Consider the following 451,674-nt stretch of genomic DNA (forward strand, 5'->3'; position numbering starts at 1 on the left):
CCCTTGCGCCCTGATTACCACGATGTAATGATGGAGCCGTTCACGAAGACGTGACGAAGGAGCGATGGATGACACCCCCTCTCGATCTGTCCCGAAGGCAGTTCCTCGCTGCCGCGTCGCTGGCGGCGGGCACGGCCCTGCTCGCCGGCTGCGCACCAGGCACCGCTTCGGGCTCGACCACGCAGACCCTGCAGTTCTGGCATCTGCTCTCCGGCGGCGACGGCGTCACCATGTCGTCGCTGCTCGACAAGGTCAACGCCGCACAGGACGCGTACCGCATCCGCCCCACCGTGCTCGCCTGGGGCTCGCCGTACTACACCAAGCTCGCGATGGCCGGCACCGGCGGACGCGCCCCCGACGTGGCGATCATGCACGCCACCCGCGTGCCCGGCTGGGCGCCGGGCGGCCTGCTGGACAGCTGGGATCTCGACCGTCTCGCCGAGCTCGGCGTCGACGAGTCGACGTTCCCCGCACCGATCTGGCAGAAGGGCTTCGCGGGCGACAGGCTGTTCAGCGTGGCCCTCGACGCGCATCCGTTCGTGCTGATGTACAACACCGACATCTGCGACGCGGCCGGGCAGCTCGACTCCGACGGCCGGCTGCGCGAGACGTCCTCGCCCGAGGAGTTCCTCGAGCAGCTGCGCGCGGTCGCAGGCTCCGCCGAAGGGCACGCCCTCTCGTACGGCTACCTCGGTGACGGGGCACAGATGTGGCGCCTGTTCTACGGCCTGTACGCGCAGCACGATCTCGCGATCGAGCTGCCGGTCGGCGGGAAGATGGGCATCGACAAGGATGCCGCGGTCGAGGTGCTCGAGTTCATGCGCACCCTGCTCGACGGCGAGATCGCCGCCACGCAGAACGACTACGGCACGGCCGTGGCCGAGTTCGCCACCGGCAAGAGCGGCATGTTCATGACCGGCGTGTGGGAGCTGCGGACGATGCAGAACGCCGGCATCCCGTTCGACGCGACGATGATCCCGACCCTCTACGGCACCCCCGCCGTGTACGCCGACTCGCACTCGTTCGTGCTGCCGCACCAGTCGGATGCCGACCCGCAGCGCCGCGAGCTCACCTACCGGTTCGTCGCCGACATGCTCAAGGGCTCGTTCGGCTGGGCCGAGGCCGGGCACGTGCCGGCCTACCTGCCGGTGACCACCTCACCCGAGTACGACGATCTCGTGCCGCAGGCGCACTACGCCGAGGCCGCCGAGCACGTCGTGTACGACCCCGAGGCGTGGTTCACCGGCTCGGGATCGAACTTCCAGGGCGAGTTCGGTGCCGCGGTGCAGGGCGTGCTGCTCAGCGGCGACGACCCCGCCGCCGCGATCGACCGGTTCGAGCGCCGCGTGAACGCGCTGCTCGCCCAGCCCAACCCCGCCGACCCCGAAGGGACGTGGAAGCCATGACGACCACAGCCAGCACCCGGGTGATCGTCACCGGCCGCCGCGACGACACCCCGTTCCGGCACGCCGGACCCCGCCGCCGTGAGGAGCTCATCAGCTGGGCGTTCCTCGCCCCCTTCCTCATCGCCTTCGCGCTCTTCCTCGTCTGGCCGATCCTGCACGGCATCTACCTGAGCTTCACCGACCAGTCGCTCACCGGTGCCGGCGGCGGCTTCGTCGGCTTCGCGAACTACGCCGAGGCGCTCGGCGACCCGGTCATGTGGCAGTCGCTGTGGAACACCGTGTGGTTCACGGTGCTGTCCACCGTGCCGCTGGTGCTGGTCGCCCTGCTCATGGCGGCGCTCGTCGACCGCGGGCTGCCCGGTCAGTGGCTGTGGCGGTTGTCGTTCTTCATGCCGTACCTGCTCGCCTCGACGGTCATCTCGCAGATCTGGGTGTGGATCTTCAATCCGCAGATCGGCGCCGCGAACAACATCCTGAAGGCGCTGGGACTCGAGCCGATCGCCTGGCTGCAGAACCCCGACACCAACATGATGGCGATCGTGATCGCCACGGTCTGGTGGACCGTCGGGTTCAACTTCCTGCTGTACCTCGCGGCGATGCAGAACATCCCGCAGCAGCAGTACGAGGCGGCGTCGCTCGACGGCGCGGGGCCGTGGCGGCAGTTCTGGTCGATCACGCTGCCGCAGCTGGCGCCGGCGACGGTGCTGATCCTGATCCTGCAGGTGCTCGCGTCGCTGAAGCTGTTCGACCAGGCGTACCAGATGCTCGGCGGTGTCGCGAGCGACACCACCCGCTCGATCGTGCAGTACATCTACGAGGCCGGCTTCGTCAGCTACCGGTTCGGCTACTCGGCCGCGATCTCCTACGTGTTCTTCGCCCTCATCGTCATCGTCGGGGTCGTGCAGGCCGTCGCGACGCGCCGCAAGAAGGAGCTGTGATGATGTCCACCGCGACCCTCTCTCCCACCGAGACCGTCACCGTCCCCGACGGCCGGCGCACCAGGCGCGCCCACCGGCCGCACCTGCCGGGGCAACGCCCGTTCGCGCCGCTGCGCGTGACGGCGTTCATCGTTCTCATCGTCCTCGCCGTCAGCTGGCTGCTGCCGTTCCTGTGGGCGGTCGCCACGGCGTTCAAGACCGAGACGGATGCCGCCTCCGGCGACCCGTCGTGGATCGGCGCGAGTGGCATCACCTCCGAGGCGTTCACGGCGATCCTCTCGCAGGGCAACGTGTACATCTGGGCGTGGAACAGCCTGATCACCTCGGTGGCGATCACCGTGATCACCGTGGCGATCTCGGCCGGTGCGGCCTACGCGTTCTCGCGCCTGGACTTCCGCGGCCGGCGCTGGCTGTTCTTCGTGATCGTCGCCTCGATCGTCGTGCCGCCGCAGGTGCTGATCATCCCGCTGTTCTACGAGATGCTCGCGTTCAACATGATCGACACCCACTGGGGTCTGATCCTGCCGCAGGTGGTGGCGCCGGCGATGGTGTTCATCCTGAAGAAGTTCTTCGACGCCGTGCCGATCGAGCTCGAGGACGCGGCCCGGGTGGACGGCGCCAGCCGGTTCCGCATCTTCTGGTCGATCGTGCTGCCACTGTCGCGCCCGATCCTGGCATCCGTCGCGATCTTCGTGTTCATCGGCGCGTGGAACAACTTCCTGTGGCCGTTCCTCGTGATAAACGACACCACGCTGATGACCCTGCCGGTCGGTCTGCAGACCGTGATCAGCGCCTACGGCGTGCAGTACGCGCAGGTCATGGCGCAGGCGGTGCTGGCCGCGCTGCCGCTGATCATCGTGTTCGTCATCTTCCAGAAGCAGATCGTCAAGGGCGTCGCGACCAGCGGCTTCGGCGGTCAGTAGCATCCCCGGCCGGCGGCCGCGCGCCGCCGGCCGATCCCCATCCCCCTCAGAAGGAGAGCAATGTCCCAGGCCCGCATCACCATCGACCGCGACTTCACGATCGCCGACGTCCCCCGGCGCCTGTTCGGGTCGTTCGTCGAGCACATGGGGCGGTGCGTGTACACCGGCATCTTCGAGCCGGGGCACCCGCAGGCCGACGAGCGCGGCTTCCGCCAGGACGTGCTCGCCCTGGTGCGCGAGATGGGCCCGACGGTGGTGCGCTACCCGGGCGGCAACTTCGTCTCGGGTTACCGCTGGGAGGACGGCGTCGGCCCGGTCGACGATCGTCCGGTGCGCATCGACGGCGCCTGGCACACCATCGAGACGAACGCGTTCGGGCTGCACGAGTTCGTCGACTGGGCCCGCGAGGCCGAGGTCGAGGTGATGGAGGCCATCAACCTCGGCACCCGCGGGGTGGAGGAGGCACGGGCGCTGGTGGAGTACGCCAACCACCCCGGCGGCACGCACTGGTCCGACCTGCGCCGCCGCAACGGCGCCGCAGACCCCTTCGACATCAAGCTGTGGTGCCTGGGCAACGAACTCGACGGCCCCTGGCAGATCGGCCACAAGACCGCGCACGAGTACGGCCGGCTCGCGCAGGAGACCGCGAAGGCGATGAAGCTCGTCGACGATTCGATCGAGCTGGTCGCGGTGGGCTCGTCGAACCGCGGGATGCCGACCTTCGGCACCTGGGAGCACACCGTGCTCACCCACGCCTACGACGAGGTGGACTACATCTCGATGCACGCCTACTACCAGGAGCACGACGGCGACGCCGAGTCGTTCCTCGCCGAGGCGGTCGAGATGGATGCCTTCATCGACGGCGTGATCGCCACGATCGACGCCGTGAAGGCGGCGGGAAAGCACACCAAGCAGGTCGACATCTCGTTCGACGAGTGGAACGTCTGGTACCAGTCGGGTCTGGACACCGACGACCAGCCGCACCAGGTCTCGAAGACCTGGCGCGAGCACCCGCGCCTGATCGAAGACACCTATTCGGTGACGGATGCCGTCGTCGTCGGCACCTTCCTGAACAGCCTGCTGCGCCACGGCGACCGCGTGAAGATCGCCAACCAGGCGCAGCTGGTCAACGTGATCGCCCCGATCCGCTCCGAGGAGGGCGGCGCGGCCTGGCGGCAGACGAGCTTCTGGCCCTTCGAGCGCATGGCGCGCCTGGCGCGCGGGCGGATCCTGCGCACGGCGGTGTCGGCCTCGCAGATCGCCACCAAGCGCTACGGCGATGTGGATGCCGTGGACGCCGCCGCCACCTGGGATGAGGAGTCCGGCCGCGTGGTGGTGTTCGTCGCCAACCGCTCACTGACCGAGCAGAGCGACCTCACCGTCGACCTGCGCGGGTTCGGCGACCTGCGCGTCGTGAACGCCGAGACGCTCACGATCCCAGAGGGCGGCGACCGCCACACCGCGAACCTCGAGACGACCCCGGATGCCGTGCACATGGTGCCGCTGTCCGCCGCCGAGGTCGTCGACGGCGCGGTGCGCGCGACCCTGCCCGCCCTGTCGTGGTCGGTGATCGAGCTGGCCTGACGTCGCGCCGCCGCGCCCGCCCCGGCGCTCAGCTCCCGCGAGACTTCACTTCGAGCATGAGACTGCACGTCTGACGTGCAGTCTCATGCTCGTCGGCAAGTCTCGCGGGTCATTCCTCGCGCGGGCCGAGGTGGGGGTGCGGGAGGAATCGGGCCACGGCATCCGTCCCCGCCTCCAGCTCGACGACGACCAGTTCGTTCGCGCCGCCGCGCACGACGGGGGCGGGCACGTACAGGGTGCGCTGCGGCCCGCTGCGCCAGTACCTGCCCAGCAGGAAGCCGTTCACGAATGCGAAGCCCCTGCCCCACGACGCGGTGTCGAGGAAGAGGTCGGCGGGAGCCTCGGCCCGGAACGTCCCGCGCAGCACCGTCAGCCCGCCTCCGGTGTCGCCGAGCGGGGCATCGGATGCTGCCGCGGCGAGCGCGTCGAGATCGATCGGGGTGGCCGTCCAGCCCTCCAGCACGTCGCCGTCGAGGGTCACGGGGCCGATCAGCCCCTTCGCCTCGCCGAGCCGGTGATCGTAGTTGACCCGCCCCTGCTCCTCGACGAGCACGCGCAGGCGGGCGCCTTCGGGGATGCGCAGGGCGCTCTCGTGACGGGTGCGCGAGAGGGACCCGGCCGGGATGCCGTCCACCGAGATCCACGCCTGATCGCGCACCTCGCCGAACCGCAGCGTGCCCGAACGCCCGGGCAGCGCGGTCTCGTACAGGACCAGTGCGCCGAGATGCCCCAGCGCGTCGAACGACGGCGCCTCCACGTCCCGGACGGCAGGCGCGGCGGGCAGTCCGACCTCGACCGCGGCGAGGTCGATCTCGAACGACGGCGCCTCGCGGGCGGCATCCGGGATCTCCTCCGGCACCGGCGCGTACTTCGCGATCACGTCGCGGAAGGCGAAGAACTTCTCCGTCGGGTTCCCGGCCTCGTCCAGCGGCGCGTCGTAATCGTACGAGGTGACGATCGGCAGGTACCGGCCCTTGTCGTTGGCGCCGTTGGTGAGGCCGTAGTTGGTGCCGCCGTGGAACATGTAGAAGTTCACCGACGCCCCGGCCTCGAGCAGCGCGTCGAGCTCGGCCGCGGAGTCGGCCGGCGCCGTGGTGTGGTGCGCCGCGCCCCACCAGTCGAACCAGCCGTCCCAGAACTCCGCGCACATCAGCGGTCCGCTCGGCTGGTGTCGGCGCAGGACGGCCAGGCGCTCGAGTGCCCGCGAGCCGAACGATCCTGTCTTGTGCAGCTCGGGCAGGCTGCCCGCGGCCAGCATCCGGTCGGTGGGCTGGTCGATCGTGGTCAGCGGCACCTCGATCCCGGCCTGCCTGGTCACCTGCACCAGGTGCGCGAGGTAATCCTTGTCGTCGCCGTAGGCGCCGTACTCGTTCTCGATCTGCACCAGCACGACCGGCCCGCCGCGGTCGATCTGCCGCGGTGCGACGATCTCGTACACGCGCTGCAGGTAGCCGGTGACCGCGTCGAGGTACTGCGGTTCGGCCCGGCGCAGGCCGATGCCCTCGGCACCGGTGAGCCACACCGGCAGTCCGCCGTTGTGCCACTCTGCGCAGATGTACGGCCCCGGACGCACGATCGCGTGCATGCCCTCGGCGTCGATGAGGTCGAGGAAGGCGCCCAGATCGTTCCAGCCCGTTGCATCCCACTCGCCGCGGCGCGGTTCGTGGGCGTTCCAGGCGACGTAGGTCTCGATCGTGTTAAGGCCCATCAGCCGGGCCTTGCGGATGCGGTCGCGCCACTGCTCGGGATGCACGCGGAAGTAGTGGATCGCCCCGGAGAGGATGCGGTGCGGCTGCCCGTCGAGCAGGAAGTCACGGTCGCCGATCTGGAAGCGAGAGGGAGAGGTCATCCGAGGTTCTCCAGGGAGTCGGGTGCCGGCTGAGAGTCAGCGGCGGGATCGAAGCGGAGGAGCACCGCGCCGTGCGCGGCCAGGCTCAGGCGCAGCGCCCGGCTGCCCGGCGCGACGCCCCGCGCGGCATCCGACTGCACGGTCACGGGTTCCGTCTCGAGGGCGCGGGCCGTCCACAGCTCGGTCACGACGCCGGCATCCGCCGGCAGCGCGAGCGAGCGCACGTCGAACACCGTCTCGCGCGGGTCGGCCGCGAGGTTGAACACGGCCGCGTAGCGGACGCCGTCCGGCCCGCCGGCGCCCCAGATGACCGTCGCGCCCTCCCGGAAGAGCTCTCGGCCGCCCGTCGACTCGCTCAGCACCGCGAGCGCATCCGCGTTCTGCAGCAGCGCGATCGTCGCCGGGTCGCTGGAGGGCAGGTCGCCGCCGATCATCAGCGGCGAGCGCGCGATGATCCACAGCGTCAGCAGCGAGATCCGCTCGGCGGGCGTGAGCCGGTCGTCGCGGGGCTCGCCGCGTTCGGCGCGGATGCCGATCCTGCCCAGCGGCAGCATGTCGCCGTCGGGCCAGCCGTGCGCGGACGCGTGCGGCGCCCAGCGCGCGAAGCGGGCGAAGTTCGCCTCGACGTCGTCCCACCGGTCCCAGAGGTCGTCGCAGATGCGCCACATGGTGGCGTGCGCGCGCAGGTGCTCGAGGTGCGCGAGCGACAGGTCGCGGCCCGGCGACAGGCTCAGCTCGATCGACCGGCCGCTGCGCTCGATCGCGCGCGCGTAGGCCTCGATGTCGGCGGCCTGGTAGGGCCACAGCATGTCGTCGGCCTTGATGAAGTCCACGCCCCACTGCGCGTACAGCGCGACGGTGCCGTCGTAGTACGCCTGCGCGGCCGGATGCCGATGGTCGAGCCCGACCATGTCGGGATTCCACTCGCAGGCGTTGGACGGCTCGGCGACGTCGGAGGCCCGCGAGTCCGTGTCGAGGATCGGCGTATCGGCGGCGAGCGCGCGTCGCGGGATGCCGCGCATGACGTGGATGCCGAAGCGCAGGCCGAGTGCATGGATCTGCGCGGCGAGCGGGGCGAAGCCCCGCCCGCCGGCCGAGCTCGGGAATCGCTCGGGGTCGGGCACGAGGCGGCCGTGATCGTCCATGCACAACGGCGGGCTGTCGTTGTAGCCGTGGCTGCGCGCGGTCGGGTCGGACCAGTCGATGTCGATGACGACCGTGTCCCAGCCGTACTCGCGCAGGTGCTCGGACATGAACCGGGCGTTGGCGAGCACCTCGTCCTCGGTGACGGTGGTGCCGTAGCAGTCCCAGCTGTTCCAGCCCATCGGCGGGCGGGTGGAGATCGGTGTGCGCATGGATGAACGCCCCTTCATCGGGTCGAGCAGGGTCGGGTCGAGCAGGGTCGGATGCTGCCGGCGGTGTCAGCTCGCGGTGGATTCGCGGGCGACCAGGCGCACCGGCCCGACGACCGTGCGGTAGTCGTCGTCTCCGCGTCTGCCCTCGATGCGATCGATGAGCATGGTGACCGCGGCATCCGCCATCGCGGCATGGTCGGGGGCGATCGTCGTCAGCGACGGGGTGAGGAAGGCCGACAGCGGCACGTCGTCGAAGCCGACCACCTTCACGTCCTTCGGCACCCGGCGCCCGGCATCCGCCAGCGCCCGCACCGCGCCGATGGCGACGAGGTCGGTGGAGCAGAACACCCCGTCGACCTCCGGGAACCCGGCGAGCAGCTCGGTCATCGCCGCCCGTCCGCCTTCGAGGGTGAACGGCGTCGAACGCACGAGCCGGGGGTCGAGCCGGATGCCGCGGGCGGCGAGCGCGTCCTCGAAGCCGCGCACGCGCGAGGTGGACACGTCGACGACGCCGGTGTCGCTGTAGTAGCCGCCGAGCATCGCCGGTGTGCGGCATCCGCGATCGATCAGGTGATCGGCGGCGAGCGCCGCACCGTCGGCGTTGGCCATCACGACGTGGTCGAGCGGGCCGGTGAAGCCGCGCTCGCCGAGCGCGACGGTCGGGAAGTCGCCGCGCAGGAGCACCGCGTCGTCGTCGTGCAGCTCGACGGCGCTGAGGATCAGGCCGTCGTAGTTGCGCAGGCGCGACCGCGAGATGGCATCCAGCTCCCGGTCCCGGCTGGCGGCGGTCTGCTCGACGACGAGTTCGTAGCCCCGGGCTGCGGCGCGCTCGATGAGCAGGCTGGCCAGCAGCCCGAAGTACGGCCGGTCGATCTCGGGCACGGCCAGGGCGATCACGCCCGTGCGGCCCTGGCGCAGGCTCCTGGCGGAGGTGTTCACGTGGTAGCCGAGCTCGGCGATCGAGGCGAGCACCTTCTGACGGGTGCTGTCGCGCACATGCGGATGGTCGTTGACCACGTTCGAGACGGTCATGACCGACACGCCCGCGTGCCGCGCGACGTCCTGCATCGTCGTCATGTCGCCTCCCCGTCGATCATCGCAGACGCGGCCGATCTCACTCCGCGACCGCGAGGCGCACGGTGGCGACTGAGTGCGGCGGCAGGGTCGCCTTCACCGTGCGGCCGTTCACCGAGACGTCGAGGTCGGCGAGGGCGACCGTGTCCGGGGCGTCGAAGGTGTTGTGCGCCGTGGCCGATGCCCCCGTGAGCACCTGGGCGCGTCGCACCTCGGTGATCGCCGACGGCAGCTCGAAGACGACCTCGACCTCGCGGTCGAGCGCGGTGTTCGTCACGCTCACCGTGTAGGCGCCGTCCTTGAACGACGCGGTCGCGTCGGTGTCCTGGCCGAACGTTCCGGCGGGCACGTCCACGTACTCCGCATCCTGGTGGTCGGTGTAGAGATCGAACACGTGATAGGTCGGCGTGGTCAGCATCCGCCCGCCGTCGGTGAGGATCATCGCCTGCAGCACGTTGACCAGCTGGGCGATGTTGGCCATCCGCACCCGGTCGGCGTGGCGGTGGAAGATGTTCAGCGTGATCGCCGCGACCGCGGCATCCCGCAGAGTGCTCTGCTGGTAGAGGAACCCGGGGTTGGTGCCCTCTTCGACGTCGTACCAGGTGCCCCACTCGTCGACGATCAGCGAGACGCGCTTGGCGGGGTCGTACTTGTCCATGATGCGGCTGTGCCGCGTGACCAGCTCGTCCATGCGGCGGGCCTGGCGCAGGGTCTCGTGCCATTCGAAGTCCGAGAACTCCAGCGCCGCGCCCTTCCGGGCCCAGTCGGAGGTCGGCAGGGTGTAGTAGTGCAGGCTGAGGCCGTGCATGTGCTCGGCGGCGCGCGCCATGAGCACGTCGGTCCATTCGTAGTCGTCGGCGTTGGCGCCGCAGGCGATCTTCGCGATCTGGTCCTCGCCGTAGTTGCGCACGTAGGTCTGGAACTGCCGGTACTGGTTGGCGTAGTGCAGCGGGAGCATGTTGCCCCCGCATCCCCAGCTCTCGTTCCCGACCCCGAAGAACTCCAGCTTCCACGGCTGCTCGCGGCCGTACCGCTTGCGCAGCTCGGCCATCGGCGCGGTGGAGTCGAGGGTCATGTACTCGATCCAGTCCTGCATCTCGGCGACGGTGCCGCTTCCGACGTTGCCGTTGATGTACGCCTCGGCGTCGAGCTGGTGCAGCAGCTCGAAGTACTCGTGCGTGCCGAAGGCGTTCGACTCGACGACGCCGCCCCAGTGCGTGTTCACCATCGGCTGACGCTCGGGGCCGACGCCCTTGAGCCAGTGGTACTCGTCGGCGAAGCATCCGCCGGGCCAGCGCACCACCGGCACCTTGATGTGCCGCAGCGCGTCGATCACGTCGGTGCGCAGGCCGTTGCGGTGCGGGATGTCGGAGTCGGCCCCGACCCAGACGCCTTCGTAGATGCAGCGGCCGAGGTGCTCGGCGAACTGCCCGTAGATGCGGCGGTCGATGACGGATGCACCGGGGGTGCGGGAGAGAACGGTCACGGGGGTCCTGTCGACGGAGGAGCATCGGCTTCGATGAACGGTGTGTAGCGATACAATCACAGTTCCTGTAGCGTTACAACACTCTCGATCCGAAGGCGAGGACTCGCCATCACCCGAAGGTCTGCGCATGAAGTTCCTGCCCCTGGATCAGGTCCGCCTGCTCGACGGTCCGTTCGCCCGGGCCGTCGAGGTCGATCTGCGCTACGCGCTCGAGCTCGACCCCGATCGGCTGCTCGCCCCGTTCCGGCGCGAGGCGGGTCTGCCGGCGAAGGCGCCAAGCTACGGCAACTGGGAGGACTCGGGGCTCGACGGCCAGATCGCCGGGCACCAGCTCTCCGCTCTCGCGTTCCTGCACGCCTCGACCGGTGACGTCGAGGCGCGTCGCCGGCTGGACGCGATGGTCGCCGAGCTCGCCGAGTGCCAGCGCGCGAACGGCGGCGGCTACGTCGGCGGCATCCCGGGCGGTCAGGCGCTGTTCGAGTCGCTGGCGACCGGGGGCGCCGGCGCCGTCGCGGCGCTCGGCTCCAGCGAGCACTGGGTGCCCTGGTACAACCTGCACAAGACCTTCCAGGGCCTGATCGATGCGCATGTCGTCGCCGGCGACGAGCTGCCGCTGCGCATCGTCACGTCGCTGGCCGACTGGTGGCTGCCCATCGCCGACCGGATCGACGACGCGACGTTCGAGCGGATGCTGGACACCGAGTTCGGCGGCATGAACGATGCCTTCGCGCAGCTGGCCCAGCTGACCGGCCAGGACAAGTACGCCGCGCAGGCCGAACGGTTCTCGCATCGCGCGATCCTCGATCCTCTGCGGCGCGGTGAGGATGCACTGACCGGCCTGCACGCGAACACGCAGATCCCGAAGGCGGTCGGCTATGCGAGCACCGCCGTCGCCGTCGGCGACGACGCGTACCTGCGTGCGGCCGATGCGTTCTGGCGCACCGTGGTCGAGCACCGCACGGTGGCGATCGGCGGCAACAGCGTGCGCGAGCACTTCCACGACGCGCACGACTTCACGTCGATGATCGACGACCGCGAGGGTCCGGAGTTCTGCAACACCTACAACATGCTCAAGCTCACCCGGGCGCTCGCCGAGCACGAGCTGCGCCCCGAGCTGCTCGACTTCGCCGAGCGCGCGGTGTTCAACCACGTGCTCGCCTCGCAGCATCCCGAGCGCGGCGGCTTCGTGTACTTCACCTCGATGCGCCCGCGTCACTACCGGGTGTACTCGCAGCCGCAGCTCGGCTTCTGGTGCTGCGTCGGCACCGGCCTCGAGGCGCAGGCCCGCTCGGCGGCCGAGTGGGTGTTCGGCATCGAGGACGGCGCACCGGCGGTGAACCTCTACCTGCCCGCCCAGGCGCTGATCGATCTGCCGGGTGCCGCCCTGCCTGGCGTCAGCATCCGCGTCGAGGCCGACCTGCCGCGCAGCGGCGAGGTCGCCATCCGCATCGATCCCGCGGAGGCCAGGGCGTTCCCGCTGCGGTTGCGCGTGCCGGCGTGGGCCGAAGAGCTGGCCGGCGGGCTCGTGGACCTGCGCGTGAACGGCTCGCCGGCCGAGGCCGGGGCTCTGCCCGGCGCTGTGCTGGTCGAGCGCACCTGGGAGCCCGGCGACCGCGTGACGTTCCGGCTGCCGGTCGACGTGCGCGCCGAGCGGCTGCCCGACGGCTCGCCGTGGCAGGCGTTCCTCGCCGGTCCGTCGGTGCTGGCGACGCGGGACGGCGACGCGCATCTCGACGGGCTGTACGCCGATGACAGCCGGATGGGTCATGTCGCGCACGGCCCGCTGCTGCCCTTCGCCGACCTGCCGGTGCTCTCCCCCGGCGAGGTGCCCGGCGGGCTGGAGCCGTTCTCCGGCATCCACGACTCCCGCTACACCGTGTACTGGCCGGTCTCGGACGGCGACCGGGCGGCGCGCGCGGCGCAGCTGCGCGACCTCGACGACGGCCTCGCGGTCGACGCGGCGACGGTCGATGCGGTGGCGTTCGGCGAGCAGCAGCCGGAGTCCGACCACGGTTTCACCGGCACCGGCACGTCCGTGCTGACGACGGGTGACCGGCGCTGGCGGACGACGACCGAGAGCATGTCGGTGCGGATGCAGACGCCGGGCGCCCGCACCCTGCGCATCCGCTATCGGCTGACGGAGACGCCCACCGCGGTGACGGTGCGGATCGACGACGAGATCGTCGCCGAGGAGCGCTTCGGCACCGCCGACCGAGACGGCGGCCGTGACGCCGGCCGCGACGGTGAGGTGCTCGACATCGACTACGGGATCGGCGAGGTCGCCGGGCGCACGACCGCGCAGGTGCGGTTCACCGCCGCCGATGGCCTGCTCACTCCCGCGATCGGGGCGGTGCGGCTGCTGCGCTGACGCCCGGGCCCACCGGGGTACGGAGCGGCCTCAGGGCCTCTCGTCGGCCGAGTCCGGCCAGGTGGCGCTCGGCCAGCCGTCGCGCCACTCCAGCGGCAGGATGCCGAGGGTGGGGATGCCGTCGGCGGCCCCGTCGTAGTAATGGAAGGCCAGCATCCCGTCCGCGACGGACTGCCCTCCCGGGCCGATGCGCGAGGCGCCGTCGCCGGCCAGCACGATGGTGCCGCCGTCGTCGAGGAGGGCTGCGCCGTGGGCATCCAGGTACGGGCCGGTGACGTCCTCCGCCCTGCCGACGATGATCTCGTAGGTGCTGTCGACGCCGCGGCAGCAGAAGCCGCGCGAGGCGAACAGATAGAACCAGCCGTCGCGCTCGATGATGTACGGCGCCTCGATCGCGTTCTCGACGAGGCCGCGGTCGGCGAGCCGCAGGGGTTCGGCGTCGTCGGCGCGCAGTCCGCCGGGCCATTCCAGTTCGACCATCCGGATGCCCGACGAGAACGAGCCGAACGACATCCATGGCGTGCCGTCGGCATCCTCCACGATGCCGGCGTCGATGGCGTTGTAGTCGGTGCCCTCCGAGGCGATCACCGGCCCGCGGTCGACCCATTCGTAGGCGGGGTCGGCGGGGTCGAGAGTGGTGTTGGTGGCCAGGGCGATCACCGAGCGGCTGCTGCCGAAGGTCGACACCGAGTAGTAGAGGTACCAGGTGCCGTCATGCTCGTACAGCTCGGGCGCCCAGAGGTTGTCGACCCCGGGCACGGCATCCGCGAGCCAGGCGGGCTTCTCGGGCCACACCTCACCGGCGTACTCCCAGTCGGCACCGTCGTCGGAGCGCCGGATCTGGATGCCGCCGTCGGCGATCTGCCCGTTGCCGGTCGAGTACACGAAATGGCCGTCCTCGGTGACCGCGTAGGCCGGGTCGTGCACGAAGACGTCGCCCGACAGCTCGGGCGCGGCGACCGCCGCCGCGCACCCAGCCAGCGCCGTCGCCGCGGTGAGGACCGCGACGGCGGCGCCGGCCAGGCGCAGGAGCGGATGCGTCACGACAGGGCGAGCGCAGACCAGGAGACGGGCGGCAGCGTGACCGTGAGCACGCCGTCGGCGAGGGCCACACACTCGAGGTCCTTCAGCCCGACGCGGTTCTGGTCGGCGAGGGTGTTCTTGGCGTACACCTCGTCGTCCCACAGGGTGACGGCCTCGTCGATGCGCGAGACCCCGAGCTCGGAGACCGCGATGGTCACCTCGATCGATTCGGTCTGGCTGCGGTTGACCAGGAACACCGCCGAGCTCTCGCCGTCGGTGGTGACGACGGAGTCCACCAGGGGTGCCGCGCCGTAGACGGCGGTGTCGTAGGTGCCCACGTCGATGCGGGGCTTGATGATCTCGCCCTTGGCCAGGCGCGAGGTCACCGAGAACGGGAAGAACGTGGTCTGCCGCCAGGCGTCTCCGCCGGGCTCGGTCATGATCGGCGCGATCACGTTGACCAGCTGGGCGAGCGAGGCCGAGGCGACCCGGTCGTGGTTCTTCAGCAGCGTGATGAGCAGGTTGCCCAGCACCACGGCATCCGCCACCGAGTACACGTCCTCGAGCTGGCGGGGCGCGTAGCGCCACTCGTCGTTGACCTCGTCGGAGGCCTGGTGCTCGTCGAGGTACCAGATGTTCCACTCGTCGAACGAGAGCTTGATCTTCTTGTCGGACTTCAGCTTGTACCCGACGTGGTCGGCCGTGGCGGCTACCGTCTCGATGAAGTACTGCATGTTCAGCGACGAGGCCAGGTACGAGGCGAGGTCTCCGCCGCGCTCCTGGTAGTAGGCGTGGCACGAGATGAAGTCGACGTGCTGGTACGTGTGCTCGAGCACCGTGCGCTCCCAGTCGCCGAAGGTCGGCATCGACGACCCCGACGAGCCGCACACGACCAGTTCGAGGTTGCGGTCGGCGGCCTTCATGGCCTGCGCCGTGCGGGCGGCGAGCTTGCCGTAGTCGTCGGCGGTCATGTAGCCGGTCTGCCACGGGCCGTCCATCTCGTTGCCCAGGCACCACATGCGGATGTCGTGCGGCTCGACGGTGCCGTTGGCGATGCGCTGGTCGCTCAGCGCCGTGCCCGAGGGGTGGTTGGCGTACTCGAGCAGGTCGAGGGCTGCCTCGATGCCGCGGGTGCCGAGGTTGACGGCCATCATCAGCTCGGAACCGGTGAGCTTGAGCCACCGGGCGAACTCGTCGACGCCGACCTGGTTGGTCTCCAGCGAGTGCCAGGCGAGGTCACGGCGCACCGGGCGCTGCTCGCGCGGACCGACCGAGTCCTCCCAGCGGAAGCCCGAGACGAAGTTGCCGCCCGGGTAGCGGATCGTGGTCGAGCCGAGCTCGCGCACGAGGTCGACGACGTCGAGGCGGAAGCCGTCCTCATTGGCGGTGGGGTGGCCGGGCTCGTAGATGCCGTCGTAGACGCAGCGGCCGAGGTGCTCGACGAACGAGCCGAAGATGCGCCGGTCGATCGGCGCGACGACCGCCTCGCGGTCGATGGAGATGCGTGCCTTGGTCACGGTGTTCCTTTTCTGGGTGGGGTGGTCAGTGCATCGACGCGGTCGTCAGCGGGGTCGCTGAGCCCGTCGAAGGGTCGGTCAGTGGTTCGGATGCGCCGGGTCGAGGTGGGCGAGCCGCCGGTCGATGAGGCGCACGGCGATGGCGAGCGGCACGGAGGCGCCCGCCAGCGGGGCGAAGACCGGGACTGCGAGCGCGATCAGGCCGCACGCGGCGAGCGCGACGACCACGCCGGCCCCGGTCGCAGGCGATGTGAGCGTGACGGTGACCGCGTAGCGCAGCAGCGCCGCGGGCGGGTCGTCGTAGCGCTCGAGCAGGGTCACGACGACGATGCCGGTCAGCAGGGCGGCCAGCGCGATCGCCACGGTCAGCGTCGTGAGCACGGCGGCGGCCGGCCCGGTCAGACGCGGCAGCACGAGGGCGTCGGCGGCGAGCAGCGCGGCAGCGGCGAGGAACGGGATGCCGGCGAGGTTCGCGCGCAGGAACGAACGGCGGTAGGCGCGCACGAAGACGCGGGTCGCACCGCCCTCGCGCTCGAGGGTCGTCGAGTCGCGCAGCAGCACGGATGCCGCGGCGGCGCCTGCCGGCATGATGCCGAGCACCCCGAGCCCGGCCAGGGTGCCGGCCGCGAACAGCAGGTTGACGAGCACGAGCGTGCAGGCCGCGTTCAGCAGCTGCATGACCCGGCCGGTCCAGCCCAGGCCCAGCTGCGCCTCGGTGTTCATGGCGTCACCGCCTTGGATCCGCTCCACACGACGCCGTCGCGGTCGATGCCGCTGAAGGCGAGCACGGTGCGCTGCGCGACGGGGTCCCAGGCGCCGAAGACGACGGCGTCGAGAACGATGTCAGCGCTGGGGCCCTTCGAGAGCCTCAGGGACCCAGCTTGGGCCGCGTTCAGGGACCCAGCGTCGGGGCACACGACGAGTTGCACGCCCACGGCATCCCCGTCGGACTCGCCCTCGGCGATCACGGTGACGCGCTCGGCGTCGACCATCGCCGGCACCTCGGGCGCGAAGCGCACGGCATCCCACTCCCCCGCGATCGGCTCGGGCGACGCGAGTCGCTCGCGCTCGGCGCCGGCGTAGGGGTGCGGCGAGACGAGCGGCCATCCTGACGCCGTCCAGTGCACGCGGCGCACCTGCGCCTCGTGCTGGGTGGGGGCGTCGGCGAGGCGCACGTGGTGCACCATGAAGGTCGCGTCGCCGTCATGGAAGATCGAGTTGTGCCCGGGGGCGATGAGCCCCACCCCGCCGGGGAAGCGCAGCCCGCCGAGCACCTTGGTGCCGGTGCTCTCGGCATCCGCCTCGGCAGGCGAGGTCAGCTCGCGCCCCTGGTGGTCGAGGTACGGCCCGGTGATGGCATCCGAGACGCCGACGCGCACGCTGTAGGTGTCGGCGAGCGAGTCGTACGAGACGAACAGCACGTACCGCCCGTCGCGGCGCACGACGTAGGCGCCCTCGATGGCGCCGTCGACGCTGCGCGGCCGGCGCGCGATCAGCGCTCCCGGCTCGTCGCGCAGGCGCTTGCCGGTCTCGATCGAGAGCTCGACGGCGTGGATGCCGCCGAAGAACGAGCCGTAGATCATCCACGGCGCCCCGTCGGCGTCGAAGACGACGGCCGCGTCGATCGCGTTGACGGCGTCGCGGTCGTGATGGGTGGCGATCACGATGCCGCGGTCGGTCCACGGGCCCGACGGGGCGGATGCGGTGGCCAGCCCGATCGCCGAGGTGCGCGAGCCGAACGTCGACGCCGAGTAGTACATGTGCCAGCGCGGCTCGGCATCCCTTTCGTCGCCGCCGGCATCCGGCCACCGCACCACCTCGGGCGCCCAGAGTCCTGCCGCACCCGACCACTCCCCCGCCTGCTGCGGGACGCCGTCGAGGGCCGTGCCCCGGAACGTCCAGGTGACCAGGTCGGGCGAGGTGCGCACGTGCGCACCGGCCGGGATGCGATCCACGCCCGCCGCGGCGTCGGTGGAGAACATGTACCAGAGCCCGTCGTCGCCGCGGACGATCGTCGGGTCGTGCGCGTTGCGCGCACCCCAGCCGGAGGTGTCGAGGTCGAACATGATCAGGCCTTCGCCCCGGTCAGCGCCACCGACTCGATGATCTGCTTCTGGAAGATCACGAACACGGCCAGCACCGGGATGAGCGCGATGAACGACGCCGCCATGATCAGCGGGTAGTCGGTCTGGCTCGCGTAGGTGGCGTTGAAGCTGGCGATCACGAGCTGCAGCGTCTGCTTGTCGGGCGAGTTCAGGTAGATGATCGGCGCGAGGTAGTCGTTCCACACCGCCATGAACCAGAGGATGAACTGCGCGGCGATCGCCGGGCGGATGGCGGGGAAGATCAGCGTGAAGAAGATGCGCAGGTAGCCGGCGCCGTCGAGCGTCGCCGCCTCGATGATCGAGTCGGGCACCGAGTCGAGGTACTGCTTGAGGAAGAAGATCATCACGATGTTGCCGAACAGCCCGGGCAGGATCAGCGGCCACAGGGTGTCGACGAGTCCCGCGTCGCCGAACATCTTGAACTGCGGGATCATGATCGTCGGGAACGGGATCATGATCGCCGACAGCAGCACCAGGAAGATCACGTTCTTGAACGGCAGCCGCATCTTCGCGAACGCGAAGGCGGCGATCGCCGAGGTCAGCGTGCCGACGACGGTGACGCTCACCGAGACGATGACGCTGTTGAGGATGCCGGAGGCCAGCGGCCCCGCGGTCCACACCCGGGCGTAGTTCTCCCAGACCACCGGGTCGGGGATCCACTGCGGCGGCAGGGCGAACACCGCCTCGCGGGTCTTCAGCGAGGTGGAGAAGGTCCACAGCAGCGGGGCGATCATGACGATGCCGCCGAGGGACAGGATCAGGGTCAGCACGATGTTCGTCGTGCGACGGGCGCGGGATCGCGTGCCGCCGGCGCGGCGTGCGGGGCGGGTGGGGAGCCGTCGCGGCTCGCCGGGCATCTCCGGCGGGACGGTCACCAGGGTCTCGGTCGCTGTGCTCATGGCTACCTCATTCGATGGAGAACTGGGACCGGCGGTTGACGCGGAACTGGATGGCCGTCACGAGGAAGACCAGCAGCCCCAGCACGACCGACATCGCGGTGGCATAGCCCATCTGGAGGTAGTTGAACGCCTTCTGCCAGATGTACCAGACGATGGATGCCGTGGAGAACTCGGGCCCGCCGGTGGGGGTCATGATGTTGATCTCGATGAAGATCTGCGCGCCGCCGATGATGCTGGTGACCACGAGGAAGAAGGTCACGGGGCGCAGCATCGGGACGGTGATGTGCCAGAACTGCTGCACGGCGTTGGCGCCGTCGATCGCGGCGGCCTCGTACAGGTGCCGTGGCACGGACTGCAGGGCTGCCAGGTAGAGCAGCATCGAGAAGCCGATGCCCTTCCAGACGGCCATGATGATGATCGCCGGCTTCGCCGTCGAGGCGTCCTGCAGCCAGTTGGGGCCCTCGATGCCGACCATGTCGAGCACCTGGTTGATCAGGCCGAAGTCGCCGTTGTAGGCCCACTGCCAGAGGATGGCCACGGCCGCCAGCGACGAGATCACCGGCACGTAGTAGACGGTGCGGAAGAAGGTGGTGCCGCGCATCCGGCGGTTCAGCGCCAGGGCGAGCAGCAGCGAGATGATCAGGCCGATCGGGATGCCGATCATCATGAAGACGGTGTTGCCCATCGCCTTCCAGAAGTACGGGTCGGCGGCCATCTCGATGTAGTTGTCGAGCCCGTTGAACTCGGGCTCGGAGAGCCCGTTCCACTTCGTGAAGGACGAGTACAGCGCGAACAGCAGCGGGTACCCGATGAAGGTCAGGAAGCCCAGTACGGGGATGGCGATGAACGCCAGCGCCGCCAGGTGCTCACGCCGGTGCAGTCGGGAGCGCCGGTGCAGTGGGGAGCGTCGCGCAGGAATGGCCGAGGTCGCCATCCGTCACCTCCAGGTCGTCATGTCAGGAGTCGGTCGAGGGGGCGGGTGGGGGATGCCGCGGCATCCCCCACCCGGGATGTCAGCCGATGCCGGCGTCGACGTTGGCCTTGTCGAGCAGCTGCTGCATGCGCGGCGCGACCTCGTCGAGGTACTCCTTCGCGGTCTGCTTGCCGTCGAGGACGGGCTGGATGTTCTTCCAGAGCTCGTCGTACCACTCGGCGCTGTAGGTGGTGTTCGCCGGCAGCGCGCGACCGTAGTCGTTCACGACGTCGAGGAACTCCTGCTTGTTGGCCGGCGGCAGCGTGGCCGAGGCGACCCAGGTGTCGGCCATGTCCTTGAGGTTGGGCACCTGCACGCCGGCGTCGACGAGCGACTGCTGCGCGGTCTCGTCGGTGCTCAGGTAGATGGCGAGCTTCGTGGCGAGGTCGGCGTTCTTCGTGGTCTCGGCGACGGCGATGCCGAGGGTGCCGGTCCAGGTGGCGGTCTCACCGGTCTTGCCGACCGGGTACGGGATGAGATCCCACTCGAAGTCGAGCTTCTCGTAGGTGGGCACGTCCCACGGGCCGACCGGGAAGAAGCCGATCTCGCCCTTCATCCAGCGCTGGTAGGTGTCGAGGGTCTGCGCGTCGGAGGTCGACGGCGTCACGCCGTCCTTCGTGCTCATGTCGGCGAAGAACTGCAGCGCCTCGACGAACTCGGGGCTGTTGACGGTGACCTCGGTGCGATCCTCGTTGAGCCAGTCGCCGCCGTTGGACCACACGAACGACTGCAGGTTCCACACCACGTTCAGGCCGGTGCCCCACTGGTCGAGCTTGCCGTCGCCGTCGTTGTCCTTGGTGAGCTTCTTGGCGACGTCGATGAACTCGTCCCAGGTGTACGGCTCGTCGACGTCGGGCAGCGGGATGCCTGCCGCCTCGAACATCGTCTTGTTGTAGCCGAACGAGAAGGGGCCGACGTCCTTGGGCATGGCGTAGATCGCGCCCTGTCCCATGAGCTTGCCGTCGAAGCGGTAGCTGTCAACGCCGTACGCCCAGATGTTGTCGAGGTCGACGTTCTTCTCGACCTCGGCGGTGATGTCCTTGATGATGCCGGAGCGCACGTACGCCTGCACGCTGCCCGGGTCGACGTAGAACACGTCGGGGATCTGCTTGCCGGTGATCGCCGCCTTGAGCTTGGTGCTGTACTCGTCGGCCGTCGTCATGATGATCTTCACGTCGACGTCGTTCGCCTTCTCGAACTCCTCGATGGCCGCGGTGTAGGCGGCCTTCTCGGCATCGCTGCCGCGGAACATGAAGGTGAGCGTATTGCTGTCGCCGCCCGAGGCGTTCGCGCTCGCGCAGCCGGTGATGACTGAGCCGGTGAGCGCGATCACGCCCAGTGCGGCCAGGGTCCGTGACTTCATTGTGCTGGGTTTCCTCTCGGAGGTGACTTCGATGTCGTCGTCGTCCGTGACGGGGCGGTCAACGGGCGGTTCCCACAGATTTACAACGTTGTAGTAAACGTTGTAGAGATATTGTGACGTGAAACCCGCGACCTGTCAATCGCGATCTCAGACGGCGGGAGCGGACTCGCGTTCGAGGATGCGGAACTCCCCGAACAGGGTGCGCGGAGCGGCGTCCGCCTTGCCCGCGATGCGCTCCAGCAGCGTGGCGACGGCGGTCTTGGCGATCCACTCCCGGCCCGGGTCGACCGTGGTCAGCGACGGGATCGAGTAGGCGGCCTCGTCGAGGCCGTCGAAGCCGACCACCGCGACGTCCTCGGGCACCCGGCGACCCGCCTCCTGCAGCACGCGCATCGCGCCGAGCGCGAGCGTGTCGTTCAGGCCGAACACCGCGTCGAACTCCGCGCCCCGCGCGAGGAGCTCGCGCATCGAGTCCGCGCCGTTGGCGCGGTGCCAGAGCGTGGTGTAGCCGACGATGTCGTCGTCGTACGGGATGCCGGCGGCCTTGAGCGCGTCGCGGTAGCCGCGCAGACGCAGTGCGGCCGAGCCGAGCACCTCGCCCTCGTGCGCCCCGACCAGCGCGATGCGCCGACGGCCCTGCGCGATGAGGTACTCGGTGGCCGCGCGGGCGGCCTCGACATTGCGCATGGTGACGTGGTCGGCGGGCCCGTCGAAGATGCGCTCACCGAGCACCACCATCGGGTACGGCACCTCGAGGGCCGCCACGTCCTCCTGACCCATGCCGAGCGGGCTGAAGATCAGCCCGTCGGTGAGCTTCAGGCGCGGGCTGCGCAGCAGCTCGAGCTCGCGGTCGCGATCGGCGCCGGTCTGCTCGACGAGCACGACGACCCCGGCGGCCTCGGCCTCGCGGATGACCTCGGCGGCGAGCTCGGCGAAATAGGCCAGGCTCAGGTCGGGCAACGCGAGCGCGATCGCGCCGGTGCGGCCCGAGCGCAGGTTGCGTGCCGTGAGGTTCGGCGTGTAGTCGAGCTCGGCGATCGCGGCCTCGACCTTGGCGCGCGTGGCCGGACGGATGTGCGGGTAGTCGTTGATGACGTTCGACACCGTCTTGATCGAGACGCCCGCCGCAGCGGCGACGTCGTGCAGCGTGACGGCCACGTCACTCCCTCTCTTCATGCGGACACAGTCACCCTATAACGTTGCAGATGCCCCATCGGACGGAAGGCGGACGCGTCGAGCGAGACGGTGCTCGGCCCGCCGTTCGACGCGCCGCCGCCCTACATCCCGGTCGACGAGCAGTACCCGCCGCGGCCCGAGTCGGTGTACTCGCTCGTGAAGACGCTCGAGGAGCAGCTGGCGGCCGAGCTGGTGCGCTGGCATCCGGATCTGTCGATCACCGCACTGCGGTTCTCGAACATGATGCTGCCCGAGGATTACGCCGCCTTCCCGGCGTTCGACGACGACGCCCGGCTGCGCAAGTGGAACCTGTGGGGCTACATCGACGCACGAGACGGCGCGCAGGCCGTGGAGCGCGCCCTGCGGGTGGCCGCACCCGAATTCGATCGCTTCATCATCGCGGCGGCCGACACCGTGATGTCGCGCCCGAACGCCGAGCTGATCGCCGAGGCCTTCCCCGACGTGCCGCTGACGCGCGAGGTGGGCGAGCACGAGACGCTGCTGTCGATCGATCACGCCCGCGAGGTGCTCGGCTACCAGCCGCAGCACTCCTGGCGCGACCACGTCTGAGTCGGGCTTCATCCCCTGCTACGCTCCTTAACGCTGTTCAGGTGAACAGTGTTCAGGAGATACAGCTCAGGAGGATCTCATGACGTCACTCGCGCTCGGCCGTCCGCGCATCTACTTGACCGATGGGCTGCAGGGCACCCTGGTGCGCGACAGCGCGCTGGTGCTCGGCGGCGCCGCCGTGATCACGCTGTCGGCGCTGATCATCGTGCCGCTGCCGTTCACGCCGGTGCCGATCACGCTGGCGACCCTCGGAGTCATGGCCACCGGAGCCGCGCTCGGTCCGGCGCGCGGAGTTCTGAGCGCCCTCGTGTACCTGCTCGCCGGGGCGGTGGGTGCCCCGATCTTCTCGAACGGGCAGTCGGGTGTGCTGCTGCCCACGTTCGGATACATCGTCGGCTACGTGGTCGCGGCCTTCATCGCCGGGCAGCTGGCCCGCCGGCGCGCGGACCGGAAGCCGATCCCCACCTTCGGACTCGCCGTGCTCAGCACCCTGGTGCTGTACGTGTGCGGAGCGCCGTGGCTCGCCTTCTCCCTCGGAATCGATCTGCCGCAGGCGGTCATGCTGGGCGTGGTCCCGTTCCTCGTCGGCGATGCACTGAAGGCACTGGCTCTCACCCTGGTCCTGCCGTCGGCCTGGGCATGGATGACCCGGCTCGAGAAGCGCCGCACCGCGGACGAGCGCGAGTGATCGACTACCACGGGCTCGCCCGCAGCATCCTCGCCGGCGCATCGCTGCGCGAGGATGAGGCCCTCGCGATCCTCGACACCCCTGATGCGCAGCTGCTCGACCTGGTGGCCGCGGCCGGCCTGATCCGCCGCGCGCACTTCGGCAACCGGGTGAAGCTCAACTACCTCGTCAACCTGAAGTCCGGGCTCTGCCAGGAGAACTGCTCCTACTGCTCGCAGGCGCTCGGCGCGACCGCGCCGATCCTGAAGTACTCCTGGCTCAGTGCCGAGGAGGCCGTCGAGCAGGCACGCGCCGGGATCGGCGGCGGCGCCTCGCGCGTGTGCCTGGTCGCCAGCGGCCGCGGCCCGATGAACCGCGACATCGACCGCGTCACCGACATCGTCAGCACCCTCAAGGAGGAGCATCCCGGGGTCGAGGTGTGCGCCTGCCTGGGGATCCTCAGGGACGGGCAGGCCGAGCGCCTGGAGTCGGCCGGCGTCGACGCGTACAACCACAACATCAACACCGCCGAGTCGCACCACGACCGGATCGTGCAGACGCACACCTATCAGGACCGGATCCGCACGATCGGCAAGGCGAAGCAGGCCAGCCTCTCACCGTGCAGCGGGCTCATCGTCGGGATGGGTGAGAGCAGCGCGCAGATCGTCGAGGCCGTGTTCGCGCTGCGCGAGCTGGACGTCGACTCGATCCCGGTGAACTTCCTCATCCCCTTCGACGGCACCCCGATGCAGGGCCGCTGGGATCTCACACCGGCGCAGTGCCTGAGGATCGTCGCGCTGGTGCGGTTCGCCTGCCCCGCCACCGAGGTGCGGCTCGCCGGCGGCAGGGAGCTGCATCTGCGGTCTCTTCAGCCGCTGGCGCTGCACGCGGCGAACTCGATCTTCCTCGGCGACTACCTCACCTCGCAGGGCGAGGCCGCGGCCGAGGATCTCGCGATGATCCGCGACAACGGCTTCGTCCCCCAGGAACCCCAGGTTCAGGAACCCCTGGTTCAGGAACCTCTGGTCTCCCCGCCGCACGCACCGGTGGTGGTGCGCCGCCGCGGCGCGGGAACCGCGGCGGCGCCGAACGCCTGATCGGCCTGCGGCATTCGCTCGACACAGCACAGGGCGACGTTGACACCGGCGGCGAGCGCGGTCTGCTCGTTGATATCGTTCAAGAACGGTGAAGGAGGCTGAGTGACGGATCGGACCGGTGAGTCGCGAGTATGGCGTGCGCCGTCGATCATCGATGTCGCCCGCGAAGCCGGAGTCTCGGCGCAGACCGTCTCACGCGTCGCCAACGGGATGGACATCGTCCGGCCGGTCACCCGCGACAGGGTGCTCGCCGTCATGGACAGAATGGGCTACCGGCCGAACTCCGCCGGGCGAGCCCTGAAGAGCGGCAGATTCCGGACGCTGGGCGTCATCATGTCCGAACTCTCCAGCTATGGGAACACCCGGACGCTCGAGGGCTTCGCGACCGCGGCGTCGAGGTCGGGATACTCGCTGGCGCTGACACCATTGTGGACGATCGCGCAGGCGGGCCTCACGGGAGCGCTCACGCGAATGGCAGATCAACCGGTCGACGGGCTGATCGTCGTCCTCGAGGAGCACGAGCTCCTGGAATCGGATCTCGTGCGGGTGGCCAAGATCCCCACCGTCGTCGTCACCGCCGGTCGCAAGCACCCCTACCTGGCGATCGATACCGACCAGGCCCAGGGGGCGCGCCTGGCCACCGAGCACCTCCTCTCGCTCGGGCACCAGACCGTATGGCACATCCGCGGCCCCGAGAACTCTCACGGCGCTCGTGACCGCGCGCAGTCGTGGGCCGACACCCTCCGCGCGCACGGCCGGGTCGTGCCACCGATCGTGCCGGGCGACTGGAGCGCGGCATCGGGCTATGCCGCCGGCCGGCGCCTCGCCGCCGATCCGAGCGTGACGGCCGTGTTCGCGTCCAACGACGGGATGGCCCTGGGCGCCATGCGCGCATTCCATGAAGCCGGCCGTGACGTGCCGGGATCGGTGAGCGTCGTGGGCTTCGACGACATGGAGCTGTCGGCCGACTTCCAGCCGCCGTTGACCACCGTGCACCAGTACTTCGATCGCGTGGCGGTGGCTGCGGTCGGCATGCTCGTAGACCGGATCGAGCACAACCGCCACACCGTCGCCGACCCGGTGCCCACCGAGCTGATCCTGCGCGCGAGCACTGCACCGCCCCCGGTTCCGAGGGCGGCGCTGGCGGGAATCTGAGTCGTCCGGAGTTCAGCCCGTCTGGATGCCCTGGAACGCGAACCGGAACTCGAGGTCGCCGGTCGGCAGCAGGTACCGGTCGAGCGGACGCGAGCCCCAGGAGTCGTCGCCCGCCACCCCCCGGCGCGTCAGCGCCGGGCGCACGATCGTGCGGTGGATCGGCGGCAGCTCGTGCGGATGCAGTGCGCTCTCGATCTCGGCCGGCGTCCAGCTCAGCGCCGAGAACTCCATGATCGGGTCGCCCTCGAAGCGCAGGCCCGCGCCCCGGGCATCCGTGATCTCCGCCCAGCGCACGCCGGTGCGGTTGCCGGCCTCCTGCGGACGGATGTACGGGGTGAGCATGTCGGGGACGTGACGGTCGTAGACACCCAGCCGGGCGCCCTCCCGCCGGTCCACGTAGCACTCCTCGGGGCCGTCGCCGTACCAGCGCACCCGGTCGTAATCGGCGGGCATCGCCAGCATCGTGGCGAACTCGGGCATCTGCGGCAGGCCGTCGGGCACGTGCATCCGCTGGGTGACCTCCACCCGGCCCGCGCCGTCGACGAGATAGCTGAGATCGCAGTGCGTCACCGGCGTCGTCGGCAGCTCGTAGCGGTAGCCGATGCGCACCCCGCCGTCGACCTGCTCGACCGAGATGTCGGCCGGCTCGTGAAACCCGCTGGCGCGACCGTAACGGCTGGCGAGCAGCCACTGCCCCTCCTCGAACGGGCCACCCCAGCCCCGCTCGTTCGCGGTCGGCGCATGCCAGAAGTTCGGGGTGACGGCGCCCGAGAGCAGCTCGCGACCGCCCGTGCGCGTCTCACCGAAACGGTACGAGGTCAGCCCGTTGAAGATCCGCGAGAACGTCACGTGGAATCCGGGTCCGTGCACGCCGATGCTCAGCGTGCCCTCGACCAGGCGCGGAGCGGGAGCCGAGACCCGCGCTGCCGGTGCCGTCGAGCCTGCGGCCGGTGCGCCGACCGTGAGCACGTGCTCGCCGAAGGCGACCTCGTACCCGGCGGGTGCCCACGCCGTCTCGGTCCGCAGGTGCAGCGAGACGACGATGGCGTACTCGCCTGCCGCCGCGGGAACCGCGACCGGCAGCGGGTACGCCGCCGACCCGCCCGGCGCGACGTCCGTATCGACGACGCCGGCGGTCAGGATGCGGCCCACTCGGGTGATCGAGACGCGCGTCTCGTATTCGGCCGACGAGGTCGACATCAGCCGGTTCGTCAGCGTGAACGACGACTCCGACACGTCGACGACGAAGCCCTGGTACAGCCGCTTCATCTCCTGCGCCTTGGGCGAGGGGGTGTGGTCTGCGAAGAAGATGCCGTTGCCGCTGAAGTCCTGATCGTGCGGCGCCTCGCCGCTGTCGCCGCCGTAGCCGAAGTACTCGCGGCCGTAGCGGTCGCGCATGAGGATCGCCTGGTCGGCGAAATCCCAGATGAACCCGCCCTGGAACAGCTCGTCGCGGTGGGCGAGCTCGATGTACTCGCCGACCCCGCCGAAGGAGTTGCCCATCGCGTGCGCGTACTCGCACACGATGAACGGCTTGTCGCGGTTCGTGCGCAGGTGGTCCTCCACCGCCGCGGCGGGGGTGTACATCTGGCTCGCGATGTCGCTCGTCTCGGGATACCTCGGGTCCCAGTGCACGCCCTCGTAGTGCACCGGGCGATCGTCGACCGAGCGGAACCAGTCCGCCACGTCACGCAGCACGGTGCCGCCGAAGGACTCGTTGCCGCAGGACCAGATCACCACGCTGGCGTGGTTCTTGTCGCGCTCGAGCATGCTGCGGGCACGATCCAGCGCCGCCGGGCGCCACTCGTCGTGGTCGCCGGGCAGGGCGGTGGCGAGCGATTCGCCGTGCAGGCGGATGCGGCTCCACCGGGCGTGCGTCTCGAGGTTCATCTCGTCGATGACCATCAGGCCGTACTCGTCGGCGAGGGCGTAGAACGCCGAGTCGTTCGGGTAGTGGCTGGTGCGCACGGCGTTGACGTTGTGCGCCTTCAGCATCCGGATGTCGGACTCGGTGAGCTCTCGCGACGGCACCCGCCCGTTCAGTCCGAACTCGTGACGGTTGATGCCGTTGAAGACGACCCGGTCGCCGTTGAGCGACAGCACGCCGTTCTCGATGCCGAAGCGACGGATGCCGACCCGCTGCGGGATGACCTCGGTCAGCGCTCCGGCGGCGTCGCGCACCTCGATCACGAGGTCGTACAGGTGCGGATGCTCGGGGCTCCACAGCCGGGGCGCGTCCACCCGCACGACGAACGCTCCGTCGGCATCCCGAACAAGCTCGCCGACGCCCTCGATGCGGGCCGAGACGGCGCCCTCCGCCCCGTCGAGCTGCACTCGGACCCGCACCTGGGCGGACGCCAGGTCATCGGCGACGGCTGTGGTCACGCGGATGTCCTCCGCATGCACCCCCGGGCGCCGGTACAGGGTGACGTCGCGGAAGATGCCCGAGAACCGGAAGAAGTCCTGATCCTCGAGCCACGAACCGGCGCTGTAGGTGAACACCTGCGCGGCGATGCGATTCTCGCCCTCGACGAGCGCGTCGGTGAGGTCGAACTCGGCGGGTGTGAAGCTGTCGGTGCTGTAGCCGATGTAGCGGCCGTTCACCCACAGCGCGATCGCGCTCTCCGCTCCGTGGAACGTGACGCTGAGCCGCTCGCCCTCGGCGAGCGGGTGCTCGAGCGCGAAGGTGCGCACGTAGCATCCGACCGGGTTGTCGCGTTCGGGCACCTGGCCGGGCTCGATGTCCTCCTGACCGTCCCACGCGTAGCCGACGTTGACGTACTGCGGCCGATCGTAGCCCTCCAGCTGCAGGTGCGAAGGCACCCGGATGTCGTCCCACCCCGACACATCCCGCGACGGATCGGCGAAGTCGGGCAGCACCTGACCCTGGTTGCGCGCGAAGAAGAACTTCCACAGCCCGTTCAGCGACTGCTCGAACGAGCTGACCCCCGATCGCGCCTCGTCGAGGTCGGTGAACCAGCGGTGGTCCGAGTGCGCCGCGCGACGGTTCTCCGAGACGAAGGTCGGGTCGGCGATGCGGTCGATGGCAAAGGCGGGGTCGAATGTCACTTGATGGCTCCGGTGATGCCCTGTGCGAAGGCGCGCTGCAGGATGAGGAAGATGAGGATGGTCGGCAGGGAGGTCAGCAGCACGGCGAGCATGAGCACGCCGTAGTCGGTGACGTAGCCGGCCGTGAGGTTGGCGATGAGCATCGGCATCGTCTGCACCGCGTTGTCGAGCAGGATCACGCGCGGCCAGAGGAAGTTGTTCCACGAGGCCATGAAGGTGATGACGGCCGCGGCGGCGAAAGTGGACTTCATCGTCGGCATGTAGATGCGCGCGAAGATGGAGAGCTCCCTCAGTCCGTCGATCCGGGCGGCCTCGATGACCTCGTACGGGAACGAGCGCGACGCCTGCCGGAACAGCAGGATCAGCAGCGGCGTGGCGATAGAGGGGATGATCACCGCGAACAGCGAGTTGACCATGTCGAACTGCGCGAAGATGCGGAACAGCGGGATCATGATGGCCGCGAACGGGATCATCATCGCCAGCATGAGGATCGCCATCACGACATCCTTGCCGCGGGAGTGGTAGATCTCGAAGCCGTAGCCCGCGATCGCGCAGACGATCAGCGACAGCACCGTCGTGCCGATCGCGATGAGGAACGAGCTGATCATGGCGGCGCCGAGATCCTGCTGCGTGGTCAGCGTCACCAGATTGTCGATGAAGTGCTCGCCGGGCGTCAGCCGCGACCCCAGCACGTCACGAGTCGAGTTGGTCGAGGAGACCAGCATGAAGTACAGCGGGAAGACCGAGAACAGAGCGAACACGGTCAGGAACGCGTAGCCGGGCACGCGTCGCCAGGGGAATCGTCGACTAGTCACGCTTGTCACCCACCTTCATCTGGATGAGAGCCAGCACCGCGACCATGATCAGGATCACGTACGAGATCGCGGAGGCGTAGCCGACGTTGGGGTTCTTCAGGAATGCGAGTTCGTAGAGGTAGTGCGACATCGACATCGAGTTGTACGACGGCCCGCCCTTGGTGAGGGCCCAGGATTCGTCGAACAGCTGCAGGGTGCCGTTGATCGACATGATCGCGGTGAGCACGATCATCGGCCGCAGTTGCGGCACGGTCACGAACCAGAACGTCTTGAACGCTCCGGCACCGTCGATGCGCGCGGCCTCGAGGGTGGAGTGGTCGACGTTCTGCAGCGCCGCCAGGAAGAAGATCATGTTGTAACCGGTCCACCGCCACAGCAGGCCGATGATGATCACGAACCGAGCGGTCCACGGCTCGCCGAGCCAGTTGAGCGGGTCGTGCATGAGGCCAACCGCCATGAGCGCGTCGTTGACCAGCCCGTCCGTGGCGAACATGGTGCGGAACACCAGTGAGTACGAGACCAGCGAGACGGCGCAGGGCAGGAAGATCATCGTGCGCCAGAGGGCCTTGCCCCTCAGCTTCGGGTCGTTCAGCAGGTTGGCCAGCACCATCGCCAGGATCAGCATGATCGGCACCTGGATGACCAGATAGAGCACCGTGTTGAACATGGTGAGCTTGAAGATCTCGTCGTCGAGCAGCCGGGCGAAGTTCGACCACAGCGGGTCCGCCCAGTTCAGCCGCGATCCCCGGCCCGTCTGCAGGGAGAGGATGAACGCCTGGATCATGGGCACGAAGCTCAGCAACGTGATCAGCAGGGCTGCCGGGAGGAGGAACCCCCACCCGGTGAGGTTGCGTCGCCGTGCGGTGTGCAGCCACGGCCCGCGCGGGGTGAAGTCGGGCGGAGGTGTGTTCCGCCGTTGACGGCGCGGAGCATCCGCGGTCACGATCGCCTGAGTCGCCACAATGCGCACTCCTATTCCATCGAGTTCAAGAGGTGGGTGCTCGGGCGGGGCGTCGTGCCCCGCCCGCGCGGAGAGGGTCAGTTCATCGCGAACTCGACGTTGGCCTGAGCCTCGTCGAGCGCATCCTCGATGCTGGTGCCGCCGATGACCTTGGTCATCGCGGCGCTGACCGCGTCGCGACCTTCGAAGAAGTAGACGCCGGTGTTGCTGCTGGGCACCTTGGCCCCGAACTCGATGACCTTCTGGAAGATGGGCTGTCCGCCGAAGAACGCGCTCGGCTCGGCGTACACGCTGCTGTCGCCTGCGGGGATCCAGTTCGCGACCGCGCCGGCCTTCGGCAGGATCGTGTCGTAGAAGTCGGTCGACCCCGCGAAGGTCGAAGCCAGGAAGTCTGCCGCGAGCTTCGCGTCGCCGGTGGAGCTGATCGCCCACGACGAGCCTCCGTTGGCGGAATAGTTCGTGGCGTCGGGCACGCCATCGAGCTTCGGCAGGTCGGTGATGGCCCACTTGCCGGCCTGGTCCTCAGCGGTCTGGATCGACCCGGCGATCCAGATGCCGTTGATGGTGCCCGCGACCGAGCCGTTCACGAAGCTGCTGATGTACTCGTCCCAGGAGTTCACCTCGACGAACACGCCGGACTCGACCAGCTCGGTGTACACCTTGATGGCGTCGATCAGCACGTCGTTGTCAGCGATCGTCGGCTGGCCGTCCTCGTCGAACAGGCTCCCCCCGGCGGACTGCAGGATGATCGACAGCAGATCCGACGAGCCGGCGATGCCGGAGAGCAGCGGCTTGCCGGTCTTGGCCAGCACGTCCTCGCCCTTGGCGATGAAGTCGTCCCAGGTGGTGTCGGTGAAGTCGTCGACGGTGTAGCCGGCCTGCTCGAGCACGTCGGTGCGCAGGGCCGAGACCGCGGTGCCCGAGTCGAAGGGCACGCCGTAGTTGACGTCGTCGATCGTGGAGTATGCGGTGACGCTCTTGGGGAACTCCGAGAAGTCGATGTCGGAGTCGGCGTAGTCACCGAACACGTCGGGATAGTTGATGACGTTCTTCTGGAACGCGGTGTTCTGCATCAGGAAGATGTCGGGCAGCTCGTCGAACTGCTGCGACTGGGCGATGGTGGTGAGCTTGGCCTGCAGGTCGTCCCAGGGCGTCTCCACGATCTTCAGCTCGAAGTCGGGATGGTCCTTCTGGTAGACCTTCTCGGCCTCCTTCATCGCGTAGATGTTGAACGACGGATCCCAGGCCCAGACCGTCAGTGTGTTGCCGTCGCCTGAGGCCTCGGCGTCACCGCCGCTGCCGCATGCGGTCAGCGCGAACAGGGGAAGGATCGCCGCGGCGGCCATCGCCGCAGCCTTTGTCATGCGCTTCATCGAAGCATGTCCTCTCGGGGGGATTCACGTGGCCACGGAACGACTCCTCGGCCCTGCCGTGACGTTCGCGTCACTGGCAACTCCAAAATGATCACGTAAACATTTTGGTTGAAGCAAGTTCCGTTACACGATCGTGACCTGCGATCAGCGCTCTGACTTCTCTGTGAAGGGCTCGGGACGGACCACGAGCCCCCTTGGGCACTTGTGCGCTCAGCCGCGCTTGAGCAGCGCCGCGAGCGCCTGCCCGCCGCCGATGCACATGGTGACGATCGCGTACTCGCCGCCGGTGCGCTGCAGCCTGAGCGCCGCGCGCACGGTCAGGATGGCACCGGTGGCGCCGACCGGATGCCCGAGCGCGATCGCGCCGCCGTACGGGTTCACCCGAGCGGGGTCGAGTCCGGTGTCGCGGATGACGGCGAGGGCCTGCGAGGCGAAGGCCTCGTTCAGCTCCACCGTCGACACCTCGGCGGGCGTCAGCCCGGTCTGCGCGAACAGCTTCTTCAGCGCGAGGGTGGGCGCGTAGCCCATGATCTCGGGCTCGAGCGCCGCGGTGGTGACCGCCTCGATCGTGGCGAGCACCGGTGCGCCCTCGGCGCGGGCGTCGGCCTCGCGCATGAGCACGGTCGCCGCTCCGCCGTCGTTGATGCCCGAGGCGTTGCCGGCGGTGACGGTGCCGTCCTTCGCGAACGCCGACGGCAGCCCGGCGAGCGCCTCGAGGGTGGTGTCGGGGCGCGGATGCTCGTCCCTCGACACCTGCACGGGCCGGCGGCCCGAGGTGGTGACCTCGACGATCTCCTCGGCGAACGCCGCCTGTGCGGCATCCGTCGCGGCACGGCGCTGGGACTCCAGCGCGAACGCGTCCTGCTCGGCGCGGCCGATGCCGAACCGCTCGGCGACGTTCTCGGCGGTGACGCCCATGTGCTTGTTCGAGAACGGGTCGGTGAGCATCGCGATCGTGCCGTCGACGAGCGAGCGGTCGCCGAGCCGGTCGTTGAAGCGCGCGTTGAAGTCGTAGAACGGCATCCGGGTCATGTTCTCGGCGCCGCCGGCGACGACGACGTCGGTGCTGCCCCAGAGCAGCTCCTGCGCACCCGACCAGATCGCCTGCAGGCCCGAGCCGCACAGCCGGTTGACGGTGAACGCCGGGGTGTTCACGTCGAGGCCGGCGGCCAGGGCGATGCGGCGTGAGATGTAGGCGTCTCCGGCGACCTGGCCGATCGTGCCGATGACGACCTCGCCGACGCGGTCCTTGTCGATGCCCGAGCGGCGCAGCGCCTCGACGGCCGCCGCCGCACCGAGCTCATGCGCGGGGGTGTCCTTGAACGCGCCGCCGAACCGCCCGACGGGCGTGCGGGCACCGGCGACGATCGCGACCTTCTGCCGCTCGGTCATCAGCTCGCCGCCTCTTCGGGGCGCTCCTGCACCGCGATGGCCGCCGTGTCGGGCTCGTACTCGTCGATGTGCCGTTCGTCGACGCCGTTGTAAGCCGACAGCGGGCGGATCAGCGCGTTCGACGCCTGCTGCTCGAGCACGTGCGCGGTCCAGCCGGTCACCCGCGCGGCGATGAACAGCGGGGTGAAGGTGAGCGTGTCGAAGCCGATCAGGTTGTACGCCGGGCCCGACGGGTAGTCGAGGTTCGGATAGATGCCCTTGCGGGCGACGAACTCGCTCTCGAGGGTGTCGTACAGCTCGGCGACCTCGGGCCGGTCATAGTGCTCGACGAGGGTGTCGAGGGCGGCCTTCATGGTCGGCACGCGCGAGTCTCCGCGCTTGTAGACCCGGTGGCCGAAGCCCATGATCTTGCGCTTCTCGGCGAGCGCGGCATCCAGCCAGCCCTTCACCTCGGATGCCGAGCCGATCTCGTCGAAGATGTGCATGACGGCCTCGTTGGCGCCGCCGTGCAGCGGGCCCTTCAGCGCCCCGATCGCCCCGACGACCGCGGAATAGATGTCGCTGAGCGTGGAGGTGATCACCCGGGCCGTGAAGGTCGAGGCGTTGAACGAGTGCTCGGCGTAGAGGATCATCGAGCGGTTGAAGGCCTCGACGACCACGGGCTCGGGCTCTTCGCCGAAGGTCAGCCAGAGGAAGTTCGCCGCATAGTCGAGGTCGTCGCGCGACTCGATCAGCGCCTGGCCGCGGCGGCGCCGCTGGCCGTAGGCCACGATCGCCGGCAGCACCGCGAACAGCTTCAGGCTGCGCTCGAGGTTCTGCTCGGGGGTGCCGACCGCGTCGAGCACGTTGCCCGTGCCGGCGGTCGCGATCGCGCCGATCACGCTGACCGCGGTGCGCACCTCGTCCATCGGGTGCGCATCCAGCGGCAGAGCGTCGATGGCGTTCTTCACCTTCTCGGGCAGTGCGCGGTTCGCGCGCTCGGTCGCGCGGAACTGCGCCAGCTGCTCGGCGGTCGGCAGCTCGCCGTGCCAGAGCAGGTAGGCGACCGCCTCGAACGGCTGCGTGGCCGCCAGCTCCTGCACCGGATAGCCGCGGTACAGCAGGCTGTTGGTCTCGGGGTTGACCTTGCTGATCGCCGTCTCGTCGGCGACGACCCCGGCCAGGCCCTTCTTGATGTCGGTCATCGTGTGCTCCTTTGCATGCCCGTGGTGCGACCGGTCAGCGGTCGATCGTGAAGTTGAACACTCCCGAGTCGAAGTGGTTGTAGGACTCGTAGTCGATCAGGTCGTACAGGTCGGCGCGGTGCTGCATCTCGCCGAGCTTCGACGTCAGGTGCCCCTCGTCGTTCAGCGTATCCAGCGCACGGCCCGCCGCGCCCATCGCGATGCGCAGCAGCGAGACCGGCCAGATGACGATGTTCACGCCGACGTCGCGCAGCTGGTCGGCAGAGAACAGCTCGCTCTTGCCGAACTCGGTCATGTTGGCCAGGATCGGCACGTCGACGGCATCCCGGATCGCCGCGAACTCCTCGAGCGACCGCATCGCCTCGGGGAAGATCGCGTCGGCGCCGGCATCCACCAGCGCCTTGGCGCGGTCCTTCGCCGCCTCGAGCCCCTCGACGGCGGCGATGTCGGTGCGCGCCATCACGAGGAAGTTCTCGTCACGTCGCGCGTCGACCGCGGCCCGGATGCGCTTGAGCGCGGTCTGCTCGTCGACGACGGCCTTGCCGTCGAGGTGGCCGCAGCGCTTGGGGTTGATCTGGTCCTCGATGTGCGCGCCGGCGAGGCCGGCATCCTCGAGGGTCTGGATCGTGCGGGCGACGTTCATCGGCTCGCCGAAGCCGGTGTCGGCGTCGATGATCGCCGGCAGCTCGGTCATCCGGGCGATCTGCTGACCGCGGCCGGCCACCTCGGTGAGGGTGGTCAGCCCGATGTCGGGCAGGCCCAGGTCGGCCGAGAGCACGGCGCCCGAGATGTAGACGCCCTCGAAGCCCTTGCGCTCGATGAGCCGAGCGCTCAGCGGGTTGAACGCACCCGGAAAGCGCAGCAGTTCGCCCGAGCGCAGCCGCTCGCGGAACTGCCGGCGCTTCTCGTGCGCGGGGGTGGTGGAGTAGAGCATCAGAACAGCCCCTTCGGAGCATCCGCGCCGAGCACGCTCGCCTTCGCGACGATCGACAGCTCGCCGACCTCGTCGGCGGTCAGCTCGGGCAGCCGCTGCACCAGCGACAGGAAGCGCTCGATCTCGGCGGCATCCAGCACCGGGGCGGCGAGGATGCGGAACTTGCGGATGTACTGCTCGCGGCCGAACGGGCGCGCACCGAGCGGGTGCGCGTCGGCGACGGCGATCTCGTCGACCACGGTCGAGCCGTCGGCGAGCGTGATCTCCACGCGACCGCCGAACGCCTTCTCGTCGGGGTCGATGGAGTGGTAGCGGCGGGTCCACTCGGCATCCTCTGCGGTGGTCACCTTGTGCCACAGCTCGACGGTGTCGGCGCGGCCCGCGCGCTCGGGGGTGTACGAGTCGACGTGGTGCCAGGTGCCGTCCTGCAGCGCGACCGCGAAGATGTACGGGATCGAGTGGTCGAGCGTCTCGCGGGATGCCGTCGGGTCGTACTTCTGCGGGTCGTTGGCTCCCGAGCCGATCACGTAGTGCGTGTGGTGGCTGGTGTGGATGACGATGCTCTCGATGTTCGCGGGGTCGCGCAGCTCGGGGCGCTCGTTGCCGAGGCGGCGAGCGAGGTCGATGAGGGCCTGCGCCTGGTACTCGGCCGAGTGCTCCTTGGTGTACGTGTCGAGGATGGCCCGCTTGGCCTCGCCGGCGGCGGGCAGCGGCACATCGTAGGCGGCATCCGGCCCGTCGAGCATCCACGCGATCACGCCGTCTTCGCCTTCGTAGATCGGCGACGGCGAGGTCTGGCCGCGCATGGCGCGGTCGACGGCCTCGACGGCCATCTTTCCGGCGAAGGCCGGGGCGTGCGCCTTCCACGTCGAGATCTCGCCCTTGCGGCTCTGCCGGGTGGCGGTGGTGGTGTGCAGCGCCTGGCCGACGGCCTGGTAGATCGTCTCGGTGTCGAGGCCGAGCAGGGTGCCGATGCCGGCGGCGGCCGAGGGGCCGAGGTGGGCGACGTGGTCGATCTTGTGCTTGTGCAGGCAGATCGCGCGCACCAGGTCGACCTGGATCTCGTAGCCGGTCGCGATGCCGCGCACGAGCGCGCGACCGTCGGCGCCGACGTGCTGCGCGACCGCGAGGATCGGCGGGATGTTGTCGCCGGGGTGCGAGTAGTCGGCCGCGAGGAAGGTGTCGTGGTAGTCGAGCTCGCGCACCGCGACGCCGTTCGCCCACGCCGCCCACTCGGGGCTGGTGCGCTTCTCGAGTGCGGCGCCGAAGATGTTCGCGCCCTTGCCGCCGGTGGATGCCGGGTGCGTGAACGCCTGCGCACGGGCCGCGACGATGGGTGCACGGGTGAGGGACGCCGCGGCCACGGACGCGTTGTCGATGATGCGGTTGATGATCATGTCGACGACCTCGGGCTCGACCTCGACCGGGTCGGTCGCGACCTCGGCGATCTTCCAGGCCAGCTGCTGCTCGCGGGGAAGGTCCTCTTCGCTCTTGTAGACGCGGACGTGGTGGCTGACGGTCATGACTGCCCTCTGTTCGAAGTGTGGTCGGGATTCTGGATGCTGTCGAGGATGCTGGTGAGCGCGTTGCGCAGGTGCACGTGCGTGGCATGCGCGGCCAGGTCGCCGTCGCGTTCGGCGAGCGCCTCGGCGATGAGCCGGTGCTCGGCGACCGATGCCGCCAGCCGCTCGGGTTTGTCCCTGGCCATGCGCCGCACGCGCACGAGGTGCGTGCGCACCGTGCGCAGGGCGGCGGCGATGTAGTCGTTGGCGACGGCCGCGTCGACGGCCGCATCGAAGCGGGCGATGAGCGCGTAGTAGTCGTCGCGTCCCGTCGTCGCGTCAAGGGATGCCGCGGCTGCCGCGAACTCGCCGGCCAGAGCCGCGAACAACTCGGCATCGCCGCGTTCTGCGGCCAGACGGGCGGCGGACTCCTCCAGGGCACGGCGGATCTCGAAGAGGGAACGGATGTCGTCGGCGTCGATGTCGGTGACGACCGTGACCCGCGGGGACTGCTGCTCGACGAGCCCGTCGGCGCTGAGCTGCTGGAGCGCCTCGCGGAGCGGGGTGCGGCTGACGCCGAGGCGGGCGGCCTGCTCGACCTCCGCGAGAACAGTCCCGGGCGCGAGCGCGCCGGACTGGATCTCCTCCAGCAGAGTCGCATAGGCGCGATCACTGGCTCGGGTGCGCTCGACGGTGGTGCTCACATGGTTAGTGTATACATAAATGATCGCGAGCCGCACCGGTTGGGATCTGAGGCCGAATAACGTATACAGCGGGTACGTCAGGCAGCGTGAGTCTCGCTTTCGTACAGCCCGATCGAGTTGCCGTCCGGATCACTGATCACGGCCCACCAGCTGCTCTCACTGATCGGCCGCCTCTCCATCAGCAGCGTCGCGCCAGCGTCCAGGGCCTTCGCCACGGTGTCGTCGATCGAGTCGACCTCCACGTAAGAGCGCGGTTGCGTGAAGTCGTCGCTGCGCGGCGCGAGTCCGCCGCCGCTGATCTTGTTGGGCGCCTGCCACATCGGGTATCCCTCGTAGCCGGGCATCTCCGCGATCTGCCAGCCGAACAGTCCGGAGTAGAACGCCTGCGCGCGCTCCAGATCGCTCACCGGGATGTCGATGTGCGTGATGTCGCCGTGTGCCATGTCGGTTCCTCTCGTGCGAGCGGGCCGGTGCCGTGCGGACGCCGGCAGGGCAAGTCTCGCTCCGGTCGCGACGGCGATCAAGAGGGTTCGGCGAACTCCTCATCCGGCACCGCGAGTGCGGGATCTCCTGCCCCAGATGCCGCGGGTTCGCCGAGTTTCACGACGACGACTCCGGCCAGCACCAGAGCCGCGCCGACGCCCTGCAGGAGGTTGGGCAGCTGCCCGAGCAGCAGCCATCCGAACAGCAGCGCGGCAACGACTTCGGCGAGCGCGATGAACGACGCCAGCCGCGATCCGAGCAGCCGGGTCGACGCGATCCCGAGCACGTATGCGAGCGCCGTCGCGATGACCCCGATCGCCAGCACCGGCACGAACCAGGGCACGGTTCCGAACCGGTAGGCGACGTCATCCGTGTTCCACGCCATCGGCAGGATGCCGACAAGACCGGCGACCGTGAGCCCGAAGGCGCCGACCAGAAGACCGCAACCTGCGAGCGCGATCGGCGGCAGACCGGTATCGCTCCTGCCGGAGAGCAGGAAGTACGCCGCGGCGCCCACCATCGCACCGAACGCCCAGAGGATCCCACCCGCATCGACGCTGCGCCCCGACAGCACGTCGAGCATCAGCACGAGCCCGGCGAACGCGATGAGCGCGCCCAGGATGCTGCGCCTGGTCGGCTTCTCACCGCGACGGATCCACAACCACAGCACCACCGCGATCGGCGCGGTGTACTCGATGAGCAGCGCCAGTCCGACATCCATCACGGCGACGGCCTGGAAGTAGAACAGCTGCGTCGCGGTCACCGCGAGCAGTCCGTACGCGGCGATCATTCCGAGATTGCGACGCAGCAGGCTCCAGCGCCCGCGCAGCGCGACAACCGTCGGCACCAGCAGCACGAGCGCGGCCACCCAGATGCGCACCGTGACCGCCGCCCCGGGCGTCCAGCCGGCATCGATCAGTCCGCGCGCCCAGGCGCCCGACATCCCGAACGCGAGCGCAGCCGCGATCGCGAGCGGCAACCCGAGCCGCAACCCCGAGCGCGGGCCACCGTCATTTGCCACAGTGCTCATGACCGATGACACTAGCCGCAGGCGATGTAAGGTGTCAACATGATCTTCACCGATGACACGGTCGAGGCGATGCGCGCTGCCGTCCACCTCGTGAACAGCGCCGAGGATCCCGACACGCTCGCTTCGGCAGAAGACGTCGAGTCCTTCCTCGAGACGTTCCCGTATACGGGGCGGATCGACCATGACGCCGCAGAGTTGGCCGAGCTCCGAGCACTCCGTCCGCGCTTGCGCCGGATGCTGCTCGCGTCGCGGGACGAGATGGTCGACGGCATCAATCACGCACTGCGCGACGTGCGATTCGACGCGCACGTCGTCCGGCACGACGGCGCCGACTGGCACCTTCACGCCGTCGCCGACGATCGGCCGCTCCCCGAGCGCATCCTCGCCGAGACCGCTATGGCGCTTCTCGACGTCGTGCGCGCCGACGAGGGCAGCCGCCTCACGGTGTGCGCCGACGAGGAATGCGAAGGCGTCGTCCTCGACCTCTCCCGCAACCGTTCGCGCCGATACTGCTCGACCGCGTGCACGAACCGCAACGCCGTCGCCGCGTACCGCGCGCGGCGAAGCTGAGGGCTCGCTGCCTTCATCACAGCCGGTCAGTCGGCCCAGCCGTTGGCGCGAACGATTATCTGGCGCGCACACTGTGCTGCGGCCTCCCCATCGCGCCGCTGGATGAAACCCGCTAGGTCGACATGCAGTTGCACGTCCGCGCGGTCCATAGGCATGTCATGCAACTGCACCAGTGCGCGATCGCGCAGCGATTCGTTGATGACATCCGTCAGACGCGCGTACATCGTGTTTCCGGATGCCTCCAGCACGAGCCGGTGGAAGCATCCGTCCTGCTCTCCGAAGTCCGCATTCGACCCGTTAGCCCCTGTCGCCCACAGGATTCCCGCAGCGCTCACGATCCTGCCGCAGATCTCCGGCGATGCTCGCAACGCAGCCATACGTGCCGCTTCAGGCTCGACGGCCAGCCGGATCTCGCTCAACTCCCGCATCTGCCGTTGCCGGTGAGCGCTGTCCAACCTCCACCGGATCACCTGGCCGTCGAAGAGATTCCATTCGGCTTCGCCTAGGACGACCATGCCGACACGCTTGGTCGGCCGGAGCAGACCGAGCGAGGCGAGAACCCGCGCCGACTCCCTGACGACACTGCGAGATGCGCCGGTGGACGCCTCTAGCTCCTCGACCGTCAGCACCGCTCCAGGCGCAAGGCTGCCCTCGCAGATCGCACGTCCGAGTTCATCGACCACCCGGGAATATAGGCTCGGCCGCGGCGGAAGACCCGCGCGAGATGCACCCTTCCGAGCCGAATTTGCCGGGTCGTCAGTGTGTGCCGATGTCGAACCATCCACGGGTTCCCATGCACCTCCATCGCGAAGCGCTGCATGCGTTCGCTGGCTATGAGCGAGACCCTCCACGATACCGCTGCAGAACCAGCGCGCCGGTCACCGCAGCACTCCCTTCTTCACCGGCGAGATGACGAGTTCGTTGACGCATACATGCGCCGGACTGTCGATGATGAACTGCACGGCGGCCGCCACGTCGTCCGGCGACAGCATCGACGTTCGCGCCGTGGCATCGGGCACCACGGGACGCAAACGCAGAAAGTCGCTGTCGACGTCGCCGGGGCAGAGGTTCGTGGCGCGGATACCGAACTGGTTCTCCTGCGCGTTCAACGACTCCGCGAGCGAGGACAGCGCCGTCTTGGATGCGCTGTATGCGACGCCGGCATCCGGCGAGAATCTCCAGCCGGAATACGAGGAGATGAACACCACGCTTCCGCCGCCTGCCTCGCGCATACCGGGAAGCACCGCATCCACCGTCGCGGCTGCGCCGATCAGGTTCGTGCTGACGATCGATGAGAACTGTGCGACCTGCTGGTCGCGCCAGTACCTCTGAGGCGTATTCACCCCTGCAGAGGCGACCACGGTGGTGATCGGTCCGAGCGCCTGTCCGATGCGCGCCGCTGCGTCTTCCACAGCATCGACGTCCGAGACGTCGAGCGGCACGAGCATCGCCTCGGCACCCGTATCCTCGACGAGACTTCCGGTGTCGGCGAGTGCGTCCGTCCTGCGACCGGACAGCGCCACGGTGTATCCGGATTGGGCCAGGCGCACCGCGCTAGCTCGCCCCATTCCCCCGCCCGCTCCGGTGACCCACGCGATCCGCCGTTCCCCTGTCCCGTTCATCATTGTCCACTCCCGGCTGTCTGCGTATGCTTTATTCTGTCCGAACGTGTTTATAATATGCTTACACTGGACAGGAGTTCCCAATGGAGATCGAACTGACCGGACGCGTCGTCATCGTCACCGGCGCTTCGCGCGGGATCGGACGAACCATCGCCGAGACCTTCGCTGCGGAGGGCGCGGTAGTCGTCGGCCTCGACGTGCTCTCGCCGGAAAGAGACCCCGGTCTCATCGAGCACTGCCGCTGCGACATCACCGATCTCTCCGCCGTCACCGAAGTCGTCGAAGACGTCGCCCGCCGTCATGGTGGTGTCGACGTGCTCGTGAACAACGCAGGGGTAAACGCCGAAGGGTCCGTGGAGTCAGTCGACCCTGCACTGTGGGATCGCGCTTTCGACGTCAACGTGCGAGGCGTCTTCAACGCATGCCGCGCAGTGATCCCGCACATGAAGGCCCAGCGCTCGGGACGGATCATCAACGCCGCTTCGTTCGCGGCCATCGTCCCCAGCGTGGATGCTGCAGCCTACGGCGCCACAAAGGCGGCCGTCGTCCAGTTCACGAGGGTTCTCGCCAGCGAACTCGGGCCATGGAGAATCACCGCCAATGCCTACGCGCCCGGGATGATTCCGACAGACATCAACGGCTTCGCCCAGCTGGAGGGCGATGCCGCGCGCGAACGACTCGATCTGCTCAGCCTGCGCCGTTGGGGCGATGCAGCCGATGTTGCGCAGCTCCTCTGCTTCCTAGCCAGTGACCTCGCCGGCTATATCACCGGAGCGCTGATCGACATCTCGGGCGGCAAGCTCGCAACGCAGGCTCCTGCGCTCGCCTACCAGCGCTCCGGCGCCGAGGCGTCAGTGCCCTTCGAGATCTGAATCGACACCGGCGCCGGGCACGGCCAGCGCATCGAGCGCGAGCATCTGCTGCGCGGTGAGCTCGAAGTCGAAGACACCGAGGTTCTGACGCAGCCGATCGATGCCGGTCGAACGCGGGATCGGAACGAGATCGTGCTGCAGGTGCCAGCGCAACGCGATCTGGGCCGGAGTCCGACCCTGTGCAACGGCGATGGACGCCAGCACCCGGGAATCGAGCAGCCCCTTCCCCGAGCCCAGTGGGCTCCACGATTCCGTGACGATCCCGTTCGCAGCGTGGAACTGCCGCTGCTCCAGCCGCGGGATCTGTGGATTCACCTGAATCTGATTGACAGCGGGGACCACGTCGGTTTCGGCGATCAACCGGCGAAGATGCGCCGTCTTGAAGTTCGAGACTCCGATCGCACGCGTGAGACCGGAATCCAGGAGCGCCTCGAAGGTCTTCCAGGTGGAGACGTACTCGCCTCGACCGGGAAGCGGCCAGTGGATCAGAAGCAGATCCACATATTCGAGATCCAGTCGTTCGAGTGCGGCCTCCAGACCCGCGACTGCGCGTCCCTCCCCCTGGAAGTCGCCGTTGAGCTTGGTCGTGACGAAGATGTCGCCGCGGGGCAGACCCGACGCGCGGATGCCGGCACCGACACCGCGTTCGTTGCCGTACTTCGTGGCCGTGTCGAAATGCCGGTACCCGAGCTCGGAGGCCACGCTCACGATGCGCTCCGCCGTAGCATCGTCCATGGGCCAAGTGCCCAGTCCCAGCCTCGGCATCCGCACCCTGCCGTGCAGAGAGACTTGAGGAATTGTGTCATCCATCAAGACGAACCCCTTCTGAGCTGGTCGGTTCCACTCGCGCTTCGCGCAGCGCGCCGGTGATGATCTCCTCGATCGGCGCCGTCGCCTCCAGTGCGATCCCGGGCTCGTCCGGAGCCAGCGGCTGCAAGAGGCGGAGCTGGCTGTCGAGGAGGCTGACCGGCAGGTAATGATCGGCGCGTGAGGACATCCGGGCGACGAGGGTTGCCTGATCGGCGGTGAGCAGGACGAAGCGCGCGTCCGGACTCTCCTGCCGGATCACGTCCCGGTACGCGCGGGTGAGCGCCGAGCATGCGACGACCGCACCGGTCGGATGACGACGCAGCTCGGTGCCGACAGCGCGCAGCCAGGGCTGCCGATCCTCATCGGTCAGCGGCACACCGGCGGACATCTTGTCGATGTTCTCCGGTGAATGCAGGTCATCCGCATCGACGAACGGCACCTGCAGCTCGGTGGCGAGCCGGACTCCGACCGTGGTCTTTCCGGCGCCGGCAACGCCCATCACGACGATGCGCGGCCGGGCGGCCTCGGCACCGGCCTGGTCCTCTCGACTCATACGACTGCCGTCATCCCGCCGTCGACGAAGATCGTCTGCCCGTTCACGAACGCCGCGGCATCCGACGCCAGCCAGCACACCGCACCTGCGATGTCAGCCGGTTCTCCCCAGCGCCCTGCGGGCGTACGCTCGAGCACCCAGGTGTTGAACCTCTCGTCGTCGATGAGCGCCTGCGTCAGTTCGGTTCTGATGTAACCGGGCGCCACACCGTTGACCTGCAGCCCGCGACCGGCCCATTCCGCGGCCATCGCCTTCGTGAGGTTGCGCAGGCCGCCCTTGGACGCCGTGTACGGTCCGATGGTGACGCGCGCGAGCTCGCTCTGAATGGAGAGGATGTTGACGATCTTCCCGCGACCGCGCTCGACCATGCCGCGAGCGACGGCGCGTCCGACGAGGAAGGCGCTGGTGAGATTGGTGCGCAGCACCCGATCCCAGTCATCGGAGGACACCTCCAGCAGCGGCTCGCGGTGCTGGATGCCGGCGTTGTTGACGAGGATGTCGATCGACCCGAACTCCCGGTCGATCCGAGCGATCCCGTCGTCGATCGCCTGCTCGTCGGCGAGGTCGAACGCGATCCCGGCAACGCGCTGCGCGCCGTACTGCTCGCGCAGCGACTCGAGTTCGCACTCCAGACGCTCGGCGTCGCGACCATGCACTATGGGCAGGGCGCCGGCATCGGCGAACGCTCCGAGCAGCACCCGACCGATGCCGCGCGTCGACCCGGTGATGAGCACGCGTCGATCAGTGAGGTCGAACATCTTCGAGATCATGGTCTTCTCCGCACCCATCAGTAGAACTCGACGGGGTCGACGCGGTTGCGCAGCTCGCATCCGTCGAGCAGCCGGCCTGCGTTGTCGGCGAACAGCTCGGCGATACGGCGGTCCTCGGCGTCCGTCAGTGCCGCCGTATGCGGGCTGGCGATGAGATTGGGCAGTTCCCACAGCGGGCTGGACTGCGGAAGTGGCTCGACCGCGAACACATCGAGCACCGCAGTCGCCCCGGGCGAAGCCATCAAGTAGGCGTGCAGCGCCTCTTCGTCGATGACAGTTCCGCGACCGACGTTGATGAGGATGCCGCGAGGTCCGAGAGCGGCCAGCACGTCGGCGCCGATCATCCTGTCGGTGGCGTCCGTGCCCGGCAGCGTCGTGACGATCGCATCGATGTCCCGCAGCTCTTCGAGCACGCGATCCGGGGCGATGATCCGATCGAACTCCTCGAGCTCGACGTTTCGCCGGGACACGCCGACGACCGTCGCTCCCAGCGCCCGCGCCTTCGCAGCGACCCGACGGCCGATGCCCCCGACGCCGAACACGAGCACCCGCAGGTCCGAGACCTGCCGCATCGTCCAGCGACCGGGCCACTCGCGCGCGTCCTGCAGTGCGCGCAGTCGCGGCAGGTCTTTGGCCGCGGCGAACAGGCCGAGAATCGCGAACTCCGCGAGAGGTTCGCCGTGCACACCCGCCGAGGTGGTGAAGGCCACGCGCTCGAGCTCCTCCGTCGTGAGGCCGGCTGCCTTGACCTGCCCCCCGCCGCCGGCGGCCATGGTATGCACCCAGCGGAGCGCGGGGTTCGCCCGCACCGTTCGCGCAAGTTCCGCGGGGTCGAGATCCGGGATGCCGTACAGCGCATCGGCGGAGTCGATGAGCTCGCGGAAACGGTCGCGGCGTGCGGCGTCCCGCCGGAACGACGGCTCACCGCTGTAGTCGGCGGCGTGCCGCATCGGAGGGAGCAGTTCGGGTTCGACGATGAGGTCGATCCGCGGCTCCCGCACGCGGATCACATCCGCGACTCGTTCGTCGAACGGGTTCGCGACGACGACGCGCAATCTTTCAGCAGACATCCGGGACCTCAGTTCAGGGCCTTGCGGAGGCCCACAAGGCGCTCGACCAGTACCACGATGAGCACCGAGAACAGGATGAGCACGACGGACAGTGCGGCCACCACAGCATCCGCGGAGTTCTCGACGTAGCGCATCACCTGCACCGGCAGCGTCGGCTTGCCCGACTCGGCGACGAACAGCGAGATGACCAGCTCGTCGAACGAGACGATGAATGCGAGCACACCTCCCGCGATCACGCCGGGAGCGATGATCGGCAGTGTGACGCGACGGAACACCGTGACGCCGGAGGCCCCGAGCACCTTGGCGGCCTCTTCACAGGACGTGTCGGAGGTCGCAAGGCTCGTGAGCGTCGTACGCATCAGGTACGGGATCGTGATGCCGATATGGCCGAGGATGATGCTGAAGTAGGTGTTCGTCAGCCCCATGGGACCCAGCAGCAGCACCAGCCCGAGTGCGATGACGATCGAGGGGACCAGCAGCGGCGAGAGGAAGAACGCCGATACCATCGCCTTGCCGCGGAACTCGTACCGATGGATCGCCAGTGACGCCGGCACGCCGATCAGCAGCACGATCACGGTGGTGATCCCCGCGGTGATGAGGCTCGTCTGCAGACCAGACATGAACTGCGTCTTGGTCGGCAGGAGCTCGTACCACCTGAGGGTGAATCCCTCGGGCGGGAACGAGATGTACTGGTTCGAGCTGAACGAGATCACCACGACGATGATCAGCGGTGCCAGCAGGAACAGGTACATCAGCCCGACGAGAATCCGGAACAGGATCGTCCCCGCGCCTGGTGGACGCCGGAGGACGAGCTTCTGCGGGGCGGAGAGCTGCTGCGCGGTCATGATGAGAACCCCATCTTCTTGATGATGGCCGTGTAGGCGGCGATGACCGTGCCGAAGAGCACAAGCAGGATCATCGAGAGCGCCGCGGCGAACGGCCAGTTCAGCAGGCCGGTCGCCTGATCGTAGATCTCCGTCGCGAGCACCTGCACGACACCTCCGCCCAGCAGTCGCGGCGTGACGAACGTGGAGATCGACAGCACGAAGACGAGCAGGAAACCTGTCAGGACACCCGGGAGACTGAGCGGAAGCGTGACGCGCGTGAAGACCTTGGCCTTGCTCGCTCCGAGAGAGCCCGCCGCCTCTTCGAGCTGGGTGCTGATCTGACCGAAGCCGGACATCATCGTCAAGATCGCGTAGGGCATGAAGATCTCGACCAGGCCGATGATGACGCCGGTCATGTTGTTCGACAGCACCAGCGGCGTCTGGATGAAGCCGAGATCGATCAGAGTGTTGTTGATCAGTCCCTGATTGCCGAGGATGACCATCCAGCCGAAGGTGCGCACCACCGCGCTGGTGAGCAGCGGAGCGATCGCCAGGGCGACGAGGATGCCCTTCCACTTGCTCTCCGTGCGCGCCAGGAACAGCGCGATCGGGTAGGAGACGATGACGCACAGCAGCGCGGTGACCAGCCCCATCCAGAAGGTGTCGACGGTGACCTTCCAGTAGTACGGGTCGGCGAGCGCCCGGACATAGGTCTCGAGAGTGACGGTCTCGTGGACGACGCCGTTGGGCTCGCCGACGTTGAACGACATGCGCGCCATGAACAGCAGCGGGAAGACGAAGCAGACGGCCAGCCCCAGGATGCCCGGGAGCACGAGGGCCAGCGTGATGCGCCGATCGCTGCGGCGGCGGGCCTTCTCGAGCTCGCCGCTTCCCTTGAAGTCGCTCGGCGAGACGCCTCGGATCAGTGCGGTATCGGTGACGGACATGGTCAGGCCTCCACCGGCTCGGGGATGACCAGTGCGTTGTCGACGTCCCAGTGCACGCGTGCGGTGTCGCCGATGCGCGGAACCCGCGTGCCGGCGGTGTGGGACTCCGCGTGCAGCAGGCGCTCGCCGACCCGGACCGAGATCGACACCGCGTCGCCGGTGTAGCTGGTCGTCTCGACGATGCCGTCCACGCCGTCCGGCGCGGCATCGGCATCGCCGGCGACCCAGACCTTGAGGCGGTGCGGCCGCACGAGAACGGTCCGGCGCGAGTTCTCGAGCCCGGAGACGCCGACCGCACCCGCAGTGCCGATGCCGTCGACGTCGACGCGATACTGCGTCTCGCCGTTCGCCGACGTGCCGACCGGCTCTCCGACGGTCGCATCCAGCAGGTTCGCGCGACCGACGAAGTGGGCGACGAACCGTGTGTTCGGCCGCTCGTAGACCTCGTGGGGTGCACCGAACTGTTCGATCAGCCCGTCGTTCATGATGGCGATCCGATCGGCCATGTCCAGCGCCTCGTCCTGGTCGTGCGTGACGAACAGCGTCGTCGCCTTGGTGCGCTGCTGGATCGCACGGATCTCGGTGCGCATGGTCTCGCGAAGCTTCGCGTCGAGGTTCGAGAGCGGCTCATCGAGCAGCAGCAGCGTCGGCTCGACGACCAGCGCCCGCGCGAGCGCGATGCGCTGTTGCTGACCGCCGGAGAGCGCCCTGGTCTGACGCGAGGCGAGGTGCCCGAGCTGGACCATGTCGAGAGCCTGGGCGACTCGGCGCTTCTGCTCCGCCTTGCCGATCTTGCGCATCTGCAGTCCGAACGCGACGTTGTCGGCGACGTTCATGTGCGGAAACAGCGCGTACGATTGGAAGACCATGCCCATACCCCGCTTGTGCACGGGGACGCGGGTTATGTCCTTGCCGTCGATGACGATCGCCCCGGCGCTCGGGTCCATGAGGCCGGCGACCATCCGCAGAGTGGTCGTCTTGCCGCACCCGGAAGGTCCGAGAAGCGCCACGAGGTGCCCCTCCTCGACCTGCATGTTGAGGCGATCGACGGCGGGATCGATGCCCTTCGCGTACTGCTTGGTGAGGTCGATCAGATCGAGTTTCACGTTCGACATGGATGCTCCCGGATCAGGTGGGCTTCGTTGCGGGCCTGGTGCGACGGTCATCAGGCCGTCGCTGGTCATGCCATCCTGCCGAAGTTGCCGCCCGGTGTAACGGGCATAACCATAGGCAGTCGTTATGGGGTCAGAGTCATTCGCTCCAGCCGCGAGATCACGCGGTGGGATCGGGCGATATCCCCAGGATCACCTTCGCCGATCGAGTGGCATCCGACGCGTGCTCGAACGCCTCGGCGGCATCCGCGATGTCGAACTCGTGGCTGATCACGTTCTCGATCTGCTCGTCTGCTGCCAGCACGTCTATCGCCTCGTCGATCTCGCTGTCGAAGCGCTGGGTCCCTTGCAGGTGGACCTCCTTGGCGACCATGGACGCCAACGGAATCGAGAGATCTCCGGGAGGGAGGATGCCCAGCTGCAGGATCGCGCCCCCGCGGCGGACCACACGCAGTGCCGTGACCAGCGAGGGGACGGCCCCAGCCGCCTCCACGACGATGTCGAACGAATCGTCCGTCAACGCCGGGTCTACGCCGAGTTGCACGACGGCATCGGCTCCCACACCGAGCGCGGTCCGCAGCGGAGCGCGGTGCAGGTCGGCGGCCGTGATGTGGGAAGCACCGGCTGCCCGCAGCGCAGAGATGGCCAGCGCTCCGATGGGGCCTGCGCCGCTGACGAGCACTCGCGCGCCCTGCACCCGGTCGCCGAGCAGGCCGACGGCGTGAATCGCCACCGCCAGCGGCTCGGCGAGGACCGCACGGCGCAGCGGCAGTCCGGCAGGCAGCGGCCGCAGCTGCCCCTCCATGACGATGAGATGCTCTGCGAACCCGCCCTGCGTATGGGGCGACGTCGAGGCACTGCCGAGATAGGTTCCGCCCACGGCGAGATTGAGACCGGAGCCGCGCGCAGCACCGACCGCCGGCGTCGGCGTGGCCGGATGAATCGCGACGGGCATGCCGGCTGCGACGTCGACGCCTGGTCCTGCCCGGTCCACGACGCCGACCACCTCGTGGCCGAGGGTGAGGGGTTCGACCACCTCGTAGACGCCGTTGCGCCCCGAGTGGGCATAGTGCAGGTCCGAGCCGCAGATGCCCCCGTAGACGATCCGCACCCGCACCTGTCCGGCTCCCGGATCCGGAACCGGGAGCTCGTCGACCCGCAGGTCTCCTGCCGCGTGAACCACAACTGCCTTCATAGCCGATCCTCTTCTGCTCGTTCTGTGCTCGTAGCGGCCGCTCAGCGCCCGAGATACCCGCCATCGACGGGGATCACTGCCCCATGGACATACCTGGACGCCCCGGACGCGAGGAACAGCGCAGCGCCGGCGATGTCGTCGGCAGCACCCCACCTCCCGGCGGGTATCCGTTCGCGGATCTGGCGGTCACGCGTCTCGTCCGCCATCAGCGCCGTGTTCATCTCCGTGGCGATGAAGCCGGGAGCGATGGCGTTCACGCGCACGCCGCGGCCGGCCCACTCGTTCGCGAGCGACTTGGTGAACTGTCCGACGGCGCCCTTCGAGGCCGCGTACGCCGACGCCGTGAACCCCCCGAAGAACGACAGCATCGATGCGAGGTTGATGACGATGCCGTCGCCGCGTTCGAGCATCGGCCGACCGAAGCCCTGCGCGAGCCGGACGACCGCCGTGAGGTTCACATCGAGCACGCGATCCCAGTCCTCGGCGGGGAAGTCCTCGAACGGATGCCGGATGTTGAGACCCGCGTTGTTCACGAGGATGTCCACCCGGCTCTCGGCCAGCACGTCGGCGACGACGGCGTCGAGTCCCGCCGTGTCGCCGAGGTCGACCGCCCTGGACCGATAGCGCGGGTGCTGGCGGTCGTCGGGCCGGCGCTGCAGCCCGATCACCGTGGCGCCGTTGGCGAGGAACAGCTCGGCGATGGCTGCGCCGATACCGGAGCTCGCCCCCGTCACAACGGCTGTGCGGCCGCTCAGATCGGCGGAGAAGTCGTCGGTCATGTTCTTCCTTTGCTGGGGTTGCGTCCGAGCGGCGTCGCTCACGCGATGTGCGAGCCGCCGTTCACGTCGTAGGTCACACCGGTGAGGTATCCGCCATCCGGCCCGAGCAGGAAGGCGACGACGCCTGCCACATCGTCGACGGTGCCGATCCGGCCCACCGGCAGCTCCTTCAGCAGCACGGCCTTCCGGTCCTCGCCGAGCCTGCCTCCCATGATGTCGGTGTCGATCGATCCGGGAGAGACGGAGTTCGCGGTGATGCCGTGCGGGCCGAGTTCGCGTGCGAGCGTACGGGCAAGACCCAGCAGCGCGGCCTTGGATGCCGAGTATGCGGCTCGGCCGTACACGCCCCCGCCGCGCTGCGCTGATGCCGAGGACACGTTGACGATCCGGCCGACGCGGTTCGCGGCCATGATCTTCGCCGCAGCCTGTGTCAGATGGAACGCGCCGTTGAGGTTGACGTCGATGATCCGCCGCCACTCGTCCTCCGAGACCTCGAGGAACGCGGTGGGCGAGCTGATGCCGGCGTTGTTGACGATGCCCACGAGCTGCGGGAGGTCGACCGTCACGCGGTCGACGACTCCGACGCTTCCCGCACGGTCGGTGACGTCGAGACCATACCCTCGCGCCGCGATGCCGTGCACGTCGTGGATCTCGGACGCCACACGTTCGGCGGCATCGGCGTCGAGGTCGATCACGGCGACCGCCCACCCCTCGCGGGCGAGCCGATGCGCGACCGCACGACCGATCCCGCGCTCTGACGCTGCACCGGTGACGATCGCCGTGCGCTCATCGGGAAGTTCCGCGGCGCTCATGCCGCATCCCCGTCCTGCGGTGCAGTCTGCGCCAGGACCGACCGCAGGTAGTCGGCGTTCCGCGCGCCGACCGACAGTCCGTCCCCGCCGTAGTGCTCCACGACGAATGCTCCGTTGAACCCGTTGGCCGCCGCCATCTGCAACGCCTCCCGATAATCGATGATGCCGAGTTCGATGGCGGTCGGGTGGGTGAGGACCGTGCCGGAAGCCGGGTCCTCCAACCGCATGTAGTTCTTCACGTGCCAGTAGTTCGTGTGCGGCAGTGTCAGTCTCAGCAGATCTCGCCAGTCCTCGATCGGGCCCTGCCTGCGGATGAGGTTTCCGATGTCCGGGTTCAGCCCGACGGCATCGTGGTCGATCTCGCCGAGGAACGCCACGGCGTCGTCGCCTGTCCCGAGGAACGTGTCCTCGTACAGCTCCAACGAGAGTCGCACGCCGACCGAGGCTGCGTGCTCCGCCAGCTCGCGATACGCCGCGACGGCGGCGCGTCGCACATGCGGGTCGGACGGGTACGGCGTGCCGGGCACCGTCCAGAACCAGAGCGCACGCTGTTGCTCGCTGGTGAGTCGATCGTGCAGACCGAGGCACACGATGTCCACACCGAGCGCGGCTGCGGCATCGATCGTCCGGTGCGAGAAGGCGATGTTCCTCGCGGCGTTGTGCGGATGGATGACGCTCTCGCGCACCACCGAGATTCCGGGCACCGACAGCCCGAGGTCGTCGATCGTGGCACGGAAGTCGGCGAGACCGCGCTCGTCGAGGTCACCCAGGCGCAGCCACGCGCTCGGGATCTCGACCGCGCTGTATCCGCTCTGTACGACAGGCCGCAGCATCCGATGCCAGTGATCCGGGCTGAGGCGATGATTCGGGGGGCCTTCGGCATCCGCCGGACGGAACTGCAGGAGGGCGGCCGCGATCGGATGCTGGATGTGCGGCGCGGTGGTGTCAGCCAATGCGGATCCCGCCGTTGATGTTGTATGTCGCGCCGGTGATGTATCCGGCGTCCGATCCGATGAGGAACTCGATCAGTGCGGCGACCTCGTCGGTGGTGCCGATCCGGCCCACGGGGAGCTGCGCGAGGAAAGTGGGCTTGCGATCGTCGGTGATGCGGCCGCCCATGATGTCTGTGTCGATCGTCGCGGGTGCGACGACGTTGACGGTGACGCCGCGAGGAGCCATCTCGAGCGCCACGGCACGGCTGAAGGACTCGATCGCGCCCTTCGCCGCGGCGTACGCCGATTTGCTGTAGGTACCTCCGCCGTTCTGTGCAGCCGTCGACCCGATGCTCACCACCCTGCCGTACCCGCGGTCGACGAAGCCGGGCATCACCCGCTTGGTCACCAGGAAAGTGCCGGTCGCGTTGATGCGCAGAACGCGCTCCCAGAGCGTGAGGTCGGTCTCCAGGAACGGGACCGGCGAACTGATGCCGGCAGCATTGACGAGGGCCTCGACGGGCGGCAGGGCGTCCTCGATCGCCGCGACCGCACGGTCCACGTCGCCTTCGGAGCTGACGTCTGCCTGCTCCCCCACCGCCTGCACGCCGAACTCGTCACCGAGCTCGGCGGCCACGCGCCGAGCCGCCTCGCCGTCCATGTCGACGATTCCGACGCTCCAGCCGTCGCGAGCGAGTCGGCGCGCAGTTGCGCGGCCGATTCCCCGCTCGGATCCGCCGCCGGTCACGATCGCGGTCGAGTGCTCTTCACGGGACGCCATATCGAACTCCTTTGTTTTACATATTATATCTAATCCTAGTTCCAGTCTGCGGGTGACCGATCCGCCATCTGATTCCGATCTGGCTCCAGATCGGAATCAGATCGTCAGAACTGACTCAACGCCTTCGCCAGCACGCGCTCGAGATGCGCGCGCGACGCGCTGACGGCCGCCGGCGCATCACCGTCGACGATGGCCTTCCGGATCTGCTCGTGTTCGGTGGCGGCATCCGATGCATCGTCGACACCATGGAGGAACGACTGACGCGCGCGTTGAGACTGGGCATCCATGCTGCGCGCGAGGCGCGCGAGATATGGATTGCCGGCTTCGCGGAAGATCGTGTCATGAAACGCATGATCCAACCGCAGATATTCGCGGATCGCGGCGCGATCGGCATCTGAGCCGTCCCCGACGATCCGCGCCCCCGCCGCCCGCTGTCCGTCGATCAGTTCGCCCAGCTCGGCGGCGAACCGGCGATCTTCCCGCTCGGCCGCCCGTTCTGCGGCCGCGAGTTCCAAGACGAGTCGCGCATCCATGATGAGACGCATGTCCTCCGCCGACGGCAGCGGCGCCACGCTGTATCCCTTGTTGGCGACGTAGTCGACCAGACCCGTCGTCTCCAGCTGCACGAGCGCCTCGCGCACCGGCGTGGGCGAGACGTCCAGCATCTCCGAGAGCGCTTCGACTCGAAGCGGGGATCCGGGAGGCAGACGGTTCTCGATGAGCATCTCGCCGATGGTCTGATAGACCTCATCGCGCAGACCCGAACGGCGCACCGGACGCATCCGCGCGTCCCGCAGGGAAGTGGAAGCCACGGCTACAGCGTACCGGCCCGCGCCGGAACCGCGTTCACGGCGGTCTCCGGCGTCTCACCCGCCGCGACGGCGAGCACCGACCGCATCACGCTCGCGGACACCGCGGCCGTGAAGCCGTCGGTCCAGCACAGCGAATGCGGTGCCACGATCACGGAATCCATCGCCAGGAGCGGGTTCTGCCCATCGACCGGCTCCTGCTCGAACACATCCAGCCCGGCACCTGCGAGTTCACCCGCCTCGAGCCGGCGGATAAGTGCGGTCTCATCCACCACCGAACCGCGCGCGATGTTGATCAGCCGCCCGCCGTGGCCGAGCAGTCCGAGTTCGCGGTCGCCGATCAGGTGGCGGGTTTCGGGATTCGCCGACACCGTCACGATCGCATAGTCACTCGCGGCCATGACCTCGTCCAGCGGAAGCATCTCCACACCGATGTCGTCGGCCTCGGCGGATCGGTCCGATCGGTTGTACGCGACGACCCGCACCCCGAGGGCTGCGACGAGTCGCGCCACCGCCTGCCCGACCCCGCCGAAACCGACGATGCCGACCGTCGCGCCCTGCAGCCCACGGCCGCGGTGCTCGGCGCGCTCCGCCCAGCGCCCTGTTCTGACGAGTCGATCCTTGATGAGGATGTTGTGGGCGAGTCCCAGAAGCAGCGCGAGCGCGGTGTGCGCCATGGGCTCGCGCACCGCATCCGCCGTGTTCGTCAGAACGATTCCCGCCGCGGTGCACGCGGCGACATCGACGGCGTCGTAGCCGGCGCCGAATCGGGCGACGTGTCTCAGCCGCCCGCCGGACGGGATCGACGACGCGTCGAACTCCTCCGGTCCCAGCACGATCGCGGCGTCGAAGCCTTCGAGTTCCCGGGCCCGCAACGGCGACATGGGCTCGTCGAGCACGCACCATTCGAGTCCGCCCTGCGTCAGCCGGTCCAGGCCGATGTCGCCGAAGATCGTCGTGCCATCCGCCTCGGCGTAGCCGCGGGTGACGGCGACCCTGTAGGTCATGCTGCGCTCCTCCCGGTGCAGCCTCGGTGCCGCACTCGTGCAGAAACTATTTTATATCTAATCATGTGGTTCGGTTGCCCTCACCGTGCAGCAGCGCGCTGCCGCGCCCCTGCACGGTGTACTCCCGAAGCACCTCGATGACGACCTCGGCGGCACGTGAGAGCTCCTGATCCTCGGCTGTCGCAAGCGACAGCGTCACCGGGATCACCGGGTCGATCACCCGGCGGATCGTCCGGTTCGTGCCTTCGAAGAGTGCATGAGCGGTCTTCCTCGGCAGGATCGCCGCGCCGAGACCGCGCTCGACGGCATCCACCAGCGGATACGTGTGCTCGATCTCGACCGCGACGCGAAGTTCTCGACCGATATCGAACATCGCGCTCTCCATGCGCTTGCGCAGGGTGTGCTCTGGACGCGGCATGACGAACTCCAGGTCGGCGAGTGCCGAAAGCGGCACCTCGTCGTCGGTCGCACCGTCGACGGTCATGCCGTCCGGCGTCACCAGGCAGAGCTCCTCGGTCGAGACCCGCTCGAAGCGGATGCCGCGCACGATGCCGGGGTCGTAGATGAGTCCGGCATCGATCTGCCCGAGCCGGATCGCCTGGCTGTGGATCACCGAGAGCGTCTCGACGATGCGCACGAGGATGCCGGGATACCTGGAGCGGATCATCTGCACGATCGGGATCATGAGGATCGAGAACGTGCTGTACGGGGCGAGCGCGATCGACACCGTACCGGTCGGGCTGTCGACGTCACTCGCGATGTCGTGGCGCGCCGACTCCTCCAGGCGGAGGATGCCCTGTGCGTACCGGTACAGGGACCGCCCCGCTGCTGTGGTCGAGATGCCCTTCCTGCTGCGCACGAGCAGCTGCTGCCCGAACTCGGTCTCCAACGCCGCCACGTGCTGGCTCAGCGCGGGCTGAGCGATGTGCAGGATCTCGGCTGCACGCGTGATCGTGCCGCAGTCGACGATCGTCACGAAGTACTGCAGCCTTCGGGTCTCCATGTCGCGACCTTCTCTCTCCCGGCTCGATAAGGGAATCGTATGCCTGCATCGGATCTGGGTATTAGCGCATGGCGGAGTGCGATCCATACCGTGAGGTGGAGAGTACCAAGCCGGATCGATGCCGATCCACTTGACCGCATCAACGGAGAGGAGACGAAGCATGGCCATCACGGTCGATCTCGTGGCAGACATGGGTGAGAGCTTCGGCGCCTACACGATGGGCGACGACGACGCGCTCCTCGATATCGTCAGCTCCGCCAACATCGCCTGCGGATTCCACGCCGGCGACCCGCGCGTGATGGACCGGACCGTGGGCGAATGCCGCGCACGCGGAGTCGGCATCGGCGCCCACCCGAGCTTCCCCGACCTCGTCGGCTTCGGTCGCCGGACCATGGAGCTCGAACCCGATGAGGTTCGAACCGACATCCTCTATCAGCTCGGCGCGTTGTCCGCCTTCGCTCAGGCGCACGGCACCCGCGTCACGCATCTGTGCCCGCACGGCCGGCTGGGCAACCTGGTCATCACTCGTCCGGATTACGCCAGGGCGATGGCCGAGGCCGTCCACGGGTTCGATCCTCGCATCATCCTGTTCACCCAGGCCGGCGAGGTCGTACCCGTCGCCGAGGAGCTCGGGCTGCGCATCGCGATGGTCGGCGCGGTCGACCGCAGCTACGAGGATGACGGAACGCTCACCCCGCGGACGATCCCCGGCGCCGTGCTGCACGACCCCGACGAGATCGCCAGTCGGACGGTGCGCATGGTGACCGAGGGCACGATCGTCAGCCGCGGCGGCGTGGAGCTGCCGATCTCCTGCGACACCGTGCTGCTGCACGGCGACGGACCGGATGCCGTCGCGCTGGCGCGACGCATCCGCGCCGAGCTCGAGGGCGCCGGAGTCACGATCGCACCGATCCACGAGACCCTGGGAAGCTGACCGCTCGCATGTCCGAGATCCTGCTCGCCCCCTGCGGAGAAGGCGCCGTACGCGTGACGGCGGTGCACGCGGACGCCGAGGCGCGCTGGCATGCCGTGCACGCACTGGCGGACTGGCTGCAGGAGCACCCGGTCGACGGTGTCTTCGGCGGCGTACCGACCTACGACTCGCTGTTGATCGAGTTCGATCCGGTGCGGATGACCGCAGCCGCGTTGACCCCCTTGATCGAAGTCGCAGCCCTCATCGAGCAGGAAGAGGCGGTGCATGCGCCGCGACGATTCACGCTGCCGGTCGTCTATGGCGGCGACCACGGGCCCGACCTCGGCTATGTGGCAGAGTTCCTCGGGATCTCGGAGCGCGAGGTCATCGAGCTGCACACCGGCGAAGAACGCGTCGTGCGGTGTCTCGGCGGCCCCGCCGCCTCCTGCATGATCGACGGGCCCTCGTTCAGTGCACCGATCCCGCGCCTGCCGGACCCGCGCCTCGAGGTGCCTCCGAATGCGATCTCAGTGGCCGGGCGCCAGGGGGTCATCGGCCCCGTCCGCGCCCCGAGCGGATGGCGGCTGATCGGGCTGAGCCCTGTTGAGATCATGGATCTCAGCAGCGCGGATCTGATCCCCTACCGTCCCGGTGACGTGATCCGCTTCCGCGAGGTCCAGCCCGATGACTGGGACGACTACCGTGGCGTTCACCTGCACGAGTTGGCCGAAGCATGCTGATCCTCGATCCCGGACACACCTGGGTGACCGACCTCGGTCGGTTCGCGGGCCCGAGCCGTGGGCTCTCCGTCAACGGCGCCCTCGACCAGCACTCCGCACAAACGGCCAACGCCCTCGTCGGAAACGACCCCGGCCTTCCCCTTCTGGACGTGCTGCACACCGGGCTGTCATTCGTCGCCGAGCACGACCTGCTCCTGGCCGTCACCGGCGCGGACTGCGTGGTGCGGATCGACGGGCGCGAGGCGCCGATGTGGCTGCCGGTCAGCGCTCTGGCCGGGCAGACCGTCGAGATCGGCACGAGCCTTCGAGGACTGCGCAAGTACGTCGCAGTGCGCGGCGGCTTCGATGTGCCGATGCTGCTCGGCAGTTGTGCGCCCGACAGCATGATCGGGTTCGGCACACGGCTGAACGCCGGTCAGCGTCTGGACGGCCCCCTACCGACGCCCTCGCTGAGGCATCCGGTCTTCCAGCTCCCGCTCATGCGCCTGACCATCGATCGTCCGCGGTTCCCGGCATCCCCCCTCATCGATGTCACCGACGGCCCCGACTACGCCGAGTTCGGCGATTCCGCAGAACTGCTGTTCCACGGCGACTACGAGGTCAGCCCGCGCAGCAACCATGTCGGGCTGCGCCTGAGCGGCGAGCTGCCCCGTCGGCAGACGGCCAGCGAAGTGCTCTCCCGCGGCGTGCCGGTCGGCGCGATCGAGGTGCCCTCTTCCGACGGGCTGCTCGTGCTGCATCGCGGCCGCGGTGTGACCGCTGGCTACCCGGTCCTCGCGGTCGTCACGGCGGTCGGCCTCGACGCCATCGCGCAGATCCAGCCCGGCCAGCATCTGCGGTTCCGCCGGGTCAGTCTCGAAGAGGCCCGCGACCGGCACCTTCAACGTCACGCGCGCCTACAGGAGCTGCGACGCATATGCCTCGACCTCCTTCACGTCCACGGCGTGAGCGCCGCATCGGGCCCCGTCCACCGGCTGGCCGCCTGACCGGCATCCGCCCGCATCACCGAGAGAAAGCAGAAACATGGTCCACGTCCGCACATCCGTCACCCGCCCCGACCCGAAGCTCATCGACGGGCTCGCCGCATTCTCGTCCGCGACCATCCACGAGGCCCAGGGCCGCAAGGGAGCCCTTTCGCACCGGATCAAGCCGGTCGACGACGCGATGTCCTTCTGCGGCCCCGCCATCACCGTCCTCTCGCACCCCGGCGACAACATCATGGTCCAGGTCGCGATCAGCTATGCCGAGGCGGGCGACGTCATCATCGTCAACGCCGGTCAGCTCGAGCAGTCCGGCTCGTTCGGCGACGTGCTGGCCACCGCAGCGTCCTCGAAGGGCGTGGCCGCGTTCGTCACCGACTCCGGGGTCCGCGACAGTGCCGACCTGCGCGAGCTCGGCTTCCCGGTGTTCTCCGGGAGCGTGTGCATCGAGGGCACCGTGAAGGAGACCCTCGGCCTGGTCAACCACACGCTCTCGGTCGGCGGCCAGGTCGTCGAGCCGGGCGACATCCTCCGCGGTGACGCCGACGGCATCGTACTCGTCAAGCCCGATGAGGCGGAGGAGGTCATCCGTCTCTGCCAGGAGCGCGAGGACCATGAGGCGCAGCTTCGCGACCGTCACCGCGCGCAGGAGGGCTCCGTGATCGAGCTGCACGGACTGCTCGAGAAGCTCGAGGCCAAGGGCCTGACGGTGGAGGCATGAGATGACCGGCACCACGAGCACAGCAACGGCCGGAACCCGCGAACAGGCGCGACACCGCCGGGAACGCCTGGCCGCGCTGCTGGCAGGACGCGGACTCGATGCGCTGATCGTCGACTCCCCGGCCGCAGTCGCCTACCTGAGCGACGTCGACATCCGCTCCTTCGCGCGCCACGGCACGGCGATCGTTCTCCGCGAAGACGGCGGCATCGTGTTCGTCGCCTCCGATGCCGACGCGATCTCGCTCGACGCCGCCGGCTACGACGGCGAGCGGGCACTGTGGACGCAGGGCTCCGAGAAGACGGCGTTCGCCGGAACCCTGTCCAGCGCCGTACGACGCTCGACCGGTGGCGTGCGCGTCGGCGTGGAGCGGCCGGAGATCGTGCCGGCCGGGAGCTTCGGCCTGTTCGGCCTGTCGTATCCGCCCGGCACGATCGTCCCCGCCGGCGATGTCGTCGCGGACGCCATGCGGATCAAGGACGACGATGAGATCGACCGCCTGCGCGCCGCGGCCGTGCTCGCGGAGATCGCGTACACGGCGACGGTTGATCGGATGCATGCCGAGCTGCGCGCCTACGAGATCGTGCGCAATGTGGATCGTTCGGTGCGCGGCGCGGGCGGGGCCGGATGGTGGTCGCTCTCTGAGCGCGGCGACACGCAGGAGACGGTGCACTTCCCGCACGACGCGGTCGTGGGGCTGCTGGACCGGCGTCCGGAGACCGGGGTGCTGGATCGCAGCGCGACGCTGCCGTTCCAGGTGCACCCGCTGTCGCAGTGCTACACGGGGGGCGCTGGCACGACGATCGTGCTTCAGGAGCCGTCTGCGCAGGTGCGCCGCCGTGCCGAGCGTCTTTCGCGCGGCATCCAGTCGGCGCTCGACGCGATAGCGCCCGGCGTGCCCGGCGATGCCGTGCATCGCGCGTTCACCACCGCGTCCGAAGGCGAGGGCACCCTCGTCGGGTTCTCGGTCGGCACCGGACCCGGTGAGACGCTCGTCGCCGCGGATGCCGGCGAGGAGCTGCAGCAGCGCATGGCGCTGACTCTGCGAGCGTTCGCCCCGGGCGACGCCGGCGCACCGGGCGTCTTCTTCCAGAGCACCGTCCTCGTGACGGACGCGGGTGCCGAACGGCTGGACGCCGTCGTCCCGCTGCGCCTCATCGAGTTGTACTGACCGAGCTTCGAAGGAGCATCAGATGACCTCCGCAATCACCGCCGACGTCCCCACGGCAGAGCTGCCGGGCGGCGTGAGCATGCCGCTCGTCGGCTTCGGCACTCACCCGCTTCGCGGTGAGGATGCCGCCGCCGCCGTCGCCACCGCGATCGATGTGGGATTCCGCAGCGTCGACACCGCTACGCGCTATCGCAATCAGGACGCCGTGGGCGACGGCATCCGCCGCTCCGGCATCGCGCGCTCCGAGCTGTTCCTCACTTCCAAGCTGCCGCCCGACTGCGTTGGCCTGGAGCGTCAGACGCTGGAGGAGAGTCTCGCGCTGTTCGGCACGGACCACCTCGATCTCTGGCTGATCCACTGGCCCCCTGGGGGCAGCGCCGGCGTCGGAACCTGGAAGCGGATGCTGGCGCTGCGCGACGAGGGCATGGTGCGCGCGATCGGCGTGAGCAACTACTCGCTGAAGCTCCTCGACGAGCTCGAGCGCGAGACCGGCGAATACCCTGCGGTGAACCAGGTGCAGTGGAGCCCCGTCCACTACAGCGAACGGCTCGCAGCCGGGTGCGCGCACCGCGCGATCACGCTCGGGGCCCACAGCCCGTTCCGGAGTGCTCGCCTCGATGACCCTGTTCTGGTCGAGATCGCAGCCCGCCACCGCGCCTCGACGCGCCAGGTCATCGTCAAGTGGAACGTGCAGCACGGCGTGGCGATCGTGCCGAAGTCCGCACATCGAGAGCGCATGGCCGAGAACCTGGACATCGGCTTCGACCTGTCACCCGAGGAGATCACGGCGATCGACGACCTGAGCGAACTCGAATGATGGACACGGGCACCATTTCTAGATATTCTATATAATCTGAGAATCTCTCATCATCCCACAACGATGTCGGACATGACGAAGCCCGATCTCTGAGCTTCTGTTTACCGCCGTCGCCCATCCACCCCAGCGGAGAGTGAGCACGACAATGAAGAGCACCAGCATCCGATGGTCAGCGGTCGCCGCGATCGCAGCATCCGCCCTCGCCGTGAGCGCTTGCGCCGGCACGGCCCCCGAAGCATCCGATGGTGAAGGCATCAGCGGCACGATCAGCCTGATGTCCTACACCAGCATCTGGCAGGAAGCGTATCAGGAAGCCGTACTCGACCCGTTCCTCGAGGAGAACCCCGGAGTCACGGTCAACTACCTCTCCAAGCGCACCTCGGCCGAGATGCTCAGCGCCCTGCAGGCTGAGAAGGACCGGCCCGCCACCGATGTGGCCATCATGGACAGCACGGTCTCGGCCTCGGCGAACGCGCAGGGGCTGTTCCAGAAGTTCGACGAGTCGGAAGTGCCGAATCTCGCGAACGTCAAGGACGAGTTCCTGGACCCCGAAGGCTACGGCCCCTATGTCATGCTCGATGCGATCGCGCTGCTGTATGACACCGAACGCATCGACACCGCCCCGGACAGCTGGACCGAGCTGTGGAATTCGGACTACAAGGGTCAGCTCAACATCACCGCTCCCCCGGCCCTCGGCGGCGTCGCCCTGACGGCAATCACCTCCGAGATGAAGGGAGAGGACTATACCGAATCCATCGACAAGGCGGTCGCCGAGCTGCAGGAGCTCGCGCCGAGCGTGCAGACCTGGGCGCCGAACCCCGACGAGTACCAGAACATCATCAGCGGCCAGACGATCATGGGCATGGGTCCGAGTGCCCGCGCGCAGTACTACACCGACCAGGTCGACGGGAAGCTGGGCATCGTGTTCCCGGAGGAGGGGACGACCTACCAGATCAACACGATCAACCTCGTGGAGGGCGCACCGAACTCCGAGGCCGCCAAGGCGCTGATCGACTACGCGCTCACGCCCGAGGCGCAGGCAGCTTTCGCCGAGCGGTTGTTCTACGCGCCGGCCGTCGATGTCGACCTGCCGGCCGACGTCGCCGATCGGGTCGTCCCCACCGACGGCTCGCTGAAGATCATCGACCTCGACAACGACTTCCTCCAGACGGCCCGCGACGAGTGGACCGACATCTGGAAGCGGGAGATCATCGGTGGATGAGCTCCCGGGGCGCCCGTCCTCTCGCGCCGCGGCACCCTCCCCTCACACACAGCACCAGAAAGGCACAGTAATGACGAACAAGAAGAACAGGGCCGCCCGCGCGGTCGTGGCCACGAGCGCCGTCGCTGCGCTGATGACCCTGGCCGCCTGCTCCGGCGGGGGCAGCACCGGCGCGGACGGCGACGGCGGACTCTCCGGCACCGTCAATGTCATCGGCTACTCGGGAATCTGGCAGGAGCGCTACACCGAGGCCGTCATCCAGCCGTTCCAGGAGGCGAACCCCGGCGTGACGATCAACTACGTCGCGAAGCGCTCCTCCGCCGAGATGCTCAGCGCACTGCAGAGCCAGCAGTCCAACCCCGGCACCGATGTCGCACTCATGGACCAGTCCGTCGCCAAGAGCGGAAACGACCAGGGCCTGTTCGCAGAACTCACTGAGGACGAGATCCCGAACCTCGCGAACGTGAAGGACGAGTTCCTCGACCCTGACGGCTTCGGCCCGGTCGTTCACCTCGACGGCATCGGCATCCTCTATGACACGACCGTGTTCGACGAGGCGCCGACCAGCTGGGAGGAGCTGTGGAACGACGACTGGAAGGGCAAAGTCAACCTGATGGCGCCGCCCTCGCTGCTCGGCCTCGCTGTGACCGCAGTGGCGTCCACGCTCGAAGGGGAGGACTACACGCAGAGCGTCGACGAGGGCGTCGCGAAACTCAAGGAGCTGGCTCCGAACGTGCAGACCTTCGCCCCGAACCCCGATGAGTGGCAGAGCATCATCACGGGTCAGACGGTCATCGGCGTCGGCCAGAACGCCCGCGGACAGTACTACGCCGACGAGAGCGACGGAAAGCTCGGCATCGCGTTCCCCGAGGAGGGTACGATCTACCAGCTGAACACCGTCAACCTCGTCGAGAACGCTCCGAACGAGGCGGCCGCACAGGCATTCGTCGACTACACGCTGTCGGAGGAAGCCCAGCTCGCCTTCGCCGAAGCGCTCTACTACGCACCGTCGGTCGATGTCGACATCCCGGCCGAGACGGCGGAGCGCATCGTCGCCACCGACGGCTCGATCGAGATCCTGCCGCTTGAGACCGAGTTCCTCGCGTCCGTCCGTGACTCGTGGACCGAGATCTGGAAGAAGGACATCATCTCGCAGTAGTCGAGACGACAACCGCCGCGTGCGCCGGGTCGGACCGCTCCGACCCGGCGCACGCTCATGTGCAGAACCGGAGGATCACATCGTCACGCCCCCGCGCAGCGCGGCCGCCATCGGCATCGCGCTGGCCGCACTGAATCTGCGGACGGCTGTCGCCTCGCTCTCGCCCATCATCGACTTCGTCGTCCGCGACGTGCCGCTGTCGACGGCCGCCATCATCGTGCTCGGGATGCTGCCGCCGCTGTGCTTCGCGGCCGGCGCCCTGATCACCCCGGCGATCGCCAACGCCGTCGGGGTCGATCGGGCCGCGGTCGCATCCCTCGGCGCTCTCGCGCTAGGACTCGCCGTGCGCGGACTGGCCCCCGACGACTCCTGGCTGATCATCGGGAGCACCACGGCTTTCCTCTGCATCGGCGTGCTCAACGTGCTTCTGCCCCCGCTGGTGAAGAAGCACTTCTCGGATCGGATCGGACCGATCACGTCGCTGTACACGACGCTGATGGCGGTGGGAACGTTCCTCCCGCCGCTGACGGTGGTGCCTCTGGCGCACGTATGGGGATGGCGCGCGGCGCTGCTCGTCTGGTGCGCGCTCGCCGTGGCTGCCCTGGTCCCCTGGATCCTCGTCGCCCGCGGCGCGTCGGACGAGGCGGGGGCTCATCCCCGCAGTCCCGTCTTCTCCCCTGCCCTCGCGCGATCACCGATCACGTGGGGGGTGACGGCGCTGTGCGCGACCGCCGGGTTCATCGCGTACGCGATCTTCGCCTGGTATCCGCTCCTGCTCGCCGACACCACGGCACTCGATGCCGGGTCGATCGGAATGGCACTGGCAGTCTACGCGGCGATGGGCGCGCCGGCCAGCTTCGTCCTGCCGGCCATCGTCGCACGGTACCGCGCCGTCGGCAGCTGCGTTCTCGGGGGCGGCGCGATGTTCGCCATCGCGTTCTGCGGGATGCTGATCGCCCCGCAGGACGGCATCTGGATATGGGCGGTGCTGGGAGGAGCCGGGCAGCTGATGTTCCCGCTGTCGTTGGTGCTCATCAATTTGCGCACGCGCACGATGCGCGGATCGGTCGCCCTGAGCACCGTCGTCCAGAGCGCCGGCTACCTGGTCGCGGCGACCGGCCCGCTCGTCCTGGGGCTGCTGCATGCGGCGACCGGAGGGTGGAACGCCGCACTGCTCATGCTCGTCGTCGTCGCCCTGATCGGCACCGGGCTGGGGCTGCTCGCTGCCCGCAGCAGCTGGCTCGAAGACTCCGTGAAGCTCTGAGCGGCCGCACGGCGCATCGCCGACGCGCAGCCCAGGCGCCGTTCAGCGCGGCGGTCGGCGAAGCTGCTCGATGACGACCGAGTGGTCCTCGTCACCACGGCCGTCCTCGACGACTGCGGCGAACAGGTCCGCCAGGACGTCGGTGATCGGCACAGCGGCACCGAGTTCGCCGGCGAGACTTGCGACGTAACGGAGGTCCTTCAGCTGATTGACCGCGCTACCGCTGGGCGTGTACTGATGGCTCAGCAAGCGCTCGCGCTTCGCAGCGAGCAGGGCACTGGAGGCGAGTCCGCCGGCGAAGATGTTGCACAGCGCCGAGCGGTCGATGTCGGCGCGCTCTGCAAGCGCGAGCGCCTCGGCGAGTGCGCCGAGGGTCCCGGCGACGACGACCTGATTGCAGAGCTTTGCGACGCTGCCCGCGCCCGGATCGCCGAATCGCTGCACGACCGAGCCGATCGTGTTCAGGATCGGCTCGATGGCGCGCCAGTCCGGCAGTCGTGCACCCACCATGATGCTCATCGTCCCGGCCAGAGCCCCGGCCTCCCCGCCACTCATCGCGGCATCCGCGACGGCGATCGAGAATGGGGCGAGTTCGCTCTCGAGGTCGCGGATCCGCGACGGCGACGTCGTGCTCATCACGATGACGCGCTCAACGCCTTCTCGATGCCAGCGCGCCCAGACTTCCGGTCCCGTGACCGCGCGGAACTGATCCACGTCCGGCAGCACGGAAAGCACCGTTGCGGCTGCCGCGTCACCCGGCGTCGCCACTATTCGCACCCCGGAGCGCGGGATCGACTTGCCGCGGGGATCGGTGCGGTTCCACACGATCGGCTGCGATCCCGCCTCTGCCAGATTGCGGGTGATGCCGATCCCCATCGGCCCCAGGCCGAGCACAGCGACGTTCACGGGCCCCCTCCCTCCGCCGCATCCGATGCGGCTCCTTCCGCCATTGTGTCGCGCGCCGCGTGCCCGCGGGTGCGTCGGTTCAATCCGATATGGCGTCATGCAGATCGCCGATGACCCGAATTCCCCGTAGCACGCACCGTCGCCATAGCGTTGACGACGAACGCGGATATCAGCGCCGCATCGGCATCGCAGCCGACACGACCTTGCGGGAGGACAGATGACGATCAGCGAATATGGGAAGGCCCTCGTCACCGGAGCGTCGACGGGCATCGGCGCGAAGCTCGTCGAGCGTCTCACCGCAGAGGGCGTCGAAGTGCATGCGATCGCTCGCGATGCCGAAAGACTCGAGCAGCTGGCCGAGCGGACGGGGGCGATCCCGCACGCGCTCGACCTGGGCGACACCGCGCAGCTCGAGGAGCTCATCCCCTCCCTGGAGATCGACATCCTCGCCAACATCGCCGGCGTCTCCCGGATGGGCAACATCCTCGACTCCTCGCGCGACGATCTCGACGCCCTCGTCGACATCAACCTCACGGCCGTTCTCCACCTCGTGCGTCTGGCGCTGCCCGGCATGGTCGAGCGTAACAGCGGGCACATCGTCAACATCAGCTCGATCGCCGCACACTACAACTTCTTCGGCCACACCGCGTACCACGCGACCAAGGCTGCGATCCATCAGCTTTCGCGGCAGATCCGCAACGATACGCTCGGCAAGCGCATCCGGGTCACCGAGGTCTCACCCGGCCGCGTCGAGACAGAGATCTTCGGCCGCAACCTCGGTGGCACGCCAGAGGCGATCGCCGCGGCGCACAAGGAGTACTTCGAGGGTTACGAGTCGCTGACGACGCAGGACGTCACCGATGCGATCATGTTCGCTCTGAGGATGCCGCGCCACGTCAATGTGGGCCTGCTCGAGCTGATGCCGACCTTCCAGGTTCCGGGCGGACTGACCTTCGACCGCCAGTGACCCACCCATCAACCATCGCTTCCAATGTCGAAGAGGACGTCATGAACACCACGAAGATCGCCGACCGCGTCGAACGGATCCAGGAGTCAGCGAGCGGAGCGGCCGCACAGCGCGTCCGCGACCTGCGCGCCCAGGGCGTGCCCGTGCTCAGCCTCACTGTCGGTGAGCCGGACTTCGACACCCCCGAGAACATCAAGCGCGCAGCCGAACAGGCGCTGCGCGAAGGCGACACCAAGTACACGCCGGTCAACGGGACGCCGGAACTGCAGCGCGCGATCCTCGCACGGGTCGCACGGCGCACCGGTGTGGAGTACTCCGCCGACGAGCTGGCGGTCGGCGGCGGCGGCAAGCAGGTCATCTTCCTGGCGTTCATGGCCACCGTCGAGGACGGCGACGAGGTGATCATCCCCGCTCCCTACTGGGTCTCGTACCCCGACATGGTGCTGGCCAACGGCGGCGAACCGGTGATCGTCCCCACGTCCGAGCAGGACGGGTTCCTGCTCACCCCCGATGCCCTGCGGACCGCGATCACCGATCGCACCGTGTGGCTCGTGCTCAACACACCCAGCAACCCCACCGGAGCGGTGTACGGCCACGACGACCTCGCCGCCCTCGCGGATGTGCTGCGGGAACACCCCCATGTGAACGTGCTGACCGACGAGATCTACGACGAACTGCACTACGGCCAGGGGCAAGTCGCGAGCCTGATCGAGGTGGCGCCTGATCTGCGCGACCGCGTCGTCACGGTGAACGGCGTCTCGAAGACGTACGCCATGACCGGCTGGCGCATCGGCTGGGGCACCGGCCCCCGGGAGATCATCGGCGCGGCGAACAAGCTGCAGTCGCAGATCTCCTCGTGTACGGCGTCGGTGAGTCAGGCCGCCGCTGTCGAGGCGCTCACCGGCGACCAGTCCTTCGTCGCCGAATCCGTCGAGGTCTATCGGCGTCGCCGCGACCTCGCTGTCGAGGGTTTCAACAGCATCCCCGGCCTGAGCTGCACTTCCCCGGACGGAGCGTTCTACGTCTACGTGAACTGCGCCGGCGTGATGGGGCGCACCGCTCCGAACGGAACGAAGATCGACTCGGATGAGGCTCTGACGCTCCACCTGCTCGACCGCGCGAAGGTCGCGGTGGTGCACGGCGCCGCCTACGGCCTCTCGCCGTACTTCCGGATCTCGTTCGCGACGAGCGAGGAGATCATCCAGGACGCAATCGACAGCATCCGCGCCGCAATCGCAGAGCTGGTCTGAGGGGATGGCCATGACCGCACACGATGACCGACCGGTCGCCCTGGTCACCGGAGCCACTGGCGGGATCGGCGGGGAGATCGCGCGCCGGCTGGCCACCGACCACCGGGTCCTCGCCGTCGGACGCAATGCCGGAACGCTGTCACGGATCTCCCAGGTACCCGGGATCGAGGGCGTTTCGCTCGATCTGCTGGATCTGCCGTCGATGGAGGCGTATATCTCGATACTGCCCCGGCTGGACGTGATCGTGCACTCTGCCGCCGTCAGCGATCGATTCCGGGTGGAGGAGGCCGATGCCGCCGAGTGGCGCCGACAGCTGGACATCAACGTCGTGGTGCCGGCCGAGGTCACCCGGTATGCGCTGCCGCAGCTGCGGGCGGCGCAGGGCAAGGTCGTGTTCATCAATTCCGGCGCTGGACTGCGGTCCTACCCATCGCACACGCTGTACTCCGCGACGAAGTTCGCGCTGAAGGCGCTGGCCGACGGGCTTCGCGGGGAGGAACGCGAGAACGGCGTGAGCATCGCGACCGTCCACCCTGGTCCCACCGACACACCGATGCTTGCCGGGGATCTGCGCAAGGCGGATCGCGAGTACGAGTCGGAGAAGTACATCCGGCCAGAGTCGGTGGCCGCCACGGTGCGCCTCATCGTAGATGCCACGCCCGATGCGCAGGTCACCGACATCGTCATCAGACCGCGCGTGGAGTAGAGCGCGTGAGCAGGACGAATCCGCCGCCCCACGGAAGTCCCGCCGGCTACGACGCCGGATGCCGCTCGAAGGGCGGGTGTGCTCATGATGCCGCCAGCGCGCTTCTGACCTGCGTCGAGGCGGCTCAGCGGCGCCGCGGCGACTTCATGCTCGCGCGGCTTCCCGCCGACGTGCCGCTGCCCCGGCATGAAGCACCCGACGCGACGACCGGCTCCGGGCGCGATGCCTCGGAGGTCCATGGCACCTCGTGGGGATACCGCCGCGGCTGCCGCTCCCCGTACGCGTGTCCCAACTGGCGAACGGGTTCTCCGACCTGTGCCGATGCGCGTGCGCAGTACGTCCGAAGCTGGTCCCAACGGCGCCGGAACGCCCCTGATGCGCAGAGCATGCACGGCACGTCCGCCATGTACCTGCTCGGCTGCCGCGATCCGCAACTGTGCCCGGGAGATGAGCAGGGTCGGACGTGCACGCAGGCTCGTCGCGAGTACCGCCTGCAACTGCGCAGCACAAAAGGCAAGATGCCGAAGCAGGAGCACGTCGACGCGGGGTTCGCGAAGCGGCGGATCGAGGCCTGGCTCGCCGACGGCTGCTCCATACGCGAGATCGCCCGCCGCACGGGGTGCGGGCGATCGACCATCGCGGCTATCGCCCGGCCGGAGAATTCCGGCCGGACGCGCATCTCACCGCAGACACTGCGCCGGATCTGCGCCGCGGCCGCACCGGATGGTCATGAGTCGCTCTCACTCGTCTCGGAGCCGCCCCTGTACCCGCGGTGATCCGGGTTGGGCGCGAGCGTCCAGCCGTCGCCGTCCGCGACGACGAGGTTCTTCATGCCGCCGGCCTCGGCGATCACGCCGTAGTCCTGTCCGGCGTCCGCGGCGTAGCAGAACAGCGTCACGAACGGCTCGTCGCCGACGTTCACGCTGCGGTGGATCCAGTGACCAGGAACGTTGACGGCCTTGCCGGGGGTGAGCTCGATCGCGGCCGACTGGCCGTCGAGCGTCTCGAGCAGCATGACGCCGTGCCCGCTCAGGCAGTGGTACAGCTCGGCGCGGTCGCTGATCGCGTGGATGTGCCCGCGGGTCACCGCGAACTCCTCGCCGTAGCGACCGGGCAGCAGCGTGCTCGTGCCGACGATGAGGGCGCCTGGACCCTCCTGGTAGCGGTGGTCGTCGACCCAGTAGATCAGCTCGTCGCCGCCGCGCGCGGCGACGGCGGCCTGCCAGGCGGCGTCGTCGCGGTACACGCCGGCCATGTCGCCGAGGAACTTCTCGTAGCGCCGGCTGCGCCCCTCGATGCCGCCGTTCGGCGAGATCTCCAGGACGACCGGGGTGTCGACGGCTTTGGGGGTGCTCACGATTGCCTCCTCGTAACTTGTAATTACAGGTATACTCCGAAACACCTCGAAACCCGAAACCGGACAGGGATGGATCTGTGATCATCGCGCACGACCTGGGCACGACCGGCAACAAGGCGTCCCTGCATCACGACGACGGCCGCCCCGTGGCATCCGTCACCGTGCCGTATCCGGCCCGCTTCGCGGCCGGCGGCTTCGCCGAGCAGAACCCGCAGGACTGGTGGGATGCCGTCGTCACCGCCACCCGCGATCTGCTCGCGCGCACTGAGACCGCCGCCTCCGACGTGGCCGGGCTCGTCGTGAGCGGCCAGATGATGGGCGCGGTGCTGCTCGATGCCGACGGAGCGCCCACCCGTCCGGCGATCATCTGGGCCGACACCCGCGCCGCTGCGCAGGTGCGCGAGCTCGAGGCGGCGCTCGGCTCCGAGCACGCCTACCGCCTGCTCGGACACCGCCTGAACCCCACCTACTCGCTCGCGAAGATCATGTGGGTGCGCGACAACGAGCCCGACATCTGGGCGCGGGTGCGCCGCGTCTGCGTCGCGAAGGACTTCATCGTGCTGCGCCTCACCGGTCGTCTCGCGACCGACCGTTCGGATGCCTCGGGCACGAACGCCTACGATCAGCAGGCCGGCACCTGGTCGGACGAGGTGCTCGGCGCCGCGCGGCTCGACCCGGCACTGTTCCCCGAGATCCTCGACTCCACCGCGATCGCCGGCACGCTCACCGCGTCCGCCGCCGAGGCGCTCGGCCTCACCACAGACGTGCGCGTCGTGATGGGCGGCGGCGACGGCCCGATGGCCGCCGTCGGTTCGGGCATCGTCGCCCCCGAGGACGGCGCGTACGTGTGCCTCGGCACCAGCTCTTGGATCTCGTTCGCGGCGGATGCTCCGCTCCCCGACCCGCAGCTACGGACCTTCACCTTCGACAACGTCGTACCCGGATCGTTCGTGCCCACGGCGACGATGCAGGCCGGCGGAGCATCCGTGCAGTGGATCGCCGAGGCGCTCTCCCCCGACCCGTCGCGCCCCGAGACCGGGCGGCTCACGGCCGAGGCGGCGGACGGCATCGACACCGAAGACCTCTACTTCCTGCCGTACCTGCTCGGCGAGCGCTCCCCCATCTGGGACCCGGATGCTCGCGGCGCGTTCGTCGGCCTCGGCAGGCACCACACCCGCGCGCACCTCGTGCGCGCCGTGCTCGAGGGCACCGCGTTCAACCTGCTCAGCTGCATCCGGGCGTTCCGCGAGTCGGGCGCGGTGATCGACCGCATCGACGCGGTCGGCGGCGGCGCGCAGAGCGACGCCTATCTGTCGGTGCTCGCCGACGTCTGGGGCGTGCCGGTGCGCAGGCGCACGGTCGTCGAAGAGGCCAACAGTCTGGGGGCGGCCGTCACGGCCGCCGTCGGCCTCGACCTCGCCGAGTTCTCGGCTGCCCGCGCGCTCAGCGAGGTGACCGCCGAGTTCACTCCGGATGCCGCCCGCCACGCGGTCTACGCCGAGCGGCACGCCCGCTTCACCGACGCCTACGAGGCGCTCAAGCCCTGGTTCGCCGGTGCCCCGCGCGCGCAGGAGGGCACCCGCTGATGGCCGTGATCCTCGTCACCAGCCGCTCCTTCTCGGACGGCGACCTCGACCTCGTGGCGCGTGCCGCCGACGCCGGGCATGAGATCGTGCGCGGCCCCGCCCACCACGACCTCGACGAGCTGCGCCCCCTGCTGCAGCGCGCCGACGCGTGGATCGCCGGCACCGGCCCGGTCACCGACGCGCACCTCGCCGCGGCGCCGTCGCTGACGATCGTGGCCCGCTACGGCGTCGGCTACGAAGCCGTCGACCTCGAAGCAGCGGTCGCCCGCGGCATCCTCGTGACGAACACCCCCGGCGCGAACGCCGATGCCGTCGCCGACCACGCCGTGGGCCTCATGCTCGCGGCGCTGCGCACCATCCCCGACGGCGACCGCCGGGTGCGGGCGGGCGACTGGAGCGTGCGCCGCGGGCGCGAGCTCGGCGCGGCGACCGTCGGCGTCGTCGGGTTCGGCCGCATCGGGCAGGGCGTCGCGCGCCGCCTCAGCGGCTTCGGCTGCCGCATCCTCGCGTCCGACCCATTCCTCCCCGAGGAGCGGATGCGGGATGCCGGCGCCGAACCCACCGACCTCGACGAGCTGTTCCGCACCGCCGACGTGATCACGCTGCACGCCCCCGGCGGGCAGCGGCTGGTCGACGCGGCACGGGTCGCGAGCATCCGTCCCGGCACCGTGCTGGTGAACACCGCCCGCCCCGACCTCGTCGACGAGGCGGCGATCGCCGGCGCGCTGCGCGACGGCATCCTCACCGCCTTCGCCGCCGACACCCTCGACGGCGACACGGCGGCGAGCGCGAGCCCCCTGCTCGCCGACGACCTCGCCGACCGGGTGATCGTCACCCCGCATCTGGCCGCGCAGACCACGCAGGCCGTCGACAACATGGGCCGCCTGTCGCTCGACGACGTCATCGCCGTGCTGCGCGGCGAGGCGCCCACCCACCCCGTAAGGAGCAGCGCATGACCCGCCCCGATGACTACATGGGCTTCGTCGGTGTCACCACCGGCTCGTCGTCGATCATGAAGGTGTTCCCGCTGTGGGCCGACATCCTCGGCCTGCCCACGCGCACCCTCGTCGGCCACGACCTGCCGATGGATGCCGACCCGTCGGTGTACCGCGCGATGGTCGAGCAGATCCGCGATGACGAGCAGCACCGCGGCGCACTGGTCACGACCCACAAGATGAACGTGTTCGCCGCGGCATCCGACCTGTTCGACGAGCTCGACCCGTTCGCGGTGTCGTGCAGCGAGATCTCGAGCATCTCGAAACGCGGCGACCGGCTCATCGGCCGCGCGAAGGACCCGATCACGGTCGACCTGGCGCTGAACGACTTCCTGCCCGCCGGCCACTTCGCGCGCACCGGCGCTGAGGTCGTCATCCTCGGCGCCGGCGGCTCGGGCACGGCGCTCAGCTGGGCGCTCGCGGAGCGCGCCGACGCACCCGCGCGGGTGACGGTCACCGCCCGTTCGCAGGACAAGCTCGACCACCTGCGCGAGGTGCACCGCCAGCACGGCACCGCCGAGGATCTCATCCGCTACGTGGTCACCGAGACCCCCGAGGATGCCGATGCCCTGGTCGCCGCGGCCCCCGCCGGCTCGGTGATCGCCAACGCCACCGGCCTCGGCAAGGACCGCCCCGGTTCGCCGCTGACGGACGCCGTGGAGTACCCCGAGCACGCCTGGGTGTGGGAGTTCAACTACCGCGGGTCGCTGGAGTTCATGCATCAGGCGCTGGCGCAGCGCGAGGTGCGCTCGCTGCAGGTCGTCGACGGCTGGCGGTACTTCATCCACGGCTGGTCGCAGGTCGTCGCCGACGTGTTCGAACTCGACCTGACGCCCGAGATCGTCGAGCGGCTCGCGACCGCCGCGGAGTCGGTGCGCTGATGTCGTCCGCCGGGGTGGTGCGCACGGTGCTCGGCGACGTCGATCCGGCGTCGCTGGGGCGGGTGAACTACCACGAGCACCTGTTCCAGGTCTCGCCCCTCCTCCCCGGCGACGAACTCGACGACGAGGGCGCGTCTGGCGCCGAGGCCGCGCTGCTGAAGGCGAGCGGCTTCGAGGCCATGGTCGATGCGACCCCCTTCGGGCTCGGCCGGAATCCGGAGGCGCTGGCGCGGATCTCGGCATCCACCGGGCTGGCCATCGTCGCGACCACGGGCCGGCACCGCGAGGCCCACTACGCCGCCGACCACCCCACCCGGGACTGGTCGGTGGATCGGCTCGCGGAGCTGTTCACGGCCGACGTGGCGGTCGGCATGCCGGCATCCGATTCCGCGCCGAAGGGATCTCGGGCGACCGGGCCCGCCAGCGAGCCGGTGCGGGCCGGGATGCTGAAGGGCGGCGCCGACTACTGGCGGATCAGCCCGTTCGAGCGGACGACGCTCGAGGCGCTGGCCGCCGCGCACCGCGCCACCGGCGCCCCGATCATGGTGCACCTGGAGTTCTGCACGGCCGCACACGAGGTGCTCGACCTGCTGGCATCCGCGGGTGTCGCCGCCGACCGCGTCGTGCTCGCGCACGCCGACCGCGACCCGGATGCCGGACTGCACCTGTCGCTCACCGAGCGCGGCGCCTACCTGGGTTACGACGGCTTCGCCCGTCCGCGCACCCGGTCGGATGCCGAACTGCTCGCGCTGACGGCATCCGTGGTCTCCGGCGGCGGAGCCGACCGCATCGTGCTCGGCGGCGACGTCGCCCGCCGCACCCGCTACATCGCCTACGGCGGCATGCCCGGCCTCGCCTATCTCGGCGAGCGGTACGTGCCGCGGCTGCGCACCCTGGTCGGCGACGACGCCGTCGAGCGGATGCTGACCGCCAACCCCGCCCGCCTGCTGACGCTTTCCGCCTGAAGGAGCATCATGACCGAACCCACCATCCTGCACGCGACCTTCACCGCCCGTCCGGGTGAGGGCGACCGGGTCGCCGCGCTGCTGCGAGACTTCGCGGATGCCGTGCGCGCCGAACCGGGCAACGTGGTGTTCGACGCAACCCAGCTGGTGGAGGATCCCGAGCGCTTCTTCGTCTACGAGGAGTACGTCGACGAGGCGGCCTTCCAGGCGCACCTCGCCAACCCCGCCGGCGGCCCCTTCAACGCCGCCCTGCAGGAGCTCATCGTCGAGCCGCACTCGCAGCTGACGTTCCTGCGCCGGATCTGAGGCTTGCGGCGCTGCGCGCGCCCCGCGCAGCATCCGGCACCCGATCTGCTGACCTGTGCCCGATCTGCTGACCTCTCGGGCCGATTCGTCCGTAGATCGGGACGACCTCAGCAGATCGTGCGCACCTCGGCGTGGGCGGGCCCGAACGGGAAAGGGCCCCTCGCCCGAAGGCGAGGGGCCCGATCCGCGGATCAGATCAGCGGGTCACTCGTAGAGGACGTCGGCGATCTTCGGGTCGTCGATGTTGGTCGCGTCGTACCAGTACGAACCGGTGTCGTAGAACTCGTCGATCGACTCGCCGTTGGCTGCCGCCACGGCCGACTCGACGGTGCGGGCGCCGATGCCGATCGGGTCCTGGGTGATCGCGCCGGCCATGGTGCCGTCCTTGATCGCCGCGATCTGGGCTGCGCCCGAGTCGAAGCCGATGATGGTCAGCTTGCCCTTCTCGAGGCCGAGCTCCTTGACGGCGTTCACGACGCCGATGGCCGAGCCCTCGTTGGTGCCGTAGATGCCCTTGAGGTTCGGGTGCGCAGCGATCATCGTCTTGGCGATGTCGGCCGACTTCAGGTGGTCGCCGTCACCGTACTGGATGTCGACGATCTTGATGTTCGGGAAGTCTGCCTCGATCTTCTCGACGAAGCCGTCACGACGCTCGACACCGGTCGAGTTGATCTGCGAGTGGCCGACGATCGCGACCTCGCCCTCGCCGCCGATCAGCTCTGCCATGTGCTCAGCGGCCAGCGCGCCGGCGACCTTGCTGTCGGTCGCAGCCAGACTCAGGCCCACGTCGCCGTTGCATGGGGCGTCGAAGTAGACGACCGGGATGTCCTTGGCCTTGGCCTGCTCGAGCGGGGCGACGCACGCCTCGGGGTCGAGCGCGGCGTAGCCGATGGCATCCGGGTTGCTGTTGATCGCGGTGGTGAGCATGTCGAGCTGCTGCGCGATCTCGGTCTCGGCCGCGGGACCCTCGAAGGTCACGCGAACGCCGAGCTCTTCGGCCTTCTGCTCGGCGCCGGTCTTGACGGCCTGCCAGAACTGGTGCTGGAAGCCCTTCGAGACCAGGGCGATGTACATCTCGCCGTCGCCTGCCGGTGCACCGCCCTCGGGTGCCTCTTCGACAACCTCGCCGCCGGCACAGCCGGCCATGACGAGTGCGGACGCTGCGAGCAGCGCTGCGAATGCAGACGTCTTCTTGCTGAATCGCATGGAAACTCCATTGTTCTGTGGACGCCGGCCGGGGCCGGCTGTGTGGACTTCTGGTGCTGTGCCGGGGTGCGGATCGCTCCGCGGGGGTGCGGATCTCTCCGCGGGTTCGGCCAGGGGCCGATCGGGGTGGCGGCAGGCACGGGTTCGCCGCCACCTCGAATCATTAGGTGCGCTGGCGGTTGCGCAGCGAGTCGAAGAACACGGCCAGCAGCACGACGACGCCGACGACGACGTTCTGCCACTCCGACTGGATCGACATGATCCGCAGGCCGTTCACCAGCACGCTCATGATGAGCGCACCGATCACGGTGCCGATGATCGAGCCGCGTCCGCCCAGCAGCGAGGTGCCGCCGATGATGACGGCGGCGATCGCCTGCAGCTCGTAGCCCATGCCGATCTGCGGCTGAGCCGAGTCGAGGCGCGAGGCGATCACGACGCCCGCGACGCCGATGAAGGCGCCCGCGAACATGTAGACGAAGATCGTCCAGCGGCGGGTGTTGACACCCGAGAGGCGGGTGGCCTCCTCGTTCGAGCCGATCGCGAAGGTGTAGCGGCCCAGCAGGGTCTTCGACAGCACGATGGCCGAGATGATCGCCAGCACGATGGTGATCAGCACGGCGTTCGGGATGCCGGGGATCATCACGCCGAGGGCGATCTTCTTGAAGTCGGGAGCCGAGGTCGAGAAGTAGATCGGGCGCACGCCCGAGATGACCAGGGCGAGACCGCCGGCGATCATCATCATCGCGAGGGTCGCGATGAACGGGGGCAGGCGCAGGAAGGTGATGTTCACGCCGTTGATGAGGCCCATCAGCACACCGGTGCCGATGCCGCCGAGCACGCCGACCCAGATCGGCAGGCCCCAGTTGGTGATGAACACACCGGTCATCACCGCACACAGGGCCATACCGGTTCCGAGCGACAGGTCGATGCCGCCGGTGATGATGACGAACGTGGTGCCGAGGGCGAGGATCGCGATCACGGCGGTCGACAGCAGCACGGTGGTCATGTTGCTAACGGTGAAGAACGCGGGGCTGGCGATCGAGAAGAAGATCACCAGCACCACGAGGGTGCCGAATGCCAGCGACTGCTGCAGCTGGCGCTTGAGCAGGCCCTTGACGTCGCGAGCGTCGGTGTTCTCGCTGACGGCCTGCTGGACGACGGTCGTCGTCGATCCGGAGTGGGATGGGTTGCTCATCGGTCTTCCTCCCCGTGGGCTGCGAGCTGCATGATCTTCTCCTGGCTGGCTTCCTCGTTGCGGAGGGTGCCGGTGATCCGTCCGTTCGCGAACACGGCGATGCGGTTCGCGACGCGCAGGATCTCCGGCAGCTCCGACGAGATGACGATGATGGACTTGCCGGATGCCGCGAGCTGCTGCATCAGGCGGTAGATCTCCTCCTTGGCCCCGACGTCGATGCCACGGGTGGGCTCGTCGAAGATGAGGATGTCGCAGTCGCGCATCAGCCACCGGGCGATGACGACCTTCTGCTGGTTCCCCCCGGACAGCAGCTTGACGATCTGGTTGACCGAGGGGGTCTTCACGCGCAGCTGCTGCACGTAGTCCTTGGTCTGGTTCTTCGCCTTGCGGTCGCCCATCCAGCCGAGCGCGTTGGCGTAGTTGCTCAGCGACGCCAGCACGGTGTTGAACGTGACGTCCTGCTCGAGCATGAGGCCGAGCAGCTTGCGGTCCTCGGACAGGTAGCCGATGCCGCGGCGCACGGCATCCTCGGGATGCCGGATGCGGGCGCGCTGCCCGGCGACGGTGATGGTGCCGCTGTCGCGGTGGTCGGCGCCGATGATCGCGCGGGCGGTCTCGGTGCGGCCGGCGCCCATCAGCCCGGCGAAGCCGAGGATCTCACCGCGGTGCAGCTGGAACGAGACGTCCTTCAGCAGCGACCTGGTCGACAGGTCCTGCACGTCGAGCACGATCGGGTCGCCGAGGTGCTCGCGCGCCTCGGGGCGCGCACCCTCGTCGATGACCCGACCGACCATCATCTCGATGATCTTCGGGATGCTGACCTCGCTCTTCTCGAGCGAGCCGATGTACTGGCCGTCTCGCAGCACCGAGACGCGGTCGGCCAGGCGCTTGAGCTCGTCCATGCGGTGCGAGATGTAGACGATGCCGGTGCCGCCGGCCTTCAGCTGCTCGATGAGGCGGAACAGCGTCTCGACCTCGGTGTCGGTGAGGGCCGAGGTCGGCTCGTCCATGATGAGCACCTTGGCGTTGAACGACAGCGCCTTGGCGATCTCGACCATCTGCTGCTCGGCGACGGTGAGGTCGCCGACGAGCGAGCGCGGGTCGAGGTCGATGCCCAGGCGGCGCAGCAGGTCGCGGGTCTCGCGGTTCAGCTTGCGCTCGGAGAGGAAGGGACCGACCTTGGGCTCGCGGCCGACGAAGATGTTCTGCGCGACCGTGAGGTCGGGCATCATGTTCAGCTCCTGGTGGATGATCGTGATCCCGAGCTGCTGCGCCTGCAGCGGGCTGGTCAGCTCGACCTGCTCGCCTTCGAAGGTGATGGTGCCCTCGTCGCGCGTGTAGATGCCCGAGAGGATCTTCATCAGCGTCGACTTGCCGGCGCCGTTCTCCCCCACCAGCACCAGCACCTCGCCGGCGCGCACCTCGAGGTGCACGTCCTTGAGCGCCTGCACGCCGGGAAAGCCCTTGCTGATTCCCTCGACTTTGAGGATCGGATCGCTCATGCCCACCTGCTCCCTCGGAGGTCGTTGTCGATTCGCTTGGAATCCATTTCAAACATCGGGTCAATTGTGCGCTTCATCATCGCATCGCGCAAGTTGTATCTAAATGTATCTAACGATGATCGGCATCGCCAGACCTGTAATAACATCTTCATCACAACCCGGTCGGCACGCGTGCGGCGGCTGTCCATGAGGCCGTTTCAGTGCAGCCGGATCGAGTCCACCGCGATGAGCTTGTCGCGGATGAAGCGGTTGGCGTGGGCACCGAGCTCTTCGTTGTCGGTCCACAGGTTGCGCCAGATGCCCAGCATCCGGCTGAGGTCCTCGGCGACGACCGCCGACGAGAACGACTCGAACACCACCGGGCCGTCGTAGCCGATGCGCCCGAGCGCCTTGAAGAAGTTGTCGAAGTCGACCGTGCCCGTGCCGAGGTAGCCGCGGTGGCTCTCGCCGATGTGCACGTAGCGCAGCTGCGGGGCGGCATCCAGCACCGGAGCCGCCATATCCGACTCCTCGATGTTCATGTGGTACGTGTCCAGGTGGATGCCGAGGTTGGGCCGGTCGACCTCGGCGAGGTACGCGATGGCCTGCCGCGCCGTGTTGAGCACGTTGGTCTCGTAGCGGTTGACGACCTCGAGCGAGACGCTGACGCCACGGGATGCCGCATGGTCGGCGACCCGTGCGATCACCGCGCGGCTGCTCTCCAGGCCCTGCGGGGTGACCGGCATCATGTACTTGCGCATGGCGGAGTAGATGACGCCGCAGAAGTGCGTGCCGCCCATGTCGGCGAGCACGTCGACGGCGCGGATCAGCAGCGCCTCGCCTGCGGCGACGGCCTCGGGGTCCTCGCTGGTGACGTCGGTGGCATCCGACAGCCCGAGCGAGGCGCTCACGGCGAGGCCGTGCTCGGCGAGCGCCGCCTTCGCGGCATCCACATCGAAGGAGAACGGATCCATCAGCGGGAACTCGATCAGGTCGAATCCGGCCTGCGCGGTCTTCTCGACGGCCAGGCGGATGCCGTCGGCGTCGAAGGTGCCGGTCCAGACCAGGCCATGGCATCCGATGTTCATGTGATCTCCTCTTCGAGTCGGGGTTCTCGTGTGGGGTGGGTTCGTGTGGGTCGCGGACGGTGTCAGGCGGACGGATGCCCGACCACGCCCTTGCGCAGCAGAGCGTTGCCGTACTTGCGGGTCTCGCCGGTGCGCACCATCAGGTATGCGCCCTTGGCGACGTCGTAGTAGGCGAACCGCTCCACGAAGCGGGTCGTCTCGGGGTTCGTGCCCGCGGCATCCATCAGCTCGTGCTGCACGTCGAGCACCACGGCATCCGCCGACTCCATCAGGTCCATGCCCGGTGCGTCATCCAGCGGCAGCACCGAGCGGATCGCGGCGACCACCTCGGGGGTCGTGGTGCCGGGCAGGTCGATGACCCGCTCGCCCAGCGCCCAGGCCGGGAAGTGCGCGTCGGCGACGACCACCGAGTCGGAGTGTCCCATCCGGTCGAGGTGCAGCAGCAGCTCGCCCGTGAGCAGGGGGTTGATTCCCTCAAGCATCCGGTTCCTCTCGTCCTTCCGTCTATATGTCACAAAGTGCCGGTATCAGCGGCGGATTTCGAGACTTTGCGCCATATAGACGCGTTCTTTGGGGGGTCAGGGGGTGGGGATCAGGCGGGCCTCGGCCAGCTCGGCCCACAGCCCGGCGGGGATCTCGAGCGCGGCGTACTCCGCATTCTGCGTCAGCTGCGCGGGGCGGCTGCCGCCGACCACGACCGAGCGCACCAGGGCCGACTGCAGCGGGAACTGGATCGCCGCCGCCGGCAGCGGCACGTCGTGGTTGCGGCAGATCGCGGCGATCCGCACCAGGCGATCCCACAGCTCATCGGGCAGCTGACCGTACTCGTAGCGTCCGTCGCGCTTCGGCTCGCTCTGCGCGAGCAGTCCGGAATTGAAGACGGATGCCGCGACGATCCCGGTGGCGTTCTCAGCGCATGCAGGCAGCACCTCGGTGGCCGCGGGCTGCTCGAGCAGCGTGTAGCGCCCGGCGACCATGATGAGGTCGAGGTCCGCCTCGCGGACCGCCCGGGTCAGGGCATCCGACACCATCGAGCCGATGCCGATCGCCTTCACGACGCCCTCGGCGCGCACCTTCTCGAGCGCCGGGAAGGCCGAGGCGAGCGCGAGGTCGAGGTCGTGCCGCTCGGGGTCGTGCAGGTACAGCAGGTCGATGCGGTCGAGCCCGAGCCGCTCCTGCGACTCGGCGATGCTCGCACGGATGCCCTGCTCGGTGAAGTCCCACTCGCGGCGCAGGTCGTCGGGCACGTGGAAGTCGTTGTCGGTGTCCAGGCCGCTCGGCCGGCGCTCGGGGTTCGGGCGCAGCAGGCGCCCGGCCTTGGTCGACACGACGAACTCGTCGCGCGGCTTGGTCTGCAGGAAGGCACCGAGGCGCTTCTCGCTCAGCCCGAGCCCGTAGTGCGGCGCGGTGTCGTAATAGCGGATGCCGGCATCCCACGCCGCCTCGAGCACGGCCCAGGCCTCGTCATCGCTCAGCGCGCGGAAGAGGTTGCCCACGTTGGCGGCGCCGTAGCCGAGGGCCGGGATGGCCAGGCCGGCAGCGGCCGCGGCAGGCTCAGTCGATGACATGCTGGCCCGTCCAGGTGTACTTCGCGATGCTGTCGGCCTTCATCTCCATGCTCGTGCCCGGCGCGGTGGGCGCCATGTACGAACCGCCCTGGATGTCGGTCGGCACCACGAAGTGCTCGTGCAGGTGATCGACGAACTCGATCATCCGACCCTCGCGGGTGCCGGTGACGGCGACGAAGTCGAACATCGACAGGTGCTGCACCGCCTCGCACAGCCCGACGCCGCCCGCGTGCGGGCAGACCGGCACGCCGAACTTCGCGGCCAGCAGCAGGTTGGCGATGTTCTCGTTGACGCCGGCGACGCGCACCGAGTCGATCTGCATGACCTTGATGGCATCCGCCTGCAGCAGCTGCTTGAAGATCACCCGGTTCTGCGCGTGCTCGCCGGTGGCAACGCGGATCGGGGCGACGCCACGGGCGATCTCGGCGTGGCCGAGCACGTCATCCGGGCTGGTGGGCTCCTCGATCCAGGCGGGGTTGAACTCGGCAAGCGCGTTCACCCACTCGATCGCCTCCGACACCTCCCAGCGCTGGTTGGCGTCGATCGCGATCGGGAAGTCGGGGCCGCACACCTCGCGGGCCTTGCGGAAGCGGCGGATGTCGTCCTCGAGGTCGGCGCCCACCTTGAGCTTGATCTGCGTGAACCCGTCGGCCATCGCCTCGCGGGCCAGGCGCTCGAGCTTCTCGTCCGAGTAGCCCAGCCAGCCGGGGCTGGTGGTGTAGGCCGGGTAGCCGGTGGCCAGCAGCTCGGCCTCGCGCTCCTCGCGCCCGGGCACAGCCGCGCGCAGGATCTCCAGGGCCTCCTCGCGGGTGAGGGCGTTGGTCAGGTAGCGGAAGTCGACGAGGTCGACGATCTCTTCGGGGGTCATCCGGCTCAGCAGCTGCCAGAGCGGCATCCCTGCGCGCTTGGCCTTGATGTCCCACAGCGCGTTGATCGCGGCGCCGATCGCCATGTGCATGACGCCCTTCTCGGGGCCGAGCCAGCGCAGCTGCGAGTCGCCGATGACGTCGCGGAACGTGCCGCCCATGTCATCCAGCAGCGGCTCGAGCTCGCGACCGACGAGGTGGCCGGCGAGCGCGTCGATCGCGGCGACCTGCACATCGTTGCCGCGGCCGATGGTGAACACGAACGAGTGGCCGTCGATGCCGTCCTCGGCATCCGTGCGGACGATGACGTAGGCCGCCGAGTAGTCGGGGTCGGGGTTCATCGCGTCCGAGCCGTCGAGGCTCAGGGACGTGGGGAAGCGGATGTCGCTGGTCTCCAGCGCGACGATACGGCTCACGGCTCTCCTTCGGGTGCGTCAGCGAACATGACGCGGACACTTGGAGTGTAAACATCCGATGTCTATACTGTCAACGGCGGCCGCCGCGACGGCATCCGTCTCCCGCAGTGGTACAAAGCGGTAGAAGATGAGCAGAAGGAGAACCATGAAGTTCGCGCGACTCGGCGAGCCCGGAAGCGAGATCCCCGTCGTCATCGACGAGGGACGCACCTTCGATCTGCGGCCCGTGACATCCGATGTGAACGGTGATTTCCTCGCCGCTGATCCGGTGGCGCGCACGCAGGCGGCACTCGATGCGGGCGAGCTGCCCGAGGTGGCCGACGCCGACGCGCTGCGCATCGGCTCCCCCATCGCCCGGCCCAGCGCCGTCATCTGCATCGGCCAGAACTACGCGGCGCACGCCCGCGAGTCGGGCGCCGAGCCGCCCACGGTGCCGATCATGTTTCTGAAGACGCCCAACACCGTCGTCGGCCCCGATGACGCCGTGACCATCCCGCGCGGCAGCGAGAAGACCGACTGGGAGGTCGAGCTCGGCATCGTCATCGGCGCCCGCGCCGCCTACCTCGACTCGGTCGAGGAGGCCGCCGACCACATCGCCGGCTACGTCGTCGCGAACGACGTCTCCGAGCGCGCGTTCCAGATGGAGGTCTCGGGCGGGCAGTGGTCGAAGGGCAAGATCGCCTTCGGCTTCAACCCGACCGGGCCCTGGCTGGTTCCGGCCGCCGAGGTCGACGTGCAGAACCTCGGCCTGCGCAGCTGGGTCAACGGCGAGCCCCGCCAGGACTCGAACACGAACGACATGATCTTCGACGTGCGCACGATCGTGCACCACCTCTCGCAGTACGTCACGCTCGAGCCGGGCGACCTGATCCTCACCGGCACCCCGCAGGGCGTGGCCTTCGGGGGCAAGTTCCCGTACCTCAAGGCCGGAGACGTCGTCGAGATCGAGATCGACGGCCTGGGCCGTCAGCGTCAGGAGTTCATCGCATGGGAGGGCAAGAAGTGACCGAGCAGACGCAGGGCAGCCTCGAAGGCCTGGTGGCGATCGTCACCGGCGGAGCATCCGGAATCGGCGCGGCGATCGCCCGCCGCCTGCACGCCGAGGGCGCGCAGATCGCCGTCCTCGACCGCGACATCTCGGGGGCGGATGCCGAATTCGCGGCGTTCACGGCCGACGTGTCCGACCGCGCGTCGGTGGATGCCGCCGTCGCGGCGGCCGCCGAGCGGTTCGGTCGCATCGACATCGTCATCAACAACGCCGGCATCGGCGCGCAGGGCGACATCGCCGCGAACGACGACGACGAGTGGGCGCGCGTGCTCTCCATCAACGTCACCGGCATCGCCCGCGTCACCGCCGCCGCGCTGCCGTGGCTGCGCAAGTCGCCGTCGGCGGCGGTGTGCAACACGGCATCCATCGCCTCGACGACCGGCCTGCCGCAGCGCGCGCTGTACTCGGCGTCGAAGGGCGCCGTCTCGGCGCTGACCCGCGCGATGGCCGCCGATCACCTGCGCGAGGGCATCCGCGTCAACGCCGTCAACCCGGGCACCGCCGACACCCCGTGGGTGGGGCGCCTGCTCGATTCGGCCGCCGACCCCGAGGCCGAGCGCGCCGCACTGAACGCCCGTCAGCCGCACGGCCGCCTGGTCTCGCCCGACGAGGTCGCCGGTGCCGTGCTGTACCTGGTCAGCCCGCTGTCGGGTTCGACCACCGGCACCTTCATCGAGGTCGACGGAGGCATGGCGCAGCTGCGTCTCCGCTCCGAGTGACCCGGCCCTCCGTCGTTCCGGTCGCAATTTCTCCCGCCTGGGTGCCGATCTGCTCCTTCCGGTCGCAAAAACTCCCGCTCGTGCACCGCGCGAGCGGGAGTTTTTGCGACCGGAGCGGCCCGGCACGGCTTGGAAAACCGCAGCGGCCGGCTCACCGAAGATGGAATGGTGGGCGGATGCCACGCCCGCGCCCCCTGCCGCCCGAGCTCGGCCGCCGGTTCACCGTGAAGGATGCTGCTGCCGCGGGCGTCAACCGCGGACGCCTGCACCGATCGGACCTCGACCGTCCGTTTCATGGCGTGCGCACGCTGGCCCGTGAGGATCACCCCGACGCGCCGGATACCTTCGCGAAGCAGCGCATCGAGCGCAGGATGCGGGCGCTGGACTATGCCCCGCGGCTCGGACGACAGCATGTCTACAGTCACGAGACGGCCATCGCCCTGTTCGGCGGGCCACTCCCCCTGGTGCGAGAGGATGGTGGACCGGTCGACGGTGGGACTCTCCCCGTGCATGTCAGCACTCTCGGCAAAGGCCCTCTGGTACGCACCGCAGGAGTCGTCGGCCACCGAATCGCCGCCGATACGCCGTGTTTGCAAACGGGCACGGTCACGGCGGTGCACCCGAGCATCGCGTGGGCGCAGCTGGGGTCACTCGACCTGCTCGACATCGTGGCGATCGGCGATTACCTCTGCCGCGTGCGCCGGCCGGGAGTCGGACGCACGCACGTCGGCCGAATGCCGTGGACCACCATCGACGGGCTGCGGGCCGTGCTGGCGGGCGGCAGGCGCGTCGGCATCGGGCGGCTGAGAGAGGCGGCCGAGCTGATCCGCGAGGACTCCTGGTCACCACGTGAATCGATGCTGAGATGCCGGATCGTGCTGGCCGGCCTGCCCGAACCCCTGCTGAACCCCGACGTGTTCGACCAGCACGGGCGGTTCCTGGGGTGTGTCGACATGGCCTATCCGCATCTGAAAATCGCCATCGAATACCAGGGCAGGCTTCACCACGCGAGCTACGCGACGGACGTCGAGCGGATCGCGGCCCTGCGCGCCGCAGGGTGGACGGTGATCGAGGTCGCAGACGCGCTGTACAGCCGTCCGGCTGAGCTCATCGCACGGATCCGGGATGCGCTGCGCGTCTAGCATCCGCCTGGCATCCACCTGGTATCCGCCCTCGCACCCTGCCGTTCCGGTCGCAATTTCTCCCGCATCCACTCCGCCCCCTGCCGTTCCGGTCGCAAAATCTCCCGCTCGCCTGTGGCGGGAGCGGGAGATTTTGCGACCGGAACGTGGTGCGCTCGATGCCCCACCGCCGGTGGCAGCGAAGGGCTCGTCAGCGGATGCCGTAGAAGGCGAGGGGGTTCGACCAGAACAGCGCGTCGGCGTCGAGACCGCGGGATGCCGCCCAGCCGGCCACCGTGCGGAACCAGCGCTGCCTGCTGCCGACGACGTACGCACCGCGGTCGCCGCGGCCCGCGTCGATTGACGAGACCGGCCAGTCGCTGCCCCACATCAGGCGTTCCGGCCCGAACGCGTCGAGGGCGGCATCCAGGAACGGCGCGACCTGAGCATCCGTCCACACCCCGCCGGTCTCGGCGGGCAGACCCGACAGCTTGCAGTGCACCTGCGGGCCGGCGGCGAGCTCGCGCAGGTCTCCCAGCCACTCCGGGCTCGGCTCGAGCGGAGCATCCGCCGTCCCGATGAGCGGCTTGCCGAGGTGGTCGAGCACGATCGGCAGATCGGGCACGGCCGCGGCGAGTGCCGTGACGTCGGGGATCTGGTGCGCACGGACGCAGGCGTCGAACGTCCACCCGCGGGATGCCACCTGCCGGGCACCGCGCAGGAAGTCGGTTGTGCGGGCGAAGCCGTCGGGCTCTCCCTGCAGAAGGTGCCGGATGCCGACCACCCGCTCGTGCTCGGCGAGCGCCGCGAGCTGCGCATCCGTCTCGGCTCCGCGGTCGAGCCGCGCACCCGCGACGATCGCGACCACTCCGGCCTCGAGGGCGATCGAGTCGACCCAGCGCACCTCGTCGAGGTGGTGCCGCTCGACGGTCTCGGCCTGCACGAAGATCGCCGCCTCCTCGTCGACGCCGGTCAGCTGCTCGTCGGCGAGCTCGACCGCCGCGTGCACCGCGTCGAGCGGACCCTCCAGCCACGTGTAGTCGAGAACCGCAGGATCCCACAGGTGCAGATGAGAATCGAGAACGCGCATGCGTCCATCGTCACACAGGTCGCGCCAGACATCGGATCAATATGGAAGGATGTGGCCATGGCTGTCACGGATGAGGCGATCGAGAAGATCAAGGCGATGATCGTCAGCGGCGAGCTGGGGCCGGGAGACCGGCTTCCGCCCGAGAAGGAGCTCGCCGAGCGCCTGGGCCTGTCGCGCAACTCGATGCGCGAAGCCGTCAAGGCGCTCGAGGTCATCCGGGTGCTCGACGTGCGCCGCGGCGACGGCACCTACGTCACCAGCCTCGAGCCGAACCTGCTGCTCGAGGCGATCAGCTTCGTCGTCGACATGCACGACGACGACTCGCTGCTCGAGCTGTTCGCGGTGCGGCGGATGCTGGAATCGCAGGCCACCGGACTCGCCGCGGGCAACGCCACCGTCGAGCAGTCCAAGTCGCTGCTGGAAGAGATCGGGTCGATCGATCCGGGCAGCGTCAGCATCGACGATCTCGTCGAGCACGACATCCGTTTCCACCGCGCGGTCGCGAGCCTCGCGGGCAACGCCTACCTCACCAGCCTGCTCGACGGGCTGAGCAGTCAGACGCTGCGTGCGCGGGTCTGGCGCGGACTCACCGAGCAGGGCGCCGTCGAGCGCACCCTCTCAGAGCACCTCGCCATCGCCGAGGCGATCGCGCAGCACGACTCCGCCCTGGCGACGTCCCTGTCGACCGCGCACGTCGCCGGCGTCGAGCGGTGGCTGCGCCAGGCCGCCACCGCCTGACGCCGGCAGCAACCAGCCTCAGAAGTCGGCACCACGCCAAAGATCAGGCCCCGATACGCACCATCGCGGCGTCGAACTCCGCGGCCGACGAGTCGCTGACCTCGTGGAACAGCAGCGCGTCGAGTACGTCCGGCGCGGCGGTGAAGTAAGGCACCCCGGCCTCGCGCAGCCCGACGATGTCCTCCGGCGTGCGCAGGCTCGCGGCCAGCACGTTCGTGTCGCTGTCGGCGCAGACGGCCTGCATCCGGGCGATGAGCCCCGAGCCGTCGAGGCCGGCATCCCGCATCCGTCCCAGATACGGGGCGATGTACTGCACGCCGATGCTCGCGCACGCGAGCGCCTGCGCGACGGAGTAGACGGCGGTGACGAGCACGGTCGCGCCGTCACGCACCAGCAGGGATGCCGCGGCGAAACCCTGAGCGGTCGCCGGCACCTTCACCGCGACGCGGTCGCCGAGCGCGCGGATGCCCTCGGCATTGCGCAGGAACGCGGCGGCGTCGCCGCCCCAGGTCTGGAAGAACACCTCGCGCGCGCCCTGATCGACCCAGCGCTCGTAGAGCGCGGGGATCTCGGATGCCGTGCGGCCGCCGCGCTCGAGGATGGTGGGGTTCGTGGTGACCCCGTGCACGACGCCGGCTTCGAGCAGTCGCCCGACCCGCTCGACGTCAGCACTGTCCGCATAGAGCCGGGGCGCTGTCATCAGATCTCCTCTTCGCGCGCCAACCTGTCGTTACAAGTTGGGATGCGGCTAATGTAATGACAGCATCCGTCGAAGTCAAAGACGATCGGGAGAATATGACCAGCGACACCCCCAGCCGCTCCGGCGTCGTGATCGTGGGCAGCGTCACGGCGGACGTGACCACTTTCTCGCAGCGCCTGCCCGCGCGCGGAGAGACCATCCTCGGCGACCAGTTCACCCTGCTGCTGGGCGGCAAGGGCGCCAACCAGGCCGTCTCGGCAGGACTCGCCGGTGCCCGCACGAGCTTCGTCGGCTGCGTGGGCGACGACCTGTTCCACGACCTGATCGTCGACGGGCTCTCCGGCGCCGGCGTCGACCTGACCCACTTGCGCACGGTTCCCGGCCCGACGGGCATCGCGCACATCCGCGTCGACGCATCGGCGCAGAACGACATCGTCATGGTGCCGCTGGCCAACGCGCACCTGAGCACCGAGCAGATCGATGCGGCCCTCGCCGCCCTGGCCCCGACGACCTCGGTGCTGCTCACCCAGCTCGAGACCCCGGCGGCGCTCACGCTGCACATCACCACCCGGGCCCGCGAGCACGGCATGACCGTCGTGCTCGACCCCGCACCCGCCGCCCCGCTGGATGCCGACGTGTGGCGCAACATCGACATCGTCACGCCGAACGAGACCGAGGCGTCGCTGCTCAGCGGCATCGAGGTGACGGATGCGGCATCCGCCGAGCGCGCCGGACGCTGGTTCCTCGAGCAGGGCGTGGGCGCGGCCGTGATCACGATGGCCGAGAAGGGGTCGTGCGTCGTGACCGCCGAGGGGACGACGTTCATCGAGCCGATCCCCGTCCAGCCTGTGGACACCACCGCCGCCGGCGACGCCTACGCCGGGTACCTGGGCGCGGCCCTCGCCGAGGGCTGGTCGCTGGCCGACGCGACCCGGCTGGCCAGCGCGGCCGGCGCGATCGCCGTGACCCGCCAGGGCGCCTCGCCGAGCCTGCCTCGGCGCGACGAGGTCGACGCGCTGCTGGCACTGCACGCCTGATCCGGCGGCATCCGAACCTGACACCGCCTGACACCGCCTGACACCGCCTGGAATCCGAGGGAGGACCCCATGCGCAAGACATCCACCACCATCAACCCCGCGCTCTCGCGCGTGATCAGCGAGACCGGGCACACCGACCTGATCGTCGTGACCGACGCGGGCCTGCCGATCCCCCCGGATGCCGAGCGCATCGACCTCGCGTACCGTCCGGGCGCCCCCGCGTTCCTCGACGTGCTCGACACCGTGCTCGCCGAGCTGGTCGTCGAGGGGGCGACGGTCTCGGCCGAGGTCGCCGAGGTCAGCCCGCACGTGCTCGAGGCTCTGCGTGAGCGGCTGCCAGGCATCGAGATCGAGCTCGTGCCGCACGTCGAGTTCAAGAAGCGCACTCGCCAGGCGCGCGCGTTCGTGCGATCGGGTGAGTTCACCCCGTACGCGAACGTGATCCTGCACGCCGGCGTCGCATACTGATGAGCACCATGATCGGGGGCATCGACCGGCGCTCCGCGGCGCCGATGTACGACCAGCTGCGTCAGCTGATCGTCGACAGCATCGAGCAGGACGGGCTGCAGCCGGGCGATCCGCTGCCCGGCGAGCACCGGCTGTGCGAGCAGTACGGCGTCTCGCGCACGGTCGTGCGCCAGGCGCTCGCCCAGCTCGAGCACGAGGGTCTCGTCGAGCGAGTGAAGGGCAAGGGCACCTTCGTGGCGCGCCCTCGCACGAGCGAGTCGCTCGTGCACACCCTGGTCGGACTGTTCGAAGAGGTCGAGCGCCGCGGCGGCCACGTCCGCAGTGAAATCCTGCGGCACGAGACGGTGCCGGCGGATGCCGAAGTCGCCGACGCCCTCGAGCTCGCCGAAGGCGATCCGGTCGTGGTGATCACCCGGCTGCGTCACGTCGACGGGGACGCCTGGTCGCTGTCGACGACCTGGATGCCGCAGGCGGTGGGTGCCGTCACATTCGGCGCGGATCTGCGGGAGACGTCGCTGTACCGGCTGCTCGCCGAGCACGGCATCGCAGCGACGCACGGAGTGCGCTCGGCCGAGGCGACCGTGGCCACGCACGAGCAGGCGGGACTGCTCGGGGTCAGCGCGGGGTCCGCGCTTCTGCGGCTGCGGAGCGTGAGCCGCGAGGAGTCCGGGCGGCCGATCGAGTTCTTCGTCGCGTACCACCGCGGCGACCGCTCGCGGTTCGAGTTCCAGCTCGGCCCCGACAGCTCGCAGGGCTCGCTGGTCCGCATCCCCTGATCCCGCGAACCGCGGCCCGCGGACTGCGGCCACTACGCTCGATGATCATGAGCGAATGGGTCAGTTCCGCCATCCGCGTGCTCGAGGCGGATGCCAACCGCTCGGCTGACACGCACCTGCACCTCTTCCCGCTGCCGGTGGAGTGGGGCATCGATCTGTACCTCAAGGACGAGTCGGTGCATCCGACCGGCTCGCTCAAGCACCGCCTCGCGCGGTCGCTGATCCTGTACGGCCTGGTCAACGGACTCATCGACGAGGGCACCACGCTCGTCGAATCGTCCAGCGGGTCGACCGCCGTGTCGGAGGCCTACTTCGCCCGGATGCTGGGCCTGACCTTCATCACGGTCGTGCCCCGCTCGACCAGCCAGGAGAAGATCGACCTCATCGAGTTCTACGGCGGCAGCTGTCACCTGGTCGACCACGCCTCGCAGATCTCCTCCGAGGCGCGCAGGCTCGCCGCGGGGTGCGGCGGCCACTACCTCGACCAGTTCACCTTCGCCGAGCGCGCCACCGACTGGCGCGGCAACAACAACATCGCCGAGAGCGTCTTCAGCCAGCTCGCGCAGGAACGGCATCCGATCCCCCGCTGGATCGTCGTCGGCGCCGGCACCGGCGGCACCAGCGCGACCTTCGGTCGCTATGTGCGGTACCGCCGCCACGCGACGCAGGTCGCCGTCGTCGACCCCGAGGGGTCGGCGTTCCACGCCGCCTGGAAGGGCGATGCGGATGCCGTCGGCGAACCGTCTCGCATCGAGGGCATCGGCCGGCCCCGGGTGGAGCCGTCGTTCGTGCCCAGCGTGATCGACGAGATGATCCAGGTGCCGGATGCCGCATCCGTCGCGGCGATCCGGCTGCTGCGCGACCGCACCCTGCACTGGGCCGGCGGGTCGACCGGCACGAACCTGTTCGGCGCGTTCGAGCTGATCGCCCGGATGCGCGAGGCCGGCGAGACCGGCAGCGTCGTCACCCTGATCTGCGACGGCGGTGCACGGTACGCCGAGACGTACTACTCCGACGAGTGGGTGGCCGCGCAGGGGTGGGACACGACGGCGCACTGTGAGCGGATGGAGCGGTTCCTGGCCGGCGGCGCCTGGTCCTGACTCGGCCCGGATCTGCGGAGTGACCGCGACGGCACGCCGGTCAGCGGGCTACGCTGTGCGCATGACCACGCTCATCCTCACCGTCGCGGGAGCGGACCGCCCCGGACTCGTCTCGGCCGTGGCCGACATCGTCGACGCCCACGGCGGCAACTGGGAGAACAGCCGGCTCGCCGAGCTCGCGGGCACGTTCGCCGGCGTGATCCAGATCACCCTCGCCGCCGACCGCGTCGAAGAGCTGCGGCGCGCGCTGCACGAACTCGACGGACTGCTCGCGGTGACCGTGAGCGCCGGCGCCGAGCCTGGCGCGACGGCCGTGGCAGGTGGGGCGGGCGGGACCGCCGCCTCGCCGCGCCGCGTCGCGGTGACCGTGCTGGGCGACGACCGCCCCGGCATCGTCCGCGAGATCGCCGGCGTGCTGAGCGCGCATGCGCTGAGCATCGAGAGCATGACGACCGAGACCCGGGATGCCGCGATGGCCGGCGGCCGGCTCTTCGAGTCGGCTGTGACCGCGACCGTGCCGGAGTCGGCCGACCTGGCCGCCCTGCGCGAGGATATCGAGCGGCTCACGCACGACCTGCAGGTCGACATCGCCTTGGCCTGAGACGCGCTCGACCTCGCGCCGCTGCCGCAGGTGCCTGTGTGCGCGCTCTGCCGCGCGTGTGCCCGTCTGCGCTTGTGCCAAAGTGGTGGAAGCGCTCCCCAGCAGCCACGCACGATCGACGACGACGACACCGAGGAAGCCGATGGACCACGAACGCGACGCGCGCGTCATCTCCGCACTGACCGCCGAGCTCCCCGAGGGGACGGTGATCACGAACCCCGACTCGCTGCAGGCGTACCGGCGTGATCGCGCGGAGGATCCCGCAGCGGGCACGCCGCTGGCGGTCATCCGTGCCGGTTCGACCGAGGACGTGCAGGCGGCCGTGCGCATCGCCGCCCGCGAGGGCGTCGGCATCGTGCCGCGCGGGGCGGGCTCGGGGCTGTCCGGCGGGGCCACCGCCGTCGACGGCGCGATCGTCATCTCGCTGGAGCGGATGCGCGCCATCACGATCGACCCGGCGGTGCAGATGGCGACCGTGCAGCCGGGAGCGTTCAACGCCGAGGTCAAGGCGGCCGCCGCCGAGCACGGCCTCTGGTATCCGCCGGACCCGTCGTCGCAGGAGTTCTGCTCGATCGGCGGCAACATCGCCACGAACGCCGGCGGACTGTGCTGCGTCAAGTACGGAGTCACGACCGACTACGTGCTCGGGCTCACCGTGGTGCTCGCCGACGGAAAGGCCGTCACCCTCGGCGGACCGCGACTGAAGGATGTCGCCGGGCTGTCGCTGACCAAGCTGTTCGTCGGCAGCGAAGGCACTCTCGGCATCGTCACCGAGGCTGTGCTGCGGCTGGTCCCCGCCCGGCTCACCCCGACGACCCTCGTGGCCGTGTTCCCCACGGTCGACGGCGCCATCCGCGCGGTCGTCGACATCAAGGCGGCCATGCGGCCGTCGATGCTCGAGTTCATGGATCGCGTCACCATCAACGCCGTGGAGGACCTGCTGCGCATGGACCTCGATCGCACGGCGGCGGCGATGCTGATCGTGCAGTCCGACGAGCCGACCGAGGTCGCGACCGCGCAGATCGCGGCCATCGAGTCGGCCTGCGAGGCGCACGGCGCCACCGAGGTCTACGCGACCACCGACCCCGACGAGAGCGAGGCGCTCATCGAAGCACGCCGGCAGGCGATCCCCGCCGTCGAGAGGCGAGGCGCGCTGCTGCTCGAGGACGTCGGCGTGCCGCTGCCGCGCCTGGGCGATCTCATCGAGGGGATGCGCGGGATCGCCGAGCGACGAGGCGTCGAGATCGCCGTCGTCGCGCACGCCGGCGACGGCAACACGCATCCGCTGATCGTGCTCGACTCGACGGATGTCGACCAGCGCGAGCGCGCCGCCGTCGCGTTCGGCGAGGTCATGGACCTGGCGATCGGGCTGGGCGGCACGATCACGGGAGAGCACGGCGTCGGCCGCCTCAAGCAGCCGTGGCTCGCCGACTATCTCGGCGACGACGTGCTCGAACTGAACCTGCGCATCAAGAACGCCCTCGATCCCCAGGGCATCCTCAACCCCGGCGCCCTCCTCCCCACCCCCTGACCCCCCCCGCAAGTTCCCCCGCCCACTTCCGCCGAAACCCCTCACCAGCGCCGAGACCCCTCATGATTCACGCGAATCATGAGGGGTCTGGACAATCAGGAGGGGTTTCGGCGGAGGATGAGTCGGCGGAGGAGTGAGTCGGCGGAGGGAGTCAGTCGGTCAGGCCGACGGCATCCGGCTGCAGCCTGCGCAGCCAGTATTCGGTCTGCGCGACGTGACCGGCGGCGGCCGCGGACGCGGCGACCGGGTCGCGCGACTGCAGGCCGCGCAGGATCGCGCGGTGCCCGGCATCCGAGAGCGCCTTGATCTCGGCGGCGCTGTCGGTGCTGAAGATGCGGTACGCCCGCGAGCGGGCGCGGAACACGGCGAGCATGCTGGCCAGCGCCGAGTTGCCTGCAACCTCGGCGATGCGCATGTGGAAGTGATGGTCGAGCCGCGACTGCTCGTCGTCGTCGACGGTCGCCTCGAGCTCGGTGAGCAGCTCGTCGAGCTCGGAGAGCACACCCTCATCGACGCGGGCGGCCGCCAGCGACGACGCGTGCGCCTCCAGCGCGCGCCTCAGCTCGTACAGCTCGAGGATCGCGTCCAGCGGCAGCAGCCCGACCGTCAGCGACAGGCTGCCGATGAGGTCGGCGGCGTTCAGGTCGCTCACGTAACTGCCCGAGCCGTGCCGGGTCTCGAGCACGCCGAGGGCGGCGAGCATCCGGATCGCCTCGCGCAGCGAGCCGCGGGACACCCCGAGCTGCTCGCACAGCTCACCCTCACTGGGCAGCCGATCGCCCGGGCGCAGCGTGCCGTCGGCGATCAGCGACCGCATCCCGTGCAGCGCCGTGTCGAGTGCGCTCATCCCATTCCTCCTTGAACCGCCTCCGAGTCTGGCGGATGCGGCATCCGTCACAAATTCGTAGGACGACTTTCTCCATTATTGCGCTCACGGGTCGCATAATTGCCAACAGTGTGACAGAGTTGTGCAACAACTTACGCAAGACCCCTGTGAGGAAGCATGACCACGGCGACGACGCCAGCGCCGATCCGGCTGAAGTCCCACGAGCGCGCCCGCGACGCCTGGCCGCTCGACCGGAACATCGTCCATCTCAACCACGGCTCCTTCGGAGCGGTGCCCACCGCCGTCGTGGCGCACCAGGACGAGCTGCGACGCCGCGCCGATCTGACGCCGGTCGGCTGGTTCCCGCGCATCGCCGACCACCTGCGTGAGGCGCGCGAGCGCACCGCGCCGTTCGTGGGCGCCCACGCTGACGACAGCGTCTTCGTCCCCAACGCCTCGGCCGCCGCGACCGTGGTCTACAACGCCCTCCGCCTCGAAGCCGGCGACGAGATCCTCGTCACCGACCACGGCTACGGCGCGGTCACGATGGGCGCGCAGCGCCTCGCCCGGCGCTTCGGCGCCGGCGTGCGGGCGGTGGAGCTGCCGCTGCTCGCCCCCGACGACGAGGTCGTGCAGCGCTTCGCCGACGCGCTCACCCCACGCACCCGGCTGATCGTCATCGACCAGATCACCTCCCCCACCGCCCGGATGCTGCCCACCCGGCGCATCGCCGACCTCGCCGCCGAGCGCGGCGTGCGCACTCTCGTCGACGGCGCGCACGGCCCGGGCCTTGTCCGCGATGCCGCGGCGGTCGCGGGCGGCGACTGGTGGTTCGGCAACCTGCACAAGTGGCCCTGCGCGCCGCGCGGCTCGGCACTGCTGGTGACGACGGCATCCGATCGTGACGAGCTGTGGCCGCTCATCGACTCGTGGGGCGCGCCGGAGTCGTTCCCGTTCCGGTTCGACACGCAGGGCACCATCGACGCGACCACCTACCTCTCCACGCCCGCGGCCATCGACTTCATCGAGGACGAGTACGGCTGGGATGCCGCGCGCACCACGATGGCCGAGCTGGCGGATGCCGGCGCCGAGATCATCGCCGAGGCGCTGCGCCCGTTCAGCACCGAGGACCCGCTGACCCCGCTCCCCTCACCCGTGCCGTCGATGCGCCTGGTGCGCCTGCCCGACGGAATGGGCGCGACCCGCGAAGAGGCCGACGCGCTGCGCATGGACCTGTTCGACCAGACCGGCGTCGAGACCGCGTTCACGAGCTTCCGCGGCATCGGCTACTTCCGCCTGTCGGTGCACCTGTACACCGAGGCATCCGATTTCCACGCCTTCGCCGAGCGGTGCGTCCCGCAGATCCTGCAGCGCTCCGGCATCCGCATCCCGACGGCGACGACCGTCGCCTGACCGCAACACCCCACCCCTCATCACCCACCCAACCCCACACCCAGAGAGGCACATCGTGAAGCACAAGCTCCTCATGACAGCCGCGGGGATCGGCACGGTCGCCGTCCTCGCACTCACCGGATGCTCGTCCGGCGCCGGCCCGGCCGCCGACGGCAAGGTCACCCTGCAGATGGTCGAGAGCCTCACCAACCCGGCTCGCACCGACCTGATCCGCGGCCTGCTCGACGACTTCGAGAAGCAGAATCCCGACATCAAGGTCAACCTCGTCTCGCCGCCCACCGAGCAGGCCGACCAGAAGATCCAGCAGATGCTGCAGTCCGGCAAGGGCGTCGACGTGCTCGAGGTGCGCGACATCACCGTCGGGCCGTTCTCGAACAACGGCTGGCTGTACGACCTGACCGGCGACCTCGAGAAGTGGGACGGCTGGGACGCGCTGACCGAGAATGCCCAGTCGGCGTCGGTCGCCGAGGACGGCAAGACGTACTTCCTGCCCTACGGCTTCTACGGCCTGTCGCTCTTCTACCGCAAGGACCTCGTCGAGCAGGCCGGCTTCGACGGCCCGCCGCACAGCTGGAAGGATCTGCTCGAGCAGGCCTCGGCCATCCAGGACCCGTCGAAGAACATCTACGGCTACGCCTTCCGCGGCGGGCAGAACGCCAACAGCAACGTCGTCGCCGCGATCGAGGCGTACACGATCGACGACTTGAACGTCGACGACGCGTTCCTGCTCACCAACGGCGACACCATGTTCTCGGCCCCCGAGGCGCAGGATGCCGTCGACGACTACTTCGCGCTGTTCGAGCAGGCCTCGCCGCCCTCGGCCGTGTCATGGGGCTACCCCGAGATGGTCGCCGGATTCACGAACGGCTCGACCGCGTTCCTGCTGCAGGACCCCGAGGTCATCGCCACCGTGCAGGACTCGTCGCTCAAGCCCGAGCAGTGGGACACCGCGCCGCTGCTGGTCGGCCCGAGCGGCAAGGCCGCGCAGCCCCTGGCCGTGGCCGGCTGGGGTGTCGCCGAGAACAGCGAGAACACCGAGGCGGCCGTCAAGCTCGTCGAGTTCCTCGCCTCGGAGGGTCCTGCCACCGAGTTCGCGCAGGCGAACAGCCTGGTACCGATCGTCGCATCCGCCGCGGATGACGACTTCTACTCGACCGGTCCGTGGACGAGCTACGTCACCATGACCGAGAACCCCGACACCTACGTCAACGTGCGCCAGCCGCGCGGGGTGAGCTGGTGGACGGAGTGGATCCAGAAGTCCGACCAGGACGTGCAGAAGGTGCTGCTCGGTGACATGACCACCGAAGAGCTGCTGAAGTCGTGGGACGAGTTCTGGACGGAGAAGTACGCAGCGGAGAAGGGCTGACCCGTGTCGCTTCGCATCCGCGAGGGTGGCTCCGCCGGCATCGCCGGCGGGGCCGCCCCCTCGCGCCGCCGCGCCTTCCGCGCCCGGCACGGTCTCACCCTGCTGGCGTTCATGGCGCCGGCGATCGTCTTCGTCTGCTGGTTCACCTACGCGCCGATGCTGCAGGGCGCCCGCATGGCCTTCCACGACTGGAACCTGTGGGACCTGACCTCGACGCCGTTCGTCGGGCTCGACAACTTCGTCGCCGTCTTCCAGGACCCGTCGTTCCCCACCGTGGCGTGGAACTCCGTGCTGTGGGTGGTCGCCTCGCTCGTACCCCAGCTGGTGATCGGCTTTCTCATCGCCCTCGCCCTGCGCAAGCGGTTCCGCTTTCGCGGGCTCTACCAGGCGCTGGTGTTCTTCCCCTGGGCGGTCTCGGGCTTCCTGATCGGGATGCTGTTCCGCTGGATGTTCAATGCCGAGTTCGGCGTGGTCAACGACCTGCTCCTGAAGGCCGGCCTCATCGAGGCCCCGCTGCCGTGGCTGGCCGATCCGAAGCTGGCCATGTTCGCGGTGATCGCCGCGAACGTCTGGTACGGCGTGACCTTCTTCGCGATCATGATCCTCGCCGCTCTGCAGTCGGTGCCAGACGACGTGCTCGAGGCGGCCAGCATCGACGGCGCAGGCAAGGCGCGTCAGCTGTTCTCGCTCATCATCCCGTACATCTCGATGACGCTGTTCCTCACCGTGCTGCTGCGCGTGATCTGGATCTTCAACTTCCCCGACATCATCTGGGCGATGACCGGCGGCGGCCCCGCCAACCAGACCCACATCGTGACCACCTGGATGATCAACTACACCCAGCAGGGCAACTATGGCATCGCCAGCGCGATCGGCCTGATCGTCGTGGCGTTCCTGTTCGTGTTCTGCGCGTTCTACCTGATGGCGATGCGGAGGGCTCAGCGATGACCACCATGACAGGCCCCGCGGCCGCCCGCTCGTCGATCACCGAGACCCGTCGCATGACCGTGCCGAATCCAGCATCCGCTCCCCGCGGACCGCGCAAGGTGACCGTCGGCGGGGTCGTCCGCGTCGTCGGACTCGGCCTGTGGCTGATCATCACGCTGTTCCCGCTGTACTGGATCGCGCTGACCTCGTTCAAGTCGCCGGGGACGATCAACACCTATCCGATCGAGTACTGGCCCAGCGAACCGTCGCTGCAGAACTACATCAGCCTGTTCGAGAAGAGCTCGTTCGGCGTGTTCCTGGCCAACTCGGCGATCGTGGCCGTCACCGCCGGTGCGGTGGCGACGGTGATCGCGCTGCTCAGCGCGTACGTGCTGGCGCGGTTCGAGTTCCGCGGCAAGGGCGCGGTGCTCATCGCCTTTCTGCTCACGCAGATGATCCCGGCGTTCATCGCGTTGGGGCCGCTGTACTCGATGATGAGCGATCTCGGCCTGGTCGACACCAAGCCCGGCCTGATCCTGGTGTACATCGCGATCTGCATCCCGTTCTCGACGGTGATGCTGCGCGGTTTCTTCGAGAACGTCCCCGACGCGCTCGAAGAGGCGGCCATGATCGACGGATGCTCGCGCCTGGGCGCCCTGTTCCGGGTGCTGGTGCCGGTGATGACGCCGGGCATCATCGCCGCGTTCATCTTCAACTTCGTCAACTGCTGGAACGAGCTGTTCCTGTCGGTGGTGCTGATGAACACCGATGCGAACCGCACGGTGCCCTCGGCGCTGAACGGCTTCATCTCGACGTTCAACATCGACTGGGGCTCGATGAGCGCCGCGGCGGTGCTGACGATCCTGCCGACCATGGCGATGTTCGCGCTCGCCAGCCGCTGGATCGTCGCCGGCCTCACCTCCGGCGCCGTGAAGGAGTGACCCCGCCTCTTAGGCGCATCCGTCCCCCACTCCCGTCTATATGTCACAAAGTGCCGCTATTCCCTGCGAATAGCGGCACTTCGTGACATATAGACGGTCGGGGCGGGCGCCCGCGCGCGCGGGGATGGGGTCAGACGAGGCGGGCGCGCGGGGAGACCGAGTAGGTGTCCTCGGGGTCGTCGTTGACGACGCCGGCGAGAGCCGTGTCGATCGCGGCCATGGTGTCTGCGTCCAGCACGACCCCGGATGCCTTGACCGTCTCGGCGAGCTGTTCGGGGCGCGAGGCTCCGACGAGCGCCGCGGCGACGTTCTTGTTCTGCAGCACCCACGCGATCGCGAGCTGCGGCATCGACAGGCCGGCTTCCGCCGCGATGGGCTTGAGCTTCTGCACCGCCTCGAGGATGTCATCCCGCAGCAGGCTCTCGATGAAGTGCGCGCCCGAGTGCGGGTCGGTGGCGCGCGACCCGTCGGGCACCGGCTGACCGGGCAGGTACTTGCCGCTGAGCACGCCCTGCGCCATCGGCGACCAGACGATCTGCGAGATGCCCAGGCTCTCGGAGGTCGGCACGACCTTGCCCTCGATCACGCGGTGCAGCATCGAGTACTGCGGCTGGTTGGAGATCAGCTGGAACCCCAGCTGCCGCGACAGCGCGTGGCCCTCGCGCAGCTGCTCGGCGGTCCACTCCGAGACGCCGATGTACAGCGCCTTGCCCGCACGCACGATGTCGGCGAACGCCTGCATCGTCTCTTCGAGCGGGGTCTCGTGGTCGTAGCGGTGCGCCTGGTACAGGTCGACGTAGTCGGTGCCGAGTCGCTGCAGCGACCCGTCGATCGACTCCATGATGTGCTTGCGGCTGAGTCCGGTGTCGTTGGGGCCCTTCGGGCCGGTCGGGAAGTACACCTTCGTGAAGATCTCGAGACCCGCGCGGCGCTGACCGGCGAGCGCCTTGCCGAGCACGACCTCGGCGGCGGTGTTGGCGTAGGTGTCGGCTGTGTCGAACGTGGTGATGCCGGCATCCAGTGCCGCGTGCACCGTCGCGATCGCGGCGGTGTCATCCACCTGCGAAGCGTGCGTCACCCAGTTGCCGTAGGTGATCTCCGAGACCTTGAGTCCGCTGTTTCCGAGATAGCGATAGTTGACCATCCTGCAACGCTATCGCCCCGGCGGCTTATCAGACGGGTGCGGTCTCGCGCAGGTCGGCGCGGGTGAGCGGTTCGGTCGGGGCGGCGGCGCCGGCCGCCGCGGCCGAGGCGGATGCGGCAGAGGCGGATGCCGCGGCATCCGGGGCCGTGACGATAGACGCGCGGTCGCGGAACCCGTCCGCGGTGACCCGGTCGAGCTCGACCTGCTTGCGGATCGCAGCCGTGCGCTCGTAGAGCGAGGGCTCGCCCCAGCTGGTGAGCACCTTCACGATCACGGGCAGCAGCTCGATCATGAAGAACAGCGCGGCGATCAGCCAGTGCGCCCAGAAGATCGCGGGCTCCTTCTCACCGAGCCGGTTCAGGCCGGTGATCTGGCTGAGCAGCCCGACAGCGCCTGCGTTGCCCTGGGCGACCGAGTCGGCGCGGGCGTTGTACACGGCGAGCGCGTCCTGGTAGCTCTGCTGCGCGGCTGGCAGCTGGTCCTTCGCCTGCTGGCGGTTGGTCGCCTCGGAGGCCGAGGTGTTCTCGCGCGACGCGGCGTCGGCGGCGGCAAGGTCGTCGTTGGCCGTGCGCAGCTGCCCGGCCAGGGCGTCGTAGGTCTGCTGCGCCTGGGCGAGCTGCGCCTTCGCGGCATCCGAGCTGGAGCCCTCGCCGTTCACGCCGGTGCATCCGGGCACCTCGCCTGCGCCCTCACCGGTCAGCTCGCACTGATACAGCGCGCGGGCCGCGTCGATGACCTTCTGCTGCTCGGCCATCTTCGCGGTGACGTCGTCGACGGTGGCCTGCGCGGCATCCGTGGTGGCCGACCCCGACTCGGTGCCGGCGACGACACCGGTGGCGGCCTGGTTCTCGAGTGCGGCGACGCGGGCGGATGCCGCATCCAGGGCCTTCTTCTCGGGTCCGTCCTCGAGCGCGCCCTGGTCGGACTGCGCCTGGACGATGTTCGTGGATGCCACTTCGCGGGCGATGTCGTTGTGGAACACCTGCAGCACGAGCGGCTCGGCGACCAGGAAGCCGATCAGCGCGGCCATCGCCACACGGGGAAGGGCGAGCGCGAGCAGCTTGCCCACGCTGCGCGTCGACGTCATGGTCGAGGTGAGGAAGCGGTCGAGGTTGAAGATGATGGCCGCCCACACGATCGCGAGCGGCACGGCGACCCAGATCGCGACCTGCACGCCCGTGGTGAGGGCGAAGAGCATCGAGATGGCCGACACGAGCGCGGTGCCGAGCAGCACGAAGAACATCTGCACGAAGCGGGGCGTCTCGCCGGGCACCCGGTCGAGGATCGGTCCGTCGGCGCCGCCGAGGATCGCGAGCGTGCGCAGTCGCGAGCCCGGGGTGCGCTCGCGCTTCTGCCGCGGCGCCCTGGCCGCGCGCGCAGGGCGCTGCCGGGGCGGCTCCCTGTCCGCGCCGCCACCAGCGCCCCCGTCCGCGCTGCCGCCACCAGCGCCGCCGTCATCCACGGCATCCGTCTCGGACGCCTCTGCACCGGCCGGCTCGTACTGCCGCAGGAAGTCGAGGTCGTCGTCGGCGACCCCGCCGTCGGGGGCGTCGGACTCGAACGAGATCCGCCCCTGGGAATCCATCCGTCCAGGGCGATGCGCGGAATAGGAGGACATCCCCCCAGGTTAGGAAACGCCGCCTGAGCGACTCCCGGATGCCCCCGGGGAGCGAACCGTGGAGATCAGGGATGCGCGCGGCGCCCGCCGGGTGTCAGGCTGGGGCCATGAAGACGCTGCTGCTCGCCCGTCATGCCAAGTCCGACTGGGGCATCCACGGCCTCTCAGACCACGACCGGCCGCTCAACGGCCGCGGACGGCGCGACGCACCGATGATGGCACAGCGGCTCGCGAATGAAGGACTGCGGCTCGGCCGGATCGTCTCGAGCACCGCCGTGCGCGCCCGCAGCACCGCCGACGAGTACGCGGCAGCGCACGGCATCCCCGTCGTCGAGGAGGCGGCCCTGTACGCGGCATCCGCCCGGACCATCCTCGAGGTCGCCTCGGCGATCCCGGATGACATCGACGTCGCGATGCTCGTCGGGCACAACCCCGGGATGCACGATGCGGTCGCCGAGCTCACGGGCGCGTTCGTGGAGTTCCCGACCTGCGCGATCGCGGAGTGCGCGGTCGACGTCGGCTCATGGGCGGAGCTGATCGAGGGATCGGGACGGATGCTGCGACTGCGGATGCCGCGCGACGGCGAATGACGGCCGGCCGGCCGGCATTCGTCGCGGCCGGCGTCGATCGCCGCGTCGCGGCCGGCGTCGATCGCCGCGTCGCGGCCGACGTGGTCAGGCGGACAGCATCCGACGGATCGCGGTCTCGGCCGAGCCGAGGGCGACCTCTGCGGGGAAGTGCCCCGCGGCCGCGAGGGTGCCCAGCCCGTGCACCAGCCCCCACACCGGCGTCGCGTCGTCGTCGCTCAGACCGGCCGCCACGACAGCACCGGCGAGCCTCTGCTCCAGCTCGGCGATGAGCGGGGCCATCGCCTCGCTGGGTGAACCAGGCACGCAGACGGTCGGGTCGTAGATCACGTCGAAGGCGTTGCTGCGCTCGAGCGCGAAGCGGATGTAGGCCTGCCCCGCCGCCACGAGGGCCGCGGTCGGGTCGTCGGCGCGCTCGAGCGCGGTGCGCACGTCGGCGACCAGCTGCGCCATGCTGCGCTCGGCCAGCGTCTTGAGCAGCCCGCGCCTGTCGGCGAAGTGGTGGTACGGCGCGTTGTGGCTGACGTCCGCGGCGCGCGCGACCTCGCGCAGGCTGATCTCGGCAGCCGGCTTCGTGGCGAGCAGCTGCATCGCGGCAGCCTCCAGCGCCTGTGCCAGATCGCCGTGGTGGTACCCCGAACGAGAACTTGACATGCGCAACATTGTCTCCTATCTTGACACTGTCCACCACGTTGACACTGTCAAGATCGGAGAACGCCCATGCCTTCCACCCCGTCTTCCGCCCTCGTCATCGACGGCCACCCCGACTCCCGTTCCCTGACCGCCGAGCTCGCGCGCCGCTATGCCGCCGCCCACGGAGATGCGCAGGTGCTCGCCCTGCGCGATCTCGAGTTCGATCCGCACCTGCGCTACGGCTACCGCGAGCGGATGACCCTCGAGCCCGACCTCGTCGACGCCCGCGCCGCGCTGCACGCGGCCGAGAACGTCGTCGTGGCGACCCCGCTGTGGTGGGGATCGGTGCCCGCCGTGCTGAAGGGCTTCTTCGACCGCGCGCTGCTGCCCCAGCAGGAGTACCGCTACAGCGCGGCCGGGCTGCCGGTCGGCCTGATCCCGGCGACGCGGGGCCGGCTGCTGCTGCTCGCCGACACCCCGTGGTTCTTCGCCCCGATCACGGGCCTGCCCGCCCAGACCCAGGTCGCGCGGAACACGATGCGGCTGTGCGGCATCCGCTCGGTGCGCACCCACCGGATGCTGGGCGTCAAGGACGCCGCCGAGGCGCGCATCGCGCGCTGGCTCGACCGCGCCGCGCAGCTGGGGGCCGCCGACGGCCCGCGCGACCGGCGGGATGCCCAGGCCCGCAGCGGCGCCGCACTCAGCGCCGCGACGATGATCGCGTGACCGTCGCCGAGCTGCGGGATGCCGCCCCGGCGGGGCTCAGGCCATCGCCGCGGCAGCGGCCTCGTCCTCGGTGGTCGCCACGAGCTGACCGCAGGCTCCGTCGATCTCCTTGCCGCGGGTGTCGCGCAGGGTCGTCGGGATGCCGGCGTCGTTGAGACGGCGCACGAACTCGTTCTGCACGTCGATGTCGGATGAGGTCCAGATCGATCCGGGCGTCGGGTTCAGCGGGATCGGGTTCACGTGCACCCAGCCGCGACCGCGCGCATTGAGCTTCTCCGCCAGCAGATCCGCACGCCACCCGTGGTCGTTCATGTCCTTGATCAGCGCATACTCGATCGAGACACGCCGGCCGGTCTTCTCGAAGTACTCGCGGGCAGCATCCAGTGCCTCATCGACCTTCCAGCGCGAGTTCACCGGGATCAGCTCGTCGCGCAGCTGGTCATCCGGGGCGTGCAGCGAGAGCGCGAAGGTGACCGGGATGTTCTCGTCGGCGAGCTTGCGGATCGCGGGCACCAGGCCGACCGTCGACACGGTGATGCCGCGGGCGCTCATGCCGAGGCCGTCGGGCCGCGGGGCGACCATGACGCGCACGGCATCCATGACCCGCTTGTAGTTGGCCAGCGGCTCGCCCATCCCCATGAAGACGATGTTCGAGACGCGCTCCATGGAGTGGTCGTCGCGGCGCTTGCCGCCCAGCTCACCGTTCGCGATTGCACGGTTGGCGCGCACGATCTGCTCGATGATCTCGGCGGTCGACATGTTGCGGGTGAGCCCGGCCTGGCCGGTGGCGCAGAACGGGCAGTTCATGCCGCAGCCGGCCTGGCTCGACACACACAGCGTGATGCGGCCCGGGTAGCGCATGAGCACCGACTCGACGAGCGCGCCGTCGTGCAGGCGCCACAGGAACTTGATCGTATCGCCGCGGTCGGTCTCGAGCCGGCGCACCTCGGTCATCAGCGGCGGCAGCATGCCCGTGACGAGCTCGTCGCGCTGGGCGGCCGGCAGGTCGGTCATCTGCTCGGGGTCGGAGGTGTAGTGCGTGAAGTAGTGGGTGGCCAGCTGCTTGGCGCGGAAGCCGGGCAGCCCGAGCTCCTTGACCTTCTCGACGCGCTCGGCGGGGGTCAGATCGGCCAGGTGCACGGGCGGCTTGCCGCGCTTGGGGCTGGCGAACTGCAGCAGCGGCCGGCCTTCGGCATCCTTCTTCTGCGTCCACCCCTCGGTCGCAGGGCGCACCTGGGTCGTCGCACGGGGCTTGGTCGTGCGGATGCGCGGGGTCTCGGTCATACCTCCCAGGGTACGGGCTCACGGGTGGGAGGACGCTGGGGCGCTGGGGCGCTGGGGCGGGATGCCGAGGAGGATGCCGCCGTGGAACCGCGCGGCACCAGCTCGGTGGGTAGCTCGACGACCGCATCCGCGACCGCCTCACCCTCGATCGCGCGGACGAGCGTGTGCACGGCCGCCGCGCCCATCTCGCGGATCGGCTGACGGATCGTGGTCAGCGGCGGATGCAGCCAGCGGGCTCCCCGCACATCGTCGAAGCCCACCACCCGGGCATCGTGCGGGATGGTGAGCCCCGCATCCGCGATCGCCCGGTAAGCGCCGGCCGCCATCTCGTCGTTGCACGCGAACAGGCCGATCGGCCCCTCGCCGGGCAGCTCGGCGAGGGCCCGCGCGCAGCGGCTTCGGGCGTGGGCGCCGCTCCACTCGGCATCCGTGCGCACGAGCGGCGCACCGGGCGCGAGCCGGTTCAGCGCATCGAGGAACCCGTCGATCCTGGCGCGCCCGTACCGGTACGCCGGGGCGCCGCCGATGAGGATGAACCGCCGCACGCCGCGATCGACGAGGTGCTCGGCGGCGGCCACGCCGCCCGCGCGGTCGGTGGTGCGGATGCTCGGCAGCTTCACGCGTACGTCGGATGGCGGGTCCAGCAGCACGACGGGGATGGCCGCCCGCTGCATCAGCGCCAGCTGCGCCGCGGTCGGCATCAGAAGCCCGAGGATCACCCCGGCGCTGCCGCGGGCGCGGATGCGGTGCGGCCAGTCGTCGTCGGGATCGGCCCGGTCGGTGGTGAGCACGAGGTCGTAGCGCAGATCAGCCGCCGTGGTGCGCGCCCCCGCGACCACCTCGTCGGTGTACGGGTCGTGGAAGTGCCCGAAGACGAGGTCGATCACGCGCGAGGTGCCTCCGCGCGGCCGGCCCCGGGTCTCGCCGGCGAAGGTGTAGCCGAGCTCACCGGCGGCCCGCATGATCCGGGTTCGGGTGTCGGCGCTCATCTCGCCGCGTCCGCGCAGGGCGCGCGAGGCCGTGGACACGCTGACCCCCGCCTCGGCGGCGACGCGGGCGAGCGTCACTCGCGAGGTGGGAGACATGGGTTCATTTTTGCGCAATTCAGGCGACAACCGCCAGGACTCGTGGCAGTGTTGCCCGCGATCCGCACCCACCTTTCGACGGCGAAGGACCCGTTCAATGACGACCCGACTGCGAGTGGCCATCATCGGCACCGGCTTCATGGGCCGCATGCACGCCCACGCGTGGCGGACGGCGCCCCGCTTCTTCGATCTCTCCCCCGCCCCCGAAGCAGCCCTGCTCGTCGGCAGTGACGCCGCCCGCACGGATGCCGCAGCCGCCGCGTTCGGCATCCCCGAGGCGTCCGATGACTGGCGGGCCGCGATCGCGCGGGACGACATCGACATCGTCGACATCTGCACACCGGGGCACACGCACGCCGAGATCGCCCTCGCCGCGCTCAGCGCCGGCAAGCACGTGCTGTGCGAGAAACCCCTCGCCAACGACGTCGCCGACGCCGATCGGATGGCGGCGGCCGCCGAGGACGCGGCCTCGCGCGGGATCGTCAGCATGTGCGGGTTCAGCTACCGCCGCACGCCCGCCCTGTCACTGGCCAAGAGGCTCATCGACGACGGCCGTGTCGGCGAGATCCGCCACGTGCGCGCCCAGTACCTGCAGGACTGGCTGACCAACCCCGACGCCCCGTTCACCTGGCGACTCGACCGAGACCGGGCCGGCTCCGGGGCACTCGGCGACATCGGCGCACACAGCATCGACACCGCGCAGTGGCTCGCCGGCTCGGCGATCACCGGGGTCTCGGCGACCCTGCGCACCTTCGTCGCATCCCGCCCGCGCCTCGACGAACGTGTGGGACTGGGCGGTCACGGCGCTCCCGGCGCTCCGCACGAGCGGGTCACGGTCGACGACGCGGCCGCCTTCACCGCCACCTTCGAGAACGGCGCCCTCGGCGTCTTCGAGGCCACGCGCATGGCGGCCGGTCACCGCAACGCGAACCGCATCGAGATCAACGGTGACCGCGGCTCGATCGCCTTCGACTTCTCGTTCATGAACGAGCTGCAGTTCCACGACGCGCAGCTTCCCGCCGGCGAGCAGGGGTTCCGCCGCATCGACGCGACCGAGCCCGAGCATCCGTACGCCGGCGCCTGGTGGCCCGCCGGGCACGGCCTGGGCTACGAGCACCTGTTCACCCACCAGTCCGTCGACTTCGTCCGCGCGATCGCCGGCGGCACCGCCCCGCAGCCCGGCTTCGCCGACGCCGCCCGGGTGCAGCGCGTGCTGGCCGCCGTCGAGGCGAGCGCGGCCGACGAGAGCCGGTACACCGCAGTGGAAGGAGCGCGCTCATGACCGCACGCAAGGCGCTGGTCGTCCGCGGAGGCTGGGACGGGCACAGGCCGGTCGAGGCGACCGACATGTTCCTGCCGTTCCTGCGCGAGAACGGCTTCGATGTGCAGGTGGAGGACTCGAACGAGATCTACGCCGACGAATCGGTGATGGAACAGGTCGATCTGATCGTGCAGTCCGTGACGATGTCGAGCATCTCCGCCGAGGCACTGAAGGGACTTCGCCGTGCCGTCGAGCGCGGTACCGGCATGGCCGGGTGGCACGGCGGCATCGCCGACTCGTACCGCAACAGCTCCGACTACCTGCAGCTGATCGGCGGGCAGTTCGCGACGCATCCGTCGAAGCATCCGGATTCCTGCGCGGGCGACGAGTCCGACAACTTCCTCTGCTACACCGTCGACCTCACCGACCTCGGCCGCGAGCACGAGATCATGGCGGGCCTCGAGGACTTCACGCTGCGCACCGAGCAGTACTGGGTGCTCACCGACGACCTGAACGACGTGCTGGCCACCACCACCCATCCCGTGCAGCCGTACCACCCGTGGCACCGGCCGATCGTGTCGCCCACGGTGTGGACGCGGCAGTGGGGCGCGGGGCGCATATTCGTGGCGACGCCGGGGCACAGCCTCGTCGTGCTGCGCGATATCAACGTACGCACGATCATCGAGAGAGGAATGCTGTGGGCCAGCCGCACGGTATCGGAATAGTCGGACTCGGAGTCATCTCCGCGCAGTACCTGGAGACGCTCGGATCGCATCCCGGAGTGCGGATCGCCGCGACGGCGGATCTCGATCTCGCCCGCGCCGGCGCCGTCGCCGATCGGTTCGACGGATGCCGGGCGCTGACGGTCGATCAGCTCGTCGCCGACCCGGCCGTGCAGACCGTGCTGAACCTCACGATCCCCGCCGCCCACGAGGAGGTGGCGCTGGCCGCGCTGGCTCAGGGCAAGAACGTGTTCGGCGAGAAACCCCTCGCCCCCGCCGTGCCCGCGGCGCGCGGCATCCTCGAGGCCGCCGGCTCCGCGTGGGTGGGCTGCGCCCCCGACACCGTGCTCGGCACCGGCATCCAGACGGCCCGCGCCGTGGTCGACGCCGGGGGCATCGGGCGACCCGTCGCCGCGGTGGCCACGTGGGTGTCATCCGGCCACGAGTCATGGCATCCGAACCCCGACTTCTACTACCGCGAGGGCGGCGGACCGCTGCTCGACATGGGGCCCTACTACCTCACCTCGCTGTTCCACCTGCTCGGGCCGGTCGCCCGGGTCTCGGGCGCCTCGTCGCGCCTGCGGTCGGTGCGCACCATCGGATCGGGCCCCCGGGCGGGCGAGCAGATCCCAGTCGAGGTCGACACGCACGTGACCGGGGTGCTCGAGCACGTCGGCGGGGCCGTCTCGACCGTCACCTTCAGCTTCGACGCCGCAGCGACGCAGGCCGCGCCGATCGAGGTGCACGGCGAGACCGGCACGCTGTCGCTCCCGGATCCGAACCATTTCGCCGGCGAGGTGCGCCTGCGCCGGCCGGGTGAGAACCACTGGACTCCGGTCGAGACCAGCGCGGGCTACGAGAACGGCGGCCGCGGCATCGGGCTGCTCGACTTCGTCTCGGGCAGCGGCGCCCGCTCCCACGGCGCGATCGCCCTGCATGTGCTGGAGATCATGACCTCGCTGCTGGAGTCGTCGCGCACCGGACGGCGGATCGCACTGTCGACGAGCGCCGAGCGGCCCCCGCTGGTTCCGCTGACCGCCGAGCGCGCGTGGCGGGGCGCATGAGGGTGCCCCCTGCCACCCACCCGTCACCCAGGTTGTAATGACAGGTGGCGCTTGGGAGAATGGAGCCCGCCCCCTCTGGAAGGATCCTCCATGACCGATCGCCTCGCCCCCGCCCGCGCCGCCGGCGTCCTCGCCGTGCTGCGCGCCCCGTCCGCCGAGTCGGCGCTGGAGGCGGCGGATGCGATCATCCGCGGCGGCATCCCCGGCATCGAGGTCACCTACTCGACACCCGATGCCCCCGCCGTGATCAGCGAGCTCATCGCCCGGCACGGCGACGCGGCTCACATCGGTGCGGGCACGGTGACCACGGCCGAGCAGGCGCAGGCGGCGGCCGACGCGGGCGCGGCGTTCCTCGTCAGCCCCGGCACGCTGCCGGACCTCACCCGCGCCATGCTCGACACCGGCAAGGTGGTCATGACCGGCGCCCTCACCCCGACCGAGGTGATGGTCGCACTCGACCTCGGCGTCGACGTGGTGAAGATCTTCCCGGCATCCCTGGGCGGCCCGTCGTACCTGGGTGCGCTGCGTGGTCCGTTCCCGGATGCTCCCCTGATGCCCACCGGCGGCGTCAAGCCCGAGAACGTGGCCGACTGGTTCGCAGCCGGGGCGGTCGCCGTCGGCGCGGGCGGAGACCTGGCGAACTCGGCATCCATCAAGGCCGGCGACTGGGCCGACCTCGAGGCCCGGGCCGCGCGGTTCGCTGCGGCGCTGGCGGTCGTGCGCGCGTGACCGACTTCGCCCCGTGGGCGTGGGCGCTGCTCGGGGTGGCGGCCGTGATCGCGGGGCTCGGCAAGACCGCCGTGCCCGGGGCATCCACCGTGTCGGTGGTGATCCTCGCGTCGATCCTGCCTGCCCGCACCTCGACCGCGGCGATGCTGCTGCTGTTCATCGTCGGCGACGCGTTCGCACTGATCGCCTATCGCCGGCACGCGCACTGGCCGACGCTGCTGCGCCTCGCCCCCGCCGTGATCGCGGGGCTGCTGGCCGGCTTCGCGTTCCTCGCGCTCGGCGACGATGACATCGTGCGCCGCACGATCGGCGTGATCCTGCTCGTGATGATCGCGATCACCCTGTGGCGTCGGCGCCGGTCGAGCGAGCCGGCGTCGGGCCTGCTGCCCGCGGCGGGGTACGGGACGCTCGCGGGGTTCACGACGATGGTCGCGAACGCCGGCGGCCCCGTGATGTCGATGTACTTCCTCGCCACCCGCACCCCGGTGCAGGTCTTCCTAGGCACGGCGGCGTGGTTCTTCGCGATCGTGAACCTCATGAAGGTTCCGATGCTCGCCGGACTCGGCCTGATCACCCCCGAGGTGCTGCTGATGGATCTGATCCTCGCACCGCTCGTGGTGGTTGGTGCGCTGACGGGGATGCGGGTCGCAAAGCGGATGCCGCAGCAGCTGTTCGACCGACTGGTGATCGTGCTCACGATCGCCGGGGCCGTCTACCTGCTGTTCTGACTCGTGGCCCTTCGAGAGCCTCAGGGACCCGTCCCCACGCCCCACTCCACGCATCGCTTCGCGCTGCACGGAGCCTCCGGGGCGCGTGGCCCCTGCTCAGATCGGACGCTCTGTAGAACCCAGGCGATCAGTCGAGGAAGATGTCGGGGAACAGCCGGTCGTCGGGGGTGCCTGGCACGGCGGCGTACTTCGAGAAGTCGGTCACGCCGTCAGCCTCGAGCACGTCCTCGACGATCAGCGTCTGACCGGTGTACGACGCGGCCGGCTTCGTGATCACCGCGTACGCGGCATCCGCGTAGATGTCGGGGGTGCGGCTCGCGGCCATCACCTTGTCGCCGCCGAGCAGGTTCTGCACGGCCGCGGTCGCGATGGTCGTGCGCGGCCACAGCGTGTTCGCCGCGACTCCGGCATCCGCGAACTCCGCCGCCAGCCCGAGCGTGGCCATGGTCATCCCGTACTTCGCGAGCGTGTATCCGGTGTGCGCGCCGAGCCACTTCGGTGACAGGTTCAGCGGCGGCGAGAGCGACAGGATGTGCGGGTTCGCCGCCTCGCGCAGCACCGGGATCGCGGCGCGCGAGAGCATGAACGTGCCGCGCACGTTGACGTCCTGCATCAGGTCGTACTTCTTCGCGTCGAGGTCGGTCGAGCGAGACAGGTCGATGACACTCGCGTTGTTGATGACGACGTCGATGCCGCCGAACTCGCCCTGCGCCTTGAGCACGGCCTCGGTGATGTCGTCGTCGCTGCGCACATCGCCGACGATCGGCAGCGCCTGCCCGCCCGCCTCACGGATCGCCTCGGCCGCGCTGTGCACGGTGCCCTCGAGCTTGGGATGCGGGCTGTCGGTCTTGGCCAGCAGCACGATGTTCGCGCCGTCGGAGGCGGCGCGCAGCGCGATGGCGAGGCCGATGCCGCGGCTGCCGCCCGACATCAGGATGGTCTTTCCTGCGAGGGACATGGGTTCTCCTTCGAGTCGGGGTCGCTTCGGGTACTGAGGCCGGGTCACTTCGGGGCCATGCGGATGGCGCCGTCGAGGCGGATGGTCTCGCCGTTGAGGTAGCCGTTGGCGACGATGTGCTCCACGAGCGCGGCATACTCCTCCGGCCGGCCGAGCCGCGACGGGTACGGCACCTGCTCGCCGAGCGAGTCCTGCGCAGCCTGCGGCAGACCTGCGAGCATCGGGGTCTCCATGATCCCCGGCGCGATGGTGCACACCCGGATGCCGTAACGCGCGAGCTCCCGTGCGATGGGCAGGGTCATGGCGTGCACGCCGCCCTTGGATGCCGAGTAGGCGGGCTGGCCGATCTGGCCGTCGAACGCGGCCACGCTGGCGGTGCTGATGATGACGCCGCGGTCGCCGCTGCCGCCGCGCTCGTCGGCCATCGGCTCGTTCTGCGCCATGACGGCCGCAGCCTGCGAGGTGACGTTGAAGGTGCCGACGAGGTTGATGCGGATGATCCGCTCGAACGCGCCGAGGTCGGCGGGGGTGCCGTCGCGATCGAGCACCTTCGCGGGCGGGGCGATGCCGGCGCAGTTGACGACGACGCGCAGCGGCGCGATGGATTCAGCGGATGCCACGGCTGCGGCCACCTCGTCAGCACTGGTCACGTCGGCCGCGGCGAAGATACCGCCGAGTTCCGCGGCGATCTCCTCGCCGGCCGAATTCGGCAGGTCGACGATGGTGACCTGCGCGCCGGCGGCGGCGAGGCGCCGGGCGGTGGCGAGGCCGAGCCCGCTGGCGCCGCCCGTGACGAGGGCACCCTGTCCCGTGATCTGCATGTGTTCTCCTTCGAACGACGCGCTGCGACGAAAATGCGACTGAGTCTCAGCATACGTGGTTCTGAGTGCCCCACCTGGCGAGGGGGTGACGGAGGGTGGATGCTGAGGGCATGGAACTGCGTCGCAAACGAGCCTACGACAACGCCTCGGACGACGACGGGTTCCGCGTTCTCATCGACCGGCTGTGGCCGCGTGGCGTCTCGAAGGAGCGGGCGGCGATCGATCTGTGGGCCAAGGACATCGCGCCGACCGCCGAGCTGCGCCGCGAATGGCACGCCACCCCGGACGCCTTCGAGGCGCACGCGAAGAGCTACCGCGCGCAGCTCTCGGGCGAGAGCGCCGACGCGTTGCGCGACCTCGTCGACGAGCTGCGCGGCCGTCCCGTGGTCACGCTGGTCTACGCGCTGCACGACACCGAGCACAACCACGCCGTCGTACTCGAGGAGGTCCTGCGCCCGCTGGTGAGGTGAGGCGACACGAGGTGAGGTGAGCCTCGCGCGGTGACGTTACGGATATCCCGAACGGTCTCGACGGCTGCCCCCACTGATTCCACAGGCGAGGCTCCGTAGCGTCGTTTGCATGCAGAACGGTGCGGAGGGTCTGAACGCGGTCGCGCAGTGGGCGGTGGAGCTGATGGAGTGGCTCGGCGCCCCGGGAGCGGGTCTCGCGATCGCTCTGGAGAACCTGTTCCCGCCTCTGCCGAGCGAGATCGTGCTGCCCCTCGCGGGCTTCACCGCGAGCCGCGGGACGTTCGGCCTGTTCGAGGTGCTGCTGTGGACCACGCTCGGCTCGGTCATCGGCGCACTCGCCCTGTACGGGCTGGGCGCATGGCTGGGACGGGCGCGCCTGCGGCGCATCGTCGAGCGGATGCCGTTGATGAACGTCGAGGACGTCGACCGCGCCGAGGCGTGGTTCGCGCGGCACGGGTCGAAGGCGGTGTTCTTCGGCCGGATGATCCCGCTGTTCCGCAGCCTGATCTCGATCCCCGCCGGCATCGAGCGGATGCCGCTGCTGCGCTTCCTGCTGCTGACGACCGCGGGCAGCGCACTGTGGAACACCGTGTTCGTGCTGGCGGGCTTCTTCCTCGGCGAGAACTGGAGCGGGGTCGAGCAGTACGCCGACGTGCTGCAGCTGGCCGTGATCGTCACCTGCGTCGCCGCGGTGGTGCTGTTCGTCGTGCTGCGCGTGCGCCGCATCGTGCGCGAGCGGAGGGCGCCCACCAAGACGCTCTCCGCAGAGCGTCTGAGCGACGAGCGCGTGAGCGACAACGTCTGAACCCGACCGCGAGCGGCTGGCGTTCTACCGCGACCTGTGGAACGCCACCTCCGGATCGCGGGCGGCGCCGGGCCCGGATAGGCTGGGTCGCGGAGTGTCGGGAAGCCTGGTCGACGAAGTCCTGTTCGACGACCCGAAGGCACCTCATGTCCCGCTTCCCGCGCCTGTCCCGCGTCCGTGACATCTTCCCCTCGTCCTCCCGCGCGGAATCGCTGCGCATCGCCGAGATCCTCCGCAAGGAGACCGTCGGCGGCATCCTGCTCGTCGCCCTCGCCGCGGTGGCCATCATCTGGGCGAACTCGCCGTGGGCGGATTCGTACTTCGCGCTGCGCGACCTCGAGGTCGGCTATGAGCCGTGGCACCTGCGCCTGAGCCTCGGCGCCTGGGCGGCCGACGGCCTGCTCGCGATCTTCTTCTTCCTGGTCGGCCTCGAGCTCAAGCGCGAGTTCGTCGCCGGCGACCTGCGTCGCTTCAGCACGGCTGTCATCCCCATCGTGGCCGCGGTCGGTGGTGTGATCGTCCCGGCGCTCATCTACCTCGCGGTCGCCGCCGGAACGCCCGGGGCCGCGCGCGGCTGGGCGATCCCCACCGCGACCGACATCGCGTTCGCCGTCGCGGTGCTCGCCCTGATCGGCTCGCACCTGCCGAGTGCGCTGCGGATCTTCCTGCTGACCCTGGCGGTGGTCGACGACCTCATCGCGATCGCCATCATCGCGATCTTCTACACCGAGTCGATCGACGTACTCCCGCTGGTCGCATCGCTGGCGGTGATCGCCGTCTACGGGCTCATCGCCCAGCGGTTCCGCGAGTTCTTCGGGCTGCATTCCTCCGCCGCCTGGGTCATCCTGCTGCCGATCGGCGGCGTCGCCTGGGCCTTCCTGCACGCCTCCGGCATCCACGCGACGATCGCCGGCGTGCTTCTCGGGTTCACCATCCCGGTGCTGCATCGCCGAGCCGCCCGCGGCGCGGATGCCGGTCCCGGCCTCGCCGAGCTGTTCGAGCACCGGTTCCGGCCGCTCTCGGCGGGCTTCGCCGTGCCGGTCTTCGCGTTCTTCTCGGCCGGGGTGGCGGTCGGTGGCGGCGAGGGCTTCGCGTCGGCGTTCGGCGATCCGGTCGTGCTCGGCATCGTGCTCGCCCTCGTCGTCGGCAAGCCGATCGGCATCACACTCGCCACCTGGATCATCACGCGCGTGCGGCGCATCGACCTCGACCCGAGCCTGCGCTGGATCGACATCACCGGCGTCGGGCTGCTCGCCGGCATCGGGTTCACCGTCTCGCTGCTGGTCGCCGAGCTCAGTTTCGCGGCGGGCAGCGCGCAGCACGATCATGCGAAGGTCGCCGTGCTCACGGCATCCGTCCTCGCGGCCGTGGTCGCGTCGATCCTGCTCGGATCGCGCAACCGCCGGTACCGCCGGGCTGCGCGGGCGCCGCAGGCGCCGCCGGATGCGGAGGGCTGATCAGCTCGGCCCGAGGATGAAGTTCCAGGTGCCGAGGGCGACGGCCTCGGCGAGCGCGACCACCGGGATGAGCGCCGCGAGCACCAGCAGCGCGGTGTCGCCGCGGTCCCAGCGCGAGGGGCGCGCCCAGGTGCGCCTGCCCGTGCCCCCGAAGCCGCGGGCCTCCATGGCGGTCGCCAGTGACGAGGCGCGCCGGATCGCCAGCACGAACAGCGCGAACGCCATCCCGAGCCCCCGGCGGATGCGCCCCTGATCGGCGACGCCGCGGGCGCGCCGCGCCAGGGCGAGGGCGCGCCAGTCGTCGGCGAGCAGCCCGAGCAGCCGCATCCCGGTCAGTGCGCCGATCACGAACCGCGCGGGCAGGTGCGCCCGCTGGGCGAGATCGTCGGCGAGGTCGGTGGGGTCGACGGTGGCGAAGAGGGCGACGGCGGGCAGGCCGATGGCCAGCACGCGCACGGCCGTCGCGGCGGCCAGCGACAGCGAGCCGTCGCTGACGCGCATGAGCAGCCACTCGAAGTGCACGGTGCCGCTCTGCGCGCCGTACAGGGCGATCGTCACGGCGCTGAGCGGCGCCGCGATCCACAGCGGCGCGGTGCGCAGCCAGAACTCGCGCGCGGTCAGTCCGCACAGCAGCAGGATCGGGATCTCGAGCAGCAGCGCGACGGATGCCGAGAGCACGTCGATCGAGAGGATCAGCGGCAGGCTGATCAGCAGCGCCGCGGCGAGCCGGGCCAGCGGGCTGCGGGTCGCGATCGGCCCACTGCGCACGATGCGTGCGTCGGCGGCCAGGGCGGTCACGGTGCCACCTCCGGGGTGCGGGCGTGCGGGATGCCGAAGGCGAGGGTGCGCGCGTGCAGGGCGCGCAGCACCTCGGCATCGTGCGTGACGGCGACGACGGCGGTGCCGGTGTCGCGCAGGCGGGCGATGAGGGCCACGAGCTCGGCCCAGGTGCGGGCGTCCTGCCCGAAGGTGGGCTCGTCGAGCACCAGCATCCGGGGTCTGGTGGCGAGCGCCGCGGCGACCGTCAGCCGACGCTTCTCGCCGCCCGAGAGCGTGTAGGGGTTCGCCTGCGCGAGACGGTCGAGCCGCAGCCGGTGCAGCAGCTCGTCGACTCGCTCGGCGATCTCGCCCTCGCCGAGCCCCAGCGCGCGCGGCCCGATCTCGAGCTCGTCGCGCACGGTGCGGGCGAGCAGCTGGTGCTCGGGGCTCTGCAGCACGGTGCCGATGCGGGTCAGCAGTGCGCGCGACGACCAGGCGTGCGGGTCGTGCGCGGCGCTCGCGTCGCGGCGGCGCCGACGCGCGACGGCGGCGCTGGACGCGAGAGCGTCGGATGCGATGACCAGGCCGCCCTCGGCGGGGATGAGCCCCGCGAGGGTGAGGCTGAGGGTCGACTTGCCGGCGCCGTTCGGCCCGACGATGCCGAGCACCTCCCCCGCGCGCACCTGCAGGTCGAACGGTCCGGCGACGCGGGTGCCCGGGGTGCGCGAGACGATCAGGCCGTCGGTGCGGACCAGCGTCTCTCCCGGCGCCCGGGCCGGTGGCGGCGGGACGGCGGGCGGATGCTCGGGCACCCACACCCCGGATGCCGCGAGCTCGGCACCGCGCGCATGCAGCACCTGTTCGGGAGTGCCGTCGGCGAGCACGACCGTGCTGTCGCCCTCGGCGCCCAGCACGATGACGCGCTGGACGAGCGGCAGCCATACGTCGATGCGGTGCTCGATCACGACCAGGGTCGCGCCGGTGGCATCCAGTGCCCGCCCGACGGCGTCGCGCACCTCGGCGACGCCGTCGGGATCGAGGTTCGCGGTGGGCTCGTCGAGCAGAATCGCCCCTGGCCGCATGGCCAGCACGCCCGCGAGCGCGAGCCGCTGCTTCTGCCCGCCCGACAGCGCCGAGGTCGGCCGGTCGAGCGCGACGTCGAGGCCCACGGCATCCAGTGCCTGTCCTACCCGCTGCCAGATCTCCTCGCGCGGGACGCCGAGATTCTCGCAGCCGAAGGCGACGTCGTCGCCGACGCGCGCCAGCATCGTCTGGGTGTCGGGGTCCTGCAGCACCATGCCGACCCGGCCCCGCACCGACGAGGCCGGAAGGCCGTCGACGAGCAGCGCCCCGGCTTCCTCACCCTCGTCGGCGCCGCCGAGCACGCCGCCGAAACCCTGCAGCAGGGTGGACTTGCCCGAGCCGGATGCTCCCAGCAGCAGCACCCGCTCTCCGGGCTCGATGCGCAGCGAGACCTCACGCAGTGCCCAGCGCAGCCGGGTCGCGTAGCGCCAGCCCCAGCCGCGCGCCTCGAGCGCGGCCGCGACGGTGCTCACACCCGTGCGTTCGCCGTCCGACCGGCGGCGAACCGGCTCAGCGCGCCGGTGGCGGCGAGCCCCTTGACGAGCAGCCAGGCGCCGAGTCCGGCGATCACTGCGCCCGAGATGGTGGTGGAGGCGATGTACACCGAGGTGAACAGGGTGTCGGCGCCCGCGTACCAGAGGATGCGGTCGTTGATGCCGCAGGCCAGGCCCGCGGCGGCACCGGCGAGCACAGCCACCGGCAGGCGCCATACGCCGTACAGGAAGATCAGGAAGATCAGCTCGGCGCCCAGGCCCTGCACGAGGCCGGAGACGATGGTCAGCGGGCCCCAGACGTTGCCCACCAGCGCCGAGATGATCGCGGCGACCAGCTCGGTGTAGATCGCGGCCCCCGGCTTGCGGATGATCAGCCCGCCCAGCACGCCGGCGATCAGCCAGGGACCGGCCAGCAGTCCCTGCAGGCCGGGCAGCAGCGGCGAGAGCAGTGCGCTCGGCGCCTCGTAGCCGACGTTCCACAGCAGGAACAGCACGGCGCAGGCGACCGCGATGACGCTGGCGACGACGATGTCGACGACCCGCCAGCGCAGGTTGCGGCCTGCGGCCGCCGGGGTGGTGGTGGACGTGGATGCAGACGTGCTCATAGGAACTCCTCCCTGCGCCGGCATGACCCGGATCAGGTTCGACGGTCGAAGCGCGGTTCGCTTCCTCTCAGCCCGGCACGCCGGACTCCCGTGGTTATGCCCTCGATCTTAGCCGTCCGGATGGATGCCGGGGCGGCGTTGTGACGGCGCATGCACAGGGTGATTGGGTACCGTTGATCGGGTGACTGTCTCCCCCGACTCCACGCGCGACTCCACGCGCCCGCTCACGCGCCGTTCGCTGCGTGAGCGCACGCGTGCACGCAACGCGACGCCGCCTGCGGCCGAGGAGACACCGGAGAGCGGCGCGGACGCGGCAACGATTCGTGTCGCAGAGCCGGTTCCCGCCGTGACGGCATCCAGCGGGGATACTGACGCTGTGAATGTCATCGATCGGACTCCCGAGCCGGTTGAGCCGGACGAGCCGGAGCCCGAGTTCCTGCGCGAGCCCGCGACGGTGCCGGGCGGCGTGCCCGCGGTGGTGCCCGCGGTGGTGCCGGCGGCTGAGCCGGTCCCCGCGACGAACGCGATGCCCGACGCGGGGCCGGTGCGCGCGTGGGCCGATGACAAGCATCCGACGACCGCGCTGACGTGGTTGGACCCGCGGACCATCGGCTCGGATGCCGCCCCCGAGCCGCAGCCGGCACCCGACCTGTTCGCCGGTGCGCACCTGAGCCGGGGATGGCGACGACCGCGGGCACTCGTCCCGGCGGGGATCCTCACCGCCGTGGGCGTCGCGTACGTGGCATCCACGCTGCTGTGGCCGCTGAGTGAGGTCGCTCCGGTGGTCACCGCCGAGCAGATCGCGATCGAGCCGGCCCCGGCCGCTACGGCGACGTGGCCGGAGAACGGCAGCGCGGCCGTGTCCGTGCAGGGCATCGCCCCGCTGTCATCGACCCCGGAACGCGACGAGATCGCGAGCATCACGAAGGTCGCCTCGACGCTGATGGTGCTCGACGCCATGCCGCTGAAGGTGGGCGAGCAGGGGCCGAGCTTCGAGTTCACGCGGGAGGATTCGCGCGAGTACTGGCGCTACCGGTGGTCCGACCAGTCGGCGCTGGACGTGCCGGTGGGCGGCAGCCTGACGGAGTACCAGATGCTTCAGGGCGTGCTGCTCGGCTCGGCGAACAACTACATCGACCGGCTCGCGGAGGAGATCTGGGGCTCGGATCGTGCCTTCGCCGAGGCCGCCGCGACCTGGCTGAGCGACCACGGCATCGAGGGCGTCTCGCTCGTGAACCCGTCCGGTTTCGACCGCGACAACGTGGCCACTCCCGCCGGGGCCATCCGCCTCGCCGAGGTGGCGATGAAGAATCCGGTGTTCGCCGAGATCGTCGCCACCCGCTCGGCGGAGATCCCCGGCGTGGGGACGGTCACCAACACGAACAAGATGCTCGACGACGCGGGCGTGGTCGGCGTGAAGACCGGCACACTCTCGCACTGGAACCTGCTCACCGCGAAGGACGTCCCGGTCGGCGACACCACCGTGCGCGTATACGCCGCGGTGCTCGGGCAGGACAGCAACGACGACAGGCTCGCCGTGACCAGGCAGCTGCTCGCGGGCGTCGAGGCGTCGCTTGCCGAGCAGCCGGTGTCGGTGCCGAAGGGCACCGTGGTCGGCCAGGTCGCCACGGTGTGGGGAGACCGCGTCGAGGTCGTGACGGATGCCGACACCAAGGTCGTGCTGTGGAACGGCGCTTCGGCGACCGCTGTGACCGAGCTCGATCTCGGTGACCGCACCGCCGCCGGCGCCGAGGTGGGCACACTCACCGCGAAGGGCCCCGTCGACACCGCGCAGACGTCGGTCTCGCTCGCCGAGGAGATCTCCGCCCCGAGCCCCTGGTGGCGCCTGACGCACCCCCTCGAGCTCTTCGGCCTCGACAACGGCTGACCCCCGCCCTCCCGCCCCCCGCGAGAAACCACTTTCGGCGTGAGAAACGCGTCCACGCAGGGTTTCTCATGCGCGATGTGGTTTCTCACGGAGGTGGGGCCGCGGCGGGGGGCGGGGCGGGGCAGCGGGGCGGGAACGCGAGACGCCCGCCCCGGGAGGGGGCGGGCGTCTCGGGAGGGGGCGGGCGTCTCGGGTCGGCGGGTCAGGGGCGCTCGGGGTCGGATGCCGTGGACTCGGCCTCCCGCACGGCCTCGGCCAGCTGCACCACGTCCGGCGCCTCCATCACGTCCTGCAGCGCAGCGGCGTCGGATGCGGCATCCTCGGCCTCGCCGGTGACGATGACCGGGGTCGTGCCGGTGAGTGACTCCTCGGCGTCGATGTCGGTCGCGGCCTGCTCGAACTGCGACTGGTACAGCCGCCAGTAGGCGCCCTGCTTGGCGATCAGCTCGTCGTGGTCACCCTGCTCCACGATGTCGCCGTGCTCCATGACCAGGATCAGGTCGGCGTCGCGGATCGTCGAGAGCCGGTGCGCGATCACGAACGAGGTGCGCCCCTCGCGCAGCGCCGCCATGGCGTGCTGCAGCAGCAGCTCGGTGCGGGTGTCGACCGCACTCGTCGCCTCGTCGAGGATGAGGATCGACGGCTGCGACACGAACGCGCGGGCGATCGTGATCAGCTGCCGCTCACCGGCCGAGACGTTCGACGCGTCCTCGTCGAGCACCGTGTCGTACCCCTCGGGCAGCGAGTGCACGAAGCGGTCGACATAGGTCGCCTTCGCTGCGGCGATGATCTCGTCGTCGCTCGCGCTCTCCTGCCCGTAGCGGATGTTGTCGCGGATCGTGCCCGCGAACAGCCACGGGTCCTGCAGCACCATGCCGGTGCGCGAACGCAGATCCTCGCGGCTCACCTCGGCGATGTCCTGACCGTCGATCAGGATGCGGCCGGAGTTCAGCTCGTAGAACCGCATGATCAGGTTCACCAGCGTGGTCTTGCCCGCACCGGTCGGTCCCACGATCGCGACGGTCTGGCCCGGCTCCACCCGGAACGACAGATCCTTGATGAGCGGACGGTCCTCGCTGTACGAGAAGGCGACGTGCTCGAACTCGATCACTCCACCTGTGGGTCCCTGAGCCTGTCGAAGGGCGGGCGCCTCTTCGGCATCCGCGTCCTGCTCCTCGGCATCCAGGAAGTCGAACACCCGCTCGGCCGACGCGGTGCCGGACTGCACCACGGCGGCCATGCCGCCCAGCTCGCTGAGCGGCTGGCTGAACTGCTGCGAGTACTGGATGAACGCCTGCACGTCACCGAGGCGCAGGTTGCCGCCGGCGACCATGAGACCACCGAGCACGGCGATGCCGACGTAGGTGAGGTTTCCGATGAACATCATGGCGGGCATGATGATGCCCGACAGGAACTGCGCCTTGAAGCTCGCCTGGTACAGCTCCTCGTTCTCGATCTGGAACCGGTCGAGCGCGTCCTGCTCACGCCCGAAGACCTTCACGAGCGCGTGACCCGAGAACGCTTCCTCGACGCGGGCGTTCAGCCGGCCGACCTTGCGCCACTGGATGCCGAACGCCTTCTGCGAGCGCGGACCGATGACGCCGAAGATGACAGCCATGAGCGGCAGCGACACCAGCGCCACCAGGGCGAGCTGCCACGAGATCGAGAACATCATGGCGAGCACGCCCACCACCGTCAGCACCGAGGTCAGCGCGCCCGAGAGCGACTGCTGCATGGTCTGGGTGATGTTGTCGATGTCGTTGGTGACCCGCGAGATCAGCTCACCGCGCTGCACCTTGTCGAAGTACGCCAGCGGCAGCCGGTTGATCTTCGCCTCGACGTCCTCGCGCAGGCGCCACATGGTGCGCACCATGATGACGTTGATCACGTAGCCCTGGATCCAGCTGAGCACCGCCGAGACGACGTAGATCGCCAGTACGGCGATGATGATCCAGCGCAGCCTGTCGAAGTCGACCCCGGCGCCGACCTGGAAGCTCTCCATGGCTCCGACCATGTTGGCGAAGTCGTCCTGGCCTGCGGCGCGCAGCGCCTCGACGACCTCGGCCTTGCTCATCCCCTCGGGGAATCCGGGGAAGTCCCCGAAGCCGGTGCCGAGCACGTGCGAGACGAAGCCCTCGTAGACGACGTTGGTCGCCTCGCCGAGCACCTTCGGTGCGGCCACGGCCAGCACCACGCCGATCGCACCGAGGAACGACACCAGCACGAACCACACGGCCGAGGGCTTGAGCAGCCCGATCATGCGCTTGAAGCTCGGACCGAAGTGATCGGCCTTGCCGGGAGCAGGGCCGTCGAACATGCCGCCGCCCTCGAGTCGCGCCTTCTCGGCGAGCTCGTGCTCCTCCCTCTCTGCCTCGGTCATGTCCTCGACCTGGGGTCCGGCGGCCCTGGCGCGGGCTGCGGCCATGCGCTCACGGCGAGCGGCCTTGCGGTCCACGGTCTGCTGCGTCTCCCACTCGTTCGAGTTCTCCGGCGCGGTCATGCGTCCACCCCCAGCTGCGACTCGACGATCTCTCGGTAGGTGGCACTGCCGGCGAGCAGCTCGTCATGCGTGCCGACGCCGACCATGGTGCCGCCCTCGAGGACGACGATGCGGTCGGCATCCGTGATGGTCGAGACGCGCTGCGCGACGACGATCTTCGTGACGTCGGGAAGCTCGCGCCACAGCGCCTGGCGCAGCCGGGCGTCTGTGGTGAGGTCGAGCGCCGAGAACGAGTCGTCGAAGACCAGGATCCGCGGCTGGTGCACCAGAGCCCGCGCGATCGCGAGACGCTGACGCTGACCGCCCGACACGTTCGTGCCGCCCTGCGCGATCCGCGAGTTCAGCCCGTCGGGCATCTCCTCGACGAAGTCGCGGCCCTGGGCGATCTCGAGCGCCTTCCACAGCTCTTCGTCCGTCGCGTCCTCCCGGCCGTAGCGCAGGTTCGACGCCACGGTGCCGGTGAACAGGAACGGACGCTGCGGCACCAGGCCGATGCTCGCCCAGAGCGCCTCGACGTCGGCCTCGCGCACATCCGTGCCGCCGACTCTCACCGCCCCGCCCGTCACATCGAACAGGCGCGGGATCAGCGAGACCAGCGTGGTCTTGCCCGCGCCGGTCGAGCCGACGATGGCGACGGTCTCACCCTGCTCGGCACGGAAGGTGATGCCCGAGAGCACCGGCGACTCGGCGCCAGGGTAGGTGAACTCGACGTCGTCGAACGCGACGGTGCCGGGGTTCGGGAACTCGGTGACCCCGTTCTCGGGGCGGGTCATCGACGACTCGGCGTCGAGCACTTCGCCGACGCGCTCGGCCGACACTGCGGCGCGCGGGATCATCATCGCCATGAAGCTCGACATGATCACGCCCATCATGATCTGGCCGATGTACTGCATGAACGCGAACAGGGTGCCGACCTCGACCGTGCCCTGGTTCACCTCGATGCCGCCGAACCAGATGACCGCCACGACGGTGACGTTCAGGATCAGCATGAACAGCGGGAACAGCAGCACGAACAGCGAGCCGACGTTGCGGCCGACGATCATGATGTCGGTGTTCGCCCCGCGGAACCGCTCCTCCTCGATGCGCTCGCGCACGAAGGCGCGCACCACGCGCACACCGGTGAGCTGCTCGCGCATGATGCGGTTCACCGAGTCGAGCTTGCCCTGGTAGCTGCGGAACAGCGGCACCATGCGGCCGATGATGATCCCGGCGGCGATGAGCAGCGCGGGCACCGAGACGGCGATCAGCCAGCTCAGTCCGACGTTGGTCTGCACTGCCATGATGATGCCGCCGATCGCGAGCAGCGGCGCGGTGACGAACATGGTCGCGCCCATCATCGCCAGCATCTGCACCTGCTGCACGTCATTCGTGTTGCGGGTGATGAGCGAGCCGGCGCCGAACTGCGACACCTCGCGCTCGGAGAATCCGCTGACGCGGGAGAACACGTCGGCGCGGATGTCGCGCCCCACCTGCATGGCGGCGCGGGCGGCGAAGAAGGTGGCGACGATGGATGCGATGATCTGTCCCAGCGAGATCATCAGCATGAACGAGCCGTGCGACCAGATGTAGTCGATGTCGGCCTTGGCGACGCCCTGGTCGATGATGTCGGCGTTCAGGCGTGGCAGGTAGAGCGAGGCCATGGCGCTGGCGAACTGGAACACCAGCACGCCGGCCAGCAGCCATCGATATTTGGACAGATAACGGAAGAGGATCTTTCCCAGCACAGGCGGACTTCCTTGGGATGGGGGAATCGGACCGGATGCGGCCAGATGACAGACTGCCACGCTCCACCGACATTCGGATCCCCCTCAGGGATGACCTTCGCTGACAGCGAAAACCGCCCTCGGGCCTGCGCTTTCGCGCCCACGCCCCGATCAGGATCCCACCGCGCCCCGGAAGGCCCGGCGAGCAGGCTCAGATCAGCGCACCGAGTCGATTAGCGCCTGCAGACCGGCGACGTGCGCGGCCGGCTGCCGGTCGCGCGCGTACGCGAGGGCGCCGGCGCGCGGAGCATCCAGCAGCGACCGGTCCGCCTCCACGCGCAGGATGAGCTCGGCCAGGCCCGCGGCGTCCGGTGTCGGCGTGCCGATCGCGGCATCCCCGAACTCGGTCGCCAGCACCGGGTCGCTGACGATCACCGGCCGTCCGTGCGCGAACGCCTCCAGCGCCACCATCGGCTGGTTGTCGAACCCGAGCGAGGTGATCAGCGCGGCATCCGCGGCATCCATCAGCTCTCCCACCCGCTCACCGGCCACCGCGCCGTGGAAGGTGACGCCGGGCACCGGGCGGTGCGCGCCGCCCGCGACGTCGAGATGCACGCGGTCGGGGCCGATCCGGTCGACGACGATCCGCATGGCGTCGAGGGCGACCTCGAGCCGCTTCTCGGGGGCGAACCGCGCCACCCACAGCAGCTGCACCGCCCCGCCCACGGACGGGTCGGTCGCGCGCAGTGGCTGCGCCACGTTCGAGAACGCCTCGACGCGGCCGGCTCCGGCCGCGCGCAGCGCCTCGGCCTGATGCCGCGACGGCGAGAGCACGATCCCCGAGCGCTGGGCGACCCGCAGGGTCATGGTGCGCAGGGCGTTGTTGAGCGGGTGGCTGCCGGTGAAGCGGTCGCCCTCGCGGATGCCGGTCAGGGAGCGGTGCACGCCCGTGACGACGGGGGCGAACGCGGCGAGCGCGAGCGGCGCCCGCCAGAAGAAGGTGTGCACGGTGTGCAGCGTGGGCACGTTCAGGCGCCGGCCGACCTCGAGGGCGGCCGCGGCGAGCGCGAACTCGGAGTGCACGATGATCGCCCCGACCCGGTGCCGGCGGATGGTCGCGGCGACCAGCGGCTCCAGGTCGTGCGCGCGACCCAGCAGGGGCAGATCGAGCACGGGGATGGTGCCCCGCCGGGGCGGGGCGACGGTGACGATCGGATGCCGTTCGGCATCCGCATCCGTCGCACTGGTCGCCAGCACGTCGGCGTCGGGGGCGAGCACCACGACCCGCACGCCCTCGCCGGCCAGCGCCTCGGCTTGACGCAGGAATGCGGTCTGGGCGCCGCCCAGGTACCTCAGCGAGTAGTCGCACACCAAGAGCACGGCGGGCGCGGCGGCATCCTCTTCTCGCATGCCTGCGAGTCTATGCGGGCCGCCCGTGCGCACCCTGCGACCGGCGCCCGGGCGGGCGCCCGGACCGGTCCCCGATCCCGCACGTCAGAACAGCGGCACCTCGGGCACGAACGCGCGGGCCGGGGCGCCGGCGTCGCCGGGCAGCTCGGCGATCGTGGCGGGGTTCCACTTCGGCTGGCGGTCCTTGTCGATCAGCTGGGCGCGGATGCCCTCGACCATGTCGGGATGCGTGCCGAACCACATGACGCGGCGGTACTCGCCCTCCAGCGCCTCGCGCACGCTGCGCATCTCGCGCGCCTCGCGCACCGCGTCGAGGGTGACGGCCAGTCCGGTGGGGGCCAGCTCTTCGAGCACGGCCAGCGTCGCGGCGGCATCCGGAGCCTCGGATGCTCGCAGCCGATCGGCGATCTCGCCGACGGTCGACGCAGAGAAGACCTCGTCGACCCACGTACGCGCCTCGAGCAGCGGCGATGGGTCGGCGGTCTCGTCGAACAGCAGCACGAGCTCGTTCGGGGTGCCGGGGTCGGCCCGCCAGGCCAGCGCCTCGCGCAACCCGTCGAGCCGGTCGGAGGGCACGAAGTGGTCGGCGAATCCGAGGTGCACGGCATCCGCTCCGGTCATGGTCCGCCCGGTCAGGCCGAGGTACTCCCCCAGCCGCCCGGGTGCACGGCCCAGCAGCCAGGTGCCGCCGACGTCGGGCGTGAAGCCGATGCGGGTCTCGGGCATGGCGAGCTTGGAGCGCTCGGTGACGATGCGCACCGAGGCGTGCCCTGCCAGGCCGATGCCACCGCCCATCGTGATCCCGTCGGCGAAGGCCACCACGGGCTTCGGGTACTCGGCGATGAGCGCGTTCATCGCGTACTCGGCCCGGAAGAACTCGGCGATGTCGCCGGGATGCCCGGTCACGAGCTGCTCGTACAGCGCCCTGACGTCGCCGCCCGCGCACAGTCCGCGCTCCCCCTTGCCGTCGATGAGGATCGTCTGGATGTCGCTGTCGTCGACCCAGGCCTTGAGCGCAGCGGTGATCTGCGTGATCATGTCGAGATCGAGGGCGTTGATCGCCCGCGGACGGTTCAGCGTGATGCGTCCGAGCGAGTTCTCGGCGCGGACGAGGACGGTGGCAGCTTCGGCATCGGTCACGTCCGCCAGGCTACTCCGCTTCGCGTTTCGCCCCGATTCGGGCCCCGGGATGACTCTTTCCGGCAGGTGAAGCCGGGATTTCAGGCATTTTCCGGGAAGATGGGATGAATTGCCCCGAACAGGAGAGGTCGCCATGCCCGAAGGACAGGTGCTCGAGTTCAGCCGGGTGACGAAGCGTTTCGGAGCCGTCACCGCGGTTGCCGACCTCTCCGTGCGCGTCCGCCCGGGCGTCGTCACGGGATTCCTGGGCCCGAATGGCGCCGGCAAGACCACGTCCCTGCGGATGCTGCTCGGTCAGATCCGCCCCAGCTCGGGCTCCGTGACGATCGGCGGATCGACCTACGCCGAGCTGCGCAACCCGCTGCGCACCGTGGGCGCCGTGCTGGAGGAGTCGCCCTACCGTCCGCGCCGCACCGCGAACCGCCAGCTGCTGATCTCGGCGAAGGCCAACTCGATCCCGGCATCCCGCGTCGATGAGGTGCTGCACCAGGTCGGCCTGCAGGACGACGCCGACACCCGCCTGGGCAGCTATTCGCTGGGTATGCGGCAGCGGCTGGCCGTGGCGACCGCTCTGCTCGGAGACCCCGGCGTCCTCGTGCTCGACGAGCCCGCGAACGGCCTCGACCCCGAGGGCATCCGGTGGATGCGCCTGCTCATGCGCCGCCTCGCCGATGAGGGGCGCACCGTGCTGGTCTCGTCGCACGTGCTCAGCGAGATCGAGCAGGTCGCCGACGACGTCGTGGTGCTGTCGAAGGGCCGCGCGGTGTACTCCGGCGCCATGGAGGAGCTGGCCGACCCGTCCGGCGGGGCGGTCATCGTCGATGCCGAGAACCGCGCGCGCCTGATCACGGTGCTCTCGGGTGCGAAGCTCTCCTTCGACGTGCTGCGCTCGGGTGTCACGGTGCGCGACTCGGATGCCGCGACCGTCGGCGCGATCGCCGCCGAGGCGGGCGTCGCCCTCACCCTTCTGCAGCAGCGCGGCCCCAGCCTCGAGGACGTCTTCCTCGACCTCGTGTACGGCCGCCGCTCGGACAGCCCGCGCCTCGACGAGGTCGCGAACCCGGTCGCGCACGCGCCCGTGAGCAGTGAGCAGGGCACCGCGGCCGACGCCGCGCTGGTCGCCGGTGGCGTCGCCACCGCGGGTGCCGCGGCCGTCGTCGCCGACGGCGGGATGGGCGCCGCGGCCGGCGCCGGGTACGGTGCGGGTTCGACGGATGGATCGGATGCCGCGGCAGCTGGTGATTCGGATGCCGAGGCGGATGCGGGTGCCGAGGAGGATGCTGCCGGCGGCGCGGGTGCTGTCGCCGCGGCGGATGCCGGGGATGCGGATGCCGGTCAGGACGAGGATGCTGCGCGCGATGAGCGCGCTGCGCCCGACACCGGCGACACGGAGGCACCCGGCGACGCGGGCGACGCAAGCGACGAGGATGCCGTGAGCACCCCGACGGCCGACGGTGACGCCGAGGTTCCCGAGACGCAGGCCGCCGACGGTGCCAAAGAGTCAGAAGACGCCGACGGTGACGCGACGGAGCAGCCGGACGGCAGCACGGAACAGACCGCAGACGTCGCAGACGGCGCCGCCGAAGGCCAGAGCGACGAGCACCCTCAGCCTGAGCAGTCCGGCGAGGGCGAGCAGTCGACCGCGAGCGATGAGCCCGCCGACGGCGGGGATGCGTCCGAACACGCGAACACCGCGGACGAGGACGCTGCCGACGAGAACTCCTCGGAGTCGAACCGCGACGGCGAGAACCACTCCGACGAGAACCACGCGGTCGACGCGCGTCGGGACGACCAGGCCGAGGACGCCGAGTCCGCAGACGACGCCAATGACGGAGACGCAGACGGTCCCGGCGAGGACGCCGCGGAGAGCGCGGATGCCGAGCCCGACGGCGGATCCGCCACCGACGACCAGGCCGGCAGCGTGGACAAGCCTGCGGCATCCGGGACCTTCTGGACCACCCGCCGCGCCCGCTACCGTGACGACGCCGCCTCGGACAGCACGGGCGAGAACGACGACGACGACGCCGACGACGACGCCGACGACGACGCCGACCCGATCGCGGCGCTGTGGGCACCGCGCGCGGCCGGCGCAGCATCCGACGACACTGCGGCATCCGACTCCGAGCAGGGAGACGACGCAGCATCCGGCGCCGACCACGGTGACGAGGGCGAGTCGGCCCAGTCCGGCGGGATCCTGCCCCTCGCAACGGAGGCCGTCTCGCTGCCGTCGATCACGGAGCCGCCGACGTTCACCGAGCTGATCACCGGCATCCCGGCATCCGCGTCTCCCCTGCAGGGCGACGCACCGGCGACCGAGGCGATCCCGGTGTTCGCGCCGCAGCCCTCGAACGAGGGCGACGACGACTCCACGGTCGACGACGCCGAGGACGACCCGCGTCTCGCCGCGATGCGCACCTCGCTGTCGAGCGCGGCCAGCCGCTTCTTCGACGGCCCGGCGCCCGACTACCCCTACGGCTCCGCGCCCGCCGAGGACGCCCAGAACGATGACACTGCGCAGACGGACGAGGATGACTCAGAGCGTTCGGGCGACAACGGCGACAACGAGCACGCCCAGCGGGACGGCGACCAGCACCACTGACGAACGGCCGCTCTCCGGCTGATCAGGCCGGGCGGGGCCTGATGACCGGGCGCTGACGCGGCTTCTGTACCGGCACCGGCGCGGTCGAAGCGATCTCGGCGACATCGGCCGGCTTGTCGCTGACCTCCAGGCGCAGCGCCTGGGTCAGAGCGAGCCCGTGCCGGGTGGTGAGGATCAGCCGCTGGAACTGCTCATCGCCCTCGAGGTCGATCACGACGCTCGGGCGGCGCTTGCGGATGAGGACGAAGTCGGTCGTGCCCGCACCCTTCCAGGTGCCGCCCGCGAGGATGCCGGGGATGTACGTTCCCGGACCCGGAACGCCGCGCAGCCAGGTCCACGCATCGTCGGTGAGCTGCACTTTGGTGATGTGCTCGCGGGCGATCCGCAGGTTCTCGCGGTGGAAGGTCGACGCGCGCTCGATCGGCGACAGGACGATCTCGAGTCTCGTCTGATCCAGCAGGAGCGTCACCATGGGTTACAGTCTGCCAGCGCACTCCCGCAAGATCACTGCGACTTGCTCACAACGCGACAACGATCGGGTGAAGCGCACCCGATCGTTCCGTCAGGCGGTGGCGGATGCCGCGGCGGCGGCCGCCGCGGGCAGCGCGGCCTCGATCGCCGAAAGCTCGGCGTCGCCGTGCGCGGCGGTGAGGAACCACGCCTCGAACACGCTCGGAGGCAGCGCCACGCCCTGCTCGCGCATGGCGTGGAAGAACGGCGCGTACCGGAACGACTCCTGCGCCTGGGCCTGCGCGTAGTCGCGCGGATCCTCGGCCGAGAAGACCAGGCCGAACAGGTTGCCGGCGCGCGGCACGGCGTGCACGACACCGGCATCCGTCAGTGCGGCATCCAGCGCGTCCGCGAGGCGGGCGGCCGATGCGTCGACCCGGGCGTACACCTCGGGGGTCGCGAGGCGCAGCGTGGCAAGCCCTGCCGCGACCGAGAGCGGGTTCCCCGAGAGGGTGCCGGCCTGGTACACCGGGCCGACCGGGGCGAGCAGATCCATGACCTCGGCGCGACCGCCGAGTGCGGCGAGCGGCATCCCGCCACCGACGACCTTGCCGAAGGTGATGATGTCGGGCAGGTACTCCTCGCCCGCGGCCTGCTGCAGGCCCCAGTATCCGGCCGGGTGCACGCGGAAGCCGGTGAGCACCTCGTCGAGGATCATCAGGGCGCCGTGGGCGTGCGCGGTGTCGGCGATGAGCCGGTTGAAGCCGGGCTGCGGGGCGACCACGCCCATGTTCGCGGCGGCGGCCTCGACGATCACCGCGGCGATGCGGTCGCCGTGCTCGGCGAAGACCGCTGCGAGGGCGTCGGGGTCGTTGTAGTCGATGACCAGCGTCTGCGCGGCGATCGGCGCGGGCACTCCCGCCGAGCCGGGCAGGGCGAGGGTGGCCACGCCGGATCCGGCCGCGGCCAGCAGCCCGTCGGAGTGGCCGTGGTAGTGGCCGGCAAACTTCACCAGCAGGTCGCGGCCGGTGGCGCCGCGTGCGAGACGGATCGCGGTCATCGTGGCCTCGGTGCCGGTGGACACCAGCCGCACGCGGTCGACGGGGCGGACGTCGCCGTGCCGGACGCGGTCGGCGATCAGCTGTGCGAGTTCGACCTCGCCCTCTGTGGGCGCGCCGAACGACAGGCCGCGGACGGCGGCATCCTGCACCGCCTGCACCGCCTCGGGGTGCGCGTGCCCGAGCAGGGCGGGACCCCACGACGCGACCAGGTCGATGTAGTCGCGTCCGGCGGCGTCGGTCACGATGGCGCCGGATGCGGATGCCAGGAAGCGCGGCGTCCCGCCGACCGAGCCGTACGCGCGCACCGGCGAGTTCACGCCGCCGGGGATCACCGCGCGGGCGGTGTCGAACAGGTCGTCATTGCGATCGGTCATGTGTCTTCCTCTGGTGACGCATCCGTCTATATGTCACGAAGTGCTGAAATCCGGGGCGAATAGCGGCACTTTGTGACAAATAGACGGGGTGGGGAGGCGGGGTGCGGGGGGGGACGCGGGGTCAGGGGGTGCGGAGCCAGCGGGCGGCCTCGACGGCCCAGTAGGTCAGCAGGGCATCCGCACCGGCACGGCGGATCGACATCAGCGACTCGAGCACGGCGGCGCGGCGATCGATCCACCCGTTCGCTGCGGCGGCCTCGACCATCGCGTACTCGCCCGACACCTGGTACGCCCAGACCGGCACGTCCACGGCGTCGCGCACCTCGCGCAGCACATCGAGGAACGCCATCGCGGGCTTGACCATCACGATGTCGGCGCCCTCGTCGACGTCGAACAGCGCCTCGCGGACGCCCTCGCGACGGTTGCCCGGGTCCATCTGGTACGTGCGGCGGTCGCCCTGCAGCTGCGAGTCGACGGCCTCGCGGAACGGGCCGTAGAAGGCGCTGGCGTACTTGGCCGAGTAGGCGAGCAGCAGGGTGTCGGTGAAGCCCTCGGTGTCGAGCGCCTCGCGGATCGCGGCGACCTGACCGTCCATCATGCCGCTCAGCCCGAGCAGCTGCGAGCCGGCGCGCGCCTGCGCGACCGCCATGGACCGGTAGCGATCGAGGGTGGCGTCGTTGTCGACCGCGCCGGAAGGCGCGAGCACCCCGCAGTGACCGTGGTCGGTGAACTCGTCCAGGCACAGGTCTGTCTGCACGACGAGTGCGTCGCCGACCTCTGCGGCCAGCGCCGCAGTCGCGACGTTGAGGATGCCCTCGGGATCATCCGCGGCCGAGCCCTCGGCATCCCGCACCTCGGGCACTCCGAACAGCATCACGCCGCCCACGCCCGCCTCGGCGGCATCCACAGCGGCAGCGCGCAGCGAGTCGAGCGAGTGCTGCACGACCCCGGGCATCGAGCCGATCGCCGCCGGCTCGGTGAGCCCCTCGCGGACGAACATCGGCAGCACCAGCTGCCGCGCCTCGAGCGAGGTCTCGCGCAGGAGGTTGCGCACCGGCGCCGACTGGCGCAACCGGCGCAGGCGGGTGGTCGGGTAGCCGCTCACGGTGCGAACTCGTCGGCCGCGTGCGGAAGGGTGAAGTGCGACACGGTCTCGATGAGCGCGTCGACGGTCTGCCGGTCGGCGACCGCCGAGATCGGGAGCCCGACCTTGCGGGCATCCTGGGCGGTGCGGGGGCCGATGGCCGCGAGCAGCGTCGTGTCGGGGATCTCGGGGAACTGCTCGCGCACCTGCCCGGCGACGGATCCGCTGGTGATGAGGATGACGTTGATGCGGCCGTTCTCGACGTCGCGGCGGATGCGGTCGGTGACCGGCACCCCCACGGTGCGGTAGGCGACGATGCTGTCGACATCGTGGCCCGCCTCGGTCAGCGACTTCGAGAGCACCGGCTTGGCGATCTCGCTGCGCAGGCTGAGGATGCGGCGCGGCTCGGGCTCGAGGGCGATCATCTGCTCGGCCATCCCGGCCGCCGAGTTGTCGAGCTCGGGAACGAGTGCGACCTCGTAGCCGACTGCGGCCAGCGCGGCGGCGGTGGTCTCGCCGACCGCGGCGATGCGGGTCGTCCTGGGCACCTCGACGCGATGCGCGAACAGCACGTCGACGGTGGTCGCACTCGTGACCGTCAGCCAGTCGTAGTGTCCCTGCTGCAGGCGCTCGAGCGCGGCATCCAGCGCCACCTGGTCGGTGGTCGGTGCGAAGTTGATCAGCGGCGCGACCACGGGCACGGCGCCCTGCGCTCGCAGACTCGCGGCGACACCGTCGCCCCAGGGCCCGCCACGGGGCACCAGCACGCGCCAGCCGGCCAGCGGCCGTGCCGTTTTCGTTTCGGAAGCAGTCATCAGATCACTCTCGCGGGAGAAGGTCGGCCGCCCCCTGTTCGAGCAGCCGATGGGCCGCAGACATGCCGATGTCACGGATCGCATGCATCGGGTCTGCACCATCGGCAGTAATCGCTCCGTTGCCACTGCCGTTCCGACGAATATACCCCCCGTTCAGGGACTCGGTGACGTCGAGTCCGATCCGGCGGTCTCCGCCGGGCTCGTACACGACCGCGCGGATGCGGATGCTGTCGCCTGTCACGGCCGCGTGCGCGGCCATCGGCGCCTGGCATCCGGCCTCGAGCCCGGCGAGGATCGCGCGCTCGACGGTCACGGCGATACGGGTGTCCTCGTCATCCAGCTCGGCGAGCGCGGCCAGCAGCTCGGCGGGCGCATCGGTCGTCGTCTCGACGGCGAGCGAGCCCTGACCCGGGGCGGTCGGCCACTCGGCAAGGCCGAGCGGCTCGCGCAGCAGCGACGACTCCGGGCCGAGACGGGACAGGCCGGCGGCGGCCAGGATGACGGCATCCAGTTCACCCGACTCGACGCGCGCCAGGCGCGAGTCGACGTTGCCGCGGATGTCGACGACCTCGGCGTGCGGTGCGCGGCGGCGCACCTGCGCGATGCGACGAGGGGCACCCGTGCCGACCCGGCTTCCGGGGCGCAGCGCGTGCAGCGGGGTGCCTTCACGGGTGATGACGACGTCGCGCGGGTCCTCACGGACGGGCGTGGCCGCGATGACCAGCTCGGCGGGCACGGCGGTGGGCAGGTCCTTCAGCGAGTGGACGAGGATGTCGCACTCGCCGGCGATGAGCGCCTCGCGCAGCCGGTTCGCGAAGATCCCGGTGCCGCCGATCTCGGACAGCGACGCGCGGTTGGTGTCGCCCTCGGACACGATCGGCACGAGATCTACGGGGCGTCCGGCGATCTTCGACAGCGCGTCGGCGACGTGACCTGACTGCGCCTGGGCGAGCGCGCTGCGCCGGGTGCCGAGGCGGATGGGGGTGTTCACTGCAACACGTCTGCGATCTCGTCGAAGCGCAGGCGGCGCCCGGTGTAGAAGGGCACCTCCTCCTTCACGAACCGGCGGGCCTCGGTGTAGCGCAGGTCGCGCATGAGGTCGACGAGCTCGGTGGGGTCGTCCGCCTCGAGCGGCAGCAGCCACTCGTAGTCGCCGAGCGCGAACGCGGCGACGGTGTTGGCGATGACACCGGTGAAGGCTGCGCCCTTGCGTCCGTGGTCGGCGAGCATCTTGCGGCGCTCGGCCTCGTCGATCAGGTACCACTCGGGGGTGCGCACGAACGGGTACAGGCAGAGCCAGCCCTTCGGCTCGATGCCGCGCAGGAAGCCCGGAACGTGCTGGCGGTTGAACTCGGCGTCGCGGTGCACGCCCATGACGTTCCACACCGGCAGCAGCGAGCGCAGCAGGTCGGTGCGGCGCAGCCGGCGCAGAGCGCGCTGCAGCTCTTCGGCGGTGTCGCCGTGCAGCCAGACCATCAGGTCGGCCTCGGCCTTCAGCCCGCTGACGTCGTAGAAGCCGCGCACCGAGACGCCGGAGTCCTCGATGTAGCCGACGATCGTCTCGAGCTCGGTCGCGTCGGTCTCGGACACGGGTGAGTCGGGGTTTCGGCGCCAGACGGCCCACAGGGTGAACCCGGTGGGCGAAGGCTCTGACCCGGAGGGGGCGGATGCGGACTCAGTGTGCTCGCGTACTTCCGACATGCTTCCAGTCTGCCCCCTCTGCGAGGGCATGGCGAACCGAGGCCGGTTCACCCGTGCGCGTCCGCGCGAGAGGGCGCGTCAGCGTCAGCGCGAGAGGGCGCGTGCGATCACCCAGACCGCGCCGCCGACGACTGCGGCGACGCCGACCACCGCCGCGGCCGCACCCGCCGGGTTGCGGTGCGCGAAGGTGCGGGCGCGCAGGATGCCGCGCTGCGAGGCCTTCTCGATGCGCCGGGGGAAGTTGCCCTTGATCTCGATGGCGGCCAGCGCGGCCTTCAGCTCGGCGCGCGCGGACTCCACCGGATCGACGATGCCCGGGGGCACCGCCGTGCGCGGCAGAGGCCCGGCGGGCACCACCGTCGACGGCACGCGGGGGTCAGAGTTCGTCATTGCCGGCCTCCTTCACGAGACGCACGTCGGTGGCGATGGCCTGCCCGGGGTTCTCGCGCCTGACCACCTTGCGGAAGCGCATCACTCCGAGCAGGGCGAAGATGATGACGGCGACGATCAGGAAGCCGAACACGGCGAGCGCCGCGAGCCACGCCGGCCACCACGACGCGAGGCCGATGATGGCGAAGGCCAGCAGCACGGGGATCGCCCAGAACAGCAGGAACAGCACGACGACGAACCACAGGCTGCCGATGCCGGCATCCTTCGCGGTGCGCGAGATCCACGCCTTCGCCGAGTCGATCTCGGCGGTGACGAGGTTGCGCACCAGTTCGGGTAGGTCACCGAGCAGCGTCAGCAGGCTGTCATCGGCGCGGTCGCGGTATCCGCGTGCCATGTCACTCCGCCTCTGAGCTCGTCTTCTTCGCCGCGGACTTGCCGGTGGTGCTCGCCGACCCGGACGTGCTCGACGTCCCGGTCGTGCTCGACGATCCCGACGAACCGGACGAGCCCGAAGAGCCGGCCGACTTCGGCGTGCTGCGCGACGCGGTGGTGCGCTTGGCCTCGGCCGCGGCATCCTTCGCCGCGTCGGCGACGTCTTCGCCGGCGTCCTTCGCCGCGCCGACCGCGGAGTGCAGCTTCTGCTCAGGAGTGCCCGGGTTGGCGGCCGCCTTGACGACCTTCACCGCTCCCGTCCAGATCGCGCCGGGCACTGCCGCGACCTGGGCCTTCGCGAAATCCTGGACACGCGTGACCCTGTCCTGGACGGGATCGAGGTTCCACACCTTGAGCCACTGCGTCTTGATCTGCTCGTAGCGCTCGCGACCTGCGCGACTGCCGAGCACGTATCCGACGCCGAGTCCGACGACGAGTCCGATCTTCCCCTTCATGGGAGCCTCCTGACATTTGTTGCGGCATCTGCGCCGGAGGTCGAACCGCTCACCCCCGCACGATCGGTTCCAGGGTAGTCGCATATTCCCGATTCGGCATCTACCCTTGCGCAGCGCGACGAGAAGATGTAGCGAGGGGGTCTCAGTGCGGCCGCGGTCAGCCCCAGAGCAGCGAGCTGCGCAGGCGGTCGGCCTCGGCCACGGCATCCGGCACGACCTGGGCCAGCCCCGTACCCGCCAGCCACGCACCCACCACCGCGACGCCTGGGGTCGCCGTGACGGCGGCCCGTGCGGCCGCCCTGCGCTCGGTCTCGCCGATCAGCGAGGTCGGCTGGGACTGCACGAACCGTCCGCGGTGCGCGGCGACGAGCTGGCCGGGGGTCAGGTCGACCCCGAGCAGAGCGGATGCCTCGGACAGCGCGAGCCGCGCGGCGGCGTCGTCGTCCAGCGAGGCGGTCGCGGCCGGCTCGCCCTGGGTGCCGAACGAGACGCGCACGATGTGGCGCTCTCCGGCGGCCCGGCGCACCCAGCCCCACTTGGCCGTGGAGTGGGTGAGCGCCTTCGCGGTGCGGCTGCCGGGGACTGTCAGCACGCCGCTGCCGCGGGGGGCCGCGTCGAGTGCGGGGGCGTCGAGCAGCAGCGTGATGATCTCGATCTCGGGCGCCTCGCCGGGTGGGGTGAGACCGGCGACGTGCGCATCGAGCAGGGCCCGTGCGTCCGGCTCCGGCGTCGCCACGACGACCCCGGCCGCGGTGAGCCGATCGACCGTCGGCTCGACTCGTGCTGTCGACTCGGCGGATGCGGCGGGTGCCGCGGCGTCGGCATCCGGCGCCTCTGCCGTCTCAACCGGCGTCTCGACCGGTTCTACCGTCTCGAAGACGACGGCCCAGCCGTCGCCGTCGCGGTCGATCCGCGTGGCGCGGACGCCGGTGCGCACGTCGGCGCCGTACATCTCGAGTTCGGCGCGCAGCGCCTCGATGAGCCGGCTCATACCGCCGTCGATGCCGAGCACGGCGGCGCCCGGTTTGCCGCGGCGCGCGCCCTGCAGGTCGAGCACGGCGCCGCTGAGCGAGCCGGTCCGGGTGAGGGCCGCGTTCAGACCGGGGGCCGCGATGTCGACGTCGACGTCCTCGGGCAGCGCCGAGTACACGCCGGCAGTGACGGGGGCGACCAGACGGTCGCGCACCCGGGCGCCCATCCGCGTGGTGACCAGCTTGCCGAGGCTGCGCTCGTGTCCGATCGTCAGCGGCGGGCGCAGGCGGTCGAGGTAGGCGCGCCAGGCGCCGCGCCAGCCGATGATCGCGCGCACGTCATCGGCGAACGGGTTCGCGGGGATGCCGAGCAGGCCGCCGGTCGGCAGGGGTGCGTCGGGGGCGTCCGGGATGCCGCTGAGCCAGGCACCGCCGCCCTCCGGAGCGACGATCGCGTCGCCGAGCCCGAGCTCCTCGACGAGGGTGCGCACGTGGCCGCCGCGGGTGGCGAAGCTCTCGGCGCCGGCGTCGACGACGATGCCGTCGAGCTCGACCGAGCGGATGCTGCCGCCGAGCTCGGGCGCGGCCTCGAGCAGCGTGACGCGGATGCCGAGCTTCGCGAACTCGCGGGCCGCGATGAGTCCGCCGATGCCGCCGCCGATGACGATGACGTGCTTCTCGGCGGCGCGGGCGGCGAGGTCTGCGGGCTCTTCGGAGGTCATGCCTCCATCATTTCACCGCGGGGTTCAGGCTCCGCTGTGACTCAGTCGCCCACCGGCACCTCCCGGCGGTTGATCCGGCTCGGCTCGGTGGTGTTGATGACGATGGGGGTCTCACCCGAGGTGTCGATGAAGTAGACGCCGGTCTGTCCCTGCTCCGAGACGGGGAAGGCCCAGGTGCCGCCGGGGACGTCGGGCTGCGGGCCGCGCACCACGTCGAGTGGCGAGGGCATCTCGCCCTTCAGCACCTCGATCGGCGTCAGGGTGCCGGATGCCGCGAAGTCGAGCCGCGGTGTGTGCAGCACGACATCGCCGGCGGCGCCGTGCGCCCGGGCGAACACGATCACGTCGGCCTGCTGCGCCCATTCGGTCAGCTGGGCGCGGGATGCCGCGGGCACACGCTCGGGCGAACCGGCCAGCACGCGCGCGAAGGTGCGCTGTGCGGCGGAGTCGTCGTGCAGCCCGACGTGACCGAACAGTTCGAACGCGTCGCCGTCCGCCTTCAGCACGAAGATGCCCTCGTGCTTCGCGTCGCGCGACTCCTGCGCGCCGTCGACGAGGTGGTACCAGGTGCCTGCCGGCTTGACGACGGTGATCTCGGCATCCGCATCGCCCTTCAGCACCTCGGTGACATGCACGATCGCCCGCTGCGCGGGGAACGCCGGCTCCCCGGCATCCTCGACGGGCGCATCCACCGACTCGACCGTGCCGTACACGATGAGGTCGGCCGCAGGCACGAGCTCGCTGATCGGCTCGGACGGGTTCGGATCCTGTGCCGCAGCGGTCGACGAACTGGGGGTGGGCATGGGCTTCTCCTCTGTGGCTGCGGTGCACGCGGTCAGCAGCAGCGCGACGGACGCGATGACGACGAGACCCGCCTTCGACGCGGTCATCCGTTCCCCACCTCGACGACGTTGAACGACTCGGTGAACTCGTCCATGCTCATGGTGAACGCGTGCTCAACCGGCCATGCTCAGCCGGCCATGCTCGAACGGGGCGCCGATCGCACCCGCGACATCGGCGTTGCGCTCGGGAGCATCCTCGAGCTCGGCGATGATCTGCGTGATCGAATCGCGAACGTCCGTCAGCAGGTCATAGTCGATCGTGACCTTCTCGGCTCCCACTCTCACTCCCCCCCGGTGTTCACTCCCCCCGGGGCGAACTCCCTGGGCAGGTTACCGTACGCGGGACGCCTGCCCATGGGGACGAGTCCCCATGGGCTCTGACTTTGCCGTCGAGGCGGGTGCGAAGCGGGACGCTGCTCAGCGCTCGCCGTGCGCGACCTCGACGATGCGGGTGAGCTGATCGGGGTCGGTCTCGGGCGGCACACCGTGACCGAGGTTGAGGATGTGGCCCTTCGCCCCTCGTCCGCGCTCGATCGAGTCGCGCACGCGGGCCTCGAGCACCGGCCACGGCGCCAGCAGCAGAGCCGGGTCGATGTTGCCCTGCACCGCGACGTCGTCTCCGACGATGCGGATCGCCTCGTCCAGCGGCATCCGCCAGTCGACCCCGACCGCCGAGGCGACGCCGTCGAGGCGCATGTCGGCGAGGAAGGGTCCGGTGCCGACGCCGAAGTGGATGCTGGGCAGTCCGATCCCGTCGAGCGCCGCACGCGAATGCGGGGCGACGTGGGTGCGGTAGTCGTCGGGGCTGAGCGAGCCCGCCCACGAGTCGAAGAGCTGCACGACGGATGCTCCGGCGTCGCGCTGGATCTCGAGGAACCGGCGCGAGACGCGTGACAGCCAGCCGGCCAGTCGGTTCCACGACTCGGGGTCGGCGTGCATCATCGCCCGGGCACGCAGGTGCTCCTTGGACGGCCCGCCCTCGACGAGATAGGCAGCCAGGGTGAACGGGGCGCCGGCGAAGCCGATCAGCGGGGTCTGGCCGAGCTCGGCGGTCGTGATGCGCACGGCCTCGGTGATCGCCGTGCCGTCGAGGTCGGCCGGGTCGATCGCGGTGATGCGGGCGACGTCGTCGGCGGTGCGGATCGGGTTCGCGAACACGGGCCCGCGGCCCGGCTCGATCTCGACCTCCACGCCGGCCAGGCGCAGCGGAATGACGATGTCGCTGAAGAACACCGCCGCGTCGACCTTGTGCCGGCGCACCGGCTGCAGGGTGATCTCGGCTGCGAGATCGGGGGTGAGGCAGGCATCCAGCATCCGCGTGCCGACGCGCAGTTCGCGGTACTCGGGCAGCGACCGGCCCGCCTGACGCATGAACCAGACCGGGGTGCGCTCGGTCTTCTCGCCGGCCAGCGCGCGCAGCAGATCACTCATGCGGCCATCGTCGCACCATCGCCTATGCGGAGGCCGAACCGGGGCGGTGTTGAGGTAAGGCATCGCTCAGATGCCGCTCATAGCGATCAGGCGTACCCTGGACAGGTGCTGCTCTGCGTCACGGCCAGTCACAAGACGGCCTCCTTCGACTTGCTCGAGCGCCTCAGCCGCCATCCCGATACCGTCGCCCCGACCCTCGTCGAAGCCGGTGCGCAGGGAGCCGTCGTGCTCGCGACCTGCAACCGCTTCGAGGCTTACGTCGAGACCGACGATCTCGATACGGATGCCGTGCTGGACGTCGTCGCGCAGGCCACTGGCGTACCCTCCGGCGACCTCGACGGTTCGTACCGCGTCATCGACGACCGTCGCGTCGCGGAGCACCTCTTCGCCGTGGCATCCGGTCTGGAGTCCGTCGTCTCGGGTGAGGGTGAGATCGCGGGGCAGGTGCGCCGCGCGCTGACCGGCGCCCGCGAGCAGGGCACCACCTCCCCCGCGCTGGAGCGGCTCTTCCAGCGAGCCAGCCAGGCGCAGCGCAAGGTCAAGAACGTCACGGCCCTGCAGCGCGCCGGCCGCTCGCTGGTGCGCCTGTCGCTCGAGCTCGCAGACAGCCGCATCGCCGACTGGTCGGCCGAGCGCGTGCTGCTGGTCGGCACCGGCTCGTACGCCGCGGTGACCCTTGCCACGCTGCGCGAGCGTGGTGCGATCGACATCTCGGTGTACTCGCCGTCGGGCCGCGCCGAGCTGTTCGCCAAGAAGCACAGCATCCGTCCCGTCGCAGCATCCGACTATTCGGCGGCCGCCCGCCGCGCCACGCTGCTGATCACCTGCACCACTGCCACCGAGCCTGTGCTCGGGCCGGTGCAGCTGCAGCTTCCGCAGACCGCCGACGCCGCCCCGCACTCGGGTGCCCCGCAGCTGGTGATCGACCTCGGGATGCCGCGCAACGTCGACCCCGCCGTCGGCCGGCTCGACGGCGTCGCCCTGCTCGACCTCGAGACCATCCGCCTGCACGCGCCGCTCGAGGAGCTGCAGGCGACCGAGGCCGCCCGTGCTGTCGTGCGCGAGGCCGCCGAGCACTTCCACGTCGCCGGATCCCGGGAATCGGTGACCCCGGCCGTCGTCTCGCTGCGCACCCACATCTTCGAGCTGCTCGAGGCCGAGATCGATCGCGCCCGTCGCCGCGGTGACGAGGACGGCCGCGTCGAGCAGGCCATGCGCCACCTCGCCGGCGTGCTGCTGCACACCCCGACCACCCGGGCGCACGAACTGGCCGCCGACGGTCGCGGTCACGAGTTCATCGCGGCTCTAGAGACGCTGTACGGACTGGCCCCGGATGCCGAGGAGTCCGACGAGGCTGCGACCGCCTGAGCCGCGGCATCCGCCTTCTCTTCTTATGCCGGTCGGGCGTGCGCTTCGCCGGCGTGCGCTTCGCGCGGCCTACGCTTCGCGCGGCCTACGCTTCGCGCGGAGAAATGCGCCTGCCGCGGACGAATTCGCTGCATCCGTCCGCGCGAAGCGCACATTCCCGCGCGAAGTGCGCACCCCGGAGCCCGCGCAACGCCGCAACTACGGCAGCAGTGCGCAATCCGGAGCGGATGCCGCGACGCGAGCATCGAGAGTCAGCAGCGAGCACTGCGCCGCACGAGCGAGTACGACGTACATGACGTCATAGGCGCTGACATTGTGCCGCAGTGCGTACACCGCGGGCAGCATGGCCATCACCGGCACCTCCTCGACGTTGAGCTCGTCGAACTCGCGGAACGCGCGCAGCGCCTGCTCGCGAAGAGGCTGAGGACGGCAGCGACCCTTCACACCACTGCGCTCACCATGCCCTTTGAACGCGTTCGTGCCGCTGGTACTTTTTGCCCATGACCTCGTGGCGGTGGACTGGCTGGCTGACCGCGATCCTGCTCACGCTTGGCGGTCTGACCGCGTGTGCGCACGATCCCGTCGCCGCTTCCGGGTCGGCGATGACTACGGATGCAGCGGAAGTCTGCACGTCGACGACGTATTTCGAGCACGCTCCAGGCAGCGGAGCGCCGTCGCGTGTGGATGCGGTGAACGGCATGATCCAGGCGATGCGCGAGCATCCGGACGCCCCCGAACTCGAGTATGCGTCACGAACAGACGTGCTGCTGCTGCTTGAGACCAGCGTCGACAACCTGGACGCTGCTGCGAAGGCGGCGGGAGAGGCCGCTCAGGAGAACGGCTACCTGGCGGTGACGGTAGAGACCCCCGAGGGTGAGCACCTCGGCGAGGTGAACATCTCTGAGATCAACGGCAGCTTCTACATCGATTCCTTTGCGGTCGCGCATAAGGATGGCAAGACCTGCCCGAGCTGAGCGGGTGCCTGCCGGACCGGACGCATGGCCCTTCACCTCACCTCGAAGTCGTCCGATGAGAATCAGCTGGTCGAGATCGAGGCCATCGCTGCGAGCCGCGGCTGAGCGATCACGCAGCGGCAGATCAGCCTCCGTCCACCACTGGCCGCAGATCAGTAGTGGTAGCGCGCCTGCAGCACGATGAGGTCATCACGCTCGACGAGATAGACAAGGCGATGCTCCTCGGTTATGCGTCGAGACCAGGCACCCTGAGCGCCATACTTCAGCTGCTCAGGCTTGCCGATGCCTTCGAAAGGATCACGCAGGCATGCGTCGATAAGGGCGTTGATGCGTTTGAGCACTCTCCGGTCGGCCGTCTGCCAGTGCACATAGTCCTCCCAGGCGGACCTGTCCCAGACGAGACGCATCATTCGTCTCGGTCGAGTTCGTGCTCCTCGACTTCGCCGGCGCGCGCTCGCTCATAGGCGTCGAGCAGTCGGCGAGCGTTCGCGGGCGACCGGAACAGGTACGCCGTCTCCTGCCACGCCGCATACTCGTCGGCAGGCATCAGGACGGCATTGCCCTTCCGGGACACGATCTCCACGGCGTCTCGATCGGCATTGACCCGCTCGATCAACGGGAAAAGCGTCTTGCGAGCCTCACTGGCCGTAATGGACATAGCGACACCTCTCGGAACTTGTACCTGATTATGGTACCACTCAGCAAGCGCGGGGATCATGTTCGGTGCCACACTGGTCCCATGGCCCTTCACATCACCGGAGACACCGCCGCCGACGACCTGCTCACGCACAATCCGCTCGCCCTTCTGGTCGGGATGCTGCTCGACCAGCAGGTGCCGATGGAGACCGCTTTCGCGGGACCGCTGAAGATCCAGCAGCGAACGGGCGCCGCGGATGCCGCAGGCATCGCGGGCATGGATCCCGACGAGTTCCTGGAGGCGTTCAAGCAGACGCCCGCGGTGCACCGCTTCCCGGGATCGATGGCTACCCGCGTGCAGACCCTCTGCCAGACGCTCGTCGACGAGTGGGAGGGCGACGCCGCAGCGCTGTGGACGCGCCCTGCGCGGGGTTCGGACGAACGACCTGACGGCGCCGATGTGCTCAAGCGCTTGAAGAAGCTTCCTGGCTTCGGCGAGCAGAAGGCGAAGATCTTCCTCGCGCTGCTCGGCAAGCAGTACGGCTTCACGGGCGCCGGCTGGCGCGAAGCATCCGCTCCCTACGGTGATGAGGGCTCGTTCCGCAGCGTCGCCGACATCGTCTCGCCCGAGTCGCTCACGAAGGTGCGCGAACACAAGAAGGCGATGAAGGTTGCCGCGGTGCGGAGCAATGCGACGAAGGAGCGTTGATGCATGACGGGGCAAGGTTGAGCGAGCGAAGCGAGTCGAAACCCATCAAGGCTCCGAAGTGAAGCCCACCGGCACCGACGTCGCCGGGCTGATCGCCCGCTCGTCCCCCGCGATCCGCCGCAGGGATGCCGAGACGCTGACCGCGCTGATGCAGGAGGTCTCGGGACGCGAGCCGACGACCTGGGGCACGATCATCGGCTTCGGTCACTGTCACTACCGCTACCCGACCGGCACCGAGGGTGAGATGGGGCTGCTCGGTTTCGCGCCGCGCAAGGCCGCGACGACGATCTATCTCGTCGACGGGGTCGAGAAGTACGCGGATGACCTGGCGCCCCTCGGTCCTCATACAACCGGCGTCGGATGCCTGTACATCAAGGATCTCGAGCAGATCGACCTGGATGTGCTGCGCGGGATCCTCACCCGCTCCCTGGCGTGGGCCGAGGCCGGCGGCAGCGAGGGGATGCGGCTCACACTTCTGGGCTGAGGCGCCGATCTCCCGAGCTGTAGACCGCCGTCGAGCCGGGGGCTGGCCGCGCCGCGAGGACCATCGCCAGTACGCCGAGCAAGCCGACCGCGACGGCTTCGATCAGCGCGCCGATCCCGTCCAGCAGCACGAGCGTCTCCTGCCCGAGACCATAGTCGCCGGACAGGAACCCGGACCGCAGCACGCGCACCACGATGACCGCGAGCAGCGCCCACAGCGGCGCCCACCGCCACGGTCGCGGCACGACACCACCCCGGCCGATGCTCATGACTCCGATCAGCGCGAGGGCCAGCGCGATCACCTCAGACGTGATGCTCAGCATCGACGAGAGCCAGAGGAGCTCTGCCATCTCCGCAGCATCCACGTCGGTCTGGACCACCGGCAGCAACAGGCTCAGCAGGGGCGACGACAGCAGCAGCCACACCGCCAGTCCCGCGATCGCCGCTGTGCCCAGCGGACGGCGTGCGGTGACACTGCCCGCGCGTCCGATACCGATGGCGAAGATCACCGCGCCTGCGGCGAACAGCACGTCCGGCACGGAGACGACGGGCACCATCGGCAAGATGTAGCCGCGCATCGCGAGGGTCAGCAGCGCGGATGCCACCAGCAGTCCGCCGCCGATCATCCAGGTGCGACGCCGCGCACCGGTGTCCGTCCCACCCGAATCCACGTCGATCATGGGCCCACACTAGCGCCCGGGCCGGGCGCGAGGTCAGGCGCGCGAGAGGCGCTCGGCCTCTTTGGCGGCGACGATCTTGCGCAGCCCCGAGCTCGAGAAGCGGTGGTCGCGGCTGTTGAAGTACAGCTCGATGCCGGCCTCTTCGCAGTAGGTGCGGCCGGTGAAGTCGCGGTCGATGTACTCGTCGCCGACGATGCGCACGTCGAGCTTGAACGAGCGCAGGATGTCTTCGAGGTCCTGCTCGGTCGAGTACGGCACGATCTCGTCGACGTACTCGCAGCCGCGCAGCTGGATGTAGCGCTCGACGACGGTCTGCGTCGGGGCGTTCTTCTCGGGGCGGTCGAGCGTCGGATCCATCTGCAGGCCGCAGATCAGATAGTCGCACTGCCGCTTGGCCTCGGCGAGCATCATGATGTGCCCGGCGTGCAGCAGATCGAAGGTGGAGAAGGTGATCCCCACCCGCGGTCCAGGGTTGTAGTCCTGGTGCTTCTTGACGGTCTCGGTCATGTCATCCCCTCCGAAATGGCCTCAGGAGAGTCTATTCGGACACCGGCCGTTCAGACTCCCAGCCGCCCAGCGCCGCATCCAGCGCCGAGAACTCGGCGAGCGACAGCTGCGATCCGCCGTTCCAGGCGCGCTCGGCCATCGCGCGCAGCGGCGCCCGCACGCCCGCGGCCACCTCGGCCGGGGTCTGCGCGCCGGGAACATCCGACCAGATCGCGAACGAGCATCCGCGCAGCAGCGCCGGATACGGGCGCGTGATCTCCTGACGCACCCCACCGGGCAGCGCCGGGAACAGCCCGGCATGCCAGTCGGCATCCCACAGCCGCTGCGCGGTCGGATACCGGTAGCCGGCGTTCTCGCCGAGCACGTGGTACAGCATCCCGTCGTTGACGTTCACGATGCCGTGACCGGCCTCGACCGCCTCGTGCAGCGGGCGCATCTGCGCATGCCAGTTCGTCCACCAGGTCAGTTCGACCCGCGGGTCCAGGCGCACGCGTGTGCTGCGCAGCATCCCGTCGTTCCACACCCGCGTCGTGAACCCGCGATCGCGCAGGTGCGCGGCCATCTCGTCGACGAATCCTGCGACTTCATGTGTGCTGCCTTCTCTCGTGGGTGCTGGTGTTCATGCTCGGTCAGACGCGGGCCAGCGTCACTGGTCGATTCGGTTGTCGTTGGCGTAGGCGACGATCTTGTCGAGCGTCTCCTTGGCCCGGGCGTCGCCGCGGATCGCGAGCGCCATCTGCTGGTTGAGGTAGTCGGTCATCGCACCGGTCCACTGGAACGGGGTGGCCTCGGCCTCGGGGATCGCGTCGAACATGACCTTCATCGCCTGGGCCTGTGCCGGATCGAGGTCGCCCTCGACGGCGCTGACGACCTCTTCGGCGCCCTCAGCAGTGCCGGGCGCGAAGCCGACCGCGAGCTTGACGAACTCGACCTGGTTCTCCTGGTTCGTGACGAACTCGGCGAAGGCGAGCGCCGCGGCCTTGTTGTCGGAGTCGGCGGCGACGTTCACTCCCTGCACGAACAGCGGCGGGATGCCGGGGCGCGGCGTCGCGACGGTGTGCTCGAGCAGCGTCGGGGCCTTGGTGCGCAGGTCGCCCGCGAAACCGGAGCCGCCGGTGGAGTAGGCCACCTTCTCCTGCAGGTACATCTCGGCGTTGCCGCCGTAGCTGCCGGTCAGCGACTCGGGCGGCATGGCGCCGGCCTTGTAGGCGTCGGCGTACTGCTCGATGATCTTCACTGCCTCGGGGGTGTTGAACACGAAGGTGCCGTCGTCATCCATGATGTCGATGTCGGCCGAGACGAAGGTGTCGAGACCAGGCATCGACGAGACGAGCTTGACCTTGCCGTTCGAGTCGGCCGCGACCTTCTTGGCCAGCTCGAGCCACGCGTCGGTGGTGGTGGGCAGGTCGGCCTCGGTCACGCCGTACTCGCCGAGCTGCGCCATGTTCCACCACGACTCGTCGCTGCCCAGGTACCAGGGCAGACCGTAGGTGGAACTGGATGTCACCGCTCAGCTCGCCGCTCGTGTCGACCGGACCGGCGTCGCCGCCGGTGGGCGCGGTGCCACCCGTGCAGCCCGCAAGGGCGAGCGCGGTCACCGCGGCGAGTCCGGTGACGAGAGTCGTTCTGATCCTCATGGACGTTCTCCTTCGAAGTGGTCCGGGATGTTCTCCACCGGTGGGTGGCATCCACGACTAAACCGTTATAGTGTCCATAGCATTGCACATGTCAGCCGTCTCGTCCAGCGAGAATCCCCCACCCCGTCCAGAAAGGACAGCGATGTCCGCGACTCACTCCGCCGCGCCGCTGCGCTTCGGCGCCAACTACACGCCGTCGACGAATTGGATGCACTCCTGGCTGTCGCTGAACCTCGATGACGTCCGTCGCGACTTCGCCGGACTGGCCGAGCTCGGCCTCGACCACGTGCGGATCTTCCCGCTGTGGACGGTGCTGCAGCCCAACCGCTCGCTGATCCGACCCGAGGCGGTCGCCGACGTGCGGGCGGTCGTCGACGTGGGCGCCGAGTTCGGTCTCGACGTCAGCGTCGATGTCATCCAGGGGCACCTGTCGAGCTTCGATTTCGTGCCGTCATGGCTGTACACCTGGCACGACAAGAACATGTTCACGCACCCCGACGCCCTCAGCGGCCAGGTCGCCCTGGTCGAGCGGCTGGCGGCGGCACTGCGCGAGGCGCCGAACTTCCTCGGCTTCACCACGGGCAACGAGACCAACCAGTTCTCGGCGTCGGTGCACCCCTCGCCGTGGCCCGTGACCACGCCCGAGGCGGCGAACTGGATCACCACGCTGCTCGATGCGGCCGAGGCCGGCGCACCCGAGCAGGAGCATGTGCACAGCGAGTACGACGCGGCCTGGTACCTCGACGGGCACGGCTTCACCCCCGCACTGGCCGCGCGACTGGGCGCGATGACGACCGTGCACTCCTGGATCTTCAACGGCACCGCGCAGCGCTACGGCGGCCGCTCAGCGGCATCCGATCGCCATGCCGAGTACATGATCGAGGTGTCGCGCGCGTTCGCGACCGACCCGCAGCGCCGCACCTGGCTGCAGGAGGTCGGGGCGCCCTCGAACTGCCTGACCGATGACGAGATGCCCGGTTTCCTCGAGGCGACCGTGCGGCACGCGGCCCGCACCGAGAACCTGTGGGGCGTCACCTGGTGGTGCTCGCACGACGTGAGCCGGTCGCTGGTCGACTTCCCCGACCTGGAGTACACGCTCGGGCTCATCGACCAGTCCGGCGCCGCCAAGCCCATCGGGCGCCGCTTCGCCGAGATCATCCCCGAACTGCGCGCCCGCACGCCGCGCGTGCCGCGCGCGCTCGGCATCGTGATCGAGGTCGACGAGCACGACACCCCGGTCAGCCGCGGCGCTCTCGCGCCGGGCGGTCCGGTCTTCGAGGCCTGGGTCACGGCGTGCGAGAACGGGGCGGACGCCACGTTCGTCACCTCGAAGGATGCCGTCGACCCGGCCGCCCTCGCCGCGCGCGGCATCACCGAGCTGGTGCGCCCCGACCTGTCGCAGGACGTGCCGGCCTACGCCTCGAACAACACTGTCGTCGACTGAGAGCCCTGACCCTCACGCCACCGCAGGCCTGCCGGTGCTCTCCCGCACGGTGAGCACCGGCACGGGCCCCGTGCGGTCGAGCAGCGTCTCGGGCGCGTCGAGCTGCTCGAGCAGGAACTCCGCGGCGCGCTCGCCCAGGGTGAACGTATCCCTGGTCAGGCAGGTGATCGCGGGGTGCACGAGCCCGGTGACGACCGAGTCGTCGAACGATGCCAGCGACAGCTCGCCCGGCACCGCGACGCCCATCTCCTGCGTGATGCGCAGCCCCGCGATCGCCATCACGTCGTTGTCGAACACGACGGCCGAGGGGCGTTCGCGCCGGCTCAGCAGCATCCGCATCACCGCCGAGACCTGCGCGGGCGAGTAGTCGGTCTCGAGCACCTCGCCGACGACTCCGCGCTCGCTCAGGCCGCGCAGCACGCCGGCGCGCAGGCGGGCGTGCTCGTACTCGGCGGGACCGGAGAGGTAGACGATGTGGCGGTGGCCGAGCCCTGCGAGGTAGCCGAACACCGAGTCGGCCGCGGCGGCGTCGTCGATCCAGATGGTCGCGGGCGCATCCTCACGCGAGGGCTGACCGCCGATCGTGACCGACGGCAGCCCGAGCGAGCGCAGCAGCGCGGGACGCGGGTCGCCGTCTCGCGGGTCGAGCACGAACACCCCGTCGACCTGGTTCGCCCGGCGCCACCGCCGGTAGGTGTCCATCTCCTCGTCGATCGATGGCACGACCACCAGCTGCAGTCCGATGCGGTGCTGAGCGAGTGCCGACTGCGCACCGGCGATGAGGTCGGTGAAGAACGCCTCGGTGCCGAGGGTGCGTGCGGGACGGTTGACGGCGAAGCCGACGACACCGGCGCGGGCGCCGACCAGGGCGCGCGCGGTCGAGCTGGGCCGCCAGTCGTGCTGATCGGCGATCGCGAGGATGCGCTGCCGGGTCTCTTCACTGACTCCGGGGCGCCCGTTCAGCGCGAAGGACACCGCGCCGGGGGACACTCCCGCCTGTCGCGCGATGTCCGCGATGGTGACACGCTTGGACCGTGACATAGACTCACCGTACTAGATCGTTTTAGTATCGATCGACTCGATGGCCCCCTCAGCCGATCGCCCTCATTCTCGCATTGCGAAGGAGCACACCGTGCACGAAGAGACCTCCCTCACTGTCGGACGCGTGAATCGGGTGCTGACCGAACGCGTCCGCCCCGCGATCCACTCCTCGCGGGTGCCGCTCGAGATCGCCGCCCATGTGCTGCCCGGCGAACCCATCGCCCCGGCTGAGGGGCTGGCGCTGGAGTTCGAGCCGTTCACGGCGGGCAGCATGTGGGGCCCCGCCTGGAGCACCACCTGGTTCCGGGTGCGGGGCCAGGTGCCGGCCGACTGGGCAGGCAAGCGCATCGAGGCGATCATCGACCTCGGCTTCGACATCAACATGCCCGGCTTCCAGTGCGAGGCTCTCGCCTACCGCCCCGACGGCACCCCGATGAAGAGCATCAACCCGCGCAACCAGTGGGTGGCGATCGAGGCCGGGCCGGGCCGGGCCGTGGAGTTCTACCTCGAGGGCGCCGCCAACCCGGTGCTGCTCGACTACCACCCGTTCCTGCCGACGCAGGAGGGCGACATCCGCACCTCCTCGTCCGAGCCGCTGTATCGCGTACGGCACATGGATCTCGCCGTGTTCGAGGCCGAGGTCTTCGAGCTCTCGCTCGACCTCGAGGTGCTCATCGAACTGCAGGCCGAGCTGCCCGAGACCAGTCCGCGCCGCATGCGCATCCTGCAGGCGCTCGACAACGCCCTCGACGCCCTCGACCTGCAGCGCATCGTGGAGACTGCGGCCGAGGCGCGCGGGCAGCTGACCGAGGTACTCGCCGCACCGGCCGACGCGAGCGCCCACCGCATCGCCGCGATCGGCCACGCGCACATCGACTCGGCGTGGCTGTGGCCCGTGCGCGAGACGATCCGCAAGGTCGCCCGCACCACCTCGTCGATGACGACGCTCATCGACGAGCAGCCCGACTTCCTGTACGGCATGTCGAGCGCCCAGCAGTACGCCTGGATCAAGGAGCACCGGCCCGAGGTCTTCGCCCGGGTGAAGGATGCCGTCGCCGGCGGCCGCTTCCTGCCACTGGGCGGCATGTGGGTCGAGTCCGACACGGTCATGCCGACCGGCGAGTCGCTGGTGCGCCAGTTCTCGCACGGCCAGCGGTTCTTCGAGCGCGAGTTCGGCATCCGCTCGAAGGGCGTGTGGCTGCCCGACAGCTTCGGCTACTCCCCCGCACTGCCGCAGCTCATGCGCCGGGCCGGCTTCGAGTGGTTCTTCACGCAGAAGATCTCGTGGAACCAGCGCAACGTCTTCCCGCACCACAGCTTCCTGTGGGAGGGCATCGACGGCTCGCGGATGTTCACGCACTTCCCGTCGATGGACACCTACAACTCGCAGCTGTCCGGCATGGAGGTCGCCAAGGCGAGCCGCCAGTTCAAGGAGAACCGCGTCGCGACGATGTCGGTGGCGCCGGTCGGCTGGGGCGACGGCGGCGGCGGGACAACCCGCGAGATGACCGGCAAGGCGCAGCGATTGGCCGACCTCGAGGGTTCGGCACGCGTCGAGTGGAAGCATCCGGATGCCTTCTTCGCCGACGCCCGCGCCGAGCTGACCGACCCCGCCGTCTGGGTGGGCGAGCTCTACCTCGAGCTGCACCGCGGCACGCTCACCAGCCAGCACGCCACCAAGGCGCTGCACCGCTGGGCCGAGCAGGCGCTCATCGAGGCCGAACTGTGGGCGGCCACCGCTGCCGTGCAGCAGGGCGCCGAGTACGACCACGAGGAGTTCGACCGGCTGTGGCAGCTCGTGCTGCTGCACGAGTTCCACGACATCCTGCCCGGTACGTCGATCGCCTGGGTGCACCGTGAGGCCGTCGAGGTGCTCGCGGGGGTGATCACAGATGCCGAGGCGCTGTCGATCGCGGCCCGCGAGGTGCTCGCCGGCTCCGGCGACACCCTGCTGCGGTTCACGCCCACCTCGGTGGGCACGGCATCCGGCACCCGCGCTCTGGGCGCGACGGCGGTGAAGCCGTCGGACTTCGAGAGCGGCCCCGCGAGCATCTCCGAGCGGCCCGACGGTTTCGTGCTCGAGAACGAGCTCGTCGCCGTGCACGTCTCGGCCGAGGGCCTGATCACCTCGGCCGTCGACAAGGCGACCGGACGCGAGACGATCCCCGCCGGGAAGCCCGCGAACCTGTTCCAGCTGCACCAGGACTTCCCGAACATGTGGGATGCCTGGGACATCGACCGCTACTACCGCAACCGCGTCGACGACATCACCTCGGTGACGTCGATCTCGGGCACGATCATCGACGGTGCGGCGACGATCGTCGTCACCCGCGAGTTCTCGCAGTCCAGGATTGAGCAGACGATCGTGCTGCGTCCCGACTCGCGCACGGTGCTGCTGCTGAACGACATCGACTGGAACGAGACCGAGAAGCTGCTCAAGCTCGCCTTCCCGCTCGACCTGTTCGCCCGCGACACGCTCGCCGAGACGCAGTTCGGCTTCCAGCGCCGCGTCACCCACGTGAACACGAGCTGGGAGGCGGCGAAGTTCGAGACCTCGATGCACCGCTTCGTGCTCGCCCAGGAGGACGACGGCTTCGGCGCCGCGCTCGTGAACGACTCGATCTACGGGTACGACACGTCGCGCGAGGTCGACGGCGACGACGTCACGACGACGATCCGCCTGTCGCTGCTGCGCGCCCCGCGCTTCCCCGACCCCGACACCGACCACGGCCGTCACGAGATCGAGGTCGGCCTGGTGATCGGAGCGGATGCCGAGATCGCCACCGCCGAGGGCATCCGCCTCAACGCCCCGGCCACGCTGGTGCGCGGCGCGAACGAGGTCGAGCCGCTCGTCTCGATCACCGGCGACGGCGTCGTGGTGTCGTCGGTGAAGCTCGCCGACGACCGCTCGGGCGACGTGATCGTGCGCCTCTACGAGTCGCTGGGCCGTCGCACCACGGGCGCCCTGTCGGTGGGCTTCGAGCACACCGGCATCCGCGAGGTGTCGCTGATCGAGGACGAACTCGACGACGCCCGCACCGGCGGCGAGTTCTCACTCAAGCCGTTCGAGGTGCGCACGCTGCGCATCGCGCGGGGCTGACCCCTCTCCGCAGGTCGTCGGGCGCGTCACGCGCGCCCGACGACCTCCGGCACCCGCTGCGGCGTGAGGACGGAGAGCACGATCGCCGCGGCGCCCAGAAGCAGCAGCACGACGGGAATCGCCAGTTCGGCGAGCGACCGCGCGGCCAGTGCGGCATCCAGCGGAAGCGGCGTGCTGATGAACAGCAGCACACGGCCGGCGACGATCACGGCCAGCGCCGCCAGCGGCATCCAGCGCCAGGGCGACGCGACCACACCCGCGCGCAGGATCTGCACGGAGGCGATGAGCGCCAGCGCCAGTCCGATCACGTCGATCGTGATCGAGACGATCAGGTGCGTCATCGCGAACCGCTCGGCGGCGTCCGGGCCGGTGCCGACAGGGAGTGCCGTCATGAGCAGCCTCACCGCGGGCCCCGCGATGACCCACAGCCCGAGTGCGACCAGTGCGGCGGTTCCCAGCGGACGTCGTGCTGTCACGCTGCCGCCGCACCCCAGACCGACGGCGAACACGACGAAGGCCGCCGCCTGCACGGTGAGTGCGACCCATCCCGAGAGCGGCTGCGGGCCGAGCGGTATGCCGAACCACAGCACCGCTGCCACGACCAGAAGAATCCCGCCGACCAGCCAGGTCGTACGGCGAACGCGCGTCCCCTCAACGTCCACGTCGATCATGACCCCACCATAGCGGGGCGGCCGGACGCGCTCTCTTGCGATTGGCAAAGGAATGGCGCTTCTTTTGCCCTGATTCCGCGATAAGAGTTCCGAACCATGCGTGAGGGTGGGATGAGACCACTCATCCACGCGCAAAGGAGCCCTCATGGACCGCGACGACAGCAACGCCCTCTTCGACAGCGACGCGCTGCTGCACATTGGCCGCCCCTACTGGTTCGACCGGCACCCCTCGCAGGCCGAGGGCGAGGACTTCTGAGCGAGCCTGCCTCGCCCTTCTCTCATCTCCCGCCCCTCCCGCCTCTCCCGCCGAAACCCCTCCTGGTCGCCGAAACCCCTCGTGAATCACGTGAATCACGAGGGGTATCGACATTCATGAAGGGTTTCGGCGGATGGGCTCCGTGGTTGCGGAGAGTCGACACACGCTGTCAGCCGGCGGATGCCGTGCGGCGATAGGCGAGGAGTCCGACGAGGATCATCCCGCCGCCCAGCACGACGATGCCGGCGGCCTGGACCGTCGTGATGACCTGATACAGCACGGTTTCGGGCATCCTCCACGACAGCACGGCGACCACCGCGATGCCGGCCTTCACTGCTTCACCGACGATGCTGGCGATGAGGGCCGGGAGGGCGAGCCATCCCCAGGGCGCCGGAATGACCCCGGCCCTCGCTATGGCCAGGCCTGCGATGACTGAACCCACCAGCGCCCCGATCGCTATAACGGCGATCAGCCCCCACAGGATCATCAGGCACGCGAATGGATGCAGCAGTCCGCTCGCGAACGCCAGAAGCATCACCGGCACAGAGAGAACGTAGAAGACCGGGCTCAGGAGCGCGGCGGTGACACCCACGAGGATCAGAGCGACTCGTGGCCGCGTCTGCATCCCCGTCACCGAGCTGCCGTGCCCCAGCCCGATCGCCGGAACCACGGTGCCTGCGAGCACCAACAGAGCGACGACGATGACCAGTGCCTGGGCGTGGGGAACGAGCAACATGAGCGGTCCGCACAAGGCAAGCGCACCGCCGCCGACGAACAGCGTCGTCCTCCGGGCAGTGACCGTTCCAGCATCCGTCGTGTTCTGCGTTGTCAGCATCATGGCCGCGACGCTACGCCGCCGCAGCCACGCGCGTCATGAGTTATCCACAGCCCCGCCGACGTCCCCGCGCCCCGAGCCCTCTCCCCTCACGCCGCAACCCCTCCTGGTTGTCGAAACCCCTCCGGAATCACGTCATTCCGGAGGGGTCTCGGCATTCACGAGGGGTTTCGGCGGGGCGGTGTGGGGGGCGGGGCAGGCGGGTCAGGCTCCGCGCAGGCGCTCGGCGAGGTAGGTCTGCAGGCCGTCGATCGGGATGCGCTCCTGACCCATCGTGTCGCGGTCGCGTACGGTGACCGCGTTGTCGTCGAGGGAGTCGAAGTCGACGGTGACGCAGAACGGGGTGCCGACCTCGTCCTGGCGGCGGTAGCGGCGTCCGATGGCACCGGCGTCGTCGAAGTCGACGGTCCAGCTGCCGCGCAGCGTGTCGGCCACCTCGCGCGCCAGCGGCGAGAGGCGCTCGTTGCGCGACAGGGGCAGCACGGCGACCTTGACGGGAGCCAGGCGCGGGTCGAGCTTGAGCACCGTGCGGGTGTCGGTGCCGCCCTTGGCGTTGGGCACCTCTTCCTCCTCGTACGCGTCGACGAGGAAGGCCATCATCGAGCGTGTCAGACCGAAGGACGGCTCGATCACGTACGGGGTGTAGCGCTCACCCGACGCCTGGTCGAAGTACGTCAGGCTCTGGCCCGACGCCTCGGTGTGGCTGGACAGGTCGAAGTCGGTGCGGTTGGCGACGCCCATGAGCTCGCCCCACTCCTTGCCCGGGAAGCCGAAGCGGTACTCGAAGTCGATGGTGCCGGCGGAGTAGTGCGCACGCTCGTCCTCGGGAACGTCGAACTGGCGCATGTTCTCGGGGTCGATACCCAGGTCGACGAACCAATCCCAGCACGCCTGCACCCAGTGCTCGAACCACTCCTGCGCCTCGGCCGGCGGCACGAAGTACTCGATCTCCATCTGCTCGAACTCGCGGGTGCGGAAGATGAAGTTTCCGGGGGTGATCTCGTTGCGGAATGCCTTGCCGACCTGGCCGATGCCGAACGGCGGCTTCTTGCGCGAGGCGGTGAGCACGTTCGCGAAGTTCACGAAGATGCCCTGCGCGGTCTCGGGGCGCATGTAGTGCAGACCAGACTCGTCATCCACGACGCCGAGGTAGGTCTTCACCAGGCCGGAGAACGACTTCGGCTCGGTCCACTTGCCGCGGGTGCCGCAGTCGGGGCAGACGATGTCGGCCATGCCGTTCTCGGGCTTGCGACCCTTCTTCGCCTCGTACGCCTCGATGAGGTGGTCCTCGCGGTGACGCTTGTGGCACTGCAGGCACTCCACCAGCGGGTCGCTGAAGGTGGCGACGTGGCCGGATGCCTCCCAGACGCGCTTGGGCAGGATGATCGATGAGTCCAGGCCCACCATGTCGCCGCGACCGCGCACGAAGGTCTGCCACCACTGCCGCCGGATGTTCTCCTTCAGCTCGGTGCCGAGGGGGCCGTAGTCCCAGGCCGACCGGGAACCGCCGTAGATCTCACCCGCTTGGAAGACGAACCCGCGATGGCGGGCGAGGGCGATGACCTTGTCAAGACGGGACTGTTCGGCCACGGTGGCTCCAATGGTCGGATGCGGGAGAACGCCCGTGATCACGGGCATCCCAATCCTATCGCCGACCCTGCCCGCGCAATCCGTCGCTCACGCCCGCAACGGGGCGGTGAGACCTACTCGCAGGACAGCCGGTGACTCACTCGCAGAACAGGTAGCCGCGGCCGGTCTCGAAGCCGGCGACGCGCAGACCGCGGCCGAGCAGCTGCTCGATCTCGCCGCGCAGGCGCAGTCGCCACTCGTGCGCAGCATCCGGGTCGGTGACCCGCATGGCCTCGATGTCGTGCGGGATCTCGAGGGTCGCGACCACCGCATCGGATGCCGGGGGCTTGGCGATGTCGGCGAGCGTCCACTGCACGTCGAAACGGTCGCTCTCATCACCCGCGTCGCCGCCGCCGAAGATGCCGTACTGGTTCACGACGTATCCGGTCACGCGCGCGCCGAGCACGGTGAGGAAGAAGTGCGCGTTGCGGGCGACCAGCGGGTCGAAGGTCCACGTGATGTGCCCGACCTCGCGGGAGAACGCCCACTGCCGCTGGTGCTCCTTGAGCTCGCGCCCCCAGCCGCGGCCGCGGTACTCGGGGATCAGCGCGGTGATGTGCGAGTGCATGGTGCGCCTGCCGGGTGCGCCGAAGAACGCCACCGAAGCCCCGACCATGCGCTCGTCGCCGTCGTCCCCGTCGAACAGGCCGACGACGTAGTTGCCCGACTGCTGCAGCGCGCGCAGCGTGCCCGCGTCGATCACGCGTTCGGGGCCGCGGATCGAATCCAGCAGGCCCTGCGCGTCGATGATGAGTTCCACGGTGTCGAGATCACGGATGGTTCGCACAATCACAGTCTGCCCCTCGCGGCCCGAGGAACGAAACGCGAAGGGCTCCCGGCATCCTCGACGCCTGGATACGATGTGACCGATGAGCGGCATCCTGCGCGTCGACGGCCTGACGTTCGACAAGACGATCGCCCTGTACCGCGGGGATGGCAGCGGTGCGGCGCTCGTGAGCGCATCCGGCCCGTTCCCCGCGTTCGCGCGGGTCGACGTACCCGGCGCGGGTATCCCGTCCGGCTACCTGCACCTCGAGGTGCACAGCAGCGACATCGTCGTGTACGCCATCGACGGGTCCGCGGATGCCGTGCTGCGGAAGCAGCCGTATGTGGATGACCGCTTCAGATCCGTCGGGTCGTATCTGGACGCCCCCGATCTCGACACCGCGCTCGAAGAAGATGCACGCCTCGCGGCGAAGAGCCGGGCACCGGTCCGGCAGGGAGAACGGATGCCGCCGGCGGCGGTGCGGCGCCGATAGCCTGGGCGGATGGGCGGGCGAGACGACAGGGCGAGACGGCGGCTCTCTCGCACCACCCCGCCGGGCGCCATCGTCGCCGCACTCGCGTACGTCGGCCTGTGCTCGGCGTTCATGTTCACGCTGGTCGTGCCGCTGCAGGCGGAGCTGCCCGTGCTGCTCGACGCCACCCGCGAGGACACCTCATGGGTGGTCACCATCACCTTGCTGGTGGCGGCGATCGCGACCCCGATCTCGGGCCGGCTCGGCGACATGTACGGCAAGCGCCGCGTGGTCGTCGCTCTGCTGGCACTGCTCGTGATCGGTTCGGTGATCGCGGCGCTGTCGCCCTCGATCGCCGGCGTCATCATCGGTCGTGCCCTGCAGGGTGCGACGACGGGCGTGGTGCCGCTGGGCATCGCGATCCTGCGCGACGTGCTGGCACCGGCGCGGCTCGGCACGGCCGTCGCGCTCATCAGCGCGACGATGGGTGTCGGCGGCGCCGTCGGGATGCCGGTCGCAGCGCTCGTCGCCGAGTACGCCGACTGGCACTCGCTGTTCTGGCTCTCTGCCGGCCTCGGCGTGATCGGCGTGGCCGTCGTGCTGCTGATCGTGCCCGACGACGTGCTGCGCTCGCCCGGTCGCCTGGATGTCATCGGAGCCCTCGGCCTCGCGGTCGGACTCACCGGTCTGCTGTTGTACGTCTCGCGCGGGGCGGAATGGGGCTGGGCTGCCCCGGTCTCACTGGCGTGCGTGATCGGCGGCATCCTGGTGCTGCTGCTGTGGGGCTGGTACCAGCTGAGGGCCACGAACCCGCTGCTCGACCTGCGGGTCGCCGCCCGCCCCGCGGTGCTGTTCACGAACATCGCCGCGATCGGCATGGGGTTCGCGCTGTTCTCCTCGAACGTGACCTTCCCCCAGCTGCTCGAGCTTCCGGTCGAGACCGGATCGGGGCTGGGCCTGGACATGTTCTCGGCCGCTCTGGTCGTGGCGACCTCGGGCGTGATGATGATGGTGATCTCACCGCTTTCGGGCTGGCTGGAGCGCGTCGTGGGCGCACGCCTGCTCTTCACGGTGGGCACCGCGGCGATCGTGCTGGCGTACGTGTTCGTGCTGCTGTGGTCCACCGAGGTGTGGCATCTGCTGGTCTGCAACATCCTGATCGGCATCGGCATCGGGTTCACCTTCGCGGCGATGCCGATGATCATCATGCGCTCGGTGCCGGCCGACGAGACCGGTGCGTCGAACGGCCTCAACGCACTGTTCCGCTCGGTGGGCACCTCGGCCGCATCGGCGGTCATGGGCGGCGTCCTCGCGGCGATGAGCATCCAGGTCGACGGGCGCGCCATCCCGACGCGTGAGGCGTTCGAGGTGTGCTTCTGGCTGGCGATCGTCGCGGGGGTGATCGGCTTCGTGTTGACGCTGCTCATCCCGAAGCGGCCGATCGAGCAGCATCCCGCGCTGCCGGGCTGACTCACTTCTGAACGAGCAGACACTGCTCCCGCGACGCGGCCGGGCACACCGGGCGCACCGGGCGCACCGGCCACACCAGGCACACGGCGCACACGGCGCACACGGGGCACACCGGAACAGGCGTCAGTGCGTGTACTCCATGAGGTCCGTCCCGAGTACACGGAACGCGTCGTGCGCGCGCAGCCGGTGGCTGATCGACAGGTCGTCGAAGCAGACCGTCAATGCGTAGGCGACACCGGCCCTGGGGCCTGCGAGCACGCCGGCCTCGGCGCGCACGCCGCGGTCGCGACCGGTCTTGTTGATGAAGAGCAGGCCGTGCGCGTCGTGCTCGTGCGCGAACGGGTCCAAGCCGGTCGCCGAGGCGACCAGGCTCAGGTCGTGGTTCAGGCTCAGCCACTCCGACACCTGGGCGCTCACGCCCGCGTCGACGACGGTCGAGTTCACCAGTCCCGCGAACAGTCGCGCGAACTCGCGGGTCGTGCCGACGGCCACGTGCGGGGCGTCGTCGGGGCCGCGCTTGTCGCGGAAGTGATCGAGCACCGCGCTGCGCGGCATCCCGAGGCTGACCATCCTCGTGCGCACCTGCTCGTGCCCGACCGCGTCGAGGAGGGCGTTGGCCGCGTTCGGATCGCCCGCCGCGGCGGCGAGCACCGCGAGGTCGATCATCGGCAGCGCGGGCGCACGCAGGTTGCGCCACAGGCCCGATCCGGCGACGATGTCGTCGGTCGACCGGTCGATGATCCGCAGCGGGTCGAGGGTGCCGGCCTCCATCGCGGCGGCCGTCTCGACGAGCACCGGCACGAAGCCCAGCCCCGCGATCGGCAGCGGCACGTGGTCGTCGCCCTCGAGCACAGTGCGCCCGGTGTCGAGGTCGGAGACGTGCACCGACACCTGCGCCCCGGCTTCTGCGAGCTCCTGCAGCGCCCGCATCGTCGGGCTGAACGAGCGGCGGCCGACGGCCGCGCGGCGCGGGGTGCGTCGGCTGCCGCGCTGGGATCGGCGCATCGCTGTGGCGACCCCCTCGACGGGCGCGCCGTCGGAGGGGTCGGGGACCGGAGCGGAGTGCGAGCTCACGCGTGATTCCTCACAGTGATGGAAGATGAGGCGGTCTCCGGATGCGCACGCGGGGGCCCGCGCATACCGACCGTCTCGGCTATGGTAGCCCCGCCCACCCGGTCACGGACAGGCGGGGCCCGAAGCGCTCACCAGATCGTGACGCGCTGCTCCTCGGGAAGGTGCAGGGCATCGCCCTCGGTCACGTCGAACGCCTCGTAGAAGGCGTCGATGTTGCTCAGGATCTGGTTGCAGCGGAACTCGTTCGGCGAGTGCGGGTCGATCGTCAGCAGACGGATCGTCTCGGCCTCGCGGCTCTTCTGCTGCCAGACCTGCGCCCAGCTCAGCAGCAGACGCTGCACCCCCGTGTAACCGTCGATGATGGGCGCCTCGGCGCCGTCAAGCGACAGCTCGTACGCCTTCAGCGCGATACCCAGGCCACCCAGGTCGCCGATGTTCTCGCCGATCGTGAGGGCGCCGTTGACGTGGTGCTCGTCGGGGAGACCGACCGGCACCAGGGCGTCGTACTGCGCGATGAGCGCCTTGGTGCGCTCCTCGAACGCCGCGCGATCCTCGTCGGTCCACCAGTCCTGCAGTCGTCCATCGCCGTCGTAGCGGCTGCCCTGGTCGTCGAAGCCGTGCCCGATCTCGTGGCCGATGACCGCGCCGATGCCGCCGTAGTTGGCGGCCGCGTCGCGCTCGGGGTCGAAGAAGGGATGCTGCAGGATGGCCGCCGGGAACACGATCTCGTTCATGAGCGGGTTGTAGTAGGCGTTCACCGTCTGCGGCGACATGAACCACTCGTCGCGGTCGATGGGCTTGCCGACCTTCGAGATCTGGCGGTCGTGCTCGAAGACGCTCGCGCGGCGCGCGTTGCCGATGAGGTCGGATGCCGAGATCTCGACGTCGTCGTAGTCGCGCCACTTCTCGGGGTGACCGATCTTGGGGCGGAAGGTGTCGAGCTTGTCGAGCGCCTTCCGGCGGGTCTCCGGACCCATCCACTCGAGCTTCTCGATGCTCTGCCGGTACGCCTCGATCAGGTTGCCGACCAGCTCGTCCATGGCGGCCTTCGCGGCCGGCGGGAAGTGCCGCTCGACGTAGATGCGGCCGACGGCATCGCCCAGCGACCCTTCGACGAGCGAGACGCCGCGCTTCCAGCGCTCGCGGATCGACGGGGTGCCGGTGAGCTCGGTGCCGTAGAACGAGAAGTTCTCGTCGATGAGGTCGTCGGTGAGGTAGGCGGCCAGGCCGTGCACGACCTTGGCGCGCAGCCAGGCCTTCCAGTCGTCGAGCCGTTCCGCCGTGAGCAGGGCGCCGAGTCCCTCGATGAAGCTGGGCTGGTAGACGACGACCTCGTCGAAGGCCATCGCGTTCGCCGCGGCCACGGCATCCCGCCACGGGCCGAGATCCACGCCGGCGAGCTGCTGGAACTCGGCCCAGGTCTTCAGGTTGTAGGTCTTCACCGCGTCGCGCGAGGCGACGTTGTCCCAGTGGTGCGCGGCGATCTCGTGCTCGAGCGCGAAGGCGCGGTCGGCGGTGCCCGCGGCATCCGCCACCCCGGCGAGGCCGAGCAGCCGTTCGAGGTGCGCGCGGTACGCGGCGCGGGTCTCGGCGAAGCTCTCGAGGCGGTAGTAGCTCTCGTCGGGCAGCGATAGCCCTGCCTGCACGGCGAAGGGCACGTAGCGCTCGGGGTTGCCCGGGTCGGGCTCGACGTACACGCCGATGAGCGCGGCGACGCCCTCGCGGTCGAAGGCGCCGACGGTGGAGAGGAACGACGGGATGCCGTCGATCGCATCGACCCGCGCGAGCTGCTCCTTCAGCGGGGCGACGTCGAGCGCGGCGATGCGCTCGGTGTCCATGAAGCTCGTGAACAGGTCGCCGACCTTGCGGGCGAGGGTGTTCTCGTCGGCATCCTGCGACTCCTCGATGATCGCGCGGACGTCCTTCTCGGCCTGCTCGGCCAGAAGGTGGAACGAGCCCCAGCGCGCCTTGTCGGCGGGGATCTCGGCGGCCTCGAGCCACGTGCCGTTCACGTGGCGGTAGAGGTCGTCCTGCGGACGGAAGTCGGAACTGAAATCGGAGACGGCGAGGCCGGAGGGCAGAACGTCTGTCATGCGCTCCAGCCTATTCGGCACCGCCGACGGCGCGCCCGCCTGGCCTGGATGCCGCCCGAACGCAAGCCCGCTCAGCAGGTGCCGTGCGCCTCGATCCCGGCGAACCGGTCCTTGGTCCACGCGATCGCCTCCGCCATTGCGGGCGAGCGGGGTTCGACCAGCGTGAGGTGCCCGAGTCCGCCGTAGGCGCGGTAGTCGACGCTCGCACCCGCCCGGCAGAGCTTCGCGACGTAGTCCGCCTGCATGCCGTGGCTGACGATGTCATCGGCACCGCCCTGCCCGATCAGCACCGGCACATCGGATGCCGCGGCGGGAACGTTCTGTGCCAGACGCGCGCCGAGCGGCCCGGTCGAGGGGTCGCTGCCGGTGATGTCGGGGTCGTCCTTCAGCGCCACCAGTGCGAGCACCGAGACGAGGGTGGCGGGCTCGGCCAGACACCGCTCGGCCATCTCGCGCACGGTCACCTGCGCTCCCGGCCGCACGTACTCGCCGAACGACACTTCGGGGAACAGGGCGCTGTAGGCGCTGATCACGAAGGCCGCGAACACGCTGCCGCCGCGGGTCCTGTCGAGGTTCTCGACGAGCGCGGGCAGGTCACCGGCCGGGGCGAGGGCGACGGCGCCGTCCAGCGGCACGTCGGGCGCGTAGTCCGAGGCGATCGCGGCCGACCACAGGCTGGCCCCGCCGCCCTGGGAGTGCCCCCAGGCGACGGTCTGCCCTCCGAGGCGGGCTCCGTCGAGCTGACGCGCCGCGCGCACGGCATCCAGCTCGGCGCGGCCGCTGACCTCTCCCACCATGTACGGGTGCGGCCCCTCGGTGCCCAGGCCCACGTAGTCGGTGGCCACCAGCGCCCAGCCGTTCGCGATGATCTGGTCGAGCACGAACAGCGCACCGGATTCGAACGGCTCGGACGCCAGCGACGGCGCGCAGGCGCGGTCGAAGCCGGTCGTGCCGTGATGCCAGGCGATGACCGGATGCTCCGCCCCGCTCACCGGGGCCACGACGATCCCGCTCGCCACTGCCGGGCTGTCGTCGCCGTGCGTGGTCGTGTAGAGGATGCGCCAGGCGATCGCTCCTCCCGGAACGGCGCGGGTGAACGGCTCGGCACGGATCAGCCGGCCGGGCTCGTCGGGCACGGTGCGCGGCGCGGCGTAGAAGTCGTCGACCACCGGGGTCCCCTCGCGCAGGGTGACGCTGACGACCACGGCGCCGCCGGCGAGGAGCACCGCGACGACGGCGCCGATGGTGCGGAACCAGCGGCGGGCGAGCGAGTCGGCCCGCGGCCGGGGCGGATGGCCCGCCCACAGCATCCGGAGCAGCGCCGCGGCACCGGCGATCGTGAGCGCCGCGCCGAACACGACGGCGACGACGAGCAGGGTGATGTCGGGCCAGACGATCGCGAGGATGCCGAACACGACGCCGGCGATTCCGGCGAGCGTCTCGGCGACGCGCCGGTCGAGCGGACGCTCGCGACCGAGCACCACGACGCTCACGCCGATCGCGCCGCGGACGATGAGGGTGACGCCCACGACGACGGCCAGCGCGCGGACGGTCAGGCCCGGCAGCACCAGCACAGCGACGCCGGTCGCGGCGAGCGCCGCGGCCAGCAGCATCCGGATGCGATCGCCGCGGGTGACCGGGAAGAGCAGCTCGAGAAGCCCCGCGAGAACGAGTCCGGCGCCGATCAGCAGCGCCAGCACGTCGAGGGCGGTGGTGGGGCGGATGACGAGCAGGATGCCGATCACGACGGCCACGCCGGCGAGCGCGGCGACGATCGGCCGGGGCAGTCGCCGCGCGAACCGGATCACCGCCGGGGTCGCCGAATCGTCGGGTTCCGTGGACTCGGGTGTCACGTTCGCCAGCCTACCCAGCGGGTGCCGGTCGCCCCGTGCACGCCGGAGTGCCATGCACCCCTCGACGCGGGGCCGATTTGGTTCTACGATGTGCCCCAGACGCTTCTCGGATGGGGATCCGCGGGGGGATGGAAGCGCGAGGGGATGGGGTTGCTGTGCGCGGTCTGGGGCAGTATCTGGTGTTGTCCGGCGCGGCTCGCGCCGAGGATATCCAACCGGCGATCGAGGAGTTCGGAGACGGCGAGGATCTTCCGCGCCGTCTCGTGCAGGAACGCCGGGTCACCGAGATGCAGGTGGCCGAGGCGGTGTCGCTGGCCACCGGGCATCGGTTCATCGATCTGTCGGAGTTCGAGTTCGAGCCCGAGGTGATCGCCCTCGTGCCCGAGGCGCTCTGCCGCCGCTACCGGCTGATGCCGCTGCGACTGGTGCAGGACCGCCTGACGGTGGGCATGCTCGATCCCACCGACATCATCGCGCTCGACGACGTCGCCAGCGTGAGCGATCTGCGGATCCTGCCGGTCGTGGTCGCGCAGGATGCGCTGAACCGTGCGTTCGAGCGCTTCCTGCGCTCGGACGACGAGCTGACCGACCTGTCGGAGCAGATCGGCGAGGCGTCGTCGTCATCGCAGCTGACCTTCACCGAGGATCTCGACGAGCAGGATGGCGACGCCCCGATCGTGAGGTTCGTGAACCTGCTCATCACGCAGGCGATCAACGATCGGGCCAGCGACATCCACATCGAGCCCGGCGAGCACCGCCTGACCGTGCGGTTCCGCATCGACGGGGTGCTGCATGAGATGCAGCGCGCCGACCGCAGCATCCAGGACGGGGTCATCTCGCGGCTGAAGATCATGTCGTCCATCGACATCGCCGAGAAGCGCGTGCCGCAGGACGGGCGCATCTCGGTGATCCACGACGGGCGCGGCGTGGATTTGCGCGTGGCGACGCTGCCGACGGTGTGGGGCGAGAAGATCGTCATGCGCATCCTCGACAACGGCGGCCAGAGCGCGACGATGGACGACCTGCTGTTCTCCACGGCGAACGAGAAGGCGTTCCGCGAGGCGATCACCCGCCCGCACGGCATGGTGCTGGTCACCGGGCCGACCGGCTCGGGCAAGTCGACGACGCTGTACACGGCGCTGCGCGAGGTGGCCAACCCCCGGGTGAACGTGATCACGGTCGAGGACCCGGTGGAGTACCGCATCCCCGACATCAATCAGATCCAGGTCAACCCGCGGGCCGGGCTCACCTTCGCGGCCGCGCTGCGATCGATCCTGCGGGCCGACCCCGACGTGGTGCTGGTCGGCGAGATCCGCGACCGCGAGACCGCGCTGATCTCGGTCGAGGCGGCGCTGACCGGTCACCTGGTCATGTCGACGCTGCACACCAACGACGCGCCGAGCGCTCTGACGCGGCTGGTCGAGATCGGCACGGAGCCGTTCCTGGTGGCGACCGCGCTGAGCGCCGTGGTCGCCCAGCGGCTGGCCCGCCGCCTGTGCACCCGCTGCCAGGAGCCGGTCGAGACCGACGCCGAGATGCTGGTGGCGATCGGGATGCCGCAGAAGCTGGCCGAGGGCGCGCGGGTGCACCGTGCGGTGGGCTGCTCGGCCTGCTCGAACACCGGCTACCGCGGCCGGGTGGCGCTGCACGAGGTCATGAACGTGACCGAGGAGATCGAGCTCGCGCTGGTGTCACGCGCGACCGGTGGCCGGATCCGCGAGCTCGCCCTGTCGCAGGGCATGGTGCCGCTGCGCGACGACGGCTGGTCGAAGGTCGCCTACGGCATCACCACGATGGAGGAGATCCTCCGCGTCACGGTGTGAGACGCCCCCGGCGGCCGGTGTGCTCCCCGGTCGCCGGGCCGGCTGAAGGGTCTCCAGCGTCAGCAAGGTCGTCCGTCTTGAACAGGGGCCACGCTCCCCCGAGGCTCCGAGGCTCCGGACGGCGCGCAGCGACGACCGGAGTGGGGCGTGGAGATGCTTCGACAGGCTCAGCAACCCATTCCTGGCTGGGTCCCTGAGGCTCTCGAAGGGCCGCAGGCTCAGCAAGCGCGACTCACCCTGCTGGGTCCCTGAGGCTCTCGAAGGGCCCCAGGCTCAGCAACCCGCTCCCTATTAATGCGCGCTACTGCTTGGCCATGTCTCCGTAGAGCGTGAAGATCGGCATGTACAGCGAGATCACCATGCCGCCGATGATGATGCCCAGGCCGACGATGAGCACGGGCTCGATGAGCGAAGACAGCTGCTCGGTGGCCGTCTCGACCTCGTCCTCGTAGAAGTCGGCGATGCTGCCGAGCATCTCGGCGAGCGTGCCCGATTCCTCTCCGACGGCGACCATCTGCGCCACCATCGGCGGGAACACCGCAGCCTTCGACAGCGGCGCGGCGAACGAGCGCCCCGCGCGGATCGACTCCTGGATCTCGCGGACGGTCTGCTCGATCTTCCAGTTGTTCGACGCCTGGCCGACGATCGCGAGCGCCTGGATGATCGGCACGCCCGCGTCGAGCATCATCGACAGGTTCCGCGTGAAGCGGGCGACGGCCATCTTCGTGGTCAGCGGACCGAAGATCGGCAGCCGCAGCACCAGCGGGTCGACGACGCGGCGGTAGGCATCCGTGTACCTGTTGCGCGACCACCACGCCCACACGACGATCACGGCGACCGCGAGCGCCGGCAGCACCCAGATCATGTTCTCCGACAGGGTGACCAGGATCTGCGTCGGCAGCGGCAGCGCCCCGCCCAGCCCGGCGAACATGTTCTTGAACACCGGTACGACGAAGGTGATCATCGCGAGCACGCCGATGATGGCGATGATGAGCACCACGAGCGGGTAGGTGGTCGCCGCGCGGATCTTGCTGTGCAGCTCGGACTGCTTCTGATAGTTCTCGGCGATCGACTCGAGCGCCTGACCGAGGAAACCGCCAGACTCACCCACGCGCACGATCGAGATCATCAGCGGAGGGAAGAAATGCGGATGCCGTGCCAGCGACGCCGACAGCGATGAGCCGCCCTCCACGTCGGACTGCACGGCCAGCAGCACGCTCTGCAGCCGCTTGTCCTCGGCCTGCTCGGCGAGCACCGTCAGCGTGCGCAGCAGCGGCAGGCCGGCGTTGACCAGTGCTGCCATCTGGCGCGAGAACACCGCCAGGGTCTGCGCGGGCACGCCCTTGCGCAGCCGCGGCAGCGCGATCTCGCGGCGCAGCCCGGTTCTCGAGACCAGCCCCACGTGCAGCGGGGTGAGCCCCTGCGCGCGCAGCTTCGCGGCGACGGCCGAGTCGCTCGCGGCATCCATCGTCCCCTTGACGGGACGGGCGTTGCCGGGGTCGAGCGCCTGGTATTCGTACTCCTGGACGATGGCCATCATGAACCCCATTCCGTGAGCTGCGCGCCGCCGGCGAAGGTCGACCACGACTCGGCGTCGAGGTCGGAGGGCCGCACGTGCACGCCCTCGATCGACTTCGGGTCGGCGGCGAAGGTGCGGGCGACGGCGGCGGCGACCGTGCCGTCGCCGACGAGGCGGCGCAGGTCCTGGTCGAGCGTGTGCATGCCGACGGACTGGCCGGCCTGCATGGCGGTGTACAGCTGCGACACCTGGCCCTCGCGGATGAGGTTGGCCACGGCGGGCGTGTTGATCAGCACCTCGGTGGCGATCACCCGCCCCTTCGACTGCGCGCGCGGCAGCAGGGTCTGACTGATGATGCCCTGCAGTGTGTCGCCCAGCTGACTGCGGATCTGCGCCTGCTGATCGGCAGGGAAGGCGTCGACGAGACGGTTGATCGACTTCGCCGCACCCTGCGTGTGCAGTGTGGACAGCACGAGGTGGCCGGTCTCGGCCGCCGACAGGGCCGTCGAGATCGACTCGCGGTCGCGCAGCTCGCCGACCAGGATGACATCCGGGTCCTGCCGCAGCACGCGGCGCAGCGCCTCGGCGAAGGATGCCGTGTCACTGCCGATCTCGCGCTGGTGGATGAGCGCGCGCTTGGACTCGTGGTGGAACTCGATCGGGTCCTCGATGGTGACCACGTGCACGGGCCGGGTGCCGTTGATGACGTCGACCATCGCGGTCAGCGTCGTCGACTTGCCCGAGCCCGTGGGTCCCGTCAGCAGCACGAGGCCACGGGGGCGCAGGGCGAGCTCGTGCGCCACGGCCGGCGCGCCCAGCTCTTCGATCGTGAAGACCTCACCCGGGATGAACCGCAGCGCCATCGCGATCTCGCCCTGCTGGCGGAACACGTTGATGCGGAAGCGTCCCGTCCCGGGCGACGCGTGCGCGAGGTCGACCTCGTGGCGCGTCGCGAACTCGGCGCGCTGGCCGTCGCTCATCAACGCCAGTGCTGCAGCATCCGCCCATTCCCGGCCGATGCGCTCGCTGTACCCCGGGACGGGCACGAGGTCGCCGTCGAGACGCATGAGCGGCGCCGCCCCGGCGGTGACGTGCACATCGGATGCTCCCAGGCGCGCGGCCGTGTCGAGCAGGTCGGTCAGCTGGTTGAGGACCATCACAGTCTCCCGTCGGTGCGCATGAAGGTGAGGGCCTCGAGCTGGATGCCGAACCCGTCGGTGCCCTCGGTGACGGTCACCTTGTCGACGGCGAGCAGCCGTGCGTCTCCGCGCAGCCCGTCGAGGAAGGCCTGCACGGCCTCCATCGTGTAGGCCTTCGCGCTGACGGTGATCGGCACCTGCTGCCGGTCGGTCGCAGCCGCCGCGCCCGCTGCCGAGTCGGCGGCGGCCGGGTCGGCGGGGGTGGCGGCGTCGGCGGGTGCCGCCGGGGCAGCGCCGGATGCGGCATCCGCATCCGTCGCCACGGCATCCGCCTGCGCCTCCCCAGTGACCGCGGGATCCCCTCCCGCGGCGTCCGCACCCGCCGCCGGCGCGGCGGACGGGTCGTACTGCGCCATGACCAGCCCCGCGCGCTCAGGCTCGGGACGCGGCGCGAACGCGGCGAGCTCGCCGCGGGTGATGCTGTCGATGCGCACCCCGGCGGCCGAGGCGGACGCGTCGATGATCGCGAAGACCTGGTCGACGAGCGGCGCGGCCGGGATCTGCGTGCGCAGGGCCGCGAGCTCGGCCTCGATCTGCGGCATCCGCTGCTTCTGCTCCTCGAGCGCGTCGATCTGCGAGGAGTAGACGGCGTTGGTGTTGCGGGCCTGATCGGTCTGGTCGAGCGCGGTGAGCCCGCGGCCGACGAGGGGCAGCACGCCGAGCATGACGCCCAGCGCGACCACGGTGACCGTGATGAGCGCCCCGATGAGGGTGATGAGCTGCCTGGTCACTTCTCGGCCTCCTCGGATGCGGTGAAGCTGCGGGAGTACACGGTCTGATCGAACGTGATGTCGATCGTGTACACGTAGGCGTCCGAGGTGGCGTTGCTCGTAGCCGTCGCGTTCGCGTCGGCCGTGGCGATGCCCTCGACGCCGCGCAAGGCGCGCACGTACGGAGCCATCTCGCGCGGTGTCGCGCTGGAGACGGTGATCGTCCCGGTCAGCCCGACCGCGGCGGTGGCGGCTGCGGCCGCATCCGTCGCGCCGGCGCTCGCCGCCCCGGCGGCGGGCACCGCACCGGGGGTGAGGTCGAACCCGGTCAGGGTGACGTCACCGGGGAGCGCACCACGGATCCTGCTGAGGATGCCGGACCACGCGAGGTCGGATCCCATCGCCTCCGCCCGGTAGGAGACGAGGTCGCGTTCGGTCTGCAGCGCGTTGCTGACGTCGGCGAGCGCGCCGACCTCGCCGATCAGGGCGGTGGTGCGCGACTGCTCGGCGGCCAGGGTCTGCTGTGCGAATCCGCTCCAGGCGAAGCCCGCGCCGATCAGCGCGACGGTGAACGCCAGCGCGGCGACGACGACCCGCGCCCAGATGCCGGTCAGGCGCTCACGGGCGCGACGCTCCACCTCGGATCCGGGCAGCAGGTTGACGCGCGGGACGCCGACGGTGAGGGATGCTGCGCGAGACATCATCGTCCCCTTCCGAGCGCGAGGCCGAGCGTGCTGACGAGGTTGAGCCCGAACTCGCCGGCCGGCGGCGCGCCGCGCACGACCGCGACATCGGCGAGCGAGATCTGCCGGATCGGTACGACCAAGGCTTCGGCGAGGCCGGAGGCGACGCCGTCGACCGCCGAGCCGGCCCCGCACAGCAGCACCTGCTGCACGGATGCCGCGCTCGGCCGGTTCAGATAGAAGGAGAGTGTGCTGCGGATGCGGCCGATCAGGTCGGCGACGGGACGCTGGCCGACATCGCCGCGCAGCGCACCGCGCACCGTGACACCCGCGGAGATCGCCCCACTCGCCTCGCCACGCGCGTTCAGCGCGCTGGCCGCCGCGTGCGCGGGATCGAGCACGGCCACCTGCTCGGGCCGACGGACGGCGACGCCCTCTGCCGGGGCCAGCCTGGCGCGGCGCAGCACCGCAGAGGTCTCGAGGTCGACCGGTGTGATGCGGACGAACTCTGGTGCACCGTCGTTGAGGATGACGATCTGCGTGGTGTGGTCGCCGATGTGCACGACGGCGACGGTGCCCTGCGGCGCGAGCAATGCGGCCGCCCTGGCGAGGCCGAACGCCGTCAGGTCGACGTTGACGATGCGCAGCTTGGAGCGGTCGAAGGCCGAGATCATCCCCTCGACGGTCTCGGCGACGGCCGCGACCAGCAGTCCGTGCAGCTGATCACCCTCCTGCGAGGTCGGGTAGTAGTCGAGCACCGCCTGGTTCACCGGCACGGGCAGCAGGTCCTGCACCTGGAACGGCAGGGTCTGGCGCAGCAGGTCTGGCGCCATGGTGGTCGTGGTGTACTCGCGCACGAGCACCCGCCGGCTGGCCACCCCCAGAGTCGCGGATCTCGCCTTGATGCGGGCGCCGTTCCACAGCTGGCGGATCGCGATCGCGACCGCGCCCTCGTCGAGCACCTCGGAATCGCGTGCGGCATCCGGCGGCAGCGGCACCTCGCCGTAGGCGAGCACCTGCGGGGTGCGCTCGAGCGTCACCTCCACGGCCCGGACGCTCTCTTCGGTGATCTCCACACCGACATGACTCTTCGACATATCCCCTTCTCCCCTCTCCTTGCCCCTCAGCTCTTCATGTCTTTGCTCTTCGCCGGCTGCCGGTCAGGCCAGCAGCCCGAGATACCAGCGGCCCAGTGGCTCGCCGAACACGATGCCCAGCCACGCCCCGGCGAGCATCCACGGTCCGAACGGGATGGCGCTGCGGCGCTGCGCGCGCCCGGTCGCGATCAGCGCCAGTCCGAAGACGCCGGCGAGCACGAACGCGGCGAACGCGCCGACGACCAGCGACGACCAGCCGAACCATCCGAGCACCGTGCCGACGAGCCCCGCGAGCTTCACGTCGCCGCCGCCCATGCCCCGCGGGCTGATCAACCGCACCACGTAATAGAAGAGGTACAGCGCGGCTCCTCCCGCGAGCGCGGTGAGCAGCGGCATCCACGTCATCTGGGTCCCTGCGCTCACCGCCTGGGTCCCTGAGCCCACCACCTGGGCCGCTGAGCCCACCACCTGAGCCCCTGAGCCTGTCGAAGGGCCGATCGCCAGCACTTCCGTCGACGACTCGATCCCCGCCCACACCGTGGTGATGGCGAACAGCGCCGCCACCGCCGCCCACCCGGGCAGCACGATGGCGCTCGGCAGGCGCCGTGTGTCGAGGTCGATGATCGCGAGCACGATGCTCAGCGCCGCGAACACCTCGAGTGTGAGCAGCACGCCCCAGAATTCGGCGGTGCCGAACCACTGCGCACCGTCCACCGGCCGCAGATCGAAGGGGCGGGCGAGGATCACTCCGGCCGCCACGGCCGAGAACACCACCCCGGTCACGAGTTCGACCAGCGGATAGCGGATGCTGATGCCGCCGCGGCACCGTGCGCAGCGCCCGCGCAGGGCGAGCCAGCCGATCACCGGGACGTTCTGCCACCACCGGATCGGCTCGTCGCAGCGCGGGCAGCGGCTCTCGCGAGTGAGCGGGATGCCGGCGGGCACGCGGTACGCGACGACGTTGAGGAACGATCCGATGACCAGTCCGAACACTCCGGCCCAGACGGTGACGAAGATCGCGGCGGGAGGCATGTCATCCCTCCGCCTGATAGGCGCGCGTGCCGAGCGAGACGGTCGTGCGGGTCGGGTCGAAGATGCCGCCGCTGCCCTTCACACCGCAGCTGAGGTTCTTGAACGCGGGCGACCAGCCCATCGGCGCGCAGGTGAAGGTGCCGCCGTTGAGGTGCAGGCCGTCGTTGCCCATGTAGAGCTGGCCGGTCATCGTCAGGGCGATGGTGTTGTTGATGCCGCACGCCGTGTAGATCATCGTGCGCACGCCGATCGCGCTGCCCACGGCGAGCTTGTCTGCGCCCGAGGCGCAGGTGGGCACGCCGTCGGCGAGGTTGCTGTCGCCGTGCATGATGATCAGCTGTGGGTCTGCAGCACCGGCGCTGATCGTGCCGCTGAGGTCGAGGTCCATGCCGGAGCCGGCCGGGAAGTACACGACCGCGTCGCGCTGCAGCGTGAACGATCCGGGCTTGAACGTCGATGACGAGCATCCGGTCAGGTCGATCATCACCCGGTCGCCGGTGGTCTCCAGCTCGGCGCGGATGTCGGCATTGCTGCACTTGCCGGTCACCGGCACCGTGCCCCAGTCGAGCGTGCGGTCGAGCTCCAACCATGCGGTCGCCTCGTAGACGGCATCCAGCGGGGGTTCGATGACGGGCGTCGGCTGACCCGGCATCGGGACGATCGGCGTTCCGTCCGTGCGCGTCCAACCGGTCGGCAGCGGGTTCGTGATCGTTCCCGTGGCTTTGATCGTGGTGCCGACGGTTCCGCTCTTGGAGAGGATGACGTTGCGGCCGGAGTAGATCTCGCCGCCGACCTTCACTCCGTCTGCCGCGAGATCGATGTCGCCGACCTCGGTGATGATGTCACCGCCGACGATGAAGTTCTTGTTCACCACCGAGATCACGCCGTAGGCGTAGATGCTGCCTGTCACGTGGCAGTCGCCGGTCACGTCGATACCGGCATCGGTGACCCAGAGATCGCCCTTGATCTCGTTGCCCGCGCCGTTGTTGCACTCGTAGTCCTCGGTGCCGCGGATGACGAGGTCGCCGGCGTAGGTCGACTTGGTCGCCTTGAACTCGCCGTCGAAGTACGCCAGCGTGCCGGCGGGTCGGGTGTCGGGCGAGACTGTCCACGGGTAGGCGGCATCCACGGTGCTGGTCTTCGCGTCGGCGGTGCCGACCGAGTGGATGACCACCCAGTTCGAGGTCGCAGTGGGGCAGGTGCTGTACTCGGATGCCCCCGAGGCGACCGAGGACCAGTCGGCGGGAACGTCCGCCGAGGTCGCCCAGCGCACCGACGCCGCGTACTGGAGCCCTGCCACCGAGCTGCCGGGCACGGCGACGCCGCCGGCCGGGCACGAGAGCGTGCCGTCGGTGATGCGATCGTTCACGGCGGCGACCGCGGCGTCGCGGCCCGATTCGGCGGCGATGAACGCCTGCGTGACGATGCGGTTGCTCGCGTTGGCCCGGATGGTGAAGAGCACAGTGGCCGCGATGGTCGCGGCGATGATGAAGCCGACCAGCATGACGACGATGACGGCGACGAGCATGGCGCCGGTGTCATCGGTGCGGACATGTTCGGGGCGCGTGCCGCGGGTGGCGCGGGCGCGGTCGAGCATCCTGCGGATCACAGACATGGCGAGCCTCCTGCGGCGAATGCGTTGCGGACGGCGATCTCGCCCTGGAAGACGACCGGCGCCGACTCGGTCGCGATCTGGAATCCGTACGTCACGGTGGTGGCGTCGAGTGTGAAGTAAGCGGGTCCGATCGGTGACACCTTCTCGGTGATCCACGCGCCCGGCCAGGTCAGCGGCGCGGCTCCGGTGGCGAAGAAGCCGGCGTCGCCGGTGAGCGGCTCGGTTGCCGGGTCGGCGTCGGCGGGCACGAACCGGAAGGCGCGGCAGTCGACGACGCCGCCGATGCGGGTGCGCACCTGCAGCACGTCGCCGCTGACCGAGACGGCCTCGGCATTGCGCACCGCGCGCTCGATGCTCGACGCGAAGACCTGGCCCTCGTTCGTAGCGGCTGTCGTGGTGGTGACGTCCTGCTGGGTGGTCCAGGAGTTCACGAGGATCATCACGACCACCCCGCTCAGGATGCCGGTGAGCACCATCGCCACGATGAGCTCGATGAGCGAGAGTCCCGCGTCGTCGGGCTCTCGCACGGATGCTGCGCTGCTCATGGGATGTACACCTCCGCTCGCACGACCGTGAGGACCGTGGTGCCCCGCGCGGCCTCGAGCGTGATCGGCACGGCGCTGCCCGCGGTGCACGAGTAGGTCACGCCGGACGGGACGCGCACCTCGAATTCGGCGGCGGTGCCGGCGTGCAGCGTCTTGGTGGCGGCCGCACTGTCGAGTGCGGCGCAGGTCTGACCGTCGCGGGCCTGCTCGATGAGAGCGTTCAGCTCGCGGGTCGCGGTCGCCGTCGCGGATTGGCGGGACGACTGCTGGATGCCGCTCCACAGCACGGGCAGGATCGCCACGGCGACGATCCCCAGAAGGAACATCGCGATGACGACCTCGACGAGGCCGAAGCCGTCTTCGTCTCGGGTATGCGACGACATGAGTGGTCCTCGGGTAGAGACCGGTGCGGGGGCCCGTTCGGGCGGGCCCCCTCGGGTGGTGACCGGTGCCGAGATCCGTTCGGGCGGATCCCGTCAGGTCTGTGACCGGTGCGGAGGCCCGTTCGGGCGGGCCTCGTCAGGTCTGTGACCGGTGCGGAGGCCCGTTCGGGCGGGCCTCCACGTAGTCAGGTGCGGCGTGCCGGATCAGCAGCCGGGGCCGGCTGTAGCCGTCTTGGTCCCGTCGGACGCCGACACGCACACATCGCTAACGGTGGTGTTCTTGCCAGTGACGGGAGTGACCGTGATCTTGGGGGGAGTCCCCGCAGATGCGGCGGCAGCCGCGACGGTGACACCACCATCTGGGTCAGCGAGTGCGGCAGCAACAGCAGTCGCACCGTTCGCGGCGGCCGCATCGACGGCGTTCTGGGCTGCACGGTCCTGAATGTTGGTGAACATCGGCACGGCGATCGCCACCAGGATGCCCAGGATGACGACGACGATGATGAGCTCGATGAGCGAGAAGCCGGCTTCGCCGTTCTCTTCGCGCTCGGCCTTCTTGGCCTCGATGAGGCGTCGGATGGTACGCATGACGGGGTCACACTCTCCGGGATGACGAAGACGGGTTCCCTGTGTTGGGCGTCGTCTTCGACGGCCTCGAGTACTGCTTTCCCCAACCCCAGAGTTCGGAACCGCCGTCACCCCTCAGTTGTTGCGGCTCCTGGGCACTCATCCTGGACCTGTTACCCGGGTTACACAAGAGCCGATTATCACGTTTCGGTAACGGCATCGGCGCGTCGACTTGCCGATGTTGGATCGTCTTGTTATGCGAACATCAACCGTTCAAGTTGGACACGCAGAGCTTCGGGTTGAGGCCACACGCCGACCGGCCGGCACGCCACGCACACGGGTGGTGGAGCTTGATGCCGCTGCCCGACTCGTTGACCGATTTTTCCCACGCGAACAGGTTTTCATCGTGTTCACGCTAGAGTTCAACGCCCTCCGCCCGCCGAATCCTCAGCCCAGCCAGACGATGTCGATCGCTTCCGCTGAGGCGAGAACAATTCGCCGCAATCTACGAATCTCGCGAGCGGCGGCGGAAGCCGCGTAGACAACGTCGAGGCGCAGCATCCGACCGCTCCGTCTCCGCCACGGCAGCACGCGCCGCGATCCGCGCGGCCTTCCGGCGGGCGTGCCAGGCGACCACCTCGGCATCGATGTCGCGCGTCTTCGTGACCACCGGCGGACCGCCGAGCAGCTGCCGCCGCGCCTCGATCACGCGGCGGTTGAAGTTCTCCAGCACCGTGCGCACATCCTCCTCGCGTCCGAGCCGGTCGAGCTCGCCGTCGAGTTCCCGGTCCTCGACGCGCAGCATGAGGGCAGGCGGGCCGAGGCCGGAGAGGTTCTCGCGCTCGATCTTGCGGCGGATCCACCAGTCGGGGTCGTGCCCCCGACCCGAGCCCCTCGAGCGGTTTGCCCGCGCCGGGCAGATCGTCGAAGTCGCCGCGGCGGATGGCGACCTGGATCGCAGCCTCGACGTACTCCGCAGCATTCTGCGCGGTGAGCGCACTCTGCCGCTCACCGTCGCCCTCCGCTTCCGCCGGTGCGCTCTCACCGGCATCGCGGTGCGCGCGATACCGCGCCGCGTCGCTCATCGCGTCGGACATCGGATCACCCCCCGGTCGTTCCAGGCTACGCGCGGACCCGGGTCGGTGGGCGGCGGTACGGTGAGATGGTTCGGATCTAATGTGTAGTGATGTTCGAAACTTGGTCACCCTTGTGCGAACCAATTTCGAACAAATACTTGACTCAAGAGCCTGCCGCCCATAGTCTGGATACATGGCAGCTCCCCTGACGAAACTGCACGAGGCCGTGTCGGCCATCGATGCGGCGTGGTCGGATGCCGACGAGCTGCCGCGCCACGCGCTGATCTCCCTCAACGCCGCGATCGGGTCGGCGAAGCGGGTGCTCGACGCCATGCAGGCGCGCATCGCCGCCGAGATCGCGCACGAATCCCGGCCCGAACTGGGGCCGGACTCACTGGCGAAGCAGCAGGGATTCCGCAGCCCGGCGCAGCTCATCGCCGCGACCACAGGAGTCTCTGCGGGCGACGCCGCCCGGCTCGTGCAGGTCGGCGAGGCCGTCGCCCCGCGCACCGATCTGGTGGGCGACCCGATGCCTGCCAGGTATCCCGCCGTGCAGGACGCGCTCGCCGCCGGAGATCTGGCAGCTCAGTCCGCCGCGCTGATCATCGCCTTCCTCGATCGGGCGCGTGTGGGCGTCGACCGTGATCTGGTCGCCGATACCGAGCGGCGTCTCGTCGAGCGCGCTGTCGGACTGTCGCTGGATGATGTGCGGCGGCTGGTCAAGCGCGCCGAGGCGGTGCTCGAAGCCGACAGGCTCGAGCATCGCGAAGAGGAGCGCCGCGGGCAGCGAACGGTGGCGATGTTCGAGCGCGACGGAATGTTTCACCTGAATCTGGTCACCCCGGTCGAAGAGGGCGCGCCGATCCGCACGGCCGTCGACGCCTACGTCACCGCGCAGTTCCAGGCGCGTAAGGACGCCCTCGACGCGGGTGGGGTGGATGCCGATCAGCGCACCGTCGCGATGATGCGCGCCGACGCACTCTCGGTGGTCTGCGCGCATGTGCTCGGCTGCGAGAGCGAGCGGATGCCGATGGCCGGCGCCACCGTCATCGTGCGTGTGGACGCCGCCGATCTCGAGGCAGGCACCGGGGCGGGCACGATCGACGGGTTCGACCAGCCGATCAGCATCACCGCGGTGCGCCGGATGGCCGCGGGAGCGGGTGTGATCCCGTGCGTACTCGACTCGGCCGGGGACATCCTCGATTGGGGCAGGGAAAGGCGCTTCTTCTCGAAGACGCAGAAGCTCGCCCTCGCCGAACGCGACGGCGGATGCGCGATGTGCGGGCTGCCGCCGAGCATGACTAAGGCGCACCACATCCGCTGGTGGACCCGAGATCGAGGGCCGACGGATCTCGCCAACGGGGTTCTGCTCTGCGAGACCTGTCATCATCGGATCCACGACAACGGCTGGGATATCCGCATCGACGGCACGGGAACCAAGGGACGAGTCTGGTTCATCCCGCCGCCCTCCGTCGACCCCGCCCGCGCCCCGCGACTCGGCGGCCGGGCCAGGTACGACATCGCAGCCTGACCGGGAACAGCCCGGCCATGCCCACCGTCGTGCGCTGCCCGCCGTGCACTGCCTCCGCGTTCAGCCGTGCCCACCCCCTGCCCGGGCCGACCTGACCGCACCGTTCAGCCGCACCCGCGCCCTGCCCACACCATTCAGCCGTCCCCGCCCCCAGCCCGGGCCGCCCTGCCCGCACCGTTCAGCCGCACCCGCCGTCTTGCCCGCCCGCCACACCCTAGGCTCGTGAGGTGGCCTCCCCCGCATCCCCGGCGCCCTCGGCATCCGGCGCACCCCTGACGCTGAACCGCGAGATCCTGCGCCTCGCCGTGCCCGCGCTCGGCGCACTGGTCGCCGAGCCGGCATTCCTCATCCTCGACGCGGTCATGGTCGGCCACCTCGGCACCGTCCCGCTCGCGGGCCTGGGAATCGCCGGCGCCGTGCTGCAGACGATCGTCGGGCTGATGATCTTCCTCGCCTACTCCACGACACCCGCCGTCGCGCGGAGGTTCGGGGCCGGCCAGCCCGGCGACGCGGTCTCGGTCGGCATCGACGGCATGTGGCTCGCCCTCGGTCTCGGCGCCGTGCTCGCCATCCTCGGCGCGGTCGGCACCCCAGCGATGATCGCCCTGTTCGGCCCCGACGCGGCCGTCGCCACCGAAGCGCGCACCTACCTGATGATCTCGATGTGGGGCCTGCCCGCCATGCTCATCGTGTTCGCCGCCACCGGCCTGCTGCGCGGCATGCAGGACACGATGACCCCGCTGTGGATCGCCGGGCTCGGCTTCGGCGCGAACGCGCTGCTGAACTGGATCTTCATCTACGGGCTCGGCTGGGGCATCGCCGGCTCGGCCTTCGGCACCGTCACCGCACAGTGGGGCATGGTCGCCGCCTACGTCGTCGTCATCCGCCGCCTCGCCCGCCGCCACGGCGCCTCGATGCGTGCGCAGCGCGCCGGCATCCGCGGCACCGCCCGCTCGGGCGGCTGGCTGTTCCTGCGCACCGTCAGCCTGCGCGTCGCCCTGCTCGTCACCGTCGGCGTCGCAACGGGCATCGGCACCCGCGAGCTCGCCGGATGGCAGATCGCCTACACGATCTTCTCCACCGCGGCCTTCGCCCTCGACGCCCTCGCGATCGCCGCCCAGGCACTCATCGGCAAGAGTCTCGGCGCCGGTGATCTGGCGCAGGTGCACCGCGTGCTGCGGCGCACCGTCGCCTGGGGACTGTGGTTCGGCGTGCTCGTCGGCGCCGCGATCGCCGCGCTCTCGGGCGTGCTCGGCACCCTGTTCACCGGCGACGCCGCGGTGGGCGCGCTCGTGCAGCCCGCCTTCATCGTGCTCGCCCTCGCCCAGCCCGTCGCCGGCATCGTCTTCGTGCTCGACGGCGTGCTGATGGGCGCCAACGACGCCCGCTACCTCGCGATCGCGGGCCTGCTCAACCTCGTGCCGTTCCTGCCCGCGCTGTGGATCATCTCGGCGACCGGCATCGACGGCAGCCTCGGCCTGCTCTGGCTCGCCATCGCCTTCTTCGGCGTCTACCTGCTGGCACGCTTGTTCACCCTCGGCTGGCGCGTGCGCACCGACGAGTGGACCAGAGTGGATGCATGAGCTGGTTCCGGCCCGAGCCCGACACGGGTGCCAAGCGGCAGGTCCGGGCGGCCCGGCCCGGTCACGCCGCGGCCTGACCCCTCCCCGACACACCGACTGCGGACATCGATACCCCGGGGTGTGGACGACAGCACGGGGTGCCGACACGTCCCCTTTGGCTATGCTGACGGAAAGCGTGGGGAGGCGACATGGGGAACAGCCGACGACGCAGACGCGGCTCAACCGTTGCTGAGCGCATCATCGGCCTGCTCGTGGTGGGCGCGGTCACCTTCGGCGTCTGGACCTACAACGGACAGCCAGACCTCATCGCGATGTTCGCCTCGCACATCACCTCGCCGGCGAAGGCGCTTACGAAACAGACACCCAGCGTTTCGACCAGTGCGCCACCCACCGATGCGTCCCGTACCTGGACGTGCGTCTGGGACCCCACAGTCAATGACAACTGGCACGACGACGTCGAGTGCTTCGACGGCAGCATCCGCTTCCGCCCGGAGCTACTCACCGAGATCGAACGCGTGAGCGAGACGCAGATCCGCACCGCCGCCCAGGAGTACGAAGACTACCTGAATGCCGGCGGTGAGCCCGACATCCGCTGAGTCAGGCGATCTCGCCGGCCGCCACGGTCTCGGCGAGCATGTGCACGCGCGGCAGGTGATGGGCGCCGTAGAAGTCGGCGGACACCAGCCGTGCGGCATCCGTCTCGTCCTGCGTCTCGTGCGCGAGCACCGCGACGACCGCGAGCGCGTGCATCCAGCCTCCCGCGAGGGTGCCGAGCAGCATCAGGTACGGCACGCTGACCCCGTACACGTCACGGCTCGGCCCGAAACCGAGAACGGATGCCGTCGCCGCGCGCGCCGCCGCGATCGCGCGCTCGAGTCGCTCGGCGGTGCGGGCGGCCACCGCGTGATCCAGCCCGCGCAGCGCGGCGACCGTCTCGCCGATCGAAGAGAACAGCGCCTCGGCGGTCGCCCCGCCGTCCCGGAGCACCTTGCGTCCGATCAGATCGTTCGACTGGATCGCGGTGGTGCCCTCGTAGATCGGCATGATCCGAGCGTCGCGGTAGTGCTGCGCGACCCCGGTCTCTTCGATGAAGCCCATGCCGCCGTGCACCTGGATCGCGTCGCTCGTGAGCGCGACGGCATCCTCGGTGGCCCAGCCCTTCAGCACCGGCACGAAGAACTCGGCGAGCGCTCCGGTGCCGTCGCTCTCGGCGCGGTCGAAGAGGTCGCCGAGGTACACGCCCAGCGCGCGCATCGCGAAGATCCGGCTCTGCATCGACAGCAGCATCCGCCGCACGTCGGGATGCTCGGCGATCGGCGCGCCGGCGGGGCGGTCGAGCACCGCGCCCTGACGTCGGTCGCTCGCGTAGGCGCGGGCCTGCTGGTAGGCGCGGTCCGAGATGCCGGTGGCCTGGAAGCCCATGCCCGCACGCGCGGAGTTCATCATCACGAACATGCCCGCGAGCCCGCCGCCGACCTCGCCTACGAGGTAGCCCGTGGCGTCCTCGTAGGCGAGCACGCACGTGGGGCTGCCGTGGATGCCGAGCTTGTGCTCGAGAGCCACGGTGGTGACCGCGTTGCGCTCCCCGGGCACGCCGGACGCGTCGGGCAGGAACTTCGGCACGACGAACAGCGACAGCCCCCTCGCCCCCGCCGGCGCGTCGGGGGTGCGAGCCAGCACGAGGTGCACGATGTTCTCAGCGACGTCGTGGTCACCCCAGGTGATGAAGATCTTCTGCCCGCTGACGCCCCACGAGCCGTCCGCGCGCGGCGTCGCCATCGTGCGGATCGCACCGAGATCGGTGCCGGCGTCGGGCTCGGTGAGGTTCATGGTGCCGGTCCACTCGCCCGAGACCAGGCGGGTGAGGTAGGTCTCTCGGATCTCATCGGATGCCACGGCATCCAGGGCGTGGATCTGCCCGGCCGTCAGCAGCCAGCACAGCGCGAACGCGGCGTTCGATCCGTTCCAGATCTCGCCGAGACCGGCGCGGATCGAACCAGGCAGCCCGTCGCCGCCCGCGGACTCCGGCGCCTCGGCACTGACCCAGCCGGCCTCGGTGAACGCCCGGTACGCCTCGGCGAATCCCTCCGGCAGACGCACCTGCCCGTCCTCCAGACGGGCGCCGGTGCGGTCGCCGACGCCCTCGAGGGGCGCCAGGACGGATGCTGCGAACTCGCCGGCACCCGCGATGATCTCGGTGGCGTCATCGGCGCTGAGCGCACCCGCGGTGCCGCGCGCCACGAGGTCGAGCCCGAACGCCTCGCCGTAGAGGAAGGCGTAATCCGCGACAGGGGGGATGTAGTCGGATGCCATCGGGGACTCCATTCTGCGACGCCGCATTGATGAGACTGAGAATCAGTGTACGCGACACTGCGTGTCAGCAATACTCAGGTTCCCAGCGGTGCGGCGTCTTCAGCGGGCGACGAGTCGCGGAACGGTGCGGCTCCGCGCGCGCATCGCGTACGCCCAGGTCGCCAGCCCGAGCAGCGGGCCCCACAGCCAGAACGGCAGCACGAGCGCCATGACCACGGCATCCGTGGGCCACGAGGCCGACGCGACCACCAGCTCCAGCCCGCCGAAGGTGAAGAGCACGGCGACGAGCGTCGCAGGGAGCACTGCCAGCAGCGGCGGCACGCGCCGACCGCCGACGCCCGCCATCCATCGCGGGAACCGCTCGCCCCACGGCAGCACCAGGCCCAGCGTCAGGATCGCGCCGGTGAGCATCCCGAGCCCCAGCATCAGGCCCGTCAGCTGCACCATCGGCGCAGCGGCGAGAGCATCGGCCCCAGGGCTGAACAGCGGCCACGGCGTCAGCCAGCTGGCCCGGGCGATGACGTACGGGGCGGCGCACAGCGCGGCGGCGACCGTGATGGCGACACGGTGGCGCAGCACGAACCGGGCGAAGGCGCCGCGATGCACGGCATCCCGCTGCCCGCTGTCGCCCCCGCTGCCCGCAACCAGCATCCAGGCGACCAGCGCGGCGGCCGTGATCAGATGTGCGAGCGCCGTCAGCATGGTCGGGGCGATGGGTCCGAAGGAGATCAGGATGCGGCCCAGCAGCACCGCCCCGTCGTTGCGCAGCACCGCCCAGACGACGACGCCGGCGATCGCGATCGCCACGATCAGGCCGGCCCAGGGGCGGCGCAGCGCCAGCAGGACCGTCAGCACGACGATCCCGGCCAGCACCAGCATGGCGAACGTGTAGCCGGCGGCGGCGATGATCCCGCCGGGGGTCGCCAGGGCGACCAGCGCCGCGGATGCGAGCGCGATGACGCGCAGCATCCGGTGGATGCGGGGCCGCCCGCTGTCGCGACCGGACTCGCCGAACCGCAGCAGCACGATCGCGGCCAGCACCCCCAGCGCTCCGGCGAAGCCGATGACCATCTCCGCGGTGGCGACGCCGAGCGCGTCGATGCCGAGGATCCCGCCGACCCCGGTGATCAGGCCGGAGGGGAGGTCGGCGAGCGGACCGATCGCGCCGGGCAGGATCAGGCGGAGGGCGCAGATCACGGCAACGATCGCGGCGGCGGATGCAGCCGTGAACAGCAGTGCAGTGCGAAGTCGAGTGTTCATGCACCCAGACTCCGGCCGGGGCGGCCTGCGCGGCATCGCCCGCGAGGGGCATCCGCTCACCCCCACGGGTGAGATCGCCGACCCGACCGCGGCCCGCTCTCAGCCCCCCGGGCGCAGCACGCCGTTCTCGTACGCCCAGATCACCACGTGCACGCGATCGGGCAGTCCGAGCTTGGCGAGCACGGCCTTCACGTGCGTCTTCACTGTGTTCTCCGAGAGGAACAACCGCCGCGCGATCTGCTCGTTCGACGCCCCGGTCGCCAGCGCGCGGGCGATCTCCTGCTCGCGCGGACTGAGCGCGTTCAGCGCCGCCGCCGGGTCGGCGGGCGCGGCACCGCCCCGCACGAAGCCCAGCAGCGCGCGCGTGGCGCTCTCGGACATCGCCGAATTCCCCTCGGCGACCGCGACCACGGCATCCGCGAGGTCGGCGGGCGCGATGTCCTTGGTGAGAAAGCCGCTCGCACCGGCCCGGATCGCGTCGTACACGTACTCGTCGAGATCGAACGTCGTCAGCACGACGACCTTGACCCCGGGCCGCATCCGCATCACCTCGCGGGTCGCCGCGATGCCGTCGAGCCCCGGCATCCGGATGTCCATCAGCACCACATCGACGCCGTGCGCCCGCACGTACTCGACGGCCTCGGCGCCGCCGGCGACGGCGTCGACCCCGGCGATGCGCTCCTCACGGCCGAGGGTCAGCGCGATCGCATCGCGGAACAGCTCCTGATCGTCGACGATCAGCACTCGCAAGCCCATCAGCGCTCCTTCCCTGCGGGCAGCCGCACCGTCAGCGCCCAGCCACGCGGCTCGAGAGGAGCGGCCGACAGCGTGCCGCCGACCGACTCGACCCGCTCAGCCAGCCCCGTCAGGCCCGTCCCGGTGCCTAGCCCTGCCGTGGCGGCGCCGGCGCCGCCGTCGTCACTCACGGTCGCCCGCACCTCGGCATCCGACCATTCCAGCCGCACCACGATGCGCACCGGATGCCGGGTATGCCGCACCGCGTTCGCGAGGCCTTCGCGCACCGCACGGTGCAGCGCCAGCACCACCGGCGCCGCCAGGGGCCGGCGCGTGCCGTGCTCTTCGAACTCCGCCTCGCACACCGGGCTGCGCACGGCGTCCACGAGCGCAGGAAGGTCGTCGATGGTGGGGGCCGGGCTGCGCACGGCATCCGGTTCCGCACGCACCACCGCGCGCATGTCGTGCAGGGCCGCACGTCCGGTGGTGACGACGGTGCCGACGGCCCGGTCGGCGAGGTCGGGATCGTCGCGCAGCACCGCGCGCGCGGCGTCGGCCTGCGCGATCATCACGGTCATGGAGTGCGCGATCACGTCGTGCAGGTCGCGGCTGATCCGCATCCGCTCCTCGGCGACGGCCTGCCGCAGGCCGGCCTGCTCGCGCTCCTCGGCGCGGATGCGACGCGCGCGCTGCAGCATCCCCACGGCGGCGGCCGCGGTGACGGCGGCGGCGAGCCCGGCGAATGCGCCCAGGCGGAGCCCCGTGCCGGCAGGGTCGGCCGCCGTCAGCTCGGGGGCGGTGAGCGCGATCAGCGCCGCACCGAACACCCCGCTGGCCCAGCCCGCGAGGGTCCAGGTCCACGATGAGCGCGCGGCGAGCTGGCCGAGACACAGCAGATAGCCGACGCCGGACGGGTACAGCGCGGCCGAGACCGAGATGGCGACGGGCAGCAGCGCGAGGGCGGCCATGGCGCCGGTCGCCATGGCGAACCCGGCGAGCGGATGCCGTGCGGCGAGCAGCGGCGACCCGAGCACCACCGTACACAGCAGCGCGAGGACGGCGGTCTCGGCCGGGCCGATCGTCGCCCGCTGCTGGCTGAGCACCCCGATGCTCGCGGGCAGCATCACCACGGTCAGTCCGAGCGAGGCGAGCACGTCGGGGCGCGACCAGTACGCCCACCCGGGTGCGGAGCCGGCGTGCGTGTGCTGGGTCGACATCGCCCTCATGCTCTCACGCGCCCCCGACTGACGGATCACCCGGATGGGTGAGGTGCTGTGGTGCAGAGAAGTGACACGAGTCATGATGGAGGGATGCTGACCATGAACGAACCGCAGGTATGGACGCTCATCGGCGTCTTCGCCGCAGGGCTGTTCGGCATGCTCACCTTGATGTCGACCATGTTCGTGCGGATCATCCGCACGGAGATCCGGGGCGTACACCGCAGACTGGACCGCATCGACGGCGACATCAACGCGCTGATGAAGCACACCTTCGGCATCCAGCGCGACTGAGACGAGCCGTCGACGGCGATTCAGGCGTACCGGCGGCACCACTCGTACATGACGACAGCCGCGGCGGCGCTGGCGTTGATGGATCGCGTCGAGCCGTACTGCGTGATCTCGATGTGACCCGACGCCGCGGCGAGCGCCTCGGACGACAGGCCCGGCCCCTCCTGCCCGAACAGCAGCGCGCAGCGCTGCGGCAGTTCGGCGCGGTCGACGGGAACCGCCTCGCCGACGTTGTCGACCGCGATGATCGGGATGCCCTCGGCAGCCGCCCACGACGCGAAAGACTCCACGTCGGGGTGGTGCACGACGTGCTGGTAGCGGTCGGTGACCATGGCGCCGCGCTTGTTCCAGCGCCGACGCCCGATGATGTGCACGGTGTCGGCGAGGAACGCGTTGGCGCTGCGCACGATCGAGCCGATGTTCATGTCGTGCTGCCAGTTCTCGATCGCGACGTGGAACGGATGCCGCTGCAGGTCGAGGTCGGCGACGATGGCCTCCATGCGCCAGTAGCGGTAGCGATCGATCACGTTGCGGGTGTCGCCGTGGGCGAGCAGCTCGGGGTCGTAGTGATCCTCCGCGGGCCACTCCCCCTGCCACGGGCCGACCCCGTGTGTGGTGCGCTCGGGGGTCGCCTCGGGGGTCTGCTCGTCCATTCCGTTCAGCGTAGCCGCGGTTCCCGCCGGGGCCCTTCGTGAGCCTCAGGGACCCAGCCCGGCGAGGCAGCACACCCGGCTGTGCCGTTCGACCCAGCCGGTAGGCTCGATGCATGCCCACCGCCCCCGCCAGGAAGCACCGCGACGACTCCGAGGCGCGCCGCTCCGTGCGCCTCGCGACTGCCTTCGCGCTCGTCGCGGCGGCACTCGGCGTGCTGCTGGTCGCCATGCCGAAGCTGCTGCCGGCGGGCGGCCCGTGGGTGCAGCTGGGGCTGGGCGCGCTGGCGCTGTTCTTCGGCTTCCGCGCCCGTGCGCTGGGAGTGCGCGGCGTGAACGACTACGACGGCCGGCTGTCGCTGCTGGCCGTGATGGCCGGCTTCGCGACGCTGTTCTTCGCCGGCGGCGAGGCCTTCCGCCTGCTCGCCGCCCTGGGAGGCTGACGATGCCCTCCCCCGCCTTCGACGACTATCTGAAGACGGTCTACTCGCACACCGAGTGGCAGGACTCGCCGATCATGCCCTCGCAGCTCGCGGCCGCGCTGAGCATCGCGCCGTCGAGCGTCACCGAGATGGTCAAGAAGCTCGCCGCAGCGGGTCTCATCTCGCACGTGCCCTACGGCGCCGTGCGGCTGACGGATGCCGGACGCGACCGCGCCCTGCAGATGCTGCGCCGGCACCGGCTGATCGAGACGTGGCTGGTGCGCGAGTTCGGCTACGCCTGGCACGAGGTGCACGACGAGGCCGAGGTGCTCGAGCACACCATCAGCGACCGGCTGCTGGACGCCATCGACGAGCGGCTCGGACGCCCGCGGTTCGACCCGCACGGCGACGCGATCCCGGATGCGGAGGGCGGGGTGCAGCGCGAGCCGTTCGTGCTGCTCGCCGACGCCCCAGCCGGTCACACCGGCCGCGTGCTGCGTGTGAGCGACCGCGACCCCGAGCTGCTGCAGGCCCTCGAGGACGCGGGTGTGAGCGTCGGCTGCGAGATCGCGGTGACCGGCGCCGACGGCATCCTGCTCGACGGCCGGCCGGCCGATCTCCCCGACGGGGCGGCCGGGATCGTCTGGCTGAGCGCCTGAGCCGCGCTCACCCGCACCCAGCCGCGCCCGTAGGCTGTGCCGCGCACCGTAAGCTGTGCGCATCCCGACGAACCGACCGCGGAGGCCCGATGACCCAGCAGGATCTGCTCTTCCTGGTGACGGCTCTGATCATCCTCTCGGCGCTGTCGCTGCTCGTGTACCAGCTGCTCAAGCCGCGCAGGCGCGACGACGGTGGCGAGTGGTATGAGGGTCCCTGGAACGACGAGGATCGTCCGCGGGGCCCGCGCCCCTGACCACCAGCCCGATGTCCCAGCCCCGATGTCCCAGCCCCGATGTCCCAGCCCCGTCGTAGGCTGAGCCGGAACACGGACGGGGGCCACGGGTGGGAGCACTGGACGACGGCGAGCAGGTGACCGCCGCGGATGCCGCAGGCTGGCGCGCCTGGCTCGAAGAGCACTACGCGAGCGCCGCCGGCGTCTGGCTGCTGAACGTGCGCGGCGCGTCCGCCGATGGCATCGGCTACGAGGATGCCGTCCGCCACGCACTCTGCTTCGGATGGATCGACGGCCCGGTGCGCACCTTCGCCGAGGGATCGGTGGGCCAGTGGTTCTCGCCTCGACGCCGTGGCAGCGGCTGGGCGGCGACGAACAAGGCGCGCCTGGCCGAGCTCGAGGCGGCGGGGCTGCTCGCCCCGGCCGGCATTCGCGTGATCGAGGCGGCGAAGGCCGACGGCTCGTGGACCATGCTCGACGGCCCAGAGGCCGGCATCGAGCCGGCCGAGCTCACCGCCGCGCTGGATGCCGTGCCCGCCGCTCGCGCGGCGTGGGACGGGTTCCCGAAGTCGGTGCGCAAGCTCGGCCTCACGCACATCGCCACGGCCAAGCGCGCCGAGACGCGCTCGGCGCGGATCGCGAAGATCGTGGCGGATGCCTCGGTAGGCAAGCGCCCCTGACGGCATCCGCCCCTGAGCCAGGCTTACTGCGGGTCGAGGCCCAGGTCGTCGAGGTCGAACGCGGCCAGCCACTGCAGGCCCTCGGCCTCGATGGCGGCCTGCGCACCGGTCTTGCGGTCGACGATCACGGCGACGGCGACGACCTCGGCGCCCTCGCGGCGCAGCACCTCGACGGCCTTCAGCGCCGACTGCCCGGTGGTCGAGGTGTCTTCGAGCACGACGACGCGCCTGCCGGCGACGTCGGCGCCCTCGACCTGGCGGCCGCGGCCGTGGTCCTTGGGCTCCTTGCGCACGACGAACGCGTCCAGCGGCCGGTCGGTGCCTGCCGAGGCGTGCATCACTGCGTTCGCGATGGGGTCTGCCCCCAGGGTGAGCCCGCCGACCGCGGCGACGTCGTGCTCCTTGATGAGATCGCGCATGATGCGGCCGATGGCCGGGGCGGCGCGGTGGTCGAGGGTGAGCTTGCGCATGTCGACGTAGTACGTCGCCTTCTTGCCGCTCGAGAGGGTGAAGTCGCCGTGGAACACCGCCTCGGCGGTGATGAGGTCGAGCAGGGCCTGGCGGTCAGCGGCGAGATCGGTCACGGCATCCAGTGTATTCGCGCAGGGTGCTGACTCCGAGGCCGCGGCTGGCTAGCGTGGGGACAGGAGGTTCGACACATGTTCTCGCACGATCCCTACGCCGCCCTCGCAGAGCTGCGACCGGTGGCACCGCTCGAGCTGACCAGCCTCGACTTCGCCGCCGGCGGCCCGCTGCCGGGTTTCGCGTGGTCGTCGAACCGGTCCGGTGAGGACCGGCATCCGACCCTGGAGTGGTCGGATCCGCCGGCCGGTACGCTCAGCTTCGCGATCTCGTGCCTCGACCCGGATGCGCCGACCGGCTCGGGCTACTGGCACTGGGCGGCGTACAACCTGCCGGCCGATCTGCGTCGCCTCGACAGCGGCGACGGCACAGCGCAGAGCCTGCCGGACGGCAGCGTCGTGCTGCCCAACGAGGCTCGGCTGGAGCGCTACCTCGGTGCCGCCCCGCCCGCCGGCACCGGCGTGCACCGGTACTTCTTCGTCGTCGACGCGCTCGACGTCGCGACCCTCGACCTCGACGCCGGCGCGACTCCGGGCGTGCTGGGCTTCAACCGGCACTTCCACACCCTCGCCCGCGGCATCCTGATCGGCACGGGAGACCCCGCCGAGCGGTGAGCGACGTCGGCGGTCGCCCGTAGGCTGGACGCATGCGTCTGGCCACCTGGAACATCAACTCGATCCGCACGCGCGTGGGCCGTGCCGTGGACTTCGCGGTGCGCGAGGACATCGACGTGCTCGCCTTCCAGGAGATCAAGTGCAAGCCCGAGCAGTTCCCCTACGAGGCCTTCGAAGAGGCGGGGTACCAGGTCGAGGCGCATGGCCTGAACCAGTGGAACGGCGTCGCGATCGCCAGCCGCCTGCCGATGACCGACGTGCGCACCTCGTTCGCGGGGCAGCCCGGCTTCGCGAAGGGGCATGAGGGCCCGGATGCTCCGCTCGAGGCACGCGCGCTGGGCGTGATGGTCGACGGCGTGCGGGTGTGGAGCCTGTACGTGCCCAACGGCCGCGCGCTCGGCGACGAGCACTACGACTACAAGCTGCACTGGCTCGAGGCGCTGCGCACGGCCACCGCAGCCGAGCTCGCCGCCGACCCCGACCTGCCGCTCGCACTGGTCGGCGACTTCAACATCATCCCCTTCGACCACGACAACGGCGACCCCGACATCGTCGTGGGCCGCTCGACGCACGTCTCGCCGCCCGAGCGCGACGCGTTCTTCGCACTCGAATCGGCCGGGGTGCGCGACGTGGTGCGTCCGCTGATCCCCGAGGGCTTCACCTACTGGGACTACCAGCGCCTGAAGTTCCCCCGCAACGAGGGCGTGCGCATCGACTTCGTGCTGGGTTCGAAGAGCTTCGCGGATGCCGTGACCGCAGCCGCCATCCACCGCAACGAGCGCAAGGGCGAGCAGCCCAGCGATCACGTGCCGGTGGCGGTCGAGCTGGACTTCGGCGCCGAGGACGACGGCGACCTGCCGATGATCTTCGCGTGACCCTGCCGCGGGTTCAGGGGCCCAGCGGCATCCGCCTCATCGCCACAGATCTCGACGGGACGCTGCTCGACGTCTCCGGCCGGGTGTCGGCCCGCACGCGCGCCGCACTGGATGCCGCCCGCGCCGCCGGGATCGTCACCGTGCCGGTGACCGCGCGGCAGCCGATCGGCGTGCGCCCGATCGCGGAGCAGGCCGGATTCGACGAATGGGCGCTGTGCGGCAACGGTGCATACGGCGTGCACCTGACCACCGGCGAGCACCTGTTCGCCGAGGAGATCCCGGCGGATGTGCAGCAGCAGCTGGCCGAGGCGCTGCGCGCCGTGCTGCCCGATCTGGTCTTCGCGAGCGTGCGCGACGCCGGTGAGGGGTTCATCGCGCAGGAGGGCTACGCGGCGCTCGCGCAGCTGAGCGATCACAAGCGCGACCCCGCGACGATGCGCGGCGTACCGCTGGCCGATGTGCTCGCCGCCCCGAGCCTGAAGCTCGTGATCCGGCACGCATCCGTGCCGATCCCCGAGATCTTCGCGGCGCTGCAGGCGCTGGGGCTCACCGGCTTCGAGGCGACCCTGTCGGGGGCGCCGTTCGTCGAGGTGATGGCGCAGGATGTGACCAAGGCGACCGGACTGGCGCAGCTCTGCGAGCATCTGGGCATCGGCCGCGACGAGGTGCTCGCCTTCGGCGATGCCCTCAACGACCTGGAGATGCTCGAGTGGGCGGGCCACGGCGTCGCCGTCGCCAACGCGATCGACGTCGTGCGCGATGCCGCCGACGAGGTCGCCGCGTCGAACGCCGACGACGGCGTCGCGCAGGTGATCGAGCGGATGCTGGGCTAGGAGCCCATCGTGCCGGTGCGCACCTCGCCCGGCTCGGGGGCGTAGCGCAGCAGCAGCGCGCCGCCGTCGCCGGTCTCGGCGCTCAGCAGCCGCATGTTGTGCGGGGCAGCGCCGTCGGGGAACACCTTCTTGCCCTGGCCGAGCACGACCGGGTACACCCACAGCTGCAGTTCGTCGTACAGCTGTGCGGCGAGCAGGGTCTGCACGAGGTCGACGCTGCCGATCACGTGCACATCCTGGTGCTTCTCGCGCAGCGCGGCGACCTCGGCGGCGAGGTCGCCGCCGACGCGGACCGCGCCCTCCCAGTCGAGCGTGATCCCGGCATCCCGTGAGGCGACGTACTTCGGAACCCGGTTGAACAGCCGCCCGATCTCGCCCTCCGGGCCGTCGGTGTGGTGCGGCCAGTACGCGGCGAAGATGTCGTAGGTGCGCCGCCCGAGCAGCAGCGCGTCGAGGGTCTGCATCCCGGCCATGACGCTCTCGCCGACCGCGGCGCTCGGGTACCCTGCCTGCCACCCGCCGTACGGGAACCCGCCGTCGGCGTCCTCGTCGGGGCCGCCTGGTGCCTGGGCGACGCCGTCGAGCGTGGTGAACAGGTCGATGATGATGCGTCCGGTCATGATGTGCTCCCTTGCGGATGCCCTCCGTGTGTCGATGTGTCGATACTCGCAATTGACGACTCCACTTGTCCACGGCAGTCGCGCGAGATCCGCCGGACGGCGGATGTGCCGGCGCCGGCTGCCGTCCTACGGTGGAAGGATGCCGGAGCCCATCGCCTTCACGCGCACGCCGACCGCGCGCGATCTGCGCCAGGATCTGCTGCTGGCGGGGGTGATCCTCGTCGGCGGTGTCATCAGCGCGGGCCTCTCGACGATCGCCCAGGTGTACGGCGAGGAGCAGGCGCCGATGTGGGCCGCGCTGCTGGTGGTCGCAGGCGTCTGCGCCCCGCTGACCGTGCGGCGCCGCTGGCCGGCCGCCGTCGCGATCGTGATCGCACTGGTGTTCTTCGTGAGCGTCACCCTGAAGGTGCCCGAGGTGTACGTGCTGAACATCACGATGTTCATCGCGCTGTACACGGTGGGTGCGTGGATGAACGACCGCCGCGCGGCGATGCTGGTGCGGGTCGGGATCATCGTCGGCATGTTCATCTGGCTCGTGGTCGTGATGTACCGCGACGCGATCGACGGCGCCGAGGATGCGGATCTGGCAGCAGGGATGTTCTCGCCGTACGTGGCGTTCATGATGATCCAGCTGCTGCTGAACGGGCTCTACTTCGGCGGCGCCTACTACTTCGGCGAGCGCTCCTGGCTCGCCGCCGGCCAGCGTTCCGCGCTCGAGCAGCGCACCCGTGAGCTCGAGGCCGAGCGCGAGGTCACCGCCGCGCAGGCGGTCGCCCTCGACCGCGTGCGCATCGCCCGCGAGCTGCATGACGTCGTCGCGCACCACGTGTCGGTCATGGGGGTGCAGGCCGGCGCCGCACGGCTGGTCGTCGACAGCGACCCGGCCGAGGCGAAGCGGATGCTGGCGGGCATCGAGGATTCCTCCCGCGAGGCGATCGGCGACTTCCGGCAGCTGCTGGTGACGCTGCGCGACCCGGGCGACGGCGACGACGACGAGGGCTCGTCGGCGTTCGGGGTCGGCGACATCGCACGCCTGGTCGAGGCTTCGCGCGATGCCGGGCTGCCGACCGCGTTCGCCGTGATCGGCGAGGCCGTTCCGGTCTCGAGCACCACCGGGGTGAACCTGTACCGCATCGCCCAGGAGGCGCTGACCAACGCCCGCCGCCACGCGGGTGCCGGCGCCGAGGCCGACGTGCGGGTGCGCTACGACCCGGATGCCGTGGAGCTCGAGGTCGTCAACACGGGCCGCGTGATCGGCCCGCCGCGTCCCGGCCTCGGCCAGCTCGGCATGCGCGAACGCGCCCTGGCCTCCGGCGGCACGATCGACCTCGGACCACGCCCGCAGGGCGGGTTCCGCGTGCGGGCGCGCGTGCCCGTCGGACAGGGGGCCACGCGATGATCCGGGTGCTGCTCGTGGACGACCACGCGATGCTGCGCGCGGGCTTCCGCACGATCCTGGGCACGCAGCCCGACATCGAGATCGTCGGCGAGGCGGCGACCGGAGCGGATGCGGTGGCCCTGGCCGTCCGGCTGCAGCCGGACGTCATCACGATGGACGTGCAGATGCCCGACATGGACGGCATCGAGGCGACCCGGCGGATCGTCGCGGACCCGGCGGTGAAGGCATCCGTCGGCATCGTGACCACCTTCGATCGCGACGACTACCTGTTCCAGGCGCTGGATGCCGGGGCCGGCGGCTTCCTGCTCAAGAACGCCGGGCCGGAAGAGCTGATCACGGCGGTGCGGGCGCTGGCCGCCGGCGACGGCATCCTCGCCCCCGAGGTCACCCGCCGCGTGCTCGCCCGCTTCACGGCATCCGCCCCTCGCGCCGCCGGCCGGGTCCCTGAGACTCCCGGCTGCGTCCCTGAGGCTCTCGAAGGGCCCCAGCCGCCGACCACCTGGGTCCCTGAGGCTCTCGAAGGGCCCCAGCCGCCGACCACCTGGGTCCCTGAGGCTCTCGAAGGGCCCCAGCCGCCGACCACCTGGGTCCCTGAGGCTCTCGAAGGGCCCCAGCCACCGACGCGAACCGTCCCCCGCATCCTCGCCGAACCCCTCACCGAGCGCGAGGGCGAGGTGCTCGCCCTGATGGCTGATGCCCATAGCAACGCCGAGATCGCCGCGGCGCTGTTCATCGGCGAGGCCACCGTGAAGACGCACGTGTCACGGGTGCTGCAGAAGCTCGGTGCGCGCGACCGGGTGCAGGCGATCGTGCTCGCCCACCGGCACGGACTGACCTGACCCGCACGCGTCGCCACACACGCAGAGACGACGGATGCCCCGGGCCGCAGGGCGCCGGGGCATCCGATTTAGCGATCTGAGGAGATCGGGTCCTTGTCCGATCAGGCGGCGTGACGGCGAGCGGTCTCGACGCGCGTGATGAGGTTGAGGAACGACTGCAGGTAGAAGCCGAGGAACTCGCGGGTGCTCTCCACGGTGATGCTGCCGTCGGCGTCGATGAGGCCGGGGGTCAGCTGGATGAAGCCCTCGGGCTGGCCCATGGTGGTGGCGTTGAAGTGGCCGAGGATGGCGCGCAGGTGCTGCTGCGCGGCCGCGGTCGCGATGCCGCCGCCCGAGGCGCCGATGACGGCGGTGGGCTTGTGGTCGAACGAGTTCTGGCCGTAGGGGCGCGACGACCAGTCGAGGGCGTTCTTCAGCACGCCGGGGATCGAGCGGCTGTACTCGGGGGTCACGATGATCACGCCGTCGACGTCGGCGAGGGCCTGCTTGAAGTCGCGGGCGACCTGCGGGAAGTCGGCGTCGTGGTCGGGCGAGTAGAACGGCAGGTCCTTGATCGGGATCTCGACGAACTCCACGCCCTCCGGCGCGAGCTTCGCCAGCGCGGTGGCGAGGGTGCGGTTGATGGAGGTGCTGGAGATGCTGCCGACGATGTAGCCGATGGTGGTCATGTGAGTCCTTGTCGTGTGAAACGGATGACAGCGGGGTTCAACCCGCCGATCAACAACTCTATTCCCGTGCATGTAAAAATCCGGTGTGAGCTCCCGCTACGCTCGGAGGGCCCGCCTCGATGAGGAGACGATGACAGACACCGCCCGCACCTCCCTCTCCCGGCCGATCACCGCCGGGATCGTGACCGCGCTGGTCGGATTCACGAGCTCGTTCGTCGTGGTGCTCACCGGGCTGGATGCCGTCGGCGCGACACCCACGCAGGCCGCGAGCGGCCTGCTGATCCTCAGCCTCACGATGGGCGCCGCCTGCATCGTGCTCGCCTGGCGGTACCGGATGCCGATCACCTCGGCGTGGTCGACACCGGGCGCCGCGCTGCTGGCCGCAGTGAGCGCCGTCGATGGCGGGTGGCCCGCCGCGGTCGGGGCCTTCCTGGTGGTCGCGGCGCTCATCTTGCTCACCGCGCTGGCGCCTCGCCTGGGCATGCTCATCGCCGCCATCCCGCCGTCCATCGCACAGGCGATGCTGGCAGGTGTGCTGCTGCCGCTGTGCCTCGCCCCCATCACCGGCCTGGTCGAGAATCCCTGGGGCGTGGCACCCGTCGTGATCGCGTGGCTCATCGTCGTCCGGCTCGCGCCACGGTGGGCGGTGCCGGCGGCGTTCGCGGCGGCGACGATCGTGGTGATCGCCGGAATCGCGGCGGCAGGCGTCGAGGTCGATCCGGGCGTGCTGCTGCCCACCCTGCAGTTCACGGCGCCCGCCTTCACCGTCGGGTCGATCGTCGGCGTCGCCCTGCCGCTGTTCATCGTCACGATGGCGTCGCAGAACGTGCCGGGGGTGGCCGTGATGCGCAGCTTCGGCTACGAGGTGCCGTGGCGCCCGGCGATGCTCGTCACGGGCATCGGCTCGGCTATCGGTGCGCCCTTCGGCGGGCACGCCATCAACCTCGCGGCGATCAGCGCGGCCCTCGCCGCCGCACCGGATGCCGATCCCGACCCGCGCCGCCGCTGGGTGGCCGGGGTGTCAACCGGGGTCTCGTACCTCGTATTGGGCGGCATGTCGGCCGTGTTCGCGGCGCTCGTGCTGCTCGCCCCCGCCGCGGTCATCCCGGCCGTCGCCGGCCTCGCCCTGTTCGGCGCGTTCGGCTCGGCCGTGCAACAGGCCATCGACGACCCGGGCGAGCGGATGCCGGCCGTCGTCACCTTCCTCGTCGCGGCATCCGGCGTCGCTCTGCTGGGCATCAGCGCGGCGTTCTGGGCGCTGGTCGCCGGGCTGCTGGTGCGCGGCATTCTGCACCTCGGGCGGCGCTGACTCCACCGCGAGGCGGATCAGGTGGAGCAGGGCGGATCCGGCTCGATCCGCACCGATCCGCACTGATCCGTCGCCGGGGGGATGCCGGCGGGCGCCCGGCTTCGTAGCGTGGAGTCATGCGACGCGCCGAACCGCGCCGTACAGGACGGAGTGAGACCAGATGACCACGGGCAGGCTGCATCTCGACGGCATCACCAAGAGCTACGGTTCACGGGTCGTGCTCGACGGCATCCGCTTCGATGTCGAACCCGGCCGGCTGACCGGTTTCGTGGGCGGCAACGGCGCGGGCAAGACGACCACCATGCGGATCATCCTCGGCGTGCTCGCCGCCGACGCCGGCACCGTGACCCTCGCCGGCGCTCCGGTGACGACCGCCGACCGGCGGCGATTCGGGTACATGCCGGAGGAGCGCGGGCTGTACCCGAAGATGAAGGTGCTCGAGCAGGTGGTCTACCTCGCGCGGCTGCACGGGTTCGGCAAGGCGGATGCCACGGTGCGTGCCACCGCGCTGCTCGAGGAGCTCGGACTCGGCGAGCGACTGAACGACACGATCGAGTCGCTGTCGCTGGGCAATCAGCAGCGGGCGCAGATCGCCGCGGCGCTCGTGCACGACCCCGAGGTGCTCATCCTCGACGAGCCGTTCTCGGGGCTGGATCCGCTCGCCGTCGACGTCGTCGCCGAGGTGCTGCAGCGCCGCGCCGCGATGGGCGTGTCGATCCTGTTCTCGTCGCACCAGCTCGACGTGGTCGAGCGGCTGTGCGACGACCTGATCATCATCGCCGGCGGCACGATCCGCGCCGCCGGCTCCCGCGACGAGCTGCGCACCCGGCACTCCACGCTGCGGTACCAGCTCGACTCCGCCGCAGACACGGGCTGGCTGCGCGCCGAGCCGGGCGTCTCGGTGGTCGACTTCGAGGGCGGCTCGGCGCTGTTCGAGGTCGATGCCCCCGCCACCGCCCAGCGCGTGCTGCGGCAGGCCGTCGACCGCGGCGACGTCGCGGGCTTCGCACCACGGCATCCCTCCCTCGCCCAGATCTTCAAGGAGGTCATCCAGTGATCCCCCGTCCTGCTTCGGAATCGACCGCGACCGCCCAGGCGGTCTGGCTCGTCGCCGAGCGCGAGATCGGCTCGAAGCTGCGCAGCAAGGCCTTCATGATCTCCACCGGCATCCTGCTGCTGATCGCCCTCGCCGGGGTGCTCATCGGCGGTTTCGCGAGCGCATCGCCGACACCGGATGCCGTGGCCGCGACCGCGCAGACGGCATCCGCGGTCGAGGCACTGCCGAACGTCGAGGTGACCGAGGTCGCCGACCGTGATGCGGCGGAGCAGCTCGTGCTCACCGACGAGGTGATTGCGGCGGTGGTGCCCGGCGACGGCGGTGTGGTCATCCTCGCCAAGGAGAATGCGCCGACGAGCCTGGTGATGGGGCTGTCGCAGACACCGGCCGTCGAGATCCTGCGGCCGGCGGGCACCGACCCGTTCGTGCGGTACCTCGTCGCCATCGGCTTCGGGATCGTGTTCCTGATGGCCGCCTCGACCTTCGGCGGCACGATCGCGCAGAGCGTTGTGGAGGAGAAGCAGACCCGCGTGGTCGAGCTGCTCATCTCGGCGATCCCTGCCCGGGCGCTGCTGGCGGGCAAGGTGATCGGCAACACCGTGCTGGCCATGGCCCAGATCGTGCTGCTGGTGGCCATCGCCGTGATCGGGCTGATCGTGACGGGGCAGAACGCGCTGCTGGCGGGGATCGGGGCGCCGGTGCTGTGGTTCGCGGTGTTCTTCCTGCTCGGCTTCGTGCTGCTGGCCGCGCTCTATGCCGCGGCGGCCGCGATGGTGTCGCGCCAGGAGGACATCGGCTCGACCACGATGCCGCTGATGATGCTGGTGATGGCGCCGTACTTCCTGGTGATCTTCTTCAACGACAACGACCTGGTGCTCACGATCATGTCGTACGTGCCGTTCTCGGCGCCGGTGGCGATGCCGGTGCGACTGTTCGTGGGCGAGGCGCAGTGGTGGGAGCCGCTGCTGTCGCTCGTGATCCTGGTCGTGACGTGCCTCGGTGCGATCCTGGTGGGCGCGAAGATCTACGAGAACTCGCTGCTGCGCATGGGGGCGCGCGTGAAGCTCGCCGACGCGCTGCGGGGGTGAGTCGCCGGGCGGCGGGTGCAGATCCGTGCGCGCGATGAGGAATATGCGGGTGAATAGAATGGTTGGAAGCGTCAGGACGACGGGGTCCGGATCAGTCCGCCCCGACCGGAAGGCCCGCCCTCATGAGCACCACCGTCCTCGACCGCACCGCCCCCACCGAGCACCCCGTTCTCGACGTGCTCGCCGAGCGGTGGAGCCCCCGCGCGTTCGACCCGGCCACGCCGATCGATGAGGCCAAGTTCGCCTCGGCCCTCGAAGCCGCCCGGTGGGCGCCGAGTTCGGGCAACTCGCAGCCCTGGCGCTTCATCGTCGCCCGCCGCGGGAGCGCGCTGCACCACGGCATCCACTCCGCCCTGATGGGCTTCAACCAGGCGTGGGCCGGCGACGCCGCGGTGCTGCTGGTCGCCGTCGCCGAGACGGCCACCGACGAGGGCACGCCCATCCACCACGCCGCCTACGACCTCGGCCAGGCTGTCGCGCACCTTTCGGTGCAGGCCCACCACGACGGCCTCGTCGTGCACCAGATGGGTGGGTTCGTCGCCCAGCGCATCCGCGAGATCGCCGGCCTCGACGAGCGGTTCGCGCCGATGACCGTCCTTGCCATCGGCGAACTCGGCGACCCGGCTTCGCTGCCCGAGCCGCTGCAGCAGCGCGAGGTCGCGCCGCGCGTGCGCCGCCCGATCGACGCGACGGTGCTGCTCAGCGCCTGACCCCGACTGCCCGCGCTGAGCGTCCCCCCAGCTCAGCGCGGGCGCAGCTCGGCGCGCGTCAGGGCGTCCGCCGCGCGCACCAGCGCGAGGTGCGAGAACGCCTGCGGGGTGTTGCCGATCTGGCGTCGCGCGACCGGGTCGTACTCCTCCGACAGCATCCCGACGTCGTTGGTCAGCGCGCACAGCCGCGCCATCAGCGCCTCGGCCTCGTCGAGCCGCCCGGTCGCCGCATACTGCTCGACGAGCCAGAACGAGCAGGCCAGGAACGGACTCTCGTCGCCCTTGATGCCGTCGACGCCGGTCTCGGTGCGGTAGCGCAACACGAGTCCGTCGTGCAGCAGCGTCTGCTCGATCTGCTCGACGGTGGCGAGCATCCGCGGGTCGTCGGGCGTGCAGAAGCCGACCTCGGCGAGCAGCAGCAGTGAGGCGTCCACGGCGGTGGTGCCGTAGTGCTGCGTGAAGTGCCCGTTGGTCACGCCGTCGCGGTCGATCTCCTCCCGCATCCGATCCCGCAGCGCGCGCCACTCGTCGACCGGACCGTCCAGCCCGCGCTCCTCGACCGCGCGCACGCCGCGGTCGAACGCCGCCCAGATCATCGCGCGCGAGTGCGTGAACATGTGCGGATCGCCACGGATCTCCCACAGCCCGTGGTCGGGCCGGTCGATCTGCTCGGCGGCGAACCGCAGCAGCTGCCGCTCCAGCGGCCACGAGAACGCGGTCTCCTCGAGGCCGGCGTCACGGGCGGCCGAGAGGGTGACGAGCACCTCGCCCACGACATCCGCCTGGTACTGCGAGGCGGCGCCGTTGCCGACCCGCACCGGCCCCGATCCCTCGTAGCCGGGAAGCGCGGCGAGGATCCACTCCGTCAGGCTGCGCTCCCCCGCGAGCCCGTACATGATCTGCAGCTCGGCGGGATCCCCCGCCACCGCGCGCAGCAGCCATTCCCGCCAGCGCTCGGCGAGCCCGACGAAGCCGTGGTCGAGCAGCGCCTCGAGCGTGAGTGCGGCATCCCGCAGCCACACGTAGCGGTAGTCCCAGTTGCGCTCCCCGCCGATCTCCTCGGGCAGGGCCATGGTCGCCGCGGCCGCGATGCCGCCGGTCTCGTGGTTCGTGAGGGCGCGCAGGATCAGCAGCGACCGCACGACCTTCTCGTGGTGCGGACCACTGTGCTCGATGCGGTCGGCCCAGGTCTGCCACCACTGCTTGGTGCGCTCGAGCTGCTCGTCGACGTCCAGCGGATCGGGCACCGGGCGGTACGACGGGAACCACGTCAGATGCAGGTCGCGCTGCTCGCCGGCCGCCACCGTGAGGTCGCCGTGATGCCGGTGGCCGCCGGCCTTCAATGCGGCGCCGCGCAGCACCAGCGCATCCGGCCCCGCCATGGCGACCACCTCGGGCTCACTCGCCGTCCCGGTCTGCCGCACCCACGGCATCGCGCGCGAATAGTCGAATCGGATGCTGATCCGCTGCTCGAACCGCATCGTCCCCTGCACGCCGACGACGCGGCGGATCACATCCGAGCGGCGGATGTCGACACGGGGATTCGGGTCTATCGGCATGAAGTCGTGCACCTCGGCGACGGCATCCGCGCTCTCCCACCGGGTGATCAGCACGAAGGTGTCGTCGTCGTAGTGCCGCGTGGCAACGGCATCCGGATCGGCGGGGCGCACCTCCCACCGGCCGTGATCCTCGTCGCCCAGCAGCGCTGCGAACGTGCTGGGCGAGTCCAGTCGCGGCAGGCAGAGCCAGTCGATGCTGCCCACCAGTGACACGAGTGCGGCGGTGCGGCAGTTGCTGAGCAGGGCGTAGTCCTCGATGCGCGAAGCCATTCTCGGGAGTCTTCCACCCGCACCGCGCCGGCGCCAGGACCCTTGCTTTCTGCCCCAGCACGACTATTGTCTGCCCCATGCCGACAACCACCCTGTTCATCCTGGGCGCCACCGGCGACCTCACCTCGCGCCTGCTGCTGCCATCACTGGCCGCGCAGCTGCACAAGAATCCCGAGCGGCGGGTGATCCTGCGCGGGTCGGGCACCGAGGACTGGGATGCTGCGACCTGGCGCGCCACCGTCGAGCAGGCCTTCGCCGGCACTCCCGGCGCGATCGAGCAGGTCGAGCTCGCCGACTACCGGCAGGCCGATGTCACCGACCCGTCCGCGGTCTCGGCGCTGGTCGCGGGGATGACGCCGTCGACCGTGCTGTACTTCGCCCTTCCGCCCGCGGTCACACGGGCGGCGATCGACGCGATGAAGGGTCTCACCCTGCCCGAGGGCACGGTGCTGGCGATGGAGAAGCCGTTCGGCGAAGACGAGGCCAGTGCGAGGCTGCTCAACGAGAAGCTGCTGGCGCTGGTGCCCGAGCGGCGGATCTTCCGGGTCGATCATTTCCTGGGCCGCTCGACGCTGCTGAACCTGCTCGGGGTGCGGCTGGCGAACCGGATCTGGGAGCCGGTCTGGTCGGCCGAGCACGTCGAGCAGGTGCTGATCCGCTTCGACGAGAGCGTCGCCCTCGAGGGCCGCGCCCGCTACTACGACCACGCCGGTGCGATGATCGACATGATCCAGAGCCACCTGCTGCAGGTGCTCGCCCTGGTCGCGATGGATCCGCCCGCCACCCTCGACGAGCGCGATCTGCGCGATGCGAAGGCGGCGGTGCTGCGCGCCACGCGGGTGCGCGACGGCGACGCCGAGCGCTGGTCGCGCCGGGCGCGGTACACCGCCGGCAGGATCGGCGATCGCGAACTGCCCTCGTACGCCGACGAAGAGGGGGTGGATGCCGAGGCGCAGACCGAGACCCTCGCCGAGGTCGTGTTCGAGATCGGCAGCGATCGCTGGGCGGGCGTGCCGTTCGTGCTGCGCTCGGGCAAGGCCATGGAGCGCAAGTGGTCGGAGATCGTCGTGACCTTCAAGCCCGTGCGGCACGTGCCGCCAGGGCTTGCGGGCACGCCCGAGGACGGCGGCCGGCTGACGTTCTCACTCGGCCCCGACGAGATGCACCTGCGCCTGCACGTGACCGGCGGCGACGATCCGTTCACGCTGCGGCATGAGGACCTCGTCGCCGATCTCGGCGAAGGCCAGCGGCGGTCGTACGAAGAGGTGCTCGACGAGTTGCTCGACGGCGAGGTCGCCCTGTCGGTGCGCGCGGACGAGGCCGAGGAGAGCTGGCGGATCATCCAGCCGGTGCGGGATGCCTGGGCCCGTCGCGCCGTGCCCCTGGAGGAATACCCCGCCGGCTCACTCGGCCCCGAGCACTGGCACACCTCCCACCCCACCCCCTGACCCCGCGCCCCCCGGCTCCGCGCCCCCCGCTCTCTCCGTCTATTTGTCACGAAGTGCCGGAAAACTCGGGCGGTAGCGAGACTTCGTGACAAATAGACGGGGGGCGGGGCACGGGGGCGGGTCAGGGCTGGGTGGTGAGGGCCAGGCCCGTGCCGTCGGCGGCGACGTCGACGCGCACCGTGTCGCCGTCGTGCACGTTGCCCGACAGCAGCGCGGTCGCGAGCCGGTTCTGCACCTCGGCCTGGATGAGCCGGCGCAGCGGACGCGCACCGAACACCGGGTCGTAGCCGCGCTCCGCCAGCCACGACCGGGCGTCGGGCGTGACGGCCAGCGTGAGCCGGCGGTCGTGCAGGCGCCGCTGCAGGTGGTCGACCGAGAGCTCGACGATCTGCGCGAGGTCGTCCTCGCTGAGCGCGGAGAACATCACGATGTCATCCAGGCGGTTCAGGAACTCGGGCCGGAACGACTGCCGCACCAGCCCCATCACCGCGTCGCGCTTCTCGTCGGCCGACATGACCGGGTCGATGAGGATCGGCGAGCCGATGTTCGAGGTGAGGATCAGGATGACGTTCGAGAAGTCGACCGTGCGCCCCTGGCCGTCGGTGAGCCGCCCGTCGTCGAGCACCTGCAGCAGCACGTCGAACACCTCGGGGTGCGCCTTCTCGACCTCGTCGAGCAGCACGACGCTGTAGGGGCGACGACGCACGGCCTCGGTGAGCTGACCGCCCTGCTCGTAGCCGATGTAGCCGGGAGGGGCGCCGACCAGCCGCGAGACGGAGTGCTTCTCGCCGTACTCCGACATGTCGATGCGCACCATGGCGTGCTCGTCGTCGAAGAGGAACTCGGCGAGCGCTTTGGCCAGCTCGGTCTTGCCGACGCCGGTGGGGCCGAGGAACAGGAACGAACCGGTCGGGCGCCCCGGGTCGCTGATCCCGGCGCGCGAGCGCCGGACGGCATCCGACACCGCCCTGACCGCCTCCTTCTGGCCGATCAGGCGCCTCCCCAGCTCGTTCTCGAGGTGCAGCAGCTTCTCACTCTCGCCCTGCAGCAGCCGGCCCACGGGGATGCCGGTCCACGCGGCGATCACCGCCGCGATGTCTTCGTCGGTGACCTGTTCGTTGACCATCCGGCCCTCGGATGCCGTGGCGGCCTCGGCCTGCTCGGCCTCGGCGATGTCGCGCTCGAGGCGCTTGATGGTCTCGTACTCGAGCTTGGACGCCGTCGTGTAGTCGGCGTTGCGCATCGCGAGGTCGCGCTGGGTGACGGCGTCGTCGAGCTGCTTCTTCAGCTCGCCGACGCGGTTCAGGCCCTGCCGCTCGCGCGCCCAGCGCTCCTGCAGCCCGGCGAGCTCGCGCTCCATCTCGGTCAGCTGCTCGCGCAGGGTCGCCAGGCGCTCCTTGGAGGCATCGTCCTTCTCCTTCTTCAACGCCAGCTCTTCGAGCTTCATGCGGTCGACCTGGCGCTTGAGCTCGTCGATCTCGACCGGCGACGAGTCGATCTCCATCTTCAGCCGCGACATGGCCTCGTCGATCAGGTCGATGGCCTTGTCGGGCAGCTGGCGGGCCGGCAGGTACCGGTTCGACAGGGCGGCGGCGGCGACCAGCGCGCTGTCGGAGATCGTCACCCCGTGGTGCGCCTCGTAGCGGCCCTTCAGCCCGCGGAGGATGGCGATCGTGTCCTCGACCGAGGGCTCGCCGACGTACACCTGCTGGAAGCGGCGCTCGAGGGCGGCATCCTTCTCGATGAACTCCCGGTACTCGTTGAGGGTGGTGGCGCCGATCATGCGCAGCTCGCCGCGGGCGAGCATGGGCTTGAGCATGTTGGATGCCGCGACCGACCCCTCGCCGCCACCCGCGCCCATGAGCACGTGCAGCTCGTCGATGAAGGTGATGACCTTGCCGTCGGACTCGGTGATCTCCTTGAGCACGCTCTTCAGCCGCTCCTCGAACTGGCCGCGGTACATGGCGCCGGCGACGAGGGCCGAGATGTCCAGCGAGACGAGCTCTTTGTCCTTGAGGGATTCGGCGACGTCTCCCGCGACGATGCGCTGAGCGAGCCCCTCGACCACGGCGGTCTTGCCGACGCCGGGCTCACCGATCAGCACGGGGTTGTTCTTCGTGCGACGGGTGAGCACCTGGCTCACACGCCGGATCTCGCTGTCGCGGCCGATCACCGGATCGAGCTTGCCCTGCCGGGCGCGATCGGTCAGGTTGATGCCGAACTGCTCGAGGGCGCTCTGCTGCCCGTCCTGCCCATCGGTGTTCTGTGCGGGGTTGGTCATCCGGTCCTCCTGAGAGACTCCCATCAAAGTTGAGTGGTGATGACTCAACTTTATCTCACGGCCCGATCCGGAGCAACATCTTCGCCGCCTCAGTAGGATCACGGCGTGACGAACCCCGACGAGCGACTGCGCGAGCTGCAGGAGGCGGCGCGCGTGGGCGAGCGCTGGGCCGCCGCGACCGCCGAGCTGCGTGCCGCGTTCCTGCAGGAGGACGCGTGGCAGCCGCTGCAGTTGCTGGCCGAACTGCTCGCCGATCTCACCGGTGCGGCGCTGGTCGCCGTGCTGCGCCCGGCCGAGCAGGGGGCGGTGCGCCTGGCGACGGTGCGCGGCGACGACCTCGCCCGGCAGCTCGAGGGCGTGGTGCTGCCCACCTTCCACCAGGTGTCACGCCAGCTGCTGGCCACCGCGCGCGGCGGCTTCACCCAGACCACGATCCACACCTTCACCGGCGACAGCCTGACCTTCGGCACCGGGTTCACGCTGCGGGTGGCAGGCCCCGACGGATCGGACATCGGCGTGCTGCTGGCCCGCCGGCTGCGCGACCGCGACTTCACCGACGACGAGATCCTGCGCAGCGAGCGGCTGATCTCCGACGCGAACGACGCCAAGGAACTCACCCGCGCCCGCAACGACCGGCACCGCCTCGCGCTGTTCGAGGAGCGCAGCCGCATCGCACGCGACCTGCACGATCACGTCATCCAGCGCCTGTTCGCCACCGGGATGCAGCTGCAGCTGGTCGGCGCGCAGACGCAGGATGCGCAGGTGACCGAGCGGCTGAACGAGCAGATCGACGCGCTCGATGAGGCGATCGCCGAGATCCGCACCGCGATCTTCGCCCTGCACGACCCCGAGGACGACCAGACCGCCCTGCGCGATCGCATCGTCGACGTGGTCGCCGAGTACCGCACCCTGCTGCCCGCAGCCCCTCGTATGGTCTTCCGGGGGCCCGTGGACCACGAGATCGGGGCGGCGCTGGCATCCGAGATCTCGGCCGTGGTGCGCGAGTGCCTGTCGAACGTCGTGCGGCACGCCCGCGCCCGCGAGGTCGCCGTCCGCGTGAGCGTGCACGAGGGGCAGGTCATCGTGCGCGTGGTGGACGACGGCACCGGCGTCGACCCCGCGCGGCGCCGCCGCAGCGGCATGCACAACCTGCAGGTGCGGGCAGGGACCCGCGGCGGCTTCTTCACCCTGACGCCACGGCCCGGCGGGGGGACGATCGCGGAGTGGCGGGTGCCACTCGACGATCAGGGGCCGGATGCCGCAGGGCCGGATGCCGCGGGACCGGATGCCGCGGGACCGGATGCCGTGGGAAGGGAGCATCCATGATCCGCGTGCTGGTCCTGGACGACCATGAGCTGGTCCGCCGGGGCGTCGTCGGCCTGATCGATTCGGCGCCCGACATGGAGGTCGTCGGCGAGGCCGCCGATGCACGCCAGGCGCTCACCCGCACGGCGGCGCTGCTGCCCGACGTCGCCGTGCTCGACATGCGCCTGCCCGACGGCGACGGCATCGACGTGTGCCGCGACATCCGCTCCGCGCACCCGCAGGTGGCGTGCCTGATCCTCACCGCGTTCGACGACGACCGCGCGGCGGAGGCGGCCGTGCTGGCGGGCGCCTCCGGGTACGTGCTGAAGGACATCAAGGCGAACGGTCTGCTGGACGGCATCCGTGCGGTGGCCGCCGGCCGCACTCTGCACGGAGCCCGCGCCGCCGAGCGGATCCGCGAGCGCGGTCACGACCCGGTGCGCGCCAAGCTGACGCCGCGTGAGCGGCAGATCCTCGATCTGATCGCCGACGGGCTCACCAATCGCGAGATCGGCGAGCGGCTGAACCTGGTCGAGAAGACCGTCAAGAACTACGTGTCCGCGCTGCTGCGCAAGCTCGGCATGACCCGGCGCACCCAGGCCGCCGTGTACCGTGTCTCGCAGCGGCGCGACTGACCGCGAAACGACGGATGCCGCCCCGCGCACAGGGCGCGGGGCGGCATCCGGCTCGGTTCAGATCAGCCAGCGGTTCTTCTGCACGAGCGGCAGACGGGCCCACCAGGCGCCGAGGCCCCAGGTGGCTCCGGCGCCGACCGCGGCGACGGCGATCAGGGCGAGCGCGTAGACGATGTGGTAGTCGACGAGCGGGTTGGTGCTGCCGGCATTCGCGACGAACGGCCACTCGGCGAGGTACATCAGCAGCATCATCGTGGTGCCGGCGACCGCGGCGACCCGGGTGCCGATGCCGAGGATGACGGCGGTGCCGACGGCGAGCAGACCGACCATGAACAGCACGTCGGTGAGCGGGGTGGCCAGCGAGCGGAAGAACGCCTCGAACGGGCCCTTGATCATCGGGCTGTTCAGGAAGCCCTGGGCGGGCGAGCCTCCGTTGACCCAGGCGGCCTCGGCGGGTGTCGCGAATCCCAGGCCGAACGTCTTGTCGAGGAACGGCCACAGGAAGATGAACCCGACCGCGAGCCGCAGCACGGCGAGGGCGCGACGAGCGGTGAGCGACAGGCTCGCCGTGACGGCGGCCGGGGTGCTCTTCGCTGCGGAGGCGCCGGCCGTGCGGGTCGTTCCGGCGACGCGGGTCGTTCCGGTGACGAGGGGGATCGTGGCGGTCATGCTGGACAAGGGGTGCTCCTTCTTCCGTACCCGCGGTGCGGGATCCGATGAATCCAGCCTTCCGGGTGGGAAGAGGGCGCAATAGAGGCTTTGGCCTCTGATCCGGAGCTCTGATCCCTAACCCAGGCTCTGGGCGATCACATCCCAGATGTCGTCGGCGACGTCGCGCTTCGAACCCGCCGCCCTGGCGAGCACCGCTCCACCCTCGCCGATCACCTGCACGGCGTTCTCGAGAGCCTCGAAGCCGCGATCCCAGCCGACCTCGTTCACGACCAGCAGATCGACGCCCTTGCGCTCGCGCTTACGGCGCGCGCGGGCGAGCATCTCCTCGCCGTCCTGCGGGGTCTCGGCGGCGAAGGCGACGACGATCTGACCCGGATGCCGTCGTGCGGCCAGCGACGCGACGATGTCCTCGTTCTGCACGAGCTCGATGCTCTCCAGCAGCCCCGACTCCTTGCTGAGCTTGCCCTCGGCGACCTCGGCGGGCCGGTAGTCGGCGACGGCCGCGGCCATCACGATCACGGCGGCGTCCTCGGACGCCGCCCGCATCGCGTCGCCGAGTTCGGCCGCCGTCCCGGCGCGTTCGACGGTGATGAGCGGATGCCGCGCGGCTCCCGCCAGCACGGCATCCTCGATGTTCGCGGCCACGAGCACGACCTCCGCTCCCCGATCCGCTGCGGCCAGCGCCAGGGCGACGCCCTGCCGTCCGCTGGAGCGGTTGCCGAGGAAGCGCACCGGGTCGAGAGGTTCGCGGGTGCCCCCGGCCGACACCGCGACGCGCAGGCCGTCGAGGTCGCGCTCGGCGAGCAGCCCGAGGGCGGCATCCATGATCTGCTCGGGCTCGAGCATCCGTCCGGGGCCGGAGTCTCCCCCGGTCAGCTCGCCCTCCGCGGGTCCGAGGATCGCGACGCCGCGCTCGTGCAGGGTCGCGATGTTGGCCTGGGTGGCCGGATGCCGCCACATCTCGGTGTGCATCGCCGGGGCGACCGCGACCGGCGCGGTCGTGGCGAGCAGCGTGGTGCCGAGCAGGTCGTCGGCCAGGCCCGCGACCATCCTGGCAATGGTGTTGGCGGTGGCGGGGGCGACGATCACGAGCTCGGCCGCCTGGCCGAGGGCGACGTGCCGGACCCGCGCGACGTCCTCGTGCACGCTGGTGGTGACGGCGTTGCGGCTGATCGACTCCCAGGTGGGCAGGCCGACGAAGCGCAGCGCATCCTCAGTGGGGATCACCGTCACCTCGTGCCCGGCCTTGATGAGCAGGCGCACCAGGTGCACCGTCTTGTACGCGGCGATGCCGCCCGTGACTCCGACGACGATGTTCACGGTTCGATTCTGCCCCAGACCGCCCCGCGGCCGGCACACCTGCACGACCCGGGAACAGTTGCACGGTCAGAACGCCCGGTCGGTCGTGCAGGTGTTCCCGGGTCGTGCATCCGTACCTGCGTGGCCCGGAAGCGCGGATGCCGCACCGCGCCCGGCCCCGCGGAACGCACCTAGACTCGTGCTCGTGTGCACCGTGGTGATCGACGTCACAGACGACGGGGCGCGGCTGCTGGCCGTGCGCGATGAGGATCCGCAGCGCGCCTGGGATGACCTGGGCGAATGGTGGCCCGAGCGCTACCCCGGCGCGATCGGCGTGCACGACCGCCGTGCGGGCGGCGCCTGGCTGGCACTGAATCCTGAGGCCGGCCGCCTGGCCGTGCTGCTGAACCGCGCGGACGTGCTCGACCCGGCGCCCGAGGGGCTGCTCTCGCGCGGCTCCCTCGCACTCGAATCGGTCGAGGGGCGCTCACCGCAGCCCGGCCGGATGCCGATGCACGGCTTCAACCTGCTCGAGGTGACGCCGCAGGGCTCGCGCGTGCTGTCGTGGGACGGCGACGAGCTGCGCGAGACGCCGGTGCCGCACGGGGTGCACATGATCGCGCACGACGATCTCGACGACCCGCGCACCGCCCGCATCGACGCGTGGCTCCCGCAGTTCGCCGCCGCCCGCCCCGAAGACGACGGCTGGGCGGACCGCTGGGTCGAGGTGCTCGCTGAGAGCACGGCGCTCTCGCCCGAGGACGACCGGGCGATCATCCGCGACAACAACCCGCACGGCTACCCGACGATGTCGCTGCTGTTCTGCACGGCCGAGGTGTCGGCCGAGGGCACCTCGGCCCGCTCGCACGTCCTGTCAGAGCCCGGCCGCTGGGCCTGATCCCGGTCGCACGAGCCCGCTGACACCGGGTCAGACCGCGGCCATGACCTCGTCGCGGCACGAGAAGCGGGCGCGATAGGCGGTCGGCGTCGTCCCGAGCACCCGCGCGAAGCTCTGCCGCAGGACTCCAGCCGACCCGAAGCCGCACTCCTCGGCGATGCGGTCGAGGCCGTAGTCGGTGCGCTCCAGCATCCGCTGCGCCTGGATCACCCGCTGCCGGGTCAGCCACGATGCCGGTGTCGCACCGAACTCCGACTTGAAGCGCCGGGCGAAGGTGCGCGGCGACATGTGGGCGTGACCGGCGAGCAGGTCGACCGACAGCTCGTCGCGGATGTTCTGCACCGCCCAGTCGGCGACGGATGCCAGTGATCCGCTCGCCTCGATCGGAATGGGGCGATCGACGTACTGCGCCTGCCCGCCGTCGCGCTGGGGAGGGACGACCATGCGCTTGGCGATGCGGTTCGCCAACTCGGCGCCCAGCTCGATGCGCAGCAGGTGCAGGCAGGCGTCGATGCCTGCCGCGGTGCCGGCGCTGGTGATGATGCGCCCGTCCTGCACGTACAGCACGTCGGGGTCGATCTGCACCTGCGGGTACATGGCTGCCATCTCGTGCGCGTACATCCAGTGGGTCGTGGCGCGCCTGCCGTCGAGCACGCCGGCGGCCGCGAGCACGAACGAGCCGCTGCAGACGCTCATGACCCAGGCATCGCGGGCGGCGGCGTCGCGGGCGAGGTCGATCAGCCGCGGATCGACGCGGGTCCAGGTCGCGCGCGGCAGGGGGCAGAAGATGACGAGGTCGGCCTCGTACGCGAAGGAGAGGTCGTGCTCGACGTTGATCGTGAAGCCGAGCTTGGAGCGCACCGGCCCCGGGTCGGCTGAGACGATGCGGAAGTCGAAGTTCGGCACACCGTCGTCGCTGCGGTCGAGTCCGAACGCCTCGCAGGCGACACCGAACTCGAACGGGGCGAACCCGTCATCGATCACGCAGGCGACGGTCTTCATGCGGCGCTCCTCATCGACTCGGCAGAAATCGAGTTGGCAGAAATCGAGTGAATGCTGTCAACTCTGGCACTCGTGTCATTCTAACGCGGAACGTAGCGTTTCTGCCATGTCCATTCTTCTCATCCTCGCCGCCCTGGCACTGTGGGGCCTCGTCGCCGCGCTCGTGGAGCTGCGTCGCGACGGTCACCGTGCGCTGCCGACCGACTGGTCGCGCGTCGCCGAGCACGATCTCGTCGCATGCGCCACGCGGGCCACTGCCCACCGTTGAGCACCCACCCACGGACGGCGAGCCGTTAGGCTCAGCCGCATGAGCGACTCCCCGCAGCCGTCCGCATCCCAGCCCGAGCAGCCTCACCAGCCGCAGCCCGGGCAGCCCCAGCCCGAGCATCCCCAGCATCCCGAGCTGCCGCCGTACGCGCCGCAGCCACCGCAGCCCGGTTACGCTCCGTCGGGCTACGGACAGCCCGGAGATCCCCAGTACGCACAGCCCGGCTACGCTCAGCCCGCCTACTCTCAGCCCGGATACGGCGCCGCCCCGGCCGGCGGCACACTCGGCCGCACGGCGCTGATCATCGCGGCGGTCGCGCTCGCGACCGGCGTGATCTTCTCACTCCTCACCCCGGCTCTGATCTCCGGCGCCTACACGAATCCGTGGCTGTTCCAGACGATCTCCTCGGTGCGGGCGATCGTCGGGATGCTGCTCGCCGCAGCCGGCCTGATCCTCGGCATCCTGGCCGTGCGCCGTCGCTCCCAGCCGGTGCTCGGCGGCATCGCGATCGGCATCGGGGCCGCCGAGATCCTCGGCACGCTCGCCGCGTTCCTGTCGAGCTTCCTCTACGCCGTGCTGTGACCTCTGCCGTCGCGCGCCCGCGCGGCGGCACGCCGTCGCGTGACGCGACGGGGGGTCACTGCGGCAGCGGTTCGCCGCGGTAGAGCGCCTCGAAGGTGTCGAGGGTGCGGTTGATGTCGTGCACTGCCACGCCGTCGAGCGAGGCGCGCTGCATCCGCTCGTAGTCGGCGGGCGCCGCGGTCAGCACGCGGGTCAGCCGATCGGCGAGCTCGTCGACGTTCCCCGGCTCGAACAGGTAGCCGTTCTCGCCGTCGTGCACGAGGTGCGGCAGGGCGACGGCATCCGCTCCGACGACCGGCAGGGCGGAGGCCATCGCCTCCATCGTGACGATCGACTGCAGCTCGGCGATCGACGCGATCGCGAAGACCGACGACCGTGAATACAGCTCGCGCAGCTGCTCGTCGGTGACCCGGCCGTGGAAGGTCACGCGGTCGCCGATGCCCAGCTGGTGGGCCAGCGCCTCGAGGGCCTTGCGCTGGTCGCCGCCTCCGGCGATGTCGAAGTGCACGTCGAGCGCCGGGTCGATCTTCGTCACCGCGCGCAGCACCACGTCGACCTGCTTCTCGCCCGTCAGGCGCCCGACGAACAGGATGCGGTTCTTCTCCCGCGGCCCGATCACGGGGGTGTAGTTGCGGCGGTCGATGCCGCACGAGATCGGGATGACGCCCTCGATGTCGATCGTGTGCTCGAGGAAGTCGGCGGCCTTGCGCGTGGGCGTGGTGACCGCGCGGGTCATGCCGAAGGTGCGCTCGGCGTCGGCCCAGGCGAGCTTGAGCACCGGCCGGTTGATGAAGTCGGGCATGGAGGTGTGGTCGAGGATGTTCTCGGCCATCACGTGGTTCGTGGCGACGACGGGGATGCCGCGCTGGTGCGCGATGCGGGTGAGTCCGCGGCCGATGACGATGTGCGACTGGATGTGCACGATGTCGGGCTGCACGGCATCCAGCACCTTGCGTGCGTAGTGCTTCGAACGCCACGGCCAGATGAACCGCAGCCAGTCGTGCGGCAGCCACCGCACCGCCGGCAGGCGGTGCAGGGTCATCGGCTCGCCCTCGATGACCTCGGTGTGGGCGGGCGAGTGACGGTAGGCGGTGTTGGGCGCGACGACGTGCACGTCGTGTCCACGCTGCACGAGTCCGGCGGCGAGGCGCTCGGCGAAACGAGCGGCTCCGTTGATGTCCGGCGCGAAGGTGTCGCATCCGATGAGGATCTTCAGGGGACGTCCGGAAGTCACGGAAGAAGGCCGCCTATCTTGAGCTCGGGGGCGGCGGCGTCGTGGGCCGTCCTGCCTGGGCGCAGGCAACTCTACCTGAGCGTGCTGAGCCGGACGGTGAGGCTGGCCGCTCTCAGCGGCCGCCCTGTCGCAGCCCCTACCGTGGGTGTATGCGCCTGATCTCGTCCGCCGACCCGTCGCTGTGGATCCCCGTCACCGGCTCGCTCGGATGGAAGGGCCGCCGGCACCGCAAGGCGGCACTGCGGATGCTGCTCGGCCAGGCAGGCGCAGGCATCGACCGCCCGAGCCTGCCGGGCGCGCGCGTGGGCACCTGGCTGGCCAGCCAGGCCATCCCGTTCGCGATGCGCCGCGCGGACGGCCGTGTGCTGGCGTGGACGTGGAAGGCCGAGCCCGAGCTGGTCGTCGCGATGGCCACCGTGCAGGAGCTCACCCCGCAGCTGCGTATGGCGCGGGCGAACATGCCGATCGAGTACGACGACACCGAGGACTTCCGCACGGCGCTCGGATCGGGCGAGAAGCTCGTGATGCCCGACCCGCCCGGGCCTGGTGCGATGCCCTTCGTGACCTACACCTGGGACACGGGCACGCACCTCATCTCGCTGAGCGCGCTGTGCAGCGACCGCGAGCGGTTCGGCACGCTGATCCCCGCGCTGGATGACCTGGCCCGCAGCATCCGTATCGCCCAGGATCTGCTCGGCGGCGAGGCCGGCGACGTCCTGCGCCTGCCCCCCGCCTGATCCCTCGGTCTCTCCCGTCTATTTGTCACAAGATGCTGAAATCGGACGGCGATAGCGGTACTTCGTGACATATAGACGCGGGGAGGCGACGCGCTTGGGCTCAGGCGCCGGCTGAGCGGCGGGCTTGGCGGATGCGGCGGACGGCCTCGCCCGGGTTGCGGAAGACGTGCTCAGAGGTGAGGCGCACCGGGTTCCACCCGGCCTCGGCATAGGCCTGGTACTTGTCGATGTCGCGGCGCAACTGCTCCTGGGAGAGATGGCCGTCACTCTCGTACTCGAACGCGACTCGCAGCTCGGGGTATGCGAGTTCGCTGCAGCCCAGGAAACGCCCGTACTCGTCGTACACATCGTGGTCGAGCACGGGCTCGGGGAGTCCGGCATCCCGGATCAGCAGGCGGATGCGGGTCTCGGGCGGGGATGCCGCACCGGTTCGCGCCTGCTCCAGGGCGCGGCGCAGGCGCGGGGCGCCCGGGCGCCCCTTGCGTTCCGCGAACCAGCTCAGCTCCTCGCGAGTCGCGAGAGGGCGCTCGTCCAGCCGTCGGAACCCTCCGGGCATTCGCGGGATGCGGATGACCCGGTCGGCTGCGACGATCAGATCGTCTTCGGTCAGCAGCCCGCCCAGCGTCGCCCAGGTGCTCGCGGCGTCGGTCACGAGCATCCCGTCGACCTCCACGACGCGCACGTATCCAGCGGAATGCTGATGTCCCACGACACCAGGGCGCCGCGGCGCGCGCGACGGTCTCGGCACCCCGACGTGCAGGTCGGACCAGTCGCGTGGCGGCAATGGGATGCCCCAGATGAAAGCGGCGGACGGTCCGCAGAAATAGCCGTCGACCGGGATCACGGGAAGGTACTCGCGCATCCCCCTGAGATGCCACTCCCGCACCGTGTTCCAGTGTCGCTCGCGCTCGGTCAGGCCCTCGGCCGTCGCCTCCGGCACGCCGAGGGCTCGAACTCCGCGATGCGGGCTGGCGAGGTCGTCGCGGTACAGCCGGCCTCGCGGGATGCCGCGTGCGACGGCATCCGACACCGTGAACACGGCCGGTGTATCCGCCGGCAGCCTCGCGAGTCGTCGCCCCATCCCCTCAATCTGCCCGAGCGGCGCATTCCGCCGCCGGCGTTATCCACAGCCCCCGTCTATATGTCACGAAGTCCCGATATCCGGGGCGAATATCGGGACTTCGTGACAAATAGACGCGTGGGGGCGCGGGGCGGCGCGTGGGGCGGCGCGCGCCGCGGTCAGACCGTGACGTCGCCGACCAGGTTGACCTTGATGCCGAGGCCATCGAACATGGCGGCCTTGGCGATCAGCGCCTTGTCTGCCGTGTCGGCGTCGGGCGCGTAGACGACCTGGGCGTGGTTGGCCTTGTGGCGGGCCATGAACTGGTCGCGGCTCTGGCCGTGCAGCACGACGTGCGCGATCGGCCACTCGGGGTTCGTGGCATCCTTGCGGCGCTGCGTCTCGGCATCCGGCAGCTCGACGACCGAGCCGCGGAAGATGTCGGCCTGCAGGATGCCGTCGGCGATGAACACGCGGCTGATGACGACCTCGCCGGGCTTGGAGACGCCGTTGATCGTGGCGCCGCCGGCCGGGAAGAACACGTGGCCCTGACGCCATCCCTCTGCCTTGTCCCAGCCGCCCAGGTGCGACGCCGGCACCGAACCCGAGATCTCGTACACCCAGACGAACTCGCCGTCGTGCTCATCGCCCCAGCGCACGTCGTGCAGGGTGTTGTCGGGCACGAGTCCCATCGCGCGCCACACGCGGTCGGTGATCAGCGCGTCGACCGCGACACCCTCGTCGGCCTCGTTGAAGTGCGGGAAGGCACGGCCCTCGTGCAGCACCCGCGAGCCGTCGCGGCTGGTCACCGGAGGACGCTCGGTGGAGTTCAGGATGCCCTCGGCGAGGTCGGACGCCGGCACGAGATCCTTGAGTCCCTGCTGGTACTGGATGCCGACGGCGTCGAGCCCGAAGTCATCCGCAATGCGCAGGGCCGCGATGTACATCTTCAGCTGCCACTGCACCTGGTCGCGGGTCAGCTCGGTGGCCGGGTCCTCGCCGAAGCGGAAGGTCATGCCGTGCTCGATCAGCCAGTCGAAGGCCGCGTCGGCCTCGGCATCCGTCACCTCGAGCATCTCGGCGTACAGCGCCGACTGCGACAGGCGCTCCTTGTAGATGCCGGTGTGGTTGAGCAGCTCGTCGTCGAAGATCGCGTTGTACATGCCCATGCAGCCCTCGTCGAACACACCGATGATGGCCTTGTCGGCGAGCAGTTCGGCGGCGAGCGCCTGACCCAGCTGCTTCTCGGGGCTGTCGGGAAGCTCGGGCAGCGCGCGCACGTGCGAGGCGTCGTGGGTGATGCGCCCGGTCTCGGTCCATTCGCGGATGCCGTCCTTGAACCAGTCGTCGGCGAAGTCGACCGACCAGGTGGTGGCGTACTCCTTGCCCATCTTGGTCAGGCCGGCGTTCAGGCCGAGCAGGCCGACCAGGCCCGGCCAGTCGCCGGCGAAGTTGGCGACGGTGAGGATCGGTCCCTGGTGGCTGCGCAGGCCCGCGAGCACGTGGTGCGAGTACTGCCAGTTGGCGATCGCGACCACGAGCGGGGCGTCGACCGGGATGCTCTTGAAGATCTCCATGCCCATGCGCTGGCTGGAGATGAAGCCGTGCCCGGTGGCCGGGTCGACGCCGAACGGGCGGATGACGCTCCAGCCGAGACCCTCGAGCACGCCGGTCACGCCGGCCTCGAGCTCGACCTGGGTGGGCCAACCGGCGACGTTCGCGGACTCGCGCAGGTCGCCGGAGGTGATCAGGTAGGCGGTGTTCGGTGCGCTCTGCGGCCGGGTGACCGGGGCGGGGAGGGTGTAGCTCATCATTTCTCCGATGGGTGGGTGGTTCAGGGATTCTTCTGCTGTGCGGCGAGCTCGTGCACGACCTCGGCGGTGCCGGCGTACAGCCGCAGATACCGGTCGAACAGCTCGTCGTAACCGGCGCGCGCGCCGGGGTCGGGTTCGATGCGGAAGGCGACGGGGTTCCAGTCCTCGATCCGCGGCGGGTCGCCATCGGCCGAGACGGCGGATGCCGCCAGGAAGGCCGCCCCGTAGCTGGCGCCGATCGTGGTTCCTGGCACCTCCTGCACGAGGCCGGTGACGTCGGAGACGATCTGCAGCCACAGCCGGCCCTGGGTTCCGCCGCCGACAGCGACGATGCGGCGGATATCGGCGCCTGCGGCACGCATGGTCTCGACGTTGTGGCGCACGCCGAGCGCGGTGGCCTCGAGCGCAGCGCGGTAGAGGTCTCCGCGACCGTGGCGCAGGGTGAGGCCGGCGATCACGCCGCGGGCATCCGGGTCCTGGATGGGCGTGCGCTCCCCCGCGAAGTACGGCAGCATCAGCAGCCCGCGGGCCCCGGGGCCGGATGCTTCCGCTTCGGCGAGCAGCTGCGGGTAGTCGGCGTCGGTGAGGTCCTTCAGCCAGGCGGTCAGCGCGCCGGATGTCGACATCCCGCCGGCGAGGTTGCGCGTGCCGGCGAAGGCACCGGCCGTGGTCCACATCGAAGGGGTGCGCAGGGTCTGCTCGGTCGTGGCGACGAGGAACATCGTCGTGCCGTACATGAGCATGAGGTCGCCGACGCCGTGCGCGCCGACGCTGACAGCCTCGGTCCAGGCGTCGATCGTCCCGGCGATCACGGGGGTGCCCGCCGGGATGCCGGTGAGCGCGGCGGCCTCGGCGGTGACGGTGCCGGCGATGTCGCCCGCCCAGGCGAGCGGCGGCTGTTCGACGGTGCCGGCGTAGCGCGTCCACCACGGCTCGTGCCAGCGCTCGTTCTCGATGTCGTAGAGCGGTGAGACCTGGCTGGCCGACTGGTGGTCGAGCACGTAGTCGCCGGTCAGCTTGCGGGCCAGCCACGATGCCGGCATGAACAGGCGCTTCGCCCGGGCGAAGACCTCGGGCTCCTCGTCGGCGATCCAGGCGATCTTGGCGCCGCCGGCCTGCGAGGTGAGGGCCGAGCCGCCGATGCGGGTGATCTCGTCAGCGCCGAGCTCGTCGGTCATCCGCGCGATCTGATCGGTGGAGCGGGTGTCGACGCCGTACAGGATCGCGGGGCGCACCGGCTCGTCGTGTTCATCGGTGAGCAGGATGCACGGCCCCATGCCGCTCACGCCGACCGCGACGACCTCGATCGGCCCCTGGGTCCCTGAGCCTGTCGAAGGGTCGAGCAGCTCCCGCGCGATGTCGGCGAACTCGTCCCACCAGACGCGGCCATCCATCTCGACCCAGCCGGTGCGGGGCCGGTCGACGTCGTGCGCGCGCGTGGCGGTGCCGAGGATCGAGCCGTCCTCGGCGACGAGCACGCCCTTGCTGCTCGATGTGCCGATGTCCACCCCGAGGGTGCAGCGCATGGTCGTCCTCCTCGGCCGATGACTCGCGTCCCACCAGAGTACGCGAAATCGATTTCAAGCCGCAACCGACTGGCCCTCCACGTCCTGCGATTCCGTCGACTTCTCCCCAATCGTCGTCGATCGACGATCGCCCGCGGCCTGGATGGCAGATCCCGGTGACATCGTGGGTGCCACAGGAGAGAATGGAGGCATGGAGATGAACGATCCGCAGGTGTGGACGCTCATCGGCGTGTTCGCGGCCGTGATGCTGGGTGGCATGACCCTGATGACCACGCAGTTCAGCCGTGTGATCAGGGCCGAGATCGGCGGTCTGCGCGGCGAGATGCGGGGTGAGATCGGGGGCCTGCGCGGCGAGGTCAGAGCCGAGATCGGTGGCCTGCGCGGCGAGATGAATGCGCGGTTCGAAGCGCAGGACGCGCGGATCGAGGCACTGCGGACCGAGATGAACGCCCGCTTCGAGGCTCAGGATGTGAAGTTCGTCGCGCTCGACAAGGAGGTAGCGAGCCTCGCCACCCGGCTGTGGGGTTCGGACCCGCGCTGACGCGCGGTTCCCGGCGGGTCACCGTGTGGCGGCGCGCACCTCGTTGCGCAGCACGACCGTGCGTGCCGGCTGATCGTCGCCGCGGATGCGCTCCAGCAGCATCCGGGCCGCGGTGACGCCCATGTGCCGCGCCGGCAGCCGCACGATCGTGACGGCGCTGGGCGAGAGCGTCGTGAACGGCAGCCCGCCGATGACGGCTACGCCCACCTGCGGCGGGGTCAGGCCGTGCTCGGAGAGCACCTGGATCGCGCCGACGCCGATCAGGTTGTTGCCGGCGACGACGGCATCCGGTGGTTCGGGCAGCGCGAGCAGCTCCTCCATCGCCTCGCGCCCGCCCTCCACCCGGAACGACGAGAAGCGCAGCAGGTCGAGGGGCGCCTCGACGCCCGCGGCGCGGTGCGCGAGACGCCAGCCCTCGGCGCGATCCGCGGCGGTCTCGATGAGCTCGGGTCCGCCGATGTACGCCACTCGGCGGTGGTCGTTCAGCAGGTGCTCGGTCGCGATGCGACCGGCATCCCGGTTCGCCATCACCACGCCGTCGATGTCGTGACCGGTACTGCGGTCGACCGCTACGACAGGACGCCCGGTCGCGAGGATCTCGTCGAGATTCGTGTGATCGGATGCCGCGGCCAGGATCACCCCCGACATGTGCTCCGCGATCGCGATGCGCAGGTACGTCGACTCCTTCTCTATCTGCGAGTCGGAGTTGCACAGCACCACCGAGTACCCGGCCTCGCTCGCGACGTCTTCGACGCCCCGCGCCATCTCGGTGAAGTACGGGTTCTCGATGTCGGGGATGATCAAGGCGATCACCTCGGAGCTCTGCCGGCGCAGCGTGCGCGCCGCGCGATTGGGGGTGAAGTTCAGCTGCGCGGCGGCCGCGCGCACCGCCTCGACCTTCGCCGGCGACACGCTCGTGCCGTTGAACACGCGCGACACCGTCGCCGGAGAGACGCCGGCCAGTGCCGCCACGTCGTAGATCGTCGCCACTTCTCCCCCTGCGCTGTTGCGGTCACGCACAGATTACCGCTCGGAGAAATCGATTGCAGTGATCGTCAGGCGTATTCGCGCACCACTCGCGCGACGTCGGCGCGCTCGGCCTCCGTCGGCTCATCCAGTGCCATCCGGCAGTGCGCGTCGGTCACCCCGAGCACCCGGTAGCCCTCCTTCATGCGCGCCATGTCGCCGCCGATGAGCGAGACGACCTCGTCGACGGCGGACTGCGCGGCCGCGAGAGCGTCGTCATCACCCGAGCGACCGGCATCCGCGAGGGCGCGGAACGGCTTTGGCGTGACGGACGAAACCCCCGAGACGACCCCCTGGGCACCGACCTCGACGGCGGCGATCAGGTCGCGATCCGCCCCGGTGTACAGCTCGAAGTCCGCGGGCACCGCCGCGCGGTACGCCGCGAGCTCGTCCAGCGACAGCTCGCTCACCTTCGCGCCGACGATGTTCGGCAGCTCCGCCAGGCGGACGAGCAGCTCGGGCGAGACCGGGTTGCCGCTGCGCGCCGGGTACACGTACACGTACAGGCGGCCGTCGCCGACGGCATCCGACACCTGACGGAAGTAGTCGAGCACCGCGTCGTCCGAGGAGCGCAGGTAGTACGGGGTCAGCGCGGCGAACTCCGTCGCGCCGAGCTCCCGGGCGATGCGCACCAGGCGCACGGCCTCGAAGGCGCTCGGCCGGCCCACGTGCACGACGACCCGCATCCGGTCCTTCAGCTCGTCGAGCGCGGCGCCCACCAGCGCGGTGAACTCTTCGACGTCGACGGCGGGGAACTCGCCCGTCGTGCCGAGCACGAAGGCGCCCTCGTTGCCGGACTCGCCGACGTAGCGGAAGATCGCGCGCGACCCCTCCAGATCGAGCGATCCGTCGCGCCGGAAGGCGGTGGGGATCGCGGTGAGGATGTCGTAGCGGGTCACTTCTCGTTCTCCTTCTGGGTGCGGCGCGCTCGACGCGCACCCTTCTTCTCGATGCTGCGCACGGTCGACGTCAGCAGGTCGGGGTCCTGTGCCAGCTCCTCGCGGGCATGCGCGATCTGCACGATGGTCTCGGTCGGCAGCACCGAATCCTCCAGCGCCGCCCGCTTGTCACGCGGCTTGCGTGCGGCGCGCACCGCCGGCATCACGACCGACAGCACGGCGAGCAGCAGCAGCACGATGGCGATGGGGCTGACCACCTCGAAGAACGGCTTGGTCGGCAGGATCGCGAGGGTGCGGGCCAGGTTCTCCTCGGCGAGCGGGCCGAGCAGCAGGCCGAGCACCACGGGGCCGGCCGGCACCTGCATGCGCTTGAGCAGCACGCCCACCACGCCGAACACGAGCATGGTGACGACCGTCGACAGGCTGTTCGAGGTGGCGTAGGTGCCGATGACGCAGAAGATCAGGATGCCGCTCCACAGGTACGGCTGCGGCACGTCGAGCAGCTTGACCATGCCCTTCATGCGCACCAGGCTGAGCGCCAGCGAGAGCAGGGTGGCGACCAGCATGATGGCCGCGATCGAGACGACGAGATCGGGACGGTTCGAGAACAGGGTCGGACCGGGCGTGATGCCCCAGATGATCATCGAGCCGATCATCACGGCCATGACCGAGTCGCCCGGGATGCCGAGCGCCATGGTGGTCGTCAGCGATCCGCCGAGGGTCGCGCTGGAGGCGGTGTCGGCCGCCGCGACGCCCTCGACCGTGCCCTTGCCGAACTCCTCGGGGTGCCGCGACACCTTGCGGGCGCGCTCCCAGCCGATCAGGCCGGCGATGTCGCCGCCGGCGGCGGGGATGAGGCCGACTCCGAGCCCGACAGCGCCGCCGACGGCGGTGGCGCGGCCGCTCTGCCTGAGCTCGGCGCGGTTGGGCCACCAGCGGCCCAGGCTCGAGATCGGGCGGACCTTGGTCCGGCGGTGGGTGAGCAGCTGGTCGAAGAGTTCCGCGATGCCGAACAGCCCGATGATGACGGCGATGAAGTTGACGCCCTCGACCAGTTCGAGCAGACCGAAGGTGAAGCGCTGGTCGGCGGTGGCGGCGTAGGTGCCGACGGTGCCCAGCATGAGCCCGAAGAGACCGGCGAGGATGCCCTTGAGCATCGACTTCGACGAGATGCCGATCATGATCGCGATGCCGAAGACGACCAGCGCGAACAGCTCGGGAGAGCGGAAGTAGTCGCGTGCGAAGTTCGCGATCGGCACGGCGGCGACCGAGAACAGCACGAGCGAGGCGAGGATGCCGACGGCCGAGACGATCGCCGAGATCGTCAGCGCGAGCCCTGCCCTGCCCTGCTTGGCCATCGGGTAGCCGTCGAGCGTGGTCGCGATGGATGCCGGGGTGCCGGGGGTGTTGATGAGGATCGACGGCACGCGGTCACCGAAGTTGGCGGCGACGTAGATGGTCAGCAGCACCGCGAGACCCTGCACGGGCTCGAGCGTCATGGTGAAACCGGCCGCCAGGGCGACGGCCATGGTAGCGGTGATGCCAGGGAAGGCGCCGACCATGAAGCCGAGCACGAGGCCGACGCCCATGTAGAGCAGCATCGACACGTCCAGCAGGGAGTTGATTCCCTCGACGAAGGGGTTCACAGCGGGATCCTGAGGAGCATGCCGAACACGACGTAGACGAACGCGGTGACGGCGGCGGAGTAGATGATCAGGCTCAGCCAGCGGCGGTGACCGTAGACGAGCATGAGCGAGGCCATGAGCAGGCCCGCGGCGATGGGGAAGACCTCGATGCGGTAGCCGAACAGGATCACCGATCCCAGCGACCACAAGGCCGTGAAGATGGAGGCGATCGCGATCGTGAGCAGCATCCGCAGTCGCCCGCCGGGCTGGATGCGCTCGACGTCCTCACGGGTGGGTGCGGGTCGTGTGATCGCGATGACCAGCAGGATGACGGCGACGGCGACCGCCGCCGCTCCGAGGACGGTCGGCCAGAACCGGGCGTCGAGCTGTCCGGGCGCCGCCACGCGGCGCAGCGGGATCTGCACCGCGAGTGCCAGGAAGCCCGCCGAGAAGGCGAGAGCCGCGGCGGCGAAGAGGATCTCGATCCGGCGCGACGGTGCGGCGCCCTGATACTCGTCCTCGACGGGTGTGTCGATGCTCGACATGGCTTTCCTCTCGAGAGATCAGGGGCCGCGCCCCTTGGCGCGGCCCCTGAGAGCCTCTCAGCCCAGCAGATCCTTGAACAGCGCGAACTGGTCCTCGACGAACGAGGTCCACTCGGCGGAGTCGCGGTAGACGACGAGGTTGCCTGCGTCCTTCTGGAACGACTGGTACGAGTCCGACTCGACGGCCTCCTTCACCGCCGACTCGAGCGTCTCCCTGACGTCATCCGGCAGGCCGTCGGGTGCGTAGATTCCGCCCCAGCCACCGAACTCGACCTTCTCGCCCACGGCCTCTTCGACGGTGGGCACATCGGCGGCATCGGGGTGACGCTCGTCGTGCATCACGGCGAGGATCTTCACGGCGTCGCCCTGGGCGAGCGCCTCGCCCAGACCCGAGACGGCAGCGACCGTCTCACCGGATGCTGCGGCGCCGACGGCGGTCGCACCGCCGTCGTACGGCACGGGCGTGAACTGCGCGCCGGTGGCGTCGGCGAGGCCGAGGGTCGCGGCCTCCCAGATCGAGCCCGCGCCGGAGTTCGCGACGGTGACCGCGCTGGATCCGGCCTGCTCGACGAGCGCCTCGAGCGAGTCGATGCCGCTGTCCGCGCCGACCGTGATCACGCCGGGGGCGAGCATGATCTGACCCAGCAGATCGTAGTTCTCGGGCAGGACGTTCGCGCCCTGCGTGGTGTTGAGCATCGCGATCTCGACGGGGGCGAAGCCGATGACGTAGCCGTCGGCGTCCTGGTTGCCGACGTACTCCATCGCGAGTGCGCCGGCTGCGCCGGGCATGTTCTCGGGGATGACGCTGACGTCGAGGATCTTCTCGAGCTCGGTGGCGAGGGCGCGCGACGAGAGGTCGGATCCGCCGCCCGGGTTGGCCTGGATGATCAGGCGGATGTCCTTCTCGGGGAACGTCGATTCCGGCGCTCCCTCTTCGACCTTGGTGCAGCCGGCCAGGACGAGCGCGGTTGCGGTGACGGCGACGATGACTGCGGCCGCTCGGGACATGCGGATGCGGGGCATCTTTGCTCCTCGGTGCTGGTCGACCGTGTTGTCGACTCCGCGAGCGTACCAGTGTTTACTGTTAACAGTCAACACCGACACTGATGACCGACCGATCCTCCCGCCGCCCGGTCAGGGGTGCGTGAGCTCGCTGAGCATCCGATCCCGTGCGCCGTCGAGGTGCGCGGTCAGCACGTCGGCGGCCCTGGCGCCGTCGCCACTGCGCATGACGTCCATGAGCATGACGTGGTCGTGCGCCGAGTCGTGCAGGTCGTCGTCGTGGTTGATCGTCACGTCCAGCAGCGCCGTGAAGGTGGGCAGGTACTGACGCCACGCGCCCTCCAGGCGCGGGTGGTCGGCGAGCGCGTAGATCTGCGAGTGGAAGTCGAGATCGGCCTGCACGAAGGCGGCGTGGTCACGGGCGTCGGCGGCATCCACCATCCGCTGCACGGCATCCGCCATCGTCCGCCACCGTGCGTCGTCGTCGACGCGGATGGCGCGGGACAGCGCGAGCTGCTCGAGCGCTCCACGCAGGCTGTAGAGCTGGTCGACGTCGTCGCCGGTCAGCCCGACGACGAACACGCCGCGCGGGCGCTGGATGCGCACCAGCTTCTCGAAGCTCAGCTGGGTGAGCGCGTCGCGCACCGGGCCACGACTGACGGCGAACTCCTCGGCGAGCGCCTCTTCGGTGATGCGCTCGCCTGGTTCGAGTTCTCCGCGGACGATGCGCTGACGCAGCACGTTCGCGACCTGAGCACCCAGCGATTCGCCTCGTATGACCGTCTCTGTCACGTCACTCCCCTTGTTGACTGTTGACAGAGTACATCCACCGGAGGCGGCTAGAATCGTCGCGTAGTCCCCAGAGCATCCGGAAGCGAGGTGGTTCATCATGTCCAGTGACAGTCACAGTCGCAGACACGTCATCCCCTCCGCTTCCGCACCGCTCGGCTGAGCCGCCCCGGGGGCGTCCGCTGCGACGCACGCCCCTCGCGCTTCTGCCCTCCGCCCACGCCCGTCAGGCGTCCGGCTGAGCGGTGCCCCGAAAGGCACGCTCATGACTCCCGCTCAGCTTCAGAACGTCTCCGAGGCCGCCGACGCGATCGGCCGTCTCATCGCCCAGGGCGACCTGGTCGGCGCGTCCGCCGCGCTGACGCCGCTCGCGGTGCCCGAGATCGTCGAACTCGTCGACCGGCTGCGCATCGAGGATGCCGCCGTCGTCTACCGACTGCTCGCCAAAGCGCGGGCGGTCGAGGTCTTCGAGGCGCTCTCGCCCGGTGCGCGCGGTGACCTCGTGCAGGCGCTGCGCAACGCCGAGGTGACCACGCTGTTCGCAGAGATGGACCCCGACGACCGGGTGTGGCTGCTCGATGAGCTGCCCGCGTCGGTCGCCCCGCAGCTGCTGCGCGGCCTGACCCGTCAGGACCGCGAGCTGACCTCGAGCATGCTCGGCTACCCGCAGGACTCGATCGGTCGGCGGATGAGCCCCGAGTTCGTCACCACGCACCCGGGCATGACGGTGGCCGAGACGCTCACGCGGATCCGCGCGGCGCTCGACCACGCCGAGACCGTGTACACCCTTCCCGTGACCGATCACGGACGGCGCGTGGTGGGCGTGGTCAGCCTGCGCGACCTCATGGCGGCCGACGAGGATGCCGCGGTCGCCGACCTCATGCACGACGCGCACGTCGCCGAGGTCGACGAGGATGCCGAGGCGGCCGCCCGCCGCGCCACCGACTTCGGGCTGCTCGCGCTGCCCGTGGTCGACAGCGAGCAGCGGCTGGTCGGCATCCTCACGATCGACGATGCGGCGCGCATCCTCAAGCAGGAGGAGAGCGAGGATGCCGCGCGCCAGGGCGGTGTCGAGCCGCTGCGCCGCTCGTACCTTTCCACGCCCATCCAGCGACTGGTGCGCTCGAGGGTGGTGTGGCTGCTCGTGCTGGCGGTCGGGGCGACGCTGACCGTGCAGGTGCTGGATGCGTTCGAGGCGACGCTCGCGCAGCTGACCGCGCTCGCGCTGTTCGTGCCGCTGCTGATCGGCACCGGCGGCAACACCGGCAACCAGGCGGCGACCACCGTGACGCGCTCGCTGGCGCTCGGCGAGGTCACGCCGCGGGATGCCCTGAAGGTGCTCTCGCGCGAGGTGCGCGTGGGCTTCAGCCTCGGGCTGCTGCTCGGGGCGCTCGGATTCGGCCTGGCCGGGCTGATCTACGACTGGCACATCGGCCTGGTGATCGGGCTCACCCTCGTGGCGGTGTGCACGGTGGCGGCCTCGATCGGCGGCGTCATGCCACTGGCCGCCCGTGCGATCCGGGTCGACCCGGCCGTCTTCTCGAACCCGTTCATCACGACGTTCGTCGACGCGACAGGCCTGGTCATCTACTTCCTGATCGCGAAGGCCGTGCTGGGCATCTGAGCGCTACCACGCGTTCGGGTCAGCTGACGAGCTGCCCTCCGTCGACGGGCACGACCGCTCCGTTGACGAAGCCGGCTTCGGGGGACCCCAGGAACACGCATACCTGCGCCACCTCATCGGCCGAACCGAGACGCCCCAGCGGAATGCTCGCGAGCACATGCGCGAAGGCCTCGGGATGCTCGATGACCGTCGTCATGGGCGTGTCGATGACCCCCGGCACGACGACGTTGGTGCGGATGCCGCGATGCCCCCACTCGACGGCGAGCTGCCGCCCGAGCGAGACCACGCCGCCCTTGCTCGCCGCATAGCCGGCGCTGGGCTCCGCGCGGTCACCGAGGAAGGCCGCGGTCGAGCTGACCAGCACGATGCTGCCCGGGCGGCCCGCGGCGATCAGCCGGTTGCCGGCGAGGGATGCCGCCGCGAAGGAGCCGCCGAGGTTGATGTCGAGCACGCGGTTCCAGGTGCCCAGGTCGACATCCTCGGTCGGCGATTTCAGGTAGATGCCGGCGCAGTGCACGAGACCGTCGAACCTGCCCTCGAACCGCGCGATGCCCGCGTCGAGCGCAGCGGCGAGCGATTCGACGTCGGACACGTCGCAGCGCGCACGGTGCACGCGCTCTGCCCCCGGGGCGCCCTCCGCGAGGGTCTCTTCGCGCGGGTGGGCGAGGTCGAGGTCGATGACGGCATCGCCGCGGTCGAGGAGCAGGCGCACGACGGCGGCGCCGATGCCCGATCCGCCGCCTGTGACCGCGATGACCCGACCGGTCACCGCTCGCCGCTCAGCAGTTCGGCGCAGCTGATGCGTCGCCGTTCGGTGCGGCAGGGGATGCCTTCACACAGCCAGAACTCGCGTTCCGCCGGGTCGATCACGATCGAGCAGATGCTCGCCCACTGCTTCGCCTCGGGGGCTCGCGGGTCCGGGTGGCAGCAGATCGATCCCGGTGATCCGACGTGATCGGTGAGGATGGCGTGCAGGGAGTCCTGCGTGTGCTCCGCCCGAGCGGCGAGCAGATCGGCCATGCGCTGCTGACGCACATACGAGTCCGACAGCTGCGTCGGTGCCAGGTCGGATGCGACGGTGCGGCTGAGGAAGTGATTCGCGTGCGCGACCTGTCCGCCGAAGGCGGGCAGCACGTGCACGCCCTCGACGCCGCCCGGCTCGCACTCGATGTCGAGGATCGCGCCGTCGGGGGTGCCGACGAGGAAGTTCCCCGACGCCGCGCGCGGGACGCCTGCGAGCAGTTCGACCGCGTCGTACGTGGTGCGGCAGTCGACGAGCGCGCGCAGGAGCACATGGAACGGGATGCCGCGCGTATCGATGTCGGCGGTGGTCGCGAGGGTGTTCACGCCGACCGCGAGACCGTGCGCGTTCAACGAGAACTTGGCGAGCAGACCCGCTTCGACGATCGTGACGTAGTTCGGCTCGTCTTCGCGCTCGACTTCGAGCACGACGACGCTGTCGAAGGAGTGCACCAGCCAGTCCCAGTTCTGCCCGATCAGCGTGCGCCCGATCGCGGTGCGGTCGGGTGCGAGGCCGAACGACGTGCACTCGCCCCTGATCCCGGCTTCGCTCGCGGCGCGGTTGGCCTGCTCCCACATGATCTCGGTGCGGCAGTTCATCGCGAGCACGTCGGCGACGTCGAGGCCGGAACCCGCGGCAATGCCTTCGAGCTCGCGCCAGATCTGGGGGAAGTGCCGGCGGATCGGATCGGCGTACCTCTCGGCGAGAGCGCAGGCGCCCGACCAGTCGATGCCGTTGCCGGCGAAGTTGCGCTCGTAGCCGTCGCGTCCGTTGCGCACCTGCCGGCGCGCCAGCGTGCCGTACTGCAGGCCGCGCTCGTAGGGATCGCCCGAGACGCGGATGCGCGGATACCCGGATGCTGCTGTCATCGCACTCGTGCTCCTTCGGTCAGCTCCGGCTCATCCTCGGTCAGCGCACCCGATCGCACGAGCTCGGCGACCTGCTGCGACGTGCCGAACCAGGCGCCGGTGTCACGGAGGTGCGCGAGCACGGTGTCGAGCATGTCGAGCCTGGACGGCCTGCCGATGAGCATGGGATGCATCGTCAGCATGACATGTGCGCCGCGCGCCGCGATGCCGTCGATCTCGGGCAGCCAGACATCGAGCACCTCTCGTGTCGAGCGGATCGTCTTGTTCCACGTGTCGTTGGCAAACCAGAAATGTGGTGCATCGTCGAGAATCCACGAGACGGGCAGCTCCGCCATGCCGTCCGCATCGAGGTACGGGAAGATGTCGTCGAGCCGATTGGAGGCGTAGGTGAAGCCGTGCTCCCGCAGCAGCTCGCGGGTGACGGCCGTCAGCTCCCACGACGGCGAACGGTAGCCCGTCACCTCGCCGAACTCGCGCAGCACGGCCAGGCCCCGTTCGATCTCCACCCGCTGCTCGGCGCTGGAGAGCTCGGTCGGGTTGGTGTGGGTGTATCCGTGATGCGCGATCTCGTGACCGGCCTCGACGATCGAGCGCACGCTGCGCGGGTGCCGCTCGGCATCGGTGCCGCAGATGTAGAACGTCGCGCGGATGTCATGCCGCTCGAGCGTTCGCAGCAGCTCGGGGACCCCGCGTCGGGGGCCGTATGCCCCCTGCGAGAGAACCCCGGGACGCTCCGCGTTGCGCGGATCCTCTCCGATCCACACCGACTCGGCGTCGAAGTCGAAGCTCACGGTCGCGCCGTAGCGGTGCCCCTCCGGCCAGGCGAAGTACGTCATCGGCAGTCTCCTCCTGCATCCGCGATCATCATCTGCCGGCGCGGGTGTCGACCCGCGGACCTCTCGATTATTGGATGCGGACAGATCAGAGCACATGCGTATTTTCCCGTATTCCATGCGAACACCCGGTTTCGCAGGTTCGAGCTCTTTATACGTATTTCTACGCACGACAGCCCCTTCTGACCGTCGGTAACGTGAGCCTGCCCATCAACGTCGAGCGGGCAGTCAAGGAGGACAATCATGAAGAACACACGTCTCATCGGTGTCGCGCTTCTCAGCGCACTCAGCCTCGGCACGCTGCTCACGGGATGCAGTGCGTCCGCCGGAGATACGGGCAGTGCGGATGCCGACAAGGGAGCCATCGCGGTGAGCTTCCCCGGGCTCGACATCCAGATCTGGGTCGACATGCTCGACTACATGAAGCCGAAGATCGAGGACGCGGGCTACGAGATGCTCTCGGACGACCCGCAGTGGAACATCCAGAACCAGGTGCAGAGCTGGGAGTCCTGGGTGCAGCGCGGCGATCTGAAGGCACTGTTCGGCAACCCCGTGCAGGTCGACTCGGTTCAGGCCGTCACCGATCAGGCGACTGCTGCCGGCATCCCCGTGCTCGGCTACTCGACCGAGTGGGACGGCACGGAGGCGTCGCTGCTGATCGACAACTACAAGGACGGGCTGACCCTCGGCGAAGAGGCCGGCAAGTGGATCGTCGACAAGTACGGCGACGAGAAGGTGCCCGTCTTCCTGTTCAGCTACTACGAGAACGACCTCGGAATCGACCGTTCGAATGGCGTGAAGGACGGTCTGAAGAAGGCCGGAGCGAACGTCGAGATCGCCGAGTCCTCGGCGCTGACGATTCAGGACGGCATGGACGGCGCCAACAGCCAGCTCGCCGCCAACCCGGACACGAAGGTGTGGCTCTCGGTCGGATCCGACCAGATGATCGGCGCCTACCGCGCCCTGCTCGACTCGGGTGTCGCGCCGGACGACGACTCCTACCTGCTGGGGGCGCTCGACGCGACCAACGAATCGCTCGGCATCATCAAGGAGAAGGACTCCATCTGGCGACTCGGCTACATCCTGCCGGCGAAGATGCTGTCGGATCACATCCTCGATCTCGTCTTCGGCGCCGCCGAAGGCGAGAAGCTCGAGACGATCACCGTCGAGTCCACCAAGGTCACCCCGGAGAACGCCGATGAGTACATCGTCGAATAGCCCGGCCGGCGGGCGGGTGGCTCTCGCCGAGCGAGTGCCACCGCCCACCCCGCCGCTCGCGCTCGAGCGCGTCGGCGTCGATTTCGGCGCCACCCGAGCGCTGCACGACGTGAGCCTCGCCTTCGCGCCCGGCGAGATCGTCGGGCTCCTCGGCCACAACGGCGCCGGCAAGTCGACGCTGTTCAACGTCGTCTCGGGGGCGCTGCGCGCCACCGCCGGCAGCATCCGCGTCGCAGGAGAGGAGGTGGGCCCACGGCCCACCCCGCGCGAGATGGCCGACTGCGGGATCGCGGTGATCCACCAGGAGCCCGCTCTCGCGCACAACCTCTCGGTGCTCGACAACATCTTCCTCGGCCAGGAGCACCTCATCGAGCGGGGCCGCGGCGAGGCCCAGGCCAGGGCGGCGCTGGCGCGCGTGGGCGCCGATCTCGAACTGCATGAAGCGGTCGCCACCCTCGGCCTGGGTGAGCGCCAGCTGGTGGATCTCGCCCGCGGCATCGTCCGCGGCGACATGCGCGTGCTGCTGCTCGACGAGCCGACGGCGGCCCTCGGCCGGGCCGAGACCGATGCGCTGCACGCCCTCATCCGGCAGCTGGCGGCCGATGGCGTGGCAGTCATCTACGTCTCGCACCGGCTGCCCGACATCCTCGACGTCTGCGAACGCATCGTGATCCTGCGCGCGGGCCGAGTGCAGGAGGACGGCCCGGCCTCGCTCTACGACGGCGCGGCGCTGGCCCGAGCGCTCGCCCCCGAACTCGCCGAAGACGCCGGCACGGCCCGGCGGAGCTCGTCGCCGGTGCGGGCGACGCTCGAGCTGAGCGGCATCTTCACCGGGGTGACGGTCGGCGAAGGCGAGGTGCTCGGCCTGTTCGGCATGGCGGCCGGGCGTCAGTTCGAGATCCTCGAGAGCCTGTTCGGCCTGCACGGGCGCTACCGTTTCACCCTCGACGGCACCGAGATCGTGGTGACCTCGCCGTCCGCGGCGGTGGCCCGCGGCGTGCATCTCGTACCGGGAGACCGCGAGCGCGACGGGCTGATCACCGGACAGCGGGCGATCGACACCGTGTTCCTCCCCTGGTACTCCCGGATGCGCGGCCGAGGCGCCTGGATCGGCGGGCGCACCGGCGAGGCCGAGTACGCGGCCGCGCGGGCCGACTTCCAGGTGGTCGGGCCGGTCGGCTCCGCGCCGATCGACGAGTTCAGCGGAGGCAATCGCCAGAAGCACCTGATCGCCCGCTGGGCGTCTGTGCGCCGCCCGCGACTGCTGCTGCTCGCCCAGCCGACCCAGGGAGTGGACGTGGGCGCCCGCAAGGACATCGCGCGCGCGGTGCACGCCATCGCCCAGCAGGGCACGACGGTTCTCGTCGCCTCATCCGAATCGGATGAGATCGACCTCCTCTGCGACCGCGCGGTCGTGATCGCAGACACCCACTTCACCACCATCGAACGCGGTGAGGACTTCAGCGGCGCTCTGCTCGCGTCGCTGCTGGGCCTCGCCGAGAGACAAGCGAAAGGCACCGTCTCATGAAGCGACTCACCCCGAAGCGATGGGATCTGAAGGCCGAGCTCGCCAAGAACGGCGTGTTCATCGCCCTCGTGCTGCTCATCGTGTTCTTCTCCTCCGTCAACCGCAACTTCCTCTCCGTGAACAACGGACTCAACATCCTGCAGCAGGTCGCAGAGCTCGGCCTCATCGCCATCCCTCTCGCGATGCTGCTGATCGCCGGCGTCGTCGACCTGTCCGTCGGCTCGATCGCCTCCGCATCCGCCGTCATCGCCGGGCTCACCATGGCGCAGACGCACTCCCTGCCGATCGGGCTGCTCGCCGGACTCGGCTTCGGTCTCATCGCCGGCGCGATCAACGGCGTGCTCGTGGCGTACCTCGGCTTCAACCCGATCGTGATCACCCTGGGGTTCCTCAGCGTCTGGGGCGGGCTCGCGATGCTGCTCAGCGGCGGACGCACCATCCCGCGGGCGGATCTGCCCGAAGCCTTCCGCACACTCGGCTCGCTCGCGATCGGACCGGTGCCGTTCCGCCTCATCCTGCTCCTCGTCGTCGCGCTGCTCGGGTGGTACCTGCTGGCGCGCCATCGCGTCGGACGCGCCATCTACGCCATCGGCGGCAACCCGCGCGCCGCCCACATGATGGGCCTCGACGTCGTGCGCACCCGCTTCGGACTGTACGTCGCGATCGGCTTCCTCTCGGCCGTCGCAGGCATCATGCTCGGCGCGAAGATGCAGTCGATCAGCCCCGCGCTGGGCGTCAGCATGGAGATGAATGCGCTGACGGTCGTGCTGCTGGGCGGCATCGCCTTCGCGGGCGGCGCCGGTCGCTTCGGCGGAGTCATCGCCGGCCTGCTGTTCTACGGCGTGCTCCGCAACGGCCTCGTGTTCATGCAGGCATCGCCGTTCCTGCAGACTGTCATCGTCGGCCTGACCCTGGTGCTGGCCGTGTCGCTGGACGAATCCATCCAGAAGATCGTCAAGCGCGCCTGGGCCCGCCGGGGCCGCCAGGCGCTCGCGGCTCTCGATGCCGAGGCCGACAACGGGGCATCCGAGCTGAACCGACCCGAACCGACGCGAGCCTAGGAGGCAGAAGTGAGCGTGAAGAGAACCGGCTGGATCTGGCACGAGTCGTTCAACTGGCACAACACCGGCAACGGCTCCGGCTTCTTCGCCCCCGGCGGGCATGTGCAGCCGGGGCAGTCGTTCGATCATCCCGCCACGAAGGGGCGCTTCGCCTCGCTCGTGCAGGCGAGCGGATACGACGAGCAGCTCATCGCGCTGCGCCCGTCGACGGCGACCGACGACGAGATCCTGCGCGTGCACACGCAGGAGTACCTGGATCGCGTCGAGGCGCTGAACGCGACCGGGGGCGATGCCGGCGAATCGGCGGTGTTCGGCCCGCAGGGCGTGCCCATCGCACGCCTCGCAGCGGGCGCCGCGGTCCGTGCCGTGCGCGCCGTGCTCTCGGGTGAGGTCGACAACGCGTACGCGCTCGTGCGGCCCGCAGGCCACCATGCCGAACCGGATAGGGGGCGCGGATACTGCATCTTCGCCAACACGTCGATCGCCGCCCGGGTCGCGCAGAGCGAATTCGGTGTCGAGCGCATCGCGATCGTCGACTGGGACGTGCACCACGGCAACGGAACCCAGGCCGCCTTCTGGGACGACCCGTCGGTGCTCACGATCTCCCTGCACCAGGAGCAGCTCTACCCGGTCGATTCGGGCTTCCGCAGCGAGAACGGCGGGCCCGGCGCCGAGGGCACCTCTATCAACATCCCCCTGCCTGCAGGCACCGGCGATGAGGGATACCTGACCGCGCTCCGGCAGGTCGTGATCCCCGCGCTCGATCGGTTCCGTCCCGACTTCATCATCGTCGGAAGCGGCATGGATGCGTCCGCGACCGACCCGCTGGGACGCATGGTGGTCACCAGCGAAGGCTTCCGTGCGCTCTCCCGTGAGATGGTCCAGGCCGCCGAACGCCTCACCGCTGGACGGATCGTCTTCTCGCACGAAGGCGGCTACTCCGCCGAATACGTGCCGTTCTGCGGCATGGCGGTGCTCGAAGAGCTGAGCGGCATCCCGTCGGGCGTCGATGACCCGTATCTCGTGTTCATGCGGTCGTATCCGCAGCTGGCGATCCAGCCGTGGCAGCGCGAGGCCATCGAGGCCGCCGCAGCGCTCGTGGACCGCGTGCCGACTCCGGTCCCCGCGTAGCCGCATCACGGGATCGGAAGGAGGCCGGATGCAGACGGGGACCGAGCACGAGTTCGTCGTGGAGTACTCCGGCGATGTCAGGGTGCTGCGCGGAGAGCGTCCGCCTGGAAAGCTGATCGCCTATTCGCGCGCCTTCCTGCTGATGAATCGCCGAGCGCTGCAGTTCTACTTCGTGAAGGGATCGGGCTGGCAGTCCGTCGCATTGGAGCGCACCCGGGTGGGCGCGCGGGGCACCGAGCGCGCGCTCGTCAGCATCTCGGCGGCCGAGTTCCCCAGCGGCATCACGAAGCGCGAGATCCAGATCATCACGCTCATCGCGGCGGGGCTGGGCAATCAGCAGATCGCCGACCGCTTCGGCACGAGCCCGCGCACGGTGTCGACCCAGGTCGAACGGATCATGCGCAAGCTCGGCATCCGGAATCGCGCGGGCCTGGCGGCGATCGCGGTCGACGGATCGCTCATCGCGCTGCCCATCCAGGGCAGCGTGCAGGATCTCGTCGCGGTCGGTGCCATCGCCCTCGAAGCGCTTGCGGAGTCGCTCGACCACGGCGCCGACCCGGTCGTCGTCGGGGTTCCGGCTCAGTCCGCGGCGACACGCCCCATCCGGATCGGAACGATCGCCGGGCTGCAGGGGTACTCGCTCGGCGACGCCGTGGAGCACCTGCGCGGCGTGGACCTGGCCGTCCAGACGATCAACGCCGCGGGCGGCGTGCTCGGCCGTCAGCTGCAGAGCGTGACCGCGAGCGCCGATCTCAGTGATGCGCACACGGTCCGCAAGGCGATGGGGCAGCTCGTCGATGCGGGAGTCGACGCGATCGCCTGCAGCTACGTCAGCGCCGAGAACAGGTTCCTCCTCGACATGGCGGCCGACTTCGGCCGCCCCTTCCTGCACCTGGACACGTATCAGAAGCATGCGCAGCTGGTCGCCGATGATCCCTTCCGGTACGGCATGGTGTTCCAGACCTGCCCGTCGGAGCACACGTACTCGCTCGCGTTCACCCGGTTCGTGCGCGATCTCAGCGCCGAGCGGACGATGGAGAGAGTCGATCGGGTGCTGGGCGTCGTCGAGATGGACGTGCCGAGCGCCACGGTCGCCGACGAAGGCGTGCTCGCCGCCGCCGAGGCGCACGGCTGGGATGCGCGGCTGCGCCGTCGCGTGCCGGTCGAGGGCGTCGACTGGCAGCAGGAGGTGGCCGGCATCATCGCCGCCGGCATCTCGCTGCTGCTCGTCTCACACTTCTCACTCGACGAGGTGATCGCCCTGCAGCGCGAGCTCGTGCGCACGGGATACACCGGGCTGACCTATTACGTGTACACCGCCTCGCAGCCGGGCTTCCTGCAGGAGCTCGGCGCGCATGCCGACGGGGTGATCTGGAGTTCGTCGACGACCCTGACCGAGTCGGCGATGTCTCAGCGCTTCCGCCGCGACTACGCCCTGCGCTACGGCACCGAGCCCGGCCCCGCGCAGGCGAGCGCCGCCTTCGATCAGGTGCAGCTGCTGGCGTGGAGCTGGCGGCAGGCCGGCGAGCTCGACCCCGAGGAGGCGGCGAAGGTCCTTCGCAGCACCATGTACCGCGGTCTCAACGGCACCTACTTCTTCGGCGGGCAGACGCAGACGCCCCTCAGCTATCCCGACGAGACCAACGACCCGACGCTCGGGCTGCCGCTCCTGACCTCGCAGATCCACGCCGGTCGGTCGGTGGTGCTCAGCCCCGACCTGTTCGGCTCGATGAAGAACTGCCGCCTGCCGTGGTGACGGCGATGCGCACGGACGGACGGAGAAGCGATTCATCCGACGAGGGGCTTGACGCGTCGCGCCCGGTGGCCGTCGTCACCGGCGCCGCAGCCGGAATCGGGCTGGCGATCGCCGAGCGGCTGCTGGCCGACGGCTTCGCCGTGGGTGTGTTCGACAGGGACGCGGCGCTGAAGACGCGCTTCGCAGCGGCCGAAGCGGCGGGTCGCGCCACGGTCGTCGTCGGCGACGTGACGGATGCCGCCGACCGTGCGCGACTGATCGAGGCGGTCGCCGCGGCGCACGGGGGCGTCGACGTCCTGGTCAACAACGCGGGCATCGGCGGGTTCGGCGAGCGGATCGGGTCTCTGGATCTCGCCCACCTGCGTACGACGCTCGAGATCAACACCGTCTCGGTCGCCGCCTTCGTGCAGCTCGCGCTTCCTCACCTGCAGCGCTCGGAGCGCGCCCGCATCGTGAACATCGGCTCGCTGTTCGCCGACGACCCGGCGGAGGGCGGCACCGACTACACGCTGAGCAAGGGGGCGATCCACGCGCTCACCCGCATCCTCGCCGTCGAGCTGGGGCCGGCCGGCATCACCTGCAATTCCATCGCACCGGGCTACATCCTCACCGAGATGCACCGTGCCGAAGTCGCGTTGCAGGCGAGCCGCCTGGGGATCGCGGTCGAGGAGCGCTTCGCCCAACTGCGCGCGCAGGTCCCGCTGCGCCGTCACGGCACGGCGGAGGACATCGCCGGCGCAGTGAGCTGGCTCGCCTCGACGGACAGCGCGTATGTCACCGGTGTCAGGATCGCGGTCAACGGCGGAGTCAGCTTCGCCTAGCCGCCTTGGAGCCTCGTGCCCGGTTCCGAGCCGCGGCCTTTCGCCCTCTCGCGCGAGGTGCGCGTGGGCTTCAGCCTCGGGCTGCTGCTCGGGGCGCTCGGATTCGGCCTGGCCGGGCTGATCTACGACTGGCACATCGGCCTGGTGATCGGGCTCACCCTCGTGGCGGTGTGCACGGTGGCGGCCTCGATCGGCGGCGTCATGCCACTGGCCGCCCGTGCGATCCGGGTCGACCCGGCCGTCTTCTCGAACCCGTTCATCACGACGTTCGTCGACGCGACAGGCCTGGTCATCTACTTCCTGATCGCGAAGGCCGTGCTGGGCATCTGAGCGCTAATCTCGGGAGCAGAACGACGTCCGCATCGACGCGGACGAGCGTGGCGACTCGGGCGAAGGAGTCAGCATGGAGCAGATCGTCCTGACCCTGCTCACCGCTGCCACGCTCGGCACGCTGGCGCACCTGGTGCGGATCCCGCCGCTGGCGGGTTTCCTCGTGGCCGGGTTCCTGCTCGGCGGCCTCGGCATGGAGCCGTTCACCGGGCTCGAGATGCTCGCCGACATCGGCGTGATGCTGCTGCTGTTCACGATCGGCCTGAAGTTCGACCTGCGCTCGCTGCTTCGACCCGAGACGTACGGCACGGCGACGATTCACCTGGTGCTGCTCTCGGTGATCGGGACGGGCACCGTCGGGCTGCTGGCGACGCTGGTGCTGGGCTCACTCGACGGCGAATGGCGTGAGGCCGCGGTGATCGGGTTCGCCCTGTCGTTCTCGTCCACCGTGCTCTGCGTGAAGGTGCTCGAGGAGCGCTCGGACGACGGCTCCTTCTACGGGCAGACGGCCATCGCCGTGCTGGTAATCCAGGACATCGTCGCCGTGGCCTTCGTCACCGCGACCGCCGAGCATCCGCCGAGCCCGTGGGCGCTGCTGCTGGTGCTTCTCGCCCCGGCGTCGTGGCTGATGCGCCGCGTGCTCGACCACGTCGGCCACGGCGAACTGCTCGTGCTGTTCGGTGCCACGATGGCCCTCGGTCCCGGGTACCTCGCGTTCAGTGCCGTCGGGCTGGAGGGTGATCTCGGCGCACTGATCGTGGGACTGCTGCTGTCTTCGCACCGGCGGGCCATCGAACTCTCCAAGTCGCTGTTCGGGATCAAGGAGCTCTTCCTCGTCGGCTTCTTCCTGCTGATCGGCATGAGCTCGAGTCCGAACTGGGTCGATGTGCTCGTCGCCGTCATCCTCTGCCTGCTGCTGCTTCCGATCAACTTCATCGCATTCGTGCTGCCCGGCCGGCTGTTCGGTCTGCGCAACCGCACGACGATCCGGGTGAGCCTCGTGCTGAGCAACTTCTCGGAGTTCTCGATCATCGTCACCGCGGTCGGGGTCGCGGGCGGGCTCGTCTCGGAGACCTGGCTGACCGTGGTGGCCGTCGCCGTGCCGCTCAGCATGGTGATCTCGTCGATCGCCAACACGCAGCGGCTCGACCTCACCACCCGTCTCACCGAGCGCCTGCCCGAACAGGACCCGCGGCGGCTGCGTCCGGCGGATCGCCCCATCGACACCAGTGACGCGGATGTCGTCGTACTCGGGATGGGCCGCGTCGGCCGGGCCGCATACGCGCACCTCGAAGAGGAGGGCGGTCTGCGCCCGCTCGGCGTCGACAACGATCACCTCGTCGTGCAGAGGCTGGAGGAGGACGGGTTCCACGTCGTCGAGGGAGACGCCACCGATCACGAGTTCTGGACGCGCATGGTGGCGGGTGGCTTCGTGCGCACCGTGGTGCTGGCGATGCCGATCCACGACTCGAACATGTTCGCGCTGTCTCAACTGCGCGCTGCGGGGTTCGACGGCCGGGTCTCGGCCGTCGCGCAGCATCCGGATCAGCTCGAGCACCTTTCGAGAGAAGGTGTGGGCGCCGTCGTGAACGTCTACGCCGGCGCGGGTGCCGCGCTTGCGGAAGCCACCCTCGCCCTCCCGCTCGACGAGGCGTGATCCGAGGGGACGTGTTCAGCGTCCGCGCTCGGTGTCCTCCGGCGAGCCGTCCTCATCCTCATCGCGACGTGCATGGGGCTGCCACAGCACGACCTCCGTGGAGCGGCGCAGGCGGCGCGTGGTGCCGACGGTGAAGACCTGACCGGATGCTCCCGCGGCGAACACGCGCACGCCGGGACGGCTCTCGCGCTCGGCGCGCAGCGCGCCCTCGAGCTCGGTGACCCGGCGGCGCAGCATCCGCACCTCGTCCTCCAGGTCGAGCAGCCGCGCGATGGCGGGCAGGCTCATCCCCTCGCTGGAGAGCTGCGCGATCTCGCGGAGCTGCTCGATGTCGAGCATCGAGTAGCGCCGCGAGCCGCCGCGGGTGCGGCCGGGCACCACCAGGCCGATGCGGTCGTACTGCCGCAGCGTCTGGGGGTGCATCCCGGCCAGCTCCGCCGCGACGGCGATCGCGAAGAGAGGGGACTCGGCATCCATCGGACTATCCCCGCGCCTTCGCCATCATCTCGGCGCGCGGGTTCTCCTGCGGCTCGAGCTCCTGGAAGCGCTTGAGCGCCTCACGGGCGGCGTCGTCGAGATGCGAGGGGACGGCGACCTGCAGCTCGGCGAGCAGGTCGCCGGTGCCCTTGGAGGAATGGATGCCGCGGCCCTTGACGCGCAGCACCCTCCCCGAGGGCGTGCCGGGGGCGACCCGCAGCTTGACGGGGTCGCCGCCCAGGGTGGGCACCTCGATGGTCGCGCCGAGGGTCGCCTCGGTGAAGGTGACGGGTACGGTCACGCGCAGGTGCAGCCCATCACGGGTGAACACCGGATGCGGTCGCACGGTCACCTGCACGACGATGTCGCCGGGCTCCCCGCCGTCGGGCGAGGGGCGGCCGCGACCGCGCAGGCGGATCTTCTGGCCGTCGGCGACGCCCGCGGGCACCTTCACCTTGAACGGCTTGCCGTCCTCGGCCTGCAGGGTGATGGTCTCGCCCTGCGCGGCCGTGGTGAAGTCGATCGTCGTGCGTGCGGTGACGTCGGCGCCCTTCTGCGGGCCGCCGAAGCCGCGGAAGCCGCCGGTCGGCTGGCCGAAACGGCCGGAGCCGAACGAGCCGCCGCGGCCACCGCCCTGCGTGAACATCGAGAAGATGTCGTCGAAGTCGGCCTGCCCGCCGCCCTGCCCGAACCGGCTGAAGACATCCTCGAAGCCGCCCGCGCCGCCGCCGGGCGCGGTGAACCGCGCCCCCGAGCCCATGGCGCGGATCTCGTCGTACTCGCGGCGCTGCTCGGGGTCGCTGAGCACGCTGTACGCCTCGCTGATCTCCTTGAACTTCGCCTCGGCCGCAGCATCCCCGGCGTTGGAGTCGGGGTGGTACTTGCGGGCGAGCTTGCGGTACGTCTTCTTGAGATCGGCGTCCGAGACGTCCTTCGCGACGCCGAGCGTCTTGTAGAAGTCCTTGTCGAACCAGTCCTGGCTAGCCATTCATCACCTACTCGGCGGGAACGGCGACGACGACCTTCGCCGGGCGCAGCTCGACGTCGCCCAGGCGGTAGCCGACTTCGACCACCTCGAGCACGGTCGCGGTGGTGACGTCGGGCGCGGGCTGCTGGAAGACGGCCTCATGCTGCTGCGGGTCGAACTCCTCGCCCTTCTCGCCGTATGCGGTGACGCCGAGGCGCTCCACGACGCCGCGGATCTTCTCGGCGATCACCGAGAAGGGCGAGCCCTCGACGAGGTCGCCGTGCTGCTGGGCGCGGTCGAGGTCGTCGAGCACCGGCAGCAGGCCCTTCGCGGCCTCGCCCTTGGCGCGGGCGATCTCGATGTGGCGCTGCTCCTCGGTGCGGCGGCGGTAGTTGGCGTACTCGGCCTGCAGGCGCTTGAGGTCGTGCAGCAGCGCGTTCTCGGCATCCACGATGCCGGCGTCCGAGCCGTCCTCGGAGGCCGCCTCGTCGATCTGGGTCGCGTTGAGGATGTCGTCGACCGTGAAGTCGTCGTCAGACCCTTCGGCTGCGGTCGCGTCGGTGGAATCCTGGTTCACCTGCGGCTCGGGGCCGGATGCCGCAGCATCCGACCCCTGAGCGTCAGGACGAACCTCTTCGTTGTCGTCGAAGTTCTTGTCCGTCATGGTTACTTCTTCTCGTCCTCGTCGTCGATGACCTCGGCGTCGACCACGTCCTCGTCGGACGCGGCGTCGGCCGGGGCCTCGGGCTGCTCGCCGGCGGCGGCATCCGCCTGACCCTGAGCGTAGATCGCCTCGCCCAGCTTGCCCTGCGACTGGCTGAGCTTGTCGAACGCGGCCTTGACCGCGTCGTCGTCATCGCCGGCGAGAGCCGTCTTCAGAGCGTCGACGTCGCCCTGCACCTCGGACTTGACGTCCTCGGGCAGCTTGTCCTCGTTCTCCTTGATGAGCTTCTCGATCGAGTAGGCAAGCGACTCGGCCTGGTTGCGCACCTCGAGGGCCTCGGCGCGCTTCTTGTCCTCGGCGGCGTGCTCCTCGGCCTCGCGCACCATGCGCTCGATGTCGTCCTTCGACAGCGACGAGCCGCCGGTGATGGTCATCGACTGCTCCTTGCCGGTGCCCTTGTCCTTGGCGGACACGTGCACGATGCCGTTGGCGTCGATATCGAAGGTGACCTCGATCTGCGGGATGCCGCGCGGGGCGGGGGCGATGCCGGTGAGCTCGAAGGTGCCCAGCGGCTTGTTGTCGCGGGTGAACTCGCGCTCGCCCTGGAAGACCTGGATCGCGACCGACGGCTGGTTGTCGTCGGCCGTCGTGAAGGTCTCGCTGCGCTTGGTCGGGATGGCCGTGTTGCGGTCGATGAGCTTGGTCATCCGGCCGCCCTTGGTCTCGATGCCCAGGCTCAGCGGGGTGACGTCGATGAGCAGCACGTCCTTGCGCTCACCCTTGAGGACACCGGCCTGCAGGGCGGCGCCGACGGCGACGACCTCGTCGGGGTTGACGCCCTTGTTGGCGTCCTTGCCGGTCTCGCGCTTGACGAGCTCGGCGACCGCGGGCATGCGGGTCGAGCCGCCGACGAGCACGATGTGGTCGATGTCGCCGACCTTGATGTTCGCCTCGCGGATGACATCCTCGAACGGCTTCTTGGTGCGGTCGAGCAGGTCCTTGGTGAGGTCCTCGAACTTCGCGCGGGTGAGGGTCTCGGACAGCGAGACGGGGCCCGACTCGGTCAGCGAGAGGTAGGGCAGGTTGATGGAGGTGCTCGTCGAGGACGACAGCTCTTTCTTGGCCTGCTCCGCGGCCTCCTTCAGACGCTGCAGGGCGATCTTGTCGCCCGAGACGTCGACACCCGAGGTCTCCTTGAACTGCTTGATGAGGAAGTCGACGACGCGCTGGTCCCAGTCGTCGCCGCCGAGGCGGTTGTCGCCGGCGGTGGCGCGCACCTGGATGGTGGAGAAGTCGTCGTCCTTGCCCACCTCGAGCAGGGAGACGTCGAAGGTTCCGCCGCCGAGGTCGAAGACGAGGATGAGCTCGTCCTCCTTGCCCTTGTCGAGGCCGTAGGCCAGGGCGGCCGCGGTGGGCTCGTTGATGATGCGCAGCACGTTCAGGCCCGAGATCTCGCCGGCCTCCTTGGTGGCCTGGCGCTCGGCGTCGTTGAAGTACGCGGGAACCGTGATGACGGCGTCGGTCACGGTGTCGCCGAGGTACGACTCGGCGTCGCGCTTGAGCTTCATGAGGATGCGCGCGGAGATCTCCTGCGGCGTCCACTTCTTGCCGTCGACGTCGAAGGACCAGTCGGTGCCCATGTGGCGCTTGACCGACGAGATGGTGCGGTCGACGTTGGTAACGGCCTGGCGCTTGGCGGTCTCACCGACGAGCACCTCGCCGTCCTTGGTGAATGCGACCACCGACGGGGTGGTGCGGAATCCCTCGGCGTTGGCGATGACCTTGGGCTCGCCGCCCTCGAGGACGCTGACGACGGAGTTGGTGGTTCCGAGGTCGATGCCGACAGCACGTGCCATGTGAATCTCCTTGTTGTTGGCGAAGTCTGAGTACGACGCAGAAACCTGAGTCGTGATGACTCAAGCGTACGCGCCCGTCCCGGATACTGTCAAGAAAGTTGATACGACTCGACTCAGGTTTGCTCGAGCTGCGGCGCCGGCCGGCGTTCACTGCGGCATGTGACGCGCGAATCGGCGAGCAGTGCGGGACGCGGCCTAGACTCCCAGGCCATGCATCGCCCCGCACTGCTCGCCGTCTCGCACGGCACCTCCGACGCCGACGGCGCACGGGCCATCGCGACGCTCGTCGAGCGGGTCGCCGAGTCGCTGCCCGGCGTCGCGGTGCATTCGGCGTTCGTCGACGTGCAGCAGCCCGACGCGCAGACCGCCCTCGACGGCATCGACGGTCCGGTGGTGATCGTGCCGCTGCTCCTGTCGAGCGGCTTCCACGTGCATCACGATCTGCATGGCATCATCGCCGGGCGCGCGGATGCCGTGGTGGCCGACCCGCTGGGGCCGGACGCCCTGCTGGCCGAGGTGCTGGCCGCGCGTCTCGACGGCGTCGGCCGGCCGCAGGCCCCGGTCGTCCTCGCGGTGGCCGGGTCGCGCGACGAGCGCTCGGTGCCGGATGCCGAGGGCATGGCCGCGCTGCTGCGTGAGCGCACCGGTCGCCGGATCGAACTCACCTACCTCGCCGCCCGCCGGCCCGGCCTCGCGGCGGCTCTGGAGTCGGAACCGGATGCCGTCGTCGCCACCTATCTGCTCGCACGCGGCTACTTCTTCGACCTCGCGACGCGGCTGAGCGGCGAGCATCCGCTCACCCCTCCCCTGCTCGACGATCTGCTCGACACCCACGGCATCCCGGCCGCGCTCATCCGGCTGGTCAGCGCCCGTTTCCACGCCGCTGCCTCCCGCCTGGGCTGACGACGGCGGGCAGCGGTCGCCGCCCCGATGCACATTCCGGCGGATCCGACCAGCCCCTCCGCGTCATGTTTCACGTGTCGTGACGCCTTGTTTCGCCGGTTGACGCTACGTGTCACAAAGGGTTCCTGAACCGGGTGCGGAATACATACGTTGATCCGCATCCATTCACGAGAGGGGGGACTCGGTGACGATCCAGCCGACGACCGTCCGCGGGGCACGCACCCGAACCGGACGCGCACCGACCAAGCCGCACGGCCAGTGGGCCGTCGACGGGCGCGAGCCGCTGAACTCCAATGAAGAGGTCAAGCTCGCCGACGACGGGCTCAACGTGCGCCAGCGCATCGAGACGATCTACGCCCAGGGCGGCTTCGCCTCGATCGACCCTTCCGACCTGCACGGCCGGTTCCGCTGGTGGGGGCTGTACACCCAGCGCCGCCCCGGAATCGACGGCGGGCGCACCGCGCAGCTCGAGCCGCACGAGCTCGAGGACGAATACTTCATGATGCGGATCCGCATCGACGGCGGGCAGCTGACCACCGAGCAGCTGCGTGTGATCGGCGGGATCTCCACCGAGTTCGGCCGCGACATCGCCGACATCACCGACCGGCAGAATGTGCAGCTGCACTGGGTGCGCATCGAGGACGTGCCCGAGATCTGGCGCCGACTCGAGTCGGTCGGCCTGAACACGACCGAGGCGTGCGGCGACGTGCCGCGCACGTTCCTCGGCTCGGCCGTGGCGGGCATCGCCGCCGACGAGCTGATCGATCCGACCCCGCAGCTGCGCGAGATCATCGACCGCTACGTCGGCGACCCGAGCTTCTCGAACCTGCCCCGCAAGTACAAGACGGCCATCACCGGGCATCCCAGCCAGGACGTCGTTCACGAGATCAACGACTGCTCGTTCGTGGCCGTCGAGCACCCCGAGCTCGGGGTCGGCTATGACCTGTGGGTCGGCGGGGCCCTGGCCGCCGTGCCGCGGCTGGGCGAGCGCCTGGGCGCCTTCGTGCCGCCCGAGCGGGTGGCCGAGGTGTGGCACGGGGTGACGAGCATCTTCCGCGACTACGGGTACCGGCGGCTGCGCAACAAGGCGCGCATGAAGTTCCTGCTCGCCGACTGGGGCACCGAGAAGATGCGCGAGGTGCTCGAGACCGAGTACCTGGCATCCCCTCTTCCCGACGGCCCCGCCCCCGCCGAGCCGGTCGGCTCGCCCGACCACGTGGGCGTGCACCGGCAGAAGGACGGCCTGTTCTACATCGGCGCCTCGACCACGGTCGGCCGCGTGTCGGGTACGACGCTGACCCGCCTGGCCGAGCTCGCCGAGGCGAACGGCTCGCACCGGGTGCGCCCCACCGTGTTCCAGAAGATCCTTGTGCTCGACGTTCCCGAAGAGCGCGTGCCGCACGTCGTGGCCGGTCTGGACGCGCTGGGTCTGCCCTCGCGCCCCAGCCTGTTCCGCCGCGGCACCATGGCCTGCACCGGCATCGAGTTCTGCAAGCTCGCGATCGTCGAGACCAAGGTGAACGCCGCGCAGGCGGTCGACCGTCTCGAGCAGCGCCTGGCCGAGCTCGAACCCGAGATCGGGCAGACCATCACCCTGCATGTGAACGGCTGCCCGAACTCGTGCGCCCGCATCCAGACGGCCGACATCGGGCTGAAGGGCCAGCTCGTCACGATCGACGGCGTGCAGGTGCCCGGCTACCAGGTGCATCTCGGCGGCGGACTCGCCACGGCCGGCCGCCCCGAGGCGGGGCTGGGTCGCACCGTGCGCGGACTGAAGGTGCCCGCCGACGGCATCGCCGACTACGCCGAGCGCGTGATCCGCCGCTACCTCGCCGACCGCACGAGCGGCGAGACCTTCGCGCAGTGGGCGCATCGTGCGGATGAGGAGGCGCTGCAATGAGCGGCCCTTCGATCCCCACGCCCCACTCCGACCGCCGCGGCGCCGACGAGCTGCGCGCTCTCGCCGAGCGCGGCGCGCGCGAGCTGCGCAGTGGCGCCGCCGACGAGGCCGGCCCCGCCGAGGTGGTGGCGTGGGTCGCCGAGAACTTCGGCGTCTCGCAGGTGGCAGTGGCGTGCTCGATGGCGGATGCCGCGCTGCCGCACCTGGTCGCCCAGGCGCTGCCCGGTGTGGACGTGCTGTTCCTCGACACCGGCTACCACTTCCTCGAGACGACGTTCACGCGCGACGAGGTCGCCCGCCGGCTCGAGGTGAACATCGTCGATGTGAAGCCCGCGCAGACCGTGCGGGAGCAGGATGCCGAATTCGGCCGCGACCTGTTCGCCCGCGACCCGGGTCTGTGCTGCGCGCGCCGCAAGGTCGAGCCGCTGCAGCGCGCCCTCGGCGGGTACGAGGTGTGGTTCACCGGGGTGCGCCGCGACGAGGCGCCCACCCGCGCCGGCACCCCGCTGATCACGTGGGACGAGCGCAACGGGCTGGTGAAGGTGAATCCCGTCGCCGCGTGGAGCTTCGACGAGCTCGTCGGCTACGCCGAGACGCACGAGGTTCCGGTCAACCCGCTCGTCGCGAACGGCTATCCCTCCATCGGATGCGCACCGTGCACCCGGCCGGTCGCCGCCGGCGAAGACCCCCGATCCGGCCGCTGGGCCGGTCTCTCGAAGACAGAATGCGGGCTGCACCTATGAGCATCGTCACGACTGCGACCAGGACCTTGACCACCCTCGACCTGCTCGAGGCCGAGGCCATCCACATCATCCGCGAGGTGTTCGCCGAGTTCGAGCGCCCCACCCTGCTGTTCTCGGGCGGCAAGGACTCGGTCGTCGTGCTGCACCTGGCAGCCAAGGCGTTCGCCCCGGGCCGCGTGCCGTTCCCGGTGCTGCACGTCGACACCGGGCACAACTTCCCCGAGGTCATCGCGTTCCGCGATGAGACGGTCGCGCGCCTCGGCATCGACCTCGAGGTGGCGCACGTGCAGGACTACATCGACGACGGACGCCTCGCCGAGCGCCCCGACGGCACCCGCAACCAGCTGCAGACGCAGCCGCTGCTCGACGCGATCGCCGCCGGGCGCCACGACGCCGTGTTCGGCGGTGCGCGTCGCGACGAGGACAAGGCGCGCGCCAAGGAGCGCATCATCTCGCTGCGCGACGAGTTCGGCCAGTGGGATCCGCGCAACCAGCGTCCCGAGCTGTGGAGCCTGTACAACGGACGCCACCTGCCCGGCCAGCACGTGCGGGCCTTCCCGATCTCGAACTGGACCGAGCTCGACGTGTGGCACTACATCGAGCGCGAGCGGATCGCCCTCGCGCCGCTGTACTACGCCCACGAGCGCGAGGTGTTCCGGCGCGACGGCATGTGGTGGGCGGTCGGCGAGTTCTCGCAGCCCCACGCCGACGAGGAGGTGGTGCGCCGCACGGTGCGCTATCGCACCGTCGGCGACATGAGCTGCACGGGTGCGGTGGAGTCGGATGCCGCGGACACGGCATCCGTCGTCGCCGAGGTCGCCCGCTCGACCCTCACCGAGCGCGGAGCGACCAGGGCGGACGACCGCGTCAGCGAAGCCGCCATGGAGGACCGCAAGAAGAACGGATACTTCTGATGACCACGCTTGACCAGACTGGGTCCCTGAGCCTGTCGAAGGGCACCAGCCTCTTCCGGTTCGCGACCGCCGGCTCGGTCGACGACGGCAAGTCGACCCTCGTCGGCCGGCTGCTGCACGATGCGAAGGCGATCCTCGCCGACCAGCTCGACCAGGTCGCCGCGACCTCCCGGGCGCGCGGGTTCGCGCACGGTGCCTTCGACTTCGCGCTGCTCACCGACGGGCTGCGCGCCGAGCGCGAGCAGGGCATCACGATCGATGTCGCCTACCGCTACTTCGCCACCGACCGGCGCAGCTTCATCCTCGCCGACTGCCCCGGGCACGTGCAGTACACCCGCAACATGGTCACCGGCGCGGCCACGGCCGACGCCGTGGTGGTGCTGGTGGATGCCCGCAAGGGCGTGGTCGAGCAGACCAGGCGCCACCTCGCCGTGGCGTCGCTGCTGCGCGTGGAGCACGTGATCATCGCGGTGAACAAGATCGACCTGGTCGGCTTCGACGAGCAGACCTACGTCGACATCGAGCTCGAGGCGCTGCGCGTGGCCGACGAACTCGGCATCCATTCGGTGCATGTGCTACCGGTCTCGGCCCTGGAGGGCGACAACATCGTCGACCGATCGGAGCGCACCGGCTGGTACACCGGTGCGACGCTGTTCGAGCTGCTCGAGACGCTGCCGGCGCGCGACGCCGACGATGCCCCGCTGCGCCTGCCGGTGCAGCTGGTGCTGCGCCCGCAGGGCGGACTGTCACCCGAGATCCCCGCCGACGAGGCGGAGCAGCTGCGCGACTTCCGCGGTTTTGCGGGCCGCATCGCGGCCGGCTCGGTGGCGGTCGGCGACCGCGTGCAGGTGCTGCCCTCTGGTCGCGCCACCGAGGTGACCGGAGTGCACGTCGCCGGCGCCGACACGGGCCGGGCGGGGGCGAGACAGTCGGTGACGCTGACGCTCGCCGACGAGATCGACGCCGCCCGCGGCGCCCTGATCGTCGCCGAGGGCACGGCGCCCGACCTGCGCCGGGATGCCGTGGTGGAGCTGTTCCAGCTCGACCCGCGCGCCACGGCCGCCGGCGCCCGCGTGCTCGTCAAGCACGGCACCGCCACCGTGCAGGCGGTCGTATCCGAGGTGCTCACGCGCCGCGACCTGGAGACCCTCGCGCACGCCGACCTCGATGCCGGCTCCGCTGCGCTGGCGGAGAACGAGATCGGACGGGTGCGGCTGCGCCTGGCATCCGATCTGCCGCTCGAACCGTACGCGTCCAGTCGCGAGGGCGGGTCGCTGCTGCTCATCCATCCCACCGACGGTGCGACGCTCGCCGCCGGCACCGTCATCGCCTGACCTGTGACACCCGAGAAGACGCCCGAGCAGACGCGCGAGAAGACGCCCGTGAAGGAGGGGAGACCGTGAAGATCCCCCGTACGAGAACGGCATCCACCGCATGGGGAGCCCTGGCCCTGGGTCTCACCGCCCTGGTGGTCGCCGGCTGCGCCCCGGCATCCGGTGCCGCCGCGACCGGTGACGCGACCGCCGAGGTGACCGAGCTGCGCCTGGGCTACTTCGCCAATGTCACGCACGCGCCGGCGCTCATCGGCGTCGCGGAGGGGCTCTTCGACGACGCCCTGGGTGACATCGACCTGAAGGCCGAGGTCTTCAACGCCGGGCCGGCCGCCGTCGAGGCGCTCTCGGCGGGCGCGATCGACGCCGCGTACCTCGGGCCGAACCCCGCGATCAACACGTTCATCCAGTCGGGCGGACTCTCGGCACGCGTCGTCGCCGGCGCCGCGTCGGGCGGCGCGGCACTCGTCGTCCGCGACGGCATCGACAGCCCGGATGACCTCGCGGGCGCGCTCGTCGCCAGCCCGCAGCTCGGCAACACGCAGGATGTGGCGCTGCGCAGCTGGCTCGCCGACCAGGGATTCGAGACGTCGACGACCGGCAGCGGCGACGTGAGTGTCACGCCCACCGACAACGCGCAGATCCTGTCGCTGTTCGGCAAGGGCCGACTCGACGGCGCCTGGGTGCCCGAGCCGTGGGCATCCCGGCTGGTGCTCGAGGCCGGCGCGCACGTGCTGGTCGACGAGGCCGAGCTGTGGCCCGAGGGTGCCTTCCCGACGACCGTGCTGCTGGTGCGCGCGGACTTCGCGGCACAGCATCCCGAGGCCGTCGGGAAGCTGATCGACGGGCACATCGCCGCGGTCGCCTGGCTCGGCGAGAACCCCGGCCGGGCGCACGGGGCCATCAACGACGTTCTCGAGGGTGCCACCGGCAGGCGGCTGACCGACGAGGTGCTCGACCGCGCGCTGCAGAACGTGACCTTCTCGGTCGACCCGCGCGCCGGCACGTTCACGACCCTGCTCGGCGACGGACAGCGAGCCGGCGTGCTGAAGGACGGCTCGATCGAGGGACTGTTCGATCTGCGGGCCCTCAACGCCCGGCTGACGGAGGCCGGCGACGAGACGGTCTCGGCCGCAGGACTGGGAGAGCAGTGATGACCACCCGCGACGGCACTCTCGCGCGCCCGGCGACGACCGGCGCGCACCTCACCCCGAGCTTCGACGGCATCAGCCCCGCGCCGGGCCCTCGCCCCGCGGTGGCGCCCGCCGTGCGGCTCAGCCACGTCATCAAGCGCTACGGCGCCGGGCCGATCGTGCTCGACGACGTCTCGCTCGAGATCGCCCCCGGCGAGTTCGTCTGCCTGCTCGGCGCGTCCGGATGCGGCAAGTCGACGCTGCTCAACCTGATCGCGGGGCTCGAACCGGTCACCACGGGTGCCATCGACGCACCGGCCGGCGGGTCGGCGGTGATGTTCCAGGAGGCGGCGCTGATGCCCTGGCTGACCGCGCGGCGCAACGTCGAACTGGCGCTGCGACTGCGCGGTCTGCCCCGCGGCGAGCGCCGCGCCGAGGCAGAGCGGCTGCTGGGCATCGTGAACCTCACCGAAGCGGCTGACCGGCGTCCGCACGAGCTCTCGGGCGGCATGCGGCAGCGCGTCGCCCTGGCCCGCGCCCTCGCCCAGGACCGCTCCGTGCTGCTGATGGACGAGCCCTTCGCCGCCCTCGACGCGATCACCCGCGACCTGCTGCACGAGGAGCTGGAGCGGGTGTGGCGGGCGACCGGACGCACGATCGTGTTCGTCACGCACAACGTGCGCGAGGCCGCCCGGCTCGGCCAGCGCGTGGTGCTGCTCTCGAGCCGTCCCGGTCGCATCGTGCGCGAATGGCGGGTCGCCCGCACCACCGGGCGCCGCATCGAGTCGCCCGAGGTCGGGGCGCTGGCCACCGAGATCACCGCCGAGCTGAGGAAGGAGATCAGCCGCAATGCCTCATGACACGACCACCGTCACAGAGAAGACGGGCACGGCGGATGCTGCGGCCAGCCCGCCCGTCGACGAGCTGCGCACCCTGTCGACCGGCCTCGACCGGCTGCAGTCCGAGCTGCCGCAGCATCGTTCGCGCGGCCGGGAGATCCTGCAGCGCGCGCTGCCGCCGATCCTGCTGCTGGCAGCGCTGCTCGCGATCTGGCAGCTGTACATCGTCATCGTGCAGCCGCGCCCCGACATCGCCCCGAGTCCGCTGCAGGTGGCCGGCGCCTTCGGCGACGCCTGGCAGCAGGGCCGGCTGCAGGAGGCGGTGCTGACCAGCTTCGAGCGCGGCGCGATCGGCTTTCTCATCGCGATCGCCGTGGGCACGCCGCTGGGGCTGCTGCTGGCCGATGTGAAACCGCTGCGCCGGGCCGCAGGCCCGCTGATCTCGGGCCTGCAGGTGCTGCCGTCGGTGGCGTGGGTGCCCGCCGCGATCATCTGGTTCGGGCTGTCGGATGCCACGGTGTACTTCGTCGTGCTGATGGGCGCGATCCCCTCGATCGTGAACGGGCTGCTCGCCGGCATCGACCAGGTGCCGCCGCAGCTGCGGCGTGTGGGCACGGTGCTGGGTGCGAACCGCTGGCAGCTGGCCACCGCTGTGGTGCTGCCGGCCGCGCTGCCCGGATACGTGGCAGGCCTCAAGCAGGGCTGGGCGTTCTCGTGGCGTTCGCTGATGGCCGCCGAGATCATCGCCGTCGGCGGTTCGATCGGGTTCGGCCTGGGTTCGATGCTGCAGCAGTCGCGCGAACTGGCCGACCTGGCCGGGGTGCTCGGCACCATCCTGCTGATCCTCGGGATCGGCATCCTCATCGAGCTTCTGCTCTTCGCCCCGCTCGAGCGGCGCCTGCTGCGCCGCCGCGGACTCGTCCTGGGAGGTTCCCGATGACCGGAACAGTCACCCTCGTCGGCGCCGGACCCGGCGACGCCGGTCTGCTCACGCTGCGCGGGCTACGCGCGCTGGAACGGGCCGACGTGATCGTCGCCGACCGGCTCGGCGCGCGCAGTGTGCTCGCCCAGCTCGCCGCGGAGGGCGCGGTGATCGACGCCGAGGTGGTCGACGTCGGCAAGCTGCCCGGTCACCACCGGGTGCCGCAGGATGCCATCAACGAGCTGCTCGTCGAGCTGGCCGAGGCCGGCCGCGAGGTGGTGCGGCTGAAGGGCGGCGATCCGTTCGTGTTCGGCCGCGGCCGTGAGGAGCAGCTGTTCTGCGAGGCTGCCGGCATCCGGGTCGAGGTCGTGCCGGGGGTGACCAGCGCCGTGTCGGTGCCCGCCGTCGCGGGCATCCCGCTCACGCACCGCGGAGTCGCCACCTCGTTTAGCGTGATCAGCGCTCACGATCAGCTCGACCCAGACGGCGCGGTCGGACGCGCGGGCGGCGACCACACCGTGGTGCTGCTGATGGGCGTCGGCACGCTCGCGCACTCCGCGCACGTGCTCGCGGGGGGTCCGCGCGGTGCGGACTGCCCCGTCGCGATCGTCGAGGACGGCTACGGTCCGGCGGAGCGGGTCACGATCGGCACGCTGGGCACGATCGCCGGCCTCGCCGCGGCCGCGCAGGTGCGCAGCCCCGCGGTGGTCGTGGTCGGCGACGTGGTGCGGCTGAGTCCGTTCGCCGGGTCACTGGATGCGGCGGATGCCGAGGCTGTTGCGGATGCCGAGGACGCGGCAGGTGCGGCATCCGTCACCGCCGAACCGGATGCCGCGGAGTCGGCATCCGCTCCCGCGCGCCCACGGCTCGGCGCACGCCTGGCCGCGGCCCTCGACGCCGGACTCGCCGTCGACACCGGCCTGATCACGGCGATCGACAACAGCATCCATTCCTCTCTCTCCTCGTCTCGCTCCTCGTCTCGAAAGGCGCCACTGTCATGACCATCTCCTCCCTGCGCGTCGCGATCGTCGGTGCCGGCCCGGCCGGCATCTATGCGGGCAATCTGCTCGCCGACGCGGTGAACGCCCACGATTCGCTGGGGTCGGTCGAGATCGACCTGTTCGAGTCGCTGCCCGCGCCCTACGGACTCATCCGCTACGGCGTCGCCCCCGATCATCCGCGCATCAAGGGGATTGTCAACTCACTGCACGAGATGCTCGACGCTGCTCAGCCCGGGGCCCTGGACCAGTCGAAGGGTCGCCGCACGATCCGCTTCATCGGGAACGTCGAGGTGGGGCGCGACATCGCCCTCGCCGAGCTGCGCGAGCGGTATCACGCCGTCATCCTCGCCACCGGTGCTCTGCGCGATGCGGCCCTCGACATCCCGGGCGTCGACCTGCCCGGCTCTTACGGTGCGGCCGACTTCGTCGCCTGGTACGACGGGCATCCGGATGTGCCGCGCACCTGGCCGCTCGACGCGCCGTCGGTGGCCGTGATCGGCAACGGCAACGTGGCCCTCGACGTGGCTCGCGTGCTCGCCAAGCACGCGGTCGACCTGCGCAGCACCGAGGTTCCCGACAACGTGCTCGCGGGTCTGGAGTCGTCGGCGGTGACGGATGTGCACGTGTTCGGCCGCCGCGGTCCCGCCGACATCAAGTTCACCCCGATCGAGCTGCGCGAGCTCGGCGAGCTGCGCGACGTCGACATCGTGCTGCACGACGAGGACTTCGACGGCGTCGACCCGGCATCCGCGTCGAACAACCAGCTGAAGGTCATGCTGCGCACCCTGAACTCCTGGCGGGGCCGCGAGTCGACGGGCGCTTCGCGCCGGCTGCACCTGCACTTCTGGCACGCCCCGCTCGAGATCACCGGGGGCAAGCGGGTGGACGGCATCCGGTTCGCCCGCACCGCGCCGGGCGCCGACGGTGCGCCGGTCGCGACCGGTGAGGTGCGCGAGTACGCGGTGCAGGCGGTGTACCGGGCGATCGGCTACTACGGCACCCGCGTGGAGGGCGCCGATTTCGATGAGCGTCGCGGTGTCGTGCCCAACGAGCAGGGCCGCGTGCTCGGCGAGCCCGGGCTGTACGCGACGGGCTGGATCAAGCGCGGTCCCGTGGGGCTGATCGGTCACACGAAGTCGGACGCGCTCGAGACCATCGGACACCTCGTGTCGGACGCCGCATCCGGTGTGCTTGCCGAGCCGGGCGTGGACGGCGATGTGCTCGACGTGCTCGACGAGCGCGAGACGGAGTACACGACGTGGGACGGCTGGCTGGCGCTGGATGCCCATGAGCGCGCGCTCGGCGAGAGCCACGAGCACGTCCGCGAGCGGGTCAAGGTCGTGCCGCGCGACGAGCAGGTCGAGATCTCGCGTCCGGGGGTGCTGGCCCGGTGACCTATGTGATCGCGCTGCCCTGCGTCGACGTCAAGGACCGCGCCTGTATCGATGAGTGCCCGGTGGACTGCATCTACGAGGGCGAGCGCTCGCTGTACATCCACCCGGATGAGTGCGTCGACTGCGGTGCCTGCGAGCCGGCCTGCCCTGTCGAGGCGATCTACTACGAGGACGATCTGCCCGATGAGTGGTCGGACTACTACCGGGCGAACGTCGAGTTCTTCGATGAGCTCGGCTCGCCCGGAGGCGCGGTGAAGGCCGGCGTCTACGAATTCGACCACCCGCTGGTCGCCGCGCTGCCTCCGCAGGGAGAAGGTCATGAGTGATTACGACGTGCTGATCGTCGGCGGAGGGCCGGCGGGCCTCTCGGCGGCGCTGAACCTCGGCCGGTCGCTGGCGCGCGTGCTGGTGATCGATGCCGATCGGCCCCGCAATGCGGCGACGCTGAATTCGCACGGTTTCCTCACCCGCGATGGGGTGCCGCCGTTCGAGCTGCGCCGGATCGCCCGCGAGGAGCTCGCGGCGTATCCGAACGTCGAGTTGCGCACGCGCGTGCGGGTCGCGGAGCTGTCGGCGTCGGATGCCGGCTTCACGGCCGGCGTCGGCCGCCGTGCGGCTGAGGAGACGGTCACGGCGAGGTCGGTGCTGCTGGCGACGGGGCTGCACGAGACGCTGCCGGATGTGCCGAACCTGCGCGGCTTCTACGGCATGACGATGTTCAGCTGCGCGGCGTGCGATGCGTGGGAGCTGCGCGGTCGCAGCCTCGCGCTGATCGGCGAGTCGGCGGATCTGGCGGAGCGCGCCCGGCTGATCGCGCACTGGACTCCGCGGCTGACGGTGTTCACGCACGGGTCGGATGCTGTCACGACGGCGGAGGAGGCCGAGCTGGCTGCGGCCGGGGTGGGCGTGGTGCGCGGGGCGATCGTGGAGCTGATCGGCGACCGCGGGCTCCTCGAGGCGGTGCGCGTCGAGAGCGGTGAGGTGCATCCGGTGGACGGCGGGTTCGTGCGGCCCGAGTGGGTCGCCGATCTGTCGTTCCTGTCGGGGGTCGCACCGGATCGGGATGCCGCCGGCCACGTGGCGACCGACCGGTCGGGACGCACCAGCGTGCCTGGGCTGTATGCGGCGGGCGACGTCGCTTCGCCCGGTCCGCAGCAGCTCATCGTCGCCGCAGGGGCGGGGGCACGCGTCGCCGCCGTGATCACCCACGACACGATCGGGGTCGCCACGGTCTCGCACTGACCGGATGCTGCGGGTGCCGCTGAGGCCGCGGAGGTCGCGGATGCTGTCGGTGCGGACGGATGCCGCGGGGCGCGTCGGGTGTTGCCGATGCCGCGTGCGCCGATGCCGCGTGTGCTTGCCGGGGTGGGCCGGATCAGCGTCCGCCGGGAGGGCCGATGATCAGCAGGGCGACGAAGAGCGCCACGATGGCTGCGACGATGAGCAGTGCGAGCGCCCACGGACGGTGCAGGAACCAGCGCATGGTGCGGTCGTACCAGGTGCGGTCTCGCGGGTCGTCGGTCTCGGTGAGCCGCCACTCCCCTTCGAGCCGGCCGGAGCGTGCCAGCCAGATCTCGACGGGGATCGTGGCGTACGGCACGATCGCGCTGAGGATCGTGACCACCGCGACACCGGGATGCCAGCGCTGGTTGAAGGCGAGCAGCACCGCCGTCGCGCCGTAGGAGAGGAACACGAATCCGTGGATGCCTCCCGCGATGGTCACCACGATCGGATCGACGCCGACGGCCCGGGCGATGAGGGCGCTGATCAGCAGGGTCCAGGTGATCGCCTCGGCGATCGCGAGCACGCGGAACAGGCGGGCGGGCTTGGTGAACACGGGTCTCCTCGGGTCGGTCTTCCTCCACGGTATGCGACCGCACCTATGCGGCCGTGCCGGAAGCGTGAAAGATCAGCCGAAAGAGTGAGACGCGCGGCGGATCCGGTGACCCGCGTGCGGCGGATCCGGTGACCCGCGTGCGGCGGATCCATGCGCCCGTCCCGCGGGGTCGTCACTCACGCTCGTCCGATGTCAGAACGGTGCGAGGAGTTCCGCCGGCGCGTTCGCCCAGGCGTCGGGTGTGATTCCGGGTCGGTTCCGGGATGTGATTCCTGGTCGGTCCCAGGGTGGGGCGCCAGGTGGCGGATCGGTGTCGGTGAAGGTGATGGTGTTCTGGGGTGGTGGTCGGTCGATGTAGGTGCGGCCGAGGGGGCTGGTCCATTCCAGCAGTCCGCCACCGAGCTGTTCGACCTGCCAGGGGGTGTGGTGTTTGAGGATGTGGTGCCGGCGGCAGAGGTCTTCGAGGTTGTCTTCCTCGGTGGCACCACCCAGGGCGGCGTCGAGGGTGTGGTCGAGGTCGCTGTTGCGGGCGGGCATCCCGCAGCCGGGGAACCGGCATCGCTGGTCGCGTGCTTTCAGGTGCCGGCGCATCGCGGCGGTGGGCCGGTACCGGTCCACGGCCAGCATCGCCCCGGTGATCGGGTCGGTGAGCACCCGATCCCACCCCGACGCCGCTCCCGCGAGGCGTCGCGCGGTGCCCGGATCGATCGGGGCCCGCCCGTCCAACTCCGCAGGCGGAGTGTCGACCCCTTCCGCGCCGATCAGGGTGGCGACGGGGACGGTGATGCTCACCTGCGGGACGATCGCGGCCAGCAGCCCGTCGTCGGTGTCGTGCCCGGCCGGCGCGCCGGTGAGCAGCAGGTCCAAGGCGATGTCCGCCCGCCGCTGCCCCAGCGTCCGCTCATCCGGCTCCCCCGCCGCATCCGGTTCGACAAGCTTCTCGTTCGTTTTGGCCATGCCGGTCAGGCGTTCGTAGACGCCGTGGACGAGCACGGCGGGGCCCAGGATCCCCAGCTCCGCCATCCCGTCGTCGGCGTCCTTCGCCCAGACCGTGCGGGTGGCCCGTGCATCCTGGTGCCGCTGGCCCAGGGACCGGGGCTGATACTGCTCGGCGATGCGCTGCGCGATCGGCCGCAACCGGTTCGGGGACTCCTCCACCGCGAACTCCAGCACCCGCCCCGCATAGGCCGCGCGGGCGTCCGGGTCCTGCAGGTGAGACCCGGCGTCCACGATCACCCGGGTGTGCCCGGCGCTGATCCGCCCGGCGCCCTGCGCGGCCCAGACCTGCGGGAACCAGCTCACCACCAGGTCAGCGTCCGCCATCCGACGCTGCACGGTCCGGTCACTGACGCGCAGCACCCCGGCCAGCTCTGCGGCCACGTTCCGCAGGGTGATGTCCGACGCCTCGACCCCACCGTTCTCCTCCGCGATCGACAACGCCACCCGAGACGCCAGGGCGAGCAGCCCGTCACGCGCCGCGAGCACACCCTGCAGCGTCTGCTCCACCGCCTCCAGGGACGACACGATCGCATCGAGCGAGCCCAGCTGCCCATCCGACGCCATCGCAATCTCGTTCATACATCCAGTATCAACAGGGCCACCGACATTCGAAGCTCAGTTCCCCACTGGATCGCCCCTCGCAGGTCACGAACAGATAACACCTCGGCATCCGCCCCGCGCACGATGGAACGCGAAACCCTATGCTCGACCACGCACCGGGACGAACCCGGAGGACAAGAGCGGAAGGAGCCCACGATGAACACCGTCATTGTCGCGCCCACCGCCGACCTCCTTCCCCTCGAGGCCGCCCGCTCCTGATCCGCGGATGGCCTCCGTCCCGGAGCCATACCGTGAACATTCAGAACTCCGCGTCACCAGACGCATCCGACCTCACCGGATCCCCCTTCGACACCACCCCCTTCGACGTCACCCTCGCCTTCGCCGACACCGAACTGCGCGAGGACCAGCGCTGGTCGACCTGGCCGGCCGTCACACCGACCGAGCGGGGCCCGCTCCCCTGGCCCGACTGGGTCGTGACCAGCGCCGCCGCGGTCGACACCGAACTCGGCATCCTCAAGACCGGCAAAGAGGCGGATGTCTTCCTCATCGAGCGCGCCGTGCCGGGCGATCCCGCCCAGCGCACGCTGCTCGCCGCCAAGCGCTACCGCGACTCCGACCACCGCAGCTTCCAGCGCTCCTCGGTCTACACCGAGGGCCGACGCACGCAGAACACCCGCGACGCCCGTGCCCTGGCGAAGCGGTCGGCCCACGGCCGCGAGGTGGCCGCGGCGCAGTGGTCATTCGCCGAGTTCGCCGCACTGAGCCGCATGCACACCCTCGGTGCGCCGGTGCCGTACCCCGTGCAGGTGAACGGCACCGAGGTGCTCATGGAATTCATCGGCGACGGCCGGGGCGCGGCGCCCCGGCTCGCACAGGTGAGATCGGATGCCGTCGACCTCGGCGACCTGTTCGAGCAGATCGTCGCCATCATGCACATCTTCGCGGCGGCCGGCTTCGCGCACGGCGACCTCTCGGCGTACAACCTGCTCGTGCACGAGGGCCGCGTGCGGGTGATCGACCTTCCGCAGATCGTCGACACCGTCACCAATCCGCAGGGGCTGGATCTGCTGCACCGGGACTGCGTGAACATCTGCGACTGGTTCACGCGCCGCCGCCTTCCCCGCGACCCGGAGCAGCTGTTCGCCGAGCTGCTCTCAGCATCCTTCGGATGAGGATGCCGTGCAGCGGCGCCACCCTTCCGCACCACTCACCGAACAGGCGTCGCGCCCCCGCCGACGGCATCCACCGCGTCGAGAAGCCTCACGAGCGGGCGCGGCGCGCGCTCCGGCGGGAGCACGTCGATCACGTCGGCGGCAAAGCGCGCCTTACGCCCCGACGCGGTGCCGGCGAACCGGTGCAGCTGCTGCTCGATCGAACGCTCGCGCTGCGCGGGCTGATCCTGAAACACCCGGAACCGGGCGAGCTCGCCTCGCGCCTCGAGAGTCTGCAGCGTGAGCTGCACTCCGGCGGCTCGGATGACCTCGTCCTCGAGGTCGCGCTCGCACCCGAAGAAGCCGACATCCACGGGACCGGCTCGCGCATCGCCGAGCATCCCGAGATCGGCCAGCACGCGGGTCACGTACGCGGACTCCGCCGCGTCGTAGAGACCGAGGAGCCGAGCGCTCGCATCGGCATCCCGGAGCCCGGTCAGCGCGCGACGCAGGTTCGTGATGCCGTCGAGATCGATGAGCACCAGCCCGTGCCGGTCGAGCCGCACCGCCCGGCGTCGCGCGAGCGCGCGGAAGGCGAGGCTGTCGCTGCGCCCTTCGAACAGCACGACAGTCTGCGGAACCGCCCGCGTCGCCGGCATGCGTCGACACTACCGACCGACCAGCACGAACACGGCCACCCGCCGGGCAGAACTCGGTGACCGACCGGCCCGAACATAGCCGGAATCCAGGATGATCCGCCCAGAACCATGCCTGGCCCGACGGCATCCCGTCACGACCCGTTCACCCCGCCCCGGAAGACTCGCCGCATGGCCGAATCACCCCTGCACCCGTCGTCCGACGCATCCGGTAGCGTGACCGGCATGACCGATCGCCGCGATGACGCTGCTGTTCCTCCGCCGACCGCGAGCACCGGCGCACTGGTCGCGTTCGGCGCAACCACCGCCGACGACGTCGAGGTCGAGATCCCGCGCAAGCGCGTGCTGTCGTGGGCGATGTGGGACTGGGCGCTGCAGCCGTTCAACACCGTCATCCTCACCTTCGTGTGGATCGCGCTGTACCTCACCTCGCGGATGTTCCTCGATCCGGCGGTGCGCGAGTCGGGGCTGCTCGCCGGCGGCAGCTATATGAACTGCAACCAGTCCGAGTACGTCGGCTCGGCGTACTGCCGGGGCCTCACCGACCTGTCGGAATGGTGGGGCTGGGCGAACTTCGCCGCCGGCATCGTGATCCTGCTGCTGGCGCCGGTGCTCGGCCAGCAGGCCGACGCCCGAGGCAGCAAGAAGAAGTGGGTGATGGCCGCGACCGTCGCGATCGCCCTCATCCAGTTCACGCTGTTCTTCATCGAGGCCGACCCGAAGTTCTTCTGGTTCGGGGCGTTCGCGGTCGCGATCGGCGCCGTGATCAGTGAGATCGGCAACGTCAGCTACTACGCGATGCTGTCCGAGGTCTCGACGCCCAGGAACGTGGGCCGCGTCTCGGGACTCGGCTGGGGCATGGGCTACCTCGGCGGCGTGGTCGCCCTGATCGCGTGCATCCCGGTACTGTTCCTGATCGGGCAGAGCGAGCCGTTGGCGTTCAAGCTGGTCGCCGTGATCTGTGCGGTGTGGACGATCGTCTTCGCGATCCCGTTCTTCCGCAACGTGCCCGAGTCGCCGGCATACGCCCAATCGCAGAAGGTCGGCTTCTTCCGCTCATACGTCGTGCTCGCGCAGAACATCGCGAAGCTGTTCCGCACCAACCGGCCGACGTTCTGGTTCATGCTCTCGGCCGCCGTCTACCGCGACGGCTTGGCAGGCGTCTTCGCGTTCGGGGCCGTGCTCGCCGCGCAGGGCTTCGGCTTCTCGTTCCTCGAGGTCATCGTCTTCGGCCTCGCCGCGAATCTGGTCGCCGGTGTCTCCACGCTGCTCGCCGGTCGACTCGACGACCTGATCGGGCCGCGCCGCCTGATCACGATCGCCCTCTCCGGACTCGTCGCGATGGCGTTCGTCGTGTTCGCCCTGAAGGATCTCGGCTCGGTGGTGTTCTGGGTGTGCGGCCTGCTGCTGTGCGCCTTCGTCGGTCCCACCCAGGCCGCGAGCCGCAGCCTGCTCACCCGCCTCGCGCCGCCCAGCCAGCAGGGCGAGATCTTCGGCCTGTATGCGACGACCGGGCGGGTTGCGTCGTTCCTGTCGCCGCTGGCGTGGTCGCTGTTCCTCGCCTGGTTCGGCGGGATCGTCTACGGCGTGCTCGGCATCGGCCTGGTGCTGCTGATCGGGCTGGTGCTGCTGCTGTTCGTGCGCTTCCCGAAGGGCGTCAGGGTCTGACCTGGTCGACGACTGACGGGCCCGGAGAGCGGATGCCGAGAGCGGATGCCGTCCGCGTGATCAGCGCTCGAGCGGCGCCAGCGCCGCGACATCCGCCCCGGCGCTGAGCAGCAGCGCCCGGATGCCGCGTGCCGCGAGCACGTAGGGACGATCGCCGCCGTACAGCAGCGAGCGCGCGTTCGACTGCTCGTAGAGCGCGGGCAGGGCGAATGCGACCTCCTCGACGCCCTCGGCGTCGAGATCAAGGTCGCCCGCCTCAGCGGCGGCGCGCACCTGGATGGCGACGTACTCGTACCACTGCTCCATCGCCGCGCGGATCGCATCCCGCACCGGGCCGGGCTTGGAGTCGTAGTCGGCGCTGACGGCGGCGAAGAAGCACCCGCCCGCGAAGACGCGGGTGCGGGAGTACTCGATCACGTTGTCCATGAGCGCGACGAGACGGGCGAGCCCGCGAGGATGCTCGCGGGCGGGCTCGACGACCACGGCCATGAACACGGCGCGTCCGGCGTCGACGGTGGCCAGCTGCAGGCCCTCCTTGTTCTGGAAGAGCCCGGCGATGCTGCTCTTGCTGTGGCCGGACGCGTCGGCCAGCCGGCCGATGCTCAGCCCGTCGAGCCCCTCGATCGAGGTGAGGTCGGTCGCGTACGCGAGCACGGCGCGGCGCGAGGCATCACCGCGGGCACGGCGGCCGTCGACGACGGCACTCTCGTGCGGGGCGGCGATCGGATCCAGCATACCCCTAGTCTACGAACGATCGTTCGGTTAGTCTATGAACGATCGTTCGTATTGATTTGTTGGCACTGATCGGAGACCTCGCATGACCGCACGAACCCTCGCCGGCGGCATCCGCGCCACCGCAGCGATCTCACCCGCCCTGGCCGGCCGCCTCGCCACCGCGGCGTTCTTCTCCACCTCACCGCGGATGCCGGTGCGCGACGCAGACCGCTTCACGCACGACGCCGCCCGCCGCGACGCGATCGAGGTGCGCGGCAAGCGGGTGGTGACCTACCAATGGGGCACCGGCACGCGCACCGCGCTGCTGCTGCACGGCTGGGTCGGCCGCGCCTCGCAGTTCGCGACGCTCGTGCGCGATCTCGTCGCCGAGGGCTGGCGCGTGATCGCATTCGACGCACCGGCGCACGGCGACTCCGACGGACGGCGCACGGATGTGCGCGACTGGGTGGATGCCGCTCAGCGCCTGGCAGCATCCGAGGGTCCGGCCGAGCTCATCGTCGGCCACTCGTTCGGCGCCTTCGCCGCGCTCTCGGCGGTGCGCTCGGGGCTCGAGGCGAAGCGCGTCGTCGCCATCGCCGGCGCCGGAAACCCGCAGGCGTACCACGACGAGTTCAGCGGGACGCTGCGCCTGGCCCCGGCGGTGCGGGCCGCCTTCGAGGAAGCGTTCCACCGCCGCCTCGGGATGACGCGCGCGGAAACCAGCGCGCGCTTCGACTCCCTGGCCGATCCGCTGCCGCGTGATGTCGAACTGCTCATCGTGCACGACGAGGACGACCGTGCTCTCGACGCGCGACACTCGGCCGAACTCCACGCCGCGCACGCGGGGCGTGCGCACCTGCTGCTCACACGCGGGCTCGGTCACAACCGCATCCTCGGAGCGGATGCGACGCTCGACGCCGTGCTCGCATTCGCCGCCGGCGGGGTCGCGGCGCTCAGCAGGCCCGCAGTCGACACAGAGGTCGGCACGCACCGCTGAGCGCGGCGAAGCTGAGCGGGGCGAAGCTGAGCGGGCCGGATGGGCTGCGACGGAATAGCCGCGGGCGCCCACCGGTTGGCTGGAAGCATGAGTCTCGTCGCGCCGCCCCCGGTTCCCGCCGCGCGCGATGACGCGCTGGATCGGATGCTGGCCGCGGTCGCCGTCAGCATCCGGTGGCAGCGCCGCATCCTTCCCGCCGCAGATGACGTCGTGGCGCTCGGCGCCGACGATCTGTCTCTGGTGCTGGTGCTCTCGGGTTCGGTGGGCATCGCTGACGGCGGATGCCTGCCGGACACGCTCACGACCGGTGACGCCCTGCTCGTCTCGGGTCGCCGCCTCACCCTGCGCGTCCCGGCAGAATCCGATGTGCTCATCACCCACCTCTCCTGGGCCGACAGCGCCGCGCATCTGGCCGGGCTGCTGCCTGACGCCGCGTGGATCCGCGGGTTCGACGAGCTCGAGCCCGGCGCCGCGGCGCTCGCCCATCACATGGGGCTGAAGGACGACTCGGCGTGCGATCAGGACGGCGACGTCGTGATCTGCCGGATGATGGCGACCACGCTGCTGCAGTCGGTGATCCGCGCCTGGTCGCGGGTCGGATGCGCCCCCAAGGGGTGGCCGTCGCGGACGAGCGACCCGTTCCTGGAGCGCGTCGTCGAGGCGGTCGAGGACGACCCGGGCAGGGAGTGGAGCGTGGAGGCCATGGCCTCCGTCGGCGCCCTCTCACGGTCGGTGTTCGCCGAGCGGTTCCGCGCCGCTTTCGGACTGTCTCCGGCGCAGTACGTCGCGGAGGTGCGGATGCGCGCCGCCCGCACCCTGCTCATCGACGGCCGCGGCGTGAGCGAGATCTCCCGCGAGCTGGGGTACGGCTCGGACGAGGGGTTCAGCCGCGCCTTCCGCCGGCACACCGGGATGACGCCGTCGGCCTGGCGCCGCCAGGGCGAGCCGGCCTCCGCCTGACGACGAGCGCGGAGGCCCGGTAGCGGGTCCGGCGACACCGTACCGGGTCCGGCGTCGCCGCACCGGGCCCGGCGTCGCCGCACCGGACCCGGCGGTGTTCTCAGCGGCGCCGGCCCGACAGGCCGAACAGCACCGCACCGACGGCGAGCATCGCGGCGCCCGCGGTGTAGGCCAGCTCGATGCCGACGGCATCCACGAGCATCCCGCCGAGGCCGGCGGCGATCATGATCCCGGCCTGGAATCCGACCACGACCAGGCCGCCGCCGGCTTCCAGCCGGTCGGGCATGCGGTGGCCGACCCAGGTGTTCACGATCAGCAGCCACGAGGCGAAGAAGAACCCCCACACGAAGGCGACGAGGCCGACGAGCCACAGCGCATCCGCACCGAGGATGATGAGCATCGCGGCCGCCGCGATCACGATCGGGGTGATGACGGCCAGCACGCGGTAGGTGCGGTCGATCGCGGCGCCGATGACGAGGTTGCCGATGAACCCGCCGATGCCGAACACGGCCAGGAGCACGATGATCGCCGACTCGTCGATGAACGCGCCGTCGAACCGCACGCGTTCGAGCGCGAGCCGGATGTACGTGTAGGCGAGCGCGTGGCCGAAGATGACGAGCACGTGCCCCGCCATCCCGAGTCCGATGCCGGGGCGGCGCAGCGTCTCGATCAGCACGGGGATGCGGGCGGCGTTCTGCGCGGGGACCGAGGGCAGCAGCACGCGCAGGCCGACGGCGAGCAGGGCGCTGGCCGCCGCGGCGATGCCGAAGACACTGCGCCAGTCGAGCAGTTCGCTCAGCATCACGCCGACCGGAACCCCGGCGACGGTGGCGAGGGAGGTCCCCGCGGCAGTGAACATGACCGCGCGTCCGAGCCGCTCGGGCCCCGCGATGCGCGCGGCGACGGTGATCGACATGGTCCAGAAGCCCGACAGGGCCGCGCCCAGCAGCACACGGGCGGCGAGCATGAGCGGCAGGCTGGGAGCGATCGCGACGACGAGGTTGGACACTGCGGCCAGCACGGACATCCACACGAGCAGCGAGCGGCGATCCAGCCGCGGAAGCGCCAGGCCGATCGTCGGTGCGACGAACAGGCCGGCGAGCGCGGTCACCGTGACGAGTTGCCCGGCCTGGCCGGGCGTGACGCCGAGTTCGGCGGCGATCTCGGTGAGCACCCCGTTGGGCAGGAACTCGGCGCTCACGAGCAGGAAGCTCATCAGCATCATCGCCAGCAGCGCCCCGTAGGGCATCCGGCGGGCCGACGTGGACGTGGTCGGGGTGGGCGCGGTGATGGTCATGGTTCCAGCGTGGCGGGAGGGCGGATGCTGCGCCCGACCGGCCGTCCGGCGCATCCGACCGATCGTCCGGCGATCGGTGATTCGCCTGAGTCCCCGAGCCTGTCGAAGGGCTGCCCCGCCCGCCTGGGTGCGTCGACAGGCTCAGCAACCCATCCCTTCGGGTCCCTGAGCCTGTCGAAGGGCCGCTGCATCCGGGAACGGCATGGCGCCTCCCGCGAGCAGTACGGCGATCAGCACGCCCGCACCGATCAGCAGGGCGAGCAGGATGATCCAGATCGCGACGGTCCAGCCGCGATAGTCGCCTCCGACGCCGCGGGATGCCGAGTCGTCCGCGTCCCGCGGAGCGGGAGCATCCGCGCCCGCCGCAACATCCGCACCCGCCGCAGCATCCGCACCCGCCGGACGGGCATCCTGACCCGGGCGACCGGCGTCGCTCTCCAGCCGCCGGGCGGCGCGCGTCTGCGGGGCGCCTTCCTCGGCGACGGGCGCACCCGACCCGCCGACGACGGTCGGCAACGCGGGTTCGGGCAGGGCGGGCGCCAGCCCGTCAGGGGCGGGCGGGATCACCGGCGGCGGGATGACGGGCTCGGCCAGCGCGGCTTCGGGGATCACCGGATCCGGGATGTCCACCGCCGACTCATCGAGCTGTGGCAGGTCGGGTTCGGGGATGTCGAGGTCCGGAACGGCGGCGGCATCCGCGACCGGCGTCTGGGCCGCAGGCGACTCCTGCTCCGGAGCATCCGCATCCGGCTTCGGCGTCTCCTCCGGGTCGGCCATGTCAGCCTCCGAGGGCTCCCGCATCGGTGCTGCTCACGTCGGTGCGGTGGAAGTTCTGGAACGCGCGGGATGCCGTCGGCCCGCGCTGCCCCTGGTAGCGGTTACCGTAAGGACCCGAGCCGTAGGCGTTCTCGGCGGGTGAGGTGAGGCGGAAGAAGCAGAACTGGCCGATCTTCATGCCCGGCCACAGCTTGATCGGCAGGGTCGCGACGTTCGCCAGCTCGAGGGTGACATGACCGGTGAATCCGGGGTCGACGAACCCGGCGGTCGAGTGCGTGATCAGGCCGAGTCGGCCCAGCGACGACTTGCCCTCCAGGCGGGCGGCGACATCGTTCGGCAGCGTTACCTGCTCGAAGGTCGCGCCGAGGGCGAACTCACCGGGATGCAGGATGAACGGCTCGTCGGGGGCGACCTCGATCAGGCGGGTCAGCTCGGGCTGATCCTCCGACGGGTCGATGAACGGGTACTTGTGGTTGTCGAACAGCCGGAAGTACCGATCCAGGCGCACGTCGACGCTCGATGGCTGCACCATCTGGTCGTCGAACGGCGTGAGACCGATGCGGCCCGATGCGAGTTCTGCCCTGATGTCGCGATCGCTGAGAAGCACACCCTCAGCGTAACGGTGCCGTCGCCCGCGCGCCGCGCCGTGACCGGCGGACTTCGCGGGTGCCCGTCCAGGGTCAGGCCGGCTCGACGAGGCCCCACTCGTAGGCGAGGATCACGACGTGCACGCGGTCGCGGGCGGCGAGCTTGGCCAGCACCCGGCCGACGTGCGTCTTCACTGTCGATTCGCTGAGGTAGAAGCGCTCGGCGATCTCGCTGTTGCTCAGCCCGTGTGCGATGGCGTGGAAGACGTCGCGCTCACGCTCGGTCAGCTCGGCGAGGCGGTCGGTCTGCGGCGCGGGCGCCGATGCGTTCACGCCGGAGGGGCCGTCGGGAAGCCGCGGCGCGAGGTGGTCGAGCAGGGCACGGGTGGCTCGCGGGGCGAGGGCGCCGTCGCCGCGGTGCACGGCGCGCACCGCCGCGATGAGCTCCGCCCCCTGCGCATCCTTGAGCAGGAAACCACTCGCGCCGGCGCGGATCGCGCCGAAGGCGTACTCGTCGAGGTCGAACGTGGTGAGCACGAGCACCCGGACGTCCGGATGCTGCGCCACGATGGCCTGCGTCGCGGCGATCCCGTCAATTCCCGGCATCCGCACATCCATGATCACGACATCGGGTCGCAGCTCCCGGGTGCGCGCGATCGCCTCGGCGCCGTCGCCGGCATCGCCGACGACCACGATCCCGGGGTCGGCCTCCAGAACGAGGCGGAAGCCGACGCGGATGAGCGTCTGGTCGTCGACGAGCAGCACGCGGATCTGATCGGTCATCGGGCGGTCTCCTCGGAGCCGGGATCGGCGGTGGGATCGGGATCGGGGTCGGCGTCGGCCACCGGGGCGGAGTCGGTGGCCGGCTCAGTGTCCGTGCCCGGGTCGGTGAGCCCGATCAGTCTCTCGACGTCCGTCGCGTCGCCGCCGGCACCGGCCGGCGCGGCCGGCGGGTGGGGCAGCTCGGCGCGCAGCATCCATCGCCCCTCCCCGGCCGGCGCCGACACGAGCACGCCGCCGAGCAGGGCGACGCGCTCGGCGAGTCCGCGCAGACCGAAACCGCCCTCGGATGCCGTTGTACCGGCGCCGTCGTTGACGATCTCGATGATGACCGGGTCGGCGTCGTGGTCGATCCGCACGTCGATGGCGGTGGCTGAGGGGCTGTGCCGGATGGCGTTGGTGACGCCCTCCTGCACGATGCGCCCGATGGCGAGGCGCAGCGCCGGGGCGGCATCCGGTTCGCCGCGCACCGCGAGCCGCACCGGGAAGCCGGCGCGCTGTGCGGCGGCGACCGTCTCGGAGGGCTCGGCGGCCTCGAGAGGTGCGAGCGGGGCGTCGGCGTCGCCGTCGCGCAGCACGCCGAGCATCGATCGCATCTCGGCGAGCGCGTTGCGGGCGGTCGACGCGGCCGCGAGCGAGGCATCCCGGCCGCGCTCGCGATCCGGGGTCGCGGCCGCGCCCTCGGAGAGGGCGACCACGACCGTGAGCGAGTGCGAGACGATGTCGTGCATCTCGCGGGCGATGCGATCGCGCTCGGCAGCGGCGGCGAGCTGCGCCTGCTGGTCGCGCTCGACGAGCAGCTGACGCGAACGGTCGATGATCGCCTCGACGTAGCGCCGCCGGTTGCCGATGTTGATGCCGATGAGGGCCGCGATGAGTCCGGGGATGGCCTCGCTGAGCACCGTGTTGATCGCCGACTGCAGGGTGAGCGCGCCGATCGCGAGCATCTCGGCCGACATGAGCCCGATGATCGCGACTCCGGCGCCGAGGCCGATCCAGGCCGATCGGGTGGAGCGGTGCGCCGCGAGGCTGTAGACGGCGACGGCGAACAGGACTCCACCCGCCGACGAGGTGACGGCGAGGACGAGGATCTCGACCGCGATCACGCCGGTCATGACGAGCCCTGGCCGACGCCGGCGCCACATCAGCAGCACGCATCCGCCGAGGATCACGATGCCGATGACGATCGCAGCGGGCACCGGCACGGGGCGCGCGCCCGGCGGCGAGGACGTCGCCGAGCCGATCATCATCAGCAGGCACAGCAGGGCGATGAGCACGTCGGTGAAACGCGGATGGCGCGCCCAGAAGCGCCGGATCACCCCGGGCGGACGCGGCAGCCGCAGCTCCTCGTCCGGAAGGACGGAGGGGCTGCGGCTGTGCGGGTTCGACACGCAGACGACTCTACGCGCGGTGGATCAGACGTCCCGCCCGCGCAGCACCGCCCAGCCGCCGAGCAGGGCGACGGCGGACCATGCGACGAGCGTCAGCCACGCCTCGCCGGCGGTGAGACCGACGCCTTCGATCGGAAGGATCGCGTTCTGCACGGCCGAGGAGGGCATGTACAGCGACAGGTTCTGGATCCACTCGACGCCGTTCAGCAGCATGGTCACCAGGCTGAGGATGACGGGCAGGACGAACAGGATGCCGACGGTCACGGCGATCGCGCCGGCGCCGGAGCGCAGCAGAAAGCCGAGTCCGACGCCGAGCAGGGCGAACAGCGCCATCGCCGCCGAGGCCGAGAGGATCGGCAGGATCGCCATCGACGGGTCGGACCACTCGACCACCAGGCCACGGGCTGAGGCCAGCGGCGTGATCGCAACGGCCGCGATGAGGAAGGTCACGAGCGCGACGACGAACATCAGCGCCCCGAGCACGATGGCCTTCGCGGCGAGCACCGACCCGCGCACCGGGTTGGCCGTGAACGTGGAGCGGACCATCCCGGTGGAGTACTCGCCGGTCACCGAGATGACGCCGAGGATGCCCGCCAGCAGCATGGTCAGCTGCACCGGCGAGACGACGGCCATGATGATGTTCGGGAACTGCTCGTCGACCGCCGTCGTGATGGCGATCGAGATGCCGATGGTGAGCACCGCGACGATGACGACCGACCACCAGGTGCTGCGGACGGTTGCGACCTTGATGAGCTCGCTGCGCAGCTGACGCACGAAAGTCAGGTGCGAGGTGGTGGCGGGCGGAATGAGCGTGGAGCGTGCCTGGATGGCGGTCATGCGAGTGCCTCCTCGAGCTGCGCGTCGGCCTGCGGGACGGCGCGGGTGCGGTAGTCGACGACATCGCCGGTGAGGGCGAGATACGCCTCTTCGAGCGATCCGCTGGTGGGGGTGAGTTCGTGGATCGGGATGCCGCGCTGGAACGCGACGTCGCCGATGCGGGATGCCGGCAGCCCGGAGATGTCGAGGGTCTCGGGGCCGGTGCTGGCGACCTCGACGTCGCGCGCGGCGACGGCGGATGCCAGCTCGGCGGCGCGCGGGCTGCGCACGTGCACCCGCTCGGTGGTCCAGGCGCGCACGAGGTCGGGCAGCGCGGCGTCGGCGAGCACCTTGCCGCGACCGAGGACGATCACGTGATCGGCGGTCTGCGCCATCTCGCTCATGAGGTGGCTGGAGAGCAGGACGGTCCGGCCCTCGGATGCCGCATAGCGGACGAACTGCCGCACCCAGCGGACGCCCTCGGGGTCGAGTCCGTTGACGGGCTCGTCGAGGATGAGCGTGTGCGGGTCGCCGAGCAGTGCGGCCGCGATGCCGAGACGCTGGCCCATGCCGAGCGAGAAGCCGCCGGCGCGCTTGCGGGCGACGGAGCCGATGCCGGTGATGTCGATGACATCGTCGACGCGGGAGGACGGGATGCCGTGGGTGGCGGCCATCGCGCGCAGGTGGTTGCGGGCGGAGCGGCCGGAGTGCACGGCCTTGGCGTCGAGCAGCACGCCCACCTCGGTGAGCGGCGCACGCAGCCGGCGGTACTCCTTGCCGTGCACCGTGACGCGGCCGGCGGTCGGCTTGTCCAGACCCACGATCATGCGCATCGTGGTGGACTTGCCGGCGCCGTTAGGCCCGAGGAAACCCGTGACGCTTCCGGGGCGCACCGTGAACGACACGTCGTCCACGGCGAGCTTGTCTCCATACCTCTTGCCGAGGCCCTCTGCTGTGATCATGCCTTCGACGCTATTCGCGGGGGTGTCGGCGGCGCGTCCGCCTTCAGGATGAACCTGTGCGCGGGCTATGGCACCGTGGTGCCATGCGTGGTGTCTTCTGCTCCTGCGCCGCCGCGCGAGGGAACCCGCCGGTGTTTGTTATGCTGGCCAGGCGCCGTGAGGCGTGCGGGGCTGTAGTTCAATGGCAGAACTTCTGCTTCCCAAGCAGACAGCGCGGGTTCGATTCCCGTCAGCCCCTCCAAGTGTCACCGGCGAGCGGGAGTGTGCGCACTGTGGCCATGTGCGATGGCTCGAGCAGGTGAAGATGCCGCCCAGGTCCGACGGGCTCGAGCATCGATTTGGGTATCGATCCGGCGATCACGGCTCGCGTTCCGAGGGTGACCTTTTCTCATTCGGCCGCAGGTGGAGTGTCGTAGGTGGTTGCCGTGAGGTGGGTGCGTTGCTCGATGAGAGGGCAGGTGAACACGTCGCGTTCTCCCAGACCGACCCTATTGATGTAGCGGACGACTATCGCGTAACCCTCGAGCAGTCCGGTCTGCGTGTAGGGCACGCCGACTTGCCTGCAGTAGGAGGCGATCAGCGGGGCAGCTCGTCTCAGATGTGGTCGCGGCATGGATGGGAAGAGGTGGTGCTCGATCTGGTAGTTCAGCCCGCCCATGAAGAAGTCCAGGACGCGGTTCCCGCGGATATTGCGGCTCATCATCACCTGCCTGCGCAAGAAGTCGATCTTCATTGTGCGCGGGACGATGGGCATCCCTTTGTGGTTCGGTGCGAAGGCGATCCCTAAGTGGAACCCGAAGATGCCGAGTTGCACCGCGAGGAACGTGGCAGCGATGCCCGGCGAGAGCACGATGAACACGAGGGCGATGAAGCCCCCGAGCCTCACGCTGAGAAAGATGATCTCGACGGCCCGATGTTCGAGGTGACCTCGCGATAGCACGCGACGGACGCTCGACGCGTGCAGCGAGACGCCTTCCAGCAGCAGAATCGGGAAGAACAATATCCCTTGATGCGCACGCAGCCACGCGACGAGTGGCCCATGCTCGTGCTGCGCGGTCTCGGCGGTTACCGCAATGACCGGCAGCTCGATGTCCGGGTCACTGCCGAGCTTGTTCGGATTCGCGTGATGGCGGGTGTGCTTGTGCTGCCACCACCCGTAGCTCATGCCCACCATCAGGTCACCGATGACCAAGGACATCCAGTTGTTCCAGCGGCCCGAAACGAAGATCTGCCGGTGCGCGGCGTCATGACCGAGGAACGCAGCCTGAGCGAAAAGGACCGCGAGGACGACAGCGGTGAACAACTGCCACCAGGTATCCCCGATCCAGACGAACGCCCACACTGCGCCCACCAGGGCGAGGAACAGAACCGCGATCTTGCTCCAGTAGTAGCCGTAACGTCGACGCATCAATCCGCTGCGGTGAACTTGCGCCGCGAGCTCAGTGAACAGGTTCACCCCCGGGGCAGCACCTCTCCCCGCTTTAGGTGTGGTGGTGCGTATAGGCCCCATGATGACCTTCTTCTTGAGGCGTCTTCCCTAGCGAGAAGAGGCGCCTCCCTCATTAGCCCAGACTTGAGCAGGTTCAGCCTCAACTGGGCCTGGCACGAACGCCACCGCCTCGGCAATCGCGGCAACCGCAGCCGCCCGAGTCCGTTCACGGTCTGCAAGGTTTCGCGCTTCTGCCGCCGCAACCGCACGATGACCGGACAGCGTGGCGTCCACTTCGGCGAGGCGGTTCGCGATCACCGTCGAAAGACCGGTGCTGAGATCCTGCAGGTTCGTATTGCGGATCTCAAGACGACGGTCCGACACGTGCAGTTCGACACCCGCGAAGCCGTGCTCCTCCAGGTAGCGCCGCGTCGCGTCGCTCTCAATCGCAGCGACTTCATCATGCTCTACCTTGCGGGTGAAGACCGCCTCCACCGTGTACCGGTTTGGCGCTCCGGGGCTCAGCAGAGAGCCAGGAAGTGACCCCGCGAGAACGTGCCCGAGCCCGAGCACCTCCGGTTGGTGTGCGTCGGTCGTAGCGTTCATTTTGTCGACCTTCCCTGTCCGCGATTGCGGCGAACGAGGCCGAAGATGATCGTCCCGAAGAAGAGGATGACCCCGATCACCCCGAGCCATAGCAGACCTTCGAAGGCGAACCCGACTACAGCGAGCACCGCCCACGCGATCACGAGTACCACGATCATCGTCCACATATTGCTGACCATACGCTCACCTGTGGTCGCCCGGTAGACCACTCCGGTGCTGGCCCTTTCGCGCAGCCTAGCAATCGGGACACGTCGGACTGCGCCCGGTGCGGTGTGGAGGAAGCTCCCACCGCGCACGTCCCCTTGCGCGAACGGTGAGAGTCCCATCATCGGGACCCACCGTTGCGGCGCCTTTGCCAAGCGACGGGCCTTAATCGTCACCGTACGCTCCCAGCATTCGGAAAGATAGAGCAGTCTCGACAAGCCACGGCCTAGCAAAGGGGCGGGCCGCCCATCTCAGCAGGATTTCGCACCTCATCGACCGACCGCGTCAACACTGTGCCCCCCCTGTCGCCGCATACCGCAACCCCATCAGTCGAATCACCCGATACGGGCTAGCGTCCGGCCTATGACCTCCCCCGAAACCGACACCAGAACGCTCATGTCCATCGACGATGAAACAGTCGTGCTCGCCCCCGATCAGGACGTGGGAGCAATAGAGCAGCGTCTCCAGGACGCTGTTGACCATCCTCAGTTCGTGCACGTCCGGCTCACCGACGGCACCGACCTGTCATTTCTCATGTCGATTGCGCGTCGCGTCAGCATCGCGACCGGCGCCCGCCAACCGAAATCCCCGCCCGTGCTATCACTCGTCGATGACGACACCACCGGCGTCCTCGGCTTCTGATCCAGCGTTCGCTTTGTCGGTTTGCGTCTTGAAGTCTCGAGCCGAGGTCTCGGCACTCGGCGGACTGCCGTGCCAATGAGCCGCGCGCGCCCGGTCCCATTTCGACGGTGGCGACGCGGGGGCATTATTGTCTGTCATCTCCGGACCATACGCGTCCAAGATGTGCATCCACCCGGCTCCACGCAGGGCGACCGACCACGGGCCTACCTACTGCAGTCGAAGCGAGTGCTTCCGGTTGCCGAACACGCGAAGTCTGAGACGTTAGGACAATCAGACGCCCCAGCTCATTACTCTTCTGAACAGGCTGTTATTCGGATCCATTTGTCTGGAGCAGCTGTGGAACACCCGCCTGCGCGGCTCGCAAAGATTCGCGTACACTTCAGTCCGAGCAACGGGACAACAGCTGGTCAGTAGTCCGGAATAGCTTTGGAAGTGACACCAAGCGTGAAAGCCACACCATGAGCATCACCGCGTCCCTCGAAGCCCTGTCGTCGTTCTGGCAGGACATCCGCGCGAGCATCCCGTCCCTCCCTGCCGAAGTGCCCGAGGCGTGGGCTTTCGGCGCCACCCCCGCGCACGCTGACGGGCTGCTCGACCTGGTTCTGTCGGGCGTCAAGACCGGCACGGCCTCATCGGTGTGGGACTACGAGGCATCCGGCGATCCGATGCCCGAGGTCGGCGACCTGAGCATCATCCTCGACGGCAGGGGCACGCCCCGCGCCGTGATCCGCACCACCTCGCTGCGCACGGTGCCGTTCTCCGAGGTGGATGAGGAGCACGCGCACGCCGAAGGCGAGGGCGACCGCACGCTCGCCGCATGGCGCGAGATACACGAGCGATTCTGGCGCAACCACTCCGAGGATCCTCGCGGCTGGGCACCCGACATGCCGGTGCTGTGCGAGCGGTTCGAGCTCGTGCATCCGGCGCGCTGACCGCCACCGCACCGGCTCAGAGGAACGGCATCCCGTCCGGCGCACGGAACCCACCCAGGCGGGCGTAGTCGTCGAGCGCGCGCAGCGCGGCCCACGCGACCACGGCACTCGAGCGCGGGCGCTCCGGAGACGGAGTGTTCGTGACGACGACGCGCACCTCTCCGAGATCGCCGGCGGCGTGGACCTCGTGCCGGGTCGCCGTCGCAGCGGGATCGGCGACGACGCGCGCAGTCGCGGTGTCCCACGCGTCGGCGGCGAGCACGAGCGCCGCCGCGACGTTCGCGGATGCCGGAAAGCGCTGCGCCACCTCGGCGGCGAGGCCGTCCGCGAGGACGATCTCCGAATCGCCACGGCGCAACGCGCGTTGAAGGTCGTCCGGCATCCACGTCTGGATGAGCGTCGCCGGCAACTTGCGGCTCTCGATCGACACCGCGTGCAGCGGTCCGGCCGCGCGCAGCGCCCGCACCTGATCGAGGCCGCCGATCGCCCCGGTGCAGGCGATCACGCGGCCATGGCCAGGCACCGTACGCGTCGTCTGCTCCCGGAACGCGGGTTCGGCGAGCGCGCCGATCGAGAGCAGGATGACGTCGACCCCGGCCGCGAGCAGTGCGGGAACCCGGCCGCGAGCGGCATCCTGCGTCGCCGCCTCGACGACGACGTCGACGTCCGCCCCGTCCGGCAATTCGTCGTCCCGCCCGATCGTGCCGACCACGCGATACGGGCGCGACTGCTCGACCGCTAGCCTCAGCACCCTGTTGATGTGCCCGTCGCCGAGGAACGCGACCCGCAGATCAGCCATGCCTTGACCATAGGCCAGCCACCGAAGACCCCGCAGGGCCCCGCCGCGACGATCGCGACGAGGCCCTGCACGAAGCCCGGATCAGCGCTTCCGGCGCGCCACCAGCACCGAGATCAGGATGATCGCCGCAAGCACGACCGCGCCCAGCATGATGAGCAGTGGCCACGGGGTGGCATCCGTCTCCACCGGAGCCTCGGTCGCGGCCGGCTCCTCCGGCTCGGTGGTCTCGTCGACCGCGGTCTGCGTCGGCGCGGGAGCGACGACGTCAGCGGCGATCGAGAACGAGTACTCGCCCGACGTCGGGTGGCCGTCGCTGGAGACGACCCTCCACGTCACGACATACTGGCCGCCGGACATCCCGGGCTCGAGCGGCACGGTGACGGTGTCGGCCTCGACCACCGGGGCGCCTGCCACCCAGTCACGCGCGGACTCGTCGACGACGGTCATGCCGGTCCCCGAGTTCTCTTCGAGCGACAGCAGCTCATTCGAGAACGTGAGCACGATCTGCTCGGGGGCGACGGCGAGCTCTTCGCCGGCGGCCGGCGTGCTCGAGACAAGGGCGTCGTGCGCGGATGCCGGGGCGGCGAGCGCGAGAACGGCGGCTGCGGCGATGGCCACGCCGGCCAGGGCGGTACGGATTCGGAACATGGAAAACCTCTCTTCGGATGCCGCGATCGCGGCTGCGTCTGTGAACGACGTGCGACCGCACGTCGGATGCGGCAGCGCAAGGCTGCCGTGGGATCAGACCAGACGCAGAGGAGGTCCCCGACGCCGCAGCGAGCGCAGCAGCGGATCGTCCCGGGCGGGCGCGGCGACCACGGCGAACCGGATGCCGCCCGGCATGACGGGTCGCACAGCGACCGGCACGCGCACCACACGGTGCAGCCAGACGGCGACAGCGGATGCCACGGCCAGCAGCGCCTGCAGGATCCGCTCACCCCGGTGCAGCGCCACGATCGTCACCACCGCGGCCACACCGTGGGCGAGCCACATCCCGGCATCCTGCGGCACGAGCGCCACCTCACCCGCGAACGCCACCTCACCCGCGAGTGCGAGCGGGCGGGCGCCGTGCACGTGCGGCACGAGTCCGGTTGCCGGGGTGAACTCGCCCAGCACGAACAGGGCGTGGAACAGCAGCTGCGAGACGAGCACCGACAGACTCAGGCGCAGCGCCGACAGGCGCCGTCCGGCCAGCAGCGTGCACACCGTCAGCGACAGCAGCCACGGCACGGCAATGCCCAGCATCCCCGGCATCCCGCCGCCCACCCAGACGTGCGACGCCAGCGCGACGAAAGTCGCGACCGAGGCGCCGACGAACCCGCGAAGGAGCGGGATTCTGCGGGAGGGGCGCACCCCTCCATCCTCTCACTCCCCGCCGGCCCGCTGCGGCTCTCCCCACCGGCCACCCGCGGCTCAGGCCACCGGCTCCTGCGCGGGCCGTTCCCGGCCCGCCCACACCGCGCCGGCGCTCGCGACGATGACCAGCGCGATGCCGACGATCTCGAGCGGCGACAGGTGCTGCCCCAGCAGCAGGAAGCCGGCCAGGCTCGCGAAGGCGGGCCCCAGGCTCATCAGGATGCCGAACACGGCCGGCGCGAGGCGCCGCAGCGCCATCAGCTCGAGCGCATAGGGGATGGTCGAGCTGAGCACGGCGACCGCGGCGCCCAGGGCGATCAGATCCACCCGCAGTAGCGACGCACCGGCGTCTGCGATGCCGAACGGCAGCGACAGCAGCGCACCGAACGCCATCGCCAGGGCGAGCCCGTCGAGGCGCTGGAAATCCCGCCCGACCCGGGCCGAAGCGAGGATGTAGCCGGCCCAGCTGGCCGCCGCGCCGAGCGCGAAGAGCACCCCGGTCAGCGTCAGCCGGTCCCAGCCGCCACCGCCGAGGCCCAGGATGCCGAGCAGCGCGAGGCCCGCCCACAGCCACGCCGACCAAGTGCGGGCGGCGACGACCGCCAGCGTCAGCGGCCCGAGCACCTCGATGGTCACGGTGACGCCGAGCGGAAGTTCGCGCAGCGCCAGATAGAACAGGCCGTTCATCAGGGCCAGCACACCGCCGAGCATGAGCGCCGAGCGCCAGGCCTGCGCGGAATGGCCGCGCAGCGCGGGGCGGGCGATGGCGAGCAGGATCAGCGCCGAGAACACCAGTCGCAGCATCACCATGCCCAGCGGCCCCATCTGCGGGAACAGCAGCACGGCGATCGACGCGCCGACCTCCTGGCAGATCAGGCCGACCGCGACCAGCCCGACCGCGAGCGCACGCCCCGACGGCGCGTCGAACGGCGCCGGCGAGCGGTTCACTCCGCGGCCGGAGCGGCGCAGATCGCGCCGCTGGCGATGGTGGTGGCGTACTGCTCGGCCGTGAACGGCAGGCCGAAGTCGGGAGCCGTCTGGCCCTCGGCGGCGGGTGCCTTCGAGGCGATCGCGGCGAGCTGCCAGGCGAGGTAGGCGACCGGGCTGCTGCCGGCGCTGGAGTTGTTGAGCGTCACGGCCACGGTGAAGCCGGTGGCCGGGTCGGAGTACGCGGACGTCGCGTACCCGGGCACCCAGCCGTGCTGACCGATCATCGAGCCCACCAGGTACGCCCCGCCGGTCGCCTGGTACCAGGCCGGTGCGCTGGCCGAAGCCGGCAGCGGCGAGCCCCACCGTGCGGGCGTGGCGTTCTCATCGCGCAGCGCCTGCCGAGCGGTGGCCTGCGTGTACCGGCCGAGCTCGGCGATGTTCGAGACCACGCCCGAATCGGTGAAGCCGATGCTCGACGAGCTCGAGGTCACGTCGATCGGTGCGGTGCAGTCGTATCCGCCCTCGATCGCGGGCAGGTACGCGCCCTTGAGCGCGGGCGCCGGCTTGGGCTCCGAGGCGCCGCGCGGCAGCGACGTCGACTCGAGGCCGAGCGGGGTCGTCACGTACTGGGCGATCAGCTCGGCGGCGCTCTGGCCCGAGGCGCGCTCGAGCGCGCTGCCGAGAAGCAGGTAGGCGGCATCCGAATCGCGGTAGGCGGTGTGCGCCGGTCCGCGCTGTGCGCCGAGCCCGAAGCTCGCCAGCTGCAGCGGCTGCCAGTCGCGCTCGGGGGTGTTCAGCCAGTACGGCTTGACCACGCCCTCCGACGAGCCGATTCCGCTCGTCCCGTTGCACAGGTCGAGCAGGGTGATGTCGCTGAGGTCGCCGACGCCCGAGACGTACTTCGGCACCGGGGTGTCGAGCTCGATCCGGTTCTCGTCGGCCATGCCGTACAGCACGTCGCAGGTCATCATCCGGGTGACGTCGGCCACCCGGAACGACATGTCGGGGGTGACCTTCTCGTCGCTGCCCACGGCCTGGGTGCCGAGGCCCGCCACCCACTCGCCGCTCCACGGCACCCACACGCCGACGATGGCGCCGGAGGCGCCGGTCGCCACCATGGCCTGCTCGACCGCGGCCTGCAGCTGCGCGGTCACGTCGTCGGGCAGTGCGGCGTCGACCTGCTGCGGGGGCGTGTAGCTGAACTCGGGTTCGGCTGCGGAGCATCCGGTGAGAGCGAGGACGAGGGCGACGGCGCCGCCGGCGGCAGCGCGCAGACGGCGCGACGAACGAAGATGCATGTATCGACTCCCCCGGGGATGGACCCTCCGAGTCTAGAACGCGGATGCTGAGAGCCCGCCACCCGTGCGGCCCGGCGCATGCGCGGGCTCACACTCCGCCCGAGCGATTCAGCCGTCGATCTGCTGAGCCTGGCGCGCTTCCCACGCCTCGCGCATGAACCGGCGCACGTCCTCATCGACCCGGATGTCGCTCGGCCGCAGCGGGCGCGTCATGTAGAGGCCGTCCAGCGCGGTCAGCCGCGACAGGGCCACATACGTCTGGCCGGGCGCGAAGGCGCCGGAGCCGAGGTCGACGATCGCCCGGTCATACGTCTTGCCCTGCGACTTGTGGATCGTCACGGCCCACGCCAGCCGCAGCGGGAACTGCGTGAACTCGGCGACCACCTCGCGCGAGAGCGTCTTGGTGCCGGGATTGTAGGCGTAGCGGAACCTCTCCCACACGGCCGGTTCGACGTCGAACTCCTCGCCGTCGATATCGACGCGCACGGTGCCGCCGAGTATGCGGGTGACCGTGCCGATCGACCCGTTGACCCACCGCGGAGGCTCGCCCTGCATGCCGACGTCGTTGCGCAGGAACATCACCTGCGCGCCGACCTTCAGCTTCAGCTCGGCATCCGCGGGGTAGTTCCCCTCGCCCCGGCCGAAGTCGCCCGACACCTCGGCGTGGGCGGTCTGCTCGCGGCCGGGCAGCGCCGCGAGGTGCCGGCGGTTGATGCTGTTGACGATGTCGTTGCGCGTGGCGAGGGTGATGATCGGCACCTCGCCCGGCTCCGGCTCCGGGGGCGTGCGGGCGCCGTGGGCGTTGAGCACCTCGGCGATGTCGGCGGTGACGCGTCCGTAACGGACGGCGTTGAGCATCGCCTTGAACCCGTCGTCGGACTGGCGGTGGATCTGCACGAGCTCGTGCACGTGGAGCTTCGCGCCGTGCTCGCCGATGTCCAGCATCGCCATCGAATCCTGGGTCCCTGAGCCCGTCGAAGGGGTGCCGCCGGTCCACACCTTGGCGTCGAAGAACCAGAACGAGCGGTAGTGGTCCTGGATGTACCGCAGCTCGTCGCCGCGCGGCGGCACGGGGGCGAGCTGGTACGGGTCGCCGAACATGACCACCTGCACCCCGCCGAACGGGATGCCGCGCTTGCCGCGAGCCTGACGCAGCGACCGGTCGATGGCATCCATCAGGTCGGCGTTGACCATCGAGATCTCATCGATCACCAGCGTCTCGATGGCGTTGAGGATGCGGCGGGTGGCCTCGTTCTGCTCGATATCGCTCTCGGCGATCAGGCCGATGGGCAGGCGGAACAGCGAGTGGATCGTCTGCCCCTCGACGTTCAGTGCCGCAACACCCGTAGGGGCGCAGATCGCGATCTGCTTCCCGGTGTTCCACGCGAAGTGCTGCAGCAGCGTCGACTTGCCGGTGCCGGCACGACCGGTGATGAACACGTGCTGGTCGGTGTCCTCAATGAGTCGGAACAGCGCCTGCTGTTCTTCGGAGAGCGTCACGGACACGCACCCATGTTAAGGCGTGCGCGACTGCTGCTCCGAGTCGCCGCGTGTCATCGCTCGGCTTCGTCCCAGGCCGGATCCGTAGACTCTGCCTCATGATCCAGGGGCGGGGGGAAGCACGTCGGCGCGCCACGCTGCGTGGCGACCTCACCCTCCTGGCCGTCATCGGAGTGCTGCTGATCGCCGCGCTGACCGCCGGCGGCCTCTCCCTCTACCAGCAGGTGTACAGCCCGTCCGCGTTCGTGCACCGCTACCTGGATCTGCTCTCCGCGGGCCACGCGGCCGATGCGCTGCGCGTCCCCGGCGTCTCGGTCGACCTGGCCGTGCAGAAGGACGACCAGATCGAGTCCGCGGCATCCGAGGCCCTGCTGCGCACGGCGGCACTGGGCGCGCTGACGGACTACGAGGTCACCTCCGACACGCAGAAGGACGGCGTGTACGACGTCACCGTCGAGTACGTCGCCGGCGGAGTGAACGGAACCTCGACGTTCTCGGTCGTGCAGGACGGCTGGGTGGGTGTCGTACCCGACTGGCGCTTCGAGCGCAGCCCGCTCGCCGAGATCGAGCTCACGGTGCGCGGCGCCGATGTCTTCTCCGTCAACGGGTTCGAGCTGGACCGCCACCAGGTGTCGACCGACGGCGCCGAGGCCGCGCCGCTCGACCCCCTGCACCTGCTGGTCTTCACCCCCGGCGCCTACTCCGTGACCGTCGACACCCCCATCTCGGCGACGCCAGGAGTGCGCGTGCTCGCCGACACCGCGCTGGCCCGCACGCCCGTCGACGTGCAGGCGCTGCCGACCGAGCGGTTCACCGGCATCGTGCAGCAGAAGGTCGAGGACTTCCTCACTGCCTGCGCCACCCAGGAGGTGCTGCTGCCGACCGCCTGCCCGTTCGGACTCGAGGTGCAGAACCGCCTGGCCGACGGCTCGCTGCCGAAATGGTCGATCGTCGAGCAGCCCGCGATCACCGTCGAGCCCGACGGCGCGAACTGGATGATCCCGCCCACCCCTGCCGTGGCGCACATCGACGTCGACATCAAGTCCGTCTACGACGGCTCGGTGCGCGCCGTCTCGGAGGATGTGCCATTCGAGGTCGATGGGACAATCCGCATCCTCGCCGACGGTTCGGCGCAGATCCGCGTCGGATCCCCGTCCGGCGACTGATCGGCGGCGAGGGCGCGCCGGCTCACGTGCGGTGCGAGTCAGCGACTCTCGCGCTCGGCGATCCGCCGGTCGCGCTCGGCGAGCTCCGCGAGCCGGGCGTTGTACTCCTCCAGCTCGGCGTCGCCGGTGCGGTCGGCGTGCCGGTCACGGCGGCGCTGCAGCTTCGCATCCGACCGTGACCACTGGATCGCGACCGTGATCGCGAGGATCAGCGTGGGGATCTCGCCCACCGACCAGGCGATGCCGCCGCCGATGTTCTGATCCTCCATCGGCGTCGGGCCCCAGGTGCGGCCCATCGAGCCGAACCACTCAGCGACCATCAGGCCCTCCTGCATCATGATCGCCATGCCGAAGAATGCGTGCATGGCCATCACCGCGATCAGCGTGATGAGGCGGCCGGCGTGGGGCAGCCGGTACGGGATCGGGTCGACGCCGACCAGGGTCATCACGAACAGGTAGCCCGAGATGAGGAAGTGGATGATCATCCACTCGTGGCCGAGATGCTCGTACATCGACCAGCGGACCAGGTCGGTGAAGTAGAACGCCCACAGCGAGAGGATGAACATCGCCGCCGCGACCAGCGGATGCGTGATGAACCGCGAATACGGCGAATGCACTGCCCACAGGATCCACTCGCGGCCACCGCGGGTGCCGTCCTCGCGCTTGTGGATGGCGCGGAGGGCCAGCGTGATCGGCGCACCACTGACCAGCAGCAGCGGGATCGCCATGCTCAGCACCATGTGGCCGAGCATGTGCACGCTGAACAGGTACTCCTGGTAGGCGTTGATCGGCCCGCACGTCACCCACAGCAGCAGCAGCAGGCCCGCCATCCAGAACACGGTGCGGTGCACGGGCCAGCGGTCGCCGCGGCGCTGCAGGCGCACGACGCCGGCGACGTAGAGCGCTACTCCGAAGCCCGCCGCGACCACCCACAGGATGTCGATGTCGAAGGCGGTCAGCCAGCGCGCCGGCGTCAGTTCGGGCGGCAGGGGCGAACCGGTGAGGCGCTCGGCAGCCGTCTGCACGGCGGGCACCTGCTCGCCCAGAGGCGGGGGCGTGCGGGCCAGGGCGGCGGCCGCACCGGAGGCCAGGCCCATCAGGGCGAGTTCGCCGAGGATCAGCATCCAGAACGAATTGCGCTCCCGCGGGCCGGACAGCTGCGGGATGACCCGGCGCCGGTACCAGGCGCCGAACAGGCCGAGGCCGAGCAGCAGCGCGGCCTTGCCGAGGATGATCAGGCCGTACGGCGAGAGCAGCTCGGCCCAGTCGCCGAGCGCGACGACGGTGCGGGCGATGCCCGAGACGGCGACGACGACGAAGGCGGCGAGCGCGAGCGACGAGTAACGGGCGACCAGGGTGGGAAGGTCGAGGCGATCGGCATCCGCTCTGCCGCCCTTGGCGGCGCGCTTCTCGGCGCGCTTCTCGGCGGTGCCGCGCAGCACGATCAGCAGCATGACCCCGCCCAGCCAGACGGCGGCGCCGATCGTGTGCAGCAGGATCGAGTTGACCGCGACGTTGTGACCCTCGACGTCGCCGGAGTGCCCCTGCGTGGCCAGCGGAAGGAAGGATGCCGCGGCCAGCACGGCCGTCATGAGCGTGCCCGTCCAGCTGCGCCAGCCGAACGCGAGCAGCGTGATGAGCGCACCCATCAACACGGTGATCAGCCACGACTGGCCGAGGGCGAGCTCGAGCAGGAACCGGCCGAGCTGCTCACCGAAGGAGCGGTCGGCCGACAGAGTGGGGTTGAACGCCGCCAGCAGGTTCATCCCGGCGGCGATGCCGGAGGTCACGGTGAAGATCGCGGCCCCGACGGATGCCGTATCGAGGGCGATGTCGAAGTGCCTGGTGCCGCTGCGCAGCCCGAACAGGGCGAGCACGAGCGAGCCGAGCATGGCCGCTGCGGCGAGGTTGGCGAGCAGCTTGACGGCGGGCAGGCCCCACATGACGATGGGGCCGGGATCGAGCAGCTTGGGCGGGACGGCTCCGCCGCCGATCAGGAGGGCTGCGATGAGTGCCGCCGCCGAGCTGACGACGAGGATCACCAGGCCAGCGAGACGGTACGGGTTCACCCCTCCAGCCTACGGCCGATGCCTGTGGGCGAGCGGCGGGGCGGGGCGTCGACGGTGGGGCGCTGTCGACGGCTCAGCGCTCCCGGATGCCGGCATCCGGAGACGAGGAAGGCCGCCCCCGAGGGGACGGCCTTCCTGCGACGCGGCGGTCTTACTTGACCGCGGCCTTCAGCTTCGAGCCGGCGGTCACCTTGACGCGCTTGCCGGCCGGGATCTTGATCTCGGCGCCGGTCTGCGGGTTGCGCCCCGTGCGAGCGGCGGTGTCGACCTGCTCGAACGAGATCCAGCCCGGGATGGAGACCTTGCTGCCCTTGGCGACAGCGTCGGAGACGGTGCCGAAGAGCGAGTCGAGAACGCGCGACACGGTGGCCTGGCTCTCGCCCGTGGCGGAAGCGATGCTCGCGACGAGCTCGGTCTTGGTGATGGACTTGTCAGCCATGTCATCCTCCAGCGACGACGGTCCGTCGCATCATGTTGGTTTCGGGGAAGATCCCCGTCGGTCGATCGACCGCCTTGAATGTACCAACCAGACACGGGAAATCCGCGTCATTTCGCGGGTTTCGGGCTGAATTCTGGGCGTGTCGCGCCTCATGCGTCACACCAGTAACAGTTTCGCCGGCGCAGTCGGCCCCTTCGACGCATGGTTTTCAGGAGATCGCACGAGATGAAGGAGCGGATGCAGGGCCCCGGGCCTGCAGTTCGTGCGAACTCCTGCATGTGGTGCGGTCAGCGCACGGCCAGGTGCAGGCCCTGCGCGATCGCCTCCATGATGACGGCCTGCACCTGCTCCCAGTGCTCCATGATCTGCTCGTAGCTGAACCGCAGCACGTGGTATCCGCGAAGCTTCAGTTCGGCATCATGCCGGATGTCACTCGTGCGCTGAGCACCGGTATGCGTGGCGCCGTCGATCTGCACGACGAGGCGTTCGCCGATGAGCAGGTCGACGCGATGACCGAGCACCCACGCCTGCTGCACCATCGGCACCCGCATCCATCCGAGCCGGAAGACGATGATCGTCTCGAGTCCCGAGTCGGCGAAGGGCCGCGCCCGTTCGAGCACCGTCACAGCCGCCGGCGGAAGCGGAAGTCGAGCGAGCGACTGCCGGTCGACGAGAACCTTGTTGAGTGCGGATTCCCAGATCACCACCGCAGTCTCGAACGGCTGGCACTGCGCGATGACCGAGAGCGCGTTCACCAGATGGTCCTCGATGTCATCGCTCCTGCGGGCGATCACCGGCTTCGACCAGTGCACCATCACGTGATCGGCGACGACGACCCGCGACGCGTTCGGCGCCACAGCCACGTGAAGAGCGGAGTGCTCGGGCACCCAGAGCCCCTTCCGCTCGGCGAGCGTGACACAGCTCAGCACGACACCGCGCTTGACCGCACCCAGAAGAAGCCGATCGGCATCCGGAATCGCCACCCAGCCACCGCGCACCGTGACGATCCGTCCGGACTCCTTGGCCCTGCGCAGCGCGTAGGAGCTCACTCCCGCGTGCAGAAGTGTGCGCGTGCGGGCGATCCCGCCGCGCTTGGTGAGTTCGGCCACGGCATCCATCACGCCACTCTGCCCCGCGTGCGCGGTGGTGCAGAGCCCTCTTCCCAGTCGCTGTGGACAACTCACGGGATGGATGCCGATGTGCAGAGCGATCGTCATCGCATCATCTGCAGGGGATCGCACGGAATCAAGGAGCGGATGCCGGGTTCGGCTCCTGCAGACTGTGCGAACTCCTGCAGAGCACGCCACCCGGGCATGCAGAAGGGGCGGGGATCCGAAGATCCCCGCCCCTTCAGCGGATGCTTACCAGCTCGACTTGGTGATGCCGGGCAGCTCGCCGCGGTGCGCCATGTCACGGAAGCGGACACGCGAGATGCCGAACTTCGTGAGGACACCACGGGGGCGGCCGTCGATGGCGTCACGCGAACGCACGCGAACCGGCGACGCGTTGCGCGGCAGCTTCTGCAGGCCGACGCGGGCGGCCTCGCGGGCCTCGTCGGTGGCGTTCGGGTCGACCAGGGTCTTCTTCAGCTCGGCACGGCGCTCCGCGTAGCGGGCGACGATGACCTTGCGCTGCTCGTTGCGAGCGATCTTGCTCTTCTTCGCCATGATTAACGCTCCTCGCGGAATTCGACGTGCTTGCGAACGACCGGGTCGTACTTCTTCAGCACGAGACGGTCGGGGGTGTTACGACGGTTCTTCTTGGTCACGTAGGTGTAACCGGTGCCCGCCGTCGAACGCAGCTTGATGATCGGACGGATGTCCTGAGCCTTCTTGGCCATTAGAGCTTCACACCCTTCGCCTGGAGGTCCGCGACGACCTTCTCGATACCGCGCGCGTCGATCACCTTGATGCCCTTGGCGGACACGTTCAGGGTGACCTTACGACCGAGCGACGGCACGTAGTAGGTCTTCTTCTGCACGTTCGGGTCGAAGCGGCGCTTCGTCCGGCGGTGCGAGTGCGAGATGTTGTGACCGAAGCCGGGAACAGCACCGGTCACCTGGCACACTGCTGCCATGAGATGACTCCTTCATTACCGTGAGGCCGGACGGCCCCACCCAAGATCCCTTGTCTGCCCCGCCCGCTCACGCCGATGAGCACCCTTCGACAGGCTCAGGGACCCACGCACGGAAGAGGGAGAGACGAACTGCGCACAGGAGTGTGCACAGACAAGGAGTCAGTTTAGCACGCGCCGATCACTTCTCAGAACCGGCCACCATACCGCGGATGAAGTACTTCTGCAGCACCAGGTAGACCACCAGCACGGGCAGCGCTGAGAGCAGGGATGCCGCGGCCGCGGCCCCCACGTCGCTCGAGGTGGTCGAGAAGAACGTCGCCGTCGCGGGGGCGATCGTGCGCATCTCGGGACTGCGCATCAGGTACACGCTCAGCGCGTAGTCGTTCCACACGTTCACGCTCGTGAGTATGACCACGGTCGCCGTGACGGGCTTGAGCATCGGCACGACCACGCGGAACAGCACCTGCAGCGCGCCCGCCCCGTCGACCGAGGCGGCCTCTTCGATCGACAGCGGCAGTCCGCGCATGAACGCGGCGTAGAGGAAGATCGCCAGCGGCAGCTGGGTCGCCGTCATCACCAGGATCGTTCCCCAGTAGGTGTTGACCGCACTCAACTGCACCATCTGCGCGTACAGCGGCACGAGGATCGACAGCGGCGGGATCATGATCAGTCCGATGACCGCGGCCAGTACGAGCTTGTTCGCCAGCGTGGGGCGCCGGGCGAGCGGATAGGCGGCGAGCGCCCCCAGCACGCACACCAGCACGGTCGCGCCGACGGTCACGATGGCGCTGTTGCCGATGGCGCGCAGGATGCCGCCCTGCTCGACGGCCGTCGCGAAGTTCTGCCAGTGGATGCCGTCCAGCGGCGGCAGCCACTGCGACGACAGGTCGCTGCGCTCCTTCATCGCCGAGGTGACGGTGATGTAGAACGGCAGCAGCTGCAGCAGCACGGCCAGCAGCAGGCCGGCGCCGATCGCCAGGCGGGCGGGCCACGGGGAGCGTGCGGATGCCGCGGTCACAGCTGCTCCAGCCTTCGACGGTTGAGCATCGTGTTCAGCACGAGCGTGAACACGGCGATGACGAGGAAGAGCACGACGCCCATCGCCGAGGCGTAGCCGGCGCGCTGGCTGCCGAAGTACATCTTGGCGATCAGTGTGGACACCGAGTGCGTGGCGTAGCCGGGGCCACCGGCGGTGAGCACCTGGATGACGTCGAAGAGCTTCATGCCGCCGATGAGGTTCAGCACGATGCTCGTGGCGAACGCCGGCTGCAGCATCGGCACCGTGATGTGCCGGAACGCCTGCGCGGGCCCTGCCCCGTCGAGGCGCGCGGCTTCGTAGTACATCGTGGGGATCGCCTGCAGCCCTGCCAGGTAGATCACCATCGAGATGCCGACGAACTGCAGCGAGTTGACGATGACGATCAGGGCGATCGCCGTGCCCGAGTCGCTCAGCCAGGCGGTGCGCTCACCGCCGAAGGCGATGACGAGGTCGTTGAGGCCGCCGCCGTTGTACGACAGGAACAGGTAGTACATCGTGCCCATCACGACCGGCGAGACGAGCACGGGTAGGTAGATGATGGCCCTGGCCAGGTTGCGCCCACGGATCGACCGGTCCAGCGCGAGAGCCAGGCCGAGTCCGATGATCTGCTGGATGATCGTGGAGCCGACGCCGTACAGGAACGTGTTGCCCAGAGCGGTGCTGAAGTTCGGGTCGTCGAACAGCCGCAGGTAGTTCTCGATGCCGACGAAGCCGCGCTGCGGCGAGAAGCCGTCCCAGTTCGTCAGCGACAGCAGCACGCCGTTGATGAGCGGCCAGAGCGTGAAGACCACGAGCACGGCGGCCGCCGGAAGTACGAGCAGGTCGAGTCCACGGCCCGCGAAGCGGGGGACGCTCCCTCCGGTCCCCCGCTTCGGCTTCGGCACCGCGCGCGCGGTGGTTCTCGTCATCGCAGCGAGTCGTAGCTCGACTTCATCTGCGTGACCGCTTCCTCCGGAGCCATCTGGCCGGTGATCACGCCGTCCGTCGTGGTGACCATGGTGTCCCAGATGCCGTTGGGCAGGTACACCCGGTCGAAGTACGGCATCAGCGGGAACTCACCAGGAGCGACGAACGTCTCGTAGCTCTCGGTGAGCACGCCGAGGTCGCTGGTCGCGTTGGTCAGACCGGGGATGCCGCCGACGGCGCCGGCGAGCTTCGACAGGTTCTCGGGCTCGGCGAGGTAGGCGACGTAGTCGAGGGCCTGCTCCTTGTCGGGAGAGGTCTTCGAGACGCCGTACGCACGGCCCTCGCCGCCGACGAGGAACGGCTCGCCGTTCTCGGACGGGATCGGCATGTACCCGAGGTCGGCATCCGGGTTGAAGCCCAGAGCCGTGGCCACGAGGTAGTTCTGCACGAACACGAACGCCGTGTTGCCCTCGGCGAGCGCGCGGCCGAGGTCATCGGTCGTCGCCGACGAGTAGTCGGGGTTGAACCACTCGTTCTGCTGCCAGGTGGCGATGTGGTCGAGGATGCGGGTGTAGCCGGCCTCGTCGAAGGTGCCGTCGGCGAAGCCCTTCAGCTCCTCCTCGGTGAAGTCGCCCGAGCCGATGAAGTCGGCGATGTTGCCGGCGAACCAGCTGTCCTTGCCCGAGGACGAGACCGGGGTGATCCCGGCATCCTTCAGCGTCTTCAGCGCCGCCTCGAACGCCGCCCAGTCGGTGAGCGAGGCCGGGTCGATCCCGGCATCCTTCAGCACCGTGCGGTTGTAGACGATGCCGGCGACGTCGGTGTCGATCGGCAGCGCGTAGAACGTGCCGTCGTCATCCTGCATCGCGGGCGCGAGCGCCTCGTTGAACCCCTCAGCCCAGGGCTGGTCGTTCAGCGGCTCGAGGAACTGGCTGTAGCGCAGCAGCGACCAGCCGTGCGTGGCCCAGATGTCGGGGATGTCGTTCGACGCGAGCCGCACCTTGATGTCGGCCTCGTAGGTGTCGGTCGACGGGACGAGCTCGATCTTCACGCCGGGGTTCTCGTCCTGATAGGCGTCGGTGATCTCCTGCAGCACCTCCAGCGACGGGTCGGTGGATCCGAAGTTGGTCTGCATCTCGATCGTGGCCTCGCCGTCTCCGTCCCCTTCGCCGGTTCCTCCGGAGCAGGCGGTGAGCACGAGTGCTGCGGATGCCGCGACGGCCAGTGCCGTGGTCGAGCGCTTCGTGGTGTGCTTCATGTCCGGTCCTCACTTCTCATCGGCTTCTCCTCCCTTGGCGGCCGAGTGATGCGCATTCGTCCGGTTCGTGATATGTTACCCGCGTAGATCACTGGGGAACAGGGGGTCTCGGGACCATTCTGAGGGGCATGGTCCCGGGGCTCCCCACCATGTTGACACCCGTAGACCCACGATGGAAGACTTCGAGACATGGCGTTCACTCTGGGGCTCGTCGGGGCGGGCCAGTTCGCCGGCCAGTTCGCGACCCTCTTCCACCATCATCCCGGAGTGCGCGCGGTCCACGTGACCGATGTCATCCGCTCCCGTGCCGATGAGCTGGTCGGCGGTGCAGGATTGGCCGGCGCCTTCGACTCCTTCGACGAGATGATCGCCTCGCCCGCGATCGACGCGGTGGCGATCTTCACGCAGCGCTGGACGCACGGTCCGCTGGTCGTGCAGGCGCTGCGCGCCGGCAAGCACGTCTACTCCGCCGTGCCGATGGCGATCAGCGTCGACGAGATCGCCGCGATCATCGACGCCGTGCGCGAGACCGGTCTGACCTACATGATGGGCGAGACCAGCTACTACAACCCGGCGACCGTGTTCGCCCGGCAGAAGCTCGCCGAGGGTGCCTTCGGCCGGCTGTTCTACGGCGAGGGCGACTACGTCCACGACATGGATCTCGGCTTCTACGAGGCCTACCAGTTCTCCGGCGGCGACAACTGGCGCTCCACCGCCAGCTACCCGCCCCTGCTCTACCCGACGCACTCCATCGGCGGCGTGCTCGGCGCCTGGCCCACGCACGCCACGGCCGTCTCGGCGGTCGGCGTGGTCGACCAGCGCGGCGACGGGGTCTTCGACCGCGGGGTCAGCCAGTTCGACAACGACTTCTCCAACGCGACCGCGCTGTTCGAGCTGGCCGCGGGCGGCTCGATGCGCATCAACGAGTTCCGCCGGGTCGGATACCCCTCGCACCTGCGCGAATCGCGCTTCCGCTGGTTCGGCACCGACGGCTCGTTCGAGCAGCTCGCCAAGACCACCGTGTGGCAGAACCGCGAGGGCGTCGAGGACATCTCGCACCTGATCGACACGCACGCCTCGGTCGCGCACGACGACCCGTCACTGGCCCAGGTGGCCCCTGCGCTGCGGGATGCATTCGTCTCGGGGTACGCCGCGATCCACGAAGCCGACCGTGCGCGCATCCCCGATGAGCTTCGGAACTTGCACAATGGGCACGAGGGAAGCCACCATTTTCTCGTGGACGATTTCGTGCGGGCCGTCACCGACAGCTCCCTGCCGCCGGTGAACGCCTGGCAGGCCGCGCGCTTCACGCTTCCGGGCGTGATCGCGCATGAGTCGGCGCGCCGGGGCGGCGAGCGCCTCATCGTTCCCGACCTGGGTGACCCGGATGTCTCCTGACGGCCGTCCCCGCTCGGTCACGCGGGCGGATGTCGCCCGCTACGCGGGTGTGAGCACCGCCGTCGTCAGCTACGTGCTCAACGACGGACCCAAGGCTGTCGCCCCGCTCACCCGCGAGCGGGTGCTCGACGCGGTGCGCGTACTCGGCTACCGCCCGAACGCCGCCGCCCGCGCCCTGTCAATGGGCTCCGCCGATATGTTCGGCCTGCTGGTGCACGACAACCGCAATCCGTTCTTCGCCGAGCTGTGCCACATGCTCGACCAGGCCGCCGCCGACGCCGGACGCTCGCTGCTGATCGTGAACTCCGACCGCACCCAGGTGTCGACCTCCGAGCAGATCCGCGATCTGGCATCGCGGCAGATCGCCGGGCTCGTGATCGCCGATGTGCTCACGGCCGGCGAGCAGACGCTGGTCGAGATGCTCGGCATCCCGGCGGTCGTGATCGGCCAGTTCGGCGAGACCGACGGACTGCACAGCGTCGGAGTCGACTTCGCCCGCGGTGCCCGCGAGGCGACCGATCACCTCATCGGCCACGGCTACGAGCAGATCGCCTTCGTCGGCAGCGCGGCGCGCTTCGACGAGCGCGAGCGCGGCTGGCGGGATGCCCTCGGTGTCGCGCGCCTGCCTCTCGGCCCGCTCGTGCACACCCCGTTCACGTATCAGGGCGGGTACGACGCCGCCATGCAGCTGATCGAGAACGCGTCACCGCCGCGTGCGGTGCTGGCGGCATCCGACCAGGTCGCGATCGGGATGCTGACCGCGCTCGGCGAGCGAGGGGTGCGCGTGCCCGATGACATCGCCATCGTCTCGTTCGACGGCACCGTCAGCGCCGACTTCGTCTGGCCCCGGCTGACCACGGCTGTGCAGCCGCTGGAGCAGATGGCCAGGACCGCGGTGCAGCTGCTGCTGGACCCGGATGCCGCGCGCGAGCACCGCTCGTACACGAGTTGGCTGCGCATCCGCGAGTCGTGCGGGTGCACGGCATCCGCGGGGTCTGCCGGATCAGAACCCGCCGCCGAACCCACCGCAGTCGAGGCTGTCACGGCATCCGATTCGGCAGCCGCATCCGACGCGAACGCGGCCTCCGATACGGACAGCGAGCCCGACGCCGCCTGACGGGCCGCCTTCTCAGGCCTGTGCGTCGCGGGCGGCGGCTGCCGCCGCCTCGGCGGCCCCCCTCCCCCAGCGGAACGGCGAGACCGTCGGGTCGCCGGTGATCCAGAACCGCCACGGGAAGGCCATCGTCCCCGCCACACCGGCGACACCCACGCGGGGGCCGGCGGAGACCTCGTCGACCGGTTCGTCCAGCAGCAGCCGGGCGACCGCGCCGTTCAGCTCTGCGCCGGATGCGATGTCGATGCCGTCGTGCAGCGCGTGCCGCAGGCCGACGGCCTGGCCGAGACGGCCGGGGCCGCGGGCCAGGTCGCGCAGCGCGGTGCGGCCGAGCGGGGCCGCGACGCCGCGGCGCTCGGCGGCGGCATCCGTCCCGGCGATCACCTCCCCGGCCCGCAGCAGCACACCGCCCGCCTCGCCCTCGGGTCCGCAGACGACGTTGACGCACGAGTGGATGCCGTGGCTAAGGTACACGTACAGGTGCCCGGGCTCACCCCACATCGTGGCATTGCGGGCGGTCGGGCCCATCCGCGCGTGCGATCCGGGGTCGGGCACCTCGCCCGTGCCGCGCCCGTGATACGCCTCGACCTCGGTGATGCGCAGCCGCGTCTCGGCGCCGTCGACAATGGTGACCAGCTGCGCACCCAGCAGGCGAGGGGCGACCTGCAGGGGCAGGTCCAGCAGGTCGGCGCGCTCGACGGGACGGGTCATCTCGGCGGCGCTCACGGCTGCGGGGCCAGGCGGCACCACGAGATGTCGAAGCCGCTGAGGGTCGGGAGGTCGCGTTCGCCGCTCAGGTCGATGAGCTGGGTGTGCATCGTGGTCGGCAGGGGCAGCAGCAGGTCGTCGTAGTCGTTGCTGGGCAGGTCGGGGGCGACGACGACGGCCGCGTACTGGCCGCTCGGCGAGACGCAGGTCTGCAGGATGGCATCCGCGCCGCCGACCTCTGTGATCACGTCGGCGGCGCCGTCGTCGGTGACGCGCACGACGGCCTGACCGGTCGGCATCCCGCCCTCGTCGCGCTGCACGATGTGCCGCAGGGTGCCGCCGGGGAAGGGCACGATGGTAGTCGCCTCGCCGTAATCGGGTTCGGATGCCGCGAGCGCCGATTCCTCGCCGGTGGTGAGGTCGAGCTGCACGATGCGGGCGTCGTTGCGCTCGATGATCGCCGTGTAGGTGCCGCGGCTCACGCCGAGGATGCTCGCCGCGAGACCCATCGACTGCACCCCGGCCGTCGACGTGGGGTCTTCGACGCCCAGCGCGCCGTTGAAGTCGATGAACAGCAGCGACGACGAGTCGGGCACGAACTGCCACTCCGCGATGCTCGCGTCGACGCCTTCGACCTGCACGATGCGGGGCTCGCCCGTGCCGCTGAGCGGCTGGGTGACCAGCACGCTGGCCCGGCCGGAGGTCTCGGTGAGTTCGCGGTCGGAGTAGCTGTACCCGACCAGGCCGCCGCGGTCGGAGACCTGCACCGACGAGATGAAGCCGTCGCCCGGCAGGGTCAGCTCGCGCTGCCCCGAGCCGTCGCGGTTCATCACGATGAGCCTCGAGCCGTCGTCCTCCTCGACGGCGACGACGATGAACGCCGACGTCGCCCGGTAGTCGTCGATGCGCGGATGCTCGAACACGACCGTGGCACGCTCACCGCTGAGGTCGGTGGTGAAGATCTTGTCGTCGCCCTCGCCCGAGCGCTGCAGCAGCAGGATGCGCGAGGCGGGCGTCGTGAACGAGGTCTGCAGGTCGGCGGTCGGGCCGCCTCCCGTCGCGACCACGTCCGACACCGAGACCCGGTAGGTGGTGTCGTCGTGCAGCGGCACGGTGAAGCGGATGCCGATGTTGCGGCCGGCGGCATCCACAGTGAAGGGGACCGCGGGCTCGACGGTGACCTGTGCGGGGTCGATGGCCTCGAGCCGCTGGTTCGCCGTGAGGATCACCCGGCTGCCGGAGGTCTCGATCGCCTGCGCGGGAGCGACCTGCACCTGGCTGATGCGCGGACCCTGCGTGAGGCTGACGACTCCGAGCACGCCGGCGACCAGGGCGAGCACGCCCAGCACCGACAGGAGGGTGAGGGTGAAGCGGCGGTTCCCGGGTGCGGGCTTGCGGGTGCTGGTGCCGGGTTCAGGGCTGGATGCGGGTTCGGTTCTGGGGGCGGATGCCGGGGTCGCGAATTCCGTCGGCGCGGATGCCGTCGGCGCGGATGCCGTCGACGCGGCGCCCGCGACGATCGGCGAGGTCGGGGCGGGAATCGCGGGGGTCGTCAGGATCGCGGGTGCCGCCGGCTCTGCGGGCGCGGCCGGCTCTGCGGGGGTGTGGGCGTCTTCGGTGGCGCGCAGCGCGCGCAACTGTGCCCGGGTGAGGGGCGCGCCCTCGGCCCCCTCAGCACTCGCCCTGTCAGCACTCGACCCGTCAGTGCTCGATCCGTCAGTACTCATACGGATCCTTCGGCTCGTCGATCGCCTTCACCGAGGCCGTCTCGATGCGCAGCGTGCCGTCGGCATCCGCACGCACCGTGCCCGACACCTCGACCCATTGGCCGGTCTCGTAGTCGGCTGCTGCCGCCTCGCCCGCCAGCGGCACGGTCGCCGGCTGCGCGTCGATCACGCAGTGGGTGATGACCATGCGGGTCAGGCCCACGGCATCCGCCTCGGTCGGGGTGACGAACCCGGTGAGGGTGACGGCGGCGCCGTCGTAGTTCTCGGGGCGGGTGGCGGTCGCGAAGGCGCTCGCCCAGTCGCCGACCCCGAAGGTGGTCGTGTCGGCGATGCCCAGGCTCACGTCGTCGGCGCCGGCGAACAGCACCGGCGTCTCGCCGGCCCGCGAGAGCGCCAGCTGGGCGGAGAGGGATGCCGGCGGCAGCACGAGGCCCGCGAGCACCACGCCCGAGGCGATCACGCCTCCGCTCACGACGCCGGCGGTCTGCAGCATCCGGCGTCGGGATGCCGCAGCATCCGCACCGTCCGCCGATGCGGTGTGGTCGTGATCGCCCTCAGCGCCCAGCGGCAGCGTGCACGACCAGACGGCGGCGATCAGCGTGACCACCGCCGCGGCGCACGCGAACCAGACCGTCTCCGGGCTGATGTACAGCGTCAGCCGGCCGGTGACGCCGAGCACGAGGGTGACGACGGCGACGACGGTCGCCAGACCCATCCCCAGCCACCGGGTGGCGAGGGCGTGCATGGGTGGTTTGGTCTGCTCACCCAAAGACGTTCACCCCGATCCCGATGGCGCAGGCGCTGAGCACCACGATGCCGACCAGGCCGGCGAGCACCCGCCCGGTGAAGGTGGTGCGCAGCAGGGCGAGCATCTTCACGTCGACGAGCGGACCGACCAGCAGGAACGCGATGATCGCGCCCGACGAGAAGGTCGACGCGAACGACAGGGCGAAGAAGGCGTCGACGTTCGAGCAGATCGCGACGGTCATCGCCAGGGCGACCATCGCGAGGATCGACAGCACCGGGTTCGATCCGATGGCCAGCAGCAGGTCGCGGGGCACGAGCACCTGCACGGCGCCGGCGAGCGCCGAGCCGATCACGAGCGCCGGCATGACGGCACGCAGCTCGACGAGGAACTGCACGAGGCTGCGGCGCGTGGGCGAGCCGGGCTCGTGGGCGACGTGGTCGCAGGTCTCGATGAAGCGTGCGGTGGGCAGGGCCTGCGGGTCGCGGTGGCGGCTGTAGATCCAGCCGATCAGATTCGCGATGAGGTACCCGCCGACGAGACGGGCGACCAGGATTCCGCCGTCCCAGCCGAACGCGGCGTGCGTGGTGAGGATGACGATCGGATTGACGATGGGCGCGGCGATGAGGAAGGTCAGCGCCTCGGCCGGGCCGAGCCCGCGCATCATCAGTCCGCGCGCGAACGGCACGTTGCCGCACTCGCAGACGGGGATGAACATGCCCAGCAGCGACAGTACCGCGCGACGCGCCCAGGCACGGCGGGGAAGCCAGCGCTGCACCGCGTCGGCGGGCAACCAGACCTGGACGACGATCGAGAGCACGACGCCGAGGATCACCCACGGCAGCGCCTCGATCAGCACGCTGAGGGCGAGTGTCAGCCCATCCTGGGCGCGGTCGGGCAGCGCCTTCGGGAACAGCGCCGGCGCGAGCAGGTCGATGAGCACGAGCACGGCGAGGATGCCGAGGCCCACGGCGAGCGCGATGCCGGTAGGCACGCGCCGGGGCGGATGCCGGTGGGCGTGAGCCGTGCTCGTCTCGGATGCGCTCTGCGGCATCCGGGAGGGGGCAGAGGTCACCCCTGTGCTCCGGCGGCATCCGCGCACTGGGAGCAGAGACCGAAGATGTCGACGACGTGCTCGGCGTCGCGGAAGCCGTGCTGCGCGGCGGTGCGCTGCGCCCACTGCTCGACGTCCTTGGCCTCGATCTCGACGGCGCGCCCGCACGAGCGGCAGATCAGGTGATGGTGGTGGCCCTGCGTGGCGCAGGCGCGGTAGAGCGCCTCGCCCTCGGGGCTCTGCAGCGAGTCGGCCTCGCCGGATGCCGCGAGCCCGGCGAGAGCGCGATAGACGGTGGCGAGCCCGATGCCGGTGTTCGCCTGACGCAGGTCGGCGTGCAGGGTCTGCGCGCTCACGAAGCCGGCCGCGTCGGTGAGCGCATCACGCACGCGTTCCCGCTGCCAGGTGTTCCGTTGAGCCATGCCCCCGAGTCTAGGCCGGGCGCCTGTGAGACGCTCGGGATGCGGTCGCCGGGCGGATGTTCGCTCCGGCAGCATGTCTCAGTAGATGCGGGTCGCGGGCCGGGACACCCGCAAGAAGTGGGACATGCGAGCGAGAGCTGGCGGCGGTCGGCACGACACTGCCCACCTGCACCGCCGCCCGCCCTTCACCCACTGACATGTCCCAGAAGATGCCGGTCGCGGCGGCATCCACTCGCACCTACTGGGACACCCCACCGAGGCATGTCCGAGACGATGCGGGTGTCGGGGCGGTGCACCCGCAAGAAGTGGGACACGCGCGACGAGAACCGGCGGAAAGCACGACGTCCCGGACCGCACGGGGCGGATCCGGGACGTCGGAGCAGATCAGCGACGGGAGGCGTCAGGCGCGGGACTTGCCGTCCTCGTCGTCGTCATCATCGTCATCGTCCGAGTCGTCATCATCATCCGAGTCGTCATCATCATCCGACTCGTCATCGTCATCGTCATCCGACTCGTCGTCGAGCTCCGCCTCGAGGAGGTCGTCGTCCTCGGTCAGAAGGTCGTCGTCCTCGTCTGCGACGTCGTCGGCGACCGCTGCATCATCGGATGCCGGACGCACGAACACGCCTTCGGGGCGGATCAGCTCGCGCACCTCGGCCATGAAGCTGTTCAGCTGCTGCTGCTGCCAGCGCAGCTGGCGGGTGCGGTCCTCAGCATCCCGCAGCGCGGCGGTGGCGTGCCCGGTGACCGACTCGATGATCTTCTGCGCCTTGGCGCGGGCCCGGTCGAGGGTCTCGCGGGACTTCACCTGCGCCTCGGCCTCGATCGCCTGCGCCTGCGAGCGCATCAGCCGCTCGTAGTCCTCGGCCTTCGCCGAGATCCGCTGGGCGTGCTCGAGCGAGGCGGCGACCTGCTCGTTGGCATCCGTGGTGATGCGCTCGGCGTGGGCGACGGCCTGGTTGTGCAGCACGAGGAACTCCTGCTGCGCGTCATCCTGACGGCGGGTGAGGGTCTCTTCGAACTCCAGCACGCGGGCGTTCATCTCACGCACCTCGCGCTCGGCATCCGAACGCAGGTCGGTCGTCTCGCGGGTCACCATGGCGCGCAGCGCGGCAGCGCCCTTCTCGGCCTCGGTGCGGACCGTCGCCGCCTCCTGCTCGGCCTGCACGACCTTCTCCGCGGCGTGCGCGGACTCGCGCTTGAGCCGCGCCTCGTGCGCGGTGAGCTCGGTGTCGATGCGCAGGCGCACCTGGTCGGCGTCGTGCTCGGCCTGCGCGGTGATGCGTGCGACGTCGGCGGCGAGCTCGGCGCGCTTGGACTCGGCCTCCTCGCGGGCGGCCTGCAGCAGGCGCTCGGCCTGTGTGGCGGCGTTGTGGATCAGCACGCTCGCCTGCTCTTCGGCCACGCGCAGCACGGCCTCGAACTGCTGACGGCTCTGCGGCTCGTCCGCGCCCGCAGGGGCATCGGTCAGCTCTGCGGCGAGGGTGCTCACCTGCGCCGCGGCATCCTCGGCCTGCGCGCGGGCCGCGGCGAGCTCGTCCTCCAGGCGCGCCAGGCGCGCCTCACCGTCGGTCCGCTCCTGCGACAGGTCGCGCTCGTGCTGGTCGCGCAGCGCGTTCAGTGCGTCGCGGTGCCGGGCATCCGCGGTCTCCCGGTCGTCGGTGAGGCGGGTGAGCTGATCGCGCAGCGTCGCGATCGCGGCATCCACCTCCGTCTTGTCATACCCGCGGAATGCCTGCGTGAACGACGCATGCTCCTTGGGCGCCGTCGTCAGCAGCTGATCGAAGAAATCGCCACTCTGTGTGTTCTCGGACGCGTGCGTCTCGCTCACCGGACGTCACCTTTCTGCGTGAAGCCTGTCCCCAGGCATCCATGATCTCATCCCTCGCTGAGGGTGCAGCACGGGATCCGGTTCAGGCCCGGCGCACCCGCGCACGCGACCGCTGCACGAGCCAGGCGACGCCGTAGATGAGGAAGGAGATGGTCGTGATGTACGGGCTCACCGGCAGCGTTCCGGCGAGTGCGAGCAGGATTCCGCCGACCGCCGAGGTGAAGCCGAACAGGGCCGCCAGCACCGGCACCGCGACGGGTCCCGCCGACAGGCGCATCGCCGCGGCCGCGGGCGTCACCAGCAGCGCCATCACCAGCAGGGCGCCGATGATGTGCACGCTGACGGCGACGATCAGGCCCAGCAACACCATGAACACCAGGCTCACCGTCCGCACCGGCACGCCTCGCGCGGCGGCGGACTCGGGGTCGAGGGAGTCGAACCGCAGCGGGTTCCACATCAGCAGCAGGCCCAGCAGCACCACGACGCTCATGCCGATCAGCCAGCCGAGGTCGGGGTTCGACACCGAGACGATCTGCCCGGTGAGCAGTCCGAAGCGGTTGGCGCTTCGGCCTTCGTAGAGCGACAGGAACAGGATGCCGAGACCGAGGCCGAACGGCATGAGCACGCCGACGATGGAGCTGCGGTCCCGCGCCTTCGCCCCGAGCAGGCCGATGAGCACCGCCGCCACGAGCGCCCCGCCGATGGATCCCGCGACGACGCTTCCGCCGAACAGCAGTGCCGCCGCGGCACCCGCGAACGACAGTTCACTGACCCCGTGCACGGCGAAGGCGAGGTCGCGCTGCATGACGAACACGCCCACGAGGCCGCCGACGAGGCCGAGCACGGCACCGGCGATGAGCGAGTTGGAGAGCAGGGCGAGCAGTTCGCCGTAGTCCTGGAACGAGAAGATGTCGCCCCAGTCGAGCAGCGGGGTCACGCGATCCCTCCCGTCGTGGGCGCCTCGTCATGGTGCTCGTGCTGGGTATCGGCATCCGGGATGCCGACGACGACGAGCCGCCCCCCGGTGCGGAACACGTACACGGGCGTGCCGTACAGGGCGCTGAGCACCTCGGTCTGCAGCACCTCGTCGGGGGTGCCGAGCAGGAAGCGTCCGCCGGCGATGTAGAGGATGCGGTCGACGCGGTCGAGGATCGGGTTGATGTCGTGCGTGACGAACAGCACGGCCGTGCCGTGCGCGCGGCGCCGCCGGTCGATGATCTCGGTCACACCGCGCTGGTTGGCCAGGTCGAGGTTCGACAGCGGCTCGTCGCACAGCAGCAGCTTCGGGTCGGCGGCGAGCGCCTGGCCGACCCGCAGGCGCTGCTGCTCGCCGCCCGAGAGCAGCCCGACGGGCCGGTCGGCGTAGTGCGACGCACCGACGCCCTCGAGCAGGGCGTCGACGCGGGTGCGGTCGCCGCGGTGCGGGATCGGCAGACCGAAGCGGATGCCGCGCACGCCGAGCGCGACGAGGTCGCGGGCCCGCAGACTCGTGTCGGGTGCCAGCGTCCGCTGCTGCGGGACGTACCCGATGCGCGGATTCCCGCGCTGCACCGGAAGGCCGTCGATCTGCACGGTGCCGGCGGACAGCGGCTGGAGGCCGAGGATGCTGCGCAGCAGCGTCGTCTTGCCCGAACCTGAAGGACCGAGCACGGCGATGAACTCGCCGGGGCGGACGTCGAGGTCCAGGCCCGCCCAGAGCTCGTGGCCGTCACGGTGCAGGGCCGCGCCCGTGATGCTGAGGACGGGCGGCGCGGCCGGTTCGCCTGCCTCGGTCACTGGCCCAGGGCGGTGGCGAGGTTCGAGATCGCGGCGCGCATCCACTCAGCGTACGACTGATCGGCCTCGAGCAGCTCGGTGAAGGCGACGACGGGGATGCCGGCCTGCTCCGCGGCATCCTCGATGCGGGCGGTCTCGCCGCCGCCGGTCTGCGCGTTGGTCAGGACCGCGCTCACCTCACCGGATTCGATGGTGCCGAGTGCGTCGAGCAGGGTGGCGGGTGTGACCTCGTTGCCCTCTTCGACCGCGGATGCGAATCCATCTGGGGCGACGTCATCCAGACCGACGGATGCTGCCAGCATGCCGGGCAGCGGCTCGGTGATGAACACCTTCTGCCCCTCGAGCTTCTCGTGCAGCGTGTCGAGTTCGCCCTCGATCCCGGCGAGTTCCTCGGTCAGCTCCGTGGCGGCCTGCTCGTAGTCCGCGGCGCTGTCGGGGTCGACGGCGGCGAGGCCTGCCGCGATGTCCTCGGCGACGTGGATGATCGTGTGCACGTCGAACCAGACGTGCTCGTTGACGCCCTCGACATGGTCGTGGCCCTCGTGGGAGTCGTCATCGGCGGGCTCGGTGGCGTCGGGGGTCTCGGTGCCGGGGGTGGCCTCGGCGTCATCCGTCTTGGTGTCGTCGACGTGGTCGTCGTGGCCGTCCTCGGCGTGCGTCTCGTCGGTGTGGGTCTCGTCGGCGTGATTCTCGCCGCCCTCGGCGTGATCGTCGTCCGTGTGGTCGTCGTCGGTGCTCTCGCCGACGGCATCCGCGTAGTCGTGGGAGTGCTCGACGGCCGTGACGACCTTCGCATCCGACCCCTCGCGCAGCTCGGTCATGAACGAGTCGTAGCCTCCGCCGTTCTCGATCACGAGATCGGCCTTCTGCACCGCGAGGCGGTCGCGGGCCGAGGCGTCGTAGGAGTGCGGGTCCTTGGTGGCCGAGGTGATCAGGCTGGTGACCTCGACGCGGTCGCCGCCGATCTGGGCGGCGAGGGAGCCGTAGACGTTCGTGGACGCGACGACCTGCACGCGACCGGTGCCGCCGTCGGCGGTGCCGGCGGTCGTCGAGCATCCGGCGAGCACGACGATGGATGCAGCGGCGAGGGCGAGGGGCGCGAGCGTCTTCTTCATACCTCCAGGCTAAACGCTAATGAGAACCATTATCAACTTGGCGCGGCGGAAAGATTAAGAAGTGTCCCGCTCTGTTCAGTCGACGAGCAGGGCCGGCTCCTCGAGCACGGATGCCACATCGGCGATGAACCGGCTCATCCCGTCTCCGTCGATGACGCGGTGATCGAACGAGCCCGAGACCGTGGTGACCCAGCGCGGGCGCACCTCGCCGTCGACGACCCAGGGCTTCTGGCTGATCGTGCCCATGGCCACGATCCCGGCCTCGCCCGGGTTGATGATCGGCGTGCCCGCATCCATCCCGAACACACCGATGTTGGTGATCGTGATGGTGCCGCCCTGCTGGTCGGCCGGGCTGGTCTTGCCCTCGCGAGCGGTGACGGTCAGCCGGTTCAGCGCGCGGGCGAGGTCCTTCATGCCGAGATCCTGCGCGTCCTTGATGTTGGGCACGAGCAGTCCGCGCGGGGTCGCCGCGGCGATGCCGAGGTTCACGTAGTGGCGCACGATGATCTCGGCGCCGTCCTCGGTGTCGACCCACGCGGCGTTCACCAGCGGGGTGCGGCGGGCGGCCCAGATCACGGCGCGGGCCATGATCAGCAGCGGCGAGACGCGGATGTCGGCGTAGTCGGGCGAGGCCTTCAGACGCTTCACGAGCTCCATGGTGCGGGTGGCGTCGACCTCCTTCCACACCGTCACGTGCGGCGCGGAGTATGCGCTCTGCACCATCGCCGACGAGGTCGCCTTGCGGACGCCCTTGACCGGAATCGACTCGGTGCGATCGGTCGGCTGGATGCCGCGCGCCAGACCGACGGGCCCGGATGCCGCCGGTGCCGGGACGGTCTCCTCGCGCACGTCGCCCCACTCGGGAGTCTCGATGTTGCGGAACACGCTCGCCTGGGAGGCGTGCTTGACGACGTCGTCGCGGGTGACCTCGCCGTCGGCGCCGGTCGGGGTGACGGCGGTCACGTCGACGCCGAGGTCGCGGGCGAGCTTGCGGATCGGGGGCTTGGCGATCACGCCGACCGAGGAGCGCACGGGCCGCTCGGCGGGGCGCTTGCGACGCGAGGTCGCCCCTCCCCCGCTGCCGTAGCCGACGAGCACCGAACCGCTGCCCTCCTCGGCTGCGGGGGCGGCCGGCGCCGAGGGAGCAGAGACAGCAGTCGCAGCATCCGGAGACGTGACGAAGGTGATGATCGGCGCACCGACCTCGACGGTCGCGCCCTCTGCGGCGAGCAGCTCGCCGACCGTCCCCGCGTGCGGGGAGGGCAGCTCGACGAGCGACTTGGCGGTCTCGATCTCGCAGATCACGTCGTTGACCGCCACGGCATCACCGGGGGCGACCTTCCAGCTGACGATCTCAGCCTCGGTCAGCCCCTCGCCGACGTCGGGGAGGGTGAACGTCTGGGTGCTCATGGGATCTCCTTCAAGTGGCGGGGCCCTTCGACAGGCTCAGGGACCCAGTACGTCTGTGGCTGGGGCCCTTCGACAGGCTCAGGGATCCAGGGAGGCAAGGCTCAGGCGAGCGCGGGATCAGTAGGCGAGGGAGCGGTCGACGGCCTCGAGGATGCGGTCGGCATCCGGGAGGTACGCGCCCTCGAGCTTGGCGGGCGGGAACGGGGTGTCGAAGCCCGAGACGCGCAGCACGGGGGCCTCGAGGGCGTAGAAGGCGCGCTCCATCACCGTCGCGGCGATCTCGCTGCCCAGGCTGGTGAACCCGGGCGCCTCCTGCGCATAGACCATCCGCCCGGTGGATCGCACCGAGTCGAGGATGGGCCCGTAGTCCACGGGCGAGAGCGAGCGGACGTCGACGACCTCGCAGCTGGTGCCCTCGGCCTCGGCGAGCGCGGCCGCCTGAAGCAGGGTCGTCACCATCGCGCCGTGGCCGACGAGGGTGACGTCGGTGCCGCGGCGCACGATGCGCGAGGAGTGCAGCGGAAGAGCGGATGCCGACAGGTCGACCTCGCCCTTGGGCCAGTAGCGGCTCTTCGGCTCCATGAAGATCACCGGGTCGTTCGACGCGATGGCCTCCTGGATCATCCAGTACGCGTCGTTCGCGGTCGACGGCGACACCACCCGCAGGCCCGGGGTGTGCGTGAAGTACGCCTCCGGGCTCTCCTGGTGGTGCTCGACGGCGCCGATGTGCCCGCCGTACGGGATGCGGATGACGATCGGCATCTGCACCGCACCCTCGTGCCGGTAGGTGAGCTTGGCCAGCTGCGAGGTGATCTGGTCGAACGCCGGGAACACGAACCCGTCGAACTGGATCTCGCACACCGGTCGGAATCCGGCCATGGCCAGGCCGATGGCGGTGCCGACGATGCCCGACTCGGCCAGCGGGGTGTCGAGCACGCGGCGCGGCCCGAAGTCGCGCTGCAGGTGCTCGGTGACGCGGAACACGCCGCCGAGGCGGCCGATGTCCTCGCCCATCAGCAGCACGCGCGGGTCGTCCTGCATGGCCTTGCGCATCCCGGCGTTCAGCGCCTTGGCGAACGGCATGGTCTCCAGGGTCATCGGCCCGCCTCCTGCTCGAACGACGCCTCGTACTCGTGGAACCAGGCGCGCTGCTCCTCCACGAGCGGATGCGGTTCGCTGTACACCTTCTGGAACATCGTGTCGGGCTCCGGTGCGGTCAGCTCGACGGTGCGGGACCGCAGGTCCTCTGCGGCATCCGCGGCCTCGGCCTCGACACCGTCGAAGAACGACTCGGATGCTCCCCTGTTGAGCAGGAACGCCCGCATGCGGGCGATCGGGTCGCGCTGCGCCCAGGCTTGCTCCTCCTCGGAGGCGCGGTACTTGGTGGGGTCGTCGCTGGTGGTGTGGGCGCCCATCCGGTAGGTGACCGCCTCGATCGCGCGCGGGCCGAGCCCGGAGCGCGTCTCGTCGAGCAGCGCGCGCGAGACGGCGTAGCTGGCGAGCACGTCGTTGCCGTCGACGCGGACCGATGGGATGCCGTAGCCCGCGCCGCGCCCCACGAGGGGCACCTTCGACTGGGTCTCGACGGGCACCGAGATCGCCCAGTGGTTGTTCTGCAGGAAGAACAGCACCGGCGCGTCGTAGCTGGCGGCGAACACCATCGCCTCGTGGACGTCTCCCTGGCTGGAGGCGCCATCGCCGTAGTAGACGACGACGGCCTCGTCGCGGTCGACATCGCCGGTGCCGGACCGGCCGTCGAAGGCGAGCGCCATGCCGTAGCCGGCGGCGTGCAGGGTCTGCGAGCCCAGCACGAGCGTGTAGATGCGGGTGTTGCCGTTCTTCGGGTCGGTGGGGTCCCAGCCGCCGTGCGAGACGCCGCGCATCAGCTTGATGATGTCGATCGGGTCGACGCCGCGGATGCGCGTGACCGCGTGCTCGCGGTACGACGGGAAGATCGTGTCCTGCGTGCGGGCCGCGTGGGCGGAGCCGACCTGCGCGGCCTCCTGTCCGCGGCTCGGCGGCCACAGCGCCAGCTGGCCCTGCCGCTGCAGGTTGGTGGCCTGGGTGTCGATGGCGCGGATGATCACCATGTCGCGGTAGAACTGCTCGAGCTCACCGTCGGTGAGTGCCTCGATCAGCGGCAGATACTGCTCGGATGCCGCCGATGGGGCGAACGATCCATCCGCTTCCAGGACGCGAACGAGGGGTGCTTCGGTCGGAGTCACGGCTCCACGCTACCCACGCCCGCATGCCAGGTCACGCATAGTTCGGGGGCCCTACTACCTTCTCGGAATACGGAGAAACGGCCGGTCGGGGCGGATGCAGACCCGGGATCAGCGCCCGTGCGCGTGTGCGAGCCGCTCGAGCGCCGCCTCGATCGCGTGCCGCGGGGCGGCAAGGTTCATCCGCTCGAAGCCCTCGCCCTCGGGGCCGAACATGGCGCCCTCGTCGAAGAACACCAGCGCTTCGTGCTCGTGGATCCGCTGCAGCTCCTCGGCGCTCAGGCCCAGCCCGCGGAAGTCCATCCACTGCAGGTAGGTGCCCTCGAGGTCGAAGACCTCGACCTCCGGCATCCGCTCTGCCAGGAACGACCGCACCAGCTCGTGGTTGCCGTGCACGAGATCGATGAGTCCGTCGAGCCAGCCGCCCGCCTCGGCGTAGGCGAGGCGGCACGCCTGGAAGCCCAGCGCGTTGAGGGTGAAGAACCCGGTGCGCGCCTGCTCGGCCGCGTACCGCTCGCGCAGCGCGGGATCGGGGATGACGATGTTGCTGGTCGACATGCCGGCGAGGTTGAAGGTCTTGCTCGGCGCGGTGCACACGATCGTGCGCGCGGCGGCATCGTCGCTCAGCGTGGAGAAGACGGTGTGCTCGACGCCGGGCATGAGCAGGTCGAAGTGGATCTCATCGCTGATCACCGTGAGGTCGTGCTCGCGGGCGATGCGCCACACGGCCTCGAGCTCGTCGCGCTCCCAGACGCGGCCGGTCGGGTTGTGCGGGCTGCAGAAGATCAGCGCGGTGGTGGTGGGCTCGGCGGCCTTCGCCGCGAGGTCGTCGAGGTCGATCCGCCAGCGGCCGTCGCGCAGCACGAGCGGGTTGCGCACGACCGCGCGGTCGTTGTTCTCGATGGCGCGGAAGAACGGGTAGTAGGCCGGGGTCTGCACGATCACGCCGTCGCCGGGGGCGGTGACGGCCCGCACGGCGGTGTGGAACGCCGGCACGACGCCCGGGGCGAGCACGAGCTGCTCGCGGTCGACGCTCCAGCCGTGTCGGTCGCGGAACCAGCCGGTCACCGCATCCCAGTAGTCGTCGGTGGCGACCGTGTAGCCGAGCACGACGTCATCGAGGTGGGCGCGCAGGCCGGCCATGATCTCGGGTGCGAGCTTCAGATCGATGTCGGCGACCGAGAACGGCGCGATGCCGTCGGGCACGGCGGGGTTCGCGGTGCGCATCGACTCCCACTTGGCGGCACCGGTTCCGGTGCGGTCGACGAGCGTCTCGAAGTCGTAGCTCACGCGCCGATCTCCGCGGCGACCTGCAGCACCTTCTCGATCGACTCCTCCTCGCCGACGGAGATGCGGATGCCGTCGCCCGAGAACGGCCGCACCATCAGGTCGGCCGCGTCGAACGCGGCGGCGGCCTCGTCGGTGCGCTCGCCCGCGGGCAGCCAGACGAAGTTCGACTGCGAGTCGGGCACGTCCCAGCCCTGCGCGCGCAGGCCCGCGACCAGGCGGGTGCGGCGCTCGACGATCACGGTGACGCGTTCGCGCAGCTCGTCCTCGGCGTCGAGGCTGGCGATCGCGGCGCGCTCGGCGGCGCTGGTGACCGAGAGCGGGATGCCGGTGGTGCGGGCGGCGTCGAGCACGCGGGGGTGCCCGATGGCGTAGCCGATGCGCAGGCCCGCCAGGCCGAACGCCTTGGAGAAGGTGCGCAACACGACCACGTTCGGGTGCTTCTCGAAGATACGCTCGCCCAGCCCGTTCACGGCATCCGGTGCGGTGACGAACTCGGCGTACGCCTCGTCGAGGATGATCAGCACATCCTGCGGCACGCGCGCGACGAATGCGGCGAACTCGGCGCTGGTGACGATCGGGCCGGTGGGGTTGTTCGGGGTGCAGACGATGATCGCGCGGGTGCGGTCGGTGACGGCATCCGCCATCGCGTCGAGGTCGTGCCGCGCGCCGGTACCGAGCGGCACCTGCACTCCGGTCGCCCCGGCGACCAGCGGGAGGGCCGGGTAGGCCTCGAAGGAGCGCCAGGCGTAGATGACCTCATCACCCACGGATGCCGTGCCGAGCACGAGCTGGTACAGGATCGACACGCTGCCGGATGCCACGTGCACGGCGTCGACCTCGACGTCGTAGCGCTCGGCCAGGCGGGCGCGCAGCGCCCCGGCCGATGCGTCGGGATACCGGTTGATGGGGGCGGTGTGCGTCAGCGCCTCGAGCACCGACGGGAGCGGCTCGAAGGGGTTCTCGTTGCTGGAGAGCTTGAACGCATTCGCGCCCGCCTGCTTGCCCTGGCGGTACGGCGGCAGAGCGGCGATCTCGGGGCGGATGCGGGGCAGGATGGGCTCGGTCACGGGATCAGTCTAAGGAAGGCGCCGGGACAGGGGTCGATCACGTCCTCTCAACCCAGCCACGACCCTCTGACGAACTCGGGCAATGCGTGACACGATCGACTCATGCGATTCCTCATCCGCGTCGTCATCAACGCGTTCGCCATCTGGGTGGTCACGCTGATCCCCGTGCTCGGGGTCAGCATCCGGCCGTTCGCGCCCGGTGGGGACCTGCAGCTGGTGCTCACCCTGCTGGCCGTCGCCGCCATCTTCGCCCTGGTGAACTCGATCATCGGCACGATCATCAAGATCGTCGCCTTCCCGCTGTACATCCTCACGCTCGGGCTCATCTCGTTCATCGTGAACGGGTTCCTGCTGTGGCTGACGGCGTGGATCACCAGCGGCTTCGGCTGGGGGCTGAGCGTCGAGTCGTTCTGGTGGGGCGTGCTCGCGGCCATCGTGATCTCGATCATCAACGCGATCCTCGGCGCCATCCTGCGCCCGCAGCGCAAGGGCCGCTGACCGGAAGCGGATGCCGTTCACGGGCGTTCGGCTCTGAACTCCATCCGCTCCACGGAGTCCGCTTCGCCGAGTTCGGCGTAGAACGATGACTGCAGTGCACTGACGCGCGGGTCCCCCGAGGTGTCCACCATGCGCGCCGTCTCGAGATATCCCTCGAAGGCATGTGGGTCGAATGGACCGAACTTGCCACCCACCGCCCTCGACGCAGTGAAGCTTTCCGGGGCCCCCGTGCCGCCGAACGATCCTCCGGCCGAGAGGTTCGAGACGAGATCACCCTCGTGACGCAGCTGCACCAATGTCTGGTCCGCCGCGAGTGAAGGCTCGGTGGGGTTGCCGGCACTGATCACCACCCCGGTCTCGTATGGACTGTCCATCGCGGTGATGGATCCGATCGCGCCGCCCTGCGAGTATGTGACCAGGTCGACGCGGTCGCCAGGCTCCGCACCCGCCATCTTCAACGCCGTCAGGGTCGCCTGCTGCGACGCGGCGAGCTCGCGGTCGATGTAGAGATCCCAGTTCGAGCCCATGTCCCAAGGCTCGTCCGAGCCGGGCAGAAAGCGGCGGGTGCCATCGAGGTAGGTGACAAAGCGGGCGGAGCCGTCCTTCATGGCGTACCGCTCCACGACGATCTGACCGGCACGCTCATACGGGATGCGGCCGAGCGATTCCGACAGCTTCGTGGGCGGTTCAGCTGTCCCAGCACCGACCAGTGCGACGTGCAACGGCGGCGCCGTTCCCTGCAACCGGGTGCCGAACGGCAACACCCCCCGGTCGAGCCGCACTGCCGCGTCCGTACCGATACGGGCCGTGGTCGCGACAGGACGAGTGGCCAGTGCCACAATCAGTGGCGACATCACCCCTGGGGCGGTCATGCTCAGGATGCCTGAGATTCCCAGCGCGATAAGGTCCCATGGCTGATCTTCGGTGCCCTCGAACCGGGTTCGCTGCCATTCGGCCACCGCCCAGGTAGCGCGATCCTCGATGTGCGGATCTGTGAGCAACTCGTCGATCCGAGGCTGCAGCGCCTCCGCAGCCGCGGGGTACGCCTCGTTCAACGCCTGCTGCTGTGCCCGCAGCTCCACCAGCTCGAATGTGTCCGCCATGGCAGCGGCCCCCTGCGCGATCTTGTCGATCTGCGGCTGCCAGCCGGCCAGACGAGCCGCGCACTCGGCGATGCCGGCCGCACCGCCAGCGCGCTCCACCGCCGGCGCCTGGTCCAGCGCCGCCCGTGCGCTGCGCAGCCGCTCCACGGCCTCAGCGAGACCGGTACCGACGCCGTGCAGACGACGACCGATGTCGCGAACCATCGAGGAGTCGATCGCAATCGTTCCGCCCGACGTGATGGTCAGTTCCTCGTCGCTCACAGATCCAACGCCCTTCGCAACTGCTCGCCCAGGGCGCGCACCGCGGCGAGTTCCTGCATGATCGCGGTGTGCAGGCCATCAAGGGCCTCCCGCATTTTGCGCGCGCTTGTCCCGTCGTTCTGCCATGCCGAATCCAACGCGAGTCGCATGCCGACGCTCTCGGCGTCGGCGACGGCATCCGCCGCGTCATCGATTGCCCGCAGGGCGAGAAAGCCCCACCAGATCTGGTCGCTTGCCGGTGCCTCGGCCGCCGTGATGGAGTACATGCTCCCAGCGTGCGCCGCACGAGCACCCCGCCGACCTCCGATCCCCGGATGTTGTGGAGAAATCGCTGAATCCGACGATTGGGGAAAGAAGTCGATACGGGCAGAATGGTGCCATGTCCGACCCGGATCCCTTCCGCGTCATCTTCGTCTGCACCGGCAACATCTGCCGCTCCCCCATGGCCGAGGTGGTGCTCCGCGCTCTCGCCGAGCAGCGCGGTCTTGGAGCGCGCCTGCTCTCGCGCAGCGCCGGCACCGGTGACTGGCACCTCGGCGAGCGCGCCGACGACCGCACCCTCGACTCCCTCGCACGGCGAGGGTATGACGGCGCCGCGCACCGGGCCAAGCAGTTCAGCGCCGCATCCTTCGCCGAGAACGACCTGATCGTCGCCCTCGACCGCACGCACGAGCGGATCCTGCGGGCCTGGGCGCGCAGCGACGACGACGAGGGCAAGGTCACCCTGCTGCGCGCCTACGATCCGAACGCCTCGAGCATGGACGTGCCCGACCCCTACTACGCGGGCCCGACGATGTTCGATTCGGTGCTGGCTATGATTGAGACCGCGACGCGTGGCCTCTTCTCGCAGCTCGAACCGGCTGTGCGCGCCCCTCGTACGACGGCCCGCGCGATGCGGGTCCCCGATCAGGAGGATCTCCCCTGAGTTCTCAGCCTTCGCTTCCGCTCCCCGCGCTTCCGGCGCAGCCGCTCAGCCCCCTCGACGGTCGCTACCGCGCCGCCGTCTCGGGACTGGCCGACTTCCTCTCCGAGGCCGGCCTGAACCGCGCCCGTGTCGAGGTCGAGGTGGAGTGGCTGATCGCCCTCACCGACCGCTCGCTGTTCGGCACCTCGCCGCTGTCGGATGCCGACAAAGAGCGTCTGCGCGCGCTGTACCGCGAGTTCGGCCAGGCCGAGATCGACTGGCTCGCCGAGAAGGAGGCGGTCACCCGCCACGACGTGAAGGCCATCGAGTACCTGGTGCGCGATCGCCTCTCGACGCTGGGCCTGGACTCCATCGCCGAGCTCACCCACTTCGCCTGCACGAGCGAGGACATCAACTCCGCCTCGTACGCGCTGACCGTCAAGCGCGCGGTCGAGGGCGTCTGGCTTCCCGCCCTGGATGCCGTGATCGCCAAGCTGCGCGAGCTGGCCGAGGAGCACGCGGATGCCGCGATGCTCTCCCGCACCCACGGCCAGCCGGCCACCCCGTCGACCATGGGCAAGGAGCTGGCGGTCTTCGCATGGCGCCTGGAGCGGGTGCGCGCGCGCATCGCGGCATCCGAGTACCTGGCGAAGTTCTCCGGCGCGACCGGCACCTGGTCGGCACACCTCTCCGCCGACCCCGATGCCGACTGGCCGACCATCGCCCGCGAGTACATCGAGGGCCTGGGCATCGACTTCAACCTGCTCACCACACAGATCGAGTCGCACGACTGGCAGGTCGAGCTGTACGACCACGTGCGTCACGCCGGCGGCATCCTGCACAACCTCGCCACCGACATCTGGACGTACATCTCGCTGGGCTACTTCGCGCAGATCCCGGTCGCCGGGGCGACCGGGTCGTCGACCATGCCGCACAAGATCAACCCGATCCGCTTCGAGAACGCCGAGGCCAACCTCGAGCTCTCCGGCGCCCTGCTGAACTCGCTGTCGCAGACGCTGGTCACCTCGCGCCTGCAGCGCGACCTCACCGACTCGACCACGCAGCGCAACATCGGCGTCGCATTCGGGCACTCGCTGCTCGCGCTCGACAACCTGCGCCGCGGCCTGAACGAGATCTCGCTCTCGCGCGACGTGCTGCTCGACGACCTCGACCACAACTGGGAGGTGCTGGCCGAGGCGATCCAGACCGTGATCCGCGCCGAGGTCGTCGCCGGCCGCTCGTCGATCACCGACCCGTACGCGCTGCTCAAGGAGCTCACCCGCGGTCACCGGGTCGGCGCCGCCGAGCTGGCCGAGTTCGTCGAGGGCCTGGAGATCGGGAATGCCGCCAAGCAGCGCCTGCTCGCCCTGACCCCCGCCACCTACACCGGCATCGCCGAGCGGCTCGCCCGCTGAGCCCATGCGCTCCTTCGAGGTCAACGCCGCGCGGCTGCCGCTCTGACCGCTCGCCCCGCGGCCGGAAGATGGAAAGTGCTGGTTTGCGCGGCATCCGAGCGCCCTTTTCCATCTTCGCCCTGGCGGGGCGGATGGAGAACGCCAGTTCGCGCGCCTCGGGAGCGACGGTTTCCATCCGCATGCCCGAGGAGCGGATGGAAAGCGCACGGCGACCACGAAGTCAGGCGACCGGAGCGGTGTCGCGCGGCATGAAGAGGAGCACGACGAGGGTGACGGCGGCGGTCACGGCCGCGCCGACGAAGACCCAGGTGGATGCCGAGATGATCGTCGCGGGATCGTGGGCGCCCGCGCCCTGACGGATCACCGCGTTCGAGATCGCGCCGAGCACGGCCACGCCCACCGCGCTGCCGGCTGAGCGGGCGAACGCGTTCATGCCGGTCACGACGCCGCGCTGACCCCACCCGACCGACGCCTGCGCGGCGATGAGCGTGGGCGCCGCCGTCCAGCCCAGGCCGAAGCCGAGGACGAAGGCGATGCCGGCGACCGTGAACGGGTTCGGATACGGGCCGGTGAGGGCCAGCATCCCGGCGGCGACCGTCGAGATCGACAGGCCGATCAGCGAGGTGCGGCGGAACCCGATGCTGAGATACAGCCGGCCGACGATCGTCGCGGCGATCGGCCACCCCAGCGTGAGCGCCCCGACGGCCAGGCCCGACAGCAGCGGGGCGATGCCCAGCGACCCCTCGAGATACGCCGGTGCGAAGCTGGTGACGCCGATCAGCAGCGCCCCGACCCCGAACGACACCAGCGTGGTCACCAGGATCAGGCGCCGTGAGAACAGCGCGAAGTCGATGATCGGCTCGGCAGCCCGCCGCTCGACCATCGCGAAGACGACCAGCGCCAGCGCGCCGATGCCGAAGCACAGCAGGCTCGGCACCGAGAGCCACGCCCACGCGTTGCCGCCCTCGAGCAGTCCGAGGATCACGCCGGTCAGCCCGATCGTCAGCAGGGCGGCCCCGGCGAAGTCGATGCGGTGCCGGTGGGTCTGCTTCTGCTCGTGGAAGCGCCGCATCAGCATCCATCCGGCCAGCGCGCACAGCGGGATGTTGATGAAGAAGATCCAGCGCCATGCGTCGAGCTGCGAGAACACGCCGCCCAGGGCCGGGCCGACGACCGACGAGATCGCCCAGACGCTGGCGATGTACCCCTGCACCTTGGCGCGCTCGGCGACCGTGTAGATGTCACCGACGATCGTCATCGTCATGGGCGCGACAGCGCCCGCGCCCAGGCCCTGCACGAGGCGGAAGATGATCAGCCAGGTCATGTCCCAGGCGACGCCGCAGAGCACGGAGCCGAGCAGGAACAGGCCGATGCCGAACAGGATGATCGGCTTGCGCCCGATGGTGTCGGCGAAGCGCGAGTAGATCGGCACGCTCACCGCCTGCGCGAGCAGGTAGATCGAGAACAGCCACGGGAACTGCTGGTAGCTGCCGAGATCGCGCACGATGCTGGGCACCGCCGTGGCGAGGATGGTCGCGTCGATGGCGATGAGGCTGGCGGCGAGCATGAGCGCCCCGAGCACCGGACCGCGCTCTGATCGCAGTCCGACAGCGGCTCGGTCGACGGAGGCGGTCATGATTCCGACAAGCCTATCCGCGGCTCGGACATTCCCGATTCGCCCTGGTCAGGCCGCCGGAGGTCGGCGATCCTGGAGTGGAGCGGATGCCAGGGAGGCCCCGATGCGTGCACGACTTCGCCCCCGTCGCGGGTTCGTCGCGACCCTCGGCATCCTCACCGCGCTGACGACCGCACCGGCGCTGACAGCCTGCACGGCGCCCGGCCCCGTCGCGCCGCAATCACCGCGCGCAACCGCCGGCACCCCGGCGACCGGGACTCCCGCGACGACCGAGTCCGTCGCCCTGGCGACGGGCCTCGAGGCGCCGTGGTCGGTCGTGCGCCTGGACGACGGCGGGGCGCTGATCTCGCAGCGCGGTGACGGCCGCATCCTCGAGCTCACGACCGAGGGCGAGCTGCGCGAAGCCGGGGTCATCCCCGGCGTCGTCTCCGGCGGCGAATCGGGCCTGCACGGCCTCGCCGTGCACGACGCCGACGGCATCCGCTGGCTGTACGCGTACCACGGCGCCGAGGACGACAACCGGGTGGTGCGGATGCCGCTGACCGGCGGCGCCGGATCGCTGGCCGTCGACCTCGACGAACGCGAGGTGGTGATCGACAGCATCCCGCGCGCCTCGAACCACAACGGCGGGCGCATCGCATTCGGCCCCGACGGGATGCTGTACATCGCGACCGGGGATGCCGGGCAACGCGAGCGGGCGCGCGATCCGGACTTCCTCGGCGGGAAGATCCTGCGCGTGACTCCGACCGGCGAACCGGCGCCAGGCAACCCGTTCGGCAACGCCGTGCACAGCCTCGGCCATCGCAACGTGCAGGGACTGGCGTGGGACTCCTCGGGCACGATGTGGGCGAGCGAGTTCGGGCAGAACACCTGGGACGAGCTCAACCGCATCGAGTCCGGCGGCGACTACGGCTGGCCCGAGCACGAGGGCGTGGCCGGGGCGGCGGATGCGATCGACCCGGTCGCCGTGTGGACGCCGGCCGAGGCGAGCCCCAGCGGGATCGCCGTCGTCGACAGCGTCGTCTACATCGCGGGGCTGCGCGGCGAGGTGATCCAGACGTTCGACACGGCGAACCCGGATGCCGGCACCCGGGCGCTGCACCAGGGCGAGTTCGGGCGACTGCGCGACGTCGTCGCGGGTCCCGACGGGACGATCTGGGTGCTCACGAACAACACCGACGGCCGAGGTCAGCCGCGCGAGGGCGACGACCGGCTGCTGCAGCTGACGCCGCCTCGCTGAGGCGCGAACGGCTCGACGGGCCCTGCCGGCCCGGCCGGTTCAGCTCGCGGAGGGCGCCCCGGATGCGGATGCCGCGTCGCCGCCGTCGGCGGGACGGTCCTTGGCGTCGGCCGGGCGGTCGTTCTTCTCAGGTGCCGGGCCGTCGCCGTCCATCAGCACCGGACGGTCGATCGTGCGGGTGACGTCGGCGGGATCGACGGCCAGCATCAGCATGGCCAGGCCCAGCAGCGTGACGATGAACGAGATGCCGCCGACCACCAGCCCGAGCGCGATCGGCGTGAGCCCCTCGTACGAGCCCCGCGAGATCGAGGCGTTGACGCGCTCGGTGAAGGCGCCGGTGGAGACCAGCGTGACGACGGTCGCGAAGATGCCGCAGACGAGGGCGATGCCCACGAGGTGCAGCGGACGCAGGATCTCGCGTCGGGTGGGCTTCTGGTCGGTCATGCACGTCCTCCATGGTCGGCCAGGCTGTCGGTGCCGGCATCAGTCTCGACGGTCTTCCGCGCGCGCGGCGTGAGGCCGGCGATGCCCTGGAAGACCGCCACGATCGCGGCGTAGCCGCCGAAGAAGCCGACGGCCAGGATGATCCCGGTGACCGTGAACGTCGCGCCCGGCTCGGGCGAGTACTCCTGCGTGAAGCCGACCGGCACGAGCAGCACGATGACAGCCAGCAGGAGTCCGAGCGCTCCGGTGATGATCGCGTCGCGGGCGTCTTCGTCACCACGACGCCGGATGCCGGCGAGAAGCTCGACGAGTCCGGTGAGAGCGGCCCAGGCGATCACTGTGCCGAAGAAGACGCCGTCCGAACGCAGTGAGGGGACGCTGGCGACCATGCCGATCAGGAAGGACAGGATGCTCATGACCACGGCGGGCCAGCGCCGGCCGGCCGGGTGCACGATCACGGCGGCGATCACGTGCACCAGAGCGGTGGAGAGCACGAACCCGCTGAACACCGAGAGGCCGACGGCCGCGGAGTGATCGGGCGAGAAGGTGATCATGATGGCCGCGACCGCCGCGAGAGCAGCACGAGCCAGCTGCACATGACGCAGCGTGAACGTGCGGGAAGCGGTGGGCATGACAGTCCTCGGATCGGTGACCCCTCCAGTCTACGCCGGGGCCGTATGAGGGGCCTGTTCGGGCCGGGAAGGCGGGGGGAAGGCGGGGCCCGGCAGCCTCCCCAAAGGCCGCCGGACCCGCAACCGTGCGCCAGGGGACCATGCGCACCGCCGAGCGCGCGGCGGACGGGCCCTGTCCTCACGTTCTCGGAGGGGCGGTGATTCGCGCTCCCCAGCGACTGTCATCACCGCACCCGTATGCCAATCTAGGCGGTAGACGTTCACATACCGGGGAGGGTGCTGTGACGGATGCTGTTTCACGCGATGCGGCAACGGAGTCTTTCGCCGAGGCGCTGAGCGCCGCGATCAGGGGGCGCGGCGTGACACTCGCGCGTCTGCACGCGCGTCTCGCCGAGCGGGGCAACCCGGTGTCGAGGGCGACGCTGAGCTACTGGCGCTCGGGCGCCCGCCGGCCCGAGGGCGCGCAGTCGCTGGCCGCGATTGCGGATCTCGAGGACATGCTCGGGCTGGATCCGGGTGCCCTGATAGATCGGCTCGGTCCGTCACTGCGGACGGGCCCTCTGGGCGCGACGTCGTTCCCGTTCGACCGTGAGCTGCTCGAGGAGCGCGTGAAGGAGACGTTCCTGGCGATGGGTGCCGCCTATCCGGATCCCACGCGCGAGCAGACCATCCACGCGGTGACGGATGTCGGCCCCGACGGCCAGGTGGTCCGGCGCACGACGCGTATCGTCATCCAGGCGACGGCGGGCGTGGTCACCGAGATCCCGTTCGTCGAGATCACCGCAGGCACCCCGAGTCCGCCGCCGGTGTTCCAGGCGATCGGCGGCGGGCGCATCGCGCGGACGCACTCCCACGAGAGCCGCGAGATCCACGGCTTCATCTTCGAGACCGAGCATCCGATCACCACACCGAACAGCGCGATGATCGAGTGGTCGGTGACCTATCCGCCCGGTTTCCCCGCCGGCGACGGCACAGGCCACGGCGTCGCCTTCCAGGCGCGCGAACTCTTGCTGTGGACCCGCTTCGACGCGGCGGCGGTACCCGACTGGTGCGAGGAGGTCGAGGAGACCACCGCGGGGGTGGTGGCGACCCCACGGCACCTCTCCGGCGCACGATCGCTGCACGCCGTGCGCCGCGCCTTCGGCCCGGGCGCCCTGTCGATCCGCTGGGGATTCGGGGAGCGCCCCGCCGACGACTGACAGTGAGGAGCCACCGACCGCACCCGGGAGCACCGCGGATCCGGGAGAATCAGCTGTGCCCTCTCGTCTTCGCTGGATGCGCCTGCGCCCGCAGGAGCTCGCCCTCATCGCCATCACGGCCGTGTGGGGCGCCACGTTCCTTCTCGTCCACTGGGCCATGGAGCACTCCGGCCCGTGGTTCTTCGTCGGTCTGCGGTTCATCGTCGCGGGGCTGATCAGCATCCTGATCTTCCACCGGTCGCTGCGCGGGATGACGTGGGCCGACATCGGCGCGGGAGCGTCGATCGGCCTGATGATCTACGCCGGCTACGGCCTGCAGACCATGGGGCTGCAGACGATCGAGTCGAGCACCTCGGCGTTCCTGACGGCGCTGTACGTGCCGATGGTGCCGTTCGCCCAGTGGCTGTTCTTCCGCCGGCGCCCACCCGTCCTCGCCTTCGTGGGCGCGGGGCTCGCGTTCGCCGGCCTGGTGCTGATCGCCGGCCCGGGCACGCTCTCGCTGTCGCTCGGACTCGGCGAGACGGTCACCCTGATCAGCACGCTGCCCATCGTCGGCGAGATCATCCTGATCAGCGTGTTCGCGAACCGCATCGACCTCGGCCGCATCACGGTCGTGCAGCTGCTCACCGCCGGGCTGCTCGGCTTCGCGACCATGCCTGTCGTCGGCGAGGGCGTGCCGCAGTTCTCCTGGGTGTGGGTGGCGGCGGCGATCGGCCTGGGCGCGGCGAGCTGCGTCATCCAGCTGACGATGAACTGGGCGCAGAGGTCGGTCTCGCCCACGCGGGCCACGATCATCTACGCCGGCGAGCCGGTGTGGGCCGCCCTCATCGGGCGCCTCGCCGGCGAGCGGCTCCCCGCCGCCGCCCTGCTGGGCGGACTGCTGGTCGTGCTCGGCATCCTCGCCAGTGAACTGCGCATCGTGCGACGGCAGCGGCGACCCGACCCCATCGAGTAGCGTCGCGGAAGACTCGCGTCCGGCGCGCAGCGCCGGACGCGAGAGCCTGATCAGGCGGCGAGCTTGATCGCCTCGGTGCGGACTCCGGATTCCGAGGATGCGGTGGACGCCCGCGGCGCGGGACGTCCCGCGATCACGCGCTCTTCGACAGCCTCAGGCTTCTGAACGCCGACGGTCACCGCCGCACGCGCGGCCGTGACCCGATGCGCGCGAACCCCGCGGATGACGCCCCGGAGCACCGCCCCGGCGACGAGCGCCGCCCCGAGTGCGATCGCCGAGACGAGGAACGGCGTCCACTGTCCGGCGAAGGACGCCGAAATGCTCAGCAGGGCGCCGACGATCCAGACCCCGATCGCCCCGCCTGCGAGGCCGGCCGCACCGCGCGCGATGGCGACGGCGGCGATGACCGCGCAGGCGAGGGCGATGATTGCTCCGGCCGTCCCGATCGGCACGAAGACCGCCATCAGCGCCTTGGTCACTGCAAGAGTGGACATGGCATGACCCCCCGGTCCTGGGCGCGCCCCCCGCGCGCCTCTGACTCCAGGTTACGCGGGGAGATCGCGTTTCGGCCTCCGTCGTGAGAACGATTCGGCATCATCCCGGAGGATGATCGGTGAACGACGGGTGACGGGGTCCGTGGACCCCGTCACTGCGCGATCACCGGACCGGCTCAGCCGCGGCGGCGCGTCGTACGCGGCAGCCGCAGGCGGCTCAGCCGCGGCGACACCACCGGCACAGGCGCCGTGTAGACCGCGTCGACCACCATCGACCCGTCGGTCGGTCCGATGACCGGGATCGGCGTGGTCAGGGTCGATTCGATGGGGTCGACCTTCATCTTCGCCAGCGCACGATGCGCCTTCACGTAGGCCGGGATGAGCAGCGCGACCGCGCCCACCCAGGCCAGCGGGTTGCTCATCGCCACGCCGCCGAAACCGAGCAGCGCCCCGAGCACCACTGCTGCCACGACACGCATCACCAGCTCGATCACGCCGGTCACGGTCGGCACCAGCACGTGGCCGAGGCCCTGCAGCACCCCGCGCAGCACGAACAGCACGCCGAGCAGCGAGTAGGTCAGGCCGTTGATGATCAGCATCAGGTGCGCGGAGGCCACCACGTCGTCGGCACCGTCGCCGACGAACAGCCGCACGACGGGTGCGCCGAATGCGATCATGACCACACCCAGGGCCACCGAGCCGATGATCGCCATCCAGATCGCCTGGATGGTGCCGGTGCGGATGCGGTCGGGCCGGCGGGCGCCGAGGTTCTGCGCCGCGTACATCGACGCCGCAAGACCAAGCGAGGCGAGAAACGCGCTGGCGAGGCTGTCGACGCGGGATGCCGCGGTGTACGCGGCCACCGCCTCGGCACCGAGCCGGTTCAGCGCCACCTGCACGATCAGCGCGCCGATCGCGATGATCGAGGCCTGGAATCCCATCGGCAGGCCGAGGCGCAGGTGCTCGACGATGTCGTCGCGCGAGACCTTCCAGTCGTCGCGGTGCACGTGCAGCACCGGCACCCGGCGCCACACGTAGAGCAGGCACAGCAGCACCGAGACGGCCTGCGCGAGCACGGTCGCCCACGCGGCACCCGCGACGCCCCAGGCGAGAGGTCCGACCATGAGGATGACGAGCCCGACGTTCAGCGCGCACGAGACGGTGAGGAACACGAGCGGGGTCGTCGAGTCGCCGATCGCGCGGATGATCGCGGCGAGGTAGTTGAAGAACATGATCGTGCTGCCGCCGATGAAGGTGACCTGCGTGAACACGGTCGCCTCGGCCATCAGCTCGGGCGGCGTCTGCAGCAGCTCGAGGAAGGGTGCGGCGATCAGCGGACCCAGCACAGTGAGGATGAGGCTCGTCGCGGCGGTGAGCAGGGTGCCCGTCGCCACCGAGCGGCGCACGCCGCGCGCGTCGGACGCGCCGAACGCCTGGGCGGTCGGGATCGCGAAGCCGCTGGAGAGCCCCCAGGCGAAGCCGATCACGAGGAAGATCAGGCTGCCGGTCGCACCGACCGCGGCGAGGGAGTTCACGCCGAGCTGACGCCCGACGACGACGGCGTCGACGAACTGGTACAGCTGCTGCACGACGTTGCCGATGAGCAGGGGCACGGAGAAGGCCAGGATGACGCGCCAGGGGCGTCCGGTGATCAGGGTCGTTGCCATGAGGTGCGAGGAGAGGGGTCCCGAGAAGAAGGCGGAGAAGGAGGGGAGGACGAGCGGATGCCGTGACGGCGAGAACACGAAATGGCACCGTGATCGGTCACGGCGCCATTCGTGATCAGTGTATCGAATCGATTCGGCGAAAGACCAGAGCCTCGTTCAGAATTGCGCCGCGCTCGTTCGGAAAGGTACTGCGCTCAGGGCAGATCCTCCACCTCGATCCGATCGGGATCCTCGTCCGAACCATCGGCCTCGTCCTCACCATCTGCGTCGTCCTCACCATCGGCGCGGGCCTCGCCGACGGCATCCTGGTCATCGGCGTTCTGCTCGTCGGTGATCGTGCCGGTCGGTTCGGCGTCGACGACCCGGTGGTGCGTGCCGAGGGCGTCGGCCATGCCCTGCCCGGCCTCGATCGCCTCCTCCTTCGTCGCATACCCCTGCGACAGCTCCTCTTCGCCCTCGACGCGGTTCACCCACTGGCCGCGCTTGGACATCGTCACCACGTCCCCCGGCTGGTGCGACATGTCTCCTCCTTCGTTGCTGCGGAACACGTCAGGTTAGGCGCGCCCGTCGCCGTGCAGGGAGGGGCTTGCGCAGGCCGCGACGAGGCAGGTACGCCGGAGGCATGACGCGACTGAGGCGCAGCGACCCGCACGGCCCCGGCCTGCGCCGGGTGCGCCGCGGCCGCGGCTTCGAATACCGGATGCCGGACGGCACGCGCATCGAGGATGCCGCGACGCTCGACCGGCTGCGCGCCCTCGCGGTGCCGCCCGCCTGGACGGACGTGTGGCTCAGCCCGCACGAGAACGGGCACATCCTGGCCACCGGCGTGGACGACGCCGGGCGGCGTCAGTACCTCTACCACCCGGCGTGGCACGAGCGGGTGGCGCAGGAGAAGTTCGATCGGATGCTGCAGCTCGCGGCCGTGATGCCGGCCGTGCGGGGCGGTGTCACCCGTGACCTGCGCCTGGACGGGTTCGGCCGGCGCCGGGTGCTCGCCGGCGCATTCCGCATGCTCGACAGCGCGCTGCTGCGCGTCGGCTCGGAGCAGTACGCCCGCCAGCACGGCAGCGTGGGGCTCGTCACCCTGCGCGGCGCGCACGCGCGGGTGCGCGAGAACCGGCTCGTCGAGCTGAGCTTTCCCGGCAAGAGCGGCCAGCCATGGGAGTCGAAGATCGACGACGCCGAGCTGGCTGCGCTGATCGCTGGGCTCAAGCGCCGCGGTGGCAGGACGCTGCTGCTCAGCTGGCGCGAGAACGGCGACGACGCATGGCATCCCCTGCGCCCCGCCGATGTCAACGACGACGTACGCACCCGCACCGGGGGCGAGTTCACGGCGAAGGACTTCCGCACCCTGCACGGCACGATCTCGGCGGCCGAGGCGCTGGCCCGGATCGGCCCGCGCGGCACGGTGTCGGCGCGCAAGCGCGCGGTGGCGGCCGCCATCCGCGAGACCGCCGCGATTCTCGGCAACACCCCGGCCGTCGCTCGCGCCAGCTACGTCGACCCGCGCATCGTCGACCTGTACGACGAAGGTGTCGTGGTCGACCCGGGCAGGCGTGTGGAGCCGCAGCTCATCGAGCTGCTCAGCTGATCGAGCGCTCGCGCCCGGGATGTCAACCCGGTGTCGCTCACCGGGGTGGCGGCCTAACGTCGCCTGGACATCCCGATCTAGGAGGAGAGATGAGCGACGCCCAGCGCGGCAATACGACGCACGGTCCGAACCTCGACGAACAGCTCGAGCAGGAGTCCCGCGGGATGGTGCAGGGGCACGGTGCCCCGCACGCCGAACCCTTCCGGGAGACCGAACCGCTGCCCGACGACACCGACCCCGAAGAGGTGCAGCAGGCCTTCGAACGCGACGAGCCCGAGATCGCCGGCGAGGAGGGCGATGACGATGAGCTCCACTGACATCCGCGGACTGGATCTGCACGGACTGCTCTCCGAGCCCGGCGCCTGGAGCACGGTCTACACCGACGGCCCGCAGGGCGAACCGCCCGGGGCGGTCGAGAGCAGGATGCGGTCGCTGAAGGACCGCATGCGCGATGCCGGCATCCCGGACGACGACGCAGAGGCGATCCTGGCCGTACTGCCCGACGACATCGGGCTGCCCGCCCCGTCTGCGCGCTGGCTGGTGGCCCGCGGCGGCGACATCGTCGCCGACGAGGGCTTCGCCTCCGGCCGGCGCGGGGCGGAGCGGATCACCCACGGGACGTTCCCCGAGGTCGTGCCGCTGCTGCGTCATCACGGCGGCGAGCGCCGCATCCTCGTGGTGCAGACCGGACGCGACGGCGCCGAGCTGTCTCTCGAACGCCTGGGCCGGACGGATCCCGAGAAGGTACAGCACATCGAAGGCGAGGAGCATCCGATCACGAAGGTGAGCCCCGGCGGCTGGTCGCAGGCGCGCTTCCAGCGCAGCGTCGAGGAGGTCTGGCAGCACAACCAGTCGGAGGTCGGCGAGGCCGTCGACCGGCTGGTGCGCGCGCACCGGCCCGAGCACATCTTCGTCACCGGCGATGCGCACGTGCGCGGGCTGCTGCTGGAGAACATCGGCGCCGACGCACTCGCGCTGGTCGTGGAAGTCGATGCCGACACGCGCGCCGACGGCGCCGATGACACGGCGCTGGTCGAGGCGATCGACGAGACCACCGCCCTGGCGCACGGCGGCCGGGTCAGCGCGGTACGCGATCGGGCGGCGGAGCGGGATGCCGAGAACGGCGCATCCGGCGTCAACGCCGTGGTCGGTGCCCTGCAGCAGGCGCAGGTCGACACGCTGCTGCTCGATGAGCGGATGACGGATGACCGCCAGACGCTGCTCGCACTGCCCGAGGCCCCGTGGGTCGCGATCGGCGAGGCCGACGCGTTCGACGCGGGTCCAGGCGTGCCGATGCCGGCCGTGGAGGCGCTGGTGCGGGCCGCCCTGCTCACCGACGCCGAGGTCGTGTTCCTCGAGGACGAGCCCGCCGAGGGCGAGCCGCGCGAGGAGGCGGAACCGCATCCGCCGCTGGCGGCGCTGCGCTGGCCGGCGGCATCCATCACCGGCGACGTGCCGGACGGCGCACAGCCGGGCCATCCCAGCCAGGCCGAGGGCGAAGACCCCGCGCATCCCGCGAGCCATGACGATCCGCAGGAGGACGGGCACCCGTCGCAGGCCGAGGGCGAGGATCCGGACAGGCAGTGAGACGACCCGGGGCGCCGGACTCGTGACGGCGCCCCGGAGTTCTCCTGGCCCCACGCGCACCCCGACAGGAGCATGATGGAGGCGTGGCCGACCTTCTCTCCGCTCTGACGCACCTCCCCCGCCCGCAGTTCGTGGAGGTGGGTGATGGGGTGGGACTCGCGACATACTCGTGGGGCGATCCGGAGGCACCGGTCGTCGTGCTCGTGCACGGGTTCGCCTCGAGCACCGCCGACACCTGGGTGCACACGGCGTGGGTGCGGATGCTCGAGCGCGAGGGGTACCGCATCCTCGGCATCGACCAGCGCGGGCACGGCGCCAGCCAGAAGCCGCACGAGTCCGACGGCTACACCGTGCGCAGCCTCGCCCGCGACGTCGAGAGCGTGCTCGACACCTTCCTCGTCGACGAGGCGCTCTACGTCGGCTACTCGCTCGGGGCGCGCGTGGGCTGGCAGGTCACCCAGGATCTCGGCGACCGCATCCCCCGGGCCGTGCTCGGCGGCGTGCCGGACGGCATCCCGCTCGACCGCCTCGACATCGATCAGGTGTGCCGCTACGCCGACGACGGCATCCCGGTGACCGATCCGGTCACGCAGAACTACATCGAGCTCGCCGAACGCGTGCCTGGCAACGACCTGTACGCCCTGCTCGCGCTGGCCGAGGGCATGCGCGATTCGCGGTCGGTCGACCCCGATCCCGAGTACGCGCCCCAGCAGCCGGTGCTGTTCGCGACCGGGTCGGAGGACGGCGTGATCCAGGGCTCGCGGCGCCTCGCCGAGGCGGCGGCGCAGGGCACGTTCTTCGAGATCCCCGGGCGGCACCACTTCAACGCGCCCGGATCGAAGGCCTTCCGTATGGCGGCGCTGGAGTTCCTGAAGGGCTGAGTCAGCCGCGCGAGCGCGCGACCCCCGGTGCGACGCCGGCATGTCCCAGAAGCTGCGAGTCGGCGGCATCCGCACCCTCCAGTACTGGGACACGCTTCCGAAGGGTGTCCCAGAAGTCGCCGGTCCGGCCTCGGTACACCCGCCGTTTCTCGGACCCGCCCGCGGGGAGAAGCGCGCGGATGCGCTCCCTCAGCGTCCGGGAGGACCGTCGAGCACGGTCGGCACGTACTCCAGCAGCTGCGTGCGCTGGTCGAAGGTGCGCGCCTCGACGAGTTCGAGTCGCACGTCGGGGTAGTGGTCGAAGATGCGGTCCTGCCCGGTCGCGCCCGTGATCACCGGGAAGATCACCACCCGGTACCGGTCGACCAGGCCCGCGGCCAGCAGCGACCGGCACAGCGCGACGCTGCCGAGCGTGCGCAGCGGACGGTCGGAGAGCTCCTTCAGATCGCGCACGAACGCCGCGGCGTCGGTGCGCACGAGCGTGGTGTGCGACCATTCCAGCGGCTCGCGCAGGCTCGACGAGAACACGTACTTGGGCACCGCGTCGAGCGACTCGACCCCCTCGATGCGCTCGGCGGCCATCGCCGACATCAGCCGGTAGGTCGTGGCACCCATCAGCAGCGGGTCATCCGCGGCCGAGGACTGCTCGAGCCAGGCCAGGTACTCGGGACTCTCGAGACCCCACCATCCGGGCCAGCCGCGGGCGGCGCCGTAGCCGTCAAGCGACATGATGAAATCGATGGTCAGCGTCTGCATGAGTGCGCCTCCGTCTGATCCGCCGGGGCGATGACGTCCCCGTCACTGCGCGGCCGAGCCTACGCCGCCGCCGGCGGACGCATAACCCCGATCCGCCGGCACAGCCCGCGGGCCGGGGCCGTCTACGCTGGATGCGACGGCTCGAGGAGGGCGATGTTCGACGGTCCGCTCTCCGCATCCGCGTACGAGGTGCTCGGCGTCGACCCCGCGGTCGACGACGACGAGCTGCGCCGTGCCTACCGGCTGCGGCTGCGCCAGACCCATCCCGACACCGGCGGCGACGCCGCGCTGTTCATCCGCGTCCAGCGGGCGTGGGAGAATATCGGCTCGCCCGAGGCCCGCACTGCCTACGACCGGGGACGCACGGATGCCGCGTGGGGGCCGCCCACGGCATCCGCTCCGCGCGGCGGCACCCGGCCGCGCACGAAGTCGTACGGGCAGGCCGGCGCGTGGCGCCGCCGCCGCTACCTGCAGCTGCTGTCGGAGCACCTGGCCCACACGGTCACCGCGCGGGAGGCGTACGACCCGGCGATCGTGCGCACCGCCCCGTGGGGGGTGCGGCGGATGCTGGCCGACGCCCTCGCCGAGGAGGCGACGTCACAGGCCATCGACGATCTCGGCATCGGCTTCACCGCCTGGCACGACGTGATCTGCGGCCCGGATGGCGGCCAGAAACTCGACCACGTCGTGCTCACCCCGACCGGCCTGTACGGGCTGGTGTCGGAGGACTTCGGGGATGCCGTGCGGTTCCGGCAGGGCGAGGTGATCGGCGCCGCGGTGCACGGCCGCACACCGGTCGCCGATCTGCTCAGCCGGGCGCGCTGGGTCGCCCGCGCCGCACGCGTGCGCTTCGGCGGAGCCGTGCTGATCCTGCCCGACGAGGATGTCGCCGAGCCCGCGACTGTGCTCGGGTCGGTGCGCGGCGTTCAGGTCGCCGTCGTGCGGCGTTCCGCCCTGCGCACGGTGCTGCGCTCGGGCGTGCCGGGCACGCGACCGCTCGGGGTCACCGAGGCGTTCGACGTGCGCACCCGGCTGTCGCAGACCGTGCGCGTGCTCGTCCCCTGATGTGCACGAGCACGCGCTGTCAGCGGGCTGTGGCCCGGTGCCCGTCAGCGGGCGAGCGCCCGACGCACCTCGGGCAGCACCTCGGTGGCGAGCAGCTCGATCGAGCGCAGCGTGTCGCGCTGGTTCAGGCCGCCGAGCCCGACCTGCGCCAGGAAGCGCGTGTGGCCGAGCATCTCGTGCTCCCACAGGATCTTGTCGACGATCTCGGCCGGGCTGCCGGCGAACAGCGCCCCGCCCGGACCCGCCCAGGTGTCGAGCGTCTCTCGGTCGAGCATCCCGCCGCGCGGCATGTTCTCGGCGAAGTAGGCGGCGTAGTGCGGGAAGAACACGTCGCGCGCGGCCTGGGTGGTCTCGGCGACGTGGAAGTGCGAGGTGACCCCGACGCGCGGCTGCGGGATGCCGGTGGCCTCCGCCGCAGCCCGGTGCAGCTCGACGAGCGGGCGGAAGCGGGTCGGCCCGCCCAGGATCGCGAGATACATCGGCAGGCCCAGCCGTCCGGCGCGGGCGGCCGACTCGGGCGTGCCGCCGACGGCGATCCACACCGGCAGCGACGACTGCTGCGGGCGCGGCCAGATGCCCGCGTCATGCAGCGGCGGCCGCGTGGTGCCCTGCCAGGTGACGGGGTTGCCGTCGCGCACCGCGAGCAGCAGGTCGAGCCGGTCGTCGAAGTACTCGTCGTAGCGCTGCAGATCCTGCCCGAACAGCGGGAACGACTCCACGTAGGCGCCGCGGCCGGCGGTGATCTCGGCCCGCCCGCCGCTGAGCAGGTCGACCGTGGCGAACTCCTCGAACAGACGGACCGGGTCGGCGCTGGAGAGCACCGACACGGTGCTGGTGAGACGGATGCGCTCGGTCTCGCGCGCCGCGGCGGCGAGCACGATCTGCGGCGACGACACGGCGAAGTCGGGACGGTGGTGCTCGCCGACGCCGAACACGTCGAGCCCGCCCTGGTCGGCGACTCGCGCCCACTCCAGCAGCTGCTCCAGGCGATCGCGGGGGTCGGAGTGCGCACCGTCGGCGGTGCGGCTGAGCTCACCGAAGGTGAAGATGCCGATCTCGAACGGCTGCGCCTGGCTGGTCTGGTCGGTCATCCGGCCACGACCGCCAGCTCGCGGGCGAGGAAGTCGCGCACGTCGGCCAACTCGCGACCGTCGATGCCGTGCGCGAGACCGGGGTAGCTGCGCGCCGTGGCCGTGGTGTGGCCGGGCAGCCAGGCGTCGGTGCGCGCCACGGCGGCAGCGGCGATGACCCGGTCCGCCTCGCCGCGACCCGAGAACACGGCGGGCCGCGTGCGCGCCAGCTCGGCGTCGCCGGGCTGCTCCCCCGCCTGCACGAAGCCGCCCAGGATGACCGGGGCGATGACGCGCTCAGGGGCGGTGCGCAGCAGCTGCGAGGCCATCAGGCCGCCCTGCGAGAAGCCGATGGGCGCGATGCGCGCGGTGGCCGGCAGCACGGCATCCGCCCATGCCCAGATCGTGTCCGTCGCCGCCGCGACCGACGCGGGGTCGGGGTTGCCGGGTTCGCCGATCGGGAACCAGGCGAACCCGCCGGGGCCGATGGCGATGGGCGCGCGCAGCGACGCCCACGGGGTGCCCTGCGGCAGGGCGGGTGCGAGGCCGGCGAGGTCGCGTTCGTTCGAGCCGAAGCCGTGCAGGAACACGGCGACGACGGATGCCGACTCGAGCGGCCCGTCCCAGGAGGTGATCGCCTGCAGGGTCATCGCGCCAGCACCTCCTCGACGTCGGAGCCGGGCAGGGCGACGGTGACGTGCGTGCCCCAGGGGTCATCCAGCGAGATCGAGCGGCCGTCGTCGGCGAACTGCAGCCGGTGGTGGTTCAGGCGCGCGGCGAGCGCGTCGAGGTCGTCGCGCCCGGGGACGGTGATCGCGACATCGCCCAGGCCCAGGCTCGCGGCGCGGGGGCCCGCACCGGCGCTGTTCCAGGTGTTCATGGCGACGTGGTGGTGGTAGCCGCCGGCCGCGGCGAACAGAGCGCCGGGATAGGTGTCGACCGTGGTCTCGAAGCCGAGGGCGTCGACGTAGAAGGCACGGGCGGTGGGGATGTCGCCCACCTGCAGGTGCACGTGGCCGACCCGGCCCGCGGCCTTGCTGATGCCGGCGAGCACCTGCTCGTCGAGGTGGCGCTGCAGGTACGCGTTCGGATCCAGGTACAGGGTCGACATCTGCAGGGTGCCCCGGTCGTACTGCCACTGCGAGCGGTCGCGGTCGGTGTACAGCTCGATGCCGTTGCCCTCGGGGTCGGTGAAGTAGAACGCCTCACTGACGAGGTGGTCGCTCGATCCGGTGAAGCTGGCGCGCGAGTCCTGCGCGGTGCGCAGCACGGTGGCGGCGAGCGCCGGGGCGTCGTCGAAGAGGAAGGCGGTGTGGAACAGGCCGGCCTGGCGCGGGTCGACCGCGGGCAGGCCGGGGGTGCCGATCAGCCGCACCATCGGGATGCCGCCGCGGCCGAGCACGCGGTGCACCTCGGTGCCGCGCGAGCGCTCCTCGATCGGCTCGAGCGCGAGGGCGCCGGCGTAGAACGACGACATGAGTTCGAGGTCGCCGACCCGCAGGGTGACGGCGTCCATGCCCGTGCTCGCGCTGAGGATGCGGTCGGGCGCTGGCGCGGTGCGGGATTCGGTGGTGGTCATCGGGCTCCTCCGGAGGCGGGGCGGTGTGGGGTGAAGCTCTCTTGGTTGTATCTACAACCAACGTGCAGCGGCATTCATTCCCACGGGGTACGGTGACCGTGTGGACGCACTGGACCCGCTGCCCGAACACCCCGCCCCCGACGCGCCGCAGGGCAAGCTCGTGCTGCTGAGGCACGGCGAGACGGAGTGGTCGCGCACCGGCCGGCACACCGGCCTGACCGACATCCCGCTGACCGCGCACGGCGAGCAGCTCGCCCGTGCCGCGGGCGAGCTCGTGCGCGACTACGACTTCGGGCTCGTGCTCAGCTCGCCGCTGCAGCGCGCCCGGCGCACTGCGGAGCTCGCGGGGCTGGATGCCGACACCGACCCGCTGCTGGTCGAATGGGACTACGGCGGGTACGAGGGGCGCACCACCAGAGACATCCGCGCCGAGCTCGGCTATCCGTGGACCGCGTTCGCGCACGGGGTGATCAGCGGCGATACGCCCGGCGAGACCGTCGAGGAGGTCGCCGCGCGTGCGTCACGCGTGCTGACCCGGGTGCTCCCGGCGATGGCCGAGGGCGATGTCGCCCTGGTCGCGCACGGCCACTACCTGCGCATCCTCACCGCCGTGTTCCTGCGCCAGGCGCCGCGGTTCGCGGCATCCATCTCGCTGGATGCCGGATCGGCATCCGTGCTGGGATTCGCGCGCGAGCAGCCCGCGATCCTGGCGTGGAACCACGGTCCGCGCCTGCCGCAGGCGCCCTCGGAGTCGTAGCGGGGCGTCCTCAGCGGCGCTGACAGCTCGGGTCCGTCACCCCTGGCCCCGCCGCGTGCCCGATGGTTGTATGGCGTCATGAGCATCACGACTTCTGCGGACGGGACCGAGATCTGCTTCAGCACCACCGGGGCGGGCCCCGTCGTGGTGATCGTGAACGGAGCGCTGTCGACGGGCGCGGATGCCGCGCCGCTGGCGCGGGCGCTCGCTGAGGAGGGATTCCGGGCGGTGACCTGGGATCGCCGGGCCCGCGGCGACAGCGGCGACCGGGCGGGTTCCACACCCGAGGACGAAGCGGCCGATCTGGCAGCGGTGATCTCGGCCGTCGGGGGCGCGGATGCCGTGCTCGGCCACTCCTCCGGTGCGGTGCTCGCGCTGTATGCGGCATCCCGGGATGTCGCCACCGGCGCGCTGTTCCTCTCCGAACCGCCGATCGACTTCGACGGCGTGGGGTTCGGCGACGAACTGCCCGAGCGGCTGCAGGCGCATGTCGACTCGGGCCGGCCGGACGAGGCGGTCGCCGCCTTCCAGCTCGACGCCGTGGGCCTGCCCGCCGAGATGGTGCGGGCCGGGCGGGAGAGCGGTCAGCTCGCTGCGCTGGCGCCGCTCGGCCAGTCGGCCGTCTACGACGCCCGCCTGACGCTGCGTCTGCGGCAGCCCGCCGACGGTCTGCTCACAGTGGACCAGGCCGTCACCGTGCTGCGCGGCGAGCAGACCTTCCCGTTCCTCGTCGCGGCATCCGACCGGCTGGCTGGCATCCTTCCCGACGCGCGGCTCGTGATCGTGCCGGAGTCGGTCATGCACCGGCCCGACCCCGTCGCCACGGCGCGGGTCGTCGCCGAGAGCGTCTGAAGCGGCGCGGCCGACGCTATACCCGCGGCGGCGTCGCGAGCTCGTGCGCCGAACCGCGTCAGTTGAAGTCGCCGCCGCCGCCGAAGTCGCCGGGGGCCATGTCCATGAAGCGGGAGTAGTGGCCCTGGAAGGCGACGGTGATGGTCGCGGTGGGGCCGTTACGGTGCTTGGCGACGATCAGGTCGGCCTCGCCGGGGCGCACGTCCTTGTCGTAGGCCGCCTCGCGGTGCAGCAGGATGACCATGTCGGCGTCCTGCTCGATCGAGCCCGATTCACGCAGGTCGCTGATCGCGGGCTTCTTGTCCGAGCGCTGCTCGGCACCACGGTTCAGCTGCGAGAGCGCGATGACCGGCACCTGCAGCTCCTTCGCGAGCAGCTTCAGGGCACGTGAGAACTCCGAGACCTCCTGCTGACGCGATTCGACGCGCTTGCCGCTCGTCATCAGCTGCAGGTAGTCGATCACGACCAGTCGCAGGCCGGCACGCTGCTTGAGACGACGGCACTTCGCGCGAATCTCGACGAGCGTCATGTTCGGGCTGTCGTCGATGTACAGCGGGGCGTCGTTGATGCGACCGCGGGTCGCGGCGACAGTGGTCCAGTCGCGCGGGTCGAGCGTGCCCTTGCGCATGTTCTGCAGCGGGATCGCACCCTCGGCGCTGAGCAGGCGCATGGCGATCTCGCTCTTGCCCATCTCGAGCGAGAAGAAGATGGAGGGCTCGTTGTGCGATATGGAAGCCGCCCTAGCAAAATCCAGAGCCAACGTTGACTTGCCCATAGCAGGCCTCGCCGCCACGACGATCATCTGACCGCCGTGCAGGCCGTTGGTCAGCTCGTCGAGCTCGCGGAAGCCGGTCGGAATACCGGTCATCGTGCCATCGCGGCCGTTGGCGGCCTCGATCTCTTCGACGGCCGCGTCGACGGCGACGGTGAGCGGGACGTAGTCCTCGGCGGTCTCGGAGCCGGTCACCGAGTAGATCTCGGCCTGGGCGTTGTTGACGATGTCGGTCGCGTCGCCCTCACCGGCGTAGCCCAGCTGCACGATGCGGGTGCCGGCGTCGACCAGGCGCCGCAGGATCGCCCGCTCCGACACGATGCCCGCGTAGTAGCCGGCATTGGCGGCGGTGGGAACGATCGACGTGAGCGTGTGCAGATAGTCGGCACCGCCGGCGCGGCCGAGCTCGCCCGTCTTGATCAGCTCGTCGGTGACGGCGACGACGTCGGTCGGCTCGCCGTGCGAGTACAGCGAGAGGATCGCCTCGAAGATCAGCTCGTGCTTGGGGACGTAGAAATCGGCGCCCTTGAGGGTCTCGATCACGTCGGCGACGGCGTCCTTGGAGAGCAGCATTCCACCGAGTGCGCTCTGCTCGGCGAGAAGGTCGTGCGGAGGGGTGCGCTCAGGTGCGCGCGAACCGCCCAGACGCTCGTCAGAGATGTCAGCGATCGACACCGTGCTCCCTCCCGGGCACCGTGGCGCCGGGTCGCGCCATCTGCCCATCTGACCGTCGGTCTCGCGGTCGTGAGCACAAGCGAATCACGCCCCTCCGACACCCGGTCTCCGACCAACGTAGGAGGCGGGTTATCCCCATGCAAGAGGGCCTGTGGATAACTCTGTGGAGAGTGTGCGGAGAACTCGGGAGTGTCTGTGCAGAACCCTTGTGGATAAGCCGGTGGAGAGAACTCCATCACCACTGCTTTATCGCGTTTGACCTGGTTTTCCCGTCGTCCCCATCCTGTGGATGAGATTCGACTTAAAGCCCACATTTAAGGTTGACGTGGCAGCGGTCGGGTGTGTAGAACCTGGGGAGAAGTCAAGCCCGAGATCGACTCGGGCGTGGCGTCGCGAAAGACCCGCTCTCGTCATGTGGACACGCGTCGGGTGCACACGGTATCGTCGCTCCAACTGGGGTCGCGCGCACGACTGCGTGCGATCCGCCGAGGGAGGGCTCAGGTGCGGTTCGCGTCCGTCGACTACCGCAGCGCGAAGATGTGGCTGCTGGGCGGTTTCGGCGTGCTCGTGTGGCTGGTCTGCGCGGTCCTGCTCGGCGGCTCTTCGGCTCAGGCGAACGAGGGCGACGCTCCGCGTCCGCCCCAGAACGCATCCGCCACCTCGACCGCACAGGCGCCCGCCGCCCCGGCCGCAGCGCAAAAGGCGGATGCCGCGGTCGCGTCCACCGCCGCCGCGATGCAGGCTCCCGCGAAGTCGAGCCCGGCTCCGGTGCTCGCACCGGCCACCGTTCAGGCGACCGTTACCGCAGCGGCGAGCACGGTCGCGCCGGTGGCCTCGACTCCCGCTCCGGCGAAGGCCGCGAACGCACCCGCCAAGGCCGCAGCGACCGTCACCAGCGCGGTGCGCGAATCCACGCCCACCGCAGCACCGGCAGCCACCGCCCAGAACGCAGCCGCCCAGAACGCAGCGACCGCGCAAAAGGCCGCCAAGGCGGCTCCCGCCGCTGCAGCGCGCACGGCATCCGACGCGGCAGACCGCGTTCTCCCACCGCGCGCCGATCGCCCCGGCGTTCGGCCCATCGACCCGCGCGCGGACCGCATCGCCGGTTTCCCCGCGAACGTGCCGTCACACGCTGCTGCCGCAGACGTGCACGCGGATCAGGCCACTGCACGCCCGGTGACCGAGCGCGCCGCGGCGTTCCCCACAGTGCTGCCCGCTCCTCCGGAGGCCACCGCGGTCATGCGCGCGGCTGCCACGCAGACCGACGCCTCGGCAACATCCGAATCGGCACCCGCCTCTACATCCGACGGTGACGCAGACGCCGGCGAACCTGCCGGGCACCCTGCACCGGCGGCATCCGCTGCGGTTCCGCCGGCAGCATCGGTGGTCGGCGCGTCCGGCTCGGCCACGGCGGGCTTCGTCCCCGCTCATGACGCTTCCGCGCACGCGCGTGACCTCGTCATCGTCTCGGCACGTGCCGGCGACGACGTCCTCCCGTCCGCGCCCACCGGCAGCACGGACGTCTCCCCCGACTGATCGGAACACCGGGTGACCAGTGTGTCGCCCAGACGCCAGAGCGCGCTCAGCGCGCGCCCACTCGCGACATTCCGATCCAGGAGAGCAATCATGATGCGCACGACAGTGCCGCAGGTCCGCACGGACCGCCGCCGACCCATCACGGCCTGACGACTTCCGTCGGCGACGCGCAGCCTTCGGGGGAAGGAAATGCGCCGCCGGCGGATCGGATGCCGTGGCCCGCGCCCAGCGACGTCTCCCTACGTCCTGCGCGATGATCGGCATCCACGCGTCGCCGTGGGACCTCCCTCCTCCACGGCGGCGCACCTCCCGAGCGGTTCTCGGCTTCCCAGTGCCGACCGCTCTGGGCGGGTGTCTCACACCCCCTCAGTGAGACACCCGCCCGTTCTCTTTCCGCACGGTCCCCGCGCTCTAACCCCTCGGACGCACGAGCGCGAGGGGGCTGGACGCCTCCCCGTCTGCGGGGTAAGGTCGCGCCCACATGCTCCGAGTCATCGGGAGGCCGTGGGGAACGATGGACGAACCGGTCGAGACCGCCGGACGCCGCCCGGGCGCGGTGTACCTCTGGGGCGCGCTCTTCGTGCTCGCCTGGGCGGCTCTGACGGCCCTTCTCGGCGGCGGAGACGCCCGCGCGGATGATCAGGGCGCCTCGCCCCTCGGCGAGGCGACATCGCTCATCGCCGAGGCCGCCGACGATGTGGTTGCGCCGGTGATCTCGGGCACGGCGACGGCGATCGCGGCCTCCGCCGAGCCGACCTCACAGGCAACGATGACGGTCGTCGAGCAGACGACGGATGCCGTCGCGCAGACTCCCGTGATCGGCGAGCCGGTCGCCGAGACCTTCGCGTCAGCGAGCGATACTGTGTCGACGACGACTACGGTCATCACGGATGCCGTGGCCGAGACGCCGGTGGCGCCGGCCATCGAGCCGGTGGCGGACGCACTGCGGGACGTTCCGCTGGTCGGCGACGCACTCGACGAGCTGGGCGCGATCGACCTGGTCGACGAGGTCGCCGCGACCGTCGACACCACGATCGCCGAGGTCGCACCCGTCATTGATGCAGCTCCGGTGGTCGAGGCCGTGCAGCCGGCCACCCCGGAGATCGTGGCGGCGCCCGCGCGGGTCGTGACGACCGTCCCTGCAGCGGATGCCGTGGTCGCGGATGTCGCAGTAGCCAGCATCCGGGGCTGGAGCACGCCCCCTGCGGGCTCCGAACCCGCAAGCCTGCCGCCCGGAGTGGCGGCATCGAGTACAGCCGCAGCCAGTGGCGGCGGTGGACCTGGGCAGAGCTCCGACAGCCCGCCCGGCTCGCATCTGTTCGACGGGGTGTCCGCGCTCGCGAGCATCCCCGCTGATTCCGCATTGCCGCCGTCGCCGGCAGGCAGCACCGACGTCTCCCCTGACTGACGAGAGGGCGGCCGATCCTGCATCGGCAAGCCCGACCGCACGACCGTGCGGTCTTCATCTCGTACAGATCAGGAGAAACTCTCATGCGCACTATCGTCAAGCACGCCCTCTGGGGCGCGCTCATCGCCGGCGGCGTATCGCTGCTCGGCGCGACGGCCGCGAACGCGGCCGAAACGAACGGAGACGACGGTCTCCTCTCCGGCACGCAGGTCGTCGCCCCGATCACGGCACCCGTCGAGGTCAGCGACAATTCCCTGTCGCTGCTCGGAGACAGCTTCGCCGACTCGTCGGCGGATGCTGACCCGGCCCCGGCTCCCGAGACCGACGCTCAGACGAGCGGCGTCGACGGAACCGCCTCGGGTACTCAGGTCGTGGCGGATGCCGACGCACCGGTCACCGTGACCGACAACAGCGTCGCCGTGCTGGGAACGTCCAGCACTGACGGCGACAGCACGGCACCTGCGACGTCCGAAGACGGCACCACCGACGCCAGCACCACCGGCAGCGATGGAACCGCCTCCGGCACGCAGGCGGTCGCGGATGCCGACGCACCGGTCACCGTGACCGACAACAGCGTCGCCGTGCTGGGCACGTCCAGCACCGACGGCGACAGCACGGCATCTGCGACGTCCGAAGACGGAACCAACGACGCCACCACTGACGGCGCTGACGGCATCGCCTCCGGCACCCAGGTGCTCGCACCGACCGACGCACCGATCACCGTGACCGACAACAGCGTCGCCGTGCTGGGCACGTCCAGCACGGGCGGCGACAGCACCGCCACCGCGGCATCCGAAGACGGAACCGATTACGCCAGCACCAGCGGCACCGACGGTATCGCCTCGGGCACCCAGGTGCTCGCACCGGCCGACGCACCCGTCACCGTGACCGACAACAGCGTCGCCGTGCTGGGCACGTCCAGCACGGACGGCGACACGACCGCCCCGGCGGAGCCGACCGACGTATCCACGGACGGGCTCACCGACGGGCTCACCGAGGGTCTCACGGACGGCGAGGGAGCCCTCTTCGGCTTCCCGCTGCTCGCCCGGGCCGCGGTGGACGTGACCGGTGACTCGGACGGCATCTCGGGTGCACTCACGTTCTCGGGCGACTCCTTCGCGATCGACGCGGAGGGGACGACGGAGACAGCAGATGGTGAGTCCACGACCGGCGACGGCATGCTGTTCCGCACCGCGCGGCTGATGTTCGCCGCGGCGTCGGAGCCGGCCGAGGTCGGAAGCGATGTTGTCGTCGACGGCAGCGTCAGCGGCGACCCGGCTCCGCAGCCGCGGACCGAGCCGGCGGCGGGTGTCGATGAGATCCCTGCCACCGACGTGGTGACCTCGCCGAGCGTGATTGCCTCGGCATCCGCTGTCCTGGACACGCGCACGACTGGCTCGAACGCCACGGGCTCATCCGCCCTGGCGGCGAGCGTCCTGGCGGCGACCGGCGGTGATTCGGTGGCGGCGCTGGGCCTGCTCGCGGGCCTGATGCTGCTGAGCGGCGGCGCTCTGGTCGCCCGCATCGTCTGATGCAGACGAGAGCGGCGGGTGCGGCTCAGTGCCGCATCCGCCGCCTCGGCGCGCTCGGGCGCGGCATCCGGACTCGCCGCAGACGCGAGAACGCCCCGGGATCCGCAGATCCCGGGGCGTCCTTCGACAGGCTCAGGAACCCATACAGGTTCAGAAGCCCATCGGAATCACTTGGCGGCGACCACCTGGAGGGTGATCACGGCGGTGACGTCGTCGTGCAGACGGACGGTCGCCTCGTGCTCGCCGACCGACTTGATCGGGGCGGCGAAGTGCACCTTGCGCTTGTCGATGGAGCCCAGCTCGGCGGCGGCGACAGCGTCGGCCACGTCGGCCGTCTTCACCGAGCCGAACAGGCGACCCTCGGCACCGGCCTTGACGGCCAGGCGCACCTTGGTGCCCTCGAGCTTCGCCTTGAGGGCGTTCGCCTCGTCGAGGTCGTGGATCGCACGCGCCTTGCGGGCGGCCTGGATCGACTCGACCTGCTTGGCGCCACCACGGGTCCACGCGACAGCGAAGCCCTGGGGGATGAGGTAGTTGCGGGCGTACCCGTTCTTGACCTCGATGACGTCACCGGCGCTTCCGAGCCCGGCGACCTCGTTCGTGAGAATCAGCTTTGCCATGTCGGTACCCCTCAGCGGCCAGCGCCGGCGTAGGGCAGGAGAGCCATCTCGCGAGCGTTCTTGATCGCCTTGGCGATCAGACGCTGCTCCTGCACGGAGACACCGGTGATACGACGGGCGCGGATCTTGCCGCGCTCCGAGATGAACTTGCGAAGCGTTGCGACGTCCTTGTAGTCAATGACGCCCACGCGGATCGACTTCGCGGGAGCGGTGGGCTTGCCACCCTTCCGCGGCTTGCGGCGGTCGCCGCTCGACTTTCCAGCCATGAGTTTTCCTTAAGAAGAATTTCGGATTCCTGGCCCTTCGACAGGCTCAGGGACCCAGGTCGGGTGCCCGGCCTTCGGCAGGCTCAGGGATCCAGAGATTTAGAACGGGGTGTCGTCGCCGAAGCTACCCGGGGTGCTCCACGCGTCAGCGCTCGACGAGCCGGGGGTCGACCACGGCTCCTCCGAGACCTGCTGCTGCTGCGGGCGGCCACCGCCCTGGAAGCTTCCGCCACCGCCACCGCCGCCGGATGCGGCCCGCGTGACCTGTGCCGTCGCGTAGCGCAGCGACGGACCGATCTCGTCAACCTCCAGCTCGATCGCCGTGCGGTTGTTGCCGTCGCGGTCCTGGTAGGAGCGCTGACGCAGACGGCCCTGCGCGATGACGCGCATGCCCTTGGTCAGCGAGCCTGCCACGTGCTCGGCGAACTCCCGCCACACCGACGCACGGAGGAACAGCGCTTCGCCGTCCTTCCACTCGTTGGCCTGACGGTCGAACGTGCGCGGAGTCGAGGCGATGGTGAAGTTCGCCACCGGCAGACCGTTCTGCGTGTAACGCAGCTCGGGGTCTGCGGTGAGGTTGCCCACCACGGTGATGACGGTTTCGCCGGCCATGATGCTTACGCCTTCGCGACCTTGGGCTTGCGAGCGGCCTTGTCAGCGGCGCGCTTCGCCTCGGCGGCGACCATGGCCTGAGCCTCTTCGGCGCGCAGAACCTTGGTGCGGAAGACGAGCTCGCTCAGCTTCAGCTGACGGTCGAGCTCCTGAGTGGCCTCGCTCGTCGCGGTGAAGTTGACGACGGCGTAGATGCCCTCGTTCTTCTTGTTGATCTCATAGGCGAAACGGCGCTTGCCCCAGATGTCGACCTTGTCGATCGAGCCACCATCGTTAGTGATGACCTTCAGGAACTTGTCGAGGTTGGGGGCAACCTGGCGCTCGTCCAGCTCGGGGGTCAGAATGACCATGAGCTCGTACTGGTGCGTCACTTACCCACCTCCTTCGGACTAGAACGGCTCCCGGGACTTTCCCGGAAGCAGGAGGGTGTGTTGCATGTCATCCGCTCTTTCGGCATGAAACCACCGCATTCAGGCATGCGGAGAGCAGACAACCACAGAAGTCTACCGGATCGGAGCGGATGCCGCAGGCCGGCGCCGCACAGGCTCCGCGAGCGGGCTCGGCGCCAGCGTGAAGTCCTCCGTGGCATCGGCATCCGCTGTGCCCGTGCCGCGGCGGCGGCGCACCGCGGCGAGCGCCGAGATCACCGGGGTGACCAGCAGCCCAGCGAGCCGCCCGGTGAGGCTGCGGTCCTCGGCGCCCAGCACGTTGCGGCGGTGCCAGGCGGCGTGCAGCGCACCGCCGCGCGGCCGCGGCACGGTGCGCGCGGGCAGCATCCCGCTCCGTCGCTGCGCGACGAGCCGCTGCACCTGCTCCCACCAGCGCGAGTCGCGCGGGTCGTGGAAGTAGTTGGTCGTCGCCCAGCGGGGGTCGGGATGCCGGAAGCGGCGGGCGACGACGTCCTCCGCCCCTCCCAGCAGGCCGCTGCCCTCGAACACCCGGTTCAGCAGCTCGGAGCGCACCCCGAACGTGTCGAGCGCGATCACCGGCACACCGGCAGCCATCGCCTCGATCGCGGCCGTCGAGCTCACCGTCACCAGTCCCTCGGCGGTCTCGAGCGCCTCGGACATCGGGGCGAACGAGAAGACGAGGTTGTCGGGGGCGTGATCGAGCAGCTCGGTGTAGCCGTCGCGCTCCTGGTGCGCCTCGACCTCGCCGGGCCTCGAGCGCAGCTTGACGACCACGCGGCGGGACGGGTCGGCGACGGCCGCCAGGCGCAGGATCTCGGCGATGCGGCGCCGGTCGTCGCGGTCGGCCGGCACGAGCGCCTGCGCGGCGAAGACCAGATCCGTGTCGCCGGGGCGGGCGGCCGCACGATGCGCGAACGGTAGGGTCGCCAGCGCGATCGGCACGGTGGCGCCGATCGCCCGGCCGAGCTGCGCGTACGCGGCGACCTCGCGGCGGGAGTGCACGACCATCAGGTCGCAGTGCCGGCGGTAGTCGAGCGCACCCCGCAGCGCGGGGATCGACATGCCGGGCAGCCCGCTGACCACGACAGGACGCCGGGTGAGCCGGTCGATCTCCCGGCTCATCAGCCGCACGAACGGCGCACGTCCGGCGAGCACGACGACATCCGGCAGGTCGCGGGCCAGCCAGTCCGCGACGTCGGCGAAGGCGATGCGCGTGACGGTCTTCGGATGCTCGGCGAACCGGGTGCCGGCGATCGCGGCATCCTTCTGGGCGTCGCTGACCGTCAGCGGTGTGCGCACCAGCAGCAGATGCTGGCTGATGTCGTCGACGCGGTCGACGAGGTGGGCGGCCCACTTCACGAACGAGTCGGCGTCGCCGATCGCGACCACCCGCAGCCGGGGCTCCCGGCTGCCCGGGTAGGTCATGCCCCCACGCGGCGGAGCTTGGCCATGGGCGCGAGCTCGCCGGGGTAGACCCGCTTGACGCCGTCGCCGAGCGCTTCCTCGATGACCCGGATGTCACGCACGAGCCGCTCGGGGCCCCCCGGCTCGAGCGACGCGGCGTGGTCCGACCCCCACATGGCGCGGTCGAGGGTGATGTGCCGCTCGACGGCGACAGCACCCAGCGCCACCGCGGCGAGGGAGATCTGCAGGCCCCGCTCGTGACCGGAGTAGCCCACCGGAACCCCGGCGTAGCGGTCACGCAGGGTGGAGATCATCTTGAGGTTCGCCTCACCGGCCTCCATCGGATAGGTGGAGGTGGCGTGCATGAGGATCGTGCGGTCGGTGCCGAGCGTGTCGAGCGCCCGGTCGATCTGCTCCATGGTCGACATGCCGGTGGAGAGGATGACCGGCTTGCCCGTCTCGCGCAGCGCCTGCAGCAGCTCGGTGTCGGTCAGGCTGGCCGAGGCGACCTTGTGCGCGACGACGTTCAGGTCCTCGAGGAAGGCGACGCTCGGCACATCCCAGGGCGAGGCGAACCAGTGCAGCCCCGACATGGTCACGTAGTCGCCGATCTCGACGTACTGGTCGCGGTCGAACTCGACCCGGCGACGGTAGTCGAGGTAGCTCATGGTGCCCCACGGCGTCTCGCGCGGCACGTCGCGCATGTGCTCGGGGGTGGCGATCTCGGGGGTGCGCTTCTGGAACTTCACGGCATCCGCCCCCGCCTCCCTGGCCACGTCGATGAGGCGCTTGGCGATCTCGACGTCGCCGTTGTGGTTGAGGCCGATCTCGGCGATGACATAGGTGGGACGGCCCCCGCCGATCACCCGTTCTGCGATGCTGACGGTCATGAGACGCTCCGTTCTCCAGCGCTGGTGCTCCGGTCTGTCTTCCCGGTTTACGCGCGCGAGGTGAACCCCCGGGGTCGCGCGGGTGGCCGTCGGCGGAAGCCCTCAAGGCCGGCTGCGGTCGCGCGGCAGGACGGATGCCGTTCCCGGCGCGCTCCCCGCCCACAGGGCGGGGCGCACGGTCAGTCGACGGACCCCCGCGGGACGATCCACAGGTGCTGGAACTCGGGTGCGATCTGGGCGACATGCTCGAAGTCGGCGTCGTAGTGGACGACCGAGACCCGCTGTGCGCTGTCTGTGTGGCGGATCGCGGTCGCGGCGATCTGCAGGTCGCTCACGCCGACGGCGCGACCGGTGCCCGCAGCGAACAGACGGGTCTGCAGGTCGAGGGCGATGCCGGCCACCTCTGCATCCGGCGGCAGGAACACTCTCGCCCGTTCGGTTGCGGCACGGATCATCCCGAGCTCATCGGCGGATCTCGCCGAATACCCCTCCTCCAGCAGCTGCGGAAGGCACCCGGCGAGCTCTCCCCAGCTGAGAAGCCGGGTCAGTGCCGCCGCCACCTCGCCGGACCGGTGCACACGCTGCAGCACCGAGTTGTCGACGAGGAAGAGCTGATTCACCGCTGTGCGCCGTCGATCACCTGCGGGTCGTCGAGGTCCACCACGAGGCCTCCGCGGACGAGGTCGATGTACCCCAGCGCTTCAGCCCGTCTCACCACCTGAGCCAGAGCGGAATTGACGGCCGCCTTCTTGGTCGGCGCACCCGTCAGCGCCATCGCCCGCGCGAGCAGCGCGTCGTCGACGTCGATGAGCGTCTTCGTCATGATGGCCTCCGTATATCCGTCTTGCTTCCACAGGATATACGACGACGGGTGTCAGCGGGCCAGCATCCGCTCGATGACCTCGCGGACGGCGCCCTCGCCACCGCGCCGTGTCAGGACGACGCGGGCGGCGGCCTTCACGGCCGGGTGGGCGTTCGCGACGGCGATCGGCCAGCCCACCAGCGCGAGCGCGCCGAGGTCGTTCACGTCGTTGCCGACGTAGGCGATCTCGGCCAGCGGCACGTCGTGCGCGGCCGCCCACGACGCGAGAGCGGTCGCCTTGTCGTCGATGCCGTGCAGCACCGGCACCCGCAGCTTCTCGGCGCGGCGGGCGACGACCGGGTTCTGCTCGGTGGAGAGGATGAGCATCGGGATGCTGGCACGGCGCAGCCGCGAGACGCCCATGCCGTCCTCACGGCTGACGCGCACGGATTCGCGTCCCTCGCTGTCGACGCTCGCGGTGTCGTTGGTGTGCACGCCGTCGAAGTCGGTGACCAGGACGGATGCCGTGATCGGCTCGTCGGCATCCGCGCTCTGCACGGATTCGCAGATCGGCACCGTTTCGCAGCGATTCGCGGATGCGGTTGCGAGATCGTGCGGATCTGCGAGGTCGTGCGGATCCGAGTCAGCGGGAACGGCGGATGCCGCGGCGAGCGCCTCTGCCACGGCCAGCTGCTGCTCGTCGTCGATCTCGATGGCCGAGGCCTCGGGCACCTCGACGATGCCGATGCGGCCGAAGAACCGGTGCCCGGCCGCGCGGAACCCGTCGGCGGTGAACGCGTAGAAGGCGCCGGTCTCGAGGTGGTGCGGTTCGCGGTCCTGCCGGCGCGGGCGGTGGGTGGCGTCATGGTTGATCGCCTGCGCTGTGCCCCCGGCATCCCGCCGCCAGAGGAACCCGTAGGTCTCGTACGCCGAGAAGACGCTGTCGAAGCGGCCCGCGGTGATGTGCGCGACGGCCTCGGCGATGCCGTCGGCGGGGATGAACGGCGACGTCGCCTGCACGAAGACGACCGTGGCGACGCGGATGCCGTCGGCTTCGAGCACGTCGAGGGCATGCAGCAGTGCGCTCTCGGACGAGACGGTGTCGCCGGAGAGCTCGGCGGGCCGGATGACCACCCGGGCGCCGGCATCCCGGGCGACCGCGGCGATCGCGTCGCCGTCGGTGCTCACGACCACGAGATCGACGCCCGCGGCGGCGGATGCTGCGCGCACGGCCCGTTCGACCAGCGGCACCCCGCCGACGCGGCGCAGGTTCTTGCCCGGCACGCCCTTGGATCCGCCCCGTGCGGGGATGATGGCGACGGCGAGCCCGTCCGGCATCCGCTCTGTCATCGTCCGCTTGCCGCCTTCCACACCCGGACCGCACGGCGCTTCGCCCCCGCGGCGGTGAGCCGCAGCTCCTCCAGCCGCCCCACTCCCCCGGCGGGGTCGGTGAGGCGCTGCAGGCGCGTCGGCGCGGGGGCTCCCGGCAGGCCGAGGGCGCGCAGCCGTGCCGGTGGCACGTAGCGCTCGCGCTCGGTTCGCGACAGGGCGCCGAGGTGCTCGACGGCGCGCTGACGCAGGTGCGTGAGGATCTCGGGCTGCATGGCGTAGCCGACCGTGTCGACGAGTGACTGCATCCGTTCCGGGTCGGCGTGCTCGGCCCGGGTCATGGCGTCGATGATGGTCGCGGGCATCCGGTTGCTGTTCTCGTACGGGGTGAGACGGGCGAGCACCGTCTCGGTGCCGACCGCGTGCACGCGCGTGCCGAACAGGGCGCGGACGGTCGGAAGCGCCGTGGAGAATCCGGCGATCACGTCGGTGGCGGCGAGCCGGTGTGCGACGTATTCGGCGGGCAGGTCGCCGGTGAGCACGGCGAAGTCGATCGCGTGTGCGGCGGCCCGGCCGGCGAGCGCGGCGGTGAGCGCTGGCGGGGCGGAGGGATGCGGTTTGAACACCACCCGCTGTGCGCCTGCCTCGGCGGCGCGATCGATCATCGCCGCCTGCATCGCGGTCTCCTCCGCGGGCGAGACGAGCCCGAGCGCGGCGAGGTACTGCCCGATCACCAGTGCGGTGGGCGGTGCGCCGTCGGCGGCGAGGGCCTCGAGGGAGGCATCCGGTTCGGCATCCCCCGCCTCCCGCAGCGCGGCGCCGAACGCCGGCGCCGGCACGGGAACCCGGACGGCCCCGCTCTCGGCGAAGACGAGCGGGGCGACACCGGGCAGCACGTCGGCGTGGACGACGCGGTCGACCCGTTCGGTGAGCTGCCGGGGCAGGCGCGAGCGGATGGGCGCGTAGGTCATCAGTCCGTCGCCGACGACGTTCAGCCGCGCGTCGCGGAACAGCGCCATCAGTGTGCGGGCAGGTGCCACCTGCGGCGACTGCACGAACAGGTCGATCTGCGCATCGCCCAGTCCCCAGGCGCGGCGGAGCAGACGCTCGAGCATCGGCAGGTCCTGCTCGTCGGGCTGCCAGGCGGTGGGGTGGTGCGGGTCGACCAGCGGGTTCAGCGGCTCAACGCGGCCGAAGCGGGCGCGCAGCGACGCGAACCGCGGCGCCGTGCCGATGTCGGTCGCGGTCTCGGGCACCTTCGCGGTGTTCATCGGCACGAGGATGCGCTGCTCGCCCTCGCCCTGCTCGCCCTCGCCCTGATCGCCGAGCAGCCCTGCGTCGATCGCGGCGGCCGTGCCCATCAGCCCGTAGGGGCTGTGCAGGGCGAACAGCTGGATGCGGTTCATCGTGCCTCCCTCAGCACCCGGGCGAGCACCCGCCGGCGCGGTCCGCTCAGGCGCGCAATCGCCGCCTCGGCCTGGTCGTGCGGCAGGCGCGCCAGCAGATCCCGGATGCCGCGGCGCAGCTCGCGGCGCAGCGCCGGGCGCATGCGGCGAGCGCGCACCAGGTGGTGCGAGCTGAGCGCGAGCACGGTGAACACGGCCTTGGGCAGCATCCGCTCGGCATCCCTGTCGGCCTCGACGAGGTCGAGCACCTCGCCCAGCGCCCGCGTGAAGTGCAGCTGGCGGGCGTCGAGCGTCTTCGACAGCGAGTCGGACAGGCCTCGCCGGTACAGCAGGTGCGGTGCGTCGACGACAGCGAAGGATGCTGCGCTCAGGTGCAGGCGCCAGATCCACGGCCTGTCCTCGGCGGTGAACAGCCCGTCGCTGAACCCGGCGAGGCCGCGGTCGATGAGCCGGCGGTGCAGGAGGCCCGCCCAGGCGTAGGGGTAGTCGACCATGCTGCGGTCGTCGAGCGGCAGGATGCCCTCGCGCGGGTCGGCCACGACGCCGCGGTGCGTGAACGGGGCCCGCACGAGCCGGCGCTCGGAGCGCTTGACGGTGACATGGTCGGTGCGCACGAAGTCGCAGCCGAGGTCGTGCAGCGCCCGGATCAGCACGGGCAGGCGGCCCGGCTGCATCCAGTCGTCGCCGTCGAGAAAGCAGAACGCGTCGCCCTCGACGTGCGCGAGGCCCTGGTTGCGGGCGGTCGCGAGCCCGCGCGGCGCGGGATTGACGATGACCTCGGCGTGGTCGAAGCGCGCGGCGAAGGTGCGCATGATCTCGCCCGTGCCGTCGCGGGACCCGTCGTCGATGGCCACGAGCTTGAGCGCACGCCGGTCGTCGAACTGCCGGGTGAGGGTCTCGAGGGTCGTGCCGATGTAGTCACCCGCATCCTTGGCCGGCACGATCACGGTCACGGACGGGGAAACCATCCGGCCATGGTGCAGGGCGGCGCTGACGCGTGCACGACCGGCAGGTGAACAGCCGGTGACGCGCGGCGCGCGGGTACGGTGTACGCATGGAGTGGATCGACGACCCCTCCCGGGGGGACTGGCTTCGCGAGCGACTGGACGAGAGCTACGCGACGATGCACGGGGTCGTGCCGCGCGGGTACCCCGCGTACGCGCGGGTGTTCCATCCGGCATCCGTGCGCTCGCTGCCCGACCGGCCGGTGCCGACGCAGGACGAGTACGAGCGGATGCCCGAAGCGGAGCACCAAGCGCTGTACGGCCGGTACATCGATGAGCCGGCGCGCTGGGCCGACGCCGCCACGGCGTTCGGCACCGTGCTGCACCCCACCGCGCAGTGGCAGGCGCTGGTGCGCACCCCGGTCGGCGGCGACTGGCGCACCCGCCACACCTCGAACGGACGTGAGTTCTCCGCACCGGCCGAGGGCGACCTCGAGCCCGCCGACCTGGCGGCGATCGCCCGGCACCTCGTCGCGCACACCGCGACCCCGGATGCCGGTGTCGCCGCGGTCTGGGAAGGCTGGGGCGGCCTGCTCGGCCACCTCGGTCACTCACCCTCGCGTTCGATGCTCTCGGATGACCCGGTGCACGAGCGGATGCTGCAGCGCAGCATCCCGAACCCCTTCGAAGACGCATTCCGCAAGCCGACCTGGCAGGCGGGCATCCTGTCGGAGCGGATCTCGACCGGCCCGCGGCTGACGCTGCCAGGCCGGGAGTACGTGATGTTCTCGGCGGCTCCGCGCGAGTTCGCCGACCCGGACTGGGTCCTCGGTGCGCCCTGGCGCGACGTCGAGTCCGAGGAGCGCGGATTCCCGCCCGCGGCGCAGCATCCGAGCCTCATCTGGCCCGACGACCGAGCCTGGGTGCTGGTCAGCGAGATCGACTTCGACTCGACCGTGATCGCGGGGTCGGCCGAGCTGATCCGGGCGATCTGCGCCGATCCGGTGATCGAGGCGCTGCCGCTGCCCGAGAACGCCGCCCTCACCTGGGATGCCGACGAGGTGAACGCGTGACGCTTCCCCCGCCCACCCAATCGCACCACCCCTTCGACGCCCGGCCCCTCACCGAACCCGTCGACGCGGCGGCCGTGGCCGGTTTCTGGCGGCAGGTCCGCGCACAGCATCCCACTCCTGTCGGCACCGTGATCGCGTGGGTCGTGATCGCCGTCGTGGGTGCACTGATCGTCCTGCCGATGGTTGCGGTCACCGCCATCGGCGTCGTCGCCGGCGGCGGGGACTCCGGGCCGTTCGGGTTCCTGTTCGCCGTGCCGCTGCTCGTGCTCGTCGTGGCCGCGGCGATCGGTATCCCGCTCGGCATCCTCGCCTACCGGCGCAGACGCACGGATGCCTACCGGATCGCCCGCTTCGCCGCGGCGAACGGGATGGCCTACGAGCACCAGGTGCGCTCACCCGATCTGCCGGGGATGATCTTCCACCGCGGTGACGACCGCACGGCCTCGTCACTCGTGCGCGGCTACGCGCCGCGGTTCGTCGAGTTCGCGAACTACCGGTACACGACCGGATCGGGCAAGAACCGCACCACCCACGACTGGGGCTATGTGGCCGTCAAGCTCGACGTCCCCCTGCCGAACATCGTGCTCGACGCCCTCGGCAACAACACCCTCGGCACCAACCTGCCCGCCTCGTTCGCCCGCGACCAGCGCCTCTCACTCGAGGGCGACTTCGACCGATACTTCACGCTGTACTGCCCGCAGGGCTACGAGGCCGACGCGCTGTACCTGTTCACGCCCGACATCATGGCGCGTTTCATCGACCACGCCGCACAGCTCGACGTGGAGATCGTCGACGACTGGATGTTCCTGTACATGCAGCGCCCGGCTTCGACGACGGATGCCGCGACCTGGGCCTGGCTGTTCGGCACGGTCGGCGCGCTGATGACGAAGTTCGACCAATGGGCGCGCTGGCGCGATGACCGGCTGCGCGAGGCGCAGGCGCGAGCGGTCCAGGCTCCTCCCGCTCCCCCATTGCCGCCCGGTGCGCCGCTGCCTCCCGCCGGTCTGCCTTCCGAGCCGCAGGGCTTCGCCGCTGCGCCCGTACTGCCCGCCCCTCCCGCGGTCGCATCGCTCCCGTTCGCAGCTCCTGCCGGGATGCTGGCGCCGCCGCCCGGGGTCGCGCTGCCGGGGCGACGGCTGAAGAGGGGCTTCTCCTGGGTGACGGTCGTGGTGATCGTCCTGGTGCTCGGCTTCGGCTTGATACCGCAGCTGTTCGGCGTGCTCAGCGCGTTGTTCCTGCGCTGAGCACGGGCAGGGGAAGCGCCTACTCGCGCGTGAAGCCGAAGTACTCCAGCTCCGCGTCGTTCAGCATCCGCGACCTGATCATGAACCGCATACCGGTCGGGCCCTCGACGCTGAAGCCGGCACCACGGCCCGGGACGACGTCGACGGTGAGGTGCGTGTACTTCCAGTACTCGAACTGCGCCTCCGACATGAACATCTCGACTGCGGCATCCAGGCCCACGTCGAGCTCGCCGAGCTTCACGTCTCCCGCACCGGTGATGAACATGCCCACCGGATAGCACATCGGCGACGACCCATCGCAGCATCCGCCCGACTGGTGGAACATCAGGGGGCCGTGCTGCGATGTGAGATCTCGGATGAGGGATGCCGCGGCATCCGTGACATCCACCCGCTGATACGTGCCGATGCTGACCATGGTCCTGTCCTCTCTGCACCCGCGAGTATGGAATCCGGGTGGGAGCCGTCGGCTCCCACCCGGAGGTCGATCAGAAGAAGCCCATCGGGCCCTCCGCGTACGAGACCAGCAGGTTCTTCGTCTGCTGGTAGTGGTCGAGCATCATCTTGTGGTTCTCGCGCCCGACACCGGACTGCTTGTACCCGCCGAACGCGGCGTGCGCCGGGTACTGGTGGTACGTGTTCGTCCAGACGCGACCGGCCTCGATCGCGCGACCCGCACGATATGCGGTGTCGCCGCTGCGGCTCCAGACGCCGGCCCCCAGACCGTACAGGGTGTCGTTGGCGATCGAGATCGCATCGTCGAAGTCGTTGAAGCTGGTCACCGACAGCACCGGCCCGAAGATCTCCTCCTGGAAGATGCGCATGTCGTTCGTGCCCTCGAAGACGGTCGGCGCGACGTAGTAGCCGCCACTGAGGTCTCCGCCGAGGTCCACCCGCTCGCCGCCGGTGAGCAACCGCGCACCGCCCTGCTTTCCGATGTCGATGTAGCTGAGGATCTTCTCGAGCTGGTCGTTGGACGCCTGCGCCCCGATCATCGTCGCCGGGTCCAGCGGGTTTCCCTGGATCACCTTGCCGACGCGCTCGAGACCGTCGGAGAGGAAGCCGTCGTAGATCGAGCGCTGGATGAGGGCGCGCGAGGGACAGGTGCAGACCTCGCCCTGGTTCAGCGCGAACATCGCGAAGCCCTCGAGAGACTTGTCGTAGAACGAATCGTCCTCTCGGGCGACGTCCTCGAAGAACACGTTCGGGCTCTTGCCCCCGAGCTCCAGCGTGACCGGGATCAGGTTCTGCGAGGCGTACTGCATGATCAGCCGCCCGGTGGTGGTCTCACCCGTGAACGCGACCTTGCGAATGCGCTTGTGCTGCGCGAGCGGGGCTCCCGCCTCGATCCCGAAGCCGTTGACGATGTTCACGACGCCGACCGGAAGCAGGTCGCCGATGATCTCGAACAGGAACAGGAGGGATGCCGGTGTCTGCTCGGCCGGCTTGATGACGACGCAGTTGCCGGCGGCGAGTGCGGGAGCCAGCTTCCAGACGGCCATGAGGATCGGGAAGTTCCACGGGATGATCTGGCCGACCACGCCGAGGGGTTCGTGGAAGTGATACGCGACGGTGTTCTCGTCGAGCTGGCTGATGCCGCCCTCCTGCGCACGCAGGACACCGGCGAAGTAGCGGAAGTGGTCGATCGCGAGCGGGATGTCGGCGGCGAGCGTCTCGCGGACCGGCTTGCCGTTCTCCCACGTCTCGGCGACGGCGATGGCCTCGAGGTTCTCCTCCATGCGGTCGGCGATGCGGTTCAGGATCACCGACCTCTCCGCAGGCGACGTGCGCTTCCACGACTCGAAGGCCTTCCAGGCGACGGCGACAGCGCGGTCGATGTCCTCGGCGGTGCCGCGGGCGACCTCGGTGAACGGCTTTCCGTTGACGGGGCTGATGTTCTCGAAGTACTGCCCCTTGGCGGGGTCGACGAACTCGCCGCCGATGTAGTGCCCGTAGCGTGGGCGGTAGTTAGCGGCCGCTCCGGGCTGCCCGGGGGCGGCATAGGCGGTCGACACGCTCTCTTCGACGATGGTCATGGCGTCTCCTTCGACATCCGGCGGCTCCGATGCCGCTCGATGGTGACGACGGTACGTCGCACGAGGTTGCACTCCCGTGCGTCACGTTGCATCGGGTTGCACGCGGGTCCGCCGGGGCGGTGCCGTCACTGCCGGTCGAGCTTCTCGATCCTGCTCACCAGTCCGGCGCGGCGCGGCGAGCGCGCGGGCAGCATCTCCAGGCAGAGCCGCAGCACCTCGGCATCCTCTGCGCCTTCGGGGATGTCGGCGTAGGCCAGCAGCACGTCCACGCTCGCCTCGGTGAGCATCGTCTCGCGCAGCGTGCCGCGCAGGCTCTCGCGCAGTTCGATCACGCCTGGCGCGTCCGAATCGGGCAGCACCGGTCCGCGATAGGCCGACAGTGCCACCCGGTGCGCGCCGCGGTCGAGCAGCGAGAGCACGTTCTGCGCGTCGGTCTCCAGCACGATCGGCAGTCGGTACGGCCGCGACTGGGGCACGAGGTCGGGCGACAGCCGCTCCAGCACCTTCCGCAGCCGCACCATCTCGGGCCGCAGGGTCTCCGGCGAGGCGTTCTCTCCATAGACCAGCTCGGCCAGACGCTCAGCAGACAAGCCCTGACGGTGCACGGCGAGCATGAGCAGGATCTCGGCGTGCCTGGCGCTGAGCTCCACGATGCGCGCCTCGACTTCGACCCCGCCCGCCTCCAGCCGGGCACGGTCGCGACCGAGCACCTGCAGCTGTGCGCGCTGCACGCCGTCGCGCATCGCGCGGCGGGGAGGGGATGCCGAGGATGGTGGTGCCTCCGCTCTGGCACGCAGGCGGGTGACCATCAACTCCGCCTCCACGGCACGCGCGGTCGCATCCACCAGCATCCGGGCCTGCGGCGTCACGGCCTCGTCGCCACCGGTCACGTCGATGACACCGAGGATGCGCCGGGTCTCCGGATCGAAGACGGGTGCCGCCGTGCACGACCAGGGCTGGACGAGCCGGTTGTAGTGCTCTGCTCGGTGGATCTGGACCGACTCTCCGAGCGCCAGCGCCGTCCCGGGCGCGGCCGTGCCGACCATCCCCTCCGACCAGTTGGCGCCCTCCACGAAGCCCATCTCGCCCGACAGCATCCGCTGACGCAGGTCGCCCTCGACCCACAGCAGCCGCCCCGCGTGGTCGCCGACCGCCACGACGACGCCGGAGTCTCCCGGCTCGCCGGGCAGCAGCAATGCGCGGATGAGCGCCATCGCCCCGGCCAACGGATGCCCGGTGCGGTATGCGTCCAGCGCCTCCTGCGAGAAGTCCAGCCGAGGCAGATCCTGCGCGCCGACCTTGCTCTGCCAAGCGCGCTCCCAGGACTCGCGCACCAAAGGGCGGACCTGCTGCAGCCGCTGGTCATCGAGGTTCCCTGCGACCAGCTCCTCATGCGCACGCTCGATGATGAGGCGCGAGGTCTCCGGCGAGTGGTCGCGCGATGAGGACCAGGGAGACGGCACGGGGCCTCCGATCGGCGCTGACGGGTCTGCCTAGTGTAGATCGAATGCGCATGCGTCGGAATCCCCGTCATGCGCACCGGTTTCGGGAGGAGTTCTCCCGCTCGGGAGGAGGAATCCGGCTCAAGCCTCCTCCGATCCGTGAGTTCTCCTCCCGAGCCGGCGCCGGCTCAGTGCCGGCGCACCGCCTGCCACTGCGCACGCCGCTCTGCCTGGGCCACCGGGTCGGGCACGGGCAGGGCCGTCAGCAGCTCGCGGGTGTACTGGTCGCGCGGGTCGCCGAGCACCTGGGCGGTGGTGCCCTGCTCCATGATGCGGCCCTGCTGCAGCACGATGATCCGGTCCGCGACCGCATCGATCACCGCGAGGTCGTGACTGATGAACAGCGACGCGAAGCCGAGCTCCGCCTGCAGCTGCACGAACAGCTCCAGAACCGTCGCCTGCACCGAGACGTCCAGTGCGCTGGTCGGCTCGTCAGCGATCAGCAGCTTCGGATCCAGCGCGAGCGCACGGGCCAGCGAGGCGCGCTGGCGCTGGCCGCCGGAGAGCTCGTGCGGATAGCGGTCACCGAAGTTGACCGGCAGCCGCACGGCATCCAGCAACTCGTTCACTCGCGTCCGCGCGGACTGCAGGCTCGACGCGCGACCGTGCACGATCAGCGGCTCCGCGATGCACTCGGCGATCGTCAGCAGCGGGTTGAAGCTCGTCGCCGGGTCCTGGAAGACGAACCCGATCTGCGGACGCAGCGGGGCGAGCGTGCGGTTCTTCACGCCGCGCATCTCCTGCCCGAGCACCGTCAGCGAGCCGCCGAGCACCGTGGTCAGGCCCACGACCGCGCGCCCGATCGTCGTCTTGCCCGAACCGGACTCGCCGACCAGACCCACGACCTCGCCGGGACCGACATGGAAGTCGATGCCCTTCACGGCGATGACCGAGTTGCGTCCGAAGCGTCCGGGGTAGCCGATCTCGGCACGGGTCGCGACGATGAGGCTGCCCTCGGGCGCCGGCGGTGCGACGTGCTGCTCATCATCCGGGGTGACCGCGGCCGACGCCGCCGGAGCGGTCGCCGACTTGCCCTGACCGACATGCGGCACGGCAGCCAGCAGCTTGCGGGTGTACTCCTCGCGGGGGTTCGCGAACAGCTCGGCGACGGGCGCCTCCTCAACGATGTCACCCTGGTACATGACGACCACACGGTCGGCCAGGTCGGCCACCACACCCATGTTGTGAGTGATCAGCACGATCGTCGCACCGAACTCGTCGCGGCAGGTGCGCAGCAGCTCGAGGATCTCGGCCTGCACCGTGACGTCGAGGGCCGTGGTCGGCTCGTCGGCGAGGATCAGCCCGGCATCCAGCACCAGGGCCATCGCGATGACGATGCGCTGCTTCTGCCCGCCGGAGAACTGATGCGGGTAGTGGTCGACCCGCTGCTCGGGCTCGGGGATGCCGACGCGGCGCAGCATGTCGATGGCGCGCGTCCTGGCATCCTTCTTCGAGATCTTCGTGTGCGCGCGCAGGCCCTCGGCGATCTGCCACCCCACGGTGTACACCGGGTTCAGCGCGGTCGACGGCTCCTGGAACACCATCGCGGCATCCCGCCCGCGCATTTCCCTCAGGCGATGCTGCCCGGCGTGGACGATGTCGGTCTCGTCACCCGTGCGCCCGCGGACGATCACCGCGCCGGTCGTGGTGGCGGTCTCGGGCAGCAGTCCGAGCAGGGTGTTCGCGGTGACGGTCTTGCCGGAGCCGGACTCGCCGACGATCGCGAGCACCTCGCCCGCGTGCGCGCTGAGCGAGATGCCCTTGACGGCCTCGACCGGCTCGTCATCGGTGGCGAACACGACCCGCAGGTCTCGGATCTCGGCCACTTCCATCGGCGCGTTCGTCACGACTGCGCTCCTTCGCTCGCGGTGGTGGTGGCCTGCTTCTTCGCTCCCGCACGACGGCGGGTGCGCAGCCGCGGGTCGCTCAGGTCGTTCAGGCTCTCGCCGACCAGGGTCACGCCGAGCACCACCAGCACGATGGCCACACCCGGGAAGACGCTGGTCCACCAGATGCCGCTGGTGACGTCGCTCATCGCACGGTTGAGGTCGTAACCCCACTCGGCGGCGGCGGTCGCCTCGATGCCGAAGCCCAGGAAGCCCAGGCCCGCGAGGGTCAGCAGCGCCTCGGAGGCGTTCAGGGTGATGATCACCGGCAGCGAGCGCGTCGAGTTGCGCAGCACGTGACGCAGCAGGATGCGGTGCGTGGGCACCCCGATCACCTTGGCCGAGTCGACGAACGGTTCGGCGCGCACGCGCACGACCTCGGAGCGCACCACCCGGAAGTACTGCGGCACGAACACCACCGTGATGGCGATCGCGGTGGCCATGATGCCGCCCAGCAGCGTGGACTGCCCGCGGCTGATGACGATCGACATGACGATCGCGAGCAGCAGCGACGGGAAGGCGTAGATCGCGTCGGCGACCACGACGAGCACCCGGTCGAGCCAGCCGCCGAAGTAGCCCGAGAGCAGGCCGAGCGCGATGCCGATGAAGATCGAGCAGGCGATCGCGGCGATGATGACCAGCAGCGCGGTCTGCGCTCCCCAGATCACCCTCGACAGCACGTCGAAGCCCGACACGGTCGTGCCGAGCAGGTTCGTGGCGTTGGGTGCCTGCCGGGTGCCGAACGAGGCGCCGTCGGCGGTCTGCTGCGCCCAGGAGTAGGGCGCGATCAGCGGGGCGATGAGCGCGACGATGACGAACACGGCCGTGATGACCAGGCCCGTGATCAGCATCCCGCGCTGCAGCCCGACGCTCTGCCGCAGCTGCGAGACGACCGGTACCCGCTCGCTCCAGTGCCGCTTGCGCGGCGGCACGGCGGCGAGCGCCTCGGTCTTCGGGGTGGGCATGTCCTCGCGGGTCTCCGGAGTCCAGGTCATGTCAGTACCTCACCCTCGGGTCGATGAACGCGGCGACGATGTCGACGATGAAGTTCGTCACGGCGACGACGACGGCGATCATCACCACGATTCCCTGCACGGCGACGAAGTCGCGCGCCTTCAGGTACTCGGCGAGCATGAAGCCGATGCCCTTCCATTCGAAGGTCGTCTCGGTGAGCACGGCGCCTGCCAGCAGCAGGGCGATCTGCATGCCCATCACGGTGATGATCGGGATGAGCGCGGGCCGGTAGGCGTGCTTGGTGATCAGGCGGTACTCGCTGACCCCGCGGGAGCGACCCGAGGTGACGTACTGCTGCCCCAGGGTGCCGATGACGTTCGTGCGGATCAGCCGCAGGAACACTCCGGCGGTCAGCAGGCCCAGCGCGATGGCGGGCAGGATGGCGTGCTGCAGCACATCGCCGATCGCGGCGGAGTTGCCCAGGCGGATCGCATCGAGCAGGTAGATGCCGGTCGGGGTGTCGACACCGGCCATCAGCAGCTCGGTGCGGGTGCTGCCCCGGCCCGAGACGGGCAGCCAGTCCAGCCACACCGAGAAGACGAGTTTGAGCAGCAGGCCGGCGAAGAAGATCGGCGTCGCGTAGGCGAGGATCGCCATGACGCGCAGCACGGCATCCTGCCAGCGGTCACGGCGGTACGCCGCGACCAGACCGAGCGGGATGCTGATCAGCAGGGCCACGATGAGGGCGTAGATCGCCAGCTCGAGGGTGGCCGAGCCGTACTGCAGCAGGATCTCGATCACAGGGCGGCGGTCGGTGATCGTGGTGCCGAAGTCACCGCGGAACACGCCGCCGAGGTATTCGAAGTACTGCACGATCAGCGGCCGGTCGTAGCCGGCGTCGTGCACGCGCTGGGCGAGTTGATCCGGTGGGAGGCGGCCGCCGAGGGCCGCGGTGATCGGGTCTCCGGTGATCCGCATCAGGAAGAAGACCGTGGTGACGAGGATGAAGACGGTGGGGATGATCAGCACGAGTCTGATCAGGATGTAGCGCCAGAGCCCTCCCCCTTTGGAGGGACTGCGCGCCTCGATGACTGGTGTGGCGACATCGGCCGACATGGTGGAACCTTACTGCTCGGGTACTGCGCTTGTGGCGCGTTCGGACGCTTCGCAGAGGTGGCGAAGGGCACAGCGGAAGAGACGGAGACCCTGGGGCGCGTCGAGTCAGATTCAGCGCCCCAGGGTCTCCGTGTCAGTCGTGCGTCACTTGGTCAGCGGCCCGAAGCGGAACTTGAACGACGCGTCGAGCGTCGCCCCGTTCACGTCCTTGCCGACGATGGCGACCTGCTTGCCCTGCAGGATGGGCAGGGTCGACAGGTCACCGGCGACCATCTCCTGGATCTCGCCGAGCATGTCCATGCGGGTGTCGGCGTCGGTCTCGGTCTGCGACTTGACGATGAGGTCGTTCACCGCCGGGTTGTCGTAGTGGTTGACGATGAAGTTGTCCTTCACGAAGAACGGCGACAGGTAGTTGTCGGCATCCGAGTAGTCCGGGAACCAGCCCAGCTGGTACACCGGGTAGACGTCGGCGGTGCGGTCCTTGGAGTACTGCACCCACTCGGTCTGCTGCAGGTTGACGGTGAACAGGCCGCCCTCTTCGAGCTGCGTCTTGTACGCCGCGTACTCGTCACCCGACGAGGGTCCGTAGTGGTCGCCGTTGTACTGCAGGTTGATGGTCACCGGCGTCTGCACACCGGCATCCGCAAGACGCTGGGTCGCCTTGTCGACGTCCGGTCCGCCGTTGCCGTCGCCGTAGAGCTCCTTCAGCGGCTGGGTCGCACCTGGCATCCCCTCGGGGACGAACGAGTACAGCGGGGCGAAGGTGTCCTTGTAGACGTCCTTCGCGACCGCGTCGCGGTCGATGAGGTCGGCCATGGCCTGACGGACGGCCAGCGCCTTGGCCGGGTCGGCCTCGGGCGTGGTCGCACCGAACGGCATGGTGTTGAAGTTGAAGACGAGGTAGCGGATCTCGCCACCGGGGCCGTCGACGACCTTGACGTCGTCGTTGCCCTTGAGGTCTTCGACGTCGGTGGCCGACAGGCTGCGGTACGCCACGTCGATGTCGCCGTTGCCGATCGCGAGCTTCAGGTTCGAGGCGTCGGCGTAGTACTTCACCTGCACGCCGTCGTTCTCGGCGGCGCCGAGGTTGCCCTGGTAGCCGTCGAACGGTGCGTAGGCGACGAGCTCGTTGGTCGTGTAGCTGGTGATCGTGTACTGACCGGCGAAGGGCTCGCCCGCGATGATCTCGTCGTCGGGCGTGACGGCGTCGGCCGAGAAGACGTCCTCGTCGATGATCGGGCCGGCGGGGCTGGAGAGGATCAGCGGGAAGATCTGGTCGTCGCCGTTCTTCAGCGTGAACACGACGGTGGTGTCATCGGGTGCCTCGACCGAGGCGAGGTTGCCGAGCAGCGACGACGGGCCGTTGGGGTCGGCGATCTTGACCATCCGGTCGAACGAGAACTTCACATCGCTCGAGGTGAGCTCGTTGCCGTTGGCGAAGGTCAGGCCCGGCTTCAGCTTGACGGTGTACTCGGTCGGCGAGGTGAACTCGGCCGACTCGGCGATGTCGGGCGTGACCTCGGCGGTGCCGTACACGCTGTTCATCAGGAACGGGTAGATCTGGTTCATCACGGCGAACGAGCCGTTGTCGTACGAGCCGGCCGGATCGATCGAGGTGATCTTGTCGGTGGTTCCGACGATGATCTCTCCGCCGGAGTCGTCGTCGCCCCCGCCCTGTTCCGCCGTGCTGGTGGCGCAGCCGGAGAGGACGAGCGCCGAGATGCCGAGCGCTCCGATGGCAAGGCCGAGTCGGCCCCTGGTGTTCTTCATTGAAATTTCCTGCCCCTGTGTGGATCGGAACACCGTCTCGGGTGGAGACGGTCCGGCCCCAATCTAGGCCTGTGATCGCGAGACGCTCAAACCCTGCCCGCGCATCGTGACCCGACCGCAACCGATCTCAGGGGCCGTGTGAGCCCGCCGCAACGGCGATTCAGCGGGACTGCGCCCACCATTCGCGCAGCCGCTGCTCGGCGGCATCCGCTCCGATCACACCCTCGTCGAGGCGCAGGTCGAGCAGGAACCGGTAGGCCTCGCCGACCTCGCGCCCTGGTGGGATGCCGAGGATCTCCTGGATGCGGTTGCCGTCGAGTTCGGGACGGATGCTGTCGAGCTCCTCCTGCTCGCGCAGCTCGGCGATGCGCCGCTCGATGTCGTCGTAGGCGGACGCGAGCCGGGCGGCCTTGCGCCTGTTGCGCGTGGTCACGTCCGCTCGGACGAGGATGTGCAGGCGCTCGACGACGTCACCGGCGTCGCGCACGTAGCGGCGCACAGCACTGTCGGTCCAGGCGCCCTCGGCATAGCCGAAGAACCGCAGGTGCAGCTCGACGAGCTTCGCCACGACGTCGGTCGTCTCGCCGTCGAAGCGCAGGGCCTGCAGGCGCTTGCGCACCATGCGCGCGCCGACCACGTCGTGGTGGTGGAACGACACCCCACCACCCTGCTCGAGCTTGCGCGTGCGGGGTTTGCCGATGTCGTGCAGCAGGGCGGCCAGGCGCAGCGGCACGTCGGGCGCGGCGCCGGGGTTGCGGGTCTGCTCGAGCTCGATCGCCTGGCGGACCACGGTGAGCGAGTGCTCGTAGACGTCCTTGTGGTGGTGGTGCTCGTCGACCTCGAGGCGCAGCGCACTGACCTCGGGCAGGAACTCCTCGATCAGGCCGGTGTCGACCAGCACGCGGATGCCGCGGACCGGATCGGGCGTGCCCATCAGGCGCACGATCTCGCCCTGCACCCGCTCGGGGCTGACGATCTTCAGCGTCTCGCGCAGCTTCTCGATCGCCGCGAGGGTGTCGGGGTCGATGTCGAAGCCGAGCTGGGCGCTGAACCGTGCCGCGCGCAGCATCCGCAGCGGATCGTCGCCGAAGCTGACGGCCGGGTCGATCGGGGTGCGCAGGCGCCCCGCGACGAGGTCTTCGACCCCGCCGGTGGGGTCGATCAGCTTCACGGCGGGCACCTGCAGCGCCATGGCATTGACGGTGAAGTCGCGGCGCAGCAGGTCGCCGTCGATGCTGTCGCCGAATTCGACGACGGGCTTGCGGGTGACGCCGTCGTAGCTGTCGGCACGGTAGGTGGTGATCTCCACCTGCTCGCCCTGCACACGGGCGCCGATCGTGCCGAAGGCGCGGCCGATGTCCCAGTGCGCGGTGGCGATCGGCTTGACGATCGCGAGGATGTCGTCGGGCTCGGCGTTCGTGGTGAAGTCGAGGTCGTTGGTCGTCCGGCCCAGCAGGGCATCGCGGACGGGGCCGCCCACGAGGGCGAGATCGAAGCCGGCCGCGGCGAAGGCGTCGGCGAGCGTCGCGACGACGGGTTCCGCGGCGAGCGCGCCGAGTCGGGCGAGGCCCTCGGCCATGTTGAGCATGGGTTCCAGGTTACCGGGGCGGATGCCGCGGCCCGGGCGTGTGCGACGGCATCCGGTGGTGGTGATTCTGAGTTGAGCGGCCGCGTTGCGGCCGGAGGGGCTGTCAGGGGTGCGGCGCGGGCTGCAGCATCGCGCGCAGCAGGATGCCGGGGGCGGATGCCGCGCCGGCGGCATCCGGGTCCTCGGACGTCTCTGTGCTGAGCGCCCACTCGTCAAGGCCCCGCAGCATCCCGAACGTCGCGGCGGCGAGGGCGTCGACGGGAAGGTCGTCGCGCACGGCGCCGCTCGCGGCGCCGACGCTCAGCACCTCGCGCACCCAGCCGCGCACGCTGTCGAGCAGGGCGGTGCGGGCGTCGGCGGCGCCGGTGGCGGGCAGGTAGAAGATGCGCCCGAGCAGGCCGAGGGCGCGGTTCTGCGCGGTCAGCGTCGCCAGCTCGCCGAGCACGCGGTCGACGGCCGGCCAGAAGTCGTCGCCCTCGAACGAGGCGGGCGCCGGTGCCGTCCACCGCGCCCGCACGTCGCCGATGAGCGTCTCGACAACCGCGTCGAACAGCTCGGCCTTCGACCCTGCGGCGTGATAGAACGAGCTCTTGCTGATGCCGGCGGCGCGGATGATGCGGTTCAGCGAGGCGCCCTCGTAGCCGGCGTCAGCGAACTCGGCCACGGTCGCCTCGATGAGGGAGTCGCGATGCGTTCCGGTGAGCTCGGTCATGCGTCCAGGCTACTGGACCGAGTGGTCCAGTCGGGCGTAGGGTTCATTCTGGACCAGGTGGTCCAGAGGAGGATCATGCTCACCGACACATCCCTCGCCGACCAGCTCGCCGCGCAGCGGGACGACCGGCTGCGCGTGCTCATCGTGGGCGCCGGCATCGCCGGCATCACCCTCGCGCAGCTGCTGCGACGCGCCGGTCTGCACCCGGTGCTCATCGACCGGATGCCGGCCATGGAGCACCCCGGCTACATGCTCGCGCTCATGCCCACCGTCGATCAGGCGTTCGTCGACCTCGGCATCCACGAGCAGTACCATGCGGCCGGCACGCCGATGGCGAGGTACTCGTTCCGCTCGCATCGTGGTCGCGTGCTGCGCACGGATCCGCTCGGCGAGCTGCTGAACGTGTACGGCGACTACAACGGGATCTCGCGCGGAGCCCTCATCGAGGTACTCACCGCCGGCGGATGCCCGGTGACCTTCGGCCTGTCGATCGACCGGTCCGATGCGAGCGGGGTGCGCTTCGTCGATAGGGACGGCGCCGGGGTGGCCCAGGCCGCATTCGATCTCGTCGTCGGCGCCGACGGCATCCGCTCGCGTCTGCGTGCCGTGCTCGGCGCCGGAACGCCCGAAGTCGTCGAGACCGGCTGGTCGGGCTGGGTGGCGTGGGCCGACGACAGCGGCGACCCGGCGCTGGGTGAGGAGCTGTGGGGCGACGGCTTCTTCCTCGGCATGTACCCCGTGAAGGACAGGCTCGGAGTGTTCCTGGGTGGGCCGGATGCCGACCTCGAGGTCGGGCCCGCCGCGTTCGCGGCATCCGTGCGCGCCCGTGTCGACGAGCTCGGGCCGCGCCTGTCGGCATCCCTCGACGCCGTGGCCGCCGACCCCGATCCGTACCTGTGGCGGCTCGACGACGCACGGGTGGCGTCGTGGGTGCTGCCGCACGGCATCCTGCTCGGCGATGCGGCCGCGGGTTTCCTGCCGACCGCGGGGATCGGCGCGGGGATGGCCATCGAATCGGCGTGGATGCTGGGGCGGATGCTCGCCCGCGCCGACCGGGCGACGCTGCCCGCGGTGCTCGCCGCGTGGGAGCGGGTCGAGCGGCCCCGTGTCGAGGCCGCGCAGTCGAACTCGCGGATGCTGGCGAAGCTGATGTTCCGGCGCGGGCGGGTCGTCGCCTGGCTGCGCGAGACGGTGATGCGGATGCTGTCGGTGCGCGCGGCGCTCGGCCCGATCCTGCGCCTGGTCGCCACGCGTCCCGACCCCGACGCCGAGGCCGCCGCCGCCCTCGCCGCCGCCGGCTCCCCCGAGAAACCACATTCCGCATGAAAAACCCGCTCAGACGTGGTTTCTCACGACGAATGTGGTTTCTCGCGGGCGATGCGGGGTCGGGAGAGGTGCGAGGAGTTTGCATCCCTACCTAAGTAGTGTGACTATCTAGGTGTGACGAGCGGATCGAGAGCCGAGATCGACAGGGCGGGCCTTCCCCTCGCCGTGCTGTCGCTGCTCGCCGTCGCACCCGGGCACGGCTATGCGCTGATCGAACGTCTGCGCGAGCAGGGGTTCGAGCGCATCCAGGGCGGCACGCTGTATCCGCTGCTGCGCCGCCTCGAGGAACGCGGGCTCGTGCACCACGAATGGCTGCACGAGGAGAGCGGACCCGGGCGCAAGGAGTTCTCGATCACCGACGCCGGGCTGGCCGAGCTGTCGGCCGCGAGACGCGAATGGGCGCGGATGGGCGCGATCATCAACGGAGAAGGACGATGAGCTACGAACAGGATCTGACCTTCGAGCTGCGGCTGCGCGGGCGCGACGAGACCGAGATCGCCGAGATCCTGCGCGAGGTGCAGGCGCACGGCACCGATGACGCGGACCTCGAGAGGGAGTTCGGCGCACCCGCCGAGTACGCCGCCTCGTTCGGCAGGAGCAGGCGCCGCACGCTCGGCGGCCGCATCACCGCCACGGCCGTGATCGTCGCGATCGCCTGGGTCGTGGGCTCGTTCGGCGTCGTACTCGTGCGCCGCCTCGCCTTCGGCATCGAACCCGTGTCGGGAGCGCTGCTCGGCTCGCCGTGGACCCTGGCGATCGCCGTCGTGATCGCCGCCGCCGGCGTGCTCGCCGGGTTCCTCGTGGACCGGCTGAGCCCCGTGCGGGGCCGCACCGGGGTCTGAGCGGGTCATCCGCCGCCTCTGAGAAACCACATTCCGCATGAGACACACGCTCAGGCGTGGTTTCTCGCGGCGAATGTGGTTTCTCGCGGGTGTTTCGGGGGTGCGGACCGGTCGAGCGACGCGGTGCGGGCGACGCGGGGCGCGACGCGGGTCAGGCGACGGGGTCGCCCTGCACGGGGCCCTCGGTGTTCGGCTTCCAGCCCAGAGCGGGAGCGACGTGCTCGGCGAAGGCCTGCAGCACGTGCAGGTTGTACTCCGGGCCGAGCTGGTTCGGGATGGTCAGCATGAGCGTGTCGGCGGCCATGACCGCCTCGTCGGCGCGCAGCTGCTCGATGAGCACATCCGGCTCGGCGGCGTACGTCTTGCCGAAGGTGGAGCGGTAGCCGTCGATGATGCCGATCTGGTCGCCGTTCTCCGCCGAGCGCAGGCCGAAGTAGGCCCGGTCGCGGTCGCTGACCAGCGGGAACACGCTGCGGCTGACCGAGACGCGCGGTGCGCCGGTGTGACCGGCCTCCTTGTAAGCAGCGCGGAACAGGTCGATCTGCTCGCGCTGCAGCTCGTGGAACGGCTGCCCGGTCGCCTCGGTGACGAGCGTCGAGCTCATCATGTTCAGGCCCATCCGCCCGGTGGTCTCGGCGGTGGCGCGGGATCCGGAGCCCCACCAGATGTGATCGCGCAGGGTGGGCGACTGCGGCTCGATGGCCAGGTACTGCCCGGCACCGACCATCCGCGGGTCACCCGGGGCGATGCGCTCCCCGTCGATGATGCGCAGGAACAGGTCGAACTTCTCCCGGGCCATCACGCTGCCGCGCTCGGTGTCCTCGCCGTCGTGGAACCCGAAGGTCTCGTAACCGCGCAGCGCGGTCTCGGGTGACCCACGGCTGACACCGAGGGCGATGCGCCCGTCGGCGATGAGGTCGAGGGCGGCCGCCTCCTCGGCGAACTGGAACGGGTTCTCGTAGCGCATGTCGATCACGCCCGTGCCGACCTCGATGCGCTTCGTGCGTGCGGCCATCGCCGTCAGCAGCGGGATGGGCGACGCCGCCTGCCGCGCCCAGTGGTGAACGCGCACATACGCACCGTTCACTCCGATCTCATCGGCCCCCTCGGCCAGTTCGATGGTCTGCTTGAGCATGTCGCCGGCCGTGCGCGTGAGCGAACCCGGGACGTCGGCGTAGTGCCCGAACGAGAGGAATCCGAAAGCCTTCATGCTGCATTCGAACGAATGGATGCCGGATGCTATTCCGCGCTCAGGATGTCGGGAGCAGCAGCCCGTCCTCGATCAGCCGGCGGATGCGCGGCTCGAGGTCGGCCCAGAGGTCATCCAGCGGCACCTCGAACAGGTCGGACAGGGCCGAGACGATCTGCACGACCGTCAGCTCGCCGTCGCACGCTCCGACGAAACCCGCCAGAGCGGAGTCGACGCTGATCGTGCGGGCGAAGCCGCCACCCTGCCGCAGCTCGATCACACTCGGATGCTCACTGCCCGGCATGTGGTGGCGCGCCTCGGTCACGTCGGGTGCGACGGTGAGACGCTCCGGGATGCCGTCGGCGAGAGCATCATGCGCGGCCAGGCCCGCGCCGAGGGCGCGGCCGAGATCGGACACCGGCTGCGTGAGCGTCTCGAAGCGGCGGAGCCGGGTGGGTGTGTGGTGGGGCTCCGGCCCTTCGACAGGCTCAGGGACCCAGGTGGGCTGGGGCCCTTCGAGAGCCTCAGGGACCCAGGCGGGGTCGGGCCCTTCGAGAGCCTCAGGGACCCAGGCGGAGGCGGGGCGGCGGAGGAGGATGTAGCCGAAACCGATCGCGGTCACGCCGCGGGCGGTGAAGTCGTCGAGCCAGGCCGACAGCAGGCGCGAGAACCCGGCATCCCTCGGCAGCGTCCCGCCATCGCGGATCCACAGCTCGGCGTACGCCAGCGGGCTGAGCTCCTCGCGCTGGATCACCCACACGTCCAGGTCGTCGGCCACCCATGAGCGCACGCGCTCCATGCCCGGCTCGCCGTCGCGGGACTCCCAGTTGCCCAGCAGCTGCGCAACCCCGCCCGGGGTGAGGTGGTCGGGCGCCGCGCTCAGCACGCTCTCGACCAGCGCATCCCCGATCAGGCCGCCGTCACGGTATTCGTACTCCGGAACCCCGGTGGCGCGCGGGGTGATCACGAACGGCGGGTTCGAGACGATCAGGTCGAACGCCTCGCCGGCGACGGGTTCGAACAGGCTGCCGGCACGGAACTCGATGTTGTGCACGCCGTTGAGGTGCGCGTTCAGCTCCGCATAGGCGAGAGCGCGGTCCGAGATGTCGGTGGCTATGACGACGCGGGCGTGGCGCGAGACGAGCAGGGCCTGGATGCCGCATCCGGTGCCCAGATCCAGCGCGCGCTCGACCGGAACAGGGATCACGAGCTCGGCGAGCGTCCGTGAGGCACCGCCGACCCCGAGCACATGGTCGGCAGGAAGGGATCCGCCCAGCGCGATCTCATCCAGGTCGCTGGCGATCCACCACTCGCCGACCCCATCGGCATCCACGAACGACTGCGGACGGATGATCGCCTGCGGCGCCACCTCACCGTGCTCCACCCGCGCGAGGCCGAGCGCGACGAGACCGTCGACGCCCAGTCGAGGCAGGGCGTGCTGCACAGCATCCTGCGGCTGCGGCATCCCGAGCACGAGGAGCCGTCCGAGCGTCGGCAGCGCATCACGGCGACCGGCGATCGCCCGCAGGATCGGCTCGCGCAGTCCGCGCCCGAGCGCGTCGTCGGCCTCCTCCCCCCACAGCCGCCGCAGCGGATCGGAACGGAAGTCCGCGGCATCCAGGTCGGCGGCGAGCGCCCTCGCGAGGGAGAGGTCGGGGCGGGGATGGTCACGATCCGGCACGGCGTCACTTTACGCGCCTTCAGGGTTCACCGTGCCCCGCGGCCTAGAATCGGGGGCGTCGACGATGCCCGGATCCCCGGCACCGCCGACGTCGACTATGACTGCGAAATCCCCCCGCGACGGCCACCGCCCGCGCGCGCGACGGCTGCTGAGCCGGCTCGCCGCGCTGCTCGTCGTCGGCACCATCGCGCTGGGAGGCGCGGCCCCTGCCGCCGCCGAGACCGGCGACGGCGAGGCCGAGGCCGCAGAGGGCACCGTCGGGCTCGCGGTCTCCACCGGAGCGGGTGCGACGATCGAGCCCGGCGGGCCGCTGGTGAGCACGATCACCCTCACCAACGACACCGACAGCGCCCTCGGCGCCGCGGCCGTCTCGCTCGAGGTCAACCCCACCCCGCTCACCGACGGCAGCGCCGTCGACACCTGGCTCGACATCGGCACGGCATCCGGCGCCTTCTCCACGGTCGCCACCGAGGCGACGCCCGAGGTGGCGGCCGGTGAGGCGGCACAGATCAGCACCGTGGTGGATGCCGTCGACCTGGGCATCGCGCAGCCGGGCGTCTACGCGGTGCGCGCCCGCCTCAGCGGCGCCGCCCTCGACGACACGACCACGACGAGCCTCACCGCGACCACCGTCGCCGTCGTCGCCGCCCCGGGCGAGCGCACGGTCGCTGTGCTCGTGCCCATCACCGCCACGCCGGCCGACGGCTCGCTGCTGACCGCCCAGGAACTCACCGAGCTCACCGCGCAGGACGGCGCCCTCACCGGCCAGCTCGACGCGGTCACCGGCACTGCCGCCGTGCTCGCCGTCGACCCGGCGATCCCGACCGCCATCCGCCTGCTCGGCACGCGCGCGCCGCAGACCGCGATCGACTGGCTCGACCGGCTGGAGCGGCTGCCGAACGACATCTTCACCCTGCAGTTCGCCGACGCCGACCCGACGACGCAGGTGCACGCGAAGCTGCCCGCCATGCTCGGACCGCTCGACCTCGGCCCACTGCTGCAGCCCGACGACTTCCCGGCGAGCACGCCCGGGCCCACCCCGGCGGCGTCGCCGACAGCATCCGCCGAACCGGAGCTGCCCGACAACACCGCCCTCGCGGCGATCTCGGGCGCACGAACCGACATCCTCTGGCCCCGCGCCGACGTCACCGGCGGCGACCTGACCGTCTTCGACACGTACCTGGGCCAGCCTGCGACGACGATCCTCCCCTCGACCTCACTGGATGCCGCCGCCGGACCGCATTCCGCGGTCGGCGACTCCAGCGTGCTGGTCACGGATGCCGCGGCATCCGCCCGCCTGTCCGCCGCCGCGGAACTGACTGAGCTGCCCGCGATCGGGCGTGAGCTCGCGGCGGCCGCGGGGCATCTCTTCTTCGCCGCCGAGAAGTCGGATCCCGTGCTCGTGGGCCTCGACCGCTCCGAGACCCGCTCCCCCGTCGCGCTGCGCTCGCTGCTGAGCACGTTCGCCTCGCCGACCGTCGGGCTGGCGGCACTGCGGGCGACGCCGCCGGCATCCGCCACCCTCACTGGTGAGGCCGACGCCACCCGCGCCAACGCGCTGACCGCCATGCTCGCCGGCGAGGAGCGCCTGCGGGCGTTCTCGACCGTGCTCGACGTGCCGGCGCTCATGCTCGCCCCTGAGCGCATCCGTCTGCTGCGCACGATCGCAGTCGGCGTCGACGACGAGACCTTCGCGGCGGATGCCGCAGCCCGCACCGCCCATGTACAGGACCTGCTCGGCTCGGTCAGCATCCAGCGCCCGAAACCGGTGCAGCTGATCACCTCGGCGGCCCCGCTGCCGGTGTGGATCCGCAATGACCTGCCGTGGACGGTGCGGGTGCTGCTGCACAGCGACCCCTCCGACCCGCGCCTGGACATCAAGCCGGTCACCGAGGTCGAGGCCCTCGCCGCCAGCAGCACGCGCGTCGACGTGCCCATCGAGGCCCGAGTGGCCAGCGGTGAGGTCGAGGTCGACTTCCGGCTCACCAGCCCGACCGGCGTGCCGATCGGGCAGCCCGCCGCCGCGGATGTGACGCTCCGCGCCGACTGGGAGGGCATCGGCATCGGCATCCTCGCCGGGATCATCGCGCTGCTGTTCGTGTTCGGTCTCATCCGGACGGTGCGCCGTCGGCGCCAGAGTGCGGCGGATGCTGACGCTGTGGCTGGGGATGCCGGGGCGGATGCTGTGGCGGGGTCGGCAGAGTCTGCGGCGACGGCATCCGGCGCCGAGGCGGCATCCGATACGGCGACGGAACCCGGCCCCGGGGCCGGCGAAGGGAAACGATGAGCGGTCTGGGACGGGCGAGTGCGGTCCTCGGTGCGGGGACCCTGGTCTCGCGCATCACCGGACTGATCCGCACGATCGTGCTGCTGGCGGCGATCGGATCGCTCGGGCGCGCCAGTGACGCCTTCAGCACCGCGAATCAGCTGCCCAACAACGTCTTCACGATCATCCAGACCGGTGTGCTCACCGCCGTGATCATCCCGCAGATCGTGAAGTCCGCCAGTCACAAGGACGGCGGGCAGGCGTTCATCTCGAAGCTGTTCACGCTCGGCACGGTGGTGTTCCTCGCGGCGACGGGCCTGGCCATGGCACTCGCGCCGTGGCTGGTGTTCATCTACTCCAGCCAGTTCACCCCCGACCAGCTGGCGCTCGGCACGGCCTTCGCGTACTGGTGCCTGCCGCAGATCTTCTTCTACGGGCTCTACGCGCTCATCGGCGAGACGCTGAACGCCAAGCGCGTCTTCGGGCCGTACACCTGGGCGCCGATCGCGAACAACGTCATCTCGATCATCGGCTTCATCCTGTTCATGCTGCTGTTCGGCGACAACCGCAATCGTGTCGAGATGTGGGATCCCACGATGATCGCCGTGATGGGTGGCACCGCCACCCTCGGCATCGCCGTGCAGGCTGCCCTGCTGCTGCTGGCGTGGAGGCGCACCGGGCTGCACCTGCGGCCCGACTTCCGCTGGAAGGGCGTGGGCCTGGGTGATGTCGGCAAGCTCGCCGGCTGGACCTTCATGATGGTCATCGCCGGTCAGCTCGCGGGACTCGCGCAGTCGAACATCGTCTCGCAGGCCTCAGGCGATCACCCCGCAGGCACCATCATGATGGCCGCCTGGCTGGTGTTCATGCTCCCGTACTCGATCTTCGCTGTGTCGATCGGGACGCCCTACTTCACGCAGATCGCCGAGCACACCGCCGAGGGCAGACACGACGAGGTGCGCGGTGACGTCGCCCGCAGCATCCGTGCGATCAGCCTGTTCATCGTCGTCTCGACGGTGGCGCTGGCCGTGGCATCCGTGCCCGCCACTCGCATCTTCACCGACGACGGGAGCGATGCGGTGCAGGCGGCGCCCGTGCTGATCTGCTACCTCGTCGGCCTGCTGCCGCTGTCGGTGCTGTTCATCGTGCAGCGCACGTTCTACGCCTACGGCGACACCCGCACGCCGTTCTGGTTCACCATTGTGCAGTGCTCGCTGATCGTGATCTCCGCGCTCGTCGCGCCCCTGTTCGTGCCGCTCAGCCAGCTCGCGGCCGCCGTCGCACTCGGGCAGTCTCTGGCAGGCCTGGTGCAGACGATCATCGCGCTGGTGCTGCTGCGCCGGCGCCTGGACGGACTCGAGTTCCCGCGGATTCTGCTGTCACTGGGACGCTTCGCCCTCGCAGCCATCCCCGCCGGCCTCGCCGGCTGGGGCACGTACCTGCTCCTCGGCGGCACGGACGGCTGGGCCGTCGCATCCGAGGGGATGACCGGACGCCTGCTCGGTGCCGTCGGCACCGGCGTCGTCGGAGGTGTGACGGTGGTCGTCTACCTCGCGGTGCTGTTCATCCTGCGCGCGCCCGAGCTGAGCGTCGTCTCGGGGCTCGTGAAGAGGTTCGCCGGGCGGCGCTGAGCGTGCCGGATGCCGTTACGGCATCCACTCTCTTCGGTTTCCGGGGCGTCGGGACGTCCTCGAGATCCGGATGCCGTGGTGGGATGCCGTCGCGCGCCCGCGATGCACAGCCCGGGGGAATGTGGCGCGGTTACCATGGGTTGAAGCAGTCGTGGCGGGTTTCTCGCGTCCTGTGACGCGCCCGCCGACAGAGGAGAGCACATGCGTCAGGTCATCATCATCGGTTCGGGTCCGGCCGGATTCAGCGCTGCCATCTATGCCGCGCGCGCCAACCTGAATCCGCTGCTGGTCGCCAGCTCGGTCGAGGTCGGCGGCGAGCTGACCAAGACGACCGATGTCGAGAACTTCCCGGGCTTCCCGGAGGGCATCCAGGGTCCCGACCTCATGGTCAAGATGCAGGAGCAGGCCGAGAAGTTCGGCACTGAGGTCCTGTACGACGATGTCGTCGAACTCGATGTCGACGGCCCGGTCAAGAAGGTCACCCTCGGAACCGGTGCCGTGCACGAGGCGCACACGATCATCTACGCGACCGGCTCGGCGTACCGCAAGCTCGGCATCGAGGGCGAAGAGCGCCTGTCCGGTCACGGCGTCTCGTGGTGCGCCACCTGCGACGGCTTCTTCTTCCGTGAGAAGACGATCGCCGTGGTCGGCGGCGGCGACTCGGCCATGGAAGAGGCGACCTTCCTCACCCGCTTCGCCTCGAAGGTGTACGTGATCCACCGCAAGGACTCACTGCGCGCCTCGAAGATCATGCAGGAGCGGGCGTTCGCGAACGAGAAGATCGAGTTCGTGTGGAACAGCGAGGTCGAAGAGATCCTCGGCGAGTTCGAGACCACCGGCGTGCGCCTGCGCTCGGTCGTCGACGACTCGACCCGTGAACTCGACGTGCAGGGCGTGTTCGTCGCGATCGGCAACGACCCGCGCACGCACCTCGTGCACGACAAACTCGACCTGACCCCCGAGGGCACGATCTGGGTCGACGGCCGCTCGTCGCGCACCTCGGTGCCCGGCATCTTCGCCGCCGGTGACGTGATCGACCCCACCTACCGTCAGGCCGCCACCGCCGCCGGATCCGGTGTCGTCGCCGCTCTCGACGTGGAGCACTTCCTGGCATCACTCGAAGACGCCTCCGTCGAGGTGCCGGCCGCTGAGGCCGCCGAGATCATCGTCGGCTGACCGCCGGGAACAGTTTGCCCGTGCCCGGTGTTTCACCGGGTGACACCGAGCCGCACTTACTGATTGAGAGAGAGATTCCATGACTGCCAAGGCAACCACCGAGGCGACCTGGGAGCAGGACGTGCTCCAGGCCGACGGCCCCGTCCTCGTCGACTTCTGGGCCGCGTGGTGCGGACCGTGTCGCATGGTCGCGCCGGTTCTCGATGAGATCCAGTCCGAGCACCCCGACAAGATCACGATCCTCAAGCTGAACGTCGACGAGAACCCCAACCTCGCGATGAAGTACCAGATCACCTCGATCCCCGCGATGAAGGTGTTCCAGGGCGGCGAGGTCAAGACGACGATCATCGGTGCAAAGCCGAAGTTCGCTCTCGAGCAGGATCTCGCCGCGTTCATCGGCTGATTCCCGTGCTTCCCGAAGCCCGTCGCCTCTCAGGCGGCGGGCTTCGTCGTTTTTCGGTGGGTCTTGGTGGCGGTCTGGCGGTTGCTGGGTCCCTGAGCCTGTCGAAGGGTCGTACTTGTTCAAGGGTGTCTACTTGGCTGGGTCCCTGAGGCTCTCGAAGGGCTCCAGCAGCACACAGGTGTCTCGCTCGTAGAAGAGCGTCAGCCCCCGGTCAGGACGCGTCAGCGATGGTGGGATCCCACCTGCGATGCCGCTTCTCCCCCAGCATCCCCCACACGGTCGTCGTGAGTTCCGGGTACTCGATCGCGATCTGACGCAGCACGCGATAGTGCCGTGCCGCGTTCGGCCGAACACTGTCGTTCGCGAGGATGTTCTCGGCCCGAAGCAGGTACACCACCAGCTCGTCGACGCTCGGCAGCTCCTCCATGAAGTCCCACGGGTCCTCGCCGGCGTGCAGCCGTTCCTGCACCAGCACCGCCAGTTCATCGGCGGCTTCGGCGCGCAGCACCTCCAGGCTGGCTCGGCGCGGAACGGATTCGGTCATCCCTCCAGCCTACGTCCCCGGACCCGTGTGAACGGTCGGAGTTCAGCGCGATCCGTAGGCTTCCTCACCGAGTTCGGCAAGAATCCGGTTGAGATCTTGGATCGAGGCGAACTCGATCTTGACCTGGCCTTTTCGAGCACCGAGTGAGATCTGCACGCGCGTGTTGAGCCGGTCACCGAGCTTGCCCGAAACCTCGTCGAGGTAGGCGCGACGAGCACCGGGCTGCGGCTTCGCAGTCTTACCGGAGGTGACCGGCATCATCTTCGCGGCGGCCTCAGTGGCTCGCACCGAGAGGTCCTCATTCACGACCTTGTCGGCGAGCTGCTGCATCCGCTCCGCGTCCTCGACCGAGAGGATCGCACGGGCGTGACCGGCGGTGAGGACACCTGCCGCGACGCGCTGCTGCACGGGAACCGGCAGCCGCAGAAGGCGGATCGTGTTGCTGATCTGCGGACGCGAGCGACCGATCCGTGTGGCGAGTTCCTCCTGCGTGATGCCGAAGTCCTCGAGCAGCTGCTGGTAGGCCGATGCCTCTTCGAGCGGATTCAGCTCGGAACGGTGCAGGTTCTCCAGAAGCGCGTCGCGCAGCAAGTCCTCATCAGCCGTGTCGCGGACAATCGCCGGGATCTCTGTGAGACCGGCCTCACGTGCCGCCCGGGTACGCCGCTCCCCCATGATGAGCTCGTAGTCGCCGTCGGCGTTCTTGCGGACGACGACGGGCTGCAGCACGCCGAACTCACGGACGCTGTGCACGAGTTCGGCGAGGTGATCCTCGTCGAAGTGGGTGCGCGGCTGACGGGGATTCGGGACGATCTGTTTCGGGTCGAGCTGAATGAGGTGGATGCCGGGCACTTCGGTGAGCTCCACAGCATCCTGCGCGTCACCCGTCTCGGGGGCGGCGGGGGTCACATCGGTCGTCTTGACCTTCGTGGCTCCGGGGAAGAACACGTCGACCGGACGCTCCGACTGATCCGTCGTCGGGATGAGTGCGCCGATTCCACGCCCGAGTCCAGTTCGCTTGGCCATCAGTTCTCCTTCTTCTGCGCTGCCTGCGGCGCCCGACGGGCGATCTCGACGGCGGCTTCACGGTAGGCGATCGCTCCTGCGGATGATCCGTCGTAGGCGATCACGGTCTGTCCGAAGCTCGGTGCCTCTGAGACGCGGACGGATCGTGGGATCACCGCGTCGAGGACCTGTTCGGGGAAATGCGAGCGAACCTCGTCTGCGACCTGCTGGGCGAGGCGCGTGCGCGCATCGAACATCGTGAGCAGGATCGTCGAGAGCCGGAGCTCCGGGTTGAGGTGTTTCTGGATCATCTGGATGCTGCCGAGCAGCTGGCTGAGGCCCTCGAGTGCGTAGTACTCGCACTGGATGGGGATGAGAACCTCGGATGCCGCGGTGAAGGCGTTGATGGTGAGCAGCCCGAGCGATGGCGGGCAGTCGATGATGACCACGTCCATCGGGTTGTCGGCGAGGTAGGTGTCCAAGGCGCGACGCAGCCGGAACTCGCGGGCGACCTGCGAGACCAGTTCGATCTCGGCACCGGCGAGGTGGATGGTGCTCGGAGCGCAGAAGAGATTGGGTGACTCGGGGCTCGGCTGGACGATGTCGCCGAAGGGGAACTCGTCGATGAGTACGTCATAGACGCTCGGGGTGTCCGCGGTATGCGTGACGTTGAGCGCTGTGGACGCGTTGCCCTGCGGGTCTAGGTCGATCACGAGGACCTTGGCACCGAGCTCAGCGAGGGCGGAGGCGAGGTTCACCGCGGTGGTCGTCTTGCCGACGCCACCTTTCTGGTTGGAGATGGTGAAGATCCGCGTGTCGCCAGAGAAAGAGACTTCGATGTCCCGAAGCGCCTTACGACGAGTGGAGAGATCGGCGAGCTCCCGAGCAAGCGGGGTATCCATCCCGAAATCTTCGTTCGGCGATGCGTTGTCGGATGGTTTCACGTGAAACATCGACTCCTTTCGGGACCGTCTACCACTCTAATCGCGCGCCCCGACATGACGAAACGCACCCCCTCTTCCCCGCTCACCGAGCGTGGTGAAGCCGGCATCCCCCGGTCATTGAGCGAGGCGAAGCCGAAACGAAATGCCCCCACGGCCCACGCACTCGTTTCGTCTCGCTCCGCCCGCTCAACGACCAACCGGTCATGAGCGATGAGCGCAGCGAGGAGACGAAATGCCGCCCGACGCGCACCTTCGTTCGCGGTGGGCCCCAAGCTCCTCCCCCGGGTCCTAGACGTTTCACGTGAAACACCGACATTCTGCGTTTCGTCTCGCTCCGCTCGCTCAACGACCGGAACAGCACCGGTCATTGAGCGAGGCGAAGCCGAGTCGAAATGACCCTCCGCCCCACTCTTCCGATCGACCAGCCATCCGCCGAACGAGAGCGGCGAGGTTTCACGTGAAACACCGATGGTGCGAGGTTTCGTCTCGCTCCGCTCGCTCAACGACCAACCGGTCATGAGCGATGAGCGCAGCGAGGAGACGAAATGCCGCCCGACGCGCACCTTCGTTCGCGGTGGGCCCCAAGCTCCTCCCCCGGGTCCTAGACGTTTCACGTGAAACACCGACATTCTGCGTTTCGTCTCGCTCCGCTCGCTCAACGACCGGAACAGCGCCGGTCATTGAGCGAGGCGAAGCCGAGACGAAATGCCCCCACGCGGCGCACGCAAACTTGAAGCACCACTCAACGACCAGGGGTGGCGCGGAGCTTGCGCTCGCGTGCACTCCACCCTTTGATCGCGTCGAAACCGCCCTCGATGAACGCGAGACGCTTCGCGTGGCTCCACCCCTGGATCCGCTTCTCCAGCCCGAAGGCCTCATCGATCCGTTCGAACTCGTCGAACCACACCAGCTCCACCGGCAGCCGGCACGAGGTGTAGTTGCTGCCGAGCCCCTGAGCATGAGTCTCAAGGCGTCGGTGCAGGTCGCGTGTGCTGCCCACGTAGAAGGTTCCGTCGGAGCAGCGGAGGATGTAGACGTAGCCCATGCGAGGACGGTAGCTCGATCGTGTACGCCCATACCCCGCGCGGGGCGGCTGCTGTGGATGTTTCACGTGAAACAGCGAGATGTGCAGGGAGATACACCTACCCCCTCGCATCCACGTTTCGTCTCGCTTCGCTCGCTCAACGACCGGCGGGGTCACAGGCGCGGACGCGGGCGCGGAAGACCCGGGTCGTGTCGGCGAGGACGTTCTCGCCGAGCACCTCGACCGAGACCTCGGTCACCTCGTGCTTGCGCAGCACCTTCTGCGCCGCTTCGATCTCGGCGGGCACGTTATGACCCTTGAGGAAGACCAGTTCCCCGCCATCCTTCACCAGCGGAGCGGTGATCGGGATCAGAGTCCGCAGTGCACTCACAGCTCGTGCCGTCACCACATCGAACTCCAGGCCCACGTCCTCGGCGCGAGCGCGCATGATCGCGACATTGTCCAGACCGAGAGCATCCTTCTGCTCGGTCAGCCACGTCACGCGACGCTCCATCGGCTCGACGAGAGTCCACTGCACATCGGGCCGTGCGATCGCGAGAACCAATCCGGGAAGGCCAGCACCTGAGCCGATGTCGGCAACCGAGCCATGAAACAGAGGAGCCACGATCGCGGAGTTCAGGATGTGGCGCGTCCACAGACGAGGAAGCTCGAGCGGCCCGATCAGGCCACGCAACTCTCCCCCGGCAGCGAGGGCCGCGGTGAACCGGCGTGCAAGGTCGATGCGGTCACCGAAGAGCTCCGCCGCAGCGGCGGGCTCTGATTCGACGATCGCGTCGGACATGTGGGGCTCCGGGGGTTCTGAAGAGTGGGTGGGTTGCGGTGGACGTTTCGTCTCGCTTCGCTCGCTCAACGACCGAGACTACTCGACCTGCTCGAAGGGCGTTTCGTCTCGCTTCGCTCGCTCAACGACCGGGCGTTTCACGTGAAACATCAGTGGCGGGAGATCACCGTGTGGCGATCAGCACCGTCGCCATAGGACTCCGAGACGAGGCCTCGCTCAGAGACGATGTCGTGCACCAGCTTGCGCTCGTAGCTGGACATCGCGGGCAGCGAGGCCTGGCCTGCTCCCCCATCGAGCTTTGCGACGGCGGCATCCACCAGTGCCTCGAGCTGGCGGCGACGTGTGTCGCGCGAACCGCCGATGTCGAGGATCAGGCGCGAGAACGCTCCGGTCTGATTCTGCACGGCCAGACGCGTCAGCTCCTGAAGAGCCTGAACGGTCTCGGGGGCAGACAGCACCGGCAGCGAACCACCGTCCGCCTCGACCGAGACATAGGCGCGCCCCTGACGGACGTCGAGATTGAGGTCGCCGTCGATGTCGGCGATGTCGAGCAGCTCCTCGAGGAAGTCGGCGGCGAAGTCGCCCTCCTTCTCGAGCTCTTCGACCGTCGCGTCTGCCGACTCCTTCAGTTCCTCAATGGCCATCAGTTGGACCCCTTCTTCTTCGCGCGCTTCTTGCTCATCGGCTGCTCTCGCTTCGGGATCTCAGCCTTGGCACGCTCCACCTCTTCGAGCTTGCGCTGCTGCTCCGCCTCGTACACAGCCATCGGAACGACCTTGCCCTCGGCGTTGATCGCCTTGCCCTTGCGAGCCAGACGCTCCTCGCGAGCTCGCGCGGCCTCAGAGCCGGGCGTCGGCATCTCGCGGATGACCATGAACTGCTGGCCCATGGTCCACAGGTTCGAGACGAACCAGTAGATAACCACACCGAGCGGGAAGAAGACACCCGAGAAGATGAAGCCCAGCGGCAGCACGTAGAGCATGATCTTCTGCATCTGGTACGCCTGGCCGGTCTTGGCCTCGGGCGACAGGTTCTTCGAGATGATCTGCAGCTGGGTGAAGAACTGCGACACGATCATGAGCACCACGAGCGTGGCGATGATCACGATCGCGAGGGTGTTCTGGTCCTCCCACGCGACGCTCAGCGTCTCGTGAAGGGAGACGCTGCCGAACAGGCGCGCGTCGTAGAACTGCTGGGTGAGCTCGTTGCTCAGCATCCCGACACCGCTGAACGACGGGTTGTCGCGGATCTTCTGCACGTCGACCAGCACGCTGTACAGCGAGAAGAAGATCGGCATCTGCACCAGCAGCGGAAGGCAGCTCGACATCGGCGTCGTGCCGTGCTTCTTGTACAGCGCCATCGTCTCGCGGCTCATCGCCTCACGAGAGAGCTGGTCTCGCTTGCCCTTGTACTTCTCCTGAACTTTTCGCAGTTCAGGAGCGATTTCCATCATCTTCCGCTGACTCTTGATCTGCTTCACGAACAGCGGGAAGACCGCGGCACGGACGACGATCACCAGACCGACGATCGCGAGCACCCAGGTCACACCCTCGGCCGCCGGCAGGCCGACGACCGTCAGCAGCCAGTGCCAGGCGACGAGGATCAGCTCGACCATCCACTTCAGCGGCCAGAGGATCATGCCGAACAGATCGAAACCGCCGCCGGATGCCGGCTGGCTGGTCGAGCTTGCGAGCAGAAGGTCAAGACCCACTGTTCAGTCCTTTCGAGCGGGTACGACGAACCCGCGAGGAGTCAGGTCGTATCGGAAGTGAGCGTGGGGACGGACGTCGTCGACGCCGCCCTTGCTCCACGGATTGCACCGCAGGATGCGCCACGCCGAGAGCACCGCTCCCCACACAGCGCCATGCTGCTGAACCGCACCTACAGCGTAAGCCGAGCAGGACGGGTAATACCTGCACACGTCTCCGTACAGCGGGGAGACGACGGCGCGGTAGACGACCAGCAAGGCGAGGACGGCATTTCGCGGCAGGACAAGGATGCTGCGCAGCAGATCCGCGGCATGGAACTTCGCGGTGCCGAAGGCATAGGACGGGAGCGCGCTCATGCCGGCACCGGGCCGACGAGACGGCTGATGCAGCGGGCCACGTCGGAGCGGAGCGCGGCGAAGTCGGCGTCGGCGGATGCCGGAAGGGCACGGATGACGACATCCGTGCCCTCGGGAACCGCCTCGAGGAATTCCGCGCACACCGCTTTCAGACGGCGGCGAACGGTGTTCCGAACCACGGCGGTTCCAACCTGCTTGCTGATGATGAACCCGAACCGCGGCGCACCCTCCCGTGCTGTGGGCAGCACGGAGGTGATCAGCCGCGGACCGCCGCATCGCGTGCCGCGCCGAACCACCTGGCGGTAATCGACACCGCGGGTCAGACGATTCGGCCGGGCGAGCACGGCGGGTCCGGGCGAAGGCTTACGCCGAGAGCTCGCTGCGGCCCTTCGCGCGGCGGGCCGAGAGGATGGCACGGCCGGCGCGGGTGCGCATGCGGGCGCGGAAGCCGTGCTTCTTGGCGCGACGACGGTTGTTGGGCTGGAAAGTGCGCTTGCTCATGGAATCACTCCGGGAATGGTGTCACCGGGGTTCTTTCATCCGGAGACAGGGGGTTCTGCCGTTAGGCATAAGTCAACCGATTAAGGGTACGACTCGCCGGGGCGCAGGGCAAATCGACCGGTGGATGCCGCGATGCCGTCCACCGGTTGCGCACACCCATTATCCACATCTGTGGAGATCGGGCCGGCACACGACACACCCGCGTGTTTCCGGGGGCGGCTTGCTGTTCACGCACGCGATGACTACCGTGGCATCCGATGTTATCCACAGGTGGAGATCCCGATTCGCGGGACCTCTCCACAACTTCGCCCGGAGCGCCATGACCTCTGCAGCCCAGCCCGACGTGCCGATCTGGTCGACCCTGCTGGAGCACCTCTCAGAGGATGAGCGCGTCTCGCCCCAGCTGCACGGCTTTCTCAGCCTGGTCGTGCCGGCAGGTGTCATGGCCGGGGTGCTCTACCTCGACGTGCCGAACGACCTCACCGCCGCGCAGATCAACAAGCGCCTGCGCCTTCCGCTGATGGAGGCCCTTTCGGTGATCGGTGACGAGGTGACCTCGTACCGCACGGTCGTGAACCACGAGCTCGCCGACCAGCCGACCGCGCCGATCGCCGTCCCCGACTTCTCCACTCCCGAGCCCGTCCGTCTCGAGACCGCGATCGAGCCACCGGCGGTGCTGCGTCACGAGTCGCGCCTGAACCCGAAGTACACCTTCGACAACTTCGTCATCGGCCAGTCGAACCGGTTCGCGCACGCCGCGGCGGTCGCGGTCGCCGAGGCGCCGGCGAAGGCCTACAACCCGCTGTTCATCTACGGCGACTCGGGACTGGGCAAGACCCACCTGCTGCACGCCATCGGCGACTACGCGCAGTCGCTCTACGCCGGGGTCAAGGTGCGGTACGTCTCCAGCGAGGAATTCACGAACGATTTCATCAACTCGATCGCCAACAACCGCGGCGCCGCCTTCCAGAGCCGGTACCGCGAGGTCGACATCCTGATGATCGACGACATCCAGTTCCTGCAGGGTCGTGCCGAGACCCAGGAGGCGTTCTTCCACACCTTCAACCAGCTGCACGATCACAACAAGCAGGTGGTCATCACCAGCGATGTCGCCCCGAAGCTGCTCACCGGTTTCGAGGACCGCATGCGCAGCCGCTTCGAGTGGGGTCTGATCACCGACGTGCAGGCCCCAGACCTCGAGACGCGCATCGCGATCCTGCGCAAGAAGGCGCAGAGCGAATCACTGCACATCCCCGACGAGGTGCTCGAGTACATCGCCACCGTGGTGTCGTCGAACATCCGCGAACTCGAGGGCGCTCTCATCCGGGTCTCGGCGTTCGCCAGCCTGAACCGCTCCTCGCTCGACATCTCGCTCGCCCAGACCGTGCTGCGCGACATCGTCGACACCACCGAGGACAACATCATCTCGCCGACCGACATCATCACGTCGACGGCCGCCTACTTCAAGCTCACCGTCGACGACCTCTACGGTTCGAGCCGTTCGCAGCAGATCGCCATCGCCCGGCAGATCGCCATGTACCTGTGCCGGGAGCGCACGAGCCTGTCGCTTCCGAAGATCGGGCAGCTGTTCGGCAACCGCGATCACACCACGGTGATGTACGCCTGCAAGAAGATCAGCGAGCTCATGAAGGAGCGTCGATCGATCTACAACCAGGTGCAGGAGATCACCACGCAGATCAGCCGACGCTGACACGGCGCGTCGCCTGCGACGACGCCGATCGGCGGGGTTTTCCGCATGGGTTGTGGATAACTTGTGGAAACAGGACCGAGCGGATGCCGTCCGGCCGGTCACCCTGTGGATAACGTCGAGGGCCGATTTCGGACCCGATGCCCTCCACAGCCCCGGATTCCTCAGGGCATCCACATGTCACACGCCTGTAGTTTCCTACTCTCCGCTGATATCCACCGGGTTATCCACAGTATCCACAGTTGTTAACACCGTTAAGAGATCAATCTCATCCAGGGGTCATCCGATCACCAGACGAATGTGGACGGAACCCGGAATGACAAAGATCCGGGGGTAGCGGGGCCTTCGCCCGGTACGACTAGCATGGGATGGCCCGCAGTGGACCACTGCGCTGGGTGAGGTACAACGAGGGAGCGCCCGTGAGGTTCCAGGTCAACCGCGATGTGTTCAGCGAGGCTGTGTCCTTCGTCGTGAAGCTGCTGCCGCAGCGCAATCCGCAGCCGATCCTCGCCGGAGTGCTCATCGAGGCGACCGACGCAGGGCTCACCCTCTCGGCGTTCGACTACGAGGCGTCCGCTCGAACCACCATCGAGGCGACGGTGGACGAGCCGGGCACGATCCTCGTTCACGGCCGGCTGCTCTCCGACATCGCCAGCCGGCTGCCCAACGCTCCTATCGAGATCGCGGTCGAGGAGGACGGCGGCATCGCGGTCACCTGTGGTTCGGCACGCTTCACGCTGGCGGCCATGCCCGTCGAGGAATACCCCTCGATCCCCGAGGTCACCGGCTCGACGGGACTCGTCCCCGCCGAGGACTTCGGCACCGCCATCGCACAGGTGGCGTTCGCCGCATCCCGCGACGATGTCACCCCGGTTCTCACCGGCGTGCAGCTCGAGGTCTCGGGCACCACGCTCAGCCTGGTCGCGACCGACCGCTACCGCGTCTCGCTGCGCGATGTGCCGTGGGACGGCGACGTCACCGAGCAGACCGCACTCGTCCCGGCGCGCACGCTGACGGAGGTCGGCAAGACCTTCGCGCACGCCGGCAACATCGAGGTCGCCTTCTCGGGCGCGGGCGATCGCGAGATCATCGCGTTCACCGCCGGCAACAAGACCGTCACCTCGCTGCTGATCAAGGGCAATTTCCCGCCGGTGCGCCGCCTGTTCCCCGAGCAGACCGACCACTACGCGGTCATCAACACGGCTGACCTGATCGAGGCGGTGCGCCGAGTCGCCCTGGTGCTCGACCGGTCGGCGCCGCTGCGATTCACGTTCGGCCCCGACGCGGTGACGATGGATGCCTCCGGCAGCGAGCAGGCCCGCGCATCCGAGTCGGTCGACGCACACCTCAACGGCGGCGACGAGGTGACTCTCGGCCTGAACCCGCAGTACCTTCTCGAGGCACTCGGCGCGGTCAAGAGCGAGTTCACCCGCGTGACCTTCACCTCGAGCGACAACGCGAACAAGCTCAGCCCGGTGCTGGTGACCAGCCAGACCTCGGTCGACCAGGCCGGCCTCGATTCGTTCAAGTACCTGCTGCAGCCCAACCTGCTGTTGCGCTGACGCGGACAACCGCCCCGGCGGCCCTGAGCCGGGCCCAGTCGTTGTCGCAGGCCGAAGGTAGGCTGATCCGGTGATTGTGGAGCACCTGAACCTGGTCGATTTCCGCAATTATGCGACCGCTGATCTCACCATGCACAGCGGACCGAATGTGCTGGTGGGCAGCAACGGTCAGGGCAAGACCAACCTCGCCGAGGCGATCGTCTTCCTGGCGACGCTCGGCTCGCACCGGGTCTCATCGGATGCTCCGATGGTGCGCGACGGCCACGAATTCGCGGTGATCCGGGCCCGCCTCGCCCATGGAGAGCGCAAGGTGCTCATCGAGGTGCAGCTGAACAGGCAGGGCTCGAACAAGGCGCGCATCAACGGCTCGCCCTCGAAGACCAACGAGCTGCCCCGCTACGCACACGTCGTGCTGTTCGCTCCCGAGGATCTGCAGATCGTCCGCGGTGATCCGTCCGCGCGCAGAAGATTCGCAGATCAGCTGCTGATTCAGCGCACCCCGCGGATGGCCTCGGTCATCGCCGACTACGACCGTGTGCTGCGGCAGCGCACCGCGCTGCTGAAGTCTGCACGGGCTCGCGGAGTCCGCGGTGACGGGCTGTCGACGCTGGACGTATGGGACGACAAGCTCATCGCCCTCGGCTCGGAGATCATCCATGCCCGCCTGCGGCTGGCATCCGATCTGCAGGGACCGCTGACCGAGGCGTACACGGCGATCGCCGGCGCCGACCACCGGCCGCGGCTCGAGTGGGCGCTGTCGGTGCGGGGCGGTGACCCGGAGGAGGGCACCCCGTCGACCGATCCGGAGACCCCGGGCGATGTCAGGGGCGAGATCGAAGAGCAGTTCCGCGCCGCACTGCAGGCTAAGCGCGGCAAGGAGATCGAGCGCGGACTGACTTTGGTCGGCCCACACCGCGACGATCTCATCATGCGCGTGCGCGATCTGCCGGTGAAGGGCTACGCCTCACATGGCGAGTCGTGGTCGGTCGCGCTCGCCCTGCGGCTGGCATCGGCCGAGCTGCTGCGCAGCGAGTCGCCGGCAGGCGACCCGGTGCTCATCCTCGACGACGTCTTCGCCGAACTGGATGCCGACCGCCGCCGCCGCCTTGCGGCGATCACCGCCGAGTACGAGCAGGTGATCGTCACGGCCGCCGTCGAGAATGACATCCCGGATGCTCTGCACCGGCATGTCGTGCGCATCCACGCGGGTACCATCAGCGACGAGCGCGCGGAACGCGCGGAGCAGCACGGCGAGGAGGCGGACGATGACTGATCCGCAGGTCCCCGAGACCGTCGCCACCTACCTGCGCCTGCGCGGGCTCAAGCCCAGTTCGAAGAGCTGGAAGCGCAAGAAGCGGCTGGTCGTCGACGATGACAACGCGCCCTTCACCAAGGGCCGCGACCCCGGCACCCTCGGCGACGTGCTCGCCAAGCTGACCAAGGACTCGGGCTGGGAGAAGAATCTCGCCGCCGAGGATCTGGTGCGCCAGTGGGCGGAGCTTGCCGGCGAAGACACCGCGAAGCACTCCGAGCCGGTCTCGCTCGAGCGCGGCGTGCTCACCGTGAAGTGCGACTCGACCGCCTGGGCGAAGAACCTGCAGTTCATGCGCGGCATCATCATGACCGAGATCACCAACCGCTACCCGGATGCCGGTGTCGAGAACCTGCGCTTCATCGGTCCGGACGTTCCATCGTGGAAATGGGGACCCCGCGTCGTGCCGGGACGGGGCCCACGGGACACCTACGGGTAGGGCATCACGAACGGACCCTCAAGCGCTCAGAATCGCACACACGGCGTTTGAGGCGTATGTCGCCACTCGAAACCCGATAGAATGAGCGGGAAGTTTCGATGTGGAGAACCATTTCTGATGACGCCTGAACCCGCTGCTGACGACAACGACCCGACCACAGGTTCGGGGACCCCGGGGGACGCAGGAGCGGAAGACTCGGCTGCCCGCGACTCCCAGCCCGAATCCCGCAAGGTGCCGGGAGAGTACGGCGCCGACGCGATCCAGATCCTCGAGGGACTCGAGGCGGTCCGCAAGCGACCCGGCATGTACATCGGGTCCACAGGGCCGCGCGGTCTGCACCACCTCGTGTACGAGATCGTCGACAACTCGGTCGATGAGGCCCTCGCCGGCTACGCCGACAACATCGAGGTGACGATCCTCGAGGACGGTGGCGTCCGGGTCGTCGACAACGGCCGCGGCATCCCCGTCGACCCGCACTCCTCCGACCCGACGAAGTCGACGGTCGAGGTCGTGCTGACGATCCTGCACGCCGGTGGAAAGTTCGGCGGCGGCGGATACGCCGTCTCGGGTGGTCTGCACGGCGTGGGCTCGTCGGTCGTGAACGCCTTGTCGACCCGATTCGACGTCGAGATCAAGCGGCAGGGACACGTCTGGCGGCACAGCTTCGCCGCCGGTGGCGTGCCTCAGCAGAAGCTCGAGAAGGGCGAGGAGACCCCTGAGACCGGGACGATCATCACGTTCTGGCCGGACCCCGAGATCTTCACCGAGACGGTCGAGTTCGACTACGAGACCCTACGCACGCGCTTCCAGCAGATGGCGTTCCTGAACAAGGGGCTGCGGATCGAGCTGCGCGACGAACGCCCGGCATCCGCGTACGAGATCGAGGACGAGGGGACGGTCGCCATCCGTCAGCCCGGCGATGTCTTCCTGTACGAGCGTGGTCTGGTCGACTACGTCGAGTACCTGAACCGGGTGCGCAAGGCCGAGACCGTCAATGACGAGATCATCGATTTCGACGCTGAGGACACCGAGCGCAAGATCTCGCTCGAGGTCGCGATGCAGTGGACCACCTCGTACACCGAGAACGTGTTCACCTACGCGAACACGATCAACACGCACGAGGGCGGCACGCACGAAGAGGGCTTCCGCGCGGCGCTCACCAGCCTGGTCAACCGCTACGCCCGGGCGAACAACCTGCTCAAGGAGAAGGACGACAACCTCTCCGGCGACGACGTGCGCGAGGGCCTGACCGCGGTCATCTCGATCAAGCTCGGCGAGCCGCAGTTCGAGGGGCAGACCAAGACCAAGCTCGGCAACACCGAGGCGAAGACGTTCGTGCAGAAGATCGTGAACGATCAGCTCGGCGACTGGTTCGACCGCAACCCCACGCAGGCGAAGAACATCATCCGCAAGGCGATCGACGCGGCCACCGCCCGCATCGCTGCGCGGAAGGCGCGTGAGACCGCGCGTCGCAAGAGCGTGTTCGAGTCGGCCGCGATGCCCGACAAGCTCAAGGACTGCACCAGCAAGGACCCGTCGATCAGCGAGATCTTCCTCGTGGAGGGTGACTCGGCCGGCGGCTCGGCGGTGCAGGGTCGCGACCCGCACACCCAGGCGATCCTGGCGCTGCGCGGCAAGATCCTCAACGTCGAGCGCGCGCGACTCGACAAGGCCCTCGGCAACAAGGAAGTCCAGGCGATGATCCAGGCCTTCGGCACGGGCATCGGCGAGGACTTCGACATCGAGAAGGCCCGGTACCACAAGATCGTCCTGATGGCGGATGCCGACGTCGACGGGCAGCACATCACGACGCTGCTGCTGACGCTGCTGTTCCGCTACATGCGCGGACTCATCGAGGCCGGTTTCGTCTACCTCGCGATGCCGCCGCTGTACCGGCTGAAGTGGACCAACGCCCCGCACGAGTACGTGTACACGGATGTCGAGCGCGACGCGCTGCTCAAGGACGGCGCCGCCAACGGCAAGCGCCTGCCGAAGGATGCCGGCATCCAGCGGTACAAGGGTCTGGGCGAGATGAACGCCAAGGAGCTGTGGGAGACCACGATGGACCACACCACGCGCACCCTGCGCCAGGTGACCATCGACGACGCGGCCGCCGCGGACGAGATCTTCAGCGTGCTGATGGGTGAGGACGTCGAGTCACGACGCACCTTCATCCAGCGCAACGCCAAGGACGTCCGCTTCCTCGATATCTGATTGCCCAACTCCTCACACACCGCTGATCTCGGTGGTGACACAACTTCAGAACGCAAGGGATTGCGGATGCCGCGTGAGCGAGCATCGGGAGGGGCCCGCGAAGCGGGAGGGAACCCGCTCTGCGAGCGAAGCGGCAGCCGCAATCCCGGCCCATGAGCACGGAAAAGACTGAAATGACTGACGAAGAACGCCCCGAGCCGGCCCACGAGCACGGCCGCATCGACCAGGTCGACCTGCAGTCCGAGATGCAGCGCAGCTACCTCGACTACGCCATGGCCGTGATCGTCGGCCGCGCGCTGCCCGATGTGCGCGACGGCCTCAAGCCGGTGCACCGACGCGTGATCTACGGCATGTACGACGGCGGGTTCCGCCCCGACAAGTCGTTCTCGAAGTGCGCCCGCGTGGTCGGCGAGGTGATGGGTCAGTACCACCCGCACGGTGACACCGCGATCTACGACACCCTCGTGCGTCTCGTGCAGCCGTGGTCGCTGCGCTACCCGCTGGCTCTCGGCCAGGGCAACTTCGGCTCCCCTGGCAACATGGGCGCCGCAGCTCCCCGGTACACCGAGACGAAGATGGCTCCCCTCGCGCTCGAGATGGTGCGCGACATCGAAGAGGAGACCGTCGACTTCTCGCCGAACTACGACGGCCAGACGCAGGAGCCCGATGTCCTGCCCTCGCGCTTCCCGAACCTGCTCGTCAACGGCTCGATCGGCATCGCGGTCGGCATGGCGACCAATATCCCGCCGCACAACCTGCGCGAGGTGTCGGATGCTGCGCTGTGGGCGCTCGATCACCCGGGCCTTCCCCGCGAGGAGCTGCTCGACGGCCTCATCCAGCGCATCCCGGGTCCGGACTTCCCGACCGGCGCGCAGATCCTGGGCACCAAGGGCATTCACGAGGCCTACCGCACCGGCCGCGGGTCGATCACGATGCGCGCGGTCGTCGAGGTGGAGGAGATCCAGGGCCGCACCTGTCTGGTGATCACCGAGCTGCCGTACCAGGTCAACCCCGACAACCTGGCGGTGAAGATCGGCGAGCTGGCGCGCGACGGCAAGATCACCGGCATCGCCGACATCCGCGACGAGTCGTCCGACCGCACCGGTCAGCGCCTGGTCGTGGTGCTCAAGCGGGATGCCGTGGCCAAGGTCGTGCTGAACAACCTGTACAAGCACACCCAGCTGCAGGACAACTTCGGCGCGAACATGCTGGCGATCGTCGACGGCGTGCCGCGCACGCTGGCGCTCGACGGCTTCATCACCCACTGGCTCGACCACCAGCTCGACGTCATCGTGCGGCGCACCACGTTCCGGCTACGCAAGGCGCAGGAGCGGATGCACATCCTGCAGGCGTTCCTCAAGGCGCTCGACGCGCTCGACGAGGTCATCGCGCTGATCCGCCGCTCCCCCACGGTCGCCGAGGCGAACGAGGGACTGCGCCGGCTGCTCGACATCGATGAACAGCAGGCCGAGGCGATCCTGCTCATGCAGCTGCGCCGTCTCGCCGCGATGGAGCGCCAGAAGATCATCGACGAGGCGACCGACCTCGAGGCGAAGATCGCCGACTACAAGGACATCATCGCCACCGAGTCGCGCCAGCGCGACATCGTGCGCACCGAGCTCACCGAGATCGTCGACCGCTTCGGCGACGAGCGCCGCACGCACATCCTGCACGGGTTCGACGGCGACATGTCGATGGAGGACCTCATCCCCGTCGAGGAGATGGTGGTCACCGTCACCCGCGAGGGCTACATCAAGCGCACCCGCAGCGACAACTACCGTTCGCAGCACCGCGGCGGCAAGGGCGTGAAGGGCGCGCAGCTGCGCGCCGACGACCTGGTCGAGCACTTCTTCGTGACCACGACCCACCACTGGCTGCTGTTCTTCACCGACAAGGGCCGTGTCTACCGCACCAAGACGTACGAGGTGCCTGAGGCCGGCCGGGATGCCAAGGGTCAGCACGTCGCGAACCTGCTCGCGCTGCAGCCCGAGGAGAAGATCGCCCAGGTGCTCGCGATCAGCGATTATCAGGCGAAGGACTACCTGGTGCTCGCCACCCGCGGCGGCCTGGTGAAGAAGACCCGCCTGGGCGACTACGACACCAACCGTCAGGGCGGCGTCATCGCGATCCGGATGCGCGAGGGCGACGAGCTCGTCAGCGCGAAGCTCGTGAACGCCGACGAGGACATCCTGCTCATCAGCGCGAAGGGCATGTCGGTGCGCTTCCACGCGACCGACGACGCACTGCGTCCGATGGGCCGCGCGACCGAGGGTGTACGCGGAATGAAGTTCAAGGATGAGGAGGACTGCCTGCTCTCGGCATCCATCGTCGCCGAGGATTCGTTCGTGTTCACCGTCACCGACGGCGGCTACGCGAAGCGCACCACCGTCGACGAGTACAAGGTGCAGAAGCGCGGTGGAACGGGCATCAAGGTGGCCAAGCTGAGCGACGAGAGAGGCGTTCTCGCGGGTGGTCTGATCGTCTCCGAGGACGACGAGGTCTTGGTGGTTCTGTCCAGCGGCAAGGTGGTACGCTCTGCCGTGGCCGAGGTGCCCGCCAAGGGCCGCGACACCATGGGAGTCGTGTTCGCCCGTATGACGGGCGATGACCGCATCCTCGCCGTGGCACGCAACAGCGAGCGCGGCATCGACGATGAAGACGAGTCGGATGCAGAGACCTCGGAGCCCCAGACCCCTGAGGCTCAGACCGCTGAAACCCAGAGCGCTGAGGCTCAGAACGCTGAGACCCAGTCCCCCGAAGTCGAGAACCCCGACGCCTGAGACCTTGAAGAGAGCTGACCGATGAGCACAGTGGCAGACAAGCTGGCGAAGAAGTCCACGCGCAGGACCAGCGGCAAGCAGGTGCGCCTGCGCCTGGTCTACGTCGACTTCTGGTCGGCTGTGAAGCTGTCGTTCCTCGGCGCGGTCGCGCTGGCGATCGTCACGATGGTGTCGTTCTTCCTCATCTTCATGGTGCTGCAGGCGACCAACGTGCTGGCCCAGACCGGTGAGTTCCTCGACACGCTGACCGACGGCGCCGTCGACCTGCAGAGCCTGATCGGCCTGCCGCAGGTGATGGCGTTCGGCGCGGTCGTGTCGATCCTGAACCTCATCGTGTTCACGGTGCTCGGCGCCGTGCTCGCCGGCATCTACAACCTCGCGGTCAAGGTCACCGGCGGCCTGCTCGTCGGCTTCATGTCCAACTGACGACTGGGTCGCTGAGCCTGTCGCCTGTACTGAGCGAGCGTCAGCGAGACGAAGTGAAGCGCCCTTCCTCTTCGGAGGAGGGGCGCTTTCTACGTTGGGCGGGTGCGGAGATGTTCCCTGCGCTCGCAGAGCGGGGGACCCCTCCCGCTGCGCGGGCCCCTCCCCGATGCTCGCTCCGGGAACATCTCCGCACCCTCGGCACCTGTTCGCCTGACTGGGTCCCTGAGCCTGTCGCCTGTACTGAGCGAGCGCCAGCGAGACGAAGTGAAGGGTTGCGTGATGGGAGGAGTGGGAGGAATATAGTGAACGTCACGTTCACTAAGGAGTTCGGATGCGCACGGTGGTGGGGCTGGAGGAGCTGGGCCGACACGACCTGGCGGTCGCCGGCGGCAAAGGCGCCAACCTCGGGGAGCTGATCCGCGCGGGACTGCCCGTGCCGGGCGGTTTCGTGGTGACCACCGAGGCCTATGCGCAGGCCGCCGAGGCGGTGGGGCTCGCCGAGCGCGTCGACAGAGCGCAGCCTGAAGAACTGCGGCGGATGCTGAGCACAGCGCCCGTGCCCGATGCACTGCGCGATGAGATCTCGACGGCGTACCGCGCGCTCGGCTCTGACGTCGCCGTGGCGGTGCGCTCGAGCGCCACGGCCGAAGACCTTCCCGGTGCGGCGTTCGCCGGTCAGCAGGACACCTATCTGAACATCGTCGGAGCGGATGCCGTGATCGACGCGGTTCGCGACTGCTGGGCGTCGCTGTGGACCGACCGCGCGGTGTCGTACCGGCGCGAACGCCGCGTCGACCCGCACACCGTGCGCATCGCCGTCGTGGTGCAGACGCTCGTCGACTCGGATCTCGCCGGCGTGATGTTCAGCGCCGATCCGGTCAGCGGCGCTCGCGACCGCATCGTCGTCGACGGCGCCGCCGGTCTCGGCGAGGCCGTCGTCTCGGGCAGCGTCACGCCCGACCACTACCTGCTCGACGACGAGGGAAACCGGCTCGAATACCGACCCGGGCGGGCCGAGGTCATCATCCGCCGGGATGCCGGCGGTGGCGTGCGCGAGGAAGCGGCGACGGCATCCGATGCTCCGCTTCTCGATGCCGCACAGCTCCGGCAGCTCGCCGGATATGCCCGCGTCGCACAGGAGCACTTCGGGCGCCCGCAGGACATGGAATGGGCGATCGCCGACGGCGAGGTGTTCATCCTGCAGGCACGGCCGATGACCGCGCTGCCGCCCGAGCAGGCGAAGCTCAACAGCCGGCAGCGGGTGCAGTCCATGATCTTCAGTGAGTACCTGTCGGTGCGCCCCTACCCGCTCGATGTCACGACCTGGCTCGGCCGGGGACCTGCCGACATGATGCGCCAGATCACCGAGTACTTCGGGTTGCGCGGCGCGTTCCGCGACTATCTGCGCGAAGAGGACGGCGTCGTGACGGGGTTCACCGCCCCGAACCCGCATCCGGGGCCCGGTGCCCTGCTCGCGCCGTTCCGCATCGCGGCGAAGGCACGGCGGTTCCACCCGGAGGACTGGCAGGACGATCCGCGGCTCGCCCGCCTGCTGAGCGCCTCGGATGAGCTCGATGCCCTGCCGCTGGCCGACCTCAGCTGGCGCGACCTGCTCGCGGTGCCCGAGCGCGCGCTGGGGCTGATGGACATCAGCCGCGACATGCGGATCGACTACCTGCCCGGCGCGGGGCTCGCCATCGCCCGCCTCGCCATCGTGCTCACCCTGCTCGGACGGCGGCGGCTGCTCGGCGCCCTCACCGGCGGCGCCCCCACCCGCACCGCGGACTCGGAGCAGGCGCTCGTCGAGATGGCCGCGATGGTGCGAGAGGATGCCGCGCTGCGCGCCCTGCTCGCCGAGCGCACCCCGCAGGAGGTCGTCGAGACGCTCGGCGAAGGAGGCCACCCGGTGTTCGCGGATGCCCTCGCCGGGTATCTGCGCGAGTTCGGCCGCAAGGAGACCGCGTCTCCGCTGCTGGTCAGCCCGCCGACGCTCGCCGAGTCGCCTGACGTGATCGTGGGGATGGTCGCCGGCTTCGTCGACCACGAGCCCGAGACCGATCGGCGATCCGGGTCGGAGCAGGCGCTCGAGCAGCTGCTCCGTCACCCTCTGCTGCGCTGGCGTCCTCTGCGCACGGCGGTGCGCCGGTGGGTGCGGGCCGCACAGGCCGGCGTCGCCTACCGGGAGGACAGCCACTTCTACTTCACGGCATCCCTTCCGGCGCTGCGCCGGGCGCTGCTCGAGATCGGACGGCGCCTGCAGCTCGCCGGCGTGGTCGACGAGGCGTTCGACGTGTTCCATCTGCGCTGGGATGAGCTGACGAGCATCCGGGATGTCGCTGCCCTCACCGACGGCGAGGTGAGCCGCCTGCGTGGACTGGTCACCGAGCGGGCGGCGAAGCGGGCGGAGCTGGCCGGCATCCCCGTGGTCGACGTGCGCGCGGTCTTCGACAGGGATCCGCACGACGCGGCCGTCGTGACCGGCGCCCCGGCCGGCGGCGGGACGGCGACCGGCCCGGCGCGGGTGATCCGGGATGCCGCGGACTTCCACCTGCTGCAGGACGGCGATGTGCTCGTGTGCCCGTACACGAATCCCGCGTGGACTCCGCTGTTCCTGCGTGCCTGCGCGGTGGTCGTCGACACCGGGTCCATCGCCTCGCATGCGGCGATCGTCGCGCGCGAGTACGGGCTGCCCGCTGTGATGGGCACCGGCGACGGCACCCGCGTGCTGACCGACGGCGAACGCGTCACAGTCGACGGGATCACCGGGACGGTGACCCGTGCCTGACACGGCATCCGCCGCTCCCCGTCCGCGCCGCCGAGGCGACGCGCTGCTCGACGCGATCCACGCCGCCGTCGTCGCCGAGCTCGACGAGAACGGCTACGCCGGGATGACCATGGAGGGCGTCGCCGAGCGTGCGGGCGCCGGCAAGGCCTCGCTGTACCGGCGGTGGGATTCGCGGGCCGAGCTCGTCCGCGACACGGTGTACCACCTGATGCGCGACCCCGCAGGTTCGCCCGACACCGGCAGTCTGCGCGATGACCTGCGCGCGCTGCTCGGACAGACCACGCGGCTGCTGTCGGGACCGCTCGGCGAGGCGCTGCGCGCTCTGCTCTCGGAGATGCTCGCCGATCGCCTCCGCACCGACGATCTCTCGGCCCTGTCGCTGCGGATGGGCCGGCGGCTGATGGGCGAGGCGGTGCAGCGAGCGGTCGCACGCGGAGAGATCGACCCGGATGCCGTGACCGACGCGCGCCTCGACGTCGGGCAGGCGCTCATGCGCGACCGCTTCCTTTTCCGCTCGGTCGACGAGCACGACGTCGACGAGATCGTCGACACGGTCATCCTCCCGCTGCTGCACGCACCCGTGACCGGCCCGCCGAACCGCCCGCCCGCCGGCTGACGTTCAGACGATGCCGGTCGTGCCGAGCAGCGTTCCGATCAGCCAGGTGGCCGCCAGCGCCAGCGCACCGCCGACCACGAGTCTCAAGGACGCGCGCAGCGGCGGGGCCCCGCCGATCTTCGCGCCGATGAACCCAGTCGCGGCGAGGGCGATGAGCACCGCGACGAACGTGACCGGCACGCGCACACTCGGCGGGGGCAGCAGGATGGCCACCAACGGCAGCAGCGCGCCGATCGTGAACGCGACAGCCGACGAGATCGCCGCGTGCCAGGGATTGACGAGATCGTCGGGGTCGATGCCCAGCTCCACCTCGAGGTGCGCCGCGAGGGCATCGTGCTCGGTCAGCTCGACAGCGACCTGCCGCGCGGTCTGCTCGGTCAGCCCGCGCTGCCGATACAGCTGGGTCAGCTCGTCGAGCTCTTCCTCGGGCATGGTGCGCAGCTCTTCGCGCTCCTTGTGGATGAGCGCGCGCTCGCTGTCTCTCTGACTGCTCACCGACACGTACTCGCCGAGCGCCATCGAGATCGCGCCACCCACCAGGCCCGCGAGTCCGGCGATCAGCAGCGCCGCGTTGTCGGTCGTCGCACCGGCGACGCCGACGACCAGCGAGGCGACCGAGACGATGCCGTCGTTCGCGCCGAGCACGCCGGCGCGCAGCCAGTTCAGCCGCTGACCGACACCGCCGCCGTGCGGCTCGTCGGGGTGCAGCGGATCGGATGCTGTCATGCCCCCAGTGAACCATCCGCGAGCACCGCAGGGGCGATGAACGGTAGGGAAAACCCGAACCCAGGTGTCCGGTCTCCCCCGTTCCCCCGTGCGACCGGCCGCCCGTACCTTTGAGCCATGACCACGAATCCGACCCCCACGCCGCCCCCGGCGCCGACGGGTGCCGCCACGACTCCGCCGGCGCCCGCGAGCCCGCCGCGCCCCGCGGCATCCGCCGACGCCCCGAAGCGTCCGCTGCGCATCTTCCTCACCGTCCTCGAGCTCGCCGCGCTCGGCACTCTCGGCACGGCGGTGTTCGTCTTCCTCACGACCATGCTGGGCGTCGGCCTCGGACTGGTCTTCATCTTCGGCATCGGCCTGTTCGTCCTGCTCGGGCTCGTGTACGCGCTGTTCGGCGTCGCCTGGTTCGAGGTGCGCCGCGTCAGCGGCCTCTACGGCGACGACCTACCCGACCTGCGCTGGCGTCCGCGTACCCGCCCCGGCTTCGGCGGCTGGCTGCGCAACGTCGGTCGGCAGTCGATCGACGGGGCGATGTGGCGCGCGATCCTCAACTTCCTGCTCGGCGCGATCACCGGCGCCATCGTGCTGCGCCTGTTCTGGGCCGGCATCTGGTCGTTCGCCTACGCCTTCGCGCCGCTGCGCGCCGACGGACCCGTCGAGGGTCCGCTGGGCACCACGATCCTGCTCGGATGGACGCCGGTCGTCGGCATCCTCGGTGTTCTCGCCGCAGCCGCCGCGATCATCGGCCTCGCGCTGCTGCACCGTCTGCTCAGCCGCACGCTCGTCGTGCCCAGCCGCGAGGCGGAGCTCAGTGCGCAGGTGCGCACCACCTCCGCCCAGCGGGCCGGCGCGGTCCGCGCCGCCGAGCTCGAGCGCACCCGCATCGAACGCGATCTGCACGACGGCGTCCAGCCCCGGCTGGTCTCGGTCGGGATGACGCTGGGGCTGGCGCAGCAGAAGATCGACACCGACCCCACGACAGCCAAGGCACTGATCGACGAGGCGCACACCTCGACGAAGGCCGCGATCACCGAGCTGCGACAGCTCGCCCGCGGCATCCACACCTCGGTGCTCGACGACCGCGGACTCGACGCGGCCCTCTCGGCCCTCGCCGGACGCTCGCACATCCCCGTGCAGCTCGACGTGCGGCTCGACCCGGGCATGACCGGTGCGAACGCCGGATGCCGGGATGCCGAGGCGGCGATCTACTTCGCGATCGCCGAGTCGCTGACCAACGCGGCCAAGCACTCGCGGGCCAGCGAATGCCGTGTGGTGGTGCGCAGCCGTGACGGTGCCCTGTGGGCGCGCGTCGAGGACAACGGCATGGGCGGCGCGCAGGTGCAGCCCGGCGGCGGACTCGACGGCATCACCAACCGCATCCTCGCCGCGGGCGGGACCTTCCGCCTCGACAGCCCCGCCGGCGGACCGACCAGTCTGGAGGTGACGGTGCCATGCGCATCCTGATCTGCGAGGACTCCGTCCTGCTCCGCGAGGGTCTGGTGCGTCTGCTCGAAGACGCCGGCCACCAGGTCGTCGCGGCCCTGCCCGACACGAACGGCCTCTCGGATGCCGTGATCGAGCGCGACCCCGAGCTCTGCATCCTCGATGTGCGGCTGCCCCCGACGTTCACCGACGAGGGCATCCGTGCGGCGCTCTCGATCCGCGCCGCGCATCCGGCCCTGCCGCTGCTGGTGCTCTCCCAGTACGTCGAGGAGCGGTACGCGAGCGACCTGATCACCGCCGGATCCGCACAGGGCGGGGCGCTCGGCTACCTGCTCAAGGACCGGGTCGCCGACGTCGCCGAGTTCGTCGAGTCGGTGGAGCGCATCGCCGCCGGCGGCACGGTGCTCGACCCCGAGGTCGTGGTTCAGCTGCTCACCCGGCGCAACCGCGACGAGCGGATGATGCGCCTGACCGAACGCGAGCGCACCGTGCTCGCACTGATCGCCGAGGGCAAGTCGAACAGCGCCATCGCGGGGCTGCTGTTCCTCAGCGAGGCGAGCGTCGAGAAGCACATCACCGCGATCTTCCAGAAGCTCGGGCTCGAGCCCGAGGACGGCAACCGGCGGGTGCTCGCCGCACTCGCCCACATCGAGAACACCGGATCCGCGTCCGCGGACCCTGCACGGGACAATCAGGGAGGCCTGCGATGAACGGCACGACCAAGAAGAGCGTCGGCGCACTGACCGTCGTGCTGGCGGTGATCGGCGGGGTCTCCCTGCTGGGCACCGGAGCGGGCGCGGCGTTCGCCGGAGTGCGCAGCCTCGGCCCGCAGGCGGGTTCGCTGGAGCAGGATGTGAGCGGCGTGACCTCGCTCGACGTCGAGGTGCACGGAGCCGCGATGGAGGTGGAGTTCGCCGATGTCTCCGAGGCGCAGCTGCGCATCGAGGGCGGCCCCTCGGACGGGTGGCGCCTGAGCCGGGACGACGACGAGCTCGATGTTCGAGGGCCCGACCGCGGGTTCGACTGGTTCCGGCCGGACTGGCTGCGCGGCGACGAGCGTGCGACCCTCCTGCTGCCTGAGTCGCTGCGCGGTCTCGATGCCGAGCTCACCCTCGAGGCGGGTTCACTCTCGGTCGACGGCGAGTTCGGCGAACTGCAGCTCGACGTCAACGCCGGAGCGCTGACCGTGGAGGGTGCGGCGCGGATGCTGGATGCCGAGCTGAACGCGGGGCGGGCCGACATCGACCTGAGCAGCGTCACCGAGGCGAAGTACTCCGTGAGCGCGGGCCGCATCACCTCCACGCTGACCGACGCCCCGAGTCAGGTCGCCATCACCGTGGAGGCCGGCCAGCTGGACCTGACCGTGCCCGACACCGACTACGACGTGCGTGAGAACGTCAGCGCCGGATCCATCAACAACGGGCTGTCGCAGCGGTCGGACAGCGACCGCCGGATCACCGCGAAGGTGTCGGCCGGATCGATCAACCTGCGGGCCTCTGACGACTGACGACGGATCGAAACGCCCGGCCTGCACGCAGGCCGGGCTCGATTCGCTTTTCCTCAGGTTCATCCGGTAAAGTCTTGGAGGTTGACGGGGCTATAGCTCAGGCGGTTAGAGCGCTTCACTGATAATGAAGAGGTCCCAGGTTCAAGTCCTGGTAGCCCCACTCCGTTCGCGGAAATCCGCGGTGACCGCGCCGCTCCGGGGCCTTAGCTCAGTTGGTAGAGCGCTTGCTTTGCAAGCAAGATGTCAGGAGTTCGAATCTCCTAGGCTCCACGAAAAAGCCCGGCGTGCCGGGCCGTTATCGTCTTCGCAACACGACGACGAGTCCTGGGCTTATGGTCGGTCACTGAGGCTGACCTCAAACTGCCGGTAGACCGACTTCATCCTGTGCGAGACTCGCTGCATGGGCAAGAGGGTACATCCGAAGACGCGAGATCACGTGCACACCTCGGCCTGGGTTGCGGCGGGTAGTGCGATACTCGCAGCCATTGCCGCGTTTGCGGGCGTCTATTGGACTACTTACCAGGCTCACCAGCAAGATGTGATTGACCGCCGCGCCGCAGCCTATGCGGCATACCTCGGGACCTTCGCCGAGTTCAACGAACTCGTTTGGGCAGCGTCGGCATGGGCTGGTGAGGGCGCACCAGAACCGCAGCCAACCGACCCGGGACCATTCTGGAGCACCGCATCGCAGTTGCAATCGGATCTTGAAGCTGGATACGCGAGGTCTGTAATGTCGACCACTGACTCACGGACACTCGCAGTGCTGCAGTCGTTGCGCGACGGCCAGAGTGATATGTTTCTCTCCTTCAAGTGCGCGGCCCAATTGCAGATTGCCGGTTGTGACGACGAAGCTCCGCTGGCGACCAACGACGCGATCATCGAGATTCTTGAGAACTGGTCCGCGTCTGCCGGAGCGGACAAGCAGACCTTGATGGATCTTGCGCGGGATCAGCTGAACTGAGGTCGGGTGCACTGGGGTGAAGACCTCGCACAGGTCGGCAATCTCACCGGGATTGCGCAACGCTCGAGCAGCGGGGCGCGCTCGAGCGGTTATCCGTACGATGCGAACCCTACTCACAGGAGTCCTTTGGAACGCTACGAGCGTTTGATGCGTTATGAGAAGGGGCTCCACCGAGCCCAGCAGCATGAGCAGATATGCACTGCAGTGGCGCTCGGACGCCGCTGGGTTAGACAACGAGTACGGGTGGCGCGCGTACCGAGCTACTGGGTCCGAATGGGCGACGCTCAGCCCCTGGCCGCACTGATTGATTCGAGCGTCTTCATGAATCGCTCGAACTCGGCGGGAGCGGTGGTTCCCTCCGCGGCGGCGCGGAGTGTCTCCTCGGTGAAGCGGAATTGAAACTTTTGCTGTAGCCACGGCTTGAATCTCTTCACCGTCTTCGTTGGTGCGGATTCGCGTTCAGCCTGGTGCTGAGCGTGCAGCTCAGCCCATGACTCCGCCTGCGGGACGAACGCGGTCACGGGCAGGTAGTCGATAATATCAGCAGCCTCGAGAGCGTACGGAGTGATGCGACTATCGAGGTCCCTTTTCAGTGCTGCTTGAAGCCACTCGCGCAGGAAGCCGGATTCTGAGCTCGTGAGCGGGATTCCGTGGAGCACGGTGTCGATAGCCGCTTGCTTGTTGCCTTGAGCGGCTGCCACCTGCGCCTTGGCCCAGGTGGCGGTGAGGGTCTCGGCATTCTCGTTGTCCATCAGCGCTACCACGTGTGCTTCGGTGTGGTCAAACAAGACCTTGCTGTCCACGGTGGGGTGCAACTTTGTTCCACCGCGAAGCACCAGCACATCAACGCGCGCCGCGCGAAGTCGGTCAGCGAAGTAATGGTCGAGGAGGACCTCATCATGCATGCCTTCGACGAGCAGCAGAACACGAGGCCAGCGCAACAGGTCGCTCGGTGTTAGGCCAAGGGCATCCAGGGCCTGGCGGTCGGCGAAGTCGAGTCGACGAACGGTCGGTGTCCGATTGTCTCCACCATCGTGGCGCAGTTCGACCAGTCGTGCCTCGGTGGTGTCGAGGAGTTCCGGCGAGTGTGTCGCGACGATGAGTGCCCGCGGAGCGTCCTTTGCGCGCGCGAGCAGGCTTCTAGCCATGAAGGCCTCAGCTGCGCGATGTAGGGCGGACTCCGGCTCGTCCAGGAGGTAGACCGCCGGACGAAGCGACAACAGTTTGCTGGCGTCGTGCTCCCGGCGGTGCCAGTACACCGCTTCATTGATGGAGCGCTCAGCCCACAGGCGCTCGGCCTTCGAGAGACCATCAAGGCCGACCTGCACTCGAGCAGTGGACGCCCGATGGAAGCGCCATTCCAAGGCCGGCATGGAGGCTCGAAGCGCAGACGGAGCAACTTCGAGCCGTGCGACGAGCGCGTCGAGAAGTACATCCTGGAGTGCCGTGGTCACTCGCTCGCTGAGTTGCTCGGCGGCAGCGTCGATGGCCTGCTCGATGAACTCGATCGCGTTCTTGCGGCGCTCGTCGGCAAGGCGGTGCCAGAGGTTCCGAATGTATTCCGGGTTTCCGAAGCTGAACGTGCCGTCGAACGAGTCTTCATCGCCATCAAATCCCAGCTTGTCGTTGAGTGCGCCAGCGACCAGGCGGGCGAAATGGTCATGAGTGGCGTCCACAGCATCGTGCTCCAGGGTGAGCACGTCAACGCCGAAGTCGATTGGTCCTTCAAGGTTCACGGGAGACTCGTACAGGAGGTCCGTCATGGTGATGTTGTAGAGCTCCACGCTCGAAGGCTGCACCCGCACACGACGATGACCGCGTGCGATGAAGACATCCCCTCCGGTTGCAAAGAACGGAATCGCGCGGAGCTTCTCGACGTATGCGTCGAATTCGTCGTCGTCGGTATCGTCGTCCGGATACGTCTCCTCGACCTGACGCAACTGCTGGAGAACCGCCTCAGCAGCTGGTCGGGATCTGTCAGCTACTGCGTATGCATCCCATGACGGAGCACCTTCTGTGCCTGTCGGTGCGAGGACGAAAAGGCGGTCATCCAGCACCTCGGCTCTGAGCTCGGGGTACTCCCACCCGACCATCGCTTCGATGTGCCTAATGACGACGGCCTCAACGGTCTCGGGTGAGAACTCGCGCTCTGAGCTGCGCTGGCCCGGCGCTGCCCTGTAGTCGGAGGGGTCGGCGAGCTCCTGCGCAAGCGCGAGAGCAAAGGGCCGAGCATCGTCCCTTTGGCGCCGCCAGGGGGCTGGGATGAAGAGCCCAGCCTCCTGTGTCACGACTGCGCGGGCGAGCAGGCTGACGTTGACATCTGTCTGCACACCCAGAAGGGCCCCTCGAATGCCGCGAATCAGGCGGCTCTTGCCTGTTCCATTCAATCCGTACAGGACGGTGAGCCCCTCTTCGAAGGTGAGCCGTTCCCCCCTGAGCATCGGGTCGCCGGAGAAGTCGAAGCCGACGATGACATGCTCTGCACTCGGGTCGCCCATACCTGAACGCTAGCGAGTTCAGCTCCGGGCGCCGACCGGGCACGCGGCACCGCGTGTCGGCGCTCCGACGAGACGCGCGACTGCCCGTGCTCGACGGCAGTCGCCTCGCGGTTCGATGCAGCACGTCGTCCGCCCCTTGACTCCTGATTGTTAGTGACTAACATTGCAGCATGGGTCGATGGGAACGCACGCATGAGGCGCTCGCGCAGGCGGCGTGGGAGCTGTTCTCCGAGCGCGGGTATGAGGCGACGGCGATGGCGCACATCGCCGAGCGCGCGGGTGTGAGTGAGATGACGCTGTTCCGGCACTTCCCGACCAAGGAGGCGCTGGTGGTGACCGACCCGTTCGACCCTCTCCTGGCCGAGGCTGTGCGCGAGCGCCCCGCCGAGGAGCCGGCGATGCGCGCCCTCGCCGAGGGGATCCGGCAGGCATGGGCGCGGATCGGCGCCGATGACGTGCGGATGCTGCGCGCCAGACTCGAGCTCATCGCCCGCACCCCCGCACTGCGCGGGGCGATCGAGCGGGGCAGCGACGACACCGTCGCCGCACTCGTCGCCGCACTGGTGGATCGCGGCACGAGCGAGGAGCAGGCGCGGGTCGCCGCGACCGCCCTGATCGCAGGGCTGAGCACCGCACTGCTGCAGTGGGCGCGATCGGAGCAGACCACGCTGGATGCCGCACTCGGCGCCGCACTCGACGTGCTCGGCGGCCAGTGACATGCTCGCGTTCGAGAACGTCACCCGCCTGTTCCGCGGCGGCGGCGGAGTGTCCGATCTGACGTTCACGGTCGGCGCGGGAGAGATTGTGGCGCTGATCGGGCTGAACGGGGTCGGCAAGACGACGCTGATGAGGCTGGCACTGGGGATGCTGCGCCCGCAGCAGGGCTTTGTGCGCGTCCTCGGTCACGCGCTCGAGCAGCGCCGCACGCCGACCATCGTGCCGGCGGCTGTCTGGGCGCAGGTGGGTGCCCTGATCGAAATGCCCCTGGTCTATCCCGAACTGACCGCCCGCAGGAACCTCTACATCGCCGCACTGCTGCACGGTGCCGATCCCGATGGCACGGTGCCGCGCTCGATCGCCGAGTGGCAGCTCGGCCCGGTGGCTGATCGCCGCTTCCGCCGGCTGTCGCTGGGTAACCGGCAGCGGGTCGGCCTGGCCGCAGCGCTGCAGCACGATCCCCGGGTGATCGTGCTCGACGAACCGGGTAACGCGCTGGATCCGGCCTCCGTGCTCCTGCTGCGTGAGCAGCTGATCCGGCGCGCCCGAGAAGACGCGGCGATCCTGGTCAGCAGCCATCATCTCGATGAGGTGTCACGGATCGCCGACCGCGTGCTGCTGATGAACGGGGGCCGGTTGATCGGAGAACTCGACACCACGGGCAGCGATCTCGAACGCGCATTCTTCGAGCGCGTCCGCGAGGACGACGCCCGCCGTGAGGCCGCGGAGGTCGGTCGATGAGGGCGGCGATCAGCGTCGAGGCGATCAAGCTGACGCACTCGCTGGTCGGTGCGATCGCCACGCTCGCGGTCGTCCTCGGCATCCTCGGGCTGCTCGGCGGCATCACCGCCGGCGTCGCCGGCGGCAATCCCGAGCTGATCGCCCAGGCCGGACCCGCCGCCGTACTGAACTGGCACGGACTGCTCGCCGGTGCCACCCAGATCACTGCCGTCGCCACGGTGCTCGGGTTCGGAATCGTGCTGGCCTGGATGTTCGGCCGCGAGTTCATCGACGGCACCATCACCGGCCTGTTCGCCCTGCCGATCAGCCGAGGGCGCATCGCGCTCGGCAAGCTTCTCGTCTACGCGCTCTGGGCGACCCTTGTCAGCACGGCTCTCGTGCTCGGCGTGGTCATGCTGGGGCTGCTGGCCGGCTACGGTCCGCTCGACGGCGACGGCTGGGCCTCGCTGGGCCGGCTCTGGGCTCTCGCACTGCTCTCGGCGGGCATCGCGATCCCCGTGGCATGGATCGCCACCCTCACCCGGTCCCTGCTCGGTGCCGTCGCCGGCACCATCGCCCTGGTCGTCGCCGCGCAGGTCGGAGCCCTCGCGGGGGCCGGAGGATGGATGCCGCTGGCGGCACCGGCGCTCTGGGCCATGACGGACGGCGCGGCCGTGAGCATGCTGCAGCTGAGCCTCACCGTGGCCCTCGCCCTCCTCTTCACCGCTCTCACCTGGCTGGCTTGGTCGCGGCTGCAGCTCGACCGCTGATCAGGACAGGATGGAGCGCATGGCATCACCGCAGACGCTCAGTGAGCAGGACCGCCGGCTGGTTGCGCTGTGGGCGGCGGACTGCGCCGAGCGCGTGCTCCCCCTGTTCGAGGCCGACGCCCCGCACGAGGATCGTGCGCGGGACGGCATCGCCAGGGTACGGGCGTTCGGGCGCGGGGAGCGGGATGCCGCGGACGAGATCCGCGACCGGTTCGTCGCGGGCCGCGCCGCGCACTCGGCGAAGGCCCCGGCCGCCGTGGCCGCTGCGCGTGCCGCCGGTCAGGCCTCGGGTGTCGCGCACATGGGTGCGCACGCGCTCGGTGCCGCTGCGTACGCGGCACGAGCCGCGGCCCTCGCTGCTGCCGACCAGGCGAGCAGGACAGACCGGGCGAGCAGGACAGACCGGGCGAGCAGGACCGACCGTGAGGCCGCGCAGGAGTCCGCGCGCCGTGCGGAGGTGCGCTGGCAGCTCGACCACATGACCGCCGAGGTGCGGGCTGCGCTGGCACGACTGCCCCTGCTGGGTGAGGACTCGTCGGGTCCGCTCGGCGCCGGGCTGCTGGCATCCGGGATGCTCGCCACGACGATCCGTGAGATCCAGGCGCAACTGGCAGCATCCGCCACCTGACGCGGGGCGTCGGGCGCGCCGCACCGTGTGCCACTCTGGGAGGCATGAGCCTTCCCCACCACGACATCGATCCCGACGGACTGCTGGAGTACTCGGTGGTGTTCACCGACCGCTCGCTGAACCACATGTCGGCGCGGTTCGTCGGGGTGATGCAGCAGACGCTCGAGATCCTGCGCGAGACGTACAACGCCGACAGCGCGGCGGTGATCAACGGTGGCGGCACCTACGCGATGGAGGCGGTCGCCCGTCAGCTCGCCACCGGCCGCCGCACGCTCGTCGTGCGCAACGGACTGTTCTCTTACCGGTGGTCGCAGATCCTCGAGTCCGGCTCGATCGCCTCCGCCGTCACCGTGTGCGCGGCGCGACCGGATGGCGACGACGCGCAGGCGATGTGGAGCCCCGCCCCCATCGACGAGGTCGTCGAGACCATCCGCGCCGAGCGACCCGAGGTCGTCTTCGCCCCGCACATCGAGACGGCAGCCGGCATCCTGCTGCCCGACGACTATGTGGCCGCGCTCGCCGAGGCGGTGCACGCGGTCGGCGGCATCCTCGTGCTGGACTGCATCGCCTCCGGCGCCCTGTGGGTCGACATGCGCGCGCTCGGCGTCGACGTGCTCATCAGCGCCCCGCAGAAGGGATGGAGCGGATCCCCCGGCGTCGGCTACGTCATGCTCAGCGAGAAGGGTCGGGATGCCGTGGCATCCGGCACCGCGACGAGCTTCGCGCTCGACCTCGGCCGCTGGCTCGCCATTTCCGACGCGTACCGCGACGGATCGGCGACCTACCACGCCACGATGCCGACCGACACGATCGCGCACAACCTCGAGCTGATGCTCGAGACCCGCGAGCGTGGCCTCGCCGAGCTGCGCGACGCCCAGCTCGAGCTCGGCGCGCGCGTGCGCGCACTGCTGGCCGAGCGCGGGCTGCCCTCGGTCGCCGCATCCGGATTCGCCGCGCCCAGCGTGGCCGTCGTGCACACCGGCGATCCGGGGCTGCGCTCCGGCGCCCTCTTCAGGGAGCAGGGCCTGCAGATCGCCGCCGGCGTGCCGTTGCACTGCGGCGAGCCGGAGTCGTTCTCGACGTTCCGGCTGGGCCTGTTCGGGCTCGACAAGCTCGCCGACATCGGCGGCACGGTCGCGCGGCTCGAGGCCGCACTCGACGCCATCGCCGGCTGAGCGGTTCGGAACTCGCAGCGCTCCCTGACCGCCGCGCCCGAACGGGCGCCCAAAGTACCCGACTGAGCGGATGCTGCGCAAGGGGGTAGATTTTCCGCCTCACGGCCCGGACTTCCCCAGCGGCACGTATGGTGGGGAACGGGGGGCGATCCTGCCATCCCCGAAAGTCCAGGACGACTTGCGCGGTCAGGAGGGATCATGGCGGACTTCGTTCGGGTCGACTCCCGGGATGTCGCGGATGTGGAAGAGCTCTGGTCGCAGTACGTGCCCTCGGCGCGTATCGAGAAGATCGACCCGCAGCGTTTCGCGTTCCAGTGGAGGTCGGCGCAGAGCGGCGGGTTGTCGGTCGTGCGCTACGCACTCAGCGCGACCGTGAACTCCGCGGTGCGACCCGAGGATCAGATCCTGGCGTGCCGCGTCTCGACGCCCAGCGGCTGGGTGCGGGGAGCGCGCAGCTCGCTCGACGTCGAGCAGCCGTGGGCCACCGACGGCGCCCAGGTGGAGGCGTACTGGGAGGGCACCGCCGAGGTCAGTGCGTTCATCTTCGACCGCAGCATCGCCGAGCAGCTGGCCCGACGCATCACCGGCGACGACATGCTCAGGATCCGGCTGGCCGATGTCACGCCGCGCAGCGACGTCGCCGCGCGCAACTGGAACCGCAGCTTCGATTACGTCCTGAACGCCATGGCCGCCGGTGAGGACGATGAGCTGATCGAGGCGGGTCTGGTGCGTCACGCACTGGTGACCACGTTGAGCACCTTCCACTCGACCTTTCTCGATGCGGCGATGCGCGAACCGAGGTTCGCGGGCACCTCGGTGGTGCGCCGGGCGGTCGCCTACATGGACGAGCACGCGCAGGAGCCGATCACCCTCGAAGACGTGGCCGAGGCGGCACACATCTCCACTCGAGGTCTGCAGTACGCGTTCCGGCGCGCGCTCGACACCACGCCGACCGAGTACCTGCGAAAGGTGCGGCTGGACGGCGCGCACCGCGAGCTGCAGACCGCGGAGCCGGGCTCGTCGGTCACCGAGATCGCCCGGCGATGGGGGTTCGGCAATCCCTCACGTTTCACCACCACGTACCGTCAGGTCTACGGCCGCCACCCGCGCGCCACCCTCGACGGCGAGTGACGTTTCCGTCCAGGAAGCGAACGCCGGTTGCGCTGAATGTCCCTCCGCTTCGGCGGATGGCGGCAACCATGCCGACCTGACGTACGGTGAGCGCATGGGTCAGCTCTATTACGGCGATGCGAACGAACCGATCACGATCGAGGATCGTACGCTCGCCCACCTCAAGGTCGTCCTCGCCACGAAGCTGCGGCGCAACGAGAGCTTCACGCTGTCGTGGCAGCACCCCGAGGGCGAGCAGCCGGGCCGATCGACGCTGTGGCTGCACCCGTCCATTCCGCTGCGGTTCGTCTTCGACGATCCCGTGACGCCGGCCCTGAGCCAGCAGTGGCTCAATGAGCTCGCCGCCTCGGCCAACAGCAGCGGCGGCATCCGGCTCACCGAGGAGCACATCGAGGCCGTCGACGAGACCGCCGGCGACAAGACGCCGGAAGACCTGCAACTCGCCTAACGTCGGATGCCGCGCCGGGGCGCTGCTCGCACTCCCGGTGCGACGGCGGAATTCCCCGGCTCCCACCCGCGCACGAACCGGCTCGTCGCACTAGAGTGAGAGACCCGCAGAGATGGAGCCGGACATGAGCGAGAAGATCGTCGTCGGTGTCACTGAGGCCTCGAGCAGCCGCCGCGCTGTGGAATGGGCCGTCTCGCGAGCCACGGCACATCGGCAGAGCATCGAGCTGCTGAGCGTCGTCGGCGGAGCCGTCGGAACGATCGGCGAGGGCGCTGTGCTGCAGGCCGCCGTCGAGGCGACGCAGCAGCACCTCGACGGGGAGGCCGAGCGCATCCGCCGCGACGGGCTGACCGTCACCACCCGCGTCGAGGCGGGCGACCCCGTGACCGTGCTCAGCACGGCATCCGAGGGCGCCGCGCTGCTGGTCATCGGCAGCGACTACCGCGGCCCGGGCGAAGGCCCGGCGCGCGGATCCCACGGCATCCGCATCGTCGCCGGCGCACACAGCCCCGTGGTCGTCGTGCCCGACTTCGAGATCGACGGAGAGCGCAGCGGCGTCGTCGTCGGTGTCGACGGATCCCCGGTGTCGGAGGCGGCGATCGCCTTCGCCGCCGCCGAGGCCGACCGTCTCGGTGAGCCGCTCACCGCCGTGATCGTGTGGACGCCGATCGCCGCGCCGCGGAACTCGCTGATGGTCAGCCCGCAGGCCTACCGCGACGGCATGGAGCAGAACGCCCGCGAGGCACTGGCCATCTCGCTAGCCGGACTGCGCAGCCGCTACCCCGGGCTCGAGATCGAAGAGGCCGTCGCCGAGGGGTTCCCGTCCGTCATCATCAACGACCTCGCCGAGAGCGCACGGCTTACCGTCGTCGGCAGCCGCGGCCACGGCGCGGTGCGCCGCTTCCTGCTGGGCTCGATCAGCCACGAGGTGCTGCAGCGCCTGGCCACGGTCACCGCCGTCGTGCGCTGACGAGCGCGTAGTCAGGATGCCGCGCGGCGGACCCGCTCGGCGAGGAATGCGAGCTGCTCGTCGCCGAGCGCCGTGACCGCGTATGCCGTCGGCCACACCGTGCCCTCATCGAGGTTCGCTGCCTGATCGAACTCGAAGGTCGAGTAGCGCACCTTGAACTTCGAGCGCGGCTTGTAGAAGCACACGACCTTGCCCGCTTCGTTCGCGTAGGCGGGCATGCCGTAGTACGTCCTGGGCACGAGGTGCGGCGCCGCCTCGGCGACCATCGCGTGCAGTGCCTCGCCCAGTGCGCGGTCATCGTCGGGCATGGCGGCGAGCTTCTCGCGCACCTCAGCCTCGCCCTCGCGGCGCACTTCGGCCGGATCCTTCTTCGCTCGCGACCGGGCCGTGCGGCGTTCGGCGGACGCCGCCTTCATCGCCGCGCGCTCCTCGTCCGAGAACACCACGGTCTTGTCCGTCTTGTCCGTCTTCTCCGTCTTCGCCATGATGGCCTCCTTCGTGTCTGAACCCACGCTACGAGCCGGCGCACGCGGGTACTTCTCGATTCCTGATCGGATGCCGCCGTCGCAGCGGGCGCGTCAGCGGGCGTTACTGTGAGTTCATGGACCTGCGCGTCGCCGCATACGCGGTCGTCACCGACGACGACGATCGCGTCCTGCTCGCGCGCTGGACGGAGGGGCGCCGCATCGCCTGGACGATGCCGGGCGGTGGGCTCGAGGACGGCGAGGATCCGGAGGTCGCCGTGCGGCGCGAACTGCGCGAGGAGACCGGGTTCCACATCGAGACGACCGAGTTGCTCGGCATCCACTCCCGGGTCATCCCCGGTTCGCAGCGCATCCACAAGGCCGAGGTGCCGCTGCACACCCTGCGGATCGTCTACCGCGGCCGGGTGACCGGCGGCGAGCTGCGCTTCGAGCGCAACGGCTCCACCGACCGGGCGGGATGGTTCACCCGCGAGCAGGTCGCCACCCTGCAGCGCGTGCGGCTCGTCGACATCGCGTTGCGCATGGCCGGCATCCTCTGACACCCGATCCGTACGCCGACCGAGCGGATCTCCGTGGCGCAATGCCGATCAGTCGCGGGGCTGCTCCGGCTCCGAGATGTCGGCGACGATCGCGCCGTAGGCGCGGATGAGGTCATCGGCGTCGACGAACAGACTGTGGCCGTGCGAGCCCGCGCCCATCGCGATGCGGCGCCCGGCGATCGTCTCGTCGGCGTAGACCGGCCAGTCGGTGGTGCTGCCGATCGGCACGATCGTGCCGCGCTCGTACCCCGTCGCCGCCAGCGCGAGCTCGGGCTCGGGCAGGCGCAGCTTGTTCACGCCGACGAGGGCGCGCAGCTTCGGCCACGAGATCGAGCGTCCGCCCGGCACCAGTGCGAACAGGTACGTGTCGTCCGAACGTTTGACCACCAGCGTCTTGACGATGTCGGACGGCTCGAGGCCCAGCAGCGCGGCAGCCTCGTGCAGGCTGCGCGCCGCAGGACGCTCGCGGATCTCGATATCCAGGCCGCGAGCGGATGCCGCAGCGCGGATCCGCTCGTGCGGGTCGGTCATGCTCAGGCGTTCGGAGTCGACAGCGGGTCGTCGGCGACCCAGAGCTCGTCGTCGGCGCGCAGCGCCTGCCAGGCTGCGGCGACCACGCCGATCGCCGCGGCGGCGCCGAGAATGATCGCGACGACCGATCCCAGGCCCAGGCTCTTCTTCTTCGGCGCGGGAGCCGCGCGGTGCAGCAGATCGCCGCGCTTCGCGTTGGCGACATCCCACGCCGACAGGGCGGTGCCGACGACACCGCCGACGATGGGCACGACCTTGTCGTCGACGACGTGCTTGCCGATCTTCAGTCCGCGGTCGACCGTCGGAGCGACGCGCCTGCTGTAGGCGTCCTGCACGGTCGGGACCACCTGCTCGCGGTTGAAGTTGCCGAGCTGGCGGCCGGCCTCACGGGCGATGTCCGCGGCGTGGCCGACGATCACCTGCTGCGCCTCCCAGAGCTGGCCGGCGTCTTCCTGAAGCTTGCGCAGTTCCTTCTTGCGCTTGCGGCTGAGGTTCACGTTGCTCTCCCGTCGGTCGGAGTCCGTTCGAGTTCATCTTGCCAGACGAGGCTGGATGGCAGCAGTGATCTGGCATCCGCTTTCGTTGTGTGCGAACATACGCGACCCGCCCAGGAGTGCTCTGCGAGAATATGACCATGCCTCAGCCTTCTCACGTCGCAACCCTGCACACCAACCACGGTGACATCGTCATCAACCTGTTCGGCGACCACGCCCCGAACACCGTCGCCAACTTCGTCGGCCTCGCCGACGGGTCCAAGGCGTGGACCGATCCCGCCACCGGCAAGCCCGGTGAGGGCGCCCTGTACAAGGACGTCATCTTCCATCGCATCATCCCGAACTTCATGATCCAGGGCGGCGACCCGCTCGGTCAGGGCGTCGGCGGCCCCGGCTACAACTTCAACGACGAGATCAACGTGGAGCTGAACTTCAACGAGCCCTACATCCTCGCCATGGCGAACGCCGGCCTGCGCCGCAACGCCATCACCGGCCAGGTCGAGGGCACCAACGGCTCGCAGTTCTTCATCACCACCGACCCGACCCCGTGGCTGCAGGGCAAGCACACGATCTTCGGCGAGGTCGCCGACGACGCTTCGAAGAAGGTCGTCGACGCCATCTCGGCAGTGCCGACCGCCGCAGGCGACCGCCCGATCGAGCCGGTCGTGCTGCAGTCGGTCGACATCGTCGCGGCCTGAGTCGCGTCACCCGCACCTGACCCGCGCTCGACAGAGCCAGCGAGAGAGCACGAGCCGATCCGGATGACGACGCCAGAGTTCGAGAGCAATCGCGAAAACTTCTGCTACCGGCATCCGGATCGGCAGAGCTTCGTGCTCTGCCAGCGCTGCATGCGCACCATCTGCCACGAGTGCCAGACCCAGGGTCCGGTCGGCGTGGTCTGTCCCGAGTGCATGAAGGCGCAGCGCAACGCCGAGACTCCCGCGCAGCGCCGTGCCCGACAGCGCTGGCGCGGCGGGGCGGTCACGATGGCCGGCCGCAGCGGCCGCCCGATCGTCACCTACGTGCTGCTCGCGGTCACCTCGCTCATCGGCCTGCTGCAGCTGCTGCCCGGCGTCGGCCGGATCATCACCGGCGAGCTGGCGTTCGCCGCCGCGTTCCTCTATCCCGACCTCTCCGGTGCGCCCTTCGAGCCGTGGCGGATGCTCACCGCCGTCTTCGCGCACGGCGGATTCGTGCACCTCGCGCTCAACATGCTCGCCCTGTGGATGCTCGGGCAGATCCTCGAGCCCATGCTCGGCCGCGGCCGGTACATCGCGCTGTATCTGATCAGCGGCTTCGGCGGCTCGGTCGCCGTGGCGGTCATCGCGCCAGGAACCTCGACCGTCGGCGCCTCCGGCGCGATCTTCGGTCTCATGGCGGCGCTGCTCATCATCGGCCGCCACATCGGGGCCAACGTCACCGGCATCCTCGTGATCCTCGCGATCAACTTCGCCTTCGGCTTCTTCGTCAGCGGCATCGCCTGGGAGGCCCACCTCGGCGGCGCGATCGTCGGCGCACTGATCGCGCTGATCTACACGCGAACCCGGCGCCGCGAGCAGCGCATCTGGCAGATCGTCCTGGTCGCCGCACTCACAGTCGTACTCATCGTCACGGTCGCGGTCGTGCCTCCGGCGCTCCTTCTGTCCTGATCAGACGTTGTTAACAGGGTTATCCTCCCCTGTGAATAACACCGGTGTAATTCTCCCCACCCTGTGGATAACTCTGGGGAGAACTCCGATGCGGCCCAGTTGCGCCGCGTGAACGACGAAGGGCTCCCCGCGTTCGCGAGGAGCCCTTCGTCTGTCGGCCGGCGTCAGCGCCAGCGTGTGGTCATGAGGAAGCCGATGAGGGCGATGCCCAGGCCGATGCCGAGGTTCCAGCCCTCGAGGCCGGGGATCGGGTACACCGACCCGGAGATGTAGTACACCAGGATCCAAGCGAGCCCGAGCAGCATGAAGCCGACCATGACGGGCTTGAACCAGACGGCGTTGGGGGCCTCGTCGCCCTCCGGGCGGTCGACGGGCTCTTCGGGTACGCGAGATCGTGCCATGGGCATCAGTCTAGCGATCGCCAATAGACTTCCACTCATGCATGCTGTCGCGCCGACCCGACGGTCGCGTCGCGTCGGCCGGCGCCGCACGACGGTCACCGGAGTACTCGGCGAGCTGCTGCTCACCGCCGGAGTGCTGGTGCTGCTGTTCGTCGCCTGGCAGATGTGGATCGGCGACATCATCATCGACGCGCAGAAGAACGCCGAGGGCGCGCGGACCATCGAGCAGTGGGCGCAGGCACCCGCGCCGGAGCCGCCGACGTTGGTCGAGAACGAGCAGGGCGTCACCTGGTACGAGCCGCCCATCCTGCCGCATCCGGACGACGCCGAGCGCTTCGCGATCATGCGCATCCCCCGCTTCGGCGCCGACTACGCCAAGGACATCGCGGGCGGCACGTCCCGCGCACGCACCCTCGACCACATCGGCATCGGCGTGTACGACGGCTCCCGGATGCCGGGCGAGGTGGGCAACTTCTCACTCGCCGGCCACCGCACCACCTGGGGAAAGCCGTTCAACAGGATCGACAAGCTGCGCCTGAACGATGCGATCGTCATAGAGACCCCCGGCGGGTGGTACACCTACCGGTTCCGCACCCTCGAGTACGTGACCCCGACGCAGGCGGACGTGCTGCTGGACGTGCCGCAGATGCCCGGGCAGCAGATGGGTGAGCGCTTCATCACCCTCACCGCATGCTCGCCGCTGTACTCCCTCGCCGAGCGCATCGTCGCCTACGGGGTGTTCGAGGGCTTCCAGCCGCGCGCCGAGGGGCCGCCGGCATCCCTCACTCCCGTCGAGGTCGCCCCGCCGTCTGCGGAAGGAGCCCGCTGATGTACGCCGCCCTGTGGCGCCTGCTGCCCGGACCCTGGTGGGTGCGGCTGATCATCCTGCTCGCGCTGGTCTCCGCCGTCGTCTACGCGCTGTTCTTCCACGTCTTCCCGTGGATCAGCCCGCTCATCGCCCCGGGTGAGGTCGACCTGGGATGAGCCGGCGCATCCTGGTGGTCGACAACCACGACAGCTTCGTCCACACGCTGATCTCGTACCTGCGTGAGCTGGGCGCCGAGGTCACGATGGTCGAGGCCGACGCGCTCTCCGATCCCGCCGAGCTCGAACGCCGGCTCGACGAGCACGACGGCGTCCTGATCTCCCCCGGGCCCGGCACTCCCGCCGACGCCGGTGCGTCACTCGCGGTCGTGCACGTGGCGGCAGGCAGGCGGATGCCGCTGCTGGGCGTGTGCCTCGGCCACCAGGCCATCGGCGAGGCATTCGGCGGCGTCGTCTCACGCGCGCCCGAGCTCATGCACGGGATGGTCTCGCAGGTGAGCCACGACGGCTCGGCGCTTTTCGACGGCATCCGCTCGCCGTTCGCCGCCGGGCGCTACCACTCGCTCGCGATCGAGGAGGGCACGTTGCCGGCGGCACTGCGCGTCACCGCGCGGGCGGAGCACGGCACGATCATGGCGGTCGCGCACGAGAGCCTGCCCATCGTCGGCGTGCAGTTCCACCCCGAGAGCGTGCTCACCGAGAGCGGGCACCGCCTGCTGGACAACTGGCTGCAGAGCGTGCCCTCAGCCGGTCACCCCACCGATCACTCGGCAGCGGTGCAGTAGCGCAGCTCGACGGTGGAGAGGATCGGCACCTCGCCCGGCGCCTGCGACATCGAGATCACCGTGTTGGGCGCCTGACCCTCACCGCACGGGCCGAGGTCGGATGTCGTCACCGTGAGCGCGAGATCCTCGAGCTCCTTGGTGGCGGCGTCCATCGTGAAGCCCGTCACGTCCTTGATGGTCACGACGCCGTTCGCGACCTTGAGATTCACCGTGGTGCCTGGTGGCAGCTCGGTGCCCGCATCCTGGCTGGCCTCCAGCACAGTGCCGGCGGCGGCACGCGGATCGCTCAGCTGCCGCACCGTGCCGAGCTCGAGCCCGGCATCCGCGATCAGCTGCTTGGCGGCATCCTGCGACAGCCCCTCGACCACGGGCATCTTCACGGTGTCCGATCCGCTCGACACGTAGACGATGATCGACTCGCCCTCCGACACCTTCGCGCCGGTGCCCGGCTGCGATCGGATGACGTCGCCCTCGTCGAAGTCGGCGCTCGTCTCGTTGCGCACGTCGCCGACCAGGCCGGCATCCTCGAGCTCCGCCTCGGCCTTCTCGAGGGTGAGGCCGACGAGGTTCGGCACGGTCACCGATGTCGCCGGCACGTCGGGCGGGCGCACCGCCAGGCTCACCACCCAGAACAGCACCGAGATCAGCAGCACCGCCAGCAGTGCGACGCCGGCCCAGATCCAGGCGACCGGCGGACCCGACTGGGTGCGCGTCATCGTGGTGTCGGTGCTCAGCTGGCGCAGCGACCGCGCGGTCTCCTGCGCCTGGCGCGGGTTGGCGCCGTACAGCTCGCTGGTGAGGGCGCCGATGTCCTTCTTCGTCGGCGCGTGCCCGGCAGAGGTGCTCTTCAGCGCGGCCCGGAACGATGCGGCATCCGGGAAGCGCTGGTATGGATCCTTGGCCAGGGCGCGCAGCACGATGGCATCCAGTGACCGTGGCAGCTCTTCGTTCACCTCGGACGGAGGGACGGGCGTCTCGCTCACGTGCTGGTACGCCACGGCCACAGGCGAGTCACCGCGGAACGGCTGACGGGCCGTGAGCATCTCGTACAGCACGACGCCGGTCGAGTACAGGTCGGTGCGAGCATCGACCGGCTCACCCTTGGCCTGCTCGGGCGAGAAGTACGCGGCGGTGCCGATGATCTGGGTCGTCTCGGCGACGGTGGATGACGAGTCGGACACCGCGCGGGCGATGCCGAAGTCCATCACCTTGACCGTGCCGCGCTCGGTGATCATGACGTTGCCCGGCTTGATGTCGCGGTGCACGACCCCGGCGCGGTGCGAGTACTCCAGCGCCTCGAGGATGCCGTCGGCGTAGCGCAGTGCGTCCTCGACCGACAGCGGACCCTCGGCGATGATGTCCTTCAGCAGCGTGCCGCGGACCAGTTCCATGACGATGTAGGGCTCGGCCACGGCATCCGCCGGATCGCCTGTCGAAGGGTCGCCGGCGTCGAAGACCCGCACGATCGACGGATGCGCCATGCGCGAGGCGGCCTGCGCCTCGAGGCGGAACCGGGTGCGGAAGGCGGTGTCGCGGGCGAGCTCGGGATCGAGGATCTTGATCGCGACCTCACGCCCCAGCGTCAGGTCGTAGCCGCGATGCACCCTCGCCATGCCGCCCTGGCCGATGACCTCGTCGACCCGGTAGCGGTCGGCGAGAATGCGCGGCTCTGTCGACACGTCCGTCTCCCCCCGACTGATCTCGAATCCTCCTGTCAGATTACCCGGCGATTCCTGATTACTCGGCGGGAGGCAGCCCGATCACTCGACGGGCGGCGGCGTGATGCCCTCGCCCGGATCGACCGCTGCGGGCTGGATCGAGGCGACATCCTCGGGGGAGCTCGGCGTGGTGCGCTCACCGGCGGGACCACCGGTGCAGACCACCGTGTAGCTGACGACGAGCGCCTCGGCGGGTGCGCCGGTCACGGTGATCGTCGCGGTGCGCGCATCGTGGCCGAACACCGCGGTGGCAGCGCCGCTGTCCTTGAACACTCCTCCGCGGACCGTGAAGTTGTAGGCGCTCGCCTGACCCTGACCCGACGCGCAGGTGTAACCGGGCCAGGTCACCTGCACCTCGCTGTCGGCCTCGACCGTCTGCGGTAGGTCGGGGGCGGACGGCGGTGCGAGCGGCGTCTGCTCGCCGTAGACGAGCAGCTCGATCGTCGAGCCGGGCATCTGGTTGCCGCCGTTGGTGACGCGGTAGACCGTGCCCTGCTTGTCCTCGGTGGGGGCCGGATCGCCGGTCACGCAGTTCGCGACCAGGTCCTCGGCCTCGAGCGCCGCCGTCGCGGCATCGCAGGTCTGGCCGACGAGGTTGAGCGCGTCCACATTCACCGGGGTCGGCGCCTGGGTGGTCGGCGTCTCGGGCTTCGGCGTCTGGCTGGACGCCGTCGACGAGGTCTTGATCGGCTCGGCGGTGGGCTCCTGGTTCGCGAACAGCGCCCACAGCGTTCCGCCCAGCACGAGCAGCAGCAGCACGATCAGGGCGATCAGCGGCCACGTCCAGGGGCTGCGCTTCTTCTTCTTCGTCTGCGTCTGGTCAGAAGCGGCGGCCTGCTCGGTCGGCAGCTGCGCGGTGGTCGGCAGGATGCGGGTCGAGCTGTCGTCGCCCATGCCCGTGAGGATGCGAGTGGCGTCGTCCTCGGCGGCGGCTGCGACGCCGGCGATGGCGGGCACCGCGATGGCCGCGGAGTTGAGATCACCGCGGCGCAGCGCCTGCGCCGCGCGCGCGACGGTCGCCGCCGACGACGGACGGTCGGCGGGCTTCTTGGCGATCATCGCCATCACGAGGTTCTGCACCGGGATCGGAACGGTCGCCTGCAGGGGCGGCGGTTGCTCGTTGATCTGCGCCATCGCGATCGCGACCTGCGACTCGCCCGTGAACGGGCGCTTGCCCGCAAGGGATTCGTACGCGACGATGCCCAGCGAGTACACGTCTGTCGACGGCGACGCGGCGTGGCCGGATGCCTGCTCGGGCGACAGGTACTGCACGGTGCCCATCACCTGACCGGTCGCGGTCAGCGGCACCTGGTCGGCGATGCGGGCGATGCCGAAGTCGGTGATCTTCACCCGGCCGTCCGGGGTGATCAGCAGGTTGCCCGGCTTGATGTCGCGGTGCACGAGACCGGCGGCGTGCGCCGCCTGCAGAGCGGATGCCGTCTGCGCGACGATGTCGAGGGTGCGATCCGCGCTGAGGGCGCCATCGCGCTCGAGGATCGTCGAGAGCGCCTCACCGGGCACGAGCTCCATCACGAGGAACGCGGAGCCGTTCTCCTCGCCGTAGTCGAACACGCTGGCGATGCCCTCGTGGTTGACGAGAGCGGCATGGCGGGCCTCGGCGCGGAAGCGCTCGAGGAAGCCCGGATCGCCCATGTACTCGTCTTTGAGGATCTTGATGGCCACGGCACGTCCGATGACGTGATCCGTCGCCTCCCACACCTCGCCCATGCCGCCGATCGCGATCCGCGACTGCAGCTCGTAGCGACCACCGAACGACACACCCTGCGTCGGCCTCATCTGCCCAGCACCGCCTCAATCACCTTCTTCGCAATCGGGGCGGCAATACCGTTGCCTGAGCCCGACCGCCCCATTCCGCCGCCGTCCTCGACGACGACCGCCACCGCGACCCGCGGATTCTCCGCGGGCGCGAAACCTGTGAACCACAGCGTGTGCGGCCTCGAGCCGTTCTGCGCTGTCCCCGTCTTTCCGGCGACAGCGACGCCGTCTATTCTTGCACCCGTCGCGGCTCCCGAATCGACGCCTTCGACGAGCACCGCGGTCAGAGCCTCGGCCTGTTCGGCGCTGAGCACCTGCTCGAACGCCTCATCGGTGAACTGCTCGTGCACGGCGAAGTCGTCGCCGATGACCTTGTCGACCATCCGCGGCTTCATCACGGCGCCGTCGTTGGCGACACCGGCCGCCACCATCGCCATCTGCAGCGGTGTCGCCGTCACCTGTCCCTGGCCGAATCCGGTCAGTGCGGTCTGCGCGTCGTCCAGGCCCGACGGGTAGCTCGAGGCGGTCGCCTCGAGCGGCAGCTCGAACTCGGTGTTGAACCCGAACTTCTCGGCGGTCTCGCGGATCGCCTTGTCACCCAGCTGCGCCGCCAGCTCGGCCATCGGGATGTTGCAGCTGCGCTTGAGGGCCTCGGCGAGGGTCGTGGTCTCGCCCTCGCCGCAGGTGCCGCCCCAGGCGTTGGAGACCTGCGTGGTCGTGCCGGGCAGGGTGTAGCGCGCGGGGTTCGGCAGGGTGGACTCGAGCGTCCAGTCGCCGGATGCCAGGGCGGCGGCCGCCACGACGACCTTGAAGGTCGAGCCGGGCGGGTTGAGGTTGCCGGCGATCGCACGGTTGTAGAGCGGCTTGCTCGGCTCGGACGCGAGCCGGTCGTGCTCGGCATCCACCGCGGAGGGGTCGTGCGAGGCGAGCAGGTTGGTGTCGAAGCTCGGCGTCGACACCATGGCGAGGATGCGGCCGGTGGCGGGCTCGATGGCGACCACGGCGCCCTGCAGCCCCTTCTCCTGCAGGGCATCCCATGCGGCGCGCTGTGCGGCGGCGTTCATGGTGAGCTGCACGCTCAGCCCCTGCTGCGGCTGGCCGGAGAGGATGCGCTCGATCTCGGCGAAGAAGGCGACCGATCCGGTGCCCGAGAGCTCGGTGTTCAGCGCCTGCTCGATACCCGTCGAGGACTGCAGGGCGGGGTTGAAGTATCCCGTCACGGGCGCCCACATCGCAGCATCCGTGTACACCCGCTGGTACTGGTAGCGGTCGTTCGCGGGAACGGAGGTGACGATCGCCGAGTCCTGCACGAGAATCGATCCGCGCTGGATCTGGTAGCTGTCCAGGCGCGTGCGGGTGTTCGCCGGATTCTGGGCGAGGGTGTCGGCGTCGATCACCTGGATCCAGCTCGCGGCCAGGAACAGCGAGAGGAACATCGCGAGGATCACGAAGCTGAGGCGGCGCAGCTCTTTAGTCATGCGACACCTCCTGTCGAGTGGGTTGCTGAGCCTGTCGAAGCATCCTCATCCGATCACCACCCGGGGCTGGCGGCGCACGCCGTCGCTGATGCGCAGCAGCAGCGCGACGATCAGCCAGTTGGCGACCAGCGACGATCCGCCGGCCGCGAGGAACGGTGTGGTCAGTCCGGTCAGCGGGATGACTCGGGTGACGCCGCCGACCATGATGAACACCTGCAGAGCCAGAGTGAACGACAGCCCGGTCGCCAGCAGCTTGCCGAAGTCGTCCTGACCGGCCAGGCCGATGCGCAGGCCGCGGCTGACGAACACCATGTACAGGCAGAGGATGGCGAACAGCCCGACGATGCCGAGCTCCTCCCCCAGGCTCGGGATGATGTAGTCGCTGTGCGAGAGCGGCGTGATGTGCGGGCGGCCCTGGCCCCAGCCGGTGCCGATCAGCCCGCCGTGGGCGAGACCGAAGATGCCCTCGACGAGCTGGTAGCTGCCGCCCTGCGCGCTGATGATGTCGGGGTTGAAGGCGTCGAGCCAGTTCGTGAACCGGCGCTGCACGTAGGCCAGCACCTGCGTGGCGAAGAACGCGCCCACGCCGACGCCCACGAGCCCGATCAGCACCCAGCTGGTCTTGCCGGTGGCGACGTAGAGCATCGCGATGAACATGCCGAAGATCAGCAGCCCGGTGCCGAGGTCGCGCTGGGTGACGATGATCAGCAGCGAGAGCACCCACACGACCAGCACCGGTCCGAGCTCGCGCATGCGCGGCCAGGTCATGCCGAGGAACCGGTGGCCCACCGAGCTGAGGCTCTCGCGGGTGCGCACGAGGTAGCCGGCGAAGAAGATCGCCAGGCAGATCTTCGCCAGCTCGCCGGGCTGGAACGCGAAGACGCCGGCGATCGACACCCACACGTCGGCGTTCGAGCCGGATGCCTTCAGGAACGGGATGAAGGGCAGCACGAGCAGCACGATGCCGGCCAGGCCCGACAGGTACGTGAAGCGGTACAGCACCCGGTAGTTGCGCAGCGCGATGACCAGCGCGATGGCGCCGGCGAGCGAGATCGCCGTCCAGGCCAGCTGCTTGTTCGAGAACGCACCCCAGCCCGTGAGGTTCTTGGCGATGTCGATGCGGTAGATCATCGCGATGCCGAGGCCGGTCAGCACGGTCGCGATGGGCAGCACGAACGGGTCGGCATCGGAGGCGACCACCCGCAGCACCACGTGCAGGGCGAACACGATCACCGCGAGCCCGCCGCCGATCACGAGGATCATCGGGTCGATGGTCTTCAGGGCACCCAGCTGCACGAGCGCGAGAGCCGCGCCGGCGATCGCCAGCGAGAACAGCAGCAGCCAGAACTCCCGGTTGCGCTGCTTCTGCGGCGTCCGGATCTTCTTCAGCGCCTTCATGACGCTGGTATCGGCGTTCACGTCGGTCATGGTGTCGGCGCTCCCGTCGAGGTGGGCGTCGGCGTGGGGGTGGGGGACGGCGATTCGGTCGGCTCGGGGATCTGCACCGGAACCGGCGGCAGCGCACTGACGCGCAGCCGTTCGGTGATCGCGATGGCATCCGCGAGGGATCGCGCATTGATGGTGCGTTCGACCGAGGCGCGCTGATACGAGGGCAGGTCGGCGAGCAGGATGAAGGTGTCCTTCACCTCTGTCGACAGCGAGATCGGACCGAGGTTCTGCTGCACACCGCGGTAGATCACCACGCTGTCGGCATCGGCGCCGACGAAGTAGCGGGTCTGGGTCCAGTTGTAGGCGAGCACCCCAGCGCCGAACAGCGCGAGCAGCGCGACCAGCAGCGCCGCGAGCCAGGCGATGCGCCGGCGGGTGCGCCGGCGGCGATCCTCTTCGATGATCTCCTCGAAGTAGTCGGAGTCGGGTTCGAAGTGGCTGGGTTCGTTGGCGGCCTGCAGCACGGGGTGCAGCCAGCCGGTGAGCGAGGTGCGCGGGGCGGGCACGGGCAGGTCGGACGGGTTGGATGCCGCACCGACGACGGTTCCGGTGCCGGACGAGATCGGATGCGCGCCGCCGACGTCCACGAGCACGACCGTCACGTTATCGGGTGCGCCGCCGTCGAGGGCCTGCTTGAGCAGGCTGTCGGCCGTGCGGCCGGGGGCGAGGCCCAGGCGCATCACCTTGGCGATGTGCGTCTCGTCGACCACGCCCGAGAGTCCGTCGGAGCACAGCAGCCAGCGATCGCCCGGCTGCGTCGGCATGACGAACATGTCGAGGTCGGGGGCGATGTCCATGTCGCTGAGCACCCGCATGAGCACCGAGCGACGCGGGTGGTAGCGGGCCTCTTCGAGCGTGATGCGGCCCGAATCGACCAGGCGCTGCACGAAGGTGTGGTCGGCGGTGATCTGGGTGAGCGCGTCGTCGCGGTACAGGTAGATGCGCGAGTCGCCGATGTGCCCGATCACCGCGTAGTCGTCGACCATGATGATCGCGCTGAGGGTGGTGCCCAGGCCCGCGAGCTCGGGCCGCTCCTTCGAGGCGCGCACCAGGTCGGCGGCGGCCGTGGTCGCCGCGGCCTGCAGTGAGGCCTGGGCGTCGTCGGTGGAGGTGAACGGCTCGTCCAGGCGCTCCATGTGGTTGATCGCGATGGTCGAGGCGACGTCGCCGCCGGCGTGACCGCCCATGCCGTCTGCGACGACGAAGAGGTTCGCGCCGGCGTAACCGGAGTCCTGGTTGTTGGAGCGGACCTTCCCGGTGTGGGAGATCGCGGCGCTCGAGCCCTCGAAGACCATCTGGACGCGGCGCCCTTACGCTCGCAGCTCGAAGGTCGTGGCGCCCACCTTGATCGGGGTTCCGAGCGGCACCTGCACCGACTTGTCGCCCAGCCGCTGGCCGTTCAGGAACGTGCCGTTGGTCGAGCCGAGGTCCTGCAGGGTCCAGATGTCGCCGCGCTTGGAGAGCCGGGCGTGATGGCTGGAGGTGTAGTCGTCGCGGATGACGAGGCCCGATTCGCTGGACCGGCCGATCGTCATCGAATCGGCGCCGGCGAGCGGCACCTCGAGTCCGGCCTTCGGGCCGGAGGTGATGACCAGTCGCGCGGCGCCCTTCTCACCCGATCCGCTCACACGCGGAGCCTGCGAGACGGGGGCCGGTGCGGGGGCGGCGGCGGCCTCACCGGCCGGCATCCTGCGCACCCGCACGCCGAACAGATCGGCGCGCAGCGAGTACACCACGGCGAAGACGAAGAACCACAGCAACACCAGGAAGCCGATGCGCAGCACGAGCAGCATGAGTTCGCTCATCGGCGGGCTCCCTTGAGGTCCGGGCTGCCGGAGCCGCTGACCGGCACGACGCGGAAGACGAGTTCGGTGCGGCCGATCGTGAAGACGGAGTCGGGTGTCAGGGCGGCTTCGCGCACCTTGTGCCCGTCGACCTTGGTGCCGTTGGTCGAGCCGAGGTCGCGCAGCAGGGCGCGCTCGCCGTCCCACAGGATCTCGGCATGACGCCGGCTGGAGCCGGCATCCGCGATGGTGATCCCCGCGTCGCTGCCGCGGCCGATCACCGTGCGGGCGCTGGTGAGCGGATGGCGGCGGCCGTCGACCTCGACGACGCCCTGCCAGCTGACCGCGCTCTCCACCGATGAGGAGTTGATGTGCACGGTGCCGGTGGCGACGCGCTCGTCGGCCTCGAGAGAGATGTGCAGCGGGCCCGCGAAGCTGTACCCCTGCGTGCGGGCGTGCTTGGTCAGCAGCGCGAACAGTTCGTCGTTGAGGGCGTGGCCGAGCGACCGCATCCGCTCGTGGTCTTCGGGGCTGAGCCGCACGAGGTAGTCGCAGGGCGTGATGATGCGCTCGCGGCTGACGACAGCCGCCTTCGTGTCGGCTTCGCGCCGCAGAGCCGAGGCGATCTCGACGGGCTGGATGCCGCTGCGGAAGGTCTTCGCGAACGCGCTGTTCACAGCGCGCTCAAGACCCTTCTCAAAGCTGTCAAGTAGTCCCACGAGGTTCCTCTGGCATGCCGACCGGTAGGGCCATCGTAGCCAGACCGGCTGAACGCGCGCTCGCCGCGGGGTGTTCCGAGTCGATAAAGATCTCGTCGCGGCCGCGATCCCGCGTGTTCGGAGCACCCGCGTGCGCGTGATAGCCTTGACAGGTTGAGTTCTGAGGAACAAGACGATGCGCGAGTGGCGGAATAGGTAGACGCGCTGGCTTCAGGTGCCAGTGCCTGCAAGGGCGTGGGGGTTCAAGTCCCCCCTCGCGCACCAAATGAGTAAGGCCCCGGATCGGAGATTCGGGGCCTTACTCATTTTCGTGTGCCGAGGTTGGCGCCGTGAAACTCGGGGCCCCACGCGGCCGGAGGCTCCGCCGTTCGCAGACCGCTCTACCGGAGCATCCGGCGCGGGAGTAGCATCCGGCCATGGGGACGCAATTCTCGCCGATCAGGCAACGATTCATCGCGCTCGCTGCGGCTGTCGCCGCGCTTCTCGCCGTTCCTCTCGGGGCGGCGCCCGCTCTCGCGGACCCGCCGGATCCGGTCGCCAGGTACGTCGCCGTCGGCGACTCGTACGCCGCGGGTCAGGGGGCCGGCTCCTATCTCGACGGATGCCTGCGCAGTCCGCTGGGCTACCCGTCGCTGATCGACGCAGAACCGCGCCACAACCTGCTGCGGCAGCCGGCGTGCAGCGGCGCCACGATCGCCGACGTGATGGCCACGCAGGTCTCGCAGGTCAACCGCGGCACGACGCTGATCACGGTCACCGCGGGCGCGAACGACCTGGATCTCGCGGCGCTCTTCGCCGCGTGCGCGCCGGATCCCACGACGCTCGCGTGCCAGCAGGCGGTGGCGAGCTCCGCCGCCGCAATCCCGGCCGTCGGGCCGCAGATGGCTCAGCTGATCGCCGAGCTGCAGGCGCGCGCGCCCGACGCGACGATCGTCGTCACCGGCTATCCGGTGCCGTTCGCATCGGCCTACGCCGCGGCGCTGCCGGCCGCCGCCGCCGTGAACCAGGGGGCGCTCGCACTGAACGCGCAACTCGCCGGGGCCGTGCAGGCCACGGCGATGCCGGGCGCACACGTCGTGTTCGCGCCGGTGTCGTTCGGCGATCACGTGATCGGCGGCAGCGCCGTGCCGTGGCTCGGCGCCGACGTCACGGATCCGGTCGGGCTCCTGCATCCGACCGCCCAGGGCTACGTCGCCTACCGGGATGCCGTGCTGGCGGCGGTGCCGTAAGACACGCCATCCTGGCTTCAGGTCGCACTTCGTCCCGGAATATCGCCGGGAAAACGGGATGAATTGCGACCTGAACGGCTGGAACAGTCAGGCGTCGGCGGCGAGAAGCGCGGCGAGGGCGGGGATGCCGCCGGATTCGTACGCCCGCAGCTGGCGCTGCGAGCCGGTCCCCTCGGTGCGGATGCGGGCCAGCTGCTCGTCCACGAACGCGGCATCGCCGAGTTCGCCGAGCACGGGACGGATGCTGTGCAGCATCCGATCGACCTCCGACCAGGCGTCGTGCGACCGGCCGTCGGCGGTGAGCAGCCGGGCGTCCATGCCGTGACGGGTCGCCACCCACAGCGAGGCGTCGAGGATCTCGGGCGGGGTCGGCTCGCGCGTGTCGTCGTCCCAGACGACGATCGCGCGGATGAGAGCCGTCAGCAGCAGTGTGTCCGCGACGCGCAGCTGAGCATCCGCCACCCGGGTCTCGACCGTGTGGTACCGCTCCGACAGCCGCACGGCCCACGAGACCGAGGATCGCGCGGGGAGCGCCCCCGCCTCGACGAACGCGTCGACGGTGCGGTGGTACGCATCGGCATCCGGAAACGCGGGCGGACCCCACGACACCGGCAGACGGCGGATCAGCGGACTGCGCCAGCTGGCCAGCCCGGCCGGGGCTCCCCCGGAGAACGGTGAGTTCGCGCTCAGCGCGAGCAGCACCGGCAGCCGTTCCCGCAGCCGGCGCAGCGCCCGCACCCGCTCCTCATCGTCGAGCACTTCGACGTGCACGTGCAGGCCGTTCACGATGTGCTCCGCGGCGAGCCGGCCGATGAGGTCGGCGACATCCTCGTAGTGCGGAGACCACGACAGCTGACCGGTTCCGGTCAGCGCGAACGGCGCTCCCGTGGCGGCGACGACCGTGCCGGCCGGCGCGTGCTCGGTCAGCATCCTCCGGAGCCTCATCACCCGCTCCCCTGCCGCATCGAGCGATGACACCGGCTCGGTCGCCGCCTCGATCTGACTGGTCATGAACTCGGCGGTGAGAACCCCGAGACCCGGCGCCTCGCCGAGCACCCGCGCGTGCAGTTCGCGCGCGGAGACCGGCACCAGCGTGGCGTCGTCGAGCAGGACGAACTCCTCCTCGATGCCGAAGCGCGTCGAAAGCGGCATCCGGGTCTCCTTTCCTCCGGGAAACCGGCCGGATCGGGAAAGCGCGGGTAGAGGAAGGCGGGTGCGCCGCGATCCCGTCCGGAACCGACGGCGCACCCGCCTGCTGGTGTGTGTCGCGTGGCGGCTCAGCCGCTCACGCGAGGTCGATCTGCCGTGTCAGTCGAACACGTCCTTGACGTCGTCTCCGACCTTCTTGGCGTCAGCCTTGACCTGGTCGACCTTGCCCTCGGCCTCGAGCTTCTCGTTGTCGGTCGCGTCGCCGATGCCCTCCTTGGCCTTGCCGACCAGCTTCTCGGTGTTGTGCTTGGCGTCGTCCATGGCTCCCATGTCGCTCCCTTCGTCTGGCGGCGTTCGGCCGCTCCGATGTGCGAGGTGCCAGATTCGCACCGGCGCCGACGTTCGGCCCAGGGGATTGACAGGCGCGTCGGAGAGAAGTTACGCGGGCGCGCACCCCATCAGCGACGAGCGATCCAGGCCTGCCAGCGCTCCTCGCTGAAGGCGGGGTCGCCCACGATGTCGACCAGACTGCGGCCCGAGGTCGCCGCGCCGTCGAGGGCGAGCTTCCAGGGGTCTCCGCCGTTCTCGGCCAGGAAGAGGTAGTACGTGCCGGCGGCGAGATACGACAGCCAGGCGTCCTCGTCGCTGAACCGGTCGTCGGTCAGGGCCTCCGCACCCTGCGTCGCGATCAGGTCGCGCAGCCGCACATCGCGCAGCCAGTCGCGTTCGAGCAGACCCGTGCGCAGCTCGATGTACGTCGCGAAGCCCTCGTAGACCGAGACGGGCGGGTCGTCGTACGAACTCAGCGGGGACGCCGCATAGTGCAGGCCGTGCGCGAACTCGTGCGTGAACGTCGACAGGCGCTGATCGGTGCTGAGCGGCCCCATCATCACGAGCACACCCGAGGTGGCATCGCCCACGGCGATGTCGGACTCGAACAGGTCGGATCGCGCGTAGGGCCGGTTGGTCGCCGTGGCGTAACCGGCGATGCGAGTCTCGCCCTCGTGCACGTCCTCGCCGAACTGCCACCGGTTCATGCGCTCCTGGTCGTCGGTGATCCCCGCGACGAACCCGGTCATGGGCACCGATCCGCCGAGGCCGGTGATGGTCTCGATCGCCAGCACCGCTCCCCTCTCGGCCACGTCGACCGTCGCCTCGACGAGCTCCTTCTCGTCAGCCATGCCGTAGAGCACGATATGGTCGCGCTTCGCCACGTGCAGCGGTCCCTCATCCCACGGCATCGGAGACCACGGCACGAACGACGTGATGCGCAGATCGTCGCCGTCTCCGGTGGTCGTGATGTCGTAGCCGAAGCCCTGAGTCAGCCGGTAGCCGGCGTCGGCATCGCCACTGCCGCGCAGCGGCCGCGACGAGAACGCCAGTTCGGCGCCGAGGAACGCGCCCTCGTCGCTCTCCTGGCCCGCCACCGGCACGATGTACGCGGTCTCGCGGCCGATCGCGGCCGTGTTGTCCCACCACAGCGCCAGCTGTGCCTGCGCATCGCCCGCGGTGTAGGAGAGGAACACCTCGCGGTCGTTCTCGCGCAGGGCGGTGTTCATCGACACCCACGCCCCGGGAAACCGTGCCGAGTCGGGCACGTGATCGGGCAGCCACGGCGATTGCGGGTCGGCGGCGGCGAAGTCGGAGGCGGGACCGGATGCCGTGATCGCCGGCCATCGGGATGCGGCCCAGCCGGCGCTGCCGAGCACGATGAGCACCGTGATGACGGCGATGATGAGCTTGGTGTGCGAGCGCCGCGGCTTGGGCGGTGCGGGTGCCCAGACGAACAGCGGGGCGGCAGGGTCGGTGACGTCTGCCGGGTCGGCGGGCCGCAGTGTCTCGGGATCCGGCGGCATGGACGGCGGCAGCGGGTCGGTCACTTCGCCCCCTCGGTCTGCTGGATGCTGACGAGCCGCACGGCTTCGTCGTCCTCGCCGGTCGTGACCGCGGCGAAGGTGACGGCGTAGCGCCCGTCGATGAGGTACTGCGTGAAGGGGCTGCGCAGGCCGTGGAACAGGTCGGCCTCGACGCGGGTGAGCTCGGGCGGGATGCTGGCCGGGTCGGTCGCGTCGATGGCCGGGAACGCCTCGAGCAGCGCCGCGGGATCGACGCCGGCTGCGACGGCATCCGATCCGTCCTCCGCACCGAGGAAGCAACTCGACGCGAGCGTCCCGTGGATGCGCGCATTGTCGGCCACCTGCACGAGCGCGTTCAGCGGCGAGTAGCAGGCGACGCTGTCGCCTGATCGCTCCTCGGAGGTGAGGTCGAACGACGACCGGGGTGCCTTGCCGCCGAGGTCGGCGGTCGAGGGCACGGTGATGCCGACGACCTGCCAGGGCCCGATCGCCCGGGGCGCAGCGGTGGGATCGATGCGGCGGGGAGTGCCGTCACGGTAGTAGAACGGCCTGGTCAGCCACACCTTCTGCGGGATGGATGCGGTGCCCTTCTCGCCCAGGATCGTGTAGCGGTAGTGCACCACGACGACCGCGCTCGCCGTGTCGCTGCGCTCGGCGGTGTCGCCCGAGAACGACAGGCCCCTGACCTCGTAGTCGGCGGAGAGGTTCAACGCCTCGGCGGTCGTGGACTCTCCGAGCAGCGGGGCGCCGATCGGCACGACGGCATCCAGCAGCGGGCTCGAGGTGTCCTGCCAATCCGGGTCGAGTGCCGTGGCGTCGGCGAGGAAGGTCTGCAGGGTGCTCTCGGCCTCACGGCGCGCACCGTCGCGGATGTGGCCCGGCAGCAGAGCAGCCGCGGCGACCGAGCCGCCGGCGACCAGCGCGCACACCACGAGCAGCACGATCGTGCCGGCGGTCCAGGTGCGCGGACGCGAGGAAGAGGGAACCGGCATCGATCTCCTCAGGGCAGGGGACTACACAGCAACCCTACGACCTGCGGACGACGACCGGCGCCATGAAGACTCAGGCGGTTCGGAGAGGAACGGTGCCTCGCTGTGCGTCCGTTCCCTCTCCGAACCTGCTGACTCCCCTTGGCCCCTCCACCTGGGTGGATCCGGGTCCGTGGAACCCGAACCACCCCTTCTCAGTTGTGAAGGTGTCATGCGTGCGGGAGATCCGTCGCCGTTCGCTGACCCCGATCAGCGGCGGCTCCCCACTGACCCGGCGACTCACGCATGCGCCTCGACCCTCCCTATGGCACCGTCCCCATTGTGCTATAAGGGGGCCGTTCTCATCATGACACCTCTTGCGCGATTTGTCCCCCATATGGGGGACAAATTTTCCGGAACTCGTGTATGCTGAACGCGGACGCACCCTCCGGTCGTCTTCGGCCCCCATCGCTCCCCCCGCGATGGGGGCCAACTATTTGCCCCGGCGACTCGCAGCGCCGCGTGTCATGCAACATTTCGGTCACCATCTGCTGAGCGCTGTTGACGGGCGTGTCCCCTGGGATAGCGTTAGCGCAGTCGGTGCATCCTGCGTCGGCATAGCAACAAGCAGAACGGCAGTAAATGAGCACCCAGGGCACGGTCAAGTGGTTCAACTCGGAGAAGGGCTTCGGCTTCATCTCCCCTGACGACGGCGGCGCCGACGTTTTCGCGCACTACTCCGCCATCCAGTCCAACGGCTACCGCTCGCTCGACGAGAACCAGCGCGTCGAGTTCGATGTGGCGCAGGGTCCCAAGGGCCTGCAGGCTGAGAACATCCGCCCTCTCTGAGGCGGAAGACAGATCCCCGTCGGACGCTGCGATCGCAGCATCCGACGGGGATCTTCATGTTTCCGGGTGGATTCGTTTCCGGATCAGCCCAGCAGCAGCGGGCGCAGCGCCGCGGCGTCCGCGGCGCGGAAGTGCGCCGCGTCGCCCTCGCGCGGGTCGCCGAAGCCCCATTCCGAGAAGATGACCGGGATGCCGTGGATCGCGGCGCCGTCGATGTCGTGATGCCTGTCGCCGATGAGCACCGGTGCTGAGACGTCGACTCCGGCGGCCGCCAGGCGCTCGAGTGCCCAGCCGATCACGTCGGCCTTGCCGTCGTGGCGGCCGATCTCACCCGAGCGGGCACCGGAGATCGCGGTGAACGAGCCGATCAGGCCGTGGTGCTCGAGGATCGCGGTGACCTGGTTCTCGGGCTTGGTGCTGGCGGTGGCCTGCGGGATGCCGGCGGCGGCGACCTCGCGGATCAGCTCGGGCACGCCGGGATAGATGTGCACGGATGCCGCGTAGCCGTCGCGCGCCGCCAGGGAGCGGTAGAAGTCCAGCGCCTGCTGCGCCTGCTCGGGTGACATCCCGCCGAGCACCTGGAACGACTCGTACAGCGGCGGACCGACCCAGCGGTTCAGCGACTGCTCGTCGGGCGCCGGCATCCCGAACTCCGCGAACACCTCGATCAGGCGCGGGAAGATGCCGGGGGTGGCGTCGGCGATGGTTCCGTCGACGTCCCAGAGGATGCAGGAGTAGGGCGAGACGGGCATGCCTTCCAGCTTAAGCGCTTCCTCACACCCCGCTGCGCTCCGTGGCGGCCGCCCGGCCAGGGCGAGCAGAAGAGGCGGAGGTCAGAAGAGGCGGGGGATTCCGGACTCGATGCCCTTCATGTCCTCGTAGTCGAGCACCAGGCAGCGGATGCCGCGGTCCTCGGCGAGCACGCGGGCCTGCGGCTTGATCTCCTGCGCGGCGAACACACCCGTGATCGGGGTGAGGTGCGGGTCGCGGCCCAGCAGCTCGAGATAGCGGGTGAGCTGCTCGACGCCGTCGATGTCGCCGCGGCGCTTGATCTCGACGGCGATGGCCGCGCCGTCGGCATCCCGCACCATGAGGTCGACCGGGCCGATCGCGGTCGGATACTCGCGACGCACCAGGGTCGCGCCCTCGCTGATGAGGTCGACCTGCTCGGCCAGCAGTCGCTGCAGGTCGGCCTCGACGCCGTCCTTCTGCAGACCGGGGTCGATGCCGAGATCGTGGTTGGAGTCGTGGATGATCTCGTAGATCTGCACGCGCAGCGCGTCGCCGGTCTTCTTGTGCGTGACCCGCCACACCTCGACGACACCCGCGAGCGACTCTTCCTCGCCGGGCAGCTCGTTGGCGAGCGAGCAGGGCGGGCTCATCCAGTTCAGCGGCTTGTAGCTGCCGCCGTCGGAGTGCACGAGCAGACTGCCGTCGCCCTTGTGCACCAGCAGGCGCGTGGCCAGGGGCAGGTGGGCGTTGAGACGGCCGGAGTAATCGACGGAGCAGCGGGCGATGACGAGACGCACCCGACGAGCCTACTTCGTCATGCACAGGTGGGCGTCCTGCGGTGGCCGTCCTTCAGCCGACCGGGTCAGGCGACCGGGGCGTTCTCCTCTACGCGCAGCGGCCGGGCGGCTCCCGAGAACAGTCCCGACATGATCACCAGCGCGACCAGGATGAACAGGGTGTTCAGCAGCCCGATCTGCTCGCTGATGACGCCCAGCACCGGCGGGCCGCCGAGGAAGGCGACGTAGCCGATGGTCGCCGCCGCGCTCACTCGCGCCGCCGCCTTGGCCGGGTCGTCGGCAGCGGCCGACATGCCCAGCGGGAAGCCCAGCGACGCGCCGATCCCCCACAGCGCCGCTCCCAGCAGCACCAGGGGCAGCGCGTCGGCGAGGATGAAGAGCAGGATGCCGGATGCTGCGGCCACCGCGAGCACCCGCAGCACGGCCACGCGCCCGAACCGGTCGACGAGCGGCCCGCCGAACAGACGCACGACGGTCATGCCGACCGAGAACACGGTGAGCGCGAGCGCACCCATGCCGACCTCTTCTCCGTGTCCCTCGACGACGCCCAGCGCGATCCAGTCGTTGGCGCCTCCCTCGGCGAACGACATGCCGAGCATCACGACGCCGAGGGCGTAGGTGCGCGGCTCGCGCCAGGCCTCGAGCGCGGTGTGCATGCGCCGGCCCCACGACGGCTTCTCGTCGGGCACGGGGTCGAGGGCGGCCTCGCGCACCGGCACTTGGAAGAAGCAGACGACCGCCGCCGTGAGGATGATCGCGCTGATGATGCCGGCGTGCGCGGCGACGTTCAGGCCCAGCAGCGCGGCGCCGGCACCGGCGCCCGCACCGAGCACCGTGCCGAAGCTGAAGAAGGCGTGGAACACCGGCAGGATCGTCTTGCCCATCTGCTGTTCGATGGCGGTGGCCTCGACGTTCATCATCACGTCGACCGAGCCGTTGCCGAAGCCGAACAGGATCATCCCGACGATGACGACCGGCACCGAACCGAACACGTCGGTGCCCAATCCGATCAGGGCGACGCCGGAGCCGAACATCAGCATCCCGATCAGCATGCCCAGCCGCGCGCCGGTGCGCGCCATCACCATCGGACCGGTCGAGATCCCGACGATCGACGAGATGCCCATGCCCAGCAGCAGCAGGCCGATCTGCGCCTTGTCGATCTCGAGCGCCGCGCCGATGCTCGGCACGCGCGAGGCCCAGGTCGCGATCGACAGTCCGCTGGAGAGGAAGATCGCGAAGATCGCGATGCGCCAGCGCACGAACTGCGAACGGGTCAGGGCGGTGTCCATCCCGACATCGTATCGAATCGATTCGATCTCGGTGCACGGGATCGGGTTATCCTCGGAACATGACCAGCAGCGCGCGCCGTGCGACGATCGCCGACGTGGCCCGCGCGGCCGGGGTCTCGACGTCGACGGCCTCGGTCGTCTTCAGCGGCAAGGTGAACGTCGCCGACGCCACCCGCGCCCGAGTGCTCGAGGCCGCCGCTGAACTCGGTTACGCCGGACCCGACCCGCGTGCCGCCTCGCTGCGGCGCGGACGCAGCGGCATCGTCGGCGTCGTGCTGTCGGGGGAGCTGCGCTACGCCTTCCTCGACCCGGTCACCACGGCGATGATGGACGGGCTCGCCGAAGCCCTCGATCCGGCCGGCGCCGGACTGCTGCTGATGCGCGACGACCCGCACGGCGAGGAGATCCCGCCCATCGCCGAGGCGCCGGTCGACGCCGTGGTGCTGATCGGATGCTCGGCCCGGGCCGAGCAGGCACTGGATGCCGTGCGCCAGCGGGGCCTTCCCGTCGTGGTCATCGAGGGTGACGCGGGGGAGGGCGTTCCGCAGATCACCCTCGACAACCGCGAGGCGAGCGCCAAGGTCACGCGCCGCGTATTCCAATTGGGGCATAGGCGTGCGGCGACGGTGACGCTTCCACTGGATGCCGCGCGCGAGCGTGGCCCCCTCACCGCAGAGCGGGTGTCGGCGGCGACGGTGGACGTCACCCTCGACCGGCTCGCGGGCTTCCGGGAGTCGTTCCCTGAAAGCCCCGGGGTCACCGCGGCCGCGAGCCTCGTGGACGAGGGCATGATCGCCGCACGGGCGCTGCTGACGGATGCCGGCGGGGCGTTGCGTGACGACCGCCCGACAGCGATCGTCGCCCAGAGCGACCTGCTCGCGGCGGGTGTGATCCGCGCAGCCGAAGAGCTGGGGCTGCGGGTTCCCGAAGACCTGACCGTTGTCGGCTTCGACGGCATCGCCGCCGACGGACTCGGGTCGCTCAAGCTCACGACCGTCGCGCAGCCGGCGGTCGCCAAGGGTCGCGCCGCGGGGGAGCAGGTGCGGCGGATGCTGGACGGCGAGGCGGGGGAGTCCGTGCACTTCACCTGCACCTACCGGGAGGGTGAGACGGCGGCTCCGCCGCCGGTCTGAGCATCCCTTCCGCGGCATCCGACAACCATCCGTCAGGACAGCGGAGCGATCTCCGCACCGGCGCACCGATGACGCGCCGTTAGAATGGGTGGAGATCGCCCGCCCGTGCCGGAAGGCCCCGACGAGCTGAGGAGCCGCGGATGCTGTTGCTCCTCGCCGTGTTCCTGGTCGGGTCGGTTCTTCTCCCCGCTCTGGTTCGCTGGCTGGGACCGCAGGCGTTCGTGCTCGGGGCTCTCGTTCCCGCGGCGGCATTCATCCACACGCTGATGCGCACCCCCGAGGTGCTCGATCCGCAGACGACTCCGTTCCAGGACTACGAGTGGATCCCGCAGCTCGGCCTGCATCTCTCGATGCGCATGGACGTACTCGGCTGGGTGCTCGCGCTCATCGTCACCGGCGTCGGCGCGCTCGTGCTGCTGTACTGCCGCTGGTACTTCCACGACAGCGGAGGTGAGGTCGGCCAGTTCGCCGGCGTTCTGCTCGGCTTCGCCGGGGCGATGTACGGCCTGGTCCTCACCGACGACGTGATCATGCTCGTGATGTTCTGGGAGCTCACCAGCATCCTCTCCTACCTGCTCATCGGGCATTATGGTCACCGTGCGGCCAGCCGTCGTGCGGCCCTGCAGGCGCTGCTGGTGACCACACTCGGCGGACTGGTGATGTTCGTCGGCATGATCCTGCTGGCCGTCGACGCAGGCACCGCCAGCATCCGTGAACTGCTCGAACTGGCACCCAGCGGACCGATGGTCGATGCCGCGATCGTGATGCTGCTCGTGGGAGCCGTGTCCAAGTCGGCTCTGTTCCCGTTCCACTTCTGGCTCCCGGGCGCCATGGCCGCGCCCACCCCGGTCAGCGCCTACCTGCATGCCGCGGCGATGGTGAAGGCGGGCATCTACCTGATGGCGCGCTTCGCGCCGGTCTTCGCCCTGTCGCCGACCTGGCGCCCCATCGTCATCGGGCTCGGCGTGCTCACCATGCTGATCGGCGGCATCCAGGCGCTGCGCGAGACCGACCTCAAGCGCATCCTCGCGTTCGGCACGGTCAGCCAGCTCGGGTTCTTCTCGGTGGTCATCGGCTACGGCACGCCCGCTGCGGCGCTCGCCGGTCTCGCGCTGGTCATCGGGCACGCGCTGTTCAAATCCGCCCTGTTCCTGATCGTCGGCGTCATCGACCGCCAGCTCTCCACGCGTGACATCACCGAACTGTCCGGCGTCGGACGCCAGGCGCCGGTGATGGCGACGGCGGCGTTCATCGCCGTCGGGTCGATGATCGGCCTCGCACCCACGATCGGCTACGTCGCCAAGGAGTCGACCCTCACCGCCCTGCTCGAGGACGCTCAGCACGGCTCGGTCTGGGGCTGGATCGCCCTCGTCGGCGTCACCCTCGGCGCTGTTCTCACAGCGGCGTACGGATGCCGCTTCCTGTGGGGCGCGTTCTGGCGGAAGAAGTCCGGCGGCGCGAATAGGCCCGAAACGGCATGGCCCGATCCGCCGGTCGGATTCCTGTCCGCACCGATCATCCTCGCCGGCCTGAGCATCGCCGCCGGCATCGGCGCCCCCGCCCTGGATGTGATGCTGCAGGGCTACGCGGTCTCCGTGGCGCCGGTCGACCCGCTGACCGGTCAGGGCGTGCAGCCCGGTGCCGGGCACCTCGCGCTCTGGCACGGTCTGGAGCCGGCATTGTTCCTCTCGCTGGGCGCGATAGCGCTCGGGCTCGGCGTCTTCCTGCTCAGCATCCGCACCGGATGGGATCGCCGCCCGCGTCTGCTGCCGTTCACCGGTGCCGACGCGTACTTCCTCACCATGCGCAGTGTCGACCGCCTCTCGGTGCTGACCACGAGCTTCACGCAGCGCGGTTCGCTGCCGCTGTATGTCGGCACCATCTTCGTGGTGCTGCTCGCCGCCGAGGCGACCGCGCTGGTCGGTGCGGTGCCCGACAGGCTGGCACTGTCGGCCTGGCACACCCCGGTGCAGCTCGTCGTCGCCCCGGTCATGGCGATCGCGGGAGTCGTCGCCGTGCGCGCCCGCAAGCGGTACACCGGGGTCGTGCTCGTGTCGGTGACGGGTCTGGGCATGGTGGTGCTCTTCGCCACCAGCGGTGCACCCGATCTCGCCCTCACGCAGATCCTCGTCGAGACCGTGACCCTGGTGACCTTCGCCCTGGTGCTGCGCCGGCTGCCGTCGCGGATGGGCGAGCACAACGCCTCCGTCGGCCGCGTCCCGCGGGCTCTGCTGGCCATCGGGGTCGGCATCACCGTCGCGTGCGTCGCCATCATCGCGACCCAGGCGCGCATCTTCGACCCGATCTCGCTCGACTTCCCGCAGCTGGCCTACGAGCTCGGCCACGGCAAGAACGTCGTCAACGTCGCCCTCGTCGACCTGCGTGGCTGGGACACGATGGGCGAGCTCAGCGTGCTCGTGCTCGCCGCCACCGGCGTGGCATCCCTCGTCTTCGTGACACACCGCGCCGACCTGCTCTCGGCGACCCGCGATCTGCCCGAGACCAAGCGGCGTTCGACGGCGCGTCGTCCGCTCGTCGAGACCGAAGAGGGTCCGCGCTTCCAGACCGCCGAGAACCGCGGCGCCCCGCGCGCGTGGCTGGTCAGCGGCACCCAGGTGAAGGCCGAGAACCGGTCGATCCTGCTCGAGGTCATCGTCCGGGTGCTGTTCCACACCATCATCGTCGTGTCGATCTACCTGCTCTTCGCCGGCCACAACGGGCCGGGCGGCGGCTTCGCCGGCGGTCTGGTCGCCGGAATGGCCCTGGTCATGCGCTACATCGCGGGTGGCCGGTGGGAGCTCGGCGCCGCGGCACCGACGGATGCCGGCCGGCTGCTCGGCTACGGTCTGGTGCTCGCCGTCGGCGCGGCCCTGCTGCCGCTGTTCTTCGGGATGGCACCGCTGCAGAGCACTGTCTGGACCGCCGACGTGCCGATCCTCGGGCACCTCGAGTTCGTCTCGTCGACCGTCTTCGACGTCGGCGTCTACCTCACGGTCATCGGCCTCGTGCTCGACGTGCTGCGCAGCCTCGGGGCCGAGGTCGACCGCCAGGCGACCGAGATGCGACACAGGGGGGTGCGCGTCTGATGGACGTCTCGCTCACCCTGATCATCGTGATGGCCGTGCTGTTCGCCTGCGGCGTGTACGCCATGATGGAGCGCAGCCTGACCCGCGTGCTGATCGGCTTTCTGCTGCTGGGCAACGCCACGAACCTGCTGCTGCTCATCGTCATGGGCGTACCGGGCAAGGCCCCGTTCTACGGCGAGGAGGGCGCGGTCAGCGATCCGCTGCCGCAGGCGCTCACGCTCACCGCCATCGTGATCACCTTTGCCGTCTCGGCGTTCCTGCTCGCGCTGATCTACCGCTCCTGGCAGCTCGGCCAGGCCGACACCGTCGAGGACGACGTCGACGACATCGCCATGCGCGAACGGGCCGAGACCGAAGAGGAGATGCTCGACGAGGCGACGCCCGAGGAGGAGTCGGCGACCACCGACTTCGTCGGCGTCACCACCGCGCCGATCACCGTGCTGCACATGCGCGACCACCCCGCCATCCACGACGATGCGCCGATGGACATGGCGTGGGGTACGGATGCGGAGGATGCGGAGGGCAGGGGCCCTTCGAGAGCCTCACGGACTCAGGTGGAAGGACCAGGGACCCAGGTGGAAGGACCAGGGGCCGAGGCGGAACAGCAGGATGACGGACGAGGGGAGGACCGCACATGAACGCGCTCGTGCCCCTCATCGTCATGCTGCCGCTGCTCGGCGCCGCGGTCACGCTCGTCTTCGGCCGCAACCCGCGCCTTCAGGTGGTCGTCACCACCGGCACGCTCATCGCCGTCTCGATCATCGCCGCCGTGCTGCTGTACGGCGTCGATACAGGGGGAGTGCCGTTCGCGGTCTCGGTCGGCGGGTGGCCGGTGCCGTTCGGGATCGTGCTCTACGTCGACCGCTTCGCCGCGCTGCTCGTGCTCGTCTCGAGCATCGTGCTGCTCGCAGTGCTGCTGTTCTCGATCGGTCAGGGTGCCGCCGACGGCGTCGAGGAGACGCCGATCTCGATCTTCAACCCGACCTACCTCATCCTCGCCGCCGGCATCTTCGACGCGTTCATCGCCGGTGACCTGTTCAACCTCTACGTCGGCTTCGAGATCCTGCTGGTCGCCTCGTACGTGCTCATCACCCTCGGCAGCACCGAGTCGCGCATCCGCACCGGCGCCGTCTACATCGTCGTCTCGCTCGTGTCGTCGATCCTCTTCCTCGCGGCGATCGCCATGGTCTACGGCGCGGTCGGCACCGTGAACATGGCACAGATCGCCGAGCGGGTGGCCCAGTTGCCGCAGGAGACGCAGCTCGTGCTGCACCTCATGCTCGTGGTCGCCTTCGGCATCAAGGCGGCGATCTTCCCGGTCTCGTTCTGGCTGCCCGACTCGTACCCGACGGCGCCGGCACCGGTCACCGCCGTGTTCGCCGGCCTGCTGACCAAGGTCGGCGTGTACGCGCTGATCCGCACCGAGACGCAGCTGTTCGCGGAGAACAGCATCGACACCCTGCTGCTGGTCGTGGCGCTGGCGACCATGGTCATCGGCGTGCTCGGTGCCGTCGCGCAGGCCGAGCTGAAGCGGATCCTCTCGTTCACGCTGGTCAGCCACGTGGGGTACATGATCTTCGGTCTCGCGATCGCGACCGAGCAGGCCATCGGCGCCACGGTGTACTACATCGTGCATCACATCGTTGTGCAGACCACCCTGTTCCTCGCGGTCGGGCTCATCGAACGCAAGGCCGGCAGCACGTCGATCCTGCGGGTGAGCGGCCTGATGAAGGCGGCGCCGCTGCTGGCCGTGCTGTACTTCGTTCCGGCCATCAACCTGGGCGGCCTGCCGCCGTTCTCGGGCTTCATCGGCAAGATCGCCCTGTTCGAAGCCGCAGCCGCCGTCGGCACGCCGCTGATGATCGTGCTGATCTTCGGCGGCATCCTCACCTCCCTGCTCACGCTGTATGCGCTGATGCGCGCGTGGAACCTCGCCTTCTGGCGCGAGGGCGATGACCTCGCCGAGATCGACGCCCGTGTCGGCTACCTCGGCAACGCCCCCGCGGCGGATGAGCAGCAGGAGACCCGCCGCATCCCGGCGATCATGACCGTCGCCACCGGCGGCATGGTCACTGTCACGGTGGCCCTGACGCTCTTCGCAGGCCCGCTGTACGCACTGTGCGACCGGATCGGCATCGGACTGCTGCAGCCGGTCACCCTCGAGCAGATCGACGAGGGGGTGGAGGGATGAGCCCCGAGAAGCGCCCGCTGGTGCGCGACATCCTGCTGCAACTGCCGTTCATGATCTGGCTGGTGCTGATCTGGATGCTCCTGTGGCATCAGTTCACACCGCTCGCACTCGTCACCGGCATCCTCGTCGCCGTCTTCGTGACCCGCGTGTTCCGTCTGCCCACCGTCGAACTGATCGGCCGCATCAACCTCTGGTACACCGCCGTGTTCATCGTGCTGTTCCTCGGGGCGGTGGTGATGGGTGCCGTCAGCGTGGCGATCCGGGTGTTCGACTTCCGCCGGCAGCCCGGCGCGGCGATCGTCGAGATCCCGCTGCGGTACGCCGACGACATCGTCACCACCCACGTGGCGGTGACCGCCTCGCTCATCCCCGGATCGCTCGTGGTGGAGAGCGACCGCGACCGCCGCATCCTGTACCTGCACGTGATCGACCTGCGCAACCGCGCCGACGTCGATGACTTCCGCGCAGAGGTGCTGCGCTGGGAGCGCCGCATCGTCCGCGCGGTCGGAACGCCGGAGCAGTACCGGGCGCTGCGCGCCGACGAGGCGGCGGCTGCGGCGGGTTCATCGCCGCACGCCGAGAGGGGAGGCCGCCGGTGAATCCTCTGCTCATCGCGATCATGGTGGTGTTCGGCGCCGCGGCGATCCTGTGCGTGATCCACATCATCCGCGGGCCGTCGATCCTCGACCGCACCGTCGCCGCCGACGTGCTGCTCACTGAGGTGATGTGCGTGCTGGGCGCCGACATGGCGATCAACGGGCACATGCGCAACATCCCGGTGATGCTCATCATCGCCGCCGTCGGCGTCTTCGGCTCGATCTCCATCGCCCGCTACGTCGCCCGAAGGGACAACACGACGACATGAACGGGACGCCCTTCCTCGAGATCGAGCTGCCGCAGCCGGTGGCCGACACCATCGTGCTCGTCCTCGTGCTGCTGGGAGCGCTGCTGTGCCTGTCGGCGGCGGTCGGCCTGCTGCACTTCCGCGACGTGCCCAGCCGCCTGCACGCGGCGACCAAGCCGCAGGTGCTGGGTGTCGTGCTGATCTGCCTGGCCATCGCCGTCGCGCAGCGCACGATCGGCGCGATGCTGCTCGGGGCGCTGATCGTGATCCCGGTCATCCTGCTGCAGTTCGCCACGGCCCCGCTGTCGGCGCACATGGTGGGCAGGCAGGCCTACCGCAACGGCACCGTCCAGCAGCGCGACCTCGTCGCGGATGAGTACGCCGAGTCGAAGCGGACCCCGCCCGCAGCCGGCTGAGGTCGTCCACCGGGTCACAGCGAGGCGATGAAGTCGCGGATCTCCTCGGCCGCGGCCCACGGGTCGCTGATCAGCGTGCCGTGACCGTGGTCGGGGATCTCCTCGAACCGGGCATCCGGCACGGCGTCGACGATCTCGTGGCACCAGGTCATCGGTGCGAGGGGATCGTGCTGACCGCGCAGCACCAGCACCGGCACCCGGATCAGCGGGTACGCCTTCTCGGGCTCGTGCACGATCGTCGCCCGCATCTTCCGCAGCAGGTGCGGGCCGCCCCGCAGATACTCGCGCGCCCCGCGCAACCACACCAGGGGGCGCTCACCGAGGATGTCGAGCAGCAGATAGGTGAGCTGGGCGCGGACGTTGCGAGCGGCGCTGTTCACCGTGGGGCCGGCGAAGATGAGCCCCGAGACGAGGCCAGGATGCCGCGCGCCGATCTCAGCGGCGATCTGGGTGCCCATCGAATGGCCGAGCACGACGGCATCCGATATCCCGCGATCGCGCAAGAACGCCGCGACCAGGTCTGCATGCCGTTCCATGGTCAGCGTGCGCCGCGGCTCCGGAGCTTCGCCGAACCCGGGCAGGTCGATGCCGATGATCCGGCCGCTCAGACGCTCGATGAGCGAGATGTACACGCTGCGACCCATGCCGATGCCGTGCAGCAGCACGATCGGTCGCGCACCCGAGCCGAAGTCCTCGTAGACCAGCGTCGCGCCGCCGTGCGCGAACTCTCCGAGATCGACACGGCTCCCCTCGGGAGCGAGCAGGCGTTCCGGCATCCCACAACGGTACCGGGGCGCGGTTGCTCGCCGGTGTCAGTCCTCGGGTGTCAGTCCGCGGGCGTCAGCACGAGGGTGTCGACAGCGGCATCCGTCACTGCCTTCTTCGTGAACGCCCACGGCTGCTGGACGCCCTGCGACCAGTCGCCGGTCTGATCGGTGTAGTGCGGGTGGAAGGCGTGCCCGCTCGCGCCGGTCAGGTTGTTCCACGTCGATGCGTCGAGATCGTCCAGATCGACCACCATCCGCATCGAGGGCACCGTGGTGGTCGCGTACGACTCGCCCAGCAGCCAGCCGGTGGCGTTCACCACCGACGCGCCGCCGCCCACCGGATACGGACCACGGTTGAAGAGCATCTCGATCGGGGCGATCCCCGACTCGCCGAGCGTCGAGTGCACCAGCGGCAGGGCGTGCAGCGAACCCCAGTTCCACCGCTTCACGTCCTCGCCCTGCAGGCCGGCGAGTTCGTCGTACGCCTGCGTGGCCGAGAGGGCGAGCATCTCATTCCTGCTCGACACATCAAGCTCGTCATTGGTCCACAGCGGGTCGGACGGATCGTCGAGCATCGCCCCGACGACGGTGAACAGGCGTCCCTGATCGCCGACGGGCAGTGGCACCTCGCGCTCGGTGAAGACGTTGCGCACGAGGTTCGACCAGAGCACGTTCGCATAGGCCGCGGCGGCGGAGTCGGCGCTGTTCTGGGCATCCCAGGTGCGCAGCAGATCGACGGCGGCCTTGGGGCCCTTGCCGGTCACGTCGATGTCGTCCATCGCGACCGCGAGCTGCTTGCCGACCCACATCTCGTCGTCCATCTGGATGTCCCGCAGATCCTGCGCGTTCAGCGGACCCGCCGCGGCCCGACGCTGGATGAGGTTGTCGATGCGCGCCGCGCGGTAGCCGTAGTCCCAGTCGCTGGAGAGGAAGTGCGGGTACGCCTCGTCGACGATCGCGTTGTTCGCCGTGACGATGTAGCCCTGCGGCGGGTTGAACGCGACGGGCAGCTCCTCGAACGGGATGAACCCCGTCCAGTCGAATGAGCTGTCCCAGCCGGGCTGCGGCACCCAGCCGTCCCCGGCGCCGCGGATGGGCAGCCGGCCGGGCGCCTGGTAGCCGATGTTGCCCTCGCGGTCGGCGTAGATGAGGTTCTGCGCGGGCACGTCGAAGAGGGATGCCGCACGGCGGAAGTCCGTGAAGTCCTTCGCCGTGTCGAGTGCGAAGATCGCGCTCGCCGTGGTGCCCGCGTCGAGCGCCGTCCACCGCAGGCTGACCGCGAACTCGCCGCTGGGGACCTCGGGTGCGTCCTGCAGGGCGACGACGTCGTCGCCGGCAGCGGCGATCGGATGCTCTGCGATCGCGGTGAAGTCCGCGGTGAGGCCCGAGATGATCGGCCCGTGCACGGTGCGGCGGATCGTCAGCGGCACATCCTCGCCGCCCGCCACCTTGATGACGTCCTGCTCGACCTCGAGCGGCTGCAGGGCGCCGTCGCGCCAGTACTCGTCGCCCTCGACCTTCTCGATGTACAGGTCGGCGACGTCGGTGGTGAGGTTGGTGAACCCCCACGCCATGTCGGCGTTGTGACCGATGATGATGCCGGGCAGGCCGGAGAACGAGAAGCCGCCGACGTCGAACGGGCAGGCCGGGCCCACCGCCTCGCACTTGAGCTGCATCTGGTACCAGACCGAGGGCAGCGCGGCGCCGAGGTGCGGGTCGTTGGCGAGCAGCGGCTTGCCGCTCTCAGTCAGGTCGCCCGAGACGACCCACGAGTTCGATCCGATGCCCTCACCGGCTCCGCCGAGCAGCATGCTCGCCGCCTCGATGACGCTGTCGGCCTCCTGCCACTCGACGGTGGTGAGCGCGTCGGCGACCTCGGGCTGCGCGGCGCCGGTGAACGCGGCCGGCTGCACACCCTCTTCGAGGGGTGCGACGGTGGAGATCTTCGGGACGATGACGGGGTTCTGCTCGAACGGGTAGTCCGGGTACACCCGCTCGATGAGCTGCTGGGCATCGGCATCCGTCTGGCCCGACTCGGTGAGGCGGGCGGCGAGCAGGGCGCGGTCGGTCTCGTCCTCGATGTTGGTGCGGAGGTCCCAGGCCATCGCCTTCAGCCATGCGACGGAATCGGCGGGCTCCCACGGCTCGGGGGCGTAGTCGGGGTTCTGTATGCCGAGCACGGCATACTCCAGCGAGAGGTCGGTGCCCGAGCGGGAGTCGAGGTAGGCGTTGACGCCGGCGGAGTACGCCTCGTAATAGCCGAGGGTCGTCTCGTCGAGGTTCTCGACCTCCTGTTCGGCGACCGTGCGCCAGCCCAGGGTGCGCAGGAACTTGTCGGTTCCGACCTGAGACTCGCCGAACATCTCGGCGACCCGGCCCGAGGTCACGTGCCGGCGGAAGTCCATCTCGAAGAAGCGATCCTGCGCGTGCACGAACCCCTGAGCGAAGAACAGGTCGTCGGTCGACGAGGCCGTCACGGTCGGGATGCCGCGGTCGTCGCGCTGCACCGTCACCGGCTGCTCGAGTCCCTTGACGGTCAGCTCTCCGGACGTCTGTGGGAAGGAGCGCTGGATCGTCCAGGTGAGGAAGAACGCGACGCCGACGGCGACGACGAGGACGATGGCGAGCAGCACGAAGGCGGCGCGACCGATCCTGCCGAGCGGGCGGCGGGGTTCGACGGGGGCCTCTGACGTCATCAGCACGAGCCTCTCGGGGTAGACGTGGGACTCCGTGTCACGGAGTCCGGGTGCGCGTCTCGGGTAACGCGCCCTCGAATACTACCCCGCACGCCGCGTGACGGCATGGGTTGCCGAGCCTGTCGATTGGGTTGCTGAGCCTGTCGAAGCATCCCATTCCGGCACCCCGCTGGGACTGGGCCCTTCGAGAGCCTCAGGGACCCAGCATCGGAAGCAGTTGCGCCGGATTGGGTTGCTGAGCCTGTCGAAGCACCCCATGCCGGCACCCCGCTGGGACTGGGCCCTTCGAGAGCCTCAGGGACCCAGCAGAAGCTCAGGGATCCAGCAGAAGCTCAGGGATCCAGGGACCCGGGTGCCCGGTGTCAGTCGGTGCCGGAGTCGAACGCGGCGCCCTCGGATGCCGCGTCGACGGCATCCGTCAGTTCGGCGTCGGGCTCGGAGACCGAACCCTCGACGAGCTCGGTGATCTCGTTCGCCTCGCCGGCCGTAACGCGGCCGACCAGCTCGCCGGTCGCCCCGCCGACCAGGCCGAGGCCCGCGTACTGCTCCAGGCGCGAGCGCGAGTCGGCGATGTCGAGGTTGCGCATGGTGAGCTGGCCGATGCGGTCGACCGGGCCGAAGGCGGCGTCGCCGACCCGCTCCATCGACAGCTTCTCGGGGCCGTACGACAGGTTCGGCGAGACGGTGTCGAGGATGGTCCAGTCGTCTCCGCGGCGCAGGCGGATGGTCACGGTGCCCGAGATGGTCAGGCCCACCCAGCGCTGGATCGACTCGCGAAGCATGAGCGACTGCGGCTCGAGCCAGCGGCCCTCGTACATCAGGCGGCCCAGGCGCCGACCCTGCTCGTGGTAGGTGGCGAGGGTGTCCTCGTTGAGGATGCCGTTGACCAGGCGCTCGTAGGCGATGAACAGCAGCGCCATGCCCGGGGCCTCGTAGATGCCGCGCGACTTGGCCTCGATGATGCGGTTCTCGATCTGGTCGCTCATGCCCAGGCCGTGGCGTCCGCCGATGGTGTTCGCCTCCATCACCAGTGCCACCGGGTCGGAGAACTCGACGCCGTTGATGGCGACGGGGCGGCCGCTCTCGAAGGTGATCGAGATGTCTTCGGTGGGGATCGAGACCGACTCGTCCCAGTACTTCACGCCCATGATCGGGTCGACCGTCTCGAGCGAGACATTCAGGTGCTCGAGCGTCTTCGCCTCGTGCGTGGCGCCCCAGATGTTTGCGTCCGTCGAGTACGCCTTCTCGGCCGAGTCGCGGTACGGGAAGCCGCGCTCGACGAGCCATTCGCTCATCTCCTGGCGTCCGCCCAGCTCGGTGACGAAGTCGGCATCGAGCCAGGGCTTGTAGATGCGCAGGCGCGGGTTGGCGAGCAGACCGTAGCGGTAGAACCGCTCGATGTCGTTGCCCTTGTAGGTGGAGCCGTCGCCCCAGATGTCGACGCCGTCCTCCTTCATGGCGCGCACGAGCAGGGTGCCGGTGACCGCGCGGCCCAGGGGAGTGGTGTTGAAGTAGGTCTTGCCGCCGGAGCGGATGTGGAACGCACCGCACGAGAGGGCCACGAAGCCCTCTTCGACCAGCGCGGTCTTCGCGTCGACCAGGCGCGACGCCTCGGCGCCGTACTCCAGGGCACGGCCGGGGATCGAGGCGATGTCGTCCTCGTCGTACTGGCCCAGGTCGCCGGTGTAGGTGAAGGGGATCGCACCCTTCTCACGCATCCAGGCGACGGCGACGGAGGTGTCGAGGCCACCGGAGAAAGCGATGCCGACCTTTTCGCCGACGGGGAGGGACTGGAGCACCTTGGACATGGGCTCCAGTCTATCGGCGCGCGGCGTGTCGCCTTGCCCGATGGCGGAGGCGGATACGGTGTGCCCATGGGCGAAGCCGTGCTGTGGGGTGTCGTGGCCGCATCGCCGCTGCTCGTCGGCGCGGTGCTGGCGCTGGTGCGCCGCTGGCCGCCGAAATGGCTGGGCATCGTGCTCGGCTTCGGAGCGGGCGCGCTGATGGCATCCATCGCCTTCGAACTGTGGGAGGAGGGCCTGCGCCTCGCGGGCCCCGTGCCGCTGGTGACCGGCGTCGCGGTCGGCGCGATCGCGTACTACGTCGCCGCCCGCATCCTCGATGCCAGGCGGGCGAAGAAGGGCGGATCGGCGGGAGGAGCGTCGCTCGCGGTCGGTGCGCTGCTCGACGGCATCCCGGAGCAGCTCGTCCTCGGGATCGGACTCGCCTCGGGTGAGGGGATCGGCGTCGCTCTCGTCGTCGCGATTCTCGTCTCGAACCTGCCGGAGTCGATCGGCTCGGCATCCGATCTGCTCGAGGACGGGATGCGGCGCGGCCGCGTCGTGCTGCTTTGGGCGGGCGTCGCGGCGCTCTGCGCCCTCGCGACGGTCGCGGGGTTCGCGATCACGGATGCCGTGGGCCCCGAGTTCCGCGCCGCGGCGAACGGGGTCGCAGCCGGCGGACTGCTGGTCATGCTGGTCGACTCGATGGTGCCCGAGGCGCAATCGAAGGCTGAGGAGTCCACCGGGCTCGCCACCGTGCTCGGCTTCGCCGTCGCCGCCGGTCTCGCCCTCGCCGCCTGACCGCCGGACCCCGACCCTGTCGACGGCCGTGTCCCCCGTTGGGTCCCTGAGCCTGTCGAAGGGCCGGTCACAGGTGTCCGACTTGGGCAGGGGGCGTGAGGATGCTTCGAGAGCCTCAGCAACCCAGTGTTCTCAGACGTCGTGTTCCCGTTGGGTCCCTGAGCCTGTCGAAGGGCCGGTCACAGGTGTCCGACTGGGGCGTGGGGATGCTTCGACAGGCTCAGCAACCCAGCTCTACGGCCTCAGCAACCCAGCTCTACGGCCTCAGCAACCCAGCTCTGCGGGCTCAGCAACCCAGCGTCAGGCGCGGTGCAGGTCGGCGAAGCGCTCGGCCAGTGGATGCTGCGGTCCGAGGTCCACGAGGCTGACCGCGCCCTCGATGCCCGAGCCGATCGGCGGCACGCAGCGTGCCTCGGGCCGCTCGGCACGCACGGCGTCGATGAACGCGGTGCGGATGAGCTCGGACCCGAACACGCCGCCGACGGCGCCGACTGCGGCATCCGCCGGTGCATCCGTCACCCGCAGTGCGGCGGTGGCCGCGAGGGCCAGCTCGCGCGCCGCCTGGGTGCAGATCTGCACGGCCACCTCGTCGCCGGCATCCGCCAGCGCGGCGGTGGGCGCGGCGAACGATGCCACGGTGCGAACGCGATCGTGCGAGGCCTGCAGCAGCGTGTACGCGGTCTCGAGGTTCGGCCAGCGCTCCTGCATGACCGCGGTCAGAGCGGTCGCGGGGCCGCGCCCGTCGAAGGCCCGCATCACGGCATCCAGCGCCGCGCGCCCGATCCAGTAGCCGCTGCCGGCGTCGCCCATGATGTAACCCCAGCCGTCGACGCGCGCGGAGTGCTCCGGGCCCACGCCGAGGGTCACCACACCGGTGCCGGCCGCGACGACCGCGCCGTACTGGTCGCCCAGCACGCCGAGGAAAGAAGTGACCGAGTCGTGCGTGACGACGACGCGCTCGACGCCGTCGAGGGCCGAGTGGCGCAGCAGCGCCACCGCCTCGGCCTGAGCATCCGTGAGGCCGGACACACCGAAGGTCACCGTCTTCGGTGCCGCGCCCGCACCCTGCACGACCTGCTCGACCACAGCGGTCAGCTGACCGAGCAGCGGACGGTCGGTGAGCACTCCGGCGAAGAGCTCGTCGTGAGTGGATCCGTCGGCGCGGCGCAGCCGGGTCTTGATGCCGGTCTGACCGGCGTCGATCGCGAGCAGTTCGGGTGCGCTCGCGGTGGCGGAGCCGGCGGTCGGAGCCTCTGACATGGGGATCCCCTCGTTCACGTGCGGCCGCGATCGGGTGGACGGCCAGAAGCAAGCGTAGGCCACCGCGAGTGGCCCCCGATGACCGAAGTCAAGGCCCCGTGCGATCCCGGCGGGCTGCGGTGTACTGGTCGACCACGCCCCCGATTGTGAGGAGTCGCATCGTGACCTCCCTCTGGCTCGACGCGCAGCGCGAGCGCATCCCCTCCGACCCGTTCGAACCGGGCGCCCGCTACGACGTCGTCGTCGCCGGCGCGGGCCTGACCGGGCTCACCACCGCCCTGCTGCTGGCTCGGGCCGGGCACACCGTCGCCGTCCTCGAGGCGCGCTCGATCGGGGCGGTCACCACGGGCAACACCACCGCGAAACTGAGCCTGCTGCAGTGCAGTGTGCTCTCGGGCATCCTCTCCCGCGGGTCGAGCCGGGTGCTGAAGGCCTACGTCGAGGGCAACACCGAGGGCCAGCAGTGGATGCTGCGTTACCTCGCCGAGCACGGCGTGGACGTGCAGCGCCGCGACGCGTTCACCTACGCCGGTACGCCCGAGGGCGTCTCGAAGCTGGACGACGAGTACGAGGCGTACCGCGAGGCGGACCTCGAAGTGGAGCGGGTCGACGACGTCGGCCTGCCGTTCCCGACCCACGGCGCTCTGCTGCTGCGCGACCAGGCGCAGTTCGATCCGCTCGACGTGCTGCGCGCGCTCGCCGCCGACATCCGCGAGCACCGCGGCGTCATCATCGAGGGCGCCCGCGTCAAGGACGTCGACACCGGCGAGCCGAGCCTGGTCACGACCTCGCTCGGCGAGGTGCACGCCGGCGTCGTGGTGCTCGCCACCGGCATCCCGATCCTCGACCGCGGTCTCTACTTCGCCAAGGTGAAGCCGTCGCGCTCGTATGCCCAGGCGTACCGGCTCGCGAGCGGCACGCCGCCGCAGGGCATGTACATCTCGATCGACTCGCCCGGGCGCTCGCTGCGCAGCGCGCCGGTCGGCGACGAGGAGCTGCTGATCGTCGGCGGCAACGGCCACACCGTCGGCCGCGAGGACGACACCCAGGCACTCGTCGACGACCTCGAGCAGTGGACGCAGCAGCACTTCCCCGGCGCCGTGCGCACGCACGCCTGGTCGGCGCAGGACTACCAGTCGATGAACCTCGTCCCGTTCGTCGGGTGGATGCCGCGCACCGGCCACCGCGTCGCACTGGCCACCGGCTACAACAAGTGGGGCATGACGAACGCGGTCGCTGCCGCACTGAGCATCGCGGCCGACGTGCTCGACGGCAGCATCCCGTGGGCGAAGACCCTGCACCACCGCGTCACCCTGCCTCAGGACATCGCCCACGGCGTCGCGGCGAACGCCGAGGTCGCCGGAAACCTCGCGGGCGGATGGGTGGATGCCGAGACCCGGGCGCTTCCTGAGGAGCCTCCGGCTGAGGGGGAAGGCGTGGTCGGCCGGCTCGACGGCCGGCCGGCCGCGGTATCCACGGTCGACGGTACCACCTGCCGGCTCTCCGCCGTGTGCACGCACCTGGGCGGTATCGTCACCTGGAACACGGCGGAGCGCTCGTGGGACTGCCCGCTGCACGGCTCGCGGTTCGACGCCGAGGGCCGGCTACTGGAGGGGCCGGCGGTCGACGACTTGCCGGCCATCGACGAACCGGAGCTGCCCGGCGACGAGCACGAGCCGGTGGACGACCGATCCTAGGCTGCTGAGCGTTTACAACGCCTTCAGAAAGAGCTGAGCCGACGTGATGACGTCAGCGCGCAGTTGATCGGCATCCGCTTCGTCACCCGCTCTGAGCAGTTGCCGGACCACGATGTCCACCCACTCGGATTGCGGCTTTGCAAGGCGCTCGACCGCCGACCGCACGTGAGGAAGGAAAGCATGCTGTTGCGGTGACGAGGGAACAGAAGTGACGGCTGCAGCGGCCGCACTCGGCCCATCAGGCGAGTACATCATCACGAACGCGAGGTCGTACGCATCCTTCTGCAGTCCGCGGCTCAGCAACGCTGCGGACTTGGCGATGAGGTATCCCCCAAGGCTGGCGAATCGGAGCAGTATCTGCGCTGGTGCCTCCGGGACTTCCGAATGCAGTGCATCGGGTACCCGGAGTTCCCGCACTACGGGGGCGTTCGCCACAGCCGCAGGGCCGCGCATGTTCTTTGCGGCAGCTCGAGCCGCTCCGGGGAGCTCGATGGGCAGACCCGGGCTGTCGTATACGTCGCAGACGAGGTCGAGTCGCACGTGTGCGTCCCCGAGCACACCCGTCCATTGCCAGCCATTCGAGTCGGTGCGAAAGCCGCCGTCGTCGAGCGCACGTTCGAGCCACCCGAAGTCGAGGTCGTCACGGTCGTAGAAGACCCCGAGTTCGAAGAGAAGGTCGACGTCCGTCGTGCCGAGATGAGGGTGCGGTGCGGCTGGTGCGAGGAAGTCCGGGTTCAGCCCTCCGATGACGATGAATTCCGTCGCGTGTTCGCCGGCGAGCAGCGCGAACCGGATCAGCGCTTCCTCCGCGCGGGCGCGTGCGAGACGGCTGCGTTCTTCAGAAGCCAATGGAAACCCCCCGGAGATGCTCGGCGGCATCGGCCCCGCGTCCGCCCTCGCGCACGAGATCCGCGTAGATGCGCACCGAGGATGCCACGGGGAGGCCGGGTGCGATGCCGCGCATGGCGAGGACGTGAGATGGCGCGGAGTGCAAGTGGATCCGTGCTCCACGGTCGACCTCCGAGATGTCGTCATGCGATGTCAATGCTGCACGAGCGTTCTCGAAGTCGTCGTCCTGCACGTAGATCAGGAGGTCAGGGATGCTGGTGGAGAAGGGGGCTACGGCATCGGCCGCCACCCATCCGGACGCCACCCACCGAATCGAAGCGAGTTGTGATCCGACGAGATCGACCCACCTGCGAGGGTCCCGCGAGAGAGTGTGGAGTTCCGAGCGTCGGTCCTTGCGCGGCGCCCTGGCGAAATGGCCTGCCCAATCGCTGAGCAGGCGCCCGGGCTCGCGTAGCTCGCGTGCTGAGGTCGGGCCTCTCTCCGGACCGAACTTGGCTGTATAGCCTTCCTCGTCGAAGGAGGCGAGCACCTTCGCGACCTGCCCCGGTGAGATGCCGGTGGCTTCTGCGACCTGGCCGAGTCGGTCGACGCCGTTCCAGCCGGGCATGTCACCCACCGGTGGCATCGCGCGGCGTGACAGCACGTACTCGGCCACAGCCTGAGAACTGCGCGACCAGGAGAGGCTCGTTGTTCGGTCAAGCAGGCGCTTTGGCTTGAGGCGATAGATGTGCAGGCCGTCCGGAGTGGTGATCTCCGCCTGCCCATCGGCATCGGCCCACGCAAGCTCATGCTCGTTCAGCAGCCGGATCGCCCCCGGGCTCATCCTGCGTGCGGTGATGACGGGGATCGTCGACTGCTCGACGTGCATGCTGCCCAGCGAATCGAGTACGCGGATGACGTCTGCGGGAAAGCCTTCGCCCGCCCACACCGGGCGAAGGACGGTTGACTGACCGCCGTCGATCACGATGCCACCGCCCGCAGTCGACTCCGTGTGCAGGTGGCTCGGGATGACGTTTCTTACGATCGCCGTCGGCAGGTTCTTTCCCTGAGACATGGTTTTCACCATATCAGGAAACAAGACCATTTTCTCGAAACAACCCATCTAATCCTGGATAAGGAGAAAACCGTTCAGAACCCCGGGTAGTCCTTCAGCTTCTCTTCGTAGGCGGCGCGGTCGGACTCGGGCAGCACGTGGCGGGCGTAGATCGCCAGCTGCACGCCCTCCAGCGGTTCACCGGTCTGCGCGCTGACGGCCTCCCGCTGCAGGCGGAAGTCGCCGGTCGGGTCCTTCGACAGGTCGTACGCGTTCACGTAGAAGCGCAGCGGCTCGGGATAGGTGTCGGTGTAGTACTCCCAGGTGTGCTGGCGCTCGGGATCGGCCGAGCCGTAGAGCTTGGCGACCATCTCGCGCGAGATGCCCGAGGCGCTGGTGTTCAGCGGATACAGCTCCCACATGCCGCGTTCGATGAGAACCTCGTCGATCACCTCGATGATCTCGCGCTTGCGGTCGTTGTCGTTCACCGGCTCGCGGGTGGTCCAGGCCGTCGACATGTACCGCTTGAGCATCGACTCGCCGCCGTAGCCGTTGCGCTCGGGGCTGATGTCGACCGTGCCTGATTGCACCCAGGTGTACCCGAAGCGGGCGCTCAACCGGTCGCGCACCTCGGCCATGAGCTGGTCGCCCTCGGCCTGCACATCCTCCAGCGAAGGGCCGTTGAGCACATCGTGATCGGCCGTGCCCTTGGCGCCCGGGTACCCCTCCTCGTGCTTCTGCTGCTCGGACTTCGTGCCGTCGTAGGCGTGCGTGGCGGCCGAGCGCAGCGCGCCCATCGCCCCGACCGTGGCGACGTTGAACACGAGCGTGACGGCCAGCGCGATCGCGCCCAGCATCCGTCCCCGCGGGGTGACGAGCGCGGCGACGATCACGCCGACGACGACGAGCTGGATGACGAGCATCGACGCCCCGTACAGCGCATCCGTCCCTCCCGCCCCCATCATCAGCAGCAGGGTCAGCACGAACAGCACCGTCGCCGAGATGGCGACCAGGCCCAGCGTGTTCACCGACCGCTTCTGCGCCGGTTCCGCGGTGTAGGTCACGTCGCCGGATGCCGTGGCCAGGCCGGCCGCGGCATCGAGACCCGCGGATGCCCGCCGCGCACCGGGATACCCGCCGGGCGGGGGCAGCGGAGGTGCGCCCTCGGCGCCGCCGACGTAGCGGGAGCGCTGCCGGTCTACCATGGCCTGTCCGTTCCGCCCCCGTCGCCCTCACCGTCGTCGAGCTGATTCTCGCGGTCGCGCGCGCCCTGGTTCAGGCGGTCCTCGATCTCGTCGAGGTCGCTCTGCGAGGGTTGCTCCTGCTCGCCCTGTTCCTGCTGCTCGGGCTGCTGCGGCTGCTCGCCGCGCTCGGCATTCTGCTGGCTCTGCTGCTGCTTCTCCTGCTGGCGCTGCTGGTTCTGCTCCAGCGAGTCGCTCATGTCGCGGTTCGGGTCGGGGGACTGCTCCTGCGCCTGATCGCTGTTGCACTCCTCGGGCGTCTCGACCGTGACCTGCAGCGCCTCGCCGTAGAACTGCGCCGCGGCGGCATCCCCATCGGCCTGTGCGGCGTCGCCCTGACGCTCCATCACGAGCGAGAGGTTGATCCGCACGAAGCAGATGTCGAGTCCCTGCGCGAGCGGCAGCGCCCGCTCGAGCTCGACGCGCGCCTCGGGCAGCTGCTCGGCACCGGCCAGCGCCGTGCCGATGTTGTACGGGGCCTTGAAGGGCTCGAACCAGTTCGCGACGTCCTGACCGCGGGCGGCGGACTCCGACTCGGCGTAGCCGCCGACGACGAAAGCGCTGACCGACTGGTGCGCGAAGGCGTACATGCTGAGCAGCTTGCCGACCAGCAGCAGGGCGGCGAGCGTCAGCGGCAGGGTGCCGATCGCGATCCACCGACGGATGCTGCGGCGCCGCCGGTTCGCGGCCAGCAGCGCCGCCGCGGCATCGGCCTGGGTCGGGTGGGAGGTCATGAGGCGCCTCCGTCGTGGCGCCGCTGGGTTGCTGAGGCTCTCGAAGCACCCGGCGACGCTGGGGCCTGGGGCCCTTCGATCCCCACGCCCCACTCCAGCCGTCGCTCCGCGCCGCCCGGAGCCTCCGGGGCGCGTGGCCCCTGTTCAGGTCGGACACCTTGCTGGACCTGGGGCCTTTCGAGAGCCTCAGGGACCCGGGCTTGGGCGGGCGCTTGGCTGGTGAGGCCGCGGAGGCGGGTGACGAGCATGGTCGCGCGGGTGAGCTCGACGGCGACCATCGCCAGCAGCACGAGCGCGGCGGTCCAGTACAGCTCGATCACATTGCCCACCTCGCCAGACGACGCGTAGTCGGTTGTGCTCGTGGGCGCATCGGGCAGCTCGATCGCGGCATCCGCGGTGCGGTGCTGGTACTCGACCCCCAGCTGCTCCGAGATCCGCTGCAGGTTGTCCTCGTCGATCACCGACAGAGCGCGCTCGCCCTGGTACTCGATGTAGTCGCCGCCCGCACCGTCCTGGGTCCCTGAGCCTGTCGAAGGGCGGCCGGTCGTCCGCTTCATCGGCCCGCCCTCGGCCGTTCCGTAGCCGAGCACCGCTCCGCCGTCGACGTACTTCGCGCTGCTCGCGAACGACTCCGGCTCCTGCGATGCGGTCTGCTCGCCGTCACCCAGGTAGAAGACCATCCGGCTGCGCTCGGGCGACGCCTTCGCGGCGGCGGCGAGCACCTCGGTCAGCATCCGGTTCGCGATGCTGATCGACGAACCGCGGGACTGGTCGGTGATCTCGGGGAGCATCACGTCCAGCGAAGACATCAGGGCCGTGGCATCCGTGGTCAGCGGCAGGCGCTGCTGCGCCGCCGCGTCGAAGCTGATCAGCGAGAACCGCGCACCCGGGTACTCGTCGACAATCGCCTGCACGTCGGCGCGTACACCGGTCATGCGCGGGCGGTCGCCGTCCCAGTCCTCGGCGATGATGCTCGCGGTCGTGTCGGCGACGATCACGATGTCGGTGTCGGTGGCGAGGGTCTGCGAGGTGCCACCGGGGATGCCGGGGCGCAGCAGCATCGCGAAGACGACCACGAGCATGCCCAGCCGCAGCGCCCAGATCGGGCGCCCGGGGGATGCCGGCCCGCGGCGCACCAGCTCGCGGACCACGAGCACGGCGGGCGCCGCGCACAGCAGCACCAGCAGGACGGGGTGGAGGACGGGCTGGAGGATCACAATCTCACCCGCCACAGCAGCAGGAGGAACCCGAGGATCGACACGAGCGTGAGGGCGATCGCGAGATTCGGAGTGTCGACGCGGATCACCTGAGCCTGACCTTTCAGCGCCGTCGCCTCCTGCTTCTGGATCTCGGTGATGATGTCGGCCACGGTCGTCGTGTCGCGCAGCGGGTACGACTGGCCGCCGGTGAGCCGGGCGGCATCGGCAAGCTCGGCGCTGACCTGCGGATCCTTGCCCTGCACCGGGTTGAGCGCGAACACCCGCACGCCGCGCGACTGGGCGAACTGCGCCGCCTCTTCGACGGTGAGGATCGAGGCGCCGGCGAGCTCGTTGTCGGTGGCGAGGATCACGGAGCGGCTGCGGTCGTCGTCGAGATGGTCGAAGCGCATGGTGCAGGCGGCCAGGCCGTCGCCGATCAGCGAGGCGCCCGGCCCGTTGAGCGTGCCCACCCAGTGCTCGGGGGTGTCGTCGACGTAATCGAAGCTGGTGCGGATGCTCTTGAGCTGCTCGCGGACGAACGGGTAGTCGTCGGTGAGGGGAAAGACCTGCACGGGCGAGCTGTTGAAGATCGTCAACCCGATCCGCTCGCCCTCGAAGCCCTCCAGCAGCTCCTCGAACACCGTGAGCACCTCGACGTCGACATCGGACATCGAGCCCGACACGTCCAGGCACAGCATGATGTCGCGACTCGTGTTGATCGGCTGGATCGTCTTGGCCGACATCGGCCGGGCGGCGACGACGCCCGTGAGCAGCACCGCCACCGCGCCGACGGCGAGCACACCGGCGAGCAGGCCGATCCGCCGGCGCACGGCGGTGCGGAACGAGGGCAGCCCGCGCAGCCGCTCGGCGCGCGAGACCAGTGCCGAGGGGTCGGCGTCGGCCCGCCGGCGGCCCCGCAGCCCGAGCAGGATGCCGATGAGCACGGCCACCACGAGCACGCCGACGGCGACCAGCACGATCCACCAGGTGTTCAGTGCCACGTGCTCACCACCTTGCGGGCGGCCTCGGCGCCGTAGACGGGGTCGATCGCGGGCCCGCGCTGGAAGATGCTCGGATAGTAATGCCGGCGGATCGCGTCGATGAGTGCGGGATCCACGCCACGGGCGACGAGATCGTCGAGAGCGAGCACGGGCGCCTCGAGACCGGAGTACTCGTTCACGAAGCCGCGCACGGCCCGGCTGAGCTCGAGATTCGCCCGCTTCGGATCCATATTCCCCGAACGGTATGAATCCTCGATGCCCTGAACCACGCCGAGGTACTCGGTGCGCAGCTGGGCGAGCACCTCCGCCGTCGGCGGGGTGAGTAGCGGAGCTCCGGCCAGCGTGATGCTGCGCCGCGGCCGGGTGAGCACGATCAGCAGCCAGGCGGCCAGACCCAGCAGCAGCAGGATGCCGATGGCCAGCAGAATCCACCCCCAGCCGTACTGCGCGGGCGGGTAGAGGTCGTCAGATGCGAGCATGCGACCTCCTGTTCAGCATGGTCAGCAGCACCGGCACCGCGGCATCCTGACCGCCGAACTCGGCGTGCGTGATCTCGTGCCGGCGCAGCACCGCATCGCGGTGCGCCGTATCGGCGGCCTCCTGGGCGGCGAGCTCGGCCATCACCTCGGCATCCCCGTGCACGAACTCGGGGATGCGCCAGCCGCTGTCGGCGTCCCGGCGCCGTCGCGCCCCCGTCGCGGCCGGGAGGCCCGCGGGCAGCACCGGCTCGGCGTCGCGCACCGTGAGCCACAGCACGTCGTGCTGCACCCGCAGCCGGCGCAGCAGCCGGTCGGTGTCGGCGGTCAGCGGGGCCTCGTCGGTGATGATCACGACGATGCAGCGGTGCGCGATGGTGCGCGCCGCGAAGCGCAGCAGCGCGTCGCGGTCGCTGGGGGCGGCGGTGTCGTCGATCGCCCGGCTGATCGTGCGCAGCGAATGCTCCAGCGCTCCCTCGGTGCCGCCGGGGGCGAGGCGGCGCACGCCCGTGGCATCCCCGTGCACGACGGTGAAGTCGTCGCCGTGCCGCACGGTGAGGAATCCGAGGGCGCCCGTCAGCAACACGACGAGGTCGCGCTTGGGCAGCTCATCCTCGGCCAGGGCTTTCATGCCTCGTCCGGAATCAACCAGGAACAGCACGGTGTGGCGGCGTGTGGCCTTGGTGCGCTTGATGAGCGGCTCGCCGTGCCGTGCCGTCGCCCGCCAGTCGATGTCGCGCACCTGATCTCCGTACTCGTACGGCCGCAGGTCCTCGAAGTCGAGGCTGCGACCGCGCAGCAGCGAGGCGTACGCGCCGTCCAGCGCGTGCATCGACTTCTGCGACGAGCGGATGAAGAGCTTGCTCTTCACCTGGGTGATCAAGGTGGTCATGAAGGGTTACGGCGTCGGCACGGCGGCGAAGATCTGGTCGATGATCTCCTCGCTGCGCACGCCCTCGGCGTCGGCCTCGAAGGTGAGCAGCACCCGGTGGCGCAGCACGAGGTGGCGCAGCGCGCGGATGTCCTCGGGCAGCACGTGCGTGCGCCCGTTCAGCAGCGCCAGCGCGCGCGAGGCCTGCAGGAACGCGATGCTCGCCCGCGGGCTCGCCCCGTACTTGATGTACCGGGCGCGATCCTCGCCGATGTACGGTGCAGGATTGCGGGTCACATAGGCGAGCTGCACGATGTAGTTGCGGATCGCGGGGTCGACGTACACCGTCGACGTGATGCGCTGCAGGTCGTGCACGTCGTCGAGCGAGATCGCCCCGGGCACGTGACGGTCGGGATCGAGCACGCCGGAGTCGATGCGGCCCAGGATCTCGAACTCCTCGGCGGGGCTGGGGTACTCGACGATCTCCTTGAGCAGGAAGCGGTCCATCTGGGCCTCGGGCAGCTCGTAGGTGCCTTCCTGTTCGATCGGGTTCTGCGTCGCGATCACCAGGAACGGGCGAGGCAGGTGGTGCACCTCGCCGCCGATCGTCGTCTGCCGCTCCTGCATGGCCTCGAGCATCGCCGACTGGGTCTTGGCGCTGGAGCGGTTGATCTCGTCGAGCAGCACGAAGTTCGCGTGCACCGGCCCGAGCACCGTGCGGAACGTGCCGGTGGCCGCGTCGTAGATCTGGCTGCCGGTGATGTCGCTGGGCAGCAGGTCGGGCGTGCACTGGATGCGACGGAACGTCGCCTTCACGGTGTCGGCGAGGGTGGATGCCGCGGTCGTCTTGGCCAGCCCCGGCACCGACTCGAGCAGGATGTGCCCGCGCGCCAGCAGCGAGACGAGCAGGCTGGTGCGCAGCCGGTCCTGGCCGACCATCTTCGTCGAGTACGAGTCGGTGATGATCTTCAGGATGCGCTGCGCGCGGGCGAGATCGTCCGGGGTGGCGTGCGAAGCGGATGCCGCGGCCGGGACGACGGCATCCGGAGCGGGAGACAACGCGGGAGCCGGAGCCGGCGCCGCCGGAGCCGGCGGGGGCGGGGGAGGTGCGGATGCGGTGGATCCGAGCACCGTGGCGGGCCCGGGCACCGGGGGGAAGTCGGTCATCGCTGGTCTCCTCATCCATCGGGGATCGATGGCGGCCGCTGATCCCCGGGTACAGGGTAGCCGCCGGTGCCGAACGGGGCCTCCGAGGGGCGCCGAAGGCCCCTCCGCTAGGATGGTGACGCCCGTTCGGGCCAGCTCATCTGCCGGTGCAAACCCGGCGAACAGCGTGCAGTACCAGGGGGTTCACCCATGCCAGGAATCGTGATCGTCGGCGTCCAGTGGGGCGATGAGGGCAAGGGCAAGGCGACAGACCTGCTCGGCGAGCGCACCGACTGGGTCGTCAAGTTCAACGGCGGCAACAACGCCGGGCACACCGTCGTCGTCGGCGACGAGAAGTACGCCCTGCACCTGCTGCCATCGGGCATCCTCACCCCCGGCGTCAACGCCGTGATCGGCAACGGCGTCGTCGTCGACCTGGAGGTGCTGTTCCAGGAGCTCGAGGCGCTCTCGGCGCGCGGCGTCGACGTGTCGAAGCTGAAGGTCAGCGCCAACGCGCACATCATCACGCAGTACCACCGCACGCTCGACAAGGTCACCGAGCGCTTCCTCGGCAAGCGCAACATCGGCACCACCGGCCGCGGTATCGGCCCGGCCTACGCCGACAAGATCAACCGCGTCGGCATCCGAGTGCAGGACCTCTACGACGAGAACATCCTGCGGCAGAAGGTCGAGGGAGCCCTCGACCAGAAGAACCACCTGCTGGTGAAGGTGTTCAACCGCCGCGCCATCACCTGCGACGAGATCGTCGACGAGCTGCTCTCGTACGCCGAGCGGCTGCGTCCGATGGTCGCCGACACCGGTCACCTGGTCGACGAGGCGCTCAGCCGCGGTGAGGTCGTCGTCTTCGAGGGTGGCCAGGCCACCATGCTCGACGTCGACCACGGCACCTACCCGTTCGTCACCTCGTCCACCGCGACCGCCGCGGGTGCGGCAGCCGGGTCGGGCGTCGGCCCGAACCGCCTGGACCGCATCGTCGGCATCGTGAAGGCGTACACGACGCGCGTGGGCTCGGGTCCGTTCCCCACCGAGCTGCTCGACGAGATGGGCGAGTGGCTGCGCAAGACCGGTTTCGAGTACGGCACCACCACCGGTCGCCTGCGCCGCACCGGCTGGTACGACGCGCCGATCACCCGCTACGCGACCCGCGTGAACGGCATCACCGACCTGGTGCTCACCAAGCTCGACGTGCTCACCGGGCTCAAGCAGATCCCGGTCTGCGTGGCGTACGACGTCGACGGTGAGCGCTTCGACGACGTGCCGGTCAACCAGACCGACTTCCACCACGCGAAGCCGATCTACGAGTACTTCCCCGGCTGGAGTGAGGACATCTCCAAGGCGCGCTCGTTCGAGGACCTGCCGCAGAACGCGCAGGACTACGTGCTGACCCTCGAGAAGATGAGCAACACGCGCATCTCGGTCATCGGCGTCGGACCCGAGCGCGAGCAGGTCATCGTCCGCCACGACCTGCTCGACTAGGGCATTCCGGCCAACCCCACCCGTCTATATGGCGCTTACGCACGGTATCGGTGCCCTGAATCGGGATTATGCGCCATATAGACGAGAATTCGTGGAGGGATCAGCATGACGCGGTTCTGGGTCGGCGGCTACGGCGCCGACATGGACGGGGATGCCGAGGGCATCGGATACCTCGCCGTCGATGACGGCCGCGGACCATCGACCCTCCGGTGGCGCGGGGTGGCCGCGCCGGTGGCATCCCCCTCCTGGCTGGCCGCGCACCCGTCGCTCGACGTCGTCTACGCGGCGCTCGAGGGCGCCGGTGCGGTGCAGGCCTTCGCCCGCGCGGGGGAGACCACCCTGCGCGCGCTCGGGCCGGCCCTGCCGGCCGGCGACTCGGTCTGCCACCTCGCGGTCTCGCCCGTCGGACGCGCGCTGATCGCCAGCTGTTACGGCGACGGCCGGGTCGTGCGCTTCGGGATCGCCGCCGACGGATCGCTCGTCGCGGCGGCGCCCGACAAGGCGGCCGCGCTGCGCGCGGCGCTTTTCGGCGAGGAAGCGGAAGAACAGCGGGATGCCGCAGCGGCATCCGACCCGCACCCGACCCCCGCAGGCGAAGAGCCGCGGGTGTCGCACGCCCACGCCGCCGTCTTCCTGCCCGACGGGCGCATCGCGACCACCGACCTCGGCTTCGACCTGGTGCGCATCTGGCGCCCTTCGACCACCGGACTGACCATCGATCACGAGGTCGTGTTGCCGCGCGGCACGGGGCCGCGACACATGGTGCTGCATCCCAGCGGGCACCTGCACGTGGTCACCGAGTACTCCTGCGAGGTGTTCACCCTCGCCGCCGCGCGCGACGGACGCTGGGGGCTGGTCTCGGCGACGCCGGCCTCGCCCATCGCACAGATCGGCACCGACTTCCCGGCCGAGCTGGCTGTCGCGCGCGACGGGCACACCCTGTACACGGCACTGCGCGGCAGCAACACCCTCGCGGCGCTGCGCGTGAAGGATTCCGGCGGGGCCGTCGAGCCGTTCGCGCTCGCCGATTCGGGCGTCGACTGGCCGCGCCACCACCTCGTGCACGAGGGCGTGCTGCTCGTGGCGGGTCAGCGCTCCGGCACGGTGAGCGCCGTCGACCTCGACGAGCGCACCGGCGCTCCGCGCGAGGTGCGGCACGTGACCCCGGCC

Annotated in this window: 436 protein-coding genes, 4 tRNA genes, 4 pseudogenes and 1 riboswitch (1 of these 445 only partly in view); of the genes and pseudogenes, 188 read left to right on the forward strand and 256 right to left on the reverse strand. The window is 69.8% G+C overall.

Annotated elements, in window-relative coordinates; genetic code table 11:
* The first annotated feature begins 68 nt into the window (after window positions 1–68).
* Genes H7694_RS14190 through H7694_RS14205 form a run of 4 tightly spaced genes read left to right on the forward strand, consistent with a single transcriptional unit; the run spans window position 69 to window position 4,851 of the window.
* The gene (locus H7694_RS14190; RefSeq protein WP_193597104.1) at window positions 69–1,406 is read left to right on the forward strand and encodes an extracellular solute-binding protein; all 1,338 of its coding nucleotides are present in this window, start codon (window positions 69–71) and stop codon (window positions 1,404–1,406) included.
* Window positions 1,403–2,344 carry a carbohydrate ABC transporter permease gene (locus H7694_RS14195; protein WP_193597105.1) on the forward strand — a complete coding sequence of 314 codons (942 nt, stop codon included), beginning with the start codon at window positions 1,403–1,405 and terminating at the stop codon, window positions 2,342–2,344. Before H7694_RS14190 ends, H7694_RS14195 begins: the two co-directional genes overlap by 4 nt.
* A 2-nt stretch (window positions 2,345–2,346) precedes the next feature.
* Entirely contained in the window at window positions 2,347–3,267 is a 921-nt protein-coding gene (locus H7694_RS14200; RefSeq protein ID WP_193599244.1) for a carbohydrate ABC transporter permease, read from the forward strand.
* 60 nt (window positions 3,268–3,327) lie between these two features.
* Entirely contained in the window at window positions 3,328–4,851 is a 1,524-nt protein-coding gene (locus H7694_RS14205) for an alpha-N-arabinofuranosidase (RefSeq protein ID WP_193597106.1), read from the forward strand.
* A 109-nt stretch (window positions 4,852–4,960) separates the two neighbouring features.
* On the opposite strand, the gene H7694_RS14210 is transcribed toward H7694_RS14205, so the two are convergent.
* The 4 genes from H7694_RS14210 to H7694_RS14225 form a co-directional block, all read right to left on the reverse strand.
* Window positions 4,961–6,700, reverse strand: a complete 1,740-nt coding sequence (locus H7694_RS14210) for a glycoside hydrolase family 35 protein (protein ID WP_193597107.1) — start codon at window positions 6,698–6,700, stop codon at window positions 4,961–4,963.
* Window positions 6,697–8,055 (reverse strand): glycoside hydrolase family 27 protein, encoded by a 1,359-nt coding sequence (locus H7694_RS14215; RefSeq protein ID WP_227468143.1) that lies wholly within the window; start codon window positions 8,053–8,055, stop codon window positions 6,697–6,699. Before H7694_RS14215 ends, H7694_RS14210 begins: the two co-directional genes overlap by 4 nt.
* Before the next feature lie 66 nt (window positions 8,056–8,121).
* Window positions 8,122–9,132 carry a LacI family DNA-binding transcriptional regulator gene (locus tag H7694_RS14220; RefSeq protein WP_227468144.1) on the reverse strand — a complete coding sequence of 337 codons (1,011 nt, stop codon included), beginning with the start codon at window positions 9,130–9,132 and terminating at the stop codon, window positions 8,122–8,124.
* Window positions 9,133–9,169: 37 nt separating this feature from the next.
* Window positions 9,170–10,615, reverse strand: coding sequence for an alpha-N-arabinofuranosidase (locus tag H7694_RS14225; RefSeq protein WP_227468145.1), 1,446 nt, complete (start codon window positions 10,613–10,615; stop codon window positions 9,170–9,172).
* 127 nt (window positions 10,616–10,742) lie between these two features.
* On the opposite strand from H7694_RS14225, the gene H7694_RS14230 reads away from it, so the two are divergent.
* Window positions 10,743–12,983 carry a beta-L-arabinofuranosidase domain-containing protein gene (locus H7694_RS14230; RefSeq protein ID WP_193597109.1) on the forward strand — a complete coding sequence of 747 codons (2,241 nt, stop codon included), beginning with the start codon at window positions 10,743–10,745 and terminating at the stop codon, window positions 12,981–12,983.
* A gap of 30 nt (window positions 12,984–13,013) precedes the next feature.
* On the opposite strand, the gene H7694_RS14235 is transcribed toward H7694_RS14230, so the two are convergent.
* From H7694_RS14235 to H7694_RS14270, 8 genes are all read right to left on the reverse strand, one after another.
* Entirely contained in the window at window positions 13,014–14,027 is a 1,014-nt protein-coding gene (locus H7694_RS14235) for an arabinan endo-1,5-alpha-L-arabinosidase (protein ID WP_227468146.1), read from the reverse strand.
* Window positions 14,024–15,523 carry an alpha-N-arabinofuranosidase gene (locus H7694_RS14240; RefSeq protein ID WP_193597110.1) on the reverse strand — a complete coding sequence of 500 codons (1,500 nt, stop codon included), beginning with the start codon at window positions 15,521–15,523 and terminating at the stop codon, window positions 14,024–14,026. Before H7694_RS14240 ends, H7694_RS14235 begins: the two co-directional genes overlap by 4 nt.
* Window positions 15,524–15,601: 78 nt before the next feature.
* Window positions 15,602–16,246, reverse strand: coding sequence for a YesL family protein (locus tag H7694_RS14245; protein WP_193597111.1), 645 nt, complete (start codon window positions 16,244–16,246; stop codon window positions 15,602–15,604).
* Window positions 16,243–17,589: an arabinan endo-1,5-alpha-L-arabinosidase gene (locus H7694_RS14250; RefSeq protein ID WP_193597112.1), complete on the reverse strand. Its 1,347-nt coding sequence runs from the start codon at window positions 17,587–17,589 to the stop codon at window positions 16,243–16,245. Before H7694_RS14250 ends, H7694_RS14245 begins: the two co-directional genes overlap by 4 nt.
* A gap of 2 nt (window positions 17,590–17,591) precedes the next feature.
* A complete protein-coding gene (locus tag H7694_RS14255; RefSeq protein WP_227468147.1) occupies window positions 17,592–18,527 on the reverse strand; it encodes a carbohydrate ABC transporter permease in 936 nt (311 codons plus the stop codon).
* A 7-nt stretch (window positions 18,528–18,534) separates the two neighbouring features.
* Entirely contained in the window at window positions 18,535–19,461 is a 927-nt protein-coding gene (locus H7694_RS14260) for a carbohydrate ABC transporter permease (RefSeq protein WP_193597113.1), read from the reverse strand.
* Window positions 19,462–19,540: 79 nt separating this feature from the next.
* Complete coding sequence (locus H7694_RS14265; RefSeq protein WP_193597114.1) at window positions 19,541–20,863, reverse strand: ABC transporter substrate-binding protein; 1,323 nt, start codon at window positions 20,861–20,863, stop codon at window positions 19,541–19,543.
* A 147-nt stretch (window positions 20,864–21,010) separates the two neighbouring features.
* Window positions 21,011–22,021 carry a LacI family DNA-binding transcriptional regulator gene (locus tag H7694_RS14270; RefSeq protein WP_193599249.1) on the reverse strand — a complete coding sequence of 337 codons (1,011 nt, stop codon included), beginning with the start codon at window positions 22,019–22,021 and terminating at the stop codon, window positions 21,011–21,013.
* 69 nt (window positions 22,022–22,090) lie between these two features.
* Between H7694_RS14270 and H7694_RS14275 the strand changes: the two are divergent.
* The 4 genes and pseudogenes from H7694_RS14275 to H7694_RS14290 all read left to right on the forward strand — a co-directional run.
* Window positions 22,091–22,609 (forward strand): annotated as a pseudogene (locus tag H7694_RS14275) (NAD-dependent epimerase/dehydratase family protein); the annotation flags it as partial.
* Between the two features lie 79 nt (window positions 22,610–22,688).
* A complete protein-coding gene (locus tag H7694_RS14280) occupies window positions 22,689–23,297 on the forward strand; it encodes a biotin transporter BioY (RefSeq protein ID WP_193597115.1) in 609 nt (202 codons plus the stop codon).
* A complete protein-coding gene (gene bioB, locus H7694_RS14285) occupies window positions 23,294–24,373 on the forward strand; it encodes a biotin synthase BioB (protein WP_227468148.1) in 1,080 nt (359 codons plus the stop codon). The genes H7694_RS14280 and bioB overlap by 4 nt, the downstream gene beginning before the upstream one ends.
* 102 nt (window positions 24,374–24,475) lie before the next feature.
* The gene (locus tag H7694_RS14290) at window positions 24,476–25,528 is read left to right on the forward strand and encodes a LacI family DNA-binding transcriptional regulator (protein ID WP_227468149.1); all 1,053 of its coding nucleotides are present in this window, start codon (window positions 24,476–24,478) and stop codon (window positions 25,526–25,528) included.
* A 12-nt stretch (window positions 25,529–25,540) separates the two neighbouring features.
* On the opposite strand, the gene H7694_RS14295 is transcribed toward H7694_RS14290, so the two are convergent.
* The 11 genes from H7694_RS14295 to H7694_RS14345 all read right to left on the reverse strand — a co-directional run bounded on the left by H7694_RS14295 (window position 25,541) and on the right by H7694_RS14345 (window position 38,975).
* Window positions 25,541–28,597, reverse strand: coding sequence for a glycoside hydrolase family 2 TIM barrel-domain containing protein (locus H7694_RS14295; protein ID WP_227468150.1), 3,057 nt, complete (start codon window positions 28,595–28,597; stop codon window positions 25,541–25,543).
* Window positions 28,594–29,412, reverse strand: a complete 819-nt coding sequence (locus tag H7694_RS14300; RefSeq protein ID WP_227468151.1) for a carbohydrate ABC transporter permease — start codon at window positions 29,410–29,412, stop codon at window positions 28,594–28,596. Before H7694_RS14300 ends, H7694_RS14295 begins: the two co-directional genes overlap by 4 nt.
* Entirely contained in the window at window positions 29,405–30,373 is a 969-nt protein-coding gene (locus H7694_RS14305) for a carbohydrate ABC transporter permease (protein WP_227468152.1), read from the reverse strand. Before H7694_RS14305 ends, H7694_RS14300 begins: the two co-directional genes overlap by 8 nt.
* Window positions 30,374–30,450: 77 nt before the next feature.
* Window positions 30,451–31,746, reverse strand: a complete 1,296-nt coding sequence (locus H7694_RS14310; RefSeq protein ID WP_193597117.1) for an ABC transporter substrate-binding protein — start codon at window positions 31,744–31,746, stop codon at window positions 30,451–30,453.
* Between the two features lie 210 nt (window positions 31,747–31,956).
* Window positions 31,957–33,138 carry a thiolase family protein gene (locus tag H7694_RS14315; RefSeq protein WP_193597118.1) on the reverse strand — a complete coding sequence of 394 codons (1,182 nt, stop codon included), beginning with the start codon at window positions 33,136–33,138 and terminating at the stop codon, window positions 31,957–31,959.
* Window positions 33,138–34,322 (reverse strand): bifunctional 2-methylcitrate synthase/citrate synthase, encoded by a 1,185-nt coding sequence (locus tag H7694_RS14320; protein ID WP_193597119.1) that lies wholly within the window; start codon window positions 34,320–34,322, stop codon window positions 33,138–33,140. The genes H7694_RS14315 and H7694_RS14320 overlap by 1 nt, the downstream gene beginning before the upstream one ends.
* A gap of 34 nt (window positions 34,323–34,356) precedes the next feature.
* Window positions 34,357–35,256: a methylisocitrate lyase gene (gene prpB, locus H7694_RS14325; RefSeq protein ID WP_193597120.1), complete on the reverse strand. Its 900-nt coding sequence runs from the start codon at window positions 35,254–35,256 to the stop codon at window positions 34,357–34,359.
* The gene (locus H7694_RS14330; protein WP_193597121.1) at window positions 35,256–36,779 is read right to left on the reverse strand and encodes an MmgE/PrpD family protein; all 1,524 of its coding nucleotides are present in this window, start codon (window positions 36,777–36,779) and stop codon (window positions 35,256–35,258) included. The genes prpB and H7694_RS14330 overlap by 1 nt, the downstream gene beginning before the upstream one ends.
* Complete coding sequence (locus H7694_RS14335; protein ID WP_193597122.1) at window positions 36,776–37,462, reverse strand: GntR family transcriptional regulator; 687 nt, start codon at window positions 37,460–37,462, stop codon at window positions 36,776–36,778. The genes H7694_RS14330 and H7694_RS14335 overlap by 4 nt, the downstream gene beginning before the upstream one ends.
* A gap of 77 nt (window positions 37,463–37,539) precedes the next feature.
* Window positions 37,540–37,905, reverse strand: coding sequence for a VOC family protein (locus H7694_RS14340; protein ID WP_193597123.1), 366 nt, complete (start codon window positions 37,903–37,905; stop codon window positions 37,540–37,542).
* 77 nt (window positions 37,906–37,982) lie between these two features.
* Window positions 37,983–38,975 carry an EamA family transporter gene (locus tag H7694_RS14345; protein WP_193597124.1) on the reverse strand — a complete coding sequence of 331 codons (993 nt, stop codon included), beginning with the start codon at window positions 38,973–38,975 and terminating at the stop codon, window positions 37,983–37,985.
* Window positions 38,976–39,014: 39 nt separating this feature from the next.
* Between H7694_RS14345 and H7694_RS14350 the strand changes: the two genes are divergently transcribed.
* Window positions 39,015–39,545 carry a CGNR zinc finger domain-containing protein gene (locus H7694_RS14350; protein WP_193597125.1) on the forward strand — a complete coding sequence of 177 codons (531 nt, stop codon included), beginning with the start codon at window positions 39,015–39,017 and terminating at the stop codon, window positions 39,543–39,545.
* Between the two features lie 26 nt (window positions 39,546–39,571).
* Here H7694_RS14350 and H7694_RS14355 read toward each other — a convergent pair whose 3' ends face one another.
* Window positions 39,572–40,228, reverse strand: coding sequence for a FadR/GntR family transcriptional regulator (locus H7694_RS14355; protein WP_193597126.1), 657 nt, complete (start codon window positions 40,226–40,228; stop codon window positions 39,572–39,574).
* A 195-nt stretch (window positions 40,229–40,423) separates the two neighbouring features.
* Entirely contained in the window at window positions 40,424–41,170 is a 747-nt protein-coding gene (locus H7694_RS14360; protein ID WP_319805282.1) for an SDR family oxidoreductase, read from the reverse strand.
* Window positions 41,171–41,250: 80 nt separating this feature from the next.
* On the opposite strand from H7694_RS14360, the gene H7694_RS14365 reads away from it, so the two are divergent.
* Complete coding sequence (locus H7694_RS14365; RefSeq protein ID WP_193597127.1) at window positions 41,251–42,039, forward strand: SDR family NAD(P)-dependent oxidoreductase; 789 nt, start codon at window positions 41,251–41,253, stop codon at window positions 42,037–42,039.
* On the opposite strand, the gene H7694_RS14370 is transcribed toward H7694_RS14365, so the two are convergent.
* The 15 genes from H7694_RS14370 to H7694_RS14440 form a co-directional block, all read right to left on the reverse strand.
* Complete coding sequence (locus H7694_RS14370) at window positions 42,019–42,849, reverse strand: aldo/keto reductase (protein ID WP_193599255.1); 831 nt, start codon at window positions 42,847–42,849, stop codon at window positions 42,019–42,021. The two genes, H7694_RS14365 and H7694_RS14370, sit on opposite strands and share 21 nt — an antisense overlap.
* Window positions 42,842–43,480 (reverse strand): gluconokinase, encoded by a 639-nt coding sequence (locus tag H7694_RS14375; RefSeq protein ID WP_227468154.1) that lies wholly within the window; start codon window positions 43,478–43,480, stop codon window positions 42,842–42,844. The genes H7694_RS14370 and H7694_RS14375 overlap by 8 nt, the downstream gene beginning before the upstream one ends.
* Window positions 43,399–44,190: a glucose 1-dehydrogenase gene (locus H7694_RS14380; protein ID WP_227468155.1), complete on the reverse strand. Its 792-nt coding sequence runs from the start codon at window positions 44,188–44,190 to the stop codon at window positions 43,399–43,401. Before H7694_RS14380 ends, H7694_RS14375 begins: the two co-directional genes overlap by 82 nt.
* A complete protein-coding gene (locus H7694_RS14385; protein ID WP_193597128.1) occupies window positions 44,190–45,242 on the reverse strand; it encodes a D-2-hydroxyacid dehydrogenase in 1,053 nt (350 codons plus the stop codon). The genes H7694_RS14380 and H7694_RS14385 overlap by 1 nt, the downstream gene beginning before the upstream one ends.
* A gap of 8 nt (window positions 45,243–45,250) precedes the next feature.
* The gene (locus H7694_RS14390; protein WP_193597129.1) at window positions 45,251–46,087 is read right to left on the reverse strand and encodes an ABC transporter permease; all 837 of its coding nucleotides are present in this window, start codon (window positions 46,085–46,087) and stop codon (window positions 45,251–45,253) included.
* A complete protein-coding gene (locus H7694_RS14395; protein ID WP_193597130.1) occupies window positions 46,084–47,016 on the reverse strand; it encodes an ABC transporter permease in 933 nt (310 codons plus the stop codon). Before H7694_RS14395 ends, H7694_RS14390 begins: the two co-directional genes overlap by 4 nt.
* 2 nt (window positions 47,017–47,018) lie before the next feature.
* On the reverse strand, window positions 47,019–48,131 hold the full coding sequence (locus H7694_RS14400) for an ABC transporter ATP-binding protein (RefSeq protein WP_193597131.1): 1,113 nt from the start codon (window positions 48,129–48,131) through the stop codon (window positions 47,019–47,021).
* A gap of 157 nt (window positions 48,132–48,288) precedes the next feature.
* On the reverse strand, window positions 48,289–49,323 hold the full coding sequence (locus H7694_RS14405) for an L-idonate 5-dehydrogenase (protein ID WP_193597132.1): 1,035 nt from the start codon (window positions 49,321–49,323) through the stop codon (window positions 48,289–48,291).
* Window positions 49,324–49,364: 41 nt separating this feature from the next.
* The gene (locus H7694_RS14410) at window positions 49,365–50,102 is read right to left on the reverse strand and encodes an SDR family NAD(P)-dependent oxidoreductase (RefSeq protein ID WP_193597133.1); all 738 of its coding nucleotides are present in this window, start codon (window positions 50,100–50,102) and stop codon (window positions 49,365–49,367) included.
* A gap of 38 nt (window positions 50,103–50,140) precedes the next feature.
* Window positions 50,141–50,914 carry an SDR family NAD(P)-dependent oxidoreductase gene (locus H7694_RS14415; protein WP_193597134.1) on the reverse strand — a complete coding sequence of 258 codons (774 nt, stop codon included), beginning with the start codon at window positions 50,912–50,914 and terminating at the stop codon, window positions 50,141–50,143.
* Window positions 50,911–51,867, reverse strand: a complete 957-nt coding sequence (locus tag H7694_RS14420; protein WP_193597135.1) for a sugar phosphate isomerase/epimerase family protein — start codon at window positions 51,865–51,867, stop codon at window positions 50,911–50,913. The genes H7694_RS14415 and H7694_RS14420 overlap by 4 nt, the downstream gene beginning before the upstream one ends.
* Window positions 51,860–52,627, reverse strand: a complete 768-nt coding sequence (locus tag H7694_RS14425) for an SDR family NAD(P)-dependent oxidoreductase (RefSeq protein ID WP_193597136.1) — start codon at window positions 52,625–52,627, stop codon at window positions 51,860–51,862. The genes H7694_RS14420 and H7694_RS14425 overlap by 8 nt, the downstream gene beginning before the upstream one ends.
* A 104-nt stretch (window positions 52,628–52,731) precedes the next feature.
* Window positions 52,732–53,409 carry a GntR family transcriptional regulator gene (locus tag H7694_RS14430; protein WP_227468403.1) on the reverse strand — a complete coding sequence of 226 codons (678 nt, stop codon included), beginning with the start codon at window positions 53,407–53,409 and terminating at the stop codon, window positions 52,732–52,734.
* A gap of 32 nt (window positions 53,410–53,441) precedes the next feature.
* The gene (locus H7694_RS14435) at window positions 53,442–54,443 is read right to left on the reverse strand and encodes a 2-hydroxyacid dehydrogenase (RefSeq protein WP_193597138.1); all 1,002 of its coding nucleotides are present in this window, start codon (window positions 54,441–54,443) and stop codon (window positions 53,442–53,444) included.
* Window positions 54,444–54,504: 61 nt separating this feature from the next.
* Window positions 54,505–55,446 carry a LysR substrate-binding domain-containing protein gene (locus H7694_RS14440; RefSeq protein WP_193597139.1) on the reverse strand — a complete coding sequence of 314 codons (942 nt, stop codon included), beginning with the start codon at window positions 55,444–55,446 and terminating at the stop codon, window positions 54,505–54,507.
* A 160-nt stretch (window positions 55,447–55,606) separates the two neighbouring features.
* On the opposite strand from H7694_RS14440, the gene H7694_RS14445 reads away from it, so the two are divergent.
* The 9 genes from H7694_RS14445 (at window position 55,607) to H7694_RS14485 (ending at window position 64,430) form a co-directional block, all read left to right on the forward strand.
* Window positions 55,607–56,380, forward strand: coding sequence for a LamB/YcsF family protein (locus tag H7694_RS14445; protein WP_193597140.1), 774 nt, complete (start codon window positions 55,607–55,609; stop codon window positions 56,378–56,380).
* A gap of 8 nt (window positions 56,381–56,388) precedes the next feature.
* A complete protein-coding gene (locus H7694_RS14450) occupies window positions 56,389–57,099 on the forward strand; it encodes a 5-oxoprolinase subunit B family protein (RefSeq protein ID WP_193597141.1) in 711 nt (236 codons plus the stop codon).
* A complete protein-coding gene (locus H7694_RS14455; RefSeq protein WP_193597142.1) occupies window positions 57,093–58,085 on the forward strand; it encodes a biotin-dependent carboxyltransferase family protein in 993 nt (330 codons plus the stop codon). The genes H7694_RS14450 and H7694_RS14455 overlap by 7 nt, the downstream gene beginning before the upstream one ends.
* 37 nt (window positions 58,086–58,122) lie before the next feature.
* The gene (locus H7694_RS14460) at window positions 58,123–58,800 is read left to right on the forward strand and encodes a 4-carboxy-4-hydroxy-2-oxoadipate aldolase/oxaloacetate decarboxylase (RefSeq protein ID WP_193597143.1); all 678 of its coding nucleotides are present in this window, start codon (window positions 58,123–58,125) and stop codon (window positions 58,798–58,800) included.
* A gap of 1 nt (window position 58,801) precedes the next feature.
* Window positions 58,802–59,968 carry a M24 family metallopeptidase gene (locus tag H7694_RS14465; RefSeq protein ID WP_193597144.1) on the forward strand — a complete coding sequence of 389 codons (1,167 nt, stop codon included), beginning with the start codon at window positions 58,802–58,804 and terminating at the stop codon, window positions 59,966–59,968.
* Window positions 59,969–59,990: 22 nt separating this feature from the next.
* The gene (locus H7694_RS14470) at window positions 59,991–60,785 is read left to right on the forward strand and encodes an aldo/keto reductase (protein WP_193597145.1); all 795 of its coding nucleotides are present in this window, start codon (window positions 59,991–59,993) and stop codon (window positions 60,783–60,785) included.
* A gap of 145 nt (window positions 60,786–60,930) precedes the next feature.
* Window positions 60,931–62,007: an ABC transporter substrate-binding protein gene (locus H7694_RS14475; protein ID WP_193597146.1), complete on the forward strand. Its 1,077-nt coding sequence runs from the start codon at window positions 60,931–60,933 to the stop codon at window positions 62,005–62,007.
* 70 nt (window positions 62,008–62,077) lie between these two features.
* Window positions 62,078–63,166: an ABC transporter substrate-binding protein gene (locus tag H7694_RS14480; protein ID WP_193597147.1), complete on the forward strand. Its 1,089-nt coding sequence runs from the start codon at window positions 62,078–62,080 to the stop codon at window positions 63,164–63,166.
* 19 nt (window positions 63,167–63,185) lie between these two features.
* Window positions 63,186–64,430 carry a CynX/NimT family MFS transporter gene (locus tag H7694_RS14485; protein ID WP_193597148.1) on the forward strand — a complete coding sequence of 415 codons (1,245 nt, stop codon included), beginning with the start codon at window positions 63,186–63,188 and terminating at the stop codon, window positions 64,428–64,430.
* A 42-nt stretch (window positions 64,431–64,472) separates the two neighbouring features.
* Here H7694_RS14485 and H7694_RS14490 read toward each other — a convergent pair whose 3' ends face one another.
* Window positions 64,473–65,336, reverse strand: a complete 864-nt coding sequence (locus H7694_RS14490) for an NAD(P)-dependent oxidoreductase (RefSeq protein ID WP_193597149.1) — start codon at window positions 65,334–65,336, stop codon at window positions 64,473–64,475.
* Between the two features lie 217 nt (window positions 65,337–65,553).
* Between H7694_RS14490 and H7694_RS14495 the strand changes: the two genes are divergently transcribed.
* From H7694_RS14495 to H7694_RS17730, 4 genes are read left to right on the forward strand one after another with little or no spacing between them, the layout of a single operon-like run.
* Window positions 65,554–66,303, forward strand: a complete 750-nt coding sequence (locus H7694_RS14495) for an SDR family oxidoreductase (protein WP_193597150.1) — start codon at window positions 65,554–65,556, stop codon at window positions 66,301–66,303.
* A 41-nt stretch (window positions 66,304–66,344) separates the two neighbouring features.
* On the forward strand, window positions 66,345–67,553 hold the full coding sequence (locus tag H7694_RS14500; protein WP_193597151.1) for an aspartate transaminase: 1,209 nt from the start codon (window positions 66,345–66,347) through the stop codon (window positions 67,551–67,553).
* Window positions 67,554–67,563: 10 nt separating this feature from the next.
* Entirely contained in the window at window positions 67,564–68,259 is a 696-nt protein-coding gene (locus tag H7694_RS14505; protein WP_227468156.1) for an SDR family oxidoreductase, read from the forward strand.
* A 5-nt stretch (window positions 68,260–68,264) separates the two neighbouring features.
* On the forward strand, window positions 68,265–69,035 hold the full coding sequence (locus tag H7694_RS17730) for a helix-turn-helix domain-containing protein (protein WP_227468157.1): 771 nt from the start codon (window positions 68,265–68,267) through the stop codon (window positions 69,033–69,035).
* Here the strand turns inward: H7694_RS17730 and H7694_RS14515 are convergent.
* Window positions 68,987–69,616 carry a glucose-6-phosphate isomerase family protein gene (locus H7694_RS14515; protein WP_193597154.1) on the reverse strand — a complete coding sequence of 210 codons (630 nt, stop codon included), beginning with the start codon at window positions 69,614–69,616 and terminating at the stop codon, window positions 68,987–68,989. The genes H7694_RS17730 and H7694_RS14515 overlap by 49 nt on opposite strands.
* Before the next feature lie 77 nt (window positions 69,617–69,693).
* On the opposite strand from H7694_RS14515, the gene xylB reads away from it, so the two are divergent.
* The 5 genes from xylB to H7694_RS14540 are packed head-to-tail and all read left to right on the forward strand — an operon-like array spanning window position 69,694 to window position 74,349.
* Entirely contained in the window at window positions 69,694–71,202 is a 1,509-nt protein-coding gene (xylB, locus tag H7694_RS14520; protein ID WP_193597155.1) for a xylulokinase, read from the forward strand.
* Window positions 71,202–72,158, forward strand: a complete 957-nt coding sequence (locus H7694_RS14525; protein WP_193597156.1) for an NAD(P)-dependent oxidoreductase — start codon at window positions 71,202–71,204, stop codon at window positions 72,156–72,158. The genes xylB and H7694_RS14525 overlap by 1 nt, the downstream gene beginning before the upstream one ends.
* Complete coding sequence (locus H7694_RS14530) at window positions 72,155–73,078, forward strand: shikimate dehydrogenase family protein (protein WP_193597157.1); 924 nt, start codon at window positions 72,155–72,157, stop codon at window positions 73,076–73,078. The genes H7694_RS14525 and H7694_RS14530 overlap by 4 nt, the downstream gene beginning before the upstream one ends.
* Window positions 73,078–74,043 carry a phosphotriesterase gene (locus H7694_RS14535; protein WP_193597158.1) on the forward strand — a complete coding sequence of 322 codons (966 nt, stop codon included), beginning with the start codon at window positions 73,078–73,080 and terminating at the stop codon, window positions 74,041–74,043. Before H7694_RS14530 ends, H7694_RS14535 begins: the two co-directional genes overlap by 1 nt.
* A gap of 9 nt (window positions 74,044–74,052) precedes the next feature.
* Window positions 74,053–74,349 (forward strand): putative quinol monooxygenase, encoded by a 297-nt coding sequence (locus tag H7694_RS14540; protein ID WP_193597159.1) that lies wholly within the window; start codon window positions 74,053–74,055, stop codon window positions 74,347–74,349.
* 204 nt (window positions 74,350–74,553) lie between these two features.
* On the opposite strand, the gene H7694_RS14545 is transcribed toward H7694_RS14540, so the two are convergent.
* The 7 genes from H7694_RS14545 to H7694_RS14575 all read right to left on the reverse strand — a co-directional run bounded on the left by H7694_RS14545 (window position 74,554) and on the right by H7694_RS14575 (window position 82,169).
* Window positions 74,554–75,555: an ABC transporter substrate-binding protein gene (locus tag H7694_RS14545; RefSeq protein WP_193597160.1), complete on the reverse strand. Its 1,002-nt coding sequence runs from the start codon at window positions 75,553–75,555 to the stop codon at window positions 74,554–74,556.
* A 163-nt stretch (window positions 75,556–75,718) separates the two neighbouring features.
* Window positions 75,719–76,750, reverse strand: a complete 1,032-nt coding sequence (locus H7694_RS14550; RefSeq protein WP_193597161.1) for an ABC transporter permease — start codon at window positions 76,748–76,750, stop codon at window positions 75,719–75,721.
* A complete protein-coding gene (locus tag H7694_RS14555; RefSeq protein ID WP_193597162.1) occupies window positions 76,747–78,252 on the reverse strand; it encodes a sugar ABC transporter ATP-binding protein in 1,506 nt (501 codons plus the stop codon). The genes H7694_RS14550 and H7694_RS14555 overlap by 4 nt, the downstream gene beginning before the upstream one ends.
* 197 nt (window positions 78,253–78,449) lie before the next feature.
* The gene (locus H7694_RS14560) at window positions 78,450–79,319 is read right to left on the reverse strand and encodes a sugar phosphate isomerase/epimerase family protein (RefSeq protein ID WP_193597163.1); all 870 of its coding nucleotides are present in this window, start codon (window positions 79,317–79,319) and stop codon (window positions 78,450–78,452) included.
* A gap of 62 nt (window positions 79,320–79,381) precedes the next feature.
* Window positions 79,382–79,801 carry an RbsD/FucU family protein gene (locus H7694_RS14565; protein WP_193597164.1) on the reverse strand — a complete coding sequence of 140 codons (420 nt, stop codon included), beginning with the start codon at window positions 79,799–79,801 and terminating at the stop codon, window positions 79,382–79,384.
* A 96-nt stretch (window positions 79,802–79,897) separates the two neighbouring features.
* On the reverse strand, window positions 79,898–80,887 hold the full coding sequence (locus H7694_RS14570; protein ID WP_193597165.1) for an aldo/keto reductase: 990 nt from the start codon (window positions 80,885–80,887) through the stop codon (window positions 79,898–79,900).
* On the reverse strand, window positions 80,874–82,169 hold the full coding sequence (locus tag H7694_RS14575; RefSeq protein ID WP_193597166.1) for an L-fuconate dehydratase: 1,296 nt from the start codon (window positions 82,167–82,169) through the stop codon (window positions 80,874–80,876). The genes H7694_RS14570 and H7694_RS14575 overlap by 14 nt, the downstream gene beginning before the upstream one ends.
* A 145-nt stretch (window positions 82,170–82,314) precedes the next feature.
* Here H7694_RS14575 and H7694_RS14580 point away from each other — a divergent pair, with 145 nt between their 5' ends.
* The 3 genes from H7694_RS14580 (at window position 82,315) to H7694_RS14590 (ending at window position 85,078) form a co-directional block, all read left to right on the forward strand.
* On the forward strand, window positions 82,315–83,175 hold the full coding sequence (locus H7694_RS14580; protein WP_193597167.1) for a fumarylacetoacetate hydrolase family protein: 861 nt from the start codon (window positions 82,315–82,317) through the stop codon (window positions 83,173–83,175).
* Complete coding sequence (locus H7694_RS14585) at window positions 83,172–83,936, forward strand: SDR family NAD(P)-dependent oxidoreductase (protein WP_413782921.1); 765 nt, start codon at window positions 83,172–83,174, stop codon at window positions 83,934–83,936. The genes H7694_RS14580 and H7694_RS14585 overlap by 4 nt, the downstream gene beginning before the upstream one ends.
* 224 nt (window positions 83,937–84,160) lie before the next feature.
* Window positions 84,161–85,078: a hypothetical protein gene (locus H7694_RS14590; protein ID WP_193597169.1), complete on the forward strand. Its 918-nt coding sequence runs from the start codon at window positions 84,161–84,163 to the stop codon at window positions 85,076–85,078.
* A gap of 190 nt (window positions 85,079–85,268) precedes the next feature.
* On the opposite strand, the gene H7694_RS14595 is transcribed toward H7694_RS14590, so the two are convergent.
* A complete protein-coding gene (locus H7694_RS14595) occupies window positions 85,269–86,147 on the reverse strand; it encodes an amidohydrolase family protein (protein ID WP_193597170.1) in 879 nt (292 codons plus the stop codon).
* Between the two features lie 57 nt (window positions 86,148–86,204).
* Here H7694_RS14595 and H7694_RS14600 point away from each other — a divergent pair, with 57 nt between their 5' ends.
* On the forward strand, window positions 86,205–86,885 hold the full coding sequence (locus H7694_RS14600) for a FadR/GntR family transcriptional regulator (RefSeq protein WP_193597171.1): 681 nt from the start codon (window positions 86,205–86,207) through the stop codon (window positions 86,883–86,885).
* 43 nt (window positions 86,886–86,928) lie between these two features.
* Here the strand turns inward: H7694_RS14600 and H7694_RS14605 are convergent, their stop codons facing one another.
* The gene (locus tag H7694_RS14605; protein WP_193597172.1) at window positions 86,929–87,585 is read right to left on the reverse strand and encodes a transaldolase family protein; all 657 of its coding nucleotides are present in this window, start codon (window positions 87,583–87,585) and stop codon (window positions 86,929–86,931) included.
* Between the two features lie 95 nt (window positions 87,586–87,680).
* On the opposite strand from H7694_RS14605, the gene H7694_RS14610 reads away from it, so the two are divergent.
* The 6 genes from H7694_RS14610 (at window position 87,681) to H7694_RS14635 (ending at window position 93,098) form a co-directional block, all read left to right on the forward strand.
* On the forward strand, window positions 87,681–88,622 hold the full coding sequence (locus tag H7694_RS14610) for a ribokinase (protein WP_193597173.1): 942 nt from the start codon (window positions 87,681–87,683) through the stop codon (window positions 88,620–88,622).
* Between the two features lie 69 nt (window positions 88,623–88,691).
* Window positions 88,692–89,090, forward strand: a complete 399-nt coding sequence (rbsD, locus tag H7694_RS14615; RefSeq protein ID WP_193597174.1) for a D-ribose pyranase — start codon at window positions 88,692–88,694, stop codon at window positions 89,088–89,090.
* Complete coding sequence (locus H7694_RS14620) at window positions 89,090–89,866, forward strand: GntR family transcriptional regulator (protein ID WP_193597175.1); 777 nt, start codon at window positions 89,090–89,092, stop codon at window positions 89,864–89,866. The genes rbsD and H7694_RS14620 overlap by 1 nt, the downstream gene beginning before the upstream one ends.
* Before the next feature lie 47 nt (window positions 89,867–89,913).
* The gene (locus tag H7694_RS14625) at window positions 89,914–90,966 is read left to right on the forward strand and encodes a PLP-dependent cysteine synthase family protein (protein WP_193597176.1); all 1,053 of its coding nucleotides are present in this window, start codon (window positions 89,914–89,916) and stop codon (window positions 90,964–90,966) included.
* A gap of 61 nt (window positions 90,967–91,027) precedes the next feature.
* Entirely contained in the window at window positions 91,028–91,567 is a 540-nt protein-coding gene (locus tag H7694_RS14630) for a glycine cleavage system protein R (RefSeq protein ID WP_193597177.1), read from the forward strand.
* A gap of 142 nt (window positions 91,568–91,709) precedes the next feature.
* Window positions 91,710–93,098: an FAD-binding oxidoreductase gene (locus H7694_RS14635; protein ID WP_193597178.1), complete on the forward strand. Its 1,389-nt coding sequence runs from the start codon at window positions 91,710–91,712 to the stop codon at window positions 93,096–93,098.
* Window positions 93,099–93,249: 151 nt separating this feature from the next.
* Here the strand turns inward: H7694_RS14635 and H7694_RS14640 are convergent, their stop codons facing one another.
* Entirely contained in the window at window positions 93,250–93,945 is a 696-nt protein-coding gene (locus H7694_RS14640) for a FadR/GntR family transcriptional regulator (protein WP_193597179.1), read from the reverse strand.
* A gap of 156 nt (window positions 93,946–94,101) precedes the next feature.
* Between H7694_RS14640 and H7694_RS14645 the strand changes: the two genes are divergently transcribed.
* Genes H7694_RS14645 through H7694_RS14660 form a run of 4 tightly spaced genes read left to right on the forward strand, consistent with a single transcriptional unit; the run spans window position 94,102 to window position 98,571 of the window.
* Entirely contained in the window at window positions 94,102–95,337 is a 1,236-nt protein-coding gene (locus tag H7694_RS14645; protein WP_193597180.1) for an aminotransferase class V-fold PLP-dependent enzyme, read from the forward strand.
* A gap of 55 nt (window positions 95,338–95,392) precedes the next feature.
* The gene (locus tag H7694_RS14650; RefSeq protein WP_227468159.1) at window positions 95,393–96,703 is read left to right on the forward strand and encodes an ABC transporter substrate-binding protein; all 1,311 of its coding nucleotides are present in this window, start codon (window positions 95,393–95,395) and stop codon (window positions 96,701–96,703) included.
* 3 nt (window positions 96,704–96,706) lie between these two features.
* Window positions 96,707–97,651: a carbohydrate ABC transporter permease gene (locus H7694_RS14655; protein ID WP_193597181.1), complete on the forward strand. Its 945-nt coding sequence runs from the start codon at window positions 96,707–96,709 to the stop codon at window positions 97,649–97,651.
* Complete coding sequence (locus H7694_RS14660; RefSeq protein ID WP_227468160.1) at window positions 97,648–98,571, forward strand: carbohydrate ABC transporter permease; 924 nt, start codon at window positions 97,648–97,650, stop codon at window positions 98,569–98,571. Before H7694_RS14655 ends, H7694_RS14660 begins: the two co-directional genes overlap by 4 nt.
* A gap of 130 nt (window positions 98,572–98,701) precedes the next feature.
* Here the strand turns inward: H7694_RS14660 and H7694_RS14665 are convergent, their stop codons facing one another.
* Together H7694_RS14665 and H7694_RS14670 are read right to left on the reverse strand one after the other, a co-directional pair.
* Entirely contained in the window at window positions 98,702–99,715 is a 1,014-nt protein-coding gene (locus H7694_RS14665) for an aldo/keto reductase family protein (protein ID WP_193597182.1), read from the reverse strand.
* Between the two features lie 28 nt (window positions 99,716–99,743).
* Complete coding sequence (locus tag H7694_RS14670; RefSeq protein WP_193597183.1) at window positions 99,744–101,333, reverse strand: DUF4407 domain-containing protein; 1,590 nt, start codon at window positions 101,331–101,333, stop codon at window positions 99,744–99,746.
* 107 nt (window positions 101,334–101,440) lie between these two features.
* On the opposite strand from H7694_RS14670, the gene H7694_RS14675 reads away from it, so the two are divergent.
* The gene (locus H7694_RS14675) at window positions 101,441–101,923 is read left to right on the forward strand and encodes a SixA phosphatase family protein (RefSeq protein WP_193597184.1); all 483 of its coding nucleotides are present in this window, start codon (window positions 101,441–101,443) and stop codon (window positions 101,921–101,923) included.
* Between the two features lie 84 nt (window positions 101,924–102,007).
* Here the strand turns inward: H7694_RS14675 and H7694_RS14680 are convergent, their stop codons facing one another.
* Complete coding sequence (locus tag H7694_RS14680; protein ID WP_193597185.1) at window positions 102,008–102,574, reverse strand: TetR/AcrR family transcriptional regulator; 567 nt, start codon at window positions 102,572–102,574, stop codon at window positions 102,008–102,010.
* Between the two features lie 66 nt (window positions 102,575–102,640).
* Here H7694_RS14680 and H7694_RS14685 point away from each other — a divergent pair, with 66 nt between their 5' ends.
* Window positions 102,641–103,279: an NAD(P)H-dependent oxidoreductase gene (locus tag H7694_RS14685; RefSeq protein WP_193597186.1), complete on the forward strand. Its 639-nt coding sequence runs from the start codon at window positions 102,641–102,643 to the stop codon at window positions 103,277–103,279.
* Between the two features lie 36 nt (window positions 103,280–103,315).
* Here H7694_RS14685 and rlmN read toward each other — a convergent pair whose 3' ends face one another.
* On the reverse strand, window positions 103,316–104,563 hold the full coding sequence (rlmN, locus tag H7694_RS14690; RefSeq protein ID WP_193597187.1) for a 23S rRNA (adenine(2503)-C(2))-methyltransferase RlmN: 1,248 nt from the start codon (window positions 104,561–104,563) through the stop codon (window positions 103,316–103,318).
* Complete coding sequence (locus H7694_RS14695) at window positions 104,560–105,648, reverse strand: LacI family DNA-binding transcriptional regulator (RefSeq protein WP_193597188.1); 1,089 nt, start codon at window positions 105,646–105,648, stop codon at window positions 104,560–104,562. Before H7694_RS14695 ends, rlmN begins: the two co-directional genes overlap by 4 nt.
* Before the next feature lie 97 nt (window positions 105,649–105,745).
* Here H7694_RS14695 and H7694_RS14700 point away from each other — a divergent pair, with 97 nt between their 5' ends.
* From H7694_RS14700 to H7694_RS14720, 5 genes are all read left to right on the forward strand, one after another.
* Window positions 105,746–106,930, forward strand: a complete 1,185-nt coding sequence (locus tag H7694_RS14700; protein ID WP_193597189.1) for a Gfo/Idh/MocA family protein — start codon at window positions 105,746–105,748, stop codon at window positions 106,928–106,930.
* Complete coding sequence (locus H7694_RS14705) at window positions 106,927–107,634, forward strand: ThuA domain-containing protein (protein WP_193597190.1); 708 nt, start codon at window positions 106,927–106,929, stop codon at window positions 107,632–107,634. The genes H7694_RS14700 and H7694_RS14705 overlap by 4 nt, the downstream gene beginning before the upstream one ends.
* Window positions 107,607–108,695: a Gfo/Idh/MocA family protein gene (locus H7694_RS14710; protein WP_193597191.1), complete on the forward strand. Its 1,089-nt coding sequence runs from the start codon at window positions 107,607–107,609 to the stop codon at window positions 108,693–108,695. Before H7694_RS14705 ends, H7694_RS14710 begins: the two co-directional genes overlap by 28 nt.
* A gap of 90 nt (window positions 108,696–108,785) precedes the next feature.
* Window positions 108,786–109,424: a bifunctional 4-hydroxy-2-oxoglutarate aldolase/2-dehydro-3-deoxy-phosphogluconate aldolase gene (locus tag H7694_RS14715; protein ID WP_193597192.1), complete on the forward strand. Its 639-nt coding sequence runs from the start codon at window positions 108,786–108,788 to the stop codon at window positions 109,422–109,424.
* Window positions 109,421–110,152, forward strand: a complete 732-nt coding sequence (locus H7694_RS14720) for a sulfite exporter TauE/SafE family protein (RefSeq protein WP_193597193.1) — start codon at window positions 109,421–109,423, stop codon at window positions 110,150–110,152. Before H7694_RS14715 ends, H7694_RS14720 begins: the two co-directional genes overlap by 4 nt.
* A gap of 127 nt (window positions 110,153–110,279) precedes the next feature.
* Here H7694_RS14720 and H7694_RS14725 read toward each other — a convergent pair whose 3' ends face one another.
* Complete coding sequence (locus H7694_RS14725) at window positions 110,280–111,110, reverse strand: SDR family oxidoreductase (protein ID WP_193597194.1); 831 nt, start codon at window positions 111,108–111,110, stop codon at window positions 110,280–110,282.
* Between the two features lie 44 nt (window positions 111,111–111,154).
* On the reverse strand, window positions 111,155–111,931 hold the full coding sequence (locus H7694_RS14730) for an SDR family NAD(P)-dependent oxidoreductase (protein WP_193597195.1): 777 nt from the start codon (window positions 111,929–111,931) through the stop codon (window positions 111,155–111,157).
* A gap of 110 nt (window positions 111,932–112,041) precedes the next feature.
* On the opposite strand from H7694_RS14730, the gene H7694_RS14735 reads away from it, so the two are divergent.
* The 3 genes from H7694_RS14735 (at window position 112,042) to nhaA (ending at window position 114,663) form a co-directional block, all read left to right on the forward strand.
* Window positions 112,042–112,401: a DUF488 domain-containing protein gene (locus tag H7694_RS14735; protein WP_193597196.1), complete on the forward strand. Its 360-nt coding sequence runs from the start codon at window positions 112,042–112,044 to the stop codon at window positions 112,399–112,401.
* Window positions 112,402–112,510: 109 nt separating this feature from the next.
* Entirely contained in the window at window positions 112,511–113,206 is a 696-nt protein-coding gene (locus H7694_RS14740; RefSeq protein ID WP_193597197.1) for a DedA family protein, read from the forward strand.
* A gap of 146 nt (window positions 113,207–113,352) precedes the next feature.
* Window positions 113,353–114,663, forward strand: a complete 1,311-nt coding sequence (gene nhaA / locus H7694_RS14745; RefSeq protein WP_193597198.1) for a Na+/H+ antiporter NhaA — start codon at window positions 113,353–113,355, stop codon at window positions 114,661–114,663.
* Here nhaA and H7694_RS14750 read toward each other — a convergent pair whose 3' ends face one another.
* From H7694_RS14750 to H7694_RS17735, 3 genes are all read right to left on the reverse strand, one after another.
* A complete protein-coding gene (locus tag H7694_RS14750; protein WP_193597199.1) occupies window positions 114,664–115,461 on the reverse strand; it encodes an energy-coupling factor transporter transmembrane component T family protein in 798 nt (265 codons plus the stop codon). It abuts the gene before it with no gap.
* Window positions 115,458–116,978: an ABC transporter ATP-binding protein gene (locus H7694_RS14755; protein ID WP_227468161.1), complete on the reverse strand. Its 1,521-nt coding sequence runs from the start codon at window positions 116,976–116,978 to the stop codon at window positions 115,458–115,460. Before H7694_RS14755 ends, H7694_RS14750 begins: the two co-directional genes overlap by 4 nt.
* Window positions 116,975–117,604 carry an ECF transporter S component gene (locus H7694_RS17735; protein ID WP_227468162.1) on the reverse strand — a complete coding sequence of 210 codons (630 nt, stop codon included), beginning with the start codon at window positions 117,602–117,604 and terminating at the stop codon, window positions 116,975–116,977. Before H7694_RS17735 ends, H7694_RS14755 begins: the two co-directional genes overlap by 4 nt.
* Window positions 117,595–117,706, reverse strand: a riboswitch (TPP riboswitch). It overlaps the preceding gene by 10 nt.
* Window positions 117,707–117,785: 79 nt before the next feature.
* On the opposite strand from H7694_RS17735, the gene H7694_RS14760 reads away from it, so the two are divergent.
* Window positions 117,786–119,492 (forward strand): D-alanyl-D-alanine carboxypeptidase family protein, encoded by a 1,707-nt coding sequence (locus tag H7694_RS14760; protein WP_193597201.1) that lies wholly within the window; start codon window positions 117,786–117,788, stop codon window positions 119,490–119,492.
* A 202-nt stretch (window positions 119,493–119,694) separates the two neighbouring features.
* Here the strand turns inward: H7694_RS14760 and H7694_RS14765 are convergent, their stop codons facing one another.
* The 4 genes from H7694_RS14765 to H7694_RS14780 form a co-directional block, all read right to left on the reverse strand.
* Window positions 119,695–121,917: an ABC transporter ATP-binding protein gene (locus tag H7694_RS14765; protein WP_193599260.1), complete on the reverse strand. Its 2,223-nt coding sequence runs from the start codon at window positions 121,915–121,917 to the stop codon at window positions 119,695–119,697.
* Between the two features lie 71 nt (window positions 121,918–121,988).
* Window positions 121,989–123,716: an ABC transporter ATP-binding protein gene (locus H7694_RS14770; protein ID WP_193597202.1), complete on the reverse strand. Its 1,728-nt coding sequence runs from the start codon at window positions 123,714–123,716 to the stop codon at window positions 121,989–121,991.
* A gap of 195 nt (window positions 123,717–123,911) precedes the next feature.
* Window positions 123,912–125,105 (reverse strand): glycosyltransferase family 4 protein, encoded by a 1,194-nt coding sequence (locus H7694_RS14775; protein WP_193597203.1) that lies wholly within the window; start codon window positions 125,103–125,105, stop codon window positions 123,912–123,914.
* Between the two features lie 84 nt (window positions 125,106–125,189).
* Entirely contained in the window at window positions 125,190–126,245 is a 1,056-nt protein-coding gene (locus H7694_RS14780) for an enoyl-CoA hydratase/isomerase family protein (RefSeq protein ID WP_193597204.1), read from the reverse strand.
* A gap of 133 nt (window positions 126,246–126,378) precedes the next feature.
* Here H7694_RS14780 and H7694_RS14785 point away from each other — a divergent pair, with 133 nt between their 5' ends.
* Window positions 126,379–128,844, forward strand: coding sequence for an ATP-binding cassette domain-containing protein (locus tag H7694_RS14785; protein ID WP_193597205.1), 2,466 nt, complete (start codon window positions 126,379–126,381; stop codon window positions 128,842–128,844).
* A gap of 22 nt (window positions 128,845–128,866) precedes the next feature.
* Here H7694_RS14785 and H7694_RS14790 read toward each other — a convergent pair whose 3' ends face one another.
* The 13 genes from H7694_RS14790 to hemE all read right to left on the reverse strand — a co-directional run bounded on the left by H7694_RS14790 (window position 128,867) and on the right by hemE (window position 139,572).
* Window positions 128,867–129,316 (reverse strand): hypothetical protein, encoded by a 450-nt coding sequence (locus H7694_RS14790; RefSeq protein ID WP_193597206.1) that lies wholly within the window; start codon window positions 129,314–129,316, stop codon window positions 128,867–128,869.
* Between the two features lie 90 nt (window positions 129,317–129,406).
* Complete coding sequence (locus H7694_RS14795; RefSeq protein ID WP_193597207.1) at window positions 129,407–130,729, reverse strand: glutamate-1-semialdehyde 2,1-aminomutase; 1,323 nt, start codon at window positions 130,727–130,729, stop codon at window positions 129,407–129,409.
* A gap of 121 nt (window positions 130,730–130,850) precedes the next feature.
* On the reverse strand, window positions 130,851–131,834 hold the full coding sequence (gene hemB, locus H7694_RS14800) for a porphobilinogen synthase (protein WP_193597208.1): 984 nt from the start codon (window positions 131,832–131,834) through the stop codon (window positions 130,851–130,853).
* Window positions 131,831–132,628: a uroporphyrinogen-III synthase gene (locus H7694_RS14805; RefSeq protein ID WP_193597209.1), complete on the reverse strand. Its 798-nt coding sequence runs from the start codon at window positions 132,626–132,628 to the stop codon at window positions 131,831–131,833. The genes hemB and H7694_RS14805 overlap by 4 nt, the downstream gene beginning before the upstream one ends.
* Before the next feature lie 4 nt (window positions 132,629–132,632).
* The gene (hemC, locus tag H7694_RS14810; protein WP_193597210.1) at window positions 132,633–133,619 is read right to left on the reverse strand and encodes a hydroxymethylbilane synthase; all 987 of its coding nucleotides are present in this window, start codon (window positions 133,617–133,619) and stop codon (window positions 132,633–132,635) included.
* Window positions 133,616–134,329 carry a hydrogen peroxide-dependent heme synthase gene (gene hemQ, locus H7694_RS14815; RefSeq protein ID WP_193597211.1) on the reverse strand — a complete coding sequence of 238 codons (714 nt, stop codon included), beginning with the start codon at window positions 134,327–134,329 and terminating at the stop codon, window positions 133,616–133,618. Before hemQ ends, hemC begins: the two co-directional genes overlap by 4 nt.
* A gap of 84 nt (window positions 134,330–134,413) precedes the next feature.
* Complete coding sequence (locus H7694_RS14820) at window positions 134,414–134,719, reverse strand: hypothetical protein (protein ID WP_193597212.1); 306 nt, start codon at window positions 134,717–134,719, stop codon at window positions 134,414–134,416.
* The gene (locus H7694_RS14825; protein WP_193597213.1) at window positions 134,706–135,113 is read right to left on the reverse strand and encodes a phage holin family protein; all 408 of its coding nucleotides are present in this window, start codon (window positions 135,111–135,113) and stop codon (window positions 134,706–134,708) included. Before H7694_RS14825 ends, H7694_RS14820 begins: the two co-directional genes overlap by 14 nt.
* 1 nt (window position 135,114) lies before the next feature.
* Window positions 135,115–135,606: a hypothetical protein gene (locus tag H7694_RS14830; protein WP_227468163.1), complete on the reverse strand. Its 492-nt coding sequence runs from the start codon at window positions 135,604–135,606 to the stop codon at window positions 135,115–135,117.
* Window positions 135,607–135,763: 157 nt separating this feature from the next.
* A complete protein-coding gene (locus H7694_RS14835) occupies window positions 135,764–137,299 on the reverse strand; it encodes a protoporphyrinogen/coproporphyrinogen oxidase (protein WP_193597214.1) in 1,536 nt (511 codons plus the stop codon).
* A gap of 41 nt (window positions 137,300–137,340) precedes the next feature.
* The gene (locus H7694_RS14840; protein ID WP_193597215.1) at window positions 137,341–138,189 is read right to left on the reverse strand and encodes a hypothetical protein; all 849 of its coding nucleotides are present in this window, start codon (window positions 138,187–138,189) and stop codon (window positions 137,341–137,343) included.
* Window positions 138,190–138,255: 66 nt separating this feature from the next.
* A complete protein-coding gene (locus H7694_RS14845) occupies window positions 138,256–138,420 on the reverse strand; it encodes a hypothetical protein (RefSeq protein ID WP_193597216.1) in 165 nt (54 codons plus the stop codon).
* 138 nt (window positions 138,421–138,558) lie between these two features.
* Window positions 138,559–139,572: a uroporphyrinogen decarboxylase gene (gene hemE, locus H7694_RS14850; RefSeq protein WP_193597217.1), complete on the reverse strand. Its 1,014-nt coding sequence runs from the start codon at window positions 139,570–139,572 to the stop codon at window positions 138,559–138,561.
* Between the two features lie 105 nt (window positions 139,573–139,677).
* On the opposite strand from hemE, the gene H7694_RS14855 reads away from it, so the two are divergent.
* Entirely contained in the window at window positions 139,678–140,940 is a 1,263-nt protein-coding gene (locus tag H7694_RS14855; protein WP_193597218.1) for a glutamyl-tRNA reductase, read from the forward strand.
* A gap of 198 nt (window positions 140,941–141,138) precedes the next feature.
* On the opposite strand, the gene H7694_RS14860 is transcribed toward H7694_RS14855, so the two are convergent.
* A complete protein-coding gene (locus H7694_RS14860; protein ID WP_193597219.1) occupies window positions 141,139–141,384 on the reverse strand; it encodes a type II toxin-antitoxin system VapC family toxin in 246 nt (81 codons plus the stop codon).
* Window positions 141,385–141,440: 56 nt separating this feature from the next.
* Between H7694_RS14860 and H7694_RS14865 the strand changes: the two genes are divergently transcribed.
* The gene (locus H7694_RS14865) at window positions 141,441–141,914 is read left to right on the forward strand and encodes a hypothetical protein (protein ID WP_193597220.1); all 474 of its coding nucleotides are present in this window, start codon (window positions 141,441–141,443) and stop codon (window positions 141,912–141,914) included.
* Between the two features lie 152 nt (window positions 141,915–142,066).
* Here the strand turns inward: H7694_RS14865 and H7694_RS14870 are convergent, their stop codons facing one another.
* Together H7694_RS14870 and H7694_RS14875 are read right to left on the reverse strand one after the other, a co-directional pair.
* Window positions 142,067–142,321, reverse strand: a complete 255-nt coding sequence (locus H7694_RS14870; protein ID WP_193599261.1) for a Txe/YoeB family addiction module toxin — start codon at window positions 142,319–142,321, stop codon at window positions 142,067–142,069.
* Complete coding sequence (locus H7694_RS14875) at window positions 142,321–142,572, reverse strand: type II toxin-antitoxin system Phd/YefM family antitoxin (protein WP_193597221.1); 252 nt, start codon at window positions 142,570–142,572, stop codon at window positions 142,321–142,323. Before H7694_RS14875 ends, H7694_RS14870 begins: the two co-directional genes overlap by 1 nt.
* Before the next feature lie 81 nt (window positions 142,573–142,653).
* Between H7694_RS14875 and H7694_RS14880 the strand changes: the two genes are divergently transcribed.
* On the forward strand, window positions 142,654–143,259 hold the full coding sequence (locus H7694_RS14880) for an HhH-GPD-type base excision DNA repair protein (protein ID WP_193597222.1): 606 nt from the start codon (window positions 142,654–142,656) through the stop codon (window positions 143,257–143,259).
* Between the two features lie 58 nt (window positions 143,260–143,317).
* Entirely contained in the window at window positions 143,318–143,743 is a 426-nt protein-coding gene (locus H7694_RS14885; protein ID WP_193597223.1) for a DUF1801 domain-containing protein, read from the forward strand.
* Here the strand turns inward: H7694_RS14885 and H7694_RS14890 are convergent.
* The 4 genes from H7694_RS14890 to H7694_RS14905 form a co-directional block, all read right to left on the reverse strand.
* A complete protein-coding gene (locus tag H7694_RS14890) occupies window positions 143,727–144,422 on the reverse strand; it encodes a hypothetical protein (protein WP_193597224.1) in 696 nt (231 codons plus the stop codon). The two genes, H7694_RS14885 and H7694_RS14890, sit on opposite strands and share 17 nt — an antisense overlap.
* A gap of 33 nt (window positions 144,423–144,455) precedes the next feature.
* Window positions 144,456–144,929: an adenylyltransferase/cytidyltransferase family protein gene (locus tag H7694_RS14895; protein WP_193597225.1), complete on the reverse strand. Its 474-nt coding sequence runs from the start codon at window positions 144,927–144,929 to the stop codon at window positions 144,456–144,458.
* A 31-nt stretch (window positions 144,930–144,960) separates the two neighbouring features.
* On the reverse strand, window positions 144,961–145,491 hold the full coding sequence (locus tag H7694_RS14900) for a hypothetical protein (RefSeq protein WP_193597226.1): 531 nt from the start codon (window positions 145,489–145,491) through the stop codon (window positions 144,961–144,963).
* Window positions 145,492–145,575: 84 nt separating this feature from the next.
* Window positions 145,576–146,436: an ABC transporter substrate-binding protein gene (locus H7694_RS14905; RefSeq protein WP_193597227.1), complete on the reverse strand. Its 861-nt coding sequence runs from the start codon at window positions 146,434–146,436 to the stop codon at window positions 145,576–145,578.
* Between the two features lie 272 nt (window positions 146,437–146,708).
* Here H7694_RS14905 and H7694_RS14910 point away from each other — a divergent pair, with 272 nt between their 5' ends.
* Window positions 146,709–148,010, forward strand: a complete 1,302-nt coding sequence (locus H7694_RS14910; protein ID WP_193597228.1) for a glycoside hydrolase 5 family protein — start codon at window positions 146,709–146,711, stop codon at window positions 148,008–148,010.
* A gap of 12 nt (window positions 148,011–148,022) precedes the next feature.
* Here the strand turns inward: H7694_RS14910 and H7694_RS14915 are convergent, their stop codons facing one another.
* The gene (locus tag H7694_RS14915; protein ID WP_193597229.1) at window positions 148,023–149,051 is read right to left on the reverse strand and encodes a LacI family DNA-binding transcriptional regulator; all 1,029 of its coding nucleotides are present in this window, start codon (window positions 149,049–149,051) and stop codon (window positions 148,023–148,025) included.
* Window positions 149,052–149,142: 91 nt separating this feature from the next.
* Here H7694_RS14915 and H7694_RS14920 point away from each other — a divergent pair, with 91 nt between their 5' ends.
* The gene (locus H7694_RS14920; RefSeq protein WP_193597230.1) at window positions 149,143–152,151 is read left to right on the forward strand and encodes an alpha-mannosidase; all 3,009 of its coding nucleotides are present in this window, start codon (window positions 149,143–149,145) and stop codon (window positions 152,149–152,151) included.
* Window positions 152,152–152,177: 26 nt separating this feature from the next.
* Here H7694_RS14920 and H7694_RS14925 read toward each other — a convergent pair whose 3' ends face one another.
* From H7694_RS14925 to H7694_RS14940, 4 genes are all read right to left on the reverse strand, one after another.
* Window positions 152,178–152,822, reverse strand: a complete 645-nt coding sequence (locus H7694_RS14925; RefSeq protein ID WP_193597231.1) for a hypothetical protein — start codon at window positions 152,820–152,822, stop codon at window positions 152,178–152,180.
* A gap of 425 nt (window positions 152,823–153,247) precedes the next feature.
* On the reverse strand, window positions 153,248–153,916 hold the full coding sequence (locus H7694_RS14930) for a hypothetical protein (RefSeq protein ID WP_193597232.1): 669 nt from the start codon (window positions 153,914–153,916) through the stop codon (window positions 153,248–153,250).
* A gap of 201 nt (window positions 153,917–154,117) precedes the next feature.
* The gene (locus tag H7694_RS14935; RefSeq protein ID WP_227468164.1) at window positions 154,118–155,503 is read right to left on the reverse strand and encodes a glycine--tRNA ligase; all 1,386 of its coding nucleotides are present in this window, start codon (window positions 155,501–155,503) and stop codon (window positions 154,118–154,120) included.
* 136 nt (window positions 155,504–155,639) lie between these two features.
* Window positions 155,640–156,329 carry a GNAT family N-acetyltransferase gene (locus tag H7694_RS14940; protein ID WP_193597234.1) on the reverse strand — a complete coding sequence of 230 codons (690 nt, stop codon included), beginning with the start codon at window positions 156,327–156,329 and terminating at the stop codon, window positions 155,640–155,642.
* An 82-nt stretch (window positions 156,330–156,411) separates the two neighbouring features.
* Here H7694_RS14940 and H7694_RS14945 point away from each other — a divergent pair, with 82 nt between their 5' ends.
* Both H7694_RS14945 and H7694_RS14950 read left to right on the forward strand, forming a co-directional pair.
* On the forward strand, window positions 156,412–156,801 hold the full coding sequence (locus H7694_RS14945; protein ID WP_193597235.1) for a hypothetical protein: 390 nt from the start codon (window positions 156,412–156,414) through the stop codon (window positions 156,799–156,801).
* Window positions 156,802–156,810: 9 nt separating this feature from the next.
* Window positions 156,811–158,250 (forward strand): MFS transporter, encoded by a 1,440-nt coding sequence (locus tag H7694_RS14950; protein WP_193597236.1) that lies wholly within the window; start codon window positions 156,811–156,813, stop codon window positions 158,248–158,250.
* Window positions 158,251–158,373: 123 nt separating this feature from the next.
* Here the strand turns inward: H7694_RS14950 and H7694_RS14955 are convergent, their stop codons facing one another.
* The 3 genes from H7694_RS14955 to H7694_RS14965 all read right to left on the reverse strand — a co-directional run bounded on the left by H7694_RS14955 (window position 158,374) and on the right by H7694_RS14965 (window position 163,270).
* The gene (locus H7694_RS14955) at window positions 158,374–159,324 is read right to left on the reverse strand and encodes a serine hydrolase (protein ID WP_319805254.1); all 951 of its coding nucleotides are present in this window, start codon (window positions 159,322–159,324) and stop codon (window positions 158,374–158,376) included.
* A 128-nt stretch (window positions 159,325–159,452) separates the two neighbouring features.
* Window positions 159,453–161,417, reverse strand: a complete 1,965-nt coding sequence (locus tag H7694_RS14960) for a M13 family metallopeptidase (RefSeq protein WP_193597237.1) — start codon at window positions 161,415–161,417, stop codon at window positions 159,453–159,455.
* A 71-nt stretch (window positions 161,418–161,488) separates the two neighbouring features.
* On the reverse strand, window positions 161,489–163,270 hold the full coding sequence (locus H7694_RS14965; protein WP_227468165.1) for a lipase family protein: 1,782 nt from the start codon (window positions 163,268–163,270) through the stop codon (window positions 161,489–161,491).
* 155 nt (window positions 163,271–163,425) lie between these two features.
* Between H7694_RS14965 and H7694_RS14970 the strand changes: the two genes are divergently transcribed.
* Complete coding sequence (locus H7694_RS14970; RefSeq protein WP_193597239.1) at window positions 163,426–165,093, forward strand: ATPase, T2SS/T4P/T4SS family; 1,668 nt, start codon at window positions 163,426–163,428, stop codon at window positions 165,091–165,093.
* A gap of 301 nt (window positions 165,094–165,394) precedes the next feature.
* On the opposite strand, the gene H7694_RS14975 is transcribed toward H7694_RS14970, so the two are convergent.
* The 11 genes and pseudogenes from H7694_RS14975 to H7694_RS15025 form a co-directional block, all read right to left on the reverse strand.
* Entirely contained in the window at window positions 165,395–166,633 is a 1,239-nt protein-coding gene (locus H7694_RS14975; RefSeq protein WP_227468166.1) for a type II secretion system F family protein, read from the reverse strand.
* Window positions 166,630–167,769: a type IV pilus twitching motility protein PilT gene (locus H7694_RS14980; RefSeq protein ID WP_193597240.1), complete on the reverse strand. Its 1,140-nt coding sequence runs from the start codon at window positions 167,767–167,769 to the stop codon at window positions 166,630–166,632. The genes H7694_RS14975 and H7694_RS14980 overlap by 4 nt, the downstream gene beginning before the upstream one ends.
* Complete coding sequence (locus tag H7694_RS14985; protein WP_193597241.1) at window positions 167,769–168,542, reverse strand: hypothetical protein; 774 nt, start codon at window positions 168,540–168,542, stop codon at window positions 167,769–167,771. Before H7694_RS14985 ends, H7694_RS14980 begins: the two co-directional genes overlap by 1 nt.
* On the reverse strand, window positions 168,539–169,225 hold the full coding sequence (locus H7694_RS14990; protein WP_193597242.1) for a hypothetical protein: 687 nt from the start codon (window positions 169,223–169,225) through the stop codon (window positions 168,539–168,541). Before H7694_RS14990 ends, H7694_RS14985 begins: the two co-directional genes overlap by 4 nt.
* Window positions 169,222–170,301 carry a type IV pilus biogenesis protein PilM gene (gene pilM / locus H7694_RS14995; RefSeq protein ID WP_193597243.1) on the reverse strand — a complete coding sequence of 360 codons (1,080 nt, stop codon included), beginning with the start codon at window positions 170,299–170,301 and terminating at the stop codon, window positions 169,222–169,224. The genes H7694_RS14990 and pilM overlap by 4 nt, the downstream gene beginning before the upstream one ends.
* A gap of 63 nt (window positions 170,302–170,364) precedes the next feature.
* Window positions 170,365–171,333 (reverse strand): prepilin peptidase, encoded by a 969-nt coding sequence (locus tag H7694_RS15000; RefSeq protein ID WP_193597244.1) that lies wholly within the window; start codon window positions 171,331–171,333, stop codon window positions 170,365–170,367.
* 1 nt (window position 171,334) lies between these two features.
* Complete coding sequence (locus H7694_RS15005) at window positions 171,335–172,948, reverse strand: hypothetical protein (RefSeq protein ID WP_193597245.1); 1,614 nt, start codon at window positions 172,946–172,948, stop codon at window positions 171,335–171,337.
* Window positions 172,939–173,493 (reverse strand): PilW family protein, encoded by a 555-nt coding sequence (locus tag H7694_RS15010; protein WP_193597246.1) that lies wholly within the window; start codon window positions 173,491–173,493, stop codon window positions 172,939–172,941. The genes H7694_RS15005 and H7694_RS15010 overlap by 10 nt, the downstream gene beginning before the upstream one ends.
* Window positions 173,490–173,876, reverse strand: coding sequence for a type II secretion system protein J (locus H7694_RS15015; protein WP_193597247.1), 387 nt, complete (start codon window positions 173,874–173,876; stop codon window positions 173,490–173,492). Before H7694_RS15015 ends, H7694_RS15010 begins: the two co-directional genes overlap by 4 nt.
* Window positions 173,877–174,080: 204 nt before the next feature.
* Entirely contained in the window at window positions 174,081–174,464 is a 384-nt protein-coding gene (locus tag H7694_RS15020; protein ID WP_193597248.1) for a type IV pilin protein, read from the reverse strand.
* A 484-nt stretch (window positions 174,465–174,948) separates the two neighbouring features.
* Window positions 174,949–175,540 (reverse strand): annotated as a pseudogene (locus tag H7694_RS15025) (DUF1992 domain-containing protein).
* Between the two features lie 172 nt (window positions 175,541–175,712).
* Here H7694_RS15025 and H7694_RS15030 point away from each other — a divergent pair.
* From H7694_RS15030 to H7694_RS15040, 3 genes are all read left to right on the forward strand, one after another.
* Entirely contained in the window at window positions 175,713–177,050 is a 1,338-nt protein-coding gene (locus H7694_RS15030) for an HNH endonuclease signature motif containing protein (protein WP_193597249.1), read from the forward strand.
* 227 nt (window positions 177,051–177,277) lie between these two features.
* Window positions 177,278–178,633, forward strand: a complete 1,356-nt coding sequence (locus H7694_RS15035) for an MATE family efflux transporter (protein ID WP_227468167.1) — start codon at window positions 177,278–177,280, stop codon at window positions 178,631–178,633.
* Between the two features lie 188 nt (window positions 178,634–178,821).
* A complete protein-coding gene (locus tag H7694_RS15040; protein ID WP_193597250.1) occupies window positions 178,822–179,229 on the forward strand; it encodes a hypothetical protein in 408 nt (135 codons plus the stop codon).
* 1 nt (window position 179,230) lies between these two features.
* Here H7694_RS15040 and H7694_RS15045 read toward each other — a convergent pair whose 3' ends face one another.
* From H7694_RS15045 to H7694_RS15060, 4 genes are all read right to left on the reverse strand, one after another.
* Window positions 179,231–180,946: an acyl-CoA dehydrogenase gene (locus tag H7694_RS15045; RefSeq protein WP_193597251.1), complete on the reverse strand. Its 1,716-nt coding sequence runs from the start codon at window positions 180,944–180,946 to the stop codon at window positions 179,231–179,233.
* A gap of 99 nt (window positions 180,947–181,045) precedes the next feature.
* A complete protein-coding gene (locus H7694_RS15050) occupies window positions 181,046–182,206 on the reverse strand; it encodes a hypothetical protein (RefSeq protein WP_193597252.1) in 1,161 nt (386 codons plus the stop codon).
* Between the two features lie 99 nt (window positions 182,207–182,305).
* Window positions 182,306–182,962, reverse strand: a complete 657-nt coding sequence (locus H7694_RS15055; RefSeq protein ID WP_193597253.1) for a response regulator transcription factor — start codon at window positions 182,960–182,962, stop codon at window positions 182,306–182,308.
* Entirely contained in the window at window positions 182,962–184,158 is a 1,197-nt protein-coding gene (locus tag H7694_RS15060; RefSeq protein WP_193597254.1) for a sensor histidine kinase, read from the reverse strand. Before H7694_RS15060 ends, H7694_RS15055 begins: the two co-directional genes overlap by 1 nt.
* Window positions 184,159–184,260: 102 nt before the next feature.
* On the opposite strand from H7694_RS15060, the gene H7694_RS15065 reads away from it, so the two are divergent.
* The gene (locus tag H7694_RS15065; protein ID WP_193597255.1) at window positions 184,261–184,452 is read left to right on the forward strand and encodes a hypothetical protein; all 192 of its coding nucleotides are present in this window, start codon (window positions 184,261–184,263) and stop codon (window positions 184,450–184,452) included.
* 20 nt (window positions 184,453–184,472) lie between these two features.
* Here the strand turns inward: H7694_RS15065 and H7694_RS15070 are convergent, their stop codons facing one another.
* On the reverse strand, window positions 184,473–185,102 hold the full coding sequence (locus H7694_RS15070; RefSeq protein WP_193597256.1) for a TrmH family RNA methyltransferase: 630 nt from the start codon (window positions 185,100–185,102) through the stop codon (window positions 184,473–184,475).
* A gap of 113 nt (window positions 185,103–185,215) precedes the next feature.
* Between H7694_RS15070 and H7694_RS15075 the strand changes: the two genes are divergently transcribed.
* From H7694_RS15075 to H7694_RS15090, 4 genes are all read left to right on the forward strand, one after another.
* A complete protein-coding gene (locus tag H7694_RS15075) occupies window positions 185,216–185,542 on the forward strand; it encodes a hypothetical protein (protein WP_193597257.1) in 327 nt (108 codons plus the stop codon).
* 2 nt (window positions 185,543–185,544) lie between these two features.
* Window positions 185,545–186,180: a metal-dependent transcriptional regulator gene (locus H7694_RS15080; RefSeq protein ID WP_193597258.1), complete on the forward strand. Its 636-nt coding sequence runs from the start codon at window positions 185,545–185,547 to the stop codon at window positions 186,178–186,180.
* A gap of 89 nt (window positions 186,181–186,269) precedes the next feature.
* Entirely contained in the window at window positions 186,270–186,434 is a 165-nt protein-coding gene (locus H7694_RS15085) for a hypothetical protein (protein WP_193597259.1), read from the forward strand.
* A gap of 89 nt (window positions 186,435–186,523) precedes the next feature.
* Window positions 186,524–187,093: a YdeI/OmpD-associated family protein gene (locus H7694_RS15090; RefSeq protein WP_193597260.1), complete on the forward strand. Its 570-nt coding sequence runs from the start codon at window positions 186,524–186,526 to the stop codon at window positions 187,091–187,093.
* Between the two features lie 23 nt (window positions 187,094–187,116).
* Here the strand turns inward: H7694_RS15090 and pyrE are convergent, their stop codons facing one another.
* On the reverse strand, window positions 187,117–187,677 hold the full coding sequence (gene pyrE, locus H7694_RS15095) for an orotate phosphoribosyltransferase (RefSeq protein ID WP_193597261.1): 561 nt from the start codon (window positions 187,675–187,677) through the stop codon (window positions 187,117–187,119).
* Between the two features lie 75 nt (window positions 187,678–187,752).
* On the opposite strand from pyrE, the gene H7694_RS15100 reads away from it, so the two are divergent.
* Genes H7694_RS15100 through H7694_RS15110 form a run of 3 tightly spaced genes read left to right on the forward strand, consistent with a single transcriptional unit; the run spans window position 187,753 to window position 189,997 of the window.
* Window positions 187,753–188,289 (forward strand): YbhB/YbcL family Raf kinase inhibitor-like protein, encoded by a 537-nt coding sequence (locus H7694_RS15100; RefSeq protein ID WP_193597262.1) that lies wholly within the window; start codon window positions 187,753–187,755, stop codon window positions 188,287–188,289.
* Window positions 188,290–188,321: 32 nt separating this feature from the next.
* Window positions 188,322–189,164, forward strand: coding sequence for an exodeoxyribonuclease III (locus H7694_RS15105; RefSeq protein WP_193597263.1), 843 nt, complete (start codon window positions 188,322–188,324; stop codon window positions 189,162–189,164).
* Window positions 189,161–189,997: a Cof-type HAD-IIB family hydrolase gene (locus tag H7694_RS15110; protein WP_227468168.1), complete on the forward strand. Its 837-nt coding sequence runs from the start codon at window positions 189,161–189,163 to the stop codon at window positions 189,995–189,997. The genes H7694_RS15105 and H7694_RS15110 overlap by 4 nt, the downstream gene beginning before the upstream one ends.
* Here H7694_RS15110 and H7694_RS15115 read toward each other — a convergent pair.
* Window positions 189,994–190,617, reverse strand: coding sequence for a dihydrofolate reductase family protein (locus H7694_RS15115; protein ID WP_193597264.1), 624 nt, complete (start codon window positions 190,615–190,617; stop codon window positions 189,994–189,996). The two genes, H7694_RS15110 and H7694_RS15115, sit on opposite strands and share 4 nt — an antisense overlap.
* A 139-nt stretch (window positions 190,618–190,756) precedes the next feature.
* Between H7694_RS15115 and H7694_RS15120 the strand changes: the two genes are divergently transcribed.
* Complete coding sequence (locus H7694_RS15120) at window positions 190,757–192,016, forward strand: sensor histidine kinase (RefSeq protein ID WP_193597265.1); 1,260 nt, start codon at window positions 190,757–190,759, stop codon at window positions 192,014–192,016.
* Window positions 192,013–192,855 carry a response regulator gene (locus tag H7694_RS15125; protein ID WP_193597266.1) on the forward strand — a complete coding sequence of 281 codons (843 nt, stop codon included), beginning with the start codon at window positions 192,013–192,015 and terminating at the stop codon, window positions 192,853–192,855. Before H7694_RS15120 ends, H7694_RS15125 begins: the two co-directional genes overlap by 4 nt.
* A gap of 101 nt (window positions 192,856–192,956) precedes the next feature.
* Here the strand turns inward: H7694_RS15125 and H7694_RS15130 are convergent, their stop codons facing one another.
* Window positions 192,957–193,523 (reverse strand): NADPH-dependent FMN reductase, encoded by a 567-nt coding sequence (locus H7694_RS15130; protein ID WP_193597267.1) that lies wholly within the window; start codon window positions 193,521–193,523, stop codon window positions 192,957–192,959.
* Between the two features lie 130 nt (window positions 193,524–193,653).
* Here H7694_RS15130 and H7694_RS15135 point away from each other — a divergent pair, with 130 nt between their 5' ends.
* From H7694_RS15135 to H7694_RS15150, 4 genes are all read left to right on the forward strand, one after another.
* On the forward strand, window positions 193,654–194,832 hold the full coding sequence (locus H7694_RS15135) for a benzoate/H(+) symporter BenE family transporter (protein WP_193597268.1): 1,179 nt from the start codon (window positions 193,654–193,656) through the stop codon (window positions 194,830–194,832).
* 160 nt (window positions 194,833–194,992) lie between these two features.
* Window positions 194,993–195,889, forward strand: coding sequence for an ABC transporter ATP-binding protein (locus H7694_RS15140; protein WP_193597269.1), 897 nt, complete (start codon window positions 194,993–194,995; stop codon window positions 195,887–195,889).
* Window positions 195,886–196,977: an ABC transporter permease gene (locus H7694_RS15145; RefSeq protein WP_227468169.1), complete on the forward strand. Its 1,092-nt coding sequence runs from the start codon at window positions 195,886–195,888 to the stop codon at window positions 196,975–196,977. Before H7694_RS15140 ends, H7694_RS15145 begins: the two co-directional genes overlap by 4 nt.
* Before the next feature lie 122 nt (window positions 196,978–197,099).
* Window positions 197,100–197,687, forward strand: coding sequence for a nitroreductase family protein (locus tag H7694_RS15150; RefSeq protein ID WP_193597270.1), 588 nt, complete (start codon window positions 197,100–197,102; stop codon window positions 197,685–197,687).
* Window positions 197,688–197,719: 32 nt separating this feature from the next.
* Here H7694_RS15150 and H7694_RS15155 read toward each other — a convergent pair whose 3' ends face one another.
* Window positions 197,720–199,516, reverse strand: a complete 1,797-nt coding sequence (locus H7694_RS15155; protein WP_193597271.1) for a glycoside hydrolase family 15 protein — start codon at window positions 199,514–199,516, stop codon at window positions 197,720–197,722.
* Between the two features lie 77 nt (window positions 199,517–199,593).
* Between H7694_RS15155 and H7694_RS15160 the strand changes: the two genes are divergently transcribed.
* Window positions 199,594–200,964, forward strand: a complete 1,371-nt coding sequence (locus tag H7694_RS15160; RefSeq protein WP_193597272.1) for a glucose-6-phosphate dehydrogenase — start codon at window positions 199,594–199,596, stop codon at window positions 200,962–200,964.
* A gap of 121 nt (window positions 200,965–201,085) precedes the next feature.
* Here H7694_RS15160 and H7694_RS15165 read toward each other — a convergent pair whose 3' ends face one another.
* On the reverse strand, window positions 201,086–203,245 hold the full coding sequence (locus H7694_RS15165; RefSeq protein ID WP_193597273.1) for an ATP-dependent Clp protease ATP-binding subunit: 2,160 nt from the start codon (window positions 203,243–203,245) through the stop codon (window positions 201,086–201,088).
* Between the two features lie 105 nt (window positions 203,246–203,350).
* Between H7694_RS15165 and H7694_RS15170 the strand changes: the two genes are divergently transcribed.
* On the forward strand, window positions 203,351–204,571 hold the full coding sequence (locus H7694_RS15170; protein WP_193597274.1) for a sensor histidine kinase: 1,221 nt from the start codon (window positions 203,351–203,353) through the stop codon (window positions 204,569–204,571).
* Complete coding sequence (locus tag H7694_RS15175) at window positions 204,568–205,185, forward strand: response regulator (protein ID WP_193597275.1); 618 nt, start codon at window positions 204,568–204,570, stop codon at window positions 205,183–205,185. The genes H7694_RS15170 and H7694_RS15175 overlap by 4 nt, the downstream gene beginning before the upstream one ends.
* A 57-nt stretch (window positions 205,186–205,242) precedes the next feature.
* Here H7694_RS15175 and H7694_RS15180 read toward each other — a convergent pair whose 3' ends face one another.
* Window positions 205,243–205,854, reverse strand: coding sequence for a DoxX family membrane protein (locus H7694_RS15180; RefSeq protein ID WP_193599267.1), 612 nt, complete (start codon window positions 205,852–205,854; stop codon window positions 205,243–205,245).
* A gap of 117 nt (window positions 205,855–205,971) precedes the next feature.
* Complete coding sequence (gene coaBC / locus H7694_RS15185; RefSeq protein ID WP_193597276.1) at window positions 205,972–207,177, reverse strand: bifunctional phosphopantothenoylcysteine decarboxylase/phosphopantothenate--cysteine ligase CoaBC; 1,206 nt, start codon at window positions 207,175–207,177, stop codon at window positions 205,972–205,974.
* Between the two features lie 184 nt (window positions 207,178–207,361).
* Between coaBC and H7694_RS15190 the strand changes: the two genes are divergently transcribed.
* Window positions 207,362–208,054, forward strand: coding sequence for an NRDE family protein (locus tag H7694_RS15190; protein ID WP_193597277.1), 693 nt, complete (start codon window positions 207,362–207,364; stop codon window positions 208,052–208,054).
* Between the two features lie 30 nt (window positions 208,055–208,084).
* Here the strand turns inward: H7694_RS15190 and H7694_RS15195 are convergent, their stop codons facing one another.
* A complete protein-coding gene (locus H7694_RS15195) occupies window positions 208,085–209,056 on the reverse strand; it encodes a GlxA family transcriptional regulator (RefSeq protein ID WP_193597278.1) in 972 nt (323 codons plus the stop codon).
* A 106-nt stretch (window positions 209,057–209,162) separates the two neighbouring features.
* On the opposite strand from H7694_RS15195, the gene H7694_RS15200 reads away from it, so the two are divergent.
* Together H7694_RS15200 and H7694_RS15205 are read left to right on the forward strand one after the other, a co-directional pair.
* Entirely contained in the window at window positions 209,163–209,324 is a 162-nt protein-coding gene (locus H7694_RS15200; RefSeq protein WP_193597279.1) for a hypothetical protein, read from the forward strand.
* A gap of 39 nt (window positions 209,325–209,363) precedes the next feature.
* Window positions 209,364–209,906, forward strand: coding sequence for a hypothetical protein (locus H7694_RS15205; RefSeq protein ID WP_193597280.1), 543 nt, complete (start codon window positions 209,364–209,366; stop codon window positions 209,904–209,906).
* A gap of 55 nt (window positions 209,907–209,961) precedes the next feature.
* On the opposite strand, the gene H7694_RS15210 is transcribed toward H7694_RS15205, so the two are convergent.
* The gene (locus tag H7694_RS15210) at window positions 209,962–211,140 is read right to left on the reverse strand and encodes a glycosyltransferase (RefSeq protein WP_193597281.1); all 1,179 of its coding nucleotides are present in this window, start codon (window positions 211,138–211,140) and stop codon (window positions 209,962–209,964) included.
* 149 nt (window positions 211,141–211,289) lie between these two features.
* Here H7694_RS15210 and H7694_RS15215 point away from each other — a divergent pair, with 149 nt between their 5' ends.
* Window positions 211,290–211,877 (forward strand): hypothetical protein, encoded by a 588-nt coding sequence (locus tag H7694_RS15215; RefSeq protein WP_193597282.1) that lies wholly within the window; start codon window positions 211,290–211,292, stop codon window positions 211,875–211,877.
* Between the two features lie 100 nt (window positions 211,878–211,977).
* Here H7694_RS15215 and H7694_RS15220 read toward each other — a convergent pair whose 3' ends face one another.
* The 3 genes from H7694_RS15220 to H7694_RS15230 form a co-directional block, all read right to left on the reverse strand.
* Complete coding sequence (locus tag H7694_RS15220) at window positions 211,978–212,958, reverse strand: hypothetical protein (protein ID WP_193597283.1); 981 nt, start codon at window positions 212,956–212,958, stop codon at window positions 211,978–211,980.
* A gap of 158 nt (window positions 212,959–213,116) precedes the next feature.
* The gene (locus H7694_RS15225; protein ID WP_227468170.1) at window positions 213,117–214,748 is read right to left on the reverse strand and encodes a fucose isomerase; all 1,632 of its coding nucleotides are present in this window, start codon (window positions 214,746–214,748) and stop codon (window positions 213,117–213,119) included.
* 23 nt (window positions 214,749–214,771) lie between these two features.
* On the reverse strand, window positions 214,772–216,277 hold the full coding sequence (locus tag H7694_RS15230; RefSeq protein WP_193597285.1) for an FGGY-family carbohydrate kinase: 1,506 nt from the start codon (window positions 216,275–216,277) through the stop codon (window positions 214,772–214,774).
* A 190-nt stretch (window positions 216,278–216,467) separates the two neighbouring features.
* On the opposite strand from H7694_RS15230, the gene H7694_RS15235 reads away from it, so the two are divergent.
* The gene (locus H7694_RS15235; protein WP_193597286.1) at window positions 216,468–216,818 is read left to right on the forward strand and encodes a hypothetical protein; all 351 of its coding nucleotides are present in this window, start codon (window positions 216,468–216,470) and stop codon (window positions 216,816–216,818) included.
* 18 nt (window positions 216,819–216,836) lie between these two features.
* Here H7694_RS15235 and H7694_RS15240 read toward each other — a convergent pair whose 3' ends face one another.
* The 6 genes from H7694_RS15240 to H7694_RS15265 form a co-directional block, all read right to left on the reverse strand.
* Window positions 216,837–217,808 (reverse strand): LacI family DNA-binding transcriptional regulator, encoded by a 972-nt coding sequence (locus tag H7694_RS15240; RefSeq protein ID WP_193599268.1) that lies wholly within the window; start codon window positions 217,806–217,808, stop codon window positions 216,837–216,839.
* Between the two features lie 65 nt (window positions 217,809–217,873).
* Window positions 217,874–218,743: a dihydrodipicolinate synthase family protein gene (locus H7694_RS15245; protein ID WP_193597287.1), complete on the reverse strand. Its 870-nt coding sequence runs from the start codon at window positions 218,741–218,743 to the stop codon at window positions 217,874–217,876.
* Window positions 218,740–220,389, reverse strand: coding sequence for a tripartite tricarboxylate transporter permease (locus H7694_RS15250; RefSeq protein ID WP_193597288.1), 1,650 nt, complete (start codon window positions 220,387–220,389; stop codon window positions 218,740–218,742). Before H7694_RS15250 ends, H7694_RS15245 begins: the two co-directional genes overlap by 4 nt.
* Window positions 220,386–220,913: a tripartite tricarboxylate transporter TctB family protein gene (locus tag H7694_RS15255; RefSeq protein WP_193597289.1), complete on the reverse strand. Its 528-nt coding sequence runs from the start codon at window positions 220,911–220,913 to the stop codon at window positions 220,386–220,388. Before H7694_RS15255 ends, H7694_RS15250 begins: the two co-directional genes overlap by 4 nt.
* A 57-nt stretch (window positions 220,914–220,970) precedes the next feature.
* Window positions 220,971–221,936, reverse strand: coding sequence for a tripartite tricarboxylate transporter substrate binding protein (locus H7694_RS15260; RefSeq protein WP_193597290.1), 966 nt, complete (start codon window positions 221,934–221,936; stop codon window positions 220,971–220,973).
* 111 nt (window positions 221,937–222,047) lie between these two features.
* Window positions 222,048–222,707, reverse strand: coding sequence for a GntR family transcriptional regulator (locus tag H7694_RS15265; RefSeq protein WP_193597291.1), 660 nt, complete (start codon window positions 222,705–222,707; stop codon window positions 222,048–222,050).
* A 262-nt stretch (window positions 222,708–222,969) separates the two neighbouring features.
* On the opposite strand from H7694_RS15265, the gene mgtE reads away from it, so the two are divergent.
* Window positions 222,970–224,328, forward strand: a complete 1,359-nt coding sequence (gene mgtE, locus H7694_RS15270; RefSeq protein ID WP_193597292.1) for a magnesium transporter — start codon at window positions 222,970–222,972, stop codon at window positions 224,326–224,328.
* A gap of 19 nt (window positions 224,329–224,347) precedes the next feature.
* Here the strand turns inward: mgtE and H7694_RS15275 are convergent, their stop codons facing one another.
* The 3 genes from H7694_RS15275 to H7694_RS15285 are packed head-to-tail and all read right to left on the reverse strand — an operon-like array spanning window position 224,348 to window position 227,054.
* Window positions 224,348–225,097: an SDR family NAD(P)-dependent oxidoreductase gene (locus H7694_RS15275; protein ID WP_193597293.1), complete on the reverse strand. Its 750-nt coding sequence runs from the start codon at window positions 225,095–225,097 to the stop codon at window positions 224,348–224,350.
* Window positions 225,094–226,218, reverse strand: coding sequence for a C45 family autoproteolytic acyltransferase/hydolase (locus H7694_RS15280; RefSeq protein WP_193597294.1), 1,125 nt, complete (start codon window positions 226,216–226,218; stop codon window positions 225,094–225,096). Before H7694_RS15280 ends, H7694_RS15275 begins: the two co-directional genes overlap by 4 nt.
* A complete protein-coding gene (locus H7694_RS15285; protein ID WP_193597295.1) occupies window positions 226,215–227,054 on the reverse strand; it encodes a polysaccharide deacetylase family protein in 840 nt (279 codons plus the stop codon). The genes H7694_RS15280 and H7694_RS15285 overlap by 4 nt, the downstream gene beginning before the upstream one ends.
* A 240-nt stretch (window positions 227,055–227,294) precedes the next feature.
* Here H7694_RS15285 and H7694_RS15290 point away from each other — a divergent pair, with 240 nt between their 5' ends.
* The 8 genes and pseudogenes from H7694_RS15290 (at window position 227,295) to H7694_RS15325 (ending at window position 236,553) form a co-directional block, all read left to right on the forward strand.
* Window positions 227,295–228,269 carry a sugar ABC transporter substrate-binding protein gene (locus tag H7694_RS15290; RefSeq protein WP_193597296.1) on the forward strand — a complete coding sequence of 325 codons (975 nt, stop codon included), beginning with the start codon at window positions 227,295–227,297 and terminating at the stop codon, window positions 228,267–228,269.
* Window positions 228,250–229,797: an ATP-binding cassette domain-containing protein gene (locus H7694_RS15295; RefSeq protein WP_193597297.1), complete on the forward strand. Its 1,548-nt coding sequence runs from the start codon at window positions 228,250–228,252 to the stop codon at window positions 229,795–229,797. The genes H7694_RS15290 and H7694_RS15295 overlap by 20 nt, the downstream gene beginning before the upstream one ends.
* Entirely contained in the window at window positions 229,794–230,858 is a 1,065-nt protein-coding gene (locus H7694_RS15300; protein WP_193597298.1) for an ABC transporter permease, read from the forward strand. The genes H7694_RS15295 and H7694_RS15300 overlap by 4 nt, the downstream gene beginning before the upstream one ends.
* A 9-nt stretch (window positions 230,859–230,867) precedes the next feature.
* On the forward strand, window positions 230,868–231,989 hold the full coding sequence (locus tag H7694_RS15305; protein WP_193597299.1) for a class II histone deacetylase: 1,122 nt from the start codon (window positions 230,868–230,870) through the stop codon (window positions 231,987–231,989).
* Window positions 231,990–232,017: 28 nt separating this feature from the next.
* A complete protein-coding gene (locus H7694_RS15310) occupies window positions 232,018–233,745 on the forward strand; it encodes an ABC transporter substrate-binding protein (RefSeq protein ID WP_193597300.1) in 1,728 nt (575 codons plus the stop codon).
* Window positions 233,746–233,750: 5 nt separating this feature from the next.
* The gene (locus H7694_RS15315; protein ID WP_193597301.1) at window positions 233,751–234,566 is read left to right on the forward strand and encodes an SDR family NAD(P)-dependent oxidoreductase; all 816 of its coding nucleotides are present in this window, start codon (window positions 233,751–233,753) and stop codon (window positions 234,564–234,566) included.
* 45 nt (window positions 234,567–234,611) lie between these two features.
* A pseudogene (locus H7694_RS15320) lies at window positions 234,612–234,896 on the forward strand (magnesium transporter); the annotation flags it as partial.
* A gap of 73 nt (window positions 234,897–234,969) precedes the next feature.
* Window positions 234,970–236,553 (forward strand): cation:proton antiporter family protein, encoded by a 1,584-nt coding sequence (locus tag H7694_RS15325; protein WP_193597303.1) that lies wholly within the window; start codon window positions 234,970–234,972, stop codon window positions 236,551–236,553.
* A gap of 15 nt (window positions 236,554–236,568) precedes the next feature.
* Here H7694_RS15325 and H7694_RS15330 read toward each other — a convergent pair whose 3' ends face one another.
* From H7694_RS15330 to dnaK, 4 genes are read right to left on the reverse strand one after another with little or no spacing between them, the layout of a single operon-like run.
* On the reverse strand, window positions 236,569–237,030 hold the full coding sequence (locus H7694_RS15330) for a heat shock protein transcriptional repressor HspR (RefSeq protein WP_193597304.1): 462 nt from the start codon (window positions 237,028–237,030) through the stop codon (window positions 236,569–236,571).
* 4 nt (window positions 237,031–237,034) lie between these two features.
* Entirely contained in the window at window positions 237,035–238,018 is a 984-nt protein-coding gene (locus tag H7694_RS15335) for a DnaJ C-terminal domain-containing protein (protein WP_193597305.1), read from the reverse strand.
* Between the two features lie 7 nt (window positions 238,019–238,025).
* Window positions 238,026–238,661, reverse strand: a complete 636-nt coding sequence (locus H7694_RS15340; protein WP_193597306.1) for a nucleotide exchange factor GrpE — start codon at window positions 238,659–238,661, stop codon at window positions 238,026–238,028.
* A gap of 2 nt (window positions 238,662–238,663) precedes the next feature.
* Window positions 238,664–240,517: a molecular chaperone DnaK gene (gene dnaK, locus H7694_RS15345; protein ID WP_193597307.1), complete on the reverse strand. Its 1,854-nt coding sequence runs from the start codon at window positions 240,515–240,517 to the stop codon at window positions 238,664–238,666.
* A 210-nt stretch (window positions 240,518–240,727) separates the two neighbouring features.
* On the opposite strand from dnaK, the gene H7694_RS15350 reads away from it, so the two are divergent.
* From H7694_RS15350 to H7694_RS15405, 12 genes and pseudogenes are all read left to right on the forward strand, one after another.
* Window positions 240,728–241,420 carry a sirohydrochlorin chelatase gene (locus tag H7694_RS15350; RefSeq protein WP_193597308.1) on the forward strand — a complete coding sequence of 231 codons (693 nt, stop codon included), beginning with the start codon at window positions 240,728–240,730 and terminating at the stop codon, window positions 241,418–241,420.
* A 184-nt stretch (window positions 241,421–241,604) separates the two neighbouring features.
* Window positions 241,605–243,320, forward strand: coding sequence for a nitrite/sulfite reductase (locus H7694_RS15355; protein WP_193597309.1), 1,716 nt, complete (start codon window positions 241,605–241,607; stop codon window positions 243,318–243,320).
* Complete coding sequence (locus H7694_RS15360; protein ID WP_193597310.1) at window positions 243,317–244,063, forward strand: phosphoadenylyl-sulfate reductase; 747 nt, start codon at window positions 243,317–243,319, stop codon at window positions 244,061–244,063. The genes H7694_RS15355 and H7694_RS15360 overlap by 4 nt, the downstream gene beginning before the upstream one ends.
* Window positions 244,060–244,977, forward strand: coding sequence for a sulfate adenylyltransferase subunit CysD (gene cysD / locus H7694_RS15365; protein ID WP_193597311.1), 918 nt, complete (start codon window positions 244,060–244,062; stop codon window positions 244,975–244,977). The genes H7694_RS15360 and cysD overlap by 4 nt, the downstream gene beginning before the upstream one ends.
* Window positions 244,977–246,311, forward strand: a complete 1,335-nt coding sequence (locus tag H7694_RS15370; RefSeq protein ID WP_193597312.1) for a sulfate adenylyltransferase subunit 1 — start codon at window positions 244,977–244,979, stop codon at window positions 246,309–246,311. Before cysD ends, H7694_RS15370 begins: the two co-directional genes overlap by 1 nt.
* A 65-nt stretch (window positions 246,312–246,376) precedes the next feature.
* On the forward strand, window positions 246,377–247,462 hold the full coding sequence (locus H7694_RS15375) for an ABC transporter substrate-binding protein (protein ID WP_227468171.1): 1,086 nt from the start codon (window positions 246,377–246,379) through the stop codon (window positions 247,460–247,462).
* On the forward strand, window positions 247,462–248,301 hold the full coding sequence (locus tag H7694_RS15380) for an ABC transporter ATP-binding protein (RefSeq protein WP_193597313.1): 840 nt from the start codon (window positions 247,462–247,464) through the stop codon (window positions 248,299–248,301). Before H7694_RS15375 ends, H7694_RS15380 begins: the two co-directional genes overlap by 1 nt.
* Window positions 248,291–249,220 carry an ABC transporter permease gene (locus H7694_RS15385; RefSeq protein WP_193597314.1) on the forward strand — a complete coding sequence of 310 codons (930 nt, stop codon included), beginning with the start codon at window positions 248,291–248,293 and terminating at the stop codon, window positions 249,218–249,220. The genes H7694_RS15380 and H7694_RS15385 overlap by 11 nt, the downstream gene beginning before the upstream one ends.
* A gap of 2 nt (window positions 249,221–249,222) precedes the next feature.
* Window positions 249,223–249,954 (forward strand): annotated as a pseudogene (gene cobA / locus H7694_RS15390) (uroporphyrinogen-III C-methyltransferase); the annotation flags it as partial.
* A gap of 245 nt (window positions 249,955–250,199) precedes the next feature.
* Window positions 250,200–251,597 carry an FAD-dependent oxidoreductase gene (locus tag H7694_RS15395; RefSeq protein ID WP_193597316.1) on the forward strand — a complete coding sequence of 466 codons (1,398 nt, stop codon included), beginning with the start codon at window positions 250,200–250,202 and terminating at the stop codon, window positions 251,595–251,597.
* A complete protein-coding gene (fdxA, locus tag H7694_RS15400) occupies window positions 251,594–251,923 on the forward strand; it encodes a ferredoxin (protein ID WP_193597317.1) in 330 nt (109 codons plus the stop codon). Before H7694_RS15395 ends, fdxA begins: the two co-directional genes overlap by 4 nt.
* Window positions 251,916–252,839, forward strand: coding sequence for an NAD(P)/FAD-dependent oxidoreductase (locus tag H7694_RS15405; RefSeq protein ID WP_193597318.1), 924 nt, complete (start codon window positions 251,916–251,918; stop codon window positions 252,837–252,839). The genes fdxA and H7694_RS15405 overlap by 8 nt, the downstream gene beginning before the upstream one ends.
* 133 nt (window positions 252,840–252,972) lie before the next feature.
* On the opposite strand, the gene H7694_RS15410 is transcribed toward H7694_RS15405, so the two are convergent.
* Window positions 252,973–253,434 (reverse strand): DUF3817 domain-containing protein, encoded by a 462-nt coding sequence (locus tag H7694_RS15410; protein WP_193597319.1) that lies wholly within the window; start codon window positions 253,432–253,434, stop codon window positions 252,973–252,975.
* 192 nt (window positions 253,435–253,626) lie between these two features.
* Window positions 253,627–255,012 carry an HNH endonuclease signature motif containing protein gene (locus H7694_RS15415; protein WP_193597320.1) on the reverse strand — a complete coding sequence of 462 codons (1,386 nt, stop codon included), beginning with the start codon at window positions 255,010–255,012 and terminating at the stop codon, window positions 253,627–253,629.
* 272 nt (window positions 255,013–255,284) lie between these two features.
* Here H7694_RS15415 and H7694_RS15420 point away from each other — a divergent pair, with 272 nt between their 5' ends.
* Window positions 255,285–256,166, forward strand: a complete 882-nt coding sequence (locus H7694_RS15420) for a serine protein kinase RIO (protein WP_227468172.1) — start codon at window positions 255,285–255,287, stop codon at window positions 256,164–256,166.
* A gap of 35 nt (window positions 256,167–256,201) precedes the next feature.
* Here the strand turns inward: H7694_RS15420 and H7694_RS15425 are convergent, their stop codons facing one another.
* Window positions 256,202–256,804: a TOPRIM nucleotidyl transferase/hydrolase domain-containing protein gene (locus H7694_RS15425; RefSeq protein ID WP_193597322.1), complete on the reverse strand. Its 603-nt coding sequence runs from the start codon at window positions 256,802–256,804 to the stop codon at window positions 256,202–256,204.
* Window positions 256,805–256,972: 168 nt separating this feature from the next.
* Here H7694_RS15425 and H7694_RS15430 point away from each other — a divergent pair, with 168 nt between their 5' ends.
* The gene (locus H7694_RS15430) at window positions 256,973–258,469 is read left to right on the forward strand and encodes an MFS transporter (RefSeq protein WP_193597323.1); all 1,497 of its coding nucleotides are present in this window, start codon (window positions 256,973–256,975) and stop codon (window positions 258,467–258,469) included.
* A 60-nt stretch (window positions 258,470–258,529) separates the two neighbouring features.
* Here H7694_RS15430 and H7694_RS15435 read toward each other — a convergent pair whose 3' ends face one another.
* Window positions 258,530–259,204 carry a TetR/AcrR family transcriptional regulator gene (locus H7694_RS15435; protein ID WP_193597324.1) on the reverse strand — a complete coding sequence of 225 codons (675 nt, stop codon included), beginning with the start codon at window positions 259,202–259,204 and terminating at the stop codon, window positions 258,530–258,532.
* Between the two features lie 82 nt (window positions 259,205–259,286).
* On the opposite strand from H7694_RS15435, the gene H7694_RS15440 reads away from it, so the two are divergent.
* Complete coding sequence (locus H7694_RS15440; RefSeq protein ID WP_193597325.1) at window positions 259,287–260,180, forward strand: alpha/beta hydrolase; 894 nt, start codon at window positions 259,287–259,289, stop codon at window positions 260,178–260,180.
* 87 nt (window positions 260,181–260,267) lie between these two features.
* Entirely contained in the window at window positions 260,268–261,140 is an 873-nt protein-coding gene (locus H7694_RS15445; RefSeq protein WP_227468173.1) for an AraC family transcriptional regulator, read from the forward strand.
* 100 nt (window positions 261,141–261,240) lie between these two features.
* Here H7694_RS15445 and H7694_RS15450 read toward each other — a convergent pair whose 3' ends face one another.
* The 7 genes from H7694_RS15450 to H7694_RS15480 form a co-directional block, all read right to left on the reverse strand.
* On the reverse strand, window positions 261,241–262,437 hold the full coding sequence (locus H7694_RS15450; protein WP_193597327.1) for an MFS transporter: 1,197 nt from the start codon (window positions 262,435–262,437) through the stop codon (window positions 261,241–261,243).
* Window positions 262,438–262,578: 141 nt separating this feature from the next.
* Window positions 262,579–263,238, reverse strand: a complete 660-nt coding sequence (locus H7694_RS15455) for a hypothetical protein (RefSeq protein WP_227468174.1) — start codon at window positions 263,236–263,238, stop codon at window positions 262,579–262,581.
* Window positions 263,216–263,821, reverse strand: a complete 606-nt coding sequence (dcd, locus tag H7694_RS15460) for a dCTP deaminase (RefSeq protein ID WP_193597329.1) — start codon at window positions 263,819–263,821, stop codon at window positions 263,216–263,218. The genes H7694_RS15455 and dcd overlap by 23 nt, the downstream gene beginning before the upstream one ends.
* A 73-nt stretch (window positions 263,822–263,894) precedes the next feature.
* A complete protein-coding gene (locus H7694_RS15465) occupies window positions 263,895–264,584 on the reverse strand; it encodes a response regulator transcription factor (RefSeq protein ID WP_193597330.1) in 690 nt (229 codons plus the stop codon).
* The gene (locus tag H7694_RS15470) at window positions 264,581–265,972 is read right to left on the reverse strand and encodes a sensor histidine kinase (RefSeq protein ID WP_227468175.1); all 1,392 of its coding nucleotides are present in this window, start codon (window positions 265,970–265,972) and stop codon (window positions 264,581–264,583) included. The genes H7694_RS15465 and H7694_RS15470 overlap by 4 nt, the downstream gene beginning before the upstream one ends.
* A 24-nt stretch (window positions 265,973–265,996) precedes the next feature.
* A complete protein-coding gene (locus H7694_RS15475; RefSeq protein ID WP_193597331.1) occupies window positions 265,997–266,809 on the reverse strand; it encodes an ABC transporter permease subunit in 813 nt (270 codons plus the stop codon).
* Window positions 266,806–267,750, reverse strand: a complete 945-nt coding sequence (locus H7694_RS15480; protein ID WP_193597332.1) for an ABC transporter ATP-binding protein — start codon at window positions 267,748–267,750, stop codon at window positions 266,806–266,808. The genes H7694_RS15475 and H7694_RS15480 overlap by 4 nt, the downstream gene beginning before the upstream one ends.
* 167 nt (window positions 267,751–267,917) lie before the next feature.
* On the opposite strand from H7694_RS15480, the gene H7694_RS15485 reads away from it, so the two are divergent.
* Window positions 267,918–267,991, forward strand: a tRNA-Gly gene (locus H7694_RS15485).
* A gap of 147 nt (window positions 267,992–268,138) precedes the next feature.
* On the opposite strand, the gene H7694_RS15490 is transcribed toward H7694_RS15485, so the two are convergent.
* From H7694_RS15490 to H7694_RS15500, 3 genes are all read right to left on the reverse strand, one after another.
* The gene (locus tag H7694_RS15490; RefSeq protein WP_193597333.1) at window positions 268,139–269,260 is read right to left on the reverse strand and encodes a fatty acid desaturase family protein; all 1,122 of its coding nucleotides are present in this window, start codon (window positions 269,258–269,260) and stop codon (window positions 268,139–268,141) included.
* Window positions 269,261–269,287: 27 nt separating this feature from the next.
* Window positions 269,288–269,674 (reverse strand): hypothetical protein, encoded by a 387-nt coding sequence (locus H7694_RS15495; protein WP_227468176.1) that lies wholly within the window; start codon window positions 269,672–269,674, stop codon window positions 269,288–269,290.
* A gap of 107 nt (window positions 269,675–269,781) precedes the next feature.
* Window positions 269,782–269,964: a hypothetical protein gene (locus tag H7694_RS15500; RefSeq protein ID WP_227468408.1), complete on the reverse strand. Its 183-nt coding sequence runs from the start codon at window positions 269,962–269,964 to the stop codon at window positions 269,782–269,784.
* A gap of 388 nt (window positions 269,965–270,352) precedes the next feature.
* Here H7694_RS15500 and H7694_RS15505 point away from each other — a divergent pair, with 388 nt between their 5' ends.
* Window positions 270,353–270,631 (forward strand): hypothetical protein, encoded by a 279-nt coding sequence (locus H7694_RS15505; protein ID WP_193597336.1) that lies wholly within the window; start codon window positions 270,353–270,355, stop codon window positions 270,629–270,631.
* 458 nt (window positions 270,632–271,089) lie between these two features.
* On the forward strand, window positions 271,090–271,563 hold the full coding sequence (locus H7694_RS15510) for an ASCH domain-containing protein (protein WP_193597337.1): 474 nt from the start codon (window positions 271,090–271,092) through the stop codon (window positions 271,561–271,563).
* A gap of 16 nt (window positions 271,564–271,579) precedes the next feature.
* Here the strand turns inward: H7694_RS15510 and H7694_RS15515 are convergent, their stop codons facing one another.
* The 6 genes from H7694_RS15515 to H7694_RS15540 all read right to left on the reverse strand — a co-directional run bounded on the left by H7694_RS15515 (window position 271,580) and on the right by H7694_RS15540 (window position 277,452).
* Window positions 271,580–272,362: an aspartate dehydrogenase domain-containing protein gene (locus tag H7694_RS15515; RefSeq protein WP_193597338.1), complete on the reverse strand. Its 783-nt coding sequence runs from the start codon at window positions 272,360–272,362 to the stop codon at window positions 271,580–271,582.
* A gap of 81 nt (window positions 272,363–272,443) precedes the next feature.
* Window positions 272,444–273,010 carry a copper resistance protein CopC gene (locus H7694_RS15520; RefSeq protein WP_193597339.1) on the reverse strand — a complete coding sequence of 189 codons (567 nt, stop codon included), beginning with the start codon at window positions 273,008–273,010 and terminating at the stop codon, window positions 272,444–272,446.
* Window positions 273,011–273,103: 93 nt separating this feature from the next.
* Entirely contained in the window at window positions 273,104–273,715 is a 612-nt protein-coding gene (locus tag H7694_RS15525; RefSeq protein ID WP_193597340.1) for a hypothetical protein, read from the reverse strand.
* Window positions 273,716–273,775: 60 nt separating this feature from the next.
* Window positions 273,776–274,666: an EamA family transporter gene (locus H7694_RS15530; RefSeq protein ID WP_227468177.1), complete on the reverse strand. Its 891-nt coding sequence runs from the start codon at window positions 274,664–274,666 to the stop codon at window positions 273,776–273,778.
* A complete protein-coding gene (locus H7694_RS15535; RefSeq protein WP_193597341.1) occupies window positions 274,663–275,946 on the reverse strand; it encodes a serine hydrolase domain-containing protein in 1,284 nt (427 codons plus the stop codon). Before H7694_RS15535 ends, H7694_RS15530 begins: the two co-directional genes overlap by 4 nt.
* A gap of 108 nt (window positions 275,947–276,054) precedes the next feature.
* Complete coding sequence (locus H7694_RS15540) at window positions 276,055–277,452, reverse strand: ATP-dependent DNA helicase (RefSeq protein ID WP_193597342.1); 1,398 nt, start codon at window positions 277,450–277,452, stop codon at window positions 276,055–276,057.
* Window positions 277,453–277,544: 92 nt separating this feature from the next.
* Between H7694_RS15540 and H7694_RS15545 the strand changes: the two genes are divergently transcribed.
* On the forward strand, window positions 277,545–278,612 hold the full coding sequence (locus H7694_RS15545; protein ID WP_193597343.1) for a hypothetical protein: 1,068 nt from the start codon (window positions 277,545–277,547) through the stop codon (window positions 278,610–278,612).
* A 38-nt stretch (window positions 278,613–278,650) separates the two neighbouring features.
* On the opposite strand, the gene H7694_RS15550 is transcribed toward H7694_RS15545, so the two are convergent.
* From H7694_RS15550 to H7694_RS15590, 9 genes are all read right to left on the reverse strand, one after another.
* Complete coding sequence (locus H7694_RS15550) at window positions 278,651–280,681, reverse strand: cytochrome c oxidase assembly protein (protein ID WP_227468178.1); 2,031 nt, start codon at window positions 280,679–280,681, stop codon at window positions 278,651–278,653.
* Between the two features lie 151 nt (window positions 280,682–280,832).
* A complete protein-coding gene (locus tag H7694_RS15555) occupies window positions 280,833–281,120 on the reverse strand; it encodes an HU family DNA-binding protein (protein WP_087129650.1) in 288 nt (95 codons plus the stop codon).
* Between the two features lie 287 nt (window positions 281,121–281,407).
* Complete coding sequence (locus H7694_RS15560; RefSeq protein ID WP_193597344.1) at window positions 281,408–282,238, reverse strand: type IV toxin-antitoxin system AbiEi family antitoxin domain-containing protein; 831 nt, start codon at window positions 282,236–282,238, stop codon at window positions 281,408–281,410.
* A 243-nt stretch (window positions 282,239–282,481) separates the two neighbouring features.
* Window positions 282,482–282,787: a 30S ribosomal protein S14 gene (rpsN, locus tag H7694_RS15565; RefSeq protein ID WP_193597345.1), complete on the reverse strand. Its 306-nt coding sequence runs from the start codon at window positions 282,785–282,787 to the stop codon at window positions 282,482–282,484.
* Window positions 282,788–282,789: 2 nt separating this feature from the next.
* A complete protein-coding gene (gene rpmG / locus H7694_RS15570) occupies window positions 282,790–282,960 on the reverse strand; it encodes a 50S ribosomal protein L33 (protein WP_045250846.1) in 171 nt (56 codons plus the stop codon).
* Entirely contained in the window at window positions 282,960–283,196 is a 237-nt protein-coding gene (gene rpmB, locus H7694_RS15575) for a 50S ribosomal protein L28 (RefSeq protein WP_179409668.1), read from the reverse strand. The genes rpmG and rpmB overlap by 1 nt, the downstream gene beginning before the upstream one ends.
* Before the next feature lie 178 nt (window positions 283,197–283,374).
* A complete protein-coding gene (locus H7694_RS15580; protein ID WP_227468179.1) occupies window positions 283,375–284,214 on the reverse strand; it encodes a carbohydrate ABC transporter permease in 840 nt (279 codons plus the stop codon).
* Window positions 284,211–285,143: a carbohydrate ABC transporter permease gene (locus tag H7694_RS15585; protein ID WP_193597346.1), complete on the reverse strand. Its 933-nt coding sequence runs from the start codon at window positions 285,141–285,143 to the stop codon at window positions 284,211–284,213. The genes H7694_RS15580 and H7694_RS15585 overlap by 4 nt, the downstream gene beginning before the upstream one ends.
* Window positions 285,140–286,399, reverse strand: a complete 1,260-nt coding sequence (locus tag H7694_RS15590) for an ABC transporter substrate-binding protein (protein ID WP_193597347.1) — start codon at window positions 286,397–286,399, stop codon at window positions 285,140–285,142. The genes H7694_RS15585 and H7694_RS15590 overlap by 4 nt, the downstream gene beginning before the upstream one ends.
* A 189-nt stretch (window positions 286,400–286,588) precedes the next feature.
* Here H7694_RS15590 and H7694_RS15595 point away from each other — a divergent pair, with 189 nt between their 5' ends.
* Window positions 286,589–287,797 carry a Gfo/Idh/MocA family protein gene (locus H7694_RS15595; protein WP_193597348.1) on the forward strand — a complete coding sequence of 403 codons (1,209 nt, stop codon included), beginning with the start codon at window positions 286,589–286,591 and terminating at the stop codon, window positions 287,795–287,797.
* Window positions 287,787–288,914: a LacI family DNA-binding transcriptional regulator gene (locus H7694_RS15600; RefSeq protein ID WP_193597349.1), complete on the forward strand. Its 1,128-nt coding sequence runs from the start codon at window positions 287,787–287,789 to the stop codon at window positions 288,912–288,914. Before H7694_RS15595 ends, H7694_RS15600 begins: the two co-directional genes overlap by 11 nt.
* A gap of 12 nt (window positions 288,915–288,926) precedes the next feature.
* Here H7694_RS15600 and H7694_RS15605 read toward each other — a convergent pair whose 3' ends face one another.
* The 14 genes from H7694_RS15605 to H7694_RS15670 form a co-directional block, all read right to left on the reverse strand.
* Complete coding sequence (locus H7694_RS15605) at window positions 288,927–289,622, reverse strand: DNA-3-methyladenine glycosylase (RefSeq protein WP_193597350.1); 696 nt, start codon at window positions 289,620–289,622, stop codon at window positions 288,927–288,929.
* An 11-nt stretch (window positions 289,623–289,633) separates the two neighbouring features.
* Complete coding sequence (locus H7694_RS15610; protein WP_227468180.1) at window positions 289,634–291,346, reverse strand: hypothetical protein; 1,713 nt, start codon at window positions 291,344–291,346, stop codon at window positions 289,634–289,636.
* On the reverse strand, window positions 291,336–292,115 hold the full coding sequence (locus tag H7694_RS15615; protein WP_319805256.1) for a TIGR03943 family putative permease subunit: 780 nt from the start codon (window positions 292,113–292,115) through the stop codon (window positions 291,336–291,338). The genes H7694_RS15610 and H7694_RS15615 overlap by 11 nt, the downstream gene beginning before the upstream one ends.
* Window positions 292,108–293,145: a permease gene (locus H7694_RS15620; protein ID WP_193599275.1), complete on the reverse strand. Its 1,038-nt coding sequence runs from the start codon at window positions 293,143–293,145 to the stop codon at window positions 292,108–292,110. Before H7694_RS15620 ends, H7694_RS15615 begins: the two co-directional genes overlap by 8 nt.
* A gap of 17 nt (window positions 293,146–293,162) precedes the next feature.
* Entirely contained in the window at window positions 293,163–293,567 is a 405-nt protein-coding gene (locus H7694_RS15625; protein ID WP_193597352.1) for a Fur family transcriptional regulator, read from the reverse strand.
* A gap of 400 nt (window positions 293,568–293,967) precedes the next feature.
* Window positions 293,968–295,398, reverse strand: a complete 1,431-nt coding sequence (locus tag H7694_RS15630; RefSeq protein ID WP_193597353.1) for a DivIVA domain-containing protein — start codon at window positions 295,396–295,398, stop codon at window positions 293,968–293,970.
* An 82-nt stretch (window positions 295,399–295,480) separates the two neighbouring features.
* Window positions 295,481–296,335, reverse strand: coding sequence for a metal ABC transporter permease (locus H7694_RS15635; RefSeq protein WP_193597354.1), 855 nt, complete (start codon window positions 296,333–296,335; stop codon window positions 295,481–295,483).
* Window positions 296,332–297,174, reverse strand: a complete 843-nt coding sequence (locus H7694_RS15640; protein ID WP_193597355.1) for a metal ABC transporter ATP-binding protein — start codon at window positions 297,172–297,174, stop codon at window positions 296,332–296,334. Before H7694_RS15640 ends, H7694_RS15635 begins: the two co-directional genes overlap by 4 nt.
* The gene (locus tag H7694_RS15645; protein ID WP_193597356.1) at window positions 297,171–298,289 is read right to left on the reverse strand and encodes a metal ABC transporter solute-binding protein, Zn/Mn family; all 1,119 of its coding nucleotides are present in this window, start codon (window positions 298,287–298,289) and stop codon (window positions 297,171–297,173) included. The genes H7694_RS15640 and H7694_RS15645 overlap by 4 nt, the downstream gene beginning before the upstream one ends.
* A gap of 75 nt (window positions 298,290–298,364) precedes the next feature.
* Window positions 298,365–299,699 carry a dihydrolipoamide acetyltransferase family protein gene (locus H7694_RS15650; protein ID WP_193597357.1) on the reverse strand — a complete coding sequence of 445 codons (1,335 nt, stop codon included), beginning with the start codon at window positions 299,697–299,699 and terminating at the stop codon, window positions 298,365–298,367.
* Between the two features lie 117 nt (window positions 299,700–299,816).
* Window positions 299,817–300,797 carry an alpha-ketoacid dehydrogenase subunit beta gene (locus H7694_RS15655; RefSeq protein WP_193597358.1) on the reverse strand — a complete coding sequence of 327 codons (981 nt, stop codon included), beginning with the start codon at window positions 300,795–300,797 and terminating at the stop codon, window positions 299,817–299,819.
* Window positions 300,794–301,924, reverse strand: coding sequence for a thiamine pyrophosphate-dependent dehydrogenase E1 component subunit alpha (locus H7694_RS15660; protein WP_193597359.1), 1,131 nt, complete (start codon window positions 301,922–301,924; stop codon window positions 300,794–300,796). The genes H7694_RS15655 and H7694_RS15660 overlap by 4 nt, the downstream gene beginning before the upstream one ends.
* A gap of 108 nt (window positions 301,925–302,032) precedes the next feature.
* Window positions 302,033–303,211 (reverse strand): MalY/PatB family protein, encoded by a 1,179-nt coding sequence (locus H7694_RS15665; protein ID WP_193597360.1) that lies wholly within the window; start codon window positions 303,209–303,211, stop codon window positions 302,033–302,035.
* Complete coding sequence (locus H7694_RS15670) at window positions 303,208–304,278, reverse strand: histidinol-phosphate transaminase (protein WP_193597361.1); 1,071 nt, start codon at window positions 304,276–304,278, stop codon at window positions 303,208–303,210. Before H7694_RS15670 ends, H7694_RS15665 begins: the two co-directional genes overlap by 4 nt.
* A gap of 102 nt (window positions 304,279–304,380) precedes the next feature.
* Between H7694_RS15670 and H7694_RS15675 the strand changes: the two genes are divergently transcribed.
* Window positions 304,381–304,776 carry a phage holin family protein gene (locus tag H7694_RS15675; RefSeq protein ID WP_193597362.1) on the forward strand — a complete coding sequence of 132 codons (396 nt, stop codon included), beginning with the start codon at window positions 304,381–304,383 and terminating at the stop codon, window positions 304,774–304,776.
* Window positions 304,777–304,793: 17 nt separating this feature from the next.
* Here the strand turns inward: H7694_RS15675 and H7694_RS15680 are convergent, their stop codons facing one another.
* The gene (locus H7694_RS15680; protein WP_193597363.1) at window positions 304,794–306,140 is read right to left on the reverse strand and encodes a hypothetical protein; all 1,347 of its coding nucleotides are present in this window, start codon (window positions 306,138–306,140) and stop codon (window positions 304,794–304,796) included.
* The gene (locus tag H7694_RS15685; RefSeq protein ID WP_193597364.1) at window positions 306,137–306,406 is read right to left on the reverse strand and encodes a hypothetical protein; all 270 of its coding nucleotides are present in this window, start codon (window positions 306,404–306,406) and stop codon (window positions 306,137–306,139) included. Before H7694_RS15685 ends, H7694_RS15680 begins: the two co-directional genes overlap by 4 nt.
* Before the next feature lie 113 nt (window positions 306,407–306,519).
* On the opposite strand from H7694_RS15685, the gene H7694_RS15690 reads away from it, so the two are divergent.
* Both H7694_RS15690 and purB read left to right on the forward strand, forming a co-directional pair.
* Window positions 306,520–307,065: a low molecular weight protein-tyrosine-phosphatase gene (locus H7694_RS15690; RefSeq protein ID WP_193597365.1), complete on the forward strand. Its 546-nt coding sequence runs from the start codon at window positions 306,520–306,522 to the stop codon at window positions 307,063–307,065.
* Window positions 307,062–308,459 carry an adenylosuccinate lyase gene (purB, locus tag H7694_RS15695; RefSeq protein ID WP_193599276.1) on the forward strand — a complete coding sequence of 466 codons (1,398 nt, stop codon included), beginning with the start codon at window positions 307,062–307,064 and terminating at the stop codon, window positions 308,457–308,459. The genes H7694_RS15690 and purB overlap by 4 nt, the downstream gene beginning before the upstream one ends.
* 220 nt (window positions 308,460–308,679) lie before the next feature.
* Here the strand turns inward: purB and H7694_RS15700 are convergent, their stop codons facing one another.
* Entirely contained in the window at window positions 308,680–310,095 is a 1,416-nt protein-coding gene (locus H7694_RS15700; protein ID WP_193597366.1) for an MFS transporter, read from the reverse strand.
* Between the two features lie 103 nt (window positions 310,096–310,198).
* On the opposite strand from H7694_RS15700, the gene H7694_RS15705 reads away from it, so the two are divergent.
* Window positions 310,199–311,335, forward strand: a complete 1,137-nt coding sequence (locus H7694_RS15705) for a PQQ-dependent sugar dehydrogenase (protein ID WP_193597367.1) — start codon at window positions 310,199–310,201, stop codon at window positions 311,333–311,335.
* A gap of 39 nt (window positions 311,336–311,374) precedes the next feature.
* Here the strand turns inward: H7694_RS15705 and H7694_RS15710 are convergent, their stop codons facing one another.
* Window positions 311,375–311,779 carry a hypothetical protein gene (locus H7694_RS15710; RefSeq protein WP_227468181.1) on the reverse strand — a complete coding sequence of 135 codons (405 nt, stop codon included), beginning with the start codon at window positions 311,777–311,779 and terminating at the stop codon, window positions 311,375–311,377.
* On the reverse strand, window positions 311,776–312,411 hold the full coding sequence (locus tag H7694_RS15715; protein ID WP_193597368.1) for a DUF308 domain-containing protein: 636 nt from the start codon (window positions 312,409–312,411) through the stop codon (window positions 311,776–311,778). The genes H7694_RS15710 and H7694_RS15715 overlap by 4 nt, the downstream gene beginning before the upstream one ends.
* A 359-nt stretch (window positions 312,412–312,770) precedes the next feature.
* On the opposite strand from H7694_RS15715, the gene H7694_RS15720 reads away from it, so the two are divergent.
* A complete protein-coding gene (locus H7694_RS15720; protein ID WP_227468182.1) occupies window positions 312,771–313,610 on the forward strand; it encodes a hypothetical protein in 840 nt (279 codons plus the stop codon).
* Between the two features lie 55 nt (window positions 313,611–313,665).
* Complete coding sequence (locus H7694_RS15725) at window positions 313,666–314,565, forward strand: DMT family transporter (RefSeq protein WP_227468183.1); 900 nt, start codon at window positions 313,666–313,668, stop codon at window positions 314,563–314,565.
* A 50-nt stretch (window positions 314,566–314,615) separates the two neighbouring features.
* Here the strand turns inward: H7694_RS15725 and H7694_RS15730 are convergent, their stop codons facing one another.
* The 3 genes from H7694_RS15730 to H7694_RS15740 all read right to left on the reverse strand — a co-directional run bounded on the left by H7694_RS15730 (window position 314,616) and on the right by H7694_RS15740 (window position 317,247).
* The gene (locus H7694_RS15730; RefSeq protein ID WP_193597370.1) at window positions 314,616–315,059 is read right to left on the reverse strand and encodes a hypothetical protein; all 444 of its coding nucleotides are present in this window, start codon (window positions 315,057–315,059) and stop codon (window positions 314,616–314,618) included.
* Between the two features lie 176 nt (window positions 315,060–315,235).
* The gene (locus H7694_RS15735; RefSeq protein ID WP_193597371.1) at window positions 315,236–316,726 is read right to left on the reverse strand and encodes an MATE family efflux transporter; all 1,491 of its coding nucleotides are present in this window, start codon (window positions 316,724–316,726) and stop codon (window positions 315,236–315,238) included.
* A gap of 194 nt (window positions 316,727–316,920) precedes the next feature.
* Window positions 316,921–317,247 (reverse strand): DUF2188 domain-containing protein, encoded by a 327-nt coding sequence (locus tag H7694_RS15740; RefSeq protein ID WP_193597372.1) that lies wholly within the window; start codon window positions 317,245–317,247, stop codon window positions 316,921–316,923.
* 101 nt (window positions 317,248–317,348) lie between these two features.
* Here H7694_RS15740 and H7694_RS15745 point away from each other — a divergent pair, with 101 nt between their 5' ends.
* From H7694_RS15745 to H7694_RS15760, 4 genes are all read left to right on the forward strand, one after another.
* A complete protein-coding gene (locus H7694_RS15745; protein WP_193597373.1) occupies window positions 317,349–318,317 on the forward strand; it encodes a DNA topoisomerase IB in 969 nt (322 codons plus the stop codon).
* An 89-nt stretch (window positions 318,318–318,406) separates the two neighbouring features.
* Entirely contained in the window at window positions 318,407–318,634 is a 228-nt protein-coding gene (locus tag H7694_RS15750; RefSeq protein ID WP_193597374.1) for a hypothetical protein, read from the forward strand.
* Window positions 318,621–319,904, forward strand: coding sequence for a Vms1/Ankzf1 family peptidyl-tRNA hydrolase (locus H7694_RS15755; protein WP_193597375.1), 1,284 nt, complete (start codon window positions 318,621–318,623; stop codon window positions 319,902–319,904). The genes H7694_RS15750 and H7694_RS15755 overlap by 14 nt, the downstream gene beginning before the upstream one ends.
* 83 nt (window positions 319,905–319,987) lie before the next feature.
* Window positions 319,988–320,785 carry an alpha/beta fold hydrolase gene (locus tag H7694_RS15760; RefSeq protein ID WP_193597376.1) on the forward strand — a complete coding sequence of 266 codons (798 nt, stop codon included), beginning with the start codon at window positions 319,988–319,990 and terminating at the stop codon, window positions 320,783–320,785.
* 189 nt (window positions 320,786–320,974) lie between these two features.
* Here the strand turns inward: H7694_RS15760 and H7694_RS15765 are convergent, their stop codons facing one another.
* Window positions 320,975–321,541 carry a dihydrofolate reductase family protein gene (locus H7694_RS15765; RefSeq protein ID WP_193597377.1) on the reverse strand — a complete coding sequence of 189 codons (567 nt, stop codon included), beginning with the start codon at window positions 321,539–321,541 and terminating at the stop codon, window positions 320,975–320,977.
* 153 nt (window positions 321,542–321,694) lie between these two features.
* On the opposite strand from H7694_RS15765, the gene H7694_RS15770 reads away from it, so the two are divergent.
* The gene (locus H7694_RS15770; protein WP_193597378.1) at window positions 321,695–322,606 is read left to right on the forward strand and encodes a J domain-containing protein; all 912 of its coding nucleotides are present in this window, start codon (window positions 321,695–321,697) and stop codon (window positions 322,604–322,606) included.
* A gap of 44 nt (window positions 322,607–322,650) precedes the next feature.
* On the opposite strand, the gene H7694_RS15775 is transcribed toward H7694_RS15770, so the two are convergent.
* From H7694_RS15775 to H7694_RS15785, 3 genes are read right to left on the reverse strand one after another with little or no spacing between them, the layout of a single operon-like run.
* Window positions 322,651–323,697 (reverse strand): LLM class flavin-dependent oxidoreductase, encoded by a 1,047-nt coding sequence (locus H7694_RS15775; RefSeq protein WP_193597379.1) that lies wholly within the window; start codon window positions 323,695–323,697, stop codon window positions 322,651–322,653.
* Window positions 323,694–324,326, reverse strand: a complete 633-nt coding sequence (locus H7694_RS15780; protein WP_193597380.1) for an alpha/beta hydrolase — start codon at window positions 324,324–324,326, stop codon at window positions 323,694–323,696. The genes H7694_RS15775 and H7694_RS15780 overlap by 4 nt, the downstream gene beginning before the upstream one ends.
* Window positions 324,323–325,255: a VOC family protein gene (locus H7694_RS15785; protein ID WP_193597381.1), complete on the reverse strand. Its 933-nt coding sequence runs from the start codon at window positions 325,253–325,255 to the stop codon at window positions 324,323–324,325. The genes H7694_RS15780 and H7694_RS15785 overlap by 4 nt, the downstream gene beginning before the upstream one ends.
* 100 nt (window positions 325,256–325,355) lie before the next feature.
* On the opposite strand from H7694_RS15785, the gene H7694_RS15790 reads away from it, so the two are divergent.
* Both H7694_RS15790 and H7694_RS15795 read left to right on the forward strand, forming a co-directional pair.
* Complete coding sequence (locus H7694_RS15790; protein ID WP_227468184.1) at window positions 325,356–326,012, forward strand: histidine phosphatase family protein; 657 nt, start codon at window positions 325,356–325,358, stop codon at window positions 326,010–326,012.
* A gap of 78 nt (window positions 326,013–326,090) precedes the next feature.
* Window positions 326,091–326,864 (forward strand): alpha/beta fold hydrolase, encoded by a 774-nt coding sequence (locus H7694_RS15795; RefSeq protein ID WP_193597382.1) that lies wholly within the window; start codon window positions 326,091–326,093, stop codon window positions 326,862–326,864.
* 58 nt (window positions 326,865–326,922) lie between these two features.
* On the opposite strand, the gene dnaB is transcribed toward H7694_RS15795, so the two are convergent.
* Entirely contained in the window at window positions 326,923–328,311 is a 1,389-nt protein-coding gene (gene dnaB, locus H7694_RS15800) for a replicative DNA helicase (protein ID WP_193597383.1), read from the reverse strand.
* A 501-nt stretch (window positions 328,312–328,812) separates the two neighbouring features.
* On the opposite strand from dnaB, the gene H7694_RS15805 reads away from it, so the two are divergent.
* The 3 genes from H7694_RS15805 to H7694_RS15815 all read left to right on the forward strand — a co-directional run bounded on the left by H7694_RS15805 (window position 328,813) and on the right by H7694_RS15815 (window position 332,787).
* Window positions 328,813–329,847, forward strand: coding sequence for a hypothetical protein (locus H7694_RS15805; RefSeq protein WP_193597384.1), 1,035 nt, complete (start codon window positions 328,813–328,815; stop codon window positions 329,845–329,847).
* Window positions 329,848–330,361: 514 nt separating this feature from the next.
* Complete coding sequence (locus tag H7694_RS15810) at window positions 330,362–331,255, forward strand: hypothetical protein (RefSeq protein WP_193597385.1); 894 nt, start codon at window positions 330,362–330,364, stop codon at window positions 331,253–331,255.
* A gap of 83 nt (window positions 331,256–331,338) precedes the next feature.
* Complete coding sequence (locus H7694_RS15815) at window positions 331,339–332,787, forward strand: chaplin family protein (RefSeq protein ID WP_193597386.1); 1,449 nt, start codon at window positions 331,339–331,341, stop codon at window positions 332,785–332,787.
* 167 nt (window positions 332,788–332,954) lie between these two features.
* On the opposite strand, the gene rplI is transcribed toward H7694_RS15815, so the two are convergent.
* From rplI to H7694_RS15870, 11 genes are all read right to left on the reverse strand, one after another.
* Window positions 332,955–333,407: a 50S ribosomal protein L9 gene (gene rplI / locus H7694_RS15820; RefSeq protein ID WP_193597387.1), complete on the reverse strand. Its 453-nt coding sequence runs from the start codon at window positions 333,405–333,407 to the stop codon at window positions 332,955–332,957.
* 11 nt (window positions 333,408–333,418) lie between these two features.
* Window positions 333,419–333,673, reverse strand: a complete 255-nt coding sequence (rpsR, locus tag H7694_RS15825) for a 30S ribosomal protein S18 (protein WP_071641238.1) — start codon at window positions 333,671–333,673, stop codon at window positions 333,419–333,421.
* Window positions 333,674–333,772: 99 nt separating this feature from the next.
* The gene (locus tag H7694_RS15830) at window positions 333,773–334,285 is read right to left on the reverse strand and encodes a single-stranded DNA-binding protein (protein WP_193597388.1); all 513 of its coding nucleotides are present in this window, start codon (window positions 334,283–334,285) and stop codon (window positions 333,773–333,775) included.
* Window positions 334,286–334,290: 5 nt separating this feature from the next.
* Window positions 334,291–334,656 carry a 30S ribosomal protein S6 gene (gene rpsF / locus H7694_RS15835; protein WP_193597389.1) on the reverse strand — a complete coding sequence of 122 codons (366 nt, stop codon included), beginning with the start codon at window positions 334,654–334,656 and terminating at the stop codon, window positions 334,291–334,293.
* A 132-nt stretch (window positions 334,657–334,788) separates the two neighbouring features.
* A complete protein-coding gene (locus H7694_RS15840; RefSeq protein ID WP_193597390.1) occupies window positions 334,789–336,120 on the reverse strand; it encodes a DUF6716 putative glycosyltransferase in 1,332 nt (443 codons plus the stop codon).
* Complete coding sequence (locus H7694_RS15845) at window positions 336,117–336,989, reverse strand: N-acetylneuraminate synthase family protein (RefSeq protein ID WP_193597391.1); 873 nt, start codon at window positions 336,987–336,989, stop codon at window positions 336,117–336,119. Before H7694_RS15845 ends, H7694_RS15840 begins: the two co-directional genes overlap by 4 nt.
* Window positions 336,990–337,168: 179 nt before the next feature.
* Window positions 337,169–337,609, reverse strand: a complete 441-nt coding sequence (locus H7694_RS15850; protein WP_193597392.1) for a VapC toxin family PIN domain ribonuclease — start codon at window positions 337,607–337,609, stop codon at window positions 337,169–337,171.
* Window positions 337,606–337,812 (reverse strand): type II toxin-antitoxin system VapB family antitoxin, encoded by a 207-nt coding sequence (locus tag H7694_RS15855; protein WP_193597393.1) that lies wholly within the window; start codon window positions 337,810–337,812, stop codon window positions 337,606–337,608. Before H7694_RS15855 ends, H7694_RS15850 begins: the two co-directional genes overlap by 4 nt.
* 51 nt (window positions 337,813–337,863) lie before the next feature.
* Window positions 337,864–339,141 carry an acylneuraminate cytidylyltransferase gene (locus H7694_RS15860; RefSeq protein WP_227468185.1) on the reverse strand — a complete coding sequence of 426 codons (1,278 nt, stop codon included), beginning with the start codon at window positions 339,139–339,141 and terminating at the stop codon, window positions 337,864–337,866.
* Window positions 339,138–340,526: a polysialyltransferase family glycosyltransferase gene (locus H7694_RS15865; protein WP_193597394.1), complete on the reverse strand. Its 1,389-nt coding sequence runs from the start codon at window positions 340,524–340,526 to the stop codon at window positions 339,138–339,140. The genes H7694_RS15860 and H7694_RS15865 overlap by 4 nt, the downstream gene beginning before the upstream one ends.
* Window positions 340,523–341,494: a glycosyltransferase family 2 protein gene (locus tag H7694_RS15870; RefSeq protein WP_193597395.1), complete on the reverse strand. Its 972-nt coding sequence runs from the start codon at window positions 341,492–341,494 to the stop codon at window positions 340,523–340,525. Before H7694_RS15870 ends, H7694_RS15865 begins: the two co-directional genes overlap by 4 nt.
* Window positions 341,495–341,580: 86 nt before the next feature.
* On the opposite strand from H7694_RS15870, the gene H7694_RS15875 reads away from it, so the two are divergent.
* Both H7694_RS15875 and H7694_RS15880 read left to right on the forward strand, forming a co-directional pair.
* Window positions 341,581–342,543, forward strand: coding sequence for a hypothetical protein (locus H7694_RS15875; protein WP_193597396.1), 963 nt, complete (start codon window positions 341,581–341,583; stop codon window positions 342,541–342,543).
* On the forward strand, window positions 342,540–343,787 hold the full coding sequence (locus H7694_RS15880; protein ID WP_193597397.1) for a hypothetical protein: 1,248 nt from the start codon (window positions 342,540–342,542) through the stop codon (window positions 343,785–343,787). The genes H7694_RS15875 and H7694_RS15880 overlap by 4 nt, the downstream gene beginning before the upstream one ends.
* Window positions 343,788–343,806: 19 nt before the next feature.
* Here H7694_RS15880 and H7694_RS15885 read toward each other — a convergent pair whose 3' ends face one another.
* From H7694_RS15885 to H7694_RS15925, 9 genes are all read right to left on the reverse strand, one after another.
* Window positions 343,807–344,202 (reverse strand): DUF779 domain-containing protein, encoded by a 396-nt coding sequence (locus tag H7694_RS15885; RefSeq protein WP_193597398.1) that lies wholly within the window; start codon window positions 344,200–344,202, stop codon window positions 343,807–343,809.
* Between the two features lie 70 nt (window positions 344,203–344,272).
* Window positions 344,273–345,820 (reverse strand): aldehyde dehydrogenase family protein, encoded by a 1,548-nt coding sequence (locus H7694_RS15890; protein ID WP_193597399.1) that lies wholly within the window; start codon window positions 345,818–345,820, stop codon window positions 344,273–344,275.
* Window positions 345,821–345,945: 125 nt separating this feature from the next.
* Window positions 345,946–347,283: a GAF domain-containing protein gene (locus H7694_RS15895; RefSeq protein WP_193597400.1), complete on the reverse strand. Its 1,338-nt coding sequence runs from the start codon at window positions 347,281–347,283 to the stop codon at window positions 345,946–345,948.
* Between the two features lie 167 nt (window positions 347,284–347,450).
* Entirely contained in the window at window positions 347,451–349,154 is a 1,704-nt protein-coding gene (locus H7694_RS15900; protein ID WP_193599280.1) for a dipeptide ABC transporter ATP-binding protein, read from the reverse strand.
* A gap of 11 nt (window positions 349,155–349,165) precedes the next feature.
* Window positions 349,166–350,173, reverse strand: coding sequence for an ABC transporter permease (locus H7694_RS15905; RefSeq protein WP_193599281.1), 1,008 nt, complete (start codon window positions 350,171–350,173; stop codon window positions 349,166–349,168).
* A 31-nt stretch (window positions 350,174–350,204) separates the two neighbouring features.
* Window positions 350,205–351,278, reverse strand: a complete 1,074-nt coding sequence (locus H7694_RS15910) for an ABC transporter permease (protein WP_193597401.1) — start codon at window positions 351,276–351,278, stop codon at window positions 350,205–350,207.
* Window positions 351,279–351,422: 144 nt separating this feature from the next.
* On the reverse strand, window positions 351,423–353,048 hold the full coding sequence (locus tag H7694_RS15915) for an ABC transporter substrate-binding protein (protein ID WP_193597402.1): 1,626 nt from the start codon (window positions 353,046–353,048) through the stop codon (window positions 351,423–351,425).
* Window positions 353,049–353,208: 160 nt separating this feature from the next.
* Complete coding sequence (locus H7694_RS15920; protein WP_193597403.1) at window positions 353,209–354,636, reverse strand: CCA tRNA nucleotidyltransferase; 1,428 nt, start codon at window positions 354,634–354,636, stop codon at window positions 353,209–353,211.
* Between the two features lie 103 nt (window positions 354,637–354,739).
* Complete coding sequence (locus tag H7694_RS15925; protein ID WP_193597404.1) at window positions 354,740–355,348, reverse strand: TetR/AcrR family transcriptional regulator; 609 nt, start codon at window positions 355,346–355,348, stop codon at window positions 354,740–354,742.
* 75 nt (window positions 355,349–355,423) lie between these two features.
* Here H7694_RS15925 and H7694_RS15930 point away from each other — a divergent pair, with 75 nt between their 5' ends.
* The 3 genes from H7694_RS15930 to H7694_RS15940 all read left to right on the forward strand — a co-directional run bounded on the left by H7694_RS15930 (window position 355,424) and on the right by H7694_RS15940 (window position 357,516).
* On the forward strand, window positions 355,424–356,674 hold the full coding sequence (locus H7694_RS15930) for an FAD-dependent oxidoreductase (protein ID WP_193597405.1): 1,251 nt from the start codon (window positions 355,424–355,426) through the stop codon (window positions 356,672–356,674).
* 114 nt (window positions 356,675–356,788) lie between these two features.
* The gene (locus tag H7694_RS15935; RefSeq protein ID WP_227468187.1) at window positions 356,789–357,112 is read left to right on the forward strand and encodes a PadR family transcriptional regulator; all 324 of its coding nucleotides are present in this window, start codon (window positions 356,789–356,791) and stop codon (window positions 357,110–357,112) included.
* The gene (locus H7694_RS15940; protein WP_193597406.1) at window positions 357,109–357,516 is read left to right on the forward strand and encodes a hypothetical protein; all 408 of its coding nucleotides are present in this window, start codon (window positions 357,109–357,111) and stop codon (window positions 357,514–357,516) included. Before H7694_RS15935 ends, H7694_RS15940 begins: the two co-directional genes overlap by 4 nt.
* Before the next feature lie 151 nt (window positions 357,517–357,667).
* Here the strand turns inward: H7694_RS15940 and H7694_RS15945 are convergent, their stop codons facing one another.
* Both H7694_RS15945 and H7694_RS15950 read right to left on the reverse strand, forming a co-directional pair.
* On the reverse strand, window positions 357,668–358,726 hold the full coding sequence (locus H7694_RS15945; protein ID WP_193597407.1) for an LLM class flavin-dependent oxidoreductase: 1,059 nt from the start codon (window positions 358,724–358,726) through the stop codon (window positions 357,668–357,670).
* Window positions 358,727–358,766: 40 nt separating this feature from the next.
* Entirely contained in the window at window positions 358,767–360,386 is a 1,620-nt protein-coding gene (locus tag H7694_RS15950; protein ID WP_193597408.1) for a methyltransferase, read from the reverse strand.
* A 97-nt stretch (window positions 360,387–360,483) separates the two neighbouring features.
* Here H7694_RS15950 and H7694_RS15955 point away from each other — a divergent pair, with 97 nt between their 5' ends.
* From H7694_RS15955 to trxA, 4 genes are all read left to right on the forward strand, one after another.
* Window positions 360,484–362,673, forward strand: a complete 2,190-nt coding sequence (locus H7694_RS15955; RefSeq protein WP_193597409.1) for a DUF6049 family protein — start codon at window positions 360,484–360,486, stop codon at window positions 362,671–362,673.
* Window positions 362,670–364,283, forward strand: a complete 1,614-nt coding sequence (gene murJ / locus H7694_RS15960; RefSeq protein WP_193597410.1) for a murein biosynthesis integral membrane protein MurJ — start codon at window positions 362,670–362,672, stop codon at window positions 364,281–364,283. Before H7694_RS15955 ends, murJ begins: the two co-directional genes overlap by 4 nt.
* 201 nt (window positions 364,284–364,484) lie before the next feature.
* Window positions 364,485–365,459 (forward strand): thioredoxin-disulfide reductase, encoded by a 975-nt coding sequence (gene trxB, locus H7694_RS15965; RefSeq protein WP_193597411.1) that lies wholly within the window; start codon window positions 364,485–364,487, stop codon window positions 365,457–365,459.
* 79 nt (window positions 365,460–365,538) lie between these two features.
* A complete protein-coding gene (trxA, locus tag H7694_RS15970; protein ID WP_193597412.1) occupies window positions 365,539–365,862 on the forward strand; it encodes a thioredoxin in 324 nt (107 codons plus the stop codon).
* 211 nt (window positions 365,863–366,073) lie between these two features.
* Here trxA and H7694_RS15975 read toward each other — a convergent pair whose 3' ends face one another.
* From H7694_RS15975 to rpmH, 10 genes are all read right to left on the reverse strand, one after another.
* Complete coding sequence (locus H7694_RS15975) at window positions 366,074–366,406, reverse strand: tryptophan synthase subunit alpha (RefSeq protein WP_193597413.1); 333 nt, start codon at window positions 366,404–366,406, stop codon at window positions 366,074–366,076.
* Between the two features lie 42 nt (window positions 366,407–366,448).
* Window positions 366,449–367,432, reverse strand: a complete 984-nt coding sequence (locus tag H7694_RS15980) for a ParB/RepB/Spo0J family partition protein (protein WP_193597414.1) — start codon at window positions 367,430–367,432, stop codon at window positions 366,449–366,451.
* A complete protein-coding gene (locus tag H7694_RS15985; protein WP_319805257.1) occupies window positions 367,432–368,313 on the reverse strand; it encodes a ParA family protein in 882 nt (293 codons plus the stop codon). The genes H7694_RS15980 and H7694_RS15985 overlap by 1 nt, the downstream gene beginning before the upstream one ends.
* A 784-nt stretch (window positions 368,314–369,097) precedes the next feature.
* Window positions 369,098–369,400, reverse strand: a complete 303-nt coding sequence (locus H7694_RS15990; RefSeq protein WP_193597416.1) for a GIY-YIG nuclease family protein — start codon at window positions 369,398–369,400, stop codon at window positions 369,098–369,100.
* 136 nt (window positions 369,401–369,536) lie between these two features.
* Window positions 369,537–370,181 carry a 16S rRNA (guanine(527)-N(7))-methyltransferase RsmG gene (gene rsmG / locus H7694_RS15995; RefSeq protein ID WP_193597417.1) on the reverse strand — a complete coding sequence of 215 codons (645 nt, stop codon included), beginning with the start codon at window positions 370,179–370,181 and terminating at the stop codon, window positions 369,537–369,539.
* 149 nt (window positions 370,182–370,330) lie between these two features.
* Window positions 370,331–370,825, reverse strand: a complete 495-nt coding sequence (locus H7694_RS16000; protein ID WP_193597418.1) for a protein jag — start codon at window positions 370,823–370,825, stop codon at window positions 370,331–370,333.
* Window positions 370,825–371,892: a membrane protein insertase YidC gene (gene yidC, locus H7694_RS16005; protein WP_193597419.1), complete on the reverse strand. Its 1,068-nt coding sequence runs from the start codon at window positions 371,890–371,892 to the stop codon at window positions 370,825–370,827. Before yidC ends, H7694_RS16000 begins: the two co-directional genes overlap by 1 nt.
* Before the next feature lie 3 nt (window positions 371,893–371,895).
* The gene (gene yidD, locus H7694_RS16010) at window positions 371,896–372,246 is read right to left on the reverse strand and encodes a membrane protein insertion efficiency factor YidD (RefSeq protein ID WP_193597420.1); all 351 of its coding nucleotides are present in this window, start codon (window positions 372,244–372,246) and stop codon (window positions 371,896–371,898) included.
* Window positions 372,243–372,662, reverse strand: coding sequence for a ribonuclease P protein component (gene rnpA, locus H7694_RS16015; protein WP_319805258.1), 420 nt, complete (start codon window positions 372,660–372,662; stop codon window positions 372,243–372,245). Before rnpA ends, yidD begins: the two co-directional genes overlap by 4 nt.
* Window positions 372,610–372,747, reverse strand: coding sequence for a 50S ribosomal protein L34 (gene rpmH, locus H7694_RS16020; protein WP_193597422.1), 138 nt, complete (start codon window positions 372,745–372,747; stop codon window positions 372,610–372,612). The genes rnpA and rpmH overlap by 53 nt, the downstream gene beginning before the upstream one ends.
* A gap of 319 nt (window positions 372,748–373,066) precedes the next feature.
* Here rpmH and dnaA point away from each other — a divergent pair, with 319 nt between their 5' ends.
* The 9 genes from dnaA (at window position 373,067) to H7694_RS16065 (ending at window position 386,589) form a co-directional block, all read left to right on the forward strand.
* Window positions 373,067–374,458 (forward strand): chromosomal replication initiator protein DnaA, encoded by a 1,392-nt coding sequence (gene dnaA, locus H7694_RS16025; protein ID WP_193597423.1) that lies wholly within the window; start codon window positions 373,067–373,069, stop codon window positions 374,456–374,458.
* Window positions 374,459–374,874: 416 nt separating this feature from the next.
* Window positions 374,875–376,017: a DNA polymerase III subunit beta gene (gene dnaN / locus H7694_RS16030; RefSeq protein WP_193597424.1), complete on the forward strand. Its 1,143-nt coding sequence runs from the start codon at window positions 374,875–374,877 to the stop codon at window positions 376,015–376,017.
* Window positions 376,018–376,087: 70 nt separating this feature from the next.
* A complete protein-coding gene (recF, locus tag H7694_RS16035) occupies window positions 376,088–377,290 on the forward strand; it encodes a DNA replication/repair protein RecF (RefSeq protein ID WP_193597425.1) in 1,203 nt (400 codons plus the stop codon).
* Complete coding sequence (locus tag H7694_RS16040; RefSeq protein ID WP_193597426.1) at window positions 377,283–377,768, forward strand: DUF721 domain-containing protein; 486 nt, start codon at window positions 377,283–377,285, stop codon at window positions 377,766–377,768. The genes recF and H7694_RS16040 overlap by 8 nt, the downstream gene beginning before the upstream one ends.
* A 117-nt stretch (window positions 377,769–377,885) precedes the next feature.
* Entirely contained in the window at window positions 377,886–379,982 is a 2,097-nt protein-coding gene (gene gyrB, locus H7694_RS16045; RefSeq protein WP_193597427.1) for a DNA topoisomerase (ATP-hydrolyzing) subunit B, read from the forward strand.
* Window positions 379,983–380,155: 173 nt separating this feature from the next.
* Window positions 380,156–382,762, forward strand: coding sequence for a DNA gyrase subunit A (gene gyrA, locus H7694_RS16050; RefSeq protein ID WP_193597428.1), 2,607 nt, complete (start codon window positions 380,156–380,158; stop codon window positions 382,760–382,762).
* 21 nt (window positions 382,763–382,783) lie between these two features.
* On the forward strand, window positions 382,784–383,188 hold the full coding sequence (locus H7694_RS16055) for a DUF3566 domain-containing protein (RefSeq protein ID WP_193597429.1): 405 nt from the start codon (window positions 382,784–382,786) through the stop codon (window positions 383,186–383,188).
* A 331-nt stretch (window positions 383,189–383,519) separates the two neighbouring features.
* Window positions 383,520–385,973, forward strand: coding sequence for a PEP/pyruvate-binding domain-containing protein (locus H7694_RS16060; protein ID WP_193597430.1), 2,454 nt, complete (start codon window positions 383,520–383,522; stop codon window positions 385,971–385,973).
* Window positions 385,966–386,589, forward strand: coding sequence for a TetR/AcrR family transcriptional regulator (locus H7694_RS16065; protein WP_227468188.1), 624 nt, complete (start codon window positions 385,966–385,968; stop codon window positions 386,587–386,589). The genes H7694_RS16060 and H7694_RS16065 overlap by 8 nt, the downstream gene beginning before the upstream one ends.
* 3 nt (window positions 386,590–386,592) lie before the next feature.
* On the opposite strand, the gene H7694_RS16070 is transcribed toward H7694_RS16065, so the two are convergent.
* A complete protein-coding gene (locus H7694_RS16070; protein WP_193597431.1) occupies window positions 386,593–387,315 on the reverse strand; it encodes a VIT family protein in 723 nt (240 codons plus the stop codon).
* Between the two features lie 117 nt (window positions 387,316–387,432).
* Between H7694_RS16070 and H7694_RS16075 the strand changes: the two genes are divergently transcribed.
* From H7694_RS16075 to H7694_RS16100, 6 genes are all read left to right on the forward strand, one after another.
* Window positions 387,433–388,779 carry a sensor histidine kinase gene (locus H7694_RS16075; protein WP_193597432.1) on the forward strand — a complete coding sequence of 449 codons (1,347 nt, stop codon included), beginning with the start codon at window positions 387,433–387,435 and terminating at the stop codon, window positions 388,777–388,779.
* A complete protein-coding gene (locus H7694_RS16080; RefSeq protein ID WP_193597433.1) occupies window positions 388,767–389,468 on the forward strand; it encodes a response regulator transcription factor in 702 nt (233 codons plus the stop codon). Before H7694_RS16075 ends, H7694_RS16080 begins: the two co-directional genes overlap by 13 nt.
* Window positions 389,465–390,265: a DUF4097 family beta strand repeat-containing protein gene (locus H7694_RS16085; RefSeq protein ID WP_193597434.1), complete on the forward strand. Its 801-nt coding sequence runs from the start codon at window positions 389,465–389,467 to the stop codon at window positions 390,263–390,265. The genes H7694_RS16080 and H7694_RS16085 overlap by 4 nt, the downstream gene beginning before the upstream one ends.
* A gap of 86 nt (window positions 390,266–390,351) precedes the next feature.
* A tRNA-Ile gene (locus H7694_RS16090) sits at window positions 390,352–390,425 on the forward strand.
* A gap of 37 nt (window positions 390,426–390,462) precedes the next feature.
* Window positions 390,463–390,535, forward strand: a tRNA-Ala gene (locus H7694_RS16095).
* A gap of 130 nt (window positions 390,536–390,665) precedes the next feature.
* Window positions 390,666–391,226, forward strand: coding sequence for a hypothetical protein (locus tag H7694_RS16100; RefSeq protein WP_193597435.1), 561 nt, complete (start codon window positions 390,666–390,668; stop codon window positions 391,224–391,226).
* A gap of 284 nt (window positions 391,227–391,510) precedes the next feature.
* Here the strand turns inward: H7694_RS16100 and H7694_RS16105 are convergent, their stop codons facing one another.
* Window positions 391,511–393,724: a hypothetical protein gene (locus tag H7694_RS16105; protein WP_193597436.1), complete on the reverse strand. Its 2,214-nt coding sequence runs from the start codon at window positions 393,722–393,724 to the stop codon at window positions 391,511–391,513.
* A 170-nt stretch (window positions 393,725–393,894) separates the two neighbouring features.
* On the opposite strand from H7694_RS16105, the gene H7694_RS16110 reads away from it, so the two are divergent.
* The 8 genes from H7694_RS16110 (at window position 393,895) to H7694_RS16145 (ending at window position 400,283) form a co-directional block, all read left to right on the forward strand.
* On the forward strand, window positions 393,895–394,440 hold the full coding sequence (locus H7694_RS16110; protein WP_193597437.1) for a TetR/AcrR family transcriptional regulator: 546 nt from the start codon (window positions 393,895–393,897) through the stop codon (window positions 394,438–394,440).
* A gap of 1 nt (window position 394,441) precedes the next feature.
* Window positions 394,442–395,182: an ABC transporter ATP-binding protein gene (locus H7694_RS16115; RefSeq protein WP_193597438.1), complete on the forward strand. Its 741-nt coding sequence runs from the start codon at window positions 394,442–394,444 to the stop codon at window positions 395,180–395,182.
* On the forward strand, window positions 395,179–395,931 hold the full coding sequence (locus tag H7694_RS16120) for an ABC transporter permease (RefSeq protein WP_193597439.1): 753 nt from the start codon (window positions 395,179–395,181) through the stop codon (window positions 395,929–395,931). Before H7694_RS16115 ends, H7694_RS16120 begins: the two co-directional genes overlap by 4 nt.
* Before the next feature lie 19 nt (window positions 395,932–395,950).
* Window positions 395,951–396,559, forward strand: coding sequence for a putative immunity protein (locus tag H7694_RS16125; RefSeq protein ID WP_193597440.1), 609 nt, complete (start codon window positions 395,951–395,953; stop codon window positions 396,557–396,559).
* 44 nt (window positions 396,560–396,603) lie between these two features.
* Window positions 396,604–397,734, forward strand: coding sequence for an aminotransferase class V-fold PLP-dependent enzyme (locus tag H7694_RS16130; protein ID WP_193597441.1), 1,131 nt, complete (start codon window positions 396,604–396,606; stop codon window positions 397,732–397,734).
* Window positions 397,735–397,932: 198 nt separating this feature from the next.
* On the forward strand, window positions 397,933–398,865 hold the full coding sequence (locus H7694_RS16135; RefSeq protein WP_193597442.1) for a helix-turn-helix transcriptional regulator: 933 nt from the start codon (window positions 397,933–397,935) through the stop codon (window positions 398,863–398,865).
* 94 nt (window positions 398,866–398,959) lie between these two features.
* On the forward strand, window positions 398,960–399,313 hold the full coding sequence (locus tag H7694_RS16140; RefSeq protein ID WP_193597443.1) for a hypothetical protein: 354 nt from the start codon (window positions 398,960–398,962) through the stop codon (window positions 399,311–399,313).
* Window positions 399,314–399,437: 124 nt separating this feature from the next.
* Window positions 399,438–400,283 carry a universal stress protein gene (locus H7694_RS16145; RefSeq protein ID WP_193597444.1) on the forward strand — a complete coding sequence of 282 codons (846 nt, stop codon included), beginning with the start codon at window positions 399,438–399,440 and terminating at the stop codon, window positions 400,281–400,283.
* Between the two features lie 11 nt (window positions 400,284–400,294).
* On the opposite strand, the gene H7694_RS16150 is transcribed toward H7694_RS16145, so the two are convergent.
* Entirely contained in the window at window positions 400,295–400,768 is a 474-nt protein-coding gene (locus H7694_RS16150) for a hypothetical protein (protein ID WP_193597445.1), read from the reverse strand.
* Between the two features lie 116 nt (window positions 400,769–400,884).
* Between H7694_RS16150 and H7694_RS16155 the strand changes: the two genes are divergently transcribed.
* Window positions 400,885–401,307 carry an NUDIX hydrolase gene (locus H7694_RS16155; RefSeq protein WP_193597446.1) on the forward strand — a complete coding sequence of 141 codons (423 nt, stop codon included), beginning with the start codon at window positions 400,885–400,887 and terminating at the stop codon, window positions 401,305–401,307.
* Window positions 401,308–401,355: 48 nt separating this feature from the next.
* Here the strand turns inward: H7694_RS16155 and H7694_RS16160 are convergent, their stop codons facing one another.
* Window positions 401,356–401,838, reverse strand: a complete 483-nt coding sequence (locus tag H7694_RS16160) for an aminoacyl-tRNA deacylase (RefSeq protein ID WP_193597447.1) — start codon at window positions 401,836–401,838, stop codon at window positions 401,356–401,358.
* Between the two features lie 2 nt (window positions 401,839–401,840).
* Window positions 401,841–402,335, reverse strand: coding sequence for a DNA helicase (locus H7694_RS16165; protein WP_193597448.1), 495 nt, complete (start codon window positions 402,333–402,335; stop codon window positions 401,841–401,843).
* Between the two features lie 137 nt (window positions 402,336–402,472).
* Here H7694_RS16165 and H7694_RS16170 point away from each other — a divergent pair, with 137 nt between their 5' ends.
* Both H7694_RS16170 and H7694_RS16175 read left to right on the forward strand, forming a co-directional pair.
* Window positions 402,473–403,030: a peptidylprolyl isomerase gene (locus H7694_RS16170; protein ID WP_193597449.1), complete on the forward strand. Its 558-nt coding sequence runs from the start codon at window positions 402,473–402,475 to the stop codon at window positions 403,028–403,030.
* Window positions 403,031–403,093: 63 nt separating this feature from the next.
* Window positions 403,094–403,981, forward strand: a complete 888-nt coding sequence (locus H7694_RS16175) for a rhomboid family intramembrane serine protease (RefSeq protein ID WP_193597450.1) — start codon at window positions 403,094–403,096, stop codon at window positions 403,979–403,981.
* Window positions 403,982–404,145: 164 nt separating this feature from the next.
* On the opposite strand, the gene H7694_RS16180 is transcribed toward H7694_RS16175, so the two are convergent.
* Window positions 404,146–404,382, reverse strand: coding sequence for a cell division protein CrgA (locus H7694_RS16180; RefSeq protein WP_193597451.1), 237 nt, complete (start codon window positions 404,380–404,382; stop codon window positions 404,146–404,148).
* A 37-nt stretch (window positions 404,383–404,419) separates the two neighbouring features.
* Here H7694_RS16180 and H7694_RS16185 point away from each other — a divergent pair, with 37 nt between their 5' ends.
* From H7694_RS16185 to H7694_RS16195, 3 genes are read left to right on the forward strand one after another with little or no spacing between them, the layout of a single operon-like run.
* Window positions 404,420–405,211 carry a class E sortase gene (locus tag H7694_RS16185; protein ID WP_193597452.1) on the forward strand — a complete coding sequence of 264 codons (792 nt, stop codon included), beginning with the start codon at window positions 404,420–404,422 and terminating at the stop codon, window positions 405,209–405,211.
* Complete coding sequence (locus tag H7694_RS16190) at window positions 405,211–405,366, forward strand: hypothetical protein (protein ID WP_193597453.1); 156 nt, start codon at window positions 405,211–405,213, stop codon at window positions 405,364–405,366. Before H7694_RS16185 ends, H7694_RS16190 begins: the two co-directional genes overlap by 1 nt.
* Window positions 405,363–405,992 (forward strand): anthranilate synthase component II, encoded by a 630-nt coding sequence (locus H7694_RS16195; protein WP_193597454.1) that lies wholly within the window; start codon window positions 405,363–405,365, stop codon window positions 405,990–405,992. Before H7694_RS16190 ends, H7694_RS16195 begins: the two co-directional genes overlap by 4 nt.
* On the opposite strand, the gene pknB is transcribed toward H7694_RS16195, so the two are convergent.
* From pknB to H7694_RS16230, 7 genes are all read right to left on the reverse strand, one after another.
* On the reverse strand, window positions 405,971–407,671 hold the full coding sequence (gene pknB, locus H7694_RS16200; protein ID WP_193597455.1) for a Stk1 family PASTA domain-containing Ser/Thr kinase: 1,701 nt from the start codon (window positions 407,669–407,671) through the stop codon (window positions 405,971–405,973). The two genes, H7694_RS16195 and pknB, sit on opposite strands and share 22 nt — an antisense overlap.
* A gap of 81 nt (window positions 407,672–407,752) precedes the next feature.
* The gene (locus tag H7694_RS16205) at window positions 407,753–409,507 is read right to left on the reverse strand and encodes a serine/threonine-protein kinase (protein ID WP_193597456.1); all 1,755 of its coding nucleotides are present in this window, start codon (window positions 409,505–409,507) and stop codon (window positions 407,753–407,755) included.
* Complete coding sequence (locus H7694_RS16210; protein ID WP_193597457.1) at window positions 409,504–410,964, reverse strand: peptidoglycan D,D-transpeptidase FtsI family protein; 1,461 nt, start codon at window positions 410,962–410,964, stop codon at window positions 409,504–409,506. Before H7694_RS16210 ends, H7694_RS16205 begins: the two co-directional genes overlap by 4 nt.
* Before the next feature lie 45 nt (window positions 410,965–411,009).
* Window positions 411,010–412,392: an FtsW/RodA/SpoVE family cell cycle protein gene (locus tag H7694_RS16215; RefSeq protein ID WP_193597458.1), complete on the reverse strand. Its 1,383-nt coding sequence runs from the start codon at window positions 412,390–412,392 to the stop codon at window positions 411,010–411,012.
* Window positions 412,389–413,708, reverse strand: coding sequence for a PP2C family protein-serine/threonine phosphatase (locus H7694_RS16220; protein WP_193597459.1), 1,320 nt, complete (start codon window positions 413,706–413,708; stop codon window positions 412,389–412,391). The genes H7694_RS16215 and H7694_RS16220 overlap by 4 nt, the downstream gene beginning before the upstream one ends.
* 15 nt (window positions 413,709–413,723) lie before the next feature.
* Window positions 413,724–414,218, reverse strand: a complete 495-nt coding sequence (locus H7694_RS16225) for an FHA domain-containing protein (protein ID WP_193597460.1) — start codon at window positions 414,216–414,218, stop codon at window positions 413,724–413,726.
* Window positions 414,215–414,916 carry an FhaA domain-containing protein gene (locus H7694_RS16230; protein WP_193597461.1) on the reverse strand — a complete coding sequence of 234 codons (702 nt, stop codon included), beginning with the start codon at window positions 414,914–414,916 and terminating at the stop codon, window positions 414,215–414,217. The genes H7694_RS16225 and H7694_RS16230 overlap by 4 nt, the downstream gene beginning before the upstream one ends.
* Before the next feature lie 177 nt (window positions 414,917–415,093).
* On the opposite strand from H7694_RS16230, the gene H7694_RS16235 reads away from it, so the two are divergent.
* Window positions 415,094–415,180 (forward strand) — tRNA-Leu (locus H7694_RS16235).
* Window positions 415,181–415,332: 152 nt separating this feature from the next.
* Window positions 415,333–416,145, forward strand: coding sequence for an SGNH/GDSL hydrolase family protein (locus H7694_RS16240; RefSeq protein ID WP_193597462.1), 813 nt, complete (start codon window positions 415,333–415,335; stop codon window positions 416,143–416,145).
* Window positions 416,146–416,232: 87 nt separating this feature from the next.
* Here the strand turns inward: H7694_RS16240 and H7694_RS16245 are convergent, their stop codons facing one another.
* From H7694_RS16245 to H7694_RS16260, 4 genes are all read right to left on the reverse strand, one after another.
* Complete coding sequence (locus tag H7694_RS16245) at window positions 416,233–417,297, reverse strand: YbdK family carboxylate-amine ligase (protein WP_193597463.1); 1,065 nt, start codon at window positions 417,295–417,297, stop codon at window positions 416,233–416,235.
* 156 nt (window positions 417,298–417,453) lie between these two features.
* Window positions 417,454–417,624: a CsbD family protein gene (locus H7694_RS16250; protein WP_193597464.1), complete on the reverse strand. Its 171-nt coding sequence runs from the start codon at window positions 417,622–417,624 to the stop codon at window positions 417,454–417,456.
* A 128-nt stretch (window positions 417,625–417,752) separates the two neighbouring features.
* Complete coding sequence (locus H7694_RS16255; protein WP_193597465.1) at window positions 417,753–419,174, reverse strand: hypothetical protein; 1,422 nt, start codon at window positions 419,172–419,174, stop codon at window positions 417,753–417,755.
* On the reverse strand, window positions 419,171–420,142 hold the full coding sequence (locus H7694_RS16260) for a hypothetical protein (RefSeq protein WP_193597466.1): 972 nt from the start codon (window positions 420,140–420,142) through the stop codon (window positions 419,171–419,173). The genes H7694_RS16255 and H7694_RS16260 overlap by 4 nt, the downstream gene beginning before the upstream one ends.
* Window positions 420,143–420,760: 618 nt before the next feature.
* Between H7694_RS16260 and H7694_RS16265 the strand changes: the two genes are divergently transcribed.
* On the forward strand, window positions 420,761–420,967 hold the full coding sequence (locus H7694_RS16265) for a cold-shock protein (RefSeq protein WP_110555044.1): 207 nt from the start codon (window positions 420,761–420,763) through the stop codon (window positions 420,965–420,967).
* 83 nt (window positions 420,968–421,050) lie between these two features.
* Here the strand turns inward: H7694_RS16265 and H7694_RS16270 are convergent, their stop codons facing one another.
* From H7694_RS16270 to H7694_RS16280, 3 genes are all read right to left on the reverse strand, one after another.
* Window positions 421,051–421,719, reverse strand: a complete 669-nt coding sequence (locus H7694_RS16270) for an HAD hydrolase-like protein (protein ID WP_193597467.1) — start codon at window positions 421,717–421,719, stop codon at window positions 421,051–421,053.
* Window positions 421,720–421,800: 81 nt separating this feature from the next.
* Window positions 421,801–422,496: an endonuclease NucS gene (gene nucS / locus H7694_RS16275; RefSeq protein ID WP_193597468.1), complete on the reverse strand. Its 696-nt coding sequence runs from the start codon at window positions 422,494–422,496 to the stop codon at window positions 421,801–421,803.
* A gap of 65 nt (window positions 422,497–422,561) precedes the next feature.
* A complete protein-coding gene (locus H7694_RS16280; protein ID WP_193597469.1) occupies window positions 422,562–423,785 on the reverse strand; it encodes an MFS transporter in 1,224 nt (407 codons plus the stop codon).
* Between the two features lie 59 nt (window positions 423,786–423,844).
* Between H7694_RS16280 and H7694_RS16285 the strand changes: the two genes are divergently transcribed.
* The 7 genes from H7694_RS16285 (at window position 423,845) to mnhG (ending at window position 431,455) form a co-directional block, all read left to right on the forward strand.
* On the forward strand, window positions 423,845–424,918 hold the full coding sequence (locus tag H7694_RS16285; RefSeq protein WP_193597470.1) for a LacI family DNA-binding transcriptional regulator: 1,074 nt from the start codon (window positions 423,845–423,847) through the stop codon (window positions 424,916–424,918).
* A 140-nt stretch (window positions 424,919–425,058) separates the two neighbouring features.
* Window positions 425,059–428,004, forward strand: a complete 2,946-nt coding sequence (locus H7694_RS16290) for a Na+/H+ antiporter subunit A (protein ID WP_193597471.1) — start codon at window positions 425,059–425,061, stop codon at window positions 428,002–428,004.
* Entirely contained in the window at window positions 428,004–428,642 is a 639-nt protein-coding gene (locus tag H7694_RS16295) for a Na(+)/H(+) antiporter subunit C (RefSeq protein ID WP_193597472.1), read from the forward strand. The genes H7694_RS16290 and H7694_RS16295 overlap by 1 nt, the downstream gene beginning before the upstream one ends.
* Window positions 428,639–430,195 (forward strand): Na+/H+ antiporter subunit D, encoded by a 1,557-nt coding sequence (locus H7694_RS16300; RefSeq protein WP_193597473.1) that lies wholly within the window; start codon window positions 428,639–428,641, stop codon window positions 430,193–430,195. Before H7694_RS16295 ends, H7694_RS16300 begins: the two co-directional genes overlap by 4 nt.
* Window positions 430,192–430,794 (forward strand): Na+/H+ antiporter subunit E, encoded by a 603-nt coding sequence (locus H7694_RS16305; protein WP_193597474.1) that lies wholly within the window; start codon window positions 430,192–430,194, stop codon window positions 430,792–430,794. Before H7694_RS16300 ends, H7694_RS16305 begins: the two co-directional genes overlap by 4 nt.
* Window positions 430,791–431,060, forward strand: coding sequence for a monovalent cation/H+ antiporter complex subunit F (locus H7694_RS16310; protein WP_193597475.1), 270 nt, complete (start codon window positions 430,791–430,793; stop codon window positions 431,058–431,060). The genes H7694_RS16305 and H7694_RS16310 overlap by 4 nt, the downstream gene beginning before the upstream one ends.
* Window positions 431,057–431,455 (forward strand): monovalent cation/H(+) antiporter subunit G, encoded by a 399-nt coding sequence (gene mnhG, locus H7694_RS16315; RefSeq protein ID WP_193597476.1) that lies wholly within the window; start codon window positions 431,057–431,059, stop codon window positions 431,453–431,455. The genes H7694_RS16310 and mnhG overlap by 4 nt, the downstream gene beginning before the upstream one ends.
* Before the next feature lie 14 nt (window positions 431,456–431,469).
* Here the strand turns inward: mnhG and H7694_RS16320 are convergent, their stop codons facing one another.
* The 3 genes from H7694_RS16320 to argG all read right to left on the reverse strand — a co-directional run bounded on the left by H7694_RS16320 (window position 431,470) and on the right by argG (window position 436,726).
* Complete coding sequence (locus H7694_RS16320) at window positions 431,470–432,231, reverse strand: alpha/beta fold hydrolase (protein ID WP_193597477.1); 762 nt, start codon at window positions 432,229–432,231, stop codon at window positions 431,470–431,472.
* A 50-nt stretch (window positions 432,232–432,281) separates the two neighbouring features.
* A complete protein-coding gene (locus tag H7694_RS16325; RefSeq protein ID WP_193597478.1) occupies window positions 432,282–434,918 on the reverse strand; it encodes a penicillin acylase family protein in 2,637 nt (878 codons plus the stop codon).
* A 362-nt stretch (window positions 434,919–435,280) separates the two neighbouring features.
* Complete coding sequence (gene argG, locus H7694_RS16330) at window positions 435,281–436,726, reverse strand: argininosuccinate synthase (protein ID WP_193597479.1); 1,446 nt, start codon at window positions 436,724–436,726, stop codon at window positions 435,281–435,283.
* Between the two features lie 66 nt (window positions 436,727–436,792).
* Between argG and H7694_RS16335 the strand changes: the two genes are divergently transcribed.
* The gene (locus tag H7694_RS16335) at window positions 436,793–437,500 is read left to right on the forward strand and encodes a ZIP family metal transporter (RefSeq protein ID WP_193597480.1); all 708 of its coding nucleotides are present in this window, start codon (window positions 436,793–436,795) and stop codon (window positions 437,498–437,500) included.
* A 300-nt stretch (window positions 437,501–437,800) separates the two neighbouring features.
* Here the strand turns inward: H7694_RS16335 and H7694_RS16340 are convergent, their stop codons facing one another.
* Complete coding sequence (locus H7694_RS16340; RefSeq protein WP_193597481.1) at window positions 437,801–438,760, reverse strand: N-acetylglucosamine kinase; 960 nt, start codon at window positions 438,758–438,760, stop codon at window positions 437,801–437,803.
* Between the two features lie 161 nt (window positions 438,761–438,921).
* On the opposite strand from H7694_RS16340, the gene H7694_RS16345 reads away from it, so the two are divergent.
* Window positions 438,922–440,457: an FAD-dependent oxidoreductase gene (locus H7694_RS16345; protein WP_193597482.1), complete on the forward strand. Its 1,536-nt coding sequence runs from the start codon at window positions 438,922–438,924 to the stop codon at window positions 440,455–440,457.
* A gap of 12 nt (window positions 440,458–440,469) precedes the next feature.
* Here the strand turns inward: H7694_RS16345 and H7694_RS16350 are convergent, their stop codons facing one another.
* Genes H7694_RS16350 through H7694_RS16390 form a run of 9 tightly spaced genes read right to left on the reverse strand, consistent with a single transcriptional unit; the run spans window position 440,470 to window position 449,028 of the window.
* Window positions 440,470–441,306: a hypothetical protein gene (locus H7694_RS16350; RefSeq protein WP_227468189.1), complete on the reverse strand. Its 837-nt coding sequence runs from the start codon at window positions 441,304–441,306 to the stop codon at window positions 440,470–440,472.
* On the reverse strand, window positions 441,296–442,408 hold the full coding sequence (locus tag H7694_RS16355; protein ID WP_193597484.1) for a hypothetical protein: 1,113 nt from the start codon (window positions 442,406–442,408) through the stop codon (window positions 441,296–441,298). Before H7694_RS16355 ends, H7694_RS16350 begins: the two co-directional genes overlap by 11 nt.
* A 26-nt stretch (window positions 442,409–442,434) precedes the next feature.
* On the reverse strand, window positions 442,435–443,544 hold the full coding sequence (locus tag H7694_RS16360; RefSeq protein WP_193597485.1) for a hypothetical protein: 1,110 nt from the start codon (window positions 443,542–443,544) through the stop codon (window positions 442,435–442,437).
* Window positions 443,538–444,314 carry a hypothetical protein gene (locus H7694_RS16365; protein WP_193597486.1) on the reverse strand — a complete coding sequence of 259 codons (777 nt, stop codon included), beginning with the start codon at window positions 444,312–444,314 and terminating at the stop codon, window positions 443,538–443,540. Before H7694_RS16365 ends, H7694_RS16360 begins: the two co-directional genes overlap by 7 nt.
* Window positions 444,311–445,531 (reverse strand): VWA domain-containing protein, encoded by a 1,221-nt coding sequence (locus H7694_RS16370; RefSeq protein WP_193597487.1) that lies wholly within the window; start codon window positions 445,529–445,531, stop codon window positions 444,311–444,313. Before H7694_RS16370 ends, H7694_RS16365 begins: the two co-directional genes overlap by 4 nt.
* On the reverse strand, window positions 445,528–446,514 hold the full coding sequence (locus tag H7694_RS16375) for a vWA domain-containing protein (protein ID WP_227468190.1): 987 nt from the start codon (window positions 446,512–446,514) through the stop codon (window positions 445,528–445,530). The genes H7694_RS16370 and H7694_RS16375 overlap by 4 nt, the downstream gene beginning before the upstream one ends.
* Window positions 446,505–446,993, reverse strand: a complete 489-nt coding sequence (locus H7694_RS16380; protein ID WP_193597488.1) for a hypothetical protein — start codon at window positions 446,991–446,993, stop codon at window positions 446,505–446,507. Before H7694_RS16380 ends, H7694_RS16375 begins: the two co-directional genes overlap by 10 nt.
* On the reverse strand, window positions 446,980–447,882 hold the full coding sequence (locus H7694_RS16385) for a DUF58 domain-containing protein (protein ID WP_193597489.1): 903 nt from the start codon (window positions 447,880–447,882) through the stop codon (window positions 446,980–446,982). Before H7694_RS16385 ends, H7694_RS16380 begins: the two co-directional genes overlap by 14 nt.
* A gap of 6 nt (window positions 447,883–447,888) precedes the next feature.
* Window positions 447,889–449,028, reverse strand: coding sequence for an AAA family ATPase (locus tag H7694_RS16390; RefSeq protein WP_193597490.1), 1,140 nt, complete (start codon window positions 449,026–449,028; stop codon window positions 447,889–447,891).
* Between the two features lie 189 nt (window positions 449,029–449,217).
* Here H7694_RS16390 and H7694_RS16395 point away from each other — a divergent pair, with 189 nt between their 5' ends.
* Both H7694_RS16395 and H7694_RS16400 read left to right on the forward strand, forming a co-directional pair.
* Window positions 449,218–450,504, forward strand: coding sequence for an adenylosuccinate synthase (locus tag H7694_RS16395; protein WP_193597491.1), 1,287 nt, complete (start codon window positions 449,218–449,220; stop codon window positions 450,502–450,504).
* A 105-nt stretch (window positions 450,505–450,609) separates the two neighbouring features.
* Window positions 450,610–451,674, forward strand: the 5' portion of a protein-coding gene (locus H7694_RS16400) for a lactonase family protein (protein ID WP_193597492.1). Its footprint extends 33 nt past the window's final position; the window shows 1,065 of its 1,098 coding nt (coding positions 1–1,065); its start codon is at window positions 450,610–450,612; its stop codon lies beyond the right edge, outside the window.

It is taken from the genome of Microbacterium sp. YJN-G (assembly GCF_015040615.1).
Classification (GTDB): Bacteria; Actinomycetota; Actinomycetes; order Actinomycetales; family Microbacteriaceae; genus Microbacterium.

Bases quoted from the DNA above. Each gene is read 5' to 3' on its own strand.
- H7694_RS14950 (WP_193597236.1), top strand. From the start codon at position 156,811: ATGGGCGGGCGAGACGACAGGGCGAGACGGCGGCTCTCTCGCACCACC.
- H7694_RS14395 (WP_193597130.1), bottom strand. From the start codon at position 47,016: ATGTCCGTCACCGATACCGCACTGATCCGAGGCGTCTCGCCGAGCGAC.
- H7694_RS15930 (WP_193597405.1), top strand. From the start codon at position 355,424: ATGCTCACCGACACATCCCTCGCCGACCAGCTCGCCGCGCAGCGGGAC.
- H7694_RS14715 (WP_193597192.1), top strand. From the start codon at position 108,786: ATGACCGATCGCCTCGCCCCCGCCCGCGCCGCCGGCGTCCTCGCCGTG.
- H7694_RS14875 (WP_193597221.1), bottom strand. From the start codon at position 142,572: ATGTCCATTACGGCCAGTGAGGCTCGCAAGACGCTTTTCCCGTTGATC.
- H7694_RS14405 (WP_193597132.1), bottom strand. From the start codon at position 49,323: ATGAAGGCAGTTGTGGTTCACGCGGCAGGAGACCTGCGGGTCGACGAG.
- H7694_RS14685 (WP_193597186.1), top strand. From the start codon at position 102,641: ATGCCTTCCACCCCGTCTTCCGCCCTCGTCATCGACGGCCACCCCGAC.
- H7694_RS15335 (WP_193597305.1), bottom strand. From the start codon at position 238,018: ATGGCTAGCCAGGACTGGTTCGACAAGGACTTCTACAAGACGCTCGGC.
- H7694_RS14340 (WP_193597123.1), bottom strand. From the start codon at position 37,905: ATGGCACACGGCGACATCACGCACATCGACATCCCGGTGAGCGATCTG.
- H7694_RS14455 (WP_193597142.1), top strand. From the start codon at position 57,093: ATGCTGATCCTCGATCCCGGACACACCTGGGTGACCGACCTCGGTCGG.
- hemE (WP_193597217.1), bottom strand. From the start codon at position 139,572: ATGAGTGATCTGCTGCGCGCGCTGGCCGGCGAGAAGACCGAGCGCACC.
- H7694_RS14915 (WP_193597229.1), bottom strand. From the start codon at position 149,051: ATGTCACGGTCCAAGCGTGTCACCATCGCGGACATCGCGCGACAGGCG.
- H7694_RS15465 (WP_193597330.1), bottom strand. From the start codon at position 264,584: ATGACCGATCAGATCCGCGTGCTGCTCGTCGACGACCAGACGCTCATC.
- H7694_RS15280 (WP_193597294.1), bottom strand. From the start codon at position 226,218: ATGACAGCAGCATCCGGGTATCCGCGCATCCGCGTCTCGGGCGATCCC.
- H7694_RS14390 (WP_193597129.1), bottom strand. From the start codon at position 46,087: ATGACCGCGCAGCAGCTCTCCGCCCCGCAGAAGCTCGTCCTCCGGCGT.
- H7694_RS16110 (WP_193597437.1), top strand. From the start codon at position 393,895: ATGGGTCGATGGGAACGCACGCATGAGGCGCTCGCGCAGGCGGCGTGG.
- H7694_RS16355 (WP_193597484.1), bottom strand. From the start codon at position 442,408: ATGGGTTGTTTCGAGAAAATGGTCTTGTTTCCTGATATGGTGAAAACC.
- H7694_RS16300 (WP_193597473.1), top strand. From the start codon at position 428,639: ATGAACGCGCTCGTGCCCCTCATCGTCATGCTGCCGCTGCTCGGCGCC.
- H7694_RS15885 (WP_193597398.1), bottom strand. From the start codon at position 344,202: ATGGTCAGCATCGGCACGTATCAGCGGGTGGATGTCACGGATGCCGCG.
- dnaK (WP_193597307.1), bottom strand. From the start codon at position 240,517: ATGGCACGTGCTGTCGGCATCGACCTCGGAACCACCAACTCCGTCGTC.
- H7694_RS16170 (WP_193597449.1), top strand. From the start codon at position 402,473: ATGCCTCAGCCTTCTCACGTCGCAACCCTGCACACCAACCACGGTGAC.
- H7694_RS15700 (WP_193597366.1), bottom strand. From the start codon at position 310,095: ATGACCGCCTCCGTCGACCGAGCCGCTGTCGGACTGCGATCAGAGCGC.
- gyrA (WP_193597428.1), top strand. From the start codon at position 380,156: ATGACTGACGAAGAACGCCCCGAGCCGGCCCACGAGCACGGCCGCATC.
- H7694_RS15425 (WP_193597322.1), bottom strand. From the start codon at position 256,804: ATGCCGGCGACGCGGGCGGTTCCGCAGACTGTCGTGCTGTTCGAAGGG.
- H7694_RS15105 (WP_193597263.1), top strand. From the start codon at position 188,322: ATGCGTCTGGCCACCTGGAACATCAACTCGATCCGCACGCGCGTGGGC.
- H7694_RS14545 (WP_193597160.1), bottom strand. From the start codon at position 75,555: ATGCGATTCAGCAAGAAGACGTCTGCATTCGCAGCGCTGCTCGCAGCG.
- H7694_RS16135 (WP_193597442.1), top strand. From the start codon at position 397,933: ATGGCGGACTTCGTTCGGGTCGACTCCCGGGATGTCGCGGATGTGGAA.
- H7694_RS15705 (WP_193597367.1), top strand. From the start codon at position 310,199: ATGCGTGCACGACTTCGCCCCCGTCGCGGGTTCGTCGCGACCCTCGGC.
- H7694_RS14870 (WP_193599261.1), bottom strand. From the start codon at position 142,321: ATGCGTCTCGTCTGGGACAGGTCCGCCTGGGAGGACTATGTGCACTGG.
- H7694_RS16060 (WP_193597430.1), top strand. From the start codon at position 383,520: ATGCGCACGGTGGTGGGGCTGGAGGAGCTGGGCCGACACGACCTGGCG.
- H7694_RS14470 (WP_193597145.1), top strand. From the start codon at position 59,991: ATGACCTCCGCAATCACCGCCGACGTCCCCACGGCAGAGCTGCCGGGC.
- H7694_RS14385 (WP_193597128.1), bottom strand. From the start codon at position 45,242: ATGTCTGCTGAAAGATTGCGCGTCGTCGTCGCGAACCCGTTCGACGAA.
- H7694_RS16365 (WP_193597486.1), bottom strand. From the start codon at position 444,314: ATGACCTCCCACCCGACCCAGGCCGATGCCGCGGCGGCGCTGCTGGCC.
- H7694_RS16085 (WP_193597434.1), top strand. From the start codon at position 389,465: ATGAACGGCACGACCAAGAAGAGCGTCGGCGCACTGACCGTCGTGCTG.
- H7694_RS16125 (WP_193597440.1), top strand. From the start codon at position 395,951: ATGGCATCACCGCAGACGCTCAGTGAGCAGGACCGCCGGCTGGTTGCG.
- H7694_RS14830 (WP_227468163.1), bottom strand. From the start codon at position 135,606: ATGAAGGGGAAGATCGGACTCGTCGTCGGACTCGGCGTCGGATACGTG.
- H7694_RS15520 (WP_193597339.1), bottom strand. From the start codon at position 273,010: ATGTTCCGAATCCGTACCGCCCTGGCCGGCGTGGCCATCGCCGCAGCC.
- H7694_RS15975 (WP_193597413.1), bottom strand. From the start codon at position 366,406: ATGACCGAATCCGTTCCGCGCCGAGCCAGCCTGGAGGTGCTGCGCGCC.
- H7694_RS14625 (WP_193597176.1), top strand. From the start codon at position 89,914: ATGAGCGAATGGGTCAGTTCCGCCATCCGCGTGCTCGAGGCGGATGCC.
- H7694_RS15070 (WP_193597256.1), bottom strand. From the start codon at position 185,102: ATGGACGAGCAGACCCCCGAGGCGACCCCCGAGCGCACCACACACGGG.
- H7694_RS14945 (WP_193597235.1), top strand. From the start codon at position 156,412: ATGAGCGGCATCCTGCGCGTCGACGGCCTGACGTTCGACAAGACGATC.
- H7694_RS14230 (WP_193597109.1), top strand. From the start codon at position 10,743: ATGAAGTTCCTGCCCCTGGATCAGGTCCGCCTGCTCGACGGTCCGTTC.
- H7694_RS16245 (WP_193597463.1), bottom strand. From the start codon at position 417,297: ATGCCGCTTTCGACGCGCTTCGGCATCGAGGAGGAGTTCGTCCTGCTC.
- H7694_RS15920 (WP_193597403.1), bottom strand. From the start codon at position 354,636: ATGCTCAACATGGCCGAGGGCCTCGCCCGACTCGGCGCGCTCGCCGCG.
- H7694_RS15430 (WP_193597323.1), top strand. From the start codon at position 256,973: ATGGCCGAATCACCCCTGCACCCGTCGTCCGACGCATCCGGTAGCGTG.
- H7694_RS14210 (WP_193597107.1), bottom strand. From the start codon at position 6,700: ATGACCTCTCCCTCTCGCTTCCAGATCGGCGACCGTGACTTCCTGCTC.
- H7694_RS15080 (WP_193597258.1), top strand. From the start codon at position 185,545: ATGCCCTCCCCCGCCTTCGACGACTATCTGAAGACGGTCTACTCGCAC.
- H7694_RS15135 (WP_193597268.1), top strand. From the start codon at position 193,654: ATGACAGACACCGCCCGCACCTCCCTCTCCCGGCCGATCACCGCCGGG.
- H7694_RS16220 (WP_193597459.1), bottom strand. From the start codon at position 413,708: ATGGTCTTCGAGGGCTCGAGCGCCGCGATCTCCCACACCGGGAAGGTC.
- H7694_RS15945 (WP_193597407.1), bottom strand. From the start codon at position 358,726: ATGAAGGCTTTCGGATTCCTCTCGTTCGGGCACTACGCCGACGTCCCG.
- nhaA (WP_193597198.1), top strand. From the start codon at position 113,353: ATGTCCCGCTTCCCGCGCCTGTCCCGCGTCCGTGACATCTTCCCCTCG.
- H7694_RS14315 (WP_193597118.1), bottom strand. From the start codon at position 33,138: ATGACCGAGCGGCAGAAGGTCGCGATCGTCGCCGGTGCCCGCACGCCC.
- H7694_RS15175 (WP_193597275.1), top strand. From the start codon at position 204,568: ATGATCCGCGTGCTGGTCCTGGACGACCATGAGCTGGTCCGCCGGGGC.
- H7694_RS15675 (WP_193597362.1), top strand. From the start codon at position 304,381: ATGCGATTCCTCATCCGCGTCGTCATCAACGCGTTCGCCATCTGGGTG.
- H7694_RS14990 (WP_193597242.1), bottom strand. From the start codon at position 169,225: ATGATGTCTCGCGCAGCATCCCTCACCGTCGGCGTCCCGCGCGTCAAC.
- H7694_RS14495 (WP_193597150.1), top strand. From the start codon at position 65,554: ATGACGATCAGCGAATATGGGAAGGCCCTCGTCACCGGAGCGTCGACG.
- H7694_RS16075 (WP_193597432.1), top strand. From the start codon at position 387,433: ATGACCACGAATCCGACCCCCACGCCGCCCCCGGCGCCGACGGGTGCC.
- H7694_RS15545 (WP_193597343.1), top strand. From the start codon at position 277,545: ATGATCCAGGGGCGGGGGGAAGCACGTCGGCGCGCCACGCTGCGTGGC.
- H7694_RS14560 (WP_193597163.1), bottom strand. From the start codon at position 79,319: ATGAACATCGGATGCCATGGCCTGGTCTGGACCGGCACCTTCGACGCC.
- H7694_RS14790 (WP_193597206.1), bottom strand. From the start codon at position 129,316: ATGGTGACGCTCCTGCTGGATCAGACGAGACTCGAGATCGTCCTGTCG.
- H7694_RS16285 (WP_193597470.1), top strand. From the start codon at position 423,845: ATGACCAGCAGCGCGCGCCGTGCGACGATCGCCGACGTGGCCCGCGCG.
- H7694_RS14380 (WP_227468155.1), bottom strand. From the start codon at position 44,190: ATGGGTGCGGAGAAGACCATGATCTCGAAGATGTTCGACCTCACTGAT.
- H7694_RS15810 (WP_193597385.1), top strand. From the start codon at position 330,362: ATGGACGAACCGGTCGAGACCGCCGGACGCCGCCCGGGCGCGGTGTAC.
- H7694_RS15100 (WP_193597262.1), top strand. From the start codon at position 187,753: ATGTTCTCGCACGATCCCTACGCCGCCCTCGCAGAGCTGCGACCGGTG.
- H7694_RS15340 (WP_193597306.1), bottom strand. From the start codon at position 238,661: ATGACGGACAAGAACTTCGACGACAACGAAGAGGTTCGTCCTGACGCT.
- H7694_RS15510 (WP_193597337.1), top strand. From the start codon at position 271,090: ATGAGCATCACCGCGTCCCTCGAAGCCCTGTCGTCGTTCTGGCAGGAC.
- H7694_RS15150 (WP_193597270.1), top strand. From the start codon at position 197,100: ATGAGCACCACCGTCCTCGACCGCACCGCCCCCACCGAGCACCCCGTT.
- H7694_RS14330 (WP_193597121.1), bottom strand. From the start codon at position 36,779: ATGACCGTCAGCCACCACGTCCGCGTCTACAAGAGCGAAGAGGACCTT.
- H7694_RS14540 (WP_193597159.1), top strand. From the start codon at position 74,053: ATGACCGAACCCACCATCCTGCACGCGACCTTCACCGCCCGTCCGGGT.
- H7694_RS14460 (WP_193597143.1), top strand. From the start codon at position 58,123: ATGGTCCACGTCCGCACATCCGTCACCCGCCCCGACCCGAAGCTCATC.
- H7694_RS14735 (WP_193597196.1), top strand. From the start codon at position 112,042: ATGGAACTGCGTCGCAAACGAGCCTACGACAACGCCTCGGACGACGAC.
- H7694_RS15260 (WP_193597290.1), bottom strand. From the start codon at position 221,936: ATGCCCCGCATCCGCATGTCCCGAGCGGCCGCAGTCATCGTCGCCGTC.
- H7694_RS14255 (WP_227468147.1), bottom strand. From the start codon at position 18,527: ATGAGCACAGCGACCGAGACCCTGGTGACCGTCCCGCCGGAGATGCCC.
- H7694_RS15840 (WP_193597390.1), bottom strand. From the start codon at position 336,120: ATGACCTACCCGGGCAGCCGGGAGCCCCGGCTGCGGGTGGTCGCGATC.
- H7694_RS14450 (WP_193597141.1), top strand. From the start codon at position 56,389: ATGTCCGAGATCCTGCTCGCCCCCTGCGGAGAAGGCGCCGTACGCGTG.
- H7694_RS15870 (WP_193597395.1), bottom strand. From the start codon at position 341,494: ATGGTTTCCCCGTCCGTGACCGTGATCGTGCCGGCCAAGGATGCGGGT.
- murJ (WP_193597410.1), top strand. From the start codon at position 362,670: ATGAGCGGTCTGGGACGGGCGAGTGCGGTCCTCGGTGCGGGGACCCTG.
- H7694_RS15985 (WP_319805257.1), bottom strand. From the start codon at position 368,313: ATGGATACCCCGCTTGCTCGGGAGCTCGCCGATCTCTCCACTCGTCGT.
- H7694_RS15585 (WP_193597346.1), bottom strand. From the start codon at position 285,143: ATGACGAGAACCACCGCGCGCGCGGTGCCGAAGCCGAAGCGGGGGACC.
- H7694_RS16215 (WP_193597458.1), bottom strand. From the start codon at position 412,392: ATGACCGACGTGAACGCCGATACCAGCGTCATGAAGGCGCTGAAGAAG.
- H7694_RS16205 (WP_193597456.1), bottom strand. From the start codon at position 409,507: ATGAGGCCGACGCAGGGTGTGTCGTTCGGTGGTCGCTACGAGCTGCAG.
- H7694_RS16185 (WP_193597452.1), top strand. From the start codon at position 404,420: ATGCATGCTGTCGCGCCGACCCGACGGTCGCGTCGCGTCGGCCGGCGC.
- H7694_RS15285 (WP_193597295.1), bottom strand. From the start codon at position 227,054: ATGACGTACTTCGCCTGGCCGGAGGGGCACCGCTACGGCGCGACCGTG.
- H7694_RS14465 (WP_193597144.1), top strand. From the start codon at position 58,802: ATGACCGGCACCACGAGCACAGCAACGGCCGGAACCCGCGAACAGGCG.
- H7694_RS14840 (WP_193597215.1), bottom strand. From the start codon at position 138,189: ATGACCGCGTCGAAGGCGGGTCTCGTCGTCATCGCGTCCGTCGCGCTG.
- H7694_RS14975 (WP_227468166.1), bottom strand. From the start codon at position 166,633: ATGATGGCCATCGTCCAGGAGTACGAATACCAGGCGCTCGACCCCGGC.
- H7694_RS14740 (WP_193597197.1), top strand. From the start codon at position 112,511: ATGCAGAACGGTGCGGAGGGTCTGAACGCGGTCGCGCAGTGGGCGGTG.
- H7694_RS14900 (WP_193597226.1), bottom strand. From the start codon at position 145,491: ATGGCCGCGCACCTGCGCGATCGCGGGTTCACGACGCGGGTGTGGAAC.
- H7694_RS16055 (WP_193597429.1), top strand. From the start codon at position 382,784: ATGAGCACAGTGGCAGACAAGCTGGCGAAGAAGTCCACGCGCAGGACC.
- H7694_RS15990 (WP_193597416.1), bottom strand. From the start codon at position 369,400: ATGGGCTACGTCTACATCCTCCGCTGCTCCGACGGAACCTTCTACGTG.
- H7694_RS14645 (WP_193597180.1), top strand. From the start codon at position 94,102: ATGACCACGGCGACGACGCCAGCGCCGATCCGGCTGAAGTCCCACGAG.
- trxA (WP_193597412.1), top strand. From the start codon at position 365,539: ATGACTGCCAAGGCAACCACCGAGGCGACCTGGGAGCAGGACGTGCTC.
- rbsD (WP_193597174.1), top strand. From the start codon at position 88,692: ATGCGCAAGACATCCACCACCATCAACCCCGCGCTCTCGCGCGTGATC.
- H7694_RS14430 (WP_227468403.1), bottom strand. From the start codon at position 53,409: ATGCGTCCGGTGCGCCGTTCGGGTCTGCGCGATGAGGTCTATCAGACC.
- H7694_RS14660 (WP_227468160.1), top strand. From the start codon at position 97,648: ATGACCACCATGACAGGCCCCGCGGCCGCCCGCTCGTCGATCACCGAG.
- H7694_RS15010 (WP_193597246.1), bottom strand. From the start codon at position 173,493: ATGAGCAGCGCAGCATCCGTGCGAGAGCCCGACGACGCGGGACTCTCG.
- H7694_RS14525 (WP_193597156.1), top strand. From the start codon at position 71,202: ATGGCCGTGATCCTCGTCACCAGCCGCTCCTTCTCGGACGGCGACCTC.
- H7694_RS14890 (WP_193597224.1), bottom strand. From the start codon at position 144,422: ATGATCGACGTGGATTCGGGTGGGACGGACACCGGTGCGCGGCGTCGC.
- H7694_RS14725 (WP_193597194.1), bottom strand. From the start codon at position 111,110: ATGTCCCTCGCAGGAAAGACCATCCTGATGTCGGGCGGCAGCCGCGGC.
- H7694_RS15300 (WP_193597298.1), top strand. From the start codon at position 229,794: ATGAAGCGACTCACCCCGAAGCGATGGGATCTGAAGGCCGAGCTCGCC.
- H7694_RS16160 (WP_193597447.1), bottom strand. From the start codon at position 401,838: ATGACCGACCCGCACGAGCGGATCCGCGCTGCGGCATCCGCTCGCGGC.
- H7694_RS14695 (WP_193597188.1), bottom strand. From the start codon at position 105,648: ATGTCTCCCACCTCGCGAGTGACGCTCGCCCGCGTCGCCGCCGAGGCG.
- gyrB (WP_193597427.1), top strand. From the start codon at position 377,886: ATGACGCCTGAACCCGCTGCTGACGACAACGACCCGACCACAGGTTCG.
- argG (WP_193597479.1), bottom strand. From the start codon at position 436,726: ATGTCCAAGGTGCTCCAGTCCCTCCCCGTCGGCGAAAAGGTCGGCATC.
- H7694_RS14795 (WP_193597207.1), bottom strand. From the start codon at position 130,729: ATGACCGATCGCAATGACGACCTGTTCGACACCGCCCGCGCGGTGATC.
- H7694_RS16380 (WP_193597488.1), bottom strand. From the start codon at position 446,993: ATGCTCGCATCTGACGACCTCTACCCGCCCGCGCAGTACGGCTGGGGG.
- H7694_RS14310 (WP_193597117.1), bottom strand. From the start codon at position 31,746: ATGAAGCGCATGACAAAGGCTGCGGCGATGGCCGCCGCGGCGATCCTT.
- H7694_RS15490 (WP_193597333.1), bottom strand. From the start codon at position 269,260: ATGGGGCCTATACGCACCACCACACCTAAAGCGGGGAGAGGTGCTGCC.
- H7694_RS16070 (WP_193597431.1), bottom strand. From the start codon at position 387,315: ATGACAGCATCCGATCCGCTGCACCCCGACGAGCCGCACGGCGGCGGT.
- H7694_RS15560 (WP_193597344.1), bottom strand. From the start codon at position 282,238: ATGGATGCCGTGGCCGAACTCACCAAGCGCGGCGGGATCGCCCGCACG.
- H7694_RS16395 (WP_193597491.1), top strand. From the start codon at position 449,218: ATGCCAGGAATCGTGATCGTCGGCGTCCAGTGGGGCGATGAGGGCAAG.
- H7694_RS15225 (WP_227468170.1), bottom strand. From the start codon at position 214,748: ATGAGCTACACCCTCCCCGCCCCGGTCACCCGGCCGCAGAGCGCACCG.
- prpB (WP_193597120.1), bottom strand. From the start codon at position 35,256: ATGCTCTACTCCACCACCCCCGCGCACGAGAAGCGCCGGCAGTTCCGC.
- H7694_RS14635 (WP_193597178.1), top strand. From the start codon at position 91,710: ATGGACCACGAACGCGACGCGCGCGTCATCTCCGCACTGACCGCCGAG.
- H7694_RS14410 (WP_193597133.1), bottom strand. From the start codon at position 50,102: ATGACCGACGACTTCTCCGCCGATCTGAGCGGCCGCACAGCCGTTGTG.
- H7694_RS15455 (WP_227468174.1), bottom strand. From the start codon at position 263,238: ATGCGGGAGCCCTCGGAGGCTGACATGGCCGACCCGGAGGAGACGCCG.
- H7694_RS15865 (WP_193597394.1), bottom strand. From the start codon at position 340,526: ATGAACCGCATCCAGCTGTTCGCCCTGCACAGCCCCTACGGGCTGATG.
- H7694_RS15955 (WP_193597409.1), top strand. From the start codon at position 360,484: ATGACTGCGAAATCCCCCCGCGACGGCCACCGCCCGCGCGCGCGACGG.
- H7694_RS15710 (WP_227468181.1), bottom strand. From the start codon at position 311,779: ATGACCGACCAGAAGCCCACCCGACGCGAGATCCTGCGTCCGCTGCAC.
- H7694_RS15045 (WP_193597251.1), bottom strand. From the start codon at position 180,946: ATGGCATCCGACTACATCCCCCCTGTCGCGGATTACGCCTTCCTCTAC.
- H7694_RS16190 (WP_193597453.1), top strand. From the start codon at position 405,211: ATGTACGCCGCCCTGTGGCGCCTGCTGCCCGGACCCTGGTGGGTGCGG.
- H7694_RS15115 (WP_193597264.1), bottom strand. From the start codon at position 190,617: ATGACCGGACGCATCATCATCGACCTGTTCACCACGCTCGACGGCGTC.
- H7694_RS15255 (WP_193597289.1), bottom strand. From the start codon at position 220,913: ATGTCGAGCATCGACACACCCGTCGAGGACGAGTATCAGGGCGCCGCA.
- H7694_RS14425 (WP_193597136.1), bottom strand. From the start codon at position 52,627: ATGGCGTCCCGTGAAGAGCACTCGACCGCGATCGTGACCGGCGGCGGA.
- H7694_RS15155 (WP_193597271.1), bottom strand. From the start codon at position 199,516: ATGGCTTCGCGCATCGAGGACTACGCCCTGCTCAGCAACTGCCGCACC.
- H7694_RS14670 (WP_193597183.1), bottom strand. From the start codon at position 101,333: ATGTCCTCCTATTCCGCGCATCGCCCTGGACGGATGGATTCCCAGGGG.
- H7694_RS15205 (WP_193597280.1), top strand. From the start codon at position 209,364: ATGAGCGACTCCCCGCAGCCGTCCGCATCCCAGCCCGAGCAGCCTCAC.
- H7694_RS15005 (WP_193597245.1), bottom strand. From the start codon at position 172,948: ATGTCTGTGATCCGCAGGATGCTCGACCGCGCCCGCGCCACCCGCGGC.
- H7694_RS15195 (WP_193597278.1), bottom strand. From the start codon at position 209,056: ATGAAGACCGTCGCCTGCGTGATCGATGACGGGTTCGCCCCGTTCGAG.
- H7694_RS15450 (WP_193597327.1), bottom strand. From the start codon at position 262,437: ATGACCATCACCGCGCCCACCCCGACCACGTCCACGTCGGCCCGCCGG.
- H7694_RS14505 (WP_227468156.1), top strand. From the start codon at position 67,564: ATGACCGCACACGATGACCGACCGGTCGCCCTGGTCACCGGAGCCACT.
- H7694_RS14370 (WP_193599255.1), bottom strand. From the start codon at position 42,849: ATGGATGACACAATTCCTCAAGTCTCTCTGCACGGCAGGGTGCGGATG.
- H7694_RS14865 (WP_193597220.1), top strand. From the start codon at position 141,441: ATGACCTCGTGGCGGTGGACTGGCTGGCTGACCGCGATCCTGCTCACG.
- H7694_RS15290 (WP_193597296.1), top strand. From the start codon at position 227,295: ATGAAGAACACACGTCTCATCGGTGTCGCGCTTCTCAGCGCACTCAGC.
- H7694_RS16385 (WP_193597489.1), bottom strand. From the start codon at position 447,882: ATGACCACCTTGATCACCCAGGTGAAGAGCAAGCTCTTCATCCGCTCG.
- H7694_RS15215 (WP_193597282.1), top strand. From the start codon at position 211,290: ATGCGCCTGATCTCGTCCGCCGACCCGTCGCTGTGGATCCCCGTCACC.
- H7694_RS15370 (WP_193597312.1), top strand. From the start codon at position 244,977: ATGACCACGCTTGACCAGACTGGGTCCCTGAGCCTGTCGAAGGGCACC.
- H7694_RS15900 (WP_193599280.1), bottom strand. From the start codon at position 349,154: ATGGAAGTGGCCGAGATCCGAGACCTGCGGGTCGTGTTCGCCACCGAT.
- mgtE (WP_193597292.1), top strand. From the start codon at position 222,970: ATGACTCCCGCTCAGCTTCAGAACGTCTCCGAGGCCGCCGACGCGATC.
- H7694_RS15555 (WP_087129650.1), bottom strand. From the start codon at position 281,120: ATGGCTGACAAGTCCATCACCAAGACCGAGCTCGTCGCGAGCATCGCT.
- H7694_RS14930 (WP_193597232.1), bottom strand. From the start codon at position 153,916: ATGATGCTGACAACGCAGAACACGACGGATGCTGGAACGGTCACTGCC.
- H7694_RS14665 (WP_193597182.1), bottom strand. From the start codon at position 99,715: ATGGTCAACTATCGCTATCTCGGAAACAGCGGACTCAAGGTCTCGGAG.
- H7694_RS15220 (WP_193597283.1), bottom strand. From the start codon at position 212,958: ATGGGGCGACGACTCGCGAGGCTGCCGGCGGATACACCGGCCGTGTTC.
- H7694_RS14765 (WP_193599260.1), bottom strand. From the start codon at position 121,917: ATGGCCGCAGCCCGCGCCAGGGCCGCCGGACCCCAGGTCGAGGACATG.
- H7694_RS15795 (WP_193597382.1), top strand. From the start codon at position 326,091: ATGAGCATCACGACTTCTGCGGACGGGACCGAGATCTGCTTCAGCACC.
- H7694_RS15120 (WP_193597265.1), top strand. From the start codon at position 190,757: ATGCCGGAGCCCATCGCCTTCACGCGCACGCCGACCGCGCGCGATCTG.
- hemQ (WP_193597211.1), bottom strand. From the start codon at position 134,329: ATGTCGGAAGTACGCGAGCACACTGAGTCCGCATCCGCCCCCTCCGGG.
- yidD (WP_193597420.1), bottom strand. From the start codon at position 372,246: ATGAGCGCGCTCCCGTCCTATGCCTTCGGCACCGCGAAGTTCCATGCC.
- H7694_RS15060 (WP_193597254.1), bottom strand. From the start codon at position 184,158: ATGTCGACCCAGCACACGCACGCCGGCTCCGCACCCGGGTGGGCGTAC.
- H7694_RS15785 (WP_193597381.1), bottom strand. From the start codon at position 325,255: ATGACCACCACCGAATCCCGCACCGCGCCAGCGCCCGACCGCATCCTC.
- rpmH (WP_193597422.1), bottom strand. From the start codon at position 372,747: ATGAGCAAGCGCACTTTCCAGCCCAACAACCGTCGTCGCGCCAAGAAG.
- H7694_RS14785 (WP_193597205.1), top strand. From the start codon at position 126,379: ATGCCCGAAGGACAGGTGCTCGAGTTCAGCCGGGTGACGAAGCGTTTC.
- H7694_RS15830 (WP_193597388.1), bottom strand. From the start codon at position 334,285: ATGGCCGGCGAAACCGTCATCACCGTGGTGGGCAACCTCACCGCAGAC.
- H7694_RS14250 (WP_193597112.1), bottom strand. From the start codon at position 17,589: ATGTTCGACCTCGACACCTCCGGCTGGGGTGCGCGCAACGCGCACGAC.
- H7694_RS14605 (WP_193597172.1), bottom strand. From the start codon at position 87,585: ATGACAGCGCCCCGGCTCTATGCGGACAGTGCTGACGTCGAGCGGGTC.
- H7694_RS14475 (WP_193597146.1), top strand. From the start codon at position 60,931: ATGAAGAGCACCAGCATCCGATGGTCAGCGGTCGCCGCGATCGCAGCA.
- H7694_RS16210 (WP_193597457.1), bottom strand. From the start codon at position 410,964: ATGACTAAAGAGCTGCGCCGCCTCAGCTTCGTGATCCTCGCGATGTTC.
- H7694_RS15050 (WP_193597252.1), bottom strand. From the start codon at position 182,206: ATGAACACTCGACTTCGCACTGCACTGCTGTTCACGGCTGCATCCGCC.
- H7694_RS15330 (WP_193597304.1), bottom strand. From the start codon at position 237,030: ATGGATGCCGAGTCCCCTCTCTTCGCGATCGCCGTCGCGGCGGAGCTG.
- H7694_RS14365 (WP_193597127.1), top strand. From the start codon at position 41,251: ATGGAGATCGAACTGACCGGACGCGTCGTCATCGTCACCGGCGCTTCG.
- H7694_RS16335 (WP_193597480.1), top strand. From the start codon at position 436,793: ATGGGCGAAGCCGTGCTGTGGGGTGTCGTGGCCGCATCGCCGCTGCTC.
- H7694_RS15385 (WP_193597314.1), top strand. From the start codon at position 248,291: ATGCCTCATGACACGACCACCGTCACAGAGAAGACGGGCACGGCGGAT.
- H7694_RS14805 (WP_193597209.1), bottom strand. From the start codon at position 132,628: ATGACTGCTTCCGAAACGAAAACGGCACGGCCGCTGGCCGGCTGGCGC.
- H7694_RS15360 (WP_193597310.1), top strand. From the start codon at position 243,317: ATGAGCGGCCCTTCGATCCCCACGCCCCACTCCGACCGCCGCGGCGCC.
- H7694_RS14910 (WP_193597228.1), top strand. From the start codon at position 146,709: ATGTCCGCGACTCACTCCGCCGCGCCGCTGCGCTTCGGCGCCAACTAC.
- H7694_RS15980 (WP_193597414.1), bottom strand. From the start codon at position 367,432: ATGGCCAAGCGAACTGGACTCGGGCGTGGAATCGGCGCACTCATCCCG.
- H7694_RS16130 (WP_193597441.1), top strand. From the start codon at position 396,604: ATGAGCCTTCCCCACCACGACATCGATCCCGACGGACTGCTGGAGTAC.
- H7694_RS16295 (WP_193597472.1), top strand. From the start codon at position 428,004: ATGGACGTCTCGCTCACCCTGATCATCGTGATGGCCGTGCTGTTCGCC.
- H7694_RS16340 (WP_193597481.1), bottom strand. From the start codon at position 438,760: ATGTCAGAGGCTCCGACCGCCGGCTCCGCCACCGCGAGCGCACCCGAA.
- H7694_RS15690 (WP_193597365.1), top strand. From the start codon at position 306,520: ATGTCCGACCCGGATCCCTTCCGCGTCATCTTCGTCTGCACCGGCAAC.
- H7694_RS16175 (WP_193597450.1), top strand. From the start codon at position 403,094: ATGACGACGCCAGAGTTCGAGAGCAATCGCGAAAACTTCTGCTACCGG.
- H7694_RS15590 (WP_193597347.1), bottom strand. From the start codon at position 286,399: ATGAAGCACACCACGAAGCGCTCGACCACGGCACTGGCCGTCGCGGCA.
- H7694_RS15845 (WP_193597391.1), bottom strand. From the start codon at position 336,989: ATGACCGTCAGCATCGCAGAACGGGTGATCGGCGGGGGCCGTCCCACC.
- H7694_RS14280 (WP_193597115.1), top strand. From the start codon at position 22,689: ATGACGTCACTCGCGCTCGGCCGTCCGCGCATCTACTTGACCGATGGG.
- H7694_RS16040 (WP_193597426.1), top strand. From the start codon at position 377,283: ATGACTGATCCGCAGGTCCCCGAGACCGTCGCCACCTACCTGCGCCTG.
- H7694_RS14570 (WP_193597165.1), bottom strand. From the start codon at position 80,887: ATGTCATCGACTGAGCCTGCCGCGGCCGCTGCCGGCCTGGCCATCCCG.
- rsmG (WP_193597417.1), bottom strand. From the start codon at position 370,181: ATGTCCGACGCGATCGTCGAATCAGAGCCCGCCGCTGCGGCGGAGCTC.
- H7694_RS16280 (WP_193597469.1), bottom strand. From the start codon at position 423,785: ATGGACACCGCCCTGACCCGTTCGCAGTTCGTGCGCTGGCGCATCGCG.
- H7694_RS14415 (WP_193597134.1), bottom strand. From the start codon at position 50,914: ATGAGCGCCGCGGAACTTCCCGATGAGCGCACGGCGATCGTCACCGGT.
- H7694_RS15740 (WP_193597372.1), bottom strand. From the start codon at position 317,247: ATGTCGCACCAGCCGGGGGACGTGGTGACGATGTCCAAGCGCGGCCAG.
- H7694_RS15020 (WP_193597248.1), bottom strand. From the start codon at position 174,464: ATGCGTACCATCCGACGCCTCATCGAGGCCAAGAAGGCCGAGCGCGAA.
- H7694_RS16000 (WP_193597418.1), bottom strand. From the start codon at position 370,825: ATGGCCATTGAGGAACTGAAGGAGTCGGCAGACGCGACGGTCGAAGAG.
- H7694_RS14215 (WP_227468143.1), bottom strand. From the start codon at position 8,055: ATGCGCACACCGATCTCCACCCGCCCGCCGATGGGCTGGAACAGCTGG.
- H7694_RS15685 (WP_193597364.1), bottom strand. From the start codon at position 306,406: ATGTACTCCATCACGGCGGCCGAGGCACCGGCAAGCGACCAGATCTGG.
- H7694_RS15435 (WP_193597324.1), bottom strand. From the start codon at position 259,204: ATGCTGGATCCGATCGCCGCCCCGCACGAGAGTGCCGTCGTCGACGGC.
- H7694_RS16360 (WP_193597485.1), bottom strand. From the start codon at position 443,544: ATGGTAGACCGGCAGCGCTCCCGCTACGTCGGCGGCGCCGAGGGCGCA.
- H7694_RS14640 (WP_193597179.1), bottom strand. From the start codon at position 93,945: ATGAGCGCACTCGACACGGCGCTGCACGGGATGCGGTCGCTGATCGCC.
- H7694_RS14620 (WP_193597175.1), top strand. From the start codon at position 89,090: ATGAGCACCATGATCGGGGGCATCGACCGGCGCTCCGCGGCGCCGATG.
- H7694_RS15395 (WP_193597316.1), top strand. From the start codon at position 250,200: ATGACCATCTCCTCCCTGCGCGTCGCGATCGTCGGTGCCGGCCCGGCC.
- H7694_RS14775 (WP_193597203.1), bottom strand. From the start codon at position 125,105: ATGCGAGAAGAGGATGCCGCCGCGCCCGCCGTGCTCTTGGTGTGCGAC.
- H7694_RS15605 (WP_193597350.1), bottom strand. From the start codon at position 289,622: ATGACCCGTCCCGTCGAGCGCGCCGACCTGCTGGACCTGCCCCTGCAG.
- H7694_RS14925 (WP_193597231.1), bottom strand. From the start codon at position 152,822: ATGATCGACGTGGACGTTGAGGGGACGCGCGTTCGCCGTACGACCTGG.
- H7694_RS15890 (WP_193597399.1), bottom strand. From the start codon at position 345,820: ATGACCATCGTCGAAGAGAGCGTGTCGACCGCCTATGCCGCCCCCGGG.
- H7694_RS15325 (WP_193597303.1), top strand. From the start codon at position 234,970: ATGGAGCAGATCGTCCTGACCCTGCTCACCGCTGCCACGCTCGGCACG.
- H7694_RS14630 (WP_193597177.1), top strand. From the start codon at position 91,028: ATGACCACGCTCATCCTCACCGTCGCGGGAGCGGACCGCCCCGGACTC.
- H7694_RS15000 (WP_193597244.1), bottom strand. From the start codon at position 171,333: ATGCCTCCCGCCGCGATCTTCGTCACCGTCTGGGCCGGAGTGTTCGGA.
- H7694_RS15750 (WP_193597374.1), top strand. From the start codon at position 318,407: ATGAGCGACGCCCAGCGCGGCAATACGACGCACGGTCCGAACCTCGAC.
- H7694_RS14530 (WP_193597157.1), top strand. From the start codon at position 72,155: ATGACCCGCCCCGATGACTACATGGGCTTCGTCGGTGTCACCACCGGC.
- H7694_RS15940 (WP_193597406.1), top strand. From the start codon at position 357,109: ATGAGCTACGAACAGGATCTGACCTTCGAGCTGCGGCTGCGCGGGCGC.
- H7694_RS14825 (WP_193597213.1), bottom strand. From the start codon at position 135,113: ATGGCACGCGGATACCGCGACCGCGCCGATGACAGCCTGCTGACGCTG.
- H7694_RS14680 (WP_193597185.1), bottom strand. From the start codon at position 102,574: ATGTCAAGTTCTCGTTCGGGGTACCACCACGGCGATCTGGCACAGGCG.
- H7694_RS15235 (WP_193597286.1), top strand. From the start codon at position 216,468: ATGGAGATGAACGATCCGCAGGTGTGGACGCTCATCGGCGTGTTCGCG.
- H7694_RS14535 (WP_193597158.1), top strand. From the start codon at position 73,078: ATGTCGTCCGCCGGGGTGGTGCGCACGGTGCTCGGCGACGTCGATCCG.
- H7694_RS15350 (WP_193597308.1), top strand. From the start codon at position 240,728: ATGCATCGCCCCGCACTGCTCGCCGTCTCGCACGGCACCTCCGACGCC.
- H7694_RS15165 (WP_193597273.1), bottom strand. From the start codon at position 203,245: ATGACCAACCCCGCACAGAACACCGATGGGCAGGACGGGCAGCAGAGC.
- H7694_RS15620 (WP_193599275.1), bottom strand. From the start codon at position 293,145: ATGCCGCAGAGCGCATCCGAGACGAGCACGGCTCACGCCCACCGGCAT.
- H7694_RS15600 (WP_193597349.1), top strand. From the start codon at position 287,787: ATGTCTCCTGACGGCCGTCCCCGCTCGGTCACGCGGGCGGATGTCGCC.
- H7694_RS15780 (WP_193597380.1), bottom strand. From the start codon at position 324,326: ATGACCCTGCAGGCGATCACCTCCTGGGACGGGCCGCTCGAGTCGGCA.
- H7694_RS14195 (WP_193597105.1), top strand. From the start codon at position 1,403: ATGACGACCACAGCCAGCACCCGGGTGATCGTCACCGGCCGCCGCGAC.
- H7694_RS16270 (WP_193597467.1), bottom strand. From the start codon at position 421,719: ATGCCCGTCTCGCCCTACTCCTGCATCCTCTGGGACGTCGACGGAACC.
- H7694_RS14600 (WP_193597171.1), top strand. From the start codon at position 86,205: ATGGCTGTCACGGATGAGGCGATCGAGAAGATCAAGGCGATGATCGTC.
- H7694_RS15445 (WP_227468173.1), top strand. From the start codon at position 260,268: ATGAGTCTCGTCGCGCCGCCCCCGGTTCCCGCCGCGCGCGATGACGCG.
- H7694_RS15065 (WP_193597255.1), top strand. From the start codon at position 184,261: ATGAACGAACCGCAGGTATGGACGCTCATCGGCGTCTTCGCCGCAGGG.
- H7694_RS16115 (WP_193597438.1), top strand. From the start codon at position 394,442: ATGCTCGCGTTCGAGAACGTCACCCGCCTGTTCCGCGGCGGCGGCGGA.
- H7694_RS16240 (WP_193597462.1), top strand. From the start codon at position 415,333: ATGGGGACGCAATTCTCGCCGATCAGGCAACGATTCATCGCGCTCGCT.
- H7694_RS14220 (WP_227468144.1), bottom strand. From the start codon at position 9,132: ATGACGACGATGCAGGACGTCGCGCGGCACGCGGGCGTGTCGGTCATG.
- H7694_RS15925 (WP_193597404.1), bottom strand. From the start codon at position 355,348: ATGACCGAGCTCACCGGAACGCATCGCGACTCCCTCATCGAGGCGACC.
- H7694_RS16080 (WP_193597433.1), top strand. From the start codon at position 388,767: ATGCGCATCCTGATCTGCGAGGACTCCGTCCTGCTCCGCGAGGGTCTG.
- H7694_RS15315 (WP_193597301.1), top strand. From the start codon at position 233,751: ATGCGCACGGACGGACGGAGAAGCGATTCATCCGACGAGGGGCTTGAC.
- H7694_RS15655 (WP_193597358.1), bottom strand. From the start codon at position 300,797: ATGACCCTGGAGACCATGCCGTTCGCCAAGGCGCTGAACGCCGGGATG.
- H7694_RS14895 (WP_193597225.1), bottom strand. From the start codon at position 144,929: ATGACCGAGACCGTCAAGAAGCACCAGGACTACAACCCTGGACCGCGG.
- H7694_RS15075 (WP_193597257.1), top strand. From the start codon at position 185,216: ATGCCCACCGCCCCCGCCAGGAAGCACCGCGACGACTCCGAGGCGCGC.
- H7694_RS15915 (WP_193597402.1), bottom strand. From the start codon at position 353,048: ATGAAGAACACCAGGGGCCGACTCGGCCTTGCCATCGGAGCGCTCGGC.
- H7694_RS15625 (WP_193597352.1), bottom strand. From the start codon at position 293,567: ATGGCTCAACGGAACACCTGGCAGCGGGAACGCGTGCGTGATGCGCTC.
- H7694_RS15085 (WP_193597259.1), top strand. From the start codon at position 186,270: ATGACCCAGCAGGATCTGCTCTTCCTGGTGACGGCTCTGATCATCCTC.
- H7694_RS15310 (WP_193597300.1), top strand. From the start codon at position 232,018: ATGCAGACGGGGACCGAGCACGAGTTCGTCGTGGAGTACTCCGGCGAT.
- H7694_RS16250 (WP_193597464.1), bottom strand. From the start codon at position 417,624: ATGGGAGCCATGGACGACGCCAAGCACAACACCGAGAAGCTGGTCGGC.
- H7694_RS14245 (WP_193597111.1), bottom strand. From the start codon at position 16,246: ATGAACACCGAGGCGCAGCTGGGCCTGGGCTGGACCGGCCGGGTCATG.
- H7694_RS14480 (WP_193597147.1), top strand. From the start codon at position 62,078: ATGACGAACAAGAAGAACAGGGCCGCCCGCGCGGTCGTGGCCACGAGC.
- H7694_RS15140 (WP_193597269.1), top strand. From the start codon at position 194,993: ATGACCACGGGCAGGCTGCATCTCGACGGCATCACCAAGAGCTACGGT.
- rpsR (WP_071641238.1), bottom strand. From the start codon at position 333,673: ATGGCTGGAAAGTCGAGCGGCGACCGCCGCAAGCCGCGGAAGGGTGGC.
- H7694_RS15755 (WP_193597375.1), top strand. From the start codon at position 318,621: ATGAGCTCCACTGACATCCGCGGACTGGATCTGCACGGACTGCTCTCC.
- H7694_RS15440 (WP_193597325.1), top strand. From the start codon at position 259,287: ATGACCGCACGAACCCTCGCCGGCGGCATCCGCGCCACCGCAGCGATC.
- H7694_RS15610 (WP_227468180.1), bottom strand. From the start codon at position 291,346: ATGAGTACTGACGGATCGAGCACTGACGGGTCGAGTGCTGACAGGGCG.
- H7694_RS14190 (WP_193597104.1), top strand. From the start codon at position 69: ATGACACCCCCTCTCGATCTGTCCCGAAGGCAGTTCCTCGCTGCCGCG.
- H7694_RS14820 (WP_193597212.1), bottom strand. From the start codon at position 134,719: ATGACGAACTCTGACCCCCGCGTGCCGTCGACGGTGGTGCCCGCCGGG.
- H7694_RS16100 (WP_193597435.1), top strand. From the start codon at position 390,666: ATGGGCAAGAGGGTACATCCGAAGACGCGAGATCACGTGCACACCTCG.
- H7694_RS14610 (WP_193597173.1), top strand. From the start codon at position 87,681: ATGACCAGCGACACCCCCAGCCGCTCCGGCGTCGTGATCGTGGGCAGC.
- H7694_RS15295 (WP_193597297.1), top strand. From the start codon at position 228,250: ATGAGTACATCGTCGAATAGCCCGGCCGGCGGGCGGGTGGCTCTCGCC.
- H7694_RS14980 (WP_193597240.1), bottom strand. From the start codon at position 167,769: ATGGTCCTCAACCAGCTGACCGACCTGCTCGACACGGCCGCGCGCCTG.
- rplI (WP_193597387.1), bottom strand. From the start codon at position 333,407: ATGGCAAAGCTGATTCTCACGAACGAGGTCGCCGGGCTCGGAAGCGCC.
- H7694_RS15515 (WP_193597338.1), bottom strand. From the start codon at position 272,362: ATGGCTGATCTGCGGGTCGCGTTCCTCGGCGACGGGCACATCAACAGG.
- H7694_RS14580 (WP_193597167.1), top strand. From the start codon at position 82,315: ATGAAGTTCGCGCGACTCGGCGAGCCCGGAAGCGAGATCCCCGTCGTC.
- H7694_RS15905 (WP_193599281.1), bottom strand. From the start codon at position 350,173: ATGCCCACCCCGAAGACCGAGGCGCTCGCCGCCGTGCCGCCGCGCAAG.
- H7694_RS15200 (WP_193597279.1), top strand. From the start codon at position 209,163: ATGTCCATTCTTCTCATCCTCGCCGCCCTGGCACTGTGGGGCCTCGTC.
- H7694_RS15745 (WP_193597373.1), top strand. From the start codon at position 317,349: ATGACGCGACTGAGGCGCAGCGACCCGCACGGCCCCGGCCTGCGCCGG.
- H7694_RS14595 (WP_193597170.1), bottom strand. From the start codon at position 86,147: ATGCGCGTTCTCGATTCTCATCTGCACCTGTGGGATCCTGCGGTTCTC.
- H7694_RS14345 (WP_193597124.1), bottom strand. From the start codon at position 38,975: ATGAGCACTGTGGCAAATGACGGTGGCCCGCGCTCGGGGTTGCGGCTC.
- H7694_RS14445 (WP_193597140.1), top strand. From the start codon at position 55,607: ATGGCCATCACGGTCGATCTCGTGGCAGACATGGGTGAGAGCTTCGGC.
- H7694_RS14835 (WP_193597214.1), bottom strand. From the start codon at position 137,299: ATGACCTCCGAAGAGCCCGCAGACCTCGCCGCCCGCGCCGCCGAGAAG.
- H7694_RS15130 (WP_193597267.1), bottom strand. From the start codon at position 193,523: ATGACCACCATCGGCTACATCGTCGGCAGCATCTCCAGCACCTCCATC.
- H7694_RS15875 (WP_193597396.1), top strand. From the start codon at position 341,581: ATGGAGTGGATCGACGACCCCTCCCGGGGGGACTGGCTTCGCGAGCGA.
- H7694_RS15055 (WP_193597253.1), bottom strand. From the start codon at position 182,962: ATGGGCTTGCGAGTGCTGATCGTCGACGATCAGGAGCTGTTCCGCGAT.
- H7694_RS16195 (WP_193597454.1), top strand. From the start codon at position 405,363: ATGAGCCGGCGCATCCTGGTGGTCGACAACCACGACAGCTTCGTCCAC.
- H7694_RS15715 (WP_193597368.1), bottom strand. From the start codon at position 312,411: ATGCCCACCGCTTCCCGCACGTTCACGCTGCGTCATGTGCAGCTGGCT.
- H7694_RS16265 (WP_110555044.1), top strand. From the start codon at position 420,761: ATGAGCACCCAGGGCACGGTCAAGTGGTTCAACTCGGAGAAGGGCTTC.
- H7694_RS15380 (WP_193597313.1), top strand. From the start codon at position 247,462: ATGACCACCCGCGACGGCACTCTCGCGCGCCCGGCGACGACCGGCGCG.
- cysD (WP_193597311.1), top strand. From the start codon at position 244,060: ATGAGCATCGTCACGACTGCGACCAGGACCTTGACCACCCTCGACCTG.
- H7694_RS14565 (WP_193597164.1), bottom strand. From the start codon at position 79,801: ATGCTTGAGGGAATCAACCCCCTGCTCACGGGCGAGCTGCTGCTGCAC.
- H7694_RS15860 (WP_227468185.1), bottom strand. From the start codon at position 339,141: ATGACAGAGCGGATGCCGGACGGGCTCGCCGTCGCCATCATCCCCGCA.
- mnhG (WP_193597476.1), top strand. From the start codon at position 431,057: ATGAACGGGACGCCCTTCCTCGAGATCGAGCTGCCGCAGCCGGTGGCC.
- H7694_RS16140 (WP_193597443.1), top strand. From the start codon at position 398,960: ATGGGTCAGCTCTATTACGGCGATGCGAACGAACCGATCACGATCGAG.
- H7694_RS14960 (WP_193597237.1), bottom strand. From the start codon at position 161,417: ATGACAGACGTTCTGCCCTCCGGCCTCGCCGTCTCCGATTTCAGTTCC.
- H7694_RS16105 (WP_193597436.1), bottom strand. From the start codon at position 393,724: ATGGGCGACCCGAGTGCAGAGCATGTCATCGTCGGCTTCGACTTCTCC.
- H7694_RS15910 (WP_193597401.1), bottom strand. From the start codon at position 351,278: ATGTCGGCCGATGTCGCCACACCAGTCATCGAGGCGCGCAGTCCCTCC.
- H7694_RS15415 (WP_193597320.1), bottom strand. From the start codon at position 255,012: ATGAACGAGATTGCGATGGCGTCGGATGGGCAGCTGGGCTCGCTCGAT.
- H7694_RS14675 (WP_193597184.1), top strand. From the start codon at position 101,441: ATGAAGACGCTGCTGCTCGCCCGTCATGCCAAGTCCGACTGGGGCATC.
- pilM (WP_193597243.1), bottom strand. From the start codon at position 170,301: ATGTCGAAGAGTCATGTCGGTGTGGAGATCACCGAAGAGAGCGTCCGG.
- H7694_RS15015 (WP_193597247.1), bottom strand. From the start codon at position 173,876: ATGTCGTCGCATACCCGAGACGAAGACGGCTTCGGCCTCGTCGAGGTC.
- H7694_RS15855 (WP_193597393.1), bottom strand. From the start codon at position 337,812: ATGACGAAGACGCTCATCGACGTCGACGACGCGCTGCTCGCGCGGGCG.
- H7694_RS15405 (WP_193597318.1), top strand. From the start codon at position 251,916: ATGAGTGATTACGACGTGCTGATCGTCGGCGGAGGGCCGGCGGGCCTC.
- dnaA (WP_193597423.1), top strand. From the start codon at position 373,067: ATGACCTCTGCAGCCCAGCCCGACGTGCCGATCTGGTCGACCCTGCTG.
- H7694_RS16290 (WP_193597471.1), top strand. From the start codon at position 425,059: ATGCTGTTGCTCCTCGCCGTGTTCCTGGTCGGGTCGGTTCTTCTCCCC.
- H7694_RS15480 (WP_193597332.1), bottom strand. From the start codon at position 267,750: ATGATCACAGCAGAGGGCCTCGGCAAGAGGTATGGAGACAAGCTCGCC.
- H7694_RS16260 (WP_193597466.1), bottom strand. From the start codon at position 420,142: ATGCCGGTTCCCTCTTCCTCGCGTCCGCGCACCTGGACCGCCGGCACG.
- H7694_RS14555 (WP_193597162.1), bottom strand. From the start codon at position 78,252: ATGAGCGATCCGATCCTCAAAGTCGAGGGAATCAGCAAGGGCTTTCCC.
- H7694_RS14400 (WP_193597131.1), bottom strand. From the start codon at position 48,131: ATGTCGAACGTGAAACTCGATCTGATCGACCTCACCAAGCAGTACGCG.
- H7694_RS14260 (WP_193597113.1), bottom strand. From the start codon at position 19,461: ATGGCGACCTCGGCCATTCCTGCGCGACGCTCCCCACTGCACCGGCGC.
- H7694_RS16390 (WP_193597490.1), bottom strand. From the start codon at position 449,028: ATGACCGACTTCCCCCCGGTGCCCGGGCCCGCCACGGTGCTCGGATCC.
- H7694_RS15535 (WP_193597341.1), bottom strand. From the start codon at position 275,946: ATGCATCTTCGTTCGTCGCGCCGTCTGCGCGCTGCCGCCGGCGGCGCC.
- H7694_RS15730 (WP_193597370.1), bottom strand. From the start codon at position 315,059: ATGTCCACTCTTGCAGTGACCAAGGCGCTGATGGCGGTCTTCGTGCCG.
- H7694_RS16145 (WP_193597444.1), top strand. From the start codon at position 399,438: ATGAGCGAGAAGATCGTCGTCGGTGTCACTGAGGCCTCGAGCAGCCGC.
- H7694_RS15030 (WP_193597249.1), top strand. From the start codon at position 175,713: ATGGCAGCTCCCCTGACGAAACTGCACGAGGCCGTGTCGGCCATCGAT.
- H7694_RS14320 (WP_193597119.1), bottom strand. From the start codon at position 34,322: ATGACCGACATCAAGAAGGGCCTGGCCGGGGTCGTCGCCGACGAGACG.
- H7694_RS14350 (WP_193597125.1), top strand. From the start codon at position 39,015: ATGATCTTCACCGATGACACGGTCGAGGCGATGCGCGCTGCCGTCCAC.
- trxB (WP_193597411.1), top strand. From the start codon at position 364,485: ATGCGTCAGGTCATCATCATCGGTTCGGGTCCGGCCGGATTCAGCGCT.
- H7694_RS14435 (WP_193597138.1), bottom strand. From the start codon at position 54,443: ATGACCTACAGGGTCGCCGTCACCCGCGGCTACGCCGAGGCGGATGGC.
- H7694_RS16120 (WP_193597439.1), top strand. From the start codon at position 395,179: ATGAGGGCGGCGATCAGCGTCGAGGCGATCAAGCTGACGCACTCGCTG.
- H7694_RS14200 (WP_193599244.1), top strand. From the start codon at position 2,347: ATGTCCACCGCGACCCTCTCTCCCACCGAGACCGTCACCGTCCCCGAC.
- rpmB (WP_179409668.1), bottom strand. From the start codon at position 283,196: ATGGCAGCAGTGTGCCAGGTGACCGGTGCTGTTCCCGGCTTCGGTCAC.
- H7694_RS16225 (WP_193597460.1), bottom strand. From the start codon at position 414,218: ATGAGCGAACTCATGCTGCTCGTGCTGCGCATCGGCTTCCTGGTGTTG.
- H7694_RS15230 (WP_193597285.1), bottom strand. From the start codon at position 216,277: ATGCGCTGCACCCTCGGGGTGGACATCGGCACATCGAGCAGCAAGGGC.
- H7694_RS14360 (WP_319805282.1), bottom strand. From the start codon at position 41,170: ATGATGAACGGGACAGGGGAACGGCGGATCGCGTGGGTCACCGGAGCG.
- H7694_RS14880 (WP_193597222.1), top strand. From the start codon at position 142,654: ATGGCCCTTCACATCACCGGAGACACCGCCGCCGACGACCTGCTCACG.
- H7694_RS16325 (WP_193597478.1), bottom strand. From the start codon at position 434,918: ATGACGTCAGAGGCCCCCGTCGAACCCCGCCGCCCGCTCGGCAGGATC.
- H7694_RS14500 (WP_193597151.1), top strand. From the start codon at position 66,345: ATGAACACCACGAAGATCGCCGACCGCGTCGAACGGATCCAGGAGTCA.
- H7694_RS15040 (WP_193597250.1), top strand. From the start codon at position 178,822: ATGGGGAACAGCCGACGACGCAGACGCGGCTCAACCGTTGCTGAGCGC.
- H7694_RS15645 (WP_193597356.1), bottom strand. From the start codon at position 298,289: ATGAAGAAGACGCTCGCGCCCCTCGCCCTCGCCGCTGCATCCATCGTC.
- H7694_RS15505 (WP_193597336.1), top strand. From the start codon at position 270,353: ATGACCTCCCCCGAAACCGACACCAGAACGCTCATGTCCATCGACGAT.
- H7694_RS14265 (WP_193597114.1), bottom strand. From the start codon at position 20,863: ATGAAGTCACGGACCCTGGCCGCACTGGGCGTGATCGCGCTCACCGGC.
- H7694_RS15765 (WP_193597377.1), bottom strand. From the start codon at position 321,541: ATGCAGACGCTGACCATCGATTTCATCATGTCGCTTGACGGCTACGGC.
- H7694_RS15160 (WP_193597272.1), top strand. From the start codon at position 199,594: ATGCCGACAACCACCCTGTTCATCCTGGGCGCCACCGGCGACCTCACC.
- H7694_RS14705 (WP_193597190.1), top strand. From the start codon at position 106,927: ATGACCGCACGCAAGGCGCTGGTCGTCCGCGGAGGCTGGGACGGGCAC.
- H7694_RS16155 (WP_193597446.1), top strand. From the start codon at position 400,885: ATGGACCTGCGCGTCGCCGCATACGCGGTCGTCACCGACGACGACGAT.
- H7694_RS16180 (WP_193597451.1), bottom strand. From the start codon at position 404,382: ATGGCACGATCTCGCGTACCCGAAGAGCCCGTCGACCGCCCGGAGGGC.
- H7694_RS15815 (WP_193597386.1), top strand. From the start codon at position 331,339: ATGCGCACTATCGTCAAGCACGCCCTCTGGGGCGCGCTCATCGCCGGC.
- H7694_RS14205 (WP_193597106.1), top strand. From the start codon at position 3,328: ATGTCCCAGGCCCGCATCACCATCGACCGCGACTTCACGATCGCCGAC.
- H7694_RS17735 (WP_227468162.1), bottom strand. From the start codon at position 117,604: ATGAGCACGTCTGCATCCACGTCCACCACCACCCCGGCGGCCGCAGGC.
- H7694_RS14550 (WP_193597161.1), bottom strand. From the start codon at position 76,750: ATGAGCAACCCATCCCACTCCGGATCGACGACGACCGTCGTCCAGCAG.
- H7694_RS15125 (WP_193597266.1), top strand. From the start codon at position 192,013: ATGATCCGGGTGCTGCTCGTGGACGACCACGCGATGCTGCGCGCGGGC.
- H7694_RS15475 (WP_193597331.1), bottom strand. From the start codon at position 266,809: ATGACCGCCATCCAGGCACGCTCCACGCTCATTCCGCCCGCCACCACC.
- H7694_RS15770 (WP_193597378.1), top strand. From the start codon at position 321,695: ATGTTCGACGGTCCGCTCTCCGCATCCGCGTACGAGGTGCTCGGCGTC.
- H7694_RS15775 (WP_193597379.1), bottom strand. From the start codon at position 323,697: ATGACCGACCAGACCAGCCAGGCGCAGCCGTTCGAGATCGGCATCTTC.
- H7694_RS15650 (WP_193597357.1), bottom strand. From the start codon at position 299,699: ATGAGCACCCAGACGTTCACCCTCCCCGACGTCGGCGAGGGGCTGACC.
- H7694_RS16320 (WP_193597477.1), bottom strand. From the start codon at position 432,231: ATGCCGGAACGCCTGCTCGCTCCCGAGGGGAGCCGTGTCGATCTCGGA.
- H7694_RS15500 (WP_227468408.1), bottom strand. From the start codon at position 269,964: ATGGTCAGCAATATGTGGACGATGATCGTGGTACTCGTGATCGCGTGG.
- rpmG (WP_045250846.1), bottom strand. From the start codon at position 282,960: ATGGCCAAGAAGGCTCAGGACATCCGTCCGATCATCAAGCTGCGTTCG.
- H7694_RS16305 (WP_193597474.1), top strand. From the start codon at position 430,192: ATGAGCCCCGAGAAGCGCCCGCTGGTGCGCGACATCCTGCTGCAACTG.
- H7694_RS15595 (WP_193597348.1), top strand. From the start codon at position 286,589: ATGGCGTTCACTCTGGGGCTCGTCGGGGCGGGCCAGTTCGCCGGCCAG.
- rlmN (WP_193597187.1), bottom strand. From the start codon at position 104,563: ATGACCGAGACCCCGCGCATCCGCACGACCAAGCCCCGTGCGACGACC.
- H7694_RS16150 (WP_193597445.1), bottom strand. From the start codon at position 400,768: ATGGCGAAGACGGAGAAGACGGACAAGACGGACAAGACCGTGGTGTTC.
- H7694_RS14440 (WP_193597139.1), bottom strand. From the start codon at position 55,446: ATGGAGACCCGAAGGCTGCAGTACTTCGTGACGATCGTCGACTGCGGC.
- H7694_RS14700 (WP_193597189.1), top strand. From the start codon at position 105,746: ATGACGACCCGACTGCGAGTGGCCATCATCGGCACCGGCTTCATGGGC.
- H7694_RS15180 (WP_193599267.1), bottom strand. From the start codon at position 205,854: ATGACCGCCACGATCCCCCTCGTCACCGGAACGACCCGCGTCGCCGGA.
- H7694_RS15735 (WP_193597371.1), bottom strand. From the start codon at position 316,726: ATGGCAACGACCCTGATCACCGGACGCCCCTGGCGCGTCATCCTGGCC.
- rpsN (WP_193597345.1), bottom strand. From the start codon at position 282,787: ATGGCGAAGAAGAGCAAGATCGCTCGCAACGAGCAGCGCAAGGTCATC.
- H7694_RS14730 (WP_193597195.1), bottom strand. From the start codon at position 111,931: ATGCAGATCACGGGACAGGGTGCCCTCGTCACGGGCGGCGCCAGCGGG.